Source organism: Thermovibrio guaymasensis (genome assembly GCF_003633715.1).
Lineage (GTDB): Bacteria > Aquificota > Aquificia > Desulfurobacteriales > Desulfurobacteriaceae > Thermovibrio > Thermovibrio guaymasensis.
Genome location: NZ_RBIE01000001.1, coordinates 56,099 through 501,041 on the forward strand (window position 1 = coordinate 56,099; position 444,943 = coordinate 501,041).

At 43.5% G+C, this 444,943-nt stretch carries 489 protein-coding genes, 7 tRNA genes, 2 other RNA genes and 1 pseudogene (2 of these 499 cut by a window edge); 305 read left to right on the forward strand and 194 right to left on the reverse strand.

Features of this window, described 5'->3' with window-relative positions; translation table 11 throughout:
* Together C7457_RS00305 and dnaE are read right to left on the reverse strand one after the other, a co-directional pair.
* On the reverse strand, nt 1–416 hold the 5' portion of the coding sequence (locus C7457_RS00305; RefSeq protein WP_121169382.1) for an acetyl-CoA carboxylase carboxyltransferase subunit alpha. It extends 511 nt beyond the left edge of the window; only the first 416 of its 927 coding nucleotides appear in the window; its start codon is at nt 414–416; the stop codon falls past the left edge of the window.
* A gap of 10 nt (nt 417–426) precedes the next feature.
* On the reverse strand, nt 427–3,876 hold the full coding sequence (dnaE, locus tag C7457_RS00310) for a DNA polymerase III subunit alpha (RefSeq protein WP_121169383.1): 3,450 nt from the start codon (nt 3,874–3,876) through the stop codon (nt 427–429).
* A 112-nt stretch (nt 3,877–3,988) separates the two neighbouring features.
* On the opposite strand from dnaE, the gene pstC reads away from it, so the two are divergent.
* From pstC to C7457_RS00425, 23 genes are all read left to right on the forward strand, one after another.
* Nucleotides 3,989–4,912, forward strand: a complete 924-nt coding sequence (pstC, locus tag C7457_RS00315) for a phosphate ABC transporter permease subunit PstC (RefSeq protein ID WP_121169384.1) — start codon at nt 3,989–3,991, stop codon at nt 4,910–4,912.
* Between the two features lie 2 nt (nt 4,913–4,914).
* Nucleotides 4,915–5,754 carry a phosphate ABC transporter permease PstA gene (gene pstA, locus C7457_RS00320; RefSeq protein ID WP_121169385.1) on the forward strand — a complete coding sequence of 280 codons (840 nt, stop codon included), beginning with the start codon at nt 4,915–4,917 and terminating at the stop codon, nt 5,752–5,754.
* A gap of 12 nt (nt 5,755–5,766) precedes the next feature.
* Complete coding sequence (gene pstB / locus C7457_RS00325; protein ID WP_121169387.1) at nt 5,767–6,564, forward strand: phosphate ABC transporter ATP-binding protein PstB; 798 nt, start codon at nt 5,767–5,769, stop codon at nt 6,562–6,564.
* Nucleotides 6,565–6,720: 156 nt separating this feature from the next.
* The gene (locus C7457_RS00330) at nt 6,721–7,056 is read left to right on the forward strand and encodes an NADH-quinone oxidoreductase subunit A (protein ID WP_121169390.1); all 336 of its coding nucleotides are present in this window, start codon (nt 6,721–6,723) and stop codon (nt 7,054–7,056) included.
* The gene (locus tag C7457_RS00335) at nt 7,053–7,523 is read left to right on the forward strand and encodes an NADH-quinone oxidoreductase subunit B (RefSeq protein ID WP_121169392.1); all 471 of its coding nucleotides are present in this window, start codon (nt 7,053–7,055) and stop codon (nt 7,521–7,523) included. Before C7457_RS00330 ends, C7457_RS00335 begins: the two co-directional genes overlap by 4 nt.
* Nucleotides 7,524–7,535: 12 nt before the next feature.
* Complete coding sequence (locus C7457_RS00340) at nt 7,536–8,003, forward strand: NADH-quinone oxidoreductase subunit C (RefSeq protein WP_121169393.1); 468 nt, start codon at nt 7,536–7,538, stop codon at nt 8,001–8,003.
* Nucleotides 8,003–9,172 carry an NADH-quinone oxidoreductase subunit D gene (locus tag C7457_RS00345; RefSeq protein ID WP_121169395.1) on the forward strand — a complete coding sequence of 390 codons (1,170 nt, stop codon included), beginning with the start codon at nt 8,003–8,005 and terminating at the stop codon, nt 9,170–9,172. The genes C7457_RS00340 and C7457_RS00345 overlap by 1 nt, the downstream gene beginning before the upstream one ends.
* Nucleotides 9,173–9,182: 10 nt before the next feature.
* On the forward strand, nt 9,183–10,127 hold the full coding sequence (locus C7457_RS00350; protein WP_121169396.1) for a complex I subunit 1/NuoH family protein: 945 nt from the start codon (nt 9,183–9,185) through the stop codon (nt 10,125–10,127).
* A 15-nt stretch (nt 10,128–10,142) separates the two neighbouring features.
* A complete protein-coding gene (locus C7457_RS00355; protein ID WP_121169398.1) occupies nt 10,143–10,667 on the forward strand; it encodes a 4Fe-4S dicluster-binding protein in 525 nt (174 codons plus the stop codon).
* A complete protein-coding gene (locus C7457_RS00360) occupies nt 10,664–11,146 on the forward strand; it encodes an NADH-quinone oxidoreductase subunit J family protein (protein ID WP_121169399.1) in 483 nt (160 codons plus the stop codon). The genes C7457_RS00355 and C7457_RS00360 overlap by 4 nt, the downstream gene beginning before the upstream one ends.
* A 1-nt stretch (nt 11,147) precedes the next feature.
* On the forward strand, nt 11,148–11,456 hold the full coding sequence (gene nuoK / locus C7457_RS00365; RefSeq protein WP_121169401.1) for an NADH-quinone oxidoreductase subunit NuoK: 309 nt from the start codon (nt 11,148–11,150) through the stop codon (nt 11,454–11,456).
* Nucleotides 11,457–11,458: 2 nt separating this feature from the next.
* Nucleotides 11,459–13,291 carry an NADH-quinone oxidoreductase subunit 5 family protein gene (locus tag C7457_RS00370; RefSeq protein WP_121169402.1) on the forward strand — a complete coding sequence of 611 codons (1,833 nt, stop codon included), beginning with the start codon at nt 11,459–11,461 and terminating at the stop codon, nt 13,289–13,291.
* A gap of 9 nt (nt 13,292–13,300) precedes the next feature.
* Nucleotides 13,301–14,743 carry a complex I subunit 4 family protein gene (locus tag C7457_RS00375; RefSeq protein ID WP_121169404.1) on the forward strand — a complete coding sequence of 481 codons (1,443 nt, stop codon included), beginning with the start codon at nt 13,301–13,303 and terminating at the stop codon, nt 14,741–14,743.
* Between the two features lie 10 nt (nt 14,744–14,753).
* On the forward strand, nt 14,754–16,166 hold the full coding sequence (locus C7457_RS00380; protein ID WP_121169405.1) for an NADH-quinone oxidoreductase subunit N: 1,413 nt from the start codon (nt 14,754–14,756) through the stop codon (nt 16,164–16,166).
* A 69-nt stretch (nt 16,167–16,235) separates the two neighbouring features.
* A complete protein-coding gene (locus C7457_RS00385) occupies nt 16,236–17,225 on the forward strand; it encodes a 3'-5' exoribonuclease YhaM family protein (protein ID WP_121169407.1) in 990 nt (329 codons plus the stop codon).
* The gene (purM, locus tag C7457_RS00390; RefSeq protein ID WP_121169409.1) at nt 17,200–18,237 is read left to right on the forward strand and encodes a phosphoribosylformylglycinamidine cyclo-ligase; all 1,038 of its coding nucleotides are present in this window, start codon (nt 17,200–17,202) and stop codon (nt 18,235–18,237) included. The genes C7457_RS00385 and purM overlap by 26 nt, the downstream gene beginning before the upstream one ends.
* Nucleotides 18,234–18,884, forward strand: coding sequence for a phosphoribosylglycinamide formyltransferase (gene purN / locus C7457_RS00395; protein ID WP_121169410.1), 651 nt, complete (start codon nt 18,234–18,236; stop codon nt 18,882–18,884). The genes purM and purN overlap by 4 nt, the downstream gene beginning before the upstream one ends.
* Complete coding sequence (locus C7457_RS00400) at nt 18,885–20,087, forward strand: M16 family metallopeptidase (protein ID WP_121169412.1); 1,203 nt, start codon at nt 18,885–18,887, stop codon at nt 20,085–20,087.
* Nucleotides 20,080–20,577: a 2-thiouracil desulfurase family protein gene (locus C7457_RS00405; RefSeq protein ID WP_121169413.1), complete on the forward strand. Its 498-nt coding sequence runs from the start codon at nt 20,080–20,082 to the stop codon at nt 20,575–20,577. The genes C7457_RS00400 and C7457_RS00405 overlap by 8 nt, the downstream gene beginning before the upstream one ends.
* Complete coding sequence (locus C7457_RS00410) at nt 20,574–21,650, forward strand: NAD(P)H-dependent flavin oxidoreductase (RefSeq protein ID WP_121169415.1); 1,077 nt, start codon at nt 20,574–20,576, stop codon at nt 21,648–21,650. The genes C7457_RS00405 and C7457_RS00410 overlap by 4 nt, the downstream gene beginning before the upstream one ends.
* Nucleotides 21,647–22,345 (forward strand): tol-pal system protein YbgF, encoded by a 699-nt coding sequence (ybgF, locus tag C7457_RS00415; protein ID WP_121169416.1) that lies wholly within the window; start codon nt 21,647–21,649, stop codon nt 22,343–22,345. Before C7457_RS00410 ends, ybgF begins: the two co-directional genes overlap by 4 nt.
* A 2-nt stretch (nt 22,346–22,347) precedes the next feature.
* Nucleotides 22,348–22,749, forward strand: a complete 402-nt coding sequence (locus C7457_RS00420; protein ID WP_121169418.1) for a hypothetical protein — start codon at nt 22,348–22,350, stop codon at nt 22,747–22,749.
* Nucleotides 22,733–23,830 carry an inositol-3-phosphate synthase gene (locus C7457_RS00425; protein WP_121169420.1) on the forward strand — a complete coding sequence of 366 codons (1,098 nt, stop codon included), beginning with the start codon at nt 22,733–22,735 and terminating at the stop codon, nt 23,828–23,830. The genes C7457_RS00420 and C7457_RS00425 overlap by 17 nt, the downstream gene beginning before the upstream one ends.
* A 21-nt stretch (nt 23,831–23,851) precedes the next feature.
* Here C7457_RS00425 and panD read toward each other — a convergent pair whose 3' ends face one another.
* Nucleotides 23,852–24,232 (reverse strand): aspartate 1-decarboxylase, encoded by a 381-nt coding sequence (panD, locus tag C7457_RS00430; RefSeq protein WP_121169421.1) that lies wholly within the window; start codon nt 24,230–24,232, stop codon nt 23,852–23,854.
* A gap of 78 nt (nt 24,233–24,310) precedes the next feature.
* Here panD and amrB point away from each other — a divergent pair, with 78 nt between their 5' ends.
* The 39 genes from amrB (at nt 24,311) to flhB (ending at nt 57,318) form a co-directional block, all read left to right on the forward strand.
* Nucleotides 24,311–25,117: an AmmeMemoRadiSam system protein B gene (gene amrB / locus C7457_RS00435; protein ID WP_121169422.1), complete on the forward strand. Its 807-nt coding sequence runs from the start codon at nt 24,311–24,313 to the stop codon at nt 25,115–25,117.
* A gap of 37 nt (nt 25,118–25,154) precedes the next feature.
* The gene (locus C7457_RS00440; RefSeq protein ID WP_121169424.1) at nt 25,155–25,427 is read left to right on the forward strand and encodes an ArsR/SmtB family transcription factor; all 273 of its coding nucleotides are present in this window, start codon (nt 25,155–25,157) and stop codon (nt 25,425–25,427) included.
* Entirely contained in the window at nt 25,427–25,753 is a 327-nt protein-coding gene (gene trxA / locus C7457_RS00445) for a thioredoxin (RefSeq protein WP_121169425.1), read from the forward strand. Before C7457_RS00440 ends, trxA begins: the two co-directional genes overlap by 1 nt.
* A gap of 3 nt (nt 25,754–25,756) precedes the next feature.
* Entirely contained in the window at nt 25,757–26,677 is a 921-nt protein-coding gene (gene trxB, locus C7457_RS00450) for a thioredoxin-disulfide reductase (protein WP_121169426.1), read from the forward strand.
* A 5-nt stretch (nt 26,678–26,682) separates the two neighbouring features.
* Nucleotides 26,683–27,243 carry a TlpA family protein disulfide reductase gene (locus tag C7457_RS00455; RefSeq protein WP_121169427.1) on the forward strand — a complete coding sequence of 187 codons (561 nt, stop codon included), beginning with the start codon at nt 26,683–26,685 and terminating at the stop codon, nt 27,241–27,243.
* Nucleotides 27,240–27,824, forward strand: a complete 585-nt coding sequence (gene yihA / locus C7457_RS00460; protein WP_121169429.1) for a ribosome biogenesis GTP-binding protein YihA/YsxC — start codon at nt 27,240–27,242, stop codon at nt 27,822–27,824. The genes C7457_RS00455 and yihA overlap by 4 nt, the downstream gene beginning before the upstream one ends.
* 2 nt (nt 27,825–27,826) lie before the next feature.
* On the forward strand, nt 27,827–29,422 hold the full coding sequence (locus C7457_RS00465; RefSeq protein WP_121169430.1) for a DNA repair protein RecN: 1,596 nt from the start codon (nt 27,827–27,829) through the stop codon (nt 29,420–29,422).
* The gene (locus C7457_RS00470; protein ID WP_121169432.1) at nt 29,389–30,759 is read left to right on the forward strand and encodes an ArsB/NhaD family transporter; all 1,371 of its coding nucleotides are present in this window, start codon (nt 29,389–29,391) and stop codon (nt 30,757–30,759) included. The genes C7457_RS00465 and C7457_RS00470 overlap by 34 nt, the downstream gene beginning before the upstream one ends.
* Nucleotides 30,760–31,266, forward strand: a complete 507-nt coding sequence (locus tag C7457_RS00475; protein ID WP_121169433.1) for a YqhA family protein — start codon at nt 30,760–30,762, stop codon at nt 31,264–31,266.
* Nucleotides 31,267–31,280: 14 nt separating this feature from the next.
* Nucleotides 31,281–32,321: a flagellar motor switch protein FliG gene (gene fliG, locus C7457_RS00480; protein WP_121169434.1), complete on the forward strand. Its 1,041-nt coding sequence runs from the start codon at nt 31,281–31,283 to the stop codon at nt 32,319–32,321.
* Between the two features lie 18 nt (nt 32,322–32,339).
* Nucleotides 32,340–33,371, forward strand: a complete 1,032-nt coding sequence (gene fliM, locus C7457_RS00485) for a flagellar motor switch protein FliM (RefSeq protein WP_121169436.1) — start codon at nt 32,340–32,342, stop codon at nt 33,369–33,371.
* Nucleotides 33,372–33,429: 58 nt separating this feature from the next.
* Nucleotides 33,430–33,774 carry a flagellar motor switch protein FliN gene (fliN, locus tag C7457_RS00490; RefSeq protein ID WP_121170628.1) on the forward strand — a complete coding sequence of 115 codons (345 nt, stop codon included), beginning with the start codon at nt 33,430–33,432 and terminating at the stop codon, nt 33,772–33,774.
* A 2-nt stretch (nt 33,775–33,776) separates the two neighbouring features.
* Complete coding sequence (gene flgF / locus C7457_RS00495; protein ID WP_121169438.1) at nt 33,777–34,493, forward strand: flagellar basal-body rod protein FlgF; 717 nt, start codon at nt 33,777–33,779, stop codon at nt 34,491–34,493.
* Nucleotides 34,494–34,506: 13 nt separating this feature from the next.
* A complete protein-coding gene (gene flgG / locus C7457_RS00500; protein WP_121169439.1) occupies nt 34,507–35,307 on the forward strand; it encodes a flagellar basal-body rod protein FlgG in 801 nt (266 codons plus the stop codon).
* A gap of 61 nt (nt 35,308–35,368) precedes the next feature.
* Nucleotides 35,369–36,241 (forward strand): flagellar basal body P-ring formation chaperone FlgA, encoded by an 873-nt coding sequence (gene flgA / locus C7457_RS00505; protein WP_170137320.1) that lies wholly within the window; start codon nt 35,369–35,371, stop codon nt 36,239–36,241.
* Nucleotides 36,242–36,285: 44 nt separating this feature from the next.
* Nucleotides 36,286–36,885 carry a flagellar basal body L-ring protein FlgH gene (locus C7457_RS00510; protein ID WP_245939550.1) on the forward strand — a complete coding sequence of 200 codons (600 nt, stop codon included), beginning with the start codon at nt 36,286–36,288 and terminating at the stop codon, nt 36,883–36,885.
* A gap of 8 nt (nt 36,886–36,893) precedes the next feature.
* Complete coding sequence (locus C7457_RS00515; RefSeq protein ID WP_121169443.1) at nt 36,894–37,979, forward strand: flagellar basal body P-ring protein FlgI; 1,086 nt, start codon at nt 36,894–36,896, stop codon at nt 37,977–37,979.
* Between the two features lie 8 nt (nt 37,980–37,987).
* Nucleotides 37,988–38,278 carry a rod-binding protein gene (locus C7457_RS00520; RefSeq protein WP_121169445.1) on the forward strand — a complete coding sequence of 97 codons (291 nt, stop codon included), beginning with the start codon at nt 37,988–37,990 and terminating at the stop codon, nt 38,276–38,278.
* The gene (gene flhA / locus C7457_RS00525; RefSeq protein WP_121169447.1) at nt 38,275–40,356 is read left to right on the forward strand and encodes a flagellar biosynthesis protein FlhA; all 2,082 of its coding nucleotides are present in this window, start codon (nt 38,275–38,277) and stop codon (nt 40,354–40,356) included. Before C7457_RS00520 ends, flhA begins: the two co-directional genes overlap by 4 nt.
* Nucleotides 40,353–41,498: a flagellar biosynthesis protein FlhF gene (locus tag C7457_RS00530; RefSeq protein WP_121169448.1), complete on the forward strand. Its 1,146-nt coding sequence runs from the start codon at nt 40,353–40,355 to the stop codon at nt 41,496–41,498. The genes flhA and C7457_RS00530 overlap by 4 nt, the downstream gene beginning before the upstream one ends.
* Nucleotides 41,498–42,349 carry an AAA family ATPase gene (locus C7457_RS00535; protein WP_121169450.1) on the forward strand — a complete coding sequence of 284 codons (852 nt, stop codon included), beginning with the start codon at nt 41,498–41,500 and terminating at the stop codon, nt 42,347–42,349. The genes C7457_RS00530 and C7457_RS00535 overlap by 1 nt, the downstream gene beginning before the upstream one ends.
* A complete protein-coding gene (locus C7457_RS00540) occupies nt 42,350–42,955 on the forward strand; it encodes a sigma-70 family RNA polymerase sigma factor (protein ID WP_121169451.1) in 606 nt (201 codons plus the stop codon).
* A gap of 38 nt (nt 42,956–42,993) precedes the next feature.
* Nucleotides 42,994–44,760, forward strand: coding sequence for a hypothetical protein (locus C7457_RS00545; RefSeq protein ID WP_121169453.1), 1,767 nt, complete (start codon nt 42,994–42,996; stop codon nt 44,758–44,760).
* Nucleotides 44,757–46,703, forward strand: coding sequence for a tetratricopeptide repeat protein (locus C7457_RS00550; RefSeq protein ID WP_121169454.1), 1,947 nt, complete (start codon nt 44,757–44,759; stop codon nt 46,701–46,703). The genes C7457_RS00545 and C7457_RS00550 overlap by 4 nt, the downstream gene beginning before the upstream one ends.
* Nucleotides 46,672–47,046, forward strand: coding sequence for a flagellar basal body rod protein FlgB (gene flgB, locus C7457_RS00555; RefSeq protein ID WP_121169456.1), 375 nt, complete (start codon nt 46,672–46,674; stop codon nt 47,044–47,046). The genes C7457_RS00550 and flgB overlap by 32 nt, the downstream gene beginning before the upstream one ends.
* On the forward strand, nt 47,046–47,453 hold the full coding sequence (gene flgC, locus C7457_RS00560) for a flagellar basal body rod protein FlgC (RefSeq protein ID WP_121169457.1): 408 nt from the start codon (nt 47,046–47,048) through the stop codon (nt 47,451–47,453). The genes flgB and flgC overlap by 1 nt, the downstream gene beginning before the upstream one ends.
* 12 nt (nt 47,454–47,465) lie before the next feature.
* Nucleotides 47,466–47,756, forward strand: coding sequence for a flagellar hook-basal body complex protein FliE (gene fliE / locus C7457_RS00565; protein ID WP_121169459.1), 291 nt, complete (start codon nt 47,466–47,468; stop codon nt 47,754–47,756).
* A gap of 2 nt (nt 47,757–47,758) precedes the next feature.
* Nucleotides 47,759–49,333, forward strand: a complete 1,575-nt coding sequence (gene fliF, locus C7457_RS00570; protein ID WP_121169460.1) for a flagellar basal-body MS-ring/collar protein FliF — start codon at nt 47,759–47,761, stop codon at nt 49,331–49,333.
* Complete coding sequence (locus C7457_RS00575; RefSeq protein WP_121169461.1) at nt 49,333–49,995, forward strand: FliH/SctL family protein; 663 nt, start codon at nt 49,333–49,335, stop codon at nt 49,993–49,995. Before fliF ends, C7457_RS00575 begins: the two co-directional genes overlap by 1 nt.
* On the forward strand, nt 49,967–51,286 hold the full coding sequence (locus C7457_RS00580) for a FliI/YscN family ATPase (protein ID WP_121169463.1): 1,320 nt from the start codon (nt 49,967–49,969) through the stop codon (nt 51,284–51,286). Before C7457_RS00575 ends, C7457_RS00580 begins: the two co-directional genes overlap by 29 nt.
* On the forward strand, nt 51,264–51,917 hold the full coding sequence (locus C7457_RS00585) for a flagellar hook assembly protein FlgD (RefSeq protein ID WP_121169464.1): 654 nt from the start codon (nt 51,264–51,266) through the stop codon (nt 51,915–51,917). Before C7457_RS00580 ends, C7457_RS00585 begins: the two co-directional genes overlap by 23 nt.
* A gap of 2 nt (nt 51,918–51,919) precedes the next feature.
* Complete coding sequence (locus C7457_RS00590; RefSeq protein ID WP_121169466.1) at nt 51,920–53,533, forward strand: flagellar hook protein FlgE; 1,614 nt, start codon at nt 51,920–51,922, stop codon at nt 53,531–53,533.
* Between the two features lie 11 nt (nt 53,534–53,544).
* Nucleotides 53,545–54,054 (forward strand): flagellar basal body-associated FliL family protein, encoded by a 510-nt coding sequence (locus tag C7457_RS00595; RefSeq protein WP_121169467.1) that lies wholly within the window; start codon nt 53,545–53,547, stop codon nt 54,052–54,054.
* A 2-nt stretch (nt 54,055–54,056) separates the two neighbouring features.
* Nucleotides 54,057–54,293, forward strand: a complete 237-nt coding sequence (locus C7457_RS00600; RefSeq protein ID WP_121169468.1) for a FliM/FliN family flagellar motor switch protein — start codon at nt 54,057–54,059, stop codon at nt 54,291–54,293.
* Nucleotides 54,280–54,591 carry a flagellar biosynthetic protein FliO gene (locus C7457_RS00605; RefSeq protein ID WP_121169470.1) on the forward strand — a complete coding sequence of 104 codons (312 nt, stop codon included), beginning with the start codon at nt 54,280–54,282 and terminating at the stop codon, nt 54,589–54,591. The genes C7457_RS00600 and C7457_RS00605 overlap by 14 nt, the downstream gene beginning before the upstream one ends.
* Complete coding sequence (fliP, locus tag C7457_RS00610; RefSeq protein WP_121169471.1) at nt 54,530–55,237, forward strand: flagellar type III secretion system pore protein FliP; 708 nt, start codon at nt 54,530–54,532, stop codon at nt 55,235–55,237. The genes C7457_RS00605 and fliP overlap by 62 nt, the downstream gene beginning before the upstream one ends.
* On the forward strand, nt 55,234–55,503 hold the full coding sequence (fliQ, locus tag C7457_RS00615; protein ID WP_121169473.1) for a flagellar biosynthesis protein FliQ: 270 nt from the start codon (nt 55,234–55,236) through the stop codon (nt 55,501–55,503). The genes fliP and fliQ overlap by 4 nt, the downstream gene beginning before the upstream one ends.
* Before the next feature lie 41 nt (nt 55,504–55,544).
* Nucleotides 55,545–56,282, forward strand: a complete 738-nt coding sequence (locus tag C7457_RS00620) for a flagellar biosynthetic protein FliR (RefSeq protein WP_245939551.1) — start codon at nt 55,545–55,547, stop codon at nt 56,280–56,282.
* Nucleotides 56,275–57,318: a flagellar biosynthesis protein FlhB gene (flhB, locus tag C7457_RS00625; RefSeq protein WP_121169476.1), complete on the forward strand. Its 1,044-nt coding sequence runs from the start codon at nt 56,275–56,277 to the stop codon at nt 57,316–57,318. The genes C7457_RS00620 and flhB overlap by 8 nt, the downstream gene beginning before the upstream one ends.
* Here flhB and C7457_RS00630 read toward each other — a convergent pair.
* The 8 genes from C7457_RS00630 to C7457_RS00665 are packed head-to-tail and all read right to left on the reverse strand — an operon-like array spanning nt 57,287 to nt 64,445.
* Nucleotides 57,287–57,763, reverse strand: coding sequence for a MotE family protein (locus tag C7457_RS00630; RefSeq protein ID WP_245939552.1), 477 nt, complete (start codon nt 57,761–57,763; stop codon nt 57,287–57,289). The two genes, flhB and C7457_RS00630, sit on opposite strands and share 32 nt — an antisense overlap.
* Nucleotides 57,717–58,124: a hypothetical protein gene (locus tag C7457_RS00635; protein WP_121169478.1), complete on the reverse strand. Its 408-nt coding sequence runs from the start codon at nt 58,122–58,124 to the stop codon at nt 57,717–57,719. The genes C7457_RS00630 and C7457_RS00635 overlap by 47 nt, the downstream gene beginning before the upstream one ends.
* Nucleotides 58,125–59,153, reverse strand: a complete 1,029-nt coding sequence (locus C7457_RS00640) for a flagellar brake protein (RefSeq protein WP_121169479.1) — start codon at nt 59,151–59,153, stop codon at nt 58,125–58,127. It lies immediately after the preceding gene.
* 33 nt (nt 59,154–59,186) lie between these two features.
* Complete coding sequence (gene pdxA, locus C7457_RS00645; protein ID WP_121169481.1) at nt 59,187–60,146, reverse strand: 4-hydroxythreonine-4-phosphate dehydrogenase PdxA; 960 nt, start codon at nt 60,144–60,146, stop codon at nt 59,187–59,189.
* On the reverse strand, nt 60,131–60,415 hold the full coding sequence (locus C7457_RS00650) for a hypothetical protein (RefSeq protein ID WP_121169482.1): 285 nt from the start codon (nt 60,413–60,415) through the stop codon (nt 60,131–60,133). Before C7457_RS00650 ends, pdxA begins: the two co-directional genes overlap by 16 nt.
* Nucleotides 60,408–61,643, reverse strand: a complete 1,236-nt coding sequence (locus C7457_RS00655) for a bifunctional 3,4-dihydroxy-2-butanone-4-phosphate synthase/GTP cyclohydrolase II (protein WP_121169484.1) — start codon at nt 61,641–61,643, stop codon at nt 60,408–60,410. Before C7457_RS00655 ends, C7457_RS00650 begins: the two co-directional genes overlap by 8 nt.
* Nucleotides 61,644–62,246: an ATP-dependent Clp endopeptidase proteolytic subunit ClpP gene (gene clpP / locus C7457_RS00660; RefSeq protein ID WP_121169485.1), complete on the reverse strand. Its 603-nt coding sequence runs from the start codon at nt 62,244–62,246 to the stop codon at nt 61,644–61,646.
* 48 nt (nt 62,247–62,294) lie between these two features.
* Nucleotides 62,295–64,445 (reverse strand): RelA/SpoT family protein, encoded by a 2,151-nt coding sequence (locus tag C7457_RS00665; RefSeq protein ID WP_121169486.1) that lies wholly within the window; start codon nt 64,443–64,445, stop codon nt 62,295–62,297.
* A gap of 65 nt (nt 64,446–64,510) precedes the next feature.
* Here C7457_RS00665 and murI point away from each other — a divergent pair, with 65 nt between their 5' ends.
* The 7 genes from murI to C7457_RS00700 all read left to right on the forward strand — a co-directional run bounded on the left by murI (nt 64,511) and on the right by C7457_RS00700 (nt 67,909).
* A complete protein-coding gene (gene murI, locus C7457_RS00670) occupies nt 64,511–65,299 on the forward strand; it encodes a glutamate racemase (RefSeq protein WP_121169488.1) in 789 nt (262 codons plus the stop codon).
* A complete protein-coding gene (gene rph / locus C7457_RS00675) occupies nt 65,289–65,996 on the forward strand; it encodes a ribonuclease PH (RefSeq protein WP_121170632.1) in 708 nt (235 codons plus the stop codon). The genes murI and rph overlap by 11 nt, the downstream gene beginning before the upstream one ends.
* The gene (gene rdgB / locus C7457_RS00680) at nt 65,993–66,586 is read left to right on the forward strand and encodes an RdgB/HAM1 family non-canonical purine NTP pyrophosphatase (protein ID WP_121169489.1); all 594 of its coding nucleotides are present in this window, start codon (nt 65,993–65,995) and stop codon (nt 66,584–66,586) included. Before rph ends, rdgB begins: the two co-directional genes overlap by 4 nt.
* A complete protein-coding gene (locus C7457_RS00685; protein WP_121169491.1) occupies nt 66,580–66,831 on the forward strand; it encodes a YggT family protein in 252 nt (83 codons plus the stop codon). The genes rdgB and C7457_RS00685 overlap by 7 nt, the downstream gene beginning before the upstream one ends.
* Before the next feature lies 1 nt (nt 66,832).
* Nucleotides 66,833–67,372, forward strand: a complete 540-nt coding sequence (locus C7457_RS08875; protein WP_121169492.1) for a DivIVA domain-containing protein — start codon at nt 66,833–66,835, stop codon at nt 67,370–67,372.
* On the forward strand, nt 67,311–67,532 hold the full coding sequence (locus C7457_RS00695; protein ID WP_245939553.1) for a DUF167 domain-containing protein: 222 nt from the start codon (nt 67,311–67,313) through the stop codon (nt 67,530–67,532). The genes C7457_RS08875 and C7457_RS00695 overlap by 62 nt, the downstream gene beginning before the upstream one ends.
* Nucleotides 67,533–67,609: 77 nt before the next feature.
* On the forward strand, nt 67,610–67,909 hold the full coding sequence (locus C7457_RS00700; protein WP_121169495.1) for an HU family DNA-binding protein: 300 nt from the start codon (nt 67,610–67,612) through the stop codon (nt 67,907–67,909).
* Between the two features lie 30 nt (nt 67,910–67,939).
* Here the strand turns inward: C7457_RS00700 and lepB are convergent, their stop codons facing one another.
* The gene (lepB, locus tag C7457_RS00705; protein WP_245939554.1) at nt 67,940–68,581 is read right to left on the reverse strand and encodes a signal peptidase I; all 642 of its coding nucleotides are present in this window, start codon (nt 68,579–68,581) and stop codon (nt 67,940–67,942) included.
* 69 nt (nt 68,582–68,650) lie between these two features.
* Here lepB and C7457_RS00710 point away from each other — a divergent pair, with 69 nt between their 5' ends.
* From C7457_RS00710 to C7457_RS00740, 7 genes are read left to right on the forward strand one after another with little or no spacing between them, the layout of a single operon-like run.
* Nucleotides 68,651–69,340, forward strand: coding sequence for a DUF481 domain-containing protein (locus C7457_RS00710; protein ID WP_121169498.1), 690 nt, complete (start codon nt 68,651–68,653; stop codon nt 69,338–69,340).
* 24 nt (nt 69,341–69,364) lie between these two features.
* Nucleotides 69,365–69,883, forward strand: a complete 519-nt coding sequence (locus C7457_RS00715; RefSeq protein WP_121169499.1) for a hypothetical protein — start codon at nt 69,365–69,367, stop codon at nt 69,881–69,883.
* Nucleotides 69,867–72,308 (forward strand): TIGR03960 family B12-binding radical SAM protein, encoded by a 2,442-nt coding sequence (locus C7457_RS00720; RefSeq protein WP_121169501.1) that lies wholly within the window; start codon nt 69,867–69,869, stop codon nt 72,306–72,308. Before C7457_RS00715 ends, C7457_RS00720 begins: the two co-directional genes overlap by 17 nt.
* A complete protein-coding gene (locus C7457_RS00725; RefSeq protein WP_121169502.1) occupies nt 72,277–73,782 on the forward strand; it encodes an Rne/Rng family ribonuclease in 1,506 nt (501 codons plus the stop codon). Before C7457_RS00720 ends, C7457_RS00725 begins: the two co-directional genes overlap by 32 nt.
* 49 nt (nt 73,783–73,831) lie before the next feature.
* A complete protein-coding gene (locus C7457_RS00730) occupies nt 73,832–74,782 on the forward strand; it encodes an outer membrane protein assembly factor BamD (RefSeq protein WP_121169504.1) in 951 nt (316 codons plus the stop codon).
* Between the two features lie 16 nt (nt 74,783–74,798).
* Entirely contained in the window at nt 74,799–75,173 is a 375-nt protein-coding gene (gene rsfS, locus C7457_RS00735) for a ribosome silencing factor (RefSeq protein ID WP_121169505.1), read from the forward strand.
* Nucleotides 75,163–75,597 (forward strand): 23S rRNA (pseudouridine(1915)-N(3))-methyltransferase RlmH, encoded by a 435-nt coding sequence (locus tag C7457_RS00740; protein WP_121169507.1) that lies wholly within the window; start codon nt 75,163–75,165, stop codon nt 75,595–75,597. Before rsfS ends, C7457_RS00740 begins: the two co-directional genes overlap by 11 nt.
* Nucleotides 75,598–76,025: 428 nt before the next feature.
* Here C7457_RS00740 and mtnP read toward each other — a convergent pair whose 3' ends face one another.
* The 6 genes from mtnP to C7457_RS00770 all read right to left on the reverse strand — a co-directional run bounded on the left by mtnP (nt 76,026) and on the right by C7457_RS00770 (nt 79,310).
* On the reverse strand, nt 76,026–76,880 hold the full coding sequence (mtnP, locus tag C7457_RS00745) for an S-methyl-5'-thioadenosine phosphorylase (RefSeq protein ID WP_121169509.1): 855 nt from the start codon (nt 76,878–76,880) through the stop codon (nt 76,026–76,028).
* Between the two features lie 9 nt (nt 76,881–76,889).
* A complete protein-coding gene (locus C7457_RS00750; protein WP_121169510.1) occupies nt 76,890–77,159 on the reverse strand; it encodes a hypothetical protein in 270 nt (89 codons plus the stop codon).
* A gap of 71 nt (nt 77,160–77,230) precedes the next feature.
* Nucleotides 77,231–77,899: a phosphoribosyltransferase gene (locus C7457_RS00755; protein ID WP_121169511.1), complete on the reverse strand. Its 669-nt coding sequence runs from the start codon at nt 77,897–77,899 to the stop codon at nt 77,231–77,233.
* Nucleotides 77,896–78,591, reverse strand: coding sequence for a hypothetical protein (locus tag C7457_RS00760; RefSeq protein ID WP_121169512.1), 696 nt, complete (start codon nt 78,589–78,591; stop codon nt 77,896–77,898). Before C7457_RS00760 ends, C7457_RS00755 begins: the two co-directional genes overlap by 4 nt.
* The gene (locus tag C7457_RS00765) at nt 78,581–78,931 is read right to left on the reverse strand and encodes a hypothetical protein (RefSeq protein WP_121169513.1); all 351 of its coding nucleotides are present in this window, start codon (nt 78,929–78,931) and stop codon (nt 78,581–78,583) included. Before C7457_RS00765 ends, C7457_RS00760 begins: the two co-directional genes overlap by 11 nt.
* Nucleotides 78,924–79,310 (reverse strand): hypothetical protein, encoded by a 387-nt coding sequence (locus C7457_RS00770; protein WP_121169515.1) that lies wholly within the window; start codon nt 79,308–79,310, stop codon nt 78,924–78,926. Before C7457_RS00770 ends, C7457_RS00765 begins: the two co-directional genes overlap by 8 nt.
* Nucleotides 79,311–79,327: 17 nt before the next feature.
* Here C7457_RS00770 and C7457_RS00775 point away from each other — a divergent pair, with 17 nt between their 5' ends.
* From C7457_RS00775 to C7457_RS00785, 3 genes are read left to right on the forward strand one after another with little or no spacing between them, the layout of a single operon-like run.
* The gene (locus C7457_RS00775) at nt 79,328–79,930 is read left to right on the forward strand and encodes a purine nucleoside phosphorylase YfiH/LACC1 family protein (RefSeq protein WP_121169517.1); all 603 of its coding nucleotides are present in this window, start codon (nt 79,328–79,330) and stop codon (nt 79,928–79,930) included.
* A complete protein-coding gene (dprA, locus tag C7457_RS00780; RefSeq protein WP_121169518.1) occupies nt 79,930–80,925 on the forward strand; it encodes a DNA-processing protein DprA in 996 nt (331 codons plus the stop codon). Before C7457_RS00775 ends, dprA begins: the two co-directional genes overlap by 1 nt.
* Nucleotides 80,910–81,860 carry an SAM-dependent methyltransferase gene (locus C7457_RS00785; protein WP_121170634.1) on the forward strand — a complete coding sequence of 317 codons (951 nt, stop codon included), beginning with the start codon at nt 80,910–80,912 and terminating at the stop codon, nt 81,858–81,860. The genes dprA and C7457_RS00785 overlap by 16 nt, the downstream gene beginning before the upstream one ends.
* A gap of 158 nt (nt 81,861–82,018) precedes the next feature.
* Here C7457_RS00785 and C7457_RS00790 read toward each other — a convergent pair whose 3' ends face one another.
* The 7 genes from C7457_RS00790 to C7457_RS00820 all read right to left on the reverse strand — a co-directional run bounded on the left by C7457_RS00790 (nt 82,019) and on the right by C7457_RS00820 (nt 86,711).
* Nucleotides 82,019–83,050 (reverse strand): M24 family metallopeptidase, encoded by a 1,032-nt coding sequence (locus tag C7457_RS00790; RefSeq protein WP_121169519.1) that lies wholly within the window; start codon nt 83,048–83,050, stop codon nt 82,019–82,021.
* Between the two features lie 10 nt (nt 83,051–83,060).
* Nucleotides 83,061–84,485 (reverse strand): ATP-dependent protease ATPase subunit HslU, encoded by a 1,425-nt coding sequence (gene hslU / locus C7457_RS00795; protein WP_121169520.1) that lies wholly within the window; start codon nt 84,483–84,485, stop codon nt 83,061–83,063.
* A gap of 8 nt (nt 84,486–84,493) precedes the next feature.
* Nucleotides 84,494–85,027: an ATP-dependent protease subunit HslV gene (gene hslV / locus C7457_RS00800; RefSeq protein ID WP_245939555.1), complete on the reverse strand. Its 534-nt coding sequence runs from the start codon at nt 85,025–85,027 to the stop codon at nt 84,494–84,496.
* The gene (locus C7457_RS00805; protein ID WP_121169522.1) at nt 85,027–85,278 is read right to left on the reverse strand and encodes a hypothetical protein; all 252 of its coding nucleotides are present in this window, start codon (nt 85,276–85,278) and stop codon (nt 85,027–85,029) included. The genes hslV and C7457_RS00805 overlap by 1 nt, the downstream gene beginning before the upstream one ends.
* Before the next feature lie 62 nt (nt 85,279–85,340).
* Nucleotides 85,341–85,427, reverse strand: a tRNA-Leu gene (locus C7457_RS00810).
* Between the two features lie 34 nt (nt 85,428–85,461).
* Nucleotides 85,462–85,537: transfer RNA gene (locus C7457_RS00815), tRNA-Phe, on the reverse strand.
* 58 nt (nt 85,538–85,595) lie between these two features.
* Nucleotides 85,596–86,711 carry a mechanosensitive ion channel gene (locus tag C7457_RS00820; protein WP_121170638.1) on the reverse strand — a complete coding sequence of 372 codons (1,116 nt, stop codon included), beginning with the start codon at nt 86,709–86,711 and terminating at the stop codon, nt 85,596–85,598.
* 106 nt (nt 86,712–86,817) lie between these two features.
* Here C7457_RS00820 and topA point away from each other — a divergent pair, with 106 nt between their 5' ends.
* From topA to C7457_RS00835, 3 genes are read left to right on the forward strand one after another with little or no spacing between them, the layout of a single operon-like run.
* Nucleotides 86,818–88,905, forward strand: coding sequence for a type I DNA topoisomerase (gene topA, locus C7457_RS00825; protein WP_121169523.1), 2,088 nt, complete (start codon nt 86,818–86,820; stop codon nt 88,903–88,905).
* A gap of 2 nt (nt 88,906–88,907) precedes the next feature.
* Complete coding sequence (locus C7457_RS00830) at nt 88,908–89,390, forward strand: metallophosphoesterase (RefSeq protein WP_121169525.1); 483 nt, start codon at nt 88,908–88,910, stop codon at nt 89,388–89,390.
* On the forward strand, nt 89,381–90,025 hold the full coding sequence (locus C7457_RS00835; RefSeq protein ID WP_245939556.1) for a carbonic anhydrase: 645 nt from the start codon (nt 89,381–89,383) through the stop codon (nt 90,023–90,025). The genes C7457_RS00830 and C7457_RS00835 overlap by 10 nt, the downstream gene beginning before the upstream one ends.
* Here C7457_RS00835 and C7457_RS00840 read toward each other — a convergent pair.
* Nucleotides 90,000–90,578 (reverse strand): thioredoxin domain-containing protein, encoded by a 579-nt coding sequence (locus C7457_RS00840; RefSeq protein ID WP_211321800.1) that lies wholly within the window; start codon nt 90,576–90,578, stop codon nt 90,000–90,002. The genes C7457_RS00835 and C7457_RS00840 overlap by 26 nt on opposite strands.
* 124 nt (nt 90,579–90,702) lie before the next feature.
* Between C7457_RS00840 and C7457_RS00845 the strand changes: the two genes are divergently transcribed.
* The 4 genes from C7457_RS00845 (at nt 90,703) to C7457_RS00860 (ending at nt 92,771) form a co-directional block, all read left to right on the forward strand.
* Nucleotides 90,703–91,185 (forward strand): DUF2391 family protein, encoded by a 483-nt coding sequence (locus C7457_RS00845; RefSeq protein WP_121169527.1) that lies wholly within the window; start codon nt 90,703–90,705, stop codon nt 91,183–91,185.
* A 29-nt stretch (nt 91,186–91,214) separates the two neighbouring features.
* Nucleotides 91,215–91,943, forward strand: a complete 729-nt coding sequence (gene fabG / locus C7457_RS00850) for a 3-oxoacyl-[acyl-carrier-protein] reductase (protein ID WP_121169528.1) — start codon at nt 91,215–91,217, stop codon at nt 91,941–91,943.
* A gap of 47 nt (nt 91,944–91,990) precedes the next feature.
* Nucleotides 91,991–92,224: an acyl carrier protein gene (gene acpP, locus C7457_RS00855; RefSeq protein WP_121169529.1), complete on the forward strand. Its 234-nt coding sequence runs from the start codon at nt 91,991–91,993 to the stop codon at nt 92,222–92,224.
* A 124-nt stretch (nt 92,225–92,348) separates the two neighbouring features.
* Nucleotides 92,349–92,771, forward strand: a complete 423-nt coding sequence (locus C7457_RS00860) for a bacteriohemerythrin (protein WP_121169531.1) — start codon at nt 92,349–92,351, stop codon at nt 92,769–92,771.
* Here C7457_RS00860 and C7457_RS00865 read toward each other — a convergent pair.
* Both C7457_RS00865 and C7457_RS00870 read right to left on the reverse strand, forming a co-directional pair.
* Nucleotides 92,739–93,116: a holo-ACP synthase gene (locus tag C7457_RS00865; protein ID WP_121169532.1), complete on the reverse strand. Its 378-nt coding sequence runs from the start codon at nt 93,114–93,116 to the stop codon at nt 92,739–92,741. The two genes, C7457_RS00860 and C7457_RS00865, sit on opposite strands and share 33 nt — an antisense overlap.
* A 2-nt stretch (nt 93,117–93,118) precedes the next feature.
* Nucleotides 93,119–93,853 carry a pyridoxine 5'-phosphate synthase gene (locus tag C7457_RS00870; RefSeq protein ID WP_121169534.1) on the reverse strand — a complete coding sequence of 245 codons (735 nt, stop codon included), beginning with the start codon at nt 93,851–93,853 and terminating at the stop codon, nt 93,119–93,121.
* A gap of 38 nt (nt 93,854–93,891) precedes the next feature.
* On the opposite strand from C7457_RS00870, the gene C7457_RS00875 reads away from it, so the two are divergent.
* A complete protein-coding gene (locus C7457_RS00875; protein WP_121169535.1) occupies nt 93,892–94,221 on the forward strand; it encodes a type IV pilus modification PilV family protein in 330 nt (109 codons plus the stop codon).
* Complete coding sequence (locus C7457_RS00880; RefSeq protein ID WP_121169536.1) at nt 94,208–94,756, forward strand: prepilin-type N-terminal cleavage/methylation domain-containing protein; 549 nt, start codon at nt 94,208–94,210, stop codon at nt 94,754–94,756. The genes C7457_RS00875 and C7457_RS00880 overlap by 14 nt, the downstream gene beginning before the upstream one ends.
* On the opposite strand, the gene C7457_RS00885 is transcribed toward C7457_RS00880, so the two are convergent.
* The 4 genes from C7457_RS00885 to C7457_RS00900 form a co-directional block, all read right to left on the reverse strand.
* Nucleotides 94,746–95,696: a ribose-phosphate diphosphokinase gene (locus C7457_RS00885; protein WP_121169537.1), complete on the reverse strand. Its 951-nt coding sequence runs from the start codon at nt 95,694–95,696 to the stop codon at nt 94,746–94,748. The genes C7457_RS00880 and C7457_RS00885 overlap by 11 nt on opposite strands.
* An 11-nt stretch (nt 95,697–95,707) precedes the next feature.
* Nucleotides 95,708–96,370, reverse strand: coding sequence for a ribulose-phosphate 3-epimerase (gene rpe / locus C7457_RS00890; RefSeq protein WP_121169539.1), 663 nt, complete (start codon nt 96,368–96,370; stop codon nt 95,708–95,710).
* Nucleotides 96,371–96,475: 105 nt separating this feature from the next.
* Nucleotides 96,476–98,593 carry a cytochrome c3 family protein gene (locus C7457_RS00895; protein WP_147422175.1) on the reverse strand — a complete coding sequence of 706 codons (2,118 nt, stop codon included), beginning with the start codon at nt 98,591–98,593 and terminating at the stop codon, nt 96,476–96,478.
* A gap of 18 nt (nt 98,594–98,611) precedes the next feature.
* Entirely contained in the window at nt 98,612–98,935 is a 324-nt protein-coding gene (locus C7457_RS00900) for a hypothetical protein (protein WP_121169542.1), read from the reverse strand.
* Nucleotides 98,936–99,114: 179 nt separating this feature from the next.
* On the opposite strand from C7457_RS00900, the gene C7457_RS00905 reads away from it, so the two are divergent.
* The gene (locus tag C7457_RS00905) at nt 99,115–99,630 is read left to right on the forward strand and encodes a gamma carbonic anhydrase family protein (RefSeq protein ID WP_121169543.1); all 516 of its coding nucleotides are present in this window, start codon (nt 99,115–99,117) and stop codon (nt 99,628–99,630) included.
* A 55-nt stretch (nt 99,631–99,685) separates the two neighbouring features.
* On the forward strand, nt 99,686–100,711 hold the full coding sequence (gene hrcA, locus C7457_RS00910; RefSeq protein WP_121169544.1) for a heat-inducible transcriptional repressor HrcA: 1,026 nt from the start codon (nt 99,686–99,688) through the stop codon (nt 100,709–100,711).
* Here the strand turns inward: hrcA and ffs are convergent.
* From ffs to leuC, 3 genes are all read right to left on the reverse strand, one after another.
* An RNA gene (gene ffs, locus C7457_RS00915) (signal recognition particle sRNA small type) lies at nt 100,709–100,806 on the reverse strand. The genes hrcA and ffs overlap by 3 nt on opposite strands.
* Before the next feature lie 35 nt (nt 100,807–100,841).
* Entirely contained in the window at nt 100,842–101,405 is a 564-nt protein-coding gene (locus C7457_RS00920; RefSeq protein WP_121169545.1) for a DUF309 domain-containing protein, read from the reverse strand.
* Nucleotides 101,405–102,679: a 3-isopropylmalate dehydratase large subunit gene (gene leuC, locus C7457_RS00925; protein WP_121169547.1), complete on the reverse strand. Its 1,275-nt coding sequence runs from the start codon at nt 102,677–102,679 to the stop codon at nt 101,405–101,407. Before leuC ends, C7457_RS00920 begins: the two co-directional genes overlap by 1 nt.
* 94 nt (nt 102,680–102,773) lie before the next feature.
* Here leuC and nadD point away from each other — a divergent pair, with 94 nt between their 5' ends.
* Together nadD and C7457_RS00935 are read left to right on the forward strand one after the other, a co-directional pair.
* Nucleotides 102,774–103,400, forward strand: a complete 627-nt coding sequence (gene nadD / locus C7457_RS00930; RefSeq protein ID WP_121169548.1) for a nicotinate-nucleotide adenylyltransferase — start codon at nt 102,774–102,776, stop codon at nt 103,398–103,400.
* 4 nt (nt 103,401–103,404) lie between these two features.
* On the forward strand, nt 103,405–104,610 hold the full coding sequence (locus tag C7457_RS00935) for a phosphoglycerate kinase (protein ID WP_170137357.1): 1,206 nt from the start codon (nt 103,405–103,407) through the stop codon (nt 104,608–104,610).
* An 8-nt stretch (nt 104,611–104,618) separates the two neighbouring features.
* Here the strand turns inward: C7457_RS00935 and C7457_RS00940 are convergent, their stop codons facing one another.
* Both C7457_RS00940 and trmFO read right to left on the reverse strand, forming a co-directional pair.
* Nucleotides 104,619–105,824: a LysM peptidoglycan-binding domain-containing protein gene (locus C7457_RS00940; protein ID WP_121169551.1), complete on the reverse strand. Its 1,206-nt coding sequence runs from the start codon at nt 105,822–105,824 to the stop codon at nt 104,619–104,621.
* Nucleotides 105,803–107,113: an FADH(2)-oxidizing methylenetetrahydrofolate--tRNA-(uracil(54)-C(5))-methyltransferase TrmFO gene (gene trmFO / locus C7457_RS00945; RefSeq protein ID WP_121169552.1), complete on the reverse strand. Its 1,311-nt coding sequence runs from the start codon at nt 107,111–107,113 to the stop codon at nt 105,803–105,805. Before trmFO ends, C7457_RS00940 begins: the two co-directional genes overlap by 22 nt.
* 55 nt (nt 107,114–107,168) lie before the next feature.
* Between trmFO and rfaE2 the strand changes: the two genes are divergently transcribed.
* On the forward strand, nt 107,169–107,663 hold the full coding sequence (rfaE2, locus tag C7457_RS00950) for a D-glycero-beta-D-manno-heptose 1-phosphate adenylyltransferase (RefSeq protein WP_121169553.1): 495 nt from the start codon (nt 107,169–107,171) through the stop codon (nt 107,661–107,663).
* On the opposite strand, the gene C7457_RS00955 is transcribed toward rfaE2, so the two are convergent.
* Genes C7457_RS00955 through C7457_RS00985 form a run of 7 tightly spaced genes read right to left on the reverse strand, consistent with a single transcriptional unit; the run spans nt 107,627 to nt 113,055 of the window.
* On the reverse strand, nt 107,627–108,823 hold the full coding sequence (locus tag C7457_RS00955; RefSeq protein ID WP_121169555.1) for an HD domain-containing protein: 1,197 nt from the start codon (nt 108,821–108,823) through the stop codon (nt 107,627–107,629). The genes rfaE2 and C7457_RS00955 overlap by 37 nt on opposite strands.
* Complete coding sequence (locus tag C7457_RS00960) at nt 108,810–109,235, reverse strand: Fur family transcriptional regulator (protein WP_121169556.1); 426 nt, start codon at nt 109,233–109,235, stop codon at nt 108,810–108,812. The genes C7457_RS00955 and C7457_RS00960 overlap by 14 nt, the downstream gene beginning before the upstream one ends.
* A gap of 47 nt (nt 109,236–109,282) precedes the next feature.
* Nucleotides 109,283–110,215 carry a methionyl-tRNA formyltransferase gene (gene fmt, locus C7457_RS00965; protein WP_121169558.1) on the reverse strand — a complete coding sequence of 311 codons (933 nt, stop codon included), beginning with the start codon at nt 110,213–110,215 and terminating at the stop codon, nt 109,283–109,285.
* Nucleotides 110,208–110,816, reverse strand: a complete 609-nt coding sequence (locus C7457_RS00970; protein WP_121170643.1) for an L-threonylcarbamoyladenylate synthase — start codon at nt 110,814–110,816, stop codon at nt 110,208–110,210. Before C7457_RS00970 ends, fmt begins: the two co-directional genes overlap by 8 nt.
* Entirely contained in the window at nt 110,803–111,702 is a 900-nt protein-coding gene (locus tag C7457_RS00975; RefSeq protein WP_121169559.1) for a damage-control phosphatase ARMT1 family protein, read from the reverse strand. The genes C7457_RS00970 and C7457_RS00975 overlap by 14 nt, the downstream gene beginning before the upstream one ends.
* Nucleotides 111,703–111,704: 2 nt before the next feature.
* Complete coding sequence (purE, locus tag C7457_RS00980; protein ID WP_121169560.1) at nt 111,705–112,172, reverse strand: 5-(carboxyamino)imidazole ribonucleotide mutase; 468 nt, start codon at nt 112,170–112,172, stop codon at nt 111,705–111,707.
* A complete protein-coding gene (locus C7457_RS00985) occupies nt 112,141–113,055 on the reverse strand; it encodes a fibronectin type III domain-containing protein (protein WP_121169561.1) in 915 nt (304 codons plus the stop codon). The genes purE and C7457_RS00985 overlap by 32 nt, the downstream gene beginning before the upstream one ends.
* Before the next feature lie 71 nt (nt 113,056–113,126).
* Between C7457_RS00985 and efp the strand changes: the two genes are divergently transcribed.
* From efp to C7457_RS01030, 9 genes are all read left to right on the forward strand, one after another.
* Complete coding sequence (efp, locus tag C7457_RS00990) at nt 113,127–113,699, forward strand: elongation factor P (protein ID WP_121169562.1); 573 nt, start codon at nt 113,127–113,129, stop codon at nt 113,697–113,699.
* A gap of 9 nt (nt 113,700–113,708) precedes the next feature.
* The gene (accB, locus tag C7457_RS00995; RefSeq protein ID WP_121169564.1) at nt 113,709–114,137 is read left to right on the forward strand and encodes an acetyl-CoA carboxylase biotin carboxyl carrier protein; all 429 of its coding nucleotides are present in this window, start codon (nt 113,709–113,711) and stop codon (nt 114,135–114,137) included.
* Between the two features lie 3 nt (nt 114,138–114,140).
* Complete coding sequence (gene accC, locus C7457_RS01000; protein ID WP_121169565.1) at nt 114,141–115,484, forward strand: acetyl-CoA carboxylase biotin carboxylase subunit; 1,344 nt, start codon at nt 114,141–114,143, stop codon at nt 115,482–115,484.
* 34 nt (nt 115,485–115,518) lie between these two features.
* The gene (locus tag C7457_RS01005) at nt 115,519–116,022 is read left to right on the forward strand and encodes an RNA chaperone Hfq (protein WP_121169567.1); all 504 of its coding nucleotides are present in this window, start codon (nt 115,519–115,521) and stop codon (nt 116,020–116,022) included.
* Nucleotides 116,023–116,030: 8 nt separating this feature from the next.
* Nucleotides 116,031–116,525, forward strand: coding sequence for an RNA chaperone Hfq (locus C7457_RS01010; RefSeq protein WP_121169568.1), 495 nt, complete (start codon nt 116,031–116,033; stop codon nt 116,523–116,525).
* Between the two features lie 112 nt (nt 116,526–116,637).
* Complete coding sequence (locus C7457_RS01015; RefSeq protein ID WP_121169570.1) at nt 116,638–118,737, forward strand: ATP-dependent helicase; 2,100 nt, start codon at nt 116,638–116,640, stop codon at nt 118,735–118,737.
* A gap of 9 nt (nt 118,738–118,746) precedes the next feature.
* Nucleotides 118,747–119,898 carry a pyridoxal-phosphate-dependent aminotransferase family protein gene (locus tag C7457_RS01020; protein WP_121169571.1) on the forward strand — a complete coding sequence of 384 codons (1,152 nt, stop codon included), beginning with the start codon at nt 118,747–118,749 and terminating at the stop codon, nt 119,896–119,898.
* Nucleotides 119,899–119,930: 32 nt separating this feature from the next.
* Entirely contained in the window at nt 119,931–120,350 is a 420-nt protein-coding gene (locus tag C7457_RS01025; RefSeq protein WP_121169573.1) for an FKBP-type peptidyl-prolyl cis-trans isomerase, read from the forward strand.
* A gap of 1 nt (nt 120,351) precedes the next feature.
* Nucleotides 120,352–120,936, forward strand: a complete 585-nt coding sequence (locus C7457_RS01030; protein WP_121169575.1) for a flavin reductase family protein — start codon at nt 120,352–120,354, stop codon at nt 120,934–120,936.
* A 103-nt stretch (nt 120,937–121,039) separates the two neighbouring features.
* Here the strand turns inward: C7457_RS01030 and C7457_RS01035 are convergent, their stop codons facing one another.
* Nucleotides 121,040–122,524: a menaquinone biosynthesis decarboxylase gene (locus tag C7457_RS01035; RefSeq protein ID WP_121169576.1), complete on the reverse strand. Its 1,485-nt coding sequence runs from the start codon at nt 122,522–122,524 to the stop codon at nt 121,040–121,042.
* Between the two features lie 52 nt (nt 122,525–122,576).
* Here C7457_RS01035 and C7457_RS01040 point away from each other — a divergent pair, with 52 nt between their 5' ends.
* Both C7457_RS01040 and C7457_RS01045 read left to right on the forward strand, forming a co-directional pair.
* Nucleotides 122,577–123,356, forward strand: a complete 780-nt coding sequence (locus C7457_RS01040) for a Nif3-like dinuclear metal center hexameric protein (RefSeq protein WP_121169578.1) — start codon at nt 122,577–122,579, stop codon at nt 123,354–123,356.
* Nucleotides 123,346–124,062 (forward strand): zinc ribbon domain-containing protein, encoded by a 717-nt coding sequence (locus C7457_RS01045; protein ID WP_121169579.1) that lies wholly within the window; start codon nt 123,346–123,348, stop codon nt 124,060–124,062. Before C7457_RS01040 ends, C7457_RS01045 begins: the two co-directional genes overlap by 11 nt.
* A gap of 565 nt (nt 124,063–124,627) precedes the next feature.
* Here C7457_RS01045 and C7457_RS09005 read toward each other — a convergent pair.
* From C7457_RS09005 to C7457_RS01080, 6 genes are all read right to left on the reverse strand, one after another.
* Complete coding sequence (locus tag C7457_RS09005; protein WP_121170645.1) at nt 124,628–124,798, reverse strand: transposase; 171 nt, start codon at nt 124,796–124,798, stop codon at nt 124,628–124,630.
* Nucleotides 124,799–125,206: 408 nt separating this feature from the next.
* Entirely contained in the window at nt 125,207–126,058 is an 852-nt protein-coding gene (locus tag C7457_RS01060) for a PHP domain-containing protein (RefSeq protein ID WP_121169580.1), read from the reverse strand.
* Nucleotides 126,031–126,837: a 50S ribosomal protein L11 methyltransferase gene (locus C7457_RS01065; protein WP_121169582.1), complete on the reverse strand. Its 807-nt coding sequence runs from the start codon at nt 126,835–126,837 to the stop codon at nt 126,031–126,033. The genes C7457_RS01060 and C7457_RS01065 overlap by 28 nt, the downstream gene beginning before the upstream one ends.
* Nucleotides 126,827–127,885 (reverse strand): alanine racemase, encoded by a 1,059-nt coding sequence (gene alr / locus C7457_RS01070; protein ID WP_121169583.1) that lies wholly within the window; start codon nt 127,883–127,885, stop codon nt 126,827–126,829. The genes C7457_RS01065 and alr overlap by 11 nt, the downstream gene beginning before the upstream one ends.
* Nucleotides 127,869–128,315 (reverse strand): NfeD family protein, encoded by a 447-nt coding sequence (locus C7457_RS01075; protein WP_121169584.1) that lies wholly within the window; start codon nt 128,313–128,315, stop codon nt 127,869–127,871. Before C7457_RS01075 ends, alr begins: the two co-directional genes overlap by 17 nt.
* The gene (locus tag C7457_RS01080; RefSeq protein ID WP_121169586.1) at nt 128,305–129,162 is read right to left on the reverse strand and encodes an SPFH domain-containing protein; all 858 of its coding nucleotides are present in this window, start codon (nt 129,160–129,162) and stop codon (nt 128,305–128,307) included. The genes C7457_RS01075 and C7457_RS01080 overlap by 11 nt, the downstream gene beginning before the upstream one ends.
* Before the next feature lie 70 nt (nt 129,163–129,232).
* Here C7457_RS01080 and purH point away from each other — a divergent pair, with 70 nt between their 5' ends.
* Nucleotides 129,233–130,828, forward strand: a complete 1,596-nt coding sequence (gene purH, locus C7457_RS01085; RefSeq protein ID WP_121169587.1) for a bifunctional phosphoribosylaminoimidazolecarboxamide formyltransferase/IMP cyclohydrolase — start codon at nt 129,233–129,235, stop codon at nt 130,826–130,828.
* Between the two features lie 26 nt (nt 130,829–130,854).
* Here purH and C7457_RS01090 read toward each other — a convergent pair whose 3' ends face one another.
* Genes C7457_RS01090 through C7457_RS01100 form a run of 3 tightly spaced genes read right to left on the reverse strand, consistent with a single transcriptional unit; the run spans nt 130,855 to nt 132,559 of the window.
* The gene (locus C7457_RS01090; RefSeq protein WP_121169588.1) at nt 130,855–131,109 is read right to left on the reverse strand and encodes a cell division topological specificity factor MinE; all 255 of its coding nucleotides are present in this window, start codon (nt 131,107–131,109) and stop codon (nt 130,855–130,857) included.
* 2 nt (nt 131,110–131,111) lie between these two features.
* The gene (minD, locus tag C7457_RS01095) at nt 131,112–131,909 is read right to left on the reverse strand and encodes a septum site-determining protein MinD (protein ID WP_121169590.1); all 798 of its coding nucleotides are present in this window, start codon (nt 131,907–131,909) and stop codon (nt 131,112–131,114) included.
* Nucleotides 131,909–132,559, reverse strand: coding sequence for a septum site-determining protein MinC (locus C7457_RS01100; protein ID WP_121169591.1), 651 nt, complete (start codon nt 132,557–132,559; stop codon nt 131,909–131,911). The genes minD and C7457_RS01100 overlap by 1 nt, the downstream gene beginning before the upstream one ends.
* Nucleotides 132,560–132,614: 55 nt before the next feature.
* On the opposite strand from C7457_RS01100, the gene speB reads away from it, so the two are divergent.
* Genes speB through C7457_RS01115 form a run of 3 tightly spaced genes read left to right on the forward strand, consistent with a single transcriptional unit; the run spans nt 132,615 to nt 135,345 of the window.
* A complete protein-coding gene (gene speB / locus C7457_RS01105; RefSeq protein WP_121169593.1) occupies nt 132,615–133,421 on the forward strand; it encodes an agmatinase in 807 nt (268 codons plus the stop codon).
* A gap of 2 nt (nt 133,422–133,423) precedes the next feature.
* Nucleotides 133,424–134,287 carry a polyamine aminopropyltransferase gene (speE, locus tag C7457_RS01110; protein WP_121169595.1) on the forward strand — a complete coding sequence of 288 codons (864 nt, stop codon included), beginning with the start codon at nt 133,424–133,426 and terminating at the stop codon, nt 134,285–134,287.
* 2 nt (nt 134,288–134,289) lie between these two features.
* On the forward strand, nt 134,290–135,345 hold the full coding sequence (locus C7457_RS01115; RefSeq protein WP_121169596.1) for a bis-aminopropyl spermidine synthase family protein: 1,056 nt from the start codon (nt 134,290–134,292) through the stop codon (nt 135,343–135,345).
* A gap of 23 nt (nt 135,346–135,368) precedes the next feature.
* Here the strand turns inward: C7457_RS01115 and C7457_RS01120 are convergent, their stop codons facing one another.
* A complete protein-coding gene (locus C7457_RS01120; protein ID WP_121169597.1) occupies nt 135,369–136,304 on the reverse strand; it encodes a bile acid:sodium symporter family protein in 936 nt (311 codons plus the stop codon).
* A gap of 124 nt (nt 136,305–136,428) precedes the next feature.
* Here C7457_RS01120 and C7457_RS08815 point away from each other — a divergent pair, with 124 nt between their 5' ends.
* On the forward strand, nt 136,429–136,920 hold the full coding sequence (locus tag C7457_RS08815) for a phospholipase D-like domain-containing protein (RefSeq protein ID WP_121169599.1): 492 nt from the start codon (nt 136,429–136,431) through the stop codon (nt 136,918–136,920).
* Nucleotides 136,890–138,284 (forward strand): ATP-binding protein, encoded by a 1,395-nt coding sequence (locus tag C7457_RS01130; RefSeq protein ID WP_121169600.1) that lies wholly within the window; start codon nt 136,890–136,892, stop codon nt 138,282–138,284. Before C7457_RS08815 ends, C7457_RS01130 begins: the two co-directional genes overlap by 31 nt.
* Nucleotides 138,285–138,334: 50 nt before the next feature.
* On the opposite strand, the gene C7457_RS01135 is transcribed toward C7457_RS01130, so the two are convergent.
* The gene (locus C7457_RS01135) at nt 138,335–138,976 is read right to left on the reverse strand and encodes an ankyrin repeat domain-containing protein (protein WP_121169601.1); all 642 of its coding nucleotides are present in this window, start codon (nt 138,974–138,976) and stop codon (nt 138,335–138,337) included.
* 209 nt (nt 138,977–139,185) lie between these two features.
* Between C7457_RS01135 and ybiA the strand changes: the two genes are divergently transcribed.
* Nucleotides 139,186–139,644 carry a riboflavin biosynthesis intermediates N-glycosidase gene (gene ybiA / locus C7457_RS01140; RefSeq protein WP_121169603.1) on the forward strand — a complete coding sequence of 153 codons (459 nt, stop codon included), beginning with the start codon at nt 139,186–139,188 and terminating at the stop codon, nt 139,642–139,644.
* A gap of 97 nt (nt 139,645–139,741) precedes the next feature.
* Here ybiA and ccsB read toward each other — a convergent pair whose 3' ends face one another.
* The 4 genes from ccsB to C7457_RS01160 are packed head-to-tail and all read right to left on the reverse strand — an operon-like array spanning nt 139,742 to nt 144,670.
* The gene (gene ccsB, locus C7457_RS01145) at nt 139,742–140,749 is read right to left on the reverse strand and encodes a c-type cytochrome biogenesis protein CcsB (RefSeq protein ID WP_121169604.1); all 1,008 of its coding nucleotides are present in this window, start codon (nt 140,747–140,749) and stop codon (nt 139,742–139,744) included.
* Nucleotides 140,746–142,074, reverse strand: coding sequence for a cytochrome c biogenesis protein ResB (gene resB / locus C7457_RS01150; RefSeq protein WP_121169605.1), 1,329 nt, complete (start codon nt 142,072–142,074; stop codon nt 140,746–140,748). The genes ccsB and resB overlap by 4 nt, the downstream gene beginning before the upstream one ends.
* Before the next feature lie 47 nt (nt 142,075–142,121).
* A complete protein-coding gene (locus C7457_RS01155) occupies nt 142,122–143,252 on the reverse strand; it encodes an amidohydrolase family protein (protein WP_121169607.1) in 1,131 nt (376 codons plus the stop codon).
* Nucleotides 143,249–144,670 carry a tRNA nucleotidyltransferase/poly(A) polymerase-related protein gene (locus tag C7457_RS01160; protein ID WP_121169608.1) on the reverse strand — a complete coding sequence of 474 codons (1,422 nt, stop codon included), beginning with the start codon at nt 144,668–144,670 and terminating at the stop codon, nt 143,249–143,251. Before C7457_RS01160 ends, C7457_RS01155 begins: the two co-directional genes overlap by 4 nt.
* Before the next feature lie 35 nt (nt 144,671–144,705).
* On the opposite strand from C7457_RS01160, the gene C7457_RS01165 reads away from it, so the two are divergent.
* Genes C7457_RS01165 through C7457_RS01180 form a run of 4 tightly spaced genes read left to right on the forward strand, consistent with a single transcriptional unit; the run spans nt 144,706 to nt 149,148 of the window.
* A complete protein-coding gene (locus C7457_RS01165) occupies nt 144,706–145,383 on the forward strand; it encodes an ABC transporter ATP-binding protein (RefSeq protein ID WP_211321801.1) in 678 nt (225 codons plus the stop codon).
* Between the two features lie 20 nt (nt 145,384–145,403).
* Nucleotides 145,404–147,872, forward strand: a complete 2,469-nt coding sequence (locus tag C7457_RS01170) for an ATP-dependent Clp protease ATP-binding subunit (RefSeq protein ID WP_121169610.1) — start codon at nt 145,404–145,406, stop codon at nt 147,870–147,872.
* Nucleotides 147,873–148,592 carry a 16S rRNA (uracil(1498)-N(3))-methyltransferase gene (locus C7457_RS01175; protein WP_121169611.1) on the forward strand — a complete coding sequence of 240 codons (720 nt, stop codon included), beginning with the start codon at nt 147,873–147,875 and terminating at the stop codon, nt 148,590–148,592.
* 1 nt (nt 148,593) lies between these two features.
* A complete protein-coding gene (locus C7457_RS01180; RefSeq protein ID WP_121170651.1) occupies nt 148,594–149,148 on the forward strand; it encodes a macro domain-containing protein in 555 nt (184 codons plus the stop codon).
* Nucleotides 149,149–149,158: 10 nt separating this feature from the next.
* Here the strand turns inward: C7457_RS01180 and C7457_RS01185 are convergent, their stop codons facing one another.
* Genes C7457_RS01185 through C7457_RS01195 form a run of 3 tightly spaced genes read right to left on the reverse strand, consistent with a single transcriptional unit; the run spans nt 149,159 to nt 152,767 of the window.
* Complete coding sequence (locus C7457_RS01185; RefSeq protein ID WP_121169612.1) at nt 149,159–150,112, reverse strand: RluA family pseudouridine synthase; 954 nt, start codon at nt 150,110–150,112, stop codon at nt 149,159–149,161.
* Nucleotides 150,100–152,607 (reverse strand): DNA mismatch repair protein MutS, encoded by a 2,508-nt coding sequence (gene mutS, locus C7457_RS01190; RefSeq protein WP_121169613.1) that lies wholly within the window; start codon nt 152,605–152,607, stop codon nt 150,100–150,102. The genes C7457_RS01185 and mutS overlap by 13 nt, the downstream gene beginning before the upstream one ends.
* On the reverse strand, nt 152,579–152,767 hold the full coding sequence (locus tag C7457_RS01195) for a DNA gyrase inhibitor YacG (RefSeq protein WP_121169614.1): 189 nt from the start codon (nt 152,765–152,767) through the stop codon (nt 152,579–152,581). Before C7457_RS01195 ends, mutS begins: the two co-directional genes overlap by 29 nt.
* Nucleotides 152,768–152,866: 99 nt before the next feature.
* Here C7457_RS01195 and C7457_RS01200 point away from each other — a divergent pair, with 99 nt between their 5' ends.
* The 3 genes from C7457_RS01200 to C7457_RS01210 all read left to right on the forward strand — a co-directional run bounded on the left by C7457_RS01200 (nt 152,867) and on the right by C7457_RS01210 (nt 155,014).
* Nucleotides 152,867–153,181 (forward strand): NifB/NifX family molybdenum-iron cluster-binding protein, encoded by a 315-nt coding sequence (locus tag C7457_RS01200; RefSeq protein WP_121169615.1) that lies wholly within the window; start codon nt 152,867–152,869, stop codon nt 153,179–153,181.
* Nucleotides 153,182–153,296: 115 nt separating this feature from the next.
* Nucleotides 153,297–154,151 carry a nucleotide-binding protein gene (locus tag C7457_RS01205; RefSeq protein WP_121169616.1) on the forward strand — a complete coding sequence of 285 codons (855 nt, stop codon included), beginning with the start codon at nt 153,297–153,299 and terminating at the stop codon, nt 154,149–154,151.
* Nucleotides 154,142–155,014, forward strand: coding sequence for a nucleotide-binding protein (locus C7457_RS01210; protein WP_121169617.1), 873 nt, complete (start codon nt 154,142–154,144; stop codon nt 155,012–155,014). The genes C7457_RS01205 and C7457_RS01210 overlap by 10 nt, the downstream gene beginning before the upstream one ends.
* Here the strand turns inward: C7457_RS01210 and C7457_RS01215 are convergent.
* Entirely contained in the window at nt 154,997–155,293 is a 297-nt protein-coding gene (locus C7457_RS01215; protein WP_121169618.1) for a NifB/NifX family molybdenum-iron cluster-binding protein, read from the reverse strand. The genes C7457_RS01210 and C7457_RS01215 overlap by 18 nt on opposite strands.
* A 57-nt stretch (nt 155,294–155,350) precedes the next feature.
* Here C7457_RS01215 and C7457_RS01220 point away from each other — a divergent pair.
* Nucleotides 155,351–155,437: transfer RNA gene (locus C7457_RS01220), tRNA-Leu, on the forward strand.
* Between the two features lies 1 nt (nt 155,438).
* Here C7457_RS01220 and C7457_RS01225 read toward each other — a convergent pair.
* Nucleotides 155,439–156,464 (reverse strand): potassium channel family protein, encoded by a 1,026-nt coding sequence (locus C7457_RS01225; protein WP_121169619.1) that lies wholly within the window; start codon nt 156,462–156,464, stop codon nt 155,439–155,441.
* Nucleotides 156,465–156,504: 40 nt separating this feature from the next.
* Here C7457_RS01225 and C7457_RS01230 point away from each other — a divergent pair, with 40 nt between their 5' ends.
* Nucleotides 156,505–157,011 carry a RusA family crossover junction endodeoxyribonuclease gene (locus tag C7457_RS01230; protein ID WP_121169620.1) on the forward strand — a complete coding sequence of 169 codons (507 nt, stop codon included), beginning with the start codon at nt 156,505–156,507 and terminating at the stop codon, nt 157,009–157,011.
* Nucleotides 157,001–158,569: an NAD(P)/FAD-dependent oxidoreductase gene (locus C7457_RS01235; RefSeq protein ID WP_121169621.1), complete on the forward strand. Its 1,569-nt coding sequence runs from the start codon at nt 157,001–157,003 to the stop codon at nt 158,567–158,569. Before C7457_RS01230 ends, C7457_RS01235 begins: the two co-directional genes overlap by 11 nt.
* Nucleotides 158,570–158,595: 26 nt before the next feature.
* On the opposite strand, the gene C7457_RS01240 is transcribed toward C7457_RS01235, so the two are convergent.
* The 4 genes from C7457_RS01240 to rd all read right to left on the reverse strand — a co-directional run bounded on the left by C7457_RS01240 (nt 158,596) and on the right by rd (nt 163,858).
* On the reverse strand, nt 158,596–161,499 hold the full coding sequence (locus tag C7457_RS01240) for a cytochrome c3 family protein (protein ID WP_121169622.1): 2,904 nt from the start codon (nt 161,497–161,499) through the stop codon (nt 158,596–158,598).
* A gap of 205 nt (nt 161,500–161,704) precedes the next feature.
* Nucleotides 161,705–162,694 (reverse strand): DUF475 domain-containing protein, encoded by a 990-nt coding sequence (locus tag C7457_RS01245; RefSeq protein ID WP_121169623.1) that lies wholly within the window; start codon nt 162,692–162,694, stop codon nt 161,705–161,707.
* Nucleotides 162,695–162,713: 19 nt separating this feature from the next.
* Nucleotides 162,714–163,682 carry a glycosyltransferase family 9 protein gene (locus C7457_RS01250; protein WP_121169624.1) on the reverse strand — a complete coding sequence of 323 codons (969 nt, stop codon included), beginning with the start codon at nt 163,680–163,682 and terminating at the stop codon, nt 162,714–162,716.
* Nucleotides 163,682–163,858, reverse strand: a complete 177-nt coding sequence (gene rd, locus C7457_RS01255) for a rubredoxin (RefSeq protein WP_121169625.1) — start codon at nt 163,856–163,858, stop codon at nt 163,682–163,684. The genes C7457_RS01250 and rd overlap by 1 nt, the downstream gene beginning before the upstream one ends.
* Before the next feature lie 60 nt (nt 163,859–163,918).
* Here rd and C7457_RS01260 point away from each other — a divergent pair, with 60 nt between their 5' ends.
* Together C7457_RS01260 and C7457_RS01265 are read left to right on the forward strand one after the other, a co-directional pair.
* Complete coding sequence (locus tag C7457_RS01260; protein ID WP_121169626.1) at nt 163,919–164,347, forward strand: hypothetical protein; 429 nt, start codon at nt 163,919–163,921, stop codon at nt 164,345–164,347.
* A gap of 2 nt (nt 164,348–164,349) precedes the next feature.
* Nucleotides 164,350–164,637, forward strand: a complete 288-nt coding sequence (locus C7457_RS01265; protein WP_121169627.1) for a DUF503 domain-containing protein — start codon at nt 164,350–164,352, stop codon at nt 164,635–164,637.
* Here the strand turns inward: C7457_RS01265 and C7457_RS01270 are convergent.
* Genes C7457_RS01270 through C7457_RS01300 form a run of 7 tightly spaced genes read right to left on the reverse strand, consistent with a single transcriptional unit; the run spans nt 164,634 to nt 170,026 of the window.
* Nucleotides 164,634–165,452: a DNA polymerase III subunit delta' gene (locus C7457_RS01270; RefSeq protein ID WP_121169628.1), complete on the reverse strand. Its 819-nt coding sequence runs from the start codon at nt 165,450–165,452 to the stop codon at nt 164,634–164,636. The genes C7457_RS01265 and C7457_RS01270 overlap by 4 nt on opposite strands.
* Nucleotides 165,442–166,056, reverse strand: a complete 615-nt coding sequence (tmk, locus tag C7457_RS01275; protein ID WP_121169629.1) for a dTMP kinase — start codon at nt 166,054–166,056, stop codon at nt 165,442–165,444. Before tmk ends, C7457_RS01270 begins: the two co-directional genes overlap by 11 nt.
* A gap of 2 nt (nt 166,057–166,058) precedes the next feature.
* Complete coding sequence (locus tag C7457_RS01280) at nt 166,059–167,237, reverse strand: cation:proton antiporter (protein WP_121169630.1); 1,179 nt, start codon at nt 167,235–167,237, stop codon at nt 166,059–166,061.
* Nucleotide 167,238: 1 nt separating this feature from the next.
* Nucleotides 167,239–167,730 carry a cation:proton antiporter regulatory subunit gene (locus C7457_RS01285; protein ID WP_121169631.1) on the reverse strand — a complete coding sequence of 164 codons (492 nt, stop codon included), beginning with the start codon at nt 167,728–167,730 and terminating at the stop codon, nt 167,239–167,241.
* A gap of 4 nt (nt 167,731–167,734) precedes the next feature.
* Nucleotides 167,735–168,325, reverse strand: coding sequence for a Tll0287-like domain-containing protein (locus C7457_RS01290; protein ID WP_121169632.1), 591 nt, complete (start codon nt 168,323–168,325; stop codon nt 167,735–167,737).
* Entirely contained in the window at nt 168,322–169,131 is an 810-nt protein-coding gene (locus C7457_RS01295; RefSeq protein ID WP_121169633.1) for a radical SAM protein, read from the reverse strand. The genes C7457_RS01290 and C7457_RS01295 overlap by 4 nt, the downstream gene beginning before the upstream one ends.
* The gene (locus C7457_RS01300; RefSeq protein WP_121169634.1) at nt 169,109–170,026 is read right to left on the reverse strand and encodes a PSP1 domain-containing protein; all 918 of its coding nucleotides are present in this window, start codon (nt 170,024–170,026) and stop codon (nt 169,109–169,111) included. The genes C7457_RS01295 and C7457_RS01300 overlap by 23 nt, the downstream gene beginning before the upstream one ends.
* Nucleotides 170,027–170,208: 182 nt before the next feature.
* Here C7457_RS01300 and C7457_RS01305 point away from each other — a divergent pair, with 182 nt between their 5' ends.
* From C7457_RS01305 to C7457_RS01350, 10 genes are all read left to right on the forward strand, one after another.
* Complete coding sequence (locus C7457_RS01305) at nt 170,209–171,585, forward strand: multiheme c-type cytochrome (RefSeq protein WP_121169635.1); 1,377 nt, start codon at nt 170,209–170,211, stop codon at nt 171,583–171,585.
* A 54-nt stretch (nt 171,586–171,639) separates the two neighbouring features.
* Nucleotides 171,640–172,548 carry a tetratricopeptide repeat protein gene (locus tag C7457_RS01310; protein ID WP_121169636.1) on the forward strand — a complete coding sequence of 303 codons (909 nt, stop codon included), beginning with the start codon at nt 171,640–171,642 and terminating at the stop codon, nt 172,546–172,548.
* Nucleotides 172,538–173,038 (forward strand): tetratricopeptide repeat protein, encoded by a 501-nt coding sequence (locus C7457_RS01315; RefSeq protein ID WP_211321802.1) that lies wholly within the window; start codon nt 172,538–172,540, stop codon nt 173,036–173,038. The genes C7457_RS01310 and C7457_RS01315 overlap by 11 nt, the downstream gene beginning before the upstream one ends.
* Before the next feature lie 91 nt (nt 173,039–173,129).
* On the forward strand, nt 173,130–173,684 hold the full coding sequence (locus C7457_RS01320; RefSeq protein ID WP_121169638.1) for a cytochrome c3 family protein: 555 nt from the start codon (nt 173,130–173,132) through the stop codon (nt 173,682–173,684).
* A gap of 30 nt (nt 173,685–173,714) precedes the next feature.
* Complete coding sequence (locus tag C7457_RS01325; protein ID WP_121169639.1) at nt 173,715–174,131, forward strand: hypothetical protein; 417 nt, start codon at nt 173,715–173,717, stop codon at nt 174,129–174,131.
* Nucleotides 174,132–174,154: 23 nt separating this feature from the next.
* A complete protein-coding gene (locus tag C7457_RS01330) occupies nt 174,155–176,800 on the forward strand; it encodes a molybdopterin-dependent oxidoreductase (protein ID WP_121169640.1) in 2,646 nt (881 codons plus the stop codon).
* A gap of 92 nt (nt 176,801–176,892) precedes the next feature.
* Entirely contained in the window at nt 176,893–177,261 is a 369-nt protein-coding gene (locus C7457_RS01335) for a chaperone NapD (protein ID WP_121169641.1), read from the forward strand.
* Complete coding sequence (locus C7457_RS01340; RefSeq protein ID WP_121169642.1) at nt 177,239–177,916, forward strand: 4Fe-4S dicluster domain-containing protein; 678 nt, start codon at nt 177,239–177,241, stop codon at nt 177,914–177,916. Before C7457_RS01335 ends, C7457_RS01340 begins: the two co-directional genes overlap by 23 nt.
* Before the next feature lie 11 nt (nt 177,917–177,927).
* Complete coding sequence (locus C7457_RS01345; protein WP_121169643.1) at nt 177,928–178,794, forward strand: 4Fe-4S binding protein; 867 nt, start codon at nt 177,928–177,930, stop codon at nt 178,792–178,794.
* A gap of 77 nt (nt 178,795–178,871) precedes the next feature.
* Nucleotides 178,872–179,123: a c-type cytochrome gene (locus C7457_RS01350; protein ID WP_121169644.1), complete on the forward strand. Its 252-nt coding sequence runs from the start codon at nt 178,872–178,874 to the stop codon at nt 179,121–179,123.
* A gap of 1 nt (nt 179,124) precedes the next feature.
* On the opposite strand, the gene C7457_RS01355 is transcribed toward C7457_RS01350, so the two are convergent.
* Together C7457_RS01355 and argJ are read right to left on the reverse strand one after the other, a co-directional pair.
* A complete protein-coding gene (locus tag C7457_RS01355; protein ID WP_121169645.1) occupies nt 179,125–179,844 on the reverse strand; it encodes a type III pantothenate kinase in 720 nt (239 codons plus the stop codon).
* A complete protein-coding gene (gene argJ, locus C7457_RS01360; protein ID WP_121169646.1) occupies nt 179,825–180,994 on the reverse strand; it encodes a bifunctional glutamate N-acetyltransferase/amino-acid acetyltransferase ArgJ in 1,170 nt (389 codons plus the stop codon). Before argJ ends, C7457_RS01355 begins: the two co-directional genes overlap by 20 nt.
* Before the next feature lie 51 nt (nt 180,995–181,045).
* Between argJ and C7457_RS01365 the strand changes: the two genes are divergently transcribed.
* From C7457_RS01365 to C7457_RS01380, 4 genes are read left to right on the forward strand one after another with little or no spacing between them, the layout of a single operon-like run.
* Nucleotides 181,046–183,793: an EAL domain-containing protein gene (locus C7457_RS01365; RefSeq protein ID WP_121169647.1), complete on the forward strand. Its 2,748-nt coding sequence runs from the start codon at nt 181,046–181,048 to the stop codon at nt 183,791–183,793.
* Between the two features lie 33 nt (nt 183,794–183,826).
* Nucleotides 183,827–184,912 carry a tRNA (guanine-N1)-methyltransferase gene (locus C7457_RS01370; protein WP_121169648.1) on the forward strand — a complete coding sequence of 362 codons (1,086 nt, stop codon included), beginning with the start codon at nt 183,827–183,829 and terminating at the stop codon, nt 184,910–184,912.
* Entirely contained in the window at nt 184,884–185,795 is a 912-nt protein-coding gene (gene cysK, locus C7457_RS01375; protein WP_121169649.1) for a cysteine synthase A, read from the forward strand. The genes C7457_RS01370 and cysK overlap by 29 nt, the downstream gene beginning before the upstream one ends.
* 7 nt (nt 185,796–185,802) lie before the next feature.
* Nucleotides 185,803–186,786, forward strand: a complete 984-nt coding sequence (locus C7457_RS01380; RefSeq protein WP_147422176.1) for a hypothetical protein — start codon at nt 185,803–185,805, stop codon at nt 186,784–186,786.
* On the opposite strand, the gene C7457_RS01385 is transcribed toward C7457_RS01380, so the two are convergent.
* The gene (locus C7457_RS01385) at nt 186,770–187,159 is read right to left on the reverse strand and encodes an FAD-dependent thymidylate synthase (RefSeq protein WP_121169651.1); all 390 of its coding nucleotides are present in this window, start codon (nt 187,157–187,159) and stop codon (nt 186,770–186,772) included. The two genes, C7457_RS01380 and C7457_RS01385, sit on opposite strands and share 17 nt — an antisense overlap.
* A 3-nt stretch (nt 187,160–187,162) precedes the next feature.
* On the reverse strand, nt 187,163–187,369 hold the full coding sequence (gene rpmE / locus C7457_RS01390) for a 50S ribosomal protein L31 (protein WP_121169652.1): 207 nt from the start codon (nt 187,367–187,369) through the stop codon (nt 187,163–187,165).
* Nucleotides 187,370–187,440: 71 nt separating this feature from the next.
* Between rpmE and C7457_RS01395 the strand changes: the two genes are divergently transcribed.
* From C7457_RS01395 to C7457_RS01425, 7 genes are all read left to right on the forward strand, one after another.
* Nucleotides 187,441–188,082, forward strand: a complete 642-nt coding sequence (locus tag C7457_RS01395) for a DedA family protein (RefSeq protein ID WP_121169653.1) — start codon at nt 187,441–187,443, stop codon at nt 188,080–188,082.
* Nucleotides 188,048–188,836 carry a tryptophan synthase subunit alpha gene (trpA, locus tag C7457_RS01400; RefSeq protein ID WP_121169654.1) on the forward strand — a complete coding sequence of 263 codons (789 nt, stop codon included), beginning with the start codon at nt 188,048–188,050 and terminating at the stop codon, nt 188,834–188,836. The genes C7457_RS01395 and trpA overlap by 35 nt, the downstream gene beginning before the upstream one ends.
* Before the next feature lie 15 nt (nt 188,837–188,851).
* Nucleotides 188,852–189,103, forward strand: a complete 252-nt coding sequence (gene tatA / locus C7457_RS01405; RefSeq protein WP_121169655.1) for a twin-arginine translocase TatA/TatE family subunit — start codon at nt 188,852–188,854, stop codon at nt 189,101–189,103.
* 8 nt (nt 189,104–189,111) lie between these two features.
* Nucleotides 189,112–189,858, forward strand: coding sequence for a twin-arginine translocase subunit TatC (gene tatC, locus C7457_RS01410; protein ID WP_121169656.1), 747 nt, complete (start codon nt 189,112–189,114; stop codon nt 189,856–189,858).
* A 30-nt stretch (nt 189,859–189,888) separates the two neighbouring features.
* Nucleotides 189,889–191,160 carry a transcription termination factor Rho gene (gene rho, locus C7457_RS01415; RefSeq protein WP_121169657.1) on the forward strand — a complete coding sequence of 424 codons (1,272 nt, stop codon included), beginning with the start codon at nt 189,889–189,891 and terminating at the stop codon, nt 191,158–191,160.
* A complete protein-coding gene (locus C7457_RS01420) occupies nt 191,157–191,765 on the forward strand; it encodes a D-sedoheptulose 7-phosphate isomerase (protein ID WP_211321803.1) in 609 nt (202 codons plus the stop codon). Before rho ends, C7457_RS01420 begins: the two co-directional genes overlap by 4 nt.
* Nucleotides 191,766–191,838: 73 nt before the next feature.
* Nucleotides 191,839–192,633, forward strand: coding sequence for a 2-amino-3,7-dideoxy-D-threo-hept-6-ulosonate synthase (locus tag C7457_RS01425; protein ID WP_121169658.1), 795 nt, complete (start codon nt 191,839–191,841; stop codon nt 192,631–192,633).
* Here C7457_RS01425 and C7457_RS01430 read toward each other — a convergent pair.
* Genes C7457_RS01430 through C7457_RS01440 form a run of 3 tightly spaced genes read right to left on the reverse strand, consistent with a single transcriptional unit; the run spans nt 192,626 to nt 196,890 of the window.
* Complete coding sequence (locus tag C7457_RS01430; protein ID WP_121169659.1) at nt 192,626–194,332, reverse strand: radical SAM protein; 1,707 nt, start codon at nt 194,330–194,332, stop codon at nt 192,626–192,628. The two genes, C7457_RS01425 and C7457_RS01430, sit on opposite strands and share 8 nt — an antisense overlap.
* On the reverse strand, nt 194,313–195,482 hold the full coding sequence (locus C7457_RS01435; protein ID WP_121169660.1) for a cation:proton antiporter: 1,170 nt from the start codon (nt 195,480–195,482) through the stop codon (nt 194,313–194,315). The genes C7457_RS01430 and C7457_RS01435 overlap by 20 nt, the downstream gene beginning before the upstream one ends.
* A 1-nt stretch (nt 195,483) precedes the next feature.
* Nucleotides 195,484–196,890: an NAD-binding protein gene (locus C7457_RS01440; protein ID WP_121169661.1), complete on the reverse strand. Its 1,407-nt coding sequence runs from the start codon at nt 196,888–196,890 to the stop codon at nt 195,484–195,486.
* A gap of 150 nt (nt 196,891–197,040) precedes the next feature.
* Between C7457_RS01440 and C7457_RS01445 the strand changes: the two genes are divergently transcribed.
* Genes C7457_RS01445 through C7457_RS01455 form a run of 3 tightly spaced genes read left to right on the forward strand, consistent with a single transcriptional unit; the run spans nt 197,041 to nt 199,082 of the window.
* On the forward strand, nt 197,041–197,775 hold the full coding sequence (locus C7457_RS01445) for an ABC transporter ATP-binding protein (protein WP_121169662.1): 735 nt from the start codon (nt 197,041–197,043) through the stop codon (nt 197,773–197,775).
* Entirely contained in the window at nt 197,775–198,722 is a 948-nt protein-coding gene (locus C7457_RS01450) for a SufB/SufD family protein (protein WP_121169663.1), read from the forward strand. The genes C7457_RS01445 and C7457_RS01450 overlap by 1 nt, the downstream gene beginning before the upstream one ends.
* 24 nt (nt 198,723–198,746) lie before the next feature.
* Complete coding sequence (locus tag C7457_RS01455) at nt 198,747–199,082, forward strand: class II SORL domain-containing protein (RefSeq protein WP_121169664.1); 336 nt, start codon at nt 198,747–198,749, stop codon at nt 199,080–199,082.
* 5 nt (nt 199,083–199,087) lie between these two features.
* On the opposite strand, the gene C7457_RS01460 is transcribed toward C7457_RS01455, so the two are convergent.
* The gene (locus tag C7457_RS01460) at nt 199,088–199,690 is read right to left on the reverse strand and encodes a riboflavin synthase (RefSeq protein ID WP_121169665.1); all 603 of its coding nucleotides are present in this window, start codon (nt 199,688–199,690) and stop codon (nt 199,088–199,090) included.
* A 50-nt stretch (nt 199,691–199,740) separates the two neighbouring features.
* Here C7457_RS01460 and C7457_RS01465 point away from each other — a divergent pair, with 50 nt between their 5' ends.
* From C7457_RS01465 to mraY, 7 genes are read left to right on the forward strand one after another with little or no spacing between them, the layout of a single operon-like run.
* Nucleotides 199,741–200,634: a Ppx/GppA phosphatase family protein gene (locus C7457_RS01465; protein WP_121169666.1), complete on the forward strand. Its 894-nt coding sequence runs from the start codon at nt 199,741–199,743 to the stop codon at nt 200,632–200,634.
* The gene (locus C7457_RS01470; protein WP_121169667.1) at nt 200,627–201,952 is read left to right on the forward strand and encodes a UDP-glucose dehydrogenase family protein; all 1,326 of its coding nucleotides are present in this window, start codon (nt 200,627–200,629) and stop codon (nt 201,950–201,952) included. Before C7457_RS01465 ends, C7457_RS01470 begins: the two co-directional genes overlap by 8 nt.
* Nucleotide 201,953: 1 nt before the next feature.
* A complete protein-coding gene (locus C7457_RS01475) occupies nt 201,954–202,577 on the forward strand; it encodes a CDP-alcohol phosphatidyltransferase family protein (protein WP_121169668.1) in 624 nt (207 codons plus the stop codon).
* 3 nt (nt 202,578–202,580) lie between these two features.
* Nucleotides 202,581–203,243, forward strand: coding sequence for a RibD family protein (locus tag C7457_RS01480; protein ID WP_121169669.1), 663 nt, complete (start codon nt 202,581–202,583; stop codon nt 203,241–203,243).
* Nucleotides 203,244–203,246: 3 nt separating this feature from the next.
* Complete coding sequence (locus C7457_RS01485) at nt 203,247–204,233, forward strand: ABC transporter permease (RefSeq protein ID WP_121169670.1); 987 nt, start codon at nt 203,247–203,249, stop codon at nt 204,231–204,233.
* Nucleotides 204,226–205,293, forward strand: a complete 1,068-nt coding sequence (locus C7457_RS01490) for an ABC transporter permease (RefSeq protein ID WP_121169671.1) — start codon at nt 204,226–204,228, stop codon at nt 205,291–205,293. Before C7457_RS01485 ends, C7457_RS01490 begins: the two co-directional genes overlap by 8 nt.
* A gap of 1 nt (nt 205,294) precedes the next feature.
* Nucleotides 205,295–206,371 (forward strand): phospho-N-acetylmuramoyl-pentapeptide-transferase, encoded by a 1,077-nt coding sequence (gene mraY / locus C7457_RS01495; RefSeq protein ID WP_121169672.1) that lies wholly within the window; start codon nt 205,295–205,297, stop codon nt 206,369–206,371.
* Nucleotide 206,372: 1 nt separating this feature from the next.
* Here the strand turns inward: mraY and C7457_RS01500 are convergent, their stop codons facing one another.
* Nucleotides 206,373–206,672 carry an ArsR/SmtB family transcription factor gene (locus tag C7457_RS01500; protein ID WP_121169673.1) on the reverse strand — a complete coding sequence of 100 codons (300 nt, stop codon included), beginning with the start codon at nt 206,670–206,672 and terminating at the stop codon, nt 206,373–206,375.
* 52 nt (nt 206,673–206,724) lie between these two features.
* Between C7457_RS01500 and cysE the strand changes: the two genes are divergently transcribed.
* A complete protein-coding gene (gene cysE, locus C7457_RS01505; RefSeq protein WP_121169674.1) occupies nt 206,725–207,387 on the forward strand; it encodes a serine O-acetyltransferase in 663 nt (220 codons plus the stop codon).
* Nucleotides 207,384–208,400, forward strand: a complete 1,017-nt coding sequence (locus C7457_RS01510; RefSeq protein WP_121169675.1) for an SPOR domain-containing protein — start codon at nt 207,384–207,386, stop codon at nt 208,398–208,400. The genes cysE and C7457_RS01510 overlap by 4 nt, the downstream gene beginning before the upstream one ends.
* Before the next feature lie 27 nt (nt 208,401–208,427).
* On the opposite strand, the gene ilvC is transcribed toward C7457_RS01510, so the two are convergent.
* Genes ilvC through ilvB form a run of 3 tightly spaced genes read right to left on the reverse strand, consistent with a single transcriptional unit; the run spans nt 208,428 to nt 211,736 of the window.
* Nucleotides 208,428–209,435 (reverse strand): ketol-acid reductoisomerase, encoded by a 1,008-nt coding sequence (ilvC, locus tag C7457_RS01515; protein ID WP_121169676.1) that lies wholly within the window; start codon nt 209,433–209,435, stop codon nt 208,428–208,430.
* Nucleotides 209,436–209,458: 23 nt separating this feature from the next.
* The gene (gene ilvN / locus C7457_RS01520; RefSeq protein WP_121169677.1) at nt 209,459–209,986 is read right to left on the reverse strand and encodes an acetolactate synthase small subunit; all 528 of its coding nucleotides are present in this window, start codon (nt 209,984–209,986) and stop codon (nt 209,459–209,461) included.
* 10 nt (nt 209,987–209,996) lie between these two features.
* Nucleotides 209,997–211,736 (reverse strand): biosynthetic-type acetolactate synthase large subunit, encoded by a 1,740-nt coding sequence (gene ilvB, locus C7457_RS01525; protein ID WP_121169678.1) that lies wholly within the window; start codon nt 211,734–211,736, stop codon nt 209,997–209,999.
* A 91-nt stretch (nt 211,737–211,827) separates the two neighbouring features.
* Here ilvB and C7457_RS01530 point away from each other — a divergent pair, with 91 nt between their 5' ends.
* Nucleotides 211,828–213,105, forward strand: coding sequence for an anthranilate synthase component I family protein (locus C7457_RS01530; RefSeq protein ID WP_121169679.1), 1,278 nt, complete (start codon nt 211,828–211,830; stop codon nt 213,103–213,105).
* Between the two features lies 1 nt (nt 213,106).
* On the opposite strand, the gene C7457_RS01535 is transcribed toward C7457_RS01530, so the two are convergent.
* From C7457_RS01535 to C7457_RS01545, 3 genes are read right to left on the reverse strand one after another with little or no spacing between them, the layout of a single operon-like run.
* Nucleotides 213,107–213,340, reverse strand: coding sequence for a hypothetical protein (locus C7457_RS01535; protein WP_121169680.1), 234 nt, complete (start codon nt 213,338–213,340; stop codon nt 213,107–213,109).
* Between the two features lie 53 nt (nt 213,341–213,393).
* On the reverse strand, nt 213,394–214,350 hold the full coding sequence (locus C7457_RS01540; protein WP_121169681.1) for a KpsF/GutQ family sugar-phosphate isomerase: 957 nt from the start codon (nt 214,348–214,350) through the stop codon (nt 213,394–213,396).
* Complete coding sequence (locus tag C7457_RS01545; RefSeq protein WP_245939557.1) at nt 214,271–215,167, reverse strand: M48 family metallopeptidase; 897 nt, start codon at nt 215,165–215,167, stop codon at nt 214,271–214,273. Before C7457_RS01545 ends, C7457_RS01540 begins: the two co-directional genes overlap by 80 nt.
* A gap of 31 nt (nt 215,168–215,198) precedes the next feature.
* On the opposite strand from C7457_RS01545, the gene rpoN reads away from it, so the two are divergent.
* Genes rpoN through C7457_RS01600 form a run of 11 tightly spaced genes read left to right on the forward strand, consistent with a single transcriptional unit; the run spans nt 215,199 to nt 225,589 of the window.
* On the forward strand, nt 215,199–216,443 hold the full coding sequence (gene rpoN / locus C7457_RS01550) for an RNA polymerase factor sigma-54 (protein WP_121169682.1): 1,245 nt from the start codon (nt 215,199–215,201) through the stop codon (nt 216,441–216,443).
* Complete coding sequence (locus tag C7457_RS01555; protein ID WP_121169683.1) at nt 216,440–216,889, forward strand: hypothetical protein; 450 nt, start codon at nt 216,440–216,442, stop codon at nt 216,887–216,889. Before rpoN ends, C7457_RS01555 begins: the two co-directional genes overlap by 4 nt.
* A gap of 2 nt (nt 216,890–216,891) precedes the next feature.
* Entirely contained in the window at nt 216,892–219,537 is a 2,646-nt protein-coding gene (locus tag C7457_RS01560; protein ID WP_121169684.1) for a [protein-PII] uridylyltransferase family protein, read from the forward strand.
* Nucleotides 219,507–220,115 carry a hypothetical protein gene (locus C7457_RS01565; RefSeq protein ID WP_121169685.1) on the forward strand — a complete coding sequence of 203 codons (609 nt, stop codon included), beginning with the start codon at nt 219,507–219,509 and terminating at the stop codon, nt 220,113–220,115. Before C7457_RS01560 ends, C7457_RS01565 begins: the two co-directional genes overlap by 31 nt.
* Nucleotides 220,078–220,749, forward strand: a complete 672-nt coding sequence (locus C7457_RS01570) for a hypothetical protein (RefSeq protein WP_121169686.1) — start codon at nt 220,078–220,080, stop codon at nt 220,747–220,749. Before C7457_RS01565 ends, C7457_RS01570 begins: the two co-directional genes overlap by 38 nt.
* A gap of 57 nt (nt 220,750–220,806) precedes the next feature.
* The gene (gene rpmH / locus C7457_RS01575) at nt 220,807–220,968 is read left to right on the forward strand and encodes a 50S ribosomal protein L34 (RefSeq protein ID WP_121169687.1); all 162 of its coding nucleotides are present in this window, start codon (nt 220,807–220,809) and stop codon (nt 220,966–220,968) included.
* Entirely contained in the window at nt 220,953–221,321 is a 369-nt protein-coding gene (rnpA, locus tag C7457_RS01580) for a ribonuclease P protein component (protein ID WP_121169688.1), read from the forward strand. The genes rpmH and rnpA overlap by 16 nt, the downstream gene beginning before the upstream one ends.
* Entirely contained in the window at nt 221,318–221,524 is a 207-nt protein-coding gene (gene yidD / locus C7457_RS01585; protein WP_121169689.1) for a membrane protein insertion efficiency factor YidD, read from the forward strand. The genes rnpA and yidD overlap by 4 nt, the downstream gene beginning before the upstream one ends.
* Nucleotides 221,525–221,559: 35 nt before the next feature.
* Nucleotides 221,560–223,050 carry a membrane protein insertase YidC gene (gene yidC / locus C7457_RS01590; protein ID WP_121169690.1) on the forward strand — a complete coding sequence of 497 codons (1,491 nt, stop codon included), beginning with the start codon at nt 221,560–221,562 and terminating at the stop codon, nt 223,048–223,050.
* On the forward strand, nt 223,050–224,324 hold the full coding sequence (locus C7457_RS01595) for a hemolysin family protein (protein WP_121169691.1): 1,275 nt from the start codon (nt 223,050–223,052) through the stop codon (nt 224,322–224,324). The genes yidC and C7457_RS01595 overlap by 1 nt, the downstream gene beginning before the upstream one ends.
* A complete protein-coding gene (locus C7457_RS01600) occupies nt 224,324–225,589 on the forward strand; it encodes a hemolysin family protein (protein ID WP_121169692.1) in 1,266 nt (421 codons plus the stop codon). Before C7457_RS01595 ends, C7457_RS01600 begins: the two co-directional genes overlap by 1 nt.
* On the opposite strand, the gene C7457_RS01605 is transcribed toward C7457_RS01600, so the two are convergent.
* The gene (locus C7457_RS01605; RefSeq protein WP_121169693.1) at nt 225,573–226,229 is read right to left on the reverse strand and encodes a response regulator transcription factor; all 657 of its coding nucleotides are present in this window, start codon (nt 226,227–226,229) and stop codon (nt 225,573–225,575) included. The two genes, C7457_RS01600 and C7457_RS01605, sit on opposite strands and share 17 nt — an antisense overlap.
* Before the next feature lie 120 nt (nt 226,230–226,349).
* On the opposite strand from C7457_RS01605, the gene C7457_RS01610 reads away from it, so the two are divergent.
* The 5 genes from C7457_RS01610 to C7457_RS01630 all read left to right on the forward strand — a co-directional run bounded on the left by C7457_RS01610 (nt 226,350) and on the right by C7457_RS01630 (nt 231,659).
* A complete protein-coding gene (locus C7457_RS01610; protein WP_121169694.1) occupies nt 226,350–227,570 on the forward strand; it encodes a DcaP family trimeric outer membrane transporter in 1,221 nt (406 codons plus the stop codon).
* 26 nt (nt 227,571–227,596) lie between these two features.
* Nucleotides 227,597–228,142 carry an acetate uptake transporter gene (locus C7457_RS01615; RefSeq protein ID WP_121169695.1) on the forward strand — a complete coding sequence of 182 codons (546 nt, stop codon included), beginning with the start codon at nt 227,597–227,599 and terminating at the stop codon, nt 228,140–228,142.
* 25 nt (nt 228,143–228,167) lie between these two features.
* Nucleotides 228,168–230,063, forward strand: a complete 1,896-nt coding sequence (gene acs, locus C7457_RS01620) for an acetate--CoA ligase (RefSeq protein WP_121169696.1) — start codon at nt 228,168–228,170, stop codon at nt 230,061–230,063.
* 100 nt (nt 230,064–230,163) lie between these two features.
* On the forward strand, nt 230,164–230,937 hold the full coding sequence (locus C7457_RS01625; protein WP_121169697.1) for an oxygen-binding di-iron domain-containing protein: 774 nt from the start codon (nt 230,164–230,166) through the stop codon (nt 230,935–230,937).
* Nucleotides 230,910–231,659 (forward strand): methyl-accepting chemotaxis protein, encoded by a 750-nt coding sequence (locus C7457_RS01630; protein WP_121169698.1) that lies wholly within the window; start codon nt 230,910–230,912, stop codon nt 231,657–231,659. The genes C7457_RS01625 and C7457_RS01630 overlap by 28 nt, the downstream gene beginning before the upstream one ends.
* On the opposite strand, the gene C7457_RS01635 is transcribed toward C7457_RS01630, so the two are convergent.
* Genes C7457_RS01635 through fdnG form a run of 7 tightly spaced genes read right to left on the reverse strand, consistent with a single transcriptional unit; the run spans nt 231,660 to nt 239,840 of the window.
* Nucleotides 231,660–232,886 carry a molybdopterin molybdotransferase MoeA gene (locus C7457_RS01635; RefSeq protein ID WP_170137321.1) on the reverse strand — a complete coding sequence of 409 codons (1,227 nt, stop codon included), beginning with the start codon at nt 232,884–232,886 and terminating at the stop codon, nt 231,660–231,662. It abuts the gene before it with no gap.
* Nucleotides 232,886–233,653, reverse strand: coding sequence for a formate dehydrogenase accessory sulfurtransferase FdhD (gene fdhD, locus C7457_RS01640; RefSeq protein WP_121169700.1), 768 nt, complete (start codon nt 233,651–233,653; stop codon nt 232,886–232,888). The genes C7457_RS01635 and fdhD overlap by 1 nt, the downstream gene beginning before the upstream one ends.
* 28 nt (nt 233,654–233,681) lie before the next feature.
* Nucleotides 233,682–234,530 carry a formate dehydrogenase accessory protein FdhE gene (locus C7457_RS01645; protein ID WP_121169701.1) on the reverse strand — a complete coding sequence of 283 codons (849 nt, stop codon included), beginning with the start codon at nt 234,528–234,530 and terminating at the stop codon, nt 233,682–233,684.
* A 55-nt stretch (nt 234,531–234,585) separates the two neighbouring features.
* Nucleotides 234,586–235,239, reverse strand: a complete 654-nt coding sequence (locus tag C7457_RS01650; protein WP_121169702.1) for a formate dehydrogenase subunit gamma — start codon at nt 235,237–235,239, stop codon at nt 234,586–234,588.
* Between the two features lie 12 nt (nt 235,240–235,251).
* The gene (locus C7457_RS08880; protein ID WP_121169703.1) at nt 235,252–235,902 is read right to left on the reverse strand and encodes a 4Fe-4S dicluster domain-containing protein; all 651 of its coding nucleotides are present in this window, start codon (nt 235,900–235,902) and stop codon (nt 235,252–235,254) included.
* A gap of 2 nt (nt 235,903–235,904) precedes the next feature.
* Complete coding sequence (locus tag C7457_RS01660; RefSeq protein WP_121169704.1) at nt 235,905–236,756, reverse strand: 4Fe-4S dicluster domain-containing protein; 852 nt, start codon at nt 236,754–236,756, stop codon at nt 235,905–235,907.
* A 51-nt stretch (nt 236,757–236,807) separates the two neighbouring features.
* The gene (gene fdnG / locus C7457_RS01665; RefSeq protein ID WP_121169705.1) at nt 236,808–239,840 is read right to left on the reverse strand and encodes a formate dehydrogenase-N subunit alpha; all 3,033 of its coding nucleotides are present in this window, start codon (nt 239,838–239,840) and stop codon (nt 236,808–236,810) included.
* An 86-nt stretch (nt 239,841–239,926) separates the two neighbouring features.
* Here fdnG and C7457_RS01670 point away from each other — a divergent pair, with 86 nt between their 5' ends.
* Entirely contained in the window at nt 239,927–240,559 is a 633-nt protein-coding gene (locus C7457_RS01670; RefSeq protein WP_121169706.1) for a molybdopterin-guanine dinucleotide biosynthesis protein B, read from the forward strand.
* Here C7457_RS01670 and C7457_RS01675 read toward each other — a convergent pair.
* From C7457_RS01675 to C7457_RS01740, 14 genes and pseudogenes are all read right to left on the reverse strand, one after another.
* Nucleotides 240,525–241,229: an ATP-binding cassette domain-containing protein gene (locus C7457_RS01675; RefSeq protein ID WP_121169707.1), complete on the reverse strand. Its 705-nt coding sequence runs from the start codon at nt 241,227–241,229 to the stop codon at nt 240,525–240,527. The genes C7457_RS01670 and C7457_RS01675 overlap by 35 nt on opposite strands.
* Nucleotides 241,222–242,010, reverse strand: a complete 789-nt coding sequence (locus C7457_RS01680; RefSeq protein WP_121169708.1) for an ABC transporter permease — start codon at nt 242,008–242,010, stop codon at nt 241,222–241,224. Before C7457_RS01680 ends, C7457_RS01675 begins: the two co-directional genes overlap by 8 nt.
* On the reverse strand, nt 242,007–242,978 hold the full coding sequence (gene wtpA, locus C7457_RS01685; protein WP_121169709.1) for a tungstate ABC transporter substrate-binding protein WtpA: 972 nt from the start codon (nt 242,976–242,978) through the stop codon (nt 242,007–242,009). Before wtpA ends, C7457_RS01680 begins: the two co-directional genes overlap by 4 nt.
* 9 nt (nt 242,979–242,987) lie before the next feature.
* Nucleotides 242,988–243,245: a thioredoxin family protein gene (locus tag C7457_RS01690; RefSeq protein WP_170137322.1), complete on the reverse strand. Its 258-nt coding sequence runs from the start codon at nt 243,243–243,245 to the stop codon at nt 242,988–242,990.
* Nucleotides 243,242–244,815 (reverse strand): annotated as a pseudogene (locus tag C7457_RS01695) (APC family permease). The gene C7457_RS01690 and the pseudogene C7457_RS01695 overlap by 4 nt, the downstream one beginning before the upstream one ends.
* On the reverse strand, nt 244,812–245,744 hold the full coding sequence (locus C7457_RS01700; RefSeq protein ID WP_121169711.1) for a ketopantoate reductase family protein: 933 nt from the start codon (nt 245,742–245,744) through the stop codon (nt 244,812–244,814). The pseudogene C7457_RS01695 and the gene C7457_RS01700 overlap by 4 nt, the downstream one beginning before the upstream one ends.
* Nucleotides 245,745–247,397 carry a dihydroxy-acid dehydratase gene (ilvD, locus tag C7457_RS01705; protein WP_121169712.1) on the reverse strand — a complete coding sequence of 551 codons (1,653 nt, stop codon included), beginning with the start codon at nt 247,395–247,397 and terminating at the stop codon, nt 245,745–245,747. It lies immediately after the preceding gene.
* A complete protein-coding gene (locus C7457_RS01710) occupies nt 247,394–247,624 on the reverse strand; it encodes an HP1242/YdcH family protein (RefSeq protein WP_121169713.1) in 231 nt (76 codons plus the stop codon). Before C7457_RS01710 ends, ilvD begins: the two co-directional genes overlap by 4 nt.
* Nucleotides 247,625–247,633: 9 nt before the next feature.
* Nucleotides 247,634–248,071, reverse strand: coding sequence for a ribosomal protein S18-alanine N-acetyltransferase (rimI, locus tag C7457_RS01715; RefSeq protein WP_121169714.1), 438 nt, complete (start codon nt 248,069–248,071; stop codon nt 247,634–247,636).
* Nucleotides 248,043–248,648: a tRNA (adenosine(37)-N6)-threonylcarbamoyltransferase complex dimerization subunit type 1 TsaB gene (tsaB, locus tag C7457_RS01720; protein ID WP_121169715.1), complete on the reverse strand. Its 606-nt coding sequence runs from the start codon at nt 248,646–248,648 to the stop codon at nt 248,043–248,045. The genes rimI and tsaB overlap by 29 nt, the downstream gene beginning before the upstream one ends.
* Nucleotides 248,645–249,298, reverse strand: coding sequence for a hypothetical protein (locus C7457_RS01725; protein ID WP_121169716.1), 654 nt, complete (start codon nt 249,296–249,298; stop codon nt 248,645–248,647). Before C7457_RS01725 ends, tsaB begins: the two co-directional genes overlap by 4 nt.
* Nucleotides 249,295–250,050, reverse strand: coding sequence for a prepilin peptidase (locus tag C7457_RS01730; protein ID WP_121169717.1), 756 nt, complete (start codon nt 250,048–250,050; stop codon nt 249,295–249,297). The genes C7457_RS01725 and C7457_RS01730 overlap by 4 nt, the downstream gene beginning before the upstream one ends.
* Entirely contained in the window at nt 250,050–250,670 is a 621-nt protein-coding gene (locus C7457_RS01735) for a DUF8042 domain-containing protein (protein WP_121169718.1), read from the reverse strand. Before C7457_RS01735 ends, C7457_RS01730 begins: the two co-directional genes overlap by 1 nt.
* Nucleotides 250,633–252,915, reverse strand: coding sequence for a DEAD/DEAH box helicase (locus tag C7457_RS01740; protein WP_121169719.1), 2,283 nt, complete (start codon nt 252,913–252,915; stop codon nt 250,633–250,635). Before C7457_RS01740 ends, C7457_RS01735 begins: the two co-directional genes overlap by 38 nt.
* A gap of 52 nt (nt 252,916–252,967) precedes the next feature.
* Between C7457_RS01740 and C7457_RS01745 the strand changes: the two genes are divergently transcribed.
* From C7457_RS01745 to C7457_RS01760, 4 genes are all read left to right on the forward strand, one after another.
* Nucleotides 252,968–253,123: an FmdB family zinc ribbon protein gene (locus C7457_RS01745; RefSeq protein ID WP_121169720.1), complete on the forward strand. Its 156-nt coding sequence runs from the start codon at nt 252,968–252,970 to the stop codon at nt 253,121–253,123.
* Between the two features lie 64 nt (nt 253,124–253,187).
* Nucleotides 253,188–253,355, forward strand: a complete 168-nt coding sequence (locus C7457_RS01750; RefSeq protein WP_121169721.1) for a twin-arginine translocase TatA/TatE family subunit — start codon at nt 253,188–253,190, stop codon at nt 253,353–253,355.
* 55 nt (nt 253,356–253,410) lie between these two features.
* Nucleotides 253,411–254,706, forward strand: coding sequence for an OmpP1/FadL family transporter (locus tag C7457_RS01755; protein WP_121169722.1), 1,296 nt, complete (start codon nt 253,411–253,413; stop codon nt 254,704–254,706).
* A gap of 8 nt (nt 254,707–254,714) precedes the next feature.
* The gene (locus tag C7457_RS01760) at nt 254,715–256,727 is read left to right on the forward strand and encodes a hypothetical protein (protein ID WP_121169723.1); all 2,013 of its coding nucleotides are present in this window, start codon (nt 254,715–254,717) and stop codon (nt 256,725–256,727) included.
* Here the strand turns inward: C7457_RS01760 and C7457_RS01765 are convergent.
* Genes C7457_RS01765 through uvrB form a run of 4 tightly spaced genes read right to left on the reverse strand, consistent with a single transcriptional unit; the run spans nt 256,713 to nt 262,546 of the window.
* The gene (locus C7457_RS01765) at nt 256,713–257,666 is read right to left on the reverse strand and encodes an ABC transporter ATP-binding protein (protein WP_121169724.1); all 954 of its coding nucleotides are present in this window, start codon (nt 257,664–257,666) and stop codon (nt 256,713–256,715) included. The genes C7457_RS01760 and C7457_RS01765 overlap by 15 nt on opposite strands.
* A complete protein-coding gene (locus C7457_RS01770) occupies nt 257,657–259,366 on the reverse strand; it encodes a hypothetical protein (RefSeq protein WP_121169725.1) in 1,710 nt (569 codons plus the stop codon). Before C7457_RS01770 ends, C7457_RS01765 begins: the two co-directional genes overlap by 10 nt.
* Nucleotides 259,363–260,544, reverse strand: coding sequence for an aspartate aminotransferase family protein (locus tag C7457_RS01775; RefSeq protein ID WP_121169726.1), 1,182 nt, complete (start codon nt 260,542–260,544; stop codon nt 259,363–259,365). The genes C7457_RS01770 and C7457_RS01775 overlap by 4 nt, the downstream gene beginning before the upstream one ends.
* A gap of 10 nt (nt 260,545–260,554) precedes the next feature.
* Nucleotides 260,555–262,546: an excinuclease ABC subunit UvrB gene (gene uvrB, locus C7457_RS01780; protein WP_121170658.1), complete on the reverse strand. Its 1,992-nt coding sequence runs from the start codon at nt 262,544–262,546 to the stop codon at nt 260,555–260,557.
* Between the two features lie 70 nt (nt 262,547–262,616).
* Between uvrB and C7457_RS01785 the strand changes: the two genes are divergently transcribed.
* From C7457_RS01785 to C7457_RS01800, 4 genes are read left to right on the forward strand one after another with little or no spacing between them, the layout of a single operon-like run.
* Nucleotides 262,617–265,331 (forward strand): tetratricopeptide repeat protein, encoded by a 2,715-nt coding sequence (locus C7457_RS01785; protein WP_121169727.1) that lies wholly within the window; start codon nt 262,617–262,619, stop codon nt 265,329–265,331.
* Nucleotides 265,332–265,334: 3 nt separating this feature from the next.
* The gene (locus tag C7457_RS01790; RefSeq protein WP_121169728.1) at nt 265,335–265,913 is read left to right on the forward strand and encodes a DUF507 family protein; all 579 of its coding nucleotides are present in this window, start codon (nt 265,335–265,337) and stop codon (nt 265,911–265,913) included.
* Nucleotides 265,891–266,187, forward strand: coding sequence for an FtsB family cell division protein (locus tag C7457_RS01795; RefSeq protein WP_121169729.1), 297 nt, complete (start codon nt 265,891–265,893; stop codon nt 266,185–266,187). Before C7457_RS01790 ends, C7457_RS01795 begins: the two co-directional genes overlap by 23 nt.
* The gene (locus C7457_RS01800; protein WP_121169730.1) at nt 266,159–266,605 is read left to right on the forward strand and encodes a hypothetical protein; all 447 of its coding nucleotides are present in this window, start codon (nt 266,159–266,161) and stop codon (nt 266,603–266,605) included. The genes C7457_RS01795 and C7457_RS01800 overlap by 29 nt, the downstream gene beginning before the upstream one ends.
* Here the strand turns inward: C7457_RS01800 and C7457_RS01805 are convergent.
* The 3 genes from C7457_RS01805 to C7457_RS01815 are packed head-to-tail and all read right to left on the reverse strand — an operon-like array spanning nt 266,602 to nt 269,390.
* Nucleotides 266,602–267,918 (reverse strand): nucleotide sugar dehydrogenase, encoded by a 1,317-nt coding sequence (locus tag C7457_RS01805; protein ID WP_121169731.1) that lies wholly within the window; start codon nt 267,916–267,918, stop codon nt 266,602–266,604. The two genes, C7457_RS01800 and C7457_RS01805, sit on opposite strands and share 4 nt — an antisense overlap.
* Nucleotides 267,893–268,996 (reverse strand): glycosyltransferase family 4 protein, encoded by a 1,104-nt coding sequence (locus tag C7457_RS01810; protein WP_121169732.1) that lies wholly within the window; start codon nt 268,994–268,996, stop codon nt 267,893–267,895. The genes C7457_RS01805 and C7457_RS01810 overlap by 26 nt, the downstream gene beginning before the upstream one ends.
* A complete protein-coding gene (locus tag C7457_RS01815; RefSeq protein ID WP_121169733.1) occupies nt 268,947–269,390 on the reverse strand; it encodes an ArnT family glycosyltransferase in 444 nt (147 codons plus the stop codon). The genes C7457_RS01810 and C7457_RS01815 overlap by 50 nt, the downstream gene beginning before the upstream one ends.
* Nucleotides 269,391–269,419: 29 nt before the next feature.
* Here C7457_RS01815 and C7457_RS01820 point away from each other — a divergent pair, with 29 nt between their 5' ends.
* Together C7457_RS01820 and C7457_RS01825 are read left to right on the forward strand one after the other, a co-directional pair.
* A complete protein-coding gene (locus C7457_RS01820) occupies nt 269,420–270,127 on the forward strand; it encodes a BUD32 family EKC/KEOPS complex subunit (protein ID WP_147422177.1) in 708 nt (235 codons plus the stop codon).
* The gene (locus C7457_RS01825; protein WP_121169735.1) at nt 270,102–271,076 is read left to right on the forward strand and encodes a glycosyltransferase family 9 protein; all 975 of its coding nucleotides are present in this window, start codon (nt 270,102–270,104) and stop codon (nt 271,074–271,076) included. The genes C7457_RS01820 and C7457_RS01825 overlap by 26 nt, the downstream gene beginning before the upstream one ends.
* Here C7457_RS01825 and C7457_RS01830 read toward each other — a convergent pair.
* From C7457_RS01830 to C7457_RS01840, 3 genes are read right to left on the reverse strand one after another with little or no spacing between them, the layout of a single operon-like run.
* Complete coding sequence (locus C7457_RS01830; protein WP_121169736.1) at nt 271,059–272,786, reverse strand: ABC transporter ATP-binding protein; 1,728 nt, start codon at nt 272,784–272,786, stop codon at nt 271,059–271,061. The genes C7457_RS01825 and C7457_RS01830 overlap by 18 nt on opposite strands.
* A gap of 9 nt (nt 272,787–272,795) precedes the next feature.
* Nucleotides 272,796–273,602, reverse strand: a complete 807-nt coding sequence (locus C7457_RS01835) for a polysaccharide deacetylase family protein (protein WP_121169737.1) — start codon at nt 273,600–273,602, stop codon at nt 272,796–272,798.
* The gene (locus tag C7457_RS01840) at nt 273,596–274,678 is read right to left on the reverse strand and encodes a glycosyltransferase family 4 protein (protein ID WP_121169738.1); all 1,083 of its coding nucleotides are present in this window, start codon (nt 274,676–274,678) and stop codon (nt 273,596–273,598) included. Before C7457_RS01840 ends, C7457_RS01835 begins: the two co-directional genes overlap by 7 nt.
* 17 nt (nt 274,679–274,695) lie before the next feature.
* Between C7457_RS01840 and C7457_RS01845 the strand changes: the two genes are divergently transcribed.
* Nucleotides 274,696–275,841 (forward strand): glycosyltransferase family 4 protein, encoded by a 1,146-nt coding sequence (locus C7457_RS01845; RefSeq protein WP_121169739.1) that lies wholly within the window; start codon nt 274,696–274,698, stop codon nt 275,839–275,841.
* Nucleotides 275,810–277,033, forward strand: a complete 1,224-nt coding sequence (locus C7457_RS01850) for an O-antigen ligase family protein (RefSeq protein ID WP_121169740.1) — start codon at nt 275,810–275,812, stop codon at nt 277,031–277,033. The genes C7457_RS01845 and C7457_RS01850 overlap by 32 nt, the downstream gene beginning before the upstream one ends.
* Here C7457_RS01850 and thiE read toward each other — a convergent pair.
* From thiE to rpsT, 3 genes are all read right to left on the reverse strand, one after another.
* Nucleotides 277,002–277,643 (reverse strand): thiamine phosphate synthase, encoded by a 642-nt coding sequence (gene thiE, locus C7457_RS01855; protein ID WP_121169741.1) that lies wholly within the window; start codon nt 277,641–277,643, stop codon nt 277,002–277,004. The two genes, C7457_RS01850 and thiE, sit on opposite strands and share 32 nt — an antisense overlap.
* A gap of 33 nt (nt 277,644–277,676) precedes the next feature.
* Nucleotides 277,677–277,751, reverse strand: a tRNA-Val gene (locus C7457_RS01860).
* A 22-nt stretch (nt 277,752–277,773) separates the two neighbouring features.
* Nucleotides 277,774–278,061, reverse strand: a complete 288-nt coding sequence (gene rpsT / locus C7457_RS01865; RefSeq protein ID WP_121169742.1) for a 30S ribosomal protein S20 — start codon at nt 278,059–278,061, stop codon at nt 277,774–277,776.
* Nucleotides 278,062–278,188: 127 nt separating this feature from the next.
* On the opposite strand from rpsT, the gene C7457_RS01870 reads away from it, so the two are divergent.
* From C7457_RS01870 to C7457_RS01915, 10 genes are all read left to right on the forward strand, one after another.
* Nucleotides 278,189–278,983 carry a TIGR04219 family outer membrane beta-barrel protein gene (locus C7457_RS01870; protein WP_121169743.1) on the forward strand — a complete coding sequence of 265 codons (795 nt, stop codon included), beginning with the start codon at nt 278,189–278,191 and terminating at the stop codon, nt 278,981–278,983.
* Nucleotides 278,984–278,996: 13 nt separating this feature from the next.
* The gene (gene dapC / locus C7457_RS01875) at nt 278,997–280,160 is read left to right on the forward strand and encodes a succinyldiaminopimelate transaminase (protein WP_121169744.1); all 1,164 of its coding nucleotides are present in this window, start codon (nt 278,997–278,999) and stop codon (nt 280,158–280,160) included.
* A complete protein-coding gene (locus tag C7457_RS01880; protein WP_121169745.1) occupies nt 280,157–280,543 on the forward strand; it encodes an ExbD/TolR family protein in 387 nt (128 codons plus the stop codon). The genes dapC and C7457_RS01880 overlap by 4 nt, the downstream gene beginning before the upstream one ends.
* Entirely contained in the window at nt 280,536–281,006 is a 471-nt protein-coding gene (tsaE, locus tag C7457_RS01885) for a tRNA (adenosine(37)-N6)-threonylcarbamoyltransferase complex ATPase subunit type 1 TsaE (RefSeq protein WP_121169746.1), read from the forward strand. The genes C7457_RS01880 and tsaE overlap by 8 nt, the downstream gene beginning before the upstream one ends.
* A complete protein-coding gene (gene eno, locus C7457_RS01890; protein ID WP_121169747.1) occupies nt 280,990–282,279 on the forward strand; it encodes a phosphopyruvate hydratase in 1,290 nt (429 codons plus the stop codon). Before tsaE ends, eno begins: the two co-directional genes overlap by 17 nt.
* 77 nt (nt 282,280–282,356) lie before the next feature.
* Complete coding sequence (locus tag C7457_RS01895) at nt 282,357–282,902, forward strand: C-GCAxxG-C-C family protein (protein WP_121169748.1); 546 nt, start codon at nt 282,357–282,359, stop codon at nt 282,900–282,902.
* 1 nt (nt 282,903) lies between these two features.
* Nucleotides 282,904–283,824: a hypothetical protein gene (locus C7457_RS01900; RefSeq protein WP_121169749.1), complete on the forward strand. Its 921-nt coding sequence runs from the start codon at nt 282,904–282,906 to the stop codon at nt 283,822–283,824.
* A gap of 2 nt (nt 283,825–283,826) precedes the next feature.
* Nucleotides 283,827–284,195 carry a toprim domain-containing protein gene (locus C7457_RS01905; RefSeq protein WP_121169750.1) on the forward strand — a complete coding sequence of 123 codons (369 nt, stop codon included), beginning with the start codon at nt 283,827–283,829 and terminating at the stop codon, nt 284,193–284,195.
* Nucleotides 284,186–286,339: a ribonuclease R gene (gene rnr / locus C7457_RS01910; RefSeq protein WP_121169751.1), complete on the forward strand. Its 2,154-nt coding sequence runs from the start codon at nt 284,186–284,188 to the stop codon at nt 286,337–286,339. Before C7457_RS01905 ends, rnr begins: the two co-directional genes overlap by 10 nt.
* A complete protein-coding gene (locus C7457_RS01915; protein WP_121169752.1) occupies nt 286,336–287,241 on the forward strand; it encodes a histone deacetylase family protein in 906 nt (301 codons plus the stop codon). Before rnr ends, C7457_RS01915 begins: the two co-directional genes overlap by 4 nt.
* Here the strand turns inward: C7457_RS01915 and C7457_RS01920 are convergent.
* On the reverse strand, nt 287,219–289,537 hold the full coding sequence (locus C7457_RS01920; RefSeq protein WP_121169753.1) for an EAL domain-containing protein: 2,319 nt from the start codon (nt 289,535–289,537) through the stop codon (nt 287,219–287,221). The two genes, C7457_RS01915 and C7457_RS01920, sit on opposite strands and share 23 nt — an antisense overlap.
* Nucleotides 289,538–289,578: 41 nt before the next feature.
* On the opposite strand from C7457_RS01920, the gene C7457_RS01925 reads away from it, so the two are divergent.
* From C7457_RS01925 to C7457_RS02020, 21 genes are all read left to right on the forward strand, one after another.
* Nucleotides 289,579–290,235: a hypothetical protein gene (locus C7457_RS01925; protein ID WP_147422178.1), complete on the forward strand. Its 657-nt coding sequence runs from the start codon at nt 289,579–289,581 to the stop codon at nt 290,233–290,235.
* Nucleotides 290,232–290,885 carry a uracil phosphoribosyltransferase gene (gene upp / locus C7457_RS01930; RefSeq protein WP_121169755.1) on the forward strand — a complete coding sequence of 218 codons (654 nt, stop codon included), beginning with the start codon at nt 290,232–290,234 and terminating at the stop codon, nt 290,883–290,885. The genes C7457_RS01925 and upp overlap by 4 nt, the downstream gene beginning before the upstream one ends.
* On the forward strand, nt 290,875–292,107 hold the full coding sequence (gene hisS, locus C7457_RS01935) for a histidine--tRNA ligase (protein WP_121169756.1): 1,233 nt from the start codon (nt 290,875–290,877) through the stop codon (nt 292,105–292,107). Before upp ends, hisS begins: the two co-directional genes overlap by 11 nt.
* Nucleotides 292,104–293,231: a 1-deoxy-D-xylulose-5-phosphate reductoisomerase gene (gene dxr / locus C7457_RS01940; RefSeq protein WP_121169757.1), complete on the forward strand. Its 1,128-nt coding sequence runs from the start codon at nt 292,104–292,106 to the stop codon at nt 293,229–293,231. The genes hisS and dxr overlap by 4 nt, the downstream gene beginning before the upstream one ends.
* Entirely contained in the window at nt 293,222–293,734 is a 513-nt protein-coding gene (locus C7457_RS01945) for a cob(I)yrinic acid a,c-diamide adenosyltransferase (protein ID WP_121169758.1), read from the forward strand. Before dxr ends, C7457_RS01945 begins: the two co-directional genes overlap by 10 nt.
* A gap of 8 nt (nt 293,735–293,742) precedes the next feature.
* A complete protein-coding gene (locus C7457_RS08740; protein WP_170137323.1) occupies nt 293,743–293,898 on the forward strand; it encodes a hypothetical protein in 156 nt (51 codons plus the stop codon).
* Nucleotides 293,895–294,554, forward strand: coding sequence for a 7-carboxy-7-deazaguanine synthase QueE (locus C7457_RS01950; protein ID WP_121169759.1), 660 nt, complete (start codon nt 293,895–293,897; stop codon nt 294,552–294,554). Before C7457_RS08740 ends, C7457_RS01950 begins: the two co-directional genes overlap by 4 nt.
* Nucleotides 294,555–295,736, forward strand: a complete 1,182-nt coding sequence (locus tag C7457_RS01955) for a 3-deoxy-D-manno-octulosonic acid transferase (protein ID WP_121169760.1) — start codon at nt 294,555–294,557, stop codon at nt 295,734–295,736. It abuts the gene before it with no gap.
* Nucleotides 295,717–296,799, forward strand: a complete 1,083-nt coding sequence (gene lpxK / locus C7457_RS01960) for a tetraacyldisaccharide 4'-kinase (protein ID WP_121169761.1) — start codon at nt 295,717–295,719, stop codon at nt 296,797–296,799. Before C7457_RS01955 ends, lpxK begins: the two co-directional genes overlap by 20 nt.
* Nucleotides 296,753–297,622 (forward strand): lysophospholipid acyltransferase family protein, encoded by an 870-nt coding sequence (locus C7457_RS01965; RefSeq protein ID WP_121169762.1) that lies wholly within the window; start codon nt 296,753–296,755, stop codon nt 297,620–297,622. The genes lpxK and C7457_RS01965 overlap by 47 nt, the downstream gene beginning before the upstream one ends.
* Nucleotides 297,597–297,863, forward strand: a complete 267-nt coding sequence (locus C7457_RS01970) for a DUF7990 family protein (protein ID WP_121169763.1) — start codon at nt 297,597–297,599, stop codon at nt 297,861–297,863. Before C7457_RS01965 ends, C7457_RS01970 begins: the two co-directional genes overlap by 26 nt.
* Complete coding sequence (locus C7457_RS01975; RefSeq protein ID WP_121169764.1) at nt 297,844–298,716, forward strand: ArsA family ATPase; 873 nt, start codon at nt 297,844–297,846, stop codon at nt 298,714–298,716. Before C7457_RS01970 ends, C7457_RS01975 begins: the two co-directional genes overlap by 20 nt.
* 62 nt (nt 298,717–298,778) lie before the next feature.
* On the forward strand, nt 298,779–300,077 hold the full coding sequence (gene mtaB, locus C7457_RS01980; protein WP_121169765.1) for a tRNA (N(6)-L-threonylcarbamoyladenosine(37)-C(2))-methylthiotransferase MtaB: 1,299 nt from the start codon (nt 298,779–298,781) through the stop codon (nt 300,075–300,077).
* Nucleotides 300,058–301,167, forward strand: coding sequence for an aminotransferase class I/II-fold pyridoxal phosphate-dependent enzyme (locus tag C7457_RS01985; protein WP_121169766.1), 1,110 nt, complete (start codon nt 300,058–300,060; stop codon nt 301,165–301,167). Before mtaB ends, C7457_RS01985 begins: the two co-directional genes overlap by 20 nt.
* 3 nt (nt 301,168–301,170) lie before the next feature.
* A complete protein-coding gene (locus C7457_RS01990; protein WP_121169767.1) occupies nt 301,171–302,316 on the forward strand; it encodes a potassium channel family protein in 1,146 nt (381 codons plus the stop codon).
* Nucleotides 302,317–302,664 carry a DUF6394 family protein gene (locus C7457_RS01995; RefSeq protein ID WP_121169768.1) on the forward strand — a complete coding sequence of 116 codons (348 nt, stop codon included), beginning with the start codon at nt 302,317–302,319 and terminating at the stop codon, nt 302,662–302,664. It begins immediately after the preceding gene.
* A gap of 35 nt (nt 302,665–302,699) precedes the next feature.
* Complete coding sequence (gene hemB / locus C7457_RS02000) at nt 302,700–303,698, forward strand: porphobilinogen synthase (RefSeq protein WP_121169769.1); 999 nt, start codon at nt 302,700–302,702, stop codon at nt 303,696–303,698.
* A gap of 69 nt (nt 303,699–303,767) precedes the next feature.
* Entirely contained in the window at nt 303,768–303,995 is a 228-nt protein-coding gene (gene rpsU, locus C7457_RS02005) for a 30S ribosomal protein S21 (RefSeq protein ID WP_013537281.1), read from the forward strand.
* Between the two features lie 9 nt (nt 303,996–304,004).
* Nucleotides 304,005–304,454: a GatB/YqeY domain-containing protein gene (locus C7457_RS02010; protein ID WP_121169770.1), complete on the forward strand. Its 450-nt coding sequence runs from the start codon at nt 304,005–304,007 to the stop codon at nt 304,452–304,454.
* Nucleotides 304,455–304,535: 81 nt separating this feature from the next.
* The gene (locus C7457_RS02015) at nt 304,536–306,797 is read left to right on the forward strand and encodes an endonuclease MutS2 (protein WP_121169771.1); all 2,262 of its coding nucleotides are present in this window, start codon (nt 304,536–304,538) and stop codon (nt 306,795–306,797) included.
* 60 nt (nt 306,798–306,857) lie between these two features.
* A complete protein-coding gene (locus tag C7457_RS02020) occupies nt 306,858–308,090 on the forward strand; it encodes a peptidase U32 family protein (protein WP_121169772.1) in 1,233 nt (410 codons plus the stop codon).
* Here C7457_RS02020 and C7457_RS02025 read toward each other — a convergent pair.
* From C7457_RS02025 to C7457_RS02040, 4 genes are all read right to left on the reverse strand, one after another.
* Nucleotides 308,087–308,344 (reverse strand): FmdB family zinc ribbon protein, encoded by a 258-nt coding sequence (locus C7457_RS02025; RefSeq protein ID WP_121169773.1) that lies wholly within the window; start codon nt 308,342–308,344, stop codon nt 308,087–308,089. The two genes, C7457_RS02020 and C7457_RS02025, sit on opposite strands and share 4 nt — an antisense overlap.
* 63 nt (nt 308,345–308,407) lie before the next feature.
* On the reverse strand, nt 308,408–309,526 hold the full coding sequence (locus tag C7457_RS02030; protein ID WP_121169774.1) for an MFS transporter: 1,119 nt from the start codon (nt 309,524–309,526) through the stop codon (nt 308,408–308,410).
* A complete protein-coding gene (gene aroA, locus C7457_RS02035) occupies nt 309,501–310,793 on the reverse strand; it encodes a 3-phosphoshikimate 1-carboxyvinyltransferase (protein WP_121169775.1) in 1,293 nt (430 codons plus the stop codon). The genes C7457_RS02030 and aroA overlap by 26 nt, the downstream gene beginning before the upstream one ends.
* A gap of 2 nt (nt 310,794–310,795) precedes the next feature.
* Entirely contained in the window at nt 310,796–311,953 is a 1,158-nt protein-coding gene (locus tag C7457_RS02040) for an N-acetylmuramoyl-L-alanine amidase family protein (RefSeq protein WP_121169776.1), read from the reverse strand.
* Nucleotides 311,954–312,057: 104 nt separating this feature from the next.
* Here C7457_RS02040 and C7457_RS02045 point away from each other — a divergent pair, with 104 nt between their 5' ends.
* The 9 genes from C7457_RS02045 to C7457_RS02085 all read left to right on the forward strand — a co-directional run bounded on the left by C7457_RS02045 (nt 312,058) and on the right by C7457_RS02085 (nt 319,607).
* Nucleotides 312,058–312,711, forward strand: a complete 654-nt coding sequence (locus C7457_RS02045; protein ID WP_121169777.1) for a bacterio-opsin activator — start codon at nt 312,058–312,060, stop codon at nt 312,709–312,711.
* A 2-nt stretch (nt 312,712–312,713) separates the two neighbouring features.
* Nucleotides 312,714–314,423, forward strand: coding sequence for a type IV-A pilus assembly ATPase PilB (pilB, locus tag C7457_RS02050; RefSeq protein ID WP_121169778.1), 1,710 nt, complete (start codon nt 312,714–312,716; stop codon nt 314,421–314,423).
* Nucleotides 314,423–314,764, forward strand: a complete 342-nt coding sequence (locus C7457_RS02055) for a DUF190 domain-containing protein (protein ID WP_121169779.1) — start codon at nt 314,423–314,425, stop codon at nt 314,762–314,764. The genes pilB and C7457_RS02055 overlap by 1 nt, the downstream gene beginning before the upstream one ends.
* The gene (gene aroD, locus C7457_RS02060; RefSeq protein WP_121169780.1) at nt 314,764–315,504 is read left to right on the forward strand and encodes a type I 3-dehydroquinate dehydratase; all 741 of its coding nucleotides are present in this window, start codon (nt 314,764–314,766) and stop codon (nt 315,502–315,504) included. The genes C7457_RS02055 and aroD overlap by 1 nt, the downstream gene beginning before the upstream one ends.
* A 14-nt stretch (nt 315,505–315,518) precedes the next feature.
* Nucleotides 315,519–316,337, forward strand: coding sequence for a cytochrome C assembly family protein (locus C7457_RS02065; RefSeq protein WP_121169781.1), 819 nt, complete (start codon nt 315,519–315,521; stop codon nt 316,335–316,337).
* Between the two features lie 2 nt (nt 316,338–316,339).
* Nucleotides 316,340–317,611, forward strand: a complete 1,272-nt coding sequence (hemA, locus tag C7457_RS02070; protein WP_121169782.1) for a glutamyl-tRNA reductase — start codon at nt 316,340–316,342, stop codon at nt 317,609–317,611.
* 3 nt (nt 317,612–317,614) lie between these two features.
* A complete protein-coding gene (hemC, locus tag C7457_RS02075; RefSeq protein ID WP_121169783.1) occupies nt 317,615–318,550 on the forward strand; it encodes a hydroxymethylbilane synthase in 936 nt (311 codons plus the stop codon).
* Nucleotides 318,541–319,272 (forward strand): uroporphyrinogen-III synthase, encoded by a 732-nt coding sequence (locus C7457_RS02080; RefSeq protein ID WP_121169784.1) that lies wholly within the window; start codon nt 318,541–318,543, stop codon nt 319,270–319,272. Before hemC ends, C7457_RS02080 begins: the two co-directional genes overlap by 10 nt.
* Nucleotides 319,273–319,334: 62 nt before the next feature.
* Complete coding sequence (locus C7457_RS02085) at nt 319,335–319,607, forward strand: flagellar biosynthesis anti-sigma factor FlgM (RefSeq protein ID WP_121169785.1); 273 nt, start codon at nt 319,335–319,337, stop codon at nt 319,605–319,607.
* On the opposite strand, the gene C7457_RS02090 is transcribed toward C7457_RS02085, so the two are convergent.
* The gene (locus C7457_RS02090) at nt 319,579–319,845 is read right to left on the reverse strand and encodes an EscU/YscU/HrcU family type III secretion system export apparatus switch protein (protein WP_121169786.1); all 267 of its coding nucleotides are present in this window, start codon (nt 319,843–319,845) and stop codon (nt 319,579–319,581) included. The two genes, C7457_RS02085 and C7457_RS02090, sit on opposite strands and share 29 nt — an antisense overlap.
* Nucleotides 319,846–319,899: 54 nt before the next feature.
* On the opposite strand from C7457_RS02090, the gene gltX reads away from it, so the two are divergent.
* The 6 genes from gltX to C7457_RS02120 are packed head-to-tail and all read left to right on the forward strand — an operon-like array spanning nt 319,900 to nt 326,139.
* A complete protein-coding gene (gltX, locus tag C7457_RS02095; protein ID WP_121169787.1) occupies nt 319,900–321,354 on the forward strand; it encodes a glutamate--tRNA ligase in 1,455 nt (484 codons plus the stop codon).
* Nucleotides 321,355–321,373: 19 nt separating this feature from the next.
* A complete protein-coding gene (locus tag C7457_RS02100; RefSeq protein ID WP_121169788.1) occupies nt 321,374–321,892 on the forward strand; it encodes a Uma2 family endonuclease in 519 nt (172 codons plus the stop codon).
* The gene (gene miaA, locus C7457_RS02105; RefSeq protein WP_121169789.1) at nt 321,889–322,797 is read left to right on the forward strand and encodes a tRNA (adenosine(37)-N6)-dimethylallyltransferase MiaA; all 909 of its coding nucleotides are present in this window, start codon (nt 321,889–321,891) and stop codon (nt 322,795–322,797) included. Before C7457_RS02100 ends, miaA begins: the two co-directional genes overlap by 4 nt.
* A 42-nt stretch (nt 322,798–322,839) precedes the next feature.
* Nucleotides 322,840–323,076, forward strand: coding sequence for an RNA chaperone Hfq (gene hfq / locus C7457_RS02110; RefSeq protein ID WP_121169790.1), 237 nt, complete (start codon nt 322,840–322,842; stop codon nt 323,074–323,076).
* Nucleotides 323,069–324,490, forward strand: a complete 1,422-nt coding sequence (locus tag C7457_RS02115; protein ID WP_121169791.1) for a hypothetical protein — start codon at nt 323,069–323,071, stop codon at nt 324,488–324,490. The genes hfq and C7457_RS02115 overlap by 8 nt, the downstream gene beginning before the upstream one ends.
* The gene (locus C7457_RS02120) at nt 324,490–326,139 is read left to right on the forward strand and encodes an Rqc2 family fibronectin-binding protein (RefSeq protein ID WP_121169792.1); all 1,650 of its coding nucleotides are present in this window, start codon (nt 324,490–324,492) and stop codon (nt 326,137–326,139) included. The genes C7457_RS02115 and C7457_RS02120 overlap by 1 nt, the downstream gene beginning before the upstream one ends.
* Nucleotides 326,140–326,201: 62 nt before the next feature.
* Here C7457_RS02120 and C7457_RS02125 read toward each other — a convergent pair whose 3' ends face one another.
* The 4 genes from C7457_RS02125 to argB form a co-directional block, all read right to left on the reverse strand.
* Nucleotides 326,202–326,615 carry a hypothetical protein gene (locus tag C7457_RS02125; RefSeq protein WP_121169793.1) on the reverse strand — a complete coding sequence of 138 codons (414 nt, stop codon included), beginning with the start codon at nt 326,613–326,615 and terminating at the stop codon, nt 326,202–326,204.
* A gap of 134 nt (nt 326,616–326,749) precedes the next feature.
* A complete protein-coding gene (cydB, locus tag C7457_RS02130) occupies nt 326,750–327,946 on the reverse strand; it encodes a cytochrome d ubiquinol oxidase subunit II (RefSeq protein ID WP_121169794.1) in 1,197 nt (398 codons plus the stop codon).
* Nucleotides 327,947–327,961: 15 nt separating this feature from the next.
* Nucleotides 327,962–329,362 carry a cytochrome ubiquinol oxidase subunit I gene (locus C7457_RS02135; RefSeq protein WP_121169795.1) on the reverse strand — a complete coding sequence of 467 codons (1,401 nt, stop codon included), beginning with the start codon at nt 329,360–329,362 and terminating at the stop codon, nt 327,962–327,964.
* A 125-nt stretch (nt 329,363–329,487) separates the two neighbouring features.
* Nucleotides 329,488–330,366 (reverse strand): acetylglutamate kinase, encoded by an 879-nt coding sequence (gene argB / locus C7457_RS02140; RefSeq protein ID WP_121169796.1) that lies wholly within the window; start codon nt 330,364–330,366, stop codon nt 329,488–329,490.
* A gap of 63 nt (nt 330,367–330,429) precedes the next feature.
* Here argB and C7457_RS02145 point away from each other — a divergent pair, with 63 nt between their 5' ends.
* The gene (locus tag C7457_RS02145; RefSeq protein WP_121169797.1) at nt 330,430–331,005 is read left to right on the forward strand and encodes a UbiX family flavin prenyltransferase; all 576 of its coding nucleotides are present in this window, start codon (nt 330,430–330,432) and stop codon (nt 331,003–331,005) included.
* Here C7457_RS02145 and C7457_RS02150 read toward each other — a convergent pair.
* Nucleotides 330,983–331,924: an amino acid--tRNA ligase-related protein gene (locus tag C7457_RS02150; protein WP_121169798.1), complete on the reverse strand. Its 942-nt coding sequence runs from the start codon at nt 331,922–331,924 to the stop codon at nt 330,983–330,985. The two genes, C7457_RS02145 and C7457_RS02150, sit on opposite strands and share 23 nt — an antisense overlap.
* Nucleotides 331,925–331,945: 21 nt before the next feature.
* On the opposite strand from C7457_RS02150, the gene C7457_RS02155 reads away from it, so the two are divergent.
* Both C7457_RS02155 and C7457_RS02160 read left to right on the forward strand, forming a co-directional pair.
* On the forward strand, nt 331,946–332,668 hold the full coding sequence (locus C7457_RS02155) for a metallophosphoesterase family protein (RefSeq protein ID WP_121169799.1): 723 nt from the start codon (nt 331,946–331,948) through the stop codon (nt 332,666–332,668).
* 1 nt (nt 332,669) lies between these two features.
* Complete coding sequence (locus tag C7457_RS02160) at nt 332,670–334,103, forward strand: aldehyde dehydrogenase family protein (RefSeq protein ID WP_121169800.1); 1,434 nt, start codon at nt 332,670–332,672, stop codon at nt 334,101–334,103.
* Nucleotides 334,104–334,111: 8 nt separating this feature from the next.
* Here C7457_RS02160 and coaD read toward each other — a convergent pair whose 3' ends face one another.
* Entirely contained in the window at nt 334,112–334,603 is a 492-nt protein-coding gene (gene coaD / locus C7457_RS02165) for a pantetheine-phosphate adenylyltransferase (RefSeq protein WP_121169801.1), read from the reverse strand.
* Nucleotides 334,604–334,790: 187 nt separating this feature from the next.
* Between coaD and C7457_RS02170 the strand changes: the two genes are divergently transcribed.
* The 12 genes from C7457_RS02170 (at nt 334,791) to C7457_RS02225 (ending at nt 344,607) form a co-directional block, all read left to right on the forward strand.
* Complete coding sequence (locus C7457_RS02170; protein WP_121169802.1) at nt 334,791–335,858, forward strand: 4Fe-4S dicluster domain-containing protein; 1,068 nt, start codon at nt 334,791–334,793, stop codon at nt 335,856–335,858.
* The gene (locus C7457_RS02175) at nt 335,827–336,708 is read left to right on the forward strand and encodes an FAD/NAD(P)-binding protein (RefSeq protein ID WP_121169803.1); all 882 of its coding nucleotides are present in this window, start codon (nt 335,827–335,829) and stop codon (nt 336,706–336,708) included. The genes C7457_RS02170 and C7457_RS02175 overlap by 32 nt, the downstream gene beginning before the upstream one ends.
* A complete protein-coding gene (locus C7457_RS02180) occupies nt 336,709–337,470 on the forward strand; it encodes an NADH-quinone oxidoreductase subunit B family protein (RefSeq protein WP_121169804.1) in 762 nt (253 codons plus the stop codon).
* Nucleotides 337,454–338,689, forward strand: coding sequence for a Ni/Fe hydrogenase subunit alpha (locus C7457_RS02185; RefSeq protein WP_121169805.1), 1,236 nt, complete (start codon nt 337,454–337,456; stop codon nt 338,687–338,689). Before C7457_RS02180 ends, C7457_RS02185 begins: the two co-directional genes overlap by 17 nt.
* A gap of 65 nt (nt 338,690–338,754) precedes the next feature.
* Nucleotides 338,755–339,225, forward strand: coding sequence for a Crp/Fnr family transcriptional regulator (locus tag C7457_RS02190; protein WP_170137324.1), 471 nt, complete (start codon nt 338,755–338,757; stop codon nt 339,223–339,225).
* The gene (locus C7457_RS02195) at nt 339,213–341,072 is read left to right on the forward strand and encodes a proton-conducting transporter transmembrane domain-containing protein (protein WP_121169807.1); all 1,860 of its coding nucleotides are present in this window, start codon (nt 339,213–339,215) and stop codon (nt 341,070–341,072) included. The genes C7457_RS02190 and C7457_RS02195 overlap by 13 nt, the downstream gene beginning before the upstream one ends.
* Nucleotides 341,069–341,905: a complex I subunit 1 family protein gene (locus C7457_RS02200; protein ID WP_121169808.1), complete on the forward strand. Its 837-nt coding sequence runs from the start codon at nt 341,069–341,071 to the stop codon at nt 341,903–341,905. The genes C7457_RS02195 and C7457_RS02200 overlap by 4 nt, the downstream gene beginning before the upstream one ends.
* 2 nt (nt 341,906–341,907) lie before the next feature.
* Complete coding sequence (locus C7457_RS02205; RefSeq protein ID WP_121169809.1) at nt 341,908–342,432, forward strand: NADH-quinone oxidoreductase subunit B family protein; 525 nt, start codon at nt 341,908–341,910, stop codon at nt 342,430–342,432.
* Nucleotides 342,422–342,766, forward strand: coding sequence for an NADH-quinone oxidoreductase subunit C (locus tag C7457_RS02210; RefSeq protein WP_121169810.1), 345 nt, complete (start codon nt 342,422–342,424; stop codon nt 342,764–342,766). The genes C7457_RS02205 and C7457_RS02210 overlap by 11 nt, the downstream gene beginning before the upstream one ends.
* 2 nt (nt 342,767–342,768) lie before the next feature.
* Nucleotides 342,769–343,854 carry a hydrogenase large subunit gene (locus C7457_RS02215; protein WP_121169811.1) on the forward strand — a complete coding sequence of 362 codons (1,086 nt, stop codon included), beginning with the start codon at nt 342,769–342,771 and terminating at the stop codon, nt 343,852–343,854.
* 8 nt (nt 343,855–343,862) lie between these two features.
* Nucleotides 343,863–344,213 carry a hypothetical protein gene (locus tag C7457_RS02220; protein WP_121169812.1) on the forward strand — a complete coding sequence of 117 codons (351 nt, stop codon included), beginning with the start codon at nt 343,863–343,865 and terminating at the stop codon, nt 344,211–344,213.
* A complete protein-coding gene (locus C7457_RS02225) occupies nt 344,185–344,607 on the forward strand; it encodes a 4Fe-4S binding protein (protein ID WP_121169813.1) in 423 nt (140 codons plus the stop codon). Before C7457_RS02220 ends, C7457_RS02225 begins: the two co-directional genes overlap by 29 nt.
* On the opposite strand, the gene C7457_RS02230 is transcribed toward C7457_RS02225, so the two are convergent.
* Complete coding sequence (locus C7457_RS02230) at nt 344,585–344,854, reverse strand: hypothetical protein (protein WP_121169814.1); 270 nt, start codon at nt 344,852–344,854, stop codon at nt 344,585–344,587. The two genes, C7457_RS02225 and C7457_RS02230, sit on opposite strands and share 23 nt — an antisense overlap.
* 144 nt (nt 344,855–344,998) lie before the next feature.
* Between C7457_RS02230 and mdh the strand changes: the two genes are divergently transcribed.
* Nucleotides 344,999–345,940, forward strand: coding sequence for a malate dehydrogenase (gene mdh, locus C7457_RS02235; RefSeq protein ID WP_121169815.1), 942 nt, complete (start codon nt 344,999–345,001; stop codon nt 345,938–345,940).
* Nucleotides 345,941–345,952: 12 nt separating this feature from the next.
* Nucleotides 345,953–346,798, forward strand: coding sequence for a fumarate hydratase (locus C7457_RS02240; RefSeq protein ID WP_121169816.1), 846 nt, complete (start codon nt 345,953–345,955; stop codon nt 346,796–346,798).
* Here C7457_RS02240 and C7457_RS02245 read toward each other — a convergent pair.
* Nucleotides 346,795–347,592 (reverse strand): methyltransferase domain-containing protein, encoded by a 798-nt coding sequence (locus C7457_RS02245; RefSeq protein WP_121169817.1) that lies wholly within the window; start codon nt 347,590–347,592, stop codon nt 346,795–346,797. The genes C7457_RS02240 and C7457_RS02245 overlap by 4 nt on opposite strands.
* On the opposite strand from C7457_RS02245, the gene ispG reads away from it, so the two are divergent.
* From ispG to C7457_RS02335, 18 genes are read left to right on the forward strand one after another with little or no spacing between them, the layout of a single operon-like run.
* Entirely contained in the window at nt 347,537–348,607 is a 1,071-nt protein-coding gene (gene ispG / locus C7457_RS02250) for a flavodoxin-dependent (E)-4-hydroxy-3-methylbut-2-enyl-diphosphate synthase (protein WP_121169818.1), read from the forward strand. The genes C7457_RS02245 and ispG overlap by 56 nt on opposite strands.
* Complete coding sequence (locus C7457_RS02255; RefSeq protein ID WP_245939561.1) at nt 348,604–348,936, forward strand: dihydroneopterin aldolase; 333 nt, start codon at nt 348,604–348,606, stop codon at nt 348,934–348,936. Before ispG ends, C7457_RS02255 begins: the two co-directional genes overlap by 4 nt.
* Nucleotides 348,918–349,997 (forward strand): GGDEF domain-containing protein, encoded by a 1,080-nt coding sequence (locus C7457_RS02260; protein WP_121169819.1) that lies wholly within the window; start codon nt 348,918–348,920, stop codon nt 349,995–349,997. Before C7457_RS02255 ends, C7457_RS02260 begins: the two co-directional genes overlap by 19 nt.
* The gene (locus C7457_RS02265) at nt 349,994–350,605 is read left to right on the forward strand and encodes an epoxyqueuosine reductase QueH (RefSeq protein WP_121169820.1); all 612 of its coding nucleotides are present in this window, start codon (nt 349,994–349,996) and stop codon (nt 350,603–350,605) included. The genes C7457_RS02260 and C7457_RS02265 overlap by 4 nt, the downstream gene beginning before the upstream one ends.
* A gap of 45 nt (nt 350,606–350,650) precedes the next feature.
* Complete coding sequence (locus C7457_RS02270) at nt 350,651–353,176, forward strand: homocysteine S-methyltransferase family protein (protein WP_170137326.1); 2,526 nt, start codon at nt 350,651–350,653, stop codon at nt 353,174–353,176.
* Nucleotides 353,177–353,211: 35 nt separating this feature from the next.
* A complete protein-coding gene (locus C7457_RS02275; RefSeq protein WP_170137359.1) occupies nt 353,212–353,733 on the forward strand; it encodes an adenine phosphoribosyltransferase in 522 nt (173 codons plus the stop codon).
* 11 nt (nt 353,734–353,744) lie between these two features.
* Nucleotides 353,745–354,980: a beta-ketoacyl-ACP synthase II gene (fabF, locus tag C7457_RS02280; RefSeq protein ID WP_121169822.1), complete on the forward strand. Its 1,236-nt coding sequence runs from the start codon at nt 353,745–353,747 to the stop codon at nt 354,978–354,980.
* A complete protein-coding gene (gene rnc / locus C7457_RS02285; protein ID WP_121169823.1) occupies nt 354,956–355,696 on the forward strand; it encodes a ribonuclease III in 741 nt (246 codons plus the stop codon). The genes fabF and rnc overlap by 25 nt, the downstream gene beginning before the upstream one ends.
* Nucleotides 355,677–356,258 (forward strand): nucleoside triphosphate pyrophosphatase, encoded by a 582-nt coding sequence (locus C7457_RS02290; protein ID WP_121169824.1) that lies wholly within the window; start codon nt 355,677–355,679, stop codon nt 356,256–356,258. The genes rnc and C7457_RS02290 overlap by 20 nt, the downstream gene beginning before the upstream one ends.
* Complete coding sequence (locus tag C7457_RS02295; protein ID WP_121169825.1) at nt 356,259–356,963, forward strand: hypothetical protein; 705 nt, start codon at nt 356,259–356,261, stop codon at nt 356,961–356,963.
* Nucleotides 356,960–357,694: a response regulator transcription factor gene (locus tag C7457_RS02300; protein ID WP_121169826.1), complete on the forward strand. Its 735-nt coding sequence runs from the start codon at nt 356,960–356,962 to the stop codon at nt 357,692–357,694. Before C7457_RS02295 ends, C7457_RS02300 begins: the two co-directional genes overlap by 4 nt.
* A gap of 3 nt (nt 357,695–357,697) precedes the next feature.
* Nucleotides 357,698–358,180, forward strand: coding sequence for a 2-C-methyl-D-erythritol 2,4-cyclodiphosphate synthase (ispF, locus tag C7457_RS02305; protein ID WP_170137360.1), 483 nt, complete (start codon nt 357,698–357,700; stop codon nt 358,178–358,180).
* Nucleotides 358,180–358,611 carry a 3-hydroxyacyl-ACP dehydratase FabZ gene (fabZ, locus tag C7457_RS02310; RefSeq protein ID WP_121170665.1) on the forward strand — a complete coding sequence of 144 codons (432 nt, stop codon included), beginning with the start codon at nt 358,180–358,182 and terminating at the stop codon, nt 358,609–358,611. Before ispF ends, fabZ begins: the two co-directional genes overlap by 1 nt.
* Nucleotides 358,611–359,390: an acyl-ACP--UDP-N-acetylglucosamine O-acyltransferase gene (gene lpxA / locus C7457_RS02315; RefSeq protein ID WP_121169828.1), complete on the forward strand. Its 780-nt coding sequence runs from the start codon at nt 358,611–358,613 to the stop codon at nt 359,388–359,390. The genes fabZ and lpxA overlap by 1 nt, the downstream gene beginning before the upstream one ends.
* Nucleotides 359,387–360,190, forward strand: coding sequence for an MBL fold metallo-hydrolase (locus tag C7457_RS02320; RefSeq protein ID WP_121169829.1), 804 nt, complete (start codon nt 359,387–359,389; stop codon nt 360,188–360,190). The genes lpxA and C7457_RS02320 overlap by 4 nt, the downstream gene beginning before the upstream one ends.
* Entirely contained in the window at nt 360,187–360,732 is a 546-nt protein-coding gene (locus tag C7457_RS02325; protein WP_170137327.1) for an NTPase, read from the forward strand. Before C7457_RS02320 ends, C7457_RS02325 begins: the two co-directional genes overlap by 4 nt.
* The gene (gene hslO / locus C7457_RS02330) at nt 360,698–361,693 is read left to right on the forward strand and encodes an Hsp33 family molecular chaperone HslO (RefSeq protein WP_121169831.1); all 996 of its coding nucleotides are present in this window, start codon (nt 360,698–360,700) and stop codon (nt 361,691–361,693) included. Before C7457_RS02325 ends, hslO begins: the two co-directional genes overlap by 35 nt.
* On the forward strand, nt 361,693–362,214 hold the full coding sequence (locus C7457_RS02335; protein ID WP_121169832.1) for a hypothetical protein: 522 nt from the start codon (nt 361,693–361,695) through the stop codon (nt 362,212–362,214). The genes hslO and C7457_RS02335 overlap by 1 nt, the downstream gene beginning before the upstream one ends.
* Here C7457_RS02335 and C7457_RS02340 read toward each other — a convergent pair.
* Both C7457_RS02340 and C7457_RS02345 read right to left on the reverse strand, forming a co-directional pair.
* Nucleotides 362,206–362,988 (reverse strand): purine-nucleoside phosphorylase, encoded by a 783-nt coding sequence (locus tag C7457_RS02340; RefSeq protein ID WP_121169833.1) that lies wholly within the window; start codon nt 362,986–362,988, stop codon nt 362,206–362,208. The genes C7457_RS02335 and C7457_RS02340 overlap by 9 nt on opposite strands.
* 8 nt (nt 362,989–362,996) lie before the next feature.
* Nucleotides 362,997–364,682, reverse strand: a complete 1,686-nt coding sequence (locus tag C7457_RS02345; protein ID WP_121169834.1) for a hypothetical protein — start codon at nt 364,680–364,682, stop codon at nt 362,997–362,999.
* A 140-nt stretch (nt 364,683–364,822) separates the two neighbouring features.
* Here C7457_RS02345 and C7457_RS02350 point away from each other — a divergent pair, with 140 nt between their 5' ends.
* The 4 genes from C7457_RS02350 to C7457_RS02365 all read left to right on the forward strand — a co-directional run bounded on the left by C7457_RS02350 (nt 364,823) and on the right by C7457_RS02365 (nt 367,816).
* Nucleotides 364,823–365,248, forward strand: coding sequence for a Fur family transcriptional regulator (locus C7457_RS02350; RefSeq protein WP_121169835.1), 426 nt, complete (start codon nt 364,823–364,825; stop codon nt 365,246–365,248).
* 107 nt (nt 365,249–365,355) lie between these two features.
* Entirely contained in the window at nt 365,356–365,694 is a 339-nt protein-coding gene (locus C7457_RS02355) for a P-II family nitrogen regulator (RefSeq protein WP_121169836.1), read from the forward strand.
* 24 nt (nt 365,695–365,718) lie between these two features.
* Nucleotides 365,719–367,137, forward strand: coding sequence for a type I glutamate--ammonia ligase (gene glnA, locus C7457_RS02360; RefSeq protein ID WP_121169837.1), 1,419 nt, complete (start codon nt 365,719–365,721; stop codon nt 367,135–367,137).
* 64 nt (nt 367,138–367,201) lie between these two features.
* Nucleotides 367,202–367,816, forward strand: a complete 615-nt coding sequence (locus C7457_RS02365; protein ID WP_121169838.1) for a class I SAM-dependent methyltransferase — start codon at nt 367,202–367,204, stop codon at nt 367,814–367,816.
* Here the strand turns inward: C7457_RS02365 and lysA are convergent.
* The 5 genes from lysA to C7457_RS02390 all read right to left on the reverse strand — a co-directional run bounded on the left by lysA (nt 367,797) and on the right by C7457_RS02390 (nt 372,443).
* A complete protein-coding gene (lysA, locus tag C7457_RS02370; RefSeq protein ID WP_121169839.1) occupies nt 367,797–369,050 on the reverse strand; it encodes a diaminopimelate decarboxylase in 1,254 nt (417 codons plus the stop codon). The two genes, C7457_RS02365 and lysA, sit on opposite strands and share 20 nt — an antisense overlap.
* A 10-nt stretch (nt 369,051–369,060) precedes the next feature.
* Nucleotides 369,061–369,924, reverse strand: coding sequence for a prephenate dehydrogenase (locus C7457_RS02375; RefSeq protein WP_121169840.1), 864 nt, complete (start codon nt 369,922–369,924; stop codon nt 369,061–369,063).
* A 12-nt stretch (nt 369,925–369,936) separates the two neighbouring features.
* Nucleotides 369,937–370,509 (reverse strand): class II aldolase/adducin family protein, encoded by a 573-nt coding sequence (locus tag C7457_RS02380; RefSeq protein ID WP_121169841.1) that lies wholly within the window; start codon nt 370,507–370,509, stop codon nt 369,937–369,939.
* Between the two features lie 67 nt (nt 370,510–370,576).
* Complete coding sequence (locus C7457_RS02385; protein ID WP_121169842.1) at nt 370,577–371,560, reverse strand: c-type heme family protein; 984 nt, start codon at nt 371,558–371,560, stop codon at nt 370,577–370,579.
* Entirely contained in the window at nt 371,550–372,443 is an 894-nt protein-coding gene (locus C7457_RS02390) for a DUF4388 domain-containing protein (protein WP_121169843.1), read from the reverse strand. Before C7457_RS02390 ends, C7457_RS02385 begins: the two co-directional genes overlap by 11 nt.
* A gap of 90 nt (nt 372,444–372,533) precedes the next feature.
* On the opposite strand from C7457_RS02390, the gene C7457_RS02395 reads away from it, so the two are divergent.
* Nucleotides 372,534–373,250 carry a hypothetical protein gene (locus C7457_RS02395; RefSeq protein WP_121169844.1) on the forward strand — a complete coding sequence of 239 codons (717 nt, stop codon included), beginning with the start codon at nt 372,534–372,536 and terminating at the stop codon, nt 373,248–373,250.
* Here C7457_RS02395 and C7457_RS02400 read toward each other — a convergent pair.
* From C7457_RS02400 to truA, 8 genes are all read right to left on the reverse strand, one after another.
* A complete protein-coding gene (locus tag C7457_RS02400; RefSeq protein WP_121169845.1) occupies nt 373,231–374,037 on the reverse strand; it encodes a menaquinone biosynthetic enzyme MqnA/MqnD family protein in 807 nt (268 codons plus the stop codon). The genes C7457_RS02395 and C7457_RS02400 overlap by 20 nt on opposite strands.
* On the reverse strand, nt 374,031–374,957 hold the full coding sequence (locus C7457_RS02405) for a TIGR00269 family protein (RefSeq protein ID WP_121169846.1): 927 nt from the start codon (nt 374,955–374,957) through the stop codon (nt 374,031–374,033). The genes C7457_RS02400 and C7457_RS02405 overlap by 7 nt, the downstream gene beginning before the upstream one ends.
* Nucleotides 374,947–375,912, reverse strand: coding sequence for a D-glycero-beta-D-manno-heptose-7-phosphate kinase (rfaE1, locus tag C7457_RS02410; RefSeq protein WP_121169847.1), 966 nt, complete (start codon nt 375,910–375,912; stop codon nt 374,947–374,949). Before rfaE1 ends, C7457_RS02405 begins: the two co-directional genes overlap by 11 nt.
* On the reverse strand, nt 375,905–376,576 hold the full coding sequence (radC, locus tag C7457_RS02415; RefSeq protein WP_121169848.1) for a RadC family protein: 672 nt from the start codon (nt 376,574–376,576) through the stop codon (nt 375,905–375,907). The genes rfaE1 and radC overlap by 8 nt, the downstream gene beginning before the upstream one ends.
* Nucleotide 376,577: 1 nt before the next feature.
* Nucleotides 376,578–379,343: an isoleucine--tRNA ligase gene (ileS, locus tag C7457_RS02420; protein WP_121169849.1), complete on the reverse strand. Its 2,766-nt coding sequence runs from the start codon at nt 379,341–379,343 to the stop codon at nt 376,578–376,580.
* Nucleotides 379,344–379,420: 77 nt separating this feature from the next.
* Entirely contained in the window at nt 379,421–379,819 is a 399-nt protein-coding gene (locus tag C7457_RS02425) for a rhodanese-like domain-containing protein (protein ID WP_121169850.1), read from the reverse strand.
* Nucleotides 379,820–379,861: 42 nt separating this feature from the next.
* The gene (gene gpmI / locus C7457_RS02430; protein WP_121169851.1) at nt 379,862–381,442 is read right to left on the reverse strand and encodes a 2,3-bisphosphoglycerate-independent phosphoglycerate mutase; all 1,581 of its coding nucleotides are present in this window, start codon (nt 381,440–381,442) and stop codon (nt 379,862–379,864) included.
* A 29-nt stretch (nt 381,443–381,471) separates the two neighbouring features.
* Nucleotides 381,472–382,224 carry a tRNA pseudouridine(38-40) synthase TruA gene (truA, locus tag C7457_RS02435; protein ID WP_121169852.1) on the reverse strand — a complete coding sequence of 251 codons (753 nt, stop codon included), beginning with the start codon at nt 382,222–382,224 and terminating at the stop codon, nt 381,472–381,474.
* A 49-nt stretch (nt 382,225–382,273) separates the two neighbouring features.
* On the opposite strand from truA, the gene C7457_RS02440 reads away from it, so the two are divergent.
* From C7457_RS02440 to C7457_RS02450, 3 genes are read left to right on the forward strand one after another with little or no spacing between them, the layout of a single operon-like run.
* Complete coding sequence (locus C7457_RS02440; RefSeq protein WP_121169853.1) at nt 382,274–383,416, forward strand: cation:proton antiporter; 1,143 nt, start codon at nt 382,274–382,276, stop codon at nt 383,414–383,416.
* Between the two features lie 41 nt (nt 383,417–383,457).
* The gene (locus C7457_RS02445; RefSeq protein ID WP_170137328.1) at nt 383,458–384,522 is read left to right on the forward strand and encodes a carboxylate-amine ligase; all 1,065 of its coding nucleotides are present in this window, start codon (nt 383,458–383,460) and stop codon (nt 384,520–384,522) included.
* 2 nt (nt 384,523–384,524) lie between these two features.
* Nucleotides 384,525–386,039 (forward strand): gamma-glutamyltransferase family protein, encoded by a 1,515-nt coding sequence (locus C7457_RS02450; protein ID WP_121169855.1) that lies wholly within the window; start codon nt 384,525–384,527, stop codon nt 386,037–386,039.
* Here C7457_RS02450 and glnD read toward each other — a convergent pair whose 3' ends face one another.
* The 5 genes from glnD to clpX are packed head-to-tail and all read right to left on the reverse strand — an operon-like array spanning nt 386,040 to nt 391,475.
* A complete protein-coding gene (gene glnD, locus C7457_RS02455; protein WP_121169856.1) occupies nt 386,040–388,655 on the reverse strand; it encodes a [protein-PII] uridylyltransferase in 2,616 nt (871 codons plus the stop codon).
* A complete protein-coding gene (locus C7457_RS02460; RefSeq protein WP_121169857.1) occupies nt 388,652–389,194 on the reverse strand; it encodes a phospholipase D family nuclease in 543 nt (180 codons plus the stop codon). The genes glnD and C7457_RS02460 overlap by 4 nt, the downstream gene beginning before the upstream one ends.
* Nucleotides 389,191–389,475 carry a preprotein translocase subunit SecG gene (gene secG / locus C7457_RS02465; RefSeq protein WP_121169858.1) on the reverse strand — a complete coding sequence of 95 codons (285 nt, stop codon included), beginning with the start codon at nt 389,473–389,475 and terminating at the stop codon, nt 389,191–389,193. The genes C7457_RS02460 and secG overlap by 4 nt, the downstream gene beginning before the upstream one ends.
* The gene (gene tpiA, locus C7457_RS02470) at nt 389,476–390,231 is read right to left on the reverse strand and encodes a triose-phosphate isomerase (protein ID WP_121169859.1); all 756 of its coding nucleotides are present in this window, start codon (nt 390,229–390,231) and stop codon (nt 389,476–389,478) included.
* Between the two features lie 11 nt (nt 390,232–390,242).
* A complete protein-coding gene (gene clpX / locus C7457_RS02475) occupies nt 390,243–391,475 on the reverse strand; it encodes an ATP-dependent Clp protease ATP-binding subunit ClpX (RefSeq protein WP_121169860.1) in 1,233 nt (410 codons plus the stop codon).
* Nucleotides 391,476–391,559: 84 nt separating this feature from the next.
* Between clpX and C7457_RS02480 the strand changes: the two genes are divergently transcribed.
* A complete protein-coding gene (locus C7457_RS02480) occupies nt 391,560–392,192 on the forward strand; it encodes a phosphoribosylanthranilate isomerase (protein WP_121169861.1) in 633 nt (210 codons plus the stop codon).
* Between the two features lie 65 nt (nt 392,193–392,257).
* The gene (locus C7457_RS02485) at nt 392,258–392,755 is read left to right on the forward strand and encodes a ferritin-like domain-containing protein (RefSeq protein ID WP_121169862.1); all 498 of its coding nucleotides are present in this window, start codon (nt 392,258–392,260) and stop codon (nt 392,753–392,755) included.
* 12 nt (nt 392,756–392,767) lie between these two features.
* On the opposite strand, the gene aspS is transcribed toward C7457_RS02485, so the two are convergent.
* Together aspS and C7457_RS02495 are read right to left on the reverse strand one after the other, a co-directional pair.
* Complete coding sequence (aspS, locus tag C7457_RS02490; RefSeq protein ID WP_121169863.1) at nt 392,768–394,564, reverse strand: aspartate--tRNA ligase; 1,797 nt, start codon at nt 394,562–394,564, stop codon at nt 392,768–392,770.
* Nucleotides 394,565–394,608: 44 nt separating this feature from the next.
* Nucleotides 394,609–396,057 (reverse strand): ComEC/Rec2 family competence protein, encoded by a 1,449-nt coding sequence (locus C7457_RS02495; protein ID WP_121169864.1) that lies wholly within the window; start codon nt 396,055–396,057, stop codon nt 394,609–394,611.
* 111 nt (nt 396,058–396,168) lie between these two features.
* On the opposite strand from C7457_RS02495, the gene speD reads away from it, so the two are divergent.
* Nucleotides 396,169–396,558, forward strand: a complete 390-nt coding sequence (gene speD, locus C7457_RS02500; RefSeq protein ID WP_121169865.1) for an adenosylmethionine decarboxylase — start codon at nt 396,169–396,171, stop codon at nt 396,556–396,558.
* Nucleotides 396,559–396,608: 50 nt separating this feature from the next.
* Here the strand turns inward: speD and C7457_RS02505 are convergent, their stop codons facing one another.
* Nucleotides 396,609–396,995 (reverse strand): TraR/DksA family transcriptional regulator, encoded by a 387-nt coding sequence (locus C7457_RS02505; RefSeq protein ID WP_121169866.1) that lies wholly within the window; start codon nt 396,993–396,995, stop codon nt 396,609–396,611.
* 80 nt (nt 396,996–397,075) lie between these two features.
* Between C7457_RS02505 and C7457_RS02510 the strand changes: the two genes are divergently transcribed.
* The gene (locus C7457_RS02510) at nt 397,076–398,263 is read left to right on the forward strand and encodes a pyridoxal phosphate-dependent aminotransferase (protein WP_121169867.1); all 1,188 of its coding nucleotides are present in this window, start codon (nt 397,076–397,078) and stop codon (nt 398,261–398,263) included.
* Nucleotides 398,256–398,771: a PH domain-containing protein gene (locus tag C7457_RS02515; RefSeq protein WP_121169868.1), complete on the forward strand. Its 516-nt coding sequence runs from the start codon at nt 398,256–398,258 to the stop codon at nt 398,769–398,771. The genes C7457_RS02510 and C7457_RS02515 overlap by 8 nt, the downstream gene beginning before the upstream one ends.
* Here C7457_RS02515 and C7457_RS02520 read toward each other — a convergent pair.
* On the reverse strand, nt 398,760–399,293 hold the full coding sequence (locus C7457_RS02520; protein WP_121169869.1) for a hypothetical protein: 534 nt from the start codon (nt 399,291–399,293) through the stop codon (nt 398,760–398,762). The genes C7457_RS02515 and C7457_RS02520 overlap by 12 nt on opposite strands.
* 87 nt (nt 399,294–399,380) lie before the next feature.
* Here C7457_RS02520 and C7457_RS02525 point away from each other — a divergent pair, with 87 nt between their 5' ends.
* The 8 genes from C7457_RS02525 to C7457_RS02560 are packed head-to-tail and all read left to right on the forward strand — an operon-like array spanning nt 399,381 to nt 408,099.
* On the forward strand, nt 399,381–399,962 hold the full coding sequence (locus C7457_RS02525; protein ID WP_121169870.1) for a TetR/AcrR family transcriptional regulator: 582 nt from the start codon (nt 399,381–399,383) through the stop codon (nt 399,960–399,962).
* The gene (locus C7457_RS02530; RefSeq protein ID WP_121169871.1) at nt 399,946–403,140 is read left to right on the forward strand and encodes a BadF/BadG/BcrA/BcrD ATPase family protein; all 3,195 of its coding nucleotides are present in this window, start codon (nt 399,946–399,948) and stop codon (nt 403,138–403,140) included. The genes C7457_RS02525 and C7457_RS02530 overlap by 17 nt, the downstream gene beginning before the upstream one ends.
* 33 nt (nt 403,141–403,173) lie before the next feature.
* Nucleotides 403,174–404,829, forward strand: a complete 1,656-nt coding sequence (locus C7457_RS02535) for a carbon starvation CstA family protein (RefSeq protein WP_121169872.1) — start codon at nt 403,174–403,176, stop codon at nt 404,827–404,829.
* 1 nt (nt 404,830) lies between these two features.
* Nucleotides 404,831–405,184, forward strand: a complete 354-nt coding sequence (locus C7457_RS02540) for a putative Se/S carrier protein (protein ID WP_121169873.1) — start codon at nt 404,831–404,833, stop codon at nt 405,182–405,184.
* The gene (locus tag C7457_RS02545; RefSeq protein WP_121169874.1) at nt 405,181–406,161 is read left to right on the forward strand and encodes an NAD(P)H-dependent glycerol-3-phosphate dehydrogenase; all 981 of its coding nucleotides are present in this window, start codon (nt 405,181–405,183) and stop codon (nt 406,159–406,161) included. The genes C7457_RS02540 and C7457_RS02545 overlap by 4 nt, the downstream gene beginning before the upstream one ends.
* On the forward strand, nt 406,158–406,610 hold the full coding sequence (locus C7457_RS02550; protein WP_121169875.1) for a hypothetical protein: 453 nt from the start codon (nt 406,158–406,160) through the stop codon (nt 406,608–406,610). Before C7457_RS02545 ends, C7457_RS02550 begins: the two co-directional genes overlap by 4 nt.
* Entirely contained in the window at nt 406,603–407,295 is a 693-nt protein-coding gene (phoU, locus tag C7457_RS02555; protein WP_121169876.1) for a phosphate signaling complex protein PhoU, read from the forward strand. The genes C7457_RS02550 and phoU overlap by 8 nt, the downstream gene beginning before the upstream one ends.
* The gene (locus C7457_RS02560; RefSeq protein ID WP_121169877.1) at nt 407,296–408,099 is read left to right on the forward strand and encodes a metal ABC transporter permease; all 804 of its coding nucleotides are present in this window, start codon (nt 407,296–407,298) and stop codon (nt 408,097–408,099) included.
* A 14-nt stretch (nt 408,100–408,113) separates the two neighbouring features.
* On the opposite strand, the gene C7457_RS02565 is transcribed toward C7457_RS02560, so the two are convergent.
* The 11 genes from C7457_RS02565 to C7457_RS02615 all read right to left on the reverse strand — a co-directional run bounded on the left by C7457_RS02565 (nt 408,114) and on the right by C7457_RS02615 (nt 414,744).
* Nucleotides 408,114–408,458, reverse strand: a complete 345-nt coding sequence (locus C7457_RS02565; protein ID WP_338065551.1) for a DUF72 domain-containing protein — start codon at nt 408,456–408,458, stop codon at nt 408,114–408,116.
* A gap of 13 nt (nt 408,459–408,471) precedes the next feature.
* Nucleotides 408,472–408,813 (reverse strand): DUF72 domain-containing protein, encoded by a 342-nt coding sequence (locus C7457_RS02570; RefSeq protein WP_121169879.1) that lies wholly within the window; start codon nt 408,811–408,813, stop codon nt 408,472–408,474.
* The gene (locus tag C7457_RS02575) at nt 408,813–409,391 is read right to left on the reverse strand and encodes a flavodoxin family protein (RefSeq protein WP_121169880.1); all 579 of its coding nucleotides are present in this window, start codon (nt 409,389–409,391) and stop codon (nt 408,813–408,815) included. Before C7457_RS02575 ends, C7457_RS02570 begins: the two co-directional genes overlap by 1 nt.
* 9 nt (nt 409,392–409,400) lie before the next feature.
* Complete coding sequence (gene der / locus C7457_RS02580; protein ID WP_121169881.1) at nt 409,401–410,840, reverse strand: ribosome biogenesis GTPase Der; 1,440 nt, start codon at nt 410,838–410,840, stop codon at nt 409,401–409,403.
* Entirely contained in the window at nt 410,837–411,460 is a 624-nt protein-coding gene (locus C7457_RS02585) for a hypothetical protein (protein WP_121169882.1), read from the reverse strand. Before C7457_RS02585 ends, der begins: the two co-directional genes overlap by 4 nt.
* A gap of 139 nt (nt 411,461–411,599) precedes the next feature.
* A complete protein-coding gene (locus C7457_RS02590; RefSeq protein ID WP_121169883.1) occupies nt 411,600–412,172 on the reverse strand; it encodes a hypothetical protein in 573 nt (190 codons plus the stop codon).
* A complete protein-coding gene (locus tag C7457_RS02595) occupies nt 412,172–412,669 on the reverse strand; it encodes a hypothetical protein (protein WP_121169884.1) in 498 nt (165 codons plus the stop codon). The genes C7457_RS02590 and C7457_RS02595 overlap by 1 nt, the downstream gene beginning before the upstream one ends.
* Nucleotides 412,670–412,704: 35 nt before the next feature.
* Complete coding sequence (locus tag C7457_RS02600) at nt 412,705–412,860, reverse strand: prefoldin subunit (RefSeq protein ID WP_121169885.1); 156 nt, start codon at nt 412,858–412,860, stop codon at nt 412,705–412,707.
* Nucleotides 412,841–413,299: a prefoldin subunit alpha gene (gene pfdA / locus C7457_RS02605; RefSeq protein ID WP_121169886.1), complete on the reverse strand. Its 459-nt coding sequence runs from the start codon at nt 413,297–413,299 to the stop codon at nt 412,841–412,843. Before pfdA ends, C7457_RS02600 begins: the two co-directional genes overlap by 20 nt.
* 22 nt (nt 413,300–413,321) lie before the next feature.
* A complete protein-coding gene (locus tag C7457_RS02610) occupies nt 413,322–414,041 on the reverse strand; it encodes a hypothetical protein (protein WP_121169887.1) in 720 nt (239 codons plus the stop codon).
* Between the two features lie 10 nt (nt 414,042–414,051).
* Nucleotides 414,052–414,744, reverse strand: coding sequence for a TIGR00703 family protein (locus C7457_RS02615; protein ID WP_121169888.1), 693 nt, complete (start codon nt 414,742–414,744; stop codon nt 414,052–414,054).
* 183 nt (nt 414,745–414,927) lie between these two features.
* Here C7457_RS02615 and C7457_RS02620 point away from each other — a divergent pair, with 183 nt between their 5' ends.
* Both C7457_RS02620 and C7457_RS02625 read left to right on the forward strand, forming a co-directional pair.
* On the forward strand, nt 414,928–416,340 hold the full coding sequence (locus C7457_RS02620) for a SagB/ThcOx family dehydrogenase (RefSeq protein ID WP_121169889.1): 1,413 nt from the start codon (nt 414,928–414,930) through the stop codon (nt 416,338–416,340).
* Between the two features lie 119 nt (nt 416,341–416,459).
* Nucleotides 416,460–417,575 carry a KamA family radical SAM protein gene (locus C7457_RS02625; RefSeq protein WP_121169890.1) on the forward strand — a complete coding sequence of 372 codons (1,116 nt, stop codon included), beginning with the start codon at nt 416,460–416,462 and terminating at the stop codon, nt 417,573–417,575.
* Here the strand turns inward: C7457_RS02625 and folK are convergent.
* Both folK and C7457_RS02635 read right to left on the reverse strand, forming a co-directional pair.
* Complete coding sequence (folK, locus tag C7457_RS02630; RefSeq protein ID WP_121169891.1) at nt 417,553–417,963, reverse strand: 2-amino-4-hydroxy-6-hydroxymethyldihydropteridine diphosphokinase; 411 nt, start codon at nt 417,961–417,963, stop codon at nt 417,553–417,555. The genes C7457_RS02625 and folK overlap by 23 nt on opposite strands.
* Before the next feature lie 10 nt (nt 417,964–417,973).
* Nucleotides 417,974–418,471 (reverse strand): CinA family protein, encoded by a 498-nt coding sequence (locus C7457_RS02635; protein WP_121169892.1) that lies wholly within the window; start codon nt 418,469–418,471, stop codon nt 417,974–417,976.
* Nucleotides 418,472–418,549: 78 nt separating this feature from the next.
* On the opposite strand from C7457_RS02635, the gene hisC reads away from it, so the two are divergent.
* From hisC to C7457_RS02655, 4 genes are all read left to right on the forward strand, one after another.
* Complete coding sequence (hisC, locus tag C7457_RS02640) at nt 418,550–419,662, forward strand: histidinol-phosphate transaminase (RefSeq protein WP_121169893.1); 1,113 nt, start codon at nt 418,550–418,552, stop codon at nt 419,660–419,662.
* The gene (locus C7457_RS02645; protein ID WP_245939563.1) at nt 419,659–419,847 is read left to right on the forward strand and encodes a hypothetical protein; all 189 of its coding nucleotides are present in this window, start codon (nt 419,659–419,661) and stop codon (nt 419,845–419,847) included. Before hisC ends, C7457_RS02645 begins: the two co-directional genes overlap by 4 nt.
* A 109-nt stretch (nt 419,848–419,956) precedes the next feature.
* Nucleotides 419,957–421,117, forward strand: a complete 1,161-nt coding sequence (locus C7457_RS02650; RefSeq protein ID WP_121169894.1) for a metallophosphoesterase family protein — start codon at nt 419,957–419,959, stop codon at nt 421,115–421,117.
* A gap of 5 nt (nt 421,118–421,122) precedes the next feature.
* Nucleotides 421,123–421,884, forward strand: coding sequence for a ComF family protein (locus C7457_RS02655; protein WP_121169895.1), 762 nt, complete (start codon nt 421,123–421,125; stop codon nt 421,882–421,884).
* Here C7457_RS02655 and C7457_RS02660 read toward each other — a convergent pair.
* Genes C7457_RS02660 through rsgA form a run of 3 tightly spaced genes read right to left on the reverse strand, consistent with a single transcriptional unit; the run spans nt 421,837 to nt 424,465 of the window.
* The gene (locus C7457_RS02660; protein WP_121169896.1) at nt 421,837–422,778 is read right to left on the reverse strand and encodes an oligopeptide/dipeptide ABC transporter ATP-binding protein; all 942 of its coding nucleotides are present in this window, start codon (nt 422,776–422,778) and stop codon (nt 421,837–421,839) included. The two genes, C7457_RS02655 and C7457_RS02660, sit on opposite strands and share 48 nt — an antisense overlap.
* Complete coding sequence (panB, locus tag C7457_RS02665; RefSeq protein WP_170137362.1) at nt 422,778–423,572, reverse strand: 3-methyl-2-oxobutanoate hydroxymethyltransferase; 795 nt, start codon at nt 423,570–423,572, stop codon at nt 422,778–422,780. Before panB ends, C7457_RS02660 begins: the two co-directional genes overlap by 1 nt.
* Nucleotides 423,569–424,465: a ribosome small subunit-dependent GTPase A gene (rsgA, locus tag C7457_RS02670; RefSeq protein WP_121169898.1), complete on the reverse strand. Its 897-nt coding sequence runs from the start codon at nt 424,463–424,465 to the stop codon at nt 423,569–423,571. Before rsgA ends, panB begins: the two co-directional genes overlap by 4 nt.
* A gap of 54 nt (nt 424,466–424,519) precedes the next feature.
* Between rsgA and C7457_RS02675 the strand changes: the two genes are divergently transcribed.
* Complete coding sequence (locus C7457_RS02675) at nt 424,520–424,810, forward strand: cupin domain-containing protein (protein ID WP_121169899.1); 291 nt, start codon at nt 424,520–424,522, stop codon at nt 424,808–424,810.
* A gap of 24 nt (nt 424,811–424,834) precedes the next feature.
* Here C7457_RS02675 and C7457_RS02680 read toward each other — a convergent pair whose 3' ends face one another.
* Nucleotides 424,835–426,214: a class II fructose-bisphosphate aldolase gene (locus C7457_RS02680; protein WP_121169900.1), complete on the reverse strand. Its 1,380-nt coding sequence runs from the start codon at nt 426,212–426,214 to the stop codon at nt 424,835–424,837.
* 51 nt (nt 426,215–426,265) lie between these two features.
* Between C7457_RS02680 and C7457_RS08950 the strand changes: the two genes are divergently transcribed.
* Nucleotides 426,266–426,985: a septal ring lytic transglycosylase RlpA family protein gene (locus C7457_RS08950; protein ID WP_121169901.1), complete on the forward strand. Its 720-nt coding sequence runs from the start codon at nt 426,266–426,268 to the stop codon at nt 426,983–426,985.
* A 10-nt stretch (nt 426,986–426,995) separates the two neighbouring features.
* Nucleotides 426,996–428,555 carry an L-aspartate oxidase gene (gene nadB, locus C7457_RS02690; protein WP_121169902.1) on the forward strand — a complete coding sequence of 520 codons (1,560 nt, stop codon included), beginning with the start codon at nt 426,996–426,998 and terminating at the stop codon, nt 428,553–428,555.
* Here nadB and dapE read toward each other — a convergent pair.
* From dapE to C7457_RS02715, 5 genes are all read right to left on the reverse strand, one after another.
* On the reverse strand, nt 428,552–429,616 hold the full coding sequence (dapE, locus tag C7457_RS02695) for a succinyl-diaminopimelate desuccinylase (protein ID WP_121169903.1): 1,065 nt from the start codon (nt 429,614–429,616) through the stop codon (nt 428,552–428,554). The genes nadB and dapE overlap by 4 nt on opposite strands.
* Nucleotides 429,617–429,653: 37 nt before the next feature.
* Nucleotides 429,654–429,730 (reverse strand) — tRNA-Ile (locus tag C7457_RS02700).
* Nucleotides 429,731–429,740: 10 nt separating this feature from the next.
* Nucleotides 429,741–429,816: a transfer-messenger RNA gene (ssrA, locus tag C7457_RS02705) on the reverse strand.
* A gap of 14 nt (nt 429,817–429,830) precedes the next feature.
* Nucleotides 429,831–429,908: transfer RNA gene (locus C7457_RS02710), tRNA-Glu, on the reverse strand.
* 8 nt (nt 429,909–429,916) lie between these two features.
* Nucleotides 429,917–429,992: transfer RNA gene (locus C7457_RS02715), tRNA-Lys, on the reverse strand.
* Nucleotides 429,993–430,126: 134 nt separating this feature from the next.
* On the opposite strand from C7457_RS02715, the gene C7457_RS02720 reads away from it, so the two are divergent.
* Entirely contained in the window at nt 430,127–432,076 is a 1,950-nt protein-coding gene (locus tag C7457_RS02720; RefSeq protein WP_170137329.1) for a TonB-dependent receptor, read from the forward strand.
* Complete coding sequence (locus tag C7457_RS02725; RefSeq protein WP_121169905.1) at nt 432,073–432,930, forward strand: TonB family protein; 858 nt, start codon at nt 432,073–432,075, stop codon at nt 432,928–432,930. Before C7457_RS02720 ends, C7457_RS02725 begins: the two co-directional genes overlap by 4 nt.
* Here C7457_RS02725 and murB read toward each other — a convergent pair.
* From murB to purS, 5 genes are read right to left on the reverse strand one after another with little or no spacing between them, the layout of a single operon-like run.
* Nucleotides 432,927–433,748 (reverse strand): UDP-N-acetylmuramate dehydrogenase, encoded by an 822-nt coding sequence (gene murB, locus C7457_RS02730; RefSeq protein WP_170137330.1) that lies wholly within the window; start codon nt 433,746–433,748, stop codon nt 432,927–432,929. The genes C7457_RS02725 and murB overlap by 4 nt on opposite strands.
* Complete coding sequence (gene pyrG, locus C7457_RS02735; RefSeq protein WP_211321806.1) at nt 433,738–435,357, reverse strand: CTP synthase; 1,620 nt, start codon at nt 435,355–435,357, stop codon at nt 433,738–433,740. The genes murB and pyrG overlap by 11 nt, the downstream gene beginning before the upstream one ends.
* 3 nt (nt 435,358–435,360) lie before the next feature.
* Nucleotides 435,361–436,083, reverse strand: a complete 723-nt coding sequence (kdsB, locus tag C7457_RS08830; protein ID WP_211321807.1) for a 3-deoxy-manno-octulosonate cytidylyltransferase — start codon at nt 436,081–436,083, stop codon at nt 435,361–435,363.
* A gap of 1 nt (nt 436,084) precedes the next feature.
* A complete protein-coding gene (gene purQ, locus C7457_RS02740; protein ID WP_121169907.1) occupies nt 436,085–436,780 on the reverse strand; it encodes a phosphoribosylformylglycinamidine synthase subunit PurQ in 696 nt (231 codons plus the stop codon).
* The gene (gene purS / locus C7457_RS02745; RefSeq protein ID WP_121169908.1) at nt 436,780–437,040 is read right to left on the reverse strand and encodes a phosphoribosylformylglycinamidine synthase subunit PurS; all 261 of its coding nucleotides are present in this window, start codon (nt 437,038–437,040) and stop codon (nt 436,780–436,782) included. The genes purQ and purS overlap by 1 nt, the downstream gene beginning before the upstream one ends.
* Before the next feature lie 57 nt (nt 437,041–437,097).
* Here purS and C7457_RS02750 point away from each other — a divergent pair, with 57 nt between their 5' ends.
* From C7457_RS02750 to rpoD, 4 genes are all read left to right on the forward strand, one after another.
* Entirely contained in the window at nt 437,098–437,682 is a 585-nt protein-coding gene (locus tag C7457_RS02750; RefSeq protein WP_121169909.1) for a CPBP family intramembrane glutamic endopeptidase, read from the forward strand.
* Nucleotides 437,679–438,137 (forward strand): signal peptidase II, encoded by a 459-nt coding sequence (lspA, locus tag C7457_RS02755; RefSeq protein ID WP_121169910.1) that lies wholly within the window; start codon nt 437,679–437,681, stop codon nt 438,135–438,137. The genes C7457_RS02750 and lspA overlap by 4 nt, the downstream gene beginning before the upstream one ends.
* Before the next feature lie 61 nt (nt 438,138–438,198).
* Nucleotides 438,199–439,836 carry a DNA primase gene (gene dnaG, locus C7457_RS02760; RefSeq protein WP_121169911.1) on the forward strand — a complete coding sequence of 546 codons (1,638 nt, stop codon included), beginning with the start codon at nt 438,199–438,201 and terminating at the stop codon, nt 439,834–439,836.
* A gap of 4 nt (nt 439,837–439,840) precedes the next feature.
* Nucleotides 439,841–441,538, forward strand: coding sequence for an RNA polymerase sigma factor RpoD (gene rpoD / locus C7457_RS08990; protein WP_338065548.1), 1,698 nt, complete (start codon nt 439,841–439,843; stop codon nt 441,536–441,538).
* 3 nt (nt 441,539–441,541) lie between these two features.
* Here rpoD and C7457_RS02770 read toward each other — a convergent pair whose 3' ends face one another.
* Entirely contained in the window at nt 441,542–442,363 is an 822-nt protein-coding gene (locus C7457_RS02770) for an RluA family pseudouridine synthase (protein ID WP_121169913.1), read from the reverse strand.
* Between the two features lie 107 nt (nt 442,364–442,470).
* On the opposite strand from C7457_RS02770, the gene C7457_RS02775 reads away from it, so the two are divergent.
* Nucleotides 442,471–443,085 carry a peroxiredoxin gene (locus tag C7457_RS02775; protein ID WP_121169914.1) on the forward strand — a complete coding sequence of 205 codons (615 nt, stop codon included), beginning with the start codon at nt 442,471–442,473 and terminating at the stop codon, nt 443,083–443,085.
* Nucleotides 443,086–443,248: 163 nt separating this feature from the next.
* Nucleotides 443,249–443,851, forward strand: coding sequence for a peroxiredoxin (locus tag C7457_RS02780; protein ID WP_121169915.1), 603 nt, complete (start codon nt 443,249–443,251; stop codon nt 443,849–443,851).
* Nucleotides 443,852–443,854: 3 nt separating this feature from the next.
* Here the strand turns inward: C7457_RS02780 and C7457_RS02785 are convergent, their stop codons facing one another.
* Both C7457_RS02785 and C7457_RS02790 read right to left on the reverse strand, forming a co-directional pair.
* Complete coding sequence (locus tag C7457_RS02785; RefSeq protein WP_121169916.1) at nt 443,855–444,916, reverse strand: polysaccharide deacetylase family protein; 1,062 nt, start codon at nt 444,914–444,916, stop codon at nt 443,855–443,857.
* Nucleotides 444,819–444,943, reverse strand: the final stretch of a protein-coding gene (locus C7457_RS02790; protein ID WP_245939564.1) for a glucosaminidase domain-containing protein. The gene runs 676 nt beyond the window's last position; 125 of the gene's 801 nt are visible here — the last part of the coding sequence; the start codon falls outside the window, past its right edge; the stop codon is at nt 444,819–444,821. The genes C7457_RS02785 and C7457_RS02790 overlap by 98 nt, the downstream gene beginning before the upstream one ends.

Below are 444,943 nucleotides of genomic sequence, written 5' to 3' on the forward strand. Positions count from 1 at the left end.
ATTACCCTTAAGGCCTTTCTGTAGTCCTCAGGAAGGGGCATTCCAAAGTTCCTTGCTATCTTCTCCTTCGTCTCCCTTCCCTTTTCCTGTGCGATGACGCAGACGCTCTCTCCGTTGAACTTTCCAAATCCTGCTATTATCGCCTTCCCGTCGCCGCAGTGCCTATCTCCATGAAGTTCAACAAAATCCTCAAAGAGAGCTTTTATAAAGTCAATTGAATGGGGTCTATCTGGATGGCGGGCAAGCTGAACCCTGTCCCAAGCAGAGAGGTTTGAGTAAAACTCTTCAATTTTCCTCATAAACTTTCTCTCTATCTCCTCAATTACTGCCGGCTGGTGCTTTCCCAACTTTTTCAGTTCCTCTATTTTCTTTCTGAGCTTCTCTACCTTCCTTTCAAACTCTAACAGTCCTTCCATTTTTTCAACCTCAGGCTATCCTTATTCTCTCTTTCGGCAACAGTTTTTGAAGGCCTCTTAATACTTCTCTATCAATGGGTAAACGGTAGTCAGGGTTGATTTGCAATTTTACAAAACAGTCTGGAAGCTCCGCCTCAACTATGAGTGGTTTCCCTTGAGGGCTTGAGTTCTCCTCAATAAACCTTTTGAGCTCTTTTAAGAACTGATCAGTAACCTCCTCTCCTTTTAGCCTTAAAACTATTGTGTTAACCTTACTTCCTATTTCGTCTTTAAGGTAGGATATCTCCTTTGCGATTACACTCTTACTCTCCTCCTCTTCCCTAACGGTTCCCTTAATTAGGACGACGTTTCCCTCAGTTAAGAGCTCCATAACTTCCCTGTAGAGGTTAGGAAAGACGAGGACTGAAGTTGTTCCGTCTAAATCGGATATCTCAACGGTAGCCCAGAGATCTCCCCTCTGTGTTCTCTTCACTTTAACTTCTGTTATTGCACCTGCTAAAGTTATCTCCTGTCCGTCTTTCCACTCTTCCTTCTCCGATGTAGAGTTAAAGCCGAACTCAACTATTTCCTTAAACTCAAGGAGGGGATGGCCTGATAGGTAAAAGCCTATTGCCTGTCTCTCGTACTCTAACTTAACGTTGTCGGGCCACTCCTCAATTTGGGGAAACTCCTTGTCAATAACCTCACTGTCGTCTCCAAAGAGGCTCATTAGGCCTTTGTTTTGGCTCTTCTGGATACTCTGGGCAACGCTCATTGCTTTATCAAGGACGGCCATGTTAACTGAGCGGGGGATTCCTGTTGAGTCAAAAGCTCCTGCCTTTATAAGGGCTTCTATTACCTTCCTGTTGACAGTTTTAAGGTCAACCCTCTGGCAGAAGTCGTAGATGTCCTTAAACTCTCCTCCCTTCTTCCTCACTTCCTCTATGTGCTGGGCAGCCTTCTCCCCAACCCCCTTTATTCCTGCAAGGCCGAACCTGATAGATTCTCCTTCAATTTTAAAGAGAGCTCCGCTTCTGTTTATATCAGGGGGAAGGACGTTGATACCGTTCTCTTTACAGTCCTTTATGAACTTTACGATTTCGTCTGTTTTGTCGTAGTCAATTGAGAGCATTGTTGCAAAGAGCTCTTTCGGGTAGTGGGCCTTTAGGTAGGCTGTAACGTAGGCTAAGAACCCGTAGGCGGCAGAGTGGGATTTATTAAAGCCGTACTCTGCAAACTTTGCTATATCGTCAAAGAGCTTTTCTATTTTATCTTTTGGATATTCTCTTTCAACTGCCCTACTTACAAATATTCCCCTCTGCTCATCCATAATCTCCTTTTTCTTCTTACCCATTGCTCGCCTTAGAAGGTCAGCCTCTCCCAGTGAGTAACCTGCTAGGATGTTTGCAATCTGCATAATCTGTTCCTGATAGATAAAGAGGCCGTAAGTCTCTTTAAGGACCGGTTCAAGCTCGGGGAATATGTAGTCAACTTCCTCTTGACCGTGCTTTCTCCTTATGTAACTTTCAGCCATTCCGGAGTTTAAGGGACCCGGTCGGTAGAGGGCAACGAGGGCGATTATGTCCTCAAAGGTTGTAGGCTTGAGCCTTCTCATTAAGTTTCTCATTCCACTTGATTCAAGCTGGAAGACACCTATCGTATTTCCTTCCTGTAGGAGCTTAAAGGTCTTTTCATCGTCAAGGGGCAGTTTTGTCGGAACTATCTCTACTCCGTGCCTCTCCTTTATCAATTTAAGGGTTCTATCAATTATTGTGAGCGTCTTCAGGCCAAGGAAGTCCATCTTCAGGAGGCCGAGTGACTCTACCTGTCCCATGTCGTACTGTGTAGTTACGTCCCCGTCCTTACTCTTTGCAAGGGGTATGTAGTCTGTAAGGGTTTCGGGGGCTATCACCACTCCTGCTGCGTGGACGCCCGTTTGCCTTGTAAGTCCCTGAAGTCGCTTTGCAATCGTTATCAGCCTGTTTATGGTCGGGTCTTTCTCTGCAAGCTCCTTTATTTCGGGAGCTCTCTCAACTGCGTCCTCAACGCTCTTTGCGTCGTTCGGAATGAGTTTTGCTAGCTTATCTACCTCTTTTGGAGGGATGCCAAGGACCCTTCCAACGTCCCTTACGACCATCTTTGTCTTAAGGGTTCCGAAGGTAATGATTTGACAGACTTTATCCTCTCCGTACTTCTTCCTAACGTATTCAATTACTCTATCCCTTCCCTCCTGACATATGTCAACGTCAATATCGGGCATGGTTACCCTTTCAGGGTTTAAGAACCTTTCAAATAGGAGGTTAAACCTTAAAGGGTCTATGTCTGTGATTCCGATTGCGTAAGCAACCAGAGAACCTGCTGCAGAACCTCTTCCTGGACCTACCGGTATTCCGTTTCTCTTTGCCCAGTTTATAAAGTCCCAAACGATCAGGAAGTAACCGGGGAATCCCATGTTGTTTATTATCTGTAGTTCGTGCTGGAGCCTTTCGTAGTACTTCTTCTTTGTCTCACCGTCGGTTATTCCCTTTTCCTTAAACCTCCTTTCAAGTCCCTTCTCTGCAAGTTCTTTAAGGTATGTGAAGTAGTCGTAGCCTTCTGGGACTGTGTACTTGGGAAGTAAATACCCTTTGTTTTCAAACGTGTCCAGCTTAGCCTCTACTTTCTCTGCTATATCTAGAGTGTTAAATACTGCTTGAGGAACTTCCCTGAAGATCTCCATCATCTCCTGGGCATTCTTGAAGTAGAATTCCTTGCTGGGAAAGCGCATCCTCTTTTCGTCTGCTAGTTTCTTTCCAGTCTGGAGGCAAAGGAGAACGTCGTGGGCTTCCCAGTCCTCCTTGTTCAAGTAGTGGGCATCGTTTGTGGCCACCAGCTGTATGTCAAGTTTCTTTGAGAGCTCTATTAGGAATTTGTTTGCCCTTTCCTGTTCTTTGATTCCGTGGTATTGAACTTCAAGGTAGAAGTCATCTCCGAAGATTTCCTTGTACCACTTAGCTGCCTCAACTGCTTCTTTTTCCTTTCCAGTTAAGTATAGGAGTGGAACTTCTCCCTGGATGCACGCCGATAGGGCGATAAGGCCTTCTGAGTATTTCTCAAGGACCTCTTTATCTATACGGGGTTTATAGTAAAAGCCTTCAATAAAACCGATTGAACTTAACTTCATAAGGTTTTTTAGTCCTTTATCGTTCTTTGCTAGAAGGACTAAATGGTAACTTCCCTTTTCTCCCTCCTTCCTGTCAAATCTACTTCCCTTTGCTATGTAAAACTCCTGACCAATTATTGGTTTGATTCCTTGCTCTTTACAGGTCCTGTAGAGCTCGTAAGAGGCAAACATGTTTCCGTGGTCGGTTACTGCAACTGCCGGCATTCCTAGCTCTTTTGCCTTATCAACCAAGTCTTTTATCTTTATTGCCCCGTCAAGGATTGAATACTGGGAGTGGAGGTGAAGGTGGACAAAGTCTCCCTTCCTTACGCTTTCCATTTGAGCTCTCCTAAAAGAGATTTCCTGCTAAAGAGGAAATTATGAAATTTGCCGTTAGTTTACACCCTCCCTCCCCTTTGCTAGAATTTGGCCGAAATAAGGGAGAGGAAGTATGAGGAAGGACTTTTTAGTTGACTGGACTTTTGGGAAAGTAGCTCTCCTTTCAGCATTAATAGTTGTTTTCATTTTAGTTTCCCTCTTTATCGTCCTTTACAAAGAGTCCTCTTTAGCTGTTAGTACTTTTGGAGTTTGGAAGTTCATAACTTCTACTGTTTGGAATCCTCCTATGGAGAAGTTTGGGGGAGCTCCTGCGATTTTCGGAACTATCGTTAGTACTGTAATTTCAATAGCTATCGCAGTTCCTGTAGCTATTGGTATTGCTATATTCTTAACAGAAATTGCTCCTCACTTCTTAAGGACTCCGGTCGGCGTTGCTATAGAACTCCTTGCAGCAATTCCAAGTATTATTTACGGTATGTGGGGACTGTTTTTCTTTGCTCCATTCATGAGGGATAAGGTTCAGCCAGTAATCCATGCAACTCTAGGTAAGTTACCTGTAATCGGCCAATGGTTCTCAGGTTACACCCCCGGAATAGGTCTCTTAACGGCTTCAATAGTCCTTTCTATAATGATCCTTCCCTTTACAGCCGCAATTTCAAGGGACTCCTTCAACATGGTTCCCGACATCCTGAAAGAATCTGCCTACGCCCTTGGAGCTACAAAGTGGGACGTTATGAAGGACGTTGTAATACCTTATGCTAAGCTTGGAGTAATTGGGGGAATCATTCTCTCTTTGGGAAGGGCCCTTGGGGAGACGATGGCGGTTACGTTTGTTATGGGTAACCAGCCGGTAATTCCAAAATCCCTTTTAGAGCCTGCTACTTCAATTACTGTTACACTTGCAAATGAGTTTACAGAGGCTGACACTGATCTATACCTTTCAAGCCTTTTCTACCTAGCCCTTATTCTCTTTGTTATGAGCTTTATAGTTATAGTTATAGGTAAATTCCTCTTCCTAAAGAAAGTTGAGAGGTAAGGGTGGACGCCTTTAAAAAGAGAAAGTTAGTAAATAACATCGTTCTAATTCTCTCAACTCTTGCTGCCCTCCTTGGCCTCCTTTGGCTCTTCTGGATCTTAGGAACGCTCCTCTATAAGGGGCTTGGCTCACTTTCTCTTGAGGTGATAATCGGGGATCCGCCTTCTCCTGGAGATAACCATGGAGGTTTAAAGCACGCAATAGTGGGGCAGACTTTAATAGTCCTTACGGCTACGGTTATCGGAATTCCCCTTGGAATTCTTGCGGGAACTTTCCTTTCGGAGTATGGGAAGAACGGCCGAATAGCCAACATCATCAGGGACTTGTCCGACATAATGATGAGCATTCCTTCTATCGTGGTAGGTACTTTCGTTTACGCTCTGATGGTTAAGCCCCTCGGCCACTTTTCGGGCCTTGCAGGTTCGGTGTCCCTTGCAATTATGATGATTCCAATCATAGTAAGGACTACAGACGACATGTTAAGGATGGTTCCTCCAGAACTTAGAGAGGCTGCGTACGCTCTCGGAGCTACCAAGTATAGAGTTATTAAAGACGTCGTCTACAAGGCTGCAATTACTGGAGTAATAACGGGAGTTATCCTGTCAGTTGCTAGGATAGGTGGAGAGACTGCTCCGCTACTCTTTACCTCTTTTAATAACAACTTCTTCACTCTAAACATGTTCCAGCCTATGGCCTCTTTAACGGTTACAATGTACGATTACGCGATGAGCCCCTACAAGTACTGGCAGGACCTTGCCTGGGCTGCTGCGATTCTTCTAACCTTTGGAGTCCTCGGTGCAAATATCCTAGGAAGGGTAGTAGCACATAAGTTTAAGAAGTAGGAGGAAGGTTAAATGGAACTGAATACGCAGGAGCGTTTCATAATAGAACCTAAAGAACCGGCAAAAATTGTTGTTGAAAACCTCAACTTCTACTACGGTGAGAAGCACGCCTTAAAGAATATTTCCTTTAAGGTTCCTGAAAAGAAGGTAACAGCTCTGATAGGGCCTTCAGGCTGTGGAAAGACAACTCTCCTTAGGTGTTTTAACAGGATACACGATCTCTATCCAGGTAACAGGTATGAAGGGAGGATCCTCTTAGACGGAGAAAACATCCTTGAAAAGGACTACGACCTTATAAAGCTTAGAAGTAGAGTTGGAATGGTTTTTCAAAAGCCTACAGCTTTTCCCATGTCAATTTTTGACAACGTTGCTTACGGTTTAAGGTTAAAGGGAATAAAGAATAAGAGTGAACTTGAGGACAGGGTTGAAAAGGCCCTTAAGGATGCAGCCCTTTGGGATGAAGTTAAGGACAGGTTAAAAGACCCAGCATCTGGGCTTTCGGGGGGGCAACAGCAGAGGCTCTGTATTGCCAGGGCTATAGCCGTTGAACCTGAGGTTCTACTCTTTGATGAACCTACAAGTGCCCTTGACCCTATTTCAACTGCAAAGATAGAGGAGCTCGTTGTGAGCTTTAGGGACAGGCTAACAATAATAATTGTTACTCACAACATGCAGCAGGCAGCTAGGGTTTCTGACTACACAGCCTTTATGTACCTTGGGGAGCTTATAGAGTTTAACAGGACGGAGGACATCTTTATAACTCCTAAAGTAAAACTTACAGAGGATTACATTACTGGAAGGTTCGGTTAAGATATCAAACTTCTAATTTTAGACTTCCTTAATACCTTGACCTTTAGGTTTTCTTTATCTTAAAATTCTCTTATGAATCTTTTACAAATCGTTTACAAATTCTTAACATTTTGATAACATAGTGTACTGACCGGTAATTTCAGTTAGGAGAGGGTTATGCTGTACAACTTCATCGTATTTGTTGGGGTTATAGCTGCTATTGGGCTTATTCTCTGGATCGTCTCGGTTGCAGTAGCTCCGAGGGACCCTCACCCTGTTAAGGAGGATACTTACGAGTGTGGCCTTCCGGCTCCAGAACCCATTATCTCAAGCGTTAACTTCCAGTACTACTTCTATGCGATCATCTTTATCGCTATGGATATAGCAGGGGTATTTTTTGTCCTCTACTCTGTAGGTAAGGGAGATCCAAAATTTGGTTGGGTCTTTATTCTCTTTTCTCTCCTTCTGATGGTTCCCCTCTCCTACATAATGATTGGAGGAAACAGGAAATGATTTTAAAGTTTTTTGATTGGAGCCGTTCAAACTCTCCCTGGGGAGTTCACTTCTGTAGCGGCTGTTGTTCTTTAGAGGTTTTAGCCTTAATGGGCCCCAGGTTTGACTGGGAAAGATACGGTTTTATGATGACACCAAGTCCAAGGCAGGCAGACTTCATAATCGTTACAGGATTGGTTTCAAAGAAAGTTCTGCCTGTACTCCTTAGGGTTTATCAGCAGATGCCTGAGCCCAGGTACGTTTTTGGAATGGGTGCCTGTGCAGCAGGAGGCGGTCCCTACTGGGATTCAGACTTCGTTGCTGTTGACGTTTCCCAGTACATACCGTTTGACGTTTTCGTTGCAGGTTGTCCGCCAAATCCAGAAGCAACTTTAGAGGGTCTGTTAAGGCTTAAGGAAATAATACTTAGGGACAGGGAAAACGCTGCTAAGAAGTATCCCAACAGGATGGAAGAGATACCTTACTAAAGAGGAACTGCCATGCTTGAGGATGTAAAGGTGAAAGTAAAGGAAACTTTCGGTTTTGAAAGCGAACCCTACGATACGAACGTTCTGTTGATCCACGCAGAGAGGAACTCTGTTAGAAAGCTCCTTGAGTTCCTTAAAGAACAAGGTTTTAACTACCCTCATACTGTTTCGGTGGTTGATTACATTCCTAAGGGTGAAGGCTTTCAGGTTAACTACATTTTAGAGAACTTATCTGAGAAGAAGTTTGTAATGGTTAGGGTTAATCTGACTGAGAGTGACTTAACAGTTCCCAGTGTCCACGACATATTTCCTCCACTTCAACCCCATGAGAGGGAAGCCTGGGAGATGTTCGGTATTGAGTTCATAGGAAATCCAAGGCTTGAAGTTATGCTCCTTCCAGATTGGGCTGAAGGTTTATACCCCTTGAGGAAATCTTACGACTTTAAGAAGCACAGAAAGCCTTCTAAGGAGAAAAAGTGATGGGAAACAGTATAGCTTCTTCTGGATACACCTTTGTCCTTGAGGAGAGGAAAGAGGTTTCTGGAGAGGACTTAGGTCTTCTCCAGGAAAAGCTTTTACAGCTCAACTGGGGGGTTCAGCACCCTGCTTCTGGTCCTATGAGGTTAAAGGTATGGGTTGACGGCGATGAGGTTGTAAAGGTAGATCCAGATATCGGATACGTTCTTAGGTTGCTAGAAAAGCTCGTTGAGTATAGGACTTGGATTAACGCTATAGTGAACGTAGAGAGAGCCTGTTTTATTGATAACTTTGGAACTATGACAGGTTACTCAATTGCTGCAGAGAAGATTGCTGGGGTTGAGGTTCCAAAGAAGGCAGATTACGTAAGGACAATCCTGTGCGAAGCCGGAAGGATTGTGAGCCACCTTTTAGGTTTGGGAGGAATTGTAGGCGTTCTTGGAGTCCATACTCCTACCCAGTGGGCTCTGATTGCAAGGGAGAAGTTCCTTGATGCTTTTGAGGTTTATTCAGGGCAGAGGATTGCGACTTCCTCAATTGTTCCTGGAGGGGTAAGGTTTGAGCCTACCGGTAAGTTTATAGAGAAGATGGTTACTGCAGTAGATTTCTTGGAGAAAGAGTTTATTCCCCGTTACGGTGAAGTCTTCATAGACAACCCGACCCTTAAGATAAGAACGGTTGGAGTAGGTAAGGTTTCTAAGGAAAAGGCAGTTGAAATAGGACTTGCAGGGCCTGCACTTAGGGCTTCTGGAGTTCCTTCGGACGTAAGGAAGGATTACCCATACGCAGCCTACGGAGAGCTAGACTTTAAAGTGGTTATCCGTGAGGAAGGAGATGCCTATGCAAGGTACCTGGTTCTGTGGGAGGAAATTCAGGAGTCTGCAAAGATTATAAGGCAAGCAATTGAAGGCCTTCCTGAGGGGGATTACAGGACTAAGTTCCCAGTTAAGGTCCCTCCAGGAGAGGCTTACGTAAACGTTGAGTGGGCAAGGGGCTGCTTCGGTTTTCACCTGATTAGCGATGGTGGAACGGGGCCCTACAGGTTGAAGATGAGAGCTCCATCCTTTGCCAACCTTTGGGCTCTACCTGAGATTATGAAGAACGTTAAGCTTGCTGACGTTCCTGTTATCTTTGCATCCCTCTATATGTGCCACGGTGATATAGACAGATAGGAGGATTAAAATGGAGGCATGGTTAAAGGCCCTTCTATTTCCCGGTTTTGTTTTCCTCTTAATAGTTTTCCTAATGATTTTCTACCTTGAGAGGAAAGTCCTTGCCGACGTTCATTTAAGAACGGGGCCTTTCTACGTTGGTAAGTGGGGTCTGCTTCAAACAACTGCTGATGTCTTTAAGCTCATTCAGAAGGAGTTCATTATTCAGAGGAGAGCCAATAAACTCCTCTTTTCCCTCATACCTTTCGTTGCCTTTATAATGGTCGTGATGATGGTTGCCTTCATTCCTTTCTCTGAGGGAAGTTGGGTTGTAAGTACCAGTTTTGACCTTTTAATAATCCTTGCCCTTGTAACTGGAATGCCTCCAGTCTTCTTCTATGCAGGTTGGGTTTCAAGGAGTAAGTACTCCTTTATCGGCGGTCTAAGGGTTGTTAACCAGATGATTTCAGGGGAGATTCCTCTTTGGCTCTCAGCCCTTGCAGCAGCAGTGTTCTTTGGGACTCTAAACTTTATTGAAATAGTCCATAAGAGCTCCTTAGTTTCCTTCATCGTCCTCCTGCCCGCTTTCCTGATATTTATTACTGCTGCGCTGATCGTTTCAGACCGTCCTCCTTTTGATATACCTGAGGCCGAGCAGGAGGTAGTTTACGGATTTTTAACTGAGTTCGGTGGTTTTAACTATGCAATTTTGGCTTTATCAAAGCTTATAGAGCTCTTTGCTATTTTCTCAGTTGGTGTAATCCTCTTTTTAGGAGGATTTAAAGGTCCCATCCTTCCGGGGATTGTGTGGTTTTTCATAAAGCTCGCTCTACTTTACCTGTTCACTTTCGTTGTAAGGGCTTCAACTCCCCGTATTAGGATGGATCAGCTGTTAAGGTTCTGCTGGAAAGTTTTAACTCCACTGGCGCTCTTAAACTTAGTTTTCGTGATTTTAGTAAAGATGTTTATCTCTTAAAAGGAGAGGTAGCCGATGGAAATTAAAGATACTCTCTCTTTTCCGTTAGAGACTACGAAAAAAGTTATTAGGGTAGCAAAGGCTCTCCTTGCACCTAAGGCTACTGAGATTTGGTGGGACAAGGGAGTTAAGAGGGAGCTCCACTACAGGGGAAAGCACGTTATCAAGGTAGAGCTCTGCATAGGTTGTGGAATGTGCGCAAGAGCCTGTCCTGTTAAGTGTATAGATATGATCCCAACCGGGGTTAAAAAACCCCGTGCGGTTCCGAAAGTTAGGGCAAACGAGTGCATATTCTGCGGTTTATGTGAGGATGCATGTCCTACGAAACCTCAAAAGGCTATTCAGCTAACCGATGAGTACAGAATGATCGTTGAGCCTGGAACCTGGGATAACCTCAGTCAGTTCATATTTGAGCCTGAAAACTTAGATGAGGCCATTGAGAAGGCGAAGAAGATGGAGGAGCTCATAGAGAAGAAAAAGCAGGAGGCTTTAAAGAAGAAAATGGAGGCTGAGAAGAAGAGTAAGGGAGAGGAGAAATGATGGGAAACGTCTACTTCTGGCTTATATACGTAATAATAATCGCTTCAGCTATAGTGGCTCTAGAGGCAACGTCACTTCTTTGGGCGGCGATTTCGTTTGTCGTTCTTCTCTCTGAAATTGCCCTTGTTTACTTTGGTTTAAATATGCCGGTTCTCGGTGGCGTTCAGTTAGCAATTTACGCAGGTGGAGTAACTATCCTCGTTCTCTTTGCGATAATGATGGTAGGTGAAAGTTACAGAAAACCACCTGGGAAAGCAGTTAGAGCAATAGTTATTAGTCTATCTCTCCTTGCTGTTGGGGTGCTTTTCAGCTTTGCCAGTGCGATAGATACTTTTCCCTTTAAAGCTTACTCAACACAGTTTCTCGGAACGATTTTTGTTGAGAAATACTCATTCTTTACCATCGTCCTCGGTTTCATTGTTGCAGCACTCCTTTACATGGGTAACGCCATAATTACTAAGAAGAGGGAGGCCGGCTAATATGCTTTTAGAAGCAGACGTTCATGCTTACTTGTTCCTCTCATTTTCTTTACTTGCCGTAGGAGTTTACGGGCTTCTTTCAAGGAAGTCTGTTATTAGAATGCTGTTTGCAGTTGAGATGATAATCAACGCTGCAAACATAAACCTTGCCATTTTCTCAGCCCAGAGGAACGTTGACGGTGAGATCTTTGCCTTCTTCACCATAGGCCTTGCGGCCCTTGAAGCTGCCGTTGGACTTGCGATAGTAATAGTCTTTTACAAGAGATTTGGAGAAGTTATTCCTTCAAAAATAAGGAACTTGAGGTGGTAGGGATGGAGAGTATTGTATACCTGACGATAGCTCTTTTCTTCGTAGGAAGTATCCTTGCCTTCCTTGTAGGTCACTTCTTTGAGAAGTGGTCTTCTTTCTGGGTTGCGGCTGCAACAGGCCTTTTAGGTTTCATCATGACCTGTTTCATTGCTTTAAACCTTCATGAGCACCCAATCGTTCATCACTTTAACTGGTTCTCTTTCGGTTCCTTTAACGTTCCGTTGGGAATTTACGTTGATAACCTTGCAGTCATAATGGCCTTAATCGCTACTGGAATCGGTTTCCTTGATATTGTCTTTTCAAGGGGTTATATGGAGGAGGATGAGTCCCCTGAAAGGTACTACTTTGAGAAGCTGTTCTTTATAGGTTCAATGGTCGGCCTCGTCTTCGTGAGTAATTTACTCGGTCTTTACATCTTCTGGGAAGGTGTTGGACTCTGTTCATACCTATTAATTGGTTACTGGTATTGGAAGAAGAGTGCTGCAGAGGCGGCACTTAAAGCCTTTGTGATGACACGTTTTGGTGACGTCTTTATGCTAGCAGGGATAATTGTTGCATGGGTTTTACTTGGAACTATTGAATTTCAAGATTTAAACGCACTTGCAGTTGCAGGTGCTTTTAGCGTTAAGTTGGGACTTTTAATTTCAATCCTCCTCTTCATCGGTGCAATTGGTAAGTCTGCCCAGTTCCCCCTCTTCCCGTGGTTACTTGATGCTATGGAAGGTCCTACTACAGTATCAGCCCTTATTCACGCTGCTACTATGGTTAATGCCGGTGTTTATATGGTTGCAAGGCTCTTCCCATTCTTTGATTACTCCCACGCTTTAATAGTTGTTGCCTTTGTAGGTGCTGTTTCTGCCTTTATTGCCGCTACTGGAGCTCTTGCCCATACGGAGATTAAGAAGATTCTTGCCTTCTCTACGATGGAACACCTTGCCCTTATGTTTGTTGCAATTGGCGTTGGCTCTGCCGTTGCGGGAGTATTTCACCTTATGAACCATGCAATATTTAAGGCCTTACTCTTCCTAGCTGCTGGTGCAGTTATCCACATGACCCACCATACTAAAGATGCTTTTAAGCTTGGAGGTCTATTAAAGTACATGCCCCAAACGGGTATTCTGTTCTTAATAGGTATTCTCGCACTTGCGGGAGTTCCTCCCTTTAACGGATTCTTCAGTAAGGACTGGATTTTGGCTTCAGTCTATTCCTACGGTAATCCAATAATTTTCTGGCTTACATTTATAGCTGCTGTCCTTTGTATAGCTTATGGTTTTAGACTCTGGTTTGTCGTCTTTACTGGAGAGCCTTCAGAGAACTCAAAACACGCAAGAGAGGCTTACCCAATAATGCTTGTTCCTCTTTACGTTTTAGCTTCAATGACGATACTCATTCCCTTCTTTAAGGAAAAGATTATTCACTTTATAGCAGGTGGAGAGGTTCATGAGCCCCTGTTCCTTAACCTCCTTGTTGCAACCCTCACCGTTATGTTTGTCCTGTTTGGGATAGTTTTCCTCATTTACTACAAGAGGGTACTTTCAACTGCAAAGTTCCTTGCCCATCCCCTTGGAAAGGGTATAAACCAGTTCCTTTACAACGGCTGGTACGTCGATGCGGCTATAAAGTGGATATGCAGGAACGTCTTTTACGGCTCAATTGCAAAGGCTGTTGAGTGGATAGATGTAAACGTTGTTGATGGAGCAGTTAACGGCACTGCAAAGCTTTCCCTTGCCTGCTGGGATAGGTGCAGGAAGGTACAGACCGGAGATCTTGTAGATTACCTAACTTACTTTGTCGCAGGTGTAGTGACGCTGATCCTTATCATTCTCTTTATTTAGGAGGAGTGGATGGTTCTACTGAGCATGATACTAATTCCTGTTATAGTTGCACCCTTTGCCTGGTTCCTTGAGAGGGTAAATAGGGATATTCCAAAGTACTTATCCCTTGCCGTTGGAATTTTCCTTTCCATCTGTACGGCTTACCTGATAGCTAAATATCCAGGTAACGGTTTTGCCTTTAAAGAGTTCTATACCATTTACCCTCCATTTGACTTTAACCTACACCTTGCTGTAGATGGAATTTCCCTTCTACTCCTTGGAGTTACCGCTTTCTTGGCGATAACTGTTACCCTTTCATCCTGGCACGTTGAGAGGCCGGGTGCTTACTTCTTCTTAATTCTTGTTTTCTTGGGGCCTATGGTCGGCGTTTTCTCTTCCCTAAACCTCCTTTGGTTCTTTATCTTCTGGGAATTTACTCTAGTTCCTATGTTTTTCCACATAGGTATATGGGGAGCTGAGAACAGAATTTACGCTGCTATGAAATTCTTTATCTACACCCACTTGGCAAGTATATTCCTCCTTCTCGGAATCATCGTTCTCTATCTGAACGCCCATACGTTTGAGTTTGAAAAGCTTGTTGGAATAAACCTAGATCCTGGAATTGCAAAGCTTATCTGGATACTAATGTTTATAGGTTTTGCAGTTAAGATGCCGGTTGTTCCTTTCCACACTTGGCTTCCCGATGCACACGTTCAGGCTCCTTCTCCTATTTCTGTCTTCCTTGCAGGTCTCCTTCTGAAGATGGGTGCATACGGTCTTTTAAGGTGGGAGATTTTCGTTTTTCCACAGGTGAGCAAGTTCTTCGCTCCGTTAATGGCAACCCTTGCCGTTTTAACGATATTCTATGCAGGCTTTAGAGCACTTGCTGAGGACCACATTAAGAGAATGGTTGCCTACTCCTCAATTAACCATATGGGCTTTGTTCTACTGGCTCTTGCTTCACTAACTGCTGCCGGTATCTCTGCTGCAGTTTATGAGATGCTTGGACACGCTTTAGTAATTTCTCTCCTATTTATGGTTGCTGGATATATCCACCATAAAACTCATACCTGGTACATCTCAGAGCTCGGCGGTCTTATGAAGAGAATCCCTCTTTTAATGACTATGTTCGTTATCGGCGTTCTTGCAGCTGTAGGACTTCCTGGAACTGCAGGCTTTGTAGGAGAGTTTACAGTTATGCTTGCAGCCTTTGATTATTGGGGCTGGATTATGATTATCGTACCTTTTGCTAGTGCTCTCTCTGCAGGTTTCTTTATGTGGATGCTCCAGAGAGCAGTTTTTGGTCCTTTAAAGGAGAGCTTGAAGGAGTTAAAACTTACAGAACTTCCTCTCATTGAAAATATTCCACTGGCGATGTACATAGTTGCCTTTATCTTTGTCGGACTAATTCCTTCAGTCGTTTTTAACCTATATAACCCTGTTGTAAATACTTTTGCACAACTCTTTAAGTAGGGGGTAACAGGTGAATATTAACTTCTTAACGGCAGTTATGCTTTTAACTTTAACTGGGGCTTTTCTTCCCGTAATTAACAGGTTGTTTAGAATATCCACCCTCCTTGGAGCTGTAATTTCAACCTTTGGCTACTTACTGGCCCTTTTCTTCGTTTTGATATCGGACCAGGGGAGGACCATACTTAACTCGTTCTTTACAACGGATGAAGTTTCTAGACTTATTGGAGTGCTTATCTTAGTGGCGTCTTGGATGTTGATGCTTGTCGTTTATTGGATTGTCCAGAAGGACAAGTTTGTCAATGAGCTCATTGGATCGGTAATGATTTCAACTGCCGGAGCTCTCCTTTTAATATGCGCTAATAACTTCGTTTCCCTTACCATTGCTATGGAACTTATGACTATGCCGACTTACCTTATGGTTCTCTTTTCCTTTGATGAAAAGTCAATTGAAGCTGGTGTAAAGTACTTCTTTAACGGAGCTCTTGCCGTTGGTTTTATACTCTTTGGAGTCTCAATTCTCTATGGATTGACAGGGGAGTTTACCTTTAGAGCTCTCGTTGAGAACCTCTTCAGTGATCCCCTCGTGGCCCTTGCAGGAATTTTTATACTTGCAGGGTTTGGCTTTAAAATTACTGCCTTTCCCTTTCACTTCTGGGGACCAGACGTTTACGATGGAACCTGTCCAGGAGTTGCTGCCCTTTTAACAGGTATTTCAAAGAGTGCTGCCTTTATAGGTCTTATGAGAGTTGTCTTTGAAGCAATTCCTGTTGTTGCTCCTCACTTTAGTTTTATCTTTGCCCTTATCGCTGCAGTTACTATGACTGTTGGAAACTTACTTGCCCTTGCCCAAAAGAGGGTTTCAAGGATCCTTGCTTACTCTTCTGTTGCCCATGCTGGATATACGCTGGTGGCTTTTGCAGCCCTTTCAGTTCCTGTGAGTATTACAGGAATTCTTTACCACTCTGCAGCTTACGCCTTTATGAAGACTGCAGCTTTTCTATCCTTTGCCGCTCTCCTCTACATCTGGGGTGCAAGGACGATGGATGACTATAAAGGGCTCGGTAAAAGGGAACCCATCCTTGCCGCCCTCTTCCTTATTTTCCTCCTTTCCCTTGCAGGGGTTCCTCCTATGGCGGGATTTATAAGTAAGGTATTCGTATTTACAGCTGCTGTAGATGCTGGTATGACGTGGCTTGCTCTCTTAGGTCTCCTTAACAGTGCCTTTTCCGTTGCTTACTACATCTGGATTGCAAAGCAGATGTACCTGGAGGAGCCAACAATTGAAAAGCCGATTAATGACACAAGTAGGCTATGGGTAGTTATTCCTCTGGCTGTCATGGCCGTTATCTTGATAGTTCTCGGTATCTATATTAACCCCGTTGTTGATGCATCCCTACACTACGCAGCAAAGGTCGGATTTTAAAGGGCTCCCTTTAAGGGAGTTCCCTTCAGCTATAATTTCCCTATTAACAATTCCCTTTAAGGAGCAGTTGTGGATTTGTTAGTTAAAGAACTCTACGAACTTCCCGTTGGAGCTCCATTTTCCGGAACTTACGTCGTTGAGCATGTTGAGATAAAGAAGCACAGAACCGGAGAGCCCTTCTTAAGGTTAGTCCTTTCGGATAAATCGGGTTCCTTTACTGCCCTTTGGTGGAAGCCTCCAGCTGATGCAGACCTTACCCAGTTTCAAAAGGGCGATGTGGTTTTCGTGTCCGGGAGGATTGAATACTTTCAAGGAACCCTCCAGCCCAAGTTAACAGAAATTAAGAAGTTAAAAGAGGGAGACTTTAAGCCCGATAAGTTTATCTGTCAGAGTAGGTACCCTATTGAGGAGCAGTTTGAGGAGCTCCTAAACAAAATTGAGACTATAAAGAACCCGTACCTTAAAGTTCTCCTCGAAAAGTTCTTCTACGATGACCAGTTCGTTGAGCTCTTTTTAAGAACTCCTGCTGGAAAGACGATACACCACGCCTGTATAGGCGGTCTCCTTGAGCATACTCTCTCAGTCGTTGAAATCTGTGAAACTGTGGCAAAAAGGTTTAAAAGCATTGATAGAGACCTATTGATAACTGCTGCAATACTTCACGATATTGGGAAAGTTCGTGAGTACTCCGTTAATGTAACTATTGAGAGGACTGATGAAGGACTGTTACTTGGTCACCTGTACATGAGCTGCGAGATGGTTGCCTTTAAGATTTCCGAAATAGATAACTTCCCGGAGGATTTAAAAACTAAACTCCTCCACTGTATTCTGGCCCACCACGGTAAGTACGAGCACGGTTCTCCTAAGATGCCTAAGACCCTTGAGGCAGTAACCCTTGCCTATGCAGATGCTCTTGACTCAAGGGTTAAGGGTTTTGAAGAGTTTATAGAGAAGCAGCTCGGGAATCAGAAGGGGTGGACCCGCCGCCACTTTGCATTTGAAGTTCCAATTTTCTTTGACGGGGAGATAAACTATGAAGAAGAAGGGACTAACCTATAAGGATGCCGGCGTTGATATAGAGGCCGGAGAGAGGCTCGTTGACCTTATTAAACCTTACGCTAAGAAGACTTTTGACAAGAACGTTCTTGCCGGAATAGGTGGGTTTGGTGCCGGTTACCTCTTACCTAAAGGTTATAAGGAGCCAGTTTTAGTCTCTGGGACGGACGGCGTTGGAACGAAGTTGAAAGTTGCCCAGATGGCAAACGTTCACGATACCGTTGGTATTGACCTTGTTGCAATGTGCGTTAACGATATCCTGACTGTTGGAGCAAAGCCCCTCTTCTTCCTTGATTACTTTGCCACCGGAAAGCTCTCCGTCGAAACTGCTGCAGACGTTATAAGGGGAATCGCAAAAGGTTGCGAGATTGCAGGGTGTTCCCTTATCGGCGGAGAAACTGCAGAGATGCCCGACTTCTACCCTGAGGGAGAGTATGACCTAGCAGGCTTTGTTGTAGGAATAGTTGATAGGGGTTCTTACATAACCGGCCAGGATATAGAAGAGGGAGATGTAATACTTGGCCTTTCTTCAAGCGGAATTCACAGTAACGGCTACTCCTTGGTAAGGAAGCTCTTCTTTGAAGTCCTCAACTTAAAGGTAGACGACGTTGTTGAGGAGCTTGGAGGTAAAAAGGTTTATGAAGTTCTCCTTGAGCCTACGAGGATTTACGTAAAGAGTATCCTCTCACTGATTGATCAAGTTAGGGTTAAAGGTATGGCACACATAACCGGTGGGGGAATTCCGGGTAACCTAGTTAGAGTCCTTCCTGAAGGGGTTAAGGCGGTTATCGAGAAAGGCTCTTGGGAAATCCTACCAATTTTTAAGTTCATTCAGGAGAAGGGTAACGTTCCTGAAGAGGAGATGTTTAGGACCTTCAATATGGGTGTAGGCTATGCTGTCATAGTTTCGCCTGAGGATGAGGTTAGGGCTAAGGAAATCCTGGAGAGGGCCGGGGAGAAGGTCTATACGATAGGAAGGATAGAGAGAGGGGAGAGGGGAGTAGAGATTAGATGAAGAGAATAGCGATTTTAGCTTCAGGAAGGGGCAGTAACTTTGAGGCTATAGTTAAGGCGGTTAAAAGCGGTAAGATAGACGCTGAGGTTTCAGTCCTAATTGTTGATAGGAAGAAGATAGGTGCTATAGAGAAGGCCGAGAAGTTAGGGGTTAACTGGCTATTTTTTGACCCGTCCTCCTTTCCAAGTAGGGAGGAGTACGATAGGAAGATAGTTTCTGTTTTAAGGTACTTAAACGTAGATCTGGTTTGTTTGGCTGGTTATATGAAAGTCGTTTCTTCAGTTTTCATAGAGGCTTTTCCAAATAGGATTTTGAACATTCATCCCTCTTTACTTCCCTCGTTTCCAGGTTTAAAACCCCACTGGCAGGCTATTACTTACGGAGTTAAAATTTCCGGAGCTACAGTTCACATAGTTGATAAGGGAGTAGACACCGGTCCTATAGTTATTCAATGTGTCGTACCAGTTTCTCCTGAGGATACTCCTGAGACCCTATCTGAGAAAATCCTTAAGTGGGAGCACAGAATCTACCCTCAGGCTGTAAAGTGGTTCGTTGACAGTAGGGTTAAGGTTGATGGAAGGAAAGTTACTGTTGAAGGAGCCGATTACAGTAAACTCCCCGTAGTTCCAGCCTTAGAGGACTTTTAAATGGAAGTTATAAAATTAAAAAACGGCTTAAAAGTTCTTATTAAACATGAAAAAGGCTATCCAGTTATTGCAGGCTCTCTTTTCTTCCCTCTAGGCTGTTCTAAGGATAGGGTTGGAGGAATAACTCTCTTAACCTTGAGAACGGCTTTTAAAGGTTCTTTGAACTACTCTCCTTTAGAATTTTCAAGGATTCAAGAGAGTACTGGCTCTCCCTTCGTTCCTGACGTTTCCTGTGACTACTCCCTAGTTAAGTTTCAGCTCGTTTCAAAGGGAAGAGAAAGGTACTTTCAACTTTTAGTTGAAACCCTTGAAAAGCCGGGGTTTAGGGAGGAGAGTTTTCAAGTAGAGAAGTCCTCCTTGATTGCTTCAATTCGCTCAAAGAGAGAGAGCTCCTTTGCCCTTGCCTATGAAGAAGTTATGAAGAGGACTTACTCGGGCCACCCTTATTCAAAGTTACCCTACGGAACCGTTGAAAGTGTCTCTTCCCTTGGGCTTGACGATTTAAAGGTTTGGTTTTCAGAAAACTTCATCCCTGAAGGTTCTATCCTCTCTCTCTGTGGAGAGCTTAAGGGGATAGAGAAGGTATTGGTAGAGTTTGAAGATTTTGAAACTAAACCGGTTAAACTGAACTACTTTGACTGTCAAATGGCTGAGTCCTCTGAGAGCGTGATAAAGAGAGAAGGTTCTCAGCAGAATTTTATTCTCGTTGCCCTTAATGCACCTTCTGTAGAGGGTGAGGATTACCCAACCTACAAGCTCCTTAACACAATTTTGGGAGAAGGAATAGGTTCCCTCCTATTTCAGGAGCTCAGGGAAAAGAGAGGATACGCCTACTCAACCGGTTCTCTTTTTCCTACCAGGAAGAGTAGCGGGAGGTTACTGGTCTACATAGGGACTTCTCCAGATAAGGAGGAGGAAGTTAAGAGGGAGCTCCACTTCCTTCTTGATAACCTTCCTGAATTTATAACTGATGAAAGGATTAGGAGGGCAAAAGAGTACTTTAAAGGCTCCTATCTCCTTGACCACGAACTTCGTTCAAAGAGGGCCTGGTACAACGGTTTCTGGGAGGTTCTAGGTAAAGGTTATGGTTACGATAGAGAGTTTGTAGAGAGGGTTCTTTCAGCAGATAGGGAAGAGCTCCTTAGAGCTGCTGGTGAGCTCTCAAAGAGCCCAAGGTTTACGGTGGTAGTTAAGGATGGGTAGGAAAGTTCTCATTGTAAGTGCCTGCTTAGTTGGGTTTAACTGTAAGTACAACGGAGGTAACAACTCCTGTTCTCTCCTTGAAGAGGCCTTCAGTAAGGGGCTTTTAATTCCCCTTTGTCCCGAGCAGTTAGGGGGTCTTCCAACTCCAAGGCCTCCCTCTAAGATAACCGATGGCGACGGTTTTTTGGTCCTTGAAGGGAAAGCTAGAGTTCTTACTGTTGATGGAACTTGCCTTGACGTCACCGATAACTTCCTAAGGGGGGCTTACGAAACTTTAAGGGCAGCGGAGAAGCTGGGAGAGAGGGTAGTTGCCTGCGTTTTAAAGGAAAAGAGTCCCTCTTGTGGAGTGAGGAAAATCTATAGGTTTAGTGAAGACTCTCTTAAGGATGGTATGGGAGTAACGGCTGCACTTTTAAAGTCAAAAGGGTTTAAAATTCTATCTTCAGATGATACAGAAACTATAAAAGAAATCTTAAGGGAGCTTAGATGAGTAGACTTCCAAAACTAAACATAAAAGGTTTGGTTCCTAAGTACCCGATAATTCAAGGTGGTATGGGAGCAAAGGTCTCTCTCCACAGACTTGCCTCTGCAGTTGCTAACGCAGGAGGAATAGGAGTAATATCTGCCGTCCTTCTCCACGAGAAGGATCGCTCAAAACCTATGAAAACTACCTGTAAAGGAATTCCCGTTGAGGAAGTCGGTTTAAAACCCTACCACTACGCCCACGAACTTGCCCAAGAGATTAAGAAAGCTAAGGAGCTTGCTCCTAATGGGATAATCGGCGTTAACATTATGTACGCCCTTACCCACTTTTACGAACTCCTTATGACTGCTATAGATGCAGGGGCAGACCTTATTATTCAAGGTGCAGGTTTTGGAAAGGATGTTTTTAAGATCTGTAATACTTTTGATATGCCGCTAATTGAGATTGTCTCTACCCCTAAAGGCGCAAAACTCTCAGAGAGATTGGGTGCTGCTGCTGTGATAGTTGAGAGTGGCGAGGCTGGGGGACACCTTGGAACAATGGAGAGTTTGTGGGACGTTCTCCCGAAGATAGTTGAGTCGGTTAACATTCCCGTAATAGCTGCCGGTGGAATATTTGACGGTAAAGATATGGCAAGGGCTTTTGAAATTGGAGCAAAGGGCGTTCAAATTGCAACAAGGTTTATTGCTACTTACGAGTGTGACGTTCATCAGAACTTTAAAGATTACATAATTAAGGCAAAGGCTGAGGACTCAATTTACATAAAGAGTCCCGTTGGAATGCCCGCCCATGCGGTTAGGAACCCGTTTACTGAGAGGTTGGAGAGGGAAGGTAAGATTCCCCATAAGTGTCCCTTCAACTGTCTCAAGACCTGTTCTGGGGAGGATTCAATCTACTGTATAGCTGAGGTTCTCCTTCGCTCGGCCGCCGGGGATACTGAGAAGGGACTTGTATTCTCTGGAAGTAACGTTGGAAGAGTTAATAGGATGTACTCGGTGAAAGAGTTAATTGAGGAACTTGTTAGAGAGTGTGAAGAGGAGCTTAAGAGAAAGAACCTAAACTTTGGGGAGGAAGTATGAGGAAGCTAATTCTCCTTATTCCTTTGAGCTTAATAGCTTTTAGCTGTGTTCAAAATCAACCAAACACTAACGTTAGTCAGCTTCAGTCAAAGGTACAGGAGTTAAGCGTAAAGGTTGACTCTACCGATAAGAAAGTTTCCTCTCTAGAGGAGAGAGTTGCAAAGCTTGAAGATAAGACAGCTGCAAACGAGGAGCAGATCTATCAGATAAAGAAGGACTTGGAGGAGATAAAAAAGACCCTTTCCCAAATAACAGTATCCTCTCAACCGTACCCTTCAGGTGAAAAGGGAAAGTCTAAAAGGCAGGCCGTTGTTCAGTACGGTCCTAAGGACCTTTACAGGGAAGCCTTTAACGCTATGGAAGCCGGAGATTTTGATAGGGCAAAGGAGCTCTTCCAGCAGCTAGTTAGTCAGTATCCGGATAGTGACCTTGCAGACAACGCCTTCTACTGGATAGGGGAAATATACTATTCCCACAACGACTATGAGACTGCAGCAGATTACTTCCAGAGAGTGATTGATAAGTACCCTGAAGGGAATAAAGTTCCTGCTGCGATGCTTAAACTTGCCCTCTGCTATAAAGGCATGAACGAGATAGACAGGGCAAAGGAGCTCTTAAAAGAGGTAATTGAGAAGTACCCTGGAACTCCCGAAGCTGGAATAGCGAAGGTGAAACTAATGGAGCTTGAGAGGTAGTTATGGAAATTGACGATAGGGCACTAAAGGGACTTGCCTGTAGGGCCGTTGACCTTTGGCTAAACCTCGAGATAGGTAAGTGTAGGCCGGATAGTAACTACCAGCAGGTTGTGGAGCTCCTAAGGCAAAGGTTTAAGGCTGAAAAACTTAACCCTCTACTTTTAACCTTGGGGCTCCTTGAGATGGCCCTTATAGAGGACGCCTTAAAGGGGAAAACGTACATGTCGGATGAGGAGAGGGAGAAGGTTATTCAGGAGGTGGTTAATTCCCTTGCCGATAACTTTCCCCGGATAGTTGAGGAGATGGAGAAACTCTTAGGAGATATTTCAGATAGAATTAAGGAGTTTAAGCTTTACGCACAAAAGTACAGAGCGGGAGGAGAACCAGATGTCAAGGAAGGTTAAGCTAGCGATAGTTGGAGTTGGAAACTGTGCAAGTTCCCTCGTTCAGGGGATTTACTACTACAAGGGAAAGAATCCTGAGGAAATTACAGGTTTAATGCACTATGACGTTGGCGGTTATAGGCCGTGGGACATTGAAGTTGTTGCTGCGTTTGATATAGACGCTAGGAAAGTAGGTAAGGACGTAAGTAAGGCGATCTTTGAAAAGCCCAACTGTACAAAAGTTTTCTATCCTGATGTTCCGGAAATGGGCGTAGAAGTTCAAATGGGTCCTATAATGGATGGCTTTGCAGAACATATGCTTGAGTACCCTGAAGACCAGAGGTTTGTTCCTGCAGACAGAGAGCCGGTTGACGTAGTTAAGGTCCTTAAAGAGAGTGGTGCAGAGGTAGTTGTGAACTACCTTCCTGTTGGTTCTGAAGAAGCTACAAGGTTCTACGCCCAGTGTGCTCTTGAGGCCGGATGTGCCTTCGTTAACTGTATTCCTGTCTTTATAGCTTCCGATGAAGCTTGGGCTCAAAAGTTTAAAGATGCCGGACTTCCCATAGTTGGGGACGACATAAAGTCCCAGGTTGGAGCTACTATTACTCACAGGGTCCTTGCTACTCTGATGAGCGATAGGGGAGTTCCAATAGATAGAACCTACCAGTTGAACTTTGGAGGGAATACAGACTTTTTAAACATGCTTGAGAGGAAGAGACTGAAGACGAAGAAAGTTTCAAAGACGGAAGCCGTTCGCTCCCTCATTCCTTACCCCATTGATAGCAATAACATCCATATTGGACCCAGCGACTACGTTCCTTGGTTAAAGGACAACAAGATTGCCTACATAAGGCTTGAAGGAAGGCTCTTCGGAGACGTTCCAATGTACATTGAGCTAAAGCTCTCAGTTGAGGACTCTCCAAACAGCGCAGGTAGTGCAATAGACGCTATAAGGTGTGCAAAACTTGCAATGGATAGGGGAATCTCAGGTCCGCTTTACTCAATATCATCTTATACGATGAAACACCCACCGATTCAGTATCCAGACTGGAAGGCTAAGGAGCTCGTAGATAAGTTCATTAAAGGGGAAATTGAGAGGTAGGGATTTTCTTCTCCCTACCCTTTAAACTAACAAACCTCCAGAAGAGCGGCTTACCTTTACCGGTCTGTTTTCCTCATCAACCAGCACTACGGTTGGGGAGAAATTCTCTATTTCATCCTCTGAGAGCTCACAGTAGCTTACAATTATTACTATGTCACCTTTTTGAACCTTCCTTGCTGCTGCTCCGTTTAAGCATACCTCACCGCTTCCTGGCTCTCCCGGTATTACGTAGGTGGAGAACCTCTCTCCGTTGGTGACGTTGTAGATATCAACTTTCTCGTAGGGGAGGATGTCTGCAAGTTTAAGGAGCTCACTGTCAACTGTGATGCTTCCTTCGTAGTTTAAGTCAGCACCGGTTACTGTAGCCCTGTGTATTTTTGACTTGAACATAATCCTCTTCATCAATCTCCCCTCGTGAAAAAATTCGCTACTTAATATATGTTTAGAGTATAGAGACAACAAACTAAAGTGGAGGGAGAGATGGTAAGGTATCCGGCCGTTGCAGGTCAATTCTACCCCGGTTCTCCGGCAGAGTTAAGGGCCTACTTAGAGAGCTTCTGCAGGAGAGATTTACCTAAGGTAAAGGCTAAAGCAGTTGTAGTTCCGCATGCAGGTTATATCTACTCAGGTAAAGTGGCTGGAGAGACCTACAGCAGGGTTGAAATACCTTCAGTTAACGTTGTTATGGGGCCTAACCATACTGGACTTGGAAAACCGGCTTCTGTCTACCCAAGTGGAGTCTGGTTGACTCCCCTTGGCGAAGTACCTGTGAATGAAGAGATAGCCTCTGAGCTTGTAACTAGAGAACCTTACGAACCGGATACTACTGCCCACATCTACGAACACTCTTTGGAAGTTCAGATTCCCTTCCTTCAGCACTGTTCCGGCTATAGAGAGGACCTTTCAATAGTCCCTATTGTCTTTCAACATATTCCTTACTCTGAGTGTGTTAGGGCTGGCGAGGCCCTTGCTGAGGTTTTGGCCGGTAGAGAGGACTCTTTGATAGTTGTCAGCACGGACTTTTCCCACTACGTAAGCCAGGAAGTTGCTCAGAAGCTTGATTCTCTTGCTATTGATGCGATATTAAACCTTGATCCTGAGGAGCTCTACAGAAGGGTTCACTCTTACAACATAACCATGTGTGGTGTTATCCCTGCTACCGTTGCTCTAGTTGCGGTAAGGGCTCTCGGTGCCACAGGTGCTGAACTTGTTATGTACAGGACCTCAGGGGACGTTACGGGAGATTACCAGCAGGTAGTTGGTTACGGAGGGATAATCATATATTAACTATGATAGAATCTGCTTAAACTTTTGGAGGCCGAGGGTGGATAGAGAGACAAAAATAGCTGAGATCTTTAAGGCGCTTGGCCATCCTACGAGGTTGAGAATTCTTGAGTACCTCAGTGAAGGTGAAAGGTGCGTTAAGGACATATGGCAGGAGCTTGGAATCCCTCAGCCGACTGTTTCTCAGCACATAAATACTTTAAGGGAGGTAGGTATTATTTCCTGTAGGAAGGAGGGAGTTAAGACCTGCTATAAGATAGAAATGCCAATAGTTGTTAAAATAATGAAACTTTTAAAAGAGGAGGTAGAGTAATGGCTCAAGAAATTAGGACAGTTGAAGAGTTTGAAAGGGAAGTTCTTCAATCAGATATTCCAGTCCTTGTTGACTTCTGGGCTCCTTGGTGTGGACCTTGTAGGATGCTTGCTCCAACAATTGATGAACTTGCCCAGGAGTATGAAGGAAAGGTAAAGGTAGTTAAAGTAAACACTGACGAGCTTCCGATGGTTGCTATGCAGTACGGAATAAGGGGAATTCCAACCGTTATGCTCTTTGTAAACGGTGACGTTGCCGATGTAAAGGTCGGACTTCAGCCAAAGGCCGTTTTTGAAAACATGATAGAAAGGGTTTTGGGAGAGTAATTAATGGAGGTTTGGGATACTCTGATAGTTGGGGCTGGGCCTGCTGGCCTTGCCGCCGGCATTTACGCCGGTCGTTCCCAGCTTAAGACTCTAATACTTGATAGAATGCCAGGAGGCCAGCTTTTAATAACAGAGGAGATTGAGAACTACCCCGGCTTTCACGGGGGGATAACGGGTTTTGAACTTTCTGAGAAGTTCCGCCAGCACGCAGAGAAGTTTGGAGCAAAGATTGAAAACGGCCATACTGTAACTGAAGTCACTTTGGATGGTGAAATATTCGTTGTTAAAACGGACTACGGTGAGTTTAAGGGACGGACCCTCATATGGGCGGCAGGTTCTAACCCTAGGAAGTTGGGGGTTCCTGGAGAGGCTGAGTTTGTAGGTAGGGGAGTGTCCTACTGTGCCGTTTGTGACGGTGCCTTCTTTAAAGACAGGGTTGTTGCAGTAGTAGGTGGAGGAGACTCAGCACTAGAAGAGGCCCTTTACCTGACGAAGTTTGCTAAGAAAGTCTACTTAATACACAGGCGTGATAAGTTTAGAGCGGTTAAGATTATCCAGGATAGGGTAAAGAGGAACGAGAAAATAGAACCTGTCTTGAATAAGGTTGTAGTTTCAATAAACGGAAAGGACTTCGTTGAGAGCCTTACCCTTGAGGACACCAGAACTGGCGAAAAGATGGAACTCCCCGTTGACGGTGTCTTTATCTTTATAGGAAACGAGCCAAACGTTTCTCCTATTATTCATTTTGTAGATACGGACCCTTCAGGTTTCATACTGACAGATGAGGAGATGAGGACTAAGACTCCAGGCCTCTTTGCTGCAGGTGACGTTAGGAGCAAACCCTTAAAGCAAGTTATTACTGCTGCTTCAGATGGAGCAGTTGCAGCAATGAGTGCAACTAGATACCTTGAAGAAAAGGAGTAAAGGGAATGAAGAGGCTTCTAACCGTCTTACTTCTCTCTTCTTTGATTTCCTTCAGCGGTTGTCAGAAGGAAGTTCAAAACTCTAAGCAAAAGACTCAGGAAGTTTCTACAACTTCACAGGCTCAAAAGGATTCTGCTTACGATTTTACCTTTACCGACGTTAACGGGAAGACTCACAAACTTTCAGATTATAGAGGGAAGGTTGTAATAGTTCAGTTCTTTGGAACTTACTGTCCGCCCTGTAGGGCTGAAATGCCTGTTTTACAAGAGCTCTATAACAAGTACAAGGATAAACTTGTTGTTATTGGACTTTCTGTTGACTACATTGGTGAGAGTCCGGAGAAGTTAAAGCCGTTTGTGGAGAGAATGGGTATTACCTATCCTGTAGGTCCGGCTTCTGAAAAGGCGTGGGAAGAGTACGCCGGCAGGATTACAGGCCTTGATTCAATTCCTCAAACTTACATAATAGATAAGGAAGGAAGGGTTCGTTACTACGAGGTCGGTTTTGCTCCGTCATACGGAAAACTCTTTGAGAAAGTAGTGATAGAGCTTGCAAGCGAGAAATGAAGATAAAGAACGTAAAACTCTACAAAGCCGTTTACAGACCTGAGGATATTCCTCAGACTCCCTACAACGAAGTAGCCTTTGTAGGTCGTTCAAACGTAGGGAAGTCTTCCCTTCTTAATACTCTTGCTAACAACTTTAAGCTTGCAAGGGTAAGCTCTCAGCCGGGTAAAACCCGTTCAATAAACTTCTACCTCATTGACGGTAAGTTCTTTCTAGTTGACCTTCCAGGTTACGGTTTTGCAAAGGTTCCCCTTTCTGAGCAGAAGAGGTGGAGGGATTTAATAGAGAGCTACCTTAAGGGGAGGGACAGGCTAAAGGGGATATTCTTACTTGTTGATTCAAAGGTGGGCCCTACAGAAAAAGACCTTCAAATGAAAGAGTGGCTTGATTTCTACGGAATTCCCTACGTAGTGGTTGCAACTAAGGTTGATAAGCTTAAGCAGAAGGAGAGGAGAAAACTTGAGGAAAGAATAAGGGAAGGCTTTAAGAATAATTCTATCAAGATCATCCCCTTTTCTTCTAAAACGAGGGAAGGAAGGGATAGGCTCTTAAAGGAGCTTTCACACTTTCTAGAGAGTTAACTATGTTGGAGGAGCTTAGGCTCTTTAATTTCGGTTCAATTACGGGGGAGCTCCTATTTTCCCCCGGTTTCAACGTAATAATCGGAGAGACCGGGACGGGAAAGTCCTTACTCCTTTCATCTATCAATTTCCTGAAAGGAGATAGGAGCTCAATATCAGGTGAAGGAACTTTTGTTGAGGCCCTCTTTAGGGTTGGGGATGAAGAAGTTTCTGTGAGGAGAGAGATTAAGTCTTCCCGCTCCCGCTTTTTTTTAAACGGAATGAGGGTTCCTCAAAAGAGAGTTGAAGAGGTTGTATCTCCTTTAATTCTCTTTCAGTCCCAAAGGCTTTCAGCAGAGTTCCTTAAACCTTCCTATCAGCTTTCCCTTATTGATGAAGTTTCTGGAAATAGGGAAATCTTAGCAAGGTATAGGGAACTCTATCAAAGGTACGTTTCCTCTTTAAGAGAGCTTGAGGCTTTAAGGGATGAACTCTCGGCAAGGGAGAGGGAAATTGACGTTCTTAAGTTTCAGATTTCAGAGATTGAGGAGGCAAACATTGGGGAAGGGGAGGAAGAGGAGCTCCTTGAGCTAAAGAAGTTGGTATCAAGAGCTCAGGAGCTAGAGGAGCTGAGAAGGAAGAGTCTCTATCTCCTTTACGAAGGGGAGTCTTCCGCTCTCTCTCTGATTTCTGAAGTTTTAAGGGAGTTTGAAAAGGTCTCTCTGTTTCCGGAGATAAGGGAGAAGTTAGAGGAGCTCTACTACAGCCTGGAGGGTCTAGTTTCTGAAATAGATAGTAAAATTGAACCTCCCCAGACGGAGATGAGCCTCTCAGAGATTGAGGAGAGGCTTTACCAGATAGAGAGGATAAAGAGGAAGTACGGTCCTACCCTTTCAGATGTTAGTTCTTTTCTCAGTAGGGCAAAGGAGAGGTTGGAGTTCCTTGAGAGGGGAGATGAGAAGTTAGAGGAGAAGGAGAGAGAAGTTGAGGGTTTAAAGAAGGAGCTCTTGGAAGTGGCTAGGGAAATCTCTAGGAGGAGGAGGGAGGGGGCTGAGAAGCTGAAAGAGCTCTTGGAGGAAGAGTTCAAGGACTTAGGCCTTTTGGAAGCCAGGTTTGAAGTTGAGTTTATCTCCCTTGAAGAACCTTCTCCTTCCGGTCTTGAGAGGGTAAGGTTCCTCTTTTCCGGAAACCCTAAACTTCCTCTTTCTCCTCTATCTCAGTCAATTTCAGGTGGGGAGCTCTCAAGGTTCCTTCTATCTGTTCTAAAGATTCTATCCCCTGAAAATATAGTTATGGTCTTTGATGAGGTAGATAGCGGTATATCGGGTAAAATCCTTAGGAAAGTAGCTGAAAAGTTAAGAGAGATAAGCAGGAGAGTTCAGGTGATAGCTGTTAGTCACTGGCCCCAGGTAGTTGCTGCGGCTGATAGGGTTTTTAAATTAGAAAAGGGAGCTCAGGGAGAAGTTAAGGTTAGACTCCTTCAAGGGGAGGACCTCTTAAGGGAATTATCTATAATGATTTCTGGTCAAGTTAGCGCTGGTGGCCTTAAGGCTGCTAAAGACTTACTAATGAGTTGGGAGGAGAGATGGCACACGGAACGGGAGAACACCAAACTGTAGGGGGACTCTTAGCTGCTTTTAACGTTCACCTGTCAAAGGCTCAGCTTGCTGAGCTCAGCGTTTTACTCTTCGTTTTTACCTACGCGATGATACTTCTGGAAAAGTTTTTCCACAGAACGATTGCTGCTTTAATAGGAGCTTCTCTGGTTCTGGTTATTGGAGTTATAACCCCAGAAAAGGCCTGGGAGGCAATAGATCAGAATACTATTTTCCTTCTCTTTGGAATGATGAACATAGTTACAGTAATGGGTAAGAGTGGCTTTTTCCACCTAGTTGCTGCAAAAGCGGTTAAGCTGACTAAAGGTTCTCCTGCAAGGGTCCTTTGGATATTTTCACTCTTGACCGCCTTATTCTCGGCTTTCCTTGACAACGTTACAACCGTTCTCTTCATGGCTCCAGTTATGATAAACATAGCTGAGAAGTTAAAGCTAAACCCTATCCCTTACCTTATTGCTATAGTTTTGGCTTCGAACACCGGCGGTACTGCAACTTTAATTGGTGATCCTCCCAACATTATAATTGGAAGTATTGCAGGGAAGACCTTTAATGATTTTCTAATAGAGGTAGCTCCCTACGCAACTTTGGCTTTCCTCATTGGCCTTGTAGTTATGCATTTTATGATGGCCAAAGGAGGTTTCCTGAAGTCAAAAGCTACTTCAGAAGAGCTCCAAGAGATCCTATCTGGAAAAGTTGATGAGAGCCTCCTTGATAGGAGGTTAATGAAGAAGTCGGTTACAGTTTTCCTCATAACGATTGTCCTCTTCATAGTTGGCCATAACTTGGGCCTTGAGCCGGGAGTTATAGCCCTCTTTATGGCAACCATACTTGCCCTTATAAGCGGTCTTTCTCCAGCGTGGATTTTGGAAAAGGTAGAGTGGACGACCCTTATCTTCTTCATGGGTCTCTTTATGGTTGTCGGTGCCCTAGAAGTAAACGGAGTTTTTGAGGAAGCAGCCCAGTGGCTCATAAAGGAAATTGGAACTGACATTCACCGCGGAATTCTGATAGTAGGTTTTACTTCTGCTCTAATTTCCGGTTTTGTTGACAATATTCCATTTACCATGTCAATGGCTTACGTGCTAAAGGGAATGGAAGCTCAGATGGGAAGTGTCATGGATCCCCTATGGTGGTCCCTGTCTCTGGGAGCTTGTTTGGGAGGAAACCTTACGATAATTGGAGCTTCGGCAAACATTGTTACTGCTGATATTGCCGAGAGGAACGGCTATAAGATAGACTTCTTTAGGTTTATGAAGTATGGAACGCCTGTAGCAGTTATAACTGTTGTTGTAGCTATACTCCTTTTCTACGTTGAGCATGCCGTTTTCGGAGGTATTTAAATGGAATTTCTAGAAAAGCTTTTTGAGGCTTTTCTCTGGAGGACCCGCTGGTTTGTCCTATTTGCTGTTATTTTCTCCTTAGTTGCTTCCTTAAGTCTCTTTATTCTGGCGTCAGTGGAGATTCTAGAGCCTGTAGAACATCTGTTTAGCAATCATTTTCACGTTAGTGCTGAAGAGCACGAGTATTTGGTTGGAACTATTGTTGGAGCAATAGACCTTTACCTTATAGCTACGGTTTTAATAATCTTTTCTCTCGGCCTTTACGAGCTCTTCATAAGTAAGATAGATGAGGCTGAGAACGACGAAAAGTCTTCAAGGATTCTGGCAATTCACAGCCTTGATGACCTTAAGGATAAGCTTGCCAAAGTTGTATTAATGGTTCTCATCGTTACGTTCTTTAAGTATGCAATTCACATTGAGTACAAAACGCCGATAGATACCCTTTACTTGGCAGTTGGTGTTTTTATGCTGGCATTAGCCCTCTACTTTACTCATAAAAAACACTGAAGGAGCGCTGACTTATGCCTGAAGAGAAGGGGGGAGATAAACATAGGACCGAGAGGATAACCGGAGCTCAGAAAGCCGCAATACTGATACTGACCCTTCCAGAAGATGTAGCAGTAAACGTCCTTAAAAGGCTGAAGGATCATGAACTGGTAAAGCTCGCAAAGACGATATTTTCGCTGGGAACTATAAAGAAGGATATGGTTAAGCTGGTTTTAAGAGAAGCTTACGATGAACTGGGGGAAATTGCTCCATTAAAGACCGCACCTGAGGAACTTCGTAGGCTTCTTGAGAAGGCCTTACCTCCCGATAAGTTAAAGGAGCTCTTAGAAGAGTCAATGCTCACTGAGAGCGGTAGGGTTGTCTTTGAGGAGCTCAAGAAGATGGATCCAAAGTTTATTGCAAAGCTCATAGAGAAGGAGCATCCCCAGATAATTGCCATTATTCTATCTCAACTTCCACCTATGAAGGCTGCTGAAGTAATCCAGTACCTTCCAAAGAGGTTGGGAGTTACGAACGTTAGGGAAGAGGTTATAAAACGCCTTGCACAGCTTGAGAAGATATCTATGAAAACTCTAAAGATCGTTACAGAAGCCCTTGAAGAAGAACTTGCCAACATTGGTGCAGGTAAAGAACAGACCTTGAGTGGACTTGATATCGCTGCTGAAATTGTTAATAACCTTCCAAAAGATATAGCTACGGAGTTACTTGAGGAGATTAGGAAAGAAAATCCGTCTCTTGCTGATGCTATTGAAGAGAGGATGTTTAAGTTTGAAGATATTATTAAGCTTGATAACCGTGCAATTATTGAGATCCTTAAGGCTGTTGATAAGAACGACTTACTCCTTGCTCTTAAGGGAGCTCCACAGGAGATCCTTGATAAGTTCTTATCCAACATGTCTAAAAGGGCAGCCCAGATGTTCCTTGAAGACCTGGAGGCTCTCGGGCCTGTGAAGAAGTCGGACGTTGAGAAGGCTAGGAAGAAGGTCATTGCTATAATAAAGAAGTTAGCGGAGGAAGGAAAGATAGAGCTCGGTGGAGCAGAAGAGCTCGTTTAAATTTGGAGGAATTAACCTGTGTCTGACGAGTTCCTTTCCCAGGAAGAGATAGACGCTCTTTTGGGTGGTGGGGAAAGTAAGGAGGAAGAGGAGAAGCCTGAAGTATTTCCCTTTGATTTTTCCCAGGTAGAGCATTTAAAGAAGGGAGGGGTTCCTGGGCTTGAGCTCCTCTTTGAGCGCTGGGTTAAGGTTTACCGTGAGGCAATTAGAAGGTTAGTTCCTCAGGTTACGATGATTACAAAGGAGAGCGTTTATATAACTAGGTTCAACAACTTTATTTCCAAAATTCCTATGCCTGCAGCTTATAGTGTAGTTTCAATGAAGCCCTTCAAAGAAAATTTCCTGTTTGTTCTTGATTCAAGACTTGTTTTCGTTGTTATAAGCGTAATGTTCGGGGGACCTGCAAAACCTTTTAAGATTGAAGGTAGGGAATTTACAAAGCTTGAAACTAAGATAATTGAAGATATAGTTAAAATTGCTCTTGAATCCTTTAAAGACGTGTGGAAGGACGTTTATCCTGTTGAACTAGAGTTAAAGGGTATAGAGTTGAACCCCACCCTGGCTAGGATTGTTTCGGGTAATGAGAAGGTCATTGTGGTTGAGTGTAGTATGGATGTTGACGGATATGAAGCCCCCTTTTTCTTCTGTTTTCCCCACGGAATGTTTATGCCTATTAAAGAGATCATCTACTCTGAAGCCCTCTTTGCAGAGAAAGATCCTGTTTGGGAAGAGTACTTAAAAAAGAAGGTTCTTAAGACTGAATTGAAGTTGACTTTAGAGCTTGCAAGGATGAAATTCAGATTAAGAGAGATCCTTGACTGGAAAGTGGGGGATAAGCTTGATCTGGAAGTATCAAAAGACTCTCTTCTTAAGCTTTACGTTGAGGATAGTCCGAAGTTTATTGCAAGGTTAGGTAAAGTTAAGAATAGGTTTGCGGCTTTAATATATGAAGAGGTAGATGGAAATGGAGGAGAAAAATCAGGAGGAACTGGCGAAGGAATGGGAGGAAGCTCTGAAGGCTCAGGAGAAAGAACAGCAGGAGGAAACTGAGCCTCAGGAGTCTCTGGAAGGGGAGGAAAAAGAGGAGTCCTCTAGCCAGGAAGATGTTATGGCTGCGTGGCAGGAAGCCCTTGCTCAGCAGGAGAAATCCTCCTCTGAGCCTTCTGAATCGGAAGGGGAGGAGAAGTGTGATGGTAAGCTAGAATTAATTAAGGATATTCCTCTTGAAGTTTCGGTTGAGGTTGGTTCCACAAAACTTCCACTGGAAGAGATTCTTAACCTTCATTCAAACAGTGTAGTTGAGCTTGACAGGTTTGTTGATGAGCCAATTGATATAAAGATAAACGGTAAGTTGGTTGCAAAGGGGAAACTTTACGTGGTAAAAGATAGTTACGGAGTTGAGATAGTTCAGATAATTACTCCTGAGGAGAGGCTTAAACTTTTAGAGGAGTAGCTATGGCTTTAACAGTTCAAGCTTTGTACATTTTGGCTGCTGGAGAAGAGAGGGCTTCTGAGCAGCTTGATACCGTTACAAACAACATAGCAAATGTAAACACTCCAGGGTTTAAGAAGCTTCTTGAAGAGGAGATGTCTCAGCATATACCAAATAACGGCGGTAATGCTTACAACTTACTCGTTTTTCCCCGTTTCAAGGCTACTCACGTAGTTCTTTCTCAGGGGCCTTTGAAGAAAACGGGAGCTCCCCTTGACCTTGCCCTTGAAGGAAAGGGGTTCTTTGCAGTTAAGGCTAAAGGGGGAGAACTCTACACCAGGAACGGCCACTTTTTCGTTGATGCCCTTGGTAGGCTGGTTGATTCTAAAGGAAACCCTGTTCTTGATATCTCTGGGAAAGAGATAGTACTTCAGGGCAATAAAGAAGTTACTGTAACTAAGGATGGAGTTGTTTATCAGGATGGAGTTAGAGTAGCAGTTTTAAAGATTGTTGACTTTGATTCTGTAAACCCGGTTGGTGACTCTTACTATCAGGGAAAGGGAACTCCCCGTGCAACTGATGCAAGAGTTTTGCAGGGATACCTTGAAGGTTCCAACGTTAACGTTACGAAGGAGATGGTTAACCTGATAGAGGCCCAGAGGAGATTTGAGATGTACGGAAACATTCTTAGGGGCCTTGGTCAGATGAACTTAAAGAGTAATGAAATTGGAAAAGTATAGGGAGGGATGAGCTATGCTTAGAGCTCTTTGGACTTCGGCAACTGGAATGGAAGCCCAGCAGACTAACCTTGACGTTATTTCCCACAATATAGCAAACGTTAATACTGTAGGTTTTAAGCGTTCAAGGGCAAACTTTGAGGATTTAATTTACCAGGACATAAGGGATCCGGGAGTTATGAGTTCTGAGGAAAACAGGGTTCCTTCTGGCATTCAAATAGGCCTTGGAGTTAAACTGTCTGACGTTAGTAAGATCTTTACTCAAGGTAGCTTAATTAAAACGGATAAGCCCCTTGACGTTGCCATTCAAGGTAGAGGTTTTTTCAAGATAGAGCTCCCTGGAGGAGGAGAGGCCTACACGAGGGCCGGAAACTTTCAACTTGACGATGAAGGTTACATAGTTACCCCTGAGGGCTATAAACTCTCTCCAAACATCCAGATTTCTTCTCCAGAGACCGTAGTGAACATATCAATTTCGCCAAATGGAAAGGTTTACGTTGTTAGGAACAGCGGAGGAGAGCAGGTAACTGAGGAAGCAGGAAGTATTAAGCTTTACGTCTTTATGAACCCTGCTGGCCTTAAGTCTATAGGTGGAAACCTCTTCGTTAAGACAGACGCTTCTGGGGAGCCTATAGAGGGGGACCCTAATACTGACGGTTACGGGAAGTTGGCTCAAGGTTTCCTTGAGGCTTCAAACGTTAATATAGTGGAGGAGATGGTTAACCTAATTGTTGCCCAGAGGGCATATGAGATTAACTCCAAGGGAATAATTGCCGCCGATGAAATGCTCAGAACGGTTGCTAGCCTTAAGACTTAACCTGTTCTTTTTTGTTCTCTTCCTTTTCTTTCCTTCACTGGTCTCTTTTGCTGCTGAGGTTTTGGTTAAGGAGGAGGCTACTGTAGGGGGGAACAGGGTCTTCCTCTCTGATGTTGCGGAGATTAAGGGGAATCCCCTTGAGCTAGAGATTTTAAGGAAAGTTCCTATTTCCTCCAGCCCTCAGCCTTGTCGGAGTTTAACAATTTCGAAGAAGGAGATAGCTGAGAAAATAGTCCTATACCTTAAAGAGAATAGAGTTTCCTTTAAGGAAATTGAGGTAAAGGGAGCTCCTTACGTAAAGGTTAGAAGGAACTGTACTGTTGTTGGGGGAGAGAGGATTAAGCGCTTGATAGAGGAGTTTTTAAAGAGGAATTATCCACAGTTGGTCCTTATTTCTGTTCCTACACCTTCCTTTAAACTTCCCGTTAAAGAATTTAAGGACGAAGTGTCACTTAAATCTCTGGGAAGGAACTACGCAAGGTTTGTTTACAAGGTTTACAGTAACGGGGAGCTAGTAAAGAAGGTTTGGCTTACTGCTAAAGTAGATAGGAAGGTGAAGGTAGTAACTGCTAAAACTCCTATTCCAAAAGGTTCACTGATAAGGCCTGATATGGTTGAGTTTAGAGAAATTCCTTCAAGACAGGCTAGAGGGGCCCTTTCAGACTTAAAGAATGTTGTTGGAAAAGTAGCAAATAGGGATTTCCTTCCTGGAGAGGTTTTTAAGAGCAGGGACCTTAAACCAAACTTTATAGTAAGGAAAGGAAAGCCTGTAAAGGTAGTTTACATTAGAGGTCCTATTCACATAGAGCTTTTAGGAATTGCTTTAGAAAATGGAGCGGTGGGAAATATAATAAGGGTTAAAAATATCTCTACTGGGAAAATACTAAGATGCAGGGTAGAAAAGGACGGTTCGGTTACCTTTTTATCGGATTAGCAGTTGTATACTTGCTAAGTTCGTGTGCTGAGAGGAAGGGAGAGGTGGTTTCGTTTCCTCAAACTCCGCCTCCTGAGTACCAGTCACCTAAACCTTCTCCAGGCTCTCTGTTTTCCGGTTATGAGAACCTCTTTTCCGATCCCAAGGCCCGGAACGTAGGGGACGTTATAACGATTAAGGTTTACGAGAACATATCGGGAAGCGGTTCTGCAAAGAATACTACCCAGAAGAAGAGCTCTTACGATATAAACGTTAACAAGCCTGTTTTCTTCGGTAAGAAGTTCCCTGGTAAGAGTAAAGACCCTCTGGTGGGTTTCTCCACCAGTCCATCGTCTACCTTTTCAGGTAAGGGAGCTACCTCAAGGAACGCCAAGTTAATAGCAACTATCTCTGCAAGGGTTGTAAAGGTTTATCCAAACGGTGACCTTTACGTAGTTGGTAAGAAAGTTATAAGGATAAATGACGATTACCAGGTTCTTAGGATCTCAGGAATTGTAAGGCCTTCGGATATTGGCCCGGATAACTCAGTCACTTCAGATAAAGTTGCAAATATGTACGTTGAGTATAACGGTAAGGGATACTTCAACGAAAGTTCTAGACCAGGTTGGCTTGCAAGGATTCTCTCTAAAATTTGGCCCTTTTAGGGGAAGGTATGGTAAGGCTGTTAACTCTTATTCTCCTCCTTTTAACTGGGATTTCCTACGGAGCAGAGGTAAAGATAGGAACTATTGTAAATGTTGAAGGTGTTAGGCCTAACTACCTTACAGGGTACGGAATAGTTGTAGGCCTTAGCGGAACAGGTGATGGGACGACCAGCGTCTTCACGCTTCAGAGCGTTGCAAATATGCTCAGGAAGATGGGGATTTACGTTGACCCTAAATCTGTAAAGACTAAGAACGCTGCTGCCGTTATGGTTACTGCAAAGCTTCCTCCCTTTGCAAAGCCAGGAATGACCTTTGACGTTGAGGTTGCATCGATTGGCGATGCTAAAAGTATTGCAAACGGCGTTTTAATAAGAACTCCTCTCTTTGGTCCCGACGGGAAGATTTACGCCTTTGCCCAAGGACCTGTATCAACGGGTGGCGGTTTCAGTGAGTCAAACAAAGGAGGAAAAGTTCAGAAGAACTTTTCAACTGCAGGGGTGATTCCAAACGGAGGGATTGTTGAGAGGGCCCTTCCCTTTGAGTTGAGTCAGGAGAAGGAACTTGTTCTGACCCTCAATAACCCCGATTTTGCTTTAGCATCTGAGATTGCAGACGTTATAAACAGTAAGTTTGGTAGAATCGCTAGAGCTGTTGACTCGGCAACCGTTAAAGTAAGTTTTCCTCTAGGAGTTGATAAGGTCAACTTCATCTCGGAAGTCCTTTCCTTAAAGGTGAAAACAAATCCTGAACCTACGATAGTTATTTACGAAAAGACGGGAACTGTAATAATGAGTGGAGACATAAAAATTGATCCGCCAGTTTATGTTTCCCACGGAAACATTTACGTTTCAGTCGTAAAGAAACCTGTTATTTCACAGCCACCTCCTCTTTCGGGAGGGAAAACTGTAGAAACTCAACAGGTTGAGACTACCGTAGTTGAGGAAAATGCAAGGATTTTTGCAATAGAATCTCCTTCTTTAAAGGACTTGGTTAAAGCTCTAAATCAGCTTGGAGTTTCTCCCGGGGACCTAATAGCAATCCTTCAAGCGATAAAGGCGTCCGGAAAACTTCATGCAAAGATAATCGTTATGTAGGAGGAACTTTGATAGGGAAAGCACAAATTGGAAGACTTTACTGGGATTTAAATTCCCTGTCCCAAATGAGAAGTTCAAAAGAGGCTGTAAAGGAGTTTGAAGCTTACTTGTTTCATATCTTTTTAAAGGAAGCCTTTGACGATAGCTCTTCCCTCTTTGGAAACTCCTTTCAGGGAAAGTTCTTTAAGGATATGTTTGCTATGGAGCTCTCTCAAGAGATAGCAGATACCGATCCTTTAAAGTTAGCAAGCTTTTTTGAAGAGGCAATTAAGAGGTACAAGAGTATCGGTGGAAGATGAGGGAAAGTTTAACTTTCTACTACGATAGAATTTATAAGTACTCTGATGTTGTTTTCGTTGTTCTCATACTGGCAATACTGGCCAGTATGGTTTTGCCTATTCCCTCTTTTCTCCTTGATATCCTTTTAACTTCAAGTATAACCTTCTCACTTTTAATTTTAATGACTACAGTTTACGTTAAGCATCCCCTAGAACTTTCTTCCTTTCCCTCACTTCTCCTCCTTGCAACTCTCTTTCGCCTTTCACTTAACGTTGCAACAACGAGGAGAATTCTCCTTCACGGTCACGAAGGGCCAGATGCTGCAGGTAGCGTAATAAAGGCCTTCGGTCAATTCGTTGTAGGTGGTAACTACATCGTTGGAATAGTTGTTTTTGCGATTTTAGTGGTAATTAACTACATAGTGATTACAAAGGGTACAGAGAGGATTTCTGAGGTTGCAGCAAGGTTTATCCTTGATGCAATGCCTGGTAAGCAGATGAGTATAGATGCTGACCTTAACGCAGGTCTTATTGATGAAGAGGAGGCAAGGAGGAGGAGAGAGGAAATTGCTAGGGAAGCCGATTTCTACGGAGCTATGGATGGAGCTTCCAAGTTTATAAGGGGAGATGCAGTAGCTGGAATAATAATCACTCTGATAAACATAATTGGAGGTTTACTAATAGGGGTTTTCCAGCACCACATGAGTTTTTCTCAGGCTGCCAAAACCTTTACTCTTTTAACGGTCGGCGACGGCCTTGTTTCACAGATTCCCTCCCTTATCACTTCAACAGCAGCAGGACTTATGGTTACAAGGGCTGCTGCTGAAACCGACCTCGGTAGAGAAATATTTAAGCAGTTAACCCAGTATCATAAACCCCTCTTTATGGCCTCTTTAGCCCTTGCAGTTATCGGTTTAGTTCCTGGAATGCCAACTATTCCCTTTGCTATCCTATCTGCCCTTATAGCTGTTGTGGCCTATATGGTCTATAAATACGAAAAAGCTAAGGAGATTGAGGAAGCCGAGAAGAGGGCAAAGGAGTTATTGAAGGAGACGAAGAAGGAAGAAGAGAGTCCAGAGGATATAGTAGTTCAGCCAGAGCCTATAACTTTAGAAATTGGATATTCTCTGATTCAGTACGTTGATGAAAATCAGAACGGTGAGGTGATAAAGAAGATAAAGAACCTTAGAAAGCAGCTAGCTAAAGAACTTGGAATAATAATTCCTCTTGTTCACTTAAGGGATAACCTTGAGTTAAAGCCTAACGAGTACAGGATACTCCTTAGGGATGTTGAAGTTGCAAGGGGAGAAGTTGAGCCAGGTAAAGAACTTGCGATAGATACCGGTGGAATAAAAGGAGAGTTGAACGGTAAGCCTACGAGAGAGCCTGCCTTTGGTCTTCCCGCCTACTGGGTAAGCGGTGAGGAGAGGGATAAGGCTAAGCTCTTAGGGTATACTGTTGTTGACGTTCCAACAGTAATAGTTACCCACCTATCGGAAGTAATTAAGAAGCACGCCCATGAGATTCTAACGAGGGCGGATGTCAAGAAGTTAGTTGAGAACCTTTCAAAGAAGTACCCGATAGTTAAGGAGATCGTTCCAGAACACGTCTCTTATGGAGTTCTCACAAAAGTCCTTCAAAATCTTTTAAGGGAAGGTATTCCAGTTAGAGATCTGTTAAGCATAATTGAAGCAGTGGCAGATAACATTGAGAGGACTAAGGATCCTGACATCCTTACCGAGTTTGCCCGTCAGGCCCTTTCAAGGTTGATAACCAACCTTTACGCTAAAGATGGAACCCTCTACGCTCTTTCTTTAGATCCAGAGACTGAAGAGTTTATACTTAAGAAAGTGAAGGAAAATGGTTACCTTCCTCCCCTTGAACCTGTTTTTGTTCAGAACCTTGTGAAGAGCGTAAGTCAGCAGTTAGAGCCCTTTTTAAAGAATCAACTTCAACCTGTGATTCTTACTTCTCCGGCAGTGAGGTCATACCTCAGGAAGATTTTGGAACCTTACCTTCCAAGCGTGGCCATTCTTTCCTATGCTGAGGTTGAACCGGGAGCAAAAGTAAACATTCTTGGAGTGGTTAAAGGACAATGAGCGTTAAGGTTTATGAAGGAGAAGATTTAAACGAACTTATTGAAAAGGCTAAGAAGGATCTAGGAGACGTAGAGATTCTCTACTATGAGACTGAAAAGAGAGGGGTTTTTCCGTTCTTAAAGAAAAGGTGGTATAAGCTCTTTGTTCTAAAGAAAGAGGAATGTAGAAACGATGAAGGGATTGAGAATAAGGGAGAAGAGTTAACGAAGTTGGAAAGGGAAATTGAAGAACTGAAAGGGTTAATAAGGGAAATTAAAGATGTAGCTGCTAAGGAAATTCCTCCCCCGCCGGTTCCATCTCACATTGACGAAAAGGTAGTTTGTTCTCATGAAGAATTTAATGAGTTTACTGGAGATGCTTTGGAGCTCCTTTCTCTCCTCATAAAAAAGGGCGTTGAACCTGAAGTTGCTAGAGTTTTAGTAAAGGAAGCCTGTGGTTTAGACATTGAGAGTGAAAAGCTTGACCTTAGTGTTCCAACCTTTAGGGAGGCCCTATTAAAAGGGGTAAGTGAACATATAAAGTTTACAGGAGAGTTTAGAGTTGAAACTGGTCAAAAAAAGGCGCTAGTTTTCTTAGGACCAACGGGGGTTGGTAAAACGACTAATTTATTTAAAATTGCGAGTAAGTTTGTTATAGAACAGGAACTTAAAGTAGGGGTAGTAACTACCGATACTTTTAAAGTAGGCGGTGTAGTTCAGGCTCGTACTTATGCTTCCATCTTAAATATTCCGTTCTTTGTGGCGACCGATCAGAAGAAATTGAAGGAGATTGTGGACAGTTTGAGGGAACTTGACGTTGTTTTAATAGATACCGTAGGAAGGAGCCATTACGATTACTGGCGTTTGGGGGAAATTAAGGCTATTCTCTCAGGTCTTGAAATTCCTTCAGAAATGGTTCTTCTTATAAGCTGTAACTATTCAACTCAAGAAGCCATAGAGGTGGTTAACAGGTACAGGAGCTTTTTCCCTATTTCATCGATATTTTTTACAAAGATTGATGAGAGCTCAAGTCCCGGAGTACTAGTTAACGTTCCTTATATGTCAGGTCTTCCCGTTTCATACGTAAGTACAGGTCAAAGAGTTCCAGAAGACATTAAACTTCTAACTCCTGAGCTTGTAACTAAGTACTTGTTGGGAGAGTGATGGAGAACCAGGTAGAGAGTTTAGTTAAGTTAATAAAACAGAGGGAAAAGGAGGCTAGAGCTAAAGTCCTTTCGTTTGTGAGTGGAAAAGGAGGTGTTGGAAAAACGGGGATAGTTACTTCCTTGGCTTACGTACTTGCCAACACTTTTAATAAAAGGGTTTTGCTCCTCGATTGCGACGTTGCTCTTGGGAACGTTCACGTTCTGTTGGGATTGTCTCCCGATAAAAATTTAAAGAACGTCTTAAAGGGCGTTCCCATAGAAAAGGTTATACAGAACGTTTACAACTTTGATGTTGTTCTCGGTTTTTCTGGGATAGATGGGATTGATGAACTTGAAAGTCTTGAAACGGCTAATCTCCTTCTTCAAATTGAACGGGTAGTTGAAAACTATGACTATATACTTCTTGATAACTCAGCAGGTTTGAATCGCTATACTATAGGCTTTTCAAGGGCTGCTGCTTCAACTTACGTTGTTACGACGCCTGAACCTACTGCTCTTACGGATGCTTACGCTTTTATAAAGAGTCTTTATAAACTCTACAGTTATTCAAACTTTAAGGTAATTGTTAATATGGCTAAAAGCAGAAGGGAAGGTTTTGATACCTACGAAAGACTTCAGCATTCGATTAACAGGTTTTTGGGTATAGATGTTACTCTTGCTGGAATTGTTCCTTATACCAATAGGTATAGGGAAGCTTTGAGGAAAAGGGTTCCTTTTGTAGAGCTTTACCCTTCAGATTCCTATTCAGTTGAAATTAAGAGGATAGCTCAGCTTGAGACGGGCCAGCTTTTAAAAGAGGAAGAGAGTTTTGTGGAAAAACTTGTTAAGTTCTTCTTCAAAGGAGAGTAGATGTATACAAAGACTAGAAAAGAAATAGTTCTAGAACACCTTCCTTTAGTTAAGAAAGTTGCTAATAAGATCTATAAAAGGATACCTGAAGGAGTGGTAGATTTTGAGGAGCTTGTTAATACTGGAGTTATAGGTCTTATAAAGGCTATTGACAAGTATGATGAGAAAAAGGCAAAGTTCTCTACCTATGCTTATATAAAAATTAGAGGAGAAATTTTGGATTATTTGAGGAAGCTTGATTTTTTACCAAGGAGCGTTAGGGGAAAGATAAAGAAAGGGGAAATTGAAGATCTGAAGGAGGAGATAGCTTCTTTTATCTCGTTAGAAGAAAAGCTTTTTTCAGAATCGGATAGATTTACCGTTAAGGATACTTTAGTTTCAAACAACCCTACTCCAGAAGAGGAATTAATTTTAAGTGATATGAAGAATAGATTGGCAGATGCAATCAGAAAGCTTTCAGAAAGGGAGAAGCTAGTTCTTCAGTTAATTTTTGTTGAAGAACTTGATTTGAAGTCAATAAGTGAAGTCTTAGGAATCTCCGTTTCTAGGGTTTCTCAGATTAAGAGCGCGGCTTTGAAGAAGTTGAAGAATCTTTTAGATGGTTGAGTATAATTGAAATATGATCTATTAGTATTGAGGGTGGAATGGTACTTTTAGACCTGCTTCTAGGGTTTAATTCTAGTTTGAAGGGAAAGGGGGATTTTCTAGAAGAGAACAAGGTAGGGTTTAGTTCTAAAGTTTCAGATTTCCAATTCCTTTTTTTAAAGGAACTTTCTAATTTGAAGAGTTCCGAAATTTCATTCTTTAATATGAAAGAAAGTCCAAATCTTTTGAAGAAGTCTGTTAGTTTAGGTTTAAAAGATCTTTATTTAGGTATTGAAGAAGCTAAGGGAAAGGTTGAGAAAAATAAAAAAGTAGATATAAAGTTTGCAAATTTACTTCCTTTCTCTAATATTAAAGGTGATGTTTTAATGGAAAAAAATAAAACACCTTTTCGTTTAGGAAAAAAGAAGGTTGATAAAACTGATAAAACTTTTGATTTGAATTCAAAAAGGAATTACTATAGAAAAAGTAAACCTCTTTTTATTTTTAATTTTAGAAGAACTTCTATTAGGATTTTATCAAATGCTAAAAGTTTTTACGGGCTGAAAAATGTTGTCAGGGAAAGTCAAAAAGATAAAAGAATTGATGAGAAGGTCTTTTTCAAACCAGGAAAAAGAAGGAAAAAGGGTCAAGTTTTAAGTTCTATTAAGTTGCAATCCTTTTTAGTAGGATTTCCTAGTTTAGGAGGGATGGTTCCGAGAAAATCTGTCATTCCAAAGGTAATTGATAGTAATGAAAATCTAAAAAATAACTCTAAAACTGAAACAGATCTTAAGTCTAAAAACTTAGGAAATTTTAATAAGCTTTCCCTTTTAAAAGGGAAAGATAAAGCTTACTTTCCTGTTTCTGTAAAAGAGTTAAATAAAAGTGAAAGTGATGGAATTTCTTATGTGACGAAAAAATTTCAGATAAATTCTAGTGATAGATTAAAAGTGGAAAAATTTGATCTTGCTAACCAAAAGCAGAATGAAAAGGTTACTGTTCCTTCAAATCATGATCTTGATTTTAAAATTGAGGATGATATATCTTTGCTTACAGAAAGAAAAGGAAGAAAGTTTATTGAGTCTAAATTTCCTTCAAATGGCAAAGAATTAATAAATAAGCAAAATATTAAAGATTCGGAAAAAAGTTTAAATAGTGAGATTTTACTACAACAAAAAGTAAAAGTTCAATTAGAGTTAGAGTCTAAGAAAGAAAAAGTTCGGTCTTCTAAACTAAATAAAGGGAAGTTAGAAAAAATTTTAATACATTCCAATTCTAAACTGCTATCTAACTTAGGTAGTGAACGCTTTTCTAAAGTGGAGGATCAAGTTACTCAAAGTGATATTGCTAGCTCTGTGATGACTAGTAATACTGGTAACTTCGAAACGGTGACTAAGCTTAAGCTTCAACTTCCTGAAGTCAAACTAGAAGGAGTTTCTCATTATAGGGAATATGGAAAAACAGTAGTTTCTTTACTTTCTCCTCAGGAACAAAGTGGCCACGGTTCCTCAGATTTTCGTGATGGTTTTAGTTCTTCTGATAGTTTTGAAAACAGGAAAAATGAGCTTCCTGTTCCTAAGCATGTAAATAGTAGTTTTCAGAATCTTGTCATAAGAAATGAAGATATGGCTATGAGACTTTCCTTTAACAGGGCCGGAATATTAAACCTCTCTCTCAGGCTTTCTGAAAGTTACACTCTAGAACCTTCTTTGATTGAGGACATTCGCTCAATTATCCGTTCTTCAGGTTTTACTCCAGGAAAAGTTTACTTGAAGGTTAAAAGTAAAGGGGAAGCAAAAGAAAGAACAACGGAGTTGAAGGTTTGAGGTGGTTAGTTTTTTTTATCTTTCTCTTTATCTCAACCAGTTCGTTTGGAGGTTATGAAGTAGATAAGGATTGGAAAATTTATCAGAAGGGACTGCGCCAGTATAGAATCGGTTCCTACTCAACTGCCCTTAACTACTTTCTTGAACTATTAAAGCCCGATTCAAAGTACTATAAGGATGCCCTGTTGATGCTTTCAAAAACTTACTATGCTATTGGTAAAAAGACAGGTCTTAAAAAGTACCTCTGGCAGGCATTAAACTACCTACAGTTATACTTTATAGAAGTTGGGGAGGGAGAGCTCCCTTGGGATTACTACTACACAAAAGCTAGAATCTACGAAGCTCTTTCCTTCTACGAACAGGCCCTTGCCGTTTATAGAGTTGCCTTTTTAAAGGCAAAGAGTAAGGAAGAGAAAGTTAAGACAACTGTTGGGATAATTAGGACTGCAGTTTGGGTTAGAAGGCCTGATATAGTAGAAGAGTACTTCATTTTGATTAGTACAGAGAGAAACCTTACCAAAGAGGAAGAGAAAGAAATTACCTTTATAAAAGGTTTAGCTCTCTTCTCTCAGGGTAAGTATCAAGAAGCATTTCCTTATTTTTTCAAACTGTATAAGGAGTACGAGGATTATTTAATAGATAATCCGTCTTACTACCTTCTAGTTGCAGAAAACATTTATAGGTTAGGTAAGTATACTGTTGCTGAGCACCTGTTTAGGAGGATTATCAGCTTTACAAAGGATAAGGAAGTTATTAGGAGAGCGATTTTAAGGTTGGGAGATATTGAGGTTAAAAGGGGAAATGATAAGTTAGCCTTTGTTTATTACTACTCTGTTATAAGGGATTACCCCGATTCTCTTGAGGCTGTAGTTGCAAGGTTGAAGATAATTCCGATGATGGAAAAGCCTGAAATAAAGTATAGGGCTCTTTTAACAAAGGACAAAGCCTTTAAAGACCCTATAAAGTATATAGCGACCGTTTTAGTCAACTTTAGGACCACCTATGCCGGGATTTACGCCCTTGCAGATTTAGGGTATTTAGTTTTTAAACTGGATTCTCCTGAAATGCCGTTTAAAAGGCTAACTTGGGAGGTCTCCCTTATCTTTCCCGAGGAGGTAAAGTATGAACAGAGGGAGTTTATTAGATACCTTTGGGAACCCTATCTTTTGAAACTCCCTTCAGATAGAGGCTGTTCTCTTTACCGTTCAAATCCCAGGTTCTTTCAAGAACTCTTTGGAAGGAAAGTTCTCCTTAAGTTTGCCTCAGACCTTAAACACTGTAATATGAGAAGATTAAGGATAGAACTTCTGTCCTTCATCCTTAGAAAGTGGAAAGATGATGATAGTAAGGTAATGATGGCAAGGGCCTTATTTGAAACTAGGGATTTTTCTGAGGCTCTAAAAGTTTTAGAGACTGTTAAGGATAAGAACAGGTGCGATTATCTAATTCTTAAGTCGGAACTTGGTATTTTCTTATCTTTGGATCTAAAGAGTTTTAATAAGTTAATAACTAAATGTAAGAAGGATAGCCTTGAAATTCCAAGTATAGCTATTTATTATCTTTCAGAAATTGGTAAGATTGAATTGGCATTCAAAGAATTTGTTTCCTATAAAAAGGCTTTGGTTAATGAGTATGAAAAGGAGCTTGTTGTGAAGGCAGCTCTTAATAAGTTAGTTGAAAAGTCTATCTTGGAAGATAAGTATAGGGTAGCTTACGAAGTTTCAAAGGCTCTCTATGAAAGAGGTTATAGGAACTGTCTAATTGGAAGTTATCTCCTCATTTCAGCTGTTAGATTAGGGAAACTATCAGAGGCCAAGAAGGTTTATACTACGATAGATGGGTGTATTGACTCTATGGCGTCTCTTTCTAAAACGGTTTATCAAGATACTCTTCTTGAGGAGGAGTTGAAAGATGGGGCTCTTTCATCAACTGAAGCCAATTGAAGAGGGAATAAACTTCTTTTACAGGCGTTCGGAAGTTATTCAAAGTAACATAGCTAACGTTGATACTCCTTTCTATAAGCCGAAGGATTTAGTCTTTGAGAGAGAGCTTGATAAGAGTTTAAAGTTGAAGAGGACAGACCCCCGTCATATTGATCCTTACGGTGGCGAGAAGGTTACTTTTAAGGAAGTAACTCTTGACGAGATATCCGGCTACGATGGAAATAGAGTGAACCTTGATAAAGAACTTGGGAAGCTTGCAGAAACTGCCATAATGGCAAGAACCCTCAATGAAACTTTGAGGAAGGAGATAGGGAAACTTAAACTGGTTATTGGGGGTAGATAATGATATTTAAGGGGCTTGAAGTTTCCCTTTCTGGAATGCTTGTTCAGAGAGTAAGGATTGATGTTGCTTCAAGTAACCTTGCCAACTCAAACTCTGTTGATGAAAACGGAAGACCTTATACTAGAAAAGTTCCTGTTTTTGAGTCTGTTTTGATTAAAGAAGGTGAAGTTCCTCTTTATAGGGTAAAGGTTAAAGAAATTAAAGAAGATCCATCTCCCTATAGACTGAAGTACGATCCTGGGAATCCTCTTGCAGATAGTAAAGGTTACGTTAAACTTCCCAACGTTGATCCTCTGAGGGAGATGGTTGACGTAATGAGCGCTATGAGGAGTTACGAAGCTAACCTTACGGCTTTTAATACAGCTAAGGGGCTTCTTTTAAATGCAATAGATATACTTAAGGCTTGAGGGAGGAGTTAGATGAGGGTTGAAAGTTCCAAATTCCTTTTTGTTCCTAGCCTATCGGTGGAAAATGAAAAGGATAGTGAAAATTCTACTTTTGAAAAAGTAATGAAGGATTTTCTAAATGAAGTAAACTCTCAACAGCTTGAGGCGAGGGAGGTAGAGAAGAAACTGTCTGAAGGTAAAATAAAGAACTTTGAAGAAGCTCTCTTTACGGTAGAGAAGGCAGAACTCTCCCTCAGGCTCTTAGTTGAGATGAGGAATAAAGCCCTTGAAAGCTATCAGGAAATTATGAGAATGCAGGTATAAAGGTGGAAGTAAAGGAAATTCAAGAAAAGTTTAAGAATTTTCTTTCCAAAAATGCCAATCCAAGGAATATAGCTTTAGTTCTTGGGGCTCTCGCTATACTTTCGATTGTTTCCTTTGTTTTAATTAGAAGTAGTTCTAATCAAGACTATGCTGTTCTCTACACACATTTATCTCCAGATGATGCTGGTCAAATCCTTTCTGTCCTTCAGGAAGAGAAGATACCTTATAAGGTTGTTGGTGATGGAAGTATAATTCTGGTTCCTAAGGACAAAGTCTATGATGTAAGATTAAAGCTTGCAGCGAAAGGTTTACCTCACGGTAAAGTTGTAGGTTTTGAAATTTTTGATCAGCCAAAATTGGGTATAACCCAATTTCAACAGAACATAGAATACATTCGGGCCCTTGAAGGGGAGCTTGAAAGAACAATAAAACGTATTGATGCTGTAAGGGATGTGAAGGTCAACATAGCTCTTCCAAGGGATTCAATTTTCGTTAGAGAAACTTCAGAGCCAAAGGCTTCTGTCCTTGTTAACCTATGGCCCGGTAAAGATCTAACTAAAGAGCAGGTTAAAGCGATAGTTTTCCTCGTTTCCCACGCAGTTCCGGGTCTTAAGCCTGAAAACGTTACCGTTGTTGATAATAGAGGAAGGGTATTAACAGACCTAATAGAGGAAGAAAGTGGAGAGGAACCTTCAAAAGAACTTAAGATAAAGAAACAGCTTGAGAGGGATATTGAGAGGAAAGTTAGGGAGCTACTGTCTAGAGCTCTGGGAAGCAGTAAGGTAGTTGTAAGCGCTTCTGTTGAGATTGAGACGGGGAAGTTGGAGAGGAAGAGAGAGATTTATGATCCAGATATGACGGCAGTTGTAAGTCAGAGGAAAATTCAGGAGAAAGAGACCTCAGTTAAGAGGAAGCCTCAGGGGCCTGCAGGAACTCCCACTAACGTTCCTCCCGTTATAAATACCCAAACTCAGGGGGAAACTTTAAAAAGGGAAAAGAAGGATGTTACTACGAATTATGATGTTTCAAAGACTGTAGAGAGTACTGTGGCACCTATATTTAAAATAAAGAGGATTACTGTAGGAGTTTTGGTTGATGGTAAGTATGAGGAGATAAAGGAAAAGGATGGAACTATCAAATACAAGTTCGTCCCACGCTCTCCGCAAGAAATCAAAACTTATGAGGAGATTGTTAAAAGTGCCATAGGGTACGATCCCAAGAGAGGGGATAAAGTGACAGTGGCAAGTATTCCGTTTGAGTCTGCCCTGTTTGCTAAAAAGGAAAAAGAGAAAGAATTTCCCTGGTACTACCTTCTTGCTGCTGCTCTTGTCCTCCTAGGAATTTCTGGGGTGGTTGTTTTTAAAATTCTTAAAGGCAGAGAAGAAAAAGTACCTTCTGAAATCCAGCAGGTTTCTCCTGAGTTAATTGAGCAGATGAGGGAAAAGGTTACTCAAGAAGAAGGATTTCGTGAAGTTAGAATTGAAAACGATCCAATTTACCTTAAAATAGTAGAGATAGCAAAGGATTACCCAGATTTAATAGTAAACGTGATTAGTAAGTGGCTTAAGGAGAAGTAATGCTTGACCTTGAGGATTTCTCCTCTTTTATAGAGGTTAAAAAGAGTAGTGATGAAGTTCCTCAGCAGTCTCAAGAGTTAACTTTAAAGAGGCTTGAGGAGAAGTACAGACAGGAAATTTTGAAACTTCAAGCTTCTTTTAAGAAAGAACTTCAAAGGGTAAAGGAGGAGGCTTATAAAAATGGCTTTGAGGAAGGCTACGCTAAAGGGTTAAAAGAGAAAGAGAAAGATTTAATTGATATGCAAAGAAGAATTTCTGAGCAGTTTCAGTCAGAGCTTAAGAAATTGAAGGTGAATTTGGATTCTTTGATAGAAGGCTTTAAGAATGAAAAGGAGGGTGTTTTAGAGAAAATTAAAGGTTTAATCCTTGATTCTCTACTTGAAATTTTTGAGTTTCTTTATTTGAATCCTTCCAATTCTTCATATTTAAGGAAAAAAATTGATCAAATATTGGAGGAATTTGAAAAGGAAGAGCTAGTTAGTATTGAAGTGGGAGAGAAACTAGCACAGGTTCTTGAGGGAGAGAGAGTGAAAGTTAGTTCTGATATTGGAGCTTATGACTTTAGGATAGTCTTTAAGGATTTTTTTGTAGAATCAAACTTTAAGGAGAAGCTAAACATATTAAGGGAAGAGCTTGAAAGAGAGATTAAGAAGACTTCCTAAGTACCGTGTTGTGGGTAAAGTTGAGGGAGTGAAAGGGGCTGTAATTGAAGCTAGACTCCCAAAGGTTCATATAGGGGATTTCTGTCAAGTTAACGGTTCAATTGAAGCTGAGGTTGTCGGCTTTAGGGATGGGAAAACACTTTTAATGGCTTATGATGATACGGTAGGTATAACGATAGGAACTAAGGTGGAGGCGAAACTATCCGGACTAAAGGTTGGAGTTTCTCCTGAAATCCTTGGTGCAGTGATAGATCCTTTCGGAAGAGTTCTTAACGATAAAGACTTTACTCCAACGGATTTCATTCCTTTAAAGCCTTCACCGATTAACCCTTTAAAAAGGGGCAGAATAACTCAGCCTCTTGATCTTGGTATTAGAGTAATAAACAGCCTTTTAACTGTAGGTAAAGGGCAAAGAATTGGAATTTTTGCCGGTGCAGGAGTTGGTAAGAGTACCCTTTTAGGAATGATATCAAGGTTTACAGAGGCAGACGTTAACGTTGTGGCCTTGATAGGAGAAAGGGGAAGAGAGGTTAGAGAGTTTATAGAGGATAACCTTTCTGACGGTTTGAAGCGTTCAGTTATAGTTGTGGCTACTTCTGATATGCCGCCTCTTGCTAAGATAAGGGCTGCTTACACTGCCTGTGCCATAGCTGAGTATTTCTCTTCTAAGGGAAAGGACGTTTTACTTATGGTAGATTCTCTAACCCGATTTGCTATGGCTCAGAGGGAGATAGGGTTGACCGTTGGTGAGCCTCCTACCAGTAAAGGCTATACTCCGTCCGTTTTTTCCTCTTTGGCAAAACTGATAGAGAGAGCGGGTAATTTCGTTGGGGGAGGAAGTATTACCGGAATTTTTACCGTTTTAGTTGAAGGTGATGAGATTGCGCTTGATCCTGTGGCAGATGCTTCAGTCGGTTTGCTTGACGGTCACATAGTTCTTTCAAGGGAACTTGCAAATAGAAGGCTTTTTCCTGCTGTAGATGTTTTAAAGAGTATAAGTAGGCTAACTCCTCAGATAGTCAGTCAGGACATTTTAAAGTTACAGTCTTTAGTGTTTGAGTTAGAAACTCTCTATAGAGATAACCAGGAGGTTATCCAGCTTGGTCTTTATAAAAAGGGAACTTCTCCAAAGATAGACTTGTCAATTTTTGCTCATCAAAAGTTGGAAAACTTTATAAGGCAAGGGATTAGTCAAAGAGTTGGTATTGAAGAGAGTTTTAAAGAGCTCTCAGGATTGGTAGAATCTATTATTAAGGAGGGAGAGAAGTATGGGGTTAGATGGGATTTATAGAATGAGTGATGAGTCAAAGGTCAAAGTTGTTCCGGCCAATTACGACAACTCTAAAATGTCCCACGAGGAGTTTTTAAAAGTTCTCCTTGCAAATATACAGTGGCAGGATCCCCTTGAAGCTCAGGATATAAGCCAGTTTATAACAAATACGGTGAAGCTCAGGGAAATGGAAGTTCTTAATTCATTTGAGAGTAATATAGATAAGATAAAAGATACTGTTGATGCCTATTCACTCTTTTTTGCTTCTTCCTTTATAGGAAAATCTGTTCAGTATTCAGGAAATCAGACTTACGTGAAGGAAGGAAAGGGTAAGATTCAGTTTACTCTTTCAGAACCAGCAAGTCGGGTTCAAGTTTTCCTCCTCGATAGTTCAGGTAAGGTTGTTGAAGAGAAAACTTTTACTGACTTGTTTCCTGGAACTTATCCTGTAGAAATTGATAACTCTTCTCTTCCTGATGGTTACTACCAAGTAGTGGTTAATGCTGTAGCTTCTGATGGTTCCTCACTTGATGCTAAAGTTGAAAGTTACGCTTTAGTTAACGGTGTTAAAAAGGGAGAGGATGGAAAAGTTTATGCTGTTACTAAAATTTCCGAAATTCCTATTGAAAATATAACAGCAATTGGAGGTTAGCCATGCTTCAGTCTTTCTACACGGCATTTACAGGTCTTTCAGCAGATAAAGATTGGCTTTCAGTTATCTCAGACAACATAGCTAACGTTAATACTGTAGGCTTCAAAGCAGAAAGAGCCGTTTTTGAAGATCTTCTATCTAGGAGTCTTACTACCTTTAAGAACGGTGCTCCCGTTAACAGGGAAGTTGGGGGAGGAGTTTTTGTAAGTGCAACTGTTAAAGACTTTAGCCAGGGAACCTTTAAGAATACGAATAACCCTCTTGACCTAGCCCTTGATGGTGAAGGTTTCTTCATGGTTAAGGATAAATCTGGAGTGACTTATTACACGAGGAATGGAGAGTTTCGCCTTGATGCTAACGGAGATCTTATCAATATGCTTGGAATGAAAGTTCAAGGATGGATGTTAGATGACAACGGAAATCTTCTAGGGGCTGTTAGTAATATTAATATACCAAGGGACATAAAACCAAAGTCAACTTCTTATGTCGCTTTTAAAGAACCAAGCAATCTTGATTCAAGAGCTCCTTTTATAGAGGATAATCCAAATACTGCAAATGTTGATGAATCCATTTTTAATACAGCTAATTCATCAACTTTTAATTATGTTAATGCAATTACGGTTTATGATTCTTTAGGAAATCCTCATAACTTAGAATTTTATTTCATTCACAAGCAAGATAACTCTGGAAATGCCTTCTGGTTGGTATATTCAGCTATTGATGGAAAACCTGTGGAAATTCCTGCTGGTAGTGATAAATTTGCCTTTTTAAAGATTCAGTTTAAGCCTGATGGTACTATTGACGAAGCGAACATCAAAGGTTATGGAAAAGTTTCATCGGTGACTAATGAATCTCAAACAGAGAGCGCTGATGATGGAAAGTTTACTTTATCAAATTCTCCTTTAGTTCCAGGTAGTGTTAAGGTATCTTATAATAGCGGTAATAAGGAAATTTTTGACGACGGTAAAGGAAATTTAATAGATAAATCAACAGGAGATGTAAAAGGAACAGTTGATTACTCAAATGGTACTATTAAAGTATTTGATTTAGCCGGAAACGGAAATAATAATGATTCTATCAATGTTGACTACGAGTATTATGATAATACTGAAAGTACAAATAGCCTTGATCCTAAAAAAATCCAAACTGCAGAAGTTGATTTGAAAAATGGAGCTGCTCCAATAGAACTTTCTCTCAATATATTACCCTTAAAGCAAGTTGCCTCTGACTTTATCTTCTATTCAGAGCAGGATGGTAACAGTAAAGGTGATCTTATGGCTGTTGCAGTCAGTGAGGATGGTACTATAAAAGCAACTTATACGAACGGAAAAGTGAAAGACATTGCTCGTCTTGCAATTGCTACTTTTAAAGATAAAGAGATGCTCGTTAGAAAAGGAAGCTGGCTTTACGTTCCCAACGTTCAGACCTTTACTCCTGTTATTATGCCAGGAGGGGTTATCTCAAAAGTTAGAAGTGGAATGCTCGAGATGTCAAACGTTGATATAGCTAATGAGTTCATTAACCTTATTACTGCCCAAAGGACTTATCAGGCAAATGCAAGGGTAATAACGACTGACGATCAGATTCTCCAGGAAACGATGAATATCAAGAGATAACGGAGCTTTAGATGGCTGAAGAGGAAAAGCAGCAGCAGGAACAGGAGAGTAAAGGCGGAAAGAAGAAGCTACTCTTAATTCTTATCTTTTTGATACTGGCAGCTGCCGGAGGGGGGGCTGCCTATAAATTTTTAGTTCTTGACAAGAAAAAAGCTGAGACTAAAGAGAAGCAGGCAGAGAGGATTATTGAAGAAATAAAGGCTACTGAAAACGTAGGGGTTATGTTTGATCTTGGAACTTTTGTTGTTAACCTTGCAGATCCCGATATTGAGAGGTTTTTAAAAGTTTCTATTGTTTTGGAATTAAAAGATCAGAAAGTTCAGGCGGAGGCACAGAAGAGGCTACCTGAAATTAAGGACGCTATTACAACTTTGCTTCTAACTAAGAAGTCCTCTGAAATTAGAACACCTGAGGGTATAGAATTCCTTAAGGAAGAGATTGCTAAGAGAGTGAACGCTATTTTGCCTTTAGGTGGTGTAAAGAACGTTTACTTTACCGAATTTATAATTCAAACAGGTTAGAAATGGTAGATAAGAAGTTAGAGAGGTTTAAGGATATCAAGTTAAAAGTATCTCTTGTTCTGGGGAGAAAAGAACTCTCCCTTTCTAAAGTCTTAAAGTTAAAAGAAGGGGACCTTATTACCCTTGATACCAAAGTTGAAGATTACCTTGAAATTTACCTTAACGATAAGAAGTTCGGCATTGGGGAGCTTATAGTTATTAACGATAAAATTGGTTTGAGGCTCGTTGACCTTGTATAGTGAGCTCCAGTTCCTCCTTAACTCTTTAACTGTAATTGGAGCTTTAGTTTTTCTCTACTATTTAATTAATAGGTACGGTTTTAAGTTCCCTTATAATAAAGGGGGAAGAAATTTAGAACTCCTTGAAAAACTTCCTTTAAGTGGTGACTCTGGCCTTATAGTTTTTCGAGCGGGAAAGAGGCAGTATTTAGGTTTTTACTCAAGAGGAGACTTCAAGATCTTAAAAGAGATAAAAGATGACGAGGATAGTTCTACTACTGGTTTTAGTGCCAACGACGGCTCAAGGAGAAACTCTTAACCAAATTGCCCAGAGGTTGGGGCAAGTTGATGTTACGTTAAAGGTTCTCTTCTTACTCACTGTCTTAGCCCTTTTACCTTCAATACTTATAGCTGTCACTAGCTTTACAAGGATTGTTATTATTCTCTCCCTTTTAAGGCACGCTTTGGGAACTCCCCAAACACCTCCAAACCAAGTTATCATAGCTATTTCTCTCTTTCTTACCCTCTTTACAATGTATCCAACACTTAGGAAAGTTGATCAATTTGCTCTTAAACCTTATCTGAACGGTGAAGTTTCAGATATTGAAGCGATTGAGAGAGCTGCTGTTCCAATAAAGGAGTTTATGTTAAGGAATACAAGAAAAGAAGAGTTAAAGCTTTTTCTTGATATTAAAAGGGAAAGACCCTCTTCTCCTAAAGAGGTCTCTTTTATTACTCTTATTCCTGCCTTTATGGTTAGTGAAGTTAAGACTGCCTTTGAGTTTGTCTTTGTTGTTTTCCTTCCTTTCATTCTTATAGACCTGCTTGTCGCCAGTATTCTTATGTCAATGGGTATGATGATGATACCTCCTATGATGCTTTCTCTTCCCTTTAAGCTTATACTTTTTGTAGTATCTGGAGGTTGGGAACTTCTAATTAAGTCGATAGTAGAGAGTTACAAATGACGGTAGATCAGGTTATAAGTTTGGGACAGAAAATGTTTGAAGTTGCCTTCTTAGTTGGAACGCCCGTTCTACTAACGACCTTTTTAGTTGGATTGGTTGTGAGTATTTTTCAGGCGGCAACTCAAATTCACGAGATGACTTTGACGTTTATACCTAAGATTTTAGTAACGATGGTTACGCTCTACGTTTTAGGTAATTGGATACTTATTAAGTTAGTTGACTATACAAAGGAAAACTTTTTATACCTCCTCCAGATACTAAAATGAATCAGTTCTTTGACTACATCTCATCCCATTATTGGGGATTCTTGTTCGTTTTCCTTAGGCTTTCAGCCTTCATGATGGCTTTTCCTTTTTTCTCCACTTCTTTTATTCCAATATCTGTAAGGATTATCCTTTTACTATCGTTTTCTTTCTTTTTTTCCTCCCTTATTCTTACTATTTTCCAACCTCCTTCTTCTCTACTAACTTTTACTTTCCTAGTTTTAAAGGAGCTTTTAGTTGGCTTTTTACTTGCATTGGTTGGAAGTATCTTCTACGCAGTTGTTCTCTACGCTGCAGAGCTGATTAGTTACCTTATGGGATTGACAGTTGCCAACCTCTTTGATCCTACCTTTGGAATGGTTTCTGTTTTGGGAAGGTTTTTTGCTTTTGTTTTTTACGCTGTTTTCTTTGCAACCGGTGGTGAAAAATTATTTTTGGGAGCCCTCTACCAGAGTTTTAAATTCATTCCCCCTGGAGGGGTTAACATAGGGGACTCTTTATTTAACTTTCTAATTAAGGAATCTAGCTTAATTTTCACTTTTGGGTTTAAGCTGGCATTTCCCTTTATTTTTGCCCTCTTTATAACGAACCTTGCACTTGCACTTGTTAATAGGCTAATCCCTCAGATTAACGTCTTTATAGTTGGTTTACCTCTGCAAGTATTTGTAGGTTTGCTAGCACTAAGCGTAGGTTTTTCTGTTATTGTTTACTTTACTGTTAACTTAGTTCAGAGGTATCTTGAGGATTTATTTAGGCTGTTGGAGGTCTTAAAGGGTGGCTAAGGATCCTTCAAAGACGGAAAAGGCGACCCCACGGCGGCGCCAGAAGGCACGGGAAGAGGGTCAAGTACTAAAGAGTCAAGACGTTCCGATAGCAGCAACTCTATTCTTTACGGCAATCTTCCTCTACTTTTACTTGCCTTACTTATATAGAAATTTGCAGGCTCTCTTTTCCTACTCTTTTTCAGAGTCTTCTTACCTTCAGCTTTCTTACATGTTAAAGCTCTTTTCTTACAAGTTTTTTTTACTAATCTTGCCCATTTTCGTTTCCCTTTTGTTTGTTGGTGTCTTTTCAAACCTTGTTCAGTTCGGTTTTCTCTTTACAGTTAAACCTCTCATTCCGAAGCTGGACAACATTAATCCTGTAAAAGGTTTAGGTAGAGTCTTTTCCTTAAAGACCTTCTTTGAGAGTGTAAAAAATACCCTAAAGCTGTCTGTTGCTGCCGCTGTAGGTTATTTTACTGTAAAGTTTGCTCTTTCTGGTTTCTACTCTCTTCCCCTCTTACCCCTTCCCTCTCAAATAAATATGTTTGCAAAGTGGATTGTCGTCCTTTTTTTCGTTTTTGGTCTCCTGTCAATTCCCGTTGCAGCCATTGATTTCCTCTACAGGCGTTGGGAGTACGAGGAGAACCTGAAGATGAGTGTTCAAGAAGTTAAAGAGGAGAGGAAGCAGTATGAGGGACATCCTTTAGTCAAGTCTGCAATAAGGAAGAAGCAGAGAGAGATTGCAATGAGGAGGATGATGGCTGAAGTACCTAAAGCTGACGTCGTAATTACAAACCCTACCCACTATGCTGTTGCCCTAAAGTATGAAAGGGGGAAGATGTACGCTCCTAAAGTTGTGGCTAAAGGAGTTGATAGGGTAGCTTTAAGGATTAAAGAGATTGCCATTGAAAGTGGAGTTCCTATTGAGGAGAACCCTGAACTGGCAAGGGCTCTTTATTCTTCGTGCGATATCGGAGATTACATACCTGAAGAGTTCTATAAAGTTGTCGCTAAGATCCTGGCTAGGATTTATCGGAGTAAGAGCTCTCTTTAATGGAAGTTAAAATTTTCACTATTTGATTAACAACTTTAGGGTCAACGTAGTTTAGAATTTCTCCTGCTTTTCTGGATTTCATGTTATAGAGGATATATGCAGCTTCTTTGGGGTCCGTGAAGGATGAGATTTTTTGGCCTGCAAGTTCGGGATCCATTTTTGAAAACATTTGGGCAAGTTTCTTGTACCTCTCAGCTTCTACCTCTTTGATTCTCCTTTCAAATTCCTCTCTTTCCTTCTTTAGTTTCTCCCTCTCTTTCTTTATTTCTTCTAGTAACTTTTTATTCTCCTCTATTAGTTTTTTGACCTCTTGTTTTAATTTGGTTAACCTCTCTATTTCCTTTTTTGCTTCTTTGAATTGAACCTTTCCCTGAGCGTAAGAGGGAAAGTTCATAGCATTAAGTACGATCAACAGAGTAAAGAGCTTGGTAAATAAACCTTTCATTTAAAACCTCATTAACTCGTTTCTCCTTAAGCTCTTTCCTCTTAAGGAGTTCTTTGACGAGTTTTACCTCTCCTCTTAGTCTACCTACATCCTCTCTTTTCTTATCTATCTCTAATGAAAGTCCTTTTAAACTCTCCTTTAGTTTTTCTTTCTCCTTTAAAAGCCTCTTCGTTTCCTCCTGTATTAAGGCAAATTGTAGTACAGATTCAGGTGTCATAGATTTAAGGCAGGAAATTTTCCTGTTGACCTCCTCAATTTCAAGTTTCAGTTCTTTTTCTTTTGCTAATAGCATGTTAAGTCTTTCCCTTTCCTTTTGTAGTTCCCTTTCCTTGATATCAATAACTTTACTTAGCCCTTTCATTTATCCCCTATTTTTAAAGACAAGTTGTGCAAGTTTTTTCTGCTCTTCCCTTACAAAGTCATGGATAAATTTCTGCTGCTCTGGTTTTATATCTTCGTACTTAACTCCATAACAGGTTGAAGTCCTTCTCTTATAGATATTTACTACAGTTGCTTTTAGTTTAAGTTCTCTACCTTTAAGGTTAAACTTTAGTGTAATTTCAGTATAGGGATTAAGCTCTTGAGGGAAGTTTTGGTGTGGAATGCAGACTTTAGCTCCGCCAGCTGAAATATCAATGATTTCTCCTTTAATCCACTCTACTTTGTCCTCCTCCTTGTTGTAGATACCAACGTCTGCCGGGATTTCAACCTCTACCCTTGCGTATTCTCTCCTTTGATACCTTGTAAGCTCAAAAGTATGGGGAACTTGAATTATCATTCTTCCATTTTCGAAGAAAACTTTTTCAACAACTGATTCAAACTTGTAAATACCGTCCCCTTTCCTTATAAAGGAAATAGTTACTTTAGAACCTTCTAAATTTGGAGGCTGTTTTTTATCAATCACTGCCCAGTACATATACTTTTCGTCTTTATCAAAGAGTGCAATTTCATAGCTACCTTTATTTGGAGTGTAGAGTTTTGCAGGTTGGAATAACTCTATATCCTTTGTACTAACAAGAGGAACAAAGGGAGGAAGGTAGTCAAAGCCCAGTTTCATTCTCATATCTTGAATTAGACTCTCGTCAGCTTGGGGATTTTCCTTTAGAAAAAGGTCGACAACTTTCTCAAAGGGAGATTTGAACTCTAAAGTTAAGAAAGGATCTCTTCCAAGTTTTAAAGAGTACTCCCACAGTATTTGAGCTTCCTCTTCTGTTAAACCTCTTTCAAGGGCTTCTTTAAAGAATGACTTTTTAATGTTGACTTTCTTGAGGTATTCCCTTAGAAGCCCTACTAGAATGAGAAAGAGTATAAAGACCGTTAGAATTAGTATAAATAAAAATATTGTACTACTATCTGCACGTGGAATTCTTAAAAAACTTAAGTCTCTCATAGTCTTAGCCCTTTTAATTTAAGCTAAATTCTATCAAAGTTCTCTTTTCTTTAGAAGGTTTAAAGCTTCTTCTACTGCAGCTTTAAAGCTTCCTTCGTCTGCAATACCTTTGCCGGCTATATCGTAGGCAGTTCCGTGATCTACCGATGTCCTTATTATCGGAAGGCCTAAAGTTGTGTTAACACTCTTACTAAATCCGAGGAGTTTAATTGGGATTAGACCTTGATCGTGGTACATTGATAGAACGACCTCAAACTCTCCCCTTAAAGCCCTCACAAATAGAGTGTCTGAAGGGTAAGGACCAAAGGCCGGAATGCCTTCTTTCCTTGCCTTTTCTACTGCAGGTGTTATCTCTTCTATCTCTTCTCTTCCAAACAGGCCACCTTCTCCAGCGTGGGGGTTTAGACCACATACTCCTATTTTCCTTGGGCGGAGCTCCTTCCAGATTAACCTTAGTTTTTTAAGTACTTCTTCCCTTTTTACTTTATCTGGAATCTTTCTCAAAGGAAGGTGAGTTGTTAGGAGAACCGTTCTTAGCTTTTGATTGGAGAGCATCATAGCAAAATCCTTTATTTTAAAAGCGTCTGCTAAGTATTCGGTGTGTCCGGGAAATTTAAAACCGGCTCTTCTGATTACTTCCTTATTTATGGGAAAGGTAACTATTCCGTCAATTTTTCCCTTCTTTGCATCACTCACTGCCCTTTCAATGAACTTAAACTGGGCAGTTCCACACTGGAGGTTCGGTTTTCCTGGCTTTATTCCTTTTACCGGATACACGTCAATTAGGTAAACTCCACGTTCGTTTGGTGGTTCCTTAACCAGCTCTAGTGAATAGGATATTGAGAGGAGCTCAGAGTAGAAATCTAAAACGTCTTTTGAGCCGTAAATAGTGAAAGTCCCTTTAAGGGAGTGCAGGAAGTTGAGGGATTTAAGGAGAATTTCGGGTCCTATTCCTGCAGGGTCTCCAAGTGTAATTCCTATTTTTGGTTGAATTTCTCAACCTCCTCAAGGGCGTTTTCTGCCCTCTTTAGGAACTCAGAAGCTATTTTCTCGCTCAGGTTCTTCAGTTCGTTGCCTAACTGTCTCAACTTATACTTAAGCTCAACGTTCTCCTGTTCAAGTTCTTCAACCCTCTGTTGAAGGTCGTTTACTTTGTTTTCATAGTCCCTTACAAGTTCCTCAACAAATACAGTGAACTGTTTATTAATCTGGTTAAGCTTCTCCCTTATTCCTTCTGGAACCTGAAACTCCTTGTTATCCATTTTTTCCCTCCAGTTCAATTAGGTGTCCCATCTTTTCCTTCTTGGTTTTAAGGTATCCGATGTTATACTGACAAACACCTGTTATGATAGGTACTCTCTCTACTATTTCAAGGCCGTAACCTTCAAGGCCAATTAACTTCCTTGGGTTATTCGTCATTAACCTCATCTTCTTAACGCCAAGGTCTCTCAGAATTTGGGCTCCTATTCCAAAATCCCTCATGTCAGGAGGAAATCCAAGTTTTTCGTTAGCTTCAACTGTATCAAAACCGTGGTCCTGAAGGTGGTAGGCCTTTATTTTGTTCACAAGACCTATTCCCCTACCTTCCTGTCTTAAGTAGACGATTACCCCTTTACCCTCTTTTGAAATCATCTCCATAGCTCTGTGGAGTTGGCTCCTGCAGTCGCACTTCAATGAACCAAAGACGTCTCCTGTTAAGCATTCAGAGTGGACTCTCACGAGAACAGGTTCGTTTTCATCTATATCTCCCATTACTAAAGCTACGTGTTCTTTTCCATCTACTAGTGAGGTATAGGCGTAGATCTTCCACTGGCCGTAAACCGTTGGGAGGTTTGCCTCGGCCTCTCTCCTTATCAGGCTTTCACTCTTCATCCTGTATTCAATCAGGTCGGCTATGCTTATTATTTTGAGGCCGTGTTCCCTTGCGTAGTCAATCAGTTTTGGAAGCCTCATCATGCTTCCATCTTCATCCATAATCTCACAGATTACACCGGCCGGGTAGAGGCCGGCCAACCTTGCTAAATCAACTGCAGCTTCTGTATGGCCTGAGCGTTTGAGAACTCCTCCTTTCCTTGCCCTTAAGGGGAAAACGTGCCCTGGCTTTACAAAGTCTTCAGGTTTTGCATCTGGACTTACTGCCCGCTTAATCGTTATAGCCCTATCGTAGGCGGAGATTCCCGTTGTAGTTCCAAACTTTGGATGAGCGTCAACGGAAACACAGAACCCGGTTTCTTTAGGATCTGAAGGCTTTGGGGTCATAGGCTCAAAGCCTAGTTCTTCACACCTTTCTTCAGGGAGGGCAAGGCAGATTAATCCCCTTCCGTACTTTGCCATAAAGTTTATAGCTTCAGGAGTAACCTTTTCAGCGGCAATAACGAGGTCCCCTTCATTTTCCCTGTTTGGGTCATCAACAACGATGACCATTTTCCCCTGCTTTATGTCCTCTATGGCCTCTTCAACTCTATCTAAGGGAAACTTTCCCTTTACCAATTAACCGCCCCTCTTAGTTAGAACTTTATCTATAAGGCCGTACTCTTTTGCCTCTTCTGCGCTCATAAAGTAGTCCCTTTCTGTGTCCTGTTCAATCTTTTCGATTGGCTTTCCTGTATGTTTGGCAAGTATTTCGTTTAGCATTCTCTTTAACCTTAGGATTTCCTTTGCGTGAATTTCTATATCCGTTGCCTGTCCCTGGAATCCTCCAAGTGGCTGATGAATCATTATCCTTGCGTGGGGTAGTGCAAAGCGTTTACCAGGGGCTCCAGCAGCCAAGAGAACTGCCCCCATACTTGCAGCTTGTCCCATACAGATAGTCACAACGTCAGGCTTTATGTACTGCATGGTGTCGTAGATTGCAAGTCCAGCAGTAACTACTCCTCCTGGGCTGTTTATGTAAAGGTAAATGTCCTTTTCAGGGTCTTCGGCCTCTAAAAAGAGAAGCTGGGCAACTATGAGGTTTGCAACGTGGTCGTCTATGGGGGTTCCAAGCATTATTATCCTGTCTTTTAAGAGCCTTGAGTAGATATCGTATGCCCTTTCGCCTCTACCTGTTTGCTCAATCACTATAGGAACGAACTGGTTGAGGATCTCTTCCATAAATTCCTCCTTGTCTGTTTTCTACTGGTAAAGATAGATGGAAAAGTATTAATGAACAACTCTCTTAATTTTTTTCCTGTGAACTCTCTTTGCAGATATTACACCTTTGACTCCCCTTACTGCTTTGAGGACCTGGTTGAACTCTTCCCTACTCTTTACTTGGAGGATGAAGTCAAGTACCGTTTTCTCGTTTGCCTTTCTAACCTTTATGTCAGCTATATTTATGTTGTGCTTTGAGATTACGGCGGATATTTCTGCTAGCATTCCGGGTTTATCAATAACCGATACCCTCAACTTTGCAGGGTACAGCTTCTCTGATGGGACGAAATTTACCTTAAGTATCTTCCCTGGAGAACTCTCCATAACCTGCCTTGCAACAAGGCAGTCTTTAGTGTGGATTACTATTCCCTTACCAGAGTTAACAACTCCAACAACCTCATCTCCTGGAAGTGGATGGCAACATTTTCCAAGGCTTACTGCCATGTTCTCTATTCCATCAACCTCTATTGCAACTTCACTCTTAATAGAGCTCTGCCTCCTCTTCTTCCTCTTCTCAACCGGAAGGCCTAGAAGCTTCCTAGCTGCAACGTCCGGTTCAACTTTCCCAAAGCCTACGTCAACTAAAAGTGAGTGAAGGTTTGAGTAGCCTAAAGGTTTTAGTTTCTCCTGTATCTCCTCTTCGTCTAGTGTGTTTAAGCTCTTTCCTGATAGCTTCCTAATGGCTTTGTCAACCAAGCTCTCTCCAAGTTTCCTTGCCCTTTCGTTTTCCTCTTTCCTGATAAAGGAACGGATTGCGTGGCGGGCTTTAGAAGTTTTAACGAAGTTGAGCCAATCTCTACTCGGTTTTTCCTCACTGCCGGTTATTATCTCAACTTTATCTCCGTTTTTAAGGGTATAGTTCAGTGGAACTAATTTGCCGTTAACTTTTGCAGCTCTACACTTGTGGCCGACAGAAGTATGGATTGCGTAGGCAAAGTCAACGGGAGTTGCTCCAACTGGAAGGGTTTTTATGTCCCCTTTCGGGGTGAATACGTATATGTTCTCACCGTAAAGGTCTGTTCTTACTGAGTTTATAAACTCTTTCGGATCCTTTTCCTCCTTAACCCATTCAAGAAGGTTTCTAAGCCAGATAAACCTCTCCTTTTCGCTCTCGCTGAGAGCTCCTCCCCCTTCCTTGTACTTCCAGTGGGCTGCGATTCCGAGTTCTGCAACTTGGTGCATCTCCCAAGTTCTTATCTGAAACTCTATGAACTGCCCTTTAGGACCTACAACTGTAGTGTGGAGGGACTGATACATGTTCGGCTTTGGAACAGCTATGTAGTCCTTTATCCTTCCAGGAACGGGAGTCCAGATGTGGTGGATTAAACCCATAACCTGATAGCAGTTACCTACCGTATCAGTTATTACCCTGATTCCTGCCACATCGTAGACTTCTTCAAAGGGTATTCCCTTTGTTACCATCTTCCGGTAAATACCGTAGATGTGCTTTATCCTCCACTGTATCTGTCCTTCTATTCCGTTCTTTTCCAGTTCCTCCCTTACTCGCTCTATTACCCCTTCAAGGTAGGGAAGTAGCTTCTTTTTCTTCTCTTTGACCTTTCTCTCTATTTCATAATAGGCATCGGGGTCTAGGTACTTGAGGGATAGGTCTTCAAGTTCGTTCTTTATCCTGTACATTCCCAGCCTGTTTGCAAGGGGAGCGTAGATTGTGAGCGTCTCTTTAGAATTCCTCAGCTGGCTCTCCCTCTTCATGTGTTGGAGCGTTCTCATATTGTGGAGCCTGTCTGCAAGTTTAACTATTAAAACCCTTATATCTTCAGCCAGAGAGATAAGTAGGTTCCTAAAGCTTTCAGCCTCCTTTTCCTCCTTACTCTGAAAGGAGTATCCTTCAAGCTTTGTTACTCCTTTTACTATAAACAGGACCTCTCTTCCAAACTCCCTTTCAATTTCCTCCTCCGTTGTATCCGTATCCTCAAGGGTGTCGTGAAGGAGACCTGCAACTATCGTTGGAACGTCCATCTTCAGTTCTGCTAAGATGTAAGCAACTTCTGCAGGGTGGGAAAAGAAAGGTTCTCCCGATTTCCTAAATTGGCCTTCGTGTTTTTTCTTTGCAAACTCGTAGGCCTTCTCAATAAGCTCTCCGTTAAAGTTGGGACGGTATTCCTTTACTTTATCTATAATTTCCTTACAGCTTCTCATAACTTTAACCCGATTAAATTTTTGTCTAACTTACTTAAATTAGTCCAGTACCTTCTGGAGAAGCAATGGCAGATAGAGCGATAGGGATTTTTGATTCCGGGGTTGGGGGGTTGACTGTTCTAAAGGCCATAAAAGACTTACTTCCCAGCGAGAACTTAATTTACTTTGGAGATACAGCTAGAGTTCCCTACGGGACTAAATCCCCCAGAACGATAATAAAGTACAGCATTCAAAATGCGAAACTCCTTGAGTCCTACAGTATAAAGATGTTGGTTGTTGCCTGTAATACTTCTAGTGCCCACGCTCTTGATATCCTTAAAGAGGAGTTTCCCTTTCCGGTAGTTGGGGTTGTCAAACCTGGAGCCAAGCTTGCAGTTTTTAGTTCTAAGGAAGGGAGAATAGGAGTAATTGGAACAGAGGCAACTATAAAGAGCCACGCCTACAGGAAGGAAATTGTCTCTTTAAATCCTTTTTGTGAAGTCTACGAAAAGTCCTGTCCTCTTTTGGTTCCCCTTATTGAAGAGGGTTGGCTTGACGATCCTGTGACGAGGGAAGTTGTTAAGAGGTACCTAGACGAACTTGTTGTTAAGGGAATAGACACGCTGGTCCTTGGATGTACCCACTATCCTCTTATAAAGGGTGTTATAGGGGAGCTCTATCCTGAGCTTAACCTTATTGATTCTGCCGTTGCAGTCGCTAAGGAGGTTGAGAGGAGTTTACCTGCTAAGAGGGAAGAAGGTATAGGTTCTGTGAAGATCCTCGTTAGTGACAGGACGGAGCGTTTTGAGAGAATAGCAAGGCTAATAATGGGAAGCGAAGTTGAAATTGAGGAGGTAAGTATTGATAAGGAGTGATGGAAGGAGGCCTGACCAGTTAAGGCCCGTAAATATTGTCCTTGACTACATAAAGTACGCAGAGGGTTCCTGTCTTATAGAGTTTGGAGATACGAAAGTAATCTGTACTGCGTCAGTTGAGGAGAAGGTTCCTCCCTTTTTAAGGGGGACGGGGCAGGGCTGGATAACGGCTGAATACTCAATGCTTCCGAGGGCTACAGTCCAGAGAACCGTCAGGGAGGCGGCAAAGGGGAAGTTGACGGGTAGAACCCAGGAGATACAGAGGTTGATCGGCCGTTCTTTGAGGAGCGCTGTTGACCTTTCGCGCCTTGGTGAAATTACCCTTTGGATAGACTGTGACGTCATTCAGGCCGACGGAGGGACGAGGACTGCTTCAGTAACCGGCGCTTTCGTTGCCCTTTATAGAGCTCTCCAGAGAATTGATAAGCTGGAAGCTGTTAATTTGTTCGTTGCTGCCGTTAGCGTTGGAATAGTTGATGGAGTTCTCCTTTTAGATTTAAACTACGAGGAGGACTCAAAGGCTGAAGTTGATATGAACGTTGTTATGAACGAAAGGGGAGAGTTTGCCGAAATCCAAGGAACCGGCGAGGGTAGGACTTTTACTAGAAGTGAGCTTGATAACCTCCTTGAGCTCGCCTCAAAGGGAATAGGGAAGCTTATACAGAAGCAGAAGGAAGTTTTGGAGGTTGGAAGTTGAGGATAGTTTTTGCTACTACCAACTTGGGAAAGGTTAGAGAAGTTCAGGAGGCCTTAAAGGAGTTTGGAATAGAGGTTGTTCCCTTAGAGAAGGGAAAGGTTCCTCCTCCGGACGAGAAAGGAAACACTTTCTGTGAAAATGCTTATCAGAAGGCCGATTACTATGCTAGAGTCCTAAAGCAGCCGGTTTTGGCAGAGGACTCAGGTCTTGAAGTTGATGCCCTTGGAGGGAAACCTGGGGTTTACTCCTCAAGGTTTGCAGGGGAAGAGGCTACCGATGAAGAGAATAACAGGAAGTTGATAGAGGAGTTAAAGAAGCTCGGACTTAACTCCTCCCCTGCCAGGTATGTCTCTTTTCTATTTCTAGCCTTTCCTGAAGGTATGGGGCTCTGGAGTAGGGGAAAGGTTGAGGGTAAGGTGATAACTGAACTGAGGGGAAAGGGAGGCTTTGGCTATGACCCTCTTTTCGTTCCAGAGGGTTATGAAAAGACTATGGCGGAGCTCCCCCTAGAGGAGAAGAATAGAATCTCCCACAGGGGAGAGGCCGTTAGGAAGCTTGTAAAGTTAATTAGAGAGGTGAAATCTTGGTAGAGGTTGTTAAGAATTTCCTTCACTATCTGATTGAAGGACTGGTCTGGTTCATTATTCTTGGCTCTCTTTTAACTTTCATACCTCCTCATAAGAGGAACAGCCTCATTAACTCGGTTATAGAGCTCCTTGATTACCTACTCTCTCCTATTAGGAAGGTAGTTCCTCCGGTAAGTGGAATAGACTTTAGTCCTTTGGTTGCTATAATCTTCTTACAGTTGATAGATAGTTTAATTAGAGGGCTTTAATATGGAAGAACAAACAGGGAAGGAAAAGAAAAGGGTCTTTACTCCGTCAGAAATAAGGAATAAGGAGTTCAGTAAAAAGCTCTTTGGTTACGATCCAGACGAAGTTGATAGCTTCCTTGTAGAGATTGCAAACGCCTATCAGGAGCTCCTTAAAGAGATAGAAAAGTTGAAAGTCAGTACGCCTGAGTATAAAACGAAGGAGCTTGTAGAGAGGGCTAAGAAAGAGATTGAGAAGATAGTTGAGGAGAAGAGGAAGGAGAAGGAGTTCCTTGAAAAGGAAAAGAGGACCCTTGAGCTTGAGATTGAGAAGTTAAGGTTTACACAGAAGACTATGTACGATAGGCTTAAAATAGCCATAATAGATATGACCAAAATCTTAGAGGAGCTTAAAAGGGATGCTTCAGGTCAGAAGGAGGAAGGAAGGGATAGAGATAGAGGTGAAGTTGCAGCCCAAGGCTTCCAGGAACAGAGTAGAGAAGGTGGAAGCGGGGAGGCTGAAGGTAAAGGTGACGGTTCCTCCGGAAGGGGGGAAGGCAAATAAAGCCTTGATAGAGCTCCTTTCAAAAGAGTTGAAAGTTCCTAAAAGTTCAATCTCAATAGTTTCAGGTCAGACCAGTAGGGTAAAGAGAGTTTTAATTGAAGATATTGATTTTGCGTATTTGCAAAAGAAGTTAGGGGTAGAAGTAGAAGAAATCTCTTGACAATGAAGGACTTTAATTGTATTTTCAAGTTAAAGTCTTGAAACACTTGACTTAAACTAATATAAGGAGGGAGCGGCATGACAAAGAGTGAACTTGTAGCCGCAATGGCAGAGAGAGCGGGAATCAGGAAGAAAGATTCCGAGGCAGCTCTCAACGCCTTTATTGAGGTGGTTACTGAGGCCCTCAAGAAGGGTGACAAGGTAGAGATTAGGGGCTTTGGAACCTTCCTCATGAAGGAGAGGGCTCCTAGGGTTGCTAGGAATCCTAAGACAGGTGAAAAGGTTGAGGTTCCTGCTAAGCTCGTTCCTGCCTTCAAGCCAGGAAAGGACCTTAAAGAGGCTACAGAAAAAGAGCTAAAGAAGAAAAAGAGGAAGTAAGGTTTAAGGGGGATTTCCCCCTCTTTTAATTTAATTTATTATTTTGAATAACCTGTTAAACCTTGGTAAGTGTTTCTGGCCGTCCCAGGAAAAGAATATAATCCTAGCAATTCCTACTATCTTATCTCTGTCAACAAATCCCCAGTACCTGCTGTCGTAGCTGTTGTTCCTGTTATCTCCCATCATAAAGTACTTTCCTTTGGGAACTACAAACACTTCTGTGTTGTCTCCCTGAATTCCAGTCTTTAAGATTAGGTGCTTTTTCACACCTCCTTCCCTTTTGGGTAGGAACTCGTAGTAGAGGTTTCCCTTGTAGAAGTTTCCTTTTTCCTCGTAGGAGTAGTTGCCTACGAATTGATACTTACAGGGTTTATCGTTAATGTAAAGTTTTCCGTTCTTAACCTGAACCTTGTCGCCGGGAACTCCAACAATTCTCTTTACGTAGTAGACATCTTCGTTTAGGGGGAAGTGAAATACGACTACGTCTCCCCTTTCAGGTTCTCTAAAGTGGTAGGTAACTTTGTCAACTAAGATGAAGTCTCCCACAAGGAGGGTCGGAATCATTGAACCTGAAGGAATGTGGAAAGACTGGACTATGAAAGTTCTGATAATGAGGGCCAATATTAGGGCAATTGCAAAAGATTTAAGGTTTTCATAGATTTTCTTACCCAAGTAAGAGACCTCCATGAAGTTTGCAAAATTATACCCTTATGTTTCTAAGAGAGTGAAAGGAGTTTTCCCATGAAGAAAACTATTTTGTTCCTTTGTCTCTTTACTCTCTTTCCTAAAGTTTCTTTAGGTTCGGGGGAATTTACACTGTCTTTTACGCAGACCTCGGGAAACAGCGGCACCAATACTCTGGCAGTTTCTTATCAGCTAAATAGGGAGCTATCCAGGTGGAAGTTTTCCTCAAGGGGAGATTACCTATACAAAGAAGATGACGGAGAAGAGACGTCTAACAAGCTGAACTTAGAAGGAACGGTTGGGAGGAAATTTAAAGACAAATTCTTTTTGGAGTTCTACGGGTTTATCTTCAGAGACCCTTTTTCAGGGTACGACTTTAGAGGCGGTTTAGGACCTGGTCTATCCTGGAGAATAAGTGAGAATTTAACGGTTTCTGGAAGTTTCACTTATACCTACAATAACTACTCGGCAGGAGAGAGCTCTACCTACTCTCAGGCTGAACTAAAAGGAAATTACTTTAAGAAGTTAACTTCTAGTCTTCTATTTGAGCAGAGTCTATCGTACCAGGTTTCCTTTAAGGATAAGGATGACTACTTCCTCCACTCAAGGACAACTTTTAAAGTGCCTTTTGGTTCAAACCTATCCTTGAACCTATCCTACAGAGTAGATTACCAAAACCTCCTTCCAGACGATGCTGAGTATCATACCGATAGGACTTTCCTGCTTGGAGTAAGCTATAGTTTTTAAAATAAAAAATATTTGGAGTGATTGATGGGAATTTTCCTGTTTCTGATAGTATTCCTCCTATTAATTCTCTTCTTTACTCTCGTAAAGGGAAAAGAGGTGGAAAGTAATGAAAAGCTTGAACTTAGGGGGCTTGACGGTTCAAGCCTTATTTTCACTCAAAGTGGTGTAACTTACGCCGGAAAGGACGGGGTAAAGTTTTTCTCCTCTTCTGCCATTAAAAGGTTTTCCATAGAGAGGGACGGAGAGAACTTTGTCATAGTAGTCTCTGACGGAACTCAGGAAGTTAGAGTTCCTGTTTCTTCCGATGAAGTGAGAAAGCTCTTTAGGGAGAAAAGCCCTTCAAGTCACGTTCTTGAACCACTTTTCCCTTACCTTCCAGTTTTAAGCGGGTTTACCGCTGGCCTATTGTTGGGAACTCTACTTGAACGCCCGCCTGTGATAGTTGAGGAAGGTAGTGATAGTAAAGGTTCGGAGAGGGATTTAAATTCACCTGATAGCGATTACTTTGATACTGAAGAGTGGTTTGATGACGATGAGTTTTAGCTTTAAGGATAGGATACTAGAGAGTTTAACGGACCTTTACAGAGTAAAGAAACCTGCTTCCTACCTCCCTTTGGAGCTTAATTTGAGAGCTCCCAGATTTGAGGAGAGGGAAGTTCGTTTTGTTATCTCTTATCCGGACCTCTATGAGGTAGGTTCTTCACACATCGGAGGGAAAATCCTCTACCACCTTGTAAACTCAACCGATTTTGCCCTTATGCACAGGGCTTACCTACCAAGGCCCGATATGCAGGCCTTTATGAAGGAAAGGGGAATTTCCCTTTATACTCTGGAAGAGCTTAGGCCGGTTAGGGACTACAACCTTTGGGGCTTTTCCTTTTCATCAGAGCTTACTTACACGAACGCTTTAAAGCTCCTTGAGCTTGCAGGAGTTCCCATTTACTCTGAAGAGAGGGAAGGTTGGAACTTTCCGGTTGTCTTTGCAGGAGGACCCTGCGTCTACAACCCAGTTCCCCTTTCTCCCTTCTTTGACCTCTTCTCCATTGGTGACGGTGAGGAAACGCTAGTTGAACTGGGAAGACTCTACAGGGATATAAAGAGAAGTGGAGGGAGTAGGGAGGATTTCCTGAGGGAGGCAAGGAAGGTAAGGGGAGTTTGGGTTCCAAAGTTTGGAAGGCATCCAGTTAAGAAGGCTGTTTTCGCTAAAGTTCCAGAAGGTTTTTACCATACTTCTCCCCCCGTTCCTACGGTTGAAACGACCCAAGATAGGATTGCAGTTGAGGCAGCAAGGGGCTGTTTGAGAGGGTGTAGGTTCTGTCAGGCCGGATACGTGTACAGGCCCTACAGGGAGAGAGATGAAAAGCTTGTAAAGAGATTGATTGAGGAGACTTTCAGGAATACAGGTTATGAAGAGGCTTCACTGTCTGCCCTTTCAATTTCCGACCACAGCCGCTTTAACACCCTCGTTCCTGAAGTTATGGAGGTTTGCTACAGAGAGATGATTTCCCTCTCCCTTCCTTCAATGAGGGTTAAGGGCTTTAACCCTGATCTGGCCTCTCAGATAATGCAGGTTAAGAAAACGGGCTTTACACTTGCTCCAGAGGTCGGTTCAGACCGGCTTAGGAGGATAATAAATAAGGATTTAACCAACGAGGATCTCTTTAGGGCAGTTGAGGGACTCTTTAGCCGAGGTTGGAACAGAATCAAGCTCTACTTTATGATTGGCCTTCCCTTTGAGGAGTGGGAGGATATTGAGGCCCTCGTTGATATGCTGTGGCAGGTTCATAAGATCGGAAGGAGGTACAGAGGGAGAAAACACCTTGCAGCTGGAATTTCAATTTTTGTTCCAAAACCCTTTACTCCTTTCCAGTGGGAACCTTTTTCCCTTGAAGAGGAGGTAACTGAGAAAATCTCCTTTATAAAGAGGAAGGCTCCTAAGAGCTTTACCTTAAGGTTTCACGATTACAGACAGTCAACTGTAGAGGCCCTACTAACAAGGGGTGGAGAGGGGGTATCAAGGCTTATTTTTGAAGCTTACAGGTTAGGGTGCCAGCTTGACGGTTGGGATGAGTACTTTAACTGGGAGAGCTGGACAGGGGCTTTTGATAGGAGCGGAATTGACCTAAACAGGGAGCTTGGAAGGAGGAGTTTAGAAGAGGAGCTCCCCTGGGACTTTATTGAAGGAGTGGTAAAGAAAGAGTTTTTAATAAGGGAGCTTGATAGGGCAAGGAGGGAGCTCTGGACTCCAGACTGCCGTATTGTTGGATGCCACGCCTGCGGAGCCTGTACTCCGGAGGAGATAAGGAAACTAAAGGACTACCCTATACCTGAGAAAATAGAGTTCAAAGTTCCTCCAAGGCCGAAAAGGGAGTTCCCTCTTAAGAGAAAAGTTGCACTGATTTTTGAAAAGAGGGGATTTTCCAGGTTCCTATCCCTCCTTGACCTTACAAGGGCATTTACGAGGACCTTTAGGAAGTTTAAAGTTCCTCTAAGGTACTCTCAAGGTTTTAACCCTCACCCGAAAATTAACATCCTCCTCGGCCTTCCCGTTGGTGTTGAAGGTCTAGGGGAAATTGTTGAGTTAGAGCTTACAGAGGAGAGCTTTGACTTTGACGGTTTAATAGAGGAATCTGTTAAGTTCCTCCCTGAGGGGTTAAAGTTTAAGTCTTTTGTTGACTTAGACTTAAAGGAGACTCTCCTAAAGAGAATAGAGAGAGTAACTTATTTAATTGAACCTAAGGGAGATTTTAACCTTGACCCTCTAAGGGCAGAAAGGGGAGTTACGAGGAAGGGTAAAGAGGTAGTACTTAAAGACTGGATTTTAGACTTGGACAGGGAAGACGGAAGGTTAAGGATTGATGTTAAAGTTTTAAATGGAAATACTTTAAACGTTCAGGATATACTAAACTTAATTGGGCTTGACTTGGGAAGCGCAGATGTTGTTAGGAAAGAACTCTACCCCGTCTAAACAGATTCTCATAAATGCCCTTACAAAGGAAGTGAGGATTGCCCTCCTTGAAGAGGGACAGTTAACGGAGTTTTACGTTGAAAGGAAGGAAAAGAGGGGAATAGTCGGGAACATCTATAAGGGTAAGGTCTCAAAAATTGTTCCCGCCGTTCAGGCTGGCTTTGTTGATATAGGCCTTTCAAAGAAAGCCTTTTTGTACGTTAAGGAGGCTATAAGCTTTCAGTTTGAGGATGAAGAGTTTGACGTTGAAGGGGAGGAGTTGGAGCTCCCACCTGTTGAGGAAGTCCTCTCTGAAGGTCAGGAGCTTTTAGTTCAGGTCATAAAGGAGCCAATAGGTACCAAAGGGCCGAGAGTTACAACTAACATAACTATTCCAGGTCACTACCTCGTTCTACTTCCAACTATAAATAAGGTCGGCCTTTCAAGGAGAATTACTAACGAGGAAGAGAGGGAAAGGTTAAGGAAAATTGCACACGGGATAAAGCCTCCTGAGTATGGAATCATAGTTAGAACTGCGGCTGAAGGAGCTACAGAGGAAGAGCTTAAGAGGGATTTAAACTACCTCCTTAAAGTTTGGGAAGGATTAAGGGAGAAGGCAGAGAAGAGGCCTCCTCCTTCCCTCCTCTATCAAGACCTTGAAATCGTTCCTAAAACCTTAAGGGACCTTTTAACTGAGGACGTTAGTGAGGTGATAATAGACTCTCCAGCTGAGTACGAAAGGGCCCTTTCCTTTGCTAAGGCCTTTATCCCTAAACTTGCCGGCAGAATAAAGCTCTACAAGGGGGAAATTCCCCTTTTTGAGAAGTTTCACGTTGAGGATGCGATAGAGAAAGCTCTTTCCCGAAAAGTTTACCTTCCAGGGGGCGGTTACATAGTAATAGATGAGACTGAAGCCCTAGTTTCAATAGACGTAAACAGTGGAAAGTTTAAAAAGAGTAACTCCATTGAGGAGACAGCCCTTGAGATAAACCTTAAAGCTGCAAAAGAGATAGCCAGGCAGCTCCGTTTGAGGGATATAGGAGGGATAATAGTTATAGACTTTATAGACCTTAAAAAACCTGAAAATAAGGAGCTCCTCCTTGAGACCTTAGCAAGGGAGCTCAGTAAAGACAGGGCGAGGACGAAGATAGTAAGCATGTCTGACCTTGGACTTGTTGAGATGACCAGGAAGAGGGTTAAAAAGAGCCTGGGTAAAACCTTAACTATGACCTGTCCTTATTGTGAGGGAAGGGGAAGGGTTAAGTCCCTTGAGACTGTTGCCTTTGAGGTTGAAAGGGAAATCCTAAGAGTCTTAAAGACTAGCTTTAAGAACACTCGTACTATTAGGGTTTACGTAAACCCTATGGTCCACGATAAGCTCAAGAATGAAGAGCAGGAGGTTCTCGGTAGAATCTCAGAGCTCTACGGTATAGAGATAAAGGTTGTTCCCGTTGAACACTATCACATAGAGAAGTATCAGATATCAAGGAGTTAGCTGTGCTATATTAATGGCTGTGCTATGAATAAGCTTAGAGAGGAGTTTAATGAGGAAGTTTATTTTAGGAATTTCTGTTTTACTTGCCCTTGCTTCCTGTGAGAGGATTCCCCAAACGGCACAGGAGCAGTACAGGAAGGGAATAGAGGCTGCTTCAAAGGAGGACTGGGGAAAGGCTAAGTTCCTCCTTGAGAAGGCCTTAAGTGGGGAGCTCTCTCCTAAGGAGCAGGAGATTGCAAAGATAGCCCTTGCAGATTCTTACTTTAACGATGGAGACTACGAAAACGCAGCCCTTAATTATGAAGAATTTCTGGAGCTCTACCCGGCGTCACCAAGGGCTAAGGATGCCCTCTTTAGGTTGGGAGTGTGTTATTTAAACTTAACAAAAGGGCCTGAGTGGGACGTTACATTTGCGAAGAAGGCTTACAACATCTTCAGTGACTTTATTGAGCGCTACCCTTCAGACCTCAGGGTTGATAAGGCTAAGGAGTATCGGAAAATTGCAAGGAAAATACTTGCTGAGCATCAAATTTACATAGCCGGAACCTACGACATGCTGAGGAAATTTACTGCCTCCATTCAGCGTTACCAGAAGGTAAAGAGAGAGTACTGGGACGTTGAGAGTCCCGACAGGATGGGCTATCTCATTGGAAGGGCTTACTATTACACTCCTCTTCAGGCAAAAGAGGAGATTGACAGGTTAAAAGATCACCTTAAGTCCGAAAAGGAGAGATTAAAGTCTGACGACCCTGATGAAAGGAGGGTAGCAAAGAATAGAATAGATTTAATAGAGAAGGATATAAAGAGGTGGAAAGAGATTGCAAAGCTTAACAGGGAGAAGGGTAGAGAGATTCTCTCTCAAGTTGCTAAGAAGTATCCTAACTCTCCCTACGGGGTAAAAGCCCTTGAGATACTTAACGGGAAGGAACACCTTGAAGTAGAGCCTGTAATTAACCCAATTAAGCGTTCAATTTGGTGGAAGATAAAGGAAACCATTTAGAGGAGGAGGTAAAAGGTTGGACAGTCTTGAGAAAGTAAAGCTTGCCCTAAAGACGGCCCTTGATAAGAAGGCTGAAAACCCTGTTGTTATAGACCTTAGAGGTTTAAGCTCTCTGGCAGATTTCTTCGTTATCCTTACGGCTTCCTCCGACGTTCACGGAAGGACCATTGCCGATGAGATTAGGAAGAAGTTTAAAGAGAAAGGAATTCTTCCGGTAAGCTTTGAGGGTTACGAAAACGCTAACTGGATTTTGATGGACTTTGGAGACGTAATAGTTCACATATTTAAGCCTGAGTTCAGGGAGCTCTACAACCTTGAGAGTCTATGGCTTGACGCTCCAAAGTTGGAGGTTGCTCAACTACTGCCTGAAGAAGTAAAGGATGAAGCTTAAGGTTGTAGCCGTTGGAAAGATAGCTCCTCACTTTAAGGAAGCTCAGGAGCTTTACCTTAGGAAGGTTCGTAACTTAGAGGTTGTTGAGGTAAGGAAGGGGAAGAGTAAGGAGGAGGAGGGGGAAAGGTTACTCTCAAAGGCAAAGGGTTTTGTAGTTGCCCTTGATGAGAGGGGGAAGGAGTTAAATTCAAGGGAATTTGCCCAATTGGTCAGTGCCCATTCAAACCTATCTTTCTTGATTGGCGGTGCAGACGGCCTTTCTGAAGAAGTAAAGAGAAGGGCAAATTTCCTCCTCTCCCTTTCAAGACTGACTCTTCAGCACGACGTTGCCCGTATAGTTCTACTTGAACAGCTCTTTAGAGCTCAGGAGATAAACAGGGGAAGCCCCTACCACAGAGATTGGGGAAAAGGGGATGGGGCTTAAGAAAAGTACTGTGATAAAATCGTAGTTGGTTCTTTGAAAGATGAATATGGAAAGGGGTGTTTTTCAATAAGTATTAGGTTATTCTAAAATTACGATAGATAAAGCCTTGGTTTTTAATGCTTTGAAGGGTATTTGGCAAAAAGTATTTCTCCGTAAGGAACTTTAGATAATTATGAAAAACTGTCTGATTTGAAACGCAAGAAAGACAACGTATAACAAAAAGTGCTGTTGAAATGCCCTAAAAAGTGGAAGGGATTGCGACTGTTCTTGATATTGAACCCTTACTGGTACAGTAATAGTAATGTTGAAAAGCCCTAAAAAGTGAAAGGGATTGCGACTTGGATATTCTTTGCTTTACTCTCTTAAAGGTTTTTGCGATTTTGGTATTGTTGGTTTTTTTTGTAAAGGGGGCAAAAAGCCCCCCAGTTTTAAATCCTGTCTTTTAGAAGGAGCCAAAGCCTTTTCTTTACTTCCTCGCTTATGAACTCCGGCTTTGTTTGTATTGCTCCAACTAGAGCAGTTTTGGCAGGTGAGTTTTCAATGTCTTCCGGTTTGATTGTCTCAATTACCCTCTTGAGCATCTTCTTAGCATTTTCAATGTTCCTTGCCATTGTTTGTAGAACCTTTTCTACGTTAACTTCCTCTCCCTCTTTCCATACGTCGTAGTCGGTTGCAAGGGCAACTGCGGAGTAAGGAATTTCTGCTTCCCTTGCTAGTTTAGCCTCAGGAATGTTCGTCATTCCGATAACGTCAACTCCCCAGCTCCTGTAGATCTTTGATTCGGCCTTTGTTGAGAATTGGGGACCTTCAATGCATATGTAAGTTCCCTCTCTGTGAACGGGAATACCTTCAGCGATGCAGGCTTCGTGGACTACTTTATTTAGGTATGGACATGTTGGAGTGTCAAAGGGTATGTGGGCAACTATTCCGTTTCCAAAGAAGGTAGAAGGTCTATTCTTAGTTCTGTCAAAGTACTGGGTAACAATTACGAAGTCTCCAGGTTTAATTTCTTCCCTCATTGAACCTACGGCACTTACAGAAATTATGCAGTCAACTCCAAGCATCTTAAAACCGTAGATATTTGCCCTGTACGGAACTTCCGATGGTAGGTAAACGTGCCCCCTTCCGTGGCGTGGAAGGAAGTAAACTTCCTTATCTCCGAGTTTTCCGTAAATGTAGGCATCGGAGGGTTCTCCAAATGGAGTTTCAAGCCTTATTTCCTTTACCTCTTTTAAACCTTCAATGTTGTAAAGGCCACTTCCGCCTATTACTCCAATCTTCATTTTCCCTCCTTATTTAAGTTTTACAATTGTTCCCATTCCCCAAACGTTTATCACTTTGTCTCCGTCTTTGTCCGTTCCTTCTAGAATCTTGATAGTTATGTTCTTCACTCCGTCTGCTTGAAGTTGCCTCGCCTGCTCTTCAAGCATTGAGACTACTCTCATAACGGGGTCTATCGGGAGCTCCCCGTTAAACCAAGTTTTCTGTTTCTGCTGGGCAAAAGCGTAGGCAATGTTTACAATCTCGTGGGGCTCGTTTATTTCCCCAAATGATAGAACCATACCATCCTCCTTTATAAAGTTTTGATTTCAAGGATTTTAACAGAAAGGTTATTTTGATATTAGTTAAGAGACTATAGGTTAAAACTCATTCTGTTTCTTTTTAGTATCTCAATTACCTCCTCATCGCTTGTTTGTGAAAAGTCGTAGTAGAACTGGCCAACGGCACTGAATTCAACTGGAGCGTAGAGGACAACCAAATCGTCAACTAACTCTTTAAATTCACCCACCTTTTCAGCAGGCATTACTGGGACTGCAAGTATTATTCTCCTTGGTTTTTCCTTCCTTAAAGAGGCTATTGCTGCTTTAACGGTGAGTCCTGTTGCTATTCCATCGTCAACTAAGATTACGTCCCTACCTTCTTTTGGAACTCTTCCAAAGCCCGAAAGGTACTTTTTCCTTCTCCTCTCTATTTCGGCAATCTCTTCGGCTGCCTTCCTCCTTATGTATTCTTCCGTTATTCCGAGCCTTGCTGCAAATTCAGGGGTTATTGTCGGGTTAATTAGGACTGTTCCGTCTTCAGTTACAGCTCCTATCGCAAACTCCTCGTTAAAGGGAGCTCCTATCTTCCTCGGAATTACAAGATCTATCGGTGCTCCTAACTTTTCTGCAATAGGTTCTGCTACTACGACCCCTCCCCTTGGTATTGCAACAACTATAGGGTCAACGAGTTCTCCGTCAAACCTTTTTAAAATTGCCTGAGCAAGGAGCTCCCCGGCCTCCTTTCTGTCCCTGAAAATCATCTCAACCTCTCTAAGAACTTTTTAAATATTTCCTCCCTTCCTACCACTACTATATTTTTATACCCGTAGAACTTAAAAACCAACCTTATGTACTCCGTTCCAATTTGACCGTCTAGTCCGCTGCAACAGGGGATTACTTCCTTCTCCCCTCTGCACTCTTTAGGGAGTGAATTTAAAAAGTGGAGTTTTTTCCCTTTTTTACTCTTCTTTGTTAAAGGGTCTCTCCACTGCCTTACCATGTTGGCCTTACACTCGTGGAGTTCCAGAGTTCCTTTTCCGGAGAATGAAACGTCGATTTCCTTGTCTGATAACTTCTTATTTCCTTTAAAGACTTTACACTGATTGACTCTCCTGTACTTTCCTTTGAACGTAAAGGGTCCCAATTTTGATATTAAAATCTCAAGGAAGTTTCCCCTCTGTTTATCGCTCCTTTTAACGAAGAACTCATTTAAGATATGGAGTAACTTTCCCGCTTTACTGTAGCTTAGTAAACCCAGTTCAAGGATATCCTTAACTGCCAAGAAAACCCTTTCTGCCTTTACCCTTTCTGAGTCTGTGGGCCTGAAGCTGTTTACTACCTCTAGAATTAGCCTGAACGCCTCTGGGTTTTCCTTTAAGAACTTTAAGAGTAGCTCAATTTCCCTACTCTCTAGTGAAGAGAGTTTCTTTCCTTTTCTACAGCTACAGCTCAACTTCTACCTTCCTTAAGGTGATTCCGGCCCTCAGGAGGTAAACTGGAAGGAATGTTAAGAGTTCCTGCTTCCTCCTCTCCTCCACCTTCTTAACTGCACTTTTCTTTCTCCTTAAAGGGGCTTTTACTTGGCTGACGTTAACAAACCTGAAGTTTGCTAGTTGAAACTTTTCCTCAATTACTGAGCCTGAAAACTCAACCACAACTTCAATTAAACCTTCTCCTTTCTTCTCAACTTCACTTGCAACCTTTAAGAAGAGTTCTCCATCCTTAACTTCTTTACAGGCAGAAGGGTCGGTAAATATTTCCTGAAGTATCCACCTTGAGGAGAGTTCAACCATAGTTATCCTCTAGGATTTTTATTACTTTGTTTAAGTAGTCAATTGAAGAAGTAATCCAAACTTTAATTTCAATCTCCCTTTCACTTCCAGAGTTTAAAGCCCAGTCAAGCCTTTGAAATATCCTATAGAATACGTTGTATATCACTTTCCTTGCTTCAAGGGGGTAGCTATCAAATTTCTTGAACTTTTTCTCTATTTTCTTTAACTCTTTCCATCCTTTCCTCTTCATGACCTCTTTTAGAGCTCTGTTTGTGGTCCTCTTTTGAAGAAGTGAATTAACAGTCTCTTTTAACTTCTCCTCAAAGAGGGAGAACTGCTGGGAAGGCTTAAGGGTGTAGAGGGGCGGAAAACTCCTTCTCTCCTGCTTTACCTTTACCATGTTAAAATTCTACCATTATGAACTACGAACTGTTTATTTCAAAGAAGCCAATTGACGGAAGGGACGTTAAAGAGATTAAAGGGTTCCCCGTAATTACTCCGGTTCAGGTTCACGGAGCGGAGGTAGTTTTTGTAGGGAAAAGGACGACTAAAGTCCCCCGGGCAGACGCTCTAATAACGGACAATAGGGAAATCTGGATAGGGGTTCTCACCGCCGATTGCCTCCCGATTTTCCTCATAGGTGACGGAGCCGTTGGAGTGGTCCATGCAGGATGGAGGGGAACTTTAAAAGGTATAGCTTTTAATGCCGTTTCTTACATGGAGAGGTTCACAAGAGTAAGGAAAGCAATACTTGGGGTTGGCATTTGCGATAGGTGTTACGAAGTAGGTTCTGACGTGAAGAAGCTCTTTAACAAAGAGTATGAGGCCTGTTTTAGGGATATAGGAGGAGGGAAGTACCTCTTTAATTTGAGGTTGGCTAACGAGATTCAGCTTAAGGCTGCAGGTGTTGAAGTTATTGAAGACCTTGAGATATGCCCTTACTGTCAAAACGACCTTTACTACTCTTACAGAAAGGAAAAGACGGATAAACGAACACTTTCTGCAGTAAGGCTTCTGTAGTGGAAAGGATTTTAGCTTTAGTCCTTCATTTAAAGAAAGGTTACGGCTTTAAAAAGTTTCAGAAACTAAAAGAGAATTACGGTTCCCTTGAGGAAGCTGTAAGGGAAGGAGCTCTAAACCTTGACCTTTCTACTGCTGAAAGGGAGATTGAGGAGGCAAGTAAGAAGGGCTTTAGGATAGTAACTATAGTTGGTGAGGATTATCCCCAGTCCTTTTTCATGGCTCCTCAACCTCCCCTTGCCTTTTACCTGTGGGGAAATTTTCTCCCCTTTCCAAAAGTTGCCGTTATAGGTTCAAGGAGGTGTTCAGACTACGGAAGGAGAACTGCCTTTAGACTCGGTAAGTTCCTGTCGGAGCGTGAAATTTCAGTTGTTAGCGGTCTTGCCCTTGGGATAGATTCGGCCGCCCACAGGGGAGCTCTTAAAGGTAAGGGTAAGACGATTGCAGTTTTGGGAAGTTCTCTTGACTGTCTCTACCCTTCTTCAAACAGGAGGCTTGCTGAGGAGATTGTTGAGAGTGGAGGAGGAATAATTTCAGAGTTTCCTCTAGGTACTAGGGCAAAGAGGGAGTTTTTCCCAAGGAGAAACAGACTTATTGCTGCCCTATCTGAAGCTGTCGTTGTGGTTGAGGCAAGGGAGAGGAGCGGAACTTTTATAACGGTAAACTACGCCCTTGAAATGGGAAAGGAGATTTTTGCTGTTCCGGGAAACATTGATTCCCCTTTTAGCAGGGGAGCAAACAGGCTTATTATGGAGGGAGCAACTCCCTTGGTAGATTTTGAGGAGTTCTTATCGTTCCTTCCTTTAAAAGAGGTTAAAAAGAGCGGGCCAAGAGAATTTGAACAAATTTACTCCCTTTTAAAGGAAGCTCCTCTAACGGCAGACGAGATTGCCTACATGATTAGTGAGGATATTGGCTTTGTTTCAAGGGCCCTTTCACAATTGGAGATTTCAGGGTACGTTAAGAGAGAGGGAGCAAAGTGGGTAGCCCTTTAGAGTTTATCCTTTCTGAGGTAAAGGAGAAAGGAGGAATTCCCTTTGATAGGTTTGTAGAGATTTGCCTCTACCACAAAGAGTTTGGATACTACACCTCAAAGAGGTTATCCAATCTGCCGGGAGAGGACTTCTTCACGGCCCCGGAGCTCTCTCCCCTCTTTGGGAAAGTAGTTGCTGAGTTCTTAAAGAGGAAGGTTGAAGAGTTCTCCCTTCCCCCAGTCATAGTTGAGATAGGAGGAGGTAAAGGCTTTTTAGCAAAGGATTTAATTGGGGAAATAGAGCCTGAAGAGTACTTCTTCGTTGAAAGGAGAGAGCCTCCAATCTGGCTTAAGGGGAAAGTAAAGTGGTTCAGTGAGGTAAGCCAGCTTCCCGAATTTGAAGGTGTAGTTGTTTCTAACGAGCTCTTTGATTCCTTTCCCTTTAAGAGGGTAATTAAAAAAGAAGGGGAGCTCTTTGAAATTTTCATATTAGAAAAGGGCGGAAGTTTAGTTGAAGAGTACCGCCCGTTTAGAGGTTCCCTTCCCTGCGAACCTAAGGAAAACTGTGAGTATCCCCTCTTTATAGGCTGGGAGGAGTTTTTAAAAGATATTTCAGGAAAGCTAAAAAGGGGACTCTTTCTAACCTTTGACTATGGAGGAGAGTGTAGAGAGATTTCCTCAAAGAGGAGTTTTAGAGCTTATAAAGATGGGAAACTCTGGGAAGATTACTTATCAGAGCCAGGAAGCGTTGATTTAACTGCTGATGTTGACTTTACGAGGCTGAAGGAACTTTTAAAGAGAGAAGGTTTTGAAGAGATGCTCTATCAGCCCCAGAGCTCCTTTTTACTTGAAAACGGCATAGAGAAGTTCGCAACTCCTTCCCAGATTCCCCAGATTTTAACTTTGCTCGTTGAAATGGGCAGACGCTTCAAGGTTTTGGGATGCTTTAAACCCTAAAAGGAAAGGTAAAAACAATTTTTAGGCCAAGAAGGGGGTAACAGTCACACATCTTAATTAAGAACTTTATGAAATTCCAATGTAGATGGCTTAGAAATAAGAAATACAAGCTTTTGAAAGGTGCGATTAAGAAATTTGATGTGTGACTAGCTGAAATTTCACTTGTTTAAATTTGAAATTACGAAAGTGCCGTTTTCGGTTATTAAGCAGTCATCCTCTATCCTCACTCCTCCAATTTCGGGAATGTAAACACCAGGCTCAACTGTTACAACGTTTCCTTCTTTTAGAATTTCTGTAGAGCGTTTTGAGAGTGTCGGGGCTTCGTGAACTTCTACTCCTATTCCGTGGCCTAAGGAGTGGGTAAAGAACTCACCGTAGCCTTTGTTTTCTAAAAACTTCCTTATTTTTAAATCAACTTCTGCACAGCTTTTTCCGGCTCTAAGCTCTTCTATCCCGAGTTTTTGAGCTTCCAAAACTGCATCGTAAATCTTCCTCGCCTCTGAGCTTACGTTTCCGATTAAGAAAGTCCTCGTTATGTCTGAAACGTAGCCGCTATAGACTGTTCCAAAGTCAACTATAACTATGTCTCCGTCCTTTATTTCTCTGTTGCCTGTTTCCCAGTGGGGAACTGCAGAGTTCCTTCCCGAGGCGACAATCGTCGGGAAGGCCTCTCCATTTCCTCCAAACTTGAAGAAAGCATCAATGAGGGCTCTCCTAAACTCTATTTCTGTTGTTCCCGGCTTTAGTAGGTGAAGGACGCTCTTTAAAGAGAGCTCTGCAATCTGAACGGCCCTCGTTATGAGGGAAATTTCCCTATCATCCTTTACAGCCCTAAACTCATCTAGGAAACCTTCACAGTCAATAAGGTTAAACCTTTTCTCAAGCTCTTTGTAAGTCTTTGCCTTTAACCTTGATGGGTCAACGATGAGTTTTTCGGCCTTAATTCCTTTCAGGAATTCTAGTAGTTCCTCCCAGCCTTTCCAGAGGATTACTTTAAAGTCTTTAAGCTCCTTAGCCCTTTCAATGTACCTTCCATCCGTTATTAAGAAGTTCCCCTTCTGGCCAACTAGAGTAATTCCAAAAGTTGACGAAAAGCTTGATAGGTAAAACCTCTCTGCTGCGTCAAAGGTGATGTAAAAATCTCCACCTAGGCTTTCTACTTTCTCTGAAATTTTCTCTAGCTTTCCCAAGGGAAACTCCTTAAAGGATGTATTTGGTTAAATCTTCATCCTCAATTACTCTGCTAAGTTTTTCCCTTACGTATTCCCTGTCTATTACAACCTTTTGACCTTTCATCTCAGGGGCGTTGAAAGAAATCTCTTCAAGGAGCTTCTCCATTACTGTATGGAGTCTCCTTGCCCCTATGTTTTCGGCCTTTGTGTTTGCCTCTTCTGCAATCCTTGCGATTTCCTCTATTCCGTCAGGAGTAAACTCTATCTCAACTCCTTCGGTTTCAAGGAGGGCTTTGTATTGCTTTGTTAAAGCGTTCTTAGGCTCTGTAAGTATCCTTACAAAGTCCTCTTTAGTTAAAGGTTTAAGTTCAACCCTTATTGGGAATCTACCTTGGAGCTCTGGAAGTAAGTCTGAGGGTTTTGCTATGTGGAAGGCCCCTGCGGCTATAAAGAGGATGTGGTCGGTTCTTACAAGTCCGTACTTTGTTGAAACTTTACTTCCCTCAACTATTGGAAGGAGGTCTCTCTGAACACCTTCCCTTGAAACGTCCGGTCCTCTTCCTCCGCTCCTTGCAGCTACCTTGTCAATCTCGTCAATAAAGACTATCCCCTGATTTTCAACTCTATCAATTGCTTCCCTTATTACTTCATCCATATCTATAAGCTTTTGAGCTTCCTCTTGAGTCAAGTACTTCAGGGCTTCTTTAACTTTCATCTTCCTTGGCTTTTTAGGTTTTGGAAGAATTGATGAGAGCATCTCCTGAATGTTCTCAACTCCCGGCCCAAGGCCTATTACGTTTATACCCGGCTTTTCAACGGTTACGGCTATCTCAACTATTTCATCGTCAAGTTCTCCCTCTTTTAGAAGTTTCTTAATTCTGTTCCTTTCGTCTTTTACTCTGGAGAGTTCCCTTTCAGTACTAGGTTCGGCCTTTGGAGAGGGGAGGAAAACGTCAAATAGGTTCTGGATTGACTGCTGGGGAGTTTGTGGTTCAGGAACCATTATCTCTGCTAGTCTATCGTAAGCTAGCTCCCTAGCCCTCTCCTCAACTTCCTTTATCTTTTCCTCTTTAACCATATTTACTGCTATCTCTACAAGGTCCCTTATTATTGATTCAACGTCCCTTCCGACGTACCCGACCTCTGTAAACTTCGTTGCCTCTACTTTTATGAAGGGAGCTCTAACTAACTTTGCAAGCCTTCTTGCTATTTCAGTCTTTCCTACTCCGGTAGGTCCAATCATTATTATGTTCTTTGGAGCGACTTCATCCCTCATATCCTCTGGGAGCCTCTGTCTCCTCCACCTGTTCCTGAGGGCAACTGCAACTGCCTTTTTAGCCTCTTTTTGGCCGACTATGTATTTATCAAGTTCGGAAACTATCTCTTTCGGGGTAAGGAATTTCTCCTCCTTACGTTCTTCCGGCTGTGAACTTCCGAAGAGTTTTTTAAACATCCAACCTCCTACTCAAGGACTTCAACAGTTATGTTTGTGTTTGTGTAGATGCAGATTGTTCCGGCAATCTCTAGGGCTTTCCTTGCTATCTCCTCTGCCGGTAGTTGGGTGTTCTCGTAGAGAGCTCTAGCTGCTGCTTGGGCGTAAGCTCCGCCTGAACCTATTGCCATAACCGGAATGTCTGGCTCTATCACGTCTCCGTTTCCGGAAATTAAGAGAATCTTTGTCTTATCTGCAACTAAGAGCATAGCTTCAAGGCGCCTTAAAACCCTGTCTGTTCTCCAGTCTTTTGCAAGTTCAACTGCCGACTTTAAGAGGTTTCCTCCAAAGGTCTGGAGTTTGTCCTCAAACCTCTCTAAGAGAGCAAAGGCGTCTGCAACAGAGCCTGCAAAACCGGCTAAAACCTTTCCTCCGTATATCTTTCTAACTTTTCTCGCTCCGTTTTTAAAAACGGTATTTCCCAAAGTTACCTGTCCATCTCCAGCCATTGCAACTTTGCCGTCCCTCAAAACGGCACATATCGTAGTTCCGTGGAAATCCATTATTCCTCCATAACTGCTTGAGCTCTTCTTAGCCTTGCTCCAATGAACTGACCGAGAACTGCTACAAGGATTAATAGCGGAGCAAACTTCCACTCAATTCCAAGTCCTATTCTCATTGCAATAATAAATGGTATTGGAAAGTGAACGTATAAAAACCATAAAGGTGAAAACTTCCTTACACCTTCCCTTAACCAGCCAAAAGGGATGTTCATTAGAAGAGTTACTAAAATAACGAACAAAAGTTTCTCCATAAAGGACCTCCTGGAGGGGGTTGATAGATAATTTAGTGATTCCTAACTGGAGGTGCAAAGGATGGTGCCCGGGGCGGGAATCGAACCCGCACGGCCTTGCGGCCCCGGGATTTTAAGTCCCGTGCGTCTGCCAATTCCGCCACCCGGGCTTCTGGGGAAATTTAAGGGAGGGGAATAAAAAAATGGTGCCGAGGGGCGGAATCGAACCGCCGACACGAGGATTTTCAGTCCTCTGCTCTACCAACTGAGCTACCTCGGCCCTGCACTGGGAAATATAGGGAAGGAAGGGGGACTTGTCAACTTCCCCCTTCCAGAAATTAGCCGTTTTTGTGGGAGTTTGTTAGTTTCTTGAGGAGCTCTGCAGCTACCTCCTTACCTCCAAGGCCGAATGCAAGGGCAAAGGCCAAACCTACTCCAAGTGAGAGTGAGAGGACGACGATTTCAATTACCTGAGGTGAAACTCCGACAAATGGTAATGCTATAAATACTGAAGCTGTGATGAAGGCGTATTTAATTACTTTTCCTATTGTTTCATTTTCAGTTCTTTTCTCTATTAAGTTTCCAAGGTAAGCTCCGGCAAAGAGAATTGCTGATGCAACAACAAGCTTAAACGCAATTACCGTGAACTGGTTGGTTAGTTGATATAGAGCTTCTGCCTCAAGGTAGTGAAATGCCTGGTCAAGTCCAAGGAGAACTGCAAAAGTTAAGATTAGATACCTTACCAGCTCCTTAAACTTCACTTTGTCTGAAGAAATTCCTACTTCCTTTGCAATTTCATCAATGTTGAGCTCGTCAACTACCTTTGCAGTAATTCCAGCTACTACTTTTCCCACGTAGAAGATTATTCCAAATACAACAGCGGCGGCCACAATTCTCGGTATTGCATTAAGAATCATAGTTAACATTGATGTGGCCGGTTCAGTTATAGCCTCAATTTGTAGGGCATTAAGGGCCGCAATTACCACGAACAGCAGGATGAAGAGGTAAACGATGTTACCTACCGCTCCTCCTAAGTCTTCAATTCCGTACTTCTTGAAGTAGTTTTCAATCTGGAGGGTTTCAAGGAGTGAGTTTGTAAATTCCCTTGCTACTTTAGCAAAGAAGATCCCGACTACCAGTATTACCGTAGCTCCAATGAGGTTGGGCAGGTATTCTGCAACTTTGTTAATTAAGTCAATAAAGGGCTGTGTAACGTACTTGAGGCCGATGACTTCAAGGACTGCTATTGTCGTAACCAGAATAACGAAGTAGTAGGTTAGTTTTCCTGCACTTTCCGGAAGCCCCTCCTGTTTTTTCAGTACTTCTATACTTCCGGTGATTCTCTCAACGACTTTCTTGCTTGCCAGGGCAATCAGCCAACCAACTACTGCTATTATTACTGCCTTAAGGGCGGTTGCCCCGTACTGAATCAGTACAGCGGTTGGAAGTTCCATCTTTTCCTCCTCCATAATTATTCTCTTTTGGTCATAAATTTATGACTTTGACTTGAAAAAGCACTTCAACTAGATTGTTAAGGGTAATTTAAAGAGAGAGGTTGGTATGGGAAAGAAGCTCCTGATAGTGGAGTCTCCTGCAAAGGCAAAGACTATTCAGAAGTATTTAGGTAAGGATTTTGTAGTAAAGGCCTCAATGGGCCACGTGATTGACCTTCCGGAAAAGGAGTTTGGAGTTGATATAGAGAAAGATTTTAAACCTAAGTACGTAACTATTAAAGGAAAGGCTAAAGTTTTAAAGGAAATTAAAGAAGCGGCTAAGAAGAGCGATGAAGTTTACCTTGCAACCGACCCCGACAGGGAAGGAGAGGCAATAAGCTGGCACATAGCAAATGCCCTAAAGAGGATAAAAAAAGATAAGGTCTATAGAGTAAGGTTTAACGAGATTACCAAAAGAGCAATAGCTGAAGCGGTTAAGAATCCAGATAAGATTGATGAGAATAAAGTTTACGCCCAGCAGGCAAGGAGAATCCTAGATAGGATTGTCGGGTATACGATTTCTCCTTTGCTTTCAAAGAGGTTTAAGAGAGCTCTCTCCGCCGGAAGGGTTCAGTCTGTAGCTCTAAGGTTAATCTGTGACAGGGAAGAGGAAATTAAGAACTTCGTTAAGAAGGAGTACTGGACTGTTGAGGCTCTCCTTAGGAAGGGAGATAAGGAGTTTGGAGCCAAGGCAGTTGCCGTTGACGGCAAGAAACTGGGTAAGTTTGATATTCCAAATAGAGAAAAGGCTAATGAAATAGTAAGTAGAACCATCGGAAAACCCTTTAAAGTTGTAAAGGTAGAGAGGAAGGAGAGAAGGAGGAAACCTCCTGCTCCGTTTATAACTTCAACCCTCCAGCAGGAGGCCTCCAAGAGGTTTGGCTTTCCTGCTAAGTTAACGATGCAGATAGCTCAGCAGCTGTACGAAGGTATAGACTTAGGTAATGAGAGAGTCGGTCTTATTACCTATATGAGGACAGACTCAACCAGGGTTTCTGAAGAGGCCGTTAAGGAGGTCAGGAAGTTTATCTCTGAAGAACTTGGGAAGGAGTACCTTCCTTCAAAGGCTAGAAATTATGAGGGTAAAACTCCAAAGAGCGCTCAGGATGCTCACGAAGCAATAAGGCCTACTTCCGTTTTTAGGACTCCAGAGAGCGTTAAGAAGTACCTTACTCCGGAGCAGTATAAGCTCTACGACCTGATATGGAGAAGGTTTGTCGCTTCCCAGATGAGGGATGCCGTCTTTAACACCGTATCCGCCGATATAGATGCCGGGGGGGTTACCTTCAGGGCAACAGGTTCAACTCTAAAGGAAGAGGGTTTCTTGAAGGTCTACCCCGTTGAAGTTGAGGAGAAGTTACTTCCCGACTTGAAGGAAGGGGAAGAAGTTGAAGTAAAGGAGGTAAAAGGAGTTCAGCACTTTACAGAGCCTCCTCCCCGCTATACTGAGGGAACTCTAGTTAAGGCCCTTGAGGAGGAAGGAGTTGGAAGGCCTTCAACCTACGCAACTATCATCTCAAACATAATTCAGAGGGGTTACGTAGAGAAGGAAAAACAGAGGTTAAAACCTACTGAACTTGGCCAGTTTATAAACTCCCTCTTGAAGAAGCTCTTTCCCAAAATAGTTGACGTTAAGTTTACAGCTTCCGTGGAGGAAGAGCTTGATAAGATTGAGGAGGGGAAGAAAGACTGGAAGGAGCTCTTAAAGGAGTTCTACTTCGGGGAGTTTAAAGGTCTCCTTGAAAATGCAGAGAGAGAGCTTAAGGGAATGAGGGGTGAGGAAGTTGGCAGGGAGTGCCCAGAGTGTGGAGCTCCCCTTCTGAAGGTTCACGGCCGCTACGGAACTTTTATAGCCTGCTCAAACTACCCGAAGTGTAAATACAAGGAGAGTTTAAAGGAAGATGAGAAAGTCGGTAGGGAGTGTCCAGAGTGTGGAGGGGAGCTTGTTATAAAGAGGGGTAAGTTTGGCAGATTCATCGCCTGTTCAAACTATCCGAAGTGTAAGTATACAGAGCCTTTAACCTTTGGAAAGTGTCCAAAGTGTGGAGAAGGTGATATAGTTGAAAGGAAGAGTAAGAAGGGGAAGGTTTTTTACGGGTGCAGTCGCTATCCCGATTGTGATTTCGTTTCAAGTAAACCTCCTAAAGGAGTTTAGATGTGAGAGTAGCGGTCGTTTCAGACAGTCACGATAACCTTTTAAAAGTTAAGGAGTTCATCAGCTGGGTTAACTCCAACAGCGTAGACTTGGTCATTCACTGTGGAGATTTTGTTTCTCCCTTTACGGTTAAGCTTTTGACTTCAGATCTAAAGTGCGATTTTATTGGGGTTTTCGGGAATAACGACGGGGAGATTACCGGCCTTCTTACCGTTTCTGGTGGTGTTATTGAAAAACCACCGGTTGCCAAAGTTATTGATGGGCAAAGAGTTGCTATAATGCACGAACCTTTGTTCGTTGAGAGCTTGGCAAAGTCCGGAGACTTTGACTTTGTCCTTTACGGCCACACCCATCAGGTTGATATGAGAGTCGTAAACGGGTGTCAAGTTTTAAATCCGGGGGAGCTCTGCGGCTACCTAACGGGGAAGAGCTCTTTTGCTATACTGGACACTGCTGAACTTACAGTGGAGATAGTATGGCTATGAATCCGGTTAAGGTTATTGAGAAGTTCTTACTAAAGGAGTGTGTTAGTAAAGAAGAGAGTAGCAGTTACGATTCCTGCATAGTCTGTTCTTCAAGTGTAGTGTGGAGAATCTCCTCCCTCTTTCCCGAAAGTTACATAGTTTCAAACGGGGCAGCCCAGGTCTTTCCGAACCTATCAACCGTTTACTACGCAGTTAAGGACCTTAAAGTTCCTCTTATAGCTATAGTCGGCTCAACCTCAACTCCGCTGGAGAGGTTCGTTGAGATAAACCTTCAGAGCGCAGAGTTTGAGTTTAAACTTCTAAAGAAAACTTACGAGGAGAATGCAGAAATTCTCCTTACGATGTATGAGGATAAAAGGCTCTTTAATGCAGCCCTCATGGAGCTCAATATTGATGCACAGATAGGAAAACTCCTCTCTCTATCTGATATTTCAGAACTAGTTGAGAGGGGAGAGCTTGCAGTTTGCGGTTTAATCTTTGACGAACTCCTTATTTACGGTGATAGACCCAACTTCTACCTAATAAACTTTAACGGCGTAAGGGATCCTGATGAGATAAGGAACCACGACCTCCTTTTAGAGATTCCAGAGTCAGTTAGGAAGACAAAGGTTAAAAGGGTTCACGTTCAGTTTTAACCTCTTCCATAAGTTCCTTTACTCCGACGATAACTCTTCCGTCTGGGAGAATGAAAGTTGGAGTTGCAGTTATCCCGTACTTTTTAAGAATTCCTTGAACAGTCCAGACCTTTAGCTTTCCCCTATCGCAGACTTTTATCCCTCTCTCTTCCTTAAAGAAGTCCTTTAAGTTCTTATTTCTGCAGTAAGCGTCAACTGCAGCTTCAAACTCCTCTTTTTCAAAGCCTACCGGGACAAATAGTAGTGTGAATCTCCTTGCCAGTTTCCTTATCTTATCCTTGTTCTCTGTGCAGGCCCTACATTTTGGGTTTGTTAGGACTATTAAAGGCTCTCCTTTACCTATTTTGAAGAGAGCTCTCTCCATTAACTTCCTTCTATCCTTTTCCTTCATTACTAGCTGGGGTACTTTAATGAGGATTCCCTCTATTATCCACTTTCCGTCATCAGATAGGAAAAAGGTATCTCCACTTTCAGTTTTAACTTGGCAGGCTTTAAACTGGGGAAGGGGAGTTACCTGGGTAACTACAGTTATTGTTTGGGTTACCCGGCTCAAAATTAGTGATGCCTCCTGGGGGGAAGGGCATTTCCCGTAGGCAGTTGAAAGGAAGAGTGAAGGGAGTATTATTCCCAGTAAATCTTTTTTTCTCATAGTTTTAATTTTACCAGTTGGAGGAAGTTTGGATAAAGAGAGGATTGAAGAAATTGAGAAGGAGCTCCAGGCACTCCAGGAGTCGGTAGTTCAGATTAGGGAGGACTTAAAGGGAAAGAGGGAGGGCTTTCGCTTTAGCGACTTTATTCAGGAGGTTATGGGAGCGACCCTCCTTGCCTTCCCCTTTGCTGCAAACGCCGATATATGGGAGCTCTCTAAAAAGATCTCCTTCCTCCACGTGGTTTTAATTTTAATTCTCATAACGGCTGGTCTTTTCTTTGCAATCAAGTACTCTAACTTGGGAAACTTCAAGGTTCAGCAGGTGGCCGGTTTCCTACCTCTGAGGCTCATTACGATTCTTTCAATATCCCTTTTTGTTTCAGCCCTTTCCCTCCTAGTTCTCGGTGTTTACCCTTCAATAGTTGATAACTTAGGTTGGTTCTTTAAGGCGACCGTCTTGATAACCCTCTTTTCGGTCATGGGAAGTTTCGGCCTTGATGCTGCAAAGTGATAAACTTATTTAAAAAAGGAGGTTCTTTGATGTTTGAGGAGCTAAAGGGAGCGGTTGTTTTAGTAACCGGAGGAACGAGGGGAATAGGGAAAGCAATTGCCCAGAGGTTCAGCGAAGTTGGGGCTACGGTTTACATAACCGGAACGAATCAGGAGAGAACCCTTCAGGTTGCATCTGAACTTGGTGTGAATGGCTTTAAAATGGACGTTACCGATAGGGAAGAAGTTAAAAAGGTCGTTTTTGAAATCCTTGAGAAGGAAGGGAAGATAGACATTCTCGTTAACAACGCAGGGATTACGAGGGATACCCTTTTTATAAGAATGAAGGATGAGGACTGGGACAAGGTTATTGATACAAACCTGAACGGAGTCTACAACGTAACTAGGGCTGTTGTCCCTTACATGGTTAAGAAGAGGAAAGGGGTTATTATAAATATCTCTTCCGTTGTTGGCTTTACGGGAAACGTCGGGCAGGTCAACTACTCTGCCACAAAGTCAGCCCTTATTGGTTTTACGAAGTCCTTGGCTAAAGAGCTTGGAGGAAGGGGTATTAGGGTAAACGCTGTAGCTCCCGGTTACATAACTACTGATATGACGAAGGCTATTCCTGAAAAGGTTAAGTCTGAGCTCCTTAAGTCAATTCCTTTGAGGAGGGAAGGAGAGCCTAGGGAAGTTGCAGATGTAGTCCTCTTTCTATCCTCAAATATGGCTTCTTATATTACCGGTACAACGCTCCACGTTAACGGTGGACTTTTTTAACTCTTTTCTTATAATTCCAGACTGATAAAATCTTAGGGAGGTTAAGGATGGAAAACATTGAACAGAAAGTAAAGGAGATTGTAGCAGATAGACTCGGCGTTGACCCTGACGAAGTTACACCTGAGGCTTCATTTATTGAGGACCTTGGAGCCGATTCCCTTGATACAGTTGAGCTAGTTATGGCTCTTGAGGAAGAGTTTGGAATTGAGATTCCAGATGAGGATGCCGAGAAGATACAGACGGTAGGAGATGCGATAGAGTACATCCAGAAGCACCTCTAAACCGATAATATCCCTTTGCTTTTAAAAGCCCCCTTTAAAGGGGGCTTTTTTATTTGACTTTTGTCACTTTCTTTTTTTTTATTTTCCTATATCTTGAGCTATAGATAATTCTTTTGGAGGAGTAATGGCTTTAATTGAGAAGAGAGTTTTGCCTTTAGTTGACTATCCGGGTATGAACCGGGTACACAAGAGGGAACTTGACTACTTGAATAACCTTTACGATGCAATCGTTTCTGGAGAAGACGATAGAAAGGTTGATGAGCTGCTTGATGAGTTTTTAAGTGATGTGAAGAATCACTTTTCATACGAAGAAGACCTGATGAGGAAGAGCCACTTTTTCGCCTACCCTTGCCATTCAGGGGAACACGAGAGGGTTTTAAGGGAGCTTAAGGATGTTAAGAGGCGCTGGAGAGAGAGTAGGGATAGGGAGTTCCTGAAGAAGTACTTTGAGGAGACTTTTAAAGACTGGATTGTAGAGCACATACAAACTATGGATACTGTAACTGCCCAGTGGTTAAACAGGGTAATGTCTGGTTTCCTCTACTAAATTGACAACGGCAACTGCGTAATCTCTCTCGTGGGATATGGAGAAAAGGAGCTTCAGCCCCCTGCCTTTTAAACCTTCTACCTCAACCTTAAGCTCCTTTCCTCCCCCAAGAACTTTTACTCTTGAAATTGAGGTTCTTAATCCGGCTTGAGATAGGGCTTTAACTGTTGCTTCTTTAAGTGCAAACCTAGCTGCTAAGCACCCTTGGAGCTCCCCCCTCCTCTTCTTAAAGCAGTAATCAACCCCTTCGGGAAAGACCTTCTTTATTAGTCTTTCTCCGTACTTTCTGTGGAGCTCCTCAAACCTCTTAACGGAAACTATGTCAACTCCTACTGCAAGTAGCATCTTTACCCGTTGATTAGCTTTATCATCTTCTCAACTGCCTCTTTAAGTCCGAGGAGGATGGCGTTTGCAACTATTGAGTGGCCTATGTTCAGCTCCTCTATTTCTGGAATTTCTGCGACTTTCCTCACGTTCTTGTAGGTCAATCCGTGGCCTGCGTAAACTTTTAACCCAACCTCTTTTGCCACCTTTGCGGCTCTTTTCAGTCTGTTGAGCTCCTTTTCAATTGCCTCTTCATCGTTCCTTGCAAAGGCCTCTGCGTATGCTCCCGTATGGAGCTCCACTGCATCGGCTCCAACTTCCTTAGCGGCTCTAATTTGCTGGGGTTCGGGGTCTATAAAGATATTTACAGTTATTCCTGCTTCTTTCAGCTCCTTTACTGCCTGTTCAACTCTCTCTTTCTGGTTTACTACGTCAAGTCCCCCCTCAGTTGTAATTTCCTGCCTCTTCTCTGGTACTAGAGTTACCTGGTGAGGTTTGACCTCCTTTGCGATTTTTACCATCTCCTCTGTAACTGCCATTTCAAGGTTTACCCTGCTGTGTATTACTTCCTTTATCATCTTTAAGTCCCTTTCGTTTACGTGACGCCTGTCTTCCCTTACGTGGAGAGTTATCTGGTCGGCTCCGGCAAGGTCTGCTATCACTGCAGCGTGAACGGGGTCTGGTTCAAAAGTTCTTCTTGCGTTCCTGACGGTTGCAACGTGGTCTATGTTTACTCCTAGTCTGATTTTCCTCTTCATCTAAGCCTCCTTTGAGGATATTAGTATAAAATTATCTCATGATCCGTTCAGGTTTTACTCTAATTGAGGTTCTAGTTGCTGTTGCCGTTTTAGGTTTTTCCTTCGGAGCGTTTCTCGTTCTCTCCGGTAGAACCGTTCAATCAACGGATGAACTTTTAAAAACTACTCTCTCAACGGTTGCAGCCCACAACTGTTTAAATGAAGCAGTTTACGGAGGGAAGAACTTTAACGGTAAGAGTGTGGAGCTCTATAACTATAAAATCTCTATCTCTCAGGACTTTGAAGAACTAATGGGTTATAGAGTTGTAAAGCTGGGAGCAGGAACGGAAGATAGGGGAGTCCTCGTTGAGCTCTATGAGGTTAGGTAGAAGAGGTTTTACCTTAGTTGAGCTGCTTATTGCTGTGGCTCTCTCTGCCTTTATCTTAGTCGTTTCCTACAACTTTTTTAACGTTGTTGAGAGCTCCGGGAAGTTTGCCGTTGAGAACAGTAAACTCCAGAGCTCTATACCTCCCTATTTCTACTCTCTCTTAAAGGACTTTGAGTCTGTAAACCAGAGGTACGGGGGCTTTACAGTTAGCAGGGACGTTGACGGCAACCTGAAGTCGGTGGAGTTCTTTACCGAAGACTGCTACTACTTTAAGGGAATCTGCAAGGTAAAGTACTGGCTCTACGAGAGCCCCTCAGGGAAGAAGTTCCTGATAAGGAGTGAATTAAGGATTAATTCAAATTCCCCAAAGGGAATTGAAGTTCCTGTCTCCTTTAACATTAACTCTTTTGAAGTTTACAAGCTGTCTGGAGGTAGCTGGGTCAAGATGAACACAGGTAGGGCGGACCTAATTAAGCTGGTTTTGGGTTTTAAGGGGGGAGGAGAGCTCCCCCTCGTATTTAAAGTTAGAACTTAAACATCTGGCTTATAGATTCACCGTAGTGAATCCTCCTAATTGCCTCAGATATCATCCCTGCAACTGTTAAAACTTTAACTCCTTCAAACTCCTGAGAAAGAGGAATTGTGTCGGTTACTACTATTTCTTTAATGAACCCTTCCTTAACGGCGTTGCTTAACCTCTCAACTGCCGGTCCGGAAAATACTGGATGGGTACATGCGGCATAAACCTCAGTTGCTCCCATCTCCTTAATAACCTTTGCAGCGTTAACTATAGTTCCGGCTGTATCAATTATGTCATCAATTATTACAGCTCTCTTCCCTTTAACTTCACCTATAACGTTCATAACCTCACTTACGTTTGGCCTTGGCCTTCTCTTATCAATTATCGCAATTGGAGAGCTAAGTACTTTTGCAAAGTTCCTTGCCCTTGCAACTCCTCCAATATCGGGAGAGACGACGACTGTATCTTCTCCTCCCATGCCAAGTGAGAGGAAGTAGTCAGTAAGGACAGGCCTTGCTTCAAGGTGGTCAACTGGAATGTCAAAGAACCCTTCAACCTGTTTAGCGTGGAGGTCTATTACTACAACGTGGTTTACTCCAGAGGTCATTATTATGTCGGCAAGGAGCTTTGCGCTTATAGGGTCTCTTGGGTTAACCTTTCTATCCTGTCTTCCGTACGCGTAGTAGGGCAGTACTGCTGTAATCCTTCCTGCTGAAGCCCTTTTAAGGGCATCAGCCAGCAGTAAGAGTTCCATTATGTTGTCGTTTGCAGGTCTGCAGAGTGACTGGATAATGAAGACGTCACAGTCCCTGACGCTTTCATTTATAACTACCTGAGTCTCTCCGTCACTGAACCTACCGACTGTAACGTCGGCAAGGGGAATCCCAAGGTTTGCTGAAACTTTCCTGGCAAGCTCAGGGTTTGCGTTTCCTGTAATGAGCTTTACCTGTTTCATCTCTTCCACTCCTATTCAAACTGGTTTAGTTTTTTAAGGAAGTCCTTAACGTTCCTTTCTGGGTCTCCTTTAAATACTGCCGATCCTGCAACTACTATCCTTGCTCCTGCTTTTAGGATCTTCTCTACGTTTTCAACCTTTATTCCGCCGTCAACCTCAATTATTAGTTTTGGGTTTAACTCTAGAGAGAGCTCCCTCAACTTCTCAATCTTCCTTATAGAGCTCTCAATAAATTTCTGGCCGCCGAATCCCGGGTTAACAGACATTACAAGGACAAAGTCAAGGTAAGGAATAATCTCTTCAAGGGAGGAGATAGGAGTTGAGGGGTTTATAGCTATCCCTGCTTTTGCTCCGAGTTCCTTTATTTGGGAGACTATCCTGTGGTGGTGAACTGCTGCCTCAAAGTGGAAAGAGATCCAGTTTGCTCCAGCCTCAATGAATCGGGGAATGTACTTTTCAGGTTCTACTATCATAAGGTGAACGTCAAGAGGAAGTCGGGTTTTCCCTCTAATGGATTCAACGACTGGGATTCCAACAGTTATATTTGGAACGAATCTACCGTCCATAACGTCAACGTGAAGGAGATGGGCTCCAGCTTCTTCAACCTTCCTAATTTCAGATTCAAGGTTTCCAAAGTCTGCAGAGAGGATAGAAGGAGCAAGGAGAGGTTTCATCCAAATTCCTCCAAAGTGGCTTGGCTAATTGTATCAGAGGATTTAGAGGAAATAAAAAAGGAGGGGGAAGGTCCCCCTCCTTACGGTTAATTTGCTCGGTGAATACTAAGACCTTTTTCTCCTCAAGAGTGCTAAAGGAGAGACGGCTATGAGGAACGATAGTAGGCCGGCACTTCCTCCAGATGCAGCCATTGAGCATCCGCCGCCACCACCTCCTCCTGAAGTTTCAGAGGTGGTTCCCTCCTGGGAAGTTGTTTGGCCCGTTTCTGTTGTTGTTGTTGTTTCACTTTCAGGTGATGGGTATCCGGCTTTAACCAACTCTTCCTGAACGAGGTTTGCGTACTCAAGTTCTGTTGGAGCTCTATCAACTTTCTTATCAAAGTAGGGTTGACCTTCAATTTCAGACAGGTCAAAGTAGAGTGGGGTTTTCTGTGTAAAGATTGGACCTGTTAGAACACCGTCCCTGCTGCCTCCGTGACAGTCTGCGCAGTCTAAGGCTTCAGATGCGTACTTGATGTTGTGACTCATTCCGAAAGCATCGGCAGTAGCTACGACCTTTACTTCAACGTCACTCTTTCCTGTTGCACTTGAAATGATCTTCTTCAGCGTGTTGATTGCAGCCTCAACTTCTACTTTCGTGTTGATTTCGGGGTCACCGTCAGGAGATCCAGAAAGTCCTGTATCGTCGGTAATCTGAACGTCCACTCCTTCATCGTACTGGCCGTTAAGGTTAACGTCAATGTAGTTAGGTACGGCTCTCCACAGTACCCATTTCCCACTAATGATGTCTGAATCGTTAGCTATAATTCCCCCTTTAACTGCTTTCATACTAAGAATCTTGATAGGTTTTCCTGTTTGTGGATCAATTGCACCATTGATTCTTCTTGGTTTTCCAGTGCTTGGGTCAAGTTCAACTTTAAGGTATTTGGTTGGTAAGTTCCAATCAAGCTTAAAGGCCTTTTTAAGGTAGCGTGCAAAAACAGGTTTAAACTCTCCTGAGGAATTGTCTTCAAAAAGTAGAACACCCATAGCGTTTGCAGGCTTATACTTCCATTTAACTTCTCCAGTTTTGAAGTCCCTTTCTGGGAATAGTGCAATATCTATGGATTTGCCGTTAGCTGGGTCTCCGTAAAGGTATCCGTGCTTATCAAGGTCTACAACTTTATTATTTGTAGTTCCATCGAAAACGAATAGGGGAAGTGTCCAGTCAACGAGTTTTACCCTGTAAAAGTACTTTTTAGCAATGTGGCACGTTGTGCAGGCAACCTTTTCGAGGTGTACGTCTGTATAGCTTGAAGGCCCAAAGACTCCCTCGTGAATTGTCTTAGCATTGTGGCACTTTGTACAGGTTAAACTACCTGCAAGCTGACTCCACATTACTCCAAAGGCCGGACCAGCATTTCCCTTTGCAAAGTCGTGGGAAGGTGTAAGGGTGTTTGATGAAGGGAAGTAGCCACTTCCAATGTACTCGTGAGGAACTGAGGAGTGACAGTCTACACACCCTACTCCGTTCAATTTGTGAACGTCGTAGTTCTTACTTCCTTCACTAAACTGCCAGACAAGGGCTTCTTTCATTCCGTCGGGATGCTTGAACTTATATTGATCTTTTGCTGCTTTGACGAAGTCAAGGGGAGTAATCTTTCCATCATTATCAAAGTCTTCAAACTGAAATACGCCATGACAGTGACCGCAGGCATTGTCACTCTTGCCTACGATGTTAGAACCTATAAAGTTATTGTCCGAATCAAAAAGTGAAAGATCGTATTCTATTTCTCCAGTTTCTTTGTTAATGCTTCCAAGTAAACCACCTGCTGTGTCAATTGCTGCGAAATATTTTTTATTAAATAGTTTACCTTTTAAGGTTTTTCTGTACATGTAAGTTCCGGTTGCTGCAGTATCTATCCCATTTTCAAGAGCTTTCCTAGAGTGGCAATAAAAACAGGTAGGTGGTGCTGTATTGTTAATTTTTCGCTTATTTATTTCTAAAGTCCATTCAAAAGGAACGAACTTTCCGGTTGATTTATCAAGAACAGCGTAGTCCCCTAAGATTTTGCCTGCGTCAAACTCAGACTGAAGTTCAAATAGGCTTTTTTCGTACAGGAAGTTATCCTGCCTATCCTTTTCCATAGGGCCGCCACCTGGATGGCATATACCGCACTTTCCGGCGTACTCTGGTGTTGTAAGGTCAACGAGTCCGGGGTTTGTTTCTACCTCTGGCGCCAACTGGCGGTATGCAGGTGGTCAGAGCTTTCCGTACATACCTTTGTCAAGGTTTGTTAACTCCTCAGGAAGGCCGTTTGTAAACTGCTGGTCTCCGTATTTTTCGTAGTACTTTTTGTAGACCTCTTTAGAGAGGATTGCCAGTCTTCCCTGTTGGAAGTGGTAGGCTGTGGCTATAAAGTCTACATCGTGGCATCCGCTACAGCTCTTCCTTACGTCTACCGGTAGTTTGCTTTCAGTTACCGGGTTTCCAAACTGGTCTTTTAAGGTTATGTCTGGGTGACCAAAGGCATTTAAGGACGTTAGTAGTATAAAGCCGAGGGCCACCTTCAGGTAGCTTCTCATCTTCCCCTCCTTACGCTTGAGATTTTATTTCAGTTTATCAAAAATTTACAAATCAATCAATATAGGATTTTATAAGATTATATTTGCGAATAAGGAAATTTTTATTCAGTCACTGTGCATCAAATAAGAATACTCTTAAATTGTTAAAATTCTTAAATCACATTGCTTTGGAGGTGGGGATGGTTAAGGCTTTTAAGAACCTAGAGCCTAAGGTCGGAGAGAGGGTCTTTATAGCTGAGAACGCTACCGTAATTGGTGACGTTGAAATAGGAGACGATAGCTCAATCTGGTTTGGAGCTATTTTGAGGGGAGACGTTAACTACATAAAGGTGGGAAAGTGTACTTCCATTCAGGATGGAAGCGTTGTTCACGTTACCCGAAATACCCACCCAACAGTTATCGGTTCTTACGTTACCGTTGGCCATTCTGTTAAGCTCCACGGGTGTACAGTTAAGGATAACTGTTTAATAGGGATTGGAGCGATTATTCTTGATGGTGCCGTTATAAATGAGAACTCAATAGTTGCGGCTGGGACTTTGGTTCCTCCAGGTAAGGAGTTTCCTCCTGGGTCCCTCATTATGGGCTTTCCAGCGGTGGTTAAGAGGGAGTTAACTCCTGAGGAAATTGAAGGTCTAAAGGAACATGCTTTAAGGTACGTTAAGTATAAGGACGAGTACCTATCACTTGGATTTTAAACTCTATATTTAATGGTGAAAACCTTATTTGTTAATTTTAGAGATGGGAGAAGTTTTGAAGGAGAAGTTATCAGAGAGGGAAAGGGATATACTGCTGAAAATTACTGAGCTTTACATAAAGGAAGGAGAGCCTGTTGGTTCAAGAACTCTTCAAAAGACTTACGGTCTGCCCTTTAGTCCAGCAACTATTCGGAACGTTATGGCAGACCTAGAGGATAAAGGTTACCTCTATCAGCCCCACACTTCAGCAGGTAGAGTTCCCACTGATGAAGGGTTAAAGGTTTACATAAACAGTCTTTTCTTTGCCCTTGGAAGTAGGGACGAAACTTTGGTTGGTAGGCTTATTGATTACTTACAGAGTGAAAGAGTTCTTGATAGGGATGAAATTCTTTCAAGGGTCCTTGACTTCCTTCAGTCCCTTACCGGCTACGTTGGTTTTGGAATTAACTTGGTTGAGAACTTAACAGTTGAGTCAATTACGCTGGTTAAAGTTTCTTCAGATAGGGTATTAATGGTTATCAACTTTAAGCCTGATTACGTTCTTCACAAAGTGATAAGGGCTTCAATTCCTGAGGGAGAACTTCAACGTTTAAGTCGGACCCTAACTCAGAAGTTTAGAGGTAAAAGCTTAAACGAGGTAAAGAAGGAGTTGGTTGAGGAGATTGATACCTTAAGGAGAGAGATTACGGAGATTTCATTTAAACTTAACACTGAGATCTTAAAGAGCTTAAATGAAGTTAATCACCTTGAGATCCATGGAACGGCAAACCTAGTTGATATAGTTTCAGATGACGTAAAGAAGATGAAAGAGATATTGGAGATCCTTGAGGAGAAAACCCTCTTCCTTGAGATTCTAAAGAAGTTTTTAGGTGAAAGAAGGGACATTTCTGTAATTCTTGGCTCTGAGACGAACATTGAGCCTTTTTCCACTTTTAGCTTCGTTTTAGGTAAGTACAGGGTGGGGTTTAGAAACAGCGGAGTTGTGGGGATAATAGGTCCTAAGAGGATGGACTACTCTCAGGTTATTCCTATAGTTGAGAACGTTGCAAGGGCTCTTTCAATAATCCTTGAAAAAAGGTAAAGCCGGAGCCTTACTGCACACGCCCTTCAGGCTTACCGTTGCTCCCTTCCGGGCCTGGCGGGGTTCACCCTCCGGGCGTTGCAGAGACCCCGGCGTATATAAATTTACGCCTCTACTGGGATTGTGCAACTTATAGGTTAACTTTTTCTTGAGTTTCTATTGCCCTTTTAAGCTCTTCTTTAAGTCTATTAACGTCTATACCGAAAACGGCTTCACTGTAGCTATCCAAAAGCTGAAGAGCGTTTTCAAGGAGGAGTTGGAATCCCCTAAAGTTGAAGTTTTCAAGGTGGTAGTATGCAACTCCTATCTGTATAAGGGCCTGAAGGAAATCCCTGTACTTTCCAAACTCCCCCATCCAGATTTCTTCTAAAATCTCGTGAACTTCAAAGTAGAAGCCTTCTTCAAAGAGCAGTTTTGCAGTTTCTACTGTTTTCCTAATGTCCTCTTGGGTTGGCTCAACGTTTTCTGGTAATCTTTCGAGGAACTTCTTGTAGGAGAGGACTTTTCGCTTTATGTACTCTTTAGTAAAGGAGTCTTCCTCTTTTAGGTTAACGTTAATGTTGGGAATCAAAGAGGAGCCGGAGAGGACGGAGTTTATGACCTCTTCCAGCTCCTTTAAACTAGCTTCATCCTTTTCCCTTAAGTAGTCGCAGAGCTTGTGTGCAAACCAGTTCCTGATTTCAAATATGTCCATTAATTTCCTTCTCCAACAACTTCATCAGGATGGGCAATCCTTCCAAGTACCGCTGAGGCTGCTGCAACTGCCGGTGAGGCAAGGTATACTTCGCTTTCTGGGTGTCCCATCCTTCCTACAAAGTTCCTGTTTGTAGTTGCTACTGCTCTTTCTCCCTTTGCGAGGATTCCCATGTGGCCCCCAAGGCACGGTCCACAGGTTGGTGTTGAAACTACGCACTCAGCTTCAAGGAATATGTCAATCAATCCTTCCTTAAGAGCCTGTCTGTAGATTTCCTGTGTTGCAGGAATTACTATACACCTTACATTCGGGTTGACCTTTTTACCCTTAAGGATTTGAGCTGCAATCCTTAGGTCGCTAATCCTACCGTTTGTACAGGAACCGATCACAACCTGATCAATGGTTACGTGGGTTGCTTCAGTTACAGGCCTTGTGTTTGATGGAAGGAATGGGAATGCAACCTGAGGTTCAATTTTTGAGACGTCTATCTCGTAAACCTCTGAGTACTCTGCATCTGGATCGGATTTGTAGAGTTTGTAAGGTCTCTTAGCTCTTCCTTTAACGTACTCAAGAGTTTTTTCGTCCGGTTCAATTATTCCGTTCTTTGCTCCGGCTTCAATTGCCATGTTGCAGATTGTGAAGCGGTCGTCCATTGGGAGCTCCCTTATAGCTTCACCTGTGTGTTCCATAGTTTTGTAGAGAGCTCCATCAACTCCTATCATTCCAATTACGTAGAGGATGATATCCTTTCCGCCTACCCACCTCTGACGCTTTCCGTAGTAGATGAACTTCATCTGCTCGGGAACTTTAAACCAAACTTCTCCCGTTAGCCATGCGTAGGCCATATCTGTTGAACCAACTCCTGTTGAAAATGCTCCGAGAGCTCCGTAGGTGCACGTGTGGGAGTCGGCTCCGATTACAACGTCTCCGGGAACTACAACTCCCTGTTCAGGTAGGAGGGCGTGTTCAATACCTACCCTTCCCTCAGGCCAGAAGTGTTTAATTTTGTACTCTTTGGCAAACTCCCTCATCATTTTAACTTGCTCTGCGGCCTTTATGTCCTTGGCAGGTACAAAGTGGTCTGGAACGAGGGCTATTCTCTCCCTATCCCAAACGTCCTTAACTCCGAGTTCCTTAACCCTTTTAATTGCGATTGGAGCTGTAACGTCGTTTGCAAGAGCGATGTCTACCTTACACATAATTAACTCGCCGGGGTAAACCTCTTCCTTTCCTGCGTGCTCAGCTAGTATCTTCTGAGTTATCGTCATTCCCATCTCTTACTCCTTGATACTAAGTTGGTTTTAGGGCTGAAATTATAGCAACGGCTAGGTAGTTTCAAATAAAATTGGATCAGTCAAGGAGGAAGGTTTGAGAGCTCTCTTTGGAGGAAGTTTCAATCCGGTTCACGTGGGCCACCTAATCTTGGCAAGGGACGTCCTTGAGGACTTTAAGCTTGATGAGGTCATCTTTGTTCCGGCCAACCTACAGCCTTTAAAGGGGGAACTCTCAATCCCTCCCGAAGTCCGCCTTGAAGCTTTAAAGGCTGCTGTCTCTTTAGAGCCCAGGTTTAGGGTTTGGGATTACGAGATTAGGAAGGGAGGAGTTTCATACACGTATCAAACCCTTCAGGCTTTCTGGGAACTTTACGGCGAAAAGCCCTTCTTCGTAATGGGAGTAGATTCCTTTAACACTCTTCCCCTCTGGAAAGAGCCCTTAAGGATCCTTGAGCTTGCCGATTTAATAGTTCTATCCCGTCCCGGGTTTACTCCGGAGGTTGAAAGGGTAAAGGAGGAACTTGGAGTTAACTTTACGGTAGGCCGTTTTAAAAGGGGTAAGGTAAAAGGGGAGCTCCCACAGGTTTCAATTTACGAGGGAAGGCTAATTGAGGTAAGTTCAACTGAGGTTAGGAAAAGGTTAAAATCGGGCTTACCAATTTCCTACTTAGTTCCTGAAAGGGTTAATGAAATACTCAGGAGGTGGAGAGATGCCACTTAAAAAGATGTTTAACAAAATGACTTTAAGGGATATTCCTCCTTCCGACCTTAAGGGCAAAAGAGTTTTTGTTAGAGTTGACTTTAACGTTCCAATTGAGAACGGAGTGATTTTAAACGATAAGAGGATAAGGGAGGCCCTTCCAACTGTTAACTACTTGATGGATCACGGGGCAAGGGTGGTTTTATGTTCACACCTTGATAGGCCGAAGGGTTGGGATCCAAAGTTATCTTTAAAACCTGTTGCCGAGAGGCTGTCCCGCCTTCTTGAGAAAGAAGTGAAGTTCATTCCGGACTGTGTCGGCGAGGAAGTTGAGTGGGAGGTCAATAACCTTAAAGAAGGTGAGGTTGCCCTCCTTGAGAACGTAAGGTTTTACCCTGAGGAGACAAAGAATGATCCGGAGTTTGCTGAGAAGTTGGCAAGGCTTGCAGATATATACGTAAACGATGCCTTTGGAACTGCCCACAGGAAGCACGCTTCAACTTACGGAATCGCAAAGTTCGTTAAAGTTGCCGTTGCCGGTTTTCTCCTTGAGAAGGAGATTAAGTACCTCCAAAAGGCCCTTGACAACCCTGAAAGGCCTTTAGTCCTGATAATAGGAGGTTCAAAAGTTTCTGGTAAGTTGGAGGTGATAGAGAACCTCCTGAAGATAGTTGACAAGATGTTAATCGGCGGTGGGATGGCCTACACCTTTTTGAAGGCTGCCGGTTATAGCGTTGGAAAGTCTTTGGTTGAGGATGAGCTTTTGGATACTGCTAGGAGGATTATGGAGGAGGCTGATAGGAAAGGAGTTAAGTTCTACGTTCCCGTTGATAGTAATAACGCAGATGAGTTCTCTCCAACTGCCCATACAAAACTCACGACCTATAAGGAAATTCCAGAGGATATGATGGGCCTTGATATTGGACCTGCTACCGTGGAGCTCTTTAAGGAGGCAATGGCCGATGCTAAAACGATTCTCTGGAACGGCCCTATGGGAGTTTATGAATTTGAGAAGTTTAGGGTTGGAACTCTTGAAGTTGCAAAGGCTATTGCCGATAAAACAGATGCTTTAAGGATAGTTGGCGGTGGAGATAGCGTTGCTGCAATTGAGGAACTCGGCCTTGAGCATAAGTTTGACCACGTCTCAACTGGCGGTGGTGCATTTTTACAGTTCCTCGCAGGTAAGGAACTGCCGGGAGTAATGGCCCTTAACGATAAGCCCTCCCAGTAAGGGAGGGTTTAATAGACTATAACGTTGACTCCCCTTGAAACCAGGTAAGGTATTTCTTCAGGTTTATCTACCGAGTCTATTAAGAACCAGTCTTCCTTAGGAGTTGAGACTAAAAGACCCTCTATTCTAAAGGTTGACCTTTTCCCCTTTGATAGTGGAGGTTCGTAGAGGATAAGGTTTAGTTCTTTGTTTGCAAAGGGAACTAGCGTTAAGATGTTCTGAATATCTTGGAGAAAGTTCCCGCTTAGAACTACAACCTTGTTTCCTTGGAGCTCCAACTTTACCTTTTCCTCAGGGTCTATAAAGTCGTAGACTACGTAGAGGTTTAAACCGGGAAAGAAGAGACCTTCTTCCTTTTCAATTCCCCTTTTTCCAGTTAAGATCTTCATTACGGCGTTTATTTTCTCTATTCCCTTTCCCTTTACAATCTTTAGCTTTCCGTTCCCCTCATCTGTGTCAAGCTTCCTGTAGGGAGGTTGTATTACGGCTATTCCGTAGGCATTTAGGATTTTTTCTAAGGCCGGAGGGGTGTCGGCTTCCCTGTTTATAACGGTTCTCTGTCCGGTAAACTTGTTGTAGCCCATAAAGTCGTACTTGTAGATCAGTATATCTTTCTCTCCCAGGATTAGTTCTCCGTTTTTTGTTATGGACGAGAAGTTTTCAGAGAGGACTTTATCTATAAGTTTTTCAAGTTCTTTCCTCCCTACAACTGTGAAACCTGCAGATTCAAGGCTTCTTTTCATTTTACTGCCGATTTGTCCTGATAGGTCAACAATAAACCTCTTTCCGTTAGTCTCAATGATAGGAGTTTTCCTCAAATTTACCTTTCCGTAGTCTGTAAATAGGATTCCGTTATCCTTTACTACCGTTCCAATAGTCTTGAGGAACTTAAAGTCCTTCTCTGATGGGTGAACTTTCCTTGTTTTCTCTTTCTTTTTGAGCTCCCCTTCAGCAGGGAGTTTTAACTTCTGACCGACGTATATCAGGTTAGGGCTTTTTAGCTTGTTAACCTTTACTATCTCGTATAGAAAGCCCCTAGGAATTTTAAACTTTTTCATAATCTTGAGGAGGGTATCACCTCTTTTTACTTTGTAAACGAAGAAACGGGGCTTCTCTAGTTTAAGTTCCCTCTCTTTAACTACGTCTATTTGGTAGACTGCACCGTAGGATGGAAGGGTAAACAGAAGAAAGCTTATGAGAGCCCTTTTAACCATTTCTCCATATCCCTCAACGCTCTTTCAGATAAATACTTTCTCCTGTTAAGTTTACCTTTAATTCTCCTCTCCGGTGGAGGTAGGAGACCGAAGTTTGCGTTCATAGGTTGGAAGTGTTTTGGATCGGCGCTCGTTATGTACTTAAGGAGAGCTCCAACCATTGTAGTTTCAGGAGGGTATACCGGTTCTTTTCCCTCTAAAAGCCTTGATGCGTTTAGCCCTGCAATTATACCCGTTGCGGCTGATTCAGGGTATCCCTCAACTCCCGTTATCTGACCTGCAAAGAGGACCCTTGGGTTTTTCTTTAACTGAAGGGTCCTCTTTAGGAGAACCGGAGACTTTATAAAGGTATTCCTGTGAATGCTTCCGTACCTTGCAAACTCTGCATTTTCAAGTCCGGGAATTAACCTGAAAACCCTCTTCTGCTCCGGGTACTTTAGTTTTGTTTGAAAACCTACCAGGTTTAGGAGAGTTCCTTCTCTATTCTCTTTCCTCAGCTGGACGACTGCGTAGGGCTGTTTCCCTGTTCTTGGGTCAATTAGTCCAACAGGCCTTAAAGGGCCAAAGAGGAGGGTTTCCTTTCCCCTCTCTGCCATCTCCTCTATAGGCATACACCCTTCAAAGTAGCATGCCTTTTCAAAGTCTTTCAGGGGAACTTTTTCGGCTTCCATCAGTGCTCTGTAGAACCTATCGTACTCTTCCTCTGTCATGGGACAGTTAAGGTAATCATCTCCTCCTTTACCCCACCTTGAGCCCCAGAAGCACTTTGAGTAGTCTATGGTATCTGCGTAGACTATCGGAGAGATTGCGTCGTAGAAGGAGAGTTCCTCCTGACCTAAGTACTCCCTTAGGTATTTTGAGAATTCATTGGAGGTTAGAGGTCCTGTAGCTACCACTGTTATTCCTTCCTCTGGAATCTCTTTAACCTCTTCCCTTATTACCTCAATGTTAGGGTGGTTCTCTATTTTCTCGGTTATGTAGTCTGCAAACTTTTCCCTATCAACTGCTAGAGCTCCTCCTGCAGGAACGCTGGTTCTCTTAGCTGCATCAATAATGAGGGATCCTAGGAGCTCCATCTCCTTCTTAAGGAGTCCCCTTGGAGTTGTTATATCAATTCCTCCGAGGGTGTTGGAACAGACTAGCTCTGCCAGTTTATCTGTTTTATGTGCAGGGGTGTTCTTTTTAGGCCTCATTTCAAAGAGTCTAACTTTGTGGCCTCTCTCCGCTGCCTTCCACGCCGCTTCAACTCCCGCAAGTCCTCCGCCTATTACGTTAATAACTTCTGCCATTTTCCTCTCCGTAAAATAAATTCTCTAAACAAATCTTATTCCCGTGGAGGGTGATTTGGTTAGGGTTTTAAGAAATTTAGACCAGCTTAAAGGCCTTGTTGAGGAGCTCCGCTTAAAGGGTAAGAAGATAGTCTTTACAAACGGCTGTTTTGACGTACTTCACGCAGGCCATGCAGACTACCTTGAAAGGGCTAAGAGTTTTGGTGATTTCCTTATAGTTGGTATGAACAGCGATAGCTCAATCAGGAAAATTAAGGGGGAAAAGAGGCCTATAGTTCCTGAAGATATGAGGGCAAAGCTTCTATCATCCTTAAAGCCTGTTGACCTTGTCTTCATATTTGAAGAGGAAACCCCCATTGAAGTTATAAAGGCTGTAAGACCTGACGTTTTGGTTAAGGGAGCCGACTGGCCTATTGAGAAGATCGTAGGCAGGGAGTTTGCAGGGAGAGTTGAGAGGATTCCCTTTAACTACCAGATATCAACTACTAAGATAGTTGAAAGGATAGTTGAGCTTTACTGTTCCAAAACTTCCGGAGGAACGACTGCATAGGTCTTTGAAACTTTCCTTGAAAGGGCCTTTACTGCATCTGTTGGGGCAACCGATGAGAGCTCCTCAATTCTCCCCTCAACCTTTACCTTTATAACGTCCTTTCCGTCGGGTGAGTAGTAGGAGTAGGCTACCTTTGAAGGTTCAACGACCTCAAAGTAGTACTCAGGGTTAAATCCCAGCTTCTCTACTCTTTCTCTAAGCTCAATTAAAAGCGTAGGACTAACTTCAACTGTCCTAAATAGTTTCCTCTTTACGAACCTCCAACAGAGGTCTTTCAGTATAGGGTCTTTCCAGTCCTTTAGCTCATAAATTGCACATATGAGGTGGCCATCTGTTAGGTTGAAGAAGTCCTCTTTACTTCCCTCCTTGAGGGTCCTCTTAAGGTGACCGTTTACTGGAAGTTCTTCCCCGTTTAGAAGGAGCTCCTTTACCCTCTTTACTACCTTCTGAAGGAGGACCTGGGCTGAGAGGTTTCCCTTGTGGAAGTAAACAGCCCAGTACATCTGATATCTTGACATTACGTAAGCTTCAAGGGCGTTAAAGCCCTTTATGCTCCAAACTAGTTCTCCATTTTCAAGGAGTCCTGAGATTAAGATCCTGTTGTAGTCAATTCTCCCAAAGGCTGCACCTGTGTAGAAACTGTCCCTCCTGAGGTAGTCAAGCCTGTCACAGTCAAGCTGGCTTGATACCAGCTGGTAGGTAAAGGGAAGGGAGTGTTCTTTCTTTAGAATTTTTACCACCTCTTCAACAACTTCTTTCTCTAAGTTTTCCTCTTCTTTGAGGGTTTTAATACCGTAAACTGTTAGCTCTTCATGATTTTGTGGGAGAATGAACCCTTCAAGGGCGTGGGAAAAGGGGGAGTGACCTACGTCGTGAAGAAGGGCTGAAAGCCTAACTGCTTCTTTTACTTCACTCTCTACCTTAAAACCGTTAAGTTCAAGGTAGTAAAGGGCTTTATCTACAAGCCACGTAACCCCTAGAGAGTGCTGAAACCTTGTGTGTTCAGCTCCCGGGTAAACTAAGTAGCAGGGCCCAAGCTGCCTTATATACCTGAGCCTTTGAAGGAACCTACTTGATATTACCCTGTCAAGGAGAGATCCCCTCTTAATGGGGATAAACTCCTCGTAGACTGGGTCCATAAAGAGTCTATGTCCCTTCAACTTTACACTCTCTACATATGCCGTAGCACATTAATGTACAGTTTAGGGGTTCTCCCACCACTTCAATTTTACTCCTGTCAACTTCAGGGACTATTTCAAGGTCAAATATCCTTCCACACTTAACGCATATAAAGTGACTGTGGGGTTCAACTTTTGCGTCGTACCTTACCTTATCCTTTAAGGTTGGAACTCTCTGGACGAGGCCTGCCTTTTCAAGGCTTGCAAGGGTTCTGTATACCGTAGTGAGTGATATTCCCTCTATTTTCTCCTTTAAGTTCTCGTAGAGCTCCTCGGCGCTTGGGTGGTCGTGCCTTGAAACGATTTCCCTGTATACTGCCAACCTCTGAGGAGTAACCTTTAATCCGGTTTCCCTGGCCTTCCTCTTAAACTCCTCAATTCTATCCTTAACCATTCGTTTCTCCTTCAGTAAAATAATTTGCAACTTTAAATATAAAGCTATTACTGAAAAATATCTCCTGATTTAACCCTGTAGCCCCTTATAAATTCCTCTCCGCTGATCTCCTTTCTTCCTTCTGGTTTTATCCTTAAAATCTCCAGAGCTCCCTTTCCCGTTGCAACTACGAGCCTCCTTTTGGCCTCAATTACCTCTCCAGGCCTTCCCTCTCCTTCAACAGGTAGAACTTTTGAGAGCTTTACCATTTTCCCTTTGTAGTGACTGAAGGCTCCTGGCCACGGAGTAAAGGCCCTTACCATGTTGAATATCTCCTCAGCCGGCTTTCCCCAGTCAATTTTCCCCATCTCCTTTGTTATCTTAGGGCAGTAGGTTGCCTTTGAGTTGTCCTGAGGGACCGGTTTAACTTCTCCACTTATGAACTTCGGTATTGTTTCAACAAGGAGCTCTGCTCCGAGCCTTGAGAGTTTATCGTGGAGGGTTTGGGCGTTATCTTCCTCTGTAATTTCAACTTTCCTCTGTGAGATTACGTCTCCGGCGTCAAGCTCTGGAATAACCTTCATTATCGTTACGCCTGTCTCCTTCTCGCCATTTAAGAGGGCTGCCTGAATAGGAGATGCTCCCCTATACTTTGGAAGGAGTGAAGCGTGGACGTTAATTACTCCGTACTTTGGAACTTCTAAAAGCCACTTTGGAAGTATCTTCCCATAGGCTGCAACGACTATTAAGTCTGGAGAAATTTCCTTTAGGAGCTCCATAAGCTCCCTGTTATCCTTAATTTTTTCAGGTTGGTAGACCTTTAGTCCTAACTTCTCAGCTTCAACTTTAACCGGCGGGGGTTTTAACTTCTTTCCCCTTCCTGCAGGTTTATCCGGCTGAGTTACAACTAAAGGTACTTCGTACCCAGCTTCTTTTAGGGCTTTAAGTGAAGGAACCGCAAAGTCCGGAGTTCCCATAAAGACAACTTTTAGGTTATCCATTAAGTACCTCCAGGAGTTTTTCCTTGGGGAAACTTCCCTCTCTTAAGACTTTTAGCTCTTTTCCGACTAGTGAAACTAGGGTTGACGGCTTCCCTGAAGCCTTCCCCTCTACACAGAGGGGTATCCGACCTTCAAAGTAAATTCTGCACTCTTTACAGTTCTCGGCAGGTTCCTTCCCGGAAGGGTTTGCACTTGGGGCAAAGAGGGGAGTTGAGAGCTCTATAACCTTTAACAGGAAGTCGTCTTTTGGAATCCTTATTCCGAGGTTGTCCCTTTTAAACACCTTCCTAAAGGGGGAGTCCTCCTTGAGGGGAAGGATAACCGTTAAAGGTGCAGGGTATACTCTTTCCAGTTTCTCCCTTAAATTATCATCAATTAAAACTCCAAGCTCCTGAGCCTGGTTTAGATCCTTAAAGAGGACGATTAAGGGTTTTTCCCTCTCCCTTCCCTTTATACTGTAGACTTTCTCAACTGCTTTTTCGTTTGTAGCGCTCCCGAGAAGTCCGTAAAGTGTGTCCGTTGGGCAACAGACTATTTCCCCTTCCATTATCAGCCGGGAAACGACGGGAGCGTTTTCAAGGCTCTTCTTAACTACCTTCATTCCCTTCCTTAAGGTCAAGGAGGTGTTTGTTGTATAGGAATATGAGCTCTCCCCTTTTACACCTTAGCTCCTTTGCCACCGGATCACACTTTGCCTTTAGGATGAAGAAGATGTCCTTGTCGTAGATCCCATCTAAGGTTTCAAAGTTGGCCTGACCTTTAGAGATAATAAAGTAGGCTTTCTTCCAGTGTTCTTTGAACTTCTCCGGAGCCCTTTCAAGGTCAATTCCTATGACGTCGCTTCCGCTGTCAATAACCTCATCAACCAGCTCTGCAATCTTTGTCTTTATAGCGTCCTCAACGGTTGCATCGTTTAGGACCGGAGCTCCCCTAACTGCTAGAACGACCTTTAATCCCTTCTCTTTAAGTTCCCTAACTAGGAACTTATCAAATACTATCTCTCCAGCGTTATCCGCAAGGTAGAGGACGGTTTTTCCGGGAACTAAGAACCTTTCAAATATTGCCTCATCGTAGTAGGCAAAGGGAGTTTTAAAGAAGTTCTTTATCTCCTCTTCAAGGTCAAATAGGGTTGGAACTCCAAAGTCTATAACGTTTCCAAGTGCAGCGAGCCTTACTGCAACTTCAACTCTGTTCTTTATCTTTAAGTAGTACTCCTCGTAGAGGATAGGTTCAAGTTTTAAGGCTAAAGAGTTGTACTTCTCCTTTAGGGCTTTAAAAGGGTCTTCTATTTTCGTCTTTTCCTTAAATATCCTGTGGATAAAAGTTGCATTGTAGCCCGGTGACTTTTCCGGCTGAAGGTTCTTGTAGAGGAACTTTGCAACTTCCCTTTCTACCTCTATTGTCTTACTCTCTTCAAGGCCGCAAGCCTTTGAAGTTTTAACTATTTGGTTTAAAAAACACGGAAGGCACTCAGGGTAAACTTTCATATCTATCCCTCTAAGACTCTTTTCTTCATCTCTTCTCTGTAGGCCTTTAGCTTCTCTTTGAGCTCTGGGTACTTAATGGCCATTATCTCTACTGCTAAGACTGCTGCGTTCTTTGCTCCTGCCTTCCCTATAGTTACCGTGGCTACAGGAATTCCTCCTGGCATCTGAACTATTGATAGGAGGGAATCAATTCCCTTTAAAGGTGATGCATCAAGGGGAACTCCAATTACCGGTAGAACCGTCTTTGCAGCAATTACTCCCCCAAGGTGGGCTGCGTAACCTGCAGCGGCAATTATTACGTCGTACTCCTCCTCCGCCCTCTCGCAGAAGGCTATAACCTCATCAATTGTCCTGTGGGCTGAGAGGACCTTAACGTCGTAAGGAACTCCAAACTCCTCAAGTGTCTTTGTGCAGGCTTCCATTACCGGCAGGTCTGACTTACTTCCCATTACTACCGCTACCTTCTTCATCAATTACCTCCGGCTTAACTGGTCTTGATAAATTTCCGGCTTTGTCAACTGCAAAGAGTTCTACCTCTTTTGGGCACTCTGTAAGTGTAAAGTATATTCCAGACGTTTTGAATTTTCTTTTATCTGTTTCTATCAAGTAGGCTACCGTGTCTTTAGAAGGTGAAGGTTCCCAGACTAAGAGGCACTTTTCTCCCTTTATTAATAGGGGATTTCCAGGCGGTTCTGGAGGAAGGGTATCCTTTGGAGTTAGTGTAATAGGTTCTGCAAACCTTCCCTTTAATTTTCCTTTGGAGAACCTGAGTAGGTAAGTATAGCTTTTACCGTTTTCTACTTCTTTATCTATGAACTCTGTAGATCCTTCATCTAAAATCCTGTAAGGTTTTACGTATGGCTCCTTTTGGTTTTTAAAGACTTCAACCTTAAAATTTTTGTGGGGAGCTATTTCTATTTTAATTAATCCGTCTCCTTCTAGAGTTTTTATGACTCTCGGCACTTCTTCTATAGGCTCCCTTCCAACTATGCAGAGGGGCTCGCTTTTTTTACTTTTGTTTTTCCCGTAGACTGCTACGATGGAATAGCACCTTTTCTCTTTAGGTTCTATCGGTTTATCCTTAAAGTAGTTCTCTTCCGTTTCTACTTCCCTTTTTCCAAAGTCTATAATTACTCTGTACTTAATTTTTTCGGTTTGAGGGATTTTCCTTCTGTCTTCAAAGGTTTCTACCCTTTCCCACCAGATTAGGGGAGATTTAAATTCCTGAACTGGAGGGTGCACTTCTGGAACGGAAGGGTTATAGGTGAGAGGAGGTTTGGGAGCTCCCCTATGGCCGCACATGGTAAATGAAGTCAACAGGGGAAAGAGTGATAGGATTATGAGCTTTTTCAAAATATAAAAACCTCCTAAAATTTGTTGCTATAATTTTCTCAAAATTCAAACTTCTTAAAGGAGGTTCCGTCGTGCCTTCAATAGATGTAAACCAGATTGCAAAGGGAATGAAGCTTGAAATTGAAGGAGCTCCATACGAAATAATTGATTATCAACACGTTAAACCTGGTAAAGGTCAGGCTTTCGCTAGGATAAAGCTTAAAAACTTAAAAACCGGTAACGTTGTTGAGAAGACGTACAAAGTCGGTGAAAAACTTGAACTTGCCGATTTTGAAGAGAGGGAAATGGAGTACATCTACAACGATGGTCAGTTTTACTACTTTATGGACTCCAAAACCTACGAGCAGGTAGGGGTTCCGGCTGCTTCTCTAGGCGATAAAGCAAAGTTCCTTAAAGAGAACACAACAGTGATGGTTCAGTTTTACAAAGGAGAAGCTATCTCCGTTAAACTTCCAAAGAGTATAGTCCTTCAGGTTGTTGATACAGAGCCGGGCTTTAAGGGAGACACTGTAAGTAACGTTACAAAACCGGCAACCCTTGAGACTGGGGCTGTAATTCAAGTTCCTATGTTCATTAACCCCGGTGATATGGTTAGGGTTAATCCCGAGACAGGAGAGTACATAGAGAGGGTTAACGTTAAGTAGGAGGGTATTTTGATTGAGAAAATAAAAGAGCTCCTTAAAAGCCTTGAAAATACTTCTTTGGAAGAGATAGAGCTTGAAGCTGAGGGCTTTAAGTTAAAAGCTAAGTTTAAAAGGGAAGGTTTTTCGGTTTCTCCTTCCCAGATTCCTCCTTCCCAACCTTCAACTTCTGAGGAGGAAGTTAAAGAGCCTGAGGAAGAGTATTTCGTTGTTGAGTCTCCCATGGTGGGTACTTTCTATAGAGCTCCTGCTCCCGGAGCTGAGCCTTTCGTTAAAGAGGGAGATTACGTTGAGAAGGGACAGACTCTTTGCATAATTGAGGCCCTGAAGGTTATGAACGAGATTGAGTCTGAAGTTTCCGGAGTTGTTAAGAAAATCCTGGTTGAAAACGGTCAGCCTGTAGAGTACGGCCAGCCCCTTTTCTACATTGAACCGAGGTAGTGGATGTTTAAGAAAGTTCTCATAGCAAACAGGGGAGAAATAGCTGTAAGGATAATAAGAACATGCAGAGAGCTTGGAATAAAGACAGTTGCCGTTTACTCCAAGGCAGATAAAGACTCTCTTCACGTCTACCTTGCAGATGAGGCAATTTGCATAGGCGGTCCTCTACCTCAGGAGAGTTACTTAAACATTCCTGCAATAATTGCTGCTGCGGAGCTAACGGGTGCAGATGCGATTCACCCCGGTTACGGTTTCCTATCTGAAAATCCAGGGTTTGCAGAAATCTGCAGTGCCTGCGGTATAAAGTTCATTGGCCCTTCACCTGAAACTATGGTATTGATGGGAGATAAGGCTAAAGCAAGGGACGTTGCCCTTAAGGCTGGAATTCCGGTAGTTCCGGGAAGCGGAATAGTAAAGAACGTTCAGGAGGGACTTGCCTTCCTTAAAGAGATAGGCTTTCCGGCTCTAGTTAAAGCTGCCCACGGTGGCGGGGGCAGGGGAATGAGGTTGATAGAGGGGGAAGAGGAGGCTGAGAACCTCATAGTTACTGCTATGGCTGAAGCTGAAGCGGCCTTTGGAAGTGGGGAGGTCTATATTGAGAAGTACATTGAAGAGCCTAGACATATTGAGGTTCAGATTATTGCAGATTCCTACGGAAATGTAGTAACATTTGGAGAGCGTGAGTGCTCCCTTCAAAGGAGACATCAGAAGGTTTTAGAGGAGTCGCCTTCTCCCTTTGTTAGTGAAAGTTTAAGGCAGGAGCTCTCTAAAGCTGCAGTTAAACTTGCCGAGTATATAAACTATGAAGGGGCAGGAACGGTAGAGTTTCTCGTTGATAAGAACGGAAATTTCTACTTCATTGAGATGAACACTAGAATTCAAGTAGAACATCCAGTTACAGAAATGGTTTCTGGAAAAGACTTAATTGCTCTTCAAATTTCTGCTGCAGCAGGGGAGAAACTTGATTTAAATCAAGTTAATTTGAACGGCCATGCAATAGAATTTAGAATAAACTGTGAGGACTACGAAAAAGAATTTAGGCCTACTCCAGGTAAGATTGAAAAACTCCTAATCCCTGGAGGTTTCGGAGTTAGGGTAGATACTTACGTTTATGAAGGATACTCAGTTCCCATTTACTACGACTCCCTTTTGGGAAAACTGATAGTTTGGGGAGAAACTAGGGAAGAGGCCATAAAGAGGGGAAGGAGGGCCCTATCGGAGTTTGTTATAGGTGGAAACTTAAAGACAATTATTCCCCTTCACCAGAAAATTTTGGAGAGTGAACCTTTCTTAAAAGGGACTTATAACACTAAAACTTTAGAGCGGGAAATTCTTAAGTCTTCTTAAAGTATGTTTTTAACCGGTTATCGGAGGAAATAGTATGGCTCAGACAAAATCGGATAAGGTTAAAACCTGGTTAAAGGAGTATATCTCTGAGTTTGGAGAATATAGTGGAACTATAGAGGAGCTCTCTCAACTAGCAGGGGCCTCTCCCTACCTTATAAAGAAGGTACTCGGCGAGCTTGAGGAGGAAGGTTTCCTTAAGTCTGAAACTAGAAGAGGCAAGGGATTACTCATAACTCTTGCCCAAAGACAGGAACAGGAGGAGAAGGAAGAAGTAGAGGAGTCTCCAAAGGAGGAGCCGGTGAGCGAGGAGAAAGTTGAGGAGAAAAAGAGTGAGAAGAAGGAAAAGGAAAAGAAGAAGTCCCTTCAGGATCAGGTACTCTCTTCCCTCCTTGGAAAACCGGTTACAGTTTTCCTCATAAGCGGAACAAGGCTTGAAGGAGTTCTCCTTGATTACGATAACTTTACCCTTGCGATGACGGCTCCTAAAGGTAAGTCTCTCGTTTATAAACACGCTATTGCAACAATTCTCTTTGAGTAGGTTTTGAAATGAAAAGGTATAAGACCTTAGAGGAAGCACAAATAGAACTGATAGAGCTCCTTGAGGAAAAGGGAGAGTTTCGGGGAACCCTGGATGAACTTGCTGAAGTTCTATCCGTTCGCCCTGAGAACGTAAGGCCTCTCCTTCAGCTTTTAAAGTCTTCTGGGGATATAATTTACGAGGAAGTAGATGATGAGCTTATAGTTAGACCGGCAATGATGATTCCTGCACTTCCTCCCCTCCTTACCCCTTCCCAGCAGAAGGAAGTAGAAGAGAAGTTAAAGGAAGGCTACAAGGTGGTTGCCTGTTCAACTATGGGGGGAGTTCAAAGTAGGGAACTCAGGAGCATGTTAGGTAAAAGGATTATTGTTTACTTTAGGAACGGAAGTAAGGTTGAAGCTAAGCTTAAAGGCTTTGATAGGTTCTGTTTGAAGTTAAAGAACTACATGGGGAACATACTAGCCTATAAGCATGCCATATCAACTATAGTTTATAAGCCTTAGACAAGAGCCTTACTTCCTTAGAAAAACTTCCCTTAAGTTCACTCTTTTAAGCCTTTTCTCTGTTCCATTTTCAGCGTGAGTATAATTCTCTCCCTAATCTTAGGAGGAAAAGGTGGAAAAACTCCTGAAAGATTTAAATCCGCAGCAGAAGGAGGCGGTTTTATACTTTGATTCTCCCCTCCTCATCCTTGCCGGTGCCGGTTCCGGAAAGACGAGAGTTATTACTTATAAGATTGCCTATATGGTTAAGGTATTGAACTTTAGGCCTGAGAGGATACTTGCCATTACTTTTACGAACAAGGCAGCTAAGGAGATGAAGGAGAGGGTTGAAGCCTTACTAGGCTCCTCAGCTCCCGTTTTTGTTTCAACTTTTCACTCCTTTTGTGTAAGGATTTTAAGGAGTTACGGAGAAGAGGTAGGGATAGACAGGAACTTTATAATAGTTGATACTGATGACAAAAAGAGGGTTTTGAAAGAGGTAATTAAGGATTTAAACCTTGACAGTGAACTCTACTTTCCAAATACCGTTTCTTCTCTGATTAGTAACGTAAAGAATGGCCTTTACTCAGCTGAATCTATGATTTCTCACTATCCTAAACTCTCTGAGATTTACAACCTTTACAACGAAAGGTTGAATAAGTTAAGTGCCCTTGACTTTGATGACCTTCTCTTAAAGGGAAAGGAGCTCCTTGCCGTTTCCAAAGTAAAGGAGAGGCTTTCAGACTATTTCCAGTACGTTTTAATAGACGAGTATCAGGATACAAACAAGGTTCAGTATGAAATAGCTAAAGCTTTAACTTACGAAAAGGGTAACATCTGTGCTGTAGGTGATGAAGACCAGTGTATCTACACCTGGAGGGGAGCCAACATAGATAACATACTCTCCTTTGAGAAGGACTTTAAAAGTGCAAAGGTCATAAAGCTTGAGAAGAACTATAGGTGCACAAAGACAATTTTGGAGGCTGCAAATTCGGTAATTTCAAACAATAGACTCAGGAAAGGGAAAGAGCTCTACACCGATAACCCTGAAGGTGAAATGATTCGCCTTTATAGAGGGGAGAACGAGGTAGATGAGGCCATCTTTATAGCCCAAACGATAAAACTTCTCCTTAAAAAAGGAGTTTCTCCAAAGGATATTGCAGTTTTTTATCGGACTAACTCCCTTTCAAGGGTTATAGAGGATGTTTTAAGGAAGGAGGGAATAGCCTATCAGATTGTAGGGGGGCTAAAGTTCTACGAAAGGAAGGAAGTCAAAGATGTTTTGGCTTACCTGAGGCTTTTAATCTTTGATAGGGACGAAATATCCTTGATGAGGATTTTAAACGTTCCAAAGAGAGGGCTGGGAGCCAAAACTCAGGAGCTCTTAAAAGGGCTCCTTGATAGAGGGCTGGGAACCCTTGAGGCTTTAAGGGAGCTCCAGGAACTTTTAAAGCAGGAGAAGCAAAAGAAGGCTGTGAAGGAACTCCTTGAGAACCTTGAGTTTTTGAGGGAAAAGCTTGAGGAACTTCCTTCCTACGACTTTCTATCACTTCTCGTTAAAAGTGTGGGCTATGAGGAGTTCCTGAGGAACGAATTTCCGGAAGACTGGGAGAGTAGGCTGGAGAACGTTAGGGAACTTGGAAACACGCTTCAGGAACTCTTAGAGAAGGATGGTTTAAAGGGAAGGGAGCTCTACACAGAGTTTCTATCAACGGTTGCCCTATCAAGTGATCAGGACTCTATGAAAGAGGAGGAAAAAGTAGTCCTTATGACAGTTCACGCCTCAAAGGGGCTTGAGTTTCCGGTTGTCTTTGTTGCTGGCCTGGAGGAGGGAATCTTTCCCCACGCCCGTTCAACGGATACCAGCAGTGAGGTTGAGGAAGAGAGAAGGCTCTTTTACGTTGCAGTTACTAGAGCGAAGAGACTTTTAACCCTCTCTTACGCAAGAGAGAGGAGACTCTTTGGTTCAAGGCGCCTTTCTCGGCCTTCCCGCTTCATATCCGAAATCCCTTCCCACTTGATTAAAGAGGTTAAGAAGAGAACAAGACTTCAAAGTGAAAAAGGGACTCAACCTCAAACCCTTGAACCTAAGGAGAAAAGACCTAGGCTGGTTTACCACCAGAAGTTCGGTAAGGGTGTAGTAAAGAGAGTTGAAGGAGATAAAATTACCGCGTTCTTTGCAAATTACGGCCAGAAAACGATTTTGAGGAAGTTTTTAAAAATCCTTTCTTAGGAGGAAGCGTTGAAGCCGATAAAGAAGAGGTTGTTAACTCCGGGGCCGACGATGGTTCCAGAAAGGGTTCTTGAAGCCCTCTCAAGGCCTACACTTTACCATCGCTCTCCAGAATTTAAGGAGGTTTTCCTTGAGACGAGGCAACTGCTAAAGAGAGTTTTAAGAACAGAAGGGGAAGTTCTAATCCTTACCAGCTCCGGAACTGGAGCAATGGAAGCTGCAGTTTCAAACCTCTTTAATCCCGGAGATAGCGCTGTTGTTATAGTTGGGGGGAAGTTTGGCCAGAGGTGGCAGGAGCTCTGCCAAACTTACGGAGTAAATCCCGTTGTAGTTGAAGTTGAGTGGGGTAAATCAGTTAAAGTTGAGGAAGTTAAGAGGGCTATTGAGGAGAACCCGGGCGTTAAAGGAGTTTTAGTTCAGATTTGTGAAACTTCAACGGGAACAGTCCACGACGTTAGGGCTATAGGGGAGCTTCTTAAAGGTTACGATGACGTTCTCTTGATTGCAGATGGAATTACTGCTTATGGCGTTTACGATATCCCTACAGATCAGTGGGGGATTGACGTTGCGATAACCGGTTCACAGAAGGCCTTGATGACCCCACCCGGTCTTGCCGTTATATCCTTAAACGGAAAAGCTCAGGAGAGGTTGGAGAAGGTAAGGGATAGGTCCTACTACTTTAACCTCCGTAAAGAGATAAAACAGCAAAGGAAAGGTCAAACTGCATACACAACGGCTACAAACCTTGTTGTGGCCCTTAACGAAGCCTTAAAGATGATTGATGAAGAAGGTCTTGAGAACGTTGCCAAAAGGCACCAAATCTTGGCCGAGGCAACTAGGGAAGGGGTGAAGGCCCTCGGGCTTGAGTTACTATCTGAGAACCCCGCAAATGGAGTTACGGCAGTAAAGGTTCCTGCTGGAATGGATGGTCAGGAGATTGTTAGGGTTGCAAGGGAAGAGTTTGGCATAACTATAGCAGGAGGACAGGAACACCTAAAGGGGAAGATTTTCAGGCTTTCCCATATGGGATACGTTGACATGTTTGACGTCTTGACAGGTCTTGAAGTTACAGAGTTTGCCCTTAAGAAGCTTGGATACACCTCTTTTGACTTCGGTTCCTCTGTAAGGGCAGCGATGGAACTTTTCTCAAAAAAAGGGTAAGATGGGGCTAAATAATTTTTAAGGAGTTTTCTATGGAAAAGTACCGCTACACAGTTGAGTACACCCTCACAGACCCTTCCGGAAACGTTATTGACTCTACCCAAGGAAGGGAACCCTTTACTTTCACAACAGGTCAAAGCGAAGTGATTCCCGGCTTTGAAAGGGAAGTTGCAGAGATGGAAGAAGGTCAGGAAAAGACCTTTACCCTTCAACCTTCTGAAGCTTACGGTGAGAGAAGGGAAGAACTGGTAGAAAAGGTTCCAAGACAGGCCCTTCAAGGGTTAGAACTCTATGAAGGACAAGTTCTTCAAGGAACAACTCCAGATGGCAGGGCATTTCTGGTAAGGGTTGTCTCTTTTAACGAAAGTGAAGTTGTCCTTGACCACAACCATCCCCTTGCGGGAGTTCCTCTTACTTTCAAGGTGAAGGTTTTAAGGAAAGAGGAGGTTTAAGTTGAAGTCTGCGAGGGCTTTTGAGCTCCCCCAGCAGACCTTAAGTAAACTTATCTTTAACCTTGTTGTCCCAAGGCCTATTGCCTGGATTTCCACGGTTTCAATAGAGGGGGCCGTTAACTTGGCTCCCTTTTCCTTTTACAACGCAATAACAACAAAGCCGCCCCTTTTAATGGTCTCTATAGGGAAAAGGAAGGACGGCAGTTTAAAGGATACTTCAAAGAACATAAAGGAAACTGGAGAGTTTGTTGTTAACGTTGTAACTAGGAATCTCCTTGAGAAAATGCACCTTACCGGTAGAGACTATCCTCCTCAAGCTAATGAGGCAGAGGAGCTTCAAGTTGAACTTGAACCTTCCATTTGCGTTAAACCTCCCAGAGTAAAGGAATCTCCGGCCTCTTTAGAGTGTGTGGTTAAGGAGATTGTTCCTCTAGGTTCAACCCCTATGGACGTTGTGATTGGGGAAGTTGTTGCCTTGAAGTGGAAAGAGGAGCTCTTAGATACTTCTAAAGGAGTTGTTGGGAGGCTGGGAGGAAAGCGTTACTGCTGTGTTGCTGAGGAGATTGACCTATCCCACTTAAAGTAGATAAAGAGGGGCGGGCAATCGCCCGCCTTTTTAGAATAAGAGCAATATTATTGTTATTAACCAGTTATAGATTAATATAACTTGCAACTCCTCTTGTCAACCTTTAATATCCCCAGCTCCAAGGGTTAGGTTTCTTTATAGGACTTGGCAGTCCAAGCTCATCCCAAATTTGATCAACTTTCCTCTTGATTCTTTCGTCCATTTCAATATCTGGTGGCCAGTCCCTAGTGAACCCTTCGCTCTTCCACTTTCTAGTTGCGTCAACTCCCATCTTACTTCCGTAGAAGGGAAGTGGAGACGTGTGGTCAAGGGCATCAACAGGTCCTTCGCTGAAGATAATGTCCCTCTTTGGATCAACGTTGTTTCCCCACCTCCAAATAACCTCTCCAATGTCGTGAACGTTTGTATCCTTATCAAAGATAACTATGTTCTTAGTAAAACTCATCTGTCCCATTCCCCAGAGGGCTGAAATGACCTTCCTTGCGTGTCCTGGATACCTTTTGTCAATGGAGATAAAAGCAAAGTTGTGAAAAACCCCTTCAATAGGAAGGTTCATATCAACGATTTCTGGAAGTTGAGTTTTTAAAAGGGGAAGGAAAATCCTCTCTGTAGCCTTTCCTATGTAGCAGTCTTCCATTGGAGGTTTTCCAACTATTGTTGCTGGGTATATGGGGTTTTTCCTCCTCGTTATACATGTAACGTGGAAGACGGGGTAGAAGTCAGGTAGTGAATAGTAGCCTGTATGGTCTCCAAAGGGGCCTTCAAACCTAAACTCTTCAGTATCAACGTAACCTTCGAGGACAATTTCTGCATTTGCGGGAACTTCAAGGTCAACGGTTTCACACTTTACCATTTCAACAGGTTTTCCCCTTAAAAAGCCTGCAAATACCATCTCATCAACGTCTTCAGGCAGGGGAGCTGTTGCCGAGTAGATAACGGCTGGGTCTGAGCCTATTGCAACTGCAACGGGGAACTTCTTTATTCCCATTTTTTTAGCTTTCCAAAAGTGCTTTGCTCCTACTTTGTGCCAGTGCCAGTGCATTCCCGTTGTATTCTTTGAGTAGACGTGAAGCCTGTACATTCCACAGTTTCGTTCTCCAGTTTCCGGGTCTTTGGTAAAGACTAGAGGCAAGGTTATAAACCTTCCTCCATCCTTAGGCCAGCAAAAGAGTATGGGGAATTTAGATAGGTCTGGTTCTTCTACTACCTCTTTACAGGGGGCTTTACTTTTTGAGATCTCTTTAGGAAAGATGTCTGCTATCTTCTTGAGTTCCACTAACTTCTTTATCTTGTCTATAAAACCTGAAGGTTTTTCAGGTTTTAGTAGTTTTGCCGCCCTATTACCGATGTTATCCGGGTCATCCTCAAGGGCCATTTTTAGCCTTTTGTAGCTTGCAAATAGGTTAATTGCGACGGGTATCTCTTTTCCATCAACGTTTTTAAATAGAAGGGCTGGACCGCCAGCTTTAACGGCTCTATCTGCTATCTCCGTTATCTCAAGATAAGAGCTAACGGGGTATTCTATTTCAACAAGCTCCCCTTCCTCTTTAAGTTTTCTAATGAAGTCCCTTAAATCTTTGTAGGCCATAGTTTCTCCCGCTGAATTTTTGTAGAATTCTACCACTTAACGGAGGAGATAGATGGTTAAGCTTAAGGAAATAAAGGATTTTTTAGAGTCTCTCGTTCCCCTTTCAGCTCAGGATACTTGGGATAACTCTGGCCTTCAGGTAGGCTGGGAAGAGGCTGAGGTTAAGACTGTGGGCTTTGCCCTTACTGTGTCAAGGTCTGTTATAGAGGAAGCTGTAAGTAAAGGAGTTGATTTAATAATTACCCATCACCCTTTAACGATTTCAGGAGTAAAATCTTTTGTGCCTGATGTTTACCCTTCTCTCCTTTATCTGGAACTTATTAAGAGAGGAATTTCAGTCTACTCCCTCCATACAAACCTTGACGTTTCTCCTTACGGTCCAACAAGGTTCATAGCCGATGAGATTGGTCTTAAAGGGGAACCTATCGTTGAGAGACCTCCTTACGGAGTTCTTGGCCTTTTAAGGGAACCTTTAACTCAGAAGGAACTTCTAGAGAAATTAGTTTCATTCTTACCCACGGACGTTTTTAGGACTGTTAACTATAAACCTACTGAAAAGGTAGAGAAAGTTGCGGTCTGTTCTGGAAGTGGTGCATCTTTTATAGACTTAGTCTACAAAAGAGTTCAGGTTTACATAACAGGGGATGTAAAGTACCACGATGCTATGAAGGCTCTTGATCTTGGACTTACTATTTTTGATATGGGACATTTTGGAACGGAGAGACTATTTTTTGTGTCGCTGAAAAAAGTCTTGCTAGAGGCTTTTCCTTCGCTTGACTATTTAATTCTTAACGAAAAATCTCCCTTTGAGGTGGTTAGAGATGTTGAATGAAAAACTTCTTAAGGTTCAAAACCTTGAAATAGAGTCTATAAGGCTCGGTACTAAGATAAATGATCTTGAGAAGGAGAAGAGAGAGCTCCTTTCTAAACTCGCTGAAGTTGAAAGGAAGATTGAATCTGCAGCGGATAAGTTAAGAGAAAAAGAGAAAGAGCTTTCAGAGCTTAAGAACTTTATTGAGTATAAGAAGCTCAGGATAGAAGAGCTTGAAAAGCAGAAGGAAAGCGCAAAGAGCAGAGAAGAGTTTAAGAAGGTCTTAAGAGCTATTGCAAAGAACGAAGACGAGGTGATAAAGGCAAAACAGAAGTTGACCATGGTAGAGGCTGAAGTAGAAGCTCTGAAGGATGCTTATAGGAAAGTTAAAGAACAGTTTTCACCTGAGATTCAGAAGTTAAAAGAGGAGATTGAGGAGATCTCTTCAGAAGTGGAAATCTTAAAGAGGAAAAAGGAAAAACTTCTAAAAGAGATTGAGGACCTTAAGTCTTCCATGGAGCCTTCTGAAATAGAAAAGTTTGAGCAGCTTAAGAGTAAATTTAACGGTCTAGTCTTTTCAGATATCTCTTCTGGTGCTTGTGAAGGGTGTGGTATGACTTACTCTCCGGCAGAATATAGGGAATTGATTAAAAACTTAACTCCGGGCAAGAGTAAGTGTCCTTACTGTGGAAGGTTTATTTACTCAAAAAAGTTGGTTAAAGCGTAGGATCTAATGTTAAAAAATTGATTGATAGTTAATTTGATATTGAATTATTGATTTTGAAAAAAAAGTGGAACACTCAAAAAGAGGTTTTCGGAACTTAAGGGGAAATTTAGGGACTTTGCAGGACAAAGAGATTTAGAAAATAATAAATTATGATGTTCCACGAAAATTCAAAATTGTGTTCTGCCTGGTTGTGTCAATAATTTTGTCTAAGCCATTAGGAGTACCTCCTGGAGAACATTTCCTGAATCTCTTCTCTGGTTTCTAAAAAACCGTTTACTACTCTACTAGATCATCTGTCATTAAGCACTGCTACCCTAAGATAAGCAAACTTCTCAATAGCATTAATCGACGGTAAAGCTCCTAGTACCTCAACCTTCTTCCTTATTTCCTTTATCGTCTTCTCTATTTCGTTGTATATATCATTCTCTAGATAGGCCCAGGATACTTGAGAAAGGTAAGGAGCTTGTAAGGCCCCTGCTCCCCAGACTTTACCTCGGATATTTTGTCTCCCATTTCTCCTTGAATTTCCTAAAACCTTTAAGAGTCTCTTCCTTAGTAAAGCTTGTTACATCTTCTTTAAGTCCTTCGCCACTCTCTTTCTGTCCTTAGCTCTTACTTTATTCAAGGTGTTCCTTATTTTATGAACAACGCACGGTAGAAAGTCAGCTTTTGGAAAGTATTCTTTTATCCTCTCTTCAAAGCTGGAGATTCTATCCGCTTGTAAGGTTCTATCAATTTGGTTCTGAACTTTCCTTTTCTGTCTCTCGAAATTTTCAGGTTTTCAGCTTTCTAAGGATGATATCAAGATCTCTGGCGTAGAAACCGTTCTTCGTTCCTCCGTGCTCTTTGATAAACACTTCTCTTTCAGCCACCATGACGGATTCCAATGTTTGTTTTACTACTTCTTTGATGAGGTCTGGTAAAATTCTTTGTAGCTAGGGATTGGGAGTATTTTGTGGTTGTTCCCTAGGAGGTTACTCTATTTTCTAGGCTTGCACAAAATATCGTACACTACTCAGAGAAAGATATTGTAGTTATTGCTAAGAAGAGTTACCCTGCAACTTTAGTAAAAGCTATGAATTTAAACGGAGCTAATGGTCTTCTCAAAGTCCTTGAATCTATGGTCTTAAAAATTGATAAGTTCTCAAGGGAGTGGGCTTACTGTTAAGGGGAAGTTTACATCCTTTCTAGTGGCGTTTAGAAAACCTAGCTTTATGCAGGGTTTGTTTTCACCGTGGAAGTCGGAACCGGCTGTGTAGTAGAGCTTTAGTTCCTGGCAGATCTGCCTTATTTCCCTTGCGTAAGGAGGGGAGTGGCGGTAGTGGAGGTATTCAAGTCCCTCCAGTCCCTCCTCCTTTGCCCTTTTAATGAAGCAGTAGAGCTCCTTTTTAGGAAGTTTTAAGGTTATAGGGTGGGCAATTACTGGAATTCCTCCGGCCTCTTTGATCAGCTTAAATACTTCCCGGTAGTCCATCTTCTCCCTTTTAACTCCCAAAGAGGAGAGGAAGTCTATTGCTTCCTCCCTATCTGTAAAGTAGCCAAGTTCAATTAACCTCTTTGCAACGTTTGGCTTTCCGAAGTTCTCACCGTACCTTTTAACCATTTCCTCATAGGTTATGGGGTAACCGAGCTCTTCAAGGCGGGCTAGGAGCTCTTTGTTCCTCTTTACCCTTGAACTTTGAAAGAATTCGGTTAGTTCCTTCATTGAAGCCGATTCGGGATTAAAGTGGTATCCAAGTATGTGAAACTGTCTCTTCCCTTCTCCGAGGAAGGACGTATCGGCAGTTACTTCAATTCCGTTGATAAAGTTAATTCCCAATTTCTTGGCTTCACTCCTTGCCTCTTGGAGGCCCTCTACCGTGTCGTGGTCGGTTAGGGAGAGGTGTTTTACCCTGTTTCTGTAGGCGAGTCTAACGAGCTCTTTAGGGGTAAGACTTCCGTCTGAGGCCGTTGAGTGGCAGTGGAGGTCTACTTTGTAAAGAGAAAGCCCTTCCATTGTCCTTCCTCAACCTCTTTAACTAGTTTTAAACCGAGTTTTTTGCATTTCCTAACAAAGTCTTCCCTCTGCTCCTTCAAAATCCCCGATAGTATTACCCTATCCTTTGCCCTTTCAACGATGTGAGGTAGTATAGGTTCAAGTAGGTGTTTTTCAATGTTTGCAGCTACAACGTCAAACGTCCCTCTTACTCTATCTGCACTTCCCCTAACAAATTCAATTCCTGAAACTCCGCTCAATGAAGAGTTTTTCACCAACTCTTCCTCTACTCCCTCCTGGATATCGCAGGCTACAACCTTTCCGGCTCCTAGCTTCTTGGCAAGTATTGAGAGAATTCCGCTTCCCGTTCCAACGTCAAGGAAAGATTCCCCTTCCTTTAGAGATTCCTCAATTAACCTCATAGATAGCTTTGTAGTCTCGTGGGTTCCTGTTCCGAATCCCCTTCCAGGGTAGATGTAAATAACTAATGAACCTTCAGGTTCTTTGAACTTACCCTTAAACCACGAAGGGGCTACCCAGATTTTCTCTGACACTTTAACCGGTTGGTAGTACTTCTTCCACTCTTCGTTCCAATCCCTCTCCGGAAGGTTAATTGAGCTCGTTGCGTACTCTTTTACGTTTTCCGGAAGATTTACTTCGCCTTTGAAGTAGGCTTTGAACTCGACTTCCTCTCCCTCTTTTACAACCTCCGTTCCAAGGGAGCCGAGGGAGAAGAGTTCTGAAAGTAGGTAGTCAAACTTCTCCTTTGGAACCTTAAAAGTGATTTCCCTATACTCCACGATAAACCCTCTCTACTCTCTGACTTATCCTGCACATAAGTTCGTAGGGTATGGTTCTACACTCTCTTGCTACCTCCTCAAAAGTTAGGCCTTTTCCAAACAGAGTTGCAACTGAACCTTTCTTAACCTCTTCTGGAACAGAGGTTATAAGCATATCCATACATACCCTGCCCCTTACGGGGCACTCTTTTCCCTCTATCAGAACTTTCCCCCTGTTTGAGAGCTCCCTAGGGTACCCATCAGCGTAACCGAAGGCTATAACTGCAATTCTCTCCCTTCCTTTCGTTGTATAAGTAGCAGAGTAGGATATAGAGTATCCCGGTGGAAGTTCCTTAACTGTTAAAACTTTTGCCTTTACTTCCATTACCTGCTCAAGTTCTGCCGGGTAGGAGGGAGTTGGCCTTGAACCGTAGAGGGCAAGTCCAACCCGGCAGTGGGTTAAAACCGAATTCAGTTTTAAGGAAAGGGCTGCACTGTTTTCAGCATGAACTACTAAGGGTTCAGGCACTAACTTCTGGAGTTCCCTTACAAAGGACTTAAACTCATCAAGCTGTTTTTCTGTGATTTCCCTTCTCTCCTCTGCACAGCAGAAGTGGGTCATTACCCCTTTAACCTTAGAACCTTTAAGCTGGGAAAGGAGCTCTCCCCACTCCTCTTTTAAAAATCCCAACCTTCCCATTCCGGTATCAACTTTAACGTGAAAAGGGACATTTAACTCTTTAACTAAGGAGAGCTCTTTAAAGTCATAAACTACCGGAATTAAACTGGGTTCCTTTAAGAAATCCTTTCCCTCTTCAACTGTAGAGGACATAACGAGGATTGGCCTTTCTATTCCGGCTAAAAGGAGCTCTGCCCCTTCCCCGTAGGTTGCAACTGCAAATCCGGATACGTTAGTTCTTGATTGAAGGAATCTTGCCACCTCTACGCTTCCGTGACCGTAGGCGTTTGCCTTTACTACTGCAAAGATTCCCTTTCCCTTTGAGAGCTTTTCAACTTCCCTGTAGTTCTTAAAGAGCCTATCAAGGTTTACTTCAGCCCACCTGAGCATTATCAACTTTCTCCACTACCAGCTTATTTCCCTTAATTCCGACTACTTTAACTCTATCTCCGTAAGAGAGTTCCTTTTCGCTGTAAGCGTTCCAGACCTCCTCTCCGGCGGCTCCAAGAGGAAAGCGAACTTCGTAAGTAAACTGATCAACCTTTCCAACGACAATTCCAGTCTGCTTTTTAAGTTCGCTGAGGACGTCCTTTAGTCCTTTAATCCTCTTAACGTACTTTAGTGATACGTAGTAGCCTGCCGACGTTAAGAGGAAGAACAGGAGTAAAGATAGGAGAAAGTTTCCAGTAAAGTAATAGGTGAGACCGGATACTATAAACCCTAGGCCTACAGGGAAGAGGTAGAGTGTGGGGGAGAACGTTTCAAAGAGAACTATTAAAATCCCTAGTAGGAAGAAGATAATTCCCAGGTTAACTTTCATTTTTCTTCCTTAGAATTTCAGTTAGAGATTCAACGGAAGGGGGAAGTAGGACGATTTTAGAGTTGGGAGAGTTTGATAACTTCTCAAGGGACTTAATGAAACTATCCCCCAGGATTAACTTCCCTGCAGTTTCCCCGTCTCCTACGGCACTCTTTACGCTATTTATTGCGTGTGCCTGTGCCTGACCGATTCTCTCAATCGCTTCTGCCTCCTGCCACTTCGCAAGCTTATAACCTTCAGCTTCTAGAACTTGAGCTCTCTTTTTACCTTCTGCCTCTGTAATCATAGCTTTCTTCTTCCTATCTGCCTCAATGAGCATGCTCATTGCTTGAACTATGTTTGCAGGAGGTTCAATCTCCTTGACTTCAACCCTGTTGATAAGAATTCCCCAGCTTGAGGCGGCTCCCTGAAGGACCTCCTTAATTTTTGCGTTTATCTTCTCCCTTGAGGAGAGAATTTCGTCAAGCTCCATTCCTCCGATTATGTCCCTTAGGTTGGTCTGGATTGTCTGAATTATGGCGTATTCAAGATTCTCAATGTTATAAACGGCGTCCTCAGGCTTTATAACTGTAAAGTAGCACACTGCGTCAATTTTAACTACGACGTTGTCTTTTGTAATCACTTCCTGTTTTGGAATGTCAAGGACTTGCTCCTTAAGGCTCACCTTTGCCCTTATTGTGTCTATGAGGGGAATTATAAGGTGGAGGCCTGCGTGGAGTGTTCTGTGGTACTTCCCTAACCTCTCAACTATCCAGGCCTGCTTCTGGGGAACGATTTTGACCGACTGAAGTATGAGTATTACTGCAACTATAAAGAGAATTAAGGTAAAAGGGAAGAAGCTTTCCATGGGGCCTCCAGATTTAATTTCCTCCAATTATAGTTAAAATTGGGCTTGCAAACTTTAAAAGGAGGAAGTTATGAGGCCGAGGAGAGCTCTGATCTCAGTTTCCGATAAAAGGGGAGTTGTTGAGTTTGCTAAGGCTTTGAGCGATATGGGGGTTGAAATTGTTTCAACCGGTGGAACTGCAAAGCTTTTAAGGGAAAGCGGAATTCCGGTTAAGGAGATTTCAGAGCTAACGGGATTCCCAGAGATTATGGAAGGGAGAGTAAAGACTCTACATCCAAAGGTTCACGGAGGAATCCTTGCAGATAGGAGTAAGAACGAGCACATTAGTGCTATGGAGGAGTTCCAGATTGAACCGATAGATATGGTTGTTGTTAACCTCTATCCCTTCAAGGAGACTGTTAAAAGGGGAGCTGATTTAGATGAGATTATAGAGAACATAGATATCGGTGGCCCTACAATGGTGAGGGCTGCTGCAAAGAACTTTAAGCACGTTGCCATAGTTACAGATCCTGCCGACTACGATAAGGTAGTTAAGGAGCTAAAAGAGAAGGGAGAGATATCCCTCAAAACGAGGTTTTACCTTGCAAGGAAGGCCTTTAATCTTACTGCCCACTACGACGCTTTAATCTCAGAGTTCCTCTACTCAATTGATGAGACTGGAAAGAAGGTGGAGTGTAGGGAGCTCCCCAACCCGTTAACGATAACTTTTGAGAAGGTTCAAGACCTAAGGTACGGTGAAAACCCCCACCAAAGGGGAGCTTTCTACAGGGAAGTTTTCGTTGATGAGCCCTGCGTTTCTCTATCTGAGAAAGTTCACGGGGAGAAAGAGCTCTCCTTTAACAACATCTACGACCTTGATGGAGCTTTCAACCTCGTCCTTGAGTTTGACCCTAAAAGTGATGGTGTTGCATGTGCAATCATAAAGCACGCTAACCCCTGTGGCGTAGCCCTTGGGAGTACTCCTCAGGAGGCCTACGAGAAGGCCTTAAAGGTTGATCCACTTTCAGCCTTTGGAGGAATTATTGCCTTTAACTCAAAAGTTACAAAGGAGGCAGCCGAGCTTATTATCCAGAGGTTCTTTGAGTGTATTATTGCTCCTGAATACCAAGAGGAGGCCCTTGAGGTTTTAAAAACTAAAAAGAACTTAAGAGTTTTAACTACAAAAGGTTTAAAGGGACTGGAAAGGAGGGGAGAGACTTCACCGTTTGACTATAGGAGGGTAGTTGGAGGGTTGCTCGTTCAGGATAGAGACCTTATAACGGTTCTCCCTGAGAAGTTAAAGGTCGTTACAGATAGGGAGCCTACACAGAAGGAGTGGGAAGACCTCCTCTTTGCCTTTAAAGTGGTTAAGTGGGTTAAATCAAACTCTGTAGTTTACGCCAAGGATAAGGTTGCAGTCGGTATTGGTGTAGGGCAGACTTCAAGGGTTGATTCAGCCCGTTGTGCAATTGAAAAGGCCCAGATGGTTGGAATAGACCTATCGGGTGCAGTTATGGCCTCTGAAGCCTTCTTCCCCTTTAGAGACAGTGTTGATGAAGCTGCAAAGGTTGGAATTACTGCGATAATTCAGCCTGGAGGCTCAATAAGGGATAAGGAAGTTATTGAGGCAGCTAACGAGCACAACATGGCTATGGTATTTACGGGGGTAAGACACTTTAGACATTAAGTTCAAAGGGGCGCTTTTGTGCCCCTTTAGTTGTTCTTTACCGGTACTTCAATTTCAATTTTACCGTCTACGTCACTCTCTGGAATGTGAATGTTGACACCTTCAACGTCAACGAAGGGAAATTCCTTTAAGGCATTAAGGATTGCTTCCTTTACCGCATCTATTGCGTTTGGTGGTAGACCTGCTCTATCGTATTTTAAGATTAGCTGTAGTCTCTTCTTTGCTACTTCCTTTGCTGGAGGTTTTCCGAAAGCTCCCCTTATTTTATCCATAAATCCCATCTTTAATCACTCCCGAAAAGTTTTTTTAACTTATCTAGGAAACTTTCCTGGACCTTCAGTTCCATAAACGGGATTTCTTTTCCTAAGAGCCTTTCTGCTACATTTCTGAGGGCCCTACCTGCTATTGATTCTGGAAAGAGGACTGCAGGTTCTCCCCTGTTTATGTAGGCCACCATGTTCTTATCCTCTGGGACTACTCCTAGCAGGTCAAGGCTTAAGATTTGAGTAACGTCATCAACATCAAGCATGTCTCCCCTTGCCACCTTTGCAGGGTCTATCTTGTTTATAACGAGTTTTGGTTCTGGTTTCTGCATTGCCTCACAGAGTCCTACAACCCTGTCTGCGTCCCTGATGGAAGCCATTTCAGGGTTTGCAATTACGATAATCGTATCTGCAGGAGCAACGGCGGTTTTAAATCCCTCCTCAATTCCCGCAGGTGAATCGATAAAGATAAAGTCAAATTTGTCCCTAAGTTCTTCAACAACCCTTATTAAGTCTTCAGGCTTTACTGCGCTTTTATCCTTAGTCTGGGCAGCCGGTAGTAGGTATAGGTTCTTTGTCCTTTTATCCTTTACGAGAGCCTTTTCTGCAGGGACTACTCCTTCAACAACGTGGACTAAATCGTAGACTATTCTATTTTCTAACCCTAAAACAAGGTCAAGGTTCCTTAGTCCTATATCAGCATCAATTGCTGCAACTTTATACCCCTTCATTGCAAGGGCAGTTGCAACGTTTGCAGTTACTGTACTCTTTCCTACTCCACCCTTTCCTGAAGTTATACAGATTACTTTATCCGCCATTAAATTCCCCTTTTAAGATGTTCTATTTTAATTTTGCCATTTTTTACTCTTGCCCTGAAGTTTATAAACTTCTCATTCCTTTCAAATTCTACCTCTTTCCCGCAGAGTTCCAGTCTTGGTGCTTGGAAGAAGAGAGCTCTGACCTCCCCTTCGCTTTTTCCTATTCCGGCTCTAACAAAACCCCTTAGGTTTCCCAGGACGTAGACGTCCCCTCCTGCTTCTACTTCAGCCCCTGGGTTAACGTCTCCCATTATTATTAAATCTCCCGTTGAAGTCTCTTTGTCGCCCGAACGTAGAGTTTTCTTAACTAACTTAACTTCTTCTGTAGATGAACGCTCTCTTTTCTTCTCAAGTTCTAAGGTTGAGATGTCGCAAGGAATTCCCATAGATACGCAGAGCTCCCTGTTTTCCTTTAAGTTGGTTTTAAACCCGCAGAAAGTAATTTTCTCCTCAGTTGAGATAAAATTTAACAGCTCTTCAAGTTCTTCCCTATTTAAAAGGTAATCTTCTACAGAGATTAGGAACCTTGCTCCCTTTAAGAGCTGTTTCTTCTCCGATATAAACCTCTTTATTCCCTCTACGCTGAAGTTTTCCCTGTTTGTTAGGAGCTCTATCCCTATTACGTTCGTTCCCCTCAGTTTAAAGTCCATAGGCTAAAATTCCCCTTGAAAAAATTCTTTTAAATTCTACACCAGGAGAAGAGATTTGAAGTTCCTATCGTCAAAGGATAGAGGAAAGATAAAGATCTTTGGAGTTCCTTACGATTCAACAACTTGCTTTAGGCCGGGTGCCCGCTTTGGTGCCGATGGAATTAGGCTTTTTTCAGAAAACCTTGAGGACTTTAGTCCTGAACTTGAAAAGAGCCTTGAAGACTTAGATTTTACAGACGTTGGAAATTTGGAGCTCCCTGCAAGCCCTGAGAAGATGGTTGAGGAGATTTACTCCTTTGTTAAGGAGGTTGAAATTCCTGTAATGCTTGGTGGAGAACACTCTGTTACTTTTCCGGTAGTTAAGGCTTTAAGTGAGAGGTTTTCCAGGCTTACGGTAGTTCAGTTTGACGCCCACGCAGATTTAAGGGAGGAGTACTCAGGGACTCCCTACTCCCACGCCTGCGTTATGAGGAGGATTTTAGAACTCCCAAACACCCAATTAGTTCAAGTTGGAATAAGGAGTGGAACTAGGGAGGAGTTTGAGCTTATAAAGTTATCGGATAGAATAACCTACGTTAAAGACGTTTTAGAACTTCCAAGTGTTCTATCAGAAGTTGAAACTCCGATTTACTTTACAGTTGATATAGACTTCTTTGATCCCTCCTACGCCCCAGGAACTGGAACTCCAGAGCACTGTGGAGCATCACCTGTTGACTTCTTTAAAGCAGTCTATAAATTACCCGCCGCCAGCGTTGTCGGTTTTGACGTTGTTGAGGTCTCTCCTCCTTACGACCCCAGCGGTATAACTCAGGCCCTTGGGGCTAAGATAGTAAGAGAGCTTTTACTTAAATTCTGGGGGTGAATATGCTCTGGTTTACCGAGTACTACAAAGGCGAAGGAATGGAGCTTCAAGGTACCGGTCTTAGTATGAAAGTTAAGAGTTCTAAGTATTTAAAGACCCCTTATCAGGAACTTCTCCTCCTTGAAACTGAGGACTGGGGAAAAGTTTTGGTCTTAGACGGTGCAGTTCAAACTACCGAGAGGGACGAGTTTATCTACCATGAGATGATTTCTCACCCAGCCTTATTTACGTTCCCCCGCCAAGTTGAGAAGGTTTTAGTTATTGGAGGGGGAGACGGCGGAACTGTTAGGGAGGTTTTAAAACACCAGCCCAAAGAAGTTGTTATGGTTGAGATAGATAGGGAAGTTGTTGAAATTTGTAAGAAAGAATTCCCTTCAATCTCAAATGGTTTAGGAGATGAGAGAGTTAAACTAACTTTCGGGGACGGAAGGGAGTTTGTCAAAGATAAGGAGGCCGAATTTGACCTTATAATAGTTGACTGTTCAGACCCTATTGGACCATCAGTTGTCCTTTACCAAGAAGACTTTTACAGGGACTGCTTTAAAGCCCTCAAAGAAGACGGTATTTTTGTTACCCAGTCTGAGTCTCCGTTTGCTCAAAACAGAGTTCACAGACAAGTTGTAAGGGAACTTGAGAAGGTATTTCCAATTGTTCGTCCTTACCTTGTCTTCATTCCAACTTATCCAAGCGGAATGTGGAGCTTTACAATAGGGTCTAAAAAACTTGATCCCCTTGGAGTTGCTCCTTCAGCCCTCGGTAAACTGTACAGAGAGCTTATTGAGAGGGAGGGAGCTCTCAAGTACTACAACCCTGAAGTCCACTATGGAGCTTTTGCAATACCAAACTTCGTTTATAGGGAGGAGTAAAAATGGAGATACTTGAAAGGATTGCCCAGGAGGCGGAGAAGAACACACAGGTTCCTGCCTACAGTAGGAGCGTTGAGAAGGTTCTCTCTGCTGTGATGTCAAGTTCAAACTTCTGGAAGATCGTTGACCTCTCTGATGAGCCTCTTCCACTTGTTGCTGAGATCTTAAAGCTGTTAAACAAGTATGACCTTGTTGCTTTTGAAGGAGATCAAATTCTGTTAACTGAGGCTGGAGCAGAGCTGGTTAAGAAGTTAGGTATCCAGCCTTTCGTCTCCCACAGGTGTCCAACCTGCGGTGGAAGGGGAGTTGTTATTGATGAGAGCTTAAAGCCTGCCTTTGAGAAATTCTTCAAGATTCAGGAAAACAGACCCCCTGCAATTCACCAGTACGACCAGGGTTACGTTACCCCCGAGAACACATTTGCAAGGGTTGCCCTTGCAGACGACAGGGGGGACTTAAGGGGTAAGAGAGTTTGTGTCCTTGGAGATGACGACCTTATGAGCATTGCCCTTGCTTTAACGGGCCTTCCGGCTAAAGTTACAATCCTTGAGATTGACGAAAGACTCGTGAACTTCATTAAGGAAGTTTCAGACGAGTACAACCTTAACATTGATGCAAGGGTTCACGACCTAAGGCAGCCCCTTCCTGAAGACGTTGTTGGTGCTTACGATACTTTCTTCACAGACCCACCTGAAACGGTTGAGGCAATTAAGGCCTTTGTGGGTAGAGGAGTTGCTACGCTGAAAGGTCCAAGGTGTGCCGGTTACTTTGGCGTAACCAGGAGGGAATCTTCACTTGATAAGTGGAGAAGGATTCAGATAGAGCTCCTTAACATGGGACTGGTTATTACAGACCTCCTCCACAACTTCAACGAGTATGTAAACTGGGACTACTATCAGGAGATGAGGGGCTGGCAGTTAACTCCTGTAAAGGTTCCTCCAAAGGAAATCTGGTACAAGTCAACTCAGTTTAGGGTTGAAACTGTCCGCGGATTTAAGGGCTTTAACGACCCAATAGTTGGAGATATCTACAACGACGCCGAGAGCTCTACAACTTAGACCTTCGCCCCCTTTTTGGGGGCTTATTTTAGATGTTCTTTATGGATTGACCTAAAGAGTTTAATAACAAAAGGTCCTACTAAGTTTTGAACTACACTGTAGAAAACTGCCGGAAGGGCTGAGAGAGCTCCCCACTGGGAAACTGCCAAAACTGTTGCAAGGCCTGAGTTCTGCATTGCAGTTTCAATTGAGATGGTTACCCTCTCCTTAGGTTCAAGTCCAAAAAGTCTGGGTATTAAATAACCCAGCCAGAATCCAAAGAGAAGGTGAAGTAGTGAGGATAAAAAGAGTAAGACGAAGGCTTTAAGCGGGAGTGAGAGGATTTTAGAACTCCCCGCTGCAACGACAAATCCTACTATTAAAACTACCGTTATTGTTGAATATGCTGGAAGGTAGGGCTTAACCCTTTCAACCTTCTGGGGAATTAGTGAGTTAAGGCCGATCCCAATTAAAACAGGAATTAGGGTTATCAGAACCATATCTAAAAAGAGCTTTAAGGCGTTAACAGAGACCAGTTTTCCAACCAGTACCTTAGTCAAAATCGGTGTAAGTAGAGGGGAGATTAGGGTATTAACTCCAGAAAGGGCAATTGAGAGGGCAACGTTTGCTCCAGTTAGGAAGTTGTAGACGTTTGATACAACCCCAGTTGGACAACTTCCAGTTAAAACTTGTCCGGCAACTAATTCAGGGTTTATTTCCTTTAGAAATAGGTAACCGATTGTAAAGCCAACGATTGGCATTACAGAGTACTGGGAAATAAGGCCGACTGTAAGTAATTTAGGTTTTTTAAATATTGAAAGGAGCTCCTTTCCCTTTAAAGTTAACCCCATTGCCAAAATAACGCTTGAGAGCATAGGCTTAATTAACGGTTTTAAAGGGATAAATAGGTGGGGAAACTTAAGGGCTAAAGGGACGACTGCAATAACCCAGAGCCATAGAAGATCTGAAATCCTTTTCATGGGGTAATTTTACTTTAAAATAAAGGAAGAATTAAGAATAGGAGGGAAAGTTGAAAGTTCTAACCAGCGATAGGATTTTAGAGAAAATTGAAGAACTTCTAAAAAAACTGAGGAGTCTGTTTGGATATCTTCAGCGTGGTTAAAGGGTAACGTTCTTGAAGGTCTTTTGGGGGAAATTCAAAAGGATAATTTAGATTTTAAGGTTGTCTTAAGGGCTTCAGAACTTCAAGATTTACTAATAACAGACGAAAAGGTCTTTGAGCTTATAAAGGATAAGGGAGGGAAGATTTACCTCCATCCTCGTCTTCATGCCAAGTTTATACTGGTTGATGGAAAGTATGCAGTTGTCGGTTCAGCTAACTTTACATTTTCCGGACTTTCTGAATTTTCAAAGGGGAACGTTGAAGCAGCTGTTTACTACGATGAAAACGACGATTCTAAAGAGATAGAAGAACTAAAGAATTACTTTAACAGGATAATTAGTGAGAAAGAGACTTACCAACTAAACGATTCATTAGTCGGTTTTGCGATGAACCCTGTAAAGTCCCGCTCCTTTGAGTTCGTTGCCCTTGGAGATGTTAAAACGTGGAGCTCCGAGATGGTGAAAGAAAGTTGATAGGCAGGATTTTAGAAATCTACTCTTACGACATGGACTTCTTTGCAAATCCCTTTACTTCTGGGGAATCTCCAGTTTTCGGCTCTCTTGAAACTTTTAAGCTTCTCTTTGCAAAAGGTAACTGTTCAGACTGGAAGAAGGCCGCCGTTTTAGCCTATTTAAATGGGAACGGAGCTAAGTTGAAGTTGGCAGTTGCAGAGGTGATTGGAGATTTAAAAAAAGATAAGCTTGAGACTTCCTTCAGTCCAGCTCAGGTAGGCTCTCCTGTTTTTAAACTTGTGGAAGGGGAAATTTCCTCTCTCTTAAAGAAGAACTTCTCAGGTCAAAGTATGGTTAGTCCAGTAGAAGTTGGGGAACTAGTGGGGAGCTCCGCCACAGCCTACCTTGATGCTCAGGAGGTACTTTCAAAACACCTGTTAGTTCTTGGAACAACAGGTTCAGGAAAGAGCTACTTTACGAAACTTTTCCTCTCAAGGCTTTTAAGCTCTGATCCAGAGGTAAAACTCTTCATTCTTGATCCTCACGGTGAGTATAGAGAAGGCCTTTTAAGGTTCGGAGTTGATGAGAGCCAGATAGATGAGCTTAAAATTAAAGATATTCTTTTGCCGGTCTTCCCTGAAGAAGTGGAAGAGCAGATTAGACAGGAAGGTTATCCCTCTTTAGTTTCGGGTAATACGAATGAAGCTAAAAAGAACAGAGCCCACCTTTCCAGATATATTAAACCTTCTCTATCTCTAACTGGATTTAGGGAAAAGGACTTAAAGGATATAATTTCTGGACTTTCAGATAGGGAAGGAGAGAAGGAAGCTTTACTCTCCTCGCTTTCTTCCATCTATGACGGTCAGAAAGATTTAATTGAAAAGTTAGAAAGTACTCTTAATTCAAATAAGAGGGTTGTAATTTTTAACTTTGGAAGTGTAAGTGAGCCCTCTACAAGAGTTAACGTGTCCGGGCTTATCATGAGGGAGCTCTTTGACAAAGCCAGGGAGGATAAGAAGAAGAGATTCCTAGTTCTTGAGGAAGCTCACAACTTTGCACCTGAAAAGGGGTTTGGCGATACTTCGGCTGGTAAGGGCAACTTGGCTCTCATTATGGCAAGGAAAATAGCCTCCGAGGGAAGGAAATTTAACTTAGGTTTAGGAGTAATTACTCAAAGGCCTGCTCAAGTAAGCAAGTACATTCTCTCTCAAACTAACACTCAAGTTATGTTTAGAACTATTAACTCTTCCGATTTGGATGTAATTTCATCGTTTGTTGAGTACGCAGGTAAGGATATAGTTTCTCTTCTACCTTCCCTTCAAACTGGTATGGGAATTATTTGTGGGATGGGAGCTCCTTTCCCGATGGTGGTTAACATTAAATAATCAAAAAAAGAGACCCATCCTCTTGAGGAGGATGGGAATAAACTTACAAATTAAGAAATCTTAACTCCTTTAAACCTTAAAATCCCTTCTGGAGTAAGTCCTATTGAGTTTTGAATATCTAACCTTCCTCCGTGCTTAACCAGAATTTTCACCAATTTTTCATTTCCTCTGTAAGTTCCGTAGTGGAGAGGAGTGTTGGCCATATCATCCTGAATATTGACATTTATCTCCTCTGGAAACTCCCTAAAGAGGATTTCAACTTCTTCCTCCTTATTTTCTTTACTTAATTCAATTAGGATTTGGTTTATCAACTTCTCTTTTTTACCTGAGAAGCAGTCTCTCTCTTCAAGGAGTTTTTCTTTAAACTCCTTACACATAACCTCTAATGCCTCTTTCCTCTTCACTGCTAAAATAACCTCAATCCACCTCCCTTTGAATTTTCTTTTAATTTCTTCCTTCTCTGATTCATTTGAATTTTTTGAATTTTCAGATAGAAGGGTTCTTACAGTATACTTCACAATTTCCTCATTTCCTATTGAAACTACATACATCCAAAGTGGAATGTTGTTTCTTAACGATTTGAGAACTCTTTTACTACATAGCTTTGAAAATTCATTGATGTTACCTTGTTTAACAGAGTTAATTAACCTTTCTTTTTTTGCCTTTGGCACACTACTCCTCTTTTTAACCATAAAGATCCTCCTTAGATTAAGGTTAAAACCGTATTTAGCTTTCAAAGACCAATATTTTTTTCGCTTCACTCAGCAATATAAATCCTTAAAAGGACAAAATTTGTCCTATTAATGGTTGTGTCTCTTTAAGTGATAAAGGGAACATAAAAGGAAAGAAATTGTCCTTTATAAGAGATTAGTTTTATAGAAAATATAATTGGGAGGAAAAGTTGGAGAAGATTATTCGATTCAGAGGTAAGAATTCTTTCCTATCAAACTTTTATCCTTGTAAAGTAGAGTTTGAAGGTCTTGTTTATCCAAGTGTTGAAAATGCTTTTCAAGCTGCTAAAACTGCACCTTCTGAAAGAGAGCCCTTTACAAAGGTTTCGCCAAAGGAAGCTAAAAGGATAGGAAGGGAGGTTCGTTTACAAATCAGTGCTTGGGAGAGTAAGAAGGTTAAAGTAATGGAAGAGCTGGTAAGAAAGAAATTTAAAGAGAATCCTGATTTAAGGGAGAAGCTTTTAAAAACTGGAGATGCCGTATTGATAGAAGGAAATACTTGGGGCGATGAATTTTGGGGAGTAAACCTTAGGAAACCTGACTCGAGCTCTCCTTGGGGATATAGGGGAAAGAACATACTGGGCCAGATTCTTATGAAAATCAGAGAAGAGCTTAGAAAAGAAGGGTAAGGCCCCAATGGGGCCCCCTCTAACTTTTAGCTTAAAACTATTCCTCTTAAATTTCGGGTCATTTTGAGTTAAAAGGCCCCATATGGGGCCTTAAAGTTTACTGGGCGTAGCTGTGGAGGCCTGGAATGATCAGGTTAACTCCGTAGTAGGTAAAGATAACGCTTAAGAAACCTATTATGGTAAAGTAGGCAAGGGGTTTTCCCCTTAAACCCTTAATGTACCTAGCGTGGAGGTAAGCTGCGTAGACTAACCAGGTAATTAAAGACCAAGTCTCCTTCGGGTCCCATGACCAATAGCCACCCCAGGCATACTTGGCCCAAACTGCTCCAAGGATAATTCCTATTGTTAGGAAGACAAAACCTACTGCAACAGATTGGTACATAATCTGTTCCATAGCTTCAACAGAAGGGAATAGGTTTACAATTCCCGTTTTCTTTACCAGATAGAGGAACCCGCAGAAGAGGAGTGCCACGACTGCTGATATACCTAAGTAGAGGATGAAGTTTTCCCTGTAAGCTGAGTAGATGATAAAGAAGAAGATGAACCACGTTGTAACGAATATTACCGCCCAATCTTTAACAGTCGTGTCGTCCCTCTTTGCAAAATAAGCATAGGCTATTCCTGCACTAACAGCAGCAGCAGCGTAACCTATGAACGTTGTAACAACGTGAAAGAGGAGCCAATTACTCTGAAGGGCTGGAACAAGCGGTTGGGCTTCGGAGCTAAACCCGAGTATTTGGGTTGAGAGCTCCCCTATCAGTGCAAGGGGTATTACAAACATTCCGAAGGCTTTGTTCCTGTACTTCCACTCAAACAGGAGGTAGATTAGAACGGCCGTCCAACCAAAGAGCATTAAGGATTCGTACATGTTTGTAAATGGAGCGTACTTATAAAAGGCCGTCCAGTCGGAGACCATGTTGACTTTAGCCTTTTCAAGTCCTCTTACGATGAAACCTGCTCCTTGAACAATTACTCCAAGCCAAGCAAAAGTTGTTGCAAGCTTTGAAGCCCAGGAGCTCTTACTGAAGGTGTAGATCGTGTAGAAGAGGAACGCTAAGAAATAGGCAACCATTCCTCCGTTAAAGAGCTCAACAGATGTAATCATTGCTCTTCCTCCTTAGGGGTATTGTTGCAATATGAAGACTTTAAGACCCCTAAGACTTCCTCCAGCTCCTGAGCCAATCCTTCAGAGCCTTTGCTTGAAAGGCCTCCTATTACTAAGCGAACCTTGTCCTCTCCCCTCTTCTCAATCCTTGCCCATATTCTCCTGTGGGGAATGAAGAAGGCAACGACTAGGCCGATTATCATTATTGTACTCCCTAACCAGACAACCCAAGTTCCCGGGTCTTTGGCCACCTGAAGGCCTGTGTAAAAGACCGGTTTAAAGTCAACCATTGAAATTGCCTTGTTAGTTCCAGGAACCTGATAGAAGATAAAGGGTTTTATTACTCCTTCCCTAACTTTTCCATCTTTTATGAACTTAATTCCGATGCTCATAGTTTTACCGTCAAGGCTAACTATCCTCAGGTAAGTTTTAGGAGCAAGTTTGATTGGTTGTCCGAAGGCTACCCCTACTATCCTTTCTCCGTTTTCATCCTTTATTTTTAGAACTGCCTCTCCCTGACCGTAACTTGCCTGGTAGAAGTAAATCCCTTTGTACTTGAGAGGGTCATTGACTCTTATTGTCTTCCTTAGGACCTCTTTTCCGTTTTCAATAACTGAAAGGTCCGAAATGTAGGCTTTTGGCATTCCTGAGGGGTAAAAGTCAATCGTAAACTTGTTGCACCTAACGTAAAAGGGGAGTTCCACTATCTTTGGGCCTGAAAAGAAGCTTACTAAGTTGCTCATTGTTCCTTCTGCTAAGTTCATATAACCTCTAAACCCAAAAACGGCGGTAAGGAGGCCTCCTATTAAAACTACTAAAACTCCAAGGTGAACTATGTAGACTCCAAAGCGGGCAAATACGTTCTTATCTGCAAAAATGTGGACTTCCTCTTCGTCCTCCTTTGAGACCTCAACCTTGTACCTTTTGTTCTTTAAGGCCTCTACCAGTTTCTCTTTTACCTCACTTATTCTCCCTTTTAGCGTTATGGAAGATGAAATCCTTAAAGTCTTTTCCTGCCCCGCTGGGAAGGTCTTTCGGGGCTCCATAGCCACTTTCCATATTTTTGGAAGCCTCTTTATTGAACAGACAATTAGGTTTATACCTAGGAGGGTTAAGAGGGATATGTACCACCAAGAATGATAAACGTCGGTGAACCCTAGAAATTTGAGGATTTTGTACGTAGTCGGACCGTACTCCATTAAGTACTTTTCAGGGTCCTGTTGCTGTTCGATTATCGTTCCAACTATTGATGTTACCGCTAAGGTTAGGAGGAGGAAGATTGCAAGCTTGACTGAACTAAAGAAGTCGTAAAGTCTCTTAAACATTTGCAGCTCCCTGCTGTCTGTGTTTTCGCACTCTTTCGGCTATTTAATCAAAGAGGTTTTGAAAAGTCAAGTATTTCAAACTCTAGGCCTTCTGTTAGTAGGGGTGAAAAGGGTTCAGGATAAATATCTTTGCATTTTAGAAAAGTAAAAATTGCTTTCTTTCCGTAATCCTCAATTCCGAGGACTCTTGCTCCTCCGATTGTTATTAAGGGGAGGAGTTCTTTGATGCTTACCTTTCCACCGTAAGAGTAGTAGAGGGCCTTTATCTCTTCAACTACAGAGAGGGAAGTGTTTGTGCTTAGTCCGTCGGTTCCTACTGCCAACTTCTCATAGCCTAGGAGTTCCTTAAGAGGAGGTTTTCCAACTTTCAAGTGAGAATTGCTCCTGGGACATAGGACTATTCCTGCTCCCACCTCTGTTAGTTTTTTTAGCTCTCTCTCTTTAAGGTTTGTGCAGTGGACTGCAATTAAGTAGCTGTTTAGGGCACCTGCCCTTTCAAGGTAGTCGGTTAAACTTTCAAAGCAAGGAGAAGGGTACTTCTTCCTCCCTATCAATGGGTAAATTTCCTTTTCAAACCTGTTTTCCCTGCACGAAATTAGTTTTCTTTCCTCTTCTGTTTCTCCAAGGTGAATTTGAAAGGGTTTATCCCTTTTGATGCTCTCCTTTGCTATTGACTTTAAAGCTTCAAAGGAAACAGAGTAAGGAGAGTGAGCAGAAACGGGGAACTTGAAGTTCTCCGGTTTAAATTCCCTGCCTATAAACTCCATAAATGGAACTATTTTAAGGTCCGTATCAACTTCTGGTGAAACTCCAAAGGATGATATATCTCCTAAGTAGTAAACGCCTGCCTTCCTTGAAAGTTCTATTCCCTTTGCTACTGCCCTTTTAATCTCCTTTACTGAGAATGAGGCTCTCTTCCCTATTATGAAGATGAGCCACTGGAAGAAATCTTCAAAGCTTTCTGGGGAGAAGGTAATGTTTGAGAGCTCCAAATGGGTATGGGCGTTGACAAAGGGAGGGTATAGAATCCCTCTTAGGTTTATCTCTCTATTGAAGTTCCCCTTAGGTTTTCTCTTTAAAAACTCCTTTACTTCTCCCCTTTCAATTACTGCCCATCCACCTTTGATCGGTTTGAGGGACGGTGTAACTATCCAGTCTGCACCTAGTAGTATGCTCAACCCTCCTCCTTCACCGTAAACCCTTTAACGAAGGAAATTGCCTCTTCCTTTGTCCTTATCTTTCCAACTGCCTGAAGTTCCAGCATCTTCTCCTTTATCTTACCTATCCACTCGTTTGGTCTTTCAAAACCTTTAATTTCCATAATCTCCTCTCCTGATAGGAGAGGTTTAAGGTCTTTGAGCCTTTCTTTGTAAAATGAAACCAGGTAGAAAATGAAGTTAAGGTACTCGTTTACGTTTTCTTCCATTTTCTCAGATGTTGCCATAAAGTCTGCAACGCTGACCGATAAGGTATGGAATCCGTAACCTCTGCAGTCTTTAAAGAATCTGTATATAGCCCTGTCCGTTAACTTCTTCTTCCTAAAGAGGTCAAACAGGAAGAAAGGTCTTAGGTGATTCCTAATTACATAGTAGGCTATCTTTCCCCACTCCTTTCCGAAACCGAGCCTGATTAGAGCGTCCCTTCCTATGGGAGCTCCAACCTTATCGTGACCGTAGAAAGTTAGCCTTCCGTTCCTTTCCTTTGCAGTTAGAGGTTTCCCTACGTCGTGGTACAGGGCAACCAGCTTTAAGGCCTCTTTGTCCCTTAAAACTTCCTTGGAGAACTCCTTTAGGTAAGTTGGAGCTTCAGGTAGTGCAAAGTTTTCCATAAACTCAACTGTTCTAAGGGTATGCTCAAGCAGGTTAAACTGGTGTAATCCTCCAGGGGGAATTCTCTCAATTCCTTTAAGCTCTTTAAAAACTGGAAAGAAGGCTTTAAGCTGAACCATCTCCCTTAGGGCGGGAGCAAACTTATCTGCTTTTAGGAGTTTGAGGAGCTCCTCCTTTACTCTCTCTTCCGGTATTTCCTCTAGCTTAGGAGAAAATTGAGGTGCAAGCTCTAAGAACTCCTCTGAGTACTCAAAGTCAAGGATGTTCTTAAACCTGATTCCCCTTAGAACCCTTAAGGGGTCATCTTCAAGGGAAGTTTTACTTACAGGCCTTACTACTCCTCTTATTAGGTCTTCGTAACCTCCCGTTGGGTCTATTAGAACCACATCATCGTTAAAGGGCAAGATTAACTCTGTTAGGTTAACTGCTAGGGCGTTTATAGTGAAGTCCCTTTTCTTTAGATCCTCTTCAATTGTCTTTCCTTCCATCGTTGAAAAGTCAAACCTACTGTTTCCGAAGACGAAAGAGAAAACTTCTTTAGTCTTCTTTATCCTAAATCCCTTCCTCTTGAATACTTCCTCAAGGCACTTTAGCTCTTTTTCCTCTACTTTCTTAACCACAAAGTCAACGTCTATGTAATCCTTCTTCACCCTTAAGAGCCTATCCCTGATGAACCCTCCTACTAGGTAAACTTCGTTCTCAAAACACTGGGCTACCCTTTCAACTCTTGGGTGGTAGAAGGTAAGCTTGTGAACCCTCTTTTCCATAATATTCTCCCTAAGAACGGAAATTGGAGGAGACCTTGGAACCTATTATAAAGGCTGAAAACCTTGTTAAGGTTTATAAAACTGAAAGCGAGGAGGTTTTTGCCCTTAAAGGAGTTAACCTCTCTCTTGAAGAGGGAGAGTTTTCCCTTTTGATGGGGGCTTCAGGTTCAGGTAAATCAACCCTTCTGCACCTACTGGGAGGGCTTGATAAACCTACTTCTGGAAGAGTCCTCTATAGGGGAAAGGATATTTCGTCATTTAGTTCAAAGGAGCTTGCCCTCTTTAGGAACAGGAAAATCGGTTTTGTCTTTCAGTTTCACTACCTAATAAACGAGCTTACTTTAATTGAGAACGTTATGGCTCCAGCTTTAATAGGGGGAGTTCCTTTTAGTGAGTCGAGGAAGAGGGCTGAAGAGCTGTTGAAAAGGGTAGGACTGGGGCATAGATTATCTCACAAACCGTTTGAAGTTTCAGGAGGAGAGAAGCAACGGGCTGCAGTTGCACGGGCTTTAGTTAACTTCCCTGAAGTTGTCCTTGCAGATGAACCTACCGGAAACCTTGATTCCCAGAATACCCACTCGGTTATCTCCCTCATGAAGGAACTCAACCAGGAGCTGGGGACCACTTTCTTGATAGCCACCCACAACAGGGAGTTGGAAACTTACGCTCAGCGCATATACTTTATTAGGGATGGTGTAATAGAAAGCACTTAAACCAAATTAGAGGTGTTTGTATGTTTGAAAGGTTTACAAGTAAAGCAAGACAAATAGTTATTAAGGCAAAAGAACAAGCTGTAAGCTTAAGGTGTGAGAAGCTCGGAACCGAGCACATTTTACTTGCCCTTTTGAGAGAGGATGAAATTACAAACCAGATACTTGCTAAGTATAACATTTCCAAGACCAGAATTCAGGACATAATTGTCAATCAGGTTCAGCCTGTTCCCTACGAGGTTGACATAAACACAATTACTTTCTCAACTGAGGCCAGAAGGGTTCTAGAGCATGCTGTTGAAGAGTCAAAAATTCTCGGCCACGCTTACGTTGGACCGGAGCACCTCTTTATAGCTCTTGCTAAGGAAAAGCTTGGTCTTGCCGGAAGGATTTTAAGGAGCTACGGACTTGACCACTACACTCTAAGGCGTGAAGTTTCAAACCTACTTAAGGGAATTAGCAAGGAGAGAAAAAGTACAAAACGTTCTTCAACGCCTAACCTTGATAAGTTTGGAAGGGATTTAACCGCCCTTGCTAGAGAGGGTAAACTGGACCCTGTAATTGGCCGTGAAAAGGAGATTGAGAGGGTTACCCATATCCTAGCAAGGAGGAGGAAGAACAACCCTGTTCTCATTGGAGAACCAGGCGTAGGTAAAACTGCAATAGTTGAAGGGCTTGCAATAAGAATCGCCAACGGTGAAGTCCCTGAAAAGCTGAAGAATAAGAGAATCGTTTCCCTTGATATGGCCTCCCTCATAGCCGGTACCAAGTATAGGGGTCAGTTTGAGGAGAGGTTAAAGGCCATAGTTAAAGAGCTTGAAAGTAGTGATGACGTGATTCTCTTCATTGATGAGATTCACACTCTTGTTGGTGCGGGAGCTGCTGAAGGTAGTATGGACGCTTCAAACATCCTTAAGCCTTCCCTTTCAAGGGGAGAAATTCAGGTTATAGGGGCTACCACTATAGATGAGTACAGGAAGTACATTGAGAAGGACGGTGCCTTAGAGAGGAGGTTCCAGCCTGTAATGGTTGAAGAGCCTTCAGTTGAGGACACGATTGAAATTCTAAAAGGGCTTAAGAAGAAATTTGAAGAGTTTCATAACGTTAAGATTACCGATGGTGCTATTGAAAGGGCAGTTAAGCTCTCTGTTCGTTACATAAACGATAGGAAGCTTCCCGATAAGGCAATAGACATAATTGACGAAGCCGGAGCTAAAGCCCAACTCCAGGCTACAAAGAAGGACGATAGGGTTAAGGAGCTTGAGAAGAGAATTGAAGAAGTTAGGGCTATGAAGGAAGAGGCCCTTGCTATGGCTGAGTATGAAAGGGCCCACGAGTACAAGCAGACTGAACTCCGCCTCATGACGGAGCTTGAGGAGGTTAAGAGAGAACTCTCCATGAAGGCAAAGGAAGAGAAGATAGTTATAGATGAGGAGAAGGTTGAAGAGATTGTTGCCCTCTGGACCGGAATTCCTGTTCAACAGCTCCACGAGAAAGAAGCTGAAAAGTTAAAGAAACTTGAACAGGAGCTCCACAAGAGAGTCGTCGGTCAGGAGGAGGCAGTTGAGGCTGTTTCTAGGGCAATTAAGCGTTCTAGACTTGGAATTAGAGCTGGAGCTAACAGGCCTATAGGTTCATTTCTCTTCCTTGGGCCGACCGGCGTTGGTAAAACCGAGCTTGCTAAGGCACTTGCAGAGTACCTCTTTGGAGATGAGAGAGCGCTGATTAGAATAGACATGTCTGAGTACATGGAGAAACATACAGTTTCGAGACTAATCGGAGCTCCTCCAGGATACGTAGGCTACGAGGAAGGAGGACAGCTAACAGAAGCAGTTAGGAGGAAACCTTACTCAGTTATCCTCCTTGACGAGATTGAAAAGGCCCACCCGGACGTTTTAAACATCCTCCTGCAGATAATGGAGGACGGAAGGTTAACAGACGGACTTGGTAGGACCGTTTCCTTCACAAATACAATCCTCATTATGACGAGCAACCTTGGTGCTAAACACCTCATCTCTAGCCAGAAAGGGCTTGGATTTGAGGTTGATGACGGTAAAGAGGAGGAGCGTTCTTTTGAGAGGATGAAATCCTTCGTAATGGAAGAAGTTAAAAGGTTCTTTAAGCCGGAGTTTATAAACAGGCTTGATGGGATAATTGTCTTCCATCCTCTTACGAGGGAAGACGTTAAGGAGATCGTACGTAAGCAGGTTGATAGGTTAAACGAAGAGCTCAAGGAGAGAGGGCTCAAAGTTTACGTTACAAACAGGTTCGTTGAGTACGTTGTTGATAAGGAGTTTAGGAAAGAGTACGGAGCAAGGACTATTAGGAGAGCTCTCCAGAGCTTGATTGAAGACAGACTAACAGACGAAATCCTTATGGGAAGATTTACAGAAGGAGGAGAAGTTGTCTTTGACATTACTCCTAAGGGAAGGGTTTCTGTTAGAGAGAAGAAGAAGAGGAAAAGGAAGGAGAAAGAGACAACCGGAGTGTAGATGCGAAGGTTCAAGATAGATAAAGTTAGAAATGGCGAGGCCTACCTGAGAGGGCAGGAGGCCCGCCATGCCCTTAAGGTTTTAAGGTTAAAGAAAGGTGATGAGATAATTGTCTTTGATGGAGAGGGTAAGGAGTATTTGGCAGTAATCTCTGCAGCCTCTCCTACCTCCGTTAAACTGAAAATCCTTGAGGAGACAAACGTAAACAGGGATAGCCCTTTAGACTCAACCCTCTACATGGGTATAACAAACAAAGTGCAGAAACTTGAGCTTGCGATTCAGAAAACGACTGAACTTGGAGTTAAGAGAATTGTTCCGGTAATTTGCCGCCGCTCCTCAACTGCTCAGCTTATAAAGAACTGGGAAGGGAAGTTGAGGAGGTGGAGGGAAATTGCCGTTAACGCTTCAAAGCAGTGTGGTAGAACAGTTATACCTGAGATATCAGAGCCGGTGAAGATTGAGGAGATTGAGGATAGTTCGGATCTCTCCTTTGTCCTATGGGAGAAAGGCGGAAAGTCCTTTAAAGACTACCAGAGTTACTCTGCTTCTTCGGTTTCTTTCCTTGTCGGTCCCGAAGGAGGGCTTGAGAAGGAAGAGATAGAGCTCTTAAAAGAAAGGGGGTTTAAACCTATTTATCTAGGTAAGAGAATTTTGAGGGCAGAGACTGCTGCAATTGCCGGAATGACCTTAATTCAGTACATATGGGGAGACCTTGGATAGTATGGAGGTTTTATTAGAAAGAGTTATAAACGGAAGAGTGTTAAAGGCGGTTCACGGGGATATTACCGAAGAAGGAACAGAGGCAATAGTTAACGCCGCTAACTCCCTCTTAAAACACGGTGGTGGTGTTGCTGGAGCAATTGTTAAGAAAGGGGGGAAGGTTATACAGGAAGAGAGCGATAGGATAGTTAGTGAGAGGGGTCCAGTTCCAGTTGGCGGCGCAGTCTATACGACGGCGGGGAACTTAAAGGCAAAGTACGTAATCCACGCAGTAGGTCCAATCTGGGGCGAAGGGGATGAGGAAAGGAAGTTAAGGAGTGCAGTTCGCTCTGCTCTGAAACTTGCCGACGAGCTCGGTCTAAACTCTATTGCCCTCCCTGCAATCAGCACCGGAATCTTCGGCTATCCGAAAAGGGAGGGAGTAAGAGTAATAGTTGATGAAGTTATCAGATACTTAGAGGAAAACCCTAGCACCTCACTGAAGAAAATCCACTTTACTGCAATAGATGGGGAAACTGCAGAGTTTTTTAAGGAAGAGATAAAGAGTCTAACCTAGTTAATTTTTTTCATTTATTAGAGTTTTCCTTTAAGTATTCTAACACCCGTTTATAACCAGGCGGGAGCTCCACCTCAAACTCCATCCTCTTTCCCGTTCTTGGGTGGTCAAAGGCGAGGTAGTAGGCGCACAGAGCGTGCATTCCCATCTCATCAATCAGTTCCCTCAGTTTCTCATCTTCTATTCTGCTCGGCTTATAGCCGTAGGTTCTATCACCGAGTAGCGGGTGGCCCAAGTTTGACATGTGGACCCTTATCTGGTGAGTCCTTCCAGTTTCCAATTTACACTTTATTTCTGAAACGTTATGCTTTGGGAACTTCTCAATAACCCAGTAGTTTGTTATGGCCTCCTTAGGGCTTGTAGTGTTTGGGGAGAACTTCTTCCTGTCAAACTTATCCCTTCCTATTGGAAGAACTATTCTGTCGTAGTCTTTCTTCGGGATTCCGTAGATTAGAGCTCTGTAAAACCTACCAACTGTTCTGTTCTTAAACTGTTCAATCAAAGACTGCTGGGCAAGGTCGTTCTTTGCAACTACTAAAAGGCCTGCAGTATCCTTGTCTATTCTGTGGACTATTCCGGGCCTCAGTGCCCCTCCAATTCCTTCCAAGTCCTTACAGTGGTAGAGGAGGGCATTAACCAAAGTTCCGGAGTAGTGGCCAGGTGCCGGGTGAACTACCATTCCTGCAGGTTTATTTATGACAATAACGTCCCTATCTTCGTAAACTACGTCTAAGGGAATGTTCTCCGGCTTAACCTCTATAGGCTCAGGTTCAGGGATTTCAAACTCTACAACCTGTCCTTCCTTTACTTTCTGGGATGGTTTTTTAACTACCTTTCCGTCAACTTTAACAAGTCCCTCTTCAATTATCCCCTTTGCCTGAGAGCGGGAGAGCTCACTTACCTCGCTTATGAACTGGTCAAGCCTCTTCTTTGAGTGTTCCTTTTCAACGACTACTTTTTCCATTCTACTCCCTTTAAGCTCTCCTTTAGCCTTGCAAGGAGCATTAAGGCTTCAAGGGGAGTTGTTGTTGAGACTTCAATTTTCTCAATCTCACTTATAACCCTTTCAACTTCCGGGGGAAGGACTTCAACCTTTTCTACCCTATACTCAACCTTTGGCTCGGCCGCTGAAAAGAGGGGAAGTTCACTATCGTTCCTCTTACCCTCAAGCTCAGCCAGAATCTCCCTTGCCCTTTCAATTACCTCTTTAGGAAGTCCTGCGATCTCTGCAACGTGAACTCCGTAAGATTTTTCAGATGCTCCTGGAAGTATCCTGTGGGTAAATACTACGTGGCCGTCAACTTCCTGAACTTCAGCGTGGTAGTTCTTAACTCCCTTCACCTTACCTTCAAGCTCCGTTAATTCGTGGTAGTGGGTAGCAAAGAGAGTCTTTGCTCCGATTCTACTGCTTATGTACTCAACGACTGCCCTTGCTATGCTCATCCCGTCATAGGTGCTCGTTCCCCTTCCAATTTCATCAAGGATTATTAAACTCTTTAGAGTTGCGTTCTTTAGTATGTTTGCAGTCTCTACCATTTCCATCATGAAGGTTGAAAGGCCTCTGCTCAGGTTATCTGCTGCACCGACCCTTGAGAAAATCCTGTCTGCAACGGAAATTTTTGCTTTCTTTGCAGGAATAAATGAGCCAATCTGCGCCATGAGGGTTAGTAGGGCTGTCTGGCGGAGGTAAACAGACTTACCTCCCATGTTTGGGCCGGTAATTATCAAAATGAAATCTTTGGGATTTAGCTCTGTATCGTTTGGAATAAACTCTTCGTCCAGTATCTTCTCTAGGACCGGGTGCTTACCCTCCTCTATTACTGTTTCGTATCCATCGTGAACTTGAGGCTTTACGTAATCCCTTTCAACGGCAACTTTTGCAAGGGACTGAAGGACATCAAGGAGAGCTATCTTCTCAGCGGTCCTTGAAATTCTCGTAGCGTGGTTTGAGATAAAGTTCCTCAGCTGGCAGAAGAGCTGGTACTCAATCTTATCAATTCTTTCCTTTGCAGAAAGGACTTTCTCCTCAAACTCTTTAAGTTCCGGAGTTATAAACCTTTCTGCGTTTACAAGGGTCTGCTTCCTTATGTAGTCCTTAGGAACGAGGTGAAGGTTTGGCTTTGAAACCTCTATATAGTAGCCAAAGACGTTGTTATACCCCACTTTAAGGCTTGATATTCCCGTCCTCTTCCTCTCCCTTTCCTCTATCTCTTTTATTATCTTTTCTGCTTCGTTCTTTACCTTTCTGAGCTGGTCAAGTTCGGGGTGAATTCCTTCCTTTATAAGTCCTCCCTCTTTAGGGGAAAAGGGCGGATTTTCAACGAGCACCCTTTCAATTTCACAGTAAACGTCTTCAAGGGTATCAAGCTCCTTTGATAGTTGGGCCAAGAGGGGGGAAGAGAAGTTCTTTAAAAGTTCTTTGATCTTTGGAAGGTTCCTAAGTGAGTTCCTTAAGGAGGCTATCTCCTTGGGGTTTGCCATTCCTGAAGTTATTTTCGTTAATAGCCTCTCAATATCGTATACTTTTGATAGGGTTTCCCTTATCTCGTCTGCTATTAAGAAGCTCTCCTTTAGCTCTTCAACTGCAGATAACCTCTTCTCTATTTCACCCACCTTCTTTAGTGGGTGGAGGAGCCAAAATTTGAGCAACCTCCTACCCATTCCTGTTTTCGTTCTATTTAAAACGTTAAAGAGGGTTGCCCCTGCTAACTTCTCGTTTATTGGCTCTAAGAGTTCCAAGTTCCTCTGGGTTTGAGGATCAACGTAGGCGTAGTCCCAACCTCTGTATTCCTTTGGTTCTTTCAGTTTTGGAACGAACTCCTTTTGTGTCTCCTTTACAAACTCCCTTAGGGCCTCAAGGGCTCCCTCCTTAAAGAGCTCCTCCCTCTTTTCTATTACGGCTTCAGGTATCAGAGTTTTTATTTTCCTCTCGTTTAAGTTTTCAGGTATTAGGATTTCTTTTGGTTTAAACTTGGAAATTAGGCTTTTAACCTCTTCCCAGCTTGCCGTTGTGTAGAAGAGGTCTCCCGAAGAGATTTCAGCCCAGGCTACCTCAAACTCCTTTCCCTTCTGGGCTATGGCCATTAAGAATCTATCTTCACTTTCATCTTCAAAGTAAGTTCCCGGGGTTATTACCCTTACAACTCCTCTCTCAACTACTTTCTTTCCCGGCTTTGGTTCTTCAAGCTGTTCGCATATTGCAACTTTGTACCCCTTCCTAACCAGCTTTGGAAGGTAACTCTCAAGGGCATGGTGGGGGATTCCGCACATTGGAGCTCTCTCCCCTCCCTTTCCAAAGGAGCGGGAGGTAAGGGCAATTTCAAGCTCCCTTGAGGCTATCTCTGCGTCTTCAAAGAACATTTCATAGAAGTCCCCCATTCTGAACATTAAGATTGCGTCCTTATACTTCTCTTTAAACTCAAGGTACTGTTTAAGGGCGGGGGTTATCTTCTTTGACAACCTCTCCTCCTAAATCAATTTCCTCAGCTACCAAGTACTCTTCACTTAGCCACTTGTGAAGGTCTGCAAGTTTACACTCTTCACTACAGAAAGGTCTAAAAGGGTTTCCTTCCCAAAGGGTTTCCCTTCCACAGTTGGGGCATTTAACTCTCTTTTCCATAGCCTCTCCCTGTTTCATTTCCCATAAAATTAGGAAATTTTTGTTTAAAAGGGGGACTATATTATAGAAGTGGGTAATTTGCAGCTCAGGAGGTAGAAGATGAAAGTTGCCGTTCCACTGGAAGGTAGCTCCGGTCTTGATTCTCCAGTATGTGAGCACTTTGGGAGAGCTCCCTACTTTGCTCTGATTACCGTTAAAGATGGAGAAGTTGAAGTTGATATATTTGAGAACCCTATAGTTGAGCACAGTGCAGGGGCAATACCCCAGATGCTTGCAGAACAGGGAGTAAATAGAGTTATAGCTACGAGGATAGGAGAAAAGGCGAGGGCTTTCTTTAACCAGCTTGGTATAGACGTAACAACTGGAGTTACAGGAACTCTCAGGGATGTTGTAGATATGTTAAAAGGAGAGTAAAAAAAACAGTAAGCGTTTTTAAGTTTTCCTGTTTTAGGCTTTGGTAGGGTCTTTTTAAATTTGTGTTTTGGTTTGCTAACTTAATTTTAATACCCTTATTCCTTAGGGGGCATGTATGATAATTAGCGTATCCGGCGGTAAAGGTGGAACGGGTAAGTCAACTGTATCTACCAGCTTGGCTATTTTGCTTAAGGAGTTTACCCTTGTTGACTTAGACGTTGAGGCTCCTAACGACCATATCCTTTTAAACGTAAACCTTTCAGAAGGTATTTCTGTAAAGCTCTTTAAGCCGAAGTTCAATCACGAATACTGTACAGGTTGCGGTAAGTGTGCGGAGGTCTGCAACGATAACGCAATAGTTCTGAATAGAGAGGGAAAGCCGATACTTTTAGATGACCTGTGTGCAGGGTGTACGGCATGTAAACTGATATGTCCTGAAAGAGGAGCTATAGAGGATGACTTCAAAGTTGTAGGGCATATATACGAGAACAAAACTCCTTACGGTTTTAAGCTGATAACCGGAGAGCTCTTAGAGGGTGAAGAGCGGACCTATAAAGTCCTCCTTGAAACTAAAAAGAGAGCTCTCAAGGAAGGGGGAAACCTAATCTTTGATACTGCAGCCGGTGCAGGTAACTCAATATTTAAGGCTTTAGAGGGTTCTGATATTGTCGTTGCCGTTACAGAGCCTACCCCCTTTGGAGCGAGGGATTTAGAGAAAATCCTCTATACAACTTCTTACCTTAAGTTGAAAACGGTGATTGTTATAAATAAAAGCGGTGTAGGTGATGAGGAAGAGATTCTCTCCCTTTCGAAGAAGTACGGGTGTCCTATAGTAGGGAGGATTCCTTACAGTGAGGAAATTATTAAGTGTTATTTCTCAAAAACGCCGATTGTGAATACAGACCTTCCTGAGGCGAAAGTTTTCTACGAGATTAAAGAGAGAATTCTGGAGGAAGTGAAATGCAGTTGACCGTTGCAAGTGGAAAGGGAGGTGTGGGTAAGTCCTCAATTACTGCATCTTTGGCCTATTTACTCTCTAAAGGTAGGAAGATCGTAGCCCTTGATGCAGATGCAGATACGCCTAACCTTGAAATACTCTTAAACGTAGAAAACTGGAAGGAGAAGAGGCCTTTTGAAGGGGAGAGGGTTGCTGTAATAGACCCTAAAAAGTGTACAGGCTGCGGTATCTGTGCCCTTCACTGCCCTTACGAGTGTATATACCCTGAATCTGGATATTACAGAGTTAATGAAATACTTTGTGAAGGCTGTAACGTCTGCTCCATAGTCTGCCCGCACGAAGACGTTATCTCCTTTAAACCCACAGTTCCCGGGTACGTGAAGTGGGGAATAACTTCTTACGGTTTTCCCCTTGTAACGGCTGAGCTACTTCCCGGTAGGCCAAACTCTGGAAAGTTGGTCTTTGAAGCAAAGAAGAGGGCAAAACAGTTTGAAAGGGATTTGCTCCTCATAGATGCAGCGGCTGGCATAGGCTGTTCTGTAATAGCAAGCCTTAACGGAAGCGATTACGTACTGGTTGTCGTTGAACCTACAGAAGTTTCCCTGTTTGACGCAGAAAGGCTGTTAAAGATAGTTAATCACTTTGGTTTAAAAGCTGTTGCAGTTATTAATAAGTTTGACGTTAATAGGGATTTTTCAGAGAGATTAGAGAGCCACTTTGAAGAGAAGGGTATAAAGGTAGTAGGGAAAATCCCTTACGATAGGTCTGTTGTTGAAGCCTTAATAAGGGGAAAACCGGTTGTTGAAGAATATCCCGGTTCTCCCTTTTCAAAGGCACTGGAAAGAGTAGTTCAGAGTTTAGAGGAGCTCCTTTAGGCTTTTAAGCCCTTCCCTTACCTCAACTGTTATTCCTGCCTGCTCCAGTGCAGATTTTGCGTTGGGACCTGCAGGCTTTTTGAGTATAACCTTAGCAACTCCAAGGTTTATTGCGAACTGAGAAGCTTTTACACCTGCTCCGCCTGTAGCTGATGCTCCAGGGTTCTCGTAGAACTCAACGTTGCCGTTTTCAATAACTGCAAAGTAGGGAGCTCTTCCAAACTCGTCTGAAACTTCGGCGTTTCTGTCCTTACTAGAAACTGGAACTAGTATTCTCATTTTCACCTCCTATTGACACCTCTGTGGATGAGTCCTATATTTCCTATCAGCAATTTAGCGGGAGTGGCGGAATCGGCAGACGCGCCGTCTTGAGGGGGCGGTGCCCTTACGGGCGTGCGGGTTCAAATCCCGCCTCCCGCACCACTTAAATTTCCTCTCCCTTAACCATCCTCTTTAACTTCTCAGCTTGGTCTTTAGTTCCGATAATAATCAGTTTGTCCCCTTCCAAAACCATTGTTGTAGATGTCGGGTTCAGTATGAATGAGCCGTCCTCCCTCCTTATTCCGATAACTATAACTCCGGTTTTCTTTGGGATATCAAGTTCTTTTAGTAGTTTGCCGTGGAAAGGCGAACCTTTAGGGACCTCAACCTCTTCCAGTCTAAGGTCTATTTCTCCGTGGTGGGTAACGATATCAAGGAAGGAAACCACACTCGGTCTAATTGCAAGGGATGCCATCCTCAAACCGCCTATAACGTTTGGGAGTATTACTTCTGTAGCTCCGGCCCTCTTAAGCTTTATTACGTTTTCTTCTCTATTTGCCCTTGTTACTATTCTAAGTCTTGGGTTGAGGTTTTTTGCCGAAAGGGTTATGAATAGGTTGTCTGCATCGTCTGCGGTTGCGACAATCATGTTTGCTGCAGACTTTACTCCAGCTTTTATTAGAGTTTCATCCTGAGTTGCATCTCCGTGGATGTAGATCAAGTTGGGGTATTTCTCCTTTGCCTCCTCTATTCTCTCCTCGTTCTTTTCAATTACTACAAATGGAATTTTCTCTCGGGAGAGCTCTTTAACTGCTGCCTGTCCCGTCCTTCCAAGTCCGCAGACGATTGTATGGTTTTTAAGCTTAGCTACCATCTTTTCCATCCTCTTCGTTGTAAATATTTTCCTCAGTTCTCCTTCAAAGATCATTGAAGCTACGGTTGAGGCCCCGTAGGCAAACAGCGCAAAGGCCACGACAATAACTGCCATAGTGAATATCTTTCCGGGGACGGAAAGGGGGTGGACTTCTCCGTAGCCTACAGTTGAAATTGTTATTACTGTATGCCAGAGGCAGTCAAGCCAGCTCCAACCTTCAATGAGCTTTATTCCAGTGGTTGAAACTATGACTAAAAGTAGGAGAGTTGCTAGAATAGATAAGGATTTTTTTACTGTTGTACTGTAAGTTACCATTTTCCCCTCTTTAGTTATTTAATTTTTACAGGAGTTTAAAGTGAAATTCAAGTTCTTTTTCATTGGGAAGATTCCGAGTAAGGCAAACTATAAAAAGATATCCCATAGGAGGATAAACGGTGAGCTTAAACCTTTTATAATGAACAACCCTCAAGTTCTCTCTTCCCAGAGGGAGGCCCTCTACCAGCTTCACCTTCAGAAGCTCAACTACGGCCTTGATAAGTTTCCAATTACAAAGCCGGTGAAAGTTTCTTTAACCTTTTACCTATCCGGTAGGGTACGTCAGAGGGATATTGATAACGCTGAGAAGTTTGTGGGTGATATCCTTGAGAAGGGAGAGATTTTAAAGAGGGACTCCCTTATTTACCAGAAGGAAAGGGTAGAGAAGAGATTGGGTATAAAGGGCTTTGAGGAGATCGTTGAGATAGACATTGAGGTAATTTCCGACGATGTAAGGCTTGAGCTTGAGAGGGGAAAGCCTACATTTCCTCCTGAGTTTTACGAGTTTTTAAAGAAGATGAAGTTGGAGCTCCCAAATGAGAGTTGAGGTAGAAGTTAAGGTTCATCTGGAGAGTTCTCTTGAAGAGGAGATCAGGAAGTTAGGGATAGAGGAATTTGAAATCGTTAGAGAGTCAATTGATGCTAGGAAAAAGCCCATTTTTGTGTACAGGGTAGTTGCAGAACTTCCTCCTGAAAAGGCAAGGGAATTAATAGAGAAGGGTATTGGAAGGGAGTATAGGGAAGTTGAAGAGCTTTCCATTCCAAAGCTTCCGGTAAAAAGGAGAGTTTTAGTAGTAGGTAGCGGTCCTGCAGGTCTCTTTGCAGCTTTAACCCTTGCAGAGGCCGGCCTTGAAGTTGTAGTTGTTGAGAGGGGTAAGCCCATTCCAGAAAGGGTTAAGGATGTTTCCCGCTTTTGGAAGTACAGGCGCCTTAACGAGAACTCAAACGTTCAGTTTGGAGAGGGAGGAGCTGGAACGTTTTCAGACGGAAAGTTAACGACGAGAGTAAAGGATAAGAAGAAGTACTTCGTCTTTAAGACCTTTGTTGAGTGTGGAGCTCCAAGGGAAATCCTTTACAAGAGTAAGCCCCACGTAGGGACCGATAAACTAAGGGAGGTTATCCCCAACTTAAGGGAGAAACTGAAGAAATTAGGAGTTGAGTTTAGGTTTAATACCCTCTTGAAGGAGCTCCACCTTGAAGGTGGCCGGGTTGTCAGTGCTACTTTGGAAGACCTTGAAACTGGTCTAAGTACGATGGAAGAGTTTGACTACTACTTCCTTGCTCCTGGTAACAGCGCAAGGGATACCTTTGAAATGCTAAAGAGGGTAGGTATAGCCCTTGAAGCAAAGCCTTTTGCAGTTGGCCTCAGGGTAATTCACAGACAAAAAACGATAAATAGGGTTCAGTACGGCAGGAAGTGGTTTAAACACCCGAAACTTCCTCCCGCAGAGTACGCCTTTACCTACAAGTCCAAAAGGAGGAACGTCTTTACCTTCTGCATGTGCCCTGGAGGTTACGTAATTTGCGCTTCAAGTGAGAAGTATTCTGTTGTCTGTAACGGAATGAGTAACTACAGGCGGGACAGCGGTTACGCCAACAGTGCCGTTGTTGTTCAAGTTTTCCCTGAGGACTTTGAAAATGACCCATTTAAAGCTATTGAGTTTCAGCGTTCACTTGAGAGGGCAGCATTCGTTATGGGAGGTAGTAACTACTCAATGCCTGCCCAGAGGGTAGTTGACTTTATAGAGGGTAAGAGCTCGACAGAGCTTATTGAAGGCGGGTACATCTCGGAGATAAAGAGTGCGAGGCTTGATAGGCTTTTACCTGAAGAGATTAGAGAACCTATAAAGGAGGCCTTCCTCTACTGGGCTGAAAAGCGCTCCTTTTTCCTTCCGTCAAATGCCACTTTCGTTGGAGTAGAGACGAGGACTTCTTCACCTCTTAGAATAGTTAGGGATGAAAGTTACAGGAGTATTAGCGCAGAGAACCTATACCCTGTTGGAGAGGGAGCTGGATACGCCGGAGGAATTACCAGCTCAGCAATAGACGGGATAAACGGGGCTTTATCGTTAATTGAGAGCTTGCAGGTGAAAAAGGTCCTTTAAAAGGCGGGAAGGTCCCCGCCTGAAGTTTAGTCATTCTTCCTTCTTTTGAGCCTTAAGAATCCTAAAGGTAGGAGGGCTAGTAGTGAAGATACTACTCCTCCGATTCCACTTGATGGGGAAATAGAACATCCTCCGCTATCTCCCCCGCCACCGGTTTGAGTCTCTCCTTGAGCAGAAGTAGAGGCTTTCTTAGCAATAGCTACTGTAATCTCACTACCTTTTGTAGCAGTTAGTGTAACCTTTATCTTACCGTCATTCTCTACGGTGTAGCTTACGGCGGAAGAGGGGGTGCCAAATACTTCGTAGTCGGTTGCCTTTCCTTCTAAGGGTAGGACTTCAAAAGTCGTTGAGTTACCGTTGTTGAGGTTAAAGGTCATAGCTTGCTTTACTGTATAACCGTTAGGAACGAAGCTCGTATCTATTGAATCTGCTCCTGTTGGCTCAACATCTCCACCACTTGGAGTCCACACTTTTGTTATAACGGCGTTGCCGTCCTCCGGTGGGAAGACTTGAACATCTACCGGTGAGTAATAGGCAAATGTTAACTTCCTGAGGTCCGCTTCTGTAAACTCACCGTTGTAACCCTCTATTGCTGCTTTGGGAACTTCAAATACAGTTACGCCCGGAACTGTATCAATGTGTGGATATTTCTTTATAGCTCTGTTGAACTTTCCTCTTGAAGAGTGGCAGTCCTGACATTGGAGAACGTGTAGTGGGTTGTCTGAGAATTCTGCATCTCCTCCAGATTGCATTGGCTGAGAGCTGACAGGAGCAACGTTATGGCTCATTATGTAGGAGCCGTCAAGGATTCCTAAGTGGTAGACGTACTGAACTTTAACATCTTTACCGGTTACTTTCTTTATTGCGGCTTCTAAGGCGCTGGCTGCGAACTTGATTTCATCCTCTTCGTCTACAAATGGAGCTTCTGCTTCGTCCTTTCTGATTATCATAGTTTCGCCAGTTTCTGGGTTCTCCAGCATGTTTGGAAGGGTTGACTTAACAACCCAACCGCTTTTGGTATTTGAGTTAATCCAGTTAACCGTTCCGTCAGAGTTGAATCTACCGACGATCGGAGCTTCTTTGGGAATTCCGACGCTGTCTGCGTCTGGAAATTCAACGGTATCTCCGTACTTACCTACGTAGGCCCAGTATACCATCCCACCCGGAACAACGTATTTGTTATTAAGGGCTTTAGCAGGTTTATAGGGTTTTCCATCCTTAAAGTAAATCAGCCCGAATTCGGCCTCCGGCCTATCTGGGTTACTTGTGTTCCAAGTATCTGGAGAAACTTTAAATACCATATGTAGGAACCTATTGGGAACTCCTCTTCCGTCACTCAACCTCCAGTAGAGCTCCGCAATAGAGTTTGCCGGTTTGATTTTTAGAACGGGAGTTTCTCCTTTTGCCGGGACGTGGGGGAACCATACGTAATCTGGGTAGAAAGGAACCGTTGCATCGTGTTCTTCATCAAAGTTCCAGAATAGGTGTCCTTTTCCCTCTTCAGTTGTTCTTATTAGCGTCTGAATTACTCCGTTGAACTTCTGTGGTATGTGACAGGTTGTACAGTGTATATACTTTAGGTGAACATCTGCTATGTTTTCCGGGAATGCTCCCTTGTGAATCTCTTTATAGTCGGTGTGGCACATTATACACGTTGTTGTTCCCGATAGGTCGGATCTTACGTTGAATCCGTCCGTTCCTTTTGCAACGTCGTGAGATGGCATCCATGATGGCTGTACGTATTGGAGCTCTAAAGCGTCCGATTTTACCTGACGGTGGCAGTCTGCACACTTCATACCGCCTTGGGCGTGTACGTCCAGGTAGGGCACTTTTTCCCATTGTCCCGTTTTTGGATTGAAGAACTCGGGGCGTTTACTGTCGTCAATAACCTTGTGGGGTAGGTTGTCACTGCCTATCTCACCTACGTCCCCGATTTCCTGAGCTCTCTTGAAAAACCCTGGTGATGTGAGTAAGTAGATATCTCCAAATAGACCAATGTTGTCGTAGGGGGTTATCTTGCCGTCGGCGTTAATGTCGTAAACGCCTGCGTGACACCTTGAACAAGATTCGTTTGTTGTTCCTCTTATGAGGTAGTGAAATTTGCTAACTTTGTCTTTATCGTAATTTACCGTCCAGTCGGGATTTATACTTCCTAATCCTGCTCCAACCGTATCTACCCAGCCAGGGTGCTTTTTCTTCCATGAGGTCATCCTGGCATTTCCGAGGTCGTAGGAGTAGGCGTGACATACGAGACAGTCGTTGTCCCTTACGTTTGGAACTACGGTATCTCCTGCTTTTGCGTGGTAATCAAAAACTTTTAGGGTTCCGTTTGGTCCGTCAACTAGGTAGTCTCCGTAGTAGATGCCGTTTTTTAGGGCGTTTTCAACGTATTTAGGGTCCATTTTATCAAGGGGCTGTTCCATCTGGTCCTTTAAGCCAAAACCTCCTCCTGGATGGCAAATTGAACACTTTCCGGTATTCCATTCCGCCGTTGTGAAGTTGATGTCAAGAGGGTCTGTAGTTTTGTAAGGAGCTAACTTAAACATATGGGGAACAGAAACTCTGTTGTACATACCTCCTGGTCCGTAGATATTTTTAGGGCCGTACCACTTCAGGTAGAGACCTGATTGGTCTTTAGGTAAGGTGCTCTTTTCCCCGAACTTTTCGTAGACCTGTTTATAGACTTCGGCACTAAGTGTTGATAGCCTTCCCTGTTGAGAGTGCCATCCCATATTGATGTAGTCAAGGTTGTGGCATCCTTTACAGGATTTCTGGTAGCTGACTGGGAGTTTAGATTGGACTTTCCCGTTCTCGTTGAGGATTGGGTTTCCGTTAACGTCAACTAGCGTGATGGGAGGGTGCTGAGCTAAGGCTTGGTTGAAAGTTGTCAATATGAAGACTGCGGTTGTTACGGTTAAGAGGCTTCGCATCTTTATACCCCCTTATTTGAGTTTTGATTCTTTGTTAAAAAGCTAAATTATGATTCAATTTAAGTCTAATTAAAATTATCAAAAAATGCAAATATATATAAATTCTGTTTTATATATTTGATTTAATTAGTGATGGTATTAATAATTTTGCTTTTATGCTAATGTTATTGTTAACAGATGCTTTCGCTAAGTGACCGAGTTTGACCTAGAGTAAGGGTTTTGTTCTCTTTACTGAAGAGTAGAGGGAGGAAAGGATGAACAGTAGAGCTAAAGAGCTTATTACCGGTTCAGGAATGGAGTAAAAGAGCTCAATTAACATCATGATCCCCAGCGCTCCTATCCCCCAGTGGGCACCGTGCTCTAAGTAAGGCAGTTCTTTTAATTTTCCACTTTCAACGAAGTAAATCGTTAAACTTCTTAAAATGAAGGCGCCGACAGACAGACCTACAGTTATTATTATGAGGTTCTGACTTATTGCAAATGCACCGACGGTTCCGTCAAGTGAGCATGAGGCGTCAAGGAGCTCTAGGTATATAAATGCCCCGATTCCTCCATCAATTCCTCTTTTGTCCTTAAAGTAGTCAATGGCGCTTTTAATGAAGTGGACCGTTTCAAAGAGAAGGATTCCCAAAATCATTGAAAGAATTATTGAAGGGTCCTTTTTAAGGTATCCAACTATAAAAACTACTGTTAGGGCTACGATTAACTTTATTTCTCCAAGTTTTGCAAGTTTTGATGCCCTTTCTTCTAGAGTTTTAATCCAGTGGAGCTCCCTTCCGGCGTCAAAGAGCCAGTTTAGGAAGACCATAAATAGGAAGGAACCTCCAAAGGCCAAGATTAGAGGTTCGGCTCTTTCAAGGTGGTGAGCGTAAATTTCAGGTTCTTTAAGGGCAATTTTTATAGTCTCTGCTATTCCGAGGTCTGCAGTGATGGAAACTATTAGGACCGGGAATAGAAACCTCATTCCAAAGACTGCAATTACCATTCCCCAGGTTAAAAACTTCCTCCTCCAGACCTTTGAGAGTCCGGAGAGGATTACTGCGTTCATTACGGCGTTATCAAAGGAGAGGGAGATTTCAAGGAGTGAGAGGGTAGTTCCTTCAAAAACTCCCTTTATTCCCATATAGATAAACTCAATTACCCAGCTTATTAACAAGATTACTGCAAATTCGGTAAGGAGTTTCTTTAGTTTCAACGCTCCCTCCTGGTGAAGGTTATTTTATAACAGTTAAGAGTTCCTCAACTACTCTCTCTGGAGGGATTTCAAAGCATTTTCTGTTTTTACACTTAGTCTTCCCGTGGAGGGAGCAAGGAGAACAGGGAAGGTTTAGGGTTAGGGCTTTTCCCTCGTCCGGATAGGGTGCAAATCCAAAGGAAGGGTGGGTCGGGCCGAATATTGAGACGACCGGGGTTTTTACTGCCCTTGCCATGTGAACTACTGCTGAATCGTTTGACACAACCCCTCTGCAAATGGATATTAGGGCTAAACTCTCTTTTAGGGAGAGTTCTCCACAGAAGTTAACTGCACCTTCCCTCTTTAAGATTTCACCTTTACTTCTTTCCTCCTTTCCGCCGACAATAACTGGGGCAAAGCCTAATTTTCTAAGGTTTTTAACTATTTCCTTAAATTTACCAAGAGGGTATGTTTTGCTTTCCCACCTTGCTCCAGGAGCAACTGCTATGAGGTTTTTACTCTCTCCCAACAGACTTTTTAGTTTCTTGAGGGCTACTTCATCAACCTTCAGGTAAGGGCGCGGTTTTTTTATCTCAACTCCTATATTCCTGAATACTTCTGCATAGAGCTCTGGAACGAAGAGCCCTTTGGCTTTAAAGGGTTTGAAAATGACCATTAACCTTCTTAAAAAGCTTTTCTTCTTGTAGGTAAAAACTGGAAAGTTCAGGTATCTCCTTAAAATTTTTGTTCTAAGGGTGTCGTGGAGGTCAAAGGCTGAATCGTACTCCTGAAGTTCCTCTGAAAGGGCCTTGATTCCCTTTAAAGTTTTTAAGTCCTTTCTCTCTACTTCTATAACTTTGTTTAAAAAGGGATGGCCTTTAAAGAGTTCTCCAAAGGGTTTAAAGGTTAGTAGGTCAACTTTAATTCTTTTTTCCTTTAAAGCCGGGAGGACGGAACTTACAAGTATCACGTCTCCCAGTGAAGAGAACCTGATTAAAAGGACTTTCATTATTCATCTATAGGTTCAAACTTGTCCTTACTCGCTCCGCATACCGGACATACCCACTCATCCGGTAGGGCTTCAAAGGGCGTTCCTGGAGGAATGTTGTTTTCAGGGTCTCCTTCGTCAACGTTGTATATGTACCCGCAAACTGTGCACCTCCATAGCTTGTGCCTGATTTCCATTTCTTACCTCCTTATCCGAACTAACTTTAAATATAGCTTATTTAAATTTTGGAGGGAGAGGTGGAGAAGAAGTTAGAGAAGAGAGTTAAACTGGAAGTTCTGAAACCTAAAGCTCCTATAAGGCGTTTTGACATCTTTGCCGAGTGGAACAGGATAAAGGCAATCAAGGAGTACGGTTTTTCAGAGGAAGAGGCTAAAGCCTTTGGTTTAGCGGTTGCTAAGGTTGTTGCTGCTAGGAAGTTCTACGGCCACAGAATTAAGTATAGGGGTGCTACTAGGGAGTACCTTGAAGGGAAGACTAAGGAGAAGTGGTGGGAGAAGTTGGCAAGTGCTGAGGAGTTTGACGAGAAGATAGTTGAGAGGATGGGAAGGGACTTTTACGAGAAAGTTTTCTCTCCAGCTATTTTAAAGGCCTATGAGGAGGGGAAGGATTATATGGATATAAGGGATACTTTGAGGGAAGAGTGGAATAAACTTCTGGAGGGCTGATTATGGCTTCTGTTATTGGTTACCTTGAAATAGAGCTCCACATTCCCCATGCCCACTCACTTAAGGAGAAGAGGAGCGTTGTAAAGAGGGTCGTTGAGAGGTTGAAGGGTAAGTTCAACGTTTCTGTCAGTGAGATAGGTAAACAGGACTCTTGGCAGGAGGCAGTAATAGGGGTTGTTACTTTGGGAACGAGTAAAAAAATTGTTGATGCTACCCTTGAGAAAGTTGTCTCTTTCGTTGAAGAGCTCGTTCCGGGACTTATCCTTGACTATAGGAAGGAGGTCTTTTAGAGTGAGGTAAGTTTCTCAATCAGTAACCATTCAATTACTGATTGAGGTTTTCCGTAAAACCTCAAAAAATTCCTTGCCGATTCTAATTTGTCTGCCCACTTTAAGATTGTTTCTTTCTGGGATAGAAGGGCTTCTAAACTGTCCAAGAAGAGAAGAGTGTCATCCCTTGATAGGTTTGAGAACTTTGAGGAAAAGGCCGTTATCTCTTTGAGTTTATTTCTGCTCTTCATGAGGTTTACAAAGCCTGAAAGGAGCTCCAGTATCTCCGTTTTCTCACTTAACCTAATGGCTGTTCCCGGGCTTCCCCTTGAAACTTTTATTACCCTTTTGTCGTAGTTCACTCCAAGCTTTTTTAGAATGAACTCAACGTTTGCGTCTGTAAGCCTTCCAAATCTAAATACTCTGCACCTTGAACGGATTGTTGGAAAGACACCCTGTTCGTTCCTGGAGATTAAGATTATGTATGCGTAGTTTGGAGGTTCTTCTAAGGTTTTTAGGAGGGCGTTTGCAGCTTCTCCCCTCATGAGCTCTGCGTTGTCAATTAGAGCTCCCTTTCCTTTCCCTTCCGTAGGTTTTGTAAAGAGCCACTCAGAGAGCTCCCTTATTTCTTCAATCGTTGGAGGTTTTTCAACTCCCAATTCCCTTACTGAGAGTTTAGAGCCGGTTAGGTAGTTTAGGAGCTCCCTTCCTATTAACCTCTTTCCGACCCCTTCGGGTCCGCAGAGAAGTGAAGTTGCAGGGTAGAGTTTACTCTCCACTAAACTCCTTATAATTCCGAGCTGTTTAGAGTGGCCTACAACAGAATTAAAGAGCACCTAACCTCCTCTGAACTTCTTTAACAACTTTGTTGAAAATCTCATCTACGCTCTTCCTTCCGTCAATGACAACCACTCTATCATTCTCTTTTTCGGCTATCTTTAAAAAACCTTCTCTAACCTTTCTGTGGAACTCAAGGCTTTCCATTTCAAGCCTGTCTTTCTTCTTACCCTTTAACCTTTCAAAGGCTACTTCAACCGGTAGGTCAATTAAGAACGTTAAGTTTGGCTTTAGCCCTCCGGTTGCTTCTCTGTTCATCTTCTCTATTAAATCTACGTCTATTCCTCTTCCAAATCCCTGATAGGCAAGGGTTGAATCTGAGAACCTATCGCATATTACAAAACTTCCCTCTTTAAGGGCCGGTCTTATTAAGTTTTCAACGTGGAATCCCCTTGCGGCTATGTAGAGGCAGAGCTCACTGAAGGGCGGAAAGTTCTCCTCCCTTTCTCTCAGAATAAATTCCCTTAACTCTTCGGCTGAAGGGGTTCCTCCCGGCTCTCTGGTCAAGATTGTTTCCTTTCCCCTATCTATCAGCCACTGGTAAAGGAGTTTTGCCTGAGTGGTCTTTCCACAGCCCTCTATTCCTTCAAAGGTTATAAACACTCTCAGTCCCCCAGGAGTTGTGATCTCGTAAGTTTACTTTTCGTCTTTGCTTTTTTCTTCTTAAAGAAGATGGAGAGGATTTTTCCAGATTCCTTAACGGCAATTGAGCCGAGAACCGATGAGATTAGGACGTAGATTGCAGTAAAGGGAACGAGTTTAGGGGTGGTTGCTGCAACTAAGATTGAAAACTCTCCCCTTGGCAGTAGCATTAAACCGGCTGAAGCTCCCCTTTTAAGGGAAAGTCCGTAAAGTTTTCCCGAGACTATTCCCGTTAAGATTTTAGTTAAAAAGGAGAGAACTAGGAAAACCGCCAGCGGGACGATTATTGAGTAGTTAACCTTTGAAAGGTCTATGCTAAGTCCAAATGAAAGGAAGAAGAGAGCTCCCAGTAAGTCCCTATACGGTATTACTACCTGTTCAACCCTATCTTTGTGGGAAGTTTCAGCAAAGAGAGTTCCTGCAGTGAAGGCACCTATAGCCTCTGAAAGTCCGAAACCTGTTGCAGCTTCAACCAGTATAAAGAGGATGGTTCCAACGAGTAAGACTAAGAACTCCGTTGCCGTTCCGTACTTCTCTATTAAAAAGTCAACCACTCTGTTGAAGTTCTTCACGAAGATAAAGGCAAAAAATATAAAGAGAGCGATCTTTACGACAACTTTTAAAACTTCTGTTGAACTCGGGTTACCTGATGAGAAGTTTACTAAGATTGCCAAGAGGGTTGCTGCTGCTATGTCCTCAAAGACTAGAATTGCCAAAACAGGTTCAACTTCCGGGTTTGCAAGTTTCTTAAGGTCAATTAAGAGCTTAGAGACTATTGCCGAGGAGCTCGGGTAGAGAATTACAGCTATTACAAAGGAGCTCATAAGGTCAAAGCCTAGGAGCCTGGCTGCGAGGAATACTGGAAAGAAGTTGAAAATAAAGTCAACAGTTCCTACTCCAACTATGTTTTTAAAGTTCTTCTCCATCTCTGCTAGGGAAAACTCAAGGCCTATATAAAAGAGGAGGAGGATGACTCCGAGGGCTTCAAAAACGTGAACTGAGTGGAAGTGGTAAAAGAGTGAAATTAAAATTCCGGTGATTATGTAGATGGGTATTACTGGAAACTTAAACTTCTCCGCGATTAAGTATGAAAGGAAAAGAGCCGTCATAAATAGTGAAAGGATAGATGTAAAGCTCTCCATTTTAGCCTTTTTTCTCCTCTACTTCCTTTACAAACTTCTTAACGTTCTCAAGGGTTCCAACTACTATTAGAGTATCACCCGGTTCTATCTTAAAGAGGGGAGATGGAGAAACTATTACGTTGTCCTCTCTAATTACTGCAACAACTATGACTCCCCACTTCTTCCTGATTTCTAGTTCCTTAATTGATTTGTTTACCAGGAAAGAGTTCTCTGGGACTTTAACCCACTCAAAGACTAAGTGTTTCATTAAGAAGCCAATCTTTTCCTCATCGGAGGTTGGCTGGAATAGAGCTCCAACCAAGATCGTTCCGAGTGTCCTGGCCTCCTCATCAGTTAGTTCAATTACCGCCGTCGGCTCTTCGCTGTCCTCCTCAAAGTAGTAAATTTCCCTCTTTCCCGTATAGTGGATTACGACTACTATGGTGTCTCCGTTTTCTGTTTTAACGGTGTACTTCTTACCTATTCCGGGGAGCTCTCCCTCTTTCACGTACATCCCTTTAACCTCCCTTAACTTCTCCTTCTGGAATTACCACCTTAAAGACTCCTCTGAGTTGGCCTGCTCGGTAGTTTAGTGCCCTATCGTTAGGGTACTTTTCCCTGATAACTCTTAAAACTTCCGGGTTCATACTCTCAGGTTTCCCGTGACAGTTTAGGCAGAAAGGAGAGACCAGTATAGGTTTGTAGTAGACAAAGTAACCGTCCAATTTCTTTACCTTGTATGGAGAGAGCTTACCTTCCTTTAGCTCCTCTTTAAACTCATTTATTACCTCTTGGTCAAGTCCGTCCGGTCTATTCTTAGGATTCCTAAACTTATCTGAGACCCTCTTTACCTTCACTACTACGAGTTCCTTGTTAACCTTCTCTGTCAGTTCCTCTGCCTTCCTTGAACAGAACTCTATTGCTTTTGGGAAACCTCCCTCTTTAAGGGCCGTTCCTAAATTACTCTTTAGTTCACCCATAAGCCTCTTTACAGCCATCTGGCCTAAAGAAGCAACCTCTTTCTCAGTTCCCTTATCAAGGGGTTTTTTCTGGTGTGAAGCACATCCGGTCAAAAGGACGGCCAGTAGAAGGGGAAGGACTTTCCTCATTCCCTAACCTCCCTTGCAATCGTTAGAGTTCCGCAGCCTCCAAGTTTATCTCTCCTGAACCTGTTTGAGAGTGTAACCCTTACTCCTTCCTTCCTGAGGAAGAGGAAAGCTTCTTCGTACTCCTCTTCACTCACGCCTTTAAGGGGAATTCCTTCAACCTCATTGTAGGCCATCAGCATAACTGTCATTCTGTACTTCCTTGCAAGCTCTCCCAGTTTCTTTAACTCTTCTTTGCTGTCGTTGACCCCCTTTATTAACAGGTAGCCAAACTGAAACTTCTTCCTTCTAGAGGAAGATGTTTTTTGGAGGTATTCTTCAAGGGCTTTTAAGACTTCATCTAGAGGTACGTTAACTCCGAATATTTTCTCCCTGACTTCCTTGGAAATTCCGTGGACGGAAATTGTTAAACCGTCGTGGGGAGCTCCCATCAGTTTCTTAAATCCCTCTATTGGGTATCCGGTTGTGCTTACAGTTACTTTTAACCCATCCCTTTTAAAGAGCTCTATTGCTTTTACTACCTCGTCGGCGTTCGCAGAAGGTTCTCCTATTCCTGCTATTGCAACCCCTTTAATGGGGAGTTCTTCCTTTAAGAGACTGTACTGGGCGAAGATTTCTTCAGCCTTTAAACTCCTTTTAAGACCGTACATTCCAGATGCACAGAAGGCACACCTTACGGGGCACCCTACCTGGGAGGAGACGCACAACCTCTCTCCCTTATAAAAGACGCTCTCAACCTTATAGCCGTCTTCTGTCTCGTAGATAAAAAGCATGTTTAAAGGACTCTTAAGACTCCTGATTACTCTCATTTCCAATTACTCCTGCTTTGGTGAAACAGCTGAACCTATCGTCAACCTTTTCCTTTAGCTTGTTAATGTATTCTTCCCACTGCTCCTTGGTTAAAAATGTCTGTATCGGAAGTTCAACCTTCTTTCCCTCTTCAAGCTCTACAACTACCCTCTCAAGGAGGACGTTTACGTCAACTACTCTACCTTTCCCTTCAGGGGTCTCTACCTCCTGGTTAATTTCCGGGAGGAACTGCCTTATGTAGTAGTTGGCTTCTTCAAACTTTAAGCAGCACATTAACCTTCCACAGGTTCCTGACAGCTTTGCAGGGTTTGGAGGAAGCCCCTGTAACTTTGCAAGGTTTAAGGATATTGATTGGAAGCAATCTATAAACTCTTTACAGCAGCAGATCCTACCGCACATTCCAACGGCGCCCACCATCTTGACTTCGTCCCTTACGCCTATCTGGCGGAGCTCTATCCTGGTCTTAAAGTGGGCTGCAAGGTCCCTCACAAGCTGTCTAAAGTCAACCCTGTTTTTAGCTGTAAAGTAGAAAACAATCCTTTCCTTATTTAAAGTCGTGTAAGCCTTTACGAGCTTCATCTCAAGGCCGTGTTTTTTTACCTTTTCTTTACATACTTCAAGGGCCTCTTCTGAGAAGAGGAGGTTTGATAGAAACTTGTTCTTATCCTCCTCTGTGGCTGGTCTAACCATCGGGTAAAGCTCTTCCTCTTTCAGGCCAAATTTTTCAAGAGTTTCTGGTTTTACCTTATAGCTCTTTAAGACTTTAACTAGCTCCAGTCCCCTTTCAGTTTTTATTACTACTTCATCTTTAAGATCTTTAAGGAAGGTGGAAGAATTTCTTTTTGCAAGACCGACCTTTTCGGTATCTGGGTATTTAAACTTAATTACCTCCATTGCTTCTCCTTGTGGTACTCTTTTATTTGCTAAATTTATTCTAAAGTGCAACTTTTTGAAGTTTTAAGGGCTTTTAATAAAGTTTTCATAATATACGACCAGAATTCTTTAATTGTCTTGCACATAAGCTAAACAGTGCTATATAATTAAGAATCGGAAAAAAACTCAAAAAGGAGGAGAGTATGAAGGGGAGGCTCAGCAAGCTTCGCTCAGGGCTGCTGGCTGCTACTATTGCTGCTGTTGCAGTAATTGGTCTTAATACTACCGATGCCAGCGCAGCCCTCAGGAACATCTCTAAAGAATCTCAGGCGTGTCTTGGATGTCACAAAGGCATGAACCCTGCCCTCGTTCAGCAGTGGGGAGTTAGCAAGCACGCTGAGGCTGGAGTAGGCTGTTACGAGTGTCATATGGCAAACAAGGGTGACAAGGACGCCTTCCAGCACTTTGGTTTTACAATCTCCACAATCGTTTCACCTATTGACTGTGGAAAGTGTCACCCTAAAGAGGCTAAGGAGGTTACAGAATCTCACCACGCAAAGGCTGCCCAGTTTGTTGGTTCTCTTGACAACGTTCTTGGAAGGATCGTAGAGGGTGAAGCCCTCTTCAACCTCGGTTGTGCCCAGTGTCACGGTAGGACAATCCCTGTTAAGAACGGTCTTCCTATAATGGGACCGTGGCCAAACGAGGGTATTGGAAGAGTTAACCCAGACGGTTCACTTGGAAACTGTGCAGCTTGTCACTTCAGGCACTCCTTCAGCCTCAAGCAGGTTCGTGAGCCTGACATGTGTGGTAAGTGTCACCAGGGACCTGACCATCCACAGATTGAGATTTGGGAGCTCAGTAAGCACGGTATAGCTTACAAGGCCCATCAGTCTGAAATTGAGCAGACCCTTGATAGGGCTAAGTGGGTTCTCGGTGAGGACTACTACCAGGCTCCAAACTGTGTAACATGTCACATGGGTGCTACTGTAACTGGTGCTAAGGCAACTCACGACGTTGGAGCAAGGCTATCCTGGACTTTAAGGCCACCAATCTCCAAGCACAAGCCTAACTGGGAAGCTAAGCGTGCTGAGATGAAGAAGGTTTGTGCAGCTTGCCACCAGAAGGTTTGGGTTGATGCCTTCTACTACCAGTTTGATAACCTTGTAAACCTCTATAACGAGAAGTTTGCTAAGCCTGCCGCTCAGGTTATGAAGTTCCTCAGGAAGAACAAGATTATTGACCCAATTCCATTTAACCAGAAGATTGAGTGGGAGTACTTCCTCCTCTGGCACCACGAAGGACGTAGGGCAAGACACGGTGCTTCTATGATGGCTCCAGACTGGACCCACTGGCACGGTCTCTTTGAAGTTGCTTACAACTTCTACTTCAAGCTCCTCCCAGAAGCTGATAAGCTAGTTGAGGAGAAAGGAAGCAGGTCTGTTAAGAGACAGTGGAAAGAGTTCAAGAAGAAGCTCTTTGCTAATCCGTACCACAAGTGGTTCCATGAGTTCAACAAAGAAGAGCTCAGGAAGATTGCTAAGTTCTACGCTGAGCGTTACGGTCAGTCTGCTCAGTAATTTATCGGGGGAGGATATCCTCCCCCTTTTCAATATTTCCCTCAGGAGGAAACCTTGAAAAAGAAAATCTCGGCTCTTTTACTATCTTTAACCCTTTTAACCCCATCTTTAGCTTTTTCAAAGAGTGCAACTTATGAAAAGGAAATTGAAAAAAAGATAAAGTGTCCTACCAGCTTTACTCAAAATCCTCCTTACTATTTCTACTGTATCTACCGTGACTACCATAACCATAAGTACGATTCAGGAATAGAGAAAGCAAAAAAGGCTTTAAAGGAAATAGAGCCTCTTTTAAAGAAAAATCCAAAAGGAATAATTCCTAACGCTGAAAAGAAAGGGGCAAAACTTAGGGATCCTCACGTCTATAAAGTTGCTTCAGACCTACATATGTTACTTGGAATGCTCTACTACAAGAAGAGTTTAGACGTTGATGATTCTGCTGAAAAGAAAGTTTATAAGCCTTTTTTTGAAAAACTCCAAAAGAAGGGCTTTGACTTTGTTCAGATAAATGAGCTTATGGCCCTTTATAGTATGAAGAGGCTTTTCCCTGATCAGATGGATGAGAAGAAAAGGAAAAGGTATAGAGAGCTCCTGAAGAAAATGGGGGTTAATGAGAAGGAGCTTGACGACCTTATGACGAAAGCTCAAAAAGTTGCTGAAGAGCAGGATAAAAAGAGACTTCAGTACTTAAGGATGGCCTTTGAAGAGTTTCAGAAGGCTGTTCAGATAGACCCAGAAAATGCTCTGGCCTACTATCAACTGGGTAACCTTTACAGCGGTATTCTCTCTGAAGGAGCACCGGAGGCTTCTGAGGCTGCCGAGGAAGCCTACTATAAGGCTGCGTCCATTTTAAAGAAGGAAGGGGATATTAACGGTTATAAGGAAGTGGTTAAGAGGTTAAAGCTAATAAATCCTAGTTCAAAGTACCTGAAGTTACTGGAAGAGAAAGGAAAGAATGATGCGTAGGTTTTTAGTTCTCATTCCAATTTTTCTCTTTTCCTGTACTACCAGTAACGACGTAAGTAAATCCCTTTCGACCGTACTTCCTCCTCCCAAAACTGTCCTTGATAGGAAACTTGAAGGGTCAATGCCTCAGGAACTTCCAGTTACACCTTCAGTTGATGTTAAGAAACTTGATCCGTGTACTCGCCACCTCCTCTTTGCCGATCAGTACATCACAGCTTCCGACTATGATTCTGCAGCTGATGAGGTAAGGGAAGCTGGAAAGTACTGCTCTCACGATGACCCAAGGTATAACTATATGAAGGCAGTTGTTCTTGATGCAAAGGAGAGGAAGGAAGAGGCATATGAGTATTACTATAAAGCTGCTAAAGGTTATATAGAGAAAGGGGATTACGAAAGCGCCTTTAAGTGTTACTCAAACATGCTTTCAATTAAACCTTACGGTAAGGAAGTAGAGGAGCTAAAGAAGTACTTCCAGGATGAGGATTATTAGTAATTTATTTATAACTTGAGAAGACATAAAACTGATGATAAGATACTTCAGCCATATAAAGAATTCTGAATATTAGGTTCAGGAGGTAAAGGTGACGGAGAAGACAAAAGCCTTTATAGTAGGGGGTATTGTAGGAATCGTTATTGCAGGGGTGGGAGCTCTCATCTCTGCTCAGATGATTGAGAACACTGCAGAGGTTGAATTCTGCGGCTCCTGTCACGAGATGAAACCGATGTACGAAGCCTGGGAGAAGGGACCTCACGGTCCACTTGGGAACAGGAGGGGAGCCGTTAGAGCCGCCTGTGCCGATTGTCACTTACCCCACGATAATGTGGTATCTTATTTAGTGAACAAGGCAAAGTTCGGAGCTCAGGATGGATTCGGCCACTTCTTCAAGGGAGGATACTCTGACGACCTTGAACACTGGATTGAGAAGAGGAAGGAGAGGGATCACTACGTTTTCATTACAAACTGTACCCGCTGTCATACGCAGCTTCCAGACAACGTTATGCATGAGAAGATTAAACTTGGAGAAATTGAGGGGAACTGTCTTGACTGCCACTGGTACGTAGGCCATGGTTTTGACTTTGAGGAAAAATTAAAGGAGTTCTTCGGTAAGAAAGAGGGAGAGAAAGGGCATGAATAGCCTTAAAACAAACTTCTGGGGAGGTGCAAAGTGAGAGTAAAAACACTATCGCTCCTTGCAGGGCTGCTTTTTGCAGGAAGTGGTGTAGCGATGGCCGATCAACACCCGGTTCCACCTAATGTGATTAAGAACCTTCCACCGCAACAGCAGCAGTGTAGGGTCTGTCACCAACAGACTACTCCAAAGGTCTATAAAGAGTGGGCACGTTCAAGGCACGCAGTTGCCAACGTAAGGTGTTTTCAGTGTCACGGTACTCTTGATGACTTCCACAAAACACCACCTATTGAAAAGTGTATGGCTTGCCACTTCCATGAAGTAGAGACTATGCAGAAGAAGAAGCCTGGAATGAAGTGCTGGGATTGTCACCAGGAGCACGTTTTCCAATTCCACGGAAGTAGTGTTAAGAACTTAAAGAGTGCTAAAGACTTTAACCCAGCTCAGTATTAATAATTCTGTAAAAGGAGGGTACGATGGGAATTGGAAGGAGAGACTTCCTTAAAAAGAGTGCAGCTTTAACTGCAGCTTCCCTTGTTGGTATTAACCTTAAGATAAAGGCTGACGGTATTGCACCAGTTGAGGCTTCTGCAGGAGAGAACCTTGCCCAGATTCCGGATGAGGTTAAGCGTTCACCTGCTTATAAGAAAGAAGGAGATATTGAGTGGGTAAGGGGAGTTTGCCGTTTCTGTGGAACTGGATGTAAGGTATGGCTCGGTTTAAAGAACGGGAAGCCAGCAATTATCCGTGGAGAGAAGGACTCTCAGATTAACTTCGGCTTCCTGTGTATGAAAGGGATGCTCTTTTACAAGCTCTTCAGGCATCCAGATAGGCTAACACAGCCCCTTTACAGGAAGAGTAAGAAGGAGCCGTTTAAGCCTATTTCCTGGGAGAAGGCCTTTGACATTATGGCCGATGAGATGATTAAGGCCATCAAGAAGGGCGAATGGGGCCCAATGGGCTGGACAGGAATAGCGTACTACGGTTCAGGACAGGCTCTAACTGAAGAGACTTACCTCTTCCAGAAGCTCTTCAGGTGTATAGGAACCAACCACGTAGAGGGTAACCCAAGGCTCTGTATGGCTTCAGCTGTTGGAGGATACCTTACCTCTTACGGAACTGATGAGCCAGCCGGAGGTTATGCCGACTTTGATAAAGCTCAAACTGTCTTCATCATCGGTTCAAACACTGCTGAGTGTCACCCAATCCTCTACCGCCGTATTATGAAGAACAAGCTTGCTAATCCTAACGGCTACATGGTGATTAACGTTGACCCAAGGGTTTCTCCTACTTCAAAGATTGCCGATATCCACATGCAGTTTAAGCCCGGAACGGACCTTGCTCTCCTTAACGCACTGGCCCACGTGATTATTAAAGAAGGCCTTTACGATAAAGAGTTTGTAAGTAAGTACTGTTCATTCCACATCTATACAAAGGGAAGGGATAAGAATCCTCTAATTGGTCACGCAGTTTCATTTGAGGAGTACAAGAGGTTCCTTGAGAAGTACACTCCTGAATACGCAGCTGAAATCTGTGGCGGTAACATTACTCCTGAGATGATTAGAAAAGTTGCAAGGAGATTTGCAACCACAAGGACAGTTTCTATATGGACGATGGGGCTAAACCAAAGGACCCGTGGCGTTTGGGTTAACAACCTAGTTACGAACCTACACCTTTTAACAGGAAACGTGTGTAAGGACGGAGCTGATGCCCTTTCACTTACAGGTCAGCCAAACGCCTGTGGTGGTGTTCGTGAAGGTGGTGGACTCTGTCACATCCTTCCGGGCCATAGGGTAGTTAAGAATGCTAAACACAGGCATCAGCTTGAGAAGATCTGGGGCGTTCCAAAGGGAACTATTCCTCCAAAGCCTGGATACCATACCGTTAAGATGTTCTCTGCTATTTCCTACACTGAGGAAGACAAGAGGAGGTTCCCCGGATTAAAGCCTATTCACTTCATCTGGATTGAGGAGACTTCACCACTTCAGTCCCTTCCTAACATGAGAAGGTTTAGGGAGGGCTTTGCAAGGGATGATGTCTTCGTTGTTGTAACAGATATCTTCCCAACGAGGACAACAGAGTTTGCAAACCTAATCCTTCCTGCGGCTTTCCACTTTGAAAAGACCGGTGTTTACGGTTGTACAGAGCGTCGTTCACAGCTAACACCAAAGGCTGTTAAGGCTCCTGGTCAGGCAATGCCTGAACTCTGGCAGATTGTTAACTTTGCTCAGGTCCTCGCTAAGAAGTTAAAGAGGGAAAGGGATCCGAAGCTACGTAAGAGGGCTTCTATCGTTTACCAGTGTGTAGCTCCATTCATTGAGGCTGCAAAGAAGGATCCATGGTGGACACTTTCAAAAGAGGTGTGGAACGAGTATGCCGGTAAGGTAACTAAGGGGCAAGACAGTGACCTTTCCGGTGCTACCTATGAAGTCCTTCTTGAGAGGCCAGACGGCGTTCAGTGGCCTGCTCCAACTGTTGAGATTGCCCGTAAGGGAGGAACACTCAGAAGGTTCGTTGTTGGAAAAGACCCAATCGCTACAAAGATTGCCCAAACACATCCAGAGTACAGGGATTGGAAGTGCATTGACTATGGTCACCTCCACAAAGACCACAAGTTCTGGGTCTGGCTCAGGCCTTACAAAGGACCTGCTGAGCCACCAGACGCTGAGTATCCGTTCGTTCTCTCTACAGGAAGGGTTATTGACCACTGGCATACAGCTTCAATGACTGGCCGTATTCCAGAGCTTGCAGGAGACTACCCATACGCTTGGGTAGAGATCAACCCAAAAGATGCACAGCGCCTTGGAATTAACCCCGGTGACCTCGTTTTAGTTGAGACACGCCGTGGAAAGAACATCCTTCCTGCCCGTATATCAACTGACGAAGGTCCAATGGAAGGAATGGTCTTCGTTTACTGGTACGACCAGGAGAAGAGCAGGATGATTAACTTCTGTACACTTGATGCCTTTGACCCAGGTTCAAAGCAGCCTGAGTTTAAGATCTGTGCTTGCCGCATTAAGAAGTACGCTCCTGCTCAACCTCTTAAGTCCTTCATCGTTAAGCTTGAGAAAGTTAGGGGCGGTTACCTCCACAACGCAGAGCTTGATCCTAATGAGAAGTAAAAGGGCTTTGGAGGGGGCCTACTGGCCCCCTTTTCTTTTTGGGTCTTTTAAAATTCGAAAATCCGAATATAATCCAATATTAAGAGGTGAATATGCCTATTGTGAGCTGTGTTGTTACTGCTGAGCCGGAGAAGGGCTTTCAGGTGGAGAAGGAGCTCTTTGAAATACCCGGAGTTGAAGTTTACGGAGGAGAGCTAAAGGAGGAGGATAACGCCTACTACATAATAGTTGTTCTTGATGCAGAGAGGTACGAGGAACTTGAGGCTTTAGAGAGGAAGATAAAGAGCGTAGACGGAGTCTTACAGGTTGCAGTTGTTGAGGCTTACTTCTTAGACGAGTTTGAAAAGATTGAAAGAGGAGAAATTATCCCTAAAAATCCGTTCCACGGTTTAAAGAGAGCAGAAAAAGAAGCTGAAAGAATGTGGCTTGGAGAAGACGATGGAGAAGGAAAGGAAAACTGACAGGAGAGAATTTTTAAAGGTTACCCTAGGAGCATTTATCGGAGGAGCTCTGTTTTCCTCCTGTTCCCTTTCAGACTTAAAAAATCCAAAAACTATGGTCAAAAGTCCTATAAAAACGAACGTTCTCAGGCCACCTGGAGCAGTTCCTGAGGAGCACTTTGCTCAAAAGTGTATAAGGTGTGGAAGGTGTGGAGAAGTTTGTCCTTACCACTGTATTAAGTACTTTGACGTTAAAACTGGAGGAGTCTTTTCCGGAACGCCCTACGTTGATGTTATGGAAAAGCCCTGCTACCTATGTATGAAGTGTGTCTACGTTTGTCCTACAGGTTCTCTCGTCCCGTGTGCTAAAGAAGAAGTTAGGATGGGAGTTGCTGTAATAAACCGTCAAATTTGCGTTACCTGGCAGCAGGATAAGACCGGTCTTATGTGTAAGACCTGTTTTAACGTCTGTCCCTTCTCGGGAGTCGCAATAAAGATTGACCACGATTTTAGACCTTACATCATTGAGGAAAACTGTACGGGCTGCGGGATTTGTGCCTATTCCTGTATAGCTGATACTTACCCAGAAAATAACGGTAAGAAGGCCATATCAATTCAGCCTATAAAGTGGAAAAAGATTAAGCAGATTAAACTTGAGGATATTAAGAAATCTTAAGGGGTGGTGCTGTGGCCAGAAAGAGCTTCTTTAAGAGAATAACACTTTGGCGTTACCTCTTTCTTACAGCCTGTTTTATTACTGTTATAGGTAACCCCTTTGCCAACTACTACTGGGACGTAAACTTCATTCAAGGTTGGTTTCAGTCTATAGGTATTGGCAACCTTTGGGTAGTTTCTCCACTTGAAGGCCTTGAGTCTATCCTGACTGCAAAGTTTTTCTATATGCCCTCTTTAGTTGGAATGGTTATTCCTGTAACCCTTGCTTTCTTAATGGGAAGGGTTTTCTGTAGCTGGATGTGTCCCGTAGAGTTTCTATCCCTTCTAACTGATAAAGTCCTCGGGTTAATTCCTAAGTGGGGCAATAGCTTAAAGTACAGGAAAGACTTGGTTAGGTTTGCCAAGTACACTCTCTGGTTTGCCCTTGTAGCAGAGCTTATGGTTACAATGGTTATCGGGTATCCTATGTTCGTATGGTGGTCTCCTCCAGGACTTGTTGGAAGGGAGACGATGTTTTACGTCTTCTATAAGCACGTGACGGTTGAGATCTTCATAGTAATTTTCGTCCTCCTTTTGAACCTAATTACTAGGAGGATGTTCTGTAGGTACTTCTGTCCCCTTGGAGCTATTTTGGCCCTGATAGGGAAGAGGAGACAACTGGTTATTGAGTATGACGCCTCAAAGTGTGTTGGCTGTAAGATATGTGACAAGCGTTGTCCCATGGGAATCAGCCCCAGCGTAGGGGAGAGCCAGAGCGTTTACTGCTGGAACTGTGCTGAGTGTGTTGACGTATGTCCAACATCTGCACTCAACTTTGTCTGGAGGGATAGAGGATTCATAACGCTCCCTAAAGGTTCTAAACAGGGGTCTGCTGTATAAGTTTTTCCTGTTATTTTGACTTTTTAATAAAAAAACATAATATTGAGGTTAGAAAAACTTAAAAGGAGGTATGGAAGATGAGAAAAATTTTAGGAGCTCTTTTCCTTACAGCTGCCTTTGCCCTTCCAGCTTCTGCAGGAGTTTGGGAAGCTCAGTGTGCAGGCTGCCACAACGGAAGTTTAGCTCCAAGCAAAGCCCAGCTTAAGGCTAAGTACAAGTCTGCAAAGGAATTTGTAGAAGCTGGTAAGAAGTCAAACAACCCGATGATGGCTGCATTTAAGAGTAACGTTAAAGCTCTTCAGGACGCTGCTAAGGAGCTCTATAAATAACTTATCGGGGGGATTTCATCCCCCCTTTGTAACTTAGAAAGTTTGCTATTCCCAGTAGAGTAAGCTCTTCAACTAAAATCCCGTTTAGTAATCTTTCTATTAACCTTGAGTAACCTCCGGTTAGAATTAGGGGAACTCCCGGAAATTCCCTTTTTACCGATAGGACCGCCCCGTAAGTTCCCCGCAGGATTCCAGATTCTATACACTCCCTTGTCTTCATTCCAAGTTTAGAGCTCTTGAAGGATTTTACCTCCGGTAAGAGAGCTGTTCCCTCCTTTAAAGCCCGTGCCATCAGTTTGAGTCCAGGAAGAATTATTCCTCCCTTAAATTCACAGTTAATAACTACGTCAACAACGGTTGCCGTTCCAAAACTTGCCACTATGAAGCTTTTAAAGAAGGTGGAACCTCCGAGTATATTTGCGATTCGGTCTGGTCCCATTTCTCCTACGTAGTGAATCTTCACGGGAAGTTCCCTTTCCAGCTTTACAAACTTTGAATCTGGAAAGAACTCCCTTATGAGCTCTGAAACCTCCGGAACAACACTGGCAATTCCTACTTCTCCTTTAAACTTTCCCGATAACTCCTTTAAAAGTTTCGGGTCTTTTAAGATTTCCTCTGTAGGTACTCTTCTAACGAGTTCTACCCTACCTCTTTTAAAGACTCCAACTTTAACTGTGCTGTTTCCAGCGTCAATCAATAACTTAGGTTCTGTACTCTGCATTTATCCTCACGTAGTCGTAGGTTAAGTCGCAGGTAAGGTATGTAAAGCTCTCACTTCCCAGGTTCAAGTTCACCTCAATTTCAATCTCTTCACTATTCTTCATGTACTGTGAGACTTCCTCTTCTCTGTACTCAACTCTACCTCCTTTAAAGAGGAGGTACTTTCCTATTTTTAACTCTGTTTTCTCCTCAACTATACCCTCCCTTGCTGCTCCGGCTGCTGCAATGATCCTTCCCCAGTTAGGGTCACACCCAAATAGAGCCGTCTTTACCAGAGGAGAGAGGGCGATTTTCCTTGCAACTCTCCTTGCCTGTTCTTTATTCCTTGCCCCCAAAACTTTTATTCTGGCAACCTTTGTTGCTCCCTCTCCATCTTTAACTATCTGGTATGCAAGGCTTTTCATTACCTCCTTGAGAACCTCTACAAAGTAGCTGTACTCTTCCTTCCCTATATCCCTTCCAAGTCCAGTTGATAGGAGGAATACACAGTCGTTTGTGCTCATATCTCCGTCAACGGTTATTGCGTTGAAGCTCTCCTCGTTTGCCTCTTTTAGAGCTCTGTCAAGGAGCTCCGGTTCCACTTTAGCGTCAGTTCCGATAAATGCCAGCATTGTAGCCATTGAAGGGTCTATCATTCCAGCTCCCTTTGTTATTCCCCCAACTACAAAGCCGTCTGCTTCCTTAAACGCCGTCTTTGGAAAAGTGTCTGTTGTCATGATTGCCCTTGCAGGCTCTTCCCCCTTTGCCTTTCCGAGATTCTTAACCGCTTCGGCTATTGCCCTTCTAACCTTGTCCATTGGTAGAGGTTCTCCTATAACTCCGGTTGAGGCTACCAAGAACCTACCTTTTCCAGTTAACTGGGAGGTTAGCTTTGCCATTTCAACTGCGTCGGCAATTCCCCTTTCTCCGGTACAGGCGTTTGCGTTTCCGCTGTTTGCAACTATTCCGGAAACCTTTCCCTTAACTTCCATACTTACCTTAATTGGGGCAGCCTTTACGTCGTTTGTTGTGAAAACGGCTGAGAAATCTGCAGGTCTTTCAGTTACGATTACTAAAGTATCTGGTCTGTTAAGCTTTTTTTCTGTTTTCTTTATTCCTCCAAATCCTACTCCACACTTGAAGCCGGGAACTTCAGCAATTCCTTTTTTCAACTCTTCCTCCTTATGGTATTATAAGTTAACTCTAAAATTATAAGGTTTAGAATGAATCTTAAAGAGAAAGTTAATAGCTTTTTCAGAAACTTTATATTGAGAATTTCAATAAGGCAAAAACTTCTCCTCTTACTCGCTTTTATTTTTATTCCTTTAGGCATAATATTCTTTTCGTTGGCCTATAAAGAAAGCGTAACCTACATAAAGAAGAGCAGGGAAATTGAATGTTTGGAAACTTTAGAATCAGAACTCAAGCTGATTTCTTTACTTCAGAGGCATAGAGGGCTAACCTTTTTATATCTAATAGGAAAAAGAGAAGTTGCTGATCAGATTAAACAGGTAGAAAAAGACATTTTACGGCTCAATGATAACTTTATGAAGAACCATTCTTCTAAAATTCAGTCTTTACTTATAGCTAACATTAAGTTAAATACCTCCCCCGAAGAGAACTTTTACAGGCATACTCATGTTATTGAGCTCTTATTGAAAGACCTTCAGGATAGAGCCCTATCTTGTGGTATTTTGGAGGACACTGATCCTAAAGTAAGGTACTTATCCGACTTAGCTCTTTTAGGACTTCCGCAAGTTTCCGAATTAATAGGAAGAATTAGAGGTTTAGGTAGTGGCTTTTTAGTGAACGGCCTTAATGGCGAGGAAAAAGAAAAACTTGAGAAACTGTTTAAGGTGTTGGTTGGTCAACAGTATTTGTTGAGTTGGACAGCTTCCCAAAAGATGTTTTCTGAAGATGTAAATAGTGAAGTTTCTAAGCTGTTAAAGAAACTTAAAGAATATGAAGCTTTGGTTGAGAGTATTTTAATTTCCAATTTAAGAGTGAATCCTTTTGATTTTTTTCAAATTTCTTCGGAAGTTCAATCTTCCACTTATGAAGTTAGTTTTTCTTTGTTAAAGTCTATTAAATCTTGCTTAGAATTAAAGAAGGCTAGAAGTTTATCTGTTTTCTTTTTGGAAATTCTTATTTTTACAGGGTTTTCTTTATTGATTTCATTTCTAGCTTATAGCATATATGTATCTATAGTTTCTTCGGTAAAAGAGCTTTTAGAGATTGCTGATGCCATTTTACAAGGGAACTATGAAGTTAGGGTCAAATTTATCCAAAATGACGAATTTGGCAGAGTAATGAAGGCAATGTTGAGGGCACTTAATAGGTTGAAGCACTCTTTAAACCTTTTACAAGATTACAAGACTGCAGTTGATGAAAGTAGTATTGTGATAAAGACGGATCCAAGTGGAATTATTAGTTACGCTAATAAAAAGTTTGTGGAAATGACAGGCTATGAAGCTCATGAGGTTATTGGGAAACACGTAACTTTTTTATTTGGTACTTATACCAAAGAGAGTACTTTAACGGAAATGTTTGAGTTTATGAGAAAAGGGAAATTGTGGAAAGGTAAATTAACGGGGCGGAGGAAGTCGGGGCAGAGGTGCATTGTTGATACAACGCTTGTTCCAGTTCGTAAAAGGGGAGGAGGGATATTAGAGTTTGTTATTGTTTGTCATGATATTACTGAGCTTGAGGAAAGTAGAGAAAAACTTTATTACTTGCTTAATTACGATAGCTTAACTGGTTTACCAAACAGAAATAAGCTAATTAATGATATTAAATTGATGAATTATCCGGCTTTGTGTGTAATAGATATTTCTGATTTCAACAGAGTTAATGAACTTTTTGGAGAAGATTGTGGGGATGAAATACTAAAGCAGATTTCTGAAAAATTAAAATTTGCCGTTAAAGAAGGTATACCTTATAGGATACAATCTGATGAATTTGCTATTTTGTTTGATTTATTTTCTGAAGAGGATAATGAGGAAAGACTCTTTGAAGTTATTAAGAGAGTTTTAAATCTTTTAGAAACTTCTTCTTATAGTTGTGATGATATGAGTATATATCTAAACTTTTATGCGGGTATTGTGAAAACGAAGGAGGATAGAGAAAAGATTCTGTCCCATGCGGAGCTTGCCTTAAAAGAAGCAAAGAAAAGAAGACAAAAACTTTTAGAACTTCAGATAAGGAAGGAAGAGGAAGAAAAGAAGCATATAGAGAACGTATTTCTACTCAAGAAAATAAAATTTGCTTTAGCGAATAATAAGATTGTCCCTTATTATCAACCAATTTTGAATAATACGACTGGAAAAATTGAGAAGTTTGAAGCTTTAGCTAGGATGATAGATGAGGAAGGTAAGGTAATTCCTCCAGGTAAGTTTCTTCCTTTAGTAAAGAGAGCAGGAATTTACCCTGAAATAACGTTAAAAATACTTAAGAATGTCATGCAGGACTTTGAAAGCCTGCCTTTTGATGTGTCTGTAAATATATCGTTTGAAGATCTTATTAATGAGAAGAGTCTAAAAGTGATTTTTGATATGCTGAAAACATCATCCATGTCTGATAGGCTAATATTTGAAATTCTTGAGACGGAAGAGATTGAGAGTTATGAGTTGCTTTATCGGTTTGTTAAGGAGGTTAAGTCTTTTAACTGTAAGTTTGCTATTGATGATTTTGGAACAGGGTATTCAAATCTTGAAAATTTATTAAAGTTTAACGTTGATTATTTAAAAATTGACGGTTCTATCATTAGGCGTTTACCTAATGAAGAGAGCGCTAGGATTTTAGTTGAAGCTATTGTTGATTTTTCAAGGAGATTGGGTATTAAAACTGTAGCTGAGTTCGTTTCTGATGAAGAAATTTTTAGTGAGGTAAAGAGATTAGGTATTGATTATTCTCAAGGTTGGTACATAGGAAAGCCAGAACCTATAGATTTAATCAAAGATAAATTTCTTTAATAGAAATTTCTAGATTTTGTCTTTAGGGAAGATATGAAGTTTCTAACTGCTAAAAAAGTTGTAGCAAAAAGGTTATATGAATACGGACTAAGAAGACCTAAACTTCTATTTAAACCGGGTAGAGGAGATTTCTTTAACCGACTTGCTTATGGTCTTGTTAGAGGTAAGTTCGGGGTAATTCCCAAGTCCCTGTTCAACGAAGATATTTTACCGGGAAAGGTAATAGATAAAGTGGAAGGGGTAGAGCTCCTTGCCTTTAGAGGAGATGAGGAGGCAGATGCTGTAGTCGTTAAAAGAAAAGGAACTGTTGACTTCTCAGATATAACCTTTAACTACCCAGACTTTGCCGTTGATCTCTCCCTCTTTAAAGAGCTAACCGAAAGGGAAAGGAAGAGCTTAGCAGTTCAGATTGAAATTACCTACGGAACCGTTAAGGATTACTTTACGCCTGAGAACTTCTACCTGACCTCTGCTCCTGATGAGGCCCTCTCCTTCTTAAAGGGGATTTTTAAGCCCTTTCCCTTTAGGCTCCTTGATAGTTTTGAGGAGTATGAAAGGGTTATAGTCCTTGACCCTAACGCTGAAGAGGAGTTTACACATACGGAAGTTACCCCAAATACTCTGATTGTAGTTGGCGGAATTGTTGACAGCAGTGAAAGGTTAAAAGGGTCAACTTCAAAGATAATGCCCGATTTCCTCCACAGGAAAATTACCTATAAGGGAATTGTTTCGGTTGTTCCAGATAGAATTAACGAGATTGTAAAGATAGTTTGCGACTACCTTACTTCGGATCTTTCACTCTACGAGGCTGTTAAGAGGAACCTAACTAGGGATTCAAAGCTACGGTTCTTAAGGAAGCTTCTGCAGGAGGAGAGCGTTAGGTTCCTTTTTAATGGCCGCCTCTTAAGGGGAATACCTGAAGAGACTTACTTAAAGTGGAAGGAGGAGCTCTCCCTAACCGACTTCTTCTTTAGGAAGGCTGCAAAACACGTAAGTGGGTTCTTCGTCTTTAGGAGCTCAATTTTTGATAGAGTTATTGGAGAGACGAAAAAGAGAGGAAAGAGAGTCTACATTCTTAAGGAGTTGAAGGATGAAGACGTTGTCGTACAGTATCCTTGAAACGATCGGTAATACGCCCCTTTTGAAGGTGGAGGTTGAAGGGGTTGAGGTCTTCCTAAAGCTTGAAAACTTTAATCCTGGTGGTTCAATAAAGGACAGGGTTACCCGTGCAATTATTGAAGATGCTCTTAAAAAGGGAGAGTTAACTAGGGATAAGATCGTTGTTGAGGCTACAAGTGGGAATACGGGGATAGGAATAGCGTTGGTTTGTTCGGCTAAGGGGTTAAAGTCACTCATTATAATGCCTGAGAATATGAGCCAGGAGAGGAAGAAGCTTTTAAAGGCCTTTGGGGCAGAGCTCCTTTTAACTCCTGCTTCCGAAGGGATTCCAGGAGCTGTTAGGAAACTTCAAGAACTCTTAAATGAGAATCCGAATAAGTACTACCCTACCCGCCAGTTTGAAAATCCGGTTAACCCTCTGGTTCACTACAGGGAAACTGCAAGGGAGATACTTGAACAGATGGGAAAGGTCCCCAAACTGTTTGTCGCAGGAGTTGGAACGGGAGGGACTTTTTCAGGTATCTCAAAGAGGTTTAAGGAGGTAAACCCTGAGTGCGTCTGCGTTGCTGTTGAGCCAGAAGGGTGCAGCGTCCTCTCTGGAGGGGAAGTTGGAGTTCATAGAATACAGGGAATAGGCCCCGGCTTTATACCTAAAACTCTTGATACGTCGCTAATAGATAGGGTTGAGGTTGTTCCGTACGAAAGAGCCAAAGAGTACTCAAGGCTCCTTTCAAGAGAATTTGGCGTCTTAGCAGGGATATCGGCAGGTGCAAACCTCTACGTAGCTCTCAAAGTTTCTAAGGAGCTTGGCATAAAGGAAGGGGTGGTAACTGTTGTCCCTGATACTGGAGAGAGGTACTTAAGCACAGACCTTTTTGACTAGGTGGAAGGTGGAGATAAGGAGAGTAGAGGGAATAATCCCTGTAGAGGCTATAAGTAGGGATCTTCCTTTAAAGCTTGAAAACTTCTCCTACTACGATATGAAGAAACTCCTCTCTCAGATCTCTAAGGGGGCTTGGAAGGGGGATAAGGGGCAGGAGTTCGAAAACCTCCTTATAAAGGCCCTCTTCCTTGAGTACACTCCCGATGGGAAAGCCTTAATAAAGGTAGGGGATAAAGTTCTCACGGCGAGGCTTGAGGTTGAGAGGGAATTTGAGCCGGGGCAGGAAATCCTTTTGAGGGTAAAGTCCACCTTCCCTGAAGTTGAGCTATCCATTGTTGAGGGGAAAGCCTTTTCTACTTTAAGTAAGCTATTACCAAAGATATTTGAGTTAAACGGCTTTCTGCTGCATAAAGTCTTCACTCAGAAGGTAAAGCAGGAGGTACTCTCCTTCGCTAGAGAAAACTACCCCGAAGTTTACGGTGAACTTTTAAGGTTCTTCAAGGGAGAGCTCCTACCCGGCAAGGAACTCCTCCTTTCTCTCCTTATGATTCTTGAGCCGAAGGTCTATAAGAGGGTAAAGGGGGAGTTTCCGAAGGAGGTTAACAGGGAAAAGATAAAGGAGCTGATAGAGTTTACTGTTGGCTCTCTCCTTCTGTTCTCGGCCTTGAACGTGCTTCTCCTTCCCCTTTGGGGGGAGGATTTCAAGGGAAGGGTAATCTTTGGCCAGTACGAAGGAATGGAAGTCGCTTTAGTTGAGGGGGAGACTTCTTTAGGGGAATTCTTGGCTCTGCTGAGGGCTATAGGTAACTCTGTTTCAGTTGAACTTAGCGGAAGTGGAGAGCTCTTAGAGAGGATAAAAGAGGATGAGGTTGAAAGGCTCCTTAAGGATGAAGGTTTAACTCCCGTTTCGGTTAAAAAGGTTGCTAGGGAAAGGATAGAGGAAGTAAAGGGTAAGCTTTTAAAGGGTAACCTTGTTAAGTTCCTAGCCTAACGAAGGGAGGAATGAATTTTTCAATCTCTTTAACAAACCTTAGGTGGGGTTTTTCTTCAAGTAGTTCAACAGCGGTCCTTAGGTTTAGAGAGACTATAAAGTAGCCTTCCTTTGGAGTTATTTTCAGATAGGGTTTGTCTACCATTATTTCAAAGAGCTCTTCCTTTAGACTTCCTTCAACTTTGAAAGTTAAGACCCCGTGTTCAATTACAGATAGATGGCCCATTGAGACCACCTTTTTAATTAGCTCCTCGTTCTCCTCCTTGCTGTAACGGGTAAGGAGCTCTTTAAGGGGAAGCCCGGAATAACAAACCCGGGCGGCGGTGGAGATAACCTTAATTAAGTCGTCTGTTTGAGAGATGAGTTCAACCATCTCTTAGTACTTACCTTCGTACTTAGCCATGAACTTCTCTACCCTACCTCTTACTGTCTTCTGCTTTTGAGTTCCTGTGTAGAACGGATGGCACTTATCGCAGACTTCAATCTTGATCTCTGGGAACTTTGTTGAACGGGTAACCCATGTATTTCCGCAAGCGCAGATTACTCTTGTTTCCCTGTATTCGGGGTGAATTCCTTTTTTCATGGTAAACCTCCTGATATAATTGGCTTTACCTTGCGTAAGGGAAGTTTATTTTAGCCGGTTGTAGGTGTCAAGTGGATTTTTCCAGTTTCTACTCACTAGTTAGTGAGTCTGTAAAGTTTATAGAGCTCCACCCAAAACTTGCCTGCTTCGTCATCTTCACTTGGTCTTTCTTTGAAACGGGTCTCCTTCTAGGCCTTATTCTACCTGCTGAGAAAGTCCTGGTCGTTTCCTCAGTTTTGGCTGCTAAAGGGGTTATCTCTCCGATTCACTTTGTAGTCTGTGGAACTGTCGGTACTTTTTTGGGCTATACGGCTTCCTACTTCCTCGGAGCCTACTTAGGGGAGGAGGTTTTAAGGAAGGTTTTAAGGCGCTTTAGAGTTTCCCAGGAGGACTTTCTAAAGACCAAGGAGTTTGTTGAGAGGAAGGGGGAGCTCTCTTTACTTTTTGGAAGGTTTATTCCAGTTGTTAGGGCGCTTTTGCCTCTAATTATTGGTTCTTTTAAACCTTCTTTTGTTAAATTTACTATCTTTAACGGCCTAGGTGCCTTAATTTGGATGGTCTTTTACCTATTCTTTGGAAACTTGATAGAGGAAGCTTTTTCAACTATCATTAGGCACAGGGAGTTAATTCTACCTGCGATTCTCCTCTTTTTAGTACTCTACTTGGTTTGGAGAAAGTATGGAAAGGATAGGGAAAACCTTTACAGGCCTTAAGGAAAAGGGAGAAAAACCTCTAATAGTCTACGCAACAGCCTGTGATCCCGACTGTAGGGAATCTGTCGATTACTTTAAGTTGATCCTTGAGTATGCCGATATGGTTGAAGTTGGAATGCCCTTTTCGGATCCTCTTGCAGACGGTCCCACAATTCAGAAGGCCCACGAGAGGGCTCTGCGTGCTGGTGCAAACACCTGTAGAGTTTTAGAGCTGGTGAGTGAGCTTAGGGAGTTTGCTCCCGAGAAGCCCATAATTTTAATGGGTTATTACAACCCTATCTTCGTTTACGGGGAGGATAAATTCATAAGGGATGCAAAGTCTGCAGGGGTTGATGGTTTTATAGTTCCGGACCTTCCGCCTGAAGAGGGGGAGGACTTTTCAAGGAAAGTTAAGAGTTTAAAGCTGTCTCCGGTTTTCCTTGCAGCTCCGACAAGTACCGATGAGAGGTTGAAGAAGATAGGGCAGCTATCTGGAGAGTTCATCTATTACGTTTCCGTTACGGGAATAACCGGAGAGAGGGAAGAGCTTGCCTACTCCCAGATTGAGGGAGATATAGAGAGGATTAAAAGGGTAACTGGGAAGAGGGCCGTTGTTGGCTTTGGGATATCTAAACCTGAGCATATAAGGAAAATGTATAATAATCCAGATGGCTTTGTAGTCGGTAGTGCAGTGGTAAGGAGAATAGAAAAGAGGGATAAAGAGGGGCTTAAGGAGCTCCTGAAAACTCTCAAAGATGCTACTAAATCCCCTTAATTTCTGGAGGTATTCATGTTTGGCTTAGGAACTCAGGAACTAATAATAATTCTGGTTATCGCACTCCTAATTTTCGGCCCTAAAAAACTTCCAGAGCTTGCTCGCTCTACAGGTAAGGCTATAAATGAGTTTAGAAAGGCTTCTTCGGGAATCCTTGACGAGGAAGAGGAGAAGAAGAAGGAAAAGAAGGAGAGTAAGAAGGAAGAGACAGCCCTTAAGAGCGAGAAGGAAGAGAGTGTAGAGAAAATTAAGGTTAAGGAACAGTAAAGGGAGAGATGCCGAATAGGAACCCTGTAAATGAAGAGGAGCTCCCAATAACGGAACACGTAGAGGAACTTAGGGAGCGTTTAATAAAGTCTGCAGTAGCGGTTGTAGTCGGTTTTCTAATAGCTTGGCCCTTTAAAAAGGAGATACTGCTTTTCCTTGAGAGGCCCCTTCCCGATAACCTTCAGGGAAAGTTGATATTCCTATCTCCTCCAGAGGCCTTCTTTACTGCCCTAAAGGTTTCATTTTTTGCAGGGATTTTAATAGCACTTCCTTTTGTCCTGTACCAAGTTTGGAAGTTTATAGAGCCTGGACTTTACGAACACGAGAAGAAGTTCATCTTGCCGTTTATGCTCTTTTCGGTTTTCTTCTTCTTCTTGGGGGCTTCATTTGCCTACTTCGTTATCCTTCCCTTTGGTTTAAGGTTCCTCCTTGGATTTATGGGAGATCTCTTAATCCCTCAAATTACAATAGGTAGTTATATCTCCTTTGTCATACAGCTCATACTTGCCTTTGGTTTTGTTTTCCTCTTACCCGTTGTTGTCTGGTTGCTTTCAAAACTCGGAGTCATAAATTACAGGATGCTTGAAAGAAATAGAAAATTTGCCATTTTAGTAATATTTATAGTAGCGGCAATTTTAACTCCTCCAGATGCCTTTTCCCAAGTAATGATGGCTTTGCCACTAATAGTTCTTTATGAACTTAGCATTTGGATTTCAAAGATTGCAGGAAAGAGGACAGAGGAGATAAACCAATAATACCCTTAACCAGTTCGGAGGGAAAAGTTAATGGCTGAAAACCTCATTGAAGGATTTACTATTGAGCAACTTCAGAAAATGAGCATCTTTGACCTTAGGAAAATTGCAAAGAGCTTAGGGGTGGAAGTAAAGTCCGCTAAGAAGCAGGACCTAATAAAGAGTATCTTGGAGAAGGATGCCGAAAGGAGAGGAGCCATTTTTAGGGTTGGAGTACTTGAAATCCTCCCAGATGGATTTGGTTTCTTAAGGTCTCCTGAAAATAACTACCTTCCAAGTTCAAACGATATATACGTTTCTCCTTCACAGATAAGGAAATTTGGTTTAAGGACGGGGGATACGGTAGCTGGGGAGGTCCGCCCTCCAAAGGAGAACGAGAAGTACTACGCATTACTTAAGGTTTACGCTATTAACTGGGAACCTCCTGAGGTTGCAAAGGAGAGGCCTAAGTTTGACCACTTGACTCCCCTTCACCCGACAGAGCGCTTTAGACTTGAACACGACCCTAGTGAGCTATCAACGAGAGTTGTTGACCTTATTACTCCGGTAGGTAAGGGGCAGAGGGGACTAATTGTTGCTCCTCCGAGGGCCGGTAAAACGGTTTTACTTCAAAAGATCGCTAACGCTATAAAGACCAATTTCCCTGATACTTACCTAATAATCCTCCTTATTGACGAAAGGCCTGAAGAAGTTACCGATATGAAGAGGAACACTTTAGCTGATGAAGTTATCTCTTCAACCTTTGACGAGCCACCGGAGAGGCACGCTCAGGTTTCTGAGATTGTTATTGAGAAGGCAAAGAGGTTGGTTGAACATAAAAGGGATGTTGTGATTCTCCTTGACTCACTCACAAGGCTTGCAAGGGCATACAACACTCTCACTCCTCCAAGTGGTAAAGTCCTATCAGGTGGTATAGATGCTCACGCCTTTAGGCAGCCAAAGAGGTTCTTTGGAGCTGCAAGGAACATTGAGGAGGGGGGTAGCTTAACTATCCTTGCAACTGCCCTTGTTGAAACTGGTTCAAGGATGGACGACGTTATATTTGAGGAGTTTAAGGGAACTGGTAATATGGAAATAGTCCTTGATAGGCAGCTGGTTGAAAGGAGGGTATTCCCGGCTATAAACATCCATAAGTCCGGAACTAGGAAGGAGGAGCTCCTCCTTTCTGAGTGGGAACTAAACAGGATCTGGATTTTAAGGAGGCTCTTAACTTCAATGTCTCCAGTTGAGGCTATGGAGTTCCTCCTTGAAAAGCTTAAAAAGTACAAGACAAACGAGGACTTCTTGAAGGCGATGAACGCATGAGGGAGCTAATTTATTACACTTTTACCGAGAGTGCAGACCTTAAAAAGGCTTTTGTTGAGGAGAATAGGGATAAGATTTACGAAGTTTTCTTAGAGATTGCAAAGAGGTTAAAGGAGGGGAGGAAAATTCTCCTCTGCGGTAATGGAGGTTCGGCCGCAGACTGCCAGCACATTGCGGCTGAACTTGTAGGTAGATTCACCCTTGAGAGGAGGGCTCTGCCTGCGATTGCTCTTACTACTGATACTTCCGTTCTTACTGCTCTAGCTAACGACTACTCTTTTGATAGAATTTTTGAAAGGCAGGTAGAGGCCCTTGGAGAGGAAGGAGACGTGCTTATAAGTATAAGCACAAGTGGAAATTCCAAGAACGTAATAAATGCGGTAAACAGGGCAAAGGAGAAGGGTCTTCTTACCGTCGGTTTCCTCGGAAAGGACGGAGGGGAACTCGCTAAGATCTGTCATCACTCCTTCATTGTAAGGAGTCACTCAACTCCAAGAATACAGGAAGTCCACGTAACTTTAGGTCACGTTCTGTGTGATTTCATTGAGAAGTTCCTATTTTCATACGACCTCTATTTCCCTCCCTGCGGGGAGGGAAGGGAGTAGTCTTTAGGATCTCTATAAATAGTAAAATCCCAGTTCTAGAAAATAAAAATCACCTATCCTGGAGGTTTTAATTATGAAAATCGGAAAAGCTATAAGGATGGAAAGGATTGTAAGTAGGGAAACAGGGAATACGGTTATCATTCCGATGGATCACGGAGTTTCAATGGGACCTATTCCTGGAATCATTAACATTAGAGAGTCTATTGATAAAGTTGCCAACGGAGGAGCTAATGCAGTTATCGTCCATAAAGGGCTGGTTCGTCACGGTCACAGGAAGAGGGGAAAGGACGTTGGCCTTATAGTTCACCTCTCTGCAAGTACTAACCTCTCTCCTAAGCCCAACTCAAAGGTCCTCGTCTGTACCGTTGAAGAGGCTATAAAGCTCGGAGCTGACGGTGTTTCTGTTCACGTTAACCTGGGAGATATGAATGAAGATAAGATGCTTGAGGATTTCGGTAAAGTCTCTGAAAAGTGCCTGGAATGGGGAATGCCTTTAATTGCAATGATGTATGCCAGAGGGGAGCACATAGAAAACCCTTACGATCCAGAAGTTGTTGCCCACTGTGCTAGGGTAGCGGCTGAGCTTGGAGCAGATATCGTTAAGGTTGTTTATACAGGCGATCCTGAGTCCTTTAGGAAGGTTACTGAAGGCTGTCCAATTCCAGTTGTAATTGCCGGCGGTCCGAAGATGAGTAACGATATGGAGATTTTAGAGATGGTTGAAGGGGCAATGAGGGCAGGTGCCAAGGGAGTCTCTATAGGAAGGAACGCTTTCCAACATGAAAACCCAGAGAAAATAGTTAGGGCGATTGCTGCAATAGTTCACGAGGGCAAGTCTGCAGAGGAAGCTGCAGAGTACCTTAAGTAGGGGCCTGTGCCCCTTCTTTAAAGGATATATGTTTTGCTAGTGGTTCAAGTTGAGGGAAGAGGGATAGGAGCTCCAGGCTGTCTTTAAAGGGCCTTTTTAGAATTATCTCTGTTGCCGTCTTCTTTGATATTCCCGGTATGTAGGAAAGGAGCTTTAGGCTTATTGAGTTTATCTCAATCGGTATTGGTATTCCAATTACGGAGCGTTCTCTGTGGCCTACCACAATTACGTTGACTTTACTGAAGAGTTCCATTCTCTCGGGAATCCTAACTAAGACTGGATAACTTCCTATCTGCCTTCCAAGTGTGTGCCCTCCATCGTATGCTTCAAGGAGAACGTCCTTTATAACAGTTCCTGTTGGGAAAACTCTCTTCATCATTGGAAGGTCAAACTCCTCCCTAACCCACTCCTTAAATCTTTCGTACTCCTTTCTGTACTTTGTCTTTGTTCTTTTTACCATTTCTGAAATTGGAGTTCCTTCAAAAACCATAACTTGCCTTATGTTTACTCTCCTTACCAGCAATCCTTCGTCTAGAACTGACTTTAAGAAGTCTACGTTCTTCCTAAAGGTCTCTTTTGTTTCCCCGGGAAGGCCGACTAAGAAGTTTATCCCCGGTAACAGTTTAAACAGGCCGTCCTCCCTTTCCTTAAAGGCCCCCACTTCATTAACGATCCTTATTGCCCTCTTTATTCCCTCAGGTTTTACTTTCAAAAAGTTGTTCTCTATTACCTTTTCATCTGCCGTTTCAAGGCCGAAAGGAGCGACGTCCCCCTCTGTATCGTACTTAGCTATACATTCAAGGGCTCTTTTACTCTCGTTAGGGTGTTTATCTATAGTTCCTGCATTAACGTTGTCTATGTGTAGAGTTCTTATATCGCCAACTTCCCTAATTTCCCTGAACAGTTTGCATATAACTTCGGGGTTTGGTTTTGGGAACTCTCCCTCTGTTTTTACTGCTTTATAGCCAAGTATGTTGGGCTGGCGGCCAATTCTAAAGTATTTGACTCCGTTTTGGTATAGGGCTTTTACTTCTTCAACTACTTTCTCCAGTTCCCTTTCGTCGGGGCTACCGTAGAAACCTTCGGTACAGTAGGAGCAGTGTCTTCTCCTTTCACAACCCCTGAAGGTTTCTATCTCGCATATGACGTTTGGAAAGTAAAAGTGTTTTTTCACTATGAAAGCTCCCAAGGGAGCGAAAGTATTAACGTGCTTTGCCCTTCTTTTCTGGTCAAATACTCCTTCAGGGAGCTCCCTCCCTTCTACTAAATACTTCCCCAAGTAGTAAGCTGCAAGTTCAACGTCTCCCCTACAGATTAACTGGTAGCCCTCAAAGGGGAGCTCCTTAGCCCTCGTTCCCCCTTTAAGTGTGAAACCAAACTTTATGGGACCTCCAACTACTTTATAGGTGGGTATTTTCCCTATTTCGTTAATTTCCTTCTCTGTAATCGGCTTTCCTCCAAGGTACCTTCCCGGAACGGTCATTCCGGTAATGAGGAAGATTACGTCTGCATCAAAGAGAGATTCTTTTAGTGAAGGTTCCCTCCTTAACTGGTCAATTGCAAAGTAGTCAATGGACTCTTCTGGAATACCTGCTGCAACGAGTGCTCCTGCTGTATAGCGAACGTAAGTTGATATGTAAGGAGGAACCCCAAGGCAAGTTGGTTCGTCAACGTAGCCGTCAACTATTACTACTCTCATTCTCTCTCCTAACTAGGAGGTTAAAAAGTGTTGGAGCTCCAATTCCCGTAACTATTGCAAGTAATATTAAGATGCTCTCCGTGTGGTGGTCTATCAACCCCATCTTTACGCCTAGCTCTGCGGTAACGACTACCAGCGTGAGGGGGGCAGATAGGAGAGTTCCCGCCCCTAGTGCTTGCCTTAAGGAGTAGTTCTCAAGAACTAGAAGGAGTGACGGGATAACTTTAACTGCAAAGCTTAAAGCTACCAGTATTGCTAGGAGTTTGAGAGTATGGATGTCAATGTGTGGCATTAGGAAGTTTATACCTACGTAGATGAAGAATATGGGGATTAGGAAGCCAAAACTGATTCCTGAGAGTTTCTCTTCAATGTTCTCTGTTTCCTCAAAGACTGTTGAGAAGATCATTCCTGCTATGAAGGCGCCGATTATAGGTTCAACGTTTATTAGGGAGGCTCCAAAGGAGAGGGCAAACATTACGGCAAGGCTGATTCTTACTCCTATTTCGGAGGGATTCTTCTCAAAGAAGAACTTAAACTTATCGGGGTACCACCAGACAAAGCTCTTCAGGAATATAAGGATTATCCTTGCTACCACCAGGAATAGGATGAGTTTTCCAACTCCAAGCCAGAACTCAAATCCTAAACCGTGCTCGTAGTAGAGGGAAAGTAAAGTAAGCAGGGCTATACTTAGGACCTCTCCTATAGTTCCTACTAGGAAAACCGTTTTTCCGTAATGGGTAGAGAGGAGTCCCCTTTCCCTTAGGACTGAGACAACTATTCCTACCGAAATTGCCCCTACTGCTATACAGGTTATGGCGTTAAAGTTGAGCTTCTTTCCAATTGAGAATGAGAGCAGGAATACAAGTGAAGGAATGAGGGTGTAAAGGAATTTGCTCTTAAGGGGAAGTGAGTTAATCTCCCTCAGCTTGACTTCAAGTCCGGCTGCAAACATCAGTAGGAGAAATCCGAATGTGGATAGGAAGCTTAACCACTGGGAAGGTTCAACTAAGTCCAGCACGCTTTCCCCAATCACTATACCGTAGAGGATCTCTCCCACAGCCACCGGAATCCTCAAGAGCCTGCTCAGGAAGGGAACGAAGAGAATTCCGAAAGAGATTAGGAGAATTGATAGGAATGAGCTTTCACTCATTTTACTCACCTACACAGATTAGTATTGAGGAACACTTTGCCTTGTGGAGCATAAAGTAGGGAGGATAGGGAGAGAACCAGTTTACTTTCCTTCCCTTCCTCGCTCCTATTACTGCAAGGTCGTACTTTTTACTCTCTTTTGAGAATTCCCTGATTGGGTTCCCTACTCTCTTAACGAACTCAATCGGCGTTTTGTACATGTAGGAGAGTTTTGTGACCTTTTCCCTTAGCTGGTTCGCCTTTGTGTCGTTCTCTGAAGGGGCAACGTAGAGGGCACTGAGGGAGGCTTTAAGCATTAAGGAGAGCTCTATTCCTGCCTCAAGAGCCCTTAGGCTGCTGAAGGATCCCGATACGGGTACTAAAATTCTCTCAACAGGCGTAGTTCCCCTTGCAACTAGAACTGGGGATAGTGTCTCTTCTGCAACCAAGACTGGAAAGGTCTTTATTCCAAAGTTTAAAGGGAACTCTTTGTACTTGTCAGGCATTACTATTAGACCGAAGTTTTCTCCCTTAATTTCGTTGAAGAACTCTTTCTCACACAGTTTTAGCTTCTTTTTCTTTATATTTCCCTTTTCTGAGTTGTTAAAAAGCTTCAGTTTAGTTTTTTCTATCTCTTTACAGAAGTAGATTGAGAGTTTCTGAACTTTTGTATTCTCATAGAAGAACTTTCCGTCCTTTATTACTTCTTCCCTATTTTCTGGGAGGAAGATTACCTCTTCAATACCAAACTGGAGAGGAAACTGGGGTTCTCCTGACTTTATTAGTCCGGCAATGTACTTGAGAATTTTTGGGTCTCCGACTATTAAAACTCTGTCGCCTGGCTTTACAACAGTTCTAGGCTTTGGAAGTATTAATTTATCTCCCCTAAAGATTGCAACGATTCTCCAGCGCCTTGATGAGAACTTACCGACAGGGTAGCCTGCAATTATGGAGGTTGGCATAACGTTTACTTCAATTATCTCTCCCTGCCCAAGCCCTACGTTTGTCGGAACCACTATTCCCGACTCAATTTGCCTCTCAAGGAGGGAGGCTGTAGCGACCGCTTTGTTTATGTAGTTAATTCCCTCCCTTTCGTAAAGGTGGTCGTGTTCAGTGCTGTTTGATACTGCGTAAATCGTTGGAACGTCAAACTCCTTTGCAATCCTGCAGGCCTCTATGTTTGCTTCGTCGTCGCCGGTGCAGGCAGTGAATGCCGTTGCTTCCTCAATTCCAGCCTTCTTAAGCATTAGCTTGCTGGTTCCGTCCCCTTGAAGGAGGAGGACTCTGTTCATACTATCTGAATCAAGGATTTCAACGATTTTCTTGAGCTTTTCTTCGTCCTGATCAATTACTACTATGTTCCACTCTTTCTGAAGCCTTTTAAGGAGCTCCCTCCCTACTTCGCCGGCTCCGAGGATTATTAGTTTCATTCTCCACCTCTTTTAAGATGGCTAGAAAATATATTCTACGAACTGCTCCTTTCAAGAAATTAGTAATTGTTCTCAATAAGCTTGATTAAAGTATTGACATGTCTAGATTTTGGCTATAAGATAAAAGTTAACTTGAAAAGGAGGGAAGGCATGAATCCTTTGCTTACTGTAAATAACGTTAAGCTTACCATAGAGAATAAGCCCATCTTGAAAGGGGTAAACCTCGTTGTGAGAAAAGGGGAGATTCACGCTATTCTCGGTCCAAACGGTGCAGGTAAGTCAACGTTAGCCTCTCTCATAATGGGAATTAACGACCTTAAAGAACCAACAGAAGGGGAAATCATATTTAAAGGAAAAATCCTCAATGGGCTTGAAATATACGAGAGAGCAAGGTTAGGCTTGACCCTTGCGTGGCAGGATCCAGCTAGGTTTGAGGGTATTACAGTTGAGGAGTACTTAAAGATTTCCGGTAAGGATAATCCGGAACTTGATGTAGTTGAATGCCTTGAGTTAGTAGGTCTTGACTGTAGTTATTTAGGCAGGTTCGTTGATGAGACCCTTTCTGGAGGAGAGAGGAAGAGAGTTGAACTTGCCTCTATCCTTGCTATGAGACCGGAGCTTGCAATCCTTGACGAGCCAGATAGCGGAATTGACTTTGTATCAATGGAAGACATAGCAAACATGATTAAGACTATGAGGGAAAGGGGAACTACGGTTTTAATGATTACCCACAGAGAAGAGATTGCTGAAGTTGCAGATAGGGCTACTCTCATGTGTGACGGTAAGGTCGTTCAGACCGGTTCTCCGAAGGAAGTTGGAGAAAAGTTTAAAACTATGTGCGTTAAGTGTGAGGTTCGTAACCCGGAACTGGTTGGAGGTGAGTAATGGAAGTTAAAAAAGACCTTCTTAGTCTTATAGGAAAGAGGTTTACTCAGATAGGCCTTCCGAAAGAGCTTTTTGAAAAGAATAAGTTCAACCTCTTAGTTGATAGGAATAAAGTGGTAGTTCGCTATCCTGCTCCCGGCGTTCGTTCTGAGGTTGTTGAAACTCCTACGGGAGTTAAGACCAAGGTTTACATTGAGCCCGGAACTAAACTTGAAGAACCTGTAGTTCTGTGTTTCGGTGCTGCAGAGGCTACAGAAGTTCAGACGACCGAAGGAGAGATAGTAGTTGGTGAAGGGGCAGATGTGAAGTTTCAGGTTTACGGAGCTATGGCTGAAGGGATTAAGCTTAAGCATAAGAATAAGCTCAAGGTAAGGGTTGAAAAGGGTGCCCGCTTTGAGTTCCTTGATCTCCACTACAACGGAGAGGAGACCTTCGTTGAGCTTGAGACGGAGACTGAGGCTTACGTTGCAGAAAATGCCTACTTCCGTTCAGTTTTTAAGCAGACAAGGGGAAGGGCAGGAAAGGTTAGGATTGTTTTAAGTGCAAATGTTGATAAGAAGGGAGTTGCAGTTTTTGAGACTAAGATGATTGGGAAGAAGGATGATGAGATCTACGTTGAGGATGTGATTCACCTTAACGGTGAAGAGTCAAGGGGAATTTCCAAGAGCCGTATAATCGCCGTAGATGAGACTAAGGCAACTTTTGTTGGTGAGACCTATGGAAATGCTCCTAGGTGTAGGGGGCATATAGACTGTTCTGAGGTAATAAGGGGTAAGGACGTTGTCGTTAAGGCCGTTCCTGTTGTGGTTGTGAATAATGAAACGGCTAAAGTTACCCATGAGGCGGCAATCGGTAGTATAGACAAGAAACAGCTAGAAACTCTAATGGCAAGAGGCCTTAGCGAGGATGAAGCTGTTGATGTGATTGTTCAGGGAATGTTGAGATAAAAAATTTTAAAAGGAGGAGGAAAGATGAAAGTATTTGGACCAGAACCGGAAGGTAAGAGAAAGCACACACCCGTAGTTGAGGCTCCTTCAAAGGTGAAGAAGGGTGAGTGGTTTGAAGTAAGAGTTGTTGTAGGGAAGGACATTCCTCATCCGAATACTAAGGAGCACTGGATTGAGCACATTTCCCTTTGGGTAGGTGATTTCTTAGCTGGTAGGGCAGACCTTGAACCTGAAAGAGCTGCTTCAGAAGTTATCTTTAAGGTTAAGCTTGAGGAAACGGCAACTCTAACTGCTCAAGCTTACTGTAACCTCCACGGCCTGTGGCGTAGTGAGGAAGTTAAAGTAGAAGTTGAGGAGTAGTCTATTTAAGCGCCCTTCTGGGCGCTTTTTACCATTTTCTCTACGTACTTTCCGATAATGTCAAACTCCAGGTTAACCAGACTTCCGCTCCTTTTAAACTTTAAGTTTGTATTTTCAAATGTGTGGGGAATAACTGCTACTGAGAAGCTATCCGGAAGGAGCTCAGCAACGGTAAGGCTTATTCCGTCAATTCCAATAGAACCCTTCTCAACTACAAGGTGGGAGTACTCTTTTGGTAGTTTAAAGGAAAACCTGTAACCTTCACCTTCTCTCTTTATTGAGGTTACCTTTGTTGTTGTATCCACGTGTCCCTGTAGTATGTGGCCTCCGAGCCTGTCTCCAAGCCTTAGAGCCCTTTCAAGGTTAACATTCTCTCCCGGCTTTAAGAGTGAAAGGGTCGTCCTTTTTAGGGTCTCGTAGGAAACGTCAAATGTGAGGAGCTCCCTTCCAATTTCAACTACAGTTAAACAAACGCCGTTTACTGCTATGCTATCTCCAACTCTCGTTCCCTCTAAAACGACTCTGCACTCGATAGTTAGTTTAGAGCTCTTTGAACCTTTCTTTATTCCTTTAACCTTTCCGACCTCTTCAACGATTCCGGTAAACACTTTTCCCTCTTTTGTAAAATTCAATTCCTAATTATAGCTGGAGGGAAGTTTTGAGGATTGCAACTATTGATGTTGGAACCAACTCAACCCGAATTTTAGTTGCCGATGTTGAGGATGGGGAGGTTAGACCCCTTTTCAAGACTGGTAAGGTAACCCGTCTGGGAAGGGGAGTAAAGGAGACCGGTAGACTTTCAAAGGAGGGTATAGAGGCTACCGTTGGAGCTCTCAAGGAATTTAAGGCTATTGTAGAGAGATTTAACGTTGAGAAAGTTGTAGTTGTAACTACCGAGGCTGCCCGCCGTGCAGAAAACGCTGAAGAGTTCTTGAATAGAGTAAGGGAGCTGGGGTTTAAGATAGACGTTTTGAGCGATAGAGATGAGGCTGAACTCGTTTTCCTTGCAAACCTTAAGGTTTTTAAACCTAAAGGGAAGGCCATGACCGTTGACCTAGGGGGAGGGAGTACAGAGGTAGTTTACGGCAATGAAACCTCGGTTGAATTCCTTAAGAGTTTAAAGTTTGGCGTTGTTTTCCTTTATGAAGAGTTTGGGGAGGATTTGGTAAAGCTGGAGGAGTTTATAAGGGGAGAGCTCCTAAAGGTAAAGGAGGAGATTGAGCCTTCTCAAGACTTTACCGTTTTTGCCGTTGGTGGAACTATAACTTCTGTTGTGGCGATGGAAGAGAAGATGGAAGTTTACAAGCCTGAAGTCGTTCATGGTTATAGAGTAACTAAACACTTGATAGATAAGTGGTATAAGCACCTCTCTTCACTTCCAATTGAGGAGAGGAAAAAGGTTGTTGGGCTTGAGGAGAACAGAGCTGATGTGATTATTCCCGGCCTAGCCTTCTTTAAAGTTTTCTGTGAAGTCTTCTCTAAGGAGAGTTTGACTGTAAGTGAAGTAGGATTACTTTACGGTTTAGCACTTAGGGAGGCTTTGAATGGATAGGAGAATAGCGGTAATAGGAACAGGATACGTAGGCTTAGTTTCCGGTGCCTGCTTTGCTTACTTAGGCCACAAAGTTATAGGCCTTGATATAGATGAGGAGAAAGTAGAGAAGTTAAGGAAAGGTAAAGTTCCTATCTACGAACCTGGATTAGACAGGATACTCTCAAAGGCTTTATCCGATGGAAATATAGAGTTTACAACTGATTATGAGTATGCCGTAAAGAACTCAGACTTCATCTTCATAGCAGTTGGAACGCCGTCAAGGGAAGACGGTTCTGCAGATCTCACCTTTGTAGAGAGTGCTTACAGGAGCATAGCTAGGTATATAGGAGATGAGGACTTTAAGGTAATAGTTAACAAGTCAACAGTGCCTGTTGGAACTGGAAGGTGGGCAAGAGAGTTTATAGCATCCTTGCTTAGAGAAAGGGGAATAAAGGAGCCTGAAAAGAGGTTTGAAGTAGTTTCAAATCCGGAGTTTTTGAGAGAAGGGAAGGCAGTAGAAGACTTTATGAAGCCAGACAGGGTTGTTGTAGGTGCAGACAACCGGGATGTAGCGGGGCTAGTAGCATCCCTGTACGAAAAACTTCAGCCTCCGATACTAATAACGGACCTTCCAACTGCAGAGATGATAAAGTACGCCTCAAACGCATTCCTTGCGACGAAGATCTCATTTATAAATGAGATAGCAAACATATGTGAGAAGTTGGGAGCAGACGTTACGGTGGTTGCAAGGGGGATGGGTTTAGACCACAGGATAAGTCTTCACTTTCTAAGGGCAGGTTGCGGTTTTGGGGGTAGCTGTTTTCCTAAAGACGTTAAGGCATTAATCCATACAGCTAAAGAGGTAAGGGAGGAACCAGAGCTCCTTGAGAGTGTAATTTCGGTAAATGAGAGACAGAAGCTTAGACCTGTTGAGAAGCTCCTAAAACACATCCCTAGCTTGGAGGGGAGAAGGGTTGCTGTTTGGGGATTGTCCTTTAAGCCTGAAACCGATGATATGAGGGAAGCACCGTCAATTCCTATAGTAAGGGAGCTGGTAAAGAGGGGAGCTTACGTTCTTGCCTACGATCCGGTTGCCTTAGAGAACGCCAGAAAAGTATTCTCTGAAGAGCTTAAAGCGGGAAGGTTGGAGCTTGTATCTGATAAGTACGAGGCCTTAGAAAGTTCAGATGCCCTTATACTTGTGACAGAGTGGGACGAGTTTAAAGAAGTTGACTTTGATAAACTTAAGGGCAAAGTGGTAGTTGATGGGAGGAACCTGTGGGAGCCTTCCATTATGAAACAGTTTTGTACTTATGAAAGTATTGGGAGACCTTAAGATGAACATAACCAGTAATAGAGAAGTTCTGAAGAAACTATACTCGCCTTTTGGATGGCTTTTGGCAAAGGCTAACGTTTCGCCTAACTTAATAACCCTTTCGGCCGTTGTATTTGGAACTCTCGCTGCTTTCCTCTACTATACCGGCCATCCTGTCGTTGGAGCTTTTCTACTTTTCGTTTCGGGAGTTCTTGACCTCTGTGACGGTTACGTTGCAGTAAACAACAGGAAGGCAACTAAGTTCGGAGCAGTTTTTGACTGGATTGCAGATAAATGGGTTGATGGGTTTGTCCTAGGTTCTGTTGCATTAAAGTATGCAAACCCTTGGGTTGCCCTGCTTGCGGTAGTATCAACGATGCTTCACACCTTTATAAAACCGGTTGCATATGCAGAGATTGGATATGCAGAAAGGACTACGGGGAAGATTAAGGATCCTCTAGAGAGTACAGGTTTTTTCGGAAGGCCTGAGACCTTTATAGTTCTTTTTATTTCGTCTATTTTGTATCCTTTGAATCATAAGGTTCTGACTTACGGAATTGAGTTTATCGCTGTAATGTCCCTTCTTTCCCTGCTCCACAGGGTTTACTACCTGTACAAGAGATACGGAAAAGAGTACGAGGTGTAAGTTATGGATAGACCTTACGTTTTAATAGTTTCAGAAGTTACTATTGATGGGAAGCTTACTCTTGCCAAGGGAGTTTCAAGTAAAGAGATAATGAAGTTAATGGACGAAGAGGCTAATAGGTACCTTCACCAGATAAGGGCTGAGTGCGATGGAATAATGGTTGGAGCAAACACTGTTAGGATAGATAATCCGAATCTAACTGTTAGGTACGTTGAAGGAGAGAATCCAGTTAGAGTAATTCCGACCTCTACCGGAGATATTCCGCTTGATTCAAACGTACTCAATACAGAGGTAGCTCCCACCATAATTGCTGTTTCTGAGAGAGCTCCTGAGGTAAGATTGGTAGAGTTTGAAAAGAGGGGAGCAAGGGTAATTGTGGCCGGTAAGGATAGAGTGGATTTTCCTCTCCTTTTAAAGAAGCTCAAGGAGATTGGAATTAATAAACTCATGGTTGAAGGCGGGAGTAAGGTTAACTGGGAGCTGATTAAGAACGATTTGGTAGATGAAATAAGGTTGATTCACCTGCCGGTTGTTGTAGGAGGAGACAATGTTCCTTCCCTTACTTCAGGGAAGGGATTTGGTAGTTTAGAGGCTATTAAACGGTTTAAGATAAAGAAGGTATTTAAGTGCGGTAATCAAATAGTAACTGAGTATCAGCGCTTTTAAGGTATGTTTAAGTATCTATTAAAACGCTTTTTTCAGATGGTTCCTATTGTTATCAGTATGACCTTCGTTTCCTTTGTCATCGTTAAACTCGCTCCAGGGAACTACTTCACCCAGCTTGAGCTCAACCCTTCAATTTCAAAGGAGACTATAGAGGAGCTTAAGAAACTTTACGGTTTAGATCAAAACCTGTTCCTTCAGTACTTTAAGTGGCTCTTAAATGCACTTCAGTTTAACCTTGGTTACTCCTTTGCTTACCACAAGCCGGTTTTAGATTTAATTAAAGAGAGACTAGTTAATACACTTGAACTTACAGTTACTTCCTTTATCCTCTCCTGGCTCGTAGCTGTTCCCCTTGGAATAGTTGCTGGAGTTTACAGAGGGAAACTTTTAGATAGGTTAATAACTCTCTTTTCCTTCTTTGGTATTTCCCTTCCAAACTTCTTTTTAGCGTTTATTTTCATGTACTTTGCCGCCAAAACGGGACTTTTCCCTATCGGAGGAGTTGTCTCTCAAAACTACGATTCCCTTCCCTGGTGGGGGAAAGTCCTTGATAGGCTTTGGCATATGGCCTTACCCCTTTCAGTCCTTGTAATAGGAAGTATTGCAGGTCTTTTAAGACTTGTGAGAAGTACGATAATAGACGAGCTTAACAAGGATTACGTTAAAGTTGCAATAGCAAAGGGATTACCTTATAGGGTTGTAGTGATGAAACACGCTTTTAGGAATGCGCTTAATCCGTTTTTAACGTTGATAGGGTTTGACATTGCCGGTCTCCTTTCGGGAGCGGCTTTAGTTGAGATAATTACTGCCTGGCCGGGAATGGGTAGATTAATGTTTGAAGCTGTTATGTCTCAGGACCTCTTTTTGGTCATGGGTTCCCTTTACATAGGCGGAATAATGCTTGTTTTGGGAAACTTAATTGCCGATATCCTTATAGCTATTAATGATCCTCGTATAAGGGAAAAGGAGGTAGAAGGGAGAGTTGTTTAAGTCTTTTTTATCCTTCCTTGAGGAACTTTACCTAAAGAATTCCTTAGCGGCATATTCCCTTTTGTTTCTGCTGTTCCTTTACTTCGTCGCTGTTTTTGCCGATTTTATAGCTCCCTATCCTTACGATGTTCAGTTCCGCCATTATCCTTACTCTCCTCCAACGCCCATTCACTTTTTTGATGAAAATGGGAAATTTCACATTCGCCCCTTTGTTTACGGCCACAAACTCGTTGACCCTGTTGAGAAGGAGTACGCAGTTGATTACTCAAAGAAGTACCCGATTTACTTCTTAGTTGAGGGTGAACCCCATTACCTGTTTGGCTTTATAAAGACTAACCTTCATCTCTTCGGTACTAAAGGAGGACACATATTTTTGATGGGAACAGACCGTTTAGGTAGGGACATTTTCTCCAGACTTGTCTACGGAACGAGGATTTCCCTCACAATCGGGCTGATAGGAGTTCTTATTTCCTTCTCTATAGGACTTCTTGTAGGTTCAGTTGCAGGTTACTTTGGAGGAGTTGTTGATACTTTAGTAATGAGGTTTATTGAAATCCTGATGGCCTTTCCTGCTTTTTACTTGATGCTTGCTCTTCGCTCAATGTTTCCAATAGATATGCCAAGTATTCTCGTTTTTATCGTTATCGTTGTGATACTCTCACTAATCGGCTGGGCTGGGCTTTCAAGGGTTATAAGGGGAATGGTCCTCTCTATAAGGGAGAACGATTACGTTAAGGCTGCGAGAGTTTTAGGAGGAAGTCACCTCTACGTTATTCTGAAGCATGTAGTTCCAAATACACTCTCTTACGTTATAATTGCGGCAACTTTGAGTATTCCTGGCTATATTCTAGGCGAAGCCGCCTTAAGCCTTATAGGGCTTGGTATTCAGGAGCCATTTCCTTCGTGGGGAAATATGCTTTCAGAGGCTGAGAACGTTCACGTTCTCTCGTCCCATCCTTGGGTTTTGGCTTCGGGAGTAGTTATTTCTTTGGTTATTATTGCCTTTAACCTCCTAGGAGATGGCTTAAGGGATTACTTTGACGTAAAGCTGGAGAGGTAGAATGCTTTACATTCTCCTTTATCAGGTCTTAGGGATTACTCTTTTTAAATACATAAGTTTTAGGAGCATTTACGCTGCTTTAACTGCTATGTTCGTTGGATTTCTCCTGTACCCCTACTTTGAAAGGAAGTTAAAGGATTTACAGTTTAAACAGACTATTAAGGATTACCTCCCTGAAACCCATAAGAAGAAGAACGTGCCCACTATGGGAGGCCTTCTTATCTTAACTGCCCTTTTAATTTCAATTCTGGTATGGAATAACCTGTTTAACAGGTTTATTTGGGTAGTTATTTTTGTCCTATTAGCTTTTGGAGCTCTCGGCTTCGTTGACGACTACATAAAGGCGAAGTTGAAAAACCCTGAAGGGCTTTCTGAAAGGACGAAATTCTTTTTTCAGCTCCTCTTTGCTACTTTAGTTGCAGTTTTCCTATACGTGAGCGGTTTTTCTACTGAGCTCTACTTCCCTGTTTTTAAGAACCTTCACTTTGACCTCGGCCTTCTCTTTATTCCTTGGGCGGTCTTTATAATCGTTGGGACTTCAAACGCCGTTAACTTGACAGATGGCCTTGACGGCCTTGCAATAGGGCCGGTTTTAACAACTAGTTTCGTTTTTATGGTTTTCTCCTACGTTGCCGGTAACTACAAGCTGGCAAGTTACCTCCATATTCCCTACGTTCCCGGTGCCGGGGAGCTTACCATTGTGTGTTCTGCCCTTATCGGTGCCTCTTTAGCCTTCTTATGGTTTAACACCTACCCCGCTGAAGTCTTCATGGGAGATGTTGGTTCCCTCTCTCTGGGAGCTCTCCTTGGAACGGTTGCTGTTTTAACAAAACAGGAGTTCATTTTGGCAATTGCAGGAGGAGTCTTTGTCCTTGAGACCCTTTCGGTTATAGTTCAGAGGTACTACTTTAAGTACACAAAGAGGAAGTACGGTCAGGGAAGAAGAATATTTAAGATGGCTCCCTTACATCACCACTTTGAAAAGAAAGGATGGGAAGAGCCTAAGATAACTGTTAGGTTTTGGATACTTTCAATAATACTTGCTCTTCTTGCTTTAAGTATGCTGAAGATCCGATAATTTAGTCAATTTTGATTCCTGCTGCTTTTAGGATTTCCAATACTCTCTTATCCTTAAGGCGACACGGAGATTTGACGTTAAACCTGTCAACTTTCTCAATGATTCCCATTTCCCTTAAGATTGTTGCGTGCTGAGATAGGAGCGGTTGGGGAACTCCCAGCTCCTCCCTTATCTCTTTTGGTTTTTTAGGGCCTTTTGCCAGTGAAACTACTATTCCTATTCTTATTGGGTTTGATAGGAGCTCAAATAGCTTTGCATGTTCTTCATATTTTTTATACTTTTTCCCGCAGGATTCAGACATTCAGAACCTCCGTACCTTTTGCGTAAGCTTATTTTAGCAAAAGGAGAATTAGATGTTTAAAAGGTTAAAAGAGGACATAGAAACCGTTTTTGAGAGGGACCCTGCGGCAAGGAGTATTTTAGAAGTTCTCCTCTGTTATCCCGGCCTCCATGCAGTCTGGTTCCACAGAATTGCCCACTGGTTCTGGACCCACAACCTTAAGCTAATCGCCAGAGTTATCTCCCACTTTTCAAGGTGGCTTACTGGAATTGAAATTCACCCTGGGGCTAAGATAGGAAGGCGTTTTTTCATTGACCATGGAATGGGTGTCGTTATCGGTGAGACTACTGAAATAGGAAATGACGTTACCCTTTACCATCAGGTTACTCTAGGGGGAACGAGTACTAAAAAGGGGAAAAGGCACCCGACGATAGGGAACAACGTTGTAATAGGGGCAGGTGCTAAAGTTTTAGGGCCCGTTAAAATTGGGGATAACTGTAAAATAGGAGCAAACTCCGTTGTTATAAAGGATGTTCCACCTAACTCAACTGTAGTTGGGATTCCAGGTAAAGTTGTTAGGAGGGAAGGAATAAAGCCAACTAAGGTGGACCTTGAGCACGGGAAGCTTCCAGACCCCATTATGGAATCTCTTAAACAGATGCTTGACATAATACATGACCTTGAACTTGAGGTTAAGACCCTAAAGAAAGAAATTAGGGAAAAGGAAGAGCGATGAGGTTTTGTCTATCTTTAATAACAGCCTTTCTGTTTATTCTCCTTTCCTACTCCTTTGCCCAAATTCCTAAACCCGGTTCTAGAGTTTATACCGTTCAGGTTGCCTCTTTGAAGAGTAAGGTTGAGGCTGAGTCTATTTTAAAAAAGGTCTCTTCTTTTCCAGGAGCACGGATTTCCTACAGGAATGGAAGGTATAAAGTAAGGGTAGGTTTTTTCAAGACTTATAAGGAGGCCCAGGAGTTTGTTAAAGAGTCTGGGCTGACCAAGGTCGTTTCCGACTATTACATCACGCGGATAAGTTTTAACCCTGAGGGAGTTTTTTTCCCTGAAAAGGAAGAAAAGAGTAAAGAAATTAAAACTGAAGTTAAAACTCCTCAAGAAGTCAAGGAAGAGGAAAAAGAGGTAGAGACTGAGAGCCCCGTTCCGTTAGAGAAAGAAAAGGAAGTTTCTACCGGTGAAGATAGCGGAACTGAGAAGGAAAAGGAGGAAGTTGAACCTGATGAAGAGAAACAGTTAGAGTCTGCGGAAGTGAAGGAGAGTAGAGAGGATAAGGATTTAACTTCAGATGTTAAAAAGCAGGTATTTTCGTATAAGGAGCCTTTACCGAAGGAAACTAAAGTTAAGAAGGAAAAAGAGGAAGGGGGTAATTGGAAGAAAGTAGCACTTCCTACTTTTATCATTACTTTCCTTTTTGTGTTCTTTTCTTTGTTAAGAAGAAGGAAGGGCAAGTTGAAGGAAACAGATTTTGAAAGTTACGTTGCAGATTTACTAAATCAGGGAAAGTACAAAGAGTTAATTGAGTTGGCGGTTCCCTACCTTATGAAACGGCCTAAAGATACCTTTGTGAAGAAGGCTTTGGCGGAGAGCTACGAAAAGCTCGGTAGGTACCTTGAGGCGGCCGATGTTTACTCTGAGATAGCAAAGGACCTTGAGGAAAAGGGACTTAATGTTTTGGCTGAGGACTTTAAGAGGAGAGCCAATGAGCTTTACCAGATGGAATTTGGAAAGAGGTAGGGAAGTCTTCCCTACCCCTTAGAAAATCTACTTGAGCTCTTTCTTCTGCTCTTTTAAGAATGGCATCATCTCTCTTAGTTTCTTTCCGACTTTTTCAATCGGATGTTCAGCTTCCATTCTCCTGTAGGCGTTGAGAACTGGATAGTTTGCCTGAGCTTCAAGGACGAACTCTTTTGCGAACTGTCCAGTTTGGATTTCTTTAAGGATTTGTTTCATGTTCTCTTTGACCCTTTCGTCAATTACCCTTGGGCCTCTAGTGTAGTCTCCGTACTCAGCTGTGTCTGATATTGAGTACCTCATACCTGCAAGGCCGTGCTGGTAGATGAGGTCAACTATTAGCTTAAGCTCGTGGAGGCACTCAAAGTATGCAACTTCAGGCTGGTAACCTGCCTCTGTAAGGGTCTCAAACCCGGCCTTTATTAGTGCAGAAACTCCACCGCAGAGGACCGCCTGCTCTCCAAAGAGGTCGGTTTCTGTTTCCTCTTTGAAGGTTGTTTCAATTACTCCGGCCCTCGTTGCACCGATACCTTTAGCGTAGGCAAGGGCAATTTCCTTTGCTTTTCCTGTGGCGTCCTGGTGAACGGCTACGAGTGCAGGAACTCCTGCTCCTTCAAGGTAGGTCCAGCGAACTAAGTGACCAGGCCCTTTTGGAGCTACCATAAATACGTCAACGTCCTGAGGAGGAACAATCTGGTTAAAGTGAATGTTGAAACCGTGGGCAAAAGCGAGGGCTTTTCCAGGCTCCAAGTTTGGTCTTACTTCCTCTTCGTAAACCCTCTTTTGAACAGGGTCTGGCAGTAGGAACATTATAACGTCGGCTTTCTTTGAGGCTTCTTCCGGCGTTAAAACTTCAAAGCCGTCCTTTTTAGCCTTTTCTGCAGATTTACCAGGCCTGATACCGATTATCACGTTAATTCCGCTGTCCCTTAAGTTAAGGGCATGGGCGTGTCCTTGACTTCCGTAGCCGAGGATTGCTACTGTCTTGTCCTTAAGGTACTCAAGGCTTGCATCTTCGTCGTAGTATACCTTTGCCATCTTTACCTCCGTATTCTAAATCTTTAAGTTTTTTCCTCTCCGAAAGTTTCGCCCTGTAGTGCTCTTACCATTGCAACTCTTCCAGTCCTTGCCATTTCTTTGATACCGAGGGGCTTTATTAGTTCTAAAAACGCGTCAACTTGGTCCTCATCTCCGGTTAGTTCAACGGTATAGGTATCGTGGGAAACGTCAACGATCTGAGCTCCAAATATGTCAACAAGCCTTTTTACTTCTTCCTTCTTATCCTTTGTCTCAACCGATAGGCGGACTATGAGGAGCTCCCTATCCAGCTTCTTCTTATCCGTTAAATCCCTTACCTTAAAGACGTCTATTATTCTCCTTAGCTGTTTGACTATCTGCTCAATTGTGTGCTCGTCTCCCTTTGCTACCATTGTAATTCTTGATATTGTGGGGTCTTCCGTATGACCTACGTTTAGACTTTCTATATTGTAACCTCTAGAGCTGAAGAGCTCTATTATCCTTGCTAGAGCTCCCGGCTGATTTTCAACAAGAACGCTTATTATATGTTTCCTCTCCTCTTTCCTATCCATAACTTCCTCTTTAAACCGCTTTTTTCTCCCTCTTCTTACCGTAACTTGGCAGAATCATTTCGTGAAGGGCTCCTCCTGGCGGAACCATCGGATATACGTCCTCTTCCCTATCTACGATAAAGTCTATAACAACGGGCCTGTCGTTTATAGACATCGCTTCCTTTAAGACTTCTTCTACTTCTGAGGGCTTTTCAGCCCTTAGTCCGACTCCTCCCATTGCCTCAACCAGCTTTACAAAGTCTGGCTGAACGTCAAGGTGAACTTGGGAATAGTTCTTGTCGTAGAAGATTCCCTGCCACTGGCGCACCATTCCGAGGAAGTTGTTGTTTAGGATTGCTACCTTTATGGGGATGTTGTAGTGAACGGCGGTAACGATTTCCTGCATGTTCATCTGGAACGAACCGTCTCCGGAAATACAGAAGACTGTTTTATCGGGCCTTCCAACTTTTGCTCCGATGGCAGCCGGAACGCCAAATCCCATAGTTCCGAGTCCACCAGAGGTAATGAACTGGCGTGGGTACTTAAACTTGTAGTACTGGGCCGTCCACATCTGGTGCTGTCCAACGTCTGTAGTTATTATGGCCTCTCCCTTTGTTACTTGCCAGACCTTCTCTATTACGAACTGAGGTTTTATTATCCTATCGCTCGGTTCGTACCAAAGAGGGTAGCGCTCAGCCCAGCTCCTCACCTTTAGTATCCACCTCTCCCTTGCTCCGTAGAACTCCCTGTTCTTCGCTACTAACTTTTCAACTTCAGGGAGGAGCTCCTCCATTACGAGCTTTGCATCTCCAACTATAGGTATGTCAACAGGTTTGTTCTTACCAATCTCTGCGCTGTCAATATCTATATGTATAACCTTTGCGTTTGGGGCAAACTCTGAAAGTTTCCCCGTTACCCTGTCGTCAAACCTTGCACCTATTGCTATGAGGAGGTCGGCCTCCTGAACTGCCATGTTTGCCGCGTAAGTTCCATGCATTCCGAGCATTCCGAGGAAGAAGGGGTGGTTGCTTGGGACTGCCGTTAAGCCCATTAAGGTAGCAACCATGGGAATGTTCGCAACTTCTGCCATCTTTACGACTAGGTCTGAGGCTCCTGAGGAGACAACACCTCCGCCGATATAGAGAACCGGTCTTTCAGAGGTTGCTATGGCCTTTGCGGCTCTCTTTATCTGTCCTGGGTGTCCCTTTAGAACAGGCTTGTAACTCCTTATCTGAACAGGAGCTTTATACTCCTCCTCAAAGAAGTCTGTTAGTTCCCTTGTAACGTCCTTTGGAAGGTCAACCAGGACGACGCCGGGACGGCCTGTTTTTGCAATGTGGAAGGCCTTTTTAATCGTATCTGCAAGGTCTTTAACGTCCTTTACTAAGAAGTTGTGTTTTGTTATAGGGCGGGTTATTCCAACTGTATCAACTTCCTGAAATGCGTCGTTGCCTATCATGAAAGTCGGGACGTTTCCTGTAAAGGCTACTACGGGGGAGGAGTCTATCTGAGCTGTTGCTAGGCCTGTTACTAAATTCGTTGCACCTGGGCCGGATGTGGCAAAGCAGACTCCAACTTTCCCTGTAGCCCTTGCATACCCGTCGGCTGCGTGGGCCGCTCCCTGTTCATGCCTTGTAAGGTAGTGCTTTAAGGGGCTGAATGGTAATCGGTCGTAGATATCTAATACTGCTCCCCCGGGGTATCCAAAAATCCTTTCAACACCTTCAAGTTCAAGGGCTCTTAGTAAAATCTCTGCTCCAGAGAGCTTCATAGTTGTACTCCTCCTTAGGCGTGTAAGAGGGAATGATATCAAAAATAAACCTTCCTATATTTATTTCTCCACCCCTTATTGGGAGGAGTTCTTGATAGTAGAGAAGTTGAAATTTAGAGACTCGGCTGAGCTCTTCTTTACCCTTAGGGCTCACGGCTATCCGGTCAAGCTCTTCCTTGATTCTGCTTCGGTTAACTTGAAAACCGGAAGGTACTCTTTTATAGCCGTCGGCTCTGAGGAGGAGTTTATCTTAGACGAAGGAGCTGGTGGGTTTAATGAGCTTGAATCCCTTTTCTTTAAGCTTAGGAAGAGGTTTTTTGTTCCGGAAGTTCCTTACGGCCTCATGGGATACGTTTCCTACGATGCAAATACTTTGATTGAAGAAGTTCCTTCCCCCAAGGTTGACGATATAGGTATGCCGCTCCTCCACTTCTTCCTTCCCCATACCCTCTTTTTCTTTGATAACTTAAGGAGGGAGCTCTACTTAGTTTCCCATGAACCCTTTAAAGTTCCGGATAAGAAGGAGTACGTAGGGGAGTATAAAGGGGAGCTCCTATCCTCAAATATGGATGAGGAGTACTTTGAGTTGGCAGTTAAGAGGATTAAGGATTACATAGCCTCGGGAGACACCTTTCAGGTTAACTTTTCTCAGAGGTTAGATTTAAACTTTTTAGGAGACCCCGTTAGTCTTTACAGGGAGCTGAGGAGGATTAACCCTTCTCCATTTTCATTCTATATGGAGTTGGGGGAGTTTAAGGCGGTTTCCTGTTCACCTGAGAGGTTGCTTCAGATTGAGGGGAGGGTTGCCCAGACCCGTCCGATAGCTGGAACCAGGAGGAGGGGAAGGACGGCTGAGGAGGATGAGAAGTTAAAGAGGGAACTTTTACTCTCTGAAAAGGAGCGGGCAGAACACGTTATGCTCGTTGACCTTGAAAGGAATGACCTGGGAAGGGTCTGCGAGTACGGAAGCGTTGAGGTTAACGAGCTTATGGTCTTAGAGGAGTACTCCCACGTTACCCATATAGTTTCAAACGTAAAGGGAATTTTGAAAGAAGGGGTTAGTGAAGTAGAAGCTCTCAGGGCGCTTTTTCCCGGGGGAACGATAACTGGAGCTCCGAAGATAAGGACTATGGAGATAATAGCTGAGCTTGAGCCAACCAGGAGAGCTCTCTACACCGGCTCTGTAGGTTATCTGGGTTTTAATGGAGTTTCTGACTTTAACATAGTTATAAGAACCCTACTCCTTAGGGAGAACAGGGGATTTCTCCAGGTAGGTGCCGGTATAGTATGGGACTCCCATCCCCTTAGGGAGTACAAGGAGACCCTCCACAAGGCAAGAGCCCTCCTGGCCTCCCTGAACCTCTCTTAGCTTACTCCTTTTCTTCCGTTTGCTCTTCTTTTTCTCTCTTCTGGCTCTCTAGGAGCTGGCTAAGTTCAGCGACTGTTGAGCTGTTGAGCTTTTCTTCAATGATGAGCCTTATTAACCTGTTAAGTTTCTGTTCGTTGTTGCCTGCCACTCCGTAGAGGATGTAGTAGAGTTTCTTTGGAATGGAGAGTCTAACCACTTTGTTGGCCCTTTTTCCGGCTTTTCTTCCTCTTGCCATTTTTTCCTCCGGATTTCTGTTTTTTAATTTATTTTATTCAATATTAAAAAGAATTAAAAGAGTCTTCTTCCTAAAATATCGTGTAGATGGATTATTCCTTTTAACTTTCCTTCCTTGTTAACTACAGGTAAAACTGTTATCTTGTGTTTTTCCATCTCCCTGAGAGCTTCTTCTCCGTAAGCTTCTTCTTCTATTTTTTTAGGATTTTTTGTCATTAACTCTGAAACTTTCGTTTCTAGTGTAGCTCCCTTTTCAAGAGCTCTCCTTAGGTCACCGTCGGTTATTATCCCTACCAGCTTTCCATTTTCAACTACGAGAGTTGCTCCAATTTTTTTACTTGAAATCTCAAAAATTGCCTCTTTTAAGGGTGTATCTGGTTTAACTATCGGAATCTCTCTACCGGTTCTCATTATCTCTTTAACCTTTGAGAGTCTTATTCCAAGCTTTCCTCCCGGATGAAACTTTGCAAACTCCTCCGGCGTAAACCCTTTAAGCTTCATAAGTGCAGCTGCAATAGCATCTCCTAGGGCTAAAGTTACCGTTGTTGATGTTGTTGGTGCGAGGTTTAAGGGACATGCCTCCCTTTTTACTCCGATATTGAGGACTACATCTGAAAGCCTTGCTAGCGATGAATTTGGATTGCTGGTTATGGCTATAACTGGAATTCCGAAACTCTTTATAAGGGGGATTATTGATAGGAGCTCTGCAGTCTCTCCGCTGTTTGATACTGCTATTACTGTGTCCTCTCCCTTAACCATTCCAAGGTCGCCGTGGGCTGCGTCGGTTGGGTGGAGGAAAAATGCAGGGGTACCCGTACTTGAGAGGGTTGCCGCTATCTTCTTACAGATTAACCCAGACTTTCCCACTCCTGTTAAGACTACTCTTCCTCTCGTTCTGTGTAGGAGTTCTACAGCTTTAATAAAGTCTTCGTTAAGCTCTCTGGCCAGTTTCTCTATTGCTTGAGACTCCTCCAGGAGGACCCTCTTTCCCTCCTTTAATATCTCTTCCATTAAGCCTCCTTAAGACTTTTTCCCTGTACCTTTCTCCGTTAAAGGGATTTCTGAGCCACTCCCTTGGGAAGGTTCTAATCCAGCGGTTGAGGTTCTCTATTCTCTTTCTGTTTGTCGGGTGGTCCGTAAAGAGCTCTTCAACTCCAGAAGGTTTAAACTTTATTAGGGAGTCAAGTATTTCAATTGTCTCTATTGATGCTACAGGGTTCCAGCCCGCCTTTCCTGCGTAGTAGGCTCCCATTGTGTCTGCTTCAAACTCCTCCTTCCTTGAGTATCCAGAAATTACGATCTGGTAGAGGACTTTTAGAACCTGTTCTTCAACTGGGGAGAGCTCCTTACCGCTTAGGGTGAGGGAGAGGATAAAGTTAATTCCGTAGATTAGCTGTAGCCTTCGTATTGCGTGTCTTCCTACTATGTGGCCCGTTTCGTGGCCAAGTACAAAGGCTAGGTCTGCTTCGTTCTTTAGTTTCTTTAAAAGGCCTGTGTAGATGTAAACCCATCCTCCGGGTAGTGCAAAGGCGTTAAGCTCGTCCTTCTCTATTACTTTATAGTGGTACTTTATGTCGTGTCTATCGCTTACAGACGCTATCCTCTGTCCTACCCAGTTAACGTACTGGTTGACTATCGGGTCTTTACAGAGCTTTTCCTTTGATTCAACCTTCCTTGCAGTAGCGGCCCCTATTGCAACTTCCTGAGAAGTTGGAATTAGGATGAAGGACGTTTCCCCAAAGGGTGAAGTCCTTACTACCCCGCAGGCAAAAGCAAAAAGGCTTAATATCAATAAGAGGGAAAGGGCATATATTCTCCTCATAGCCATTAAATTCTACAAAAAGGATTACTGGTAAAGGATGGACGGTAAATTAGGAACGTCTCTTGTTCTCACCCAGCAGTTAAAACTTACTCCCAACGTCATTTTTAGCTTGGAGCTCCTGCAACTTCCCCTTTTTCAGCTTGAAAATATTTTGAGGAATGAGATTGAGGAAAACCCTTTAATAGAGCCCCTAGACTTTGTTTATGAGTCATCTCCTGTTTACTACGAGCCTTCAGAGGACGAGGAGAGCTCCCCTCTTCCGTCTCCAGTCTCAGTTAGACAGCAGTTAATTAGCCAGGTAAACCTTGAGTTTGATGGAGTTGAGAGAGAGATAGCTACTTATATGGTTGATAACCTTGATAGAAAGGGACTTTTAACTTTACCCCTTGAGGAGATTGCAAGAAGTTTTAAAGTTTCAGTTGAACTTGTTGAATCTGTTAGGAGGAAGCTGAAAGAGTTTGAGCCGGTTGGCTGCGGTTCTCTAACTTTAGGTGAGCTCCTTGAGTCTCAGCTAAAGGAGGTGGGAGTTCCAGAAAAGTTCATAAAAGCCGCTCGTAGTTTTGAATCGGTGAAGAGTAAAGAGGAGTTTCTGGAAAAGAGTGGTTTAAATAAAAAGGAGTTTGAGGAGTTTCTATCCTACCTAAAGCGTGTAGATCTCCTTCCCTTTGAGGACGGCTTTGGAGTAGTTAAGGTAAAGCCAGACGTTAAAGTTTGGCTTGAGGGAGATGAAGTTAAGGTTGAAGTTTTAACTCCTAAATCCTTTGAGTTTAGGGTAAACAGCTACTACCTAAAGTACGCAGGGAGGGAAGAGCTCAGGAGGTATCTAAATGAGAAGTACCAGAGGGCCCTTTACCTGAAGAGGGCTATTGAGAGTAGGGTAGAGACTCTCTCTAAGCTTTCAAAGGCGGTCTTTGAGGGGCAGAGGGAATTTCTGAGGGACGGGAAGACCCTTAGACCTTTAACGATCTCTCAAGTTGCCCTTCAGGTTTCACTCCACGAGTCAACTGTCAGCAGGGCGGTAAAAGATAAGTTCGTTGAAACTCCTTTTGGCGTTTATCCATTAAAGTCTTTCTTTAAAAAGGGAATTTCGGGAACGTCGGTTGAGGAGGTTAAAGGGCTAATAAAGGAACTTATAGAGAATGAGGATAAGAGGAAACCTTTGAGCGATAGCAAAATAGCTTCTCTTTTAAAAGAGAGGGGAATAAAGATTGCAAGGAGGACGGTTGCAAAGTATAGGGAGGAGATGGGAATACCGGGAGCTTACAGGAGGAAGGTAAAGTGAGAACTCCCGACTTGATGGATCTATTCAGCTCGGCTTCCTACAGGTTCCTTTACAGAGTAGTAAGCTTTTTGAGGTTTTTGTTCATAGTAGTTATGACGGTTTACCTGTTCTCATGCCTTTCAAGTTTGGCTGTGAACCTCTTTGTATACCTAAAGTCTTCGGGCTTTTACCTCTCTTACGAGAGTATGAGACAGTTCTTAACAGACGCCCTCTTTGTCCTCGTTATTCTGGACTTTGTAAGTGCCATGTTCTATAGTAAGAGAATTCACTACGTTCTCACCCTTTTAGAGATCGGATTCATAGTTGTAATGAGGAAGTTGATACTCCTTACTCCAACCCCTGAAAACTCTCACCTAATTTTCGTCCTTTCCCTTGCAGCTTCCGTCTTTTTTATCCTTATCTTCTACTTCTATAAGGTAACTGGAAGGTTAAGGAAAGCGAGGTAGTTATGGAGAGACTGTTAAAGACTATTTCAGGTTCACTGGAAGGTAGTTGGCTTTCCTCTTTAAAAGTCCTTGAGGATAAACTCTCAGAACTTCCAAACCCAAGGAGGGCCCTCATCTACTTTGAAAAACTCCTTTCCTCTTTCCCTGATAGACCAGACTGGCTTGACGATGAGTACCTCTACCACCTGCTTACTCTTTTTTCCTCCTCAAACTACTTGGCAGACTTCCTTACCAAGAATCCCCACTTTTTAAAGACCTTAAAGGGTATTTACAGGAGGAAATTTAAACCGGAGGACTTTGAGTTTAGTGTGGAAGGGGATAGGAGGAAAGTAAAGAAGGAGCTCCTAGACTATAAAAACCTCCAGATGGCAAGGGTGGTCCTCAGGGATTTACTGAGATTCTCTCCCTTTGAAGAGCTCGTAAGGGATGTAACCCTAGTTCACGATGCAATAAGTAGAGCTTCTTTTTCCTACTTGGAAGAGGAGTTTAAGAGGAAGTATGGAGAGCCTTCCTGCGGTTTAGCTATAGTTGATATGGGAAAGGCTTCGGCTTTTGAGCTTAACTACTCCTCAGACATTGACCTTATCTTTGTCTATGAGAGCCGTTTTGGGGAGACTTCAGGGGGAACCGTCGGGAAGCTCCAGAACCACGACTACTTTACTCTCCTTGTAAGGGAGTTCCTTGACCTACTAAACGGCGTTGTAGTAGTTGATACTCGTCTGAGGCCAAACGGAACTATGGGGCCTTTGGTAAATGACATATTGGCCCTGGAAGAATATTACACCGCCGTTGCAAGGCCGTGGGAGAGGTTTGCCCTCCTTAAGGCAAGGCCTGCTGTAGGGGACTTGGGGAAAACCGGCCTTGAGTTCTTAAAGCTAGCTAAAGCTTTTGTTTATAGGAAGTACGTAGACTTTACCCTAATTGAGGAGGTTTTAAGGTTAAAGGAACTGATAAAGAGTAAAGTTTCAAAGAAGAGGGGAAAGGTTGACCTGAAGCTCGGTAGGGGCGGAATTAGGGAGGTTGAGTTCATAGTTCAGGCCTTCCAGCTAATTTACGGAGGAAAACAGAGGGAAATCCGTTGCCGCCATACTTTGACTGCTTTAGATAAGCTCCACAGATGGGGCTATCTGGGAGATAAGGAGTATTCAGAGTTAAAGGAAGCTTACCTCTTTTTGAGGAGAGCTGAACACATGCTTCAAATAACAAACTTTAGGCAGACTCAGACCTTCCACCCTGAAAGTGAGGAGGCAGAGGAACTTTCAAGGAAGATGGGGTTTAAGAACAGGGAAGGGTTCCTCTCAGTCCTCTATCACCACATGGATAGGGTTAACTACTACTTTAACAAGTTCTTCCCGACGGGGGACAGGAGGCCTCTATCCACCTACACTGAAGAAGACCTTAAGAGAATGGGGTTTGTTGAGCCGGGAGAAGTTAAGAGGTTTATAGACGTTCTCCTTTCAATGAAAGTTTTAACTCCTGAAGAGGTTAACAGGATTGATATTATGGGGGAGCTCTTCTTAAGACTTATTTTTGAAGCCCCCAGCTCAAAGAACGCAATGAAAAATCTGGTTAACTTCTTAGAGAAGGAGGAAGGTAGGGTTTTCTTCTTCTCCATTCTTAATCGGATAAACCTTTTAAACCTCCTCTTTTACCTCCTATCAACGAAAGACTTCTTCATAACCCGATTCCGTCAAACTCCAGAGATAGTTGACTATGTCTTTCAGCCCCAGCTGATAGAGGAAGAGATAAGGGAGGAGAAGTTAAGGGAGTTCTGGGAGGCCTCTAAGAACCTTAAACTTTTGAAGAATACCTTTGAAGTAGTTGCCCTTTTAAGGTACAGGCTTAGGAGGTCTGGAGTTGTTGATTTCTTTAACGAGCTAACGACGATTACCGATTTCATTCTGAAGGAGCTCTACCTTGAGATTTCCCCTTCCTTCTGCGTAGCCTCACTTGGAAAGTACGGAAGTCGTGAAATGAACGTAGGTTCCGACCTCGACCTCCTCTTCTTTAGGAGTTCAGGACACTCTGAAGAGGAAAGGGCGGTAAGTCTAATTAAGAGACTAGAAGGGCTTGGCTATGAAGTTGATACTCGTCTAAGACCCTTTGGAGAGAAGGGAGAGCTGATCTTTACGCTTAACTACTTTAAAAACTACCTTAAAGAGAGCGCAAGGGTTTGGGAGAGGTTGGCTTTTACCCGTTTTCGCTTCATCCTCGGAGAGTGCAGAGAGGAGGTTGAAGAGATAGTAAAGGATTTCCTCTTTGGGAAGCCTTTAGATGAATCTACCTTTAATGAGATCGTTAAGATGAGGGAAAGGTTGGAGAGGGAGCTTGGAAGGGGAAAGAGGGATATAAAATATTCACCAGGTGGAGTCGTTGACCTTGAATTTATATCCTATACCTACCAGCTCTTAAGGGGTAGGTGGTTGAGGAATACCTACTATTCCCTCCTTGAACTTTCAAAGGAGGAGAATTCCTTTTCAGGGCTCGTTGACCTCTACCTAGACCTTAGAAGGGCTGAGGTTGAAAAGAGGCTCTTTGGGGACTTTATTTCCTACGGTGCTAAAATAGATGCCCTTAAGAGAAAGGTAAGGGAAGGATACCGGGAGTTTTTAAATTGGTGCAGGAGAGAAATTTCAGAGAGTACTTAGAGGCTTTAAAGGAGCTCCTGAGCGAGCACTTTGAAGGAAAGTTTTACTTTGTTCCCAGTACGGACAGCATTGCTGCTAAGGAGCTCTTTGAACTAAAGCTTGCTCCTGAAGAGGTTCTCTCCTTCCTGGTCAAGTACGGTGAGGATTTAATTTCAAGGAGGTTCAACCTATTTCAGGTTAAAGAGCTTGTAAAGAACTTCTCAAGGAGGCCTTCTGAGAGCTGTGAGGTCCCTTACTCTGTAAACAGGGTTGAGATACTGATAGACTTTTTAGACTCTCTCTCAATGGAGCTAAAGCTGGATCAGAGTTTACTAAAGAGGCGCCTTGAGGAGCTCTTGGAAGAGGAAGATAGTTTTAAGGTTGAGAGGGAGCTCTACAGGATAGAGGATGAGCTCTTCAACATGCTTGAGGAGACTCCTGCTGGGAGGAAGTGTAGGGAAGAGGCGGAGAGGAAGGTTGACAGGTTCTCCTTCTACTGGAAGGAGAAGGTTTTAGAGGTTACAAGGAGAGCTCTCGTTAGAGAGTGTCTGAGGAAGAGGTATGGAATCCCGGAGTTTACGTCTCTTAACACTCCTTGATTACCCCCGAGGAGACGTTAAGAGGGGAGAGAGGATTTATGAGGAACTCAAGGAGAGGGGAGTAGAGGACTTAAAGTTCGTATCAAAAGGTTACAGAGGAGTTGTTTTCAAAGGCCTTTTAAAGGGAAAACCTGTTGCAGTTAAGGTAAGGCGTTCAGACACTCCAAAGGAAGTTCCCTTAAAAGAGTATAAGTTCCTCTCACACCTTTTTAATACTTTTGGTTCAGATGCTCCTTCTCCTCTTCCGTACTTTTCCACTAGCGATTTTGTCGTTATGGAGTGGATAGAGGGAAAGCCCTTTCCCGATGCCTTTAAAGAGGAACCGAGGCTTTCTACTAGGGGAGTTCTGATTTCATGCTACAAACTTGACGTTTCAAAAGTTGAGCATTCAGAGATTAAGGGAGAGAAACACCTTATCTTTACAGGTGAAAATGTGAAGGTTATTGACTTTGAGAGTGCAAAATTTAAGGAAAGGCCGAGGAACCTTCTTCAGTTTGTCGGCTACCACCTAATAGGCAGGGGACTCTATAGGGAGTTGGGAGTAAGTTTAGGGACTTTGAGGGGTTTAATAGAGCTCTACAAGGTAGATCCAGATGAAGGTCTAAAGGGCTTTCTATCAGAGTTAAAACTTTGACAAGCTGAGCTCTTTGCCTATAATTCCCATCACAAGTTAAAGCGTGGAGGTGGCAAAGTGTCAACAAAGAGGACGTATCAGCCAAGTAGGCTTCACGGTAAAAGAGTTCACGGTTTTAGGGCCAGGATGAAGAGCAAGAGCGGAAGGGAGATACTCAGGAGGAGGAGAAAGAAAGGTCGCTGGAAGTTAACGGTAAGTGACGAGTGGAAGAGAAGGTAAGTTTTACTTTCCGCAAGGAAGAGAGACTGCGTAAGAGCAAAGATTTTAAAAAGGTATTTGACCACGGGAAGAGCCTTGGCGGTTCTACCGTGGCCTTTTACTTTTTACCGAACGACCTCGGCTTTCCAAGGGCAGGCTTTATAGCCAGTAAGAAGGTTTCAAAGAGGGCAGTAGATAGGAATAGGGCGAAAAGGTTAATGAGGGAAGTATTCAGGTTGAACAAGCACAGGTTAAAACCTTACGACTTGGTATTTATAGCCCGTAAAGGAATTTTAGGGAAGAAGTATCAGGACGTAGAGAAAGACTTTTTGAGCCTTGCAAAAAAAGCAGGAATCTTGAAGGAGAGTGGGTGAAGGCTTTAGTTATTTCTGCTATTAAGTTTTACCAAAAAGCTATCTCTCCTCTCTTTCCGGGCAAGTGCCGTTACTATCCTACCTGTTCTTCCTACGCCATTCTTTCAATAGAGAAGTACGGCCTTTTAAAGGGTAGTTTAAAGGCCCTATACAGAGTCCTTAGGTGCAATCCCTTTTCAAAGGGAGGCATAGACTATCCTTAGTTATGTCTAAAATTCTGATTTAAAGGAGTTAGGTAATGGGGCAGCAGCAACCAAGTAAGTTATCGCTGTGGATTCAGTCATTTATCCTTGCCCTTTTAGTTGTTATAGGCTTTCAGTTTTTCTTCGGCCACAAGGGAGAAAAGGCCGGTGAGGTTTCAAAGGAAACTAAAAGGGCCCAGAGCGTTAAGGTTTCAGATATCCCTTCTGTAAAGGAACTGGGACAAAGGGTTAATGTTGAAACGCCCCTTTACAGGGCTGAGTTTTCAACCGTTAACGGTAGGTTAGTTTCTCTCTTTATTAAGAAGTATGACTACCAGTTGGTTTCTCCCTATTCAAAGGTTTCAGGTTTATACCCTTTAACTACTCTTTCCCTTAATGAGGAGCTCTCTAAGAAGCTCTCAAGATTAAACCTTACCCCTTCTTCACTTCAGCTCAAAGTTGAAGGCTCTCCGAAGAAACTTCTCTTTTCAGGAGAAATTGACGGTAAGAGGTTCATAAAGGAGCTCACTTTCTATCCCGATTCTTACAGGATAGACGTTAAAGTGGAAATTGAAGGGGAAGGAGGAGAGCTCTACACCATTTTGGGGCCGGATATAAACTTAAGTGCTAGTAAAGAAAGGGGTCACGTCGGTCCTGTTGTTGAGACAGAGGATAAAGTTTACAGGTTAGACCCTAAGGACCTCAACGGCTTTGTCTCCTTTAACAAGGTTGTATGGGCGGGAGAGGAAGAGAAGTACTTCTTAATGGCCGCTAAGGATAGGAACTTCTCTGCTATGGTTAAGGAAGTTGGAGGAGAGCATACTTTAGTTGAGGCTTTTGTTGATGAGTTTACATTTTACGGAGGACCTAAGGAACTTAAGGAGCTTGAGGCCCTTGGAATGGAAAGTGCCATAGACTTTGGAATTCTTGGCTTTCTCGCAAAGCCACTCTTAAAGTTCTTCATTTTCCTTCACAAGTTCGTTCCAAACTGGGGAGTTGAGATAATCATCTTTACCCTGATTATTAAGCTTATTCTCCATCCCCTCACACACAAGAGCTTTGTCTCTATGAAGAAGATGCAGGATTTAGCTCCTAAGCTTGAGGAGATAAAGAGGAAGTACGGAAACGACCCCCAAAAGCTCCAAGAAGAGACTATGAAACTCTACAGGGAGATGGGAGTTAACCCTGCAAGCGGGTGCCTTCCGATGCTCCTCCAAATTCCTATCTTCATTGCCCTTTACGAGCTCTTCCTTAACGCAGTTGAGCTTAAAGGGGCTTCCTTCCTCTGGATTAGGGACCTTTCACAGCCAGACCCAACCTTCGTTCTTCCGATCTTAATGGGCCTTTCTATGATCCTTCAGCAGTTCCTCACTCCTACTACAAACAAGCAGCAGCAGTACATCTTCTACGCTATGGCAGTTTTCTTCACCTTCCTCTTTGCCAGTTTCCCTGCAGGACTGGTCCTCTACTGGTTTACGAACAACGTTATTACTGCGATTCAAAACCTTATAATCATGAAGTTAACAGTAAATAAGGAAGGGGCTTAATGGAGGGAGGAGGTAGTTTAACCGGTTATTACTTTATTCTCTCCTTTCTCATTTTCCTCTCCGCCCTCTTCTCGGCCTCTGAAACGGCCTTCTTCTCACTTAACACTTTGAGGCTTGAGAGGCTTGCCAAAGAGGGTAACAGGAAGGCAGCAGAAGTACTTAAGTTCCTTCAAAACCCTGCAGATTTAATCGCAACGATTCTGGTCGGTAACGAGATGGTGAACGTCGGTATTGCCTCAACTTCGGCTGTTCTGTTCGTTAAGCTTTTGGGTCGCGACCTAGGAGCAGCCCTTGCCGTTCCCGTAACTGTTTTTATCCTTTTAGTCTTTGGAGAGGTTACACCTAAGACCCTTGCCATCAAGTACGCTGAAAGGTATGCCTTTTTTATCCTTCCGTTTATAAAGTTTGCCTACTACTTGACTTACCCGGTTAGGGTTATCCTTGTCGGCTTTGCCTCCCTCCTTTTAAAACCCTTTGGAGTGGAGCTCTTTAGCTCTCCAAAGGCTATAACCGATGAAGAGTTTATGCTCCTGGTTTCTGAAGGGGCGAAGGAGGGGACAATTGCACAGGAAGAGAAGGAGCTCATAGATAGGACCCTTGACCTTGGTGAGATTTTGGTTAAGGAGATTATGGTTCCAAAACACAGGATCTTTGCCTTAAAAGAAGATACTCCTGTTAGGAGAGCTCTGGAGCTTTTAAAGGACGTTAAGTTTTCAAGAATACCGATTTACAAGGATTCCCTTGACCAGGTTACCGGCATTCTCTATACAAGGAGGATAATCCCCCTCACTTTAAGACCGGAGGACTTTGATAGGCCGGTTAAGGACTTTGCCTCTGAACCTTTCCTCGTTCCTGAGTTTTTAACGATTGATAAGCTCCTTGAGGAGATGCAGAGGACTAAGCGCCACATGGCGGTTGTTGTTGACGAATATGGGAATACGGCAGGTGTAGTTACTCTTGACGATATTTTGAGGGAGATTGTCGGAGAGCTCCCGGACGAGAGGGAGAGCTTATCTGCTCCAGAGTTTGAGAAGTTAGAGGACGGGAAACTCAGGTTCTCTGGTCAAACTCCCATAGATGAGATGAAGGAGGTTTTAAACCTTGAAGATGACGACCTCCTTGAAGAGGTGGATACCGTTTCAGGTTTCGTTATGGCTAACTTAAAGAGGATCCCGAAAGAGGGGGATTCGTTTGCCTATAAAGGTTTCAAATTCACCGTTGAGTCAATGGACGGTAACAGGGTAGGTTCGGTTGTTGTAGAGAGGTTAAGTTGATGGAGGTCCTTTTCCTCATTTTCCTCTGTGTCCTTTTTGAAGGTTTCTTCTCAGGTAGCGAGATTGCAATAGTTTCCCTTCCCCGTCTGGAACTTCAAAAGCGCCTCCAGAAGGGGGATAGGGCAGCACTACTCCTTGCCAGGCTCCTTGAGAATCCTGAAAAGCTGTTAACTACCACCCTAATTGGAACTAACCTTTCAACGGTTACAGGTTCAACCCTTTTTGCCACTTACTTTTTAGATAAAATTGCAGAGAAGTTTCCCTCTTTAGCCTCTTACCCTGAGCTAATTACCGTCATCTTCTTTACTCCAATTACGCTTACTTTTGGAGAGCTCATTCCCAAGAGTTTGTACCAAAAGTACTCCCACGTTATAGCCTTTAAGATCGTTTACCCAATCTACTTCTTCTACCTCCTTTTCAAGCCGGTCTCATTCGTAGTTATGGGAATTGCAAGGTTAATAGCCTACCTTCTAAGGTCTGATAGTGAGAAGAACCCCTTCGTTACGAAGGAAGAGCTCCGCCTCCTCGTTGAGAGTGCAGGTCGGGTTCAGGTTGAGAGGACTGAGAGGGACATCCTTAGGAATATACTCTACCTAAGGGAGAAACACGTAGGGGATATCTACACTCCCCTTTCTAAGATAATTGCTGTAAGTGAGAACAGTACAGTAAAGGAAGCCGTAGACCTTTTCTTAAAGAGCGGTTTTTCAAAGCTCCCGGTCTATAGGGACAGGTTTGACAACATAGTCGGCTACCTTCTCATTTCAGATTTAATTAACGTAGAGGACCCTTCGGTGTCCGTTAAGTACTTCCTAAGGCCTGTGGTCGTTCTCCCTGAGTATATGAACATCTTTGATGCCCTTAAGGAGTTTAGGAAGAGGAAAGAACAGCTTGGAATAGTTGTTGATGAGTTTGGTTCAACCCTTGGAATAGTCACTATTGAGGATATCCTTGAGGAGATTGTAGGTAAGATTGAGGACGAGTTTGATAAGGAAGAGCTAAGAATCTTTAAACAGGGTAACGAGATTACCGTTGATTCCCAAGTTGAGATAGATGAGTTGAATAGTTTCTTAAACTACCCCCTTCCTAAGGGTCAGGATTACGTAACTCTCGGGGGACTTATTCTCTCAAAACTTGGGAGGTTTCCAAGGGTAGGGGAGGTTTTGGAGCTCCCCCACCACACCCTTAAAGTCGTTAGTCTGGGGGAGAGGAGGATAGGTAAGGTAAAGGTAAAGGAGAAGGACGAGAAAACTAAACGTTCCTCGTAAGGATGTAACCTACGTTCGTTAAGGTTTTAAGGTGTTTTCCCTTCTTTCCGAGCTTTCTCCTAAGCCTGTATATGTAAACGTCCAGGACCCTTGAGCTCTTTTTGTTCTTCCCCCAGATTCTCTCTACTAAAAACTCCTTTGGAAGGACCTCTTCCTGATACTTTATGAGGAGCTCCAGTATTTCAAGTTCAATTTTCGTTAAGTCAACGCTCTTATCCCCGATTAAAACCCGTCCTTCCTTCTTCTTAAGAATTATTCCCTCAAACTCAAGGACGTTCCTTATCCTCTCTCTGTACCTCCTTAAAATTGCCTGTGAGCGGGCAAGGAGCTCCCTTGTGCTGAAGGGTTTAACTATAAAGTCATCGGCTCCCGTTTCAAACCACTTAACTTTAAAATCTATGTTGCAGACTGAGCTTAGGACTACTATTGGAATATCCTTCTTTTCCTTTATCCTCTTACATATTTCAAGTCCTTTAGTTCCAAGGAGTGCAAGGTCAAAAATTAAAAAGGAGTACCCGTTTCTCTTAAATATGTCCTCTTGGGACGTTCCTATTTCTACTTCAAACCCGCTGTCTGTAAATACTTCGTAAATCTCCTCTGCAAGGGATTTGTCGTCCTCTATCAGCAGTACCTTTGTCATTTTTACACCTTTTTAACGAGATTTTTACATCAAATTAACAGATAATTCTAATTAAGTTTTATAAGGAAATTTTAAAATTTTGTTAAAATGTTGCAACAAAGATTCGGATAGGAGGTTAGGATGAGGAGGATACTGCTAACAGCCTTAACTGTTTCCCTCCTTTCGTCTCCTGCCTTTGCACAGGACAACGTGGAGGCACTGAAGGCTCAGATTAGAGTTCTCCAGGAACAGATGGCAAAGCTCCAGGAGAAGTTAAAAAAACTTGAAGAGGCGAGGGGAGGAAAGGCAGTTGTAGGGGCTAAAAGCTCAATCAAGATCTACGGAAAAGTTAAGCTTGATGCCATCTACGACACCCACAACATGGGTAAGGATCAGTTCATTACCTACCTACCTAAGGGAGCAAGGGAGGATAGGGTAACGTTTAACATGAAGGATACACGCCTTGGCTTTATCATTGACGGTCCGGAAGTTGATGGCTGGAAAGTTACCGGAAGGATTGAGAGCGACTTCTACGGTAAGGGAGGAGATGACAACGGAGCTTTTAGGATTAGGCTCTCTTACATCAACTTGAACAACGGTCAGGGAACAAACGTCAGAATCGGTCAGGACTACATTCCAATTGCCTCCCAGATGGCTTCAACCCTTGACTTTTTAAGCATGGGAGCTTCCGGTAACCTTTGGGACAGGGTTCCTCAGATAACTGTTACTCAGACTTTTGACGGTGGTTTCGGAATTCTTGGAACTGCCTGGAAGAGCTCGGCAACTACAGACGGCGTAGATATGAGAATGCCCTGGGTTGGTGCTAAGGCCTTCTACAAAGGAGACCTTTTCGGTACCGGTAAGCCCCTTTACTTAGCCCTTGGAGGAGCTTACAGACAAGGTAGCGCCGAGGTCGGTGGTGTTAAGGACGACGTTAACGACTACCTTGTTGCCTTTGAGTGGAACGTTCCATTTAACCTCTTCTTCCCAATCGGAGTTAAGGGAGAGGCTTACTACGGTCAGGGATTAACTTCAAGGGATTTCCTAGTCTTTACACCTCCTCACTACAAAGATGGCAGCGACGTAGAGGAACTTGAAACCAAGGGAGGTTTCGTCCAGCTCTCAATGAAGCCTTTTGAGAAGGTCTCATTTAACCTCGGAGCGGGTATGAACGATCCGGATAACGATGGAGCGGATAAAGCAGGTGCCTATGAAAAGAACTGGAGGGCATTTGGAAACGTCCTTTACAAGTTTGCTCCCGGAGTTACCTTCGGTCTTGAGATTGACCACCAGGAAACCCTTTACGATGATGGCGTTGAGCACGGAAATAGACTGATGGCTTCAGCAATCTACGTATGGTAAATAAATCTTATGGTAAGGAGGGAGTTATGGAACTGAAGATTGCTAACCCTGCACCGCTTGGACTTTTCGGCTTTGGTATTACGACGGTTCTTTTAAACCTACACAACGCCGGTATTATTAACCTCGGAACTATGATTTTAGCTATGGGAATCTTCTACGGCGGACTTGCTCAGATAATTGCCGGAATTATGGATTTTAAGAAGAACAATACTTTTGGAGCTCTTGCATTTACGTCTTACGGCCTCTTTTGGGAGAGTTTAGTTTTCCTCCTGTTAATGAGTAAGTGGGGATGGTGGGCTCCTCAGGATAAGCTTGGAATTGTCTTCTACCTTCTAATGTGGGGAATCTTTACGTTTCTCCTCTGGATTGTCCTTTATAAAACAAAGCATGGAGCTGATATTCAGTTTGTCTTTATAACACTTTGGATTCTCTTCTTCCTTCTTGCATTTGGAGACTTTACCGGAAGTACCGCTATAAAAACAGTTGCAGGGTGGGAAGGAATACTCTGCGGTGCTTCTGCAATGTACGTTGCCTTTAAAACTCTTTTAACTGAGTCTATGGCTCAGGCTTAAATAACCTTGAGATAGGGAGGTAAAGATGGCAGAGGAGAGGTTGGATCACCTTCTGCAGAAGGAAACGGTTATCTACCCACCTAAGGAGTTTGTTGAGAGGGCAAACGTCAAGGATTACGAGGCCGAGTACAAGCGCTTCCTTGACAATCCTGAAAAGTTCTGGGCCGAGGTGGCCGAAAAGCTCTTCTGGTACGAGAAGTGGGAAAAGGTTTTAGAGTGGAACTACCCTTACGCTAAGTGGTTTGTTGGCGGGAAGACAAACATTACTGTAAACGCACTTGACCGCCACGTTAAGAACGGTAAGCGTAACAAAGTTGCCTTCTTCTGGGAGGATGAGCTCGGAAACAAGAAAGTTGTTACCTACGGGGAGCTTTACCGCCTTGTCAACAGGTTTGCAAACGCCTTAAGGGCCGCTGGAATCAAGAAGGGAGACAGGGTAGTTATCTACATGCCTCTTGTCATTGAGCAAATTGTTGCAATGCTTGCCTGTGCCCGTATAGGTGCTGTTCACTCTGTAGTTTACGCAGGCTTCAGCGTTCCGGCTCTAAGGCACAGGATTGAGGACGCAGAAGCCAAGATGGTAATTACTGCAGACGTTACAATTAGGCGTGGAAGGGCTATTCCTCTTAAGAGGATTGTTGATGAGGCCATCCTTGATCTTCCATTTGTTGAGCAGGTTGTAGTTCTAAGGAGACTTGAGCCAAAAGTTGACCTCATCGGTGAAAAGGAAGTTGACTTCTACGAGTTTATGGACGGCCACCTTGACTACTGCGAGCCTGAGGTTATGGACTCAGAAGACCCCCTCTTTATCCTCTACACTTCAGGTTCAACCGGTAAGCCAAAGGGGGTTCTTCATACGACCGGTGGTTACATGGTTGGAACTTACTACTCAATGAAGACCGTATTTGACCTGAAAGAGGACGATATTTACTGGTGTACTGCAGACCCCGGCTGGATTACAGGACACAGCTACATAGTTTACGGTCCACTCGTTGCAGGTGCTACTCAGGTTATTGCTGAGGGAGCTCCAAACTACCCAGACTACGGACGCTGGTGGAGAATCATTGAGGAGTACGGAGTAAACATCTTCTACACTGCTCCAACTGCAATCAGGATGTTCATGAGGGCTGGAGAGGAGTGGCCCAACAAGTACGATCTCTCATCCCTAAGGCTACTTGGTTCTGTTGGTGAACCGATCAACCCAGAGGCATGGCTCTGGTACTACAGGGTAATTGGTAAGGAGAAGTGCCCAATCGTTGACACCTGGTGGCAGACGGAGACAGGTTCAGTAATGATTACAACAATTGACGGCCTCCCGATGAAGCCAGGTAAGGCTGGAAAGCCTGTTCCGGGAGTTATTGCCGACGTTGTTGACAAAGAGGGTAACCCTATTGAGCCAAACAAGGGTGGATTCCTCGTCATCAGGAATCCATGGCCTACAATGATGAGGACTATCTGGAAGAACCCAGAACGCTACGAGCAGTACTGGAATACTATTCCCAACTGCTACACAGCAGGTGACGTTGCAGTTAAGGATAAGGACGGCTACATAATGATCCTCGGCCGTGCCGACGACGTAATAAACGTTTCCGGTCACAGGATTGGAACTATGGAAGTTGAGTCAGCCTTAGTTTCCCACCCTGCAGTAGCCGAGGCTGCGGTTATCGGTAAGCCAGACCCTGTTAAGGGAGAGACGATTAAGGCCTTCGTAATCCTTAAAGAGGGCTACTCTGCTTCTGATAAGCTTGTTGAGGACCTTAAGTACCACGTAAGGATGGAGCTTGGAGCTCTAGCAGTTCCTTCTGAGATTGAGTTCGTTGATAAGCTTCCTAAGACCAGAAGTGGAAAGATTATGAGAAGGGTCCTTAAAGCTAAAGAGCTCGGTATTGACCCAGGAGACCTTTCAACTCTTGAAGACTAATCCTTTCGGGGGCTTCTGCCCCCTTTTTTGTTATAATTTCAAATAAGTAAATAATGTTTGATTTAATTTACAGTTTTTAGTTAGGAAGGGAATAAAAGTAATGACTATAAATATAACTCCTCAGCTTTCTCCTACTGAAGATGCCGTTCTTTACGATGATAAAAAACACAAAGTTGTTTACCTTGGAACTAAAGGTATTGATAAAGGCTCCGTTGATGTCCTTTCTTATCTTCTGATAGATAACGAAGAGGCTATTCTTATAGACCCGGGAGGGTATTATCTGTTTCCCCATATGGTTCAGAAAGTTTCAAAGTATGTAACTTTAGACCAGGTAAAGTTCCTGTACTTCTGCCACCAAGACCCAGACGTGTGCGGTTCTATACCTATGTGGAAGGACGTTTGTCCTCAGGCGAAGATTGCTATTGGTGAACTTTGGGTAAGGTTCCTTCCCCACTTTGGCGTTGAGGATATTGAGGATAGCGTTTTTCCAATACCAGCGGAAGGGACTACCCTTCCTGTTGGAAAGTTTCACGTTGAAGTAATTCCCGCCCATTATCTCCACTCTCCCAATCACTTCAGCCTTTACGATCCAGTTTCTAAGTTCCTCTTCAGCGGGGATATTGGTATAGCTTTGGGAAACTTTAATTACTTGGTGGTCAATGACTGGATTAGTCACCTAGACTACCTTTACACTCCCCACAGGATACTTATGGCTAACAATAAAGCTCTAAGAGCTTGGCTTTCAAAAGTAAAGAAGTTAGACATAGAAGCTATCCTTCCTCAGCATGGAGCCATAATTCCTAAGAACTCTGTCGAATATTTCTTTAAGTTTCTGGAGAACTTGAAATGCGGAACAGATCTGATTTCAATTTAGAGCTCTCAAAAGCCCTTTCAGATTTAGAGAGGGGTATTCTTTCATTAAGTAGAGTTTCTGAAGTTATTGATCGTTTAGTTCCTCAGGTAGAGGATATTTTATTGACTAACAGCTCTACTATAGGTGAAAATATTGAAGAATTGAATGAAATATCAAAAAATCTTCAGGATTTTGTTGAAAGTTTCAAACCAATAGTGGAGGAAATTAGTAAATTTTCCTCTGATTATGATAAGTTGTTAATAAGCCTTAAGGAAATGAATAAACACTTAGCCGGTATAGAAGAAGTTGCGTCTCATATTGAGCTCATAGCTATTAATGCCTCTATAGAAGCATCAAGGGCAGGGGAAAGCGGTAGAACTTTTGCCATAGTTGCTAAGGAAATTCGCGATATGGCTAAGAAAACTTTTAAGTTAATCTACGAAATTCGTGATGTTGAGAAGGAACTAGAACCAATTTTAAAGAAGATTACAGATAACGTTAAAGCTATGAATGAACTTAAGGATAAGATGGATAATCTTATCGTTAGTATTAATAGGGTAATATCCGTTTCAGAGGAACTTAACAGGATAAATACTTCCCAGTCAAAGGTTGTTCTTGAACTTAAAGGTCTTACTGGGGTCTCAGCAGCTATTCAAAAGGTAGTTTCAATACTATCTGCTGCTAAACGCCGTTTTGCTGATGCATTTACTTCACTTTTCTCTTACTTTAAAAAATCTTGTTGATTAATTTTCCTTAATTAGTATTAAGTCCACCGGTTCTCCTTCCTTCATAAATTTGACTCCTGAAGGGACAACCATTAATCCTGTATCTCCCGTCATTGCAGAGAGGATTCCAGACCCCTGCCTCCTAAGGGGAATAACTCTGTATTCCCTTGAGTTTGGGTCGTAGGTGTATTTACACCTTGCAAACTCTGTTCTATCGGATTTTCTCCTTTTAAAGTCTTTAATAAGAATTCCTTTAACTTTCTTCCTAAAAGTTTTCTCTGCTCCTAACATTTTCTTAATGAAAGGATAAACGAAGTTGTTAAAGCTTACTACTGTGGAAACTGGAAATCCCGGGAGAGCAAAGATGAACTTATTCCCCTTCCTGCCGAAAAATACCGGTTTACCCGGCTTCACCTTTACCTTATAGAAGAGGGTTTCAACTCCTATTTCGGGAAGTATGTCCCTTATGAAGTCGTAGTTACCCATTGATATTCCGCCGGAGGTGATGACTAAATCGCAAAACTCAAGGGCTTGAGTTAGCTTCTCTTTGGTTTCTTCCCTATCATCGTCAATGCGGCCAAGGTAGACCGGTTCACCCCCTGCTTCTACCGTAAGGCCGTAAAGGGTGTAGGCGTTTGAGTTCCTAATTTGGGAAATCTCTTTTAGCTCTTCTCCAGGCTCTACTATTTCGCTTCCGGTTGTTATTATCCCCACCTTCGGTTTTACCGAAACCTTTACGCTGGTCCTGTTAACGGAGGCAAGTATTCCCATCTCAATCGGCGTTATGTAAGTCCCTCTTTTTAAGAGGACCGTTCCCCTTTTGTAGTCTTCTCCCTTTTCCCTTATATTTGAACCTCTTGGAAAGGTTCTCTTTATAGTTACAAATCCGTTGTTTTCCTCTGCGTATTCAACAGGAACTACCGTATCACAGCCCTTAGGGATGATAGAGCCTGTAAAAATCCTTACTGCTTCTCCCCTTTCTAGGACTGAACTTGGAACTTTGCCTGCCGGGATGTCCTCAGTAACCTTAAGTTTTACAGGAACCTCCTCTATATCGTCAAACCTTACTCCATATCCGTCCATTGCGGAGACGGGAGCGGGAGGGTTATCTCTATCTGCTAGAACGTCTTCTGCTAAAACTCTGTGAAGTGCGCTGAAGATGGGAACTTTCTCTGAAGGAAGGAGCCTAGCTTGGGAGAGGACAATTTCCAGAGCTCTTTCAAAATCTATGTAAACGTTATCCATTACTCCTCCCTTATTACTCTGTCTGGTCTGTTGAATATGTTTAACCTTCCTGGCCTTGCGTAACATATGAGTGTAACGTCTGCCCTCTTAGCGATTTCAAGGCCGAGGGAGGAGGTAGCCGTTCTTGAGATCACAATGGGAATTCCAATCCTTGCACACTTTAAAACCATGTCGGAGGTAAGCCTTCCCGTTGTGTAAATCGCTCCTCTAGGAGGTAACTTTTTAAGAAGTATGGCTCCTACAACTTTATCTACTGCGTTGTGCCTTCCAACGTCTGCGTAAAAGGCTTCAAAGCCCCTTTCAGACCAGAAACCGCAGGCATGGGCGCAGTGGGTAAGGTTTCCTACCTCGTTTCTCCTGAGGGTTTCCTTTATCAGTTCGTCAATCTCAGAGAGCTTTATCCTATACTCCTGGACACCTTCAAAGGGCCTTTCCAGCATGTCCCTTGAAATTTTCCCGGTTCCACCACAACCGGAGGTAACGATTACTTCCTTTTTTTCAACTTTTTTGTTCTTCGTATAGACGAAGATTCCCCCCTTTTCACATACCCTCACTCCCTCTATATCCTCAGGTTTCTGTATGTATCCCTGCGAAAAGAGGAAACCTATTCCAAACTCCTCAAGGTTACAGGGGAGAACCATTGAACTTCCTATGAGCTGGTCGTTTAAGAAGACTTTATAGGGAACTTCGGTAACGACGAACTCCTCAAGCTCAAATTGGCTGTCTGGGACTATTTCTAAGGTTTTGTGTTTTGAGTATAGGTCCATATCGGGTTTTGCCTCTTTTTTACTTAATTTAAAAGCCGAAAAGGTTTTTTGTTACTTTTTCGTACCCTTCTTCTAAAAGTCTAATATCTATGTAGGGGGTTGCCAAGTCCTCAACTAATGGTGAACAGGTTTTTCCTTCATCACTTAGGACTCTTTCGTCAACTGTCTTAATGTAGTGCTTACACTTGTTGCATATATCAACCCTTATGTGCTTATCCTCCTTTGATTCTGGAATGAAGTAGTAGTGTTCTTCAAGGTCTTCGTTTCCGCAGTTAGCACATACGTCCCTTTTGATCGGCCACTCCCCGTAGCAAACAGGGCAGATTAAGAACCTTTTACCCTCTTTTTCCTTCTTAAGGTAGCCGATTAGAGCTTTTGAGCCACAGTAAGGGCAGTTTGTACTTTCAAAATCTTCAGTTAGTTGCTCTTGAAGTTTCTTTGAAACGGGAGAAAGTAGGATTGGAGTAACTGAGAGGACCGATAGGCGGAGGAATTCTAGAGGTACGTCTGGAATCTCTTTCCCTTCCAAAAGGTAACCTGTTAAGGATTCCTTTACTTTTTCAGGGCTAAAGTACCTATTTCCTTTTGCTTTCTTTGCGCTTTCTTTCATTTGAGGCGTTCCAAAGAGGGATATAAACTCAAAGAAATCTTCAAAAAGTTTAGAGATAGTTTCACTTTTTATTTCCTTTTCTATTATCTGGATGAGGGGTTTTTCCACTGCTAGTGAAGCTGGAAGTTCCTCGTAGTTAATTCCTGTCCTTTCAAATGAGGTCCTCTGAAATTCAAGTATGTTCTGGTAAAGGTCAAGTATTTCCTTTGCTATAGAATTTTCCCTCTTTAGTTCTTTTATCCTTCTAAAGGCTGTTTCAAAATCCACGGTTACCTCCTGGGTTTATAGGTGGTAGCCCGGGTGCCCGGGCTACACTAAAGATCTAAAGGATTCCCTTCTCTTTAAGTTCTTTGTACCACTCTGGGTTGTGAACCTTTATGTAGTCTTCGCTGACCTTTCCGTTAATCATGGCCCATATGGTTCCTGGGTTGGCGATGGTGGCTAGGTAGAAGTGGATGATAACAAAGGATATCCAGAGGACTCCTACTACAAAGTGGACTACTAGGAAGAGAGCTCTAAGGTCTTTTGAGACCAGGTCGTACATGAGGCTGAATCCTGTTACTGCCATTACTATTAGAGCTATGAGTCCGAACCAGTAGAAAATCTTCTGCCCTGCGTTTACCCTACCAGCCGGGGCGTGGGTTTTGTGGGTAGGGTCTAGGTAGCCTCCAAGTTTAGCAAGCCACTTGAAGTCGTAGGGTTTAAAGGTGCTTTCGGGAAGGAGTTTCAGGAATAGGAGGCCCCCACTTATAGTTAACACCCATCCGAAGAACTCGTGGACCGATTTAACGTTTTTCATTGAGCCAAAGAGGAACTCTCCAAGTCCGTTCCACTTGTAAGCTAGCGAAAGGCCCGTTATTGCAAGGACTATGAATGATATTAGGTGTATGAAGTGGAGCAGTCTCGTGAGAGCTCCGTACTTTTCAACGTACCTTTTAGTTCCTTTTCTTATGGCTTCTGAAGCGGTGGCTAGCATAACTCCCTCCTGTTAAGCTGGTTTAACATAAAGGGGGACTCCCCTTTCTGAGTAGTAAACGACCTTGTAGGGACACACTTCAACACACTTATTGCAGGCTATACACCTGATGTCGTTAAACTCAACGGAACCGTCGTCTTTAGGTTTTATTGCTTCGGTTGGGCATACGCTGATACAGGGTTTTTCAGGACACTTTTTGCAGAGCTCTACGTACTTCTCAAATAGGATTCTCGGCTTGTTGAACCTTATGAGTGCGTGAACTAGAGTTACTGTAATCAGAACCAGTGCGAAGGTCTTGTGAACGGACATGGTAAACAGTGTAAGTTTCGGGGAGAAGTTAGACCTAAATATAAGGATTAGTCCCGTTGGAACCATGATCGTTAAGGATAGGAAAACGAACCAGTAGAATAACCTCTGGAAGAGGGCTTTAGGTGTTAGATTCCCTCTAATTCCCACGTCGGGTAGGATTTTTAGGCTGAGGTAGGTGTTTGTAAATAGGTATACCCATGCGGTAATCTTGTGAACCAGTTCGGCGTTCTTCTTCCCGCCGAAGAGAACCTCAAATAGGTTCTTCCCCTTAATCATCAGGGCCATTCCCGATAGTCCCATTATCACAAATGCTAGGGCGTGAACCGCATGGGTATACTTGTGCTTAACGGCCAACTTTACTTCTCCTCTTCGTTAGATGTGATTTCCTCAACCCTCTTTGGTCCTATCGTTACGTAGTGGAAGAGAGCTCCAAGTGCAGACGCTCCGATGGCCAGAGCTCCAAGCGGACTGAATACCTCCTTCCACCATACGACAGACTGGGTGTGCTGTGGTTTGGGAGGAATCCAGGAGTACTTGTCAGGTGAGAAGGGCAGAACGAGGATTACGTTGGTCTTGTAATCCCCTACTCCGTAGGCGTTAGCTTCTGAAAAGCCTTTCTCTCTTAGTTTTTCAACCCTCTTTAGAGCTTCCCTTTCTAGCTCCTCTCTCTCTCCGTACTTTAAGGCCCCCGTAGGGCATGCACTAACGCAGGCCGGAGCTAGACCGTTGTCTATCCTGTCAATACAGAAGTTACACTTGTAGGACTTCTCAGTCTTCTCATCTATGTGGGGAACTCCAAATGGACAGGCATCTGCACAGTTTCCGCATCCAATACACAGGTCGTGATTTACGAAGACTACGCCGTCTTTCCTAACAGTCATTGCTCCTGTTGGGCAAACGGCGGCACAGTCCGGGTTTTCACAGTGGAAGCACGACTGCCTGTTAAAGAGCCACATTGGGTATCCGTCCTCTTTAAGGTGCTCGTCAAACCTGATAACTAGCCAGGTTTTTGGAGAAAGGTCCTTAGGGTTCTGGTAACTTCCCCAGTTGTGGGTTTTCTCTGCAGGTAAGTCGTGCCACTGCTTGCAGGCTCCCTGACAACCCCTACATGCAGTACACTTACTTGCGTCGTAGAGGATTGCCTTTCTCTTTATATTTACGTCAACCAAAGATAGGTCGGAGTTTTTATTCATAGTTCCGCTAATCATCTTTACCTCCCCAATTTAGCTTTAAAAAGAGGGAGGAGGGCACCCTCCTCCTTAAGCCTTTTCCACGTCTACGAGGAATCCCTTATACTCAGGAATCATCGTGTTTGGATCCCCCCAGTGGGGTGTTGCTTTGTTGGCACTATCGCCCGTAGAGAGTCCCCTGTATCCCCAGTGCCACGGCATACCAATCTGATAGACCTTTTTACCGTTGACGTTGAGGGGCATCATCCTGTGAGTAACTACTGCAATTCCCTCTACAGTTCCCCTTGCCGATATTACCCTTACTTTATCTCCGTTCTTAATTCCTTTTTCTTTTGCAAGTTCAACTGGGATTTCTATGAACATATCTGGCATCATTTCAACGAGGTAGGGAATGTTCCTCGTTAGAGCTCCAGACTGGTAGTGTTCACAAACCCTGTAGGTTGTGGCTACGTAAGGGAACCTTGAAGAGCTGCCTTTCTTGTTCATAGGACCGTTAACGAACTTCATGCTGAGGGCAATTGCAGGGTTAAAGTTCTGTTTGGGGTGGAGTAGGTTCTTTGTAAAGGACTCAAGGGGTTCGTAGAACTCTGGGAATGGACCATCTTTAAGTCCGGGAGCCCAGATCCTTGCAACTCCCTCTGGGAGCATGATGAATGCACCGACTCCTCTCTTAACTGCATCTGGAGGAGTTGTCTTTCCGTAGTCTGGAACGTCTCCGATCCACCTTGAGCCGTCCCACCAGATAACCGGCCTATCGGGACACCAAGGCCTTCCCTTATCGTCACAGGAAGCCCTGTTGTAGAGAATTCTTCTGTTGAGAGGCCAGCACCAGGTAAACTTGGGATAGAGGCCGGTTCCCGTTGTGTCGTCTGTATTTCTCCTTTTGGCAAGGTTCCCCTCTTCTGGGAAGACTCCGCTGTAGAGCCAGTTTCCGCAGGCTGTAGAACCGTCGTCTTTAAGCTTTGTAAAGTTTGCAACCCTCTTCCTCGTCTTCCAGTCAAACCCGTTTATCTCTGCAAGGACGTCCTCTGTATTAACCTCCTCTCCGTAAGGCCAGTAGGAGTCAAGTATTGGGTCTGGGAACGTTCCTCCCTCTTTCTCGTAGAGCTCCCTTATCTTCTTAAAGAGCATGTTGATTATGTCTGCGTCGGGTTTTGCTTCACCCGGTGGGTTAACTGCCTTCCACCTCCACTGGCACCATCTTCCAGAGTTTGTTACCGTTCCCTGCTTTTCGTAACTTGCAGCTGCAGGAAGGAGGAATACTTCAGTCTTAATGTCGGAAGGATTTACTCCCGGCCTCTTCCAGAACTCAGCCGTTTCAGTCTTAAATAGGTCAACGCAGACCATCCACTTGAGTTCTTCTAAGGCCTTCCTTTCCTTGTTTGCGTTTGGCCCTCCTACTGCAGCGTTCTGCCCCCAGAGGAACGCTCCCTCAAAGTGGCCGTTGAACATCTTCTCAAAGAGGACTATGTGGGAATAGTTTTCACCGTCGTCTAACTTCGGTAGGTAGCTGTAGCAGAAGTCATTTTCTTTCTTTGCCTTTTCTCCCCACCATGCTTTAAGGAGTGAGACTATGAACTTGGGGTAGTTCTTCCAGTAGTTTACTGAACCCTTAATTAGGGGTTTTGGAGTGTACTTATCTAGGTACTGCTGGAGGGTCTGTTGAGACTCCCTTGGAGTTTTGAGGTATCCGGGTAGTATGTGGAAGAGGAGGCACATGTCTGTTGAACCCTGAACGTTTGACTCACCACGGAGGGCGTTAATTCCGCCTCCGGCAAGGCCGATGTTACCAAGGAGTAGTTGCATTATTACGAAGGAACGGATGTTCTGAGTTCCGTAGGTGTGCTGTGTTAGACCCATGGCGTACATGTGGGTCATAACCCTGTCCGGTCTTCCCGTTGAGGCGACCACTTTTGCAATTTCTAAGAACTTCTCCTTAGGACATCCCGTTATCTTCTCAACTACTTCGGGAGTGTACCTTGAGAAGTGCTTTTTGAGGAGTTGGAATACACAACGGGGATGTTGGAGGGTCGGGTCCCTCATTATTTCACCGTTTTCGTCCCTCTTATAGGTCCAGCCTCCCTTTTTCTTGTCGTACTTACCGTATGCTGAGCCTTCAAACTCACCGAGTTTTATAAAGCCTGAGAAGACTCCCTCTTCAGGGTCAAAGTCAAACTTATCGTCAACTATCCATGAGGCGTTTGTGTGGAGTTTAACGTACTCTTTGTTGTAGCTCTCAGTTTGGAGGATGTAGTTAATAAGGCCACCGACGAAGGCAATGTCTGTTCCAATCCTTATTGGAGCGTAGATGTCTGCCTTTGCTGCCGTCCTTGTGAACCTCGGGTCAACAACTATTAGCTTTGCTCCCCTCTCTTCCCTGGCCTTTTCAACCCACTTAAATGAAATTGGGTGGTTTTCGGCTGCGTTTGAGCCCATTATTAGAATTACGTCTGCGTTCTTTATGTCAATCCAGTGGTTTGTCATAGCACCACGTCCGAATGAGTTGGCCAAACTGGCCACTGTGGTGCTGTGTCATATGCGGGCCTGGTGCTCCAGGTAAACGATACCAAGAGTCCTTAGCATCTTGACTAATAGGTAACACTCCTCGTTGTCAAGGGATGCTGAACCTAGACTGGCAATTCCTTCACACCTGTTAACAACGTTTCCTTTCTTGTTCCTGGTTATGAAGGTTCTGTCTCTGGTTTCCTTAACTCTCCTAGCTATCTGTTCTATTGCCCACTCCCAGCTTACCTCTCTCCACTCAGAGGAGCCTGGGGCCCTGTAGAGGGGCTTTGTTAACCTCCTTGGGTTTTCGCTCCCTGCAAGCTGTCTTAAGGTTGCACCCTTAGAACACAGAGCTCCCCTGTTTATTACGTGGTCTGGGTCTCCCTCAAGGTTTATGACCTTGTTTGTGTGAGGGATGGAGTGGACGAGCATTCCGCATCCTACGGCACAGTAGGGGCAGATTGTTTTTGTTTCCTTTGCCTTTGTTATTTTGAGCTCCGACGCCTTAGCCTCTGCCGGCTTTAGGTCTATTCCTAGGGCCGTTCCTGCGGTGATGACCCCTGCCGCTTTTAGGAAGTTTCTTCTTGTTATTCCCATGGTACCCCCCTTTGAATTGAATAATTATATCTATATATTAGTATAAAATTCCGAATTTTTGAAGCCTAGATTGTGGGAGGGAAGTTATGGTTCCTTTAATTTCCTTTACGGGAAGCACCGATCTTGAGGGGTTCGTCTCTAAAGTCCTAGACCTTCTAAGGGAAAGAGGTTACAGGGTTGCTATTTTTAAAGAGGGTATAACGGAAATCCCCCTTGAAGGTTATAAAGCAGATGGAGTTTGTAGCCTTAATTCAGGGAAAGTTTCCCTCTCTAGAGGGGTAGATGGCTTTAACCTTAAGTACCTCTCCTTCCTCCTCTTTGACGACTACGACATCGTTGTTTGTCTTGGAGTTGAAGGTCCAGACTTGCCGAGGTTTGAGCTTCTAGATAGGGGTAAGGGGTTAGATTGCCTAAAGAGTAAAAAGAACGTTATCGGCGTTGTTTCAGACAAAGGTTTTGGAGGAATTAGAACTTTCCCTCTAGATAGACCTGAGGAACTTGTTGATTTTATAGAGGATAAGTTTATAAAGAGGAGGGAGGATTCTTTTCCGGATGAGGTGGAGCTCTTTGTGAACGGGCGTAGGGTTCCGATGAAGCACTACGTTAAAGAGACTTTGAGGGAAATCCTTTTTGGTTTTATTAAACCCCTAAAGGGAATAGACTACCCGGTTGAGAAGTTGGATATTAGGATTGTTGTCGGTAAGGGAAGAACTCCCTGATTTTCTGGGGGAGCTCCCCTCTTGCCCTCTCAACAAAGTCTTTCCAGCTTTCAAAGTAAAAGGTCTTTCCCCTTTCCACGTAGAGGACTCTATCTGCCAGTCTCTCTGCCTCTAGAGGGTCGTGGGTAATGTGTAGGATGGTTCTCTTTCCCTTTAGTTCCTTTAAGAAGTCTATTAGTTTTGTTTTAGTGAGGAAGTCTAAGGAGCTTAGGGGTTCGTCAAGGATTATTACTTCTGGATCTGAAAGTATGGCCCTTGCAAGGGCGACTCTCTGAACTTCTCCTCCTGAGACCTCAGAAGGCCTTTTAAACAGAATCTCCTTAACGTTAAACTGGAAGGCTATCTCCTCTACTTTCCTTCTATCAAACTTCTCTTTCCTTATCCTTAGGGGAAATTCTAGGTTTTCTAGAATAGACATGTGGGGAAAGAGGGTATTGCTCTGGGGTAAGTATGAAATTCTCCTCTTTTCAGGCGGTAAGTTACTTATATCTTTACCTTTTAGTATAACTTTGCACCTATCGGCCCTCTCTATACCGGAGATGACCTTTGCTATCATGCTCTTTCCGGCGCCGCTTCTTCCTAGAACTACTACGTATTCCTTCTCCTTTACTCGGAAGTTGGCTTCAATCTTAAAGGACTTCAGCTTCTTTTCAACCTTTACCTCAAGCAATCCTCTTCTCTCTCCTGTACGATATTGACAGCAGGATGATAAAGATGATGAGACTTATGCATATTACTAAAACGGCAATTGGAGTGGAGTTCTTGAGCCCGTAGTCCTCAAAGCGCTCGTACATGAGGACAGGGGCGGTTATTGGGTAGTAGGCTATTATGAGGATAGCTCCTACCTCGCTGATTGAACGGGCAAATGAGAGGATAGCTCCCCTGAGGATGTACGGAAAGGCGAGGGGGAGGATAACGAACTTAACTACTTGGTAGGGGGAAGCTCCCAAACTCCTTGCGGTCCATATTAGCTCCTTGTTTATTGAGCGAAATCCCATTAAAGAGGAGGTAATTGTGTAGGAGATACTTACAAAACACATGGCAATTATTATTCCGTAGATCGTATCAACGAAGCTGATTCCTAAGCGGGAAAAGAACTTACCTAAAGGGGAGTTTGAGTTTAGAAGTTCTAAGAGTGTTATCCCGACTGCAACGTGGGGAATGACTATTGGAAGGTTTATGACGCTCTCAACAAGTTCACTGTACTTAGACTCGGTTTGAAAGAGGAAGTAGGACGTAGGCACTCCCATTATTAGACCTACTATAGTGGCAAAGGTCGCTCCCTTTAGACTTGTAAATATGGCTTTCCATACCTCTCCGTCTTTTAAGGTATTTTTAAAGTTTTCCGGATCTAAGGAGATAAAAACGTTTAAGATTGGAAGGGCTATAAAGGTAAGGCAAGTAAGGGTTAGTGTAATAATTAAAAGATAGAGCCACTTAGGGTTTTTCATTTTTCCTCTTTGGATATCCTCCTAGGAGGGTATAGGGCCTTTTGGTAGCAACTTCTTATAATCTCTGCTCCCCTTTCTGAGGTTACAAAATCCTCCCACATCTTTGCCTCCTTTGGGTGGGGAGCGTTTTTTAGGGTTGTAATACCGTAGGCTATAGGTTTGCCTGTAATTACTCTACCGTTTCCAAGTACCAACTTAACCTTTGAGTAGTACTTCCTCAGGCTGAAATCTGAGAGGTTTATCTCCCTTGGAAGTTCCACGTACTTTAGTCGGTGCTGGAGTGCTACGCTCTTATACTCTACTACGTAGTCAACGGAGCCGCTCTCAAGTAATCCTAAAAGCGCAACTGCCTTTGGGCGAATAAAGAGCTTATCTCCCACCTTCCTGAAGTTCTTTGGAACTACGATTTTATACCCGTTTGGCTCTCTCTCTACTTTAACGTTTGTACTTGTTTTTAAGAGCTCCTCATAAATGGGTTTTTTATAGTAGTCGGAGGCCAGGGCAATCATAATTAAAGTTCTATAACCACAGGGGTCTAAATTTGGGTTTGAAAAGCCCCACTTAACGTCTTTTCTCTTTAAGATCTCGTACCAGTTGCTTTGGTTGATTTTGTCGCTGTACTTTGACTTAGGCGTATAGCAGATTACGAGTTCGTTTGTTGCAAATACTTTAACGTGGTCGGCATAGTTGGGAAACATGAACTTTGGAATTAGGGAGTAATCTGCACTGGCTACTACATCACACGGTTTGTGGAGGTCAATGACCTTCCTAATGGCCTTTAAACTTCCGCTTGATTCCCTCCTTACGTCAATGTTGGGGTGTTCCTTCTCAAACTCCTCTTCCAGCTTCTTGAAAGGAACGGAGAGGCTTCCGGCGTGGAAGACTATTAAAGGGGTCTTCTCTCCTCCGTAGCTGCTATTTAGAGCTAATAGAGTTAATATTAAAAAGGTTTTTAGAACCTTTTTCAACCTAGCTCCCTAATTCTTAAAGCGTTCAATTGTTTTTTTAACTTCATCAAGGGAGAAAATTCCGCTCCACCTCTTAATCTCTCTTCCATCTACTTCCAGAATTACTGTTGGAGCTGAGAAAATTAGCTTTTGGGCAGCTTCTTGAGGGTTTTCCTCTATTTCTACTTCTCTAAGCTCAACTTTGAGCTCTTTTACTATCTCCTTAAGTTTTGCCCTTAAGGGAATACAGACTTTGCACTTTTTAGAAGAGTAGAGGATTAGTTTCAACCTATCCTCCTTCCGTCTTTTTCCGGCCTTTCCTTTATTACAAAGTATATGGGATGTTCGTTTTTAATGTTCAGTTCTTCCTTTATCTTTTCCAGTTCCTTTTCCGCACTTTCTGGTTTTCTGTGAACTATTAGAATTCTCAGAGTTCCTGTTCTTTCCTTTCCTTTAAGGGAATTTCCTGTAAGGTAAACTTCAACGTTTCCTAACTTCTCCTTTAACTTCCTAACGAGTTCCTTTAACTTTAAAAAGCTCTCCTCCTTTAAACTTTCACTTACTCTTAGTCTCCAATCAATGTATGGAGCTATTTCCCTTTTGGTTAGGGTTCTATAGGCTATTTCAAATATGAAAGTTCCAATCAGCATTAAAGTTAAAGATTTTAGGGATTCGGGGCTGTTTTTTAAGTTAAAGCTTACTAAGACTATTCCTGAAAAGGCGCACATTATAAATCCGATAAAGGATATCCACCTGTTTGAGTTTGTGTAATTGGCCAAACGGAAATTTGCAAGGTTAACCGCAGAGAAAATCAAAAGGAAGCCGAAGCTCCCTGCTATTGATATGTTTTCAAGGTTAAATGAAACTGCAAAGAGTATAGTTATTATGGATAGGATAAGGAGACCCTCTGTCCCTTCTTTCCAGACCTTTTTACTGAAGGAACGGGGGAGGGCTCCAAGCTTTGCCACTAAGTAGCTTACCCTTGCGCTTCCGTATAGGGTAGCGTTAATTGCACTTGCCGTTGAAAGGAGCGCAGCTATTCCAACTAAGGTAAACCCTAACTTACCTAAAAAGGGTTCTGCTGCAACGGCTAAAGCGTAGTCTTTGTACTTTATTACGTCCTGGTAGCTAAGGTTTGAAACTGCTACTGCGCTTACAAGGCAGTAAACGGTAATAACGGTTAAAACGCTTGCGTAGTATGCTTTAGGAAGTGTTTTTTCCGGATCTTTAACGTCCCTTGAGGTGTTTGCGATTAGCTCAAAGCCTTCGTAGGAGAGGAAGATTATCAGCCCTCCTACCAGTATTTTCAGAAAACTTTCCCAGTTGTTTGGAGATAGTTTAGAGAAATCTCCAGTTAAGAATCCTAGAGCTGAAAATAGAAGGAGGATTCCAAGTTTCATAAAGACCATTGCGTCTTCAACTTTTCCACTAACGTAAGCTTCGAGGAAGTTAAGGAGTGCAAAAAGGAGATGACTCCTGCAATTAGGAGTTTTTTTATCAATAAGATTTCCTTTCCAAATAGTAGTGCTGAACCGTAGCTGCCAAAAGCGTAGGAGTAGAGGGCTAGCATTATTATGTAACTTGCTAAGAGCAAAGTATTAAGGTAAGACGTAAAGAGATTATTACCGAATCCCCTTACAAGGAACTCAACTGTTCCTCCTTCACTTGGGTAGCGGACTGAAAGCTTTGCGTAGGAGTAAGCTGTTAGGAGGGCTATAAAGCCTGCAATTAGGAAGGCTACAGGTGCAGCCCCCTTTGCAAGGAGAATTGTTAAACCGAGGACGGCAAAGATACCGCCCCCGATCATTCCCCCTACTCCTATTGAGTAGGCTTCCCAAAAGCCAATTTTCCTATTCATTGTTCTCTCTTTTTGAGGAGAAGCTTAACTGTTCCATATACGCACTTGTTGTATGGAACGTCAATTCCCTTTTCCTTTGCCTTTCTTATCAGAGCTCCAGTTATCCCTTCAATCTCTATAGGTTTTCCTTTTTCGTAATCTAAGAGCATGCTTGTTTTGTAGTTCATAAGGTCTGGGGAAGACTTTAAGTATCCCTCAAGGGTCTTCTCCTTGAGCTTTACACCGTAGGCCTTAGCGACTTCTATACACTCTAACATTAAGTTTTTTACTATCTCGTAGGTTTCCGGTTGGGATAGGATCTCCCCTACCGTTGCTCTTGTTATTACTGAGTAGGGGTTAAAGGCTACGTTCCACATTAGCTTTTTCCACAGGGTATAGTTTATATCCCTTGAGACCCTTGCCTCAACTCCGCACTTTTTAAGCTCTTCAACAAGTTTTTCAACCCTTTTTGAGGGCTTCCCTGAGAGTTCCCCAACTTCAAGGAGGCCTGCCGCCTCGTGAACCACCACTCCCGGCTCTTTGACGTAAGTTCCTACAAAGGCCGTTGCTCCTAAAACTCTCTCTTTACCAACGTACTTTGCAAGTATTTCTTCATTCTCTATTCCGTTTTGGACAGAGATTACAACTGTGTTTTCCTTGAGTAGGGGCTCTATCTGAGGTGCTACCTTTTCTGTATCGTAGGACTTAACGCATACTAAGACTGCGTCAACCTTTCCGGCCTCTTTTGGGTTGTCTGTAAATACTACTCTTGGAGGCTCTTCCTTAACAGTAAACTCGCCATACTTGTAGCTTTTAACCTTTAAGCCTTTCTCTTTCATTGCCTTTAAGTGCTCCCCCCTTGCTATAAAGACAACCCTGTGGCCGCAGCGGGCAAGGAGGGAGCCGTAGAGGCTACCAACCCCACCGGCTCCAAATACTGCAAACTCCATCTATATCTCCTGAACTGCTCCTTTTGATGCTGAAGTAACGAACTTTGCGTACTTACGAAGGAGCTTTGACTTAATCTCCTTCTGCTTTGGCTTAAAGTTCTTTAACCTCTCCTGCAATTCCTCCTCGTTTATTAGGAGTTCTAACCTCCTCTCTGGAACGTTTATGTGTATCTTGTCCCCGTCCTTAACGACTCCTATGGGGCCTCCTTCTGCTGCTTCTGGAGAGATGTGGCCTATGCAGGGGCCGTGGGTTCCTCCTGAAAACCTTCCGTCTGTAATTAGTGCAACGCTCTCTCCAAGCCCCATTCCCATAACTGCAGCAGTAACTGCAAGCATCTCCCTCATTCCGGGGCCACCCTTTGGCCCTTCGTACCTTATTACTATCACATCGCCGGGCTTTATCTGACCGTTCATTACGGCCTTCATTGCGTCCTCTTCACACTCAAAAACCCTTGCAGTTCCGGTAAAGACTCTCATCTTCTCGCTGAGAGCTCCCTGCTTTATAACGGCTCCGTCGGGGGCGAGGTTTCCGTAGAGGATTGCTATTCCTCCCTCCTTGCTGTAAGGGTTGTCAACCGGCCTTATAACGTCTTCGTCCCAGATCCTTCCCATTGAAGCTATCTCTTTTATGTCTAAGCCTGAAACTGTTGGGGAGTTCTCAAGCTTTTCAGTTAGCCTGTTGAGGACTCCGGGAATTCCACCGGCGTAGTGGAGGTCTTCCATTAGGTACTTTCCGCCAGGCCTCATTGAGCAGATCTTTGGAGTTTCCCTTGAGAGTTGGTCAAAGAGCTTTATGTCAAAGGGGATTCCTGCTTCGTAGGCAATTGCAGGTAGGTGAAGAACTGTGTTTGTTGAACCTCCGAGGGCAAGGTCAACCCTTATTGCGTTCCTGAAGGCCTCTGGAGTTAGTATGTCCCTTGCTTTAATTCCCTTCTTTACTAGCTCTACGATTTTCTCGCCGCTTGCCTCGGCTATTCTCTTCTTCTCTGCCAGCGGTGCTGGTGAGGTTCCGCAGTAGGGTAGGCTCATCCCGAGGGCTTCTGTTAAGCAGGCCATCGTGTTTGCAGTGAACATTCCCTGGCAGGCACCTGAAGATGGGCAGGCTGCTCCCTCAAGCTCAAGGAGTTCCTCTAGAGTAATTTCGCCAGCCTTATACTTTCCAATTGCTTCAAACGTATGGGTAACGAGGTCTAACCTCTCCTTTCCTCTCCTTCCTGCAAGCATCGGCCCTGCAGTTACGACAATTGCCGGAAGGTTTAACCTTGCAGCGGCCATCAACATTCCTGGTGTAATCTTGTCACATGCAGTTAGTAGGACTAAACCGTCAAGCTGATGGGCTGTTGCAACGTCCTCTATTGCATCTGCAATAATTTCCCTTAAAGGTAGGGAGAACCTCATTCCCTCGTGTCCCATTGCTATTCCGTCGCATACTGCAGGGACCCTGAAGATAAATGGGGTTCCCCCTGCTGCGGCAACTCCCCTTTCAATGAACCTTTCAAGTGAATCCATATCTGCGTGGCCAGGAACCAGGTCGGTCCAGCTTGACACTATTCCAATTAGCGGTTTCTCAATGTCCTTTCTCTGAAGGCCGGTGGCCATCATGAGAGCTCTTGCCGGCAGCTTTTCAAATTCCCTCAGGGTGTCGCTTTTCATTTCTCGCTCTCCTCCTTCGCTTTTTTCATAAGGAGTAGCATCTCGTCCCTAAGGCGCAGTCTCTCCTTCTTTAACTTCTCAAGCTCAACCTCTTCCTGTGGAGTTAAAACCCTCTTCTTCTCCATCTTGTCAATTATGTCATCAAGCTCCTGGTGTTTTTTCTCAAGGGTTTTAAAGTGGTGAAACTTCTCCCTTGCAAGGGCCTTGAGGTTTTCGTCTCTCAGCATCTCTTCCTCCTAAATATTGAGTTTAAAGACTAAAGCGTCTTCATCTTTGTAGTACCCTTTTCTCCTTCCGACTTCCCTAAAACCGAAGGATTTGTAAAGGTTTATTGCAGGAGTGTTTGACTTCCTTACTTCTAAAAAGAGCTCTTTAACTCCCTCTTCTTTAATCCCTTCTATGAACTCCTTTAAGAGCCTTTTCCCTACTCCTTTCTTCCTCAATTCCTCCTTTACTGCTATCCTGTTTAGCTCTCCAGTCTCACCGACGACCCAGCCGAAGACGTAACCTACAACTTCGTCACCTTTCTGGGCTACGAAAATTCTGGTAATTGGCAGGGTAACCTCCCTCAGTAGGAGCTCTTTAGAGTAGGGCTCTTTGAAGCACTCACTCTCTAATTTTAGTATATCCGGTAAATCGCTTTCTTTAAAAGGCCTTACCAGGAGGTTTTGCATCGTGTTCCCTTACGTAGTGGAAGGTGAGTGGTGAGAGCTCCTCCTTTGGGAGTGATAGGAGCTTAACTGCGAGGAGAGTTCTTTCTTCTACTGATTTTATTCCTTGAGGTACTTTAACTTCACCTTTGTAAACTATGAGGGGATTTGTGATTTCTTTTACCTTACTTATCAGTTCATCCAGTCCAACGTCTAGAAACTCCCCTCCTACTTTTGCGTAGACCCTTTCCCTTCTTGCTGGGATTACTGGAACTGGAGTGAATCCAATTTCTTCGTATCCCCACATTAGGGCGTCAAGGGTCGTTGCCGATAGAACTCTAATTCCGCAGGCTTTAAATGCCTTCCCTACAGTAACTGAGAGCCTAACTCCTGTAAAGGAGCCTGGGCCTGATGATACGACGACTTCCTCTATTTCCTCCTTCCTTACTCCCGCAAGGTTTAGGGCTCTTTCAATTTGAGAGTAAACTACTTCTGCATGGAGTTTTGGTCTGTTCCACGCTATCTCGGAGAGGAGACTTCCCTCATTTTCAACAGCAATACTCCCCTCAGGGAGGGATAGGTCTACTGCTACTCTAATCATGCTGTCTTTATTACCCTTACCAGAATCGGTTTTCCTTTTTCATCAACGTCAAGTATTTCAACTTTAACGTTCGCTATGTCAATAGTTTTCCTCTTTTTAAGGACTATTCCCCTTTCCTTCGCAATCCTTTCGATTAGGTCAATTAAGTACTTATCCTCTTCAAAGGGAATGTGGACGTCAAGCATCTCGTTGAGGGACTCAATTGTTATGTAGGGGTCAATAATTATCGCAGTTCCGGAGGGTACGCCCTTAAGGGTTAGGAATTTCCTTATGAAGAATAAGATTAGGAGGGAAACTGTTCCTAGGAAGACGTTTTTAAAGTCATGGCCAGCGATTATTATTTCCCTTGCTATTGCGATTAATAGGACATCAAAGACTATTCTCGGCTGGTGTTTTACGAGCATTATGATGAGCTCAACGACAATTACGAACATTAAAAGTGGCGAAATTATCTCCTTAAGGCTTTCTGTTGCATTTCCTCCCGGTTCTGAGAAAATGAATTTTTCAAGTTGTAGGATTTCAGGAGTTACCAGTAAGAATTCGAAAAAGAGGATAGCAGAGATAACTAATAAGGCTACAGTTATTGCTAAGAGGAAACTTTCAGATGCCTTTATTAGAACGTGCTCAAACCTCTTTACTAAAGTCATCATATATTCAATCCCCCTAAGTACCAGTTTATTATCCTATCTCCAAAGAAGAGTGAAATCAGGGCTCCAACGGATATGAATGGGCCGAAGGGAATGGCTGCTCCCTTCTTTTTTAAGGTTAAGAGCCCGTATAGAGCTCCTACCATTGAGGCCAAAAAGAGGGTTAGGAGCACCTTTTCCCACCCTAGGAAAGCTCCAACTACTGCCATTATGTTTGCGTCCCCGTAGCCCATTCCCTCCTTTCCTGTAAATACGAAGTAAGTCTCTATTATAAATAGGATTACTCCTGCTCCGAGTGATGCACCGAAAATGGCCTCTTTGAAGGAGTGGTTTTCGGTAAATAAGAATAGAAGGATTCCTGAAACCAAGGCGAAGTAGCTGAGCTTCACTGGAACTTCCATAGTTTTCATGTCTATAAAAGAGACGACTATTAAGTAGTAAACGAGAATTAAGTAGTAGAGGGAGTCAAAGGATAGATCGAAATTGCATACTACTGCGGCAGTTAAAGTTCCCGTTAGGAGTTCTACGATAGGGTAGATGGGAGAGATTTTCTTACCGCAGTTTCTACACTTTCCCCTTAAAATTATGTAGCTTAATACGGGAACGTTGTCGTACCACTTAATCCTACTTCCACAGTTAGGACAGCTTGAGGGGGGCCAGAGGATAGACTTCCCTTTAGGAATCCTGTATATGCAGACGTTTAGGAAACTACCGAAAATCAGTCCGAAGAGGAATGCAACCAAGCACAGGAACATTAGTGGGTCTCCTTTGGAGCCGATTTAACGAACTTTACAAGGCCTTTTAGGAAATCCTTCCACTTTAGGACGGCAGGTTTTAGCCTTTCCCTTAAAACTTTTAGGGCTTCATCCTCTTTCCCTTCGTATAGGAGGTCATCAAGCTCAAAGACTGCATCCTCAAGCTTTGCTATCTCCTCCTCTATTCCCTCGTATATTGGAAGTATTCTCGCTCCTGAGTCAACTAGCTTTACGGTCCAGTCAAGGGAATCAAGTAAGTTGTGGAGCATTACTTTTGCCAGTTCTGGCCTTTCTTTCCAGTCCTGATATATCTGCTCTATTGAGTTTGCCATACCATCTAGGGCTAAGAGTGCAAGTTCAATCTGCCTGTTAACCATGTTTGTTGAGTGTTCTGTTACTATGTTGAGGTCTTCAAGGTTCTTTACTTCGTCAACCTTTACAGGGTGGAGCTTCTCTCCCTTTAACTCAACGTGCTTTATTGAGCGCTCTGGAAAGAGGTACCTGTACTCTATTAGCCTTAAAAGGCTTGATGTCGGCAAGTTCTTGAGCTTTCCCTTTAGCTCAAACTCAATAGGTTTTCCGTCAACCTTTACTCTCACTTTCCTCTTTTCCTGTGACATTTTCCCTTAAGACCTCCAGAGCTTCCTCTTTTGATAGTTTAATTGCCTCTCTCCTCCCTACAAAGATGGAGGAGAGGAACTTAAGGAGCCTTTCATTTCCCAGTGGAAATTTAACCTTTGATACTATCTTAACAATAGCCGAAACTTCCCTCTCCAGTGCCTTAACTGAGTCGTGTCTGAAAGATAGGGCCTCTTTTAAAGCTTCTAAGTACTCTCCCATTCCCTCTCTTATTCCGTTTATTAGGGCAATTTCGTTTGGGATCTTTAAGAGCTCCCCGGCTACTGCAAGTGCGTTACTCCTCATATAACCTAACCCTTCAATGGAGGATATCAGAGAGTACTTAAAGGGAACCCCTCCCCTAACCATCATTATAACCCTGTGGAGGGTGTCAAACTCAAAGAGGTTTAACCGGCACAGGAGTTGGCCTAGGAGGGAGCTCTCAGGTGAGAGGTTTGAAAGTTCCCCCGGAGGCCTTGCAACGTTTTTGTAGTAAAAGAAACCTCCCTTTGCGTAGAATATGAGGACTTCTGAGTTGTCCTTCACTCTCATATTTGTTTCCGTTTCTATCTTACTGATGATCTTCCCCGCCTCTTCTAAGAACCCTTTTCCTGTAAAGAGTGTAACTGTTTTTGGGTTAAACTCCCTCCTTATAAAGGGCCTTACCGTAAACAGGTAGCCGACAGTTGGGTCTTCACTCCTCAGCTTCTCCGTTTCCTTTAACCTCTGTCCAAACTCAATAAAGCAGTAGGGGGAAACGAAGGAGGAGACGAGGAGTTTAGTTAGGGAAGTTGGCTTTGTGTTTTCAAGGAATCCTAGAGTTTGGAGCTCCTCTAGTATCTCCTGGAGTTCCTTAATGAGGAGGGGGTTTCTCTTGAGGCTGAAGAGCTCCTTTACAGCCTCTTGCCACCTTTGACCGTACCTTACAACTGGACCTAGGAGCATTAAGCTTAGAACGGACTTCTTCCTGTTTGGACAGGCGCTTCCCTCCCTTACAAGGCCTTCAGATAGGGCGGTTTCAAAGGGCTTTTCCATCTCTTCCTTAAGTGCTTCCTCGATGGCGTTCTCCTTTGCGCCTGTAACGATAAGGTAGGAGTAGCCCTTTTTAGAGAGGCCGAATCTACCGGCTCTCCCTTCCATCTGGAGGATCGTTAGAGGGTCTGGGAAGAACCGGTAGCTGTAAGTAAACCTGTCAAAGTTTCCCCTTATGAAGACTACTACGTTATCTGCCGGAAGGTTTACTCCGTAGGCCAAGGTCTGCGTTGCGTAGAGCCTGTTTAGGTCTCCTTCCTTAAACTCCTTCTCTATCTTTTCTCTCTCTTCTTGGGGAACGTCTGCGTTGTGAAAGGCAACCTTTTCTCCCTTCCTTTCAATTGGAATGAAGGGAAGTGTTTCGTTTAAAACTTCCTTTCCAAACTTTGAATTTTCAACTAAAAGGGCCTGCCAACCTAAGTCTTTCCTAGGAACGAAAACGAGGCTTTTACCCTTTAAATTTAACGTCTCAACGGCCGAAACTACCTTCTCCTCAGGAGTGTCTGTCGGTAAATTACTCTTCTTTAATAACTTCCTGAGGTTAAAGACTTTCCTCTCAAGGGGAACCGGCCTCCACTTGCTCTCTATAAAAAGTTCTGCCCTTATCCACTTTGCAAGCTCGGTAGCTCCCGGTATTGTTGCTGAAAGGAGGAGTAGGGGGACTTCCTCACTTAAAGCGTAAGAGACGAGCTCCTCAATTACTGCACCCCTTCCTTCATCCCTAATAACGTGAACCTCGTCAATTACGATGGCTCCTGCTTCTTCAAACCACTTTGCCCTATTCCTTGCTGCTGAAATGAGGCTTTCGTAGGTGCAGACGACTGCCGGCTGGTCTATTTCACTTAACTCTTCAATTAAGTCTCCCGTTCTTACTCCAACCCTTTTGAAAAATGGCTTAAATTCCTTAAACTTTTCCCATATTAAGGAGCGTGTAGGGGCTGTATATATGAACCTTCCCGTCCTGTTCTTTAGGAAGAATAGGAGGGAAATTAAGCTCTTTCCTGAGCTTGTAGGAGAGGACACTAAAGCGTTTCCTTCGCTGTAGTGGCGGTAGAATACCGATTGAATGGGGGTTAAACTCCCGTAGGGAAAGGGGAGGTTTTCTTCCTTCACTTTCACGAGGGGTTCGTGAATGCTTTTCCCGTCTAAAAGGTAGTCAACGTGGCCGGATTTACCGTCAAATTCTGAAGATTCTAAAACTTGAATAGTTTTCATTTCTCGGAAATCTCCTAAATTTCAATTTATCAATTCTCAAGGGAGGTTTTTGATGCAGATATACGTTTTCCAGTGTAACAAGTGTGGGGCAGAATTTGAAGAGGTTATTTACTCTCCACTTCAGCTTATGGAGATTAAGTGTCCCAACTGCGGTTCAGATGAAGTTGAAGTAATAGACATAGCCAACTTCTGTTCACCTTTTGGCTGAGGTTAATTTTAGGGGCGGTTCGCCCCTGTTATAATAGGGATTAAACGCTTATGGAGAACTAACCTTGCTTTTAAAAATAGTTATCCTTCTCGTAGTGGTAGGGGTTATCTTCGGTTGGGATAAAATCATCAACCTCTTTAAGGCCTTCTTCCAGGCAAAGGAAGAGTTTAAAAAGGGCCTTGAAGGAGAGGAAGAGGAGAAGGAACCTAAGATAAAGGTGGTTAAAAAGTAATTCTCTAGGACCCTCCCTTTGTTATTATTACTTACTCACTCTCTCTGGAGGTGTTATGAGGAGGGTTCTGGGTGCTGTTTTTCTTTCCTATCTGTTAACTTTCCCATCATTTGCAGGAAACGTTGATACGTTTGGGGTAGGTTCAAAAGCCACTTCACTTGGAGGCGCCTTTTCAGCTTACGCTGATGACCCCTTTGCAGTTTACTACAACCCAGCAGGACTGACTCAAATTGAAAGGCCCAGCTTTTCAATTGGAGCGCTTATCTTAAACCCTTACTTGAAGGTCCATTCTTACAGGGCAACTGATGGAGATGGAAATAGGGTTGAGCCTTACGGAATTTCCTTTACCGATTCATCAGATGTGCTTGTAGCACCCCATGGAGGTTTTGCAACTCACCTGTTTGGTAATGTCTACTTTGGAATTGCCGCATACGTTCCCTACGGTCTCCATATAGAGTGGGAATCTAACCCTTCAAAAAATCCGGGAGCTTATAACGCTTTTGAGTCCTATTACGTAAGGGGAGTTGTGACTCCTACCCTTGCTGTTAAGCTAACAGATAACTTTTCTGCAGGTTTTGGAATCTCTTTCGGCCGTTCAGATGCTGGAACACAGAGGAGAATTTACTCTCCGAGTGTACCTTCAGTTCACAACAGGATTATAAAGGGAGAACTCAGCGACGACTTTAATATCTCCTTTAACGTAGGTTTCCTTTATAAACCTTACGATAATCTTTCCTTGGGATTAACTTACCGTTCAAGGACTAAAACCGATTTTGATGGAACAGTTGAAGTTGTAGGTGTTGATAAAGTTCACGCTGAAACTTCAATAGACCATCCAGAGCAGCTTCAGTTTGGAGTAAAGTATCAGCCTAACAGGAGGTTAATCCTAACGGCTGATGTTGTTTGGACAAGGTGGAGTGTTGTTGACGGTTATACTGTTCGTTTTGATAGACCTCTCCTTGGGAAGACAAAAGAGGAGTTTCCGAGGAATTGGGATGATACGAGACAGGTAAGGATTGGTGTAGAGTACAGACTTAATGATGTTATCAGCCTTAGAGGAGGCTATTTTTACGACCCTTCCCCAATTCCAGATAGTACCTTTGATATGTTGTGGCCGGATGCGGATAAGAAAACCTACTCTCTAGGTGCTGGTTTTAACCTCTTCGGAGGAAAATTGACGCTAGATACTGTAGTTCAGTATACAGTTGCAGAGCAAAAGAGGGAAATTGGGGGGGAGAGTGAGAACCTTAACAACAGTTACCCAGGGGTAAACGGTCAACCTGGAAGGGTTTCAATGTCGGCTGATGGCCACGTTTGGGGATACGGTTTAACTCTCACTTACCACTTTTAGGGGGAGTTATGAGGAAATTTCTTATATTTAGTCTTATTTCAAGTATTATTTTTTCCTGTGGAGGGAGCCTTCAAGATACTTCATCGGCTCCTTCTACAGTAGACCATAACCCCGTTGATAGGAGTTATCTGGTGTTTGACCCTCTTTCAAGGGACTCGGAGGCTTCCCTTGGAATACCCTTTCCTAATGATATTTTTTGGGAAGAAGGGGTTGTAAAGATAGATACAAGTAAAGTTGAAGACCCATCAAAACGGGTTTTCTACCAAGCTATAAATTCTCTAAACTTGAAAGGACTTTCTCCTAATACACCTATTTTTATTCCCCTTTCAAGGAGCAATCCTATAGATCTGAGTTCGTTAAAGGGGAAGTTCTTGCTGATTGATCTTACAAACCTCCAATCTCTTCAGAGTAAAGGAAGTTCTCCTTTACCTGTTCAATTGGTTCTTCAAACTTCAAGACTTAAACCTTTACAGGATGGAAATTACCTTAAGTTTTATCCCATTAAACCCCTTGAAGCGGGCCATCGGTATCTATTTGTTATCTTTTCAGGAATAAGAGACTTAAATGGAAAAGAGGTTCTTCCTCCTCAAATTTACAACCAACTTGAATCGGAAAAGCCTTTGGCCGATCCTCAGCTTGAGAAGTTAAGGGAGCTCTATAGGAAGGAAATTTACGATGGCCTATTTCCAACCTTATCTCAGCTTTTGGGAGTAAAGCTGAATGAGGATACGGTAGCAGAGGCATTTACTTTTACTACTGCGGATAAAACTCTTTCTACGGCCGATTTAGGAGCAGTTAAGGCTTTCCTTGAGGGAGAGACTTCTACTTTAAAAATCTCCGGGCTTCCTTATTCTTCGGTTAATCAGGACTTTGCTTCTATCCTACAACCTCTTTCTAATCAGAACTTCGTTAACTTCTTGAAGGGACTTGCCCTTAGTTACAGCCAAAGGTATGGAAAAACTCTCTTTCCGGCATTGAGTATTAGAAAACTCAATGACTTTTTAGAAGCCCTTCAAAAGGTTTCCTCCGGTGAGGTTTCCTTAGGTGACGTAAACTGGGAGGAGTTTATCAAGTTCATTCCAGTATTTATTGGCAATCAAGAGCTTTATAGCGGTAAGGTTTATATTTTCCAGCACGGCCTTGGTAGTGTAAAGGAGAGGGCACTTAATTTACTTGAAGGTGTGAAACTTCCGGTAGTTGCTATAGACCTTCCACTCCATGGAGAATATACAACTTTAACCGGTTCTCAGGAAATTGACCCAAGTTGTACTGCTGAGGTAAATGGGAAAGTTGTTGGTAGTGGAAAGTGTTTCTTAACTTCAGATGTTACTTCAAATAGGCTTAATATTTATCAGGCCGCCTTTAATATCCTTCTCCTTGAAAAGCTCTTATCTCAAGGTACTTATGACCTTGACGGTGACGGTTCCCTTGATACTCCTAAAGAGATTAACTTTGTTGGTGTTTCAATGGGAGCTATTACGGGAGAGCTAGCTTACGCAAACTCATCAGATATTAGCAGGGCGGTGTTTAGCGTTGGAGGAGGAAACTACGTTTCAATAATTGATAGTGCACAAAATGACCTTATAGAGGGACTTCTATCTGCAATGGGATTAAAGAAAAACTCAAACGCTTACGCCGTTACCTTAGGTTTGTTCCAGCTCATTCTTGACACAGCGGACCCTTCTTTCTTCTCTCTGAACTCAGAGAAGGCCTCAAAGACCCTTTTTCAGAGCGCCTGTTGTGATACTGTTGTTCCTCCTGTTTCAAACTCCTCCTTTGCAACTGCGCTCTTTGGAGAGGGAGCAACGCCTGTTTACCTTAAGGACTTTGAGGACTTTAATAGCCCTCCAGTAGAGCCTGGCTGGTACGTTTATGGATATAGTGATAACTGGGTTATTCATAGTTTCCTAATTCACTGGAACCTTAAAAGTTATCCTGAAGTAGCTCCTCATACGAGTTTAGATTACCTTAAGGCTGCAACAGAGGGAGCTCAGAAGCAAGTTTATCTATTCCTTAAGTAATGGGAAAAAACACCTAAACTTATGCTCCCTTTCTTCAACTACCGGGGGCATTTCTTTCCTGCAGATCTCCCTTGCCTTTGGGCATCTTGGGTGGAATGGGCATCCTTCTATTTCCTCAGAGGGCTCTGGAACGTTTCCGGCCATTGTTTTAAGCTTTCTCTTTACTCCTCCGTTAAGCTTTGGCGAGCACTCAATTAGACCTTTTGTATAGGGGTGGCGGGGGTTGGCTAGAACTTCTTCGGTTTTACCTGACTCTACAGTGTAACCTCCGTAGAGGACGTAGGTTTTGTCCGATATTTCCTGAACTATTCCCATATCGTGGGTAATGAGAAGCGTTCCTAAGTTTTTCGTCTTTGATAGTTTTTTTAGGAGCTCCAGAATTTTCTTCTGAACCGTTACGTCAAGGGCTGTTGTCGGTTCATCTGCAAGTAGGTATGAAGGATTACAGGCAAGGGCCATAGCTATTGCGCACCTTTGCTTTAAACCTCCCGATAGGTGGTGGGGGTAGGAGTCTAACCTCTCCTCAGCCTTTGGAACCTGACACAGTTTTAAGAGCTCCAGAGCCCTTTCCCTTCCCTCCTCTTTACTTTTTACAGTTCTGTGGTATAGCATCGGTTCAATAATCTGCTCTCCAATCGTTAGAAGGGGGTTCAAGGAAGAGGAAGGGTCTTGAAAGACCATTGAAACCTTTTCCCAACGGAAGGAGGAGAGCTCCTTCTTATTAAGATTTAGTGGTTCTACTCCGTCAACTTCTACTTTTCCTGAGATTTTAAAGTTCTCAGGGAGTAACTTTAAAACGGAAAGGGCCGATATTGACTTTCCGCTTCCGCTCTCCCCTACGAGTGAAACGATCTCTCCCCTCTCTACTTCCCAAAAGACGTCCTTTAGGATTTTGAACTTTGGAGTTTCCACCTTAAGGTTTTCAACCTTTAAAGACACTTTATCTCCACCCAGTAGGAGTTTTCTGTAAAAACGTCTGGTTCAAAGTAGAGTTCCCTTACCTTTAGCTTCTTTCCGCTCCTTTCCTTTGCAGCTAAGTAGTGGGAAATGACTTTCGGAATATAACCTAAGAACTTACCGTCTTCGCTCTGGATGACGTATGTAACGGGAGAGTTTGGATTGAGTGGTTCTGCTTTCAAGCTGAAGTCCACTTTTCCCTTTATTACCCTTTCCCACTCTGCCCTTAAGTTTCTCCTCGCTATTACTGGGGTCCAGTAAGTTGAGGTTTTTGCAAGGAACTGATGGGGGCTTACCAGTCCCTTTATCTCCATTAAGAACTTACAGAGCTCCTTTGGAAGGGATTGGGTTCCTGCACATAGATACCCTATTAGAGACCAAAGTTCCTTTGAGTCAAGTATTTCCCTTAGCTGCTCTTTCTTGAGCTCAAAGAGTTTCCTGTTTTTGCTCCAGAGAGAGGAGAGTTTTGACTTGAGGGTAATTAGATTCTCAAGGTTAAAGTTGAAGTCCTTTAGAAACTTTAGAAACTCAAGGAACTCTCCCTTCGTTCTCTTCCTTGATAGGAGCCTACTTAGGAGCCACTCTCTATTTATCCTGTTGTAAAGTTTAGTGGCAAGTTCTTTGTCAAGGAACCAGGATAGGTAGAGGTTGAACCTGCCCAGTTCCTTATCTGAGGTCCACTCAAATTGAGGCTTAAATGCATCTTTAAGGAGCGAATTCTCAACTTCTTTAAGAGCTTTCTTTACTGTAAGAAAGAGCCTCTCAAAGTCCTTCTCTTTCTTAGTTTTTAGTGAAAACTCAACTACTACGTCTGCTCCGTTTAGCTCCTCTCTAACAGTTGGAACTATTAAGACCCCTTCCCTTTCAGTAATCTCATAGTTTGAGTAGGCAAGGGTAGTTGGAAAGTGGTACTCAAGCTCTTGAGCCATAAACTCTAAAAGGGAAGTAATAACCGAGCTCAGTATTTTATCTTTGACTTGAAAAAGCTTTTCCGGTTTAAACCGGATTTCTGGTTCCCTCTTAGGAAGTTCGGGATCAGTTAAGATTCCCTTTTTAAACCTCTCCCAGAGGGAGAGCTCAATGTCTGAATCAACGCTCTTTAAGGCTGTAAGCTCTTCATCTTTTAGGTATCTCCTCGCAGAGTCCCTTATCCTCTTTACCCTTAAAAGGTTCTTAGCTTCAAGTTTTGCAAGTTCCCAGAGCTCTTGACTTATGTGGTTTATCTCTCCTCTAACTGGCCAGAAGAAGTTCTTCTTTGCCTCCTTTAAGAACCTGTAGGAGAAAATCCTCTCAAGGGGGGCTTTTAGGAGTTGAAAGTCCACTCCTTCTACCTCTTCCGGAGAGAGGGTGAGTAAAGAAGGGGAAAGGGGAAACCTCTCCCTGAACAGTTTTACCCTATCGTAGATAAACTGGGGTGAGACCTCTTCAAAGGGTAGAAAGGAAAAGAGGAGGAAAACCCTCTCCTCCTCTTTGAGGAAGCTCTCTCCCTTTATAGGAACGGATAGTTTATCTGATAGGAGCATTGCTACTGGAAGGACAAAAGGGTCCCCCGGGAAAATGGCATCAATTCTAAGCTTTAACCTTTTAATCCTGTCGCTTAAGAAGAAGAGGGCATCAACTAAGTACTCCGGCTTTAGCTGGGAACTTTCAAATATAAGTGTTGGTTTAACTTTTACCTTCATAGCTCTCTTAGTATATCCCTTAGAATTTCAATACCTTTTTCAATCTCCTCCTTTGTAATTACTAAAGGAGGGGTAAACCTTAATACCTTTCCTGCTGTACAGTTAATAATAAGCCCCCTTTCAAGGGCTTTGCCTGCTATTTGAGAGCACTCTACCTTCATAACTGCTCCAACCATGAGCCCCAGTCCCCTTACTCCTTCAATTAGGTAGGGGAACTCCCTTTGGAGCTCCTTTAACTTCTCCACTAAGAACCTTCCCTTTTCCTTTACTTCCTCTAGAAATCCCAGTTTTGTAATTTCCTTTATGACTTCAACTCCTGCTCTCGTTGCTAGGAAGTTTCCTCCAAAGGTAGATGCGTGGAGCCCCGGCTTTAGAACGTTTGCAGCCTTCCCTTTTGCAACTATGGCCCCTATTGGAACTCCGTTTCCAAGGGCCTTTGCCAGCGTCATGACGTCAGGTTCAACGCCATAGTTCTGGTAGGCAAAGAGAGCTCCCGTCCTTCCAACTCCCGTTTGGACCTCGTCAAATATTAAAAGGGCATTTACCCTGTCTGCTATTTCCCTTAAGCCTTCAAGGAACTCCTTTTTGGCTGGAACGACTCCTCCTTCGCCCTGAACAGGTTCAACTATTATTGCAGCGGTTTTCTCAGATACTACTTCCTTAACAGAGTCAAGGTCGTTGAACTTTGCAAACTTTACGCCTGTAAGCATAGGTCCGAAACCTTGGTTGTACTTTCCCTGTCCGGTTATTGAAACAGATGCCATTGTCCTTCCGTGGAAGGAGTTTTCAAAGGCTATTATTTCAAACTTTTCTGGGTCAACTTCGGTTCCATAGCGCCTTGCAAGTTTTATTGCTCCCTCGTTTGCCTCTGCTCCGCTGTTGCAGAAGAAGACTTTTTCCCCAAATGAGTTCTCGCAGATTAACCTTGCAAGCTCAGCCTGGGGTTCAATGTGGAAGAGGTTTGAAGTGTGGATTAGGGTCTTTGCCTGCTTGCATATTGCCTCAGAGACTTTAGGGTGGCAGTGGCCGAGGTTGCAGACTGCGATTCCTGCAAGCATGTCAAGGTACTTCTTCCCCTCTTCATCGTAGAGCCAGCACCCTTCTCCCTTAACAAAGGATACGGGATAGCGGTTGTAGGTCTTCATTACGTACTTTTCTGTCTTTTCCTGTGTATTCATCTTCCAAACCTCACGCTGGAATTAATAGTTTTCTGAGCTCCTTTATTCTATCTCGAAGCTCTGCAGCCCTTTCAAACTCCCAGTTCTTTGCTGCCTCTTTCATCTCCTTTGTGAGCCTATCTATTTCGGCAAGGAGCTCCTCCTCGCTCTTTGGGACCTTCTCAACCCCCTTCTTCTTAAGCCTGAAGAGGGCCGAAAGGCCTGCGTCCTCAATGATGGAGCTCTCAATCTCCCTCTTAACGGTTTTTGGGGTTATTCCGTGCTTCCTGTTAAACTCCTCCTGAATCCTCCTCCTCCTTTCGGTCTCCTCAATTGCCTCCTTCATTGCCTTTGTCATTTTATCTGCAAATAGGATTACCTTGCCGTTTACGTTCCTTGCTGCCCTTCCCATCGTTTGAATTAGTGCAGTTTTAGAGCGCAGGAAACCCTCCTTGTCTGCGTCTAAGATCGCTACGAGTGAAACTTCCGGTAGGTCTAAACCTTCCCTCAGGAGGTTAACTCCGACTAGAACGTCAAACTCGCCGCTCCTCAATCCCCTTATAATCTCAACCCTCTCAACCGAATCAATCTCTGAGTGCATGTACTTTGCCTTTACTCCCTTCTCAAGGAGGTAGTTTGTAAGCTCCTCGGCACTCCTTTTGGTCAAAGTAGTTATTAAGACCCTCTCGTTCCTCTTAACCCTCTCTCTGATTTCTGAGAGGAGGTAGTCTATCTGGGCTTCAGTTGGTCTGACTTCAACTATCGGGTCTAGAAGTCCTGTAGGCCTTATTATCTGTTCAACTACTTTTTCCGAAACTGAGAGCTCAAACTCTCCGGGAGTTGCGGAGACGAAAATTGCCTGAGGGACTCTCTCTAAGAACTCCTCAAAGTTTAGTGGACGGTTATCGTAGGCTGAGGGGAGCCTGAAACCGTGTTCAATGAGGTTGTACTTCCTGGCCCTATCTCCCCTCCACATTGCCTTAATCTGGGGAATCGTTACGTGGGACTCGTCTATTATCACCAGGAAGTCGTCTGGGAAGTAGTCAAGTAGGGTGTAGGGAGGTTGACCTGGCTTCCTCCCGTCAAGGTGGCGGGAGTAGTTCTCAATTCCTTTACAGTGGCCGATTTCAAGTAGGAGCTCTATGTCGTAGCGGGTTCTCTGTTCAATTCTCCTTGCCTCAAGCTCCTTTCCCTGACTTAAGAAGTACTCAATCCTCTCCTCAAGCTCCCTCTCTATTCCCTCAACTGTCCTTAAAATCTGCTGGTAGGGAGTTGCGTAGTGGGAAGCCGGGTAGACTGTGTAGGAGTCAAACTCCTTTAAAACCTTCTGGTTGAAGTAGTCGTGCATAGTTATCCTTTCAACTTCGTCTCCAAAGAGCTCCACCCTTATAAAGTGGTCTTCCTGGTCAGCAGGGTAGATGTCTATGGTATCTCCTCTCACTTTGAATATCCCCGCTCTTACCTCGTAGGAGCTCCTTTCATAACCTAGTGTAACTAACTTCCTTAAAACTTCGTCCCTGTCTATCTCCTCTCCTACTGTGAACCTTAGGGAGAGCTCCCTGTAGTGTTCGGGAGAACCTAGGCCGTAGATACAGGAGACTGAGGATACTATTATCGTATCTGGGCGGGTTAGAAGTGAGACCGTTGCGCTGTGGCGCATCCTGTCTATTACAGGGTTTATTGAACAGTCCTTTTCAATGTAGATGTCTCGACTGGGTATGTAGGCTTCCGGCTGGTAGTAGTCGTAGTAGGAGATGAAGTACTCAACTGCGTTGTTTGGGAAGAAGTTCTTTAGCTCGTGGTAGAGCTGTGCTGCCAAAACTTTGTTGTGGGATATTACGAGGGTTGGCTTTTGAACCTCCTCAATAACCTTTGCAATCGTGTAGGTTTTACCGCTTCCGGTTATACCCAGTAGAGTTTGGTACTTTAAGCCCTCTTTAATTCCTCTGCTGAGTTCCCTGATAGCCTTTGGCTGATCACCCTTTGGAGTAAAGGGTGAAACTACTTTAAACCTTTTTCCCATTTTTCCCTTAAAATAGAGTTTCTCACCCACCATAATATAGACTTGAACCTTACATTTAAGGAGATGTTAAATGAGGAAAGCCTTACTTACGGGGCTATTGGCCCTTACACTCTCTTTCCAGTCCTTCGGAGCAGACCTTAGTTTGGGAGTTAAGCTCTACTCCGACGGGCTTTACTCTTTAGCTGCAAAGACCTTTAGGGAGAACATAGACTCTCTAAGCAGAGATAAATTTAAAAAGTACTACAGATACGCCTACCTATCTTTCTTAAAGAGCTCCGATTACTCTTCCCTTGAAAGGCTCGTTAAACTCTGGAAAGAGAAGTACCCAGATTTTAAGAGGGGGGAGCTCCTTGCCCTTGAAACCATAATTGCCCTTAGAAAGGGAGTTCCGATAGAGGAAGCCTTCCCCAAGGAAATCTCCTCTTTACCGATTGAAGAGAAAGTAGCCTTCTTTAAGGTTTTAGCTGGTGTTGACCTTAAGCCCGAAGAGACCCTCTTTATCTTAAACGTTGCCTCAAAGGATACAGAGTTAAAGGGAGCGGTAAAAGACAGCGGCTTTTTAAAGAGTGCCCTTGAAAGGGCAATAAGGGAGAACGATTACTCCCTCATAGATTTCATATTTGATAACTACGGAAGGTGGTTTAAGGGTAAAGATGAAGGCCTTCAGTTTGTAAGGTACCTTGAGAGGAAGAAGAGGTTTGCAGATGCCCTAGTTGAAGCTAGAAAACTCTACAAGAAGTATCCGGGCAAGGAGACCAGGTTTGAGCTTGCAAGGGCTTACTACCTAAACGGTAAGTACGGTGAAGTTTTAAATCTGGTAAAAAGTCCTTCAACAGAGAAGGAGAAGTACTTACTTGCTTGGACCTACTTTAAACTGGGAAAACCTGAAAAGATTGCTCCACTTGTAGGTTTGAACGTTAACAGGCCTTCCCTTCCCCAGAAGTTGAAAGTACTTCTTGATTTCTACTCCTGCAATTTTGACCTTTCCCTCCTTAAGAAGTACTACCCTGAGCTCTACGTTAAAGCCCTCATCTTCTCATTCTCAGATTCCCTTCCAGAGGGAGAGGTCGGTCTCCCCCACGACTTAGCCTACATTTACGGGGAGAAGGGGCTCTTTGAGAAATCAAAGGAGGAGCTAGAAAAGGCCGTTCAAAACCCCTTTGATAAGAACCTTACGGGAAGGTCCCTCTTTCTACTTGGAGAGGTAGGTACTCTGAACCTTCAGGTTGGAACGGTCGTTTACAATCAGTTAATGTCAGGTTATCAGGGAACGCCCTACTACACCGAATCTTTAGTTCCTGCAGCTAAGGTTTACCTCTACTCTGGAAGTCCAGAAGTTGCCCTTAAGCTCCTTTCCTACGCTTACTCACAGGTCGGAGTGAGGAGCGATGAGGTTAGAGAGCTTCTAGGGAGGACCTACCTTATAAAGGGAAACTTCAAAAAAGCCTCCCTTTACCTCTCTAAAGTGAGAAGTCAAGAGGGGAGATCCCTCCTAGCTTACTCCCTCTACCAGTCTGGAGATAGAAAGGGGAGTTTTAAGGTTTTAAGGGAAATGTTCAAGGGGACTCCTCTCTTTCCGGAAGTTAACGGAGGAAGGCTTGTCTTCCTCTCTAACGAATTGGGGAGGGAAAGGGAGCTGAGGAAAGTTAAGGGGCTACCGCTCCTCCCTTCTGTAATGGCTGTAGTTGTAAGTAAAGACTATAGAAGGGCTGAGGAGCTCTTTAAAAGGGCTAACCAGAGGGAGAAAGTTGCGTTAGCCCTGTTCCTAGCCGAAAGATACCAAGAGAAGGAACCTTTAAAGGCCTTAAACTACTTGACCGAGGTTGTCAACTCCTCCTCAGATGAGGAGATTGCAAGTTACGCTAAAACCTTGCTCAACTACCTAGCCTTTAAGACGAAAAACTACGCTCCTGTTCTCCTTAACGACCCTTACTTTATAGCCTATAACCCTGAAAACGATGTAACGTCGGTTTCAACCCTCATATCAAAGGCTGATGATTACCTCTCTTCAGGAGAGGTTGGAAAGGCCTATGGCCTGCTGAAGTTGGCCCTTGAAAGGACCTCTTCCGAATCCTTTAGGAAGGAAATTGTAAGGAAGCTTGTTGAAATTGACTTAAAACAGAGGAACTTTAGCAGAGCTCTCCAGGACGTCTCCCTCCTTCCAGATTCAGACCTTAAGAACTACCTCCTCTTTAAAATCTACCTTGGAATGGGAAGGCTGGTTGATGCCTACCAGCACGCAAAGGAGGTTAAGTCTGTTAGTGAACTTCCAAAGGAGGAGAGAGTTCCATTCCTTGCAAAGCTTGCAAGGTACTACAAGCTTACTGGAAATAAGGAGGAGGCTTTAAAGCTTGTAAGTCAGCTGTTAAAGGAAGGAGACCTCAGTAAGGTTGATTATGACGACCTAATTAGCTTATCCCTCCTTGCTCAGGAAAAGGGAAGTACGGACGTTGCGAAAAGGTTAATTGATGAGGCCTTTAAGAGGGCTGAAACAAAGGAACAAAGAGCTGAAAGCCTCTTTTGGAAGGCCTCTATTGAGGCTCAGGAGGGGAAGGTTGATGATGCAATAATTGACTACATGAAGATAGCTTACGACTTTAAAGGGGTTGAACCTTGGTCTTCAACAGCCCTTTATAGGGCAGCACAGCTCTTTGAGGAAAAGGGGGACTACAGGCAGGCCTTTAAACTTTACAGGAAAGTTTCCAAGCTGAAGAGGGGAACTAAGGAAGGAGAAATTGCCGCTGAAAAGGTAAAATCTCTCCTGAAAAAGATTAAGGAGGAGTAATTAATGGCCAAGAAAAACCGTTTTTTAAAGCTCCTTTCAGACAGGATTGTTGATAACCTCCTAGAGAGAGAACTTGTAATAGCCGATAACCCTGAAAGTTTCAAAGAGAAGGTTTACGAGATACTCTATAGCGACTATAAGACTGAGAAGGAGCTTGAGGAAGAGGCTGAGAGGATAATTCAGGAGAACAGCGAAGAAGTCTTTTACAGGGGAGTTTCTCTCCACAAGGCGAGGAAGTTGATTAAGGAGAAGCTTGCAAAGGAGAGAGGAATTCCCGTAATTGGTAGCGTTTTCAGTAGGGAAAAGGCAAACTACTTGGCGGGTAAGATACTAAAGCTGATTTTAACCGATGAGGAGCTTGACTATACGCAGGAAAGGGGAGTTATCAGGAACGCTATAGTGGGAAGCTTTGAGGAGGTTGCACAGCTCAGGAAGGAGATTGACCAGAGGGTGAGGGAGAAAATTGCATCCCACTCAAGGCCCATTTATGAGGGAACTCCTGAGTGGTACGCCCTCTACAGGCGCTACTACAACGAAGAGCTAATTGAGAGGGGCTTGGTTGAGCCCGAAACTGAAGTGTAGTTTAAAGTGGCTAGTTCTTTTCTGGGCTCTCTTTGGGCCCTGGGCTTTCTACAGCTACTTCTTTGGGAACAATTCCCTATCTACTTTAGGTGAGCTTAAAAATACCCGTTTTAAGCTTGAAAGGGAGAGGGATTACTGGAGGAACAGGAACGAGTTCTTAAGGGAAAAGATAGAAGCTCTTAAAGAGAACTCCGATTACCTCTACAACAAGCTAGGTAAGGAGCTCTTTGTAAGGGGAAAGGAGGGTGAAGAGGTTATCCTCTTCGTTAGATAGTCTGAGGGATTTCTTTCAGGAGTATGGCCGTTGGGAAGAGCCGTTTAGGGATTTCCTCTTCTACGGGAAGGTAAAGTTTACCACCGTTCACACAACCTTTTTTATGAAGGATTACCAGATTGACCACTTCCTCTACCTTTTTGGAGTTAAAGAGCTCCAGGTTGGGCCTAAGGAAGCCTTCAGTAGGCTGAAAGAGCTCAGTAAGGGACTAATTTCCCTCTCTCCCGACCACTACCTATCCTCTTTTGTCCTCTTTGTTTTTGAGGGTAGAGTCCCTTCTCTTTACTCTTCAAAGAGCATCTGGTTAGGTTTTAGGGGGAAAGTTGAGTGGGGGATGTTCAGCTTTGAGGGTGGGAAATTGGTATACCCGCCCCAAATGGAAGGAGTGGGGCGTTTTATTTCCTCTTTCTTAAGTTAAAGGCGCCATAGAACAACGTCTTTAAAGGCATTCCTATCGTAGATTCCCTTAACGTCAACGACTATCGGTTTAGATACGGAAATCCCTTTAAAGAAGTCCGGCTTAAGGTTGAGGAACTCTCTGTGTTTAACTGCTACAACGACTGCATCGTAGGGAGCCATCTCCTCTGGGTTTTTAATCATCTCTATTCCGTACTCCCTCTTTACCTCTTCGTGGTCGGCGTGGGGGTCGTAGATGTAGGGCTTTACTCCAAAGGACTCAAGTTCCCTGTATATATCTATTACTCTGCTGTTCCTAATGTCCTTTATGTTTTCTTTAAAGGTTATTCCCATTATCAATACCTTAGAGTTTAGAATCTGTTTTCCCTCCTTAATCATCAGCTTAACTGTGCTTTCGGCTACAAACTTGCCCATGTAGTCGTTGATTCTCCTTCCAGCTAAGATTACTTCAGGGTGGTATCCGATTTCCTGGGCTTTAAAGGTTAAGTAGTAAGGGTCAACTCCTATACAGTGGCCTCCTACAAGTCCGGGCTCAAACTTTAGGAAGTTCCACTTTGTTGAGGCTGCTTCTAAAACATCCCTGGTATCTATTCCCAGTCTGTGGAAGATTAGTGCAAGTTCGTTTATTAGGGCTATGTTTAAGTCCCTCTGAGTGTTCTCTATGACCTTTGCAGCTTCAGCAGTCTTTATGTTTGGAGCTCTGTGGATTCCGGCCTCTATTACCTCACCGTAGATTCTGGCAAGGAGCCCCGTAGTCTCACTGTCACATCCTGAAACGACCTTTACTATCTTTTCCACGGTGTGGTTCTTGTCTCCCGGGTTAACCCTCTCTGGGGAGTAGCCTACTTTAAAGTCTTCTAAGTACTTAAGGCCCGATTCCTCCTCAAGGATGGGGACGCAGATCTCTTCAGTTACTCCCGGGTAAACAGTTGATTCGTAAACGACAACCGTTCCCTTTGACATATTCCTTCCAACCGTCCTTGTAGCTGACTTTAGGGGCCTTAGGTCTGGGATCTTGTGCTTGTCTATCGGCGTTGGGACTGTAACTACTATTAGTCTGCACTCTTTTAAACTTTCAGGAGAGGATGTAAACTCTATGCCTGAACTCTTTATCCTTTCACCTTCAACTTCTCCAGTTCTATCGTAACCCTCTTTTAACTCCCGAACTCTCCCTTCGTCTATGTCAAAGCCGACTACTTTAAACGCCTTTGAAAGCGCTACGGCAAGGGGTAAGCCTACGTAACCAAGTCCTACTACTCCTATTTTCTCCTTTCCCTCTTTAAAGTCCTTAAACTCTGGAAAGTCTCTTCTCATTTAGGAGCTCCTTGTAAAACTCAAGGGTCTTTTCTGCAACTCTCTTTATATCAAATTGGGCGGCCGTCCTTCTGGCCTCCTCCTTCATTTTTTCGTTTCCAATTTCCTTTACTCCCCTTTCCATTCCCTCTACTAAACTCTCAATACTCCCAGGTTCTACTCCTATACCGTTTAAGCCGTCTTTTAAGTAACTCTTTATTCCGCCGACTAATGAGGTTACAACGGTTTTCTCCATTGCCATTGCTTGAAGTAGAGAGCCTGCTATTCCTTCCTTTAGTGAAGGGAATACGAAGAGGTCGGCTCCCTTAAGGAGCTGAGGAACGTCTTTTCTGAATCCTAAGGGGATTACCTTTCCTTTTAATCCGAGTTTCTCTATCTCTAATTTTGCTTCTTCTGAGTCTGTATCCCTTCCTGCAAGTAGGAGGTAAGCCTTAAGTTTAGGGTTTCTCCTTAGGAAGTCCTTAAAGGCCGGAAGTAAAACGTGGTGGCCCTTAACTTCAGAGTAGTTTGCCACGTTCAGAATGAGGAGAGCTCCCTCCTCAATTCCCAACTCTTTCCTAATTTCAGACTTAACTTTCTGAGGGTTAAACCTTTCAAGCTCAACTCCAGAGGGGATGTACCTTACTTTTTTACCGAGGAAGGGTGTTTTCTTTAAGTAGTCGTGTATTTGGGGAGAGACTGCAACTATTCCGTCTGTCCTTAGGTTGTACTTTGTTAACCTTGATGCTAGGGAGATTTTGAAAGGAACTCTCCTACTGTAAACGAGGATGGGCCTTTTCTTAGTGAAGAAGGAGGAGCTCCAGACCCACCAGTGGGCTTTAGAGATGTGGGTGTTCACTACGTCGTAGCTTTCCAGAACTTTTGCAAGTTTTTTAGCTTCAGAGAGGCTGAATTTCCTTGTGTTTGGGAAGTTAACAACCTCTATTCCAAGGGTTTTTGCTCTCCTTTCAAGCTCTGTTTCCTTTAGTGTAAGTATGTGAGTTTCAACTCCGAGTTTATTCATGTACTTTGCAAGCAGGAGGCACTGTTCAGTTCCTCCGCTCCAACCTCTGGCTGTAGTTGCCTGAAGAACCCGCATAACTCTCCTTCACACAGTAATTGCCGAATTTCAGAAGGGCTTTTCCACCACATTCGTTTGAGATTAGAAATTTAGCTTTTTTACTCCAGTTATCAAAGTAGAAGAGGAAGAAAGGACTTAGTACCCCAAAGAGGGCAGAGTTGTTAAATCCGAAAACCTTAAAGGATGCGGCAATTAACCAGAAAAAGAGGGGAGGTTTCTTGTAGTAAGGTTCTTCTCCCAAATGGGGAAAGAGGAAGTTCCCCTCTTTTAGCATTGTCTTTCCAATTAGAGCATACTTTACCGAATCATCGCTTAGCGATGGTTCGTAGAGCCTTGATAGGAAAATTGTGGAGGATATTATGAGAACAAGTATGCTGAGCCTCTTTAAACTAAAATCCGTAATTCTGAGCATTTTAGGTTTCCTGATAAGATTAGGATATATTGATTGTATTAGCACTTAGAAGGTTTAGAGAGTTGAAGGTTCAGATTGAGAAGCTCTACTCTAGAAGTAAGACGTCGGGTTTTAAGGTTACTTTTGAGGGGAAAGCTCCTTTTTTCCTGAAGGTTTTTCATCATCCCTTGAACTTTAAAAGGCTTTTAACAGGCTTCTTCCTTACCCGCCCTCAGAGAGAGTTTAAGTTCTCCTCTGTTCTCAGGAAAAAGGGCTTTCCAGTTCCAGAAGTCGTTAGTTTTCGTTTAAAAAAAATCTGGGGTGTTCTACCTGCTAACGTAGGCTGTACAAAGTCTGTTTACCTTGAGGGCCTCATTCCTCTTGATAAACTTCTCGGAAGTGGAGATTTTGAAGTTTACTTTGAGGAGGCCATTACCCTCTTGGCCAGACTTCACCGTGAAGGCTTTATCCATAGGGATGCCTCCCTTTCAAACTTTGCCCTTTATAGAGGAGAGGTTTACTTGATAGATTTAGAGGGAATAGTAGAGGTTTTTCCGCTTCTTCCCTTCTCTAGGTTCAGGAACTTCCTAAACTTCGTTAATGACGTTTTAAAGCACGGCTATAAGGTTAATCCTGAAAAGGTTCTTGAACTTTACTTGAAAGAATTTAGATTTCCCTTCGGACGGAAGTACCTTTCTTCAAAGCTTTCGGCTTTGCTTAGGAGAAGAGAAGTTGAAGGTTTTAATAATTCAGCTTAAACAGTTGGGAGATATCCTGCTCTCTTCGCCCCTTGCAAAGGCGGTTAAGGAAAACCTTAAAGCTCAGGTTCATTTCCTTACTTCCCCTCTGGGTAGGGAAATACTGAAGGGTTCTCCCTATATTGACGAAATTGTTGTACTTGAAAGGGGAATTTTCCCCGAGTTAAGGTGCCTCCTTAAAGTTAGGAGTGAAAGGTACGATGCTGTTGTAGACTCTCAGAGGACCGGTCGTTCAAAGAGGATTACCCTCCTTTCAGGAGCTCCCCTTAGAGTGGCTTTTAAAAAGGGAGGAGAGAACTTCTACTATAACGCCTTGGTTGAGTGGAAGAACAGAGGCTATACGGTTTGGGAGAGGATGGAGCTCCTAAAACCCTTTGGGATAGAAAGTCCTCCTAAACTCCTTCCCGAGTTCTACTTGTCTGAGGATGAACTGGATAGGGGGAGGGAGCTCTTAAAAGGAATGGGGCTAACTGAAGGGAATTTCTTCGTAGTTTCTCCAACTGCCCGCTTAGAGAAGAAGAGCTGGGGAGCGGAGAAGTTTGGAGAGCTTGCAGAGAAGGTTTCCTCCTATACCGGTTTAACACCCCTTTTCGTTTACGCTCCAGGTGAAGAGAATCTTGCCAGAGTTTCATTTGAATCCTGCGGGAAGGGCGTTTTGCTCCCGTCTCCCCTCTCAATTAGGGAGTTTGCCTCTCTCGTTTTCTTTTCCTCATTCTTAATAGGGAATGACTCCTTCTCCTCCCACCTATCCCTGTCCTTGAGGAAGAAGACTTTCGTTATTCACGGACCGACCGAAGGGTGGTTCCCCAACGTTTCGCTGGTTGTAAAGGTGAAGAAAGGACTGGACTGTCAGCCTTGCGGTAGCTGGAAAAGGTGCGATAAAAATATTGCCTGCTACAGGGAACTCTCGGCGGAGGAAGCCTTTGAGAAGTTAAAGGGAGAACTGTAGGTCAACGAGCCTCTTGTAGTCTGGAATTTTTGAGTAGAGCTCCTTGTGGCTTCCCTTTCCTATAACCCTACCTTCCTTTATAAAGATTATCTCGTCACTGTTTAGAACGGTTGATAACCTGTGGGCTACGGTTATTAGGATTCTATCTCTAAACCTTTCGTCTATTGCCTTCTGGATTGCCCTTTCAGTTTCGCTGTCAAGTGCGCTTGTGGCCTCATCAAGTATTAAAACGTCCGGATCCTTCAAAACAGCCCTTGCTATTGCTATCCTCTGCCTCTGTCCTCCAGATAGCTGAATTCCACCTTCTCCAATTAGCGTGTCGTAGCCCTTAGGTAAAGAGGTTATAAAGTCGTGAATGTTCGCAATTTTAGCTGCTTCAACTACTTCTTCTAAGGTTGCCTCCGGCTTCCCTATTGAGATGTTTTCCTTTACAGTTCCTCTAAATAGGATTATTTCCTGGGACACCATTCCTATTCTCTTCCTTAAGGGTAAGAGTTTGTAGTTCCTGTAGTCTTTCCCGTTAACTTCTACTTTCCCCTCAGTCGGCTCGTAGAACCTTGGAATAAAGTTTACCAGTGTGCTTTTTCCGCTTCCGCTCTTTCCTACTATGGCGTACTTTTTCCCCTTTAGAAATGATATGTTAACTCCTTCAAGAGCCTTCCTTTTGGAGTTGGGATAGGAGAAGGAGACATCCTTAAACTTGATTTCTGATATACCTTCCTCTAACTCCTCTTTTCCGTCCTTAATCTGATATTCGTCGGGGAGAGATAGGATTTCTTTAACCCTCTGGGCAACGGCACTTGACTGTTGAATCCTGTTGTAGTTCTGCCCCAACTTCCTTATCGGCTCGTAGGCCATTATGAGGGCTATGATGAAGGAGAAGAAGGCGCCGGGAGTTGTATGGCCAAGGAGTACTTCCCTTCCTCCGTAAAAAATTAGGAAACCTACTAAGAGAGCTCCCGTCATTTCAACAAGGGGAGGATATATTCCTTCTACTAGCTTTATCTTCATGAAGTCTTTCAGGTACTTTTCGTTGTCTAACTTAAACAACCCTGAAAACTTTCCTTCAAGGCCGAAGAGTTTAATTTCCTTGATGTTCTTTACGCCTTCAAAGAGGTGGTTTGTAATTATTGCCAACTTGTCCTGCACTCTATCTGTGTAGCGTTTTATCCTCTTTCCTATTTTTGAGATTGTGTAGCCTATTAAAGGCAGTCCGACAAAGCCGATGAATGCCAGTTTAAAGTCTTGGTAGAAAACTACTCCGATTAAACCTATTGCTGTTAAGAGATTCCTTATAAAGGTCGCTACCTGTCTTGAGGTAAAGTCCTGAAGGAGGGAGGTGTCGTTTATCACCCTTGAAACAAAAGTTCCCGGAGGCTCTTTCTGGAAGTACTCTAGGGGGAGTCTAATTATCCTCTCGTAAAGTTCCTGCCTTAGATTTGTAATGACCTTCTGTCCCATGTACGACATTGAGTAGTAATTTGCAAAGAAGACTATCCCTTTAAGGAAGACTAGGCCTATGAGGATTAGGGGAATTAACTTAATCATCTGGGGGTCTTTATTTACAAAGACTGAGTTGACAACGACCTTAACGAAGTAGGCAAGGTAAGAGGTAATGGCAGCGTTTAATATTAAAGTTATAACGGCTATTACTACTAGAAGTTTATGTTCCTTTAAGTATTTAAAGAGCCACCAGGGAACGTTTTTCAACCGAACCTCCTAGGGAGAGTAGAGGAGGCTTCTTATTTTAAACCACCTTAAGCTCTTTTTCTCTCCTACTGCTAGCCTTTTTATTTCGCAAGAAGCCCTTCTGTTCCACCCCCTAACTGTTGTGAAACAATATCTGTATCCAAACTTCTTTGCCGTTTCAAGGAGCTCCCCGTTGTAAATTCCCCAGGGAAATGCCAATGAATTTACTTTAATTCCTAAGTTTTTCTCAATTATCTCCTTAGAGAGTGAAAGCTCCCTCTCAGCCTCCCTTTTATCTTTTACCAGAATGCTAGTTAGTGATGTTCCAACTTTTACCTTTTTTCTCTCCTCTTCAGATAGGGAAAAGATTCTCCAGTCTTTTCCCTCCTCTTTAAAGGGCTTTCCTCCCCCTCCTACTGTTGCCCTGTGGGTTAGTCCGTGGGACTGGATGGAGAAGACGTCCTTCATTTCCTTCAGCTCTCCCCAGCTTAAAAATGCAGAGTTGTCCTTATTCAGAAATGAGTTTTTAAAGGCTTCATAAGTTGATACGTTTGAGTAGTGGGGAGCTGTTCTAACTACTTGGGAGTTAAGGAGCCTTTCGGGGGAGACGAAGATAACTGCCGGAATGGAGAGCTCCTTTAAAATGGGGTAGGCGTAGTGGAATACGTCGTAAAAGCCGTCATCGAAAGTCACTAAAGCAGAAAAAGGGGGAGGATTCTCAGCCTCTTTAAGAGAAACTAACCTTAACCTCCTCTTTAAGAAGAGCATCTGCTCTCTAAAGAGTTCTGGGTGAACTCCAAACTTAGGGTGAACCCTGTGGTAGAGTAAGACTAACATTTAACCTTCTCTAAATCAGAGAGTATCCTTTTAATTACTTCCTTCCAGTGAAACTGTTTTCCGTACTCTTTAGATTCTATCATTACCCTCCTTGTCCTTTCGGGATTTTCAGTAACTTCTCGGAAAGCTTCAGTAAAGGACTTTTCATCCTTTGGCTTAAAGTAAAAGAAGTAGTCCTTCGCAACGATCCTAACCGGCCCTATGTCAGAAGCTATCGTAGGAATTCCGACAGCAAGGTACTCGTAGACCTTTAGAGGAATCGTTTTCTGCTCATCAGTAAAGGGTGCTACCATTATGTCAACCTCAGAGAGCTCCGAGGGGATAAGGTTTTGGGGTACAAACCCTGTAAACTTTACTTTATGGATAACCCCGTACTCCTTTGCCAACTTACGGGCCTTTTCTAATTTGTCGCTTTTTCCTCCTATTATTTTTAGCTTTGAGGGTAAGTTTTTAATCGCTCTTAAGAGGAAATCTATTCCCTTTTCGGGGTTAAGGCTTCCTAAGTACCCGAGAGTGTATACTTCCTTTTCCCTGAATTCAGGAGAAAAGTTTATAAGCTCATCTTTAACCGGATAGTGGTAGGTCCAGAGTTTAACTTTAGGAAACCCTTTAAGCTTGTCGTAAACTTTTGGAGAAACCGTGTATACGACGTCTGCTTTTTTAACTGCTTCAATAAAAGTTTTGTCTTGGTGATTCTCAAAAACGATTTTGAAATTTAGCAAATTCTTAAGTCTGGAAAGTTTTACAACATGGTCTGCTTTTGAAAGGAAAACCCAGTTGTTAGAACCTAGATTCTTCTTAAGGTCTTTTAATAAAGTTATGAAGTTTTGTAGAGAAGATAGCCCTTTATGTTTTGAAGATAGTCTTACGTGTAATTTGTCTTGAAATTTAATTCCTATAAATGAACTAAGTTCCTTTTCTCCCTTGGTTGGCCTAAGATTCCTTAAGTAGATGTACGAATCAATACCGTACTTGGCGAAATAAGCAGACATTAGTATTTGATGAACAGAGTGAGCACTTGAGTCAAAGGCGGCTATCGGTCCTAACCTGTAGACCTTGAAGTCGGTTCTTAACAACTTTAAAATTCCTCCCTATGAAGAAAGTTGCGATATTCTATAAAACTTTTAGTACTTTCGGTGGCCAGGAAAAGGTTGTATACAACTTCTCCCACTTCCTTGCACAGAAAGGTTACTTGGTTGAAGTTTATGCATATAAAGTAAAATCTCCCTCTAAACTTCCAAACTTGGTTGTTAGGAAAGTTTTCGTTCCGAATTTGGGAAGGGCCTTTAGGAACCTGTTCTTTTCTCTTTTGTCATACCTTATCGCTAAGAAGTTGAAGGAGGAAGGTTTTATTACTTTAGGCTTTGGAAAGACCTTCTATCAGGATATCTTTAGGGCCGGAGGAGGAATTCATAAGTATTACATTGAGAGGGCGAAGTATAAGTACGAGTCTTCCGTTGGGAGAGCTCTTTACACTTTAAAGAAGAAGTTTCTACCCTCTTACTGGGTTACTTCTTTTATTGAGAAGTTAACCTTTGAGAGTCCTAACTTAAAGGCAATTATCGTTCCTACCAATTTTGTTAAGGATCAAATACTTACTTTCTACTCTCCAAAGGCCGATTTAGTCCTGATAAGGAACGGGGTTAACCTTTTGAGGTTTTCTCCCGAAAAGGGATATTTGGGGGATAAACTTAGGGAGGAACTTGGAATTTCTAAAAGTGAATTTGTCTTTTCTTACGTCTCTTCAAACTTTGAACTCAAAGGGTTTCAGTATCTTTTAAAGGCGTGTCAAATTTTAAAGGAAAGGGGAATTAATTTTAAGCTGATTGCTGCGGGAGATAGCAGTAAGAGGTGGATGGAGGAGTTAAAGGGGAGGGGACTCGAAGGTAGAGTTTACCTACTTGGAAAAGTTAGTAATGTAGAGTCTGTTTACCTTGCGAGTGACTTTTTCGTATACCCTACTCTCTTTGACGCTTCCTCAAACGCCGTTCTTGAGGCTATGGCCTGCGGTATTCCCGTTATTGCCAGTAAGTACTCAGGAACTGGGGAGCTTATTACAGAGGGAGTTTCCGGTTTTCTGATAAGTTCTCCAGAAAACCCTGAAGAAATTGCCCTGAAGATGGAGCTTGCCCTTAAGAGCTCCTTTAAAGAGATGGGGCTTGCCGCTAGGAAGGAGGCTGAAAAGTACCCAGAGGAAAAGGTCTTTGATGAGTACGAGAAAGTTCTACGAAGCATTTAAGTTCCTTTGGGATGAAAGGTTCTGGGCTTATCTGTTCCTCTTTTCAATTCCCGTCTCTGTTCCTCTAGCACGAACGTCTTTAAAATTATTTTTGCTCGTTTTCTTTCTAAATGTTTTGTTTAGGTTAAGGAAGTTAAAACTTGAGAAGGTTGACTTCATAGTTTTATCCTTTCCAGCCTATCAGTTTATTACTCTTTTGTTTAAGGGAGAGCTTATCAATTTCCTGAGAGTTCCTAACGGAATTCTTCCTTCCCTTTCCTACTTACTAAGGTTTTCAGCCGTGGATGTGGTTAGGGCTCTTAAAATTTTCCTAATAGGCTCAAGTGTTCTCTCTTTTGCGGTTATACTTCAATCCCTCCTTCCAATCCCCGACTACATCATTCTTCTTCGCGGAGATTTCCAATTCCACTTTCACTTTTCCGTAGTTCGTCCCCTCCATACCTTTGTCGGACATCCTTTGACTGCGGGAGCCCTATCCTCAACAGGTTTTATATTATCTGTAATCCTGTACTTAAAGTTTAAGAGGTTCCTTTACCTATTTTCTGCTTTTTTAAACCTGCTAGCTGTAATTTTGCTCTTTGATAGGACTTACTGGTTGGCCGTCTCTCTCGTTTGTTTTGTAATTTTCTTCTTAGTTTTGAGGAACTTTAGGCTTTTTATTCCCTTCGCTTTAATATTTATCCTCTCTGTTTTAACCGTTCCTCAAATTAAAGAGAGGTTTACTTCTATTTTTGACGTTAAGCACAACGCGAGTAACAGGTATAGGCTTGCAATGTGGGTAGGAGCTCTTGAGTTTTACTCTCAAGCTCCTATAGAGGAAAAGCTTTTTGGAGTTGGAAGGGAAGGTTATAAGAGTGAAGTAAGACCTTTTGTAGAGAGGGCGGAGAAAAAGTTTAATTTAAGCCCTCACCTCTTTTCGCACCTTCACAGTGACTACGTAACAGTTTTGGTCTGGTACGGCCTTTTAGGTTTAGTTATCTTCCTTTTTGTCTTCTTCTACCTGCTCTTTCTTAACTTAAGGGCCTTTAGGGAAACTTCCGACTACCTTTATCTCTTCTTCTTTTCCTTTTACCTTCTGATTTTGATTGGTGGCATTTTCGAGTACAACTTTGAGGATGGAGTTGTGAAGTGTACGATCTATTCACTGATGGGCCTTAACGTTAAGCTCTTAAAAGGAGGGAGAGCTCTCTAACATTCTCGTAAGGATCCCCCTTTTCAAAGGCAGCCCTTACAACGGCAATTCCTGAAGGTTTGCACTTAGCCACTTCCTTAACGTTCTCTTTAAAAATCCCTCCAATTGCTACCACTGGAAGTTCTGAAACCTCAACAGCCCTACACAGGTTTTCAACTCCCGTTACAGGGTCGGGATTTTCTTTCGTCGTTGTAGGGAATACCGGTCCAAAGCCTATGTAGTCAATGAACTCCTTCTTCCTGTTTGCCTCTTTTACCTGGTTCAAGTTGTGGGTGGAGAGTCCGACTATGAAGTCTTCTCCTGCAATCTCTTTGGCGTACTTAACCGGTAAGTCGTCCTGCCCGAGGTGAACTCCGTCGGCATCGGCGGCAATTGCAAGGTCAAGCCTGTCGTTGACTATAAAGAGGGCGTTGTGGTGTTTTGTTGCTTCCCTTACTAGCAAGGCCTCTTCAAGCATCTCCTTTGCTGTTTTTCTCTTTGCCCTATACTGGACTACCTTTGCTCCGCCGAGGATTGCCCTCTCAACGGCTTCGTAGATATTAAAGACGTTTAAAAAGCGCTCGTCGGTTATTACGTAGAGGAACTGCCTTTCGGCGGGGAGCTCTTTCATAGGTGGGTTTTCTCCCGGGGGGATTTTTATTAATGGTAGGGCCGAGGGGTTTCGAACCCCTGACCTCCACCGCGTCAAGGTGGCGCTCTCCCACTGAGCTACGGCCCTACTTCACGGGTGAAATATAGGCTTACTGCTGCTGTCCTGCAAGCTCCTTTTCTAGTTTAGCAACTGCAGAGGCTACCCTTGACTGTCTCCTTGCAGCTTCGTTCTTGTGGATAGCTCCCCTTGCAGCAGCCCTTTCAATCCACTTCATTGCAACTCTAAGCTGCTCCTTGGCCCTTTCTAGGTCTTTTTGAGCTACTGCCTCAAGTACTTTCTTGGCTTCAGTTTTCATTCTCCTTACGTAGTACCTGTTCCTTTCCCTTCTCTTTATGTTCTGGCGAAGCCTCTTCTTTGCAGACTTAGTGTTGGGCATTACCTTCCTCCGGCTGAGTTTGAGTTTGCAGGGTGAAGTTTATAGCAAACTTTTATAGAAGGCAAGGCGTCAAGTAAGTATAATAAGTGACCAAAGACCCCCTATTAAGTAAAGACCGGAGGAGGCTATGAAAAGATTTCTTGTAGTTCTTACTTCCGTTTTTGCTTTAACTACAACTGCCGGTGCTGTTACAATTTCAGGCGGTGCAGGTGCGTGGAAGGAAAAGCCTTCAGGCTGGATAGAGTATACGGAGAATAAGGGAGCAGGAGTTTCTGCTAAAACTAATGTTGATGTAAAGGATGACCTTCACATTGACGATGAAACAAAGGCCTTTGGCTGGTTTAAGATTTCAGATATTCCCTTCTTACCGGATGTTAAAGTGAGATACACCCCCATGAAGTTTACAGGTAGTGGTATTGCAACTACCACTTTTACCTTCGGTAAGCTTACTGTTCCTGCCAAATCAAAAGTTAGTAGTAAGGTAGAAGCTAACCAATATGATGTAATCCTCACTTATAACTTTCCATTTATCAAAACGGCTACTGCTAACAAATTGAACCTTCAGTGGGGTATTAACGTTAAGGTTATAGATGGTTATGCTAAGGTTAAGTACTCTGATCCAACCTCTCCTGGTGGCTGGAGGGAGGATAGTAAGAGTGCAACTATTCCGGTTCCTATGGCTCACCTTGAAGGAGAAGTTAGACCAGTTTCCCTCTTTGGACTCTCCTTTGAAGGTAACTGGGTAGGTTATTCCGGAAGCCAGTTTTACGATGTGGTCGGTGAGTTTAAGGTCTACCCTCATAAGAACCTCTTTGTAGGTGTAGGTTACAGGTATCAGAGGCTAAAACTTGATGACATAAGCGACGTTTCTTCAGACTTAAAAGTTAAAGGTGCTTTTGCAGAGGCTGGATTTACCTTTTAGGTAAAGGGATGAGATGAACAGGAGAGTTAAGGAGTTGAAGGCCTATCCAATGGATAGGCTCGTTAAGGCTAAGGAGGAGCTCCGCCAGAAAGGGATAAAGATTTACGACTTTGGAACTGGAGACCCGAAGGAGCCCACAGCTCCTTTTATCAGGGAGGCTTTAAAGAGGGCCGTTCCGGAGGTCAGCCAGTACCCTACGGTTAAGGGTAAGCCAGAGCTCCGGAGGGCAATTTCAAGCTGGTTCTTCAACCGATTTGGAGTTGAGCTTGATCCAGAGACTGAAGTTATTCCAAGCGCAGGCTCTAAGGAGGCCATCTTCCACTTTCCATTAGTCTTTGTTGATACTGATACTCCAAAAACTAAGGTTATTTTTGGAACTCCCGGTTATCCTGTCTACGAGAGGGGAGCTCTCTTTGCAGGTGGAGAGGCGGTAGGAGTTGAACTTAAGGAGGAAGATGGTTTCCTCCTGAGAATTGACCGCCTTCCAAGGTCTCTCCTTAAGGAAACTGCAATAGTTTGGATTAACTACCCCCACAACCCTACCGGAGCTGTTGCTCCACTTTCGTACCTTGAGGAGGTTTACGGAATCTGCAGGGAATACGGAATAATCCTGTGTTCCGATGAGTGTTATACGGAGATTTACTTTGAAGAACCTCCCCACTCTGCACTTGAAGTAGGTAAGGAAGGGATTGTTGTCTTCCACTCCCTTTCAAAGAGGAGTGGTTTAACGGGCTACCGTTCTGGGTTTGTGGCCGGTGATAGGGAAATTGTTCAGACTTACCTAAAGTACCGCTCTTCTTTTGGAGTCGCCTCGCCTGATTTCATCCAGGAGGCAGCTAGAGTTGCCTGGCTTGATGAGGAGCACGTTAAAGAGAGGAGAGAGATTTTTAAAAGGAAGAAAGAGATATTTGAGGATTTCTTTAAGAAAATCGGCCTAAAACACCTTCCGGTTGAAGCTACTTTCTACTTCTGGGTGAGACTTCCACAGGGCATTGACAGTGAAGAGTACGCCTTTCACCTTCTTAAGTACGGAATAGTTATCTCCCCAGGTCAGTTCTTCGGTAGGGGAGGAGAGGGTTACTTTAGGATTGCTCTCGTTCCCACTCCTAGTGAGTGTTTAGAGGCGGTGGAAGTTTGGGAGAAGGCCCATAAAGAGTTTATGGAGAAGAGAAGTTGAAGTTAAGGGGAAGGAGGAGTTTAATTTCCGATATTAACCTCTCTCCTATTCTTGACCTTTCCCTCATGCTTGTAATCTTTTTGGCAGTCACTACAGAGTTTATAAGTGGTGGAGAGATAAAAGTTCAAGTTCCAAAGGGAGGAGCGGCGGTAAGGGCTTCCAGTGAGGCTGTGAAAGTTTTGATTGATAAATGGGGGAAAATCTACTACAGAGGAAAGGAGTTTAAGGATCCCCTTGAGCTTGTAAAGGTTCTACCAAAGGACAGGAGGATCTTTATAAAGGCAGATAAGGAGACTCCGTATCAGTTTGTATTTAACCTCCTTGATACTTTGAGGAAAGCAGGAGTTAAAAAGGTCTCTTTAGTGGGGCAGAGGGTTGACTGAAAGCTGTTCTTTTATAACAGAGAGTCCTGAGGAGACTTTACTCCTTGGAAAGTTATTAGGTTCCTTACTTCCTAAAGGTTCTTTTTTGATTCTCAAAGGTGACCTTGGCTGTGGAAAGACTGTTCTTACAAAAGGGATTGCTTTGTCTTTGGGAGTTCCTGAGGATGAAGTTTCCTCTCCCTCTTTTAATATAGTTCATGACTACGGAAGTTTAGTTCACATGGACTTTTACAGGCTCTCCTCTCCTGAGGAGCTCTACGACCTGGGTTTTGAGGATATCCTCTCAGATGAGAGGGTAAAGGTTGCCGAGTGGGGAGATTTGGCTGGTGGGATCGTTGAAAGTCCAATAGTGGTTGAGTGTAAGGAAGTTGAAGGAGGAAGGGAGTTTACCATTTATGACCCAACGGGTAAAATCTGCCAGCAATTAAATAAACTCTGGAGGGAACATGTCAAGGATAGTTGACGTTAGGGCTAGGGAAATTCTTGATTCAAGAGGAAATCCTACAGTTGAAGTTGAAGTTACCCTTGAAAGCGGAGCTATTGGAAGGGCTGCCGTTCCAAGTGGTGCCTCAACAGGTGAAAAGGAGGCCCTTGAGCTGAGGGATAAGGATCCAAAGAGGTACATGGGCAAAGGAGTACTCAAGGCAGTTAAAAACGTTAATGAAGTTATCGCTCCAGCCCTTGTAGGGGTTGAAGCTCTTGATCAGGTAAACGTTGATAGGCTTATGCTTGAGCTTGATGGAACTCCGAATAAGAGTAACCTTGGGGCAAATGCAATTCTCGGCGTTTCAATGGCAGTCTGCAGGGCTGCTGCTGAAGAGCTTGGACTTCCTCTCTTTAGGTACCTTGGAGGAACAAATGCAAAGGAGCTCCCCGTTCCGATGATGAACATTCTAAACGGGGGAGTTCACGCAGATAACAACGTTGACCTTCAGGAATTTATGATAATGCCGGTTGGAGGGGAGACCTACTCAGAAGCCCTAAGGATGGGAGTTGAGGTTTACCACACGTTAAAGAAGGTCTTAAAGAGGATGGGGCACTCAACAAACGTTGGAGATGAAGGGGGATTCGCTCCAAACCTCTCCTCAAACGAAGAGGCCCTTCAAGTGATAATGAGGGCGATTGAGGAGGCTGGTTATACTCCTGGAGAGGACGTTGTCCTTGCCCTAGATGCGGCTTCTTCAGAGTTTTACAAGGGAGACGGAGTTTACGAGCTTGCAGGCGAAGGTAAGAGGTTAAACAGGGAGGAGCTTGTAGACTTTTACAGGAAGCTCGTTGAGAAGTACCCGATTATCTCCATTGAGGATGGAATGGCCGAAGACGACTATGAAGGTTGGAAGTTGCTGACTGCCGCCCTTGGAGATAGGGTTCAGCTTGTTGGAGATGACGTTTTCTGTACGAATACTGAACTCCTAAGAATCGGAATAAAGGAAGGCTTTGCAAACGCTATTCTCATTAAGCTTAACCAGATAGGAACTGTTATAGAGACCCTTGACACTATAGAGATGGCAAAGAGAGCAAACTACACGGCCGTTGTCTCCCACCGTTCGGGGGAGACTGAGGATCCATTCATTGCAGACCTTGCAGTAGCCGTTAATAGTGGCCAAATTAAGACTGGAGCTCCTGCAAGAAGCGAGAGGAACGCCAAGTACAACCAGCTTTTAAGGATTGAAGAGTCATTAAACGGTTCTGCAGTCTTTAGGGGAATGGACGTCTTTTACAACCTTGAGTTCTAAATTCTTTGGGGGCTTTGCCCCCTTTCCTGGCTTTCCAACCTAAATTTCTGCTTCCAAAATCTCATGGAGGTTCTTTTATGGAAATTTCACAAATCCTTGAAAACATGAACTTTATTAGAGAGAGTTTTGGGGAGCGTACCTTAAGAAGCTTTGACCTAAAGAGGATTGGGGAGCTTTCCTTTAGCTTCTACTGGGAGTATAACTGTGAGTACGGGGTAGTTACGGCCTTTAGCGAGGAGGCCGGTCTTAAACTTGATTACTTGGAAGTAAAGAGTTTCACCTCACTTTTACCTTACAGGTGGAATAAGGTTTGCGGTGCACTTACCGGAGCTTTCTGGGTTTTTGCACTTACTTTAGAACCTTCCGAGTTTAAAACGGCTGTAGAGAGGCTTGTTGACTTTCACAATGAGACTCCGCTTCCTCTCTTTAAACCTCCCCAAATGGCTAGACTTCCAAAGGCACCTGCCAGGTCAATACTGTGTAGGAACTCTATTATTAACTGGTGTAAGGCTACGGGAATTAGTCCCAGGAGCAGGGAGAGGAACTTCAGGTGTGCTGCAATTACTGCCGATGTTGCGCTAAAGTGCGGTCAAATAGTGAGGGAGTTAAGCCCTGTAGGTTAGTATGAGCTTTACAGAACTTTACCTCTTTATAGTGGCAGCCGTAGTTTTTGGTTACGTTCTGGCTGCCGTTTTAGTTGAAACGGGTTTGGTTAACTGGCTTGGCCTTAAGACCCTTCCTCTTGCAAAGTTTGGAATTCACCCGCTTTTAACACAGGTTCCTGTGATTTACCTCGTCTCTCCCAGGGCTGCCCACGTTGTTGCCTCTAAGCTCTTAAAGGAGGGAAGGGTTAAACCGGCTGATCTCTACTTAACCATCCTTGCAACCAACTTTCCCATGAGGTTAATGTTCCTATACAGGTACTACTTTCCGGTTTTACTTCCTCTCATTGGGGTTATTGCCCTCTACTATGCCCTCTTAAGGCTTGCCTTTGACGTTCTTCTTCTAGTTTTAGTTTCTGTTTTCGGAAGGCTTAGGTATAAGAGCCTTCCTCCTGTTAGTTATGCTTTTGAGAGCGCTAAAGTGAACTTTTCATTTGAATCTATAAGCTTTGGTCTAAAGAGAGGTCTTAAAGAGGGCTTCCTCTTTACCTTGAAGTTTACTCCCCTCTTTCTCTTAGTCGTTCTTCTCATAAAGGCTGGAGCTATGGACTGGTTAACTTTGAAGCTGAAGCCTTACTTTGGAAGCTTAGGTTTTAACTCACTTGAGATAACTTACATAACTACGGCTGCGATAAGTCCCCCTGTTGCTTACGGTCTGATAAAGGTAATGGTTAAGGAGGGTATTAAGACTTCCCATATCCTCGGGACTATGGCAGTTGGAAACGCTATGTTCTCCCTTTTAAGGAGCTGGTGGTCTTACCTTCTACCCTACTACCTCGGCCTTTACCCTTTGAGAATTACGGCTGTTTTGCTCCTCCTTCAGGCTGGCCTTCCAATTTTATATAACTTTACTGTTGGAATTATTTTAGTTAGGTTCTTTTAAAGATGGATGGAGAGCTTAAGAGGTTTCTCTACAGGTTAAAGAGGTTTATGCTCGGTAAAGAGGGGTGGGTCGTTTTGGTGGAGGGGAAGAGGGATAAGATGGCCCTTGAGCGTTTTGACATTGGACCTGTTTATACGATGAAGGGAAGGAAGTTTCACGATATAGCCGAAGAACTCTCGGAAAAGTACGAAGGAGTAGTTATCCTGACAGACCTTGATAGGACAGGAGAGGATATTTACAGGAAGCTTTCAAAGATCCTTGAGAGTTATGGCCTTAAAGTTGATGGTTCTTTTAGGGAAGATTTAAAGAGGAGTGGTGTTAAATTTGTAGAGAAAATACCACAAAGAGTTTTGGAGGAAGGATGGAACTAGATAACGTTGAGAGGGAGTTTAAGAAGGAAAAGGAGCTTGAGAGGGGAATATTTGAAGCCCTTGAGAGGTTTAATAAGCCCTTAAGGGCCAGGGAAATTGCAAAGTACCTGAAGATTCCTCCTGAGGAGAGGGAGGCTTTAAGGGCAAAGTTAAAGGAGCTTGCAAAGGGTGGAAAGCTTGTTAAGTTAAGGGGCTCAAAGTTTGCCCTTCCTGAGAAGTTAGGGCTCGTTGTAGGAAAGCTCTGCGTCTACAGAGAAGGTTACGGTTTCGTTGATCCTCTTGAGGGAGGAAAGGGGGTTTTCGTTCCCGGTAGGAGTATGGCAGGGGCGATGAACGGAGATATAGTTGCAGTTGAGATAGTTAAGGAAGGGAGGGAAGGTAGGAGAGAGGGAAAGATAGTTTCTGTGATTGAAAGGGCTGTGAAAAAGGTTGTAGGAAGGGTTGAAAAGAGTAAGGGACACTGTTTTGTCGTTCCTGAGGATAAGAGGATTCGCTACGACATAATCCTTACCCACGCCGACTGTAAGAAGGTTGAAGATGGGGATTACGTAGTTGTTGAAATAGTTTCCTACCCTTCAGAGACCAGGGGGCCTGTAGGGAAAGTAATTGAGAACCTTGGGAAGAGCGGTCCTAAGTTTGATATAGAGCTGATTATAAGGAAGTACGACCTTCCAACGGAGTTCCCTCCTGAGGTACTTGAGGAAGCTGAGAAAATTCCAGATGAGGTTAGGCCTGAGGATATTGAAGGAAGGGTTGACCTGAGGGATCAGCTCTGCTTTACGATAGATGGCGAGAACGCAAGGGACTTTGACGATGCCGTTGCGATTGAAGAGCTCCCTAACGGCCACTACAAGCTCTACGTTCACATAGCCGACGTTTCCTACTACGTAAAGCCGGGAAGCGCCCTTGATAAGGAGGCCTACAGGAGGGGGACCAGCGTTTACTTCCCCGACCGCTGTATTCCGATGCTTCCAGAGAGGCTTTCAAACGGAATCTGTTCGTTAAACCCTAACGTTGATAGGTTAACCTTTACCTGTGAGATGGAGATAAACAAGAAGGGAATTGTCGTTGACTATAAAATCTACGAGAGCGTGATTCACAGTAAGGCAAGGTTAACCTACACAATTGCTCAGAAGATAATAGACGGAGATGAGGAGGCAGTAGAGAAGTTCCCTCACGTTGTTGATTCACTCAAGAAGATGTACCAGCTTGCACAGATCCTCTATAAGAAGCGTTACAAGAGGGGTTCTCTTGACTTTGACCTTCCAGAGCCGGTTGTAGTTCTTAATGCAGAGGGAGAGCCTATAGATATTTACAAGGCTGAGAGGCTCTGGAGCCACAGGATAATTGAGGAATTTATGATTGCTGCAAATGAAACTGTTGCCGAGTTTATGTTCTGGACAGACTACCCGAGCGTTTATAGGGTTCACGAATCCCCCGATAGGGATAAACTTCAGGAGTTCTTGAACTTCGTTCGCTCCTTAGGACTTAGGGTTCCTTCTGTTAAGAACGATATTCAGCCTAAGATCCTTCAGAGGATTTTAGAACAGGTTGAAGGAAGGCCTGAGGAGAAGTTGGTTAACTATCTAATGCTCAGGACTATGGCAAGGGCCAAGTACTCGCCAGATAACATCGGCCACTTCGGCCTTGCTTCAACTTACTACACCCACTTTACCTCTCCCATTAGACGTTACGCGGACCTTACCCTCCACAGGCTTGTTAAGATGGCCCAGAAAGGCCTGTTTAAGCCCGACAGCATTCCCGCCTGGGAGGAGAAGTTAGAGGTAATCTGTAAGCACATAACTGAAAGGTCTGTCCTTGCAGATGAGGCTGAGAGGGACGTTATTGAGCTTAAGAAGTTACAGTTTGCCTCCAACCACGTAGGCGAGGTGTTTGAAGCAGTAATTACCGGAGTCTCAGAACAGGGACTCTACGTTGAAACTATTGAACAGGTAATTCCCGGTTTTGTCCACGTTTCCAGCCTAAAGAATGACTACTACATTTGCGTTCCAAAGCAGTACTGTTTAGTTGGTGAAAAGACTGGAACTGTTTTCAGGATTGGAGATAGGGTTTTAGTAAAGCTCCTTTCTGTGGATATTGAAAATCGAAAGGCCGAATTTGAAATTGTAAGGAAGTTGAAGTGAAGACGGCAGTAATTTACGATGATGTTTACCTTAAGCACGATTTACCCTCTCATCCTGAAAATGCCCTGAGGCTGAAGTATTTTATGGAGCCGGTTTACGAGCTCGGAATTCCCATTCTAAAGCCAAAGCAGGTTTCCTATGAACTTTTAACTGCAGTCCATGAAGAGTCTTACGTTCAAGACGTGATAATTTCCTGCCGGGAGAGGGCTCCCGGCTTCTTTGACCCAGATACTTACTATAACTCGTTTACCTGTGATTCTGCTTTAATGGCTGCAGGGGCAAATGAGTTTGGAGTGGAGCTCCTTTTAGAAGGTAAGTATGAAGCAGTTTTCTGTGCGGTTCGTCCTCCCGGTCACCACGCAGAGAGGAATAGGGCTATGGGTTTTTGCATCTTTAACAACGTTGCTATTAGTGCTTTAAAGGCCCTTTCAATGGGAGTTGAGAAGGTTTTTATAGTTGACTTTGACGCTCACCATGGAAACGGAACTCAGCACGCCTTTTATGACGAAGAGAGGGTATTCTACTTCTCAACCCACCAGTACCCTTTTTACCCTGGAACCGGTTCTGTTTCTGAGAATAACTCCCACGTTTTAAACGTTCCTATGGCTGAAGGTTCATCAGACAGGGAGTTTTTAGAGGTCTACTCAACCCTTTTCAAAAGGGCAGTTGAGGACTTTTCTCCAGAAATTATCCTTGTATCTGCCGGTTACGACCTTCATGAAGATGATCCTTTAACAGACCTTAAGGTCTCAGATAGAGGTGTAGAGGGAATAGTTACCGAAATTGTTGATTCTGCGCTTTCTCTCGGTGTTCCTCTCCTATTTACCTTAGAAGGTGGATACAACCTTAATGCCTTAAGAAGATGTAGTTCAATTACTTTTAAACTTCTAATTCATTCTTAATCTCGGGGCTCGGTTTTCCAAAGTAGTAACCTTGACCGTAGTCAATTCCAATTTCTTTGGCCTTTTCGTATAGTTCCTTACTGGATATGAATTCTGCTACCGTTTTTATTTGGAGGTCCTTACAGAAGGCAACAATATGCCTTACCAGCTTCTCCACTTCCTTTGAGGTGGATATTTTAGATATTAGACTTCCATCAATCTTAACTACATCAGGTTTAACGGTTGCTAGGTATTCGTAGTTTGAATAACCGCTTCCGAAGTCGTCAATTGCTAGGAGAGCTCCTATATCCTTAATTCTGCGGTAGAAGTTTTCAAGGATCTTAAGATCGCTAAAAGCTTCTGTTTCAACTACTTCAAAGCAGACTTTCTCTGCTATTTTGTATTCCTCAAGTTTACCTATGATCCAGTTAACCATTCTGTTTGATGCCAGGTCTTCTGTTGATAGGTTTACCGATATGTCAGTTCCCGTTTCTGCACACTTTTTGAAGGCCTTTTCAAGGACTGATTGTGATAGCTTTTTATAAATAGAGATTTTCTTTGCAACTTCTAAAAACTGTCCCGGATTTAGGATTCCTTCAGGAGTTTCAACTCTCATTAGTGCTTCGTGTTTAACGACTTTAAGGCTTTTAAGTTCAACTATCGGCTGGAAGAAGGGAACAACTTTGTCGTTTTCCAGTGCATCTTTAAGTAAGATAGCAATCTTAAGGTTTTCCTCAAGCTTTTTAAACTTATTTTCAAGCTCCTTATCAAATACGTATAGTTTAAAGTCTCTTTTCTTAGCTTCTTCTTCTGCCATTTCAGCTTCAATAAGGAGGTTGTCTCTGTTTTTGGAAATTCCGGCAATAACGTCAAGTTTGAACTTTATGTTGTTTACCTCAAATTCGTGGTTTTCTAGCTTCTGAATTATTTTTTCTATAAGTTCGATGAACTGGGTATCGTTAAGGCCACAGCTGAGGACTCCAAATTTGTCTCCCCTTATTCTATAAACGATGCAGCTTTTACAGAGCTTTTTCACTTCTCTTTTAAGGTTTTGAGCAAAAGCCTTTAGGATTTTGTTTCCGTCGTCAAAACCGAAGAGTTCGTTGAGTTCCCTGAAGTTCCTTATGTTTATAAGAGCAAAGTGAATGTTTTTTGAAGGGTCTATCTTTATAAGGTCTTCTATAAGTTTTTTACTGTTAGGGAGGTCCGTTATTTCATCTTTGTAAGCAATGATTTTTAGGTTTCTGGTTAACTTTATTAATTTCCCTTCTTTTTCCTTAAGTTCCTTAATAGATTCAGCCAATTTTCTGTTGTAGTTAAAAAGTGCAAAAGACGAAAGTGTGATTATTATTAAAATAACTGCCGATGTTAATACAATGGTTTTGTTAGCCTTTGTTAGAAATTCCTTCTGAAGGTAGAAAGTATCCTTCACCATTTCTGATTTTGAGATGTAGCTTCCTACTATCCAGTTCCATTCTGGGTAAAGTTTCAGGTAATAGAGTTTGTCTTTCGTATACACGAAAACGCCTTCTCTTAAGTCTTCAGGCTTTAAACCTTTTAAAACAGCAGGTTTCTCCTTTTGAGAGCTGGGATCGTAAATGAAGGCGTTAATAGCTTTTCCAACAGAGAGGGCATGCTTTTTTATCTTTTCTTTTATCTGGAAGGAATAAACGCCTCCTCCTATTATCCAGTTGTAAGGTTTAAAGAGTTTTATGTATGAAATCTTTTTATCAACTTCTTTACTGTTTGGTTTGTACCAGTAGTAGGTTATGAACCCTTCGCCGTTAGGTGAGTAGAGGACTATTCTTTCAAATTCCCTGTGAACAAACTTTCCTTTTAGGTCTTTCCAGTTCCACATACTTTTCCCTTCAATCTGGGGGTGAGCAGGGTTCAGAACGACCCTTCCTTTTACCTTGTCTATGAAGATGTAGCCCAGCCCGTTGAAAAACCTGTAATTTTGGAGGGCGTTTTTGATTAGGAGCTTTATTGTTTCATCTCTACACCCTCTCCTTTTGCAGAAGTGATAGATGGAGTTGGCTATAACCCAGGCGTTCTTTACCTCCTCTTTAATCTCTTCTTTGCTTTCCTTCAGGTTTAAATGGCCCTCCTCTTTAAGCAATGACTCGTAGGAGGAAGTGGTATACTTTAGCCTGTTCTTTGCCTGTGTTAGGACCGATTTGTAGATGGCCTGGTTAAGCTCAGATTTGTAAAATGTGTAAAAGAAGATTACTAGCCCAAACAACCCTACGAGCATTGAAATAATTAAAAGTGTAGGCGTAGTAGATAGTGTTTTTTTATCACCCTTCAACTTTGCCACCTAACTGGTACAATTCTCCAAAACCTTCTGGAGGTTTCTACTTGAAAAGGCCACCGTATAGAGTGTATAGAGGTAAAGGGAAAGAGGAACCTAAAGTTCAGATTCCTGAGGAAATTGACACTCCACAGGCCGAACAGCTCGTCTCCGACCTTTATAAGCTCCTTCACTTTATTTCTAAGCACAGGGCTAAGCTCCTATCGTTTTTACTTTTTGCTCTTACTATCGGAGGATTTTACGTTGGTTATAAATTTTACACCATGAAAGCTGAAATGAAAGCTGCAGAGCTTGTTGATAGAGGAATTTATTACCTTGATAGGGGTAAAGAAGAGAAGGCTCTGAGCTACTTTGAGAGAGCGGTAAAGGAGTATGGGGGAGCTCCCTCCTCAAGGCTTGCCAAGTTCCTGATAGGGAAGATTAAGGGTGAAAGTAGTTACTTGAAAGGCCTTGCCTCCTCAAAGAGTTACCTACTCTCTCCTCCGTCAAAGACTACCCTTTTAACCTGGAGCCTTGATGGAGGTAAACTTCCGAACTACAAAGTTGAGAGGCAGGAGTGGACTCACCCCGAATACTTATACGATAAACTCCTCTTTGCCCTTAAAAGGGGAAATAGGGAAGAGGCTTTTAACATATACAGTGCAATTAAAGGGGACTACGGTTTTCTGCCAATATCCTCACTTGCTGAGAGGTTGATGAAGTGAATTTAAAAGTAGTTGAGGGAGCTCTTAAGGAAGACCTTTTAACGGTTCTCAGGAAGAAAGACACTCCCCACTGGCTCTTTAGGGAGACTTTAGAGAAGCTCGGCCTGCTCCTCATACCTGAAGCTTTAAAGGGGCTTGAACTTAAAAGGGTAGAGGTTGAAACTCCCGTTTCAGAGGGTTTCTCGTACCAGGTTAGCCAAGAGGTTGTCTTTATAGCTATTTTAAGGGCTGGCCTTTCCCTAATACCTCCCGCTATTGGCCTTTATCCTAAGGGAAGGATCGGCTTTATGGGAGTTTACAGGAATGAGGAGACTTTAGAGCCGGTTCCTTACTATAAGAAGTACCCTTTAGTTAGGGGAGCAAGGTACGTCCTCCTTGACCCTATGCTTGCAACCGGTGGGACTGCAAGTTACTGTATAGAGGAGCTCCTTTCTAAGGGTATTAAGGCCGAGCAGTTAACCTTCGTCTCTGTAGTTTCCGCACCTGAAGGGATTGATAGGCTGAAGAGATTTGAGGGTTTAACTTTAGTTACTGCTGCCGTTGATGAAAGGTTAAACGACTACGGCTACATAGTTCCCGGCCTTGGTGATGCCGGAGATAGGTTCTGCGGAACAGACGATGTGGAGGTAGTAGAGGGCTATGGAGTATAGAGCTCTAAGAGGGGTGGAAGACCTTATTCCGCCTGAGAGTTTAAAGTATGAGAGAGTCGTAGATACATTTAAGGAAGTTGTTGAAAGGGCGGGGTTTAGTGAGGTAATCCTTCCTATTTTTGAGGAAGCCAGGCTCTTTACCAGGAGCGTTGGAGAAAGTTCCGACATAGTAAACAAGGAGATGTACGTTTTTGAAGATAAGGGCGGAAGGGTTGTTGCCCTTAGGCCTGAAGGAACTGCTTCAGCCGTAAGGGCTTACGTTGAGCACGGCGTTTACGCTAAGGAGCCCTTTACAAAGTGGTTCTACGTTGGCCCTATGTTCAGGTTTGAAAGGCCTCAAGCAGGGAGGAAGAGGCAGTTTTTCCAGGCTGGGGCCGAGGTCTTCGGCTTTTCACAGCCTGGAGCCGATGCTGAACTGATAAAGGTTGCAGATACGGTTTTGAAGGAGCTCTCAGTTGAGGCGGTCCTTGAGGTTAACTCTATCGGGTGTAGGGAGTGTAGGCCTGCTTACAGGGAAGCTCTCATTAACTTCTTAATGAGTAAGCTTAATTTTCTCTGTCCAGATTGTGTTAGGAGGTTTGAAAAGAATCCTTTAAGGGTCCTCGACTGTAAGAATGAAAGTTGCCAAAAAGTTGTTTCCCAGGCTCCTAAGATTACAGATTACCTCTGTTCTGAATGCAGGGAGCACTACGAGAAGGTTAAAGAGTACCTAAATCTCTTTAAAGTTGAATTTAAAGAGAACCCGTTCCTCGTTAGGGGCCTTGATTACTACACGAGAACGGTCTTTGAGTTTAAGAGCTCCCAACTTGGAGCCCAGAGTACAGTCCTTGCAGGGGGAAGGTACGACTACCTCGTAGAGGAAATTGGAGGCCCTCAGGTTCCGGCCCTTGGCTTTGCCATGGGAATAGATAGGGTTATGCTCCTCATTCCTGAACTTGAGGTTGAAAGGAGAGGAGTTTTCGTAGTAACCAGGGGAGAGGAGGCTTACAGAAGGGGCCTTGAAGTTGTCAACTTCTTAAGGAGTAAAGGTATAAGGGCTGAGATTGACCACAGACAGGGAAGCTTTAAGGCTCAGATGAAGGCTGCAGACCGTTTAAAGGTTAAGTTTGCAGTGATAATAGGCCAGGATGAAGTTGAGGGAGAGTTCTATTCCCTTAAAGAGCTCTCAACCGGTAAACAGGAGAGGGTAGAAAGTCTCAAGGAGCTCCTTGCAAGGTTATGAAGAGGGTTTTAGTTCTTGGTTCAACAGGCTCTATCGGGGAGAGTACTCTAAAAGTTGTAGAGGCTTTTCCTGAAGAGTTTAAAGTTGTAGGTCTTGTTGCCGGTAGGAATAGGGACTCTCTCCTATCCCAGTCTAAAAAGTTTAAACCTGAAGCGGTAGCCCTTTTTGAAGGGGAACTTCCAAATAACCTTCCGTTTAAGGCATTTACAGGCATTGAAGGGATAAGGAGGTTAATTGAGGAGCTTGATTTTGACGTATGCGTAGCTGCAATTTCAGGTTCAGCTGGAATTCTCCCTACCTACTGGGCCGCTAGAAAGGGTAAGAGACTTGCCCTTGCAAATAAGGAGGCCCTAGTCTGTGCCGGTCCTTTTGTAAAGTCAGTTTCTAGGGAGATTATTCCTGTTGATAGTGAACACTCTGCCATTTTCCAGTGCTTAAACGGTGAGAGGCGAGAGAGCGTAGAGGAAATTATCCTTACAGCTTCGGGAGGACCCTTTAGAGAGAGGGAAGACCTTGATAAAGTTAAGCCTGAAGAAGCCCTTAAACATCCTAACTGGAATATGGGAAAGAAGGTAACCATAGATTCTGCCACTTTAATGAATAAAGGGCTTGAGGTAATAGAGGCTTACTGGTTATTTGGATTTCCCTTAGAGAAGATAAAGGCGGTTATTCACCCTCAGAGTATAGTTCACTCAATGGTTAGGTTTGTAGACGGTTCTGTGATCTCCCAGATGGGCGTTCCGGATATGAAGATTCCTATAGTCTATGCCCTTTCCTATCCGGAGAGACTCCCCCTTGGAGAGAAGTTTCCCTCTTTGAACCTTCACTTTTCAGGCTTAAAGCTTGATTTTTACGAGCCGGATACCGGAAAGTTCCCCTGCTTGAAACTTGCCTATGAGAGTTTAGAGAGGGGATACCCTTACCCAATAGTTTTAAACGCTGCAGATGAGGTTGCTGTGGAGCTCTTCTTAAAAGGGAAGATTAAGTTTACCCAGATTCCCGTTCTGATAGAAGAGGTCCTTGAAAGGTCAAACTTCCCAAAACCAGAAAGCATTGAGGATGTTGTTGAAGTAGATAGAAGGGCTAAAGAACTTGCCTGGAAGGTAGCCCGAAAATGGCTTTAGAAAGGGGTATGATTCACGTCTATACCGGGAACGGTAAGGGAAAGACGTCTGCGGCTTTAGGCCTCTGCTTAAGGGCAGTTGGTAGGGGTTTAAGGTGCTGTTTTATCCAGTTTATTAAAGGTGTTCCAACCGGAGAGGTAGAGGCTGCAAAGTACCTTCCGAACTTTGAGTTCTACCAGACTGGAAGGCCCGGTTACGACTTTAGGGTTACTCCGGAGGATTACGAAAGGGCTCAGGAAGGTTTTAAGCTGGCCTGTATGAAAGCTGAGGAGTTTGACGTCCTCGTCCTTGATGAGATTAACGTTGCCGTTCACCTCGGTTTACTGGAGGTTTCTCAGGTCGTTTCCTTCGTTAAAGGAAAACCAACTGAACTTGAGCTTATACTAACTGGCAGGTATGCAAAGCCTGAAGTTATTGAACTTGCAGACTACGTTACTTACTTTCAGCTCCTTAAACACCCTTACTACCAAGGTTTGAAAGCTAGGAAAGGAATTGATTACTAGGAGGTGGTATGAAGTTTTTATCCCTCCTTCTTACACTTCCTCTCTTAACCGGTTGTGTTCCAATCCTTGTTGCTGCTGGTGCCGGAGCGGCCGGAGGTTACGTTGTAGGTAAGAATTACGACGTTAAGGTCAAGTCTCCCGTTGAGGTGAAAAAGAGGAAATGAGGATCTGTGAGGTTTTTGAGTCAATTCAGGGGGAAGGGCTAACCGTTGGAACTCCTTCCTTCTTTATAAGGACCGGAAGGTGTTCTGTAGGCTGTCTCTTCTGCGATACTAAGTACTCCTGGAGTAGCGGTAGAGAGTTAAGAGTTGATGAGATCGTAGATTTAGTTGTTTCTTCAGGTCTACCTGAAGTTGTGATAACCGGTGGAGAACCCTTTGAGGAGGAAGAGCTCCCAGATCTGGTGGAGCTCCTTACGTCGCTTCCTTCCGTTAGGAGAGTTACAGTTGAGACGTGCAGTTACATCTTTAGGGAGCTTCCAAAAAATAAGCTCCACCTCGTCCTCTCTCCCAAACCTCCAACTATGGGGGTTGAGTTCCCCTTGGAGACCCTTTTGAAGTTCCTTGAGTCCTATGAGGACGTTGAGCTTAAGTACACCCTCTATGATGAGAGGGACCTTGACCTCTTTGAGGGTTTCCTCTTTTCCAACTCTAACTTAATTCCTCAACCTGTCGTTCTTCAACCTATCCACCACCCGAAAGAGGACTACGCTGAAACCTTTAAAAGGGTATGGGATATGGTTAGGAGAAGGGAGAGACTGCTTAAATCCTTTGAGGTTCGTTTAATTCCACAAGTTCATAAACTCCTAGGAATGAGGTAGATGTTCTGGCTCTATAACCTTTTCCTGTTAATCTCTATTCCCTTCTTCCCCCTTTTGAAGTTTTTAACAAGGAAGAGGGGAGAAGTTTCACTCATTCGGAGGTTTAGTTCCTCCTTTCCTGGAGGAAGGGGAAAGGTTTTAATTCACTCTTCAAGCGTTGGAGAGGTAAACACTATTAAGCCCCTCGTTGATAAGTTAAGGGGAGAAGTGGCAATTACCACTTTTACTGACTACGGGCTGAGGAGGGCTGGGAAGCTCTATCCCGCTGTTCCAAAGAGGTTGTTGCCTATAGACCTTTACCCGGTTGTCCTTCGGTTCTTAAAGAAAGTAAGGCCTAGGAAAATACTAATCTACGAGACTGAAATTTGGCCCTCCCTTTTAAAGGGAGCTACCGATCTTGGAATTCCCGTTTACTTTGTCAGCGGAAAGGTGGGAGAGAGGACATTCAGAAGGTTAAAGAGGTTTAACTTCCTAAAGGGTTACTTTGAAAAGTGTTACTTCCTCTCCCGTAGTTCCTACGATGCAGAGAGGGCTAAAGAGCTCGGCTTTAAAAAGGTAACTGTTGTTGGAGACTTGAAACTTGACTACTCCCCTCCGAGGGAAGTTCCTCCCCTTGAAATTGAGGGGAAGAGGAAAGTTATTATCTGGGGAAGCACCCATCCGGGGGAGGAGGAGATAGCTGGAGAGCTCCACTTTAAGCTTAAAAAGAGTTTTCCCAACCTCCTAACTGTTATAGCTCCAAGGCACGTTGGCAGGAAGTTTGAGCTCCCCGGGAAGGTTTTAAGGAGGAGCGAGAGTTTAAGGGTTCCAGAAGGGATTGACTTTTACGTTGTCAATACAGTTGGGGAGCTCTCAGGCCTTTACTACTACGCAGACCTGTGCGTAATCGGGGGAAGTTTCGTTCCGGGGATTGGTGGCCACAACCCGGTTGAGAGCGTTGCATTTAGAAAACCTACAGTTATGGGGGAGTTTTCAGATGACTTTAAGGAGCTCGCCCTTGAGCTTAACGTTCCCATTCTAAGAAGGGAGGAGCTCCTTCAGTTCCTCTCTTCTCTTTTAAAGAATCCTGAACTATCTTCAGACCTTGCAGGTTCCTCCTTTAAGCTCTGGAAGGAGAAGAGGGGAGTTTCCGATAGAATTCTCTCTCTAATTGGGGAAGAAGGTGAGTTTAAACGAGATTAGAAGAAAAGTTTTAAATAGAGAAGGCCTTTTCTCACTCCTCTACCCTCTACTCTGGCTTCTTTCAAAGCTCTACTGTGGAGTTTCCTCTTTAAGAAACTACCTTTACGATTCTGGTTTTTTGAACTCAACCTCTTTTGGCCTTCCGGTAGTATCTGTTGGGAATATCGTTGCAGGAGGTAGCGGTAAGACTCCCCTAGTAGAGAGCCTTTACCTATACCTTGAAGAGGCGGGTTTCTCTCCCGCAATAGTTACCAGAGGTTACAGGGGAAAGGAGAAGGGACCTGCTTTTGCAAAACCACAGCCTGAAGTGTTTGGAGATGAGGCTTCAGTTTACGCTCTAAAGGGTTACAGGACTGTTGTATCAAAGGACAAACTGAAAGGTATTGAGTTTGCATTTGAAAAGGGTTCAAATGTAGTTATCCTTGATGACGGCTTTCAGTACAGGAAGGTTAGGCCTACGCTAAACCTAGTTTCAGTTGACCCATTTAACCCCTTTGGAGACGAACACTGCCTTCCCCTTGGTCTTCTGAGGGAGCCGATTTCTTCCCTTGAAAGGGCGGATGCCTTCGTTATAACCAGGGCAAACTTGGTCAGCTCTGAGAGGCTGGAGAGTCTGGAGCTCTTTTTAAAGACCTTTAAAAAGCCGATATTTATCGCACAGCAGCACTTTAAGTTCTGGGTTGACGGTGAGTTTAAGAGGACCCACCCTCCTCAAGGGGAGTTTGTTGACGTCTTCTGCGGAATAGGGAACCCGGACCAGTTTTTAAAGATGATTGTTGATATGGGTTACAGAGTTCGCAACTACTTAGTCTTTGAGGACCACCACGTTTACACCGATGAGGACTTAAAGAGACTATCAGAACTTGAAAACCCTGTAACTACTGAGAAGGACTTAATAAAGCTGAAGGGAAGGTTGAGGAGAGTGAGAGCTCCCGTCTTAAAACTTGAAGCTTACGGTCTTAAAGAGTTTATCCTGGCAAACGTTAAAAACGCACAAAGGAGTAAAGAGGAAAAGCTTGAAGGAGACCTTGCACCTTCTGGAGTATCTAGCTTTAAGCTTTAGCCTAAAGGGTTTGAGGAGCTTAAAGAGAGAAAGGGCAATTTCTATTGCAAGGGGACTTGGAGAACTCCTTTATAACTACCCGCGAGTTAAGAGGGTCTGTCGAGAGAACCTTGAGTTTACCGGTTTTCCCCTTAAGGTCGGTAAGGAGAGCTTTAAGAACTTCCTTGTCTGTGCCGTTGATTTTCTAAAGTCTCCAGATTACTCCCTTTCCTACCTTAAATCTCTCTTTTACCCGGTTGATATTTCCTCCCTTCCCGCAGAAGGGGGAATTTTCCTAACTGCCCACATCGGCAACTGGGAGCTTATGGGAGCTCTGTGTTCTAAGCTATCAGGGGGTAGGCTCTCAGTAGTTGCAAAGCCTATGAAGAACAGAAGGGTTGACTCCCTTATAAACTCAATTCGCAGTAGCTGGGGGATAAAGGTTATTCCAACCGGCAGGGGAGTTGAGGTTTTAAGGGACTTAAAGAGGAGGCGATTTGTTGGAATTCTCCTTGACCAGAGGCCAAAGGTGAGTGAAGGAGTTTTAACCCAGTTCCTCGGTAGGAAAACCTATACAAATAAAGGAGTTGCCTTAATTTCTTTAAAGAGCGGAAAGCCCGTAATTCCAGCCTTCTGCTTTATTGAAAACGGCAGGTACAAGGTTGAGATTGGAGAGCCCATATACCCTGATGGTAGCGTTGAAGAGCTGACCCAAAAGTACACGAGTGCAATTGAAGAGGCTGTTAGAAAGCACCCTGAACAGTGGTTCTGGTTCCATAGGAGGTGGAAGAACTCCCCAGAGTTTAAGGAGTGGAGAAGTGAAAGGTTTTCTAAGGAACGTTAGGCTCTTCTTTATCGGGGCTCTCGGCTTTGATAACGCAACTGATAAACTCAGAAAGAGAGCCCTATACAAAGACCTTGACCTTCTAACCCTGATTTTGAGTGACGAGATTGGAATTCCAAATCCACTCTACTATCACACTGTGGAGCTCCTTCCCTACCTATCTTCGGAAGTTGATGCCTGGAGGGAGAGTGAGAAGGCTTCAATCCTGTGGAGGGTCTTAGGTGAAATCGGTGAACCTTAAAGGTTTTAACGTCTTTTTCCTCTCTGGAAAGGGAGGAGTCGGTAAATCAACACTTTCAACTTCCTTAGCCCTTTCCCTATCAAAGAAAGGATTTAAAACTCTCTTAGTTTCCCTTGACCCCGCCCACTCCCTCTCAATCCTCCTTAAAGAGGAACTTGGGGGCTCCCCGACGCAAGTAATTCAAAACCTTTTTTCACTTGAGGTTGACCTTGAAAGGAGTATGAGGGAGTACCTAAAGAGAGTTGAGAAAGAGGCTGAGAAGATAGTTAGCCCTGCTTTAATTGGGAACGTAAAGAACCAGATAGAGCTTGCCTACTACTCTCCAGGAGCTCTTGAGCTTGCAGCTGTTGACTCAATATACCAGATAATGAGGAAATATGAGGGGAACTTTGAGAAGTTCGTCTTTGATACTGCCCCTTCGGGCTATACAGTTCGCCTTATGGCCTCTCCCGATAAGCTTTTAAACTGGGTTGATTCCCTAATAAAGATGAGGGAGGAATCTCTAAAGTATAGGAAGATGGCAGGGGAACCGGTTGGGAGGGACCCTGTAGTAGAAGTCCTTAGGAGAAGGAGGGAGGAGTACAGTTTCCTTGGGAAGGTCTTTAAGAGCCCTAAAACCTTCTTTGGAGTTGTTGTAAATCCGGGAAAACTTTCACTTGAGATAGGAAAGAGGACAGTTGAAGAGCTTGAGAGGGCGGGAGTTAGGGTAAATCTAATCCTTGCAAACAGATTCCAAGGGAAAGGAGGAAACCTCTTTGGTAAGCCTACCCTTTACTTTCCTCCTTTAAAGGAGGAGCCGATAGGGATTGAATCTTTAGAGCCCTTTGTTGAGCTCTTTCTAAAAGTCCTTTAAAGTTTGCAAATTTTCCCCTTTTGCCTACCCTTAATGGTAAAGACTTTAGGTAAGGAGAGGCTTTGAAGAGAGTAGCTTTCTATACTCTAGGCTGTAAGATGAACTTCCATGAGACCGCCTACATGGAGGAGAGGTTTAAGGACGCTGGGTACAGGATAGTTCCCTTTAGCGAGGAGGCTGACGTTTACGTCATAAATACCTGTACGGTTACCTCAGTTGCAGATTCAAAGTCAAGGAAGGCGATAAGGAGAGCAAAGAGTAGGAACCCTAACGCTTTAGTTGTCGTTACCGGGTGTTACAGTGAAGTTTACCCTGAGGAAGTTGAGAAAGTTAAAGAGGCCGACTTTATAACCGGGAACGTTGAGAAGTTCAATATCGTTGATCTTGTTGAGAGGAGGTTAAAGGGAGAACTTCCAAGGACTTACGTTAAAGGAGTTTGGAAGGAGAAAATATTTTACCCTTTAACAATTCGCCACTACGAGGGTAAGAGTAGGGCTTTCCTCAAAGTTCAGCAGGGGTGTGAGCTCTTCTGTACGTACTGCATAATTCCAAAGGCAAGGGGGAGAATGGTTAGCCTTCCGCCTGAGGAGGTCTTAAGGCAGGTAAAGGAGCTCGTTGATTCAGGCTATAAAGAGATAGTCCTTACCGGTACTCACCTTGGAGCTTATGGAAGGGAGTTCCCCGGCTGGAGTTTGGCAAGGCTGGTTGAGGAGATCGTTAAACTCCCCCTTTACAGGTTAAGGCTCTCTTCGGTAGAGCCTATAGAGTTTACCCCTCACCTTGTAGACGTTGTGACCAGTTCAGAGAAGGTTGCTCCCCACTTCCACATTCCCCTCCAGAGCGGAAGTAGAACGGTTCTTGAGAGGATGAAAAGGCGCTACTCACCTGAGGACTACGTAAAGGTTGTTGAGGAAATCCTTAAGAGGAGGCCCGATTCCTGCATAGGAACCGACGTTATGGTCGGATTTCCCGGTGAAACAGAGGAGGAGTTTAAAGGGACTTTAGAGCTTGTTGAGTCCCTTCCCTTTGGATACCTCCACGTTTTCCCCTACTCAAAGAGGAAGGGAACTGTTGCTGCAAAGTTAAAGGACTCGGTTCCTCCTGAAGTTAAAAAGGAGAGGGCTTCAGTTTTGAGGGGGATCGGCAGGGAGAAGAGCTTAGAGTATAGAAGGAGGTTTTTAGGAAGGGAGCTCCCTGCAGTAGTCCTTTCTGAAGTGGAGGGAGGTAAGAGTACCGCCCTTACTGATAACTATATAAGGGTCATTTTAGATAGGAGGTTTGAACCGGGGAAAGTTGTTAAGGTAAGGCTGAAAGAGGTAGGCCAGAAGAGAGAGGAGAACTATGGAGAGGTCGTTAGTTGAGCCCTTTTACGTTATGAGAGTCCTTGAAAAGGCGAAGGAGATTGAGAAGGAGGGGAAGGAGGTTATCCACCTTGAAATAGGAGAACCGGATTTACCGGTTCCAAAGAGAGTTAAGGAAAAGGCTAAGGAGTTCTTGAGTAGATTTGAGCAGAAGTACACTGAAAGCGCTGGAATTTACCCCCTCAGGGAGGAGATAGCCAGGTATTACTGTGAAACTTACCAAGTAGAAGTAGAGCCTGAGAACGTTGTTATTACTCCCGGTAGTTCTCCCGGGCTTTTAGCCGTTTTAAAGGTAGTTTCTGAGAGAATTGGACAAATCTCCTATTCAGATCCCGGTTATCCCTGCTATAAGAACATGCTTAACCTACTCTTTTCTGAAGGGAGGGCGGTTCCTGTTTCCCCTGAGAGTTCCTTTAAAGTTCTGCCTCAGCAGGTTGAAACTCCAGCCCTCATAGTTAACTCTCCCTCTAACCCAACCGGTGTTGTATATACGTTAGAAGAACTCAAAGCCCTTTCGGAGAAGGCCTTTTTGGTAAGCGATGAGATTTACCACGGCCTTACCTACTTTGAGAGGGCTCCAAGCGTCCTGGAAGTTACAGATAGGTGCGTAGTTGTAAACGGCTTTTCAAAGTTTTTCCTCATGACAGGTTGGAGGTTAGGGTGGTTAATCCTCCCTGATGAGCTCGTTTCAGACGTAACGGCAATCCTTCAGAACACCGTAATATCACCTTCTACCCTCTCCCAGTACTCTGCACTTGCCTGCTTTGAAAAGGAGGTCCTTGAAGAGTTAAGGTCGAACGTTGAAGTCTTTAAGGAGAGAAGGGAGGTCCTCTTAAAGGGCTTAAAGGAGGTGGGCTTTAAAGTTCCTTCAGAGCCACAGGGAGCTTTCTACGTTTACGCTGACGTTTCAGATTTTACGGAGGACTCCTTTAGTTTTGCCTTTGAGCTCCTTGAGAAAGTTGGAGTTGCTGTAACTCCAGGTAGGGATTTCGGTTACAATAGAACCAACGAATTTATAAGGTTTTCCTTCTGTACGTCTGTTGAAAATATAGAAAAAGCCCTTGAGAGGCTCTACTCTTACTTGAGGTAGGGAGTGGGAAGGAAAAGGGAAATAGAGAGGGTAATTCCTCGCCAGTACAGCCAGGAAAAGGTCCTTGAAATCTTAATGAAGTTCAGAGCTCCCCTCATCGTCGGCCTCATTACCATAATGGTCTCAACTGTTGGTTACATGTTGATTTCGGGGGTTGACCTCTTAAAGGCCTTTTACATGACGATCCTTACCGTTACGACGATAGGCTACGGTGAGATGTGGGATATGTCTGTCAAGGACAGGGTTTTTAACCTTGCCGTGATGACTATCGGCGTCGGCGCTGTAATGGGATACTCAATTGCAGTTCTGATCAACATAGTAACGAGCGGTGAAGTGAAAAAAATTTTGAGGTTCAGGAAGATGGTTTCGGATATATCTGCTTTAAAGGGCCACTACATAATATTTGGTTTTAACGACTACGTTGTTCACCTTTTAAAGGAGCTCCGCTACCACAAAATTCCGGTAGTTATAGTTGACCCTTCAGACGGCCTTGAAGAGTTTGCAAAGGAGCACTCAATAAAGTACTACTTAAAGCTTGACCCTACAGATGAGAACTCACTTATCCTTGCAAACGTTCAGTCTGCAGTCGGAGCTATTGTAGCGACGAAGGATGACTATAAAAACCTTGCTATAACCCTCACAGTTAAGAACGTTGTTTCCAAGTACAACATCTACCCCTTCTTCATTATAGGCCTTGTTAAGAGGGAAGAGTTTAAGGATAAGTTAAAGCTCGTAGGGGCAGACTACGTAGAGACTATTCCTGCAATAATCTCAAAGAGGGTGGCAATCCTTGCTAGGAAGCCCCCAATATTTGGTGAAAGGTCCCTCCTAGAAGAAATCTTCTTCGGGGAGCGTACTTACATAGATATTGAAGAGCTCGTAGTTCAGCCTGACTCTCCGGTAATAGGTAAAAGTTTAAAGGAACTTGAGCTGAGGAAGAGGTTTGGAATAACCGTTGTAGCCATTAAAAAGAGGGACGGCAAAATAATTTACACTCCCGGAGGGGACGTTGTTATAGAACCCTTGGACGTTCTGGTTATAGTGGCTCCTAAGAAGATGATAGATGAGGCGGTCAAGAAGCTATTTAAGGGGAGGATAGTTTCAAGGAGTGCAATGCTTAAGAGGAAACTTAAGGAGAGGTTAGGATAGATGGACTGGGGTAAAGTAGGAACTGCATTCTTTGTGATGATGTCCCTTACAACTACTGTGGGCTTCGTTTACGACGGAGATCCTTACGAACTTTTGGCTTCAGTTATCTTTAACCTCGTTGCAACACTTTTGAAGCTTGGGAGTAAAAAAACCTTAAGTGCAGAGCTCCTTGCAACGAGCCTTGCTGCCGACCTCCACCTTATACCCGCCTTAATTTTCTACCAGATGGGTTCAAGAGCCTCCTTAGTTGAGGCCCTTGCTTGGGGAGCTCTCGTAGCAAACGTCTTTTCTGTAGTTCTCCTTATAGTGGAGACCGTCATGGAGGCTAGAGAGGAGGAGTGGTGGTAAAATCTTAGCCCTGAGAGAAAAAGCGGAGGTTAAAGATGTTAACAGGGAACTTTCCCCAGCTAAGGCTTAGAAGGTTGAGGAAGAACGAAAACATTAGGAGAATGGTTAGAGAAACAATTTTAACTCCTAACGACTTCATCTACCCAATCTTTGTAGTTGACGGGGAGAATATCAAGGAAGAGATTCCTTCAATGCCCGGGCAGTTTAGGTACTCAATAGATAGACTTCCCGAGATCCTGTCTCAAGTTGAGGAACTTGGAATACCTGCCGTAATTCTCTTTGGAATTCCATCCCACAAGGACGAGCTAGGTTCTGACTCCTACTCTGAAAGGGGAATAATTCAGAGGGCCGTAAGGAAAATAAAGCAGGAGTTTCCTAACATCTACGTTATAACTGACGTCTGTTTCTGTGAGTATACAACTCACGGCCACTGCGGTTATCTTGCCTGTTCTGGGGAGGTCTGCGACGTTGATAACGATAGGACCTTGGAGCTCCTAAAGAAACAGGTTGTTTCCCACGCCCAGGCAGGGGCAGACATGGTTGCCCCTTCTGGAATGATGGACGGAATGATAAAGGCAATTAGGGAAGCTCTTGATGGAGCTGGTTTTACGGATATTCCGATAATGTCATACGCCGCAAAGTACGCCTCAGCCTACTACGGTCCCTTTAGGGACGCTGCAGAGTCGGCTCCGGCCTTTGGGGATAGGCGTTCCTACCAGATGGATCCTGCAAACTCCGACGAGGCTTTAAGGGAGGTTGCCCTTGATATTAAAGAGGGAGCAGATATAGTTATGGTTAAGCCGGCCCTTGCATACCTTGACGTGATAAGGAGGGTTAAGAATACGTTTAAGTACCCGACTGCTGCCTACAACGTAAGCGGTGAGTACTCAATGGTTAAGGCTGCGGCCCTTAAAGGCTGGGTAGATGAAAGGAGAATAGTTATTGAAACTTTAACTTCCATAAAGAGGGCTGGTGCCGATTTAATCCTTACTTACCATGCCCTTGATGCTGCAAGGTGGCTTAGAGAGGGGTAGTTCTTGCTATTGTCCCCCTTAAAGCATATAATTGCCTGCGAAAAACCTAAAGAAAGGAGGCGATGCTTTATGGCAACAGTTTACGTCCGCGACGGTGAGCCCTTTGAGAAGGCCTTAAAGAGGTTTAAGAAGCTCTGCGAAAGAGAAGGAATCCTCACAGAGATTAAGAGGAGAGAGTACTACGAGAAGCCCTCTGAGAAGAGAAAGAGAAAGGCTATGGCGGCCAGGAAGAGGTTAATTAAGGCCCTCAAGAAGCGCGGACTCTTACCACCTAAGGGTAAGAAGAAGAAAAAGTAAGGAGAGAGAATGAGCCTTAAGGAAAGGTTGAAAGAGGATATGAAGGCAGCCTTAAAGGCCAAGGATAAGGAGAAGCTCTCTGTAATTAGGATGCTTCAGGCTCTAATAAAGAACGCTGAGATTGATAAGAGAGGAGAGCTTACCGACGAAGAGATTATCTCTCTCCTCCAGAAGTACGCAAAGCAGAGGAGAGAGTCTATAGAGATGTACGAAAAGGGCGGAAGGCAGGACCTTGTTGAGAAGGAGAAGAGGGAGCTTGAGATTGTAGAGAGCTACCTCCCCAAGCAGATGAGCGAAGAGGAGATAAGGGAGCTTGTAGCTGAGGTTATTAAGGAAGTTGGAGCTTCCTCTCCTAAAGACCTCGGCAAGGTTATGCAGGCTGTAATGCCGAAGGTAAAAGGCAGGGCTAATGGTTCACTGGTTAACAGAGTTGTTAGGGAACTTCTTGCCCAAGGTTAGGTTTTGTTATACTATCTATTTAGAAGTGGTTAGTTCCGGCGCCTTCACTCCTTTGGTGATTGGAGGGGGGTCTTCATACTGATGTTCAAAGGAGTGGGGCGCCAACTTGAATACGATAAGCTCCTCTATGAAACTTCTCGCCTTGCAAAAAGTTCTGCAGGAAAGGATAGGGTTCTTTCACTTCAACCTTCGGTAAACTACCAGGAAGTTAATAGGAACTTAGAGCTAACAGACTCTTTCGTTAAACTCCTAAAAGAGAGGACTCTACCCCTTGAGACCTTTCCCGACGTTTCACCTCTAATTGAAAAGCTGAAAGTTGAAGGGTCCGTTCTATCGGTTGAGGAGCTCTTAAACCTCCTTAAACTCCTTGAGCAGTCAAGGGTTTTGAAGAACTTCTTTAAAAACCTTCCTGAGCACCTTTCCAGGATCTCCTTCTACTCTGAAAGGTTAACAGGTGGTGGTGAGCTCCTAGAAAGGTTAAGGGAAAGCGTAGACGAAAGCGGTGAGATACTTGATACAGCTTCGCCACAGCTGAGGAGCATAAGAAAAAACATCTCTACAGTCTCATCACGGATAAAAGAGAGGTTAAACTCATTAGTTAATCGCCACGAGGATATCTGTCCAGACAGGATTATTACGGAGAGGGAAGGTAGGTACGTTATTCTCGTTAAGCCCCACTTTAGGAAGAGGTTTCAGGCAATAGTTCACGACCGCTCTTCAAGTGGCCAAACCTTCTACGTTGAGCCTCTGAGTGTCGTTGAGCTGAACAACAGGCTCAGGGAGCTTAAGAGGGAAGAGGCTGAGGAGGTAAGGAGGGTTTTAAGGGAGCTCTCAAACCTTGCCCGCTCCTACTTATCTGAAATTGAGAGTTCCTTTAAGGCTTTAGTAGAGATTGACTTCCGATACGCCGTTGCTTACATGAGCTTAAAGTTGTCGGGAACTTTTCCGACCTTTGGCAGGGAGTTTAACCTTAAAGGAGCAAAGCACCCTCTATTAATCCTTACAGGTAAAGAAGTTGTTCCGGTTGACCTAAAGCTTAAAAGGGGCCTTGTTATAACCGGTCCAAACACAGGAGGTAAAACTGTCTCCCTTAAGACTCTCGGCCTTCTATCAATGATGGCTCAGAGCGGCTTTTTAATTCCTGCCCAGGAAGGGAGCTCCCTCCTCTTTGTAAGAAAGTGGTTTTCTGATATCGGAGATGAGCAGAGTATAGAGCAGTCCCTCTCAACTTTCAGCTCCCACGTTAAGAGGATAGGTGAGATTTTGAGGGAAGTTGATGAGGACTCACTAGTCCTCCTTGACGAGCTTGGGGCCGGGACGGATCCCGTTGAAGGTTCAGCCCTTGCAGTTGCGATCCTTAAGTACTTAAAAGATAAGAAGGCAAAGGTAGTTGCAACTACCCACTTTACTCCGGTAAAGCTCTACGCCTATAAGGACGATTACTACGACGTTGCCTCAGTTCTCTTTGATGAAGAGAGCCTAAAGCCCCTCTATAAGCTTGCCTACGGCGTTGTAGGTAAGAGCTACGCTCTCATAGTAGCTAAGAGGTACGGTATCCCCGAAGAGGTTGTAGAGACCGCAAGGTCTTTGATGGGGGCTGAGGATAGAATGGCTGAAGAGATAATTGAGGCCCTTGAGAGAGAGTATAAGAAACTCGTTGAGGAGAGGAGGGAGGTTGAGAGGTTAAAGAGGGAGCTTAAGGAGAAAGAGGAGGAGCTCTTTAGGAAGGAGAGGACTTTAAGGGAAGAGCACTCAAGGAAGCTAAAGGAGTTTATTGAGGAGTTAAGGAGTAAGACTGAGGAGATACTAAAGGAGAGGGAAGCTTCAAAGGCAAGGGAAAAGCTTAGGAAGTTGGTTATAACTGCGAAAAACAGGGCAAAACTTGAGGAAGAGGTTAAGCCTAAGGGGGAGATTAAGGTTGGTGATTTGGTAAAGGTTCTCCCTTCAGGGAGGAAAGGAAGGGTTATTGAGGTATCTGGAAAGAAGGCAAAGGTCTTGATAGGTCCTATGAAGGTTGACGTTAAGCTTTCAAACTTAGTTAAAGTTGAAGAAGTTCCAAAGGAAGAGAGTTTAGGAGTTAGCGTTCCGGTTCCGAATAGATTCTTCCCTGAGATTAAGCTTCTTGGTATGAGGGGGGAAGAGGCCATAAGGGCCCTTGAGGAGTTCCTTGACGATGCTTTGATTGTGGGAGCTAAAGAGGTAAAAGTCGTTCACGGTTACGGTGAGGGAATTCTAAAGAGGCTTGTAAGGGAGTATTTAAAGGAGTCTCCCTACGTTAAGTCCTTCCGTTCCGGAGGCCCTCAGGAGGGAGGAGATGGAGTAACTATCGTTGAGCTCAAGTAGCCTTCCCCAAGTTCCACTTCAGGAAATAAATTTTCAACTGCAAATTGTTTAGGAGGTTTTATGAGAAAGCCTGAAGTTCTTTCTCCTGCAGGGAACCTTGAGAAGTTGAAGTTTGCAGTTGACTTTGGGGCCGATGCAGTTTACCTGGGAGGTAAGCTCTTTAACTTAAGGGCTAAGGCGGGTAACTTTACCTTAGAAGAGATGGCTGAGGCCATTGAGTACGCCCACAGTAGGGGTGTTAAGGTTTACGTTACTCTTAACGCATTTGCAAGGAATTTTGACTTTAAGGCAATTGAGGAGTTTGTTAAGGAGGTTAAAGAGCTCTCTCCCGACGCTTTTATAGTCTCAGACTTGGGAGTCCTTTCAACTGTTAAGGAGGTAGCTCCTGAGATTGACGTTCATATAAGTACTCAGGCAAACGTTACAAATTATAGGGCTGTAAAGGTTTATAAGGAACTTGGAGCTTCAAGGGTTGTCCTAGCAAGGGAGCTCTCCATTCCCGAGATAAGGGAAATTAAGGAGAGAGTCCCTGAAGTGGAGATTGAGGTCTTCGTCCACGGTGCAATGTGTATGGCCTACTCTGGAAGGTGTCTCCTTTCCAACTACCTCTCATACAGGGAGAGCAACAAGGGAGCCTGTTCCCAGAGCTGCCGCTGGAAGTTCTACTTAGTTGAGGAGACCCGCCCAGGGGAGTATATCCCGATTGAGGAGGACTCAAGCGGGACTTACATCTTTAACTCTAAGGATCTCTGTGCCCTACCCTTACTTCCCCAGCTCATTGAGGCCGGAGTTGACTCACTGAAGATTGAAGGTAGGGTGAAGAGCTCTTACTACACAGCGATAACGACAAGCGTTTACAGGAGAGCCGTTGACCTTTTGGTTTCACAGGGGAAGGAGGCCTTTGAAGGGGAACTTCCGCTCTTAATGGAAGAGTTGAAAAAGGTTAGCCACAGGCCCTACACAACCGGCTTTTTAGACGGAAAGGAAGAAATCCTCCAGCACTACGAGTCAAGTTCCTACATAAGGAACTACAAATTCCTCGGAATTTACAGAGAAGGCTTCTGGGAGGTTAGGAATAAAGTAGAGGTTGGAGATGAGGTAGAAGTTTTTCTGCCGGAGGTTAAGAGCTTTACCGCCAAGGTTGAGAAGATAGAGGTTTTAAAGAAGGGGAAGCTCCAGGAAACAGCCTCAACAAACCCCAACCAGAGGGCAAGGATCTACTTTGATAGGGAGCTCCCCTTAGCAGAAAAGGCAATTCTAAGGAAAAGGGTAGGGGTTACGGCCGGGGTTTAGCCCCTCCAGCCGAACCAGCCTCTACCCCAGCCTCTTCCTCTACCTCTTCCCCAGCCCCTTCCTCCAAATCCAGGGCCTTTTCCAGCTCTACAGTAGCCCCAACCTCTTCCCCATCCTTGGGGAACGTCTGCCCTAACTACGTTCTCACTTCCACACTTGGGGCACTTAATCATCCAGCGGGGCTTTCCAAAGGGCTCCTCAAACTCATGTCCACAGTCAAGGCACTTAAATTTCCTCTTGGGTATTACTTCCATTGTTAGTACCTCCTAATTAAGGTTCAATTTAAATCTAATATTTTGAATTACTCTTTTCAACTTCTACCTGAGTTTAAAAGTTAACGCTGAAGAAGTGAGGGAAAGGAGTGCCAATATTCCGAGGGTTACTCCCTGGTAGGAGCTCCAAGTTGCTCCAACAATGACATTTCCTACAAGGGCAGAAGTGCCGGTTAAAAAGTGAAAGAGGCCGTAGTGGGTTCCCCTCTTTGCCCTTCCCGTTAAAAGGCCTACTGCAGACCTCTGTCCTGCGTCGGTTATCCCTGATGAGATTCCAAATAGAACCGCTGCTACTACCAGAAGGGCAATTGAGTTTGATAGGGAGAGTATTATCAAGTAGAGGGAGAAGAGAGCGTAGCCAATTGATAGGGCTTTAAAGGGAGAGGTGAGGTTTGAGAAGTTTTTAAAGAGGAGGGCAGATAGGGCGTAAATAAGGTTGTAGAAGGCGTACAGGAGGAGGGCTGAAGAAGAACTTCCTGTGATTTCCTTTCCTTTTAGGATGAAGAACATAAATGAGATGTAGGAGAGGGAAAATAGGGTTGAAGCAAGTAAAAATCTCTTAAAGTAGGGGCTCTCTACTTTGACTTTTAACTTCTTCTTTAGCTTGACTTTTGGTTCTTCAATTAGGAGGAGCAGGGGAAGGCTTAGAAGGGATAAGAGAGCTCCGAAAATTAGGGCTTCCCTAACCGGAACTTTTGATATTAAAAAAAGGGCAAACAGGGAGCCGGCAAGAGCTCCGAACGTATCAAAGGCCCTGTGGATTGAGAAGTTCCTCTCAACTTTTCCTGAGAGGGAGAGGATTGCATCCCTTGGGGCTGTTCTGATTCCCTTTCCCAACCTCTCTAAGGAAGAGAAAATTACAACTTGAGAGGGGCTGTTTGAGAAAGGAATCAGTAGTTTAAAGAGGGCTGAAACTCCGTAGCCTGCAATTACAAAGGGCTTCTTCCTGTTGAACCTATCAGAGAGGTAGCCTGATAGGATCTTCAGGAAGTTTGATACTGCTTCCCTGAGACCTCCGAGGAGGCCTACAGAAAGGGCTCCCCCTCCGAGCTCCGTGATAAAGAGGGGAAGTAGAGCCCCCATTAGCTCCGATGAAGTATCGTTTAAGAAGGAGACTGCAGAAAGTATTAAGAGGTTTTTACCTAAGGAGCTTTTTAAGGTCATCAAAGAACCCTGGATATGACGTTGATACTGATTCTACCTCATCTATCTCAACAGGTCCTTCAGTTATTAGTGAAGCAACTGTAAAGGTCATTACGATCCTGTGGTCTCCAAATGAGCAGACCTTACCCCCTTTAAGGGGAGTTTTACCCCTTATTACCATTCCATCGGGGAGTTCCTCAACGTCTGCACCTATGTTTCTCAGGTTGGTTACTGTGCTCTTTATCCTGTCGCTCTCCTTAACCCTCAGTTCCGAGGCGTCCTTTATTACAGTTTTCCCTTCAGACTGAGTTGCAAGGAGTGCTATTACAGGTATTTCATCTATGAGTGTTGGGATTTCTTCTCCACCAATTTCCGTTGCCTTAAGGTTTGGTGTGTACCTTACAACTATATCCCCTACCTCCTCTCCAGAAGTTTCCCTCCTGTTTACAACCTCAAAGTCTGCTCCCATTCTCTTAATAACTTTTAAGATTCCAGTTCTTGTAGGGTTTAAAATAACTTCCTTAAGGAGGACTTCAGAGTCGGGGGTTATTAGAGCTCCAACTATAAAGAAGGCGGCAGAGGATATGTCCGCCGGAACTGAGATTTCAAGGTCTTTCTCAAGTTCCCTGTTCTTCCCGAGCTTTACCGTTAAACCTTCCTCTATTACATCAACTCCAAAGGCCCTTAGCATCCTCTCTGTGTGGTCTCTGCTCTTTGCAGGTTCAGTTACTTCAACCTCTTCGTCTGTAAACAGGCCTGCAAGGAGTATTGAGGACTTTACCTGAGCTGAAGCCTTAGGGCTTTTGTACTTTATCCCCTTAAGCTTTTCTTTTCCTATTATTGTTAGTGGAGGGTACTTCCCTCCTTCCCTTCCGTAAATTTGAGCTCCCATCATCCTTAGGGGAACTGCAATTCTGTCCATCGGGCGCCTTCTTAAGTACTTATCACCTGTTAAAACAGAGTAGAAAGGTTGACCTGCTAGGATTCCTGAAATGAGCCTTATTGAAGTTCCTGAGTTTCCAAGGTCTATAACGTTGAAAGGTTCCTTTAGGGAACGTTTACCCCTTCCCCTTACTAGAATCTCATCACTTCTCTTCTCTATATCTGCTCCGAGCTCTAAAAAGGCCTTTAGTGTGTTTAAACAGTCCTCTGAAGGAAGGAAATTTTTAATAATGACTTCGCCCCTGTTTATTGAGGATAGCATTATGCTCCTGTGGGAAATTGATTTGTCTGAAGGGACTCTCAGTTCTCCCTTTAGCTTCTTTCCTTTAAGGTGAAAAACTGCCATTTTTACCTCACGAAAGCTACTTTGTTGAGTGAGTTTAGGTACTCTTCAATTCCCCTTGCTATTCCCTTTGCAATCTCTTCCTGATACCACCTCTTAGTTAACCTTCTTCTATCAAGGGAGTTTGTTAGGAAACCGCTTTCAATCAGTACGGCTGGCCTTCCGGGGGTTTTAAGGACTACTATGTTCCTGTGCATGTCCTTTATTCCATTTATTAGGTCGTCGTTAACTTGGGCCTTGAGGTTGTCCACAATGTATCGGGCAAGGCGGGAGCTCTCGGCAAAAGTGACGGTTGTTGCCATGTTAATCAGCAGAGGGCTTATACTCCAGCACATAACGTCGCTACACAGCTTAACTCTCTTTGCAACCTCCTTTGCAGTCCTTTGGGCCTTTGCAAATAGACTTGGTGAAGCCTTAAAAACTGTTACTCCGCTCCACTGAGGGTAGTTTGGCATTGAGTCGGCATGGATACTTACAAAGGCATCTGCACAGGACTTTGCAGCGATTTCAGCCCTTTTAAGTAGGGGAACGTAAGTGTCCCTCGTTCTAGTCATGACGACCTTTATGTCGGGGGATTTCCTGAGGTACTTCCTTACCTTTAGGGCTATTGAAAGGGTAATGTCCTTTTCCCTTATCTTTGGATGTTTTGAGCGTGGGGGCCAAACGGCTCCAGGGTCCTTACCGCCGTGGCCCGGGTCTAGAACTACAATTCTCTTTGGAAACTTCCTAACTTGACAAGATATCGGGACGAACTCGGGAAAGACGTCAATTACTATCCTAAACGGTTTACTTCCACAGGAACGGAGTCCAAAAATTTTAAACTTATGGCTTTCCTTAAAAGTTACTTTAACTTTTGTTCTGCTTGAGGTGATTGGGATTACTTTAACTTCTGAAACTAAAGGGCTTTTAATTCTCCTTGTAAGTTTTCTTACAGCTCCTGTATTCCTAATATCAAGCCAGAGCACCTTGCCTGATAAGTGCTCCTTTATGTTTTTCCTATCTACTTCCCCTTTGCAGTCAAGTACTAGCCTTGTCCTATCAGTTGTATTTGAGTACCTGATTCTATATATGACTGCCCTCTTCCTAGCTAGAGCTTGGTACGGGATACTTGACATGAAAATTGAGCCCAAGAGGGTTTTTAGGAGCTCTCTCCTGCCTTCCATTCCTCTCATACCCCAGACTTGTTGTCTTCATTCTATCAACTATTTTGCAGACTAGATATATAATTAATAACCGAGGTAGAAAATACACAAACAGGAGGGAGAGGATGGTTATTGAGGTAAAGCCACAGGAAGTTGACTACGATGCACTTGCTTTAAGGGTTTTCTTAAAGGCCCTAGAGCTTATAGGAGGTCCTAGGAAGCTCTTTGAGTACAGGAACTTAACTTGGGTTCCGAGCCTCATGGAAGCTGCTTATGCCGTTGTTCTTAAAAATGAGGCATTTAAGACAGAAGACGAGATTGCTGAGTTTATAGGAATTACAAAGCAGACAGTAAGGAACATGTTATCGGCAGATCCAGAGCTTGTTATGATGAAGCTCCAAGGGGAACTTGAGGGGAAAGAGGTCAAAGTTCATACTGCCGGCGGTTTGGCAAAGCTTGCATACGAAGAAGTTAAGAAGGGTAACGACTACATTGCCTTTGTTGCTTCCGTCTGTGAAGACTATGTTAAAAAGCATATGGAAACTGCTGAAACCTGTCCCGATATAGGTTTAGTATGGCCCGTTTACGTTCTTAAGGCAATTAAGGGAATGGACTTTCCAGTTGACGAGAGTAAGAAAGAGGAACTTAAAAAGCGTTTAGAGAACGTGAAAGTTAAGGATGTTCCTGCAACTGAACTTATTGAAAGGATAGAGTTTCCGATTAAAAGTCCAGCAGACCTTCTTCACAAACTTGCTGAAGCTGTAAAGAGTAGGGGTTAGTTTTGGTTAGGGCTGATGAGGTAAAGTTAAAGCAGTTTATAGCTGAAAGGTTAGGTATTCCTCTCCAGCTTTTAAAAGGCGATAACTGGGAGGAGGAGCTTATAAAGAGGAAGGTAGTCTCTGAAGAGAAGCTCCTCTCCCTCCTTTCTGAGTTCTTCGGAGTTCCCTACGTTGACCTAAGGAAAGTAGAGATACCTTCTGACGTAATAAAGATCGTTCCAAGGAGTACAGCTGAAAAGTCCCTGGTGATTCCATTTGAGAAGAAAGGCCCAGTCTTAAGGCTTGCTATGGCAGATCCTTCAGACGTTCAAACGAGGGAGAGAATCAGGTTTACTACGGGCTTTAAAATTCAGCCTTACGTTGCTCTTCCCTTCAGAATAAAGGAGAAGTTGGAAGAGGTTTACGGTAAAGCTGAGGAGGAGTTCTTCTCAAAGTTAAAGAGTGAAATCCTAAAAGAGAGTACTTCCTCTAAGGAAGAAGGGGAACTTGAGGAAATAACAATTTCTTCTCAAGTAATCTCTCTTGATAACTTAAAGAGCCTTGCCAATCAGGCACCCATTGTAAAACTCGTTAATGCCCTGATAATGGAGGCTTTAAAAAAGGGAGCCTCTGATATTCACATTGAACCTTTTGAAAAGGAGTTAAGGATTCGCTACAGGATAGACGGTGTCCTCCATGAGGTTGGAAAGTATCAGCCCAGCATTAAGGATGCTGTTGTTGCCAGGATAAAAGTCTTAAGTGGTCTTGATATAGCTGAAAAGAGGCTTCCTCAGGATGGTAGAATGAAGGCCAAGTACCAGGGGAGAGAGATAGACTTTAGGGTTTCAACCGTTCCTACAATTTATGGAGAGAAAGTTGTTTTAAGGATTCTTGATAAAGGCTCTCTCAAACTTGACCTTTCTGAGCTTGGCCTTGAAGATAGGGAATACGAGCTCCTTAAAAAAGCAATATTTTCTCCTTACGGAATGGTTCTCGTTACAGGTCCTACCGGTTCAGGTAAGACAACTACCCTTTACTCTTGCCTCTTAACAGTTAATAGGCCTGAAGTGAACATAATGACCGTTGAAGATCCTGTTGAGTATAACCTCTACGGGATAAACCAGGTACAGGTTAACCCTGAAATAGGCCTTACTTTTGCAAGGGTCCTGAGGGCCTTCTTAAGGCAGGATCCCGATATTATAATGGTTGGAGAGATTAGGGATACTGAAACTGCAGAGATTGCAATTGAAGCTGCCCTTACAGGGCACTTGGTTCTATCAACCCTTCATACAAACGATGCTCCGAGTACTGTAACAAGGCTTGTTGATATGGGGATTGAACCTTTCTTGGTTTCTTCATCTGTAATTTTAGTTATAGCTCAAAGGCTTGCTAGAAGGATATGTCCTTACTGTAAGGCCCCTTATACTTACCCCGAGGAAGTTTTACTTGAGGTAGGTTTTACTCCAGAGGAGATAGAAAAGTTACAAACTTACAAAGGTATGGGATGTGAAAAGTGTGACTTTACCGGTTATAAGGGTAGGGTTGCCCTCTATGAGGTTATGGAGGTTGTTCCAGAGATAAGGGATGCAGTAGTAAAGGGTAAAAACGCAGATGAGATAAGGAAGATTGCTAAAAAATACGGAATGAGAACCCTTAGGGAAATTGGGAAAATAAAGATAGCAAAGGGAATTACGACTCCTGAGGAAGTTCTTAGGGTCACTAGGAGCTATTAATGAGGGGACTCGTTGGTAAGAGGAAACTCCTAAGGATCTTTATAAGCCTTGAGGATAAGTTTAAGGGAAAACCCCTTTGGGAGTATATACTTGAACTTGTAAAAAAGGAAGGTCTTGCAGGTGCTACAGTCTTTAAAGCCGCTGCAGGTATAGGGGCCCACTCTGAGCTTAAAACTTTTAGTGTCTGGAGATTGTCTCAGGACCTTCCAGTCGTTATAGAGATAATAGATAGGGAAGAAAAGGTGAGGGAGCTCTTAAAAGTTCTTGACGAAGTTATAGAAGAGGGTCTGGTTGTTCTTGAGGATGTTGAGGTTATAACCTACAGGCACAGGGGGAAGTAGTGCAGATTGGGACTGTAGAGCTTGGAAATAGGCCTGCTGTTATCCTCGTTCCTAACTGGAATAACCTAGAGAAGGAGCTTGAGAGAGCAAGGGATTTGAGAATTGACTTAGTTGAGGCAAGGGTTGACTTAATGGAGAGGGAAAATATAAAGGAAAACCTTGACCTTATAGCCGATTACGGGTTCTACTCTGTTTTAACCATTAGACCTACTTGGGAGGGAGGAAGTTATAAAAGTTCTGAAGGGGAGAGGTTGGCGCTTTTTGAAGAACTTATTCCTCACCCAGCTGTAGGTTGTGTTGACGTTGAGTTAAGGGCAGAGATACTACCTGATGTAAGGGAAATTGTTAGAAGTGAAGGGAAGAAGCTTATAGTTTCCTACCACGACTTTAGGAGGACTCCTGATAGGGAGGAAATAGAAGGGGTTTTTAACGGGGCAGTTAGTAAGGGAGCCGATATTGTAAAGCTTGCCTTTATGGGGAACAGCCGTAGTGATGCTGCAAGAGTTTGTTCGGTAATGGCTGACTTTTCCCACCCAAAAATCTTCATGGTAATGGGTGAGTACGGCAAATTTACAAGGGTTGTTGGCTTTTCCTTCGGATCCCTTTTAACCTACACTTTCTTTGGAGAACCGGTTGCTCCCGGTCAGATTGAGGCTGAGACTTTGATAGAGCTCCTTATCCAGTTCTATCCTGAGTACAGGAGAGAGAGGGAGAAGTTTTTAAAGGGAGCTCTCCTTTAGTATAATCCCAAACTATGGAACCGAAAGCTTTTATCTACACTTCAGCGGTCCTCTATGGAGTATCTGCTTTTCACTACCTCCTCTATCTTCTATTTAGGAAGGAGAAACTTGCAGTTGTCGGCCTCTATTCTGCCCGTTTTGGTTTCCTTACAAACCTCTTTGGTCTCCTCTTAGAAGTTTTTAATGGAGGAACTGTAACTCTTTTTACTCCTAAAGGAGCCTTCCTAATCTTTTCACTTACCCTAGTTAGCGTTTTCCTCTATTTCTCAACTAAGCATAAGCTCTCGCTTTCAGGTGCATTTTTGATGCCCTGGGCCACTCTCTTTTCAATTCTCTCTTGCGTCTCCTCTGGAGCTCCAAAGACAGAACTTCCAGTAGGTATAGTAGGAGTTGTTCACATAGTCTCAGCCTTTTTCGGCTACAGTGCTTTTATGTTTTCGGCCATTCTCTCTGTTATATATCTAATCTTTGAGAGGCACTTAAAGAGGAAGAAGTTCTCTATTTTCTTCTTTAAGCTTCCTTCTTTAACAAAACTTGAAAGTATTATCTACACCTCAATAACCGTCGGGTTTGTATTTATAACTATTTCCATGTTCGTTGGAGCCGTTTGGAGTGAGGAGCTCTTTGGAACTTACTGGAGCTGGCACCCTAAACAGGTTGCAACTCTCATTTCCTGGTTTACTTACGCCGGAATAATCCACCTTTACCTCTATGGAAACTGGAAGGGAAAAAGAATTTGTTATTTAAGCATTTTAGGATTTTCTATAATACTTCTAAACTTTCTGGGGGTGAATCTCCTTTCAAAGAAGGACGTTCACTCTTTTAAGGGGTAGAGATGGGAGATTTAAAGCTCTGCTGTTTGGGTCTCAGCCATAAAACGGCTCCTGTATCTGTAAGGGAGAAGTTCGCCTTTAAGGGGGAAGGTTTAGAAGAGGCCCTTTTGAAACTCAACTCAATGGAGGGAGTTGACGAGTGTATGATCCTCTCAACCTGTAACAGGGTTGAGATCTACTTTACTTCAAGGAGCGCCAATCCTTTCAAGGATCCCATTTCCTTCCTTCAGGAGGTAAAGGGAGCAACCCTTGATGAGCTTAACTCCTTCTTCTACAGGAAGGTTGATAGAGATGCTGTTCGCCACGGCTTTTACGTTGCTTCAAGCCTTGATTCCCTCGTTGTTGGGGAGCCTCAGATAGTGGGCCAGTTTAAGGATGCCTTTTTTACCGCTAAGGAGCTTGGAACTGTTGGAACCGTCCTGTGTCGCTTCTGTGAGACCGCCCTAAAGGTATCCAAGAGGGTAAGGACAGAGACAGGAATTTCAAAGAACGCTGTTTCAATAAGCTTTGCTGCAGTTGAGCTTGCAAAGAAGATATTTGGCGATTTAAGGGGCACAAAGGTTGCAATTGTTGGCGCTGGAGAGATGGCTGAGCTTGCAGTTAAGCACCTTATTACAAACGGAGCTAGCGACGTCTTTGTTGTAAATAGGACCCTTGAGAGGGCAAGGGCCCTTGCTGAAGAGTTTGGGGGGAAACCTTATCCCCTTACTGAACTCGCTAGCGTCTTAAAGCTTTCAGATATAGTAATAAGTTCAACTGGAGCTCCCGGCTACGTTATTACGAAGGACTTAGTTGAGGGAGCTCTAAAGAGTAGGGGAGGAAGACCTATTTTCCTCATAGATATTGCTGTTCCAAGGGACATAGAGCCTGAAGTAGATTCCCTTGACGGAGTTTACCTCTACGACATAGACGACCTTCAGCAGGTAGTTGAAGCCAACATTAAGGAGAGGTTGAGGGAAGCTGAGGTAGCAAAAGAAATTATTGAGGACTACGTTGAGCGTTTCATAAAGTGGATGAGGGAGTTAGAAATTGCTCCCCTTATCGCCGAACTTAAGCAGAAGGCCGAGGAGATAAGGAGGGAGGTTCTTGAGAAGCGCCTTCATAAGCTCAACTTAACTCCTGAGCAGGAGGCTGAGGTAGAGAACATAACTAGGATAATAATTAACAAGCTCCTCCATCAGCCAATTACCAGCGTTAAGAAGAAGGCAGTAGAGGAGAGCCAAAATCAGGTTGTTCAAATCTTCAGGGAAATTTTCGGTCTTGGGAAGGAGTAAAGAATGAAAATAAGAATCGGAACTAGAAAGAGTAAACTAGCCCTTTGGCAGTCTGAGTGGGTTAAGGCCCAGATAGAGAAGAAGTTTCCCGACGTTGAAGTTGATCTGGTAAAGATAACCACCAAGGGAGACAAGATTTTAGACGTTCCACTTGCAAAAATCGGAGATAAGGGCCTCTTTACTAAAGAGATTGAAGAGGCAATGCTAAGGGGAGAAGTTGATATAGCAGTTCACAGCTTAAAGGACGTTCCGAGTAAACTTCCCGAAGGTTTGAAGTTGATAGCCTATTCGGACAGGGAAGACCCGAGGGATGCATTCCTCTCAAACGGTAAGTTTACCCTTGAAACTCTCCCTCAAGGGGCAGTGGTTGGGACGAGCTCCTTAAGGAGAAAGGCCCAGCTTAGGATTTTAAGGCCCGACGTTCAGATAAAGGACTTAAGGGGAAACGTTGACACAAGGATAAGGAAGTTAAAAGAGGGAGAGTACGACGCCATTATCCTAGCCGCAGCCGGTGTTAAGAGGCTCGGATGGGAAGAGGAGATAGATGAGGTCCTCTCCCCGGATAAGTTTATTCCCTCTGTTTCTCAAGGAATTTTGGGTATAGAGGCTAGGGAAGGAGATGAGGAGATAGAGAGGATTGTGAGGGAGGCCATAAACTCCTACGAGAGTGAAGTTGCAGCTACACTTGAGAGGGCCTTTTTAAGGACTTTGGAAGGTGGATGTCAGGTTCCTATGGGGTGTTATGCCATTGTTAACGAAGATAGGGTTCACGTTAGGGCTTTCATTTCAGACCTTGAGGGTAAGTTCTTCCACAGGGAAGAGGGAGTTTTTAGTTTTAAAGACTTGAAAGACGCAGATAGAATTGGAGTCTCAATAGCCGAAAGGTTATTGAGTGCAGGCGGAAGGGAAATTCTGGAAGAGCTCCTAAAATGCCAGTAAGGTTTTTTATCTCAAAGGAGCTTTCACAGGAGCAGGAAGAGAGGTTAAAGGAGGCTGGGGTAGATTTCCTCGGCCTTTCCCTTATAAAGACGGTTCCGGTTGAATTTGACGTTTCTGAAGTTCTCTCCTTTAGGCCTGAGTACGCTATCTTTTCCAGCAGGAACGGCGTAAAGTTCTTCTTTAGTAGGGTTAAACCTGAAAATTTTAGAAGTGTGAAGTTTATCTCAGTTGGCTCTTCAACGGCGGCAGAGCTCTCAAAACTTGGCTTTAATCCGGTGATTCCAGACAACTTTAGTGCAGAGGGTTTGGTTGAACTTTTAAAAGGTGGGAATCTAAAGGGGAGGAGCTTTTTAATCGTTAGACCTAAGAAGGCAAGAACCCTTTTAAAGGATTTCTTATTAAGTAAAGGGGCTAACGTTTTAGAGGTTGTAACCTACCAGACCCTTCCAAACTTGGAAGTAAAGGATAAAGTTTTAGGCTTTTTCTCTGAAAAAGTTGACTACGTTGCCTTTACCAGCCCTTCAAACTTTAAGGCGTTTCTTAAGGTTCTTCCTAGAGGTAAGGAAGTTTTAAGTTCTGTTAAAATAATACCGATCGGCCACGTGACGGAGAAGGCAATTAAAAAGGAGGGACTTTCTCCTTTGCCGCCTCCTAGTGAGTATACCGTTAACGGGATTATTGAGAAGCTCCTTTCACTTGAAAAAAATTCTCAAATCTCCTAATTTTTCTCAAAATATTTCTCTTTCTACCGATAATCTTATTAGAACCGTAGGAGGGGAGAGCTTTGAAAATAGACGGATTATCATCTGAAGTTTTAAGGCTCCTTTACGGAGAGAAGTCTGAAGTTAACAGGGAAGGGAAGGCTGAAAGGAGGAAAAGTTCTTCCCAGGACATTTCCGTTGAGATCTCAAAGGAAGTTTTGAACCTTTCTCCTCGGGAGATTTCAAGGGAGAAGGTTGAGAGAATAAAGGAGGCCATAAAGAGCGGTAACTATGAGGTAAACCCCCACAGGATCTCTGAGGCTCTAATTAGGGAGATTTTGGGAGACGACCTGTAACTTTGTAAACGTAAGCCAGTATCTTTGCCACCGCCTTGTAGAGCTGAGGCGGGATCTCCTTTCCTACGTCAACTTTTACCAAAAGTTCAACCAGTTCCCTATCTTCCAAAATAGGAACTCCGTTCTTCCTAGCCAGTTCTACTATTTTATCCGCGATTTTCCCCTGGCCCTTTGCAACTACTTGTGGAGCTCCCTTCCCCCTTTCGTACTTTAAAGCTGCTGCTTTTTTCTTCTCCATATTCTTAGTTTAACAGTTAAAATAGGGAAATACAAAGAGTTTGGAGGTAAAGGAATGAGCGTTAGGGTAAGGTTTGCTCCGAGTCCAACCGGCTTTATGCACGTGGGAAACGCAAGGACGGCCCTCTTCAACTACCTTTTTGCAAGACACCACGGTGGTAAGTTCGTTCTGAGAATAGAGGATACAGATGTTGAGCGCCACAACGAAGAGGCAGTTAAAGTTATCTACGAAGCCTTAAGGTGGATGGGCCTTAACTGGGATGAAGGCCCAGACGTTGGAGGTCCTTACAGTCCTTACAGGCAGTCTGAGAGGCTGGATATTTACAGGGAGTTTATTGATAAGTTAAAGGAAAAAGGTTTGGTCTATGAGTGTTTCTGTACCCAGGAAGAGCTTGATAGGATGAGGAAGGAACAGCTTGAAAGGGGAGAACCTCCAAGGTATACGGGAAAGTGCAGGAACTTAACCGAAGAGGAGAAAGAGAGGTTAAGGGCTGAGGGGAGGAAGCCGGTCTTAAGGTTTAAGGTCCCTGAGGATAGGGTTGTTAAGTTTAACGACCTCATTAAGGGAGAAATTGAGATAAGCAGCCGTCAACTTGGAGGAGACTTTGTAATAGTTCGCTCAAACGGAATGCCAGTTTACAACTTCGTTGTTGTCGTTGACGATGCCCTCATGAAGATAACCCACGTTATAAGGGGGGAAGACCACATATCAAATACTCCAAAGCAAATTCTCCTTTACGAGGCTTTAGGTTTTGAGCCTCCTCAGTTTGCCCACCTTCCTATGATTTTAGGTCCAGATAGGAGTAAACTCTCTAAACGCCACGGCTCAACTTCCGTTAGAGAGTTTAGGGAAAAGGGTTACCTTCCAGAGGCTTTTGTTAACTTCCTTGCGCTCCTTGGCTGGTACCCTAAAGATGGGAAAGAGATTCTCTCTATGGATGAGTTAATAGAGAAGTTTGACATAAAAGAAGTTAACAGCGCTCCGGCCGTCTTTGATACTACAAAGCTTAACTGGATGAATCAGGTTTACATAAGGAACTACCCTATAGATAAGTTAACGGACTTAATTATTCCTTACCTTGAAAAGGCAGGGTTTGACCTTTCCCAATTTGACAGGGAGTGGCTTGAAAAGGTTGTTGAGGTAACGAGAGAGTACTTTACAGTTCTATCTGATGCTCCTACTTATATGGAGGTTTTCTTAAAGGACGACTTTGAGGTTGAACCTCAAGCCAAGGAGTTTATCTCTGAAGATCCTAATAGGCTGAAAGTTATAGAGCTCTTCCTTGAGAAGTTGGAAAACTTAGAAGGGGAGCTGAGCTCCGATTCCTTTAAAAGGCTCGTTAAGGAAGTTGGGAAAGAGCTTGGAGTTAAAGGTAAGAACCTCTTTATGCCCATAAGGATTGGTTTAACTGGAAGGATGAGTGGTGTAGAGCTCCCAGTTTTAGTAGAACTCCTTGGAAAGGAAAGGGTTTTGAGGAGACTCAAGAATAGCCTTTCAAAAATAAAGTAAGAACTTTTGAGGGGGTGTTGTGTATAGGGAGTACTATACATATCAAGATTACCGAAACTGGAAAGGGGATTGGGAGTTAATAGAAGGTATGCCCTTTCCCCTTCCTCCTCTTTCATCTATTAAAGATCAAGTTCTAATTTTCAGGTTGATTCACCTATTAAGGGAAAGGATTAAGGGCTTTTCTGTTTTTTCTGAAGTCCAATGGGTTGTGAGGACAGATACGGTTCTTGTCCCTAGTCTTTTAGTTGTTGAGGGGGAGGTTGAACCTCCCATAACTATCCCTCCAACCGTAGTTTTTGAATTAGTTTCTCCCATTCTTTACCGTAGGGTTGAAAGCTATAAGTTCGAGCTTTACAGAAGGGAAGGTATTAAGTTTTATGGTCTTATTTATCCTCCGGTGAGGAAAATTAAAATTTATGACTTTAGAGGTCAACTTCCCCGTCTTCTCTTTGATGGAACTTTTGGAGAAGTTAGAATACCTTTAAGTAACGAATACGAGGTTACCTTAACGGTGGAAGAAGTCTTTGAGGAACTATGAAAGAAAAGCCAGTAATAGTTATAACTGGACCTACTGCTACAGGTAAAACAGACTTCTCAATAAAACTTGCAAGAGAAATCGGTGGGGAGGTAATCTCTGCAGACTCAATGCAGGTTTACAAGGGACTTGACGTTGGAACGGATAAGGTCTCTAAGGAAATTAGAAAGGAAATTCCCCACTACCTTATTGACGTTGTTGAGCCTACTGAGAAGTTCTCAGTTGCAGACTTTGTGAGGGAGGCAGATAGGGCTATAGAGAAGATTAGAAGGAAGGGAAAATACCCGATTGTTGTAGGAGGGACAGGTTTCTACATTAAGTCCCTCCTCTTTGGCCTTCCCCAAACCCCTCCATCGGATGAGAGGTTGAGGGAGGAGTTAAAGAAGCTTTCAGATGAGGAGCTCTTTAGCGAAGTTAAGAAAATCAGTCCGGAATATGCGGAGAAGGTAGGTTCAAAGGACAGGAAGAGGCTGATTAGAGCACTTGAAGTTTACAATCTAACAGGGAAGCCAATAACTGAGTTTAAACCTTGGGGGGATAAACCCAGATATCGGTTCTTGGGCTACTTCCTTTATAGGAACAGGCCCGACCTCTACAGAAGAATTGAGGACAGGGTAGAAAGTCAGGTTAGGAGGGGGCTTGTTGATGAGGCAAAGTGGCTTCTATCCCTTGGAGAGGACTTAACAGCCCTTCAGGCTCTCGGTTATAAGGAGATGGCAGGGTACATAGAGGGGAAGATGAGTTTAGAGGAGGCAAAGAGACTTTTAAAGAGGAGAACTAAGGAGTTTGCGAAGCGCCAGTTTACGTGGTTTAGGAAGGAGAAGGGCTTTAAGTGGGTAAACTTGTCTGAAGTTAGCCAAGAGGAGCTCCTTAAACAGATAAAGGAAGAGCTAAAGGAATTTGAGTAGCATATATTAAATGTTAAATAACGATACAAAAAGGGAGGAGTCATGAACCTTCAGGATGCTTACCTTAACAGACTGAGGAAGGAGAGGATTCCCGTTAGCATTTTCCTTGCTAAGGGAACTCGTCTTCAAGGAGTTATAACTTTCTTTGACCAGTTTACGATTTTACTTGAGAACGGCGGAACTCAGCAGTTAATCTATAAGCACTCCGTTGCAACAATCGTTCCTTCAAGACCTGTAAAGAACATTTTCCCAGAGCAGAAGGGCGAAGGTAATGGCTAAAACTATCCTCTTTGGAGGCCTCACTCCCCTTCACGAACTCTTCATAAAGGGAGCCGTAGAGGGGTTTGGTTATAGGGCTCAATTTCTACCAAATCCAGATAACGAGTCTTTGAGGGTTGGTAGGGAGTACTGTAACAGAGGAATGTGCAACCCTACCTACTACACAGTTGGTAATCTCATAAAGTTCCTAAAAGAGAAGGCCTCTCAGGGAATTCCCGTGGAGGAAGAGTTTCTCTTCGTTACTGTAGGTGCCTGCGGACCTTGCCGCTTTGGAATGTATGAAACTGAGTACCTTCACGCCCTCAAAGAGGCAGGGTTTAAGAACTTTAAGGTTTCTATATTGAATCAGAGTGAGTTTTCAAGTGAAGGGGATTTTAAGCTAACTCCTTCTCTAGTCTGGGCCCTTGTAAAGGCAGTTTGGCTTGCAGACATTGTCAGGGACCTTGGCTATCAGCTCAGGCCTTACGAAGTTGAAAGGGGTAGTGTAGATAGGGAGATTGACCGAGTTAGTAGGGAGATATACGAAGCTCTAAAGGGTAGAGCAGGCGTTTTGGAGCTCTACTCCCTTTTAAAGGGTTTTAGGAGAAGGTTAGAAGCTATTCCTTTTGACTACACTAGGGTAAAGCCTGTTATTAGCGTTATAGGTGAATTTTGGGCTCATACTACGGAGAGTGATGGTAACTACCACATTCACAGGTGGCTTGAGGAGGAGGGAGCTGAGGTTCGCCCTGAGCCGGTTGCAGGCTGGATAGATTACCAGCTCTTCATAGAGACTGAGAAGATAAAGAGGCAGATGAAGGTTAAAGGATTTTCCTTTGACAGGTTAAAGAGGCTTTTAGCAGTTAGGGCTATGGCTTTTGTTTTTCGCTCCCTCTATCAGCTATTTAGAGCTCCCTTTTCATTTAGGCCTAAAGCCCTACCTTCCCAGAAACTCCTTTCAGAGCTTGCAAGTCCCTACTTTGACTACATGGTCGTTGGAGGAGAAGGTCACCTTGAGGTTGCAAAGCACGTTTACAGCGTAAAGTATAAAAAGGCCCACATGGTTGTTTCTGTTAAGCCTTTCGGGTGCATGCCCTCTACCCAAAGTGACGGAGCGCAGGTTAAAGTTCTCTCAGATTATCCGGACTCAATCTTCATATCTGTTGAGACCTCCGGAGACGGTGAAGTTAACGTAAAGAGCAGGGTTCAGATGAAGCTCTATGAGGCAAAGAAAGCTGCAGATGAAGAGTTTAAATCTCTCCTAAAAAATTTAAAAGTTAGTTACTCAGATTTTAAAAGCCTATTCTCCCTTCCAGAGTTTCAAAAACCCTTTATAAAACTTTCAAGTAACTTTATCGGAACAGCCTCAAGGGCCCTCTGGGCAAATAGATTAAAACTTAAATCCTCCTTAGAGACCGTAGAAGAGGTTCTTTAATGGACTACCTCTACCTTGAAAAGGTTACCTCAGAGATAGAACAATTCCTTAAAAAGGCGAGAATTTCTGAAGTTTACCTATCTGGAAAAAAGCTATCAATCGGTTTTGGGAGGTTTTACCTTAACTGTTACTTCGGCGTTCCTAACGCCTTTTTCCTCTCCTCTAATCCAATTACTCAGGAGAGATTCCCTCACCTTAATCCACTTAAGAGCTCTTACTTAAAAGAAATCTCTATGCCCTATAAGGATAGAGTTGTAGAGCTCTCCCTCGTTAAGATTCTCTCCCCGACCCAGTTTGAAAAGTACTACTTAGTTTTAGAGATTACTGGGAAGAACGCAAACCTTTTCCTCCTTGATTCTGAAAGGAAGATTAAGTTCATGTTGAGGCCTACTTTGAGCTCTGTTAGGGAGCTCTCCCTGAAGGAAGAGTATCAGCCTCCTCCCCTTGATAAGAGGCCCTTTGAAGAGCTCTCATTTGGCCAAGTTATCCCAGAAGGTATAGAGAAGAGCTTGTATAAGTACGCTCTCTTTTTATCTCCTTTAAACTCAAGGGAAATTGCGGCCATTTACAGGGAAGTTGGGGACTTGAAGAGAGCTTACCAGCTCTTTATGGAGAGGCATAGGAACTCTACTTCAGCCTATCTCTACTACAAAAACGGTAAGCCCGCTTACCTAACTACTTTCCCTTACCTAAGTTTGTCCGGCCTTGAGTGTAAGGAGTTCTCGGGAGAGCTCCCCTACAGCAGGGCTTGGGAGGAGTTCTACAGAGAAAAGGCTTTAAAGGGAGAGGTTGAAAGTCTAAAGGCAAGACTTATTGAGAGGTTGGAGAAGAGGAAGAGAGCTCTCTTAAAGGAACTCTCAAGCTTAAAAGGAGAAGAGGAACTCTTAAGGGAAGCAGAAGAGAAGAGAAAGTTTGGAGAGCTGTTAAAAGTTAACCTGCATAAGGTTAGGTCGGGAATGGAAGAGGTAGAGGTTTACGATTTTGAAAGGGGAGAAAAGGTTACTGTTCCTTTAGAACCTTCTCTTAGCCCTCACAGAAATCTGGAGTTCTACTTTAAAGCTTACAGGAAGTTAAAGAGGAAGGCAGAAGTTTCTTCAGAGAGGAGAAAGGAAATTGAGAGAGAACTCTCTTTCCTAGAGAACTTAACTTCTGTAATCTCTTCTCTTGAGGACCTGGAGAAGTTAAGGGAGCTATCCGGTGAGTTTTCAAGGAAAGATAACGTTAAAAACTCTCTTTCATTTAAGACCTTTACGCTTCCAACTGGGAAAAAAATTATAGTAGGAAGGAGTGCAAGGGAAAATGAGCTTATTTCACTTAAACTCTCCAACCCTTGGGACTTGTGGTTTCACGCTAAGGACGTTCCCGGTTCCCACGTGGTACTTAAGTTAAAGAGGGGGGAGGAACCTACCAAAGAGGATATTCTCCTTGCTGCTTCGGCTGCAGCTTACTTTAGTAAGGGAAGGAACTCTGGAAAAGTTCCTGTTGACTATACCTTAGTTAAGAGGCTCAAGAAGCCCCCTAAGAGTCCGGTCGGTTTTGTTACTTACTCTGGGGAAAAGACTGTTTGGGTGAAGCCTGAGGCCTTTGAGGAAGTTTTAAAGCCCCCAAAAGAGGGGGCTGAGGAAGTTCCTATTGGGAAGAAACGATAACAAAGGAAGTTATCAGAACTATGAGGATGTATATTCCAAAAACTCCGTAGAGAAGAAGCGTCTTAATTGGGCTGTTTTCCATTGTCCCCTCCTTCAATAGATGCTTTTAGAGCTCTTAGCTCAGCTTCAAACCTATCTCTGTTTATAAAGATAACAACGTAGTGGCCTACGAAACCTTTGAGTGCAAACATTGCACTTAGGATAAAGAGGAGCCTTGAGATAAAGTGAGCGGTAGTTCCCGGTTCAAAGTAGACCTTCCACAGGTATAGAAGGGGAAGGATTAGAGCTCCACCAAAGATTAGGAAGTAGGTAAAGAGGTTAGGCTTTAAAAGGGAAATTTCCTCTTTAAACTCCTCCCTTATAAACTCCTCAATTTCCTTCCAGCTCTTTCCTTCTTTCTTTAGCTGGCGGGCCTTGTCAAGGAGCTCTCTCTTGCCCTTTAAAAACTCTTCCTTTAAGCCTATGATTCCGGTCATCTACCGCTCCTTAAAAGGTTAAGGGAGCCCTTAGGCCCCCTCAAATTTAGACTTTGCAAGTGCATATGTAGCGTAGGCTACAAAAACCCACCAAACGAAAGATATTATAAGCCACATTCTTCATTACCTCCCTTTTAGTATTCTGCTCCTTCAAGCTCTCTCTTGATTGATTCGGGAGAGATCTTGAAGAGGAACATCTTGTAAACCCAAGCCTGGTAAGCAATTACGATTGGTGTGAAGATTAATGCTGCAACGAGCATGACCGTTAGTGTAAGGTGGCTTGAAGCACCGTTGTAGATTGTGATGGAGTGTTCAAGTCCAAGGCTTGAAGGAACTGCAAGGGGGTAAGCTCCAAACATAACTGCAAAACCAGCAAAGAGGAAAGTAAGTGTTGAGAAGAGGAAAGCTTTAGCTCCATTTACTGCCTTGACTGCAAGGAGCCAGCCTACGGCAGATAGAGCAGCAAGAACGATAAGAACGAGCTCTATTACTGGGAATCTGAAAAGTGCATGGTGGAGAACACCGTTGCTGTCAATCATGCTTGCAATTTGCTTGAACATATCAGGTGGAAGTTGGAGGTACTTTTGGGCAAGTTCAGGATTTTCTACTTTGAATGAGATTGTGTAGGCAAGGCCTGTGCAGACAACGTACATGATTACAAAGGGAAGCCATACCTTTAAACCTATGTTCCTTGCCCTTTCAGCAATACTTCCTTCAGTTTTCCACAGGAGCCATGAGACTCCGTGCATTATTATGAAGAGAACTGTTGCAATTCCAACGAGGATTCCAAAGAGTCCGTGGAAAGTAAATGGATTAACGAGGTTAATAAAGCTTATCGGGAACTTCTCAGCGTAAACGAACCCGAGGAGTTCATTTCCTTCAATTGCCATGTTCTTAATTGGAAGGCCTGCAAGGATGTTTCCAATAGCGACTCCGATTAAGAGGGCAACGACGAAGGATGACCAGAAGATGCTCTGATCCCAGAACTTCCTCCAGCCTTCACTCTCCTCTTTACTCCTGAACTCAAAGGATACCGCCCTGTATATTAGGGCAAGTAAAACTACAAAGAGGGCTATGTAGAGAGAGCTAAATAGAGCTGCGTAGAGCTCGGGGAAAGCAGCAAAAGCTGCACCGCCTGCAGTGATGAACCAAACCTCGTTTCCGTCCCAGACGGGACCTATTGCGTTAATGTTTACTCTTCTCTCAATGTCTGTCTTTGCTACGAAGAGGTGGAGGATTCCCACCCCAAGGTCAAAACCGTCTGTAACTATATAACCGGCAATTAGTATAGTAACCAGTATCGCCCAAATAGTCTGTAAGTCAAAGTGCATAATCCACCTCCTCCATTAGTAAAGTTCTGCTTCTTTCTCTGGTCCTTTTGTGGCGAACTTGGCAAGCAGGTAGAAGTCTGCGATTGCAAGTCCGGTGAAAGTAAGGGCGAAGAGGATGTAAGTGATTATTACCTCAACGTTTGTAAGTGGTGAAACGGCTTGGGCTGTTTTAAGTCCGATTTCAGGCATAAGGATTTTTCCGTAGTCATCGGTGAGAGGGTAGACTATCCAAGGCTGTCTTCCAACTTCAGCTGTTGCCCATCCTAACCAGCATGCAATGTATGGAAGGGGAAGTGAGTAAAGGGCAACCTTCAAGAAACCATTAGCGTTCTCAAGGTCTTTGTATTTCATAAGTCCCCAGATGAAGAGGAGCACAAAGAAGAAGCCTAAGTAAACCATTATGTGGAATGCCCAGAAGACGAAGTTTACAGGTGGAATGTAGTTTCCTGGGCCAAACTTTGCTTCAAACATCTTCTGAAGTTCCTTTGCTCCAAGGAGCTTACCGTTAAAGTCGTGGGTTGCAAGGAATGAAAGGAGTCCTGGAATTGGAAGGGGAATCTCAACTACGTTCTTCTGGGCTTTTTCGTCGGCCCATGCTGCAAGGAGGATTGAGGCTCCTTCCTTTGTTTCCCAGAGGGCTTCCATAGCAGCAAGTTTTGTAGGCTGGGTTTTAGCTACTTCGTGAGCGTGAATGTCGCCGATGATAACTTCACCTACTGAAGCTATGAGTCCGAAGATTAAAGCTATGTAAGCAGACTTTTTGAAGAATTCAACGTTCTGTTTTTTGAGGAGGTGGTAAGCACTTACAGAGAGGACGAAGATTGCAGAAAGAACCATTCCTGCAGTTGCAGTGTGCCAGAACTTAACGTCTGCAACTGGGTTAAATACGACTGCCCACCAGTCGGTCATAACAGCTCTTTTACCGGCTGCTGCCATTTCAACTTCTGCTCCGGTTGGGTGCTGCATCCAGCCGTTAGCAACTAGAATCCAGAGAGCAGATAGGTTTGAGCCGATAGATGAAAGCCACGCAGCAAGAAGGTGAACGGCCTTTGGAACCCTGTCCCAACCAAAGAGGAATACTCCCATGAAGGTTGACTCCATGAAGAATGCAAGGAGACCTTCAATGGCAAGTGGAGCTCCAAAAATGTCTCCAACGAACCTTGAGTAAACAGACCAGTTCATACCGAACTCAAACTCGTGAACCAGACCTGTAGCAACTCCGAGGGCGAAGTTAATAGCAAAGAGCTTTGACCAGAACTTGGCCATGTCCCTGTAGATCTCTTTGCCGGTTGCGTAGTGGAGAGTTAACATAAGTGCAGATAAGGTTGACAGCCCTAGAGTTAAAGGAACGAAGATAAAGTGGAAGAAGGCTGTCATCGCGAACTGCAGTCGCGATACCAGTAGTACGAAGTCCATTGTGGCACCTCCCTTAAAGGTTTAAGTGTTGTTCTACCTTCCTTTTAGAGTGTTTTTCCAAACAGTGATTATATCAAAATAGACCGAGTTCTCTAAGTTTACGAAGTTTAAATATTTAAAATTTTCTAAATTATCTCAGTTCCTATACCTTCTTGAGTGAACATTTCAAGTAAAATTGAGTGTTTTACCCTTCCATCTATTATGTGTGCCTTTTTAACTCCCCCCGTAAGGGCAATCTCACAGGCTTTAACCTTTGGAATCATTCCTCCAGATATAGTTCCGTTTGAGATAAGCTTGCTGAGCTCTTGACGTTTAAGGCTCTTTATGAGTTCCCCTTCCTTATTTTTGATTCCCTCAACATCGGTTAACATTATCAACTTTTCGGCCTTTAAGGCCGCTGCCATCTCGCCGGCTACAAGGTCGGCATTTATGTTGTAGGCTTCAAAGTCCTCGCCTATTCCGACGGGAGCAATTACAGGAATAAATTTAGACTCTAGAAGTCTGTTTACAATATCCGGGTTAACCTTCTTTACCCTCCCTACAAATCCCAGGTCTATTATCTCCGGCGCATTTACCTCCTGTAGGTATTTAACGTGGTCTATTTTCTCTGCAACTATTAAGTTTCCATCTTTTCCTGAAAGACCTACAGCGTTGCCTCCGTGGGAGTTGATCAGCTTGACGATTTCCTTATTTACTTTTCCAACTAAAACCATTTCAACTACGTTCATAGTCTCTCTATCAGTTACTCTCATTCCTCCTACAAAGCGGCTCTCTATGTTGAGTTTTTTAAGGAGTTCTCCTATCTGCGGTCCCCCTCCGTGGACTATTACGGGGTTTATTCCTACATACTTGAGTAAAACTACGTCCTGAGCAAATCCTTCTTTTAGGTCTTCGTTAATCATGGCGTTTCCGCCGTACTTAATGACTACCGTCTTCCCGTAGAATTCCTTTATGTAGGGAAGGGCTTCTAAGAGAGTTGTTACCTTTTCTATCATCTTTTCCACTTTTTCCTCCTCTTTAGGGTAAGATTGGAGTAATTTTAAACCTGAAAGTTCAAGGAGGTTAGTTTGGACAGGGTCGTTGTCGGGATAACGGGAGCAAGTGGTTCTATTTACGGTAAGAGGCTTGTTGAGGTTCTAGTGGCAAACTCTTACCGGGTGGACTTAATCTTCTCAGAAACGGGAAGGAGGGTGTTTGAGTTTGAGACTGGAGTTTCAGTTGATAAGTTTGTAAATTCCCTTCCAAAAGACCTGGTTAACCTCTACAGACCAGATGACCTCTTTGCTCCTCCATCAAGCGGTTCCCATCAAGTTAAGGGGGCCGTTGTTATTCCCTGTTCGGCAGGGACTCTCGGCCATATAGCTTCTGGTTCAACTGTTAACCTTATTCACAGGGCTGTGGACGTAAACTTAAAAGAGGGTAGACCTGTTATCCTTGTCTTCAGGGAAACTCCTATTAATAGAATACACGCTGAGAACATCTTAAGAGTTATTGATTCTGGAGTTACCGTTCTTCCGGCATCTCCCGGTTTTTACAGTAAACCTAAAGGAGTTATGGAGCTCGTTGACTTTATAGTTGAGAGGGCTTTGAGGCTTCTCCTTAAGAAGGAGTTTGGGTTGATTAGGAACTGGGGAGCTCCTTAAGGAGTTTTGACGTTGAAAATGGAATAACTTCCTCCAAGTTCTCCTTTCCTAGTAGGAGCATTAAAAGTCTATCAAACCCCAGTGCAACTCCTTCACATTTAGGAAGGGGTTTCCTCTTTAGTAGTTCCAAAAACCTCTTATCCAATGCACAAATTCCCTTCTTTTCAAACTTTTCCCTGTAGCTTCCGTAGTCCCTTAGCTCTGTGTAACCGTTTGCAAGTTCAACTCCCGCGATGTAAAGCTCAAACCTCTGGGCAATTCCGTTCTCTACTTCAGCCATTGCAGAGAACTCCTCCGGATATCCAAACAGGAAAACAGGGTGCGGAAGTTGAGCCAGTTTTGGCTCAACTCTATCTACTAAGAGCTTAAAGAATGCACCTTCGTAGTCTTTTTCTCCGGATATCTTTATGACTTGTTCTCTATCAAGTACGTTAACGCCTGCAAATTCCTCAAATGCCTCTTTTACGCTTATCCTTTTAAATTCCTTTAGGCTTGTTTTATTTCCTCTAAAAGTGATCTCTTTAACCCCAAACTCTTCAGCTCCCCTTTTAACTATCTCCTCAGTTTCTTCCATGCCTTTTTTAAAGTCTTCTCCAACCCTGTACCATTCAACCATAGTAAACTCTACCTGGTGGAGGGGAGTAATCTCTCCGCTTCTAAAAACTTTTGTAATCTGAAAGATTCTCTCTGCCCCCAACCAAATTAACCTTTTCATGAAGAATTCGGGGGATGTATGGAGGAACCAGGTATGCTTTTTCCCTTGGAAGTCTTTAAACTCGGTCCTTACGTTTTCAACGTTGTTGTCAGGGTTACAGTAAGGTATTAAAGTGGGAGTTTCAACTTCGGTAAATCCCCAGCTTAAAAAGAGCTCCCTTATACTTTCCTTTAGTCTATTTCTGGCTATAATGGTTTCTAACATCCTAATTCTCCGGAGAACCTTTTGAGAGTAGGAATAATATCGGATATTCACGCTAATATCCACGCCTTAAAAGAAGTTGATAGAAAGCTAAAGGAGGAAGGAGTTGATGAAGTTTGGTGCTTGGGGGATACTGTAGGTTATGGGGCCTTTCCAAACGAGTGTCTTGATTGGGTAAGGGAGAACTGTAGTATCGTTCTACTTGGAAACCACGAGCTTGTAGTTCTTGGCTACTATGATGAGAGTCTTTTAAACGAATATGCTGCGGCCTCACTTATCTGGACTAAGGAGAGGTTGAAAGCAGAAAACGTTGAGTTTCTAAAGAAACTCTCGGTCCAGCACCTAACCGACTGTTGCCAGCTGGTCCACGATACACCAGAAAGTCCGGGGAGCATGAAGTATATCCTTTCAAAAAACGATGCTTACTATGCCCTTTTGAAACAACTAAGAAGCCTATGCTTTTTCGGTCATACTCATATTCCAGCGGCTTACCGTCTTTGGGGACCTGAAGTTGACAAGGTTTCTGCTAATCCCCTTTACGTAAGGGCAGGAAGGTATCTAATTAATCCCGGTAGCGTCGGTCAGCCGAGGGATAAGGATCCGAGAGCTTCCTTTGGGATATTTGACCTTGAAAGTAAGAGTTTTAAGCTTTATCGGGTAGAATACAACTTTAAAGTTGCAGCGAGGGAGATTTTAAGGGCAGGGCTTCCGGAATTCCTTGCAGCAAGGCTGGTTTTGGGGGTTTAGGATGAAGGGATACATGCTTATAGGCGGTAAGAGGGTCTTTAAGAAGGAAGAGATAGAGATCAGATTTCCCTACGATAACTCCTTAGTTGGGACGATTCCGAGGGGTGATGAGAGGGATGCTCAACTTGCTGTTGAAGTAGCAGAAGTAGGTTTTAAAAAGCTCAAGGAAATGACGGCCTACGAGAGGTTTAGAGCCCTTGAGAAGGCAGCAAGGATCATATCAAAAAGGTCTCAGGAGTTTGCTCAACTTTTAACGCTGGAAGTTGGGAAAACTATTAAGGAGTCAATGGGGGAAGTCGGAAGGGCCGTTAATACGCTTACCCTTTCTGCAGAAGAGGCAAAGAGGGTTCTAGGGGAGGAAGTCCCTTTTGAGGGAGCTCCTGGAGTAAAGGGAAAGGTAGGCTTTTATAGAAGAGTTCCCATTGGAGTTATTGGGTGCATTACTCCTTTTAACTTTCCTCTAAACCTTACCTGCCATAAAGTAGGTCCTGCTTTGGCTGCAGGAAATTCTGTAGTCATAAAACCCTCTGAAAATACCTCACTAACAGTTATAAAGCTTGCAGAAGTTCTAATAGAGGCAGGTTTCCCTCCCGAGGCAGTTAACGTTTTAACCGGATACGGTGAAGAGGTTGGAGATGCTCTGGTTAGAAACTCAAAGGTAAGGATGATTACCTTTACGGGTAGCGTAGAAACTGGAAAGGTTATTATGAGCCGAGGGGGGCTGAAGAAGTACGCTATGGAGCTAGGTTCTAACGCTGGAGTTTATGTTGATAGGGACCAAAGCTCAAGGTTAAAGGAACTAGCAGAGAGGATAGGAAGGGGTGGTTTTACGCTTGCCGGTCAGGTGTGTATTTCCGTTCAAAGGGTATTTGTCCACTCTGAAGTTTACGATGGCTTTTTGAAGGAGCTCTCCTCATTTGCAGAAGGCCTTAAAGTTGGTGATCCTCGCAGTGAGGATACCGACGTTGGCCCGGTTATTGATAAAGGAGCAGCCGATAGGATAATGGACTGGATAGAGGAAGCCTTAAGTAAAGGTGCAGAGCTCGTGTGTGGAGGAAAGAGGTTATCCGATACCCTGATAGAGCCTACCGTTATTAGGGACGTTCCAAGGGATTCAAAGCTATTTAGGAAGGAGGTTTTCGGTCCGGTTATAGTTGTTAACAGGGTTTCTTCCCTTGAAGAGGCAATTGAGATGATTAACGACTCTCCTTACGGCCTTCAGGCTGGAATCTTTACAAATGACCTAAAGGGAGCCATGAAGTTTGCCCAGGAAGTTGAGTGTGGCGGAATAACGGTTAACGAGATTCCAACCTTTAGAGTAGATCAGATGCCCTACGGAGGGGTTAAAGAGAGCGGTATAGGTAGGGAAGGGCCTAAGTTTGCAGTTGAGGAGATGACAGAGATAAAAACTATTTGCTTTGACCTTAACTACTGAAGTTATTTTCACTTTTTAAACTTTTCTTTAAGTCTTCTTTCAACCGCCTTTGTTACGAACTGGGAAACGTCTCCCCCGTAGGAGGCTATTTCTCTAACTGCGGAGGAGGAGAGGTAGGCGTAGTCGTCTGAGGGCATTAAGAAGACTGTTTCAATTTCCGGGTAGAGCTTCCTGTTTAGTGAAGCCATTGTAAATTCATGGTCCATATCTGAAACGATTCTTATTCCCCTTAGTATTGCTACTGCCCCTTCCTTTTTCGCAAATTCTACTAGTAAAGAATTGAAGGTTTTTACTTTTACTTTACCTTCAAGTCCAACTTCTTTTAGGCTTTCTTCAAACATTTCCTTTCTTTCCTGTAGGGTGAAAAGAGGTTTCTTCTTTGGGTTTTCGGCTATTCCAACTATCAGTTCTGGAAATAGTTCTAGACCCCTTCTAACTATGTCTAGGTGGCCAAAGGTAACCGGGTCAAAAGTTCCTGGGTATATGGCTCTTTTAATCATCTGAAACCTCCTGTCTTCCGAATTTTAACAGCTAATTGATGCAACGGTTTTTATATTCAATTTTCTTTATATTCAATAAACTTTATTAATATTAGTAAATTAGAAAAGGTTGACTTAATAAAAAACTTTTTATATAAATCTGGATACATGCGGTTTACATCAAATTAACATTTGATGGGAGGAGTTATTGGAATTCCACATAGATAGGGCAAAGGTCCTTCCTAAGGCTAATGTTTGGGAGTTCCTTGAGGGGTTAAAGAGGCGCTTTAAGCTGATAGCCCCTGTAAAAGAGGGGGAAAAGTGCTCATATAAAGAGATCTCCGATGTAACTACCGTTGAGTTAAGCTATACGAGAACGGTTCTACCTCCGAAAAAGTACCTCCTTCCCTACAGAAGGGAGAGGTTCTCTTATAACCCTGAAACTATGGAGTTTAAAACTTTTAACTCTATCCAGGAGCAAGTAATCTTTGGAGTTCACTCCTGTGACCTTCATGGAATTTCAATACTTGATTCAGTCTACCTAAAGGAAAACCCCGACCCCCGCTATTTAGAGGTCAGGAAGAAAACGATCCTCATCGGACTTTCCTGCTATCCAGATGAGTACTGTTTTTGCCTTTCAACTGGAACGGCCTTTCCGGACGGGGCAAACTGGGATCTTTTCCTAACTGATATAGGGGCTGATTACTTCGTTTCAATTGGGAGCCCTAAGGGGGACGAGATAGTTCTTACCTTAAAGAACCTATTTAGAGAAATTGAAAAGGAGGACTTGGAGCTCTACAAAAGGAGTACCCGTAAGAAGAAAGAAGCTTTTAATAGAAAGGAGCTTCCCGACCTTGAAAGGATTTCCCAGTTAATTGAGCTTGAGTACGACTCTCCGGTTTGGGAAGAGGAAGCTAAGAAGTGTTTAGGTTGCGGAACGTGTACTAACGTATGCCCTACCTGCTTCTGCTATACCAGCGTTGATATTCCCGACTTAGAAGGGAAAGAGGTTAAGAGGGTAGAGTTTGTTACTTCCTGTCAGTATCCTTACTACTCCTTGGTTGCAGGTGGACACTACTTTAAGCCGACAAGGACTTCCCGCTTTAGGCACCGTTATTACCACAAGTTTGTTGGCTTCCCTTACCAGGTTGAGAAGTTAGGCTGTGTCGGCTGTGGAAGGTGCAGTTCAGAGTGTCCAGCCGAAATAAGCATAGTGAGGACTATTAAGAAGTTGAGAGGAACGGATGAAAAAGAGCTTAGAGAAGCTGTTAAATAAGCCCCTTCCTGCTGATCCGTTTTTACCCCAGAAGGTAGTTATAACCGATGTGGAGGAGCTAGCTCCTGAACATAAGAAGTTCACCTTCTCATTCCTTGAACCTAGCTCCTGCGAGAGGTGGAACCACATTCCCGGCCAGTTTGTAATGCTTACTGTACCTAAGGCCGGAGAGATACCGATTTCTATCTGTTCGTCCCCAACGAGGAAAGGTGTTATAGAGCTTACAGTTAGAAAAGTTGGTAGGAAGACGGAGGTTCTCCACTCCTTAGGCCCTGGAAGCGTAGTTGCACTGAGAGGACCTTACGGTAACGGTTTTCCGATTGGAATTATGGAAAACCACAACGTTTTGATAATAGCCGGAGGTTTAGGTATAGCTCCACTTCGCTCTTTAATCTGGTACATCCTTGATAGACGCCATCTCTTTAAGGAAGTTTACCTCCTCTACGGAACGAGGAACTACTCCTCTGTTCTCTATAAAGATGAGCTCTCCAGGCTTAAGGAGAGGAAGGATATAAAGTGCCTTTACATCCTTGATAGGTTGGAGACTCCCGAGGATGAGGAGTGGAGCCAGGGAAGGGAAGGACTCATTACGGATCTTATCCCTGAAGTTTCCCTTGAGCCGAAAGAGACTTACGTTGCCGTGTGCGGTCCGCCCATTGCTTATAAGTTCATAGGGAAAGAGCTCTTGAAAAATGGTTATCCTGAAAGCCAAATTTTCGTTTCTCTAGAGAGGAAAATGGAGTGTGGCATCGGTAAGTGTGGCCACTGTCAAATTGGATACAAGTTTGCCTGCGTTGATGGTCCAATTTTCCCTCTGTGGGATACAAAAAACCTTCCGGAGATGATTTAGATGGTGAAAATAGGAGTTATTGGTCTAACGGGATGTTCAGGTTGTCAGTGCGAAATACTTAATTGTCAAGATGCCCTTTTGAAGTTGCTTTCAAAGGTTGAGATTTCCCTCTTTCCCCTTGCAAAGGATGACAACTTAGAGGATGAGCTTGACCTCTTATTCGTTGAGGGGTCAGTTTCAACGTCCCTTGACAGGGATTGGCTTTTGAGACTTAGGGAGAGGACAAAGGTCCTCGTTGCTGTTGGTTCCTGTGCCTGCTACGGGGGAGTCCAAGCCCAGAGGAACGATGAAGTTCAGATTGAGGAGATGGTAAAAGAGGTTTACGGTAGTTGGAAACTTCCTTTTGAGGTCTTTAAGCCCTCTCCCGTTTCTGAGTTTGTAAAAGTTGATTACTTCCTACCTGGGTGTCCTTTAGATAAAAAGCAGTTTGTCTATACTGTTTCATTTCTTCTTAACGGGGTCAAGCCTTTCTTTCCAAAGATTCCCGTCTGTCATGAGTGTAAACTTTCGGAGAACGAGTGTCTCCTTTTAAAGGGAATTCCTTGTCAAGGGCCCGTTACTTATGCTGGGTGTGGAGCTCCCTGCACTTCAAAGGGAGTAGGATGCCAGGGCTGTAGGGGGGACTGTGACTTTCCAAACCACGAGGAGATTATCTCCATACTTACAAAGAAAGGACTTTCCTACGAAGATGCCCTTAAGTTCTTGAAGGTCTTTAGAGGGAATACCTTCAGAGTGAGGAGAGTAGATGAAAAAGGAGCTTAACGTTAATCACTTAACTAGGGTTGAGGGACACGGAGCGGTAGATATAGTTATTGAGAATTCAAGGCTTTCTGAAATCAGGTTAAGGTTTGCTGAAGGTCCTAGGTTCTTTGAAGTTATAACCAAAGATAGGCTCTATACTGAGATACCAAAAATAGTTTCTAGGATCTGCGGAATCTGTTACGTTTCCCACAGGCTGGCCGCTGTTTTTGCCATTGAAGATGCCTTTAGGGTTAAGGTAAACAGAGGGATTGAACTTTTAAGGAGTTTGTTAACCGTTGGGGAATTCTTGGAGAGCCACTCCCTTCACATTTACTTCCTTGCCCTTCCTGACTACATGGGGTACCCGTCAACTTTGGCTATGGTTAAAGATTACCCGAACGTGGTAAAGAGGGGTTTTAAGCTGAAGGAAGTTGGAAACAGGATAATGAAGTTAATCGGCGGTAAAACTGTTCACGGTGAGAATATACTAGTTGGCGGTTTTGCCTCTATTCCTTCTCGGGAGGAGTTAGAGGAGGTAGGAAGGAGCCTTTTAAAGTTAATACCTGAGATTGAATCTACCTTATTCTTTCTTGACGGCCTTGAGTATCCGGAGTTTGAGTCTTCCCACGAGATGGAAATGTGCCTTAATTCGCCATCTCCTTCACTCTTTTCTTCAGAGGTTTCCCTTTCCGATGGAACAAATTTCACAAAGAGGGAGTATGAACTCTTTGTAAGAGAGGAGGTATCCCCTTACAGTACCGCAAAAGTTTCAAAGGTAAAAGGAAAGCCTTTCTTAATAGGCCCTCTTGCAAGGGTTAACAGGCTTGAACTTCACCCGAAGGTTCTGGAATTAACAAAGAGGTTGAAACACTCTTTCCCTTCTAAAAACAGCCACTTGGCAAACCTTGCAAGGGCAGTTGAGCTCCTTGATGTTGCTTACAGGGGAGTTGAGTTTGTTGAAGAGCTCCTTTCTCTCTATCCTTTTGAGCCTACGGTTGAGGTTAATCCGAGGGAAGGAACAGGTTTTGGAGTTAAAGAAGCTCCAAGGGGAACTCTCTACCACAAGTACACCTTTGATTCAAAGGGAAGGTGTATCGGAGCAAACATAATAACTCCGACTGCTCAGCTTCAGTCTGTAATTGAGGATGATTTAAGGGCTCTTGTTGAAACGAGTCTTGATAGTGAAGATTCAGAGATTAAGAAGAGAGCTGAGGTCCTTATAAGGGCTTACGATCCGTGAATTGCCTGTGCAGTCCACCAGTTTGGTGGAGAGTTTGAGACTGTAAGGGTTATAAGGAGATAGACGTGGTAGAAAGGTGTAGGCTCTTTAGTGACTTTTCTCCCATTGAGAAGGGAACGCTGTCTGGAGTTTTAATCCCGGTCTCTTTTAGTAAAGGTGAAATACTCTTTGATGAATTTCAGGAGGCCGATTCAGTTTACTTCATTATGGAGGGAAGTGTTGGCCTTTACAGGAGCGATAACTTCGGAAGGTGGACTAAAGTTGCCCTTATTTATAAGGGAACTCCTTTAGGGGAGTGTGCCTTCTTTTTAAACGCTCCTCACTCATTAAGGGCTGTTGCTGAAAGCCCCGTTAAGGCTTTGAAAATCACTAAAGAGGGAGCTGAAAGCTTAAAGAGAGAAGCTCCGAAAGTTTATGCAAAGTTGGTTGAAAAGCTCGTTTCTGTTATGGCGGAGAGGTTGAAATCTTCAGACTTTAAGTTCTCACAAATCTGCGGATTTTTCTCCGTTCCAGGAGGAGGTAGATGGAAAAGGTAGTGGGAGCTCTAGTTCTAGTTCCTTGGCTGCTGGCCCTTTTAGTCTTCATTTCACCCTGGCATAGGGTTAGGCAGTTCTTTACTTTCCTTTCACTTCCTATACTGACTTTTCTTACCTATAGAGTTTCAGCTGGGAACTTACCTCTTTTGGTTGAAACTCCAAACTGGTTAAACGGTTTTGTTACCCTTTACGACTTTCTCCTCCTTTTCTACTTCCTTTATCAAGGTTTAAAGTTTAGGAACTTTTTAGTTTCAGTTCTCTCTCTCTTCCAGCTCTTTCTACTTGTATGGGTTTTAAAAGTCCTTCCCCACAAGGAGGGGGCGGAGCTCTTAGTTGATAGGCTGACCGTCTTTATGTACTGGATTGTTGCAACCGTTGGAACTTTAATTGCCTTTTACGCTACCAAGTACATGGAGCAGGAGGACTTAAGTAGGGAGAACAGGTTCGTTTCAGTTCTCCTTTGGTTCTTGGGAGTTATGAACTTTGCAGTTTCCGTTAATAACCTGGAGTGGTTCTTTGCACTCTTTGAGACCACGACCCTTGCCTCTTACGTCCTGATCAGGTTCAGGTGGGATGAGATTTCAATTAAAAATGCCCTAAGGGCTCTCTGGATGAACCAGATCGGTGGAGTTGCTATCCTCCTGGCAATCCTGTTTGCAGTTAAGTACTACGGAGTTTACAGGTTTACAGAGATTCTCTCAATGAAGGGACATTTAGTTTCTATGGTTCCCTTGAGCTTCCTGGCAATTTCAGCTTTAGTTAAAGGGGCTCAGCTTCCCTTCCACAGGTGGCTTTTAGGGGCAATGGTTGCTCCTACTCCCGTTAGTGCAATTCTCCACTCTGCAACTATGGTAAAGATTGCTCCTTACTTAATTTTGAGGCTCTCTCCCGTAATTAAGGGGACCCTTCTGGCTAAACTTTTGATTATCACAACAGGTTTCGTTTTCGTTTCTGCGGGCCTTTTGGCCCTTACCCAGAGTAACTTTAAGAAGATACTTGCCTATTCGACAATTTCCCTCCTTGGCCTTATGATGTTAACCGGTTCAATGGGAAGTCCTACCGCCGTTTTGGCCTCTCTCCTTCTAATTCTCTTCCACGCCGTTGTAAAGGCCCTCCTCTTTATGGAAGCCGGAGTTATGGAGAAGTTGTTTAAGGCTAAATATATAGAGGATATAAAGAGGCTTGTGGAGAGAGCTCCAGTAACGGTTCTCTTTATCTCCATAGGCTTTATGAGTATGACCATAGTCCCTTACGGTATTTTTGTTGCAAAGTGGTTAACTATTGAGGAAGCATCAAACTTCCTCTCCCACGGGGCTTACATCAGTTCAATAATCTTCGTTGCAATCGGCGGAGTAATCCTTTCACTCCTTTACTTTAAGGTAATAGGGGTTATGACCAGAAAGAGGGAGGAGTTCGTTAGGTTTAGACTGGAGAGGCTTCCATTTGTTTACCTGTTTTCAACCGTTCCTTTAGTCCTGTTTACAGTTTTTGGTTCGCTTTTCATAGCCAGACTCTCAGCAGAGCTGATTAATCCGGTTGTAGCTCAGGTTGTAGGCTCTCCTGCACCTGTAAAAGCCGCTGGTCTAACCTTAATAACTGGAGTTTCAGCCCTCTACGGCTGGCAGATAATAGGTGCCTTCCTCCTTCTCCTCATTGTTCCTATTCTTGCCTACTTTGTTCACTTTTCAGGTACCGATAGGGTGTTCCCCTATACCTGTGGGGAGAGGGTAGATTTAACCCTTGGAACTTACAACTTCTTCTGCGTTTCATCCATTGAACCCTTTGTTGAAACGGCATCAGTAGCTCTCTTCATTCTGACCCTCGTTCTTGGAGGAGGTCTAGTATGACTCTTGCTTTAGTCCTCACTCTCCTTTCTCCCATTATAGGCGGTTTCGTTTACGGTTTTGAGAGGATTTTAAGGGCAAGGATGCAGGGAAGGGTCGGTCCTCCACTCCTACAGCCCTTTTATGACTTCTTTAAGCTCTTAGAGAAGAGGAGTTTAATAGTTCACTCTTTCCACGCCTTTATGGGAATTATGTATCTACTTGGAACCTGGTTTTCCCTCTACGTTCTCCTTTCAGGCGGTGACATTCTGGTTGCTATATTCTTCCACCTATTGTCCCTTGCCTTCTTGGTTGTCGGAGGTTTCAGCGTTCGTTCTCCCTACTCCATCATCGGTTCAATGAGGGAGCTCCTCCATATGGTGGCCTACGAGCCGGTTTTCGTCCTTGCTGCTGCGGGGCTTTACCTTGTAACCGGTACCTTTCAGGTTTCTGAGATCCTTCACTCTGACCAACTTCCCATCCTTTATGTTCCGCTTGTCTTCCTGTCTCTCCTCTTGGCACTTCCATCTGTCTTGAAGAAATCTCCCTTTGACCTTTCGGAAGCTCACCAGGAGATAATAGGCGGACCTGAGATTGAGTACTCGGGTAAGTACTACGAGGCGGTTTATACTGCAAAGTGGATTGAGTACGTCTATGCTTTCTTCTTCGTCTTCCTATTTGCAGGTGGTAAGTGGTGGTTGGGAGCTCTCTTAGTTTTATTTTCCTTCTTTCTAGTTAACCTTATAGATAACGTTACTGCAAGGTTTAACTTCAGACAGATGGTTGCCTTTCACTGGTACATCCTAATTCCCCTTACAGTTATTAACCTTATGCTACTTGCCCTCTGGAGGAACTGAGTATGGATCTAAAGAAGTTTAGGAGTAAGTCTCCCTGGCTCCTTCACTACAACACAGGAAGCTGTAACGGGTGTGACATTGAGATCCTTGCCTGTCTTGCTCCAAAGTATGACCTTGAGAGGTTCGGGATACTCAACAGGGGGAACCCGAAGCAGTCTGATGTCCTCATCGTTACCGGCCCTGTAACTAAGAGGGCGAGAGAAAGGTTGATTCGCCTCTACCTGGAGATGCCTGAACCGAAAGTGGTTGTTGCAGTTGGGGCCTGTGCCTGTACCGGCGGCGTCTTTAGGCACATGTATAACGTTTTAAACGGTGTTGATAAGGTGATTCCCGTTGACGTCTACGTTCCCGGCTGTGCTGCAAGGCCTGAGGCGATAATAGATGGAGTTGTTAAAGCCCTTGAAATCCTTGAGAGGAAGAGAAAAGATTTTGTTCCCCCGAAAGTCTGTAAGAACCTTGAAGTTAAGGAGCCGGTCAACAGGAAGTTCTTTTTGGAAAAATGTCTGGGGGTAAAGAATGGAAGTTGAGGAGATTAAAGTTCCTCTAAGGGACGTTAGGAAAACTATTAAGGAGTTTTACGAAGAGGATAAGTGGCACTTTATAACTGTTAACGCCGTTGACTTGGGCGGAAAGGTTGAACTAAAGTGGTTTTTCTCCCCTTACGGTGAAAAGGAACGCTTTAAGGTTGTTGTATCTGAGGTAAGCTACGACGAGGAGATTCCAACAATTACCTACCTAATTCCTTCAGCCTGGATTTCAGAGTGGGAGCTTGCAGACCTGTTTGGGCTTAACGTTGAAGGGGCGAAGACTGGTTTGTTCCTTGAGCCTGATAGTCCTAAGGCACCTTTAAGGAGAGGTTAGAGATGGGAAATAGGATAACAATTCCCTTTGGTAGTCAACACGTTGCTCTTCCAGAGCCTATAAAGTTCGTCTTTCAGACTGAGAACGAGAGGATTACTTCAGTTGAGGTTGACGTCGGTTATGTTCACAGGGGAATAGAGAAGGCCTGTCAGACCAAGTTTAAGTACACTCAGGTTGGATACGTTGTGGCGAGGGTTTGTGGACTGTGTTCTATTTCCCACACCCTTGCTTACGTTACGGCGGTTGAGAGGTTAATGGAAGTAGAGGTTCCAAAGAGGGCCCTTTACCTGAGGTTGATAGTTAGTGAGCTTGATAGGGTTCACTCTCACCTCCTTGCCATGGGGCACACGGCCGAGGTTGCAGGTTATGAAAACCTCTTTATGCAGACCTTCAGGTATAGAGAAACGGTTATGGAGCTCCTTGAACTTTTAACGGGAAACAGGGTTCAGTATGACTATGCCTGTATCGGTGGAGTGAACAGGGACGTAACCCCTGAGGTGGCCAAGACCCTTAAGGAGAGGTTGAAGGAGCTTAAGGAGAAGTGTCTGTGGATTAAAGATGTCTTTGAAAACGACCTTACCCTGAAGTACAGGTGGAAAGGTGTGGGGGTTGTTACAAAAGAAATGGCAAAGGAGTTTAACGTTGTCGGCCCTCCTGCAAGGGCTGCAGGCCTTGAAACCGACTGTAGGGCTGAGTTTAACTACCTACCTTTTGATGAGGTTGGCTACAAAATGGTAGTTCGGAAGGGGGGCGATATTTACGATAGGAACCTTGTCAGGGCATATGAGGTTCTAAACTCAATAGAGATGGTTGAAAACGCCCTTGACTCCCTCCCTCAGGGAGAGATAAAGGTTCCAGTTAAAGGCCTTCCCGATGGAGAGAGCTTTGTAAGGGTTGAGGCTCCAAGGGGGGAGCTCTTTTACTACGTAAAGGGTTCAAAGAAGTTGGTCCTAGATAGGGTGAGAATCAGAGTTCCCACCTTTGCAAATATCCCTGTTATGAAGGAGCTCTTTATCGGAATGGATTATTCAGACGTTCCGGCAACAGTTATCAGCTTTGACCCGTGTCTATCATGTACCGCAAGGTAGGAGGAAGTGTGAGGTTTTTCCTTCTCCTCTTATTAGTTACTCAGGCATTTGGTTATTCCTTTGCCTGCAGTAGTGACTGTTACCAGTGCCACACCATTCCAAAGGATAGAGACCATGAACCTATTAAGACGTGTACCAAGTGTCATGGGGAACACTCAGAAGGAGCCTTGGGGGGAAAGTGCGGGGCAGACTGTTTTGACTGTCATGATTACAGGAAAGTTTCCCGTTCTTCAAAGGCCCACAGAGTTTTAAGTAGGTGTATTGAATGCCATAAATCCTTAAAGTTGAAGAGCCTTCCTGAACCTTTAAAGGCTCTTTTAGGAGGAAGTAATGAAGGAGATGTTAATCCAGACTATTAAAAACCTATTTAGCAAACCAGAAACTGTTAACTACCCTGCAGAGCCCTCCCCTACTCCTCCCGGTTATAGGGGGCTAATAGTTTACGATGAGAGCCTCTGTATCTTCTGCACTAAGTGTGAGATTGTTTGCCCTCCGGGGGCTATAAGGTTCGTTTATACTGATGAAGGGGAGAAGAAGTATAACTACAATCCATACCTGTGTATTTACTGTGGTGAGTGTGTAAGGGCCTGTCCAAAGGCGGGAGTTCTGGTTCAGGTTGAGGAGACTGCACCTCCTGAGGTTTCCCTTCCAGACTGGGACTCTATTGAAAGGGAGGCCGATGAGAGTAAGAAGCGCTTCCTTTCACGTAAGAAAAAGAGCTTAAACCCCTCTAAGAAGAGAACTTCTCAATGAGGGAGAGGAGGAGATCTTTATTTCTCAAGTTCCTCTTTGTTAGTTCCTTTACGTCGTCAAGAATCAGAAGTAGGTCTTTGTTATCAAGCTTAAGGATCTTTTCTATGAGGGGTCTCTTCCTCTCCTGGAATTTCTTTATCTCCTCCAAGTCCTCCTTTGTTACCCTTCCTGCGTCAAGGAGGCATCTTAAAAAGATATTCTCACTACGGAGAACTTCTGCTAGCTCCTTAATTGTACTCTTAGGCATCTTAGCTCCAGCATACGTTTCTTTAGTTTAATTTAGCTCCTTTAACTGTAAGAGGAGGTGACTTACGTCAAACTGTAAGTTAAAAACTTGTTAAAATAATGTTAAAATATTTGTGCTTTTTGAACAAAGGACCTGGAGGGCAAGTTGGAAAAGAAGAAAATAACTATAGTTGGGGCTGGTAATATCGGCTCTACTTTGGCTCTTCTCCTTGCTAGGAGGGAGACTGCAGACATTACCCTCATTGATATAAACGAGGGGGTTGCTAAAGGTAAGGCCCTTGACATAATGGAAGCCTCTCCTATCCTTGGCTTTAACTCCCACGTCGTTGGAACCGGCGACTATAAGGATACTGCCAACTCCGACGTTGTAGTGATTACGGCCGGCTTTCCTAGGAAGCCGGGAATGAGTAGAGATGACCTTCTCTTTAAGAACTATGAAGTTGTTAAGAGCGTTTGTGAGCAAATTAAGAGGTACTCCCCTGAGGCTTTCGTTATTGTAGTTACAAATCCCCTTGACGCTATGACCTATACTGCTCTTAAGGTGACTGGGTTTCCAAAAGAAAGGGTTATGGGAATGGCAGGGGTTCTTGATTCATCCAGGTTCGCTTACTTTATTTCCGAGAAGACGGGAATTTCGGTTGAGAACATTAACGCCTTCGTGATAGGGGGACACGGTGATGATATGGTTCCCCTCCGTAAGTTTACGACTATAGCAGGTATGCCTGTAACTAACTTCCTTTCCAAAGAAGAGCTTGAGGAAGTGATTGAGAGAACAAGATTTGGAGGAGGAGAGATAGTCCAGCTCTTAAGGACCGGAAGTGCTTTCTACGCTCCTGCAGCTTCAATTCTTGATATGGTCCTTGCAATTTTATGGAATAAGAGGAAAATACTCTCTGCAAGCGTTTACCTTGACGGGGATGTTGGGGAGTACTACGGGGCTTCTGGACTTTGTGTTGGAGTTCCGATAGTCCTTGGAAAGGATGGGGTTGAGGAAATAATAAAGCTTGACCTTTCAGATGAGGAGTGGGCAGACTGGAGAAAGTCCGTTGATTCGGTGAGGAAGTTAGTTGAGAAGTTACCCCTTTAAACTGGAGGATCTATGAGGGAAGTTCACGTAGAAAAAGTTAAAGAAACTGTCAAAAGGCTATGTATGGAGGCTAACTACTTCCTTCCTAAAGATGTTTTAAACGCTTTTAAAGAGGGTAAAGAGAAAGAGGTTTCTCAGATTGGGAAAAACGTATTTAACATACTTGAGGAGAACGCAAAGATTGCTTCTACTGAGGAAATTCCCTACTGTCAGGATACCGGTTTTGCGGTAGTTTTCCTTGAGATTGGTCAGGACGTAAGGTTTGTAGGTGGGAGCCTTGAAGAGGCGGTGAATAGGGGAGTTGCTGAAGGTTATACTGAAGGTTACCTAAGGAAGTCAATCGTTTCAGACCCCCTCTTTGATAGGAAGAATACCGGTGATAACACTCCTGCAGTAATCCACTACAGGATAGTACCCGGTGATAGAGTTAAGATAACCGTTGCAGCCAAAGGTGGCGGAAGTGAGAATATGAGCCGCCTTGCAATGTTAAAGCCGGCTGATGGACTTGAAGGGGTTAAGAAGTTTATTCTGAAAACTGTTAGTGATGCAGGTCCCAATCCGTGTCCTCCTATAATTGTTGGAGTTGGGATTGGCGGGACTTTTGAAAAAGTCGCTTACCTTGCCAAAAAGGCCCTCTTGAGGCCTATAGGACACAGGAATCCAGATCCCCGTTACGCTAGGTTTGAAGAGGAGCTCCTTGAAGAAGTAAATAAGCTCGGCATAGGTCCTTCGGGATTTGGTGGGAAAGTTACTGCCCTTGATGTTAAGATTGAGTGGTACCCCTGCCATATAGCTTCCCTTCCTGTTGCTGTGAACATTCAGTGCCACGCTTCAAGGCATAAGGAGGCTGAGATTTAAACTTTCTTAGCTGTAAAGAGGAAAACTCTATACTCTACTACCGGATTTTTACTGTAGATTTCAAGGAACTTGATTACCTCTCTTCTCTTTCCCCTTCCGTAGGGGTTCTTTGCCCCTATCTCTGTTACTGCTTTTAGGGCCTCTTTTGAGCTTTTAAACTCCATTTTTAGGTTCAGTCTTTCAAATTCAATTAGCTCAAAATTTCCCTTTAGGCCTTTGAAGACTTCCTCCTCTTTGGGGAATTTGAAGAGGAGTAAGGAGCTCCCCGTCTCCCTCCAGCACTCAAAGAGCGTTTTTAAACTCCCTTCAACTGGAATAGATGCAACGAAGAAACCTCCTTTTCTTAAAACCCTTCCGATTTCAGAGAAGCTTCTTTTAATTTGAGTCCATTGAAGGGCAAAGTTTGAGATTACACACTTAAAGGTTGAGTCTTTAAAGGGCAGTTCCTCAGCGTCTGCGCATACGCCTAAATTCCACCTCTTTCTTGCTTCCTTTACCATCCCTAAGGCTATGTCAAGGCCAAGAGCTCCCTTTGGAGTAAGGCTTCCATCTCCACAGCCGACGTCAAGCAGAGGGTATGGGTTTTCAATTAGGTTAAGCCTTTTAAGGAGCTCCTTCCCGGCTCTCTTTTGAAGTAGAGCTCTATTTCCGTATTTCCTTGCGGCAGCTGAAAAGCTCTTTTTAACTCTCTCCTTCATGACGCTAAAGAATATAATTTCTGAAACTGTGGAGGAAACCTTGAGCTGGATAGAGAGGAGAAGGACAAGGACCGTTTGGGTCGGTAGAGTTCCCATTGGAAGTTCCCATCCTATAGTTGTTCAGTCAATGACGAACACTTTTACTGAGGACGTTCCTGCAACTGTTGCCCAGATAAAGGAGCTTGAAAGGGTAGGTTGTGAGGTAGTCAGGGTTGCAGTTCCATCCGTTGAGGCAGCAAGGGCAATCTCAAAGATAAAGGAACAGATTTCAATTCCCCTCATAGCAGATATCCACTTTGACCATCGCCTTGCCCTTTTGTCAATTGAGGAAGGTGCGGACTGTATAAGGATAAATCCGGGAAATATTGGAGCTGAATGGAAGGTTAAGGAAATAGTTAACTTAGCTAAGGAGAGGGGAATTTCAATAAGAGTTGGAGTGAATGCAGGTTCAATTCCCTCTGAGTTAATTAATAAGTACGGCTCTCCTAAACCTGAAGCCCTTGCAGAGGCCGCTTTAAGTTACTCTAAACTCCTTGAGGATTGGGGATTTACGAACGTTAAGTTCTCCCTTAAAGGTTCAGACGTTAAGACAACGGTTCTTGCCAACAAGATTTTTGCGTCTCAGACCGATTACCCGATACATATTGGAATTACTGAGGCAGGAACTTTTATCTCCGGTGCAGTTAAATCCTCCGTTGGAGTTGGGATTCTCCTTTACGAAGGAATTGGAGATACTTTAAGGATTTCCCTTACTACCCATCCAAAGGAAGAGGTAAAGATAGCCTATAAGATACTCTCAGCCCTTGAGCTGAGGAAAAGAGGAGTTGAGGTGATTTCCTGCCCGACCTGTGGAAGGTGCTTGGTTGATGTTGAGGGGCTGGCAAAGGAAGTGGAGGAGAGGCTTGAGCATATAGATAAACCTTTAAAGGTTGCAGTTATGGGCTGTGCAGTTAACGGTCCGGGGGAGGCCAGGTTTGCAGACGTCGGGATAGCAGGAGCCGGAAACTACTTTATCCTATTTGTTAAAGGTAAAGTTGTTGAAAAGTTAAGACCTGAGGAGGCCTTAAACAGGTTGGTTGAAGAAGTTGAGAGGCTTGCGGAGGAAAGGTGAAAGTAAGGAGCGTTTTTATAGAAAAAATGAAAGTTCACGTTAAGTGTGGAGTTTATAAGGAGGAGAGGGAACTTGGAGTGCAGGCTGAAGTTTCCGTTAAGGTAACCTCAGATGAGTTTGTGGATTATCAGGAGCTCCACTCCTTAATTCTGAGGGTTTCGGCTCAAACTTTCACTTACATTGAGGACTTTCAAGATCAACTTCTTGATGAAATTAAAAATAAATGGAATCCTAAAAAAGTTATGATAAAAATTGCTAAAATTAGTATTCCATTTCAACACAGTTTTGAAAGGGCGGGGGTGGAGCTGATATGGAAGAGAGAAGAATAGAGTGTAAAGTTTTGAAGAGAATAAGGGAGAAGAAAGAGTTAACTCCCCAGGAGCTTCAGTTCATAACGAAAGTTGCAAAGGAAGAACTAAAGTTCTTAGCGAGGAACAACATTCCTCTTACTCCGGAAAACTACGTTCTTTGGTTTGAGATTTTCTGTTACATCATGGAAAACAATCTAAACCTTTCTGACCTTGAGATTATAGGGCTCTTTAAGGAGAAGTACCCAACAAGCGAGAAGGTTGAAAGTATACTGGTTTCTGTTGATCCAGAGGAGAAGGAGATAATAAGGAAAGTTTCTGAAAAGATAGTTGAAGAAGTTAATACGCTAATTGAGACCTTAGAAACTCACAACAGGAATATTGAGGAAAAAGAGGCCTCCTTTAAGGAAATAAGGGAAAAAGTTTCGGATAATACTGTAAAGGAGCTTCTCGGGAAAATTTTATCTGAGCTCTCGGATATAAAAAAGCAAAACGAAGACCTTAAAAGTAAACTTGAGGAGGCTAATGCCCAAATAAATAAGTTAACTAGCGAGCTGGAAGAGACGAGGAAAGAGGCTTCAACCGACTTCCTTACACAGGTTGCAAACCGTGCAAGTTTTGATAGGGCAATATCAGATTTAGTTAACGATTTTTACAAGAGGAACTACCCCTTTGTCCTTCTAATGATAGACATTGATCACTTTAAGAAGATAAACGATACTTATGGTCATCAGGCAGGAGACTTTGTCCTCCGTGAACTTGCAAGGCTCTTAAAGAGCCAGTTGAGGGCTAGGGATATTATTGCAAGGTACGGAGGGGAGGAGTTCGCAATTCTTCTTCCGGGAATTACTTTCAGTCAGGCTATTAGAGTGGCTGAGAGGCTGCGTAGGACTGTAGAGAAACACCTCTTTAAATACGGAGATAGAGAGATTCCGGTTACAGTTAGTATAGGTGTGGCTCCTATGAGGGAAGGGCTTGACGAGACTTCTCTGGTTGAAAAGGCCGATAAAGCCCTATACCTCGCCAAACGTTCAGGAAGGAATCAGGTAAAGACAGACCTTGATGTGGAGTTAGAAGAGTGAGAGTTTTACTCCATATCTGCTGTGGGCCTTGTGCCTGCTATCCGATTAAGGTTTTAAAGGAAAGGGGTTATGAGGTTGTAGGCCTCTGGTATAACCCTAACATTCATCCCTGTACCGAGTTTGTAAAGAGAATGGAGGCTGTAAAGAAACTTGAAGAGATAGAGGGGATAAAAGTCATATACTTTGACTCTTATGAGCCGGAGAAATGGTTTAGGGCCGTAGCTTTTAGGGAAGAGAAGCCTGTAAGGTGCCAAATCTGTTACTCAATGCGCCTTGAGATGGCTGCTTCTGTTGCAAAGAAGGGTAAGTTTGACGCCTTTACATCTACCCTTTTCTACAGTAAGTATCAAAAGAGGGAGCTTATGGTTCCCCTTGCTGAGAATGCTTCAAAGAAGTTCGGTGTTCATTTCTTAGACGTTGACTTTCGGGAAGGTTGGAAAGAGGGAATAGAGGTTTCCAAGGATTACGGTCTCTACCGTCAGCAGTACTGCGGCTGCCTTTATTCGGAAAAGGAACGCTACTGTCCCAAAGGGAAAACTAAACCTGATTGGATTTTAAAGCAGGTAGTTGAAGAGGCTGAAAGGGTAGTTGAACACTACGGAAGTTAATTACCTATAATTAAATCTCCTAAATCCCTTTTAGGAGGCTCTTTCTTGAAAAACCCCTTCCTTGAAAGCAAGAAGATATGGGTGCTTGACGGTGCAATGGGAACCATGCTAATGAAGAAGGGGCTTGACGTTAATTATGCCCCAGAGCTCCTTAACGTAAAGCACCCTGAAGTTTTAAAGGAAATTCACTCTGAGTACATTGAAGCCGGTGCAGACATAATAGAGACCAACACTTTCGGTTCCAACAGGATAAAGCTCTACCACTACGGTTTAGAGGATAGGGTAAGGGAACTAACTGCTGCCGGCGTGAAACTTGCTAAAGAGGTAGCTAGAGGTAGAGCTCTTGTAGCCCTTTCTGTTGGCCCTACAGGTATCTTCGTTGAGCCTGTTGGAGATTATACCTTTGATGAAGTTGTTGACGTTTTCAAGGAACAGATAGAGGCCGGCGCAGATGCAGGTGCAGACCTTATCCTAATTGAGACTATGTCTGATATAAAGGAGGCAAAGGCTGCCGTAGTTGCTGCCCAGGAGGTTTGTGACTTACCTGTGATGGTAAGTATGACCTATCAGGAAGACGGTAGAACTCTCCTGGGAACTCCTCCTGAAGTCTCTGCTGCAGTCTTTGAAGGTTTTAAAGTGGCAGCTATAGGTGCCAACTGTTCGCTTGGGCCGGAGAGGTTTACTGAACTCATTAAGAAGATGGCTGAGGTTACCCAAACTCCGATAGTAGTTTACGCTAACGCTGGCCTTCCAGTTCTGAAGGACGGTAAGACCATATATCCGGAACCGCCTGAAACCTTTAGAAAGTACGCTGTAGAGTTTGTTAAGGCCGGTGCCAACATAATTGGTGGTTGTTGTGGAACTACTCCTGAGCACATAAGGGCGATTAAGGAGGCTGTTAAGGACTTAAGGCCCGTTCCAAGGAACCCTGTTAGAGGGTTAAAGGTTGCAAGTAGGACACAGCTCGTTTTAGTAGGTTCAGACTACCCAACGAGGATAATAGGTGAAAGGATAAACCCTACCGGAAAAAAGAGGCTTCAGGAGGCCCTTAAGAAGGGGGACTTTAGCCTCGTGAGGGAAGAGGCTAGGAAACAGGTTGAGGAGGGAGCGGAGCTCCTTGACGTTAACGTAGGGGTTCCGGGAATTGATGAGGTAAAGGCTTTAAAGGAGGCTGTAAGAACAGTTATAGAAGCAGTTGATGTTCCGATTGTAATTGACAGTAAAGACCCTAAGGCCGTTGAAGAAGCTTTGAAGATGGCCGATGGAAGGCCTATTGTTAACTCCTGTTCTGGAGAGGAGAAGGACATAGAGAATATCCTTCCTCTGGCTAAGAAGTACGGAGCCAACGTTCTACTCCTTGCAATAGACGATGAAGGCCTTAAGGAAAAGGCTGAGGATAGGGTAAAGGTTATTGAGAACCTCCTTAAAGAGTGTGAAAGGGTCGGAATAGATAGGAATTCTACTATTGCCGATGTCTTAAACCTTGCAGTTAGTGCAATGCCTGAATCAGCAGTTGAGACTTTGAAGGCGATAAGACTTGTAAAGGAGAAGTTTGGAATACCGACAACCCTTGGGGTTAGCAACGTCTCTTTTGGCCTTCCATCCCGTTCCCTTATAAACTCTGCCTTTATGGCTATGGCCATTTACAGCGGTCTTGACAGTGGCATACTCAACCCAAGTGATAGCCGAATGGTAGAGACCGTATACGCCTCAGACGTTTTAGTAGGGAAGGACAGGGGGGCTGAGAGGTTTGTTTCAAAGTTTCAGAACTACAAACCTAAAGGGGAAGATAAAGAATGTAGGGAGCTCCTTGCGAAGATTCACGCCCTTACAGGCGGTTTTTTGGAAGGAAAGAAGGTTGAACTTAAAGAAGTAAAAGAGGAAAAAGGAAAGGAGGTTAGGGAGAGTGATAAAGAGGAAGAGGAGGGAGCTCCTTCAGGTATTTTAGGGGAAATCTTTAGGAAGGTCCTTGAAGGGGATAAGGAAGCAATAGTTAGCTTAACTAAAGAGGCCTTAAAGGAGCATGAGCCCCTTGAGATAAGTGATGAGGCTTTAATAAAGGCCCTAGACGTTGTTGGGAAGAGGTTTGAAAGGGGAGAGATATTCCTTCCTCAGATGCTCCGTTCAGCCCAGGCAGTTCAGGCATCATTTAACGTTTTAAAGGATGAGCTTAAGAAGAGGGGAAGTAGCGTAAAGGAGAGCGGAAAGATAGTAATGGCAACGGTTCACGGTGACGTTCACGAAATAGGTAAGAACATTGTAATAACTATGCTTGAAAATAGTGGCTTTGAAGTTATAGACCTTGGGACTAACGTTCCCCCTGAGGTAATAGTTGAAACTGCAAAGAAGGAAAACGCAGATATTGTCGGCCTTTCTGCCTTAATGACGACAACCCTTCCTTCAATGGAGGCAACGATAAAGGCCATTAGAGAGGCTGGTCTGAAAGTTCCCGTTATAGTTGGTGGTGCGGTGGTAACTCCGGAATACGCCAAGTCAATAGGGGGAATTTATGGAGGAGATGCCCAAGAGGCTGTTAAAATAGTTAAGCAACTTTTAAAGGAGGGAAAATGAGCTTTAAAGAGACAGATCTAGATATTCACAAGGAGATAGAGGAACTTAAGTCTTTAATAAGGGACGTTCCAGACTTTCCAAAGCCCGGTATAGTCTTTAAGGATATTACGCCTCTCCTCCATAAACCTTGGGCTTTCCAGAAGGTAATAGACTACATAGGGAACCGTTATATAGGTGCAGGGGTTGAAATAGTAGCAGGGATTGAGTCTAGAGGGTTCATTCTGGCCTCTGCACTCGCCTATAAGATAGGCGCAGGCCTTGCAATTATCAGAAAGCCCGGAAAGCTCCCGTATAAGACCGTCAGTGCCAGCTATACCCTTGAGTACGGTCAGGACACTATAGAAATTCACGAGGATGCTATAACAAAGGGTACAAAAGTTGTGCTTATAGACGATGTCCTTGCAACCGGTGGGACTATGAGTGCAGCAATTGACCTTGTTGAAAAGTTGGGAGGTAACATAGTAAGCGTTGATTTCCTCCTGGAACTTACCTTCCTTGGAGGGAGGAAGAGGATACTGGAGAAGGGTTATCCCGTATTTTCATTAATAAAGTTTTAAAGGAGTTCTAGATGAAGAAGAGGGTGGTAATAACCGGTTTAGGGGTTGTTTCTCCGGTAGGGAGTGACGTTGAAACCTTCTGGAAGAATATAACTTCAGGGAAGTCCGGAATAGGAAGGATTACAAAGTTTGACCCAACCGGCTTTCCAGTTCAGATAGCAGGAGAAGTTAAAGACTTTGATCCTTTAAAGTACTTTGATAAGAAAGAAATCAGGCGCCTTGACCCATTTATTCAGTTTGCAGTTGCAGCGGCAGACCAGGCAGTAAAACAGGCTGGAATTGACTCAGACGATATAGACAAGGAAAGAGTAGGCGTTTTTATAGGCTCAGGAATAGGGGGACTTAGTACTACTGAAGAACAGCACAAAATCCTCCTTGAGAAGGGGCCTAGGAGAATTTCCCCCTACTGCGTTCCTATGGAAATTATAAACATGGCTTCAGGTATGGTTTCAATAAGGTTTGGATTTAAAGGGCCTAACATTTCCGTAGTTACCGCCTGTGCAACCGGAACTCATTCAATTGGGGAGGCGTACAGGGCTATCCAGTACGGAGATGCTGACGTTGCAGTTGCTGGAGGAGCTGAGAGCTGTATAACTCCTTTAGCCGTTGCAGGTTTTGCCGCTGCTAGAGCCCTTTCTACGAGGAACGATGAGCCTGAAAAGGCAAGTAGGCCTTTTGAGAAGAACAGGGACGGCTTTGTTATGAGTGAAGGGGCAGGTATTGTAGTCCTGGAGGAGTACGAGCATGCTAAGAGGAGGGGAGCTCAAATACTTGCAGAAGTTGTCGGCTATGGAGCAAGCGGTGACGCTTACCACATGACGGCACCGGCTCCTGGAGGGGAAGGAGCTGCAAGGGCGATAAGGAACGCCCTTAAGGATGCTGGAATCTCCCCAGAGCAGATAGACTACATTAACGCCCACGGAACTTCAACTAAGTTTAACGACCTTTACGAGACGATGGCCATAAAGGAGGTTTTTGGGGATCATGCTTATAAAGTAAAAATCAGCAGTATAAAGTCTATGATCGGCCACCTTTTAGGTGCTGCCGGTGGTGTAGAAGTTGTATCCTCCGTTCTTACCCTCCTTACAGGCGTTATACCTCCTACTATTAACTACGAAGAGCCAGACCCAGAGTGTGACCTTGACTACACTCCAAATCAGGCTGTAGAGAAGGAAGTAAAGTACGTTCTCAAGAACTCCTTTGGATTCGGTGGAACGAACGCATGTTTAGTTTTAAAGAAGATTTAAATTTTGTTCAGGAAGATAAGTTGGTTGAGCTTGAGAGGAGGCTCAATTATACTTTTAAGGATAAGGATCTTTTGAAAAAGGCCCTTATCCACCGTTCCTTTGCATTTGAGAAGGACCTGAAGGATAACTACGAAGTCTTAGAATTCTTGGGAGATGCAGTAATTGGCCTCATAGTTAGCGAAGAGCTGATAAAGAGGTTTCCCGATAAGAGGGAAGGGGAACTGAGTCAGATAAGGGCCTTTTTAGTCAGTGAACCTTCCCTTTCAAAGCTTGCAAAGTCAATAGGGCTAGGGGAATTCCTCTACCTTGGAAGGGGAGAGAGGCGAACTGGAGGGAAGGAGAAGAGTTCTATCCTCTGTGACGTCTTTGAGTCTATCTTTGGAGCTCTCTACCTTGATGCCGGCTTTGATAAGGCGAAAGAGATATTTAATAGGAAGTTCCTTCCGCTGATGTGGGAGATTTTAGAGAGAGCTCCAACCTATAAGGACTTTAAAAGCTACCTTCAGGAAGTTACCCAGAGGGAGTATAAGGTCCTTCCCCAGTATAGGCTCCTTGATTCAGTTGGCCCTGAGCACGATAAAGAGTTTATAGTTGAGTGTAAGGTAAAGGAGCTTAAAACTGTTGGAAAGGGTAAGACTAAGAAAGGTGCTGAGCAGAATGCTGCTAAGGAGATGTTAAAGGTCCTCGGGGTGATAGATGAGGGTGGAGAAGGTTAATATAGCTCTTGTTTCCTCTTCTCCGAGGAGAAGGGAAATTTTAGAAATGGTCGGTTTTAACTTTAGGGTAATTAAGGTTGAAACCGAGGAGAAATTGGAAAGTTCACCTTATTTAACTACTGTGAAAAACTCAGAGCTGAAAGTTTTAGCTGCTAAAGGTTTAATCAACGACGGAGAAATTGGCCTTGCTGCCGATACAATTGTAGTTATGGGCGATGAGATTTTGGGGAAACCAAAAGATGAAGGGGAGGCTAGGGAGTTCCTTAAAAAGCTCTCTGGGAAGTGGCATACGGTGATAACCGGTTTTGCCCTTTTAATAGGGGAAAGGTTAATTTCTGGATTTGAGGAGACAAGGGTAAAATTTAAGAAGCTAACTCTTCCTGAAATTGATTGGTACATTTCTACTAGAGAGCCACTTGATAAGGCTGGAGCTTACGGGATTCAGGGCAAAGGTGCTCTTTTTATAGAAACTATTGATGGGGACTTTTTTAACGTTATGGGACTACCTATTGGGAGGATATACGATATACTTGAACTTGAAATAGAAGGTGGAGGGAATTAAGTGGACTGGGGAGTTATTACTGCACTCGTTGCTATGATCTTTGCAGTTCTTGGTATAGGAATAGGGTTCTTTATGTCGAAGGTTCTCTCTGAGAAGAGAGAAGAAGTTCAGGTTTCTGCTCTTGGGGATAGATTAGAGGGAATAACTAGTAAGATATCTGAAACGGTAGAAAAGGTAAATCAGAAGTTAACGGATTTAAAAGAAGAAAAACTATTTCAGTTGAAGGAAGAACTCTCTTTTTTAGAGGAAGAAGTAAAGCGTCTTAAAAAGGAAATAGCTTCACTTCCACTTTCTACAGGAAGCCTTGAAGCAGTTGAAAGAGCTGAGAAACTCCTAAAAGAGATTGAATTTTCCCTACCGGAGGTTGATAACTCTCTACTTACCCAGGTAAAGGATAGCTTAATTATAGTTAGGAACGATGTTCAGAACTTAATTCAGATGGAGAAAGAGAAACAGAAGAAAGAAACATCAGTTCAAGTTCCTGAACTGGAAGATCTCCTATCTTCTATTAATTCTGCATTGAAACTTTCAAAGGAGATAAACACCTCACTTGTGAAGAGTGAGTTGCTAACTTTAGCTTCCTCAATAAAAGGAGATATAGGAGAGGGAGTAGTTAAAGAGCTTGATAAACAGGCTTTAAACTCAAAGGAGTTAATCTTACTTCTTGAGAGTATAAAGAAAGAGCTTGAAGGGGTAAAGAGATGAAAGTTCTATTTGCTGACGATAAAGAGACTTGGCATAGGTTATTTGAAATTGTTTTATCCTTAAGGGGAATTGATGTATCCCATGCCTATACACCGAAGGAGACCATAAATAAAGCTGTTTCTGAGAAACCTGACGTTGTTATAGCTGATGTTACCCTTTCCTCAGGTTCGGCTTACGACGTTATAAGGGATATTACCGATTTGGGGATACCTGTAATAGTTATAGGTCATAGGTCAGAGGGTTTTGATCCTGAAAAGGCCAAATCTTTAGGTGCTTATGCTGTATTAGAGAAGCCATTTACCGTTGAGGAACTGGTTTTTCTCCTGAGAGAACTTAAAAAAGAGAAACCTTTTTTTGAATTTAAAAGGGAAGAGGCTCTCGTTATACCTGCTGGAGGGGAAGTTCAAGAGTTAGTTCCTGAAGAGAAGGAGGAGGAAGTAATAGATCTTGAGGAAAGTCCAATAGAAACTATTGAGTTAGAAGAGCCTTATGAAGAAGAGGTTCCTATGATTGAAAAAAAGGAAGTTGAATCTACTGCCGAACCTAAAGAGTTTATTGAGGAAGTTTCTAAACCTGTAGCTGAAGGAATTTCAAAGAAGTCTGAACTCAATTTGCCGGCTGAAAAAGTTGAAGAGATAGTTAAGGAAATAGCGTGGGAAGTTATTCCAGAAATTGCAGAGAAGGTTATTAGGGAGGAGGTTGAAAAGTTAATCAAGAGCAGGCTTGCTTAGATGTTGAGGGTCGGCATAGGTTACGATGCCCACAGGTTGGTAGAGGGCAGGAAGTTAGTATTGGGCGGAGTTGAAATACCTTATTCAAAAGGCCTTTTGGGACATTCAGATGCCGATGTTCTCCTACATTCTATTTGTGATGCCATCCTTGGAGCTCTCTCCTTAGGTGATATTGGGGAGCTCTTCCCCGATACTGACGAGAGATTTAAAGGAATTTCAAGTTTACTTCTCCTAAAGGAAGTTAATTCAACTTTAAAGTCAAGAGGTTATAAAGTTTTAAACGTTGACTCTGTGGTGGTTGCTCAAAAGCCCAAGCTTAAGCCTTACAGGGAACAGATGGTCAAGAATATTTCATCGGTTCTTGATATACTTCCTTCGCAGGTCTCCGTAAAGTTCACCACGACTGAAAGTATGGGCTTTGAAGGAAAGGAAGAGGGAATTTCCGCTCAAGCAGTAGTATTAATCGGGGAGGTAGAGAAGTGGTAATGGATATTAACGAGATTATGAAAGTTATTCCTCACCGTTATCCTTTTCTCCTTGTTGATAAGATAGTTGATTTTGTCCCTAAGGAAAGGATTGTAGGTATAAAGAACGTTACAATGAACGAACCCTTTTTTCAGGGGCACTTTCCAGGGCATCCTATTTTTCCGGGAGCCCTCTTAATAGAGGCTATGGCGCAAGTTGGCTGTATTTTAATGTTTAAGTCCTTTGACCTCTCTCCTGAGAAGTTCGTCGTTTACTTTATGGGAATAGATAAGGCCCGCTTTAGAAAGCCCGTTCGTCCGGGGGACACTGTGAAGTTTGTCCTTACTCCTACTGTTATAAAGTCAAAGATGTCAAAGATGAAGGGTGAAGCCTTTGTTGAGGATAGCTTAGTTGCTGAAGCAGAAATAATGGCTATGATTACGAGGAAGTAATGGCTGTAAAGATTTCTCCTTCTGCAGTTGTTGAAAGAGGTGCCGAACTTGAGGACGGGGTTATTGTAGAGCCTTTTGCTTACGTTGGTCCAAAGGTAAAGGTAGGAGGAGGAACCGTAATAAAGAGCGGTGCTTACATAACGGGTGATACTCAGATCGGCAGGGAGTGTGTGATCTTCTCATCCCATATAGGAGTTGAACCTCAGGACCTTAAGTATAAGGGAGAGGAAACGAAAGTTGTAATAGGAGATAGAGTAAGGATTAGGGAGTACGTTACTATACACAAGGGAACTGAAGGAGGGGGAGGAGTAACTCAGATAGGAGACGACGTTCTCCTTATGGCTTACGTTCACGTTGCCCACGACGTTAAAATTGGAAATAAAGTTATAGTTGCAAACGCAGTCCAGATAGCTGGACACGTTGAAATAGGTGATTGGGCAGTTATAGGTGGCCTTACCGGTATTCACCAGTTCGTCAGAATTGGAAAGCACGCCATGGTTGGAGGAGCTTCTGCTGTTCACAGGGACGTTCCTCCGTTTACAGTTGCCCAAGGGAATAGGGCTAAACTGGTTGGAATCAACCTGGTGGGCCTTAAGAGGAGAGGTTTTTCAAGGGAGAGTATAAGAGCTCTATCTGCGGCTTTTGAGATGGCCTTTAAAACGGAAGAACCTCTCTTGGTTGCCCTTAGGAGAGTTGAGGAGGAGCTTGGAGATTTCCCTGAAATTAGGGAGTTTGTAAGCTTCATTAAAGAGAGCAAAAGGGGTATCTGTCCAGTTTGAAGTTAAACAAGGATTCCTTAAGAGGAAAGTTAGTTTTCCTCGGTACTGCTGGTGCAAGGTACGTTGCCTTTGGCTTTTTAAGACAGGCAGGTGGCCTCTACTTTGGGTTTGATGAGGCCTTTGCTCACGTTGATCCGGGTCCCGGAGCCTTTGTTCACGCCCACAGGAAAGGGATAGAATCCTACTGGACAGAAATTGTAATCCTATCCCACAGACACCTTGACCACTGTGCAGACGTTAATCACGTTTTAGAATCTATGACGTTAGGAGGAAAGAATAAGAGGGGAACTCTCCTGTGCCCTTCAGATGCTGTTGAAGAGGACCCGGTCGTCCTTGAGTTTACTAGGAAGAACGTAAAAGAAGTGAGAATCATAGGTGAGGGTAGCAGTTTTGAATTTCCTTCCTTTAAAGTGACCTTCCCGATAAAGCACCGTCACGGAGTTGAGACTTACGGAATGAGGTTTTCCTACGAAGGTCTTGAAGTATCCTACATTTCAGATACAGCCTTCTTTGAAGAGCTAGTAAAGGCCTATTCAAATTCAGATCTACTAATACTTAATACCACAATGTTAAAGAGGAATCCTTTAATAGATCACTTAAGTGCCCAAGACTCAGAGGTTCTAATAGGAGAGATAAAGCCAAGACTTGCCATTCTAACCCACTTCGGAAGGACTATGCTTTCGGCAAAGCCCTGGGAAGTTGCACTTGATATTTCAAAGAGAACAGGAGTTAAGACAATAGCAGCTTACGACAACATGATAGTTGACCTTTTAAGCTTATCGGTTGTGAGGCAGAGGTGAAGTTAGCCCTTACAGGAAGGCCAAGAATAGGGAAAACAACGGCAGTTAAAAGGGTTTTTGAACTCCTTAAGGGAAGGGCTGAGGGTTTCTGGACTGAGGAAATTAGAAAAGGGGGAAGGAGGTGGGGCTTTAAAGTTGTGAGGAGTGACGGGTTTGAGTGCCTCCTTGCCAGCGTTGAAAGGGATTCTCAGTATAGGGTCGGTCGCTATAAAGTTTTCGTTGACCAGTTTAATAGGTGTGCAGTTCCTTTTCTAAATGAACTTTTATCTAAAAAGCCCTTTTTAATAGTCATTGATGAAGTTGGGAAGATGGAGCTCCTATCAAGAGATTTTCAAGATCTGTGCTGGAAGATACTGAGAGAGGAGGGGAACTTCTTAGTAACTTTGCCTTTAAAGAACTTTCACCCTATTATTTTAGAGTTTAAAAAGACTTTTAAAGTAATACATTTAACCCAAGAAAATAGGGATAGTATTCCGTTTAAAATTGTAAACCTTCTGGAGGGTAGAGATGGAGAAGAAGAACATGGGTTTCCTTCCAAATAGGGAGAAGCTGGTAAAGGAGTTAACTCCTCAGGTTAAGGAAGACCTTAAAAACTACTTTCAGGATAGGGATTACGGCGTAATTGCTATAACGAGAGAAGATGCCCTTAGAGCCTTTGTTGTAAAGGCTACTAACCTCTGTGAGATTGCCCGTTTAAGACATAAACTCTCCCCTATGGCTACTGCTGTTTTGGGAAGGGCTCTAATTGGGGCAATCCTTCTAACTTCCCTTTTAAAGCACGGAACAGACCAGAGGGTTCTTTTAAGGATTGAAGGAGACGGCCCGATAGGTTTAGTAGTTGCAGAGGCAAACGCTAAAGGGGAAGTAAGGGGCTTCGTTCAAAACCCCAACGTTCCTACCTTTGTTAAGGAAGAGAGTGGAAAGAAGAAGTTTGATATAGGTAAGGCAGTTGGTAAAGGAACCCTTACAGTCGTTAAGGACTTAGGTTTTGGAACTCCTTATGAAAGCTCCGTTCCCCTAGTTTCTGGAGAGATTGCTCAGGATATAGCTTACTACCTTTTAAAGTCTGAGCAAATTCCTTCTGCCGTTGCAATAGGCGTTTTAGTTGGAGAAACTGGAAAAGTTGAGGCGGCAGGAGGTTTCTTGGCTCAGCCACTTCCAGGAGCTTCTGAAGAGGCAATTGAGAAACTTGAGGAGAACGTTAAGTCACTCCCTCCAGTTAGTACCCTTATAAAGGAAGGTAAGAGGCCAGAGGATATTGCAGAGCTCCTCTTTAAAGGGTTTACAACGGAGCTCCTTGCACTTAAAGAGCTCTCCTTTAGATGTAAGTGCAGTAAGGAACTTGCAAGGGGAGGCCTTATCGCTATGCCTGAGGAGGAGCTCGAGAAGTTAATTGAGGAAGGTCAGGCCTCTGTTAAGTGTAACTTCTGTGGAGAGGAGTACGTCTTTACGAAGGAGGAGCTCCAGGAAATTATGGAAGAGAAGAGGAAGGGGAATAACTGATGGCTGTTATCTCTCTTTTCGGTATCGGAGCTATTTTGCCAAAGGTAGAGGAGGAGACTGAGAGGGTTTTAGTTGAGAAGTTTAGGCTGGAATCTCACTTTGAAGGTCTCGTTCCTCCAGATGCAACTCTTTCAAGGGGCTCTCAGCTCCTTGCGGATATCCAACTGAAAAAAGTTCTCTCCCTAAAACCTGAGGGCTCCTTCTTTGTTGGAGGGATAACCCCCTACGATATCTACAGCGATAACCTTAACTTCGTCTTTGGAATTGCACTTCCCTTTAAAGGTTTCCTGGTTTCCTACTCAAGGTTGATTTCAGACGACGAGGAGCTCTTCTTGAGCCGTTTAAGGAAAGAGGTGACCCACGAGATGGGTCACGTTTTTGGCCTTCCCCACTGTCCCAATCCTAAGTGCGTTATGCACTTTTCAAACTCCTTAATAGACACTGATATGAAGAGAGAGGACTTCTGCCCCTCCTGTAAGAAGAGATTGACTGAATCAATGGCGAAACTGGGGCTACTTTAAGGAACTTATAACTTCCTTTAGGAGGAGGGAGAGTTTCTCACCTCTCTCCTTTGCCACTTTAAGGACTTCAGTGTGGGTTGCCTTAAGGTTTAACGTATCGTTTGTAAAGATGGTTAGTCCGCAGACCTTCATTCCGAAGAACTTTGCAGCTATTGAGTCTGGAACCGTTGACATACTTACACAGTCTACTCCCAGAGTTTCAAGCATTCTAATCTCTGCGAAAGTTTCGTAATTTGGGCCGAGCATTGCTGCAAGCGTTACAGGAACCGCCTTTATTCCAATTTCAATGGCTGTCTTTAAAAAGAGCTCTCCAACCTCCAGGTCGTAAATTTCCTTTCCGTTTACAAAGACCCTATCCCCAAACTCCTCAATCAGACCTACTAAAGGGTTTTTCCCCGTTAGGTTTATGTGATCTAGGATAACTCCAACTTCGCTGAAAGCAGCCCTCCTTGAAACTGCACCTGAGGAGCACGTTGGAATGAAGAGTTCCACCCCGAGCTTTGAACACAGGAGAGGGATGAACCTTATTTCCCAGTCTTGCCTTCCTTCGTAGTAGTGAAACCTTCCCTCAAAGAAGAGGACTTTTTTACTCCCGACTTTAAAGAGCTTTATAACTCCCCTGTGGCCTGGAACTTTAGGCTTAGGCATTCCGGGAACTTCAGAGTAGGGGAACTCTGCTACTCCTTTTCCAAGTTCTATACCTGAACCTCCTAATACTGCAACGTCAAACTTTTCCTCTCCGAAGAACTCCTTTACCTTCTCTTCAGCAGTCATTACTTCCTCTAGAACTTTGGTTTTATGAAAAGGAGTTTTGAATGTGGGTTTTTGAGGATGTTAACCTCTGTAAATATTGAGACAAAGACGTCGTACTGGGGAAGGTAGTCAAACTCCTCTATACCTCCGAGTTTGTAGACTGGAGATGTTGCCTCCTCCCAGTCAAAGGTTTCTCCGCTTCTGTAAAGGAGTAAAACCCTTCCTCCGTCGAAGGTGTAGATGTTCCTTAGAACGCCTGGAACTGCGTTCTTATTCTGTGAAAAGAGCACTTCCTCGTTTCCGTCTCCATCGGCATCAATTGGCTTAGGTTTGGGGGTTATGTAGTAGCTTATAAGGATATCGTCGTTGTACCAGTAGATGCTGTTCGGTGAAGCTCCGATTTGGATTGGGGAGCGCCAGAGGAGTTTCTCACCATCTGATACGTTAAAGTAGTAGTCAAGGTCGTAGTAGGCAAAGTAAGTCTTCCCGCCGTTTTTAAAGAGCTGTGCACTTGTAACTTGAAACTCTTTAGGAACTTTTACTCTTTCAGTCTTCTTAAGCTTACTTCCGGAAACCTTTAACTTCCACACCCTCTTTCCAAAGAGTTTATCGCTCTCTGAGCTTACCTCTTGGCCGAAGATAGAGTCGTTTACACCGTCTCCGTCTGTATCAAAGCAGGACGTTATTAGGTTGGTTCTAGCAATCCTTACAAGTTTTCCGTTTTCAACTTTGAAAAGTCCTGAGGAGACGCTCTTATCCTCCTGATAAAAGCCGTCTACTATAAACTCAAAAACTCCACTCTTATCTAACTCAACCGGGCAAACGTGGAAGAGGTAAGAGCCCGGGAATGGGTTTTTAAACTTGTAGACCTCTTTTACTCCGTAAGGAGTGGCCCTAAATACCTTTATTGAATTTTTAGTTGATACAACTATTTCGGTTTCAGGGGAGGAGTCAATATTTGCTGCAAACAGGCTGGTTGCGTGCTTTCCTTTAAAGTCGTAAACGATACGGTAGAGGGAGCCTGGTGCAAGTGAGTATGACGTTACGGGAGCTCCCTCCCAGGGGAATATCTTAAGGAGCTTCTTAGTTCCATCGTAGACTTCCGTTCCTACATCTGTAACGATTATGTATCCGTCGTACCCTGTAAGCTTGTCTGCTGGAATTTTCCTCTTAAAGTCTGATGGGAACTTTAAGTGGAACTTCTCTTTAAACCTCTCTCCCTCCTCGTAGGGGGCAAGGTGGAGGGAGGGGACTTCCTTTTTGAGCTTCCTGTAGAGTTCTTTCCCCTTTCTCTTTGTAAAGTCTAGGTAAAGAACCCTGTTAAACAGTAACTTTTCAACCTTCTCACCGACCATAGGGTTTCCGAGAGTTGGAAGGGCTACAGAGTACTCCTTCCTTACCTGAGTAACTTTGAGAATGGCTCCGCTTTCTGTTATGAACCTATCTCCAACTGAAACTCCACTTTCCTTTCCAAGGTCTATCAGAAAGCCGTCGTAACTGTTTAGAACTATCTCTCCCTCTAGAGGAGTAAATTCCCTTTTCATATAGTAAACAACGTTTTTAATTCCCTTAAGCCCTTTTGGAGCCTCTTGCTGAACGGAATAACCTGTGTATGTTTGGTATTTAACTTCCTCTTCCTTCTTAAAAGGGTTTAGTGAGCTTAAAGAACAGGAGCTGAGCAGTGCTACTGTTAAAAGTGAAAGTACCTTCCTCATGGATTTCTCCAGTTTTGGTTTTTGAAATTCTATCAGTTTAATAAGGACTTTAGCTTTTGTTGAAATATTGAAGGGGTTGTTAAAACAACCTGATAATGGTTATCATTAAAACTTGTAAATCTTTTCTTTGGGAGGTAGGTTTGGAGAAAATTAGGAAGAAGAAGAGGAACACTAAACAGAAGGCTGTTGTTTACCAGGTTGTCCTTGATTCCCACGATCACCCAACTGCTGAGAAGGTTTACGAGAGGGCAAGGAAGGAGCTCCCTACAATAAGTCTTGGAACAGTTTACAGGGTTTTAAAGGAGCTGGTTTCAGAGGGTAAAATAAGGGAGATAGTTGTAAATAAACAGTCCCACTTTGAAGGTAGAACCGACTTTCACCACCACTTTATCTGTAGGGAGTGCGGGAAAATAGAGGACGTTGAGACTCCCCTTTGCCGCTATACCTGTAAGAAGGTTGAAGATAAGGGATACGTAGTTGAGGACGTTGAGTATAAGTTTTACGGGCTTTGCAGTAAGTGTGCACAGAAGTTGGGCATTTTAGAGGAGAGAGCTGTACAAGTTTAGTGCAGATTTCTACTTGAAGGGTTTAAAAGTTAAAGAAAAACAAAGCTTTCTGAGATTGGCATGCAGTCTGTTAAAATAAGGTTCAAGTCGATAGGAGGGTAATCAGGATGAAGAAAATAGAGGCAATAATAAAGCCTTTTAAGCTTGAAGAGGTAAAGGATGCTCTAACTGAAATTGGTATCCAAGGGTTGACAGTTTCAGAAGTTAAAGGTTTTGGTAGGCAAAAAGGGCATACGGAGCTCTACCGCGGAGCAGAGTACGTCGTTGATTTTATTCCAAAGGTAAAGATAGAGGTTGTAGTTCCAGACTCAATCGCTGAGAAGGTTGTTGAGACGATAGTAAATGCCGCAAGAACAGGAAGGATAGGGGACGGTAAGGTATTTGTAATTCCTGTAGAGGATGCCGTTAGGATTAGGACCGGAGAAAGAGGAGAGAGTGCAATTTAAATATTAAGGTTTAAGGAGGTACTTATGAAGCCTAAAAACGCAAAAGAGGTAGTAGAGTTAATTCAAAGAGAAGGTGTTAAATTTGTAGACCTTAGGTTTACCGATATGTTCGGTACCTGGCACCACATTACCTACCCTGCTCATGAGATTGGTGAGGAGAGTTTTGAGCAGGGGCTCTTCTTTGACGGTTCATCAATTCGTCAGTGGCAGCCTATCAACGCGAGCGATATGATGTTTAAGCTTGACCCTACGACTGCTACGATTGATCCCCTTTCAGAGATTCCTACTCTCGTGGTAATTGCCGATATCGTTGATCCGGTTACAAAAGAGCCTTACCACAAGGACCCAAGGAATATTGCAAAACTAGCGATTGAATACCTTAAATCAACAGGTATCGGTGATACGGTTTACTGCGGTCCAGAGCCTGAGTTCTTCATCTTTGACGACGTTCGCTACGACGTTGGAATGAACTATGGCTTTTACGAAGTTGACAGCGTAGAAGGGATTTGGAGGACAGGAGCTGAGGAGAATCCGAACCTCGGCCACAAAATTAAGCCTAAGGGAGGTTACTTCCCGGTTCCTCCAAACGACCAGCTTGACCACATAAGGAAGATTATGGCTATGAAAATGGAGGAGGCGGGGCTCGTAATAGAGGCTCTCCACCACGAGGTTGCTACCGGCGGACAGTGTGAGATTGACTTTAGGTTTGGAACACTGGTTGAGGCTGCAGACAACGTTCAGTGGCTCAAGTATATCGTTAAGAACGTTGCTAAGATGTTTGGAAAGACCGCAACCTTTATGCCAAAGCCTATTTTCGGGGATAATGGTTCAGGTATGCACGTTCATATGTCAATCTGGAAGAACGGAGAAAACCTCTTCCACGGGGAGAGTTACAGTGGGCTCTCTGAAACCGCCCTCTACTTCATAGGAGGAATTATTAAGCACGCAAAGGCAGTTTGTGCCTTTACTAACCCGACTGTTAACTCCTACAAGAGGCTCGTCCCTGGATATGAAGCTCCCGTTAATCTGTGTTACTCTGCAAGGAACCGTTCTGCTGCAATAAGGGTTCCCGTTGTTGTGTCTCCTAAAGCTAAGAGGATTGAGGTAAGGTTCCCCGATCCATCTGGAGCTCCTTACCTTACGTTTACCGCTCTCCTCATGGCTGGTCTTGACGGAATTGAGAACAAAATACACCCAGGGGAGCCTGTTGATAAGAACCTCTACGACCTTCCACCAGAGGAGCTCGTTGACATTCCAACAGTTCCAGCTTCCCTTGATGAAGCACTTGATGCCCTTGAGAAGGACTATGAGTTCCTTACAAAGGGCGGCGTAATGAGTGAGCAGTTCATTGAGGATTACATTGAGTACAAGCGTAAAGAGGAGATAGATCCTGTTCGCCTAAGGCCGACACCTATGGAGTTCTTCCTCTACTACGACGTGTAAACTAAGCTTAAAATTGACAAAATTGGGGCTCCTTCGGGAGCCCTTTTTAATTTCTGGAGGTTTGATGGGAAGGAACGTCTTTGATGAAGCTGCAAGGACTTGGGATGAAAAGCCTTCAAGGGTAGAAAACGCTCAAAAGGTCGGAAGTGCTATTTTGGAGTTTTTACCCGTCAGTAAAAGCTGGAGAGCCCTTGAGATCGGTGCAGGGACGGGACTTTTAACCTTTTACCTTCAACCCTATTTAGGTGAGATTGTTGCAGTTGATTCTTCAAGGGGAATGTTTGAAGTCCTTAAGGAAAAAATAGAGAAGTTTAACGTTAAAAACGTTAAACCCCTTTTGATGGACGCTGAAACTCAACTTCCAGAGGTTAAGTTTAACCTTATTTTTCTCCATATGACCCTTCACCACGTTAAGGACGTTCTTTCCCTATTTAAAAAGCTAAGAGGACTCTTACTTCCAGGAGGCTTTTTAGCAGTTGGAGACCTTTTAAAGGAGGACGGAACTTTCCATAAGGATAACTCTAGCGTTTTCCACTTTGGATTTAGCAAAAAGGAACTCTTTAACTACTTTAAGGAGGCAGGGCTTGAACCCTACCTCTTTGAAATTGTTCACAAAATAGAAAGGAACGGTAGAGATTATCCGATATTTTTAGGAGTTGCTAAAACTCCCTTGAGATAAGGTCTGCTAACGTTTCCCTTTGCCTAATTACTTTAAAGTTGCTTCCGTCAACTAAGACTTCTGCAGGCCTTGGCCTTGAGTTGTAGTTGCTGGCCATTGAGAAGCCGTAAGCACCTGCACTGAAAACAGCTAAAAGTTCCCCTTCTTTAAGGAGGGGAAGGGGCCTATCCTGACCGAACTGATCTCCACTTTCGCAGATTGGCCCGACAACCGTTGCCTTAATTCTTTCTCCAGAAATTTCCTTTACCGGTTCTATGTGGTGGTAAGCTTTGTATAGGGAAGGTCTTGCAAGGTCGTTCATTCCAGCGTCAACCACGTAGAAGAGTTTTTCTGGAGTTTCTTTTCTGTAAAGGAGTTTAGTTACTAAAATCCCTGCGTTCCCTACGATTCTCCTCCCTGGCTCAAGGATTAGCTTGCAGTTAACCTCTTTTACGTGTGGAATTAGAGCTTCAGCTAAAGCTTTTGCAGGAACGGGCTTTTCATCTGGTTTATAGTTGATTCCAAGTCCTCCCCCTGCATCAAAGTACTCAACTTCAACTCCTCTGCTTTGGAGCTCCTTTACAAGCTCCTTTACCTTTGAAGCTGCCTCTTCAAAGGCTGAAACGTCTGTAATCTGAGAACCTATGTGGAAGTGAATTCCAATGGGCTTTAGGTACCTGCTCTCCTTTGCCTTTCTGTAGAGCTTTAAAGCCGTCTCAAAGTCTACTCCAAACTTTGAACTCCTCAGTCCAGTGGCTATGTAGGGGTGAGTCTTTGGGTTAACCTCCGGGTTAACTCTGACTGCTATGGGAGCTACTTTGTTTAACCTTTCTGCTACACTCTCTATTTTAAGGAGCTCCCCCTCACTTTCAACGTTGAACATTAAGATTCCCCTTTCAAGGGCAAACTCTATTTCGTCTTCCCTCTTTCCTACTCCGGCAAAGAGGATCTTTTTAGGCTCTATCCCTGCCGTTATTGCCCTGAAGATTTCACCAACGGATACAGTATCTGCTCCTGCTCCGAGCTCCTTTAAGACCTTTAAGACCCAGACGTTTGAATTTGACTTAACCGCAAAGGCTATTAAAAGGTTAACTTTACTGAAGGCTTCCTCAATTTCCCTGTAGGCTTTTTCAATTGCTCTCTTACTGTAAATGTAGACCGGCGTTCCGACTTCTTCAGCTATCTCTCTAACCTTTGTTTCTTCAACGTAGAGCTCTCCACTTTTGTAACCAATAGAGGGGAAAATTTCTTTCACCTTACTCCTCCTACTTTATAAAGCTCCTCTTCTCCTTTGCCTTCTGAAAGAACTCCTTTAGGCCTTCCTTATCTTCTTTCTCTATTAACCTCTCAACTTCCGTTAGAGCTTCCTTAAACCGCTTAATTGATTTAAGTATGTTCTCCCTATTTCCTATACATATGTCCCTCCACATAATTGGGTCACTCATTGCAATCCTAGTAAAGTCCCTAAAACCGCCACCTGTAAACTCAAATAGATTTTCGCCGGTGTCTTCCGATAACTTCCCTATTGCGTTAACTATTGAGTAGGCAACCACGTGGGGAAGGTGGCTGACTGCAGCAAATACTCTATCGTGATGATATGGGTCCATTTCTATTACTTTAGAACCTAACTTTTCCCACAGCTTTTTAATTTTCTCCTTTGCCTTAGGGTCTGTCTTCTCTGTAGGGGTTAGTATGAACTTTGCGTTTGCAAAGAGGTTTTCAACAGAATTTTCTACTCCCGACTTTTCCGTTCCTGCTATTGGGTGTCCTCCAACAAAAGGGGCAACTCCTTCCAAAATTTCCTCACACCTTTTAACCAGTTCTCCCTTTACGCTTCCAAGGTCTGTTACTATACATCCCTCCTTTATGTGAGGTTTAACTTGTTTAAGGACGCTTTCATATACTCCAACCGGAGTTGCAAGAACGATTAGATCAGCATTTATTGCTATAGAGTGCTTTATACTTCCCCTGTCTATGATTTCAAGCTCTATTCCCTTCTCTATGGCTTCTGGGTTAATGTCAACGGCAGTAATTCTTCCTGGGAAACCTTTTAACTTTAGGTTAAGCGCAAATGAACCTCCGATTAACCCAAGTCCTACTATGCATATTTCGTTAAATTCCCACTCCAATTTTTACCCCTTCTATCTGAGTTGAGAGTAAAAAGTTAAAATTTTGCAAGAATTTTCAAGGGCAGATAAGTATTTTAAAGCTTCCTCAATGTTCCTTCCTACTGCAAACGGTCCATGGCTGTAAACTACTGCAACCGGACACTTCCTTAAAAGACCGGGTAATCTCTCGGCAACCTCTTCTGAGGATACCACTTCTTTAGCTTTTAAAACGGGTATTTTGTCTCCAAGAAGTAGTTTACTTTCGGAGTCTAAAGGTTCAATCTCGTTGAATTTTAAAGAACAGGCAACGGTGTAAGGGGAGTGGGCGTGAAGGACTGCTTTAACTCCGGTTAGGTTTTTATAGATTGCCCTGTGAACTTTTAGCTCAACTGAGGCAAACCTATCAAGGGAGGGGTTTTCATTGATAGTCGTTACTACAAAGTCTTCAGGTTGAAGTCTTCCTAAACTTTTACCTGAACGTTTTATGATTATAAAGTCTCCAGCTCTGCAGCTAAGGTTCCCTCCGTGGCTGTCGGTTAGGCCAAGTTGAAAAGTTAATTTTGCTACCTCAATGAGTTCTAACCTCTCATTTAAGAAAGGGAGCATTCAGACCTCCTTAAATAAAAAAGCCGCCACTAAATGGCGGCTTTAGTTAAGTTCTATAGGGAGTATTTTATCTTTTCTTCCTCAACCTATCCATCGCTATTTGGATAGAGGCCCTTAACCTATCAATTGCTATTGCAAGTTTTGTAATTTCATCCTTCACTTCTTCTTCCTTCATTCCCCTTACGCCAAGGTCAATATCAAGCTTACCAAGGCTTATGTCGTGAGCGGCTTTAGTTAACCTTTCAATTGGAGTAATGATTTCCCTTTTAGCAAAGTACCAGAAGATTAAGAAAGCTAGGATTAGAGCTCCAATATTCCAGAAATCAATAAAGTTAAGGGCAGTTGAAAGGACTCCCGGCGGTAAGATCGTTACGCTTATGATACCTCTTAGGTCACCTTCTTTGTATCCTGTTGCCCTTCTAACTGCTTCTTCTCCGTACTTCGCAACCATAGCTTTGTAGAGGGTCGGGTCAATTTCACTTTGAGTTCCGTGACACTTTAGACAAGCTCTCTTAACCTTGATTGCCTTTGCAAACCTAAACTTATCTCCATCCCAGCTCCAAAATTCATCTTTCCCTGAAGGAAGTTCCTTTTTAATTACCGATATTGCTTTTTTCTCCCAGCTGTCTGGTTTGCTCTCCTTTGCCATGTACCTGTCTGAAACTACCTTAAAGCTCCATCCGTACTCAACGTTGGAGAGCTTTGAGAGTTCCCTCGTGGCTAGGGCTGGGTTGTGTAAGTAAAAGTGTAAATTTGATAGGTTACCTAAGGTTTCCTCACTGTTAAAGGCTTTGACTACTCCACTGTCACTTTCTACTTCCATTAAGTAGCCGGTATCTGGTGAGTACTTGTTCATAGTCCATAGGCCACCAAAACCTGCTGCCCATTTCCTGAAGATCAGTATTTCCTGAGAAATACTTCTACCTTGATTTACCAGAGCGCTGTTGTAAGTTTTTTGGAGAAGGTGGATAAAGGATAGGGTAGCTAGGATGACCACGATTGAAAATACAATTAAGACTTTCTGTCCGATAGTCAAGTTTTTAAGCTTCATCAGAGCCTCCCTCTAAAATCTGTAGGAAATCTTCTTTTAATCTATCTCTACACTTTTCTCCCTCAATTAAGCAAGTGTCGGGAATCTTCTCAAGGATTGTATCAATAAACCTTGGAATTAAGTCAGTAGGTAGTTGACTGATTTCCATGTCTTCAAGTGTTTCTTCAATTAAGAACTCCCCCATGGGACCCATTGCTTCAACGAGAAGTTCTCTAATTTTCTCCAATTTCTCCTCTGGTACAAAGGAAGTTGGAATCTTTCCTTTTTCTTCTACTGTTTTGAGGCTCTTTACCTCATCTGCTTTTTCCTTAATCATTCTGTGTTTAAATAAAACTTGGAGCGTTTTTGTATCTTCGCTAAAAGAAGTACCTTTCATGAGGAGAGCATCCCATATAGGTACTCCTCTGCAGATAGAGACTAAGAGCTTCCACCCTTGGGATGTTATTGTAATGGGAAGTTTTGCTTCCTCAGAAAGTGTAAAGACTTTGTTATTTTTTAGAGCTTCTTTTACTTCTTGATCCAATTCATCTTCTTCTTTGGTAAAGTTCATCATAATGTTAAGTGTATCTACATTTCCTATTCCTTCAAGTGAGATAGGTTTTTCAAGGAACAGGAATCTACCTTTGTCCCAGAGGGCTATGTGGTGAAGAAGGAAGTCTACTGCTTCGTTTAGGGGAATTTCTCCGGATAAGGTTCTTTCCCTCAATACCTTTAAAGCTGGAACGTTTGCGGAAAAGTCTATCGCCTTTCCATCTTTAAAGAAGATTGTTATACTTTGGATATCGGATCTTAGGTTAACCTCCCCCGACTTCTTTCCCATTGTGATAATCTGGATTAGGTCTAGAATTTCTGAGTACGATTTGAAGTCTCCCCTTAGTTCCATGATTGCTCCAATTAAATTTTATATCTTATTTCTGAATCAGGTCTTAATTGTATAATAATCATATCATAAATTATTCTGAGAGGGAAATGGATGTCAAAGTCAATAAACGAGGATATTAAAGCGGGAAAGAGCGTGTACCACATACAGACAGAGTACTATAAGTCTTCTGGAAAGATTGTTACTACCATTTTTAAAGATGGTCGTTCTGTTAAAAGGCTTGAGAAGGAAGTTTCCGATGTTTCAGAGGAGGAACTGAATCAGGAAATTGAAAAGTTCCATAGGTATGTTCTTGATAGATTAAGAGGCCTTAAGAAAAAGGAAGTTCCAGCCCTTAGTTCTTCTGAGAGGAAGTTCTCTGTTCCACAAGAGCTCTATGAACGTTTGCTGATAGAGATTTCTCCCTTCTTTGGCATAGCTTCAGCTTTTGTCCTTGATGAGGCCATTGAGTCAGCCAGCGATGTCTCTTCTTTTATTGAGGCCTTGACTTCTGACCTTTCAGAGGATCAAAAGGAACTCCTAGTTTCAAAGGTTAAGCCCCTTATTGAAGACCAGGTGTCGGTTTCTAAGGAGGAAGTTACTGAGGATGAGGAGAAGTTTAATTTAACTCCAGAGTTAGAGGAAAAAATCCTCTCTATTTTATCTGAGTACTTTGGAATAATGGCGTCTTCCGTTTTTGAGGACTCTGTTAAGGAGTGGGAGCTTACCGGAAGGAGCTATGAAGAGCTTGTAGATGTAATATCTTCCCACGGTGATACAGAAGAGGAGAGGGAAGAGATAAGAAACAGGCTTATGTTTTTACAAACGTAGGGTTAAACTTTAAGCCTACCTTATTGCCGAAAACTTTGAGGGCTTCCAGTTCTTCCTTTCCTAAGTGGAAGTTAAGGGTTTCTAAGTACTTTTTACATAACCCTTTTGGTAAATTAAGTTTTCTAGAGTACTTTTCACATATTTCCTCGTAGGATCTCTCTCCGATGTTCCTTGAATTTAGGAGTTTTTTGTAGAACTCTTTAATCTCCTTCTCCTTTTCTCTATAGCTATCCTTTCTGGCCGCCCAGACTGCGAAGACGAAGGGAAGTTCTGTTAGGTTAAACCACTCCTCTGCTAGGTCGTATATGAAGGGATAGCGTTTAGAGTGGAGGAGCTTTAAAGCATCATCTCCTATTGCAAGTAGGGCTTTGGGGTTTGTTGGTAGTTCGTCCTCTTTCATAGAGTAGTAGTGAAAGTTTGGTTCTACTCCGTACACCTCCCTTAGTAGGTATTTAAGGAGTTCCTTTGAGGTCATGGAGCTCTTTGTGAGCCAGACATCCTTCCTGTGGAGCTGGTGAATTGGAACCGTTGAGAAGAAGAGAACGCTCATGACCTTTTTCTTAGCAGATATTGAAAAGTCAGGGAAAAGCAAGTACTTATCCTGATTCTTTAGGAACTCGTAGGAGGATATTACCGAAATATCAAGGAAACCTTCTCTTAAAAGTCTGTTTAACTCTGAAGGAACGTCATCGGTAAACTTGATTCCATTTAAAGGGACTTCTCCTTTAACGAATCCGTAGTAAACTGGAACTGTATTGAGGTACTCTATCTTTCCTACTTTTAACATTCTTTCAACCTCTGAAGTGTTCTGCATACTGAACAGACGGGAGCCGTTGTCGGCATTCCGCAGACTTGACACTCGTTTAGTTCAACTTTTCCTCTAACTTCCTTTTCAAAGATAGGCTTAGCTTTCCTTAAAAACTCTTTGTAGAACCTGAGCTTTGTACCTGGCATCTGGTGTTCAAGGTACGCTAGGGCCCTTTTAAAGTGACTTGAAGTGGCCTCTTTTGCGTTTGGACATCCGGTTTTCATATATTCAATTTCGTTGAGTATTGCATAGCTTACTGTTTCTTTCTCTGTTAGGAAACAGAAAGGCTTTACTTTCCTTGCAAAACCTCCTTCTTCAGGCAAAACGGGGCTCTGTCTTCCGAGATATCCAACCTCCCACCTGATCGTGTTTGATAGGAGAAGTGCGCTCTCATCGTCAAGGTTATGGCCGGTGGCGACAACTTTAAAACCTTTTTCTTTTGCTATTTTATTCATTAGATACCTTTTGAAGCTACCGCAGACGGAGCAGACATCCTTCCTTTTACTTCCCTTTGCTATTTCTTCAATAGTATAGCCGAACTCTTCTTTTAAGTTAAAGACTATCAGTGGTCTTTCAATTCTATCTGAGAACTTCCTGCAGATCTCAAGGGATTTTTTTGAGTAGTCCCACTTTTCAATTCCAAGGGAGATGTGGAGGCCGTAGGTCTCGTACCTTAACTTGTTCAGGGCAAACCATAAGGATAGGCTGTCCTTTCCTCCCGAAACTGCTACTAAAACCTTCTCCTTCCTTGAGAACATTTTGAACTCTTTTATCGTCTTTTCTGTCTGTCTTTCAAACCACTCAATGAAGTGTTCTCTACAAAGGGCAAGTCTGTGGTGGCGGAGGTAGATTACTGCCTTTTCCCTTTTCCCTTTACTCTTACAGATTTTACAGAGCACTTTTTAAAGCCTCCTTCAGCTCGTTAAGTGTAACAGTTGCAGTTCCTACTTTGCCTACAACTATTCCTGCTGCAAGGTTTGCTACTTCTGCTGCTGTAAAGGGGTCTGCTCCGCTTACAAAGGCTAGGGCAAATGTACTAATTACCGTATCTCCTGCTCCGGTTACGTCATAGACCTGTTTTGCCCTGGTTGGTATGTGTTTTACTCTACTTTTAGTTATCACCGACATTCCTTTTTCACTCCTTGTTATAACGGCGAAGTCAAGTTGGAACTCCTCTATTAGCTTCTTTCCTGCTGTTTCGGCTTCTTCATTTGTTTCCGGTCTAATTCCAACAGCTTGAAAAGTTTCCTTTATGTTTGGAGTCATCGTTGTAACGTTTTTGTAAACCTTAAAGTTTTTCTCCTTTGGGTCAAGGAAAATGGGAGTTTTCTCCTTTACCTTACCTGTAACTTTGAAGAGATTTCTAGTTACTACTCCCTTTCCGTAATCTGAAATTACTATTCCGTCAAACTCTTCGTAGTTGTTTAAAAGGAATGAGAGGATTTTGTTTTCTACTTCCTTTGTGACCTCCTCTCTGCATTCCCAATCTACCCTTAGTAACTGTTGGGATGAGGCTATTATTCGGGTTTTCTTTGTAGTCGGTCTTGAAGGGTCTTCTATTAGAGTCTCTGTCGGAACTCCAACCTTCTTTAACTCCTCCTTTAACTTCCTTCCGTCCTCATCTCCTCCAACTACTCCTAGAGGAACTGCAAAGGCTCCTAAAGAAACGAGGTTAGCAACTACGTTTGCCGCTCCTCCCGGTCTTATATCTATTCCTTTTGCCTCTACTACAGGTACGGGGGCTTCAGGGGAAATCCTCTCAACTTTCCCTTCAATGTACTCGTCAAGCATAAAGTCGCCTATTACGAGGATTTTTTTACCTACGAAGCTCTCTAGGAGCCTTGGATTAAACAAGTCCTTCCCCCTTAAAGCTAAAGAAGTTTTCCTCCGTAACAATTATGTGGTCTAGGAGCTCTATCCCGAGAATTTTGCAGGCCTCCTTTAACTTTTCCGTTATGTGAATATCCTCAGGGCTTGGCTTTAAACTTCCGGATGGATGGTTGTGGAATAGGATTATTCCTTCTGCAAGGTCCTTTACGGCAGGCCTTAAAATTTCCTTTGCCCTTACAGAGACTCTGTTTGAACCGCCCCTTGCAACTTTATGAATTCCAATGACCTCTCCAGCCGAGTTAAGGGTTAAAATACCGAGTTCCTCAACCTTTAACTTATCAACCAGTGGTTTTATTACCTCAAAGGCGTCCTTCGGGGACTTTACCTTTTTAGGGCTGAGGCTGTTTGAGGCTCTCCTGCCAACTTCAAATGCAGCTATTAAGGTTATGGCCTTTGCTTTTCCCAGACCTTTAAATGAGGTAAGTTCCTGAAGGGAGGCTTCAGAGATTTTCTTCAAGTTGCCAAATTCCTTTAGGAGTTCCCTTGCAAGTGTGACGGCGCTCTTTCCGTTAGTTCCCGTTCTAAGGAGGACGGCAAGGAGCTCCGAGTCGGTAAGGCTCTCCGCTCCAAACTTCTCAATCTTTTCTCGGGGCCTATCCTCCTCTGGGAGCTCCTTGATCCTATCCAAATTACTCTCCTTCAAGCTTCTTGAGGACTTCCCTACACCTTGGGCATACGCCGTCAATTAGCTGGGCGTACATCCAACACCTTGGGCACTTCTCTCCTTCTGCCCTTTCAATTACTACCTTAACGCCCTTCAAGGTTTCTGTATCTTCAACTGCGTTTTCTGGGGCCTCTTCAATTGGTAAAACTTCTGCTTGGGAAGTTATAAATACAAAGGGTAGTTCCTCTTCGTACTTCTTTAACAGGTCGTAAAGTTCCCCTTTTGCGTAAACCTTTGCCTTGGCTTCAAGTGGATGGTTTACCAGTTCCTTCTTCCTTGCTTCTTCTAGGGCTTTATTAACAACTCCTTTTACCTTTATTAGTGTATTCCACCTACTGAGTACTTCCTCATCAACTTTTTCACAGAGGGCGGGGAACTCCTCAAGGAAGATTGACTCCTTTTCCCTTCCCGGTAGGTAGGAGTAGGCTTCTTCCGCTGTAAATGAGAGAATTGGAGCTATTAAGGTAAGTAGGCCGTAGAGGATTCTGTAAATTGCAGTTTGTGAACTCCTTCTCCTCTTTGAATTTGGGTGTTCGCAGTACAGGGAGTCTTTACTTATATCAAGGTAAATAGCAGAAAGCTCGTTTGAGCAGTACTCGTAGAGCTTCCTAAATATCCTGTTAAACCTGTAGTTTTCGTAGTCTTCTATTACTTCATTTGTAATCTGGTAGAACCTGTTGAGTGCCCACTTATCAAGTTCGTGGAGTTCATCGTAAGGTAGTGATTCGTTAGGGTTAAAGTCGTAAAGGTTTCCAAGCATGAACCTGATCGTATTCCTTATCTTCCTGTAGGCATCGCTTACGCCCTTTAGGATGTTCTTTGAGATTCTTACGTCTTCTGTGAAGTTTTCACTTGAAACCCAGAGTCTGAGGATATCTGCTCCAAACTCCTTTATAACGTCAAGGGGAGAGATAACGTTTCCAAGGCTCTTACTCATCTTGTAACCTTTCTCATCAAGGGTGAAGCCGTGGGTAAGGACTGAACGGTATGGGGCCTTCCCCCTAGTTCCACAAGACTCTAATAGGCTAGCCTGGAACCATCCCCTGTGCTGGTCTGAACCTTCAAGGTAGAGGTCTGCAGGCCAGGAGAGCTCCACTCTCCTTTCAAGGACGGCTGCATGGGAAGAGCCTGAATCAAACCAGACGTCTAAAATGTCCATCTCCTTCTCAAACTCTTCTCCGCCACACTTTGGACACTTAAAACCAGAAGGCAGGAGCTCCTTAGCATCTTTTACGTACCAGGCGTCAGCACTCTCCTTTTCAAATATGTTAGCTACCCTCTCTGCAATTTCCTTACTGTATATGAGCTCTCCGCACCCTTTACAGTAAAAGGCAACTATCGGAACTCCCCAAATTCTCTGCCTTGAAATGCACCAATCGGGTCTGTTTTCAACCATATTTCTAATTCTCGTTCTTCCCCACTCTGGAATCCAACTTACCCTATCAATTTCACTGAGGGCGGTTTCCCTAAGGGTTGGTTTTCCTTTATCAAGGGCTATAAACCACTGAGGTGTAGCTCTAAAAATTACCTTTCCCTTACACCTCCAGCAGTGGGGATAGGAGTGGGTAATCTCTCCGGCGTAGAGTAAATTTCCCAGCTCTTTTAGCTTTTCAATTATTACTTTGTTTGCTTCCCAGATTTTCATTCCCTTTAACCACTGGGGAGCTTCGTCCGTAAACCTTCCGTAGTCATCAACGGGAACTAAAATAGGTAGGTTGTACTTGAGTCCAACCTGGTAGTCCTCCTCTCCGTGTCCTGGAGCTATATGAACAAGTCCTGTACCTGTATCTGAAGCTACGTAGTCTGCTAGAACTACTTTACCTTCTCTATCGATAAAGGGATGGGTGTAGGTTAACCCTTCAATTTCGCTTCCTTTAAACTCCTTTATAACCTCCCCTTCAAGGCCCGTTTTCTCCTTAAAGTCGTTAAGGAGCTCTTTAGCAACTATTAAGTTCCCCTTTTCCGTCTTCAGGATTACGTATTTAAGTTCAGGGTTTACCGCAATTGCAACGTTTGCGGGTAAAGTCCAGGGAGTTGTTGTCCATATAACTAAGTAGGTCTCTTCTGGAAAATCCTTAACCTTAAATGCAACGTAAATTGAAGGGGATTTCTCCTCCCAGTACTCAATTTCTGCTTCTGCAAGGGCAGTTACGCAGGACGGGCACCAGTAAACGGGTTTTTTAGCCCTGTAGACTAGACCTTTTTCAAAGAACTTGCCAAGTTCCCTTACTATGTCGGCCTGGTATTTTGGATCCATAGTTATATATGGATTTTCCCAATCTCCCAGTACTCCTAGCCTTATAAACTCTTCCTTTTGAGTCTTTACCCACTTTTCAGCGTAGTTCCTACACTTCTTCCTTACTTCTACCGGATCAACTTCGTCCTTCCTCTTCTTAATTTCCTTAAAAACAGCCCTTTCAATAGGTAGACCGTGGCAGTCCCATCCGGGTACGAAGGGAACTTGGTACCCCTGCATTAGCTTGGACTTTATAACTATGTCCTTAAGGATTTTGTTAAGGGCATGGCCTATGTGAATGTGGCCGTTTGCGTAAGGTGGGCCGTCGTGAAGGATGAACTTGTCGTCACACTTGTGCTCTTCTAAAACTTTTTTGTAAAGTCCAATTTCCTGCCACTTCTTAAGTATTTCAGGTTCCTTCTTGGGTAAGTTTCCCCTCATGGGGAACTGGGTCTTGGGAAGATTAAGAGTCTCCTTGTAGTCTTTACCGGCCATTACATTCCTCCTGCCGTTGGTGGCTCTATTTTAGCAGAGGTTGGGGAAGGGGGGATTTTTGAAGGGGGTAGGAAACCCTACCCCTCAGTGTGGGCCCTGTGGCACTCAATGAGGTTGTCAATGTCACCGTCAAGGACGTAAACGTTAACGTATCCCATCGCTTCAAGGAAGCCAGCTACTCTATTTGCCAACTTTCCGGTTTTACATCCTACTAAAATAGGGTGGTTTTTTGGTTTAGGTAGCCTGTCAAGGTTTTCGGGGAGCTCGGGATAAGGGATGTAAACTGCTCCGGGAATCCCTATTTCCTCGGCATTCTCCCTCTCTACATGCTCAGGAGGTCTAACGTCAAGGACGAATGCTCCCAATTCCTTAATTAGCTCCCTTGCTCTGTGGAGGTCTACGTTTCCGTAAAGGGGCTTTTCCTTGTCGGCCTTGATGGCCTCCTTCAGGTTTTCAATTAGGATTTCAATGCTCATCTCTCCCTCCTTTTATTTGGTTTCTAGATTTAATCTAATTCTCTAGAATTCTCCTTCAACGATTACGTCTCCGGTCATTTCTGGGGGGATTTCCTCTCCTAGGATGTAGAGTATAGAGGGAGCTATGTCCCCCAGAATTCCCACTACAGGGATTCCTCCAAACGCTTCCGGAAGGTTTACTTCTTTTTTCTCCCTCCTCCTAACGCCGTAAGCACCACACTGACCCTTTACAACAACAAAGGGAACCGGGTTTGTAGTATGGGCGGTCCATGGACCTCCCGTTTCCGGGTCAACCATCTGCTCAGCGTTTCCGTGGTCTGCCGTAACTACGGCAATTCCTCCTTCCTCTAAGGTTGCCTTTACAACTTTCTTCAAGCACTTATCAACAGCCTCAATTGCCTTAATGGTTGCCTCAAGGTTTCCGGTATGGCCGACCATATCTGGGTTTGCAAAGTTGACAACTACTAGCCTGTACTTTCTGCTCTTTATTCCCTCAACTACTTTCTGGGCGACTTCAAATGCGCTCATTTCAGGTTTAAGGTCGTAAGTTGGAACTTTAGGGGAAGGTACCAGTATCCTCTCTTCCCCTAGGAAGGGCTCCTCCCTTCCACCGTTAAAGAAGTAGGTAACGTGGGCGTACTTCTCAGTTTCTGCTACCCTCAGCTGTTTGTAGCCAAGTTTTGATATTACTTCTCCGAGCACGTTTTTAAGTTCCTGAGGAGGGAAAGCAACTTTAAATGGGAAGGATTCATCGTAGAGGGTCATAGTTGCAACCATCTTTGGCTTTACGACTTGTTTTCTATTAAACCCTTTAAAATCTGGAAGGCCTACTGCTGAGACTATCTGTCTCATCCTGTCGGCCCTAAAGTTGAAGAAGAAGACAACGTCCCCGTCCTCAATTAAGCACTCCGGTGAAATTACGTAGGGTTTAACGAACTCGTCGGTTTCCCCCCTTCTATATGCATCCATTAGGGCTTTAATTGGGTCTTTACAGTGGTAACCTTCTCCGAGGACGAGAGCGTTGTAGGCCATTTCCGTTCTGTCCCAACGTTTGTCCCTGTCCATGTAGTAGTATCGGCCTCCCATCGTGCCGATCTTTCCAACTCCAAGCTCTTTGATTTTCTCAATTAAAGCCCTTAAGTACTTCTCTGCGCTTTTTGGGGGAGTGTCCCTTCCGTCCAGAATTGGATGGATGCATACGTTCTTAACTCCAAACTCCTTTGCAAGCTCTAAAAGGGCAAAGAGGTGTTCTATGTGGCTGTGAACTCCTCCGTCTGATAGGAGGCCTACAAAGTGGAGCTTTCCACCCTCTCTAGCCTTTTCAAAGATTTCCTTTAGAACGGGATTTTCCTTGGCTTTCCCTTCCTTAAAGGCCTTGGTAATCCTTACAATGTCCTGCCAAACGATTCTTCCGGCTCCTATGTTCATATGGCCGACTTCAGAGTTTCCCATCTGTCCTTCAGGTAGTCCTACTGCTTCTCCGGAGGCTTTTAGTAGGCCTTTAGGGTACGTTTCCCACAGGTAATCCCAGAAAGGGGTTTCTGCAAGGGCTATTGCATTCCCCTCCTTCTCAGGACTGTATCCAAATCCGTCAAGGATTATTAAAGTTACAAACTCTGCCATAGTCACCTCTCGTTAAATGAAAATTGTTTTCAATAAGGATAGTCTTCATAGAAGACCTTTTCAAGGTAAAGTCCATCTGCAGGTGCTAGGAAGGGAGCTCTCTCCCTGTTCCTCCCTTCAAGAATCTCTTTTACGTCTTCAGGTTTTAACTTTCCCTCCCCTACTTTTACAAGGGTTGCCACCATTACCCTAACCATGTGCCTTAAGAAGGAGCGACCCCAAACTCTTATCTCTATTGTATTTCCGATTTTCTCAATCTTTATCTCATTTACTTCCCTAATAGGGTTAACCTCTTTGCTCCTGTCCTTTTTGCTGAAGGAGGTAAAGTCATGGACTCCAATCAGAAAACTGGAGGCTTCAGCCATCTTTTCAGTATTTAGGGGAAAGGGAAAGAACCAACTCCTTCTGTACTCAAAGGGACTAGGAATTGAACGGTTAAATATCCTGTAAAGGTACTCCTTTCCCTTTGCGTTCCTCCTTGAGTCAAAGTCTAAAGGGACTTCCTCAATCTTAGTTACTTTAATATCGGGAGGTAGGAGACCGTTTAGTCCTCTTATTAGTCTCTCCTTTGGTATCTCTTTTTCGGTCTTAAAGTTTGCAACTTGACCCCTTGCGTGGACTCCTGCATCTGTCCTGCTTGCTCCTACCAGCTTTACCTCTTCCTTCAAAATTGTTCTTAAAGCCTTTATTATTTCACCTGCTACTGTTGGTTTATCAGGTAAAACCTGCCAGCCGTAGTAGTTAGTTCCTAAGTACTCAACTGTAAGTTTCAAATTCCGCAACTCTTCCTCCCATTTGGTATCTTTCCTCTTAATTTAAAGGAGGTTTAACTTGAAAGTTCAAACTGAGAGTCTAATTGTAAGCGTTTTAATAATACTTGCAGGAATTGGGGCCCTTGAGATTGGCTTTTCCTCTTCAATCTTTGAAATCCTTGCAGGAACTTTTGCTTCAAACTTCTTAAAGTTGGGAGACCTTCCCTGGATAGACTTCCTCTCAAACCTAGGCCTTTTAGGTTTAATGTTCTTTGCAGGGCTAGAAACAGATCCGGAGCTCCTAAGGAAGCACTGTTTAAAGAGCCTATTTATAGGGTTTTCCTCTTACTTCTTCCCCTTAGTGAGCGTTTTCTACTTCTCCCACTATATACTCGGCTACTCCTTTGAGGCTTCTGTACTTATTGGAATCGCCCTCTCTACAACTTCCTTAGCCCTCGTTTATCCCCTGTTGAAGGAGAAGGGACTTTTGAACTACCCTGCCGGTCAAATTCTACTTGCAGGTGCTATGGTTGTTGACATTTCAAGTATGTTAACGATGAGCTTTCTGTTTGAGGGAATAAACGTATATAACTTGATCTTTACAGCTGTTCTCGTCCTTCTTCTGTTCCGTCTTCCAAAGTGGGGTGAGAAGCTTTTTGAAAGGTACAGCGGAAATCAGATTGAGTTTAAGACCAGGTTTATAGTGATAGTCCTTGTCGCCCTTGGTTTTCTCTCTGAGCAAGTTCACATTAACGAAGCGGTCCTTGCCTTTACTACGGGAATATTCTTTGCAGAGCTCTTTAGGAAGGATAAAGTTATAGAGAAGAAGATAAGGGCTTTAATATTCGGTTTCTTGGCTCCCTTCTTTTTCTTTAAGGCCGGCTACTCTGTGAAGCTCTCTGTAGTCTCTTTAAAGGTTATTTTCTTAGCCCTCTTTTTAGGGTCAATAGCCTTTGTAACTAAGTACGTTGGAACAGTATATGCAACTGCTAACCTCTTTAAGAGTGCTGTTTACAAACTTGCCGGACTCTTCTTTAACATGAGGTTGACCTTCGGTATAGTGGCCTCTGTTTTTGGTCTTGAAGCAGGCTTAATTGATGAAGAGACTTACGTTGCTCTTCTTCTAATAATAGTGTCAACGTCCCTTGTTGCCTCAGTTATATCTAACCGCTTTCCCCACGAGACCAGTGATGACCTCCTTGAGGATATATTTAAGATTTGAGGCTTTCTGGTAGAATTGGAAAGAAATATTGTGAGGTTTTTTTGAAGTTTTCTCCCTCTAAGCCTTTGACTGTTGGCTTTGAGCTTGAGGTTCAGATAGTAAATTCTAGCGATTTTTCTCTAAAGAGCTCTTCATCGGAAATTTTTAGATCCATCAGCTCTTCTCTCATCCAGAAGGAATTCCTAGACTCAATGTTGGAGTTTGTTAGTTCTCCCCATGAGACTCCAGAGAGTGCGGTTGAGGAAGTTTTTAATGAAGTTAAGAGAGTTTTAGACTTGGGAAGGAAGAGGGGCTTTCTCCTTTCAGCCTCCGGAACCCACCCTTTTGCCAAACCTGAAAGTGTTAGAGTAACTAAAAATGATAGGTACCTTAGATTACTTGAAGAGTTTCAGGAGATTTTAAGGAACTTTTTAATTTACGGACTTCACATTCATGTAGGTTTTCCAGATGAAGAGAGCATGATAAATGCCTATAACGTTTTTGTTGAGTACTCTCCACTCTTCCTTGCCCTATCTGTCTCCTCTCCTTTCTTTAGGGGGAGGAATACGGGGATTTACTCTTACAGGAGCAAACTCTTTGAGCAACTTCCAAGGGCAGGTGTTCCGCAGCAGTTTTCTTCGTATGAGGAGTTTCTTGATCTCTTTTCTATCTTAAAGGAGACCCAAACAGTTGAGGGTTTAAAGGACGTGTGGTGGGACGTAAGGCCGAGGCCGGATTTTGGGACTGTTGAGCTCAGGATTTGTGATTCTATCCCTTCAAAAGAGAGAATTGCCGGCCTTTTAAACCTTGCAGTTATGTTAGGTTCTCTCTCCTTTAAGGAGAGGCTCTCTCCCTACTACCACCAGGTCCACCTTCAGAATAGGTGGAGTGCAGCCCGTTACGGCATAAACGGTTACTTCATAGATAGGGGTAGAAAGGTAAAAGTGGGAACAAAGCTCCTTGAAATTGTAAGTAGTTTTACCAAGCACTTTGGGGGGCTGAGGGAAGGAGCTAGGACCCTTGAGAAGTTGACTACAGAGCCGACTTTGGCTGAGCTTCAGGTTGAAGCTTTTAAGAGGAGTGGAGATTTAAAACCACTTGTTAAGCTTTCCCTTTTGGAGGTTTAAAGTTGAAAGGAGCTGTAGCTGCAGGAGATAGACTTACAGCAGAGGCGGCCGCTGAAGTTTTAAGGGCTGGAGGAAACGCCTTTGACGCAGCTGTTGCCGCAGCTTTTGCCTCTCCAATGTGTGAACCAGCCTTAACGTCTGCAGGTGGTGGAGGATTCCTCCTAGCAGTTTCTCCCGATCAACCACCGGTTCTTTACGACTTCTTCGTTGACGTTCCTCCAAAGAGGATAGATAACCCTAACTTTTACCCTATAACTGTTGATTTCGGTGACGCAAAGCAGGTTTTCCATATCGGTGCCGGTTCTGTGGCGGTTCCCGGTTTTGTTGCAGGCCTTTTGAGGGTTCACTCTGAAAAGGGAAGGCTCCCTTTAAAGGAGGTTCTCTCTCCTGCACTTTCCTACGCAAGGAGAGGAGTTTACCTCTCTCCTACTCAGGCCTCTTTTGTAAAGCTCTTAGAGCCTATCTTCACTGCAACTTCTTACTCAAGGAAGGTCTTTGCTCCAGGAGGAAAGTTAATAGATGAGAGGACCCTTTTTAAAAATTCAGACTATGCCAATTTCCTTGAGCTCTTAATAGAAGAAGGTCAATGGGCTTTTTACGAGGGAGAGATTGCCGACGCTATAGAGAGGGTTTCGGTTGAAGAGGGTGGACTTATAAGGAAGGAGGACCTTGAGAGGTATAAAGTTGTTGAGAGGAGGCCTCTTTCCTTTCAATTTAAGGGTAGAGAAGTCCTTACAAATCCCCCTCCCTCTTCTGGAGGAATTTTAGTAGCTTTTACTCTCAGCCTCCTTGAAAAGACCGATTTGAGTAGGTGGGGTTTTCTTGAGCACCTTTCTTCCTTAATTGAGGCTATGGCAACGACCGAAGTTTTCAGGGAGAAGTTCGTTAATGGCCACCTCCATGACGAAAACCTTGAGGACCTGTTAAGTAGGGAAGAGGTTACTTCAACCTATGAACGCTTATTTAACATGAGGCTAAACTTGTGGGGTAATACTACCCACGTTAGCGTTCTTGATAGTGAAGGTAACGGGGTTTCAATGACTACAACCAACGGTGAAGGTTCTGGAGTTGTAGTTCCTGGAACGGGGGTAATGCTGAATAACATGCTTGGGGAGGAAGACCTTAACCCTCGAGGCTTCTTTAAGTGGCCTCCTTACGTTCGTCTTCCTTCAATGATGTCTCCAACTGCTGTGGTTGCTACGTCTGGAGTAGAGCTCCTCCTTGGAAGTGCAGGTAGTAACAGAATAAGGAGCGCAATAGTTAACGTTATACTTAACTATATAGTCTTCAAGTTCTCCGTTGAGGAGAGTATAGAGCTTCCAAGGGTCCACTATGAGAAGGGGAGAGTTTTTATTGAACCTGGATACGACGAATCCCTCCTTAACGTTTTAAAGGAACATTACCGTTTAGTACAGTTTAGAGAAAGGAACATGTTCTTTGGGGGAGTTCAGGCGGTAGATTTTAACTATAGGGGTAAAGGAGATCCGAGGAGGGGAGGCGTCTTTTTGAGGGTTTGACTATGAAATTGCCTTTATTATCTCCTCTTCTATCCTCTTTAGCTTTTCCTGATCCTCTATTTTCCTGTAGTTTATATCGGTTATGTAGAAACTGTCTATAACCCTGTTCCCTTCGGTGGCAATTATTGCCCTCCTAAGCCTTGTCTCCTGTTCAATTAGGACTTTTGTTATCATGTAGAGAACTCCAAGTCTATCGTAGGTGGAGACTTCAACAATTGTGAAGTCCTCTGATGTTTTGTTATCTATCTTCACCTTAGTTTCGGGTAAGGGAAGATTTCGCCTAAAGGTCTTTGGCTTTAGTATGCTATCAAACTTATCTACCTGGAGCTCCCCCCGGTAGAGTTCCTTTAAGAGTTTCTCAAACTCACTAATTTTCTCTTCCGGAAGGGGTTCTTCTGCAATCGTTGAGACGTGGATTGTGTAAACCATACAGTCGCAGTCGTCTTCTATGGCCCTGTTTATATTTGCTCCTTTTATGTTTATCCCTAAGTAGGATAGTATTCCGGCAATTTTGTTAAAGAGTCCCCTCCTGTACTTCGTGATTATTACAAGTTTTGAATATCCAATATCGGGAAAGTTTTCCCAATAGGTTGTATATTCTAGTTTTTCCTTTCTAATTTCTTTCATTAAGAGCATATGTTTTGCTATTTCCTTTGAAGAATAGGTTATTAAATAGTTCTCATCGGCGTTTTTGAAGAACCTTTCGACAGATTCTGGCTTTATTCTTCCTTTAAGGAGCTCTTTTACCTTTTCCTTCCTCCTTTTCAGTTTCTCCTTTATAAGTTCTCCGGCACTTTTATTCTCTGTAAAGAGGGAGAGTGTTGATTCGTATAACTTCCACAGTAAACTGCTCTTCCAGTTATCCCAGGCACCTGGCCCAACAGCTTTAATGTCGGCGTAGGTTAAGAGGAAGAGTTTCTTTAACCTCTCCTCAGTTCTACACTCCTCCTTAAACTGCTCAACTAGTTTAGGGTCTGATATGTCCCTCCTAAAGGCGAGGTGGGCCATTAGAAGATGATTCCTTACAAGCCAAGCTACTTCGTTAATCTCCTCTGGACTGAATCCCATTTCTGATAAGTATCTCTTTGTTAATCCTGCCCCTACTAGTTCGTGTTTACCGGGCTTTCCCTTCCCAACGTCGTGGAAGAGAGCAGCTATGAATAGGAGTTCTGGCCTTTCAAGGTCTTGAAGAATCTGGTAGAGCTTTCCTTTTTCCTTTACAGAAGTCCCGCTGGTTCCTTTTTCCGATAACTTTTCTATTTCTCTAACTGTGAGTATGGAGTGAATGTCCGTTGTGAACTTGTGGTAAGTGTCGTACTGAAAGTGTCCCCTTAACCTCTCAAAGTCTGGAATAAGAGCTCCTAGAACTTTTGTGTCGTGCATGAGCTCAAGGGTGTAGGATAGCCTTTCTGGAGAAGTCAGGATTTCCCTAAATTCCCTTAAAACCTCTTTCTTTCTGAACTTACTTTTATAGGTTTCTGCTGAGAGCTTAAAGAGCGAAAAGGTTGAAGGGGAGAGTTCCAGCCCTTTTTCTTGGATTAGTTTAAAGCCTTTTATTACTAGGAGAGGTTCTTTTACTATGGAACTCTCGCTGCTCTCTTTAACGTAGAGTGTGTTGTTTTCAACGTAGAAGTTGTCAATCTCTTCCCGTGGAGTTAAGAGAACTTTTAGTGAGAACTCCCTACTTCCTCTCTTAAGTTCTTCTCTACAGCTCTTTACTATCTCGTCTGTTATGACCGATAGGTCTATGGCAGAACTAAAGAAGTTTTTCATAAACTGTTCTACTCCACTCCTATCCTTCTTAAATCCGAAGAATTCGGCAACTTCTCTCTGCATCTCAAAGGAGAGTATATCGCTCCTTCTACCGTTTACTATGTGAAGTTGGTTCCTAACTCTAAGGAGGAAGTCGTAAGCAGAGATAACGTCTCTAAAGCTCCTCCTGTCAAGTATTTTTCTGTCTAGAAATCCTGAGTAATTCTCTATTCCGTAAGTTATTTTTGCAATCCAGAAGGCTTCGTGTAGATCCCTTAATCCTCCCTTACTCTCTTTAACGTTTGGTTCCTGGTAGTAAACGGTTCCGTAAAACCTTTTATACCTTCCCCTTCTTGCTACAAGAATTTCATTTATTAAACTTTCCTTGTTTTCCTTTATGAATTTTTCAAAACTTTTGGAAAATTTCTTCTCTACTTTTACTTCTCCTTTAACTACTCTCCTTTGGAGTAAATTTGTAAAGACTGAAAGGTCGCTCTTTGAAAGTTCAAGGGCTTCCTCTATACTTCTGGGGGCAAACCCTAAATCCCTTTTAAGTGAGAGGAGGAAATAGTAGAAGCCTTCAACGTCCTCCAGGTGACTTTCCGTTAGTCTCCCGTCATAAATAAGGTTGATGTCTATATCTGAGTGAAAGTTTAGTTCTCCTCTTCCGTAGCCTCCTAAAGCTATAAGGACTACAGGAACGTCCCAGTTTCCAAAGAAGTAGGGGTAAACTTTCCTAAGGAGCTTATCAAGGGCTTTCTGAAGGTGCTGGGCAACTGTAAATCCGGTCTCTTTTTTCCGGTGAAGTTCCTTTGCCCTTTCAATCTCCTGAAAGAAACTTTCCTTTGCAGCTTCTAACGTCAATTTGTAAGACCTGCTAACTTCCAGAGTTTTGAGAAGTTCTTTTCGTACATCTTTATAAGTTTTGAGTCATTTTCTATTATGACAAGGTTTTCGTCGTTCCTTTTCTCTGCGCTTTCGGTCCAGTTGAAACTTCCAGTTGAAATTACTTTTCCGTCGTAAATTGCATACTTGTTGTGCATCAATCCCCCACCGCTTCCTCTCTTGTATCTTACTTCAATTCCTGCCTTTTCAAGGAGAGGGCCAACGCAGAAACGGGACTTTCCGTTTCCCTCATCTATTATTACTCTTACTTTTACCCCTCTCCTGTGGGCGTCAATTAGGGCTTTTGCGATTTTCTTACTGGTAAATGAGTATATAGCAATGTCTATACTTTCCCTTGAGTTCTCTATCAGGTTAACTATTGCGTCTCTACACCCTCCCCTTGGCGAGAAGAAGACTTCAGTCCTTACTTCTCTAGTGCCAACCGGATGTTTAACTTCTACGTTCTGACAACCGGTAAAGAGGGTTAGTGATAAGAGAATAAAAAGGAGAAATCTCACTCCTTCTGCTCCTTTTTATTTACCACCTTTTCAACTACTGAGGAGCTCTTTAAAAACTTCGTTCCGGCAACTGAAAGGAGAAGGGAATTTATGAGGAAGAGAGCTCCAAGGACTGCCGTTGTCTTGGTTAAGACCGCTCCAGTTTCAGCTCCAAAGGCTGACCCTGTGGAGCTCCCTCCCATCATTGCAACTCCGCCTTCGCTCTGCCCAGGTTGGATTATTATTACCAAAATGAGTAAAACTGCCAATATTGCATGAATAATCAGGAGAAAAGTGAACATTTAAGCCTCCCTATCAAACTGTACTATTGCGCTGAAGCTTTCAGCCTTGAGGCTTGCTCCTCCAACGAGTGCTCCGTCAATGTCGGGCATTTCAAGTAAGCCTTTGGCGTTTTCCGGCTTTACGCTTCCACCGTAGAGTACCCTAACTCTACCTGCCTTTTCTTCTCCAAAGAGCTCCTTCAGTATCTCCCTTATAAATGAATGAACTTCCTGAGCCATTTCTGGGGTTGCGGTTTTACCTGTTCCTATAGCCCATACAGGCTCGTAAGCTATTACAAACTCGTCCTTAGAACTTAACCCCTTTAAACCTTCTCTAACTTGTTTCTCAATTACCTCTTCTGTCCTTCCCTCTTCTCTCTCCTCAATTCTTTCGCCGACGCAAAGTATGGGAATTAGTCCGTGTTTAACAGCCGAAATTACTTTCTTGTTAATCAGTTTGTCATCTTCGCCGAATATGTGTCTCCTTTCAGAGTGGCCAAGGATTACAAATGAGCATCCAACGTCTTTGAGCATTAAGGGAGATATCTCACCTGTAAAGGCTCCCTTTTCTTCGTAGAACATGTTTTGACCACCAAGTAGTATTTGGCTGCCCTCTAGTTCCTTACTTACAGGGTAGAGGGCCGTAAAAGGAGGACAGATAAGGACGTCTCTGTCCTCTACACATTTAAGCCTTTCTTTCAGTCCTCTAACGAGTTCAATGGCCTCTGGAACGGTTTTATTCATTTTCCAGTTTCCAGCTATGAGTAACCTCCTCAACCTATCCCCCACTATGAAGCTTTTGTCAATTCATACTTAGGCTTTCCAGTTTTTACTGCTTCGGCGTCAATTATAACTTTTTTAACGTCCTTCCTTGTGGGTACTTCAAACATAACGTCTGTCATCAGTTTCTCCATAATTGCCCTGAGGCCTCTTGCTCCCGTCTTTCTCCTTATTGCCTCTTTTGCGATTTCCCTTAGTGCATCCTCGGTAAACTCAAGCTCAACGCCTTCAAGTTCAAGCATCTTCTTGTACTGCTTAACTAGGGCGTTCTTAGGTTCTGTTAATACTCTAACGAGGTCTTCCTCTTTGAGCTCTTTTAAAGTTGCCACTACAGGCAACCTTCCTATTAGCTCCGGAATTAGTCCAAACTTAACTAGGTCGTCCGGCTCTACGTGTTTTAAGAGTTCATCCCTCTCCATCCTCTTCTTATCAACGTCTGCAGTGAACCCTAAAGAGCCCTTTCCAATTCTCTTAGCTATTATATCCTCAAGTCCTACAAAGGCTCCGCCACATATGAAGAGTATGTTTGAAGTGTCAATCTGGATATACTGTTGGTGGGGGTGCTTCCTGCCTCCTTGGGGGGGGACGTTCGCAACTGTTCCTTCAAGGATTTTTAAGAGTGCCTGCTGGACTCCCTCTCCAGAGACGTCCCTCGTAATTGATGGGTTTTCGCTCTTCCTTGCAATTTTGTCTATTTCATCAATGTAGATTATTCCTTTCTGTGCCCTTTCAATGTCGTAGTCTGCTGCCTGAATTAACCTTAAAAGGATATTCTCAACGTCCTCTCCTACGTACCCTGCCTCTGTAAGTGTTGTTGCGTCGGCTATTGCAAATGGAACGTCAAGGAGTTTTGCAAGTGAGCGGGCAAGGAGAGTCTTTCCTGAACCTGTAGGTCCTATTAAGAGTATGTTGCTCTTTTCTAGCTCTACGTCATCAACAGTCCCACCTGACATTATCCTCTTGTAGTGGTTGTAAACGGCCACTGAGAGGACTTTCTTAGCCTCTTCCTGCCCTATTACGTACTGGTCAAGGAACTCTTTTATTTCCTTTGGTGTTGGAAGCTTATCAACTTTGACAGGAGCTCCTTTCTTTCCCTCCTCCTCGTGGAGCATTTTGTAACACTCATCTATACAGTAGTTGCAAATCGCAACTCCTCCAGGTCCTGTTATCAATGCCTCAACTTCGTTTTGTGAACGGTTACAGAAGGAACACCTTCTTACTGGAGCTTTAGTTTCAAACATTCTGCCCTCTCTCTTTAGTTTTGCTAACTGGGAAATATATACCATCGGTGATAAAATCGGCAGAAAAAGTGGGAGGAGTTGTAGATGGTTAGGGTTAAAGTCTGTGGAATAACTAACCTTGAGGATGCCCTTACCTCCGTTAAGGCCGGAGCAGATGCCGTTGGTTTCATAATTTACTCTGAAAGTAAGAGGTTCGTAAAGGCTAAGGACGTGAGGAAGATTACTTCTAAACTTCCCCCTTTCGTTTCAAAGGTTGGAGTTTTTGTAAATGAAGATCCCCGCGACGTTCTAGAGATTCTAAGCTATGCCCACTTAGACTTTGCTCAACTTCACGGAGAGGAGACCCCTGATGACTGTGACTATATAGGAGCCCACAGGGTTATAAAGGTTTTCCGTCTAAAGGGTGAGGATGAGATTGAGAAGATAGGGCCCTACGTCGGAAAGGTGAGGGCTATCCTTCTTGATACTTACGATACTAAGGTTTACGGCGGAACAGGAAGGCCCTTTGATTGGACTTTGGCCTTAAAGGTTAAGGAGAGGTTCCCGGAGCTCCCCCTTATTCTCTCTGGAGGACTTAACCCAGATAACGTAGTAGAGGCTGTAAGGAGTGTTTCTCCCTTCGCTGTTGACGTTTGTAGTGGCGTTGAGAGGGAGGCTGGGGTTAAGGACCCATCTAAGGTTGAGACTTTTGTTAAGAGGGCTAAGTGCTCCCTTTAAGTTGTAATTAATTTCCTCTGATGATAACTTGGAGAATAATCTCAATTTAGTAAGGAGAATTAGTTATGGGAAAGAAAGCAAGGGAACTGGTGGGGGAGCACGCAGATAGGATTGTAGAGCTCCTAAACAGAGCTCTAGCCGATGAGTGGCTTGCCTACTACCAGTACTGGATCGGTTCTAAAGTTGTGAAGGGACCTATGAAGAGCGCAGTTGAAGCTGAACTTGTCCAGCATGCTGCCGATGAGCTTCGTCACGCCGATATGCTCGTTATGAGGATTTTAGAGCTAGGGGGAACTCCAGTTCTTACGCCGAAGAAGTGGTTTGAGCTTACGAACTGCGGTTATGAAGAACCTGATAACCCTTTTGTAAAGAGAATCCTTGAGCAGAATATTAAAGGGGAACGCTGTGCGATTGACGTTTATAACCAGATTGCTTCCTATACTAGGGATGTAGACCCGGTAACTTACAACATTGCAGTTCAAATTATGACTGACGAGATGGAGCACGAGGAGGACCTTCAGTCACTCCTTGAGGATATTGAGAACATGAAGTTTCTCAAATAGTTAAAGGGGAGGTTATACCTCCTCCCCCTCTTCATCCTTTATCTCAATGTGAAGTTCTTCAAGCTGTTCCTTCCTGACGCTGTCGGGAGCTCCAGTAAGTAAGCACTGTCCCCTTTGGGTTTTAGGGAAGGCAATAACGTCCCTTATTGACTCCTCACCCCTCATTATTGCACATAACCTGTCAAGTCCAAAGGCCATTCCTCCGTGGGGGGGAGCTCCGTACTTTAAGGCTTCAAGTAGGAATCCAAACCTCTCTTTGGCCTCCTCGTCCGAAAGGCCTATTACTTTAAATACCTTTTCCTGAACGTCCTCCCTGTGAATACGGATACTTCCTCCTCCGATCTCAACTCCATTTAAGACCATATCGTAGGCCCTTGCCCTTACTTTACCCGGTTCTTCAAGGATCTTCTCAACGTCCTCTTCCTTCGGGCTTGTAAATGGGTGGTGGAGGGCCTCCCACCTCTCTTCCTCTTCGTTCCACTCAAACATTGGGAAATCTACAATCCAGAGGACGTTTATTTTGTTCTCATCTATTAAGTTTGCCATCTTTCCAAGTTTTAACCTTAAGTTTGCAAGGGCTGGGTTTACAACGTCCGGTTTATCGGCCACGAAGAAGAGGATGTCGCCCGGTTTTGCATTCAACCTTCTCAGGATTTCGTCTATCTCATCCTCAGTGAAGAACTTAACTATTGGAGACTGGAGCTTCCCTTCAGGAAGGACTTTAATCCAGGCAAGTCCCTTTGCTCCGTAAATTCCGACAAACTTTGTAAGTTCATCAATCTCTTTTCTTGACAGTCCGGCTCCGCCTTCAAAGTTTATTGCTTTAACTATTCCACCCTTTTCTGCAACTGTTCTAAAAACTTTAAAGTTACACCTTTTAGCAACGTCTGTAATGTTTTTTAGTTCAAGGCCAAACCTGGTATCAGGTCTGTCCGTTCCAAACCTCTCCATTGCTTCGTCGTAGGACATTACCGGGATTTCTCCGATTTCAACTCCTAAGAGCTCCTTATAGAGGGCTCTTAAGACTTTCTCGGCAACGTCCATTACGTCCCTTTCCCTTACAAAGGACATTTCAAAGTCAATCTGTGTGAACTCAGGCTGTCTGTCTGCCCTCAGGTCTTCGTCCCTAAAACAGCGGGCTATCTGGTAGTACTTGTCAAATCCTGAAACCATGAGTATCTGCTTAAATAGCTGCGGGGACTGGGGAAGGGCGTAGAACTTTCCAGGGTATATTCTGCTTGGAACTAGAAAGTCCCTTGCTCCCTCAGGAGTGCTCTTTGTAAGGTAAGGTGTTTCAATCTCAATGAAGCCCTCTTTGTTAAAGACCTCCCTTACTACTTGGTACATCCTGTGGCGGAAGATTAAGTTTTGAGCCATTTTAGGCCTTCTGAGGTCAAGAAAGCGGTACTTTAAACGGACTTCCTCACTTACCTTTATCTCATTCTCAATTGGGAACGGTAGGGGGAGGGAGCGGTTTAGGATTTGGAGCTCCTTTGCGTATATTTCAAACTCTCCCGTTTTAAGCTTTGGGTTTTCGGTTCCCGGAGGTCTCCTCCTTACTTCTCCCTTTACGGCTATAACGAACTCGTGTCTAAGCTTTTTTGCCTTTTCAACAAGGTCTTCAGAGATTTCGGGGGAAAAGACGATTTGAACTTTTCCGGTTCTGTCCCTGAGGTCTGTAAAGACAACTCCCCCGTGGTCTCTCGTTGTGTCAACCCAACCGGCAACCCTTACTTCTTTTCCTAAATCCTTCTCTGAAATCTCACCACAGTAGTGGGTTCTTTGGAACGAGCCAAGGTGCTCAAGCATCTTTCCTTCTCCTGTTCTTAAGTTTGTTCTGGGAATTTTACAACCTATTTTTTCTTTTCAAATCTCCTGAGCCTCTCATCTATTAATTCGTTTTTATAAAGGAGCTTCCTGGTTGCCGGCATAACGTAGGAAGAGTGTATCTTACACTCCTTATACCTCTGACCTTCAGTTGATATGAACCTGAAAGAGTTCACTTTCCACCCCTTTTCATAAATTTCCTTTCCAGAGATAACCGTCTGATTAAGGATTGCGTAAGTTGCCAAGAGTGCTGAAGGAACCAAGAAAAACCTTACTTTTCCTGAGAGAATTAATAAAAGGGAGGCGACGTAGGTGATTCCAGCTAGAAGCAGAGATATTTCGCTGTGAACTATGGCCCACTTTGTAAGGTGGAAGGAGATTTGAGTTCCCCTGATGAAGAGCTCTCCTAAGAACTCTACAACTTGGTTGATTAAACTTACCTTGTAAAGAGTGACTTCCATTAAGAAGACGCTTATTAGGAAGGGTGTAAAGATAAAACCGGCTAAAACCGTTGTAATCCAAGACATTAAGTTTACCGTTCCAAATACGTGGAGGACGATTGGAAGGGTAAAGAGCATTGGGGCTACAGAGACCTTTAAGCTCTTTTCAAGTTTACTTCCCTTTCCTTCAAGGCTTAGAAGGATTCCTCCAACTGCTGAGAAGGAAAGGGCTGCCGAGAGGTTAAACTTTCCAAAGAGAACCGTTAAGAGGAAAACTACGCCGAGTAGGTAAATTGGTGAGATTTTCCTAAACTCCTCAACTCCCAGTGATACTAGAAAAGTGAAGAGGTAGGCCCTAACTGCTGAAGGGGGTAGTCCCGTTAAAGGCATGAGGGGAAGAACCATTAAGGATGCAGATATTAAAGGTTTCGGAAACCTTATTAGTTTTAGGAAACCTGCCAACGTTCCTATTACGATTCCTACGTGGAGTCCTGATATGGCAAGGAAGTGGTAAAGTCCTGAGAGGACAAAGTATCCCTTTAAAGACTGGGAGAGCTCAAACCTGATTCCTAAGGTAGATGCTCCTGCTACCGAGGATACCGGGTAGTCAACGACTTCTTCAATTTCCCTGTAGAGTTTGTACCTTAACCTCTTTAGGGCTGCTGAACCCCCCTTTCCTTTTACTAAAACCTTTCCATCTTCACTTACTACGTCTCCGACTTCAACATTTTCTCCATCTTTGATCCTTATCCACTTCCAACCTTCAACTACTGCTACTTTATAGTTGTCGCTGTACTCTCTTACCCACATTACTTTCGGTGGAGCTTTTGTGGGTAGGGCCAGTGATTGGAGAGTAAGAACGGCTAAAAGAGGAACAGTTGTTGGAAGGAGCTCCGTCCAGTTGAACTTTAGCAGATAGTATCCTCCCAGTATGGCTGTGGAGGTTAGCAGGAATGGGAAGTAATCACTTCCTGCAAACTTCCACGTTAGGGCTAGAGAGCATAGGAAAAAGATGTGAGCTTTGTGTTTTTCCATCTTTTATTTTGTTTCCCACTTTCCCGTTAAGTTAAATCTTAATAAAATTGTTTTTAGGGGGGCTCAGGTATATACTATCACTTGCTAAATTCAGATTGGGAGGATGGAAAAATGGCAAAAACCCTCGGCGTCCACATCGTTGCCGACCTTTACGGGTGTGACCCGGAACTTCTCAAGTCTGCTGAGAAGATGGCAGAGGTTTTTGAGGGAGCTGTAAAATACGCGAACCTCAATAAGCTCTCAGCCTACTACCACCAGTTTGAGCCCTACGGGGCGACGGGGGTTGTTGTAATTTCTGAATCTCACCTGTCTTTCCATACCTGGCCTGAGCACGGCTACGTTGCAATAGACGTTTACACTTGTGGAGCTCACGAGAATGCCTTTAAGGCTTTTGACTATATCGTTGATAAGTTAAAACCTGAGAGGGTTGAGAAGGACGTTCACTTCAGGGGAGTTGTTAACGAAGAGGAAGAGGTAACCTTCTGTGCCAGCGTAGGCTGAGCCGGTGGTAGGCTGAGAGTAAAGAGGCCCCCTTTAAGGGGGCTTTTGTTTTATTGCTCCTCTCCAAATTTCCTCTCTAACTTCTCTTGCTCAAGCTTACACTTTATGCAGAGCTCTGCAACCGGCCTCAACTTCAACCTTTCATACTTGATGCAGGCTCCACACTTTTCGCATATTCCGTAAGTTCCCTCTTCTATTTTCCTGAGGGCTTTCTCTATCTTTTTAAGGTACTTGGCTTCCCTGTCCCTTATTCTCATTTCAAAGGTTCTTAGTATCTCATCAGTTGACATATCTACTATATCACCAACTTCCCTTTCTGCATGGGCTGTCTCTTCAAGTCCCCTCTTTATGTCTTCAAGAACTTCCCTTCTTCTCTCCTCTAAAATCTTCTTAAGTTCCTGAATCTGTTCGGCCGTGAGGCATTTATTCCCCTTCATTCTAAACCTCCTTCTTTATTGGTGGGAAAGGTATACGTAAGGGTGTAAAATGTCAACGACATATTTTAATGGAGGAAGTTATGGAGCTCTCAAGGCGCGTAAGAAGGATTTCACCTTCACCTACAATGGCAATCACGAGCAAAGCTAAAGAGCTTAAAGCTAAAGGAGTGGACGTTATAGGCTTTGGAGCCGGAGAGCCTGACTTTGACACTCCTGACCATATTAAGGAAGCTGCAAAAGAAGCGATTGATATGGGCTTTACAAAGTACACTCCTCCTGCAGGAATCCCTGAGCTAAGGAGGGCGGTTGCAGACAAGTTAAGGAGCGAAAACGGTATTGACTATGAGCCTGAACAGGTTGTAATAACTGATGGAGCTAAACAGGCCCTTTTCAACTTAATGCTCAGCGTTATAGACGATGGAGATGAAGTTGTCATTCCTTCCCCGTACTGGGTTACCTACCCTGAACAGGTCAAGTTTGCAGGAGGAACTCCAGTTTTCGTTGAAACTAAGGAGATTAAAGGGTTTGCTCTGACCCTTGAGGAGCTCAAGCCTGCAATAACTCCCAGGACAAAAATGGTCATTCTCTGTACTCCTCACAACCCAACCGGTAGTGTGATTCCGAAGGAGGAGCTTGAGAGGATTGGCCACTTCTGTGCAGAAAGGGGAATTTTGATAGCTTCAGATGAGTGCTACGAGTACTTAACCTACGACGGTTTCAAACATACTAGTATTGCCTCTATCTCTCCGGATATTAAAGAGGTTACAGTTACTATAAATGCCCTATCTAAGAGTTTCTCTATGACGGGATGGAGAGTAGGTTTTGCTGCAGGTCCAAAAGAGATAATAGACGCAATGATAAAGATTAACTCCCAGTCTATTTCAAACGTTAATTCAATAGCTCAGAAAGCTGCAGTTGCCGCCCTTACAAAACCTAAGGGCTTCTTAAAGGAGTGGCTAAGTGCCTTTGACGAAAGGCGCCGTTACATGGTTGAAACACTAAATCAGATTCCCGGCGTTTCCTGTATTATGCCTAAGGGAGCTTTCTATGCGTTTCCGAACGTTAAGGAGCTCCTTAAGCTTGGAAACTTTAAGGACGACTGGGAGCTTGCCGAGTTCCTACTTGAGAGGGCAAAGATTGCAGTAGTTCCGGGCTCAGCCTTTGGTTATCCCGGCTACTTGAGGCTATCTTACGCAACTTCAATGGAGAACATTGAAGAGGGGCTTAAGAGGTTTAAAGAGGCAGTTGAGGAGAGGTTAAATGGCTGAGAGAGTTTACAGGACTGATAAACTAACGTTCCTGAGTTACGGACTTTTAACTGTTGCTTATGGGCTCTTCCTTGGTTTGATTTTTAAGAAGGCGGGAGGGTTTACTTCCTCCCTTCTAATCCTTCTTCTCTTTGTCCTTCCCGTATTTGCCTACTTTCTCTTCCTCATGAAAAAGAGCGTAAAGATTGACGATGAGGGAATAGAGGTCTTTGGTTTAACTGGTAGGAAGAGGATAAACTGGGAGGAAGTTAGATCGGTTTCACTGACTCCAGGGAGGAAGTACTTTCTCTTTATAGAAGGAAAGAATGGAAAGCTTGCAGTTATTGACGATTCAACTGAGAACTTCGTTGAAGTTGCTAGGGAGATAAGGAAGAGGGTTCCAGATAGGGTTTCAGAAAACTTTGAATCCCTCCTTTCTTCCTATAAACGCTCCTACACTTCTGTAGGAATACTTCTGCTTGCGGCATTTATACTTATCTTCGTGGCACTTAAGAACCTATTTTTTTGAGGGCTTTACTTTTTCAATTCTTACTGACGGTATCCTTAAAGAGTTTAACCTCTCCTCAACTTTGCTGATTCTCTCCTTTATCTTCCCAATTTCCTCCCTTATTTCTGAATTGTCCCTTTCTAACTCAGAGTAGCTCTCTTTCAGCTGGCTTATCTCTTTCCTAAGGTTTCCTACTTGACTCTTAATCTCTTTCACTTTCTCACTCAGCTCTGTATCTAACTCTTCAATTTTCCTTTCCGTTTGGGTTTTTTGGTTTTTTAACTCTCCTTTCAGGTTTACGGTTTGGGATTTAAGTTCGCCAACTTCTTTATTTAAGTTATCTATTAATACCCTAAGTTTGGCAACCTCTTGTCTTAGCTCTGAGTTCTCGTTTTTCAGTTTGTCAACCTCCTTTTGGAGCTCCCTGTCTTTAATTTCAAGGACCTGAACTTTTCCTTCTAGCTGGTTCAACTGTAGGTTTTCCCCTGTAGTTACGCAGGAAGGGAAAAGTAGCAGCGGAGTTATGAGAAGAGCTCTCCTCACCTTAAGTACTCCCAATCGGAGTTTCTAAATAGGATACCACAAATTCTGTGGTAAATTATGAACTGACACGTCAGTTCAGGAGGGAGTGTGAAGAAGAGAGAGGAGGAGATTTTAGTTAGGGCAAAGAGCCTCTTTTCAAAGAGGGGTTTTCACTCCCTTACAGTCTCAGAGATTGTTGACTCCCTAGGGATAGCAAGGGGGACTTTCTACCTCTACTTTAAGAACAAGGACGACGTCTACAGGAGAGTTCTTGAAAGGACTGTTCAGGAAATAGAGAAGAACCTTAAAGTTTTACCGCTTGAAAGGCCCCTTGAACAGCTACGTAGAAACCTCCTTTCGGTTTTGAAGTTGATAGAGGAGGATAGAGAAACGGCCAGCTTAATTTTCTATCACCCTTACAAACTCAACTTAGAGTTTGACGAAATCCTTGAAGAGTTCTACGGAAAGGTCCTTTCCCTTATAGAGAGAGCCCTCTTAAAGGGAATGGAAATGGGAATTGTTAGGGAGTGTAACGTTAAAGTTATCTCAAGGGCTATTTTCGGGGCTTTTGTTGAAGTTGGAAAGGGCCTTTTAAAGGGGGAGCTCCAAAGTGCCGAAGAGGCTGTTGATGAGCTCCTCTCATTCGGTTTGAGGGGCCTTCTGGAGGGGAGGAATGATTGGAGGAATTGACGTTGGGTCAACTACAGTAAAGGGGGTTCTCTTAAACGAGAAAGGAGAAGTCCTATTTAAGGAGTACAGACGCCACGAGGCCAAACAGGCAGAGAGGGTCTTGGAGCTCTTGGCTAAGTTTGAGGAAGTTGCAGGTAAGGACTTTCAGCTCTTTTTAACCGGTAGTGGAGGAGGGGATATAGCAAAGGCCCTTGGGGTAAAGTTTATTCAGGAAGTTAACGCAGTAAGTAGAGCTGTAGAGACTCTCCACCCTGAGGTTTCCTCAGTCGTTGAACTGGGCGGTCAAGATGCGAAGATGATTTTCTTCTTAGATGTAAACGGATTTAAGAGGAAAGTAACTACAATGAACGATAAGTGTGCAGGGGGAACGGGGGCTACAATAGACAGGATTGTTTCAAAGTTAAAAATCCCTGTTGAAGTAGCATCTTCCCTTGAATTTGACCCTAAAAGAGTTCACCCTGTTGCAGCAAAGTGCGGAGTTTTTGCCGAGACGGACATAAACTCCCTCCAGAAGGCGGGAGTTCCAGAGGAGGAGCTCCTAATTTCCCTCTTTAACGCGATAGTAATTCAGAACCTTTCCGTTTTAACCAGGGGCTATACCTTAAGGCCTGTTGTCCTCCTCCTCGGAGGTCCAAATACTTTCTTCCCTGCTCTAAGGGGGGCTTGGAAGTATCACCTTGAGAAGGTCTGGAAGGAGAAAGGAATTCCTTTTGATAGCTCTTCCATTCTCCTTCCTGAGAATTCCCAGTTCTACGCTGCTATCGGTTCAGCCCTGTTTGGCTTTGAGGAGGAGAGCCCCTACAGGGGAAAGGAAGGCCTTTTAGAGTTTAGAAGGAGCTCCCTTGTCTACTTAAAGAAGAAGACCGGAGAGTTGGGCCTTCTGAAGCCGGGGGAGGATTTAGAGGAGTTTAAGAAGAGGTATCAGGTTAAGCCTTTTAAGCCGAAGAAGTTTAAGGAAGGAGAAAGGGTTAAGGCCTTCCTTGGAATTGATGGAGGTTCAACCTCTACCAAGGCTGTTTTGATAGATGAGAGGGGGGAGCTCCTTGCAACGGCCTATACCCTCTCTAAGGGGAACCCTCTTGAGGATTTAAAGGTAATAGTCAAAGAGCTAAAGGATAAAGTTGAAGGTGATGGGGCTTTACTTGAGATCCTCTCTGTTGGAGCAACCGGTTATGCAAAGGAGATGTTAAAGGAGACTGTTGGAGCAGACGTTTGTATTGTTGAGACCGTTGCCCATACCGTTTCAGCCCTTCACTTCTTTAAGGATATTGACGTTATAGTTGACGTTGGCGGGCAGGATATAAAGGTAATGATTCTGAGGAACGGAGAAGTTAAGGACTTTAAGCTGAACACCCAGTGTTCAGCGGGAAACGGCTACTTCCTCCAGTCAACTGCAGAGAAGTTCGGGTACAGAGTTGAGGAGTTTGCCGACGTTGCATTTAAGGCTAAGTATGCTCCAAAGTTTAACTTTGGCTGTGCTGTCTTCCTTGAGCAGGATATAGTCAACTTCCAGAGGTTAGGTTGGAAGCCCCACGAGATAATGGCAGGCCTTGCAAAAGTCTTACCTAAGAACATATGGCTCTACGTCGTTAAAGAGCCCAACTTGAGGAAGTTGGGAAGGCGTTTCCTCCTTCAGGGAGGTACCCAGAGGAACCTTGCAGCCGTTAAGGCCCAGTATGACTTCATAAAGGAGAGGGTACCAGATGCCGAAATCTTCGTTCACCCTATTACAGGTGAAGCCGGTGCCTTTGGGGCGGCCCTCCTTGCAGCTAAGAACTACTCTGGAAGGAGCTCTTTCGTAGGGATAGAGGCCCTCCTTGACCTCTTCTTTAGTGTAAAGAGCGATGAGACTACTAGGTGCAGTTTCTGTACGAACAGGTGTCAGAGGACCTTTATAGAGGTTTTCCCTAAGGGTAAAGAAAAGAGGCTTTACATTATTGCCCCCTGTGAAAAGGGAATGGTCCTTGAGGCTTCTCAGGTTAAAGAGGTCGTTAAGAGAATGAGGGAGGTGGAGAGGGAAAACCCTAACCTTCAGGAGATCTCTTCAAGGAAAGTTTTTGAGAGCTATCCCGTTAATAGAGTTTACTCAGATAGGATTTTTGGAATTATTCCAAGAAGGGGTGTGATTGAGAGGAGGAAGAAGCTAAAGGCTGGAATACCGAGGGTTCTAAACTTCTACTCACTTGCCCCTTTCTTTAGGGGGTACTTAGAGTCTTTAGGAGTTGAGAACTTTATCTTTTCTGATTATACGAGTGATGAGTTAATCAGGGAGGAGATGAAGGGAGGGGCTGTTGACCCTTGTTTTCCCAGTAAGATTGCCCTTGCCCACGTTAGGAACTTACTTAAGAAAGGGCCGGACTTTATTCTCTTTCCAAAAGTAGCAACTTTAAAGGGAATGTTCCTTGACTCTGAAGGTTCCCACGCCTGCCCAACGGTAACAGCCACTCCGATAACCGTTAAGTCAATTTTGACCAGGGAGGAGGATGTATTTAAAAAGTTCGGCGTAGAGTTTGTTGATCCTCTCCTCCACTTTGACGATGAGGAACTCCTTGAAGTAGAACTCTTTGAAGCTTTTAAGGATATTTTGGATCTGACAAAGGATGAAAACAGGAAAGCTGTTAGAGAGGGTTTTAGAGCCCTTGAAGCTTACCAGAACTACATGAGAGAACTTGGAGAGAAGGTTTTAAGGAAACTGGAGGCTGAAGGGCGGATAGGGATTTTAGTTCTGGGAAGGCCTTACCACAACGACCCAGGAATAAACCACGGTATTACGAAAGAGCTCCAGAAGAGGGGATATCCGATTTTAACTATAGATTCACTCCCGATTAAGGAGGAGTTCCTGAAGAAGGTTTTTAGGGGAAGGAACCCCTTTAAGATAAGGGACGTTTGGAAAAAGGCCTACAGTGAGAACAGCAGCAGGAAAGTTTGGGGAGCTCTCTACGGAGCCGGCCATCCAAACCTTGCTCTCCTTGACCTTTCCTCCTTTAGGTGTGGCCACGATGCGCCTATCTACTCTCTTATTGAGGAGATAGTTGAGAGGGCGGGAGCTCCATACTTTACCTTTCACGAAATAGACGAGAACCGCCCTGCCGGTTCAATAAAGATAAGGGTTGAAACCGTAGACTACTTCCTGAAGGAGAGGATTGAGAGGTTAAAGGATAGGGAAGAGGCAGTTTAGGGGAGTTATAATAGTGCCTACAGGAGGTTAGCCATGGTAGTTTTCCTCTTTTTGTTCTCAATTCTCGTCTTTTTCCTTGCTTATAAGTTCTACGGAGGTTTTTTAAAGGAAAAGGTTTTTGAGCTATCTGAGAGGAATAAAACTCCTGCCCACACTATGAGGGACGGTGTTGACTACGTTCCAGCTCCAGCTCCCGTTCTCCTCGGTCACCACTTCTCATCAATTGCAGGTGCAGGGCCCATAGTTGGTCCAATAACTGCTGCGTCCTCTTGGGGATGGCTTCCTGCTTACCTTTGGGTCTTAATAGGTAACGTCTTCATTGGCGGTGTTCACGACATGAGCGCCCTCGTTGCCTCAATAAGGAATAAGGCCCGTTCAATTGCGGAGATAGGGGGAAAGTACCTTTCAAAGAGGGCTGGGTTCCTCTTTAAACTCTTTATCTGGCTTGCTCTCCTTTACGTAGTTGCAGTTTTTATAAACGTTGCTCAGATAACCTTTAACGCCGTTGTTCCAGTAGTTGAGAACGGTCAGGTAATTAAACTCCCAATAGGCGGTGGAGTAGCTACCAGCGCAATTATCTACATAGTTCTTGCCCTAATCTTTGGAATTCTCGTCTACAACTTTAGACTGCCCCTTAAGTGGGTAACTGCTGTCTTTGTTGTTTTAGTTTACGGAGCCGTCTATATAGGGCAGCTCTTTCCAATTAACCTCTCTCCTTCAACTTGGAACGTTATCCTCCTTGTGTACGTTGCGGTGGCCTCAGTTACCCCTGTTTGGCTTTTACTCCAGCCGAGGGACTACCTCTCAAGCTTTCTCCTTTACGGAGCTCTCCTTGGAGCAGGCCTTGGAATCCTCCTATCCTTTGGAAAGGTAAGTTCTAACCTCCCTCCTTACTTTGGCTTTAACAGCGATATAGGTCCCCTTGTTCCCCTCCTCTTTGTTGTTATTGCCTGTGGTTCCATTTCAGGCTTTCACTCCCTGGTTGGCTCTGGAACAACCTCAAAACAGCTTGACAAGGAGCCTGATGCCCTTACCGTAGGCTATGGAGCGATGCTCCTTGAGGGAGTAGTTGCTGTTATGTCTATTATCTTCGTTATGACTTTAACTACGAGTGAGTTTGAAGTCCTGAAGAAGAACGTTGCGGCAATTTACGGAGCAGGTATAGGGAACTTTATGTCTTTCATTGGAGTTCCCCATCATATAGGAGTAGCCTTTGGTATGCTTGCCCTATCTTCATTTGTCTTAACCAGTACAGATACGGGAACTCGCCTTGCCCGTTACGTTTTCACAGAGCTTACGGGAGTTAAGAACAGGTTTCTAGCTACTGGCGTTTCTCTGATAATTCCTGCGGTTTTGGTTTTTCTCAAGTATAAAGACCCTTCAACTGGAAAGTTACTTCCCGTTTGGAAGGCTCTCTGGCCGGTCTTTGGAGCGACAAACCAGCTAATTGCATCACTTGCCCTCTTTGTGGTTATGATCTGGCTTGTTAAGACCGGTAAGGGAAAGTACTGGTTCGTTCCGGGAATACCTGCTCTCTTTATGGGAATTATTACTCTTTGGGCCCTTGTCATGCTCTTTCTGAAGTGGAAGTTTACTGTTATTGGAGTTGCAGCTCTTATTCAGGTATTCCTTGCCCTTTGGATATTCTACGAAGGTTACTTAGCTTTAAAGAAGTTGAGAGAGGAATGATATGGCAGAAGCTAAAGGTTTAGGAGAGAAGATTTTCTTTATAGCTACAGGTGTTAGGCTCCATGCTAAGGAGTACTTTCTGAGGTTTACCGGTTTATTTAAAAGGTACAGGTACTGTATCTCCTTTCCATCAATTCCTGAAGGTTTAAAGGCAGAGAAGGAGCTTAAAGGGGTTGGCGGTGTCTCAATTCCCATTCCAGATGAGATTTTTGAGGGATGTGGAGTAGGGATTTTGGTTAAGGACGAGGAAGAGCTTAAAAGGGTTTTGGACCACTTGAAGAATAAAGGTATTTTGGTTTCAGGGGTTTTTAAGAGGGAAGGTAACAGGTTCCTAGAAGTCGGAGGGGAAGGTTGAAGCTTGCCGTTCTTGGTTCTGGGAGTTGGGGATCTGCCCTCTCTGTTCACTTTGGAAGGTTGGGCTTTGAGGTCTTTCAGTGGTGTAGAGAAGGAGAAGTAATAGAGGAGATTAACAAAAGGAGGGAAAACACGCTTTTCCTTCCCGGCGTTATCTACCCTGAGACGGTTAGGGCTACAAGTAGAGTTTCTGAGGCAGTTGAGGGAGCAGATTACGTCCTCTCCGTTATTCCTACACAGCATACCTCTAGTTTCTGGAAGGATAACAGAGCTCTCCTTGAGGATAAACCTCTAATCTGTGCAAGCAAAGGGATAGAGGTTGAGAGTTTAAGGACGCTCTCTCAAATTTACAGGGAAGTTTTCGGTTCGTCTGATAACTACTTCGTTCTATCGGGGCCGACCTTTGCCCTTGAAGTTGCAAAGGGCTTACCGGCAGCTGCAGTTATTTCTAACCTATCGTCCAGTAGGGCCTTTAAGGTTGTTGAGGAGCTCAATTCAAAGAGCTTTAGGTTTTATGCGAGTGACGACGTTTTAGGCGTTGAGCTTGGAGGGGCTCTTAAAAACGTAATAGCCATAGCTACGGGAATTTCAGACGGAATGGGGCTCGGGAACAATGCCCGTGCGGCTTTAATTACGAGGGGCCTTCACGAGATAAAGAGGCTGGGGAAAGCGATTGGGGCAAGAGAGGAAACTTTTTACGGCCTTTCGGGCCTTGGAGACTTGGTTTTAACCTGTACTGGAGACCTTTCAAGGAACAGGCAGTTTGGCCTCTCTATTGGTAGGGGAGAGGGAGGTGTTAACGGTAAGTTTGTAGTAGAGGGAGTTTATACTGTAAAGGCGGCCGTTAAACTCTCTAAAAAGTTCTCAATAGAGATGCCGATAACTGAGGCAGTCTATAGAATAGTTTATGAAGGGAGTTCTCCAAAGGAGGTTATGGAGGAGCTCCTTTCAAGGCCTGTTAAAGAGGAGAGTCTATGAGCTGTTTGAACTTTGGTAAAGAGGATGAGGAATTTCCCTTTGAAGAGGAGGCTTTAAGGTTCTTTAAGGGAAAGTTGCCCAGTTGGGATACTTTAGACTTTAGGGTTCCGATCTGGAGGGAGAGGTTTAGGGATAGACTTTTATCCTTTAAGAACGCCCTTTTGGGAAGTGAAGAGGAGACCTTAATAGACTACCTGATGGGCCTTTTGGAGAGGGAGGAAGTAAGCAGTAACAGGCTGAGAGTTTGGGTTTACCTGTTTGAGAATCACCTTTTCCCCCTCCTTGAAAGGCTGGTCTTCTACAGGGCTAATGAGCCTTTAGGTTTAGACGAGCTTTCATTTAAACTTAAAGAGATTGGGGAACTCCCCGGCTACGGGAGGGTTGAGACGGTTTCCGATGCTATAAATAGAATAATAGCCCTTTTAAACTGTGGAGGAGAGGATGATTGAGCGTTACCTTGAAGACTTGGACTTACTTAAGAAGAGCTTCATAGAGATGGCAGATATGGCTAGGAAGATAATAAACGATGCCATGGAAGCTTTAATGGAGAGGGATAAGGAAAAGGCGAAGGCAACCTATGAGTACGATAGGCTTATAGACCTTAAGGAGATAGAGATTGAGGAGAGATGTATAAGGATTTTAGCGCTCTACTCCCCTGAGGCTACAGACTTAAGGTTTGTTGTCTCGGTTTTAAAGAGTATCGTTGACCTTGAGAGGGTTGGGGACCTTGCCCGTGATATCTGTGAAACTGCCATTTACCTTTCGGAGCTCCCACCTTTAAAACCTTACGTTGACCTTCCCAGAATGTTAAAGGTTGTCTCTGACATGTTGAAAGACTCTATAATGGCCCTTTTAAGGGGGGACGTAGAGCTTGCAAAGGAGGTAATAGACAAAGACGACATCGTTGACAGCTTCTATGAGAGGCTCTTTAACGAACTGATAGAGATGTCAAGGCAAAACCCTGAGGCTGCAGATGTTGCAGTAAGGTTAATCTTGGTAGTTAAGTCCCTTGAGAGGGTTGGAGACCACGCTACAAACGTTGCAGAGTATGCCATCTACTACAAAACTGGCGATGTTGTTAAGCATAAAAAGGCCCAGGAGTACCTAAAGAGACTCCAAAGTAAGGAAGGGTAGATGTTTCACAACCCCTTCCTCTACCTTTCTTACGGCTTTGGAGTTAAAGCCCTAATCTCTGCCGTTTTAACCGGATTAACCTGTTCAGCTGTTGGTTCCTACGTTATTTTGAGGAAAATGAGCTTTGCAGGGGCAGGACTTGCCCATATTGCCCTTGCAGGCGTTGCATTTGGAATATTCCTAGGGGTTAATCCGACTCTTACTGCCTTAGTTTTTTCTCTGCTCTCATCTATTATTATCTGGTTCTTTCAGCTTAAGAGGGGGCTTCACTTTGATGCAACGATGGGAGCTCTCTTTGCAACGAGCGTTGCCCTTGCAGTAATCTTTTTAAGCCTTTCGGGGGCTTACGGCTCCTCAGCCCTTTCTTACCTTTTCGGCAGTCCTTTGAGCGTTACAGATGTAGACCTCCTTCTCCTCACTGTTACTACACTTATAGTTTTCTCCTTCTTCTTTATCTTCTGGAGGGAGATTTACTTAATTTCCTTTAGTCAAGAAATTGCAAAGGCTTCAGGTTACAAGGTTGAGTTGATCACTTTCCTTATGAGCCTTTTGATTGCTCTGGTTGTTACGTTTTCTCTTAAAGCTGTAGGTGCCCTTTTGGTCTTTTCTCTCCTCGTTATGCCTGCTGCATCTGCCTTTAGGCTTGCAGGAAGTTACTCCAAATTCTTTACCTTAACAGTCCTTTTTGGTTTCCTTTCAAGCCTTCTTGGAATTCTCGTCTCCTTCTCCCTTGATGCTCCATCTGGAGCAACTATTACACTCGTTTCTTTCTTAATCTTTCTCCTTTCATCTTTTCTTGACTGATACCCTTGAGCAGGTCAAGAGAGAAGTTTTAAGAGCTCCACTGCATCTTCAAAGGCCTTTCCCATAGTATTGTTAAAGAAGATTAATTTGTTTTTTGAAGGGCTCTTTTTTATCCAGTCTGCTATTTTTGGGAGCTCCTCTTTGTAGCTTCCCCTGTAGAGTTCCTCTTTGCCGTGGAGCCTCAGGTAAGTAATCTCTTCCGTTTTTACGCACTTCTTCAGCCAACTTAGTTTTTCGGGAAAGCTGATGCAGGCTACGGGAATTTTCCTCTCCTTTAGCTCTTTCAGTCCTCTTTCCCACTCCGGGTTTCTCAATTCAACAGTTACTGCTATTCCCTTTTCTTTAAAAACCTCAATCAGTTTAAATAGGAATTCAGCCTCCTTCGGTTTGAAAGAGGGGGGGAAATTGAGCGAGTAAAGTAATTAGTTTTCCTTCCAATACTTCCTTTGCCCTAAAGAAGGGAGTTAGGAGCTCTTCTCTTAAACTCCTTTTGTGGGTTATCTCCCTGCAGAGCTTTAGGCTGTAATAAAGAGGGTATTTTAAAAGCTTTTTTACTGAATTTTCGCTTGGAGGTCTGTAAAAGGTTGAGTTAACCTCAAGTCCGTTTAGGTGTTGGCTATAGAACTCAAGCCAGCGGGAGGTAGGAAGGCCTTCAGGGTAGAACCTTCCTACCCACTCGCGGTAGTAGTATCCACTGGTTCCAACTATTACCACTACTTCCTCAGCATAGTTAAAACTTCTCTAACTCTTTTTCCTACGCTCCTTGCAGTTTTCAAGCCCCACTCGTCAATTTCAAAGGAGTCCTCAACCTGCTTTGCCGTAGCCGCTCCTCCAAAGTGGGCGGTTGGGTCTGAGTCTGCAACTAAAATCATTCCGTGTATTAAAGCCCAAGCGTGTATCGCCTGAAGTGTGTGTTCCTGTCCTCCGTGTTTGGTTGCTCCTACAGCAATTGCGGCACATACTTTATCTTTCAACTCCCAGTTAACCCTTAAGGTCCTTGAACGGTCAAAGAGAGTTTTAAGCATTCCGGTTATTGAGCCAAAGTAGACTGGAGAACCTACTATTATTGCGTCTGCCTCTTTCATCTTTTCTTCTATTTCCTGGTAACCGTCCTTTACGATACAGACCCCTCCGTTTCTCTTACAGGCGTTACAGACTTTACAGTACTCAAGCGTATAGTCGCAGAGGGAAATAATTTCTGTATCAAAGCCTTCAAGCTCTTTAAAGGCTTCTTCAAGTAGGATTAGCGTTGAGCCTTTCCTGTGGGAGCCATTTATCCCAAGTACTTTCACTTTTCCCTCCTAACTCCTTTTCTTAAAGACAATTCTAATGGGAATCTTGTTAAATCCAAAGGCCTCCCTCAGTCTATTTTCTAAGAACCTCCTAAAGGACTTTGGGATCCCCTCAGGGTAGTTGGAGAAGAGGAGGAAGGTAGGAGGTTTTGTTTTAACCTGAGTTCCGTAGTAGATCTTAACTACCTTATTCTTGTAGACTGGAGGTTGGTGAATTTCCATAAGTTCTCTTAGTACTCTGTTGAACTTTCCTGTTGTTACCTTCTTTGTGTATTGGGAGTAGAGGTCTTTTATCTGTTTAATGAGCTCATCAAGGCCCTTTCTCTCCTTAGCCGAGATGAAAACTCTCGGAGCAAAGGGGATAAAGTCAAAGGTTAAGTCAAGTTCCCTATGAATTCTCTCCCAGTCTTTCTGATCCTTTAGCTTGTCTATCTTATTCACGGCAATTACTATAGGTTTGAACTTCTCAAGGGCAATTCCGGCAATCTTTGCGTCCCTATCGGTTGGCCCCTCTTCTGCATCAATCAGGAGAATAACTACATCGGCCCTATCTATTGCGTCAAGGGCCCTTAAGTATGAGTAGTACTCTATGTCTTTAATTTTCCCCCTTCTCCTTATTCCAGCAGTATCTATGAAGATAAACTCGTCATCTCCGATTTTTACGTATGTGTCTATTGCATCCCTTGTAGTTCCAGGAACGTCGCTAACTATCGCCCTCTCTTGGCCTACTAAAGCGTTAAGGAGCGTAGACTTACCCATGTTAGGCCTACCGACTATTGCTACTTTTATCGGCTCTTTCTCCTCTTCTTCTATTTCGTACTCCTCTCCCCTCTCTAGAGTCTCCTGGAGGGAGGTAAGTTCCTCTTCTTCCTCTCCCGAAATTAACCTCTCGGCCTTTTCTCTCTTCTCTACTTTTTCCTGTTCCCTCTTTGCGTTTTCTCTAAGCTCTGGAGGGAGCTTTTCAAGGATTTTCTCCTTCAGAGTTTGAATCCCTATCTTGTGAATCGTTGATATTGGAATTACTTCGTCAAATCCAAGCTGGTAGAACTCGTATACTCTGTCCTCCATAAAGGGTTCATCAATCTTATTGACGGCTAAGATTACTGGCTTTTTCCACTTCCTCAAGATTTTTGCAACCTCTAGGTCAAGGGGGTTCACCCCTTCTTTTCCGTCAACTACAAAAACTATTACATCGGCCTCTTCCATTGCCCTCTTTGCCTGCTCTGTTGTCTCCTTTGCGAACTGGTGGGCGTCTTTCTCAACTACTCCTCCAGTATCAACCAGAATTACTCTGTGGCCGTCTATTTCGGCTTCTTGGACTATCCTATCCCTCGTTACTCCCGGGGTGTCGTCAATTATTGCTACTTTCTTTCCAAGGAGCCTATTAAAGAGGGAGGACTTACCGACGTTTGGCCTTCCTACTATTGCTACTACAGGTAGTCTTCTCATACTTCCTCCGCCATTACCATCTCGTAGAGCTTCTTAAATACGCAGGTGAACTCAATGTTCTCGTCGTAGGCAAAGGGAAGGGTTTCTATCTCCCAAATTTCCTCACCTTCGTAGAGAATCCTCACTCCGACGAATGCTACGTCTGGAAGCTCCCTGTAGTAGTACTCTTTGTCCCCGTTTTTTAGGGCTTTCTCGTAAAACTCCCTCAGCTCATCTATACTGTCAAAGTTTGTTGTGGTCGGAATTACAAACTTTAAAGCTGCGTAGGTGTTCCCGCACTTCTCACACTCTCCGCTCCTCTGAATTACCTCTATAGCAGTTCTAAATTTCCTCTCCCTAACAAGTTCCTCAATCATCTCTATTAGGTCTGTAAAGGGTTCGTCGTCCTCCCCAAAGTAGAGTTCGTTTTGTGTCTCTTCTACTCTATCTGGGTAGATAACTGCTAATGGAGCTCCGCAGTATGGGCATTCAACTTTAACCCCATCCTCTCCAACAGGTTCAACTAGACCCACCAACCTTTCAAAGAACTCAGCCATGTCGTAGTCGTCTGCTACAAGCTCTATAGGTTCGTTGCACATAGAGAAGTCGTACTTGTAGTTCCTGCTGATGAAGTCCTCCATCTCTCTCCTCCGTTTTTAAGCTTTCTTGAGATTTAATTTATAGCGAAAAAGCAACTCTTCCATCAGAAATTATAGGATGTAGCTTTAAGGATAAAAAAAAGGGCCCTAATATAGGGCCCTTAAAGGTAGAAAGGAGTCTCTATTTTTCTTCTTTTTTCTCTCCTTCAGTTTTCTCTATCTCTCTAACTGCTTTTTCGAGGGCTTTTGATAAGTAATAGCCGGATAGGAGCTCCAGTCCCCATACCAAAACTGTAGGAATAGAGGCACCGAGTGTTAGGGCTTCTACAACCGGTCCGATAACGAGAGATGAAATTATGTTGAGCTCAAACATGAGGGCAAAGAGGAAAAAGAGGAAGAAACCTAAGTAGTAAGCATACTTAAAGGGTTCAAGGGAGCTCCTCCAAATTGCAAGTAGAGCCGCTACGCTCAATTCCTCAAGTCCTCTGAGCTTAGCCTCTTGGGGGCTCTGGGCAACCTTTTTAGCTACTTCTTCCTTCTCAACCTCCTCTCCCTCAACGAAGGAGCTTGCTAAGTTTGCAATCTGGCCGAATCCAAAAATCAGCCTATTTGCAAAGAGCCAAAAACCTAAAAGGCCAAGGACGAAGGCTGCAGCCTCAGGATTTGAAGCTACTGTAACTGCTAGTACAAATAGCCCCAGAGCTATTGAAAGGATAAATAGCGTTAGGGCTATCCACCAAACTACTCTCTCCATTACTTACCTCCCTCCTTCCCGTTCTTGACCTCCTTTTTGTTCTCACCCTTTACACCCATAGTAAAGGGGTGGATTACGCTGTATAGGTCCTTTGAGAGTGGATGGACGTAGGTAAACGTGGCAAGTACCGCATCTCCAACGTGAAGTTTTTCAGTTCCCGCCTTAAGCTTTAGCTCAACCGTTGTTACTACCCCTGGAGGTAAGACTACGTGGACTGGAATGTGGGAAACGACGTAACCTTTTTCCTTACTCTCACTTCCCGGAGTAAAGACAAAAGACTCTTCAACGACCGTAAGGGGCGTTCCTCCAGGGTTCAGAATAGAGTAAAAGATTGAGTGCTTTTCCTTATCGTACTTAGCGTTTAAAACGATAGGTGAGGCTGGAATTGTTGCTATTGCTTTAGCAACTGTTCTCTCCGTAAAGAAAGTTCCTACTGCCCACCCTAAAAGAAGCATTACAAATCCAACGAGCGTTAGTATCGCTGCAGGTTTTCTCATTTCTCCCTCCTGGTTTTAAAGTTTAAGGGGGAGGTTTACTCCTCCCCCTCTTCTTCTCTCTCTAGTAGTTTTAAGGCTTCTTCTTTACTCACTTCAACCATTAGGTTGCCGAATCTGTAGTAGATTTTCCGCCCTTCAGGTAGGTTTTTGAGGAACTCTGCCACTTCCTCCTTACTTTTCCTCTCCTTCATTCTTCTCCTCCCCTCCGGCCTCCGCGTGGCCGTGTTCCCTTATTTTCTGGCTGAGCTCCTCAACCCTTGCGTAGAGCTCAACCATGGCCTTTTCAAGGGCTTCCCTTAGGGCAAGGACTGCAACAATTTCCTTCTCTATCTGCTGGATTGCTTCGTCAAAGGGGAGTTCCACACTGATTCCGCTTCCAATGTTGATTACAATCTTGTCAACCTCTTCAAGCTTTGCTCCGACCTGTGCTATCCTTCCAACAGGGAGGAGAACTTCCTTACCTGCCCCAAGGTCCTTTAAGTTCTTAAGGGTTGTGATTGTTGACCTGTACTCGGAGATGAGTACGTCAAGCTGGGCAATTTCAACCCTTAGGGCCTCAATTTGGGCAATGATGCTCCTGAGTTGCCTCGTTAAGTTTGCCATCTTCTTCTCATCCCTCTTTACTGCCATGGTACACCTCCTTTATACGGTTTTATAGTTTTGCTTCACACCAGCCCGTTGTACACCTCTCCCTTGGAAGGTAGATTACTTTCGTAGGTCTTATATCTACCTTCAGCTCCTCCATTAGAGCGTTCCTTACTTCCTTAATCCTCCAGAAGAAGAGGAGATGCCCCTTGAACTTAACTTCGGTCCACATACCTATTCTCAGGGGAATCTCCCACTTTTTCATGTCGTTAAGTAGAGGTTTGTAGAAGGTTTCAACTAAAGGGTGGTCTTTGAGCATTCCCATCTCCATTCTTACTAGAGCTTCGCAGAAGGAGTGGCCTGCCGCCTTTAACTTCTCAAGGTATGGTGAGGAGATGGGAAGTTCTACAACTCCCTTAAAGACTTCAACTTTAAAGCTTTCTTCATCTTCCCACTTCTTTAAGTTAAAAACCTCTGCTCTAGTTTCGTAAACTTCTCCATTTGAAAGGTCAAGCCTTTCTGGGATTTCAAGGCCGTTTAAGACCGGGTACTTATCAAGGATTATCTCCTTTATCCTATCAATTACCTCACTTGGTTTTAATCCCTTCTTAAGGAGGTAGGCCTTTACCCTATTTTCAATATCCTTATCCTTCTTTATGTAGTAGTAGATTACAGCACTGGTTATCGCTTCCCTTATAGAGTTTCCGGGGAGGAAGGGTCTGCCCGCCTCGTCCCGGGGAAAACCTTTTCTGCTGAAAATTACCGGAGTCCAGGTTAAGAGCTCCATCTCTCTCCTCCTACTTAAAGGCTGCCAATATCTTGTCTGCTTTTTCTGCTATGTCTATTTCAAAGAGGGCGATGGTAGGTAGCAACCAGGAAACTCTGAACCTAGCGTCTCCGTCCTTGTTTTCCCCGAAGTAGGCAAGGGCTACCCTTCCAAAGCCTGCATCTTTTTCAACTTTCTTTGCTTCTCTCAAAAAGCGCCTTGCAACGTTGGGGAGTTTCTCAAAGGGATAGGGTTTACCTTCCTGTCCCCTCTGTTTTACGAGTTCTGTTGCAGTTCCAACGTTCCTTAAGGCCTCAATTAAGTGGTGGAGTCTGTGCTTCTTAAAGTAGGCAAGGAGTAAAGAAGCAGCTGGAAGCCTTAAAATCTCTATGTTGTTCTCACCTTCTCTCAGCTCTCCCACAAGGTAAGCCCTTCCGTTTTCCATCTCAATATGGGCAAAGAGCTTTTTATTCTTTGGGAGTTCCTCAAGTATTTCGCTTACTTCGTACTGAACTCCCTCCTCCTCGTATACGTCTCCCTTCTTCCTCTTTCCGTACTCTGCTACGAAAAACGTTTCCTCACCGCCTTTTTTACCAAGAATCAGGTCAAGCCCCCACCTCTTGAGGGACTTGAACTTAAACTCCCTCTCCTTTTCAGGCTGTCCTAGGGTCTCAAACACCAGTGTATTTAAAGCCTGTATTTCTCTCAGCTCCATTAAGTTCATCATTTCCTCCTTTTAAATTTCTTGCTTCTAATACTAAATATAGGTTATCTAAAACTAATTGTCAATTAATCTAAAATAATTCTTTATGTTTTTGCAAGAACAAAGTGAAGTTCTGCTTTGGTTGTACGCTTTGATCAGAGAGGGTGTAAAATTTCAATTGTTTAAGTTTTTCTTGGAGGGTTTATGTCTACCTGTTTTAACTACCACGTAAAAACCGCCCATACTCTTGAGAGTTTGAGGAAACCCCACTTCCTTGACTGGAGCAACTACCCGAGTCCCTTTAAGGTTTACCCTGAAGTTAGGAAGTTTAAGCTCTTACCTTTTAAAGGGTTTACAGGGGAGACCGTAGATACGCTCTACAGGCTTTGCAATGAGGCTGCAGCTGAAGAAATTGACTTTCAGGAGCTTTCCAATCTTTGCTTTTCAATGAACGGAATTACGAAGGTTGAAAACTTTCACGGAGAGCCTTTCGGCTTTAGGGCTACTCCTTCTGCCGGAGCTCTATACCCCTTTGAGCTCTACCTGTTTGTTGAGAGGCTTTCTGAAGTTCCAGACGGGATTTACCACTATCAGCCTTTAGACCACTCTTTGGAGCTCCTTTTAGAGGGGAACTACAGGGAGGCCTTTGAGAATGCCCTCTGTTGTCAAATACCCGGAAACTTCGTCGCTTTAGTATCAACCATTTATGGAAGGAGCGTCTGGAAGTACAGGGCAAGGGCTTACCGCTACTGCCTCCTTGATTCTGGCCATATGGTCTCTAACGGTGTTGCCTACCTTCGCTCTATAGGTGTTGAAGGAACCGCACTCTCCCTCTTCAGGGACGACTCTGTTAACTCCCTTTTAGGCCTTGACGGAGAGAACGAGTTTGTCCTCTGTGCCCTTTTACCCGGTAAACCACCCCTGTACTTGGGAGATGAAGTCATTCTAACTTCTTCCTTTCCTAAGTCAATTCCAGTTTTAAGAAAGCCTGTCTATGAACCTGAAATAGTTAACGCCCACCTTGACGGAAAGATCGATTCCTGCGAGTTCTTTAGACCTTTCCCTGAACCGGTTCAAGGCATTCCGGAAGCCCACTCCTTACCTCTTTCTCAGACGATTTTAAAGAGGCGTTCAAGGAGGGATTTTACCGGTAGTGAAATGCCCTTTGAGGACTTTAAGCTGATTTTAGAGTCGTCCCTCCTGTGTTTCCCTTCCGACTGGGGATTCCCAAGGTTAAACTTCTTCGTCCAGGTTAAGAACGTTGAGGGTCTAGAGGACGGCATCTACACGGTAGTGGATGGGGAACTTGCCCTTTACAGGAGGGGAGATTTCTCAAGGGAAATTTCAGCCCTCTGTCTCTCTCAGCGCTTTATTTCACTTGCAAACTTTAACGTTATCTTTACTCTTGATTTTGAAGGAGCTTTAAACTGCCGGCAGTATAGGGGAGCTCTCCTTGAAGCAGGAGCTCTCGGAGAGAACCTTTACCTCTCTTCAGAGAGCCTAAATCACGGTGCCTGCGGCATAGGTGCCTTTTACGACTTTGACCTTCAAAAGTTCTTGAGTCTTAAGAGAAGCGAACTTCCCGTTTACGTCGTATCTGTAGGCGTTTTGACTTGAAAAAAACTTGCGTTTAGCGTTTTTGCAAATATATTTCTAACTAAGTTATTAACACTACTTATATTGTTCGCCACCGCCTAACTTAGGCAAGTTCAAACCTTAATTAAAGGAGTGCTCCAGTGCAGATTCCCGGATTTAGCTCAATAGAAGAGGTGGAGAAGGCTTTTAACTTTAAAATTCCCAAGGATGAGAAGAAAAGGCTTGAAAAAGTTGTTGAAAGACACCCCATGTTTATTCCAGATTATTACGCAGGCCTTATAGACTGGAGTGACCCAAACGATCCAATAAAGAACATAATATTCCCCAGCGTTGATGAGCTTGACGTTTCCGGTTCCTACGATACCAGTGGAGAGAAGGAGAATACAGTTTTAACCGGCCTCCAGCACAAGTACAGGGAGACGGCCCTCCTCCTCGTAACAAACAGGTGTGCCGGTTACTGTCGCCACTGCTTTAGGAAGAGGCTGGTAGGAATTCCGACGAACGAGACCCTAAAGCTCTTTGATAGGGCCGTTGAGTACATTAAAGAGCACCCTGAGATAACGAACGTCCTTATCTCAGGAGGAGACCCCCTCGTCCTTCCAACCGACGTTATTGAGTACTTCCTATCAGAACTTTCAAAAATTCCTCACTTAAAGTTTATTAGGTTTGGTAGCAGGGTTCCGGTTTTCTACCCTATGAGGATTTATGAAGATAGTAAGCTCCTTGAGGTACTCTCTAAGTACTCAACTCCCGAGAGGAGAGTTTACCTAGTAACCCACTTTAACCATCCCAATGAGGTAACAAAGGAGGCAAGGAAGGCCGTTGATTCTTTAATTAGGAGCGGTGTTCCCGTAAGTAACCAGACGGTCCTTCTAAAGGGAGTTAACGACGACCCTGATGTCCTTTCAACTTTGATGAAGGAGATAACTTCAGCTGGGGTTATACCCTACTACGTTTTCCAGTGTAGGCCCGTTAAGAGGGTTAAGACCCACTTTCAAGTTCCCCTTAAGAAGGGTTATGAGATCGTTGAGAAGGCAAAGCAGAAGCTTGACGGTCATGCGAAGCGCTTTAGGTACATAATGTCCCACAAAACTGGAAAGATTGAGATTGTTGGAATTATTGGAAATGAGATTTACTTAAAGTACCACCAGTGTAAAGATCCTAAGAAGGTTGGAAAGCTCTTTAAGAGACTCTTAACTCCCCATGCAGGCTGGCTTGATGATTTAAAACCTGTTAAAGAGGAGGTTCTCGTTTAGTTAATTCTTTATAAATTCTCCTAAAAAACTCCCTCTCCCTTAGGCCTGGGTGGGGGAGTTTTAGTTTTTCTGTATCCACTGTTAAATTTCCCCACGTAGCTATATCTACATCTATAACTCTCGGTCCCCACCTGTAGGTAGGATATCTACCAGCCCTTTTCTCTATCCACTTTAAAAGATTTAGGAGCTCAAAGGGCGGATGATAAGTTTCAACCAAGACTCCCTTATTTAAAAAGGGGGGTTGCTCTTTAATGCCAAAAGGGGGAGTTTGAATGAGGGAGCTCTCCTTTAAGACGTTTCCTACAAACTTCTTTATTAAGTCAATTGCCCTTTCTATGTTCTCTTTCCTGTTTCCTAAGTTACTTCCCAGTATTAAAACCGCCTTCAAAGGTTCCCCCTTAGAGCTCCTCCTTCAACATTTTCGTTAGAAGTTGAATTGCCTTTTTGGCTGCCTTTCTCCTTATTGCGTTCCTCCTCTTTACCGGGTCTGGGTGCTTATCCTCAAAGATAAACTTGAATACCTCTACCCTGTCCTTAACCGAAACTCCTATGAAGGTTAGACCTACCGGCTTCTCAGGGCTCCCTCCAGAGGGACCGGCAATACCTGTGGTTGAAACTGCACAATCGGTTCCGGTGAGCTCCTTTACTCCTAAAACCATCTCCCTTGCAGTTTCCTGACTTACAGCTCCGAACTTTAACAGGGTTTCTGCTCTAACCCCGAGAACCTTCATCTTTACTCTGTTGTCGTAGGCTACTACTCCTCCCATGAAGTAGCTGGAGCTACCGGGAACATTTACAATCCTTGCAGCGACGAGTCCTCCTGTGCAGCTTTCTGCAGTTGATACAGTTAGTCCTAGTTTTTCCATTAGCTCTTTTAGTTCAAACTCTACTTTCATATTCCCTCCAGAACCCTATTATTATAAGTCTACAATAGTTTTTGTAAGATATTCACTACTCAAAAATTGGAGGTTCCGATGTTCTCCCTTCCAGACCACATAAAGAAGGTTAAGGTTTACGAGCCGGGAAAGCCTGAAGAGGAGTTAAAGAGGGAGTTAGGGCTTAAGGAGATAGTTAAGCTTGCCTCTAACGAAAACCCGTTAGGGCCTTGTCCTTCAGCCGTAAGGGCAATAATTGAAGACCTTAAGAACCTGAACCGCTATCCGGACGGTAACTCCTACTATCTCAAGAAGAAACTATCTGAGAAGCTGAACGTTAAGCCGGAGAATATATTTTTAGGGCTCGGTTCAAACGAAGCCCTTGATATAGTTTCAAGGGCCTATTTAAGGCCCGGTCTTAACGCAGTTTACAGTGAAAAGTCCTTTGCAGTTTACCCTATTGTTGTTCAGCTTTCAGGAGCCGACCATAAGGTTGTGAAGGCAAAGGATAACTACTACATGGACCTTAAAGCCCACCTTGATGCAATAGACGAAAATACCGCCGTTGTGTTCTTGGCAAATCCTAATAACCCCACCGGAACGGCCTTTAGCAGGAAGGAGTTTGAGGAGTTCTTGAAGGAGTTTCCAGACGACGTTCTCCTAGTCCTTGATGAGGCCTACTACGAGTACGCTGTAGGCTCCGGTTTTGACGTTCCCAACGGAGTGGACTACATCTACGAGAAGAACGTTCTCGTGACGAGGACATTTTCAAAGATTTACGGTCTTGCAGGTTTAAGGCTCGGCTATGCAGTGGGAAGGAAGGAGATAATTGCCGATATGAACCGTATCCGCCAACCCTTCAACGTTACCCGTCCGGCCCAGATCGGCGGAGCAGCTGCTCTTGATGATAACATGTTCATCAAACACTCTCAGGTTGTAAACGAGGAGGGAAAGAAGTACCTGTATAAAGAGTTTGAAAGGTTGGGTTTAAAGTACGTTCCAACCTGTGCCAACTTTATTTTGGTTGACGTAGGCTTTCCAAGTAGGGAAGTATTCAACAGGCTTTTAAAGAAAGGCGTAATTGTAAGGGCTATGGATGGTTACGGTTTCCCTACCCATATAAGGGTGACTATCGGTACTATGAGGGAGAATATCTTCTTTATAAATAAACTGATAGAGGTTCTTGAAGAACTGAAGGATGAGGCGCTATGAAGAAGTTGATTCTGTTGACCCTCTTTCCCCTGATTTTCTCAGGGTGTTCTTGTAAGCTGCAGACCAAAGTGGAAAAGCAGATGTTAAAGGTTACCGGAGGGAAGTTTACAGTTAAGGTTTACAGCTGCGGTAAGCTGGTTGGAGAGTACAGGGGGAAGGGTTACGTCTGGTTTGAGGAAAGTTAAAGATAAGAAACATACGGGAGTTGTTACTTTTAAGGATGAGAGGGGCCATATAATAAGGGTAGGTGCCTTTGGAGGAGTTGTAATAGTAGATTACGAGTAGGGAAGGAAGATGAAGATAGCCCACGTTTCAGACACCCACTTAGGGTATGTTCAGTACCACTTAAGGGAAAGGAAGGAGGACTTTTTTAGGGCCTTTAAACTGGTCGTAGATAGGGTTATTGAGGAAGGAGTTGACGTCCTCGTCCACTCTGGAGACCTCTTTGAGAGCTACCACCCAGACGTTGAGAGCTTATCCTTTGCCATTGACCAGTTTAAGAGGTTGAAAGAGGTCGGAATTGAGGTAGTTGCCATAACTGGCAACCACGATAGGGCTTTGAGGAAAGGAACGGCTCCCCCCCATAAGATTCTGTCTCAGCTTGGTCTTTTAAAACTCCTTGATCCTTTTGGTGAACTTGAAGTTAAGGGAATTTACTTTGCAGGCTTCCGCTACTTACCAAAGAGGTTCCTTGAAGCCTTTAGGGAGGAAAACTTCCATAAGTTTGAAGAGAGGGCAAAGGAAAGAGGGACTTCAGTTTTAGTTCTTCATCAGGCAGTTGACCCTTTTATATCCTATTCAGGACACCATCCTGATGCTTATGAGGTTTTAGCCGCTAAACTTCCGAAAGGGTTCAGTTACTACGCAGCCGGCCACATTCACCTCTTTAGGAAAGAGAGACTCCATCAGGGCATCTTCTCCTACGCCGGTTCTACTGAGTTTAGAAACTCTTCAGAAGCAGAGAGGGGAAGTAGGGGTTTCAACATATTTAACGTTGACTCTAAAGCTCTAGAGAGAATTGAAATTGAGGGTTTGAGGCCTTTTCTAGTCCTTAATACCGACTCTGAGAGGGCACATCAGGAAGTTTCGGAACTCCTTGAAAGGGTTAAATCTGAATCTATTCCTCCCGTTGTCTCAGTAACTTTCAGAGAGACCGGAGAGCCTGCTGAGAAGTTTTCTGAACTTTTCAGAAGGATTGAAGAGAAAGCACTTTACCTTAGAGTTATTAAGAGAACGGTCGCTGAGGAGAGTGGAGATAGTGATTCAAGGGAAGAGCTAAGCTACTCTAAGGCTATTGAGGAGTTCTGTAAGCAGAATAACTTCCCTGAAAAGGTTCGCACTTTAGCCGTTGAGCTTTTAAACCATTCAAGTGAGGACGTTGAAGAGATTATAAGAAGGTACGTAAAGGAAGAGTTGGGAGAACTCTCCCCTCTAATAGAGAAGTACGGAGTTTAAGTTTAATGGGGAAACTTTACGGAGCTCTCCTTGACCTCCTCTTTCCTTCCTTCTGTTCAGTCTGTGGTTCTTTCCTCTTCCTTAACCACAGGGCCGTTGCCTGTAAAGAGTGTTGGGAGAGGGGATTTAAAAAGTATAGTGGTAGAAAATGCAAAAACTGTGGTCACCCTTTAGAACTTCTTCCGGGAAACGGGGAGCTCTGTTTAAGGTGTTTAAAGGAAAACAGAAGTTTCTCCTTTGAAGGCCTCTTCTACTATACCCTTTATGAAGGCCTTCCTGAGGTTGCTATAAGAGAATTGAAGTTTAACAGTTTTAGACCGGTTGCCTATGAGATTGGAAGGGAGGTTTCCGAACACCTTAAAAGGGTAATTAAAGAGATAGGCGCCAATCTAGTTGTTCCTGTTCCGGTTCACAAGTCTACCCTTAAGGAAAGGGGATTTAACCAGACTGAGGAGATTTTAAAGGGAGCGGGCGTTGAATATAGACCTCTCCTTGAAAAGCCCTTTGAGGGAGAGAAGCAATCGGGCTTGGACTTTAAGAGTAGGAGGGAAAATGTTAAGGGACTCTTTGGGGTTAAAAACCTATCTGAACTCTTTGGAAAGAGAGTTCTCCTTTTTGACGACGTCTTTACAACGGGAGCAACTGCAGATGAAATCTCAGAGCTCCTAAAGAAGGGCGGTGCAGAAAAGGTCTTTGTCTATACGGTTGCTTATACGCCTTTAAGAGTAAAGAACGCAGGCAACTCTATGGCTCTCAGAGAGTTCTAAAAGCTTCACGTTAAACTTAAGGCATTCCTTTTTTCTGTATGGACACCTTGGGTAAAAAGGGCATCCCGTTTCTACTTCACTTTCCTCACCGGTCTCTTTGAACTTTACCCTACTTCCAGGTAAGGATGAAATCAGGAGTTTAGTGTAGGGGTGAGCACTTTGGGTAAAAACATCCCTTGAACTTCCCTCTTCAACTATAAATCCTTTGTACATGACAATAACTCTATCACTAACTGCCTCTACAACCGGTAGGGAGTGGGATATGAAGAAGTAGGAGAGGTTTAAATTTTCCTGGAGCTCTAGGAAAAGGTTTACAATCTGTGATTGAACCGAGACATCAAGGGCGCTTGTAGGTTCATCAGCAACTATTAGTTCAGGTTTAAGGGCTACTGCCCTTGCAATTGCGACTCTCTGTTTCTGTCCTCCAGAGAGCTGATGTGGGTACTTAAAGAGGGAGCTCTCAGATAGGTTAACCATTTTAATTAGCTCCCTTGCCCTTTCAAGGAGCTCCTCTTTCTCCAAATCGTCGTTAATCTTTAAGCCTTCCGTAACAATTTCCCAGATTCTCATTCTAGGGTTTAGAGAGTTTGAGGGGTTTTGAAAAACTGCCTGAATGTTTCTCCTGTAAACCCTGTACTCTTCTCCTTTCAGTTTCCCTATCTCCTTTCCCTTAAATAGGACCTTTCCCGAAGTTAGCCTTTCAAGGTCTAGGATAATTTTTCCAAGGGTAGACTTTCCGCAGCCGCTCTCCCCTATTACACCTAGAGTTTCTCCCGGGTAGACTTTTAATGAAACCCCTCCCAATGCCCTTAAGAACTTCTCTACCCTACCGAAGAAGTTCCTCTTTATCGGGTATAGCTTTACTACTTCTTTAACTTCAACTATCGGTTCCATTAGTAGCTGTGCTCCGGACCGGGGAATTTGCCACTTTTAACTTCCTCAATGAACTCTTTAACTGCCCTCTCAGCCTTTTCTCCGAGCTCTGCGTACCTCTTAACGAACTTGGGTTTAAACTCCTTAAAGAGTCCTACCATATCGTGAAAGACCAGGACTTGACCGTCACAGTAAGGGCCGGCTCCGATTCCTATCGTCGGTATTTTTAAAGTTTCTGTTATCTCCTTTGCAAGGTCCGAAGGAACCTTTTCAAGGACTACAGCGAAAGCTCCTGCCTCTTCAACTGCTTTTGCATCCTCTAAAATCCTCCTTCTCTCCTCCTCCTCTTTACCCCTTAATCTGTATCCTCCGTAGAGGTTTACGCTTTGGGGCTGGAGTCCTACGTGGCCCATTACCGGAATCCCTGCTTCAACTATTGCCCTGATGGTTTCAGCCTGTTCAACCCCTCCTTCCACTTTAACAGCGTTAGCTCCTGCTTCCTTTAGTGCCCTACCTGCGTTTAAAACTGCATCCCTCTTTCCCGTTTGGTAGGAGAGGAAGGGCATGTCAAAGATAACTAGAGCGTTTTGAGTTCCCCTAACTACTGCTTTTGTGTGGTGAATCATCTCATCCATTGTTACCTGAAGAGTTGAAGGGTATCCCAGAACTACCATTGCCAGGGAGTCACCGACGAGGATTCCGTCAACTCCGGCCGAGTCAACTATCTTTGCTGTAAGGTAATCGTAGGCGGTGAGGATTACTATTTTCTCACCCTTTTCCTTTTTCCTTAAAAAGTCCGTAACTGTTACCATTATTCCTCCTTACAGGCTGGGACTTCCGCCAGCCAAGGGACGAACTCTTTAATCATCTTTAGGTAGCTTTTGTACCTTACGCAGGGTATCTCTCCTCTTATTACCGCTTCTCTAACCTGACATCCCTCCTCTTCAAGGTGGAGGCAGTCTGTGAACTTACAGCTGTACTTTAAGAACTCTGGAAAGTGTAGTCTTACTTCCTCTTTATCCATAAAGTTGAGGGCTTCAACCCTTGAAAAGCCCGGAGCGTCTCCGATAAAGCCCCTTTCAAAGGGGATAAGCCTGACCTCTCTTGTTGTGTGCTTTCCCCTTTCGCTTTTTTTGCTAATTTCTCCGGTCTTTAAATCAACCCCTGTTATCTCAGAGATTAGGGAGCTCTTTCCAACTCCGCTGGATCCTGCAAATATTGTAGTTCCCTCTGTTAGAGTTTCCTTTAGCTCTCTTATCCCTTCCTTAGTTTGGGTGCTTGTTTCTATTACCCTGTATCCTGCATTACTGTAGATATCCTTCCACCTTTTAAGCTCTTCCTTTTCTTCACCCTCAAGGAGGTCAACTTTATTAAAGACGATTACCTGTTCAAGGCCAATGTGGTCGTAAACTACAAGCAGGTTATCCAGGAGGAAGTTATTGAAAGGTGGGTTCTTTAAGGTTGAGACTATAACGACCCTATCAACGTTTGCTATCGGTGGGCGAATAAGGAGGTTCTTCCTCTCTAAAACCCTTTCAATTGCAAAGGTTGAATTGTCAACAACTCTGCCTTCAACCCTATCTCCAGCAAAGATTTTCTCCTTCTTCCTCACTTTCCCTAGAGGTATTCCCCTGTAGGTTTTACCTTCTTCTGGAACTAGAACGGTTAGTTTTTGTCCCGCTCTTTCTACTACAATTCCTTCAGCCATACTCTCTCCAGTTTCCTTAGTTTTACCTAAATATTATAGTTTTAGGAGGTAAGTGTGGTTGAGAGAACAGGAGTTTCGGATAAAGGAGAAGTTTTTAAGAGGTTACAGGAGGAAGGTTATACAAACCTTTACGTTTGGAGTGATTTTCCGGGAACTTACTACGATTGGCATACCCATCCCTTTAATGAAGTAAGGTGGGTTCTTGAGGGGGAGATTACCATTGGAACAGAAAGGGAAGTAGTAACTTTAAGGGCCGGTGATAGGCTTGACGTTCCTGCGGGAACCCGCCACTGGGCAAAAGTTGGGAAGGACGGAGTTATTTACGTTTGCGGTAGTAAAGTTTGAGGAGAGGGTTCCTCCCTCTCCCCTTTAGAAGTTCCTCTTCTTGTAAACCTCAACTGGAGTTATGCTCTTTTCAACTATCTCTTTTGTTCCGAAGACTCCAAGCTGTTCAAAGAGGAAACGGAACTTCTCGTATAGGGCTTTCATCATCGGTTCTTTTACCTCTTTAGGTAAGTCCCAGAACTTCTTCTTGAACTTTCCAAAGGCTTTCTTCCTGGTTTTGTAGATAAACTGCTGTTCTGTCCAGCCTTCCTTCCACTCATTTTTCAGTTCTGTCTTGAGCCAACTGTAGATTTCCTCTTTAAAGTCCTCTGGTAGGTGGTCGTAAATTATGTTCTGGAACCCTGTTGCAAGGTGGATTTCTGCAGTTTTAACTTCTGGAAATTTGTGAAAGAGTTCATCCGGAAGTGTTGAAGCTCCGTGCTGAACGGCTCCCGCCATCTGATACTTCTTCCTTGCAACTTCTCCAATCTTCTCAAGGACCGAGAAGTCAAGTTTTACTTCTGCAATTCTTCCGTCGGGAAGGGGGATTCCTCCGTGTTCCGTTCCCGTTTGAACTGATATCTTACTTATATGTGGAATGTTTTCACCGTACTTCCTAAGCTCTTCTAAATACCCTTCCATGAAGGCTTCAAATTCCTCAGGAGTTGAGTTCTTTCCTCCTATGTGGCCGATCTCTCCACCAACGGATACGGTAATCCCTTCAGGCTCAATCTCTCTAATGAATGCAGTCATTTTTGCAGTATTAAGGTAGTTATGGTACTGCTGCTCTTTGAGGGTCGGCTTTGAGTAGTCAACCAACGTTGATGGGTCAATGTCTATGTTGTAAAAGTCTGCTTCTATTGCCTCTTTTGTAAGGGCTCTTATGCTTTCAAGTTCTTTTTCTGGGTCTTTGGCGTAATTTTTTGCGTTAAACTGGAAGTGGTCTCCCTGAATGAAGACGGGACCTCTGAACCCTTCCTTAATTGCCGCTGCCAGCGCACATGCTGTGTACTCTGCAGGCCTTTGGTCGGTGTAGCCTATTTCAGACTTTGCAATTTCAAGGATGAAAGCTCCTACCTCTTCTTCCTTTGCCAGTTTAAAGACTTGTCTCATAACGTCGTAAGTTATTCCTCTTATGTTCATGGCGGGAACTGTGAACCACTTTGGGAGCTCCTCTCTAGCCATCGGTCCCGTATAGAGGTCGTGGATTGAGGAGGGAACTATCCTAAGGTCAAGAGCTGCTGCCCTTATTACCCACCTTGAGACATCTTTGGCTTCCTCGTCTCCGAATACTGCTGTGTAGATAAGGTCATCTATCAGTTCCTCTTTAAGTTTCCTTTCGTCTAGCACCTTTACTCTATCCTCTTCGAGCTCTAATACGCCGTCAAGTTCTCTGAGGATTTCCTCCTTTGTTAGGACTCTCATTCTTCCCTCCGTCGGTTTTTATCAACTGAATTTTATTAAAATTCCTAATCTATGAAGAGGTTAATTGGAGCTCTTTTACTGATTCTCCTCTGTGCTGGTTGTGGAGCTCAGAAGAGGGTAATTTTTATTCCGAAGAGTTCCCGTAAGCCCGTCTCTTCGGCGTGTAAGTATACCTACACTGTTAGCGGTAAAAAGTACTGTGTTAGGAGGAGTTATAGGGGGTTTGTTCAGGTCGGGATTGCCTCCTGGTACGGCCCTGGTTTCCATGGAAGTAGGACTGCAAGCGGTGAAATCTACGACATGTATAAGCTCACTGCTGCCCATAAAACCCTTCCCCTTGGAACTTACGTTAAGGTAATAAACCTTGAAAATGGGAAGAGCGTTATCGTAAAAGTTAACGATAGAGGTCCTTTCGTTAAGGGAAGGATAATTGACCTCTCTTACGCTGCTGCAAAGAAAATTGGAATGCTCAGGAAAGGAACGGCTAAGGTAAAGATAATTGCCCTCGGTAAGAGGGTTGATCACAGGTATAAGCCGGTTCCTTACAGTAAGGGAAGGTTCTTTGTTCAAGTAGGGGCATTTAGGAATAAGCTGAACGCCTATAAGTTTAAGTGGCTCGTTTCTAAGAAGGGCTACAGGGCTAAAGTTGTTAAGCTTAGAGGATATTACAGGGTTTTTGTCGGTCCTGTTTCAACTTATTCTAAAGCAGAGAGGCTTAAAAGGGAACTGCTAAAAAGGGGATTTGACGGTTCCTTTATAGTTTCCCTTTAGGAGGTAATCTTTGAAGAGTTTAACCGACTTTGACGTTCTTGATTTACCGAGTAAAACTTACGACGTTGTGGTAGCTGGTAGTGGAGCAGCAGGCCTCTTCTGTGCAATAGTATTGAGGGAGCTCGGTTTAAATCCCTGTGTTTTGACTAAGACTACTGCTAGTGAGAGTTCAACGAATCTTGCGCAGGGCGGTATAGCTGTAGCCCTTCCGCAGGAAGATTCTCCCGATTTGCACTTCAACGATACTCTAAGGGCAGGGGCGGGGCTTGTCGTTCCGAAGATGGCCAGGATATTGACTGAGGAGGGAGTTAAGAGGGTTGTTGACCTTTTAAGGTGGGGAGCTAGGTTTGAGAAAGAGCCAAACGGCGTTTTAAAGTTTACGAAGGAGGCGGCTCACTCGGTTCCAAGAATTGTTTATTACGAGGATAGGACAGGGGAAGAAGTTCAGAGGACCCTTCTTAATAGGTACTCTGGTGAGCTTGTTGAAGGGGCTAAGTTAAGGGAGCTCCTTGTTAAGGATAACAGGTGCTACGGAGTTTTAGCAGAAGTTGACGGTCATTTAACCGCCTTCTACGCTCCAGTTACGGTGATAGCGACTGGAGGGGCTGCAGGGATTTACTTGAAGAACACAAACCCACCAACTTCAACTGGAGATGGAATTTCGGCTGCTTTAAGGTGGGGAGCTCTCCTTCAAGACCTTGAGTTTGTCCAGTTCCACCCTACCGCCTTCTGTGACGGTGAAGAGTGTTTCCTGATCTCAGAGGCTGTTAGGGGAGAGGGTGCTATTTTGGTGGACAGGCACGGAAGGCGCTTTATGGGAGACTACCACCACTTGTGGGAGCTTGCACCGAGGGACGTTGTAACTAGGGCTATAGAGAGTCAAAAAGAGCTAACTAACGGAGAAGTCTACCTTGACTTTAGACCTATTGAAAGGAGAGGGATAGATATTTACAAGCGCTTCCCTACTATTACCAAAAAGCTTCTAGAGAGAGGAATAGACCCTAAGAAGGACTTGGTTCCGATAACTCCAGTTGCCCACTACTATATAGGTGGGATTAAAGTTGATACTTTTGGAAGGTCCTCTATAGAGGGGCTCTTTGCAGTTGGGGAGGCTTCCTGCACCGGAGTTCACGGAGCAAATAGACTTGCAAGTAACTCCCTTTTAGAGTGTTTTGTTTTTGGAAACAGGGCATCTTACGGTGTCTATAGGGACTTTATCTACTTAAGTAGGGATTTTGCCGAAGTCAGAGTTAGGGCTAGCTCTTACCCTAAAAGGGGTCACTCAAGTTATACCCTTAAAAGGGTAAAGGAGATTATGTGGGAAAAGGTTGGAATCATTAGAAGTGCTGAGAGACTGACTTCTGCAATAGATGAGCTTTCAAAGATAGCCCTTTCAGATTCTCCCTGGGAGGTTAGGAGTTCTGCGATCCTTGGCCTTGCAATAGCCGTTAGCGCCATGAGGAGGGAGGAAAGTAGGGGAGGTCACTTTAGGAAAGATTTTCCCTATGAGAGGGAGGAGTTCAGAAAGCACTCTCAGTTTAGCCTTAGCGATCTGGAGAACTTACTTTAGGGGGAGTTAAGCAGGAAACCTTTTAGCATTCTGTAGTTCTCTTTAACCTTACTGAGCTCTACCCACTCGTTCTTCTGGTGGGCTTGGTGGGGTTGGCCGGGTCCAAAGTTTACTGCGTCAATTCCGTGGCTTGACAGTTGAGCAACGTCGGTCCAGGCCTGTTTTGGCTCAACTTTTATTTTGTACTCTTTTAGGAAATTTTCCAAAATTGGGTTGTCAAGGCATGCCCTTGCTGACGGAGAGACGTCTGTGAAGATTACCTGGTCTGCTTCAGTTTTCCTTCCAAACTCTTTAAGTTCCTCTATGGCCTCTTCTTGAGTTTTCGTTGGAGAAAAGCGATAGTTTAGGTTAACTTTAAACTCCTCTGGAATTATGTTCCTTCCGCCTTTATACTCAACCATAGTTGCGTTTAAAACTTCGTAGTAAGTGAGGTTTCCTACGGTATAAGGTTTAGGTTTAAGTCCTCTTAAGAAGTTTAGGAGTTTATCCGCCTTATGAATTGCATTTTCTCCTTCCCAAGGTCTTGCTGAGTGGGCTCTTTTTCCTTTAAAGACAAACCATGCATGGATTACGCCTAAGCACCCTACTTGAACGGTGTTATCGGTAGGTTCAAGAACGAAGGCAAAGTCAATTTTCTTTAAGAGCTCTTCGTGTTTTCTAAATAGGGTTCTTAACCCGTTATCTTCGTAAGGTCCTTCCTCTTTTTCGTATAGGATAAAAAATAGGTTGTACTTGCTCTCAGAACCCTTCAGGTCTTCCGCTATTTTAAGTAGGACTGCATCTCCGGCCTTCATATCACTGGCACCAAGGCCGTAAAGTCTGCCCTCTTTAATCTGGCCGCTGAACTCATTTTCTCCAGGAACCGTATCAAGGTGACCTACGAGTGCAACTGTTTTTTTACTTTCTTCAATTTCTGTGTGGGCGATAATTGAGTTTTTCTCCCTTAAAAGGGAGAGCTTCGGGTTTTTTTTGAGGAATCCTTGGCAGAAGTCTGCTATCTCTTTTTCATTTCCGTATACAGATGGGATTGAGATTAGTTTTTTGAGGAGCTCTACAGGCAAGGAATCCCCCGGAGAGATTTGGAAAGATTTGTTAAAGTGGTGGGCCCGGGAGGACTCGAACCTCCGACCGTCCGGTTATGAGCCGGATGCTCTAACCAACTGAGCTACAGGCCCACTGTTTTATTGGTGGAGCCGGCGGGATTCGAACCCGCGACCTTCAGACTGCCAGCCTGACGCTCTCCCAGCTGAGCTACGGCCCCAGTTAAATATTAGATGGCGTCCCCGGCGGGATTCGAACCCGCGTCGCCGGCGTGAAAGGCCGGTGTCCTAGGCCGGGCTAGACGACGGGGACGCTTTAAGTGGTGAGCCGCCCAGGACTCGAACCTGGGACCTACGGATTAAAAGTCCGTTGCTCTACCAACTGAGCTAGCGGCCCACCTTTGCTGGAGGGTAATATAGGCCTCTTTCTTAACCTGTCAATACTTTGGTGTGTAATATTCATAAGTTAAGGATTGATATTTGGTAATAACTTTGTTAAAAATCTTCATACAAACTATGGGAGGTATGCTTATGGGGAGGATTTTCCTTGTGCTTGCTACTCTCCTTCTAACTTCTCAAGCGGTGGCTGAAGACGTTATTGTTGAAGCTACTTCTTCTCTGGAGCCAGTTTCCTCTGCAACTTTGGTTGAGAGGAAAGGTGTAAAGGAAATTTTGGACTCTTTTTCTGGTGTAAACCTTATTTCCCTTTCCTCTGCTCCTACGCCTAGAGATGTTGTTTTCCTAAGGGGCTTTACTCCTGAAAGGTTTTACGTTTACTATGGAGAGGTTCCCCTAAATGGTTCAGGGATAAGGGGGAATTTCTACTTTGACCTGTCATCCCTTCCCCATTTTATCAGGAAGGTTAGGGTTATATATGGTCCATCGGTAGTTTACGGTTCAAATCCGGGAGGGAACGTAATTCTTGAGCCTGAAGGTTTTCCAATCAATAAGGAGTTTTCCTTTTCTGCTTCTGCCGGTTCTTACAATACCTATAAGAGCTCCCTTAAGCTCTCTCTCCCTGCAGGCTTGACCGGCGTTAGGCTATCATTTCAGGGTCTTTCCTCAAAGGGCTACCTTAGAAATGACTCTTCAAAGACGGAGAGCCTTGAGCTAGGGCTTTTTAGGTTTATTGGGGATAGTTCTGTTTTAAAGTTTACTACTTTCCTTTCCAGGGTTAGGGACGGTTTCCCCGTCCTTAACACTCCAAAAGTGGAAGCTTCAAATTACGATGATAACTATCCAAAAGTAGAAGTAACTTACTTTAGTCTTGCCTGTGCTCCCTACTGTAAGATGAAGTTGATCGATAGGGATGGCGATAACTACTTAATTAGACAGGTTGAAAGGTATTCACTAGACCTTTTAACTCAGACGGATAAAGGTGAACTTGACTTTACCCTTTACTTTAACAGGGCAAAGAAGTGGGAGGACTACTACGGCTTTTTTAAGACTCCTAAAGGGGTAAAACTTATCTCTATGAAACTTGAAGGTACCGATGACTTTACTTACGGTTTTAGGACCCTTTACTCTCAAAAGCCTTTTAAGTTAGGTGCAGAGTTTAACAGTTCTGGTTACGGGAGCATTGAAAAAAACGGTAAGGAGCTGACTAATTCAAACCTTCACGCCCTCAGGAGAGGTGCCCTCTTCGCTGAAGTGGAAAGGGAGCTCCTTGGTTTAAAGCTAAGGGGAGGCTTCCGGGTTGAGAGGTGGCTTGGCAGGGGGACTTCTGGAGATACTGAGCTCCTGCCGGCCATTTCTCTCTTTAAGGAAGTCGGAGAGAATACCTTTTACTTTGGAGTTGGAAGGGTTTATAGACCTCCTAAGGCTGAAGAACTAAAGTGGTATTCAGCGGGGAGGACCCTTCTTAAGAGGTTTGGGTATAACTATAAACTAAAGGATGAAGAAGGTTGGGATTTAGAGGCTGGGGTCAGGAATAAGAACCTCTCCGTTAGGTTCTTTGACTACCGCATTAAAAACTACATAGTCAGTAACTTTTTAGCAGCTCAGAAAGTCCTTCACCGTTCGTTTCCGTATAGGGTTATTGAAAACCTCAGCTGGGTTAAGAATAGAGGAGTAGAAGTTTCCTATCAAAAGAGTTTAGGTTCTTACTCTTACTTAGTTTCTTACACTTACCAAAACTTTTCTCACTCTTCATCTAGCTTTACACCTTCAGAAACTCCATCGCCTAAGGTTCTCGTTCCAAAGAGTAAACTTGTCCTTTCATTAAGGAGAGGGAACTTCCTTTTGAACAAGGACTGGGCAGAAGTTGAGATGAAGGCTTACTCTAAAAGGAGTGGTGTAAGTGAAAAAGTTCCAGGATTTACAGTTTTCTCCTTTTCTTACGGATTGAAACCCTTTAAAAGACTTGACCTTTCAATTAAAATAGACAACGTCTTTGATAGGAAGTACTACTTTGTTGAAGGTTATAGAATGCCCGGAAGGAACTTTTCAGTTAATCTAACTTATGCTTTTGGGGAAAGATGAGAGGAGAAACCCTCCTCTCATACATTTTCTCCCTCCTTATTCACTTTTTCATCATCTCTCTTTTAATCTCTTGGACCTCCAGCCTTTGTCTAAAAAAGGAGAAGAGGGAGTTCTCAATTCCTGTGGAGCTCAGCTGGGAAGTTCCCTCCCAACCGAAGTTAGAGAAATTGAATCAGAAAGGGAGCTCCCTAAAGGAGAGAAAGGTTCAACCTAAGAGAAAAAAAGAAGTACAAAGAACGCAAAACTTTAAAGTGAAACCTAAAAGGAAGTTAAAGAAGGTAAGTAAAGTGAAGAGGAAATTAACTAGAAAGTTAACTAAAAGGGAAGTTAATAAGTTAAGCTCTAAAAAGAGTGCTTTCTCAAAGATTAAGGAGAAAAATCCTATAAAAAGAAAAGTAGAGAGTTTTAGGGGGAAAGCACCTGAACCTAAGAGAGACCTCCTTTGCTCTAGACCAGCTAATGAGCCTGAAGGAAATGCTTTGGGTAGTTCTAAAAAAAAGAAAGAAGTTCAAAACCTTGAGGCTAAAAGTTTCTCAAAGGAGGGGAATTTAGGTAAAAGAAGTTCTTTTAACCCTCAGGACTATAGAAAGCTTGTAATCTCCACTCTAAATAAGAACAAGTTTTACCCTCCCCTTGCAAGGAGACTGGGGATTGAAGGCAGGGTTGAGCTCAGGATTACCTTTAACAGGAAGGGAGAGCCTGTAAAGGTTGAAGTTCTCAACTCTCCCCACTTTGTTTTGAAAAAGGCAGCAGTTAAGCTGGTTAAGAAGAGCTCCTTCCCTCCCCTTCCAGAGGATTACCCAGAGGATACCTTAACCCTTAAGGTGGGTATAGTTTATAAACTTGTTGATTAGAGAATCTTTACTTCAAGGTTAAGCTCTATTCCAAAGAGCTCTCTTACTCTTTCTTTCCCGATCTCTACTATTTCCTGAAAGTCCTTTAAGGTTCCTTTACCTTCGTTAATTAGGAAGTTTGCGTGTTTTTCAGAGAACTTTAAATCTCCAAGGGAAAAACCTCTTAGACCGCACTTATCAAGGAGTCTTCCGGCACTCTCCTCAGGTGGGTTTTTAAAGGTTGAGCCGGCCGTTCTCAAGAAGAAGGGAGGCTGCTTTGAAAGCCTCCTTAAAACGAATTCCCTAATTTTCTCTTTAACTTTTTCCTTTTCCTCTTTCTCTATTTTGAACTTGGCTTCAACTACAACTCCACTCTTAGGAAAGGGAGATTCCCTGTAGGAAAAACCTTTAAACTCCGTTAACTTCTTGACTTCTCCACTGTAAGTTACAAAAGTTACTTCTTTTAAGAGTTCTTTTACTTCCCTGTTGAACGCTCCTGCGTTTTGAGCTATTAGTCCTCCAACTGTTGCTCTTGGTATCCCGGCTAGAAACTCAAATAGTAAAAAACCCCTTTTCATCTGAAGTTTAAGGACTTTCCTTAAAGGAACTCCTGCACCTAAGGTTATTTCCTTTTCCTTTAGTTCTACTCTTTGGAATCCTTTAAGGGAAATGAGGGAAGTTTCTCCGCTTACTACACTGTTTGAGCCGCCGCCTATCGGCTTAAAGCCCTCCCTCACTAAGAGGGAGAGCTCCGATAAATTTTCAGGAAAGTAAACTCTTGTAGGCCTTCCTATTCCAAGTGTTGTAAGCTCTTTTGCTGTTAGTACTTTAACCTTCAAACCTATCTCTCAGTTCCTTTGCCGCTTTTACAAAGTTTACAAAGAGTGGGTGAGGTTTCCTGGGCCTTGATTTAAACTCAGGGTGGTACTGAACCGCAACGAACCAGGGGTGGTTTTTAATCTCTACAACTTCTACAAGTTTACCGTCTGGAGAAGTTCCAGCTATAACGAGTCCTGCTTTCTCTAGAGTTTCCCTGAAGGCATTGTTAAACTCGTAACGGTGTCTGTGCCTTTCGGAAATTTCCTTTACGCCGTAAGCTTTATAGCTGAAGGTGTCTTCCTTAAGAACGCAGGGGTAAGCCCCCAACCTCATAGTTCCCCCTTTCTCTTTAACTCCCTTTTGTTCTTCCATCAGGTCAATTACAGGGTAGGGGGTTGTTTTGCTGAACTCTGAGCTGTGGGCTCCTTCAAGACCTGCCACGTTCCTTGCAAACTCTATAACGGCACACTGCATTCCGAGACATATTCCGAAGAATGGAATTCTGTTTTCCCTAGCAAACTTTACTGCCCTAATTTTCCCCTCAACTCCCCTCTCTCCAAAACCTCCTGGAACTAAAATTCCATAAACGTCAGAAAGGAACTCTTCAGGTTCTACCTGGTCAAGCTCTTCAGCGTTAACCCACTTTATATCCACTTTTACGTTGTTTGCTGCCCCTGCGTGGACGAAGGACTCAACTATACTCTTGTAAGCGTCCGGGAGTTCAACGTACTTTCCTACAATAGCTATCTTTACACTTCCTTCCTGAGGTTTCTTTATCTTATCAACTACCTTTTTCCACTCCGAAAGGTCGGCCTCCTGACTTACGGGAAGCTGAAGCTTCTCTATTATGAGCTGGTCAATTTTCTCCTTTTGGAGGACTAGGGGAACTTCGTAAATAGTTGAAAGGTCCTTTGCGGTAACCACTTCATGCTCTTTAAGGTTTGCAAAGAGAGCTATTTTCCTCTTAACCTGCTGAGGGATGCTCCTTTCAGAGCGGCAGACGATAATATCCGGTTGAATACCGATTGCTCTAAGCTCTTTTACCGAGTGCTGTGTAGGTTTTGTCTTAAGCTCTCCTGCACTCTTAACGTAAGGGACGTAAGTAACGTGTATGTAGATTGCGTTGCTCTTTCCTACTTCTGCTCCAAGTTGCCTTATAGCTTCAAGGAACGGAAGCCCTTCAATGTCTCCAACGGTTCCACCTACTTCAACTATTACAACGTCAACGTCAGTTGACATGAGCTGTTTTATCTTTTCTTTAATTAAGTTTGTAACGTGGGGAATTACTTGAACGGTTCCTCCGAGGAACTCTCCTTTCCTCTCTTTTTGAATTATCTCCTGATAAATCTGGCCACTGGTTACGTTGTTAATCCTTTTCATAACTGCGCTTGTAAAGCGCTCGTAGTGACCAAGGTCAAGGTCGGTTTCGGCTCCATCTTCGGTAACGTAAACTTCACCGTGTTGGTAGGGGTTCATCGTTCCAGCGTCAACGTTAAGGTAAGGGTCTAGCTTCTGAATAGTTACTTTTAATCCCCTACTCTCCAAAAGGGTTCCGATTGAGGATGCCGTTATTCCCTTTCCTATTGAGGATAGAACTCCACCGGTAACGAAGATAAGTTTTGAGGCCATTATTTAACCTCTCTTTAAGATTTTTTCTGCCCTTTCAAGGTCCTCTGGCGTATCTATTCCTAAAGGTTCCCTTTCAACAACTGAGACCCGAATTTTATAACCATTTTCAAGGATCCTTAACTGCTCAAGCTTCTCAAGACTCTCAAGTCTTCCAACTGGCCAATTAACGAACATTTCAAGGGCTTCTTTCCTAAAGCCGTAAATTCCGATGTGTTTTAAGTAGTGTTCGGGCTTACTATCCCCTTCCCTGATGAAGGGAATCGGGCTCCTTGAGAAGTAGATGGCGTTAAACTCCTTATCTAGAACCACTTTTACCCTGTTAGGGTTCTCCACCTCTTTTAAATCCCTAAAGGGAGTTGCAACTGTTGAAAATAGACAGCCCTCTTTTAAGGCCCTGTAGAGGGGAAGGACGTGTCCTTCCTCTACGAAAGGTTCGTCCCCTTGAACGTTTACTATGAATGGGTAAGGGAGGCCTTTAACAGCTTCATATACCCTGTCAGTTCCGCTTGGGAGGTCTGAAGGGGTTATTACTGCCTCAACTCCCTCCCTATTAACTAGTTCCTTAACCTTGTGGCTGTCTGTTGCTACTATGACGTTAGAGGCAAAGGCCTTTACTGCCCTAACAGTCCTTACTATTAGCGGAACGCCTGCAACCGGGATTAAGGGTTTGTTGGGAAGCCTCGTAGAGCCCAGCCTTGCAGGTATAACAACTACTGCGTCTTCCATCTTACGCTTTTAAAACTCCTTCAACTATTGATTGGAACATCCTTAGGCCGTCTGTTGAACCCAGGATTGCCTCTGAGGCCCTTTCCGGGTGGGGCATGAGTCCAAAGACGTTGCCCCTTTTGTTACATATTCCTGCTATGTTATTTAGAGAGCCGTTGGGGTTAAATTCAGGACTTACAACTCCCTCAGGGGAGGAGTACCTTACCACTACCTGACCGTTTTCCTCTATTTCCTTTAGGGTTTCAGGTGGGCAAGTGTAGTTTCCTTCAGCGTGGGCTATGGGAATCCTTACAACTTCTCCCTTTTTGTAAAGGTTAGTAAATGGGGTATCAACGTTCTCAACCTTGAGGTGTACGAACTTACATATAAATGATAAGGTTTTGTTCGGTAGCATTGCTCCAGGTAGGAGGCCAGACTCAAGGAGAATTTGGAACCCGTTGCAGATTCCCATTACAAGCCCTCCCCTCTCTGCAAACTCACATATCTCTTCAGTGATTGGGGAGAGCTTTGCCATTGCTCCGGCCCTAAGGTAGTCTCCGTAGGAAAAACCTCCGGGAACTATTACGCAGTCAATCCCTTTTAGGTCTCTATCCTTATGCCAAAGGTAAACTACTTCATGGCCGAGAACTTTCTCTATTACCCAGCCTACGTCCCTATCACAGTTACTACCTGGATAAACAGGTATTCCAAACTTCATTACTCCTCCAGCTCTTCAATTTCGTACGTGTACTCTTCAATTACAGGGTTGACTAGGAACTTCTTAGCCATTTCCTTTATTTCCCTTTCAACCTCTTCCCTACTTTCAGCTTCAATTTCCATGGTTACGTACTTTCCCACCCTTACGTTTTTAACGCTTGTAAAGCCTAGCTGGTGAGCGGCTTTCTCAACGGCGACCCCTTGAGGGTCAAGGATCCCTTTCCTATAAGTGATGAGTACCTTCACTAAAAAGCTGGCCATTTTCCTCTCCTAAGGCTAGTTTTTTCCAGTAGCAAAATTATACATCTGGAGAAGGACTTGGCCTTTAAAAAGTGTAGTAATTGTTCTTTTGTTAAGAGTTACTTTCTCGTTATTCTAGTTGCGGCTTTTACTTTAAGGTTCCTTCCTCAGTACTCCATATTCGTTAACACACTCCTTCTCATTGGAATTCCGGTCCTCATTTACAGGAAGGATGCTTACGAGTTGGGGTTTAGGAACTTCCTTTCTGGGTTAAAGTGGGGACTTTTAGTTTCAGTTATTGTTCTTGGAGTCTACTTTATCCTATGTTCAAGCTTTAGTAAAGTTAACTTCGGATTTTCAGTAAACGCTCTTTTGTTCTACCTTTCTGTGGCTATCGGGGAAGAGGTCTTCTTTAGGGGGTTCTTCTACTCCTTGTTTGATAATGAAGAGATACTTAAGGGATTTTTAACTAAGAATAACTTAGTTTCAAGTACTCTTTTTGGGGTCGCTCACTCTCTGATTTACTACGATCCTTCAATGTTTAAGGTCTTCTTTCCATCCCTAGTTATGGGCTGGCTCTACGAAAGGAGCGGTTCTATAGTTGCTCCGGTAATCTTTCACTGGCTTTCAGACTTAATTTACCAGTTTGTGAGGTGCGTGTGAGGAAAACGTTTTTAATAACTGCTTTAATCTCATTTTTGATTGATAGGTTGACTAAAGTTTGGGCTGTAAAGGAGCTCTCCCTCTCCTCTAAGCCGATTATTCCAGGTTTCTTTCAGCTCAGGTACGCAGAGAACAAGGGAGCCGCATTTAGTATTTTCTCATCTTCCCCAGAGCCACTTAGGATGTTCTTCCTCTTGGTACTGCCAACCTTAATTGCCCTCTTTGTCCTCTACTACGGGCTGTTTAAGGTGAAGGATAGGCTAACTTCTGTAGCCCTTGGCCTTATTTTGGGGGGAGCTCTTGGGAACATCTACGATAGGCTCTTTTACGGTAAAGTCGTTGATTTCCTGGATTTCTTCTTTAGAAACTATCACTATCCTACTTTTAACTTTGCCGATGTTTTCGTCTTCTTTGGAGTTTCTTTACTGCTTCTTAAGGGTTTTAGGGAAAGTTGACTTTGTTTTTGTGGCGGATAATTTTAAGATGGTCATTTATAATGGAAAAGAGGTGATATAATTGGGGAGCTCCAGGGTCTCCCACTCCTTCGTTGAAGAGTTACTCTCTCAGGTTGATATAGTAGATGTTATCTCCCACTACGTCCCTTTAAAGCAGGTTGGGAGGAACTTTACGACCCTGTGTCCTTTCCACCACGAAAGAACTCCCTCATTTGTTGTCAGTCCTGAAAAGCAGATTTTCAAGTGCTTTGGCTGTGGAGTTGGGGGAAATGCAATAACTTTTGTGGAGAAGTACGAAGGAGTTTCTTTCTACGAGGCTGTAAAGAGAGTTGCTGAAATCTGTGGAGTAGAGCTCTCCCAAGAAGACTTTAAGGATAGGGAAGAAGGTTTAGAAGTTGAGGAGTTCGGGTATAGGGTTGCAAAGCTTTTTAACTCTTACTTAGAAAAAGTTTCAGACTATTTGGAGAGTAGAGGTATTGATAGGGAAACAGCCGATAGGTTCCTTTTAGGCTACGCACCGAGGGGCTACTTAAGGGAACTTAGGGATATACCGAAAGAGGTTCTGGGAGCTCTCGGCCTTGTTAGTCAAAGTGGTAAAGAGTTTTTTTTCGATAGACTTATAATTCCAATCTTCAATCACTCTGGGAAAGTTGTAGCCTTTGCCGGCAGGACTTTAAGGGAGAGCGGTTCTCCTAAGTACATAAACAGTCCTGAGAGTAATCTCTTTAAAAAGGGTTCTCTCCTTTACGGTTTCTACCAGTCAAGGGAAGAGGTCCTGAAGAGCCGCCAAGTTATAGTTGTTGAAGGTTATTTTGACGTTATCTCCCTCCATAAGGTAGGGGTTAAGAGGGCCGTTGCTCCTATGGGAACTTCCCTCACAGAGAACCACGTTAAGTTTATTAAGCGCTACTGCAACAGGCCTCTCCTTCTTTTTGACGGAGACGGTGCCGGGAGGAAAGCAACGGTTCGCTCAGCTGGGCTCTTTCTGAAGTTCGGCTGTGAACCTTTAGTTGTTCAGCTTCCTGAAGGGGAGGATCCCGATAGCCTCTCAAGGAGAGATCCTCAGCTTTTGGAGAAGCTCATCGCAGCTCCTCAACCCTTTATAGGGTGGGCTATTAAGAGCGCAAAGGTGGTTTCGGCTGAAGAGAGGGGGGATTTCCTGAGGTTAATTGCCCAGAGTATAGCTCCTCTTCAGTCGGTTAACCCTATCCTGTTTAAGGAGTACTTATCCCTTCTCTCTGCAGAGTTTGGAATTGACGAAAGGTGGGTAAAACTGTACTCCCCTAGGTTCTTTAAGGAGAAGAATCAATCTGAAGAAGAGCCAATACCCTTCCACGAGAAAGTTTTCCTTAAAGCCCTCCTTGAGGGAAGCTTGAAACTTCCTGTGGAGCTCTCCCCAACAGTCTTTGTTTCTTCAAAGGTAGCTAAGCTCTATACGGTCTTGATAAAGACGGAAGTGAGGGAACCTACCATTTTGCAGAGTCAGTACCCTGAGGAAGCCGGTTTGATATCGGAGCTCCTTCTAATGGAAGTATCTGAAGATGACGTTCTCAAGTCTATGTGCAGGCTCTTGACAAAGGAGCTTGAGAGGAGATTGAAAAAGACAAAGGAACTTAAGGAGAAGATGAGGATAAAGAGGATAATCTTTAGCTTAAAGAAGGGAGATTTAGGAGTTGTCAGTCAAGTAAAAACCAATTAAGGAGGTGGTCTTGGAACGGGTAAACTTTGACGAGATTATAGCCTTAGGTAGGGACAAGGGCTACATTACCTTTGATGAGCTGATGGAGCACCTGGACGAGGAGGTGCTCACACCAGAGCTCATAGAAGAGCTTATAACCCAACTGGACGAGTACGATATTCACATTATACCAAAAGAGGGGGAGGAGCAGGTTGACTTATCTAAACTTCAGATAACGATTGCTCCTGATACTCTTCCCCGTTCAGATGACCCAATTCGCCTCTACTTAAGGGAGATGAGCGGGATCTCTCTCTTAAAGAGGCACGAAGAGATCTCCCTTGCTAAGAGGGTTGAGCTTGGGAGGAAGGCGTTAGTAAGGTATCTCCTGAAGACAAACGCAGTTCTTAACTACGTTCTTGAGGTAGAGGAAAAGATAAAGGAAGGAGAGATTAAAGTAAGGGATATAATGCGTTCTCCCGATGAATTTGCAGAGGGAGGAGAGAGCCAGAGGAAGAAAAAGTTCTTTGCCATTACTGAAGAAATAAAGAACCTCCTTCCTCAGTTTCAAAAGCTTCAGAAGCAGTACAGGAGAAATAAGAAAAACCCAGAGGTTAAGAGAGAGTTCCTTAAAGTTTGGGCGAGAATCAACAACCTTTTAAGGCAACTTCCACTTTCCTACTCAATTTATGAAAGAATGGCCGACGATATATACAAAAAATATAAGCTCCTTAAGAAGAGTGAAAGGAGTATTCAGAAGTTAAGCGGGAAACTTTCATTTATAGGGATTCCTATAGAGGAGATATGTTACAAGCTTGATGATGATGAGGTGAGGGAGAAGATAGACGCTTCTCCTTACACGACGAGAGAAATTAAGAAAATGGTTAAGAAGTACCTTGATACGAAGGAGACCTATAAACAGATCATAGATTCCCTTGATATGCCGAGGAACGCCTTCTATAAACTTGCAGAGAAGATCTACTTCTATAAGAAGGATTCCCAGGAGGCCAAGCAGATCTTGGTTCGCTCAAACTTGAGGTTAGTTGTGAGTATTGCTAAGAAATACATAAACAGGGGGCTTCACTTCCTTGACCTGATTCAAGAAGGGAATATAGGCCTTATGAAAGCCGTTGATAAGTTTGAGTACAGGCGGGGTTATAAATTTTCAACCTACGCTACTTGGTGGATTAGACAGGCCATAACCAGGGCAATTGCCGATCAGGCTAGGACCATAAGGATTCCGGTTCATATGATAGAAACTATTAATAAGGTGATAAAGATTTCCCGCCAAATGTTCCTTGAGATGGGAAGGGAGCCAAGGCCTGAAGAGATTGCAGAAAGGTTAAGGATGCCTGCAAGCAAAGTTCGTTCAATTCTTCAGCTTGCTCAGGAACCAGTTTCCCTTGAAACTCCGATTGGTGACGATGAGGATAGTACCCTCGGGAACTTTATTGAGGATACGAAGAGCCCTATCCCTGAGCATGAGGTTATAAAGAAGGACTTACAGGAAAAGGTAAATCAGCTCCTTTCACAGCTGAGTGAAAGGGAAGCTTTAGTTCTAAAGCTCAGGTTCGGACTTGACGGTTATCCGGAACACACTTTAGAGCAGGTTGGTAAAGAGCTTAAAGTTACGAGGGAGAGGATAAGGCAGATAGAGTCTAAGGCTTTGAGGAAGTTGAGGAACGCAGGTCTTAATATAGATCTCTCTATTTTCCTTGAGAGGTAGGGGTTATTCCCCTTTCCTCTCCCTTAACCAATTTAGGAATTCCTTAAAGTCCTCTGGGACTTCAGACTTAACTTCTATTTTCTTCTCGGTTTCAGGGTGTTTAAATGAAATTTTCCTGCTGTGGAGGAGAATCCTCGGTGCAAACAGGAGCTCCTCCTTCCAACTTCCCCTGTAGTACTTAAACTCACCTACAACAGGGTGGCCGATTTGAGCTAGGTGTCTTCTTATCTGGTGTTTCCTTCCGGTTTCTATCCTTACTTTTAGTAAGGTTGTCCCTTTAAAGATTTCAACAGGTTCCACTTCAGTCACTGCTGGCTTTCCCTCAATAGGAGTCTTTATTACCCTTTTCCTTCTTAATTCTCCTTTAACTAAAGCAAAGTACTCTTTCTCTAACTCTCTCCTCCTAAAGAGCTCTTTAAACCTATCAAATATATCTTTCCCCTCTACTGCAATTATTACTCCTGATGTTTGCTTGTCCAGCCTGTGGACTACCCTTAAATCCGGATTGAATTCCTTCCTAATGATGTCTTCCAAACTTCCCTTTCCTTCGTTTGTTGTTATGAAAGGAGGTTTGTTAAAGATCCAAATCTCCCCTTCCCTTTTAAGGAGTTTAACTTCAGGCTTCTTAAATAAGTCTTCTGGATAGGGAAAGATTATTCTTTCTCCTCCCTTTAAGGTCTTTCTTCCTATTAGCTCTTTCCTGTAGTTAACGGATACCAAACCCTCATCTATTAACTTTTTTGCCCTCTTCTTTGAGCCTACTGCCTTACCGACCTCTTCCACCAGTTTTTTCCTTTTTTCTCCTAGAAATTTAAACTTTTCCATCTCTTCTCCTATAGAAAAAATCAATGCTAAAGATAGTTGTATTAAGGAGTTGTCTTTTTAATTTTAAAAATGAAAGTAAATTGAAAACAAATTTCAGGAGGGAAAAAATGGCATTAGTAGGTCAAAAAGCACCTGAGTTTAAAGTTCAGGCCTATGATCCGGTAAACAAGAAGTACGTAGAAGTATCCCTGAGCGATTACGTTCCAAATAACGAAGGGAAGTTCTTAATCCTCTGCTTCTACCCAGCAGACTTTACCTTTGTCTGACCAACAGAGTTGGCTGCGGTCGCAGCTAAGTACGACGAGATTAAGTCACGTGGAGCAGAGGTTCTAGCGATCTCAACCGATACAGTTTTCAGCCACCAGATTTTCTGTGAGGTAGAACCCCTAATGAAGGACGTTAAGTACCTCCTTGGTTCAGATCCAACGGGAGAAGTTTCAAGGACTTACGGCGTATACATTGAGGAGGCTGGAATAGCAAGGAGGGGAAGGTTTATTATCAATCCAGACGGAGTTATAGTGGCTGAAGAAGTGCTTAATCCTCCGGTTGGAAGGAACGTAAATGAGCTATTAAGGCAGCTTGATGCCTGGAAGTACGTTTACGAGCATCCAGAGGAGGCTTGTCCTGCAAACTGGAGACCCGGTAAGAAGACCCTCAAGCCCGGTCCAGACATTGCCGGTAAGGTTGGAAGTGTTATCACTATTGACGAAATCCTATCTTAAAGGGACTTCACTTAAGGACCTAAGGGGGCTTTTGCTCCCTTTTTCTTTTGCTATTTCTATAGAAATTAGCTATAGCAGTTATAGTTATTTATAGTTGACTAACTGCCATTCCTTCCTAATTTTAATGTAGAAACAAATGAAAAAAATTTTCAGGAGGAAGGAGATGGCATTAGTAGGCCAGAAAGCACCAGACTTTACCCTCAACGCTTACGACCCGGTTAAGAAGGAGTACACTACAGTAAAGCTCTCAGACTATCAAGGAAAGTTTTTAGTCCTCTGCTTCTATCCGGCAGACTTCACTTTCGTCTGTCCAACGGAGATTGCAGCAGTTAACGCAAAACTGGAAGAGATTAGGAATTTAGGAGCAGACGTCCTTGCAGTTTCAACTGATACTCAATTTAGCCATCAGCTCTTCTGTGAAGTAGAACCTCTACTGAAGGACTTAAAGTTTCCACTTGCTGCAGACCCAACAGGAAAGACTGCAAGGGATTACGGCGTATACATTGAAGAGGCTGGAATAGCGAGGAGGGGAAGGTTTATTATCAATCCAGACGGAGTTATAGTGGCTGAAGAAGTACTTAATCCTCCGGTTGGAAGGAACGTAAATGAGCTATTAAGACAGCTTGATGCCTGGAAGTACGTTTACGAGCATCCAGAGGAGGCTTGCCCTGCAAACTGGAGACCCGGTAAGAAGACCCTCAAGCCCGGCCCAGACATTGCCGGTAAGGTTGGAACAGTTATTACTATTGATGAAATCCTATCCTAACTTTTAAGGGGCTTTTGCCCCTTTTCCAATGATTAAGTAGAAAAACTCTGCTCTCTTTCCCATTTCCCTATTTATACACCTTATTCCTGCTCTACTTCTTAACTTCTTTAACTTCAACTTGAAAGGGCTCCTTATCCAACTTTTTTCCCTGATTCCCCTTACCCAGCCATTTCCTGTTAAGTAAATCCAACAGGATTTATACTCTTCAGGTTTTTCAACCTTAAATGCTATTTCCACTAAATCGGTTTTGATTAGACCGATGTCTGGTTTGTGTTCCTCAACTACTAAAGGTTCTATTTGCAAATTCCTTACGAAGTTTTTGAATCCTGATTGATTTCCAACTACTGCAAACCTTGGAACTAGGATACCTTTCCCGCTGTAACTTCCCCTGTCTTGAGTTAGGAGGAGTTTGTATCCTCTCTCTTTAAAGAAACTTACTGAAATTTTGTCGTACTCCCCGTATGGGAAAGCTAAAAATTTCGGTTTTCTACCGAAGATTTCCTTAAATCTCTTTTCAGAGAGTTCAGCTTCCCTTTTTAAAACTTTCAAGTAACTCTCTCTTGGAAGTTCTGCCCTCAGTTTTGCAAGGCTTGGATGGCTGTAAAGGTGGTTTTCAAAGTCTACAAGCCCGCTCTCTTCCATTTCCCTGATTTGTTTTAGAGTCAGAAAGTCAGGGTATCTATCTATGGTTTCCATATAGAGGAAAACTGTGAATGGAAATTTGAACTCTTTTAAGATTTTAAAAGCCTTATAAGTTGTTCTATACCCGTCATCAATTGTTATCACTACGCTCTTTTTTGGGATCTCCTTACCCGAAGAGATAGTTTTGTACAACTGCTCAAGGCTTATAACCTGGTACCCATTCTCTTTCAGGTAGGAGAGCTCTCTCCTAAAGTCATCAAGTGAAACTGACGTTGAGGGGTAGCGTTTGTCTCCAAACCTGTGGAAAACAAAGATGGTTGCGTAGTTATCTAATGCTGAGGCTGTTTGAAGCAAACAGAGGCTGGTCAGTAGAGTCAAAACCGTTCTTCTTAACCACCTTTTTAAGGAGCTCTGTGTACTCATCTTTCCTCTCAGAGTAACTGTGTAAAC

Coding starts and splice junctions, on each gene's coding strand:
- rd (WP_121169625.1), bottom strand. CDS start 163,858: ATGGAAATCAGGCACAAGCTATGGAGGTGCACAGTTTGCGGGTACATA.
- mraY (WP_121169672.1), top strand. CDS start 205,295: ATGCTTTACATTCTCCTTTATCAGGTCTTAGGGATTACTCTTTTTAAA.
- C7457_RS01265 (WP_121169627.1), top strand. CDS start 164,350: ATGGCTTCTGTTATTGGTTACCTTGAAATAGAGCTCCACATTCCCCAT.
- C7457_RS02660 (WP_121169896.1), bottom strand. CDS start 422,778: ATGGAACCGATAGTTGAAGTTAAAGAAGTAGTAAAGCTATACCCGATA.
- C7457_RS01225 (WP_121169619.1), bottom strand. CDS start 156,464: ATGGTAACTTACAGTACAACAGTAAAAAAATCCTTATCTATTCTAGCA.
- trxB (WP_121169426.1), top strand. CDS start 25,757: ATGGAGGTTTGGGATACTCTGATAGTTGGGGCTGGGCCTGCTGGCCTT.
- topA (WP_121169523.1), top strand. CDS start 86,818: ATGGGAAAGAAGCTCCTGATAGTGGAGTCTCCTGCAAAGGCAAAGACT.
- acs (WP_121169696.1), top strand. CDS start 228,168: ATGGCAGAGGAGAGGTTGGATCACCTTCTGCAGAAGGAAACGGTTATC.
- purQ (WP_121169907.1), bottom strand. CDS start 436,780: ATGAAGTTTGGAATACCTGTTTATCCAGGTAGTAACTGTGATAGGGAC.
- C7457_RS00750 (WP_121169510.1), bottom strand. CDS start 77,159: ATGGTTCTATCATTTGGGGAAATAAACGAGCCCCACGAGATTGTAAAC.
- C7457_RS01425 (WP_121169658.1), top strand. CDS start 191,839: ATGAAAATCGGAAAAGCTATAAGGATGGAAAGGATTGTAAGTAGGGAA.
- C7457_RS01115 (WP_121169596.1), top strand. CDS start 134,290: ATGGAGATACTTGAAAGGATTGCCCAGGAGGCGGAGAAGAACACACAG.
- resB (WP_121169605.1), bottom strand. CDS start 142,074: ATGTTTAAGAGACTTTACGACTTCTTTAGTTCAGTCAAGCTTGCAATC.
- C7457_RS02510 (WP_121169867.1), top strand. CDS start 397,076: ATGGAGCTCTCAAGGCGCGTAAGAAGGATTTCACCTTCACCTACAATG.
- C7457_RS02720 (WP_170137329.1), top strand. CDS start 430,127: ATGGGGAGGATTTTCCTTGTGCTTGCTACTCTCCTTCTAACTTCTCAA.
- C7457_RS02335 (WP_121169832.1), top strand. CDS start 361,693: ATGGCTGTTATCTCTCTTTTCGGTATCGGAGCTATTTTGCCAAAGGTA.
- C7457_RS01045 (WP_121169579.1), top strand. CDS start 123,346: ATGTTGAATGAAAAACTTCTTAAGGTTCAAAACCTTGAAATAGAGTCT.
- C7457_RS01895 (WP_121169748.1), top strand. CDS start 282,357: ATGGAAATTTCACAAATCCTTGAAAACATGAACTTTATTAGAGAGAGT.
- C7457_RS02345 (WP_121169834.1), bottom strand. CDS start 364,682: ATGAGGAAGGTACTTTCACTTTTAACAGTAGCACTGCTCAGCTCCTGT.
- C7457_RS01450 (WP_121169663.1), top strand. CDS start 197,775: ATGGAAGTTAAAAAAGACCTTCTTAGTCTTATAGGAAAGAGGTTTACT.
- eno (WP_121169747.1), top strand. CDS start 280,990: ATGTCAAGGATAGTTGACGTTAGGGCTAGGGAAATTCTTGATTCAAGA.
- C7457_RS01335 (WP_121169641.1), top strand. CDS start 176,893: ATGCCTATTGTGAGCTGTGTTGTTACTGCTGAGCCGGAGAAGGGCTTT.
- C7457_RS00970 (WP_121170643.1), bottom strand. CDS start 110,816: ATGAAGGTAGTTAAGAAGAGCCTTGAAAACGCTCCCGTCGTTTCCCGG.
- yihA (WP_121169429.1), top strand. CDS start 27,240: ATGAAGATAAAGAACGTAAAACTCTACAAAGCCGTTTACAGACCTGAG.
- C7457_RS00900 (WP_121169542.1), bottom strand. CDS start 98,935: ATGAGAAGCTACCTGAAGGTGGCCCTCGGCTTTATACTACTAACGTCC.
- C7457_RS01250 (WP_121169624.1), bottom strand. CDS start 163,682: ATGAAAGTCCTTTTAATCAGGTTCTCTTCACTGGGAGACGTGATACTT.
- C7457_RS00665 (WP_121169486.1), bottom strand. CDS start 64,445: ATGAGAAGCTGTAAGGAAATTATAGATAAAGTAAAGGAATACCGTCCC.
- ybgF (WP_121169416.1), top strand. CDS start 21,647: ATGAGGAAGCTAATTCTCCTTATTCCTTTGAGCTTAATAGCTTTTAGC.
- C7457_RS02020 (WP_121169772.1), top strand. CDS start 306,858: ATGAGAAAGCCTGAAGTTCTTTCTCCTGCAGGGAACCTTGAGAAGTTG.
- C7457_RS01850 (WP_121169740.1), top strand. CDS start 275,810: ATGAGTACGAGAAAGTTCTACGAAGCATTTAAGTTCCTTTGGGATGAA.
- C7457_RS01570 (WP_121169686.1), top strand. CDS start 220,078: ATGGAATCCCGGAGTTTACGTCTCTTAACACTCCTTGATTACCCCCGA.
- purM (WP_121169409.1), top strand. CDS start 17,200: ATGAAGAAGAAGGGACTAACCTATAAGGATGCCGGCGTTGATATAGAG.
- nuoK (WP_121169401.1), top strand. CDS start 11,148: ATGCTTTTAGAAGCAGACGTTCATGCTTACTTGTTCCTCTCATTTTCT.
- C7457_RS02780 (WP_121169915.1), top strand. CDS start 443,249: ATGGCATTAGTAGGCCAGAAAGCACCAGACTTTACCCTCAACGCTTAC.
- C7457_RS00765 (WP_121169513.1), bottom strand. CDS start 78,931: ATGGTTGAACTCTCCTCAAGGTGGATACTTCAGGAAATATTTACCGAC.
- C7457_RS02585 (WP_121169882.1), bottom strand. CDS start 411,460: ATGGAGGACTTCATCAGCAGGAACTACAAGTACGACTTCTCTATGTGC.
- C7457_RS00905 (WP_121169543.1), top strand. CDS start 99,115: ATGGTTAAGGCTTTTAAGAACCTAGAGCCTAAGGTCGGAGAGAGGGTC.
- C7457_RS00960 (WP_121169556.1), bottom strand. CDS start 109,235: ATGGTTAAGGATAGAATTGAGGAGTTTAAGAGGAAGGCCAGGGAAACC.
- C7457_RS00600 (WP_121169468.1), top strand. CDS start 54,057: ATGGTAGATAAGAAGTTAGAGAGGTTTAAGGATATCAAGTTAAAAGTA.
- C7457_RS02340 (WP_121169833.1), bottom strand. CDS start 362,988: ATGACTGCTGAAGAGAAGGTAAAGGAGTTCTTCGGAGAGGAAAAGTTT.
- uvrB (WP_121170658.1), bottom strand. CDS start 262,546: ATGGGAAAAAGGTTTAAAGTAGTTTCACCCTTTACTCCAAAGGGTGAT.
- C7457_RS01475 (WP_121169668.1), top strand. CDS start 201,954: ATGAACATAACCAGTAATAGAGAAGTTCTGAAGAAACTATACTCGCCT.
- C7457_RS02515 (WP_121169868.1), top strand. CDS start 398,256: ATGGCTGAGAGAGTTTACAGGACTGATAAACTAACGTTCCTGAGTTAC.
- C7457_RS02365 (WP_121169838.1), top strand. CDS start 367,202: ATGGGAAGGAACGTCTTTGATGAAGCTGCAAGGACTTGGGATGAAAAG.
- C7457_RS02505 (WP_121169866.1), bottom strand. CDS start 396,995: ATGAAGGGGAATAAATGCCTCACGGCCGAACAGATTCAGGAACTTAAG.
- C7457_RS01135 (WP_121169601.1), bottom strand. CDS start 138,976: ATGGTTAAAAAGAGGAGTAGTGTGCCAAAGGCAAAAAAAGAAAGGTTA.
- C7457_RS02495 (WP_121169864.1), bottom strand. CDS start 396,057: ATGGAAAAACACAAAGCTCACATCTTTTTCCTATGCTCTCTAGCCCTA.
- C7457_RS00545 (WP_121169453.1), top strand. CDS start 42,994: ATGGTACTTTTAGACCTGCTTCTAGGGTTTAATTCTAGTTTGAAGGGA.
- C7457_RS00425 (WP_121169420.1), top strand. CDS start 22,733: ATGTCAAGGAAGGTTAAGCTAGCGATAGTTGGAGTTGGAAACTGTGCA.
- C7457_RS01355 (WP_121169645.1), bottom strand. CDS start 179,844: ATGCAGAGTACAGAACCTAAGTTATTGATTGACGCTGGAAACAGCACA.
- C7457_RS00880 (WP_121169536.1), top strand. CDS start 94,208: ATGAGGTTAGGTAGAAGAGGTTTTACCTTAGTTGAGCTGCTTATTGCT.
- C7457_RS00585 (WP_121169464.1), top strand. CDS start 51,264: ATGGGGTTAGATGGGATTTATAGAATGAGTGATGAGTCAAAGGTCAAA.
- mtnP (WP_121169509.1), bottom strand. CDS start 76,880: ATGAAGATTGGAGTAATAGGCGGAAGTGGCCTTTACAACATTGAAGGT.
- hemC (WP_121169783.1), top strand. CDS start 317,615: ATGAAAATAAGAATCGGAACTAGAAAGAGTAAACTAGCCCTTTGGCAG.
- C7457_RS02160 (WP_121169800.1), top strand. CDS start 332,670: ATGAAGGGATACATGCTTATAGGCGGTAAGAGGGTCTTTAAGAAGGAA.
- C7457_RS01725 (WP_121169716.1), bottom strand. CDS start 249,298: ATGATGACTTTAGTAAAGAGGTTTGAGCACGTTCTAATAAAGGCATCT.
- C7457_RS02225 (WP_121169813.1), top strand. CDS start 344,185: ATGAAGGAGATGTTAATCCAGACTATTAAAAACCTATTTAGCAAACCA.
- C7457_RS01995 (WP_121169768.1), top strand. CDS start 302,317: ATGGACTGGGGTAAAGTAGGAACTGCATTCTTTGTGATGATGTCCCTT.
- pstC (WP_121169384.1), top strand. CDS start 3,989: ATGAGGAAGGACTTTTTAGTTGACTGGACTTTTGGGAAAGTAGCTCTC.
- C7457_RS01600 (WP_121169692.1), top strand. CDS start 224,324: ATGGAGGTCCTTTTCCTCATTTTCCTCTGTGTCCTTTTTGAAGGTTTC.
- C7457_RS02655 (WP_121169895.1), top strand. CDS start 421,123: ATGGGGAAACTTTACGGAGCTCTCCTTGACCTCCTCTTTCCTTCCTTC.
- C7457_RS02260 (WP_121169819.1), top strand. CDS start 348,918: ATGGAAGAGAGAAGAATAGAGTGTAAAGTTTTGAAGAGAATAAGGGAG.
- C7457_RS00885 (WP_121169537.1), bottom strand. CDS start 95,696: ATGAAACAGGTAAAGCTCATTACAGGAAACGCAAACCCTGAGCTTGCC.
- C7457_RS02380 (WP_121169841.1), bottom strand. CDS start 370,509: ATGCTCCCTTTCTTAAATGAGAGGTTAGAACTCATTGAGGTAGCAAAA.
- C7457_RS01305 (WP_121169635.1), top strand. CDS start 170,209: ATGAAGGGGAGGCTCAGCAAGCTTCGCTCAGGGCTGCTGGCTGCTACT.
- C7457_RS00940 (WP_121169551.1), bottom strand. CDS start 105,824: ATGGTTAAAAGGGCTCTCATAAGCTTTCTTCTGTTTACCCTTCCATCC.
- C7457_RS01660 (WP_121169704.1), bottom strand. CDS start 236,756: ATGATTAGCGGAACTATGAATAAAAACTCCGACCTATCTTTGGTTGAC.
- C7457_RS08740 (WP_170137323.1), top strand. CDS start 293,743: ATGAAGTTTTTATCCCTCCTTCTTACACTTCCTCTCTTAACCGGTTGT.
- C7457_RS00975 (WP_121169559.1), bottom strand. CDS start 111,702: ATGAAAGTTTACCCTGAGTGCCTTCCGTGTTTTTTAAACCAAATAGTT.
- C7457_RS02680 (WP_121169900.1), bottom strand. CDS start 426,214: ATGAGAGTCCTAACAAAGGAGGAAATCCTCAGAGAACTTGACGGCGTA.
- C7457_RS01090 (WP_121169588.1), bottom strand. CDS start 131,109: ATGGGATTTATGGATAAAATAAGGGGAGCTTTCGGAAAACCTCCAGCA.
- flgC (WP_121169457.1), top strand. CDS start 47,046: ATGATATTTAAGGGGCTTGAAGTTTCCCTTTCTGGAATGCTTGTTCAG.
- glnA (WP_121169837.1), top strand. CDS start 365,719: ATGAAGCCTAAAAACGCAAAAGAGGTAGTAGAGTTAATTCAAAGAGAA.
- fabG (WP_121169528.1), top strand. CDS start 91,215: ATGTTTGAGGAGCTAAAGGGAGCGGTTGTTTTAGTAACCGGAGGAACG.
- C7457_RS01350 (WP_121169644.1), top strand. CDS start 178,872: ATGAGAAAAATTTTAGGAGCTCTTTTCCTTACAGCTGCCTTTGCCCTT.
- C7457_RS02550 (WP_121169875.1), top strand. CDS start 406,158: ATGAGCTGTTTGAACTTTGGTAAAGAGGATGAGGAATTTCCCTTTGAA.
- C7457_RS02535 (WP_121169872.1), top strand. CDS start 403,174: ATGGTAGTTTTCCTCTTTTTGTTCTCAATTCTCGTCTTTTTCCTTGCT.
- C7457_RS02610 (WP_121169887.1), bottom strand. CDS start 414,041: ATGGAGCTCTTAACCTGGACTCCGGTAATTTTCAGCAGAAAAGGTTTT.
- C7457_RS02400 (WP_121169845.1), bottom strand. CDS start 374,037: ATGTTAAAAGTAGGAAAGATAGAGTACCTCAATACAGTTCCAGTTTAC.
- C7457_RS02560 (WP_121169877.1), top strand. CDS start 407,296: ATGTTTCACAACCCCTTCCTCTACCTTTCTTACGGCTTTGGAGTTAAA.
- C7457_RS01835 (WP_121169737.1), bottom strand. CDS start 273,602: ATGTTAGTCTTACTCTACCACAGGGTTCACCCTAAGTTTGGAGTTCAC.
- C7457_RS00805 (WP_121169522.1), bottom strand. CDS start 85,278: ATGGAGAAACTTTTGTTCGTTATTTTAGTAACTCTTCTAATGAACATC.
- C7457_RS01005 (WP_121169567.1), top strand. CDS start 115,519: ATGGCTCAGACAAAATCGGATAAGGTTAAAACCTGGTTAAAGGAGTAT.
- C7457_RS00335 (WP_121169392.1), top strand. CDS start 7,053: ATGATTTTAAAGTTTTTTGATTGGAGCCGTTCAAACTCTCCCTGGGGA.
- C7457_RS01210 (WP_121169617.1), top strand. CDS start 154,142: ATGCAGTTGACCGTTGCAAGTGGAAAGGGAGGTGTGGGTAAGTCCTCA.
- C7457_RS00595 (WP_121169467.1), top strand. CDS start 53,545: ATGGCTGAAGAGGAAAAGCAGCAGCAGGAACAGGAGAGTAAAGGCGGA.
- C7457_RS01605 (WP_121169693.1), bottom strand. CDS start 226,229: ATGACAAAGGTACTGCTGATAGAGGACGACAAATCCCTTGCAGAGGAG.
- C7457_RS00715 (WP_121169499.1), top strand. CDS start 69,365: ATGGGAATTTTCCTGTTTCTGATAGTATTCCTCCTATTAATTCTCTTC.
- C7457_RS02385 (WP_121169842.1), bottom strand. CDS start 371,560: ATGAAGCTTAAAAACTTGACTATCGGACAGAAAGTCTTAATTGTATTT.
- fliG (WP_121169434.1), top strand. CDS start 31,281: ATGCCTGAAGAGAAGGGGGGAGATAAACATAGGACCGAGAGGATAACC.
- C7457_RS01670 (WP_121169706.1), top strand. CDS start 239,927: ATGGTTCCTTTAATTTCCTTTACGGGAAGCACCGATCTTGAGGGGTTC.
- leuC (WP_121169547.1), bottom strand. CDS start 102,679: ATGGGAATGACGATAACTCAGAAGATACTAGCTGAGCACGCAGGAAAG.
- rpoN (WP_121169682.1), top strand. CDS start 215,199: ATGGACGGTAAATTAGGAACGTCTCTTGTTCTCACCCAGCAGTTAAAA.
- C7457_RS01175 (WP_121169611.1), top strand. CDS start 147,873: ATGCGAAGGTTCAAGATAGATAAAGTTAGAAATGGCGAGGCCTACCTG.
- C7457_RS02590 (WP_121169883.1), bottom strand. CDS start 412,172: ATGGAGAGAGTAGTTTGGTGGATAGCCCTAACGCTATTTATCCTTTCA.
- rho (WP_121169657.1), top strand. CDS start 189,889: ATGGCTGAAAACCTCATTGAAGGATTTACTATTGAGCAACTTCAGAAA.
- C7457_RS01480 (WP_121169669.1), top strand. CDS start 202,581: ATGGATAGACCTTACGTTTTAATAGTTTCAGAAGTTACTATTGATGGG.
- fabZ (WP_121170665.1), top strand. CDS start 358,180: ATGGATATTAACGAGATTATGAAAGTTATTCCTCACCGTTATCCTTTT.
- C7457_RS01285 (WP_121169631.1), bottom strand. CDS start 167,730: ATGTACGTGAAAGAGGGAGAGCTCCCCGGAATAGGTAAGAAGTACACC.
- C7457_RS00420 (WP_121169418.1), top strand. CDS start 22,348: ATGGAAATTGACGATAGGGCACTAAAGGGACTTGCCTGTAGGGCCGTT.
- C7457_RS00470 (WP_121169432.1), top strand. CDS start 29,389: ATGGCACACGGAACGGGAGAACACCAAACTGTAGGGGGACTCTTAGCT.
- secG (WP_121169858.1), bottom strand. CDS start 389,475: ATGTTCACTTTTCTCCTGATTATTCATGCAATATTGGCAGTTTTACTC.
- cysK (WP_121169649.1), top strand. CDS start 184,884: ATGAAGACGTTGTCGTACAGTATCCTTGAAACGATCGGTAATACGCCC.
- C7457_RS01790 (WP_121169728.1), top strand. CDS start 265,335: ATGGCCAAGAAAAACCGTTTTTTAAAGCTCCTTTCAGACAGGATTGTT.
- coaD (WP_121169801.1), bottom strand. CDS start 334,603: ATGATTAAAAGAGCCATATACCCAGGAACTTTTGACCCGGTTACCTTT.
- C7457_RS01810 (WP_121169732.1), bottom strand. CDS start 268,996: ATGCGGGTTCTTCAGGCAACTACAGCCAGAGGTTGGAGCGGAGGAACT.
- C7457_RS02030 (WP_121169774.1), bottom strand. CDS start 309,526: ATGACCTTAAAAAGCTCCTTAGGTAAAAACCTCTTAATACTTTCTGCA.
- hisS (WP_121169756.1), top strand. CDS start 290,875: ATGGAGTATAGAGCTCTAAGAGGGGTGGAAGACCTTATTCCGCCTGAG.
- C7457_RS01035 (WP_121169576.1), bottom strand. CDS start 122,524: ATGGCCTACAAAGATTTAAGGGACTTCATTAGAAAACTTAAAGAGGAA.
- C7457_RS01420 (WP_211321803.1), top strand. CDS start 191,157: ATGAGGGAGCTAATTTATTACACTTTTACCGAGAGTGCAGACCTTAAA.
- C7457_RS08950 (WP_121169901.1), top strand. CDS start 426,266: ATGAAGAGGTTAATTGGAGCTCTTTTACTGATTCTCCTCTGTGCTGGT.
- trmFO (WP_121169552.1), bottom strand. CDS start 107,113: ATGGCAGAAGTTATTAACGTAATAGGCGGAGGACTTGCGGGAGTTGAA.
- C7457_RS01240 (WP_121169622.1), bottom strand. CDS start 161,499: ATGCGAAGCCTCTTAACCGTAACAACCGCAGTCTTCATATTGACAACT.
- C7457_RS01060 (WP_121169580.1), bottom strand. CDS start 126,058: ATGGAAGGGCTTTCTCTTTACAAAGTAGACCTCCACTGCCACTCAACG.
- C7457_RS01500 (WP_121169673.1), bottom strand. CDS start 206,672: ATGTCTGAATCCTGCGGGAAAAAGTATAAAAAATATGAAGAACATGCA.
- C7457_RS00870 (WP_121169534.1), bottom strand. CDS start 93,853: ATGAAGAGGAAAATCAGACTAGGAGTAAACATAGACCACGTTGCAACC.
- C7457_RS00375 (WP_121169404.1), top strand. CDS start 13,301: ATGGTTCTACTGAGCATGATACTAATTCCTGTTATAGTTGCACCCTTT.
- C7457_RS00860 (WP_121169531.1), top strand. CDS start 92,349: ATGGCTTTAATTGAGAAGAGAGTTTTGCCTTTAGTTGACTATCCGGGT.
- C7457_RS02425 (WP_121169850.1), bottom strand. CDS start 379,819: ATGAGCATTGAAATCCTAATTGAAAACCTGAAGGAGGCCATCAAGGCC.
- C7457_RS01290 (WP_121169632.1), bottom strand. CDS start 168,325: ATGAGGAAAGTCCTTCCCCTTCTACTGGCCGTCCTTTTGACCGGATGT.
- clpP (WP_121169485.1), bottom strand. CDS start 62,246: ATGGAAGAGATCCTCAACCAGTTCGTTCCTATAGTGATTGAGCAAACA.
- pfdA (WP_121169886.1), bottom strand. CDS start 413,299: ATGGCAGTAAAGAGGGATGAGAAGAAGATGGCAAACTTAACGAGGCAA.
- ccsB (WP_121169604.1), bottom strand. CDS start 140,749: ATGATTACATCTGTTGAGCTCTTTAACGGAGGAATGGTTGCCTATTTC.
- C7457_RS01200 (WP_121169615.1), top strand. CDS start 152,867: ATGAAAGTTGCCGTTCCACTGGAAGGTAGCTCCGGTCTTGATTCTCCA.
- C7457_RS08875 (WP_121169492.1), top strand. CDS start 66,833: ATGGAAGAACAAACAGGGAAGGAAAAGAAAAGGGTCTTTACTCCGTCA.
- fabF (WP_121169822.1), top strand. CDS start 353,745: ATGAAGAAGAGGGTGGTAATAACCGGTTTAGGGGTTGTTTCTCCGGTA.
- C7457_RS00590 (WP_121169466.1), top strand. CDS start 51,920: ATGCTTCAGTCTTTCTACACGGCATTTACAGGTCTTTCAGCAGATAAA.
- C7457_RS00755 (WP_121169511.1), bottom strand. CDS start 77,899: ATGATTTTCAGGGACAGAAAGGAGGCCGGGGAGCTCCTTGCTCAGGCA.
- C7457_RS00330 (WP_121169390.1), top strand. CDS start 6,721: ATGCTGTACAACTTCATCGTATTTGTTGGGGTTATAGCTGCTATTGGG.
- C7457_RS01845 (WP_121169739.1), top strand. CDS start 274,696: ATGAAGAAAGTTGCGATATTCTATAAAACTTTTAGTACTTTCGGTGGC.
- C7457_RS02635 (WP_121169892.1), bottom strand. CDS start 418,471: ATGAAAGTAGAGTTTGAACTAAAAGAGCTAATGGAAAAACTAGGACTA.
- C7457_RS01955 (WP_121169760.1), top strand. CDS start 294,555: ATGTTCTGGCTCTATAACCTTTTCCTGTTAATCTCTATTCCCTTCTTC.
- C7457_RS02770 (WP_121169913.1), bottom strand. CDS start 442,363: ATGGAAAAGTTTAAATTTCTAGGAGAAAAAAGGAAAAAACTGGTGGAA.
- C7457_RS02725 (WP_121169905.1), top strand. CDS start 432,073: ATGAGAGGAGAAACCCTCCTCTCATACATTTTCTCCCTCCTTATTCAC.
- C7457_RS00730 (WP_121169504.1), top strand. CDS start 73,832: ATGAGGAAGTTTATTTTAGGAATTTCTGTTTTACTTGCCCTTGCTTCC.
- speE (WP_121169595.1), top strand. CDS start 133,424: ATGCTCTGGTTTACCGAGTACTACAAAGGCGAAGGAATGGAGCTTCAA.
- purE (WP_121169560.1), bottom strand. CDS start 112,172: ATGAAGAAGGTAGCGGTAGTAATGGGAAGTAAGTCAGACCTGCCGGTA.
- C7457_RS02080 (WP_121169784.1), top strand. CDS start 318,541: ATGCCAGTAAGGTTTTTTATCTCAAAGGAGCTTTCACAGGAGCAGGAA.
- C7457_RS02195 (WP_121169807.1), top strand. CDS start 339,213: ATGGAAAAGGTAGTGGGAGCTCTAGTTCTAGTTCCTTGGCTGCTGGCC.
- C7457_RS00875 (WP_121169535.1), top strand. CDS start 93,892: ATGATCCGTTCAGGTTTTACTCTAATTGAGGTTCTAGTTGCTGTTGCC.
- aspS (WP_121169863.1), bottom strand. CDS start 394,564: ATGCTTGAGCACCTTGGCTCGTTCCAAAGAACCCACTACTGTGGTGAG.
- C7457_RS01160 (WP_121169608.1), bottom strand. CDS start 144,670: ATGGAAAAGAGGGTTCACAAGCTTACCTTCTACCACCCAAGAGTTGAA.
- C7457_RS02540 (WP_121169873.1), top strand. CDS start 404,831: ATGGCAGAAGCTAAAGGTTTAGGAGAGAAGATTTTCTTTATAGCTACA.
- C7457_RS02210 (WP_121169810.1), top strand. CDS start 342,422: ATGGAAGTTGAGGAGATTAAAGTTCCTCTAAGGGACGTTAGGAAAACT.
- C7457_RS01485 (WP_121169670.1), top strand. CDS start 203,247: ATGTTTAAGTATCTATTAAAACGCTTTTTTCAGATGGTTCCTATTGTT.
- C7457_RS01205 (WP_121169616.1), top strand. CDS start 153,297: ATGATAATTAGCGTATCCGGCGGTAAAGGTGGAACGGGTAAGTCAACT.
- C7457_RS01280 (WP_121169630.1), bottom strand. CDS start 167,237: ATGGAGAGCTTTACATCTATCCTTTCACTATTTATGACGGCTCTTTTC.
- C7457_RS02530 (WP_121169871.1), top strand. CDS start 399,946: ATGATTGGAGGAATTGACGTTGGGTCAACTACAGTAAAGGGGGTTCTC.
- C7457_RS00720 (WP_121169501.1), top strand. CDS start 69,867: ATGACGATGAGTTTTAGCTTTAAGGATAGGATACTAGAGAGTTTAACG.
- C7457_RS00410 (WP_121169415.1), top strand. CDS start 20,574: ATGAGTAGACTTCCAAAACTAAACATAAAAGGTTTGGTTCCTAAGTAC.
- hslU (WP_121169520.1), bottom strand. CDS start 84,485: ATGTTTAAAAAACTCTTCGGAAGTTCACAGCCGGAAGAACGTAAGGAG.
- gltX (WP_121169787.1), top strand. CDS start 319,900: ATGAGCGTTAGGGTAAGGTTTGCTCCGAGTCCAACCGGCTTTATGCAC.
- C7457_RS00345 (WP_121169395.1), top strand. CDS start 8,003: ATGGGAAACAGTATAGCTTCTTCTGGATACACCTTTGTCCTTGAGGAG.
- C7457_RS02245 (WP_121169817.1), bottom strand. CDS start 347,592: ATGGGAACTCTACCGACCCAAACGGTCCTTGTCCTTCTCCTCTCTATC.
- C7457_RS01025 (WP_121169573.1), top strand. CDS start 119,931: ATGGAAAAGTACCGCTACACAGTTGAGTACACCCTCACAGACCCTTCC.
- C7457_RS00370 (WP_121169402.1), top strand. CDS start 11,459: ATGGAGAGTATTGTATACCTGACGATAGCTCTTTTCTTCGTAGGAAGT.
- fliQ (WP_121169473.1), top strand. CDS start 55,234: ATGACGGTAGATCAGGTTATAAGTTTGGGACAGAAAATGTTTGAAGTT.
- hemA (WP_121169782.1), top strand. CDS start 316,340: ATGGGAGATTTAAAGCTCTGCTGTTTGGGTCTCAGCCATAAAACGGCT.
- C7457_RS01365 (WP_121169647.1), top strand. CDS start 181,046: ATGAATCTTAAAGAGAAAGTTAATAGCTTTTTCAGAAACTTTATATTG.
- C7457_RS00935 (WP_170137357.1), top strand. CDS start 103,405: ATGTTTAACAAAATGACTTTAAGGGATATTCCTCCTTCCGACCTTAAG.
- C7457_RS01625 (WP_121169697.1), top strand. CDS start 230,164: ATGACTATAAATATAACTCCTCAGCTTTCTCCTACTGAAGATGCCGTT.
- C7457_RS00820 (WP_121170638.1), bottom strand. CDS start 86,711: ATGGAACTTCCAACCGCTGTACTGATTCAGTACGGGGCAACCGCCCTT.
- fliE (WP_121169459.1), top strand. CDS start 47,466: ATGAGGGTTGAAAGTTCCAAATTCCTTTTTGTTCCTAGCCTATCGGTG.
- C7457_RS02150 (WP_121169798.1), bottom strand. CDS start 331,924: ATGTTAGAAACCATTATAGCCAGAAATAGACTAAAGGAAAGTATAAGG.
- C7457_RS01545 (WP_245939557.1), bottom strand. CDS start 215,167: ATGGCTATGAGGAGAATATATGCCCTTTCCCTCTTATTGATATTAAGC.
- ilvC (WP_121169676.1), bottom strand. CDS start 209,435: ATGGCAAAGGTATACTACGACGAAGATGCAAGCCTTGAGTACCTTAAG.
- C7457_RS02615 (WP_121169888.1), bottom strand. CDS start 414,744: ATGAACTTAATGGAGCTGAGAGAAATACAGGCTTTAAATACACTGGTG.
- C7457_RS01755 (WP_121169722.1), top strand. CDS start 253,411: ATGAGGAGGGTTCTGGGTGCTGTTTTTCTTTCCTATCTGTTAACTTTC.
- C7457_RS02480 (WP_121169861.1), top strand. CDS start 391,560: ATGGTTAGGGTTAAAGTCTGTGGAATAACTAACCTTGAGGATGCCCTT.
- tatC (WP_121169656.1), top strand. CDS start 189,112: ATGCCGAATAGGAACCCTGTAAATGAAGAGGAGCTCCCAATAACGGAA.
- C7457_RS01215 (WP_121169618.1), bottom strand. CDS start 155,293: ATGAGAATACTAGTTCCAGTTTCTAGTAAGGACAGAAACGCCGAAGTT.
- C7457_RS00865 (WP_121169532.1), bottom strand. CDS start 93,116: ATGCTACTTGCAGTAGGAGTTGACATAGTTTCCGTTAAGAGGTTTGAG.
- C7457_RS00400 (WP_121169412.1), top strand. CDS start 18,885: ATGGAAGTTATAAAATTAAAAAACGGCTTAAAAGTTCTTATTAAACAT.
- C7457_RS01100 (WP_121169591.1), bottom strand. CDS start 132,559: ATGGACTTTAAACTGAGGGGAACGAACGTAATAGGGATAGAGCTCCTA.
- C7457_RS01195 (WP_121169614.1), bottom strand. CDS start 152,767: ATGGAAAAGAGAGTTAAATGCCCCAACTGTGGAAGGGAAACCCTTTGG.
- C7457_RS01440 (WP_121169661.1), bottom strand. CDS start 196,890: ATGAAACTAATAATCCTCGGAGCCGGCGAAGTAGGGAGGGAGCTCCTT.
- C7457_RS02185 (WP_121169805.1), top strand. CDS start 337,454: ATGAAAAAGGAGCTTAACGTTAATCACTTAACTAGGGTTGAGGGACAC.
- C7457_RS02090 (WP_121169786.1), bottom strand. CDS start 319,845: ATGGAGAAGAAAAAAGCAGCAGCTTTAAAGTACGAAAGGGGGAAGGGA.
- C7457_RS02600 (WP_121169885.1), bottom strand. CDS start 412,860: ATGAAGGAGAGGAAAAGTAAGGAGGAAGTGGCAGAGTTCCTCAAAAAC.
- yidC (WP_121169690.1), top strand. CDS start 221,560: ATGGGGCAGCAGCAACCAAGTAAGTTATCGCTGTGGATTCAGTCATTT.
- C7457_RS01950 (WP_121169759.1), top strand. CDS start 293,895: ATGAGGATCTGTGAGGTTTTTGAGTCAATTCAGGGGGAAGGGCTAACC.
- C7457_RS00355 (WP_121169398.1), top strand. CDS start 10,143: ATGGAAATTAAAGATACTCTCTCTTTTCCGTTAGAGACTACGAAAAAA.
- C7457_RS00725 (WP_121169502.1), top strand. CDS start 72,277: ATGTTGTTAGGAAAGAACTCTACCCCGTCTAAACAGATTCTCATAAAT.
- clpX (WP_121169860.1), bottom strand. CDS start 391,475: ATGTTTGAAACTAAAGCTCCAGTAAGAAGGTGTTCCTTCTGTAACCGT.
- hemB (WP_121169769.1), top strand. CDS start 302,700: ATGTTAACAGGGAACTTTCCCCAGCTAAGGCTTAGAAGGTTGAGGAAG.
- flgF (WP_121169438.1), top strand. CDS start 33,777: ATGGCTTTAACAGTTCAAGCTTTGTACATTTTGGCTGCTGGAGAAGAG.
- C7457_RS02015 (WP_121169771.1), top strand. CDS start 304,536: ATGTTCAAAGGAGTGGGGCGCCAACTTGAATACGATAAGCTCCTCTAT.
- C7457_RS01315 (WP_211321802.1), top strand. CDS start 172,538: ATGATGCGTAGGTTTTTAGTTCTCATTCCAATTTTTCTCTTTTCCTGT.
- C7457_RS02200 (WP_121169808.1), top strand. CDS start 341,069: ATGACTCTTGCTTTAGTCCTCACTCTCCTTTCTCCCATTATAGGCGGT.
- C7457_RS01295 (WP_121169633.1), bottom strand. CDS start 169,131: ATGAGAGTAATCAGGAGTCTTAAGAGTCCTTTAAACATGCTTTTTATC.
- C7457_RS01535 (WP_121169680.1), bottom strand. CDS start 213,340: ATGGCAAGAGGAAGAAAAGCCGGAAAAAGGGCCAACAAAGTGGTTAGA.
- C7457_RS02595 (WP_121169884.1), bottom strand. CDS start 412,669: ATGAGAAAACCTGCAGCGATACTAACGCTCGTTGGATTTGTAATGCTT.
- C7457_RS02040 (WP_121169776.1), bottom strand. CDS start 311,953: ATGGAAGGCAGGAGAGAGCTCCTAAAAACCCTCTTGGGCTCAATTTTC.
- alr (WP_121169583.1), bottom strand. CDS start 127,885: ATGCTCAGGTGGGCTGAAGTAAACCTTGATAGGCTCTTTAAGAACTAC.
- C7457_RS01235 (WP_121169621.1), top strand. CDS start 157,001: ATGAGAGTTGAGGTAGAAGTTAAGGTTCATCTGGAGAGTTCTCTTGAA.
- purH (WP_121169587.1), top strand. CDS start 129,233: ATGAGGCCGAGGAGAGCTCTGATCTCAGTTTCCGATAAAAGGGGAGTT.
- C7457_RS01340 (WP_121169642.1), top strand. CDS start 177,239: ATGGAGAAGGAAAGGAAAACTGACAGGAGAGAATTTTTAAAGGTTACC.
- C7457_RS01185 (WP_121169612.1), bottom strand. CDS start 150,112: ATGGAAAAAGTAGTCGTTGAAAAGGAACACTCAAAGAAGAGGCTTGAC.
- C7457_RS01435 (WP_121169660.1), bottom strand. CDS start 195,482: ATGAGTGAAAGCTCATTCCTATCAATTCTCCTAATCTCTTTCGGAATT.
- C7457_RS01445 (WP_121169662.1), top strand. CDS start 197,041: ATGAATCCTTTGCTTACTGTAAATAACGTTAAGCTTACCATAGAGAAT.
- C7457_RS02355 (WP_121169836.1), top strand. CDS start 365,356: ATGAAGAAAATAGAGGCAATAATAAAGCCTTTTAAGCTTGAAGAGGTA.
- lpxA (WP_121169828.1), top strand. CDS start 358,611: ATGGCTGTAAAGATTTCTCCTTCTGCAGTTGTTGAAAGAGGTGCCGAA.
- C7457_RS01455 (WP_121169664.1), top strand. CDS start 198,747: ATGAAAGTATTTGGACCAGAACCGGAAGGTAAGAGAAAGCACACACCC.
- C7457_RS01080 (WP_121169586.1), bottom strand. CDS start 129,162: ATGGAAAGCTTCTTCCCTTTTACCTTAATTCTCTTTATAGTTGCAGTA.
- fliP (WP_121169471.1), top strand. CDS start 54,530: ATGACGAGGATAGTTCTACTACTGGTTTTAGTGCCAACGACGGCTCAA.
- C7457_RS01870 (WP_121169743.1), top strand. CDS start 278,189: ATGAAAAGATTTCTTGTAGTTCTTACTTCCGTTTTTGCTTTAACTACA.
- acpP (WP_121169529.1), top strand. CDS start 91,991: ATGGAAAACATTGAACAGAAAGTAAAGGAGATTGTAGCAGATAGACTC.
- rpsT (WP_121169742.1), bottom strand. CDS start 278,061: ATGCCCAACACTAAGTCTGCAAAGAAGAGGCTTCGCCAGAACATAAAG.
- C7457_RS01510 (WP_121169675.1), top strand. CDS start 207,384: ATGAGGTTTTGTCTATCTTTAATAACAGCCTTTCTGTTTATTCTCCTT.
- tatA (WP_121169655.1), top strand. CDS start 188,852: ATGTTTGGCTTAGGAACTCAGGAACTAATAATAATTCTGGTTATCGCA.
- C7457_RS02045 (WP_121169777.1), top strand. CDS start 312,058: ATGGTTATTGAGGTAAAGCCACAGGAAGTTGACTACGATGCACTTGCT.
- C7457_RS00650 (WP_121169482.1), bottom strand. CDS start 60,415: ATGGATAACAAGGAGTTTCAGGTTCCAGAAGGAATAAGGGAGAAGCTT.
- C7457_RS00405 (WP_121169413.1), top strand. CDS start 20,080: ATGGGTAGGAAAGTTCTCATTGTAAGTGCCTGCTTAGTTGGGTTTAAC.
- C7457_RS00740 (WP_121169507.1), top strand. CDS start 75,163: ATGAAGCTTAAGGTTGTAGCCGTTGGAAAGATAGCTCCTCACTTTAAG.
- C7457_RS01120 (WP_121169597.1), bottom strand. CDS start 136,304: ATGAAAAGGATTTCAGATCTTCTATGGCTCTGGGTTATTGCAGTCGTC.
- C7457_RS00835 (WP_245939556.1), top strand. CDS start 89,381: ATGGCTATGAATCCGGTTAAGGTTATTGAGAAGTTCTTACTAAAGGAG.
- C7457_RS02135 (WP_121169795.1), bottom strand. CDS start 329,362: ATGGACTTCGTACTACTGGTATCGCGACTGCAGTTCGCGATGACAGCC.
- C7457_RS00535 (WP_121169450.1), top strand. CDS start 41,498: ATGGAGAACCAGGTAGAGAGTTTAGTTAAGTTAATAAAACAGAGGGAA.
- C7457_RS00630 (WP_245939552.1), bottom strand. CDS start 57,763: ATGAAAGGTTTATTTACCAAGCTCTTTACTCTGTTGATCGTACTTAAT.
- C7457_RS01430 (WP_121169659.1), bottom strand. CDS start 194,332: ATGAGAGTAGTAATAGTTGACGGCTACGTTGACGAACCAACTTGCCTT.
- C7457_RS01745 (WP_121169720.1), top strand. CDS start 252,968: ATGCAGATATACGTTTTCCAGTGTAACAAGTGTGGGGCAGAATTTGAA.
- C7457_RS00640 (WP_121169479.1), bottom strand. CDS start 59,153: ATGAGAGACTTAAGTTTTTTAAGAATTCCACGTGCAGATAGTAGTACA.
- C7457_RS01075 (WP_121169584.1), bottom strand. CDS start 128,315: ATGAAAGTTAACCTGGGAATTATCTTCTTCCTACTAGGGATTTTAATA.
- C7457_RS01650 (WP_121169702.1), bottom strand. CDS start 235,239: ATGCTAGCCACCGCTTCAGAAGCCATAAGAAAAGGAACTAAAAGGTAC.
- purS (WP_121169908.1), bottom strand. CDS start 437,040: ATGGCCAGCTTTTTAGTGAAGGTACTCATCACTTATAGGAAAGGGATC.
- C7457_RS01680 (WP_121169708.1), bottom strand. CDS start 242,010: ATGAAAAACCCTAAGTGGCTCTATCTTTTAATTATTACACTAACCCTT.
- ilvD (WP_121169712.1), bottom strand. CDS start 247,397: ATGAAAAGCGACACCCTGAGGGAATTTGAAAAGCTGCCGGCAAGAGCT.
- C7457_RS01735 (WP_121169718.1), bottom strand. CDS start 250,670: ATGTCACAGGAAAAGAGGAAAGTGAGAGTAAAGGTTGACGGAAAACCT.
- C7457_RS01710 (WP_121169713.1), bottom strand. CDS start 247,624: ATGCTGAGAGACGAAAACCTCAAGGCCCTTGCAAGGGAGAAGTTTCAC.
- C7457_RS02175 (WP_121169803.1), top strand. CDS start 335,827: ATGAAAAAGAGCTTAGAGAAGCTGTTAAATAAGCCCCTTCCTGCTGAT.
- C7457_RS00770 (WP_121169515.1), bottom strand. CDS start 79,310: ATGGTAAAGGTAAAGCAGGAGAGAAGGAGTTTTCCGCCCCTCTACACC.
- C7457_RS02120 (WP_121169792.1), top strand. CDS start 324,490: ATGGACTACCTCTACCTTGAAAAGGTTACCTCAGAGATAGAACAATTC.
- C7457_RS01900 (WP_121169749.1), top strand. CDS start 282,904: ATGAGCTTTACAGAACTTTACCTCTTTATAGTGGCAGCCGTAGTTTTT.
- C7457_RS00340 (WP_121169393.1), top strand. CDS start 7,536: ATGCTTGAGGATGTAAAGGTGAAAGTAAAGGAAACTTTCGGTTTTGAA.
- C7457_RS01180 (WP_121170651.1), top strand. CDS start 148,594: ATGGAGGTTTTATTAGAAAGAGTTATAAACGGAAGAGTGTTAAAGGCG.
- rpe (WP_121169539.1), bottom strand. CDS start 96,370: ATGAAACCTCTCCTTGCTCCTTCTATCCTCTCTGCAGACTTTGGAAAC.
- C7457_RS00540 (WP_121169451.1), top strand. CDS start 42,350: ATGTATACAAAGACTAGAAAAGAAATAGTTCTAGAACACCTTCCTTTA.
- C7457_RS02620 (WP_121169889.1), top strand. CDS start 414,928: ATGTCTACCTGTTTTAACTACCACGTAAAAACCGCCCATACTCTTGAG.
- thiE (WP_121169741.1), bottom strand. CDS start 277,643: ATGAAAGAGCTCCCCGCCGAAAGGCAGTTCCTCTACGTAATAACCGAC.
- C7457_RS02230 (WP_121169814.1), bottom strand. CDS start 344,854: ATGCCTAAGAGTACAATTAAGGAGCTAGCAGAAGTTCTCCGTAGTGAG.
- C7457_RS02115 (WP_121169791.1), top strand. CDS start 323,069: ATGGCTAAAACTATCCTCTTTGGAGGCCTCACTCCCCTTCACGAACTC.
- C7457_RS02300 (WP_121169826.1), top strand. CDS start 356,960: ATGAAAGTTCTATTTGCTGACGATAAAGAGACTTGGCATAGGTTATTT.
- C7457_RS01815 (WP_121169733.1), bottom strand. CDS start 269,390: ATGCTCAGAATTACGGATTTTAGTTTAAAGAGGCTCAGCATACTTGTT.
- C7457_RS01040 (WP_121169578.1), top strand. CDS start 122,577: ATGGTTAAGCTTAAGGAAATAAAGGATTTTTTAGAGTCTCTCGTTCCC.
- fliN (WP_121170628.1), top strand. CDS start 33,430: ATGGCTGCGTGGCAGGAAGCCCTTGCTCAGCAGGAGAAATCCTCCTCT.
- fdhD (WP_121169700.1), bottom strand. CDS start 233,653: ATGGACCTATACTCAAAACACAAAACCTTAGAAATAGTCCCAGACAGC.
- dapC (WP_121169744.1), top strand. CDS start 278,997: ATGAACAGGAGAGTTAAGGAGTTGAAGGCCTATCCAATGGATAGGCTC.
- C7457_RS00530 (WP_121169448.1), top strand. CDS start 40,353: ATGAGCGTTAAGGTTTATGAAGGAGAAGATTTAAACGAACTTATTGAA.
- purN (WP_121169410.1), top strand. CDS start 18,234: ATGAAGAGAATAGCGATTTTAGCTTCAGGAAGGGGCAGTAACTTTGAG.
- cysE (WP_121169674.1), top strand. CDS start 206,725: ATGTTTAAAAGGTTAAAAGAGGACATAGAAACCGTTTTTGAGAGGGAC.
- flhA (WP_121169447.1), top strand. CDS start 38,275: ATGAGGGAAAGTTTAACTTTCTACTACGATAGAATTTATAAGTACTCT.
- miaA (WP_121169789.1), top strand. CDS start 321,889: ATGAAAGAAAAGCCAGTAATAGTTATAACTGGACCTACTGCTACAGGT.
- hslV (WP_245939555.1), bottom strand. CDS start 85,027: ATGGATTTCCACGGAACTACGATATGTGCCGTTTTGAGGGACGGCAAA.
- C7457_RS01985 (WP_121169766.1), top strand. CDS start 300,058: ATGGAGAGGTCGTTAGTTGAGCCCTTTTACGTTATGAGAGTCCTTGAA.
- C7457_RS00360 (WP_121169399.1), top strand. CDS start 10,664: ATGATGGGAAACGTCTACTTCTGGCTTATATACGTAATAATAATCGCT.
- C7457_RS00575 (WP_121169461.1), top strand. CDS start 49,333: ATGCTTGACCTTGAGGATTTCTCCTCTTTTATAGAGGTTAAAAAGAGT.
- C7457_RS01385 (WP_121169651.1), bottom strand. CDS start 187,159: ATGGTTGAACTCATCTCTCAAACAGACGACTTAATTAAGGTTATCTCC.
- rnc (WP_121169823.1), top strand. CDS start 354,956: ATGTTTAGTTTTAAAGAAGATTTAAATTTTGTTCAGGAAGATAAGTTG.
- C7457_RS01730 (WP_121169717.1), bottom strand. CDS start 250,050: ATGTTCCTGTGCTTGGTTGCATTCCTCTTCGGACTGATTTTCGGTAGT.
- fmt (WP_121169558.1), bottom strand. CDS start 110,215: ATGGATAACCTAAAAGTTGTCTTTATGGGAACTCCGGACTTTGCGGTT.
- accC (WP_121169565.1), top strand. CDS start 114,141: ATGTTTAAGAAAGTTCTCATAGCAAACAGGGGAGAAATAGCTGTAAGG.
- amrB (WP_121169422.1), top strand. CDS start 24,311: ATGGTAAGGTATCCGGCCGTTGCAGGTCAATTCTACCCCGGTTCTCCG.
- C7457_RS02055 (WP_121169779.1), top strand. CDS start 314,423: ATGAGGGGACTCGTTGGTAAGAGGAAACTCCTAAGGATCTTTATAAGC.
- C7457_RS02010 (WP_121169770.1), top strand. CDS start 304,005: ATGAGCCTTAAGGAAAGGTTGAAAGAGGATATGAAGGCAGCCTTAAAG.
- C7457_RS01370 (WP_121169648.1), top strand. CDS start 183,827: ATGAAGTTTCTAACTGCTAAAAAAGTTGTAGCAAAAAGGTTATATGAA.
- C7457_RS01700 (WP_121169711.1), bottom strand. CDS start 245,744: ATGGAGTTTGCAGTATTTGGAGCCGGTGGGGTTGGTAGCCTCTACGGC.
- gpmI (WP_121169851.1), bottom strand. CDS start 381,442: ATGGCAGAGTTTGTAACTTTAATAATCCTTGACGGATTTGGATACAGT.
- minD (WP_121169590.1), bottom strand. CDS start 131,909: ATGGCGGATAAAGTAATCTGTATAACTTCAGGAAAGGGTGGAGTAGGA.
- C7457_RS01770 (WP_121169725.1), bottom strand. CDS start 259,366: ATGAAGGTAAAAGTTAAACCAACACTTATATTTGAAAGTTCCCAGCTA.
- C7457_RS01945 (WP_121169758.1), top strand. CDS start 293,222: ATGGCTTTAGAAAGGGGTATGATTCACGTCTATACCGGGAACGGTAAG.
- hisC (WP_121169893.1), top strand. CDS start 418,550: ATGTTCTCCCTTCCAGACCACATAAAGAAGGTTAAGGTTTACGAGCCG.
- C7457_RS01805 (WP_121169731.1), bottom strand. CDS start 267,918: ATGAGAAGAGACTTTCCAGAGTTTAAGGACTTTAAAGAGGGAAAGGAG.
- rpsU (WP_013537281.1), top strand. CDS start 303,768: ATGGCAACAGTTTACGTCCGCGACGGTGAGCCCTTTGAGAAGGCCTTA.
- C7457_RS01330 (WP_121169640.1), top strand. CDS start 174,155: ATGGGAATTGGAAGGAGAGACTTCCTTAAAAAGAGTGCAGCTTTAACT.
- ileS (WP_121169849.1), bottom strand. CDS start 379,343: ATGGCCGGTAAAGACTACAAGGAGACTCTTAATCTTCCCAAGACCCAG.
- C7457_RS02125 (WP_121169793.1), bottom strand. CDS start 326,615: ATGACCGGAATCATAGGCTTAAAGGAAGAGTTTTTAAAGGGCAAGAGA.
- dxr (WP_121169757.1), top strand. CDS start 292,104: ATGAAGAGGGTTTTAGTTCTTGGTTCAACAGGCTCTATCGGGGAGAGT.
- trpA (WP_121169654.1), top strand. CDS start 188,048: ATGGAAAGGATAGGGAAAACCTTTACAGGCCTTAAGGAAAAGGGAGAA.
- C7457_RS01635 (WP_170137321.1), bottom strand. CDS start 232,886: ATGGATAACGTTTACATAGATTTTGAAAGAGCTCTGGAAATTGTCCTC.
- C7457_RS02785 (WP_121169916.1), bottom strand. CDS start 444,916: ATGAGTACACAGAGCTCCTTAAAAAGGTGGTTAAGAAGAACGGTTTTG.
- C7457_RS02215 (WP_121169811.1), top strand. CDS start 342,769: ATGGGAAATAGGATAACAATTCCCTTTGGTAGTCAACACGTTGCTCTT.
- dnaE (WP_121169383.1), bottom strand. CDS start 3,876: ATGGAAAGCGTAAGGAAGGGAGACTTTGTCCACCTTCACCTCCACTCC.
- C7457_RS02025 (WP_121169773.1), bottom strand. CDS start 308,344: ATGGAAGTAATACCCAAGAGGAAATTTAAGTGCCTTGACTGTGGACAT.
- C7457_RS01010 (WP_121169568.1), top strand. CDS start 116,031: ATGAAAAGGTATAAGACCTTAGAGGAAGCACAAATAGAACTGATAGAG.
- C7457_RS02650 (WP_121169894.1), top strand. CDS start 419,957: ATGAAGATAGCCCACGTTTCAGACACCCACTTAGGGTATGTTCAGTAC.
- C7457_RS01760 (WP_121169723.1), top strand. CDS start 254,715: ATGAGGAAATTTCTTATATTTAGTCTTATTTCAAGTATTATTTTTTCC.
- ilvB (WP_121169678.1), bottom strand. CDS start 211,736: ATGAAGCTCTCTGGAGCAGAGATTTTACTAAGAGCCCTTGAACTTGAA.
- murI (WP_121169488.1), top strand. CDS start 64,511: ATGGCAGATAGAGCGATAGGGATTTTTGATTCCGGGGTTGGGGGGTTG.
- hslO (WP_121169831.1), top strand. CDS start 360,698: ATGGAGAAGAAGAACATGGGTTTCCTTCCAAATAGGGAGAAGCTGGTA.
- C7457_RS01615 (WP_121169695.1), top strand. CDS start 227,597: ATGGAACTGAAGATTGCTAACCCTGCACCGCTTGGACTTTTCGGCTTT.
- C7457_RS01595 (WP_121169691.1), top strand. CDS start 223,050: ATGGAGGGAGGAGGTAGTTTAACCGGTTATTACTTTATTCTCTCCTTT.
- C7457_RS00465 (WP_121169430.1), top strand. CDS start 27,827: ATGTTGGAGGAGCTTAGGCTCTTTAATTTCGGTTCAATTACGGGGGAG.
- C7457_RS01905 (WP_121169750.1), top strand. CDS start 283,827: ATGGATGGAGAGCTTAAGAGGTTTCTCTACAGGTTAAAGAGGTTTATG.
- speD (WP_121169865.1), top strand. CDS start 396,169: ATGGCAAAAACCCTCGGCGTCCACATCGTTGCCGACCTTTACGGGTGT.
- flgB (WP_121169456.1), top strand. CDS start 46,672: ATGGGGCTCTTTCATCAACTGAAGCCAATTGAAGAGGGAATAAACTTC.
- rimI (WP_121169714.1), bottom strand. CDS start 248,071: ATGCAAAACCTCCTGGTAAGGCCTTTTAAAGAAAGCGATTTACCGGAT.
- C7457_RS00515 (WP_121169443.1), top strand. CDS start 36,894: ATGGTAAGGCTGTTAACTCTTATTCTCCTCCTTTTAACTGGGATTTCC.
- C7457_RS00635 (WP_121169478.1), bottom strand. CDS start 58,124: ATGAAAGGGCTAAGTAAAGTTATTGATATCAAGGAAAGGGAACTACAA.
- ilvN (WP_121169677.1), bottom strand. CDS start 209,986: ATGGATAGGAAAGAGGAGAGGAAACATATAATAAGCGTTCTTGTTGAA.
- C7457_RS02390 (WP_121169843.1), bottom strand. CDS start 372,443: ATGGAACTAAGGGGAGACTTCAAATCGTACTCAGAAATTCTAGACCTA.
- C7457_RS00710 (WP_121169498.1), top strand. CDS start 68,651: ATGAAGAAAACTATTTTGTTCCTTTGTCTCTTTACTCTCTTTCCTAAA.
- rsgA (WP_121169898.1), bottom strand. CDS start 424,465: ATGGCTGAAGGAATTGTAGTAGAAAGAGCGGGACAAAAACTAACCGTT.
- C7457_RS02290 (WP_121169824.1), top strand. CDS start 355,677: ATGAGGGTGGAGAAGGTTAATATAGCTCTTGTTTCCTCTTCTCCGAGG.
- C7457_RS00455 (WP_121169427.1), top strand. CDS start 26,683: ATGAAGAGGCTTCTAACCGTCTTACTTCTCTCTTCTTTGATTTCCTTC.
- rpmE (WP_121169652.1), bottom strand. CDS start 187,369: ATGAAAAAAGGAATTCACCCCGAATACAGGGAAACAAGAGTAATCTGC.
- phoU (WP_121169876.1), top strand. CDS start 406,603: ATGATTGAGCGTTACCTTGAAGACTTGGACTTACTTAAGAAGAGCTTC.
- C7457_RS01170 (WP_121169610.1), top strand. CDS start 145,404: ATGTTTGAAAGGTTTACAAGTAAAGCAAGACAAATAGTTATTAAGGCA.
- C7457_RS02205 (WP_121169809.1), top strand. CDS start 341,908: ATGGATCTAAAGAAGTTTAGGAGTAAGTCTCCCTGGCTCCTTCACTAC.
- C7457_RS01610 (WP_121169694.1), top strand. CDS start 226,350: ATGAGGAGGATACTGCTAACAGCCTTAACTGTTTCCCTCCTTTCGTCT.
- C7457_RS01775 (WP_121169726.1), bottom strand. CDS start 260,544: ATGAATACACAGGAAAAGACAGAAAAGTACGTAATGAAGACCTACAAC.
- pstB (WP_121169387.1), top strand. CDS start 5,767: ATGGAACTGAATACGCAGGAGCGTTTCATAATAGAACCTAAAGAACCG.
- cydB (WP_121169794.1), bottom strand. CDS start 327,946: ATGCACTTTGACTTACAGACTATTTGGGCGATACTGGTTACTATACTA.
- hfq (WP_121169790.1), top strand. CDS start 322,840: ATGAACCTTCAGGATGCTTACCTTAACAGACTGAGGAAGGAGAGGATT.
- trxA (WP_121169425.1), top strand. CDS start 25,427: ATGGCTCAAGAAATTAGGACAGTTGAAGAGTTTGAAAGGGAAGTTCTT.
- kdsB (WP_211321807.1), bottom strand. CDS start 436,083: ATGGAAGACGCAGTAGTTGTTATACCTGCAAGGCTGGGCTCTACGAGG.
- C7457_RS01540 (WP_121169681.1), bottom strand. CDS start 214,350: ATGGAAGAGATATTAAAGGAGGGAAAGAGGGTCCTCCTGGAGGAGTCT.
- tsaB (WP_121169715.1), bottom strand. CDS start 248,648: ATGATTAGAGTAGCAGTAGACCTATCCCTCCCTGAGGGGAGTATTGCT.
- der (WP_121169881.1), bottom strand. CDS start 410,840: ATGAGAAGACTACCTGTAGTAGCAATAGTAGGAAGGCCAAACGTCGGT.
- C7457_RS02485 (WP_121169862.1), top strand. CDS start 392,258: ATGGGAAAGAAAGCAAGGGAACTGGTGGGGGAGCACGCAGATAGGATT.
- C7457_RS02180 (WP_121169804.1), top strand. CDS start 336,709: ATGGTGAAAATAGGAGTTATTGGTCTAACGGGATGTTCAGGTTGTCAG.
- panD (WP_121169421.1), bottom strand. CDS start 24,232: ATGAAGAGGATTATGTTCAAGTCAAAAATACACAGGGCTACAGTAACC.
- C7457_RS01300 (WP_121169634.1), bottom strand. CDS start 170,026: ATGGAGGTAATTAAGTTTAAATACCCAGATACCGAAAAGGTCGGTCTT.
- aroA (WP_121169775.1), bottom strand. CDS start 310,793: ATGGCAGTTTTTCACCTTAAAGGAAAGAAGCTAAAGGGAGAACTGAGA.
- flgG (WP_121169439.1), top strand. CDS start 34,507: ATGCTTAGAGCTCTTTGGACTTCGGCAACTGGAATGGAAGCCCAGCAG.
- C7457_RS01470 (WP_121169667.1), top strand. CDS start 200,627: ATGGATAGGAGAATAGCGGTAATAGGAACAGGATACGTAGGCTTAGTT.
- C7457_RS01630 (WP_121169698.1), top strand. CDS start 230,910: ATGCGGAACAGATCTGATTTCAATTTAGAGCTCTCAAAAGCCCTTTCA.
- pyrG (WP_211321806.1), bottom strand. CDS start 435,357: ATGGCCTCAAAACTTATCTTCGTTACCGGTGGAGTTCTATCCTCAATA.
- C7457_RS00350 (WP_121169396.1), top strand. CDS start 9,183: ATGGAGGCATGGTTAAAGGCCCTTCTATTTCCCGGTTTTGTTTTCCTC.
- C7457_RS02240 (WP_121169816.1), top strand. CDS start 345,953: ATGAGGGAAGTTCACGTAGAAAAAGTTAAAGAAACTGTCAAAAGGCTA.
- C7457_RS02395 (WP_121169844.1), top strand. CDS start 372,534: ATGTCAAAGTCAATAAACGAGGATATTAAAGCGGGAAAGAGCGTGTAC.
- C7457_RS00920 (WP_121169545.1), bottom strand. CDS start 101,405: ATGGACATATTTGAAATCAGGAACTGGTTTGCACACAAGCTCTGCGAC.
- C7457_RS01560 (WP_121169684.1), top strand. CDS start 216,892: ATGGAGAGACTGTTAAAGACTATTTCAGGTTCACTGGAAGGTAGTTGG.
- C7457_RS00775 (WP_121169517.1), top strand. CDS start 79,328: ATGAACTACGAACTGTTTATTTCAAAGAAGCCAATTGACGGAAGGGAC.
- C7457_RS01740 (WP_121169719.1), bottom strand. CDS start 252,915: ATGAAAACTATTCAAGTTTTAGAATCTTCAGAATTTGACGGTAAATCC.
- C7457_RS02065 (WP_121169781.1), top strand. CDS start 315,519: ATGGAACCGAAAGCTTTTATCTACACTTCAGCGGTCCTCTATGGAGTA.
- rnr (WP_121169751.1), top strand. CDS start 284,186: ATGGAACTAGATAACGTTGAGAGGGAGTTTAAGAAGGAAAAGGAGCTT.
- C7457_RS00475 (WP_121169433.1), top strand. CDS start 30,760: ATGGAATTTCTAGAAAAGCTTTTTGAGGCTTTTCTCTGGAGGACCCGC.
- C7457_RS00700 (WP_121169495.1), top strand. CDS start 67,610: ATGACAAAGAGTGAACTTGTAGCCGCAATGGCAGAGAGAGCGGGAATC.
- C7457_RS02645 (WP_245939563.1), top strand. CDS start 419,659: ATGAAGAAGTTGATTCTGTTGACCCTCTTTCCCCTGATTTTCTCAGGG.
- C7457_RS01785 (WP_121169727.1), top strand. CDS start 262,617: ATGAGGAAAGCCTTACTTACGGGGCTATTGGCCCTTACACTCTCTTTC.